A 450,588-nucleotide genomic window follows, 5' to 3' on the forward strand; every position below is an offset into this window, starting at 1 on the left:
TCATCGCCGACCTTGCCCCCATGCCCCACCTGCTGATCGCGGGGACCACGGGGTCGGGCAAGTCGGTCGGGCTGAATGCGATGATTCTTTCGCTTCTTTATCGCCTGGGTCCTGATCAGGTGAAGATGATCATGATCGACCCCAAGATGCTGGAACTCAGCGTCTATGACGGCATTCCGCATTTGCTCGCGCCGGTGGTGACCGAACCCAAGAAGGCGGTGCGCTCGCTCAAATGGGCGGTTGAACAGATGGAGGACCGCTATCGGATGATGTCGTCGCTGTCGGTCCGCAATCTCGCGGGTTATAATGACAAGGTGCGCGCGGCGCTTGCCAAGGGCAAGTCGCTCGGCCGGCGCGTCCAGACCGGCTATGATCCCGAGACGGGCCAGCCGATCTATGAAGAAGAAACGCTCGATTATCAGCCGCTGCCACAGATTGTTGTCGTCGTTGACGAGCTTGCCGATCTGATGATGACCGCGGGCAAGGAGGTGGAATTTCTGATCCAGCGGCTCGCGCAAAAGGCGCGCGCGGCGGGCATCCACCTGATCTTGGCGACCCAGCGCCCCTCGGTCGACGTCATCACCGGCGTCATCAAGGCGAATTTGCCGACCCGCATCAGCTTTCACGTCACGTCCAAGATCGACAGTCGCACGATCCTGGGCGAAGCGGGCGCCGAACAGCTGCTGGGCAAGGGCGACATGCTCTATGTTCCCGGCGGCAAGCAGCTTACGCGTATTCATGGCCCCTTTGTGTCTGACGACGAAGTGCGCAAGGTCGCCGATCATTGGCGCGCGCAGGGTCGCCCCGACTATATCGAAAGCGTTACCGAAGACCCCGAGGATGGCGGCTTTGCCATGGAAGGCGCGCCCGCGGGCGGTGACAGCGCCGAAGACCGCATGTATGCCAAGGCGTGCCAGATCGTGATCGACAGCCAAAAGGCCTCGACAAGCTGGCTGCAGCGCCAGCTTCGCATCGGCTATAACAGCGCGGCGCGCCTGATCGAGCGGATGGAGGAGGAAGGGCTGGTCAGCCCGCCCAACCATGTCGGCCGCCGCGAAGTTCTGACCGATCAATATGGGCAGTCACAATAAGGGAACGGAACCTTCGGCAGGTTCCGCGACTTGAACAGCATCCGACCGTCAGGTTCAGCGCATGTTCAATGGCTTGCGACACAATGACCGACAATATTTTTTCAAGGATGACAGATTCCATGAAAGCAACATCGTTTCGTCCCCTGCTGACGCGCGCAGCCGCCTGGTCGCTGGCGCCGGTTACTGCCGCCGCGCTGGCCGCCAGCCTTCCCGCCACGGCGCAATCGTCGAGCGCCTTGTCCTCGGTTCAGGCACATCTGAAACAGACCAATTCGATGACCGCCGATTTTGTCCAGACCGATCGCAACGGACAAAGGTTGAACGGCACTTTGACGCTGAAGCGTCCGGGCAAGATCCGTTTCCAATATCAGAAGGGCATCCCCCTGCTGATTGTGGGCGACGGCAGCCGGCTGACGATGATCGATTATGAAGTGAAGCAGGTGCAAAGCTGGCCGGTGAAAAATTCGCCGCTCGGCGCGCTGCTCGATCCCGACCGCGACCTTTCCAAATATGCGAAAATCATTCCCACCGGAAATGACGCGGTGGTCAGCGTCGAGGTGAAAGACCCCAAACGCCCCGAATATGGCACGATCACCATGGTCTTCGTGCGCGACGGGTCTGCCCCGGCGGGGCTGCGGCTGCGTGGCTGGGTGGCGCTCGATTCGCAGAATAATCGCACGCGAATCGACCTTTCGAACCAGAAGTTCAACGTGCCGGTCGCCGATTCCGCCTTTCGCTGGACCGATCCCCGCCCCAACCGGCGCGGGCGTCCCGGCTGAAGCCCCTCATATCGTCAAGAAACAGGGCGCTCCCGCAGGAATCGGGGCGCCCTTTTTTCGGTGAGCCGACCCACGCCATCGACAAAGTGCAAACTGAGGGAAAGAGGGCCTGTTTCGTTCAGCTTTGCGACAGGGAAAAAGGTCTATTCCCACATTCGAAGGCACCGATATGGCTTTTCCGGATTTGGGTTTCCCCCTGTTGCCCCACCGGATACCGGCCCGGAGCCTTCTTTCAAGAGCGTGACGAACGCTGACCTTGAACCCCCGTTCCACCGCCCCTGGGACGGGGGTTTATGATTCGTCCCCTGCGCCCATCCGCCAATGCTTGTTTTGTCGCGTAACGCCGGTAAGGCAGGGACATGAGCGATCAACGCATCTGGACCGCCGCCATATTGGTCATCGGGGATGAAATCCTTTCCGGCCGTACCCAGGACAAGAATGTCGCCCAGATAGCGACCTGGCTCGATGTCCAGGGAATCCGCCTTCGCGAAGCGCGTATCGTTCCCGATGTGGAGGAAGAAATTGTCGCGGCGCTGAACGCGCTGCGCGCCCGCTATGATTATATCTTCACCACCGGCGGGATCGGTCCGACCCATGATGACATCACCGTCGATGCTGTCGCGCGGGCGCTGGGCGTCGAAGTGATTGTTCATCCCGATGCACGCGCGATTCTGGAACGCTATTATGAAAGCCGCGGGGGCCTGACGGACGCCCGGCTCCGCATGGCGCGCACGCCTGCGGGAGCCGAACTGATCCCCAATCGCATGTCCGGCGCCCCCGGCATTCGCCTTGGCAATCTGTTCATCATGGCGGGGGTGCCGCATATCACCGCCGGAATGCTCGACGCACTCACCGGCGAGCTGGAGGGTGGCGCCCCGCTGGTCGCCCGCACCATTGGCGCCTGGGCCCCCGAAAGCGAGGTTGCCGATATATTGCGCAAGGCCGAGCGCGACCATGCCGGTATTGCCATCGGCAGCTATCCCTTTTTCCGTGAAGGCCGGACGGGCGCCAATTTCGTCGTGCGCGGAACGGACGGCACAGCGGTCCATGCCTGTGTCACCGCCTTGGGCGCTGCGATTGAAGGTGCCGGCTATGCGGTGACGGACGGCGGCATCTGATCGCCGGGCGGGGGGCCATCTTCATGGCCGCGCGTCACACGCGGCAGGCGGCGCAACATGGCAACCGCGGCCAATCCGAACAGCGCAGCCACGATGAAGGCGGCACCCGGAAAATGAACCGGCGCCCCTTCGGCCGTGAAATAGGCCATGGTCCCGGTGAGCAGCATCGGCGCCGCAATTTGCCCCAAGCCCATGGCCATCGCCGAAATGCCCTGCACCTCGCCCTGCGTGTCCGCGCTGGCGCGGCGCGACATCAGCGCCATCAGCGAGGGTTGTACCGGTGACTGAAAGGCAATGGGAAGCAGCAACAGAAAGGCACCCAGCGTCGATTTGACAAAGGCATAACCGATGAAGATGCCTACCGCGACCATCAGGCCCAGAGTCGCCGCATCGCGCTCGCCAAACCGCCGGACCATCGGCCCGACGAGGAATATCTGCCCCAGCGCGATCATCACCCCGACGACGGCGAGGCTGGCGCCAATCATTCCCGGCGTCCAGCCCAGCTGCGCCATGCAGTAAAAGCTCCACGTCATCGGATAGACCAGGCTGGCAATCTGCCACAGCACCAGCACCGACGCGACGCCCCCCATTCCAGGCAACGCCCGCATCGAACGCCAGGCGCCCAGCGGATTGGCACGCCGCCAGTCGAAACGCCGCCGCCGGGAGACCGGCAAGGTTTCGGGAAAGATGAAATAGCCGTAGAACATATTCGCCGCCGCAAGGAGGGCCGCCACGACAAAGGGCGCGCGTGGGCTCATTTCCCCCAGAAAGCCGCCGATCACCGGCCCGGCGACGAAGCCCACACCAAAGGCCGCGCCCACAAAGCTGAAATTGCGCGCGCGCTCTTCGGGGGCCGTGATGTCGGCGATGGCCGCCTGCGCCGCGGCATAGCTGCCCCCAAATATGCCCGACAGCGCCCGTGCCACGAAAAGCCAGGGCAAGGTTTCGACGATGGTCAGCAAGGCATAGTCGATGGCAAGCCCCGCGAGCGACAGCAGCAAAATCCGCCGCCGCCCGAAATGATCGGACAAATTGCCGAGCAGCGGGGAAGCAATAAAGGTCGCAACCGCCATCACCAGCCCGATCCACGCGCCCACTTCTATGGCGCGCGGCAGGTCCAGCTCGCCCACCTCCATGACGAGTTGCGGAAGGACCGGCATGATGATGCCGAAACCGACCGCATCGAGGAAGATGGTCGCGATGATAAAGGGAATGGTGCGCGCTGCGGTCACACGGCCGCTCCGTTCGATCAGGAAAAGAAACGCAAATCTATCGGCAATGGAGCGGGTGAAGGGAATCGAACCCTCGTCGTAAGCTTGGGAAGCTTCTGCTCTACCATTGAGCTACACCCGCATTTCAAGCCCATGCGCTACGCCATCGAATCCGGCGCAGATCATGCGTTGGAATAGCTGCGGCTCTATCCACGGAATGCAGCCGCGCATCAAGCGTTTTTCTGATATGTCAGCAGGGGCGCCAGCGAATTTCGCTGAACGCCGGAGGAGGACAAGATCGTCCGGGCCGAGGTGGCGAAGCGTTACGTGCGGGCACCCCGGATGGGCGCCCGCTGCCGCACGACGGCCTCAGTAAATTTCGACCCAATTGTTCGTGGCAACAAATTCATCTGGCGCGCCCCGGCACAGGAGTCCTTCCCGCTCGGCGCTTGCTCCCCCTTTTCTGAGCGTCCAGATATAGACTTTGCAGTCAAATCCATAGCGCTGTTCGAGGCCTTGCATCGTGATTGTGCCCGTGGATACGGTTCCCTCCCAAGTCACGGCATCGCCTGCTTCCATCGCGGCCAGCTTCTTGACCCAGGCATGGGGGTTGCCCTGCAGTTCGGAATAGAAAAACAGCTTTGCCCAACTGTCATAGGAATAGCTTCCCTCGCAGTCAGAGCAGAAAACCTTGCCAAATTCGTTGAAGGCCGCTTTTTGCGCTTTGATCTCTGCCGGCACGGGAATTTGATCGGGGCGCGCATAGCGTCCCGCTCGGCGCGCGACACCCGAGCCCTTTTTGACATCGCCCCCTTCGGGCGACGAGGCATCGTCCTGCTCCCCCTGACGGCAGGCGGCAGCAGAGGCTTCAGCCACCGCATTTTCGCGGGCGCTGTCGCCGACATCGCGCACGGCCGCATCAGCCGCAGCCCGCGCCGCAGCCTTTTTCCCGGTAATGGCAGCGACGCCAGCCGCCCCCAGCAATTTGCCAAAGCGCTTGCCGAAGACCTTTCCATTGGGGGACGCCGCGACGCACGCCTCCTCCTTCGCAAAGGCGGGCGCGGCCCCGGCGGGCAGAAAGAGAAAGCCGAGCACGGCCATGCTTGTCAACGGCCGCAGCCGCAGCGAGATCGAAAGGAGGGACATCGGATTTCTCCATCGCCAGATTGCGGGCTGCCCCTGACAGCGGTGCGACGCGGTGGCTTGCCCCATGCGGCAAAGCGCGACGCAGCGACGGCCGATGCGCCGCCGCTGCGACAAAAGCTGACAGGGGCACGACGGAGATTCGGCGTCAGTCGGCCTCGGTCGTCAATCCCAGTTCGGGGATACCGATGGAGCGGCGCCCGCCGAAATCGGCGCGGACGACAACCGCCCCCTGTTTTTCCATATATTCGACGAGTCGGCGTACCCGTCCCGGCGAGCGGGTGCCATAGGCGCGGCCCAGCGCATCGTCATCGGGGCATGGCGCGCCCTCGATCGCCGCCCGGGCGATGAGGATGAAGGGCGCCAGCATATCATCCGGGAGGCGCGCGGCGGCGGCGAGCAAATCCGACCAGCGCGGATCGGCGGGATCGAAGACGCCGCCCTTGGCAAGGGCAAAGCGGCGCCGGAACGCGGGAAGATCCAGCGGAACGCGGCCCAGTCGCTGCATCCGGCAGCGCACCGAGAAATCCTGATAGAGAAAGGATTCGGGGTGAAAGGCGCAGTCGGGATCGGCGAGCATATCACGAAGCGCTGCCGCAATCACCGCTTCGGTTTCAGCGGCATCAGCCTCCGCCTGGGCTTCATCGACTTGATGCGCCGCTGCAGCTTCTCTTCCCTCTTCTCCGTCCTCCTGACGCGCGGCGATTTGTTCGATCAACGCTTCGGCGGCGACGGGCGGGGGTGCCGGTGCGGGGCGCGGTGGCGGTTCGGCCGCATCCATTTCAGCAAAAAGCATCGCATGAAGATCTTCGGGTTCAGCCTGCGGGAGAGGAAGAAGATCATGCGTGCCGCTGCGCGCGCTGGTCCGGGTCGCGCCGATGCGGATCGATACAGGGCGCCGCGCAATGGCCGGCCCCAGCCCCAGAAAGGAACCGCGTTCCAGATCGCGGATCATTTCCGCCTGCCGCCGCTCCATGCCCAGCAAATCCGCCGCGCGCGCCATGTCGATATCGAGGAAGGTGCGCCCCATCAGGAAATTGCTCGCCTCTGCCGCGACATTTTTGGCGAGCTTGGCAAGCCGCTGCGTCGCGATTGCGCCAGCAAGGCCGCGCTTGCGCCCACGGCACATCAAATTGGTCATCGCCGACAGGCTGGCGCGGCGCACCGTGTCGCTGACATCGCCCGAGGCGCTGGGAGCGAACATCTGCGCCTCGTCGACGACCACCAGCGCGGGATACCAATGTGCGCGGGGGGCATCGAACAGGGCGTTCAGAAAGGCCGCTGCGCAGGTCATTTGTGCCTCGACCTCCAGCGTGTCGAGCGTCAGGATGACCGAGACGCGATGCTCGCGAACCCGTGCAGCGACGGTCGCAATCTCACGCTCATTATAATCCCCGCCGTTGACGACGACATGGTCATAGGCATCGGCGAGGGTGACAAAATCGCCTTCGGGATCGATCACCAATTGCTGGACCAGCCCCGCGCTTTCCTCGAGCATGCGGCGCAAAAGATGCGATTTTCCCGAACCCGAATTGCCCTGGACGAGCAGGCGGGTGGCCAGCAGTTCCTGCATATCCATGCGCACGGGCTGTCCCGCCGCGTCGCTTCCGATTTCAATGCTGGTGCTCACCCCCCTGCCCCTATCGTCGCACCCTGCCATTGACAACCAGCACCGCTCGCTGTCGGATGACAGGGATGAACTTCGACGATCAACTGCACCGCTATTTCGGCACCAGCGATCTTGACGCGCTGCATCCCGACGCTCTGGCAGCCGGGGTGGAGCATATGCGTGTCGACCTGGGGCTCGAGCAATCGCGCGAGCGGCGCTTTGCGCTGTGGGCGCTGCTCTATACGCTGGGCGAAGCGCCCGACCTTGACGCTGTGTTCAAGGACCCAGCGGAGCGCGATGTGGCGCGCGACCTGATGGACATGCTCGACCAGCAAATGCCGGATTGATCAGCGCGCCGATTCGCGCACCGTTTCCATCGCCACAAAGGTCGATGTGCTGGCGACGAAGGGCAGGGTCGAAATTTTTTCGCCCATGATGATCCGGTATCGGCGAATGTCGGCGGTGCGGACCTTGAGCAGATAGTCAAAGCCGCTCGCGATCATGTGGCATTCCTCGACCTCGGGAATGGTGCGCACCGCCTTGTTGAATTCCGCCAGCGCGGCTTCGCGGGTGTCGGACAATTTCACCTCGACAAAGGCGACATGATCGAGGCCCAGCTTGACCGGATCGACGATCGCGCGGAAACCGACGATCAGCCCCGACTGGACGAGCCGCTTAACCCGTTGCTGACAGGGGGTTTTCGACAAGCCCACGCGCTGCGCGAGGTCGGTGAAAGTGACCCGCCCGTCCTTTCGCAGAATCGCAAGGATTTTGCGGTCAAAGTCATCCAGTTCGACTGTTTCACCCCTGTTCACCATGCCAGCCGCCTAGCAGGGGCCTGAAATTTGGTCAAAACAACTGTTGGATGCTAGAAATAAAGTCGGACCGCCCGATGATCATCGGTTAGACATCAAGCCCTCATTTCATCGAAAGGCGCCTGCCATGACCGACACCGCCACCGACCGGGCCGCCCTGCGCGCGCTGGCCCGCCGTTCCGAAACCGCCATCATTGCCGATCTGCGCAAGGAACTTGCCCATTCGCCAGCAAGCGTTGAAGCGGTCACGGCGCGCGGCCTTGAAATCATCCGGCGCGCGAAGGATGAAGGCGAACGCGAAACGCTGGTCGCCCAGTTGATGAACCGATATCGCCTGTCGACCGAGGAAGGCGTGGTGCTGATGTGCCTGGCCGAAGCCCTGCTGCGGGTGCCCGATAATGCCACCGCCAATGCACTGATCCGCGACAAGATTGCCGGACGCCACTGGAGCGAAGGCGATGATGGCGACAGCCCGCTGATCGTCGCCCTGTCGGCGCGCGGCCTGTCGCTGGGGTCGGCGACCTTGATGCTGAGCGAAATGGGCAGCAAGTCGAGCCCGCTCAGCCTGCTGAAATCGATGATCCGCCGGTCGGGCGAACCCGTTATCCGGCAGGCCGCGCTCGCGGCGATGAAGCTCCTCGGCCAGCAATTTGTCATGGGCGAAACGATCGACGCGGCGGTCAAGCGCGCCGACAAGGAGAAGAATGAGCTCGCCAGTTTCGACATGCTGGGCGAAGCCGCGCGCACGGCAGGGGACGCCAAACGCTATTATGACGCTTATGCCGCTGCCATCACTCGCATCGGCGCCAACGCGAAGCCGGGCGACCCACATGCCAATCATGGCATTTCGATCAAATTGTCGGCGCTGCATCCACGCTATGAATATCTGCAGGGCGCGCGCATTCGCGACGAATTGGTCCCTGATGTGATTCAGCTCGCCCAGGCGGCGCGCGCAGTGAATATCCCGCTGATGATCGATGCCGAGGAAAGCGACCGGCTGGAGCCGCATATGGATGTGTATGCTGCGCTGATCGACGCGGGCATTGCCGATGGCTGGACCGGTCTGGGCATCGTTGTTCAAGCTTATCAGAAGCGCGCGCCCGAGGTGATCCGCTGGGTGGCCGCCCAGGCGCGTGCGCGCGGCGTGACCCTGTCGATGCGGCTGGTCAAGGGCGCCTATTGGGACACCGAGATCAAGCGGGCGCAAACATTGGGGATCGACGATTTTCCGGTCTTTACGGCCAAGAATCACACGGACCTCAACTATCTTTATTGCGCGCAGATATTGCGCGATTGTCAGGATTGCATCTTCCCGGCCTTTGCCAGCCATAATGCCATGACGCTCGCCTTCATTGCCGAGCTGTTCGAAGGTGCCGATTATGAGCTGCAACGGCTGCATGGCATGGGCGAGGGCGCGCATGACGCCATCCTCGCCCTTTCCCCGCCGCCGCGCCCGGTGCGCGTTTATGCGCCAGTCGGCACCCACCGCGACCTGCTGGCCTATCTCGTCCGCCGCTTGCTCGAGAATGGTGCCAACTCCAGCTTTGTGCATCAGTTCTCTGACCCGGATGTGACCGCCGAGGAATTGGCGGTCGACCCGCGCAGCATTCCCAGCCACCCATCCCGAATTCCAACCGGCGCGGCGCTTTACGACCCCGTCCGTCGCAATTCGCGTGGCTATGATCTGGGTGAACCCGGCGTGCCCGAAGCCTTGATGCAGGCGATTGATGCCGCGCAGGTCGAAGGGCGGGTTGCGGCCCCCCTTGTCGGAGGCGCGACATTGGCCGGCAAAAAGGAAGCCGTTCGCAACCCCGCCACCGCTGCGGTCGTCGGACATGTCATCGAGGCGGATAGCACGGCCGTCGAAGCCGCCATAGCCGCGGCCCGTGCCGCGCAGGATGACTGGAGCCTTGCCGGGGGTGCCTTTCGCGCCGAGAGGCTCGAACGCGCCGCCGATCTGATCGAAGAGCGCGACGCGCTTTTCCTGGGGCTTGCCATGCGCGAAGCGGGCAAGACGCTGGTCGATGCCGTGGCCGAGGTGCGCGAAGCGGTCGATTTCCTGCGCTATTATGCGGCGCAGGCACGCGCCGAATTCACCGCGCCCATCAGCCTTCCAGGGCCGACGGGCGAGCGCAACGAACTGATCTTGGAAGGAAAAGGCATTTTCGCCTGCATTAGCCCGTGGAATTTCCCGCTCGCTATCTTCCTGGGACAGGTGACCGCGGCGCTGGCGGCAGGCAATGCCGTGCTGGCCAAGCCCGCCGAACAAACGCCGCTGATCGCGCATGCCGCGGTCGAAATATTGCTCGAAGCCGGCATTCCGGGAGAAGTACTCCATTATCTGCCCGGACGCGGCGAGACGGTCGGCGCAGCCCTGACTGGCCATGATGCGATTATCGGCGTTGCCTTTACCGGCTCGACCGAAGTGGCGCGCGCCATCAACCGCGGCCTTGCCAATCGCGACGGCCCGATCGCCACGCTGATCGCCGAAACCGGCGGCGCCAATGCGATGATCGTCGATTCGACGGCGCTGCCCGAGCAGGTGGCGCGCGATGCCGTCGCCTCCGCTTTCCAATCGGCGGGGCAGCGCTGCTCGGCGCTGCGCCTGCTGTGTGTGCAGGAAGATGTCGCCGATACGATGATCGAAATAGTTGCAGGTGCCATGGCCGAAATGAATGTCGGCGATCCGGCATATCTGGCGACCGATGTGGGACCGATCATCGACGAGGAAGCGCGCGCCAATATTGCCGCCTATATCGAGGAAGCGCGCGCGGCAGGCCGCCTGATTGCCGAAGCAAAGCGGACACAGCTCCCGGGCGGCGGCACATTTGTTGCTCCCGCGATTATCCGACTGGATCATGTTACCGACTTGAAGCGGGAAATCTTTGGTCCCGTGCTTCACGTCGCGACGTGGAAGGGCGGCGAACTCGACGCGCTGATCGATGCGATCAACATGTCAGGCTATGGGCTGACACTGGGCGTCCATACCCGCATCGACGATGTCGCAGCCCATGTCGCGGCGCGCGCGCAGGTGGGCAATGTCTATGTCAACCGCAACCAGATTGGCGCCATCGTCGGATCGCAGCCTTTCGGAGGACGCGGGCTGTCGGGGACCGGTCCCAAGGCGGGAGGCCCGCATTATCTGCACCGCTTTGCCGAAGAAAAGACGATCAGTACCGACATCACCGCCGCCGGCGGCAATGCCGCGCTGATGGCGGGTTAAAGCGCAAAAGATCTGCAGAAGCGGGAGACCACGAGGCCCGATACAGAGTGGACGGCTGTCCCGGGCGAATACGTCCGAACACGTCTCGCGGCAGAAATGCCACGGCGACCCTTATCTATTGCCCCCCGCAGCTGCCTTTTTATAGACAGGTCAGATCATCTCGCCAATGCAGTTTCTGCACCGCAATGGCCCCGAGGCCGACCTCGCAGTACCACGCGATTTTGGGTCAGTTTGCAAATATTACAGACGTTCTGCCTGCACCACCATGTCCGAAGCGCGCAAGGCGGAGAGGATGCGCATGACGTGCTGAACGTCGCGCACCTCGACGACGATATCATAGGTGTGAAAACCACCCTCGCGATTCGATAGGCGCAAATTGGTGATGTTCGCCATATTGGCAGCCAATATGCCCGACATTTCGGCAAGCGCGCCGGGCTCATCACGGATCACCACGCACAGGGCGGCGCTGCCTCCTTCGCTATTCTCCTGCCAGCGCAGGTCGATCCAGTCGGCATCGACGCCATCGGCCAGGCTGGGACAGTCGATGACATGCACCTCTATCCCTTCGCCTTCGCGCGACAGGCCGACAATCCGATCGCCCGGAACTGGATGGCAGCAATCGGCGAGCTTGTAAGCGACGCCGGGGGTCAGTCCCTCGATCGACACGGCCGCCCCCTGGCGCAACTTGCCGGGTTTCAGCTTCATGTCGGCCGTGATGCCCGGCACCAGCGCTTCGAGCACCGCATCGTCGGAAAGGCGGCGTTTGGCGATGGCGACATAAAGGGCGGTATCGTCTTCCAATTTCAGCCGTTCGCGCGCGGCGGCCCGGGCCTTGTCGCCGATCTTGTTCGGCAGCCGGGTGATAATCTCGTCATACATTTTGCGGCCCAGCGCCGCGAGCTCGATCTTTTCCTTTGAACGGACATGGCGGCGGATCGCCGCACGCGCCTTGCCGGTGACCGCAAAGCCCAGCCAGGCTGGCTGGGGCGTCTGTTTCTCCGACGACAATATCTCGACCGTGTCGCCGTTGACGAGCTGGGTACGCAACGGGACAAGGCGCCCGTTGACCTTGGCTCCCACCGTGCGGTCGCCGAGCCCCGTATGCACCGCATAAGCAAAATCAATCGGCGTCGCTCCCTTGGGAAGCTGAAACAGGCTGCCCTTGGGGGTGAAGGCAAAAATACGATCCTGATACATGGCGATGCGCGTATTTTCGAGCAGCTCTTCAGGATCGTGCGTCTGTTCCAATATTTCGAGCAGGTCGCGAATCCACCCCGCTTGACCGTCGGGGCCGCTGCCGCCTTGTTTATAGGCCCAATGGGCCGCGAAGCCGAATTCGGATTGCTGGTGCATTTCAACACTGCGGATCTGAATTTCGATCCGCATATTTTGCTGATGCATGATGGTTGTGTGGAGCGATTTATATCCGTTGCGTTTGGGGGTCGAAATATAATCCTTGAAGCGGCCGGGAACCATTTTCCAGCGTCGGTGGATCAGGCCCAGCGCGGTGTAGCAATCGGCATCGGTCGGCGTGACGATGCGAAAGGCGATGATGTCGGTGACCTGCTCGAAGCTGACGTGACGCTCCTGCATTTTCCGCCAGATCGAATAGGGATGTTTTTCCCGCCCTGAAACCTCCGCCTTGATCCCCGCTTCCCCAAGCAGCTCTTCAAATTCGCGGGTGATAGCGCTTACCTTGTCCTTGCCGCCCGCGGTCAGCTTGGCAAGCCGCCCGGTAATCGTCGCATAGGCCTCCGGCTCCAACTCGCGGAAGGAGAGAAGCTGCATTTCGCGCATGAATTCATACATGCCGATCCGCTCTGCCAGCGGCGCATATATATCCATCGTCTCCTTGGCGATGCGGCGCCTCTTGTCGGGATTTTTGATGAAATGCAGCGTCCGCATATTGTGCAGTCGGTCAGCGAGCTTGACGAGCAGCACCCGGATGTCATCCGACATGGCGAGAAGAAATTTGCGCAGATTTTCCGCCGCGCGCTCATTTTCCGTCTGCGCCTCGATCTTCGACAGTTTCGTGACGCCATCGACCAGCCGCCCGACATCGCGCCCGAACAGGCGCTCAATCTCCTCGGGCGTCGTCAGCGTATCTTCCAACGTGTCGTGAAGCAGAGCGGTCACGATGGTTTCGCTGTCGAGATGAAGGTCGGTCAAAATACCGGCAACCTCGACCGGGTGGCTGAAATAGGGATCGCCCGATGCGCGTTTCTGGCTGCCATGTTTCTGGACGGTAAAGACATAGGCGCGGTTGAGCAGCGCCTCATCTACCTCGGGATCATAAGCGCGGACGCGCTCGACAAGTTCATATTGCCTCAACATCACATCCAATGTCGCGTCTGCCCCGGTAAATGCAATGCGAAATTTATGTGCGCCGATCGGAAGAGGTCGGTAATTTTGATGAAAGTCGATGAAAGCATCATTCGCCTCACGCGCAGAAAACAGGGGCCCCCTCGAGCAAATGTCTGCATATGATGCGTTGCGCTATGCAACGGACGGCCTATATTCTTTGGCGCAAAAGGGGATTTTACGTTAGGGCAAGGCGGATGAGCAAATTACGCGAAAAGCTGAACGATCTGGACGGTGAACAATGCGCCCTGCCTCTCGCGCTCGAGGCGATGGGAGAACGCTGGTCCTTCATGATATTGCGCGCCGCTTTTAACGGCGTCCACCATTTCGAGGAGTTTCAGCAGGAGCTGAATATTGCCCGAAATATTCTGTCGAACCGACTATCAAAGCTGGTCGAACATGGCATTATGGCGCGCGAGGTGATGGTCGAGGATCGGCGCAAGGTTCAATATCAGTTGACCGAAAAAGGCATAGCGCTGCTTCCAGTGATGATTGCGCTACGTCAATGGGGTGAAAAATGGGGCGCGGGCGTTCCTTCGACCCCCGTTCTGGTCGACAAGCGCGATGAGCAGCCCATTGGGCCGGTGACGATCACCGCGCATGACGGACGCCCGTTAAGCTATAAGGAGCTGGTGTGGAAGCATCGCTCTGAATTGCAGCCTCTGGGGCAGGCGCGGGCGCGCAATGACGCGCTTTCCTCCGTCGCCGCCGAATGACAGATTTTTCCTTTCGCCGGTTCTACTGACTTGCAACCTCCCCCCACGGCCGCGCCCTTGTTCGGCATTTCCTCTCCCGGTCCTTTTTTCGGCAACAAGGTCCGTGCCTTTTGGCAGCTTCAGATTCTGGGCTGGGTCGCCTGGCTGGGCTTGCGCGGGGTGTCGAGTCTGGCGAATGGCCAGTCCTTCGCCTTTCTTGTCCCGATCGTCGTATCGGCCATCACCGGCTTTTCGCTGACGCTGATACTCTCCGTCTGCTACCGCGCGCTGATCAACCAGCGGCCGATATTGATGTGGAGCGTCAGCTTCGGCCTGGCGAGCCTTGCGACCGCCCTGTGGGCCTTTATCGACGCCTGGGTCATTCAGATCGTCAACCCGTCCAGCGAATCGGGGCTGACAGGGCTTCTGCTCGGCCTCGTCTATATCGACGGAACATCGCTTGGCGCCTGGTCGGCGCTCTATTTTGCGATCAATTATTTTCTGCAACTCGAAGAGCAAAATGACCGCATGCTGCGGCTGGAAGCCCAGGCAGCATCGGCCCAGCTTGCGATGCTGCGCTATCAGCTTAATCCGCATTTTCTGTTCAATACGCTCAACAGCATTTCGACGCTGGTGCTGCTCAAGCAAGCCGAGCCGGCCAACGCGATGCTATCCCGCCTGTCGGCCTTTTTGCGCTATACGCTGGCCAATGAACCGACCGCGCAGGTGACGCTGGCGCAGGAAGTCGAAACGCTCAAACTCTATCTCGAGATTGAGAAGATGCGCTTTGAGGACCGGCTGCGGCCCCATTTCGCCATCGACCCCGCTGTTGCACGCGCGCGCCTGCCCTCGCTCTTGCTGCAACCGCTTGTGGAAAATGCGATCAAATATGCGGTGACGCCGCAGGAAGAAGGCGCTGATATCACCATCAGCGCGCAGCTTGCCGGTCAAAATGTTCGCATCACCGTGTCCGACACGGGCGCGGGATTGTCAGCAGGCGACACCGACCCCACGACAGGGACTGCAACGGAATCGACCGGTGTGGGTTTAGCCAATATCAGAGACCGGCTGGCCCAGGCTTTTGGCGACCTGCAGCGGTTCGACGTGCATGCGGGGGCAGAAGGCGGATTTACGGTAACGATCGAATTTCCGTTTCAACCCGATGGACAAGCAAGGATTGGAACCCAAGGATCATGACGATCAGAACCATTCTGGTGGATGATGAAAAATTGGCGACCCAAGGGCTGCAATTGCGGCTTGAAGCGCATAATGATGTCGAAGTCGTCGACACGGCGCAAAATGGGCGTGAGGCGATACGCAAGATCAAGACGCACAAACCCGATCTCGTCTTTCTGGATATTCAAATGCCGGGATTTGACGGCTTTTCCGTCATTCAGGGGTTGATGGAAGTCGAACCGCCGCTGGTCGTGTTCGTGACCGCCTATTCCGATCACGCCATTCGCGCCTTTGAAGCGGAGGCGATTGATTATCTGGTGAAGCCGGTGGAACCGCAGCGACTGGCGGATGCGCTGGACCGTGTGCGGCAGCGTTTGACCGAGAAGCGGGGCGTTGCGGAGGTGGAACGGCTGAAAAATGTGCTAGCCGAAGTCGCACCCGACGCGGTGGACGAATATAGCGCGGATACGGCCGATGAGGCGCCGCCCGCCGACCGTTATGAAAAGATGATCAACATCAAGGATCGCGGGCAGATTTTCCGTGTCGATGTCGACAGCATCGAGCGGATTGATGCCGCGGGCGATTATATGTGCATCTATACCGCCGATAACAGCCTGATCCTGCGCGAGACGATGAAGGATCTGGAAAAGCGGCTCGACCCGCGCAATTTCCAGCGCGTCCATCGCTCCACGATCGTCAATCTGAGCCAGGTCAAGCAGGTGAAACCGCACACCAATGGCGAATGCTTTCTGGTGCTGGGATCGGGGACGCAGGTGAAGGTCAGCCGTAGCTATCGTGACGTGGTGGCGCGTTTCGTCCACTAGGCCGATCAGGCGGTTTTGGGCATGGAAATTAGCGAAAGTGCGCGCAGCGATGATTAGGGACGGGTGATGCGCTGCCCCCTGCAGGGCATGCCGGTGGACAACGCCCCGCAGTTTCGCGGAGACGATGACGTCAGAGCTGGTGCCCTGTCTTGTCCCTTTTGGTCGCAAGATAATGTTCATTATGCGGGTTGGTGGGGAGCGCGAGCGGCAGGCGTTCGACCACCTCGACCCCTTCGGCGCCGAGGCGCGCGACTTTTTCGGGATTGTTGGTCATCAACCGGATTCGCGGCACGTTGAGCAGATCGAGCATCCGCGCGGCGATGGCGAAATCGCGCGCCTCGACCGGAAAACCCAGCCGCAAATTGGCATCGACTGTATCATAGCCCTGATCCTGCAGCGCATAGGCGCGCAGTTTGTTGACGAGGCCGATCCCCCGCCCTTCCTGCCGCAGATAGAGGAGCACGCCCCAGGGCGCATCGGCCATGGCGTGAAGCGCGGCGTGAAGTTGCGGCCCGCAATCGCATTTGAGGCTGCCGAGCACATCGCCCGTCAGACATTCGCTGTGGAGCCGCACCACGGGCGGATTGCCGTCGCGCCGTCCGATGACGAGCGCGACATGGTCCGATGCTTCCTCGGGCGTGCGAAAGGCAATGATTTCCGCCGTCTCGCTTGCCGCAACGGGAAGCCGCGCGCGCGCCGCCACTTCGAGCCGCGCGGGGTCGAGCATTTTTTCAACATCGCCCGCGTCGCAGCATGTTTCCACCTCTCCTGCGGGCTCGCGGACGAGAAAGGCGGGAAGCAGCCCCGCATGGCGCGCCAGCACCAGCGCGGCGGCGGCGGCGTGATCGGCGCCGCTCGCCCGCGTCTGAAACGGGCCTTTGAGCGGATGGGCAAGGTCGAGCGCGGGATCGGCGATGGCGAGCGCCGCCGCGACATCAGCGGCGGCTGCGACCAGCCGCACCGGCCCCGGCGTTGCCGCCGCGCGCTGGTTGGTAAGCTTGAGCGTTACCGCTCTTTCCCCCGACAACAGAATATCCGCCGCCGCCGCGCCGCTAAAGTCGGCGAGCGCGGCATCGCTGGCACTTTCGATCGCCAACAGGTCGAGCGCGCCGTCGGCGGCCGCGATCCGCACCGGCCAGCCCCGCCGCAGGGCATCGAGCGCCCGCGCCGCGCGGCGCGCGCTTTCCCCATCGGGGGGGACGCTCAAAAGTCGAACTCCGTGATCAGCGGAATATGGTCCGAAGGCCGCTCCCAGCTTCGCGCCGGCTGAACGATGCGGTGTGCGACCGCCTTGTCGATGAGATCGGGGGTCACCCACATATGGTCGAGCCGCCGCCCACGATTGGAGGCCGCCCAATCCTTCGCGCGGTAACTCCACCAGGTAAAGAGCGGGGTCGGCGGGGCGATGAAATGACGGCCAAGATCGACCCACCCTGACGCCGCCTGGAGCCGCGCCAGCGTTTCGACCTCGATCGGGGTGTGGCTGACCACATCGAGTAGCGCCTTGTGATTCCACACATCTTCGGCCAGCGGAGCAATGTTGAAATCGCCGGTGAGGATTGTCGCATCGGCGAGTTCGCCCGACCACTGCGTCATGCGCCCCAGAAAATCGAGCTTTTGCCCGAATTTGGGGTTGAGATTGCGGTCGGGAATATCGCCGCCCGCCGGAATATAGACATTATCGACGCGGATGCCGGTGGGCAGGGTGGCGCCGACGTGGCGCGCCTCTCCATTCGCCTGCCAGTCATATTTGCGAATATCGGTCAGGGGCACTTTGCTGATCGTCGCAACGCCATGATGCATGCGCTGCCCATGGGTGACGATGTGCGTATAGCCCAATTGCCGGAACATATCGGCGGGGAAGAGATGGCATTCGACCTTTGTTTCCTGAAGGCAGAGCACATCGGGCGCCTCTTCGCGCAGAAATTTTTCGACGATGCCGATACGGGCGCGGACGCTGTTGATGTTCCACGAAGCGATACTGATGCGTGTCATGGCAATGGCTCTATCGAGCGTATTCCCGCTTCGCAATGGCCGGGACTTCCCCAAAGCAAAAGGCCCGGCGGATCGCTCCACCGGGCCTTCCCTGTTTTGGTCTGCGAGGCTTTGGCTTATTCGCGGTTGCCAAGCAGATTGAGCAGGAAGGTGAACATGTTGACGAAGTCGAGGTAGAGCGCGAGCGCACCCATCACCACCGACTTGCCCATGAAATCCGTCCCGCGGACATAGAAGTACATGCTTTTGATCTTTTGCGTGTCATACGCCGTCAGGCCCGCAAAAAGCAGCACACCGATCACGCTGATCGCCAGGCTGAGCGCACTCGACTGAACGAACATGTTGATCAGCATCGCGACCAAAATGCCGACAACGCCCATGATCAAAAAGGTGCCGAAGCCCGACAGATCCTTCTTCGTGGTATAGCCATAGAGGCTGAGACCAAGGAAGGCGGCCGCCGTCGCAAAGAAGGTCGTCGCGATCGACGTGGCTGTAAAGGCCAGGAAGATCGTCGACATCGACAGGCCCATCACGCCGGCATAGGCCCAGAAAATTCCCTGCGCCGCCGTCGTCGACAGCTTGTTTATGCCAAAGCTGAGCACCAGCACAAAGGCCAGCGGCGACAGCATGACCACCCACATCAGCGGACTGCCGACCAGCGAGGCGGTGAAGCCCGACTGATAAGCGAGCATCGCGACGATGCCCGTCAGCAGGACGCCCGAGCCCATATAGTTATAAACCGACAGCATGTACGACCGCAGGCCCGCATCGACGGCCTGGTCCATCGCACCCGCGTTGGCCTGATAGCCGGACGCCGCCATTTTGGGGTCGTTCCAATTAGCCATTCTCGTTTCTCCATCACCGGTCAGCCCATACCGACCGTGGAGACAATATCGGGATTTCTGGTCCCTGATTCAAGCGAAACCGATATGGGCGCCGGGGCGAGAGAAAAATGGGACCGTTTCGGGCGGGAAAAAGGCCCTTTAGTGGTTGCCCAGAGAGGGCGGATCCCGGATCAACTGTCGGGAAAGAGCCGGTGGGTGCAGGGCGGAAGCAGGGGAAGATGGCTCCCCTCCGAATGCCGTTCCCGCTGCCCCCGCCCTTATTTTCCCGGTTTTTCCGGCGCACCCAAAAAAACTATAGAGGCACTTATGTCGAGCCACCGCCTGTTCGTCGCCCTGCGTCCCCCGCGCCCGATTCGCCAGCTTCTCATTCGGGCAATGCACGGTATTTCCGCCGCGCGCTGGCAGGATGACGAGCAGCTTCACCTGACCTTGCGCTTTATCGGCGAAGTCGATCGCCATCAGGCCGAGGATATCGCCGCCGCGCTGGGGGCGCTGCACGCCCCCGCGATCTGCGCGCGCATCGCCGGGGTCAGCCTGTTCGAGCGGCAGGGGCGCCCGCATATGATGTGGGCGGTGGTCGAGCCTGCCGATCCGATCGCCGCGTTGCACCGCAAGGTCGACCAGCTTCTGAGCCGGGTCCGCATCGCCGCAGAAACCCGCGCCTTTGTGCCGCATATCACCCTTGCCCGGCTCAACCGCGCATCGGGACCCGTTGCCGCCTTTCTGGCGCAGAACAGCGACCTGTCGAGCCCTGCCTTCGCCTTTGAGCATGTCACCTTGTATGAAAGCGAGCTGGGGCATGGCGGGTCGCGCTATCACCCCGTCGCGCGCTATCCGCTGGCGCTTTCGGCCACCAGCGCCGCCGCGACCGCCGACACATCGGCCCAGGTTTCGGAAAAGCCGTCATCCTCGCCATAATAGGGATCGGTCACGCTTTCGCCCGCGCGCCCCGGCACAAGATCGAGCATCAGGCGCAGCCGCGCCGTTGCATCCGCAGGTGCAAGCGCGCGGGCATTTTTCAGATTTTCGCTATCGGCGGCGAGAATCAGGTCGAAACGGCGAAAATCGTCCGGCGCGATCTGACGCGCGCGAAGGTCGCTGATGTCGACCCCGTGGCGCAGCGCCTCCGCCTGCGCGCGCGGATCGGGCGGGCGGCCGACATGCCAGTCGCCCGTCCCCGCCGAATCGAGCGTTGCGGGCCGCCCCGCCTTGGCAAAGGCGGCGCGCGCCGCGGCTTCGGCCAGCGGTGAGCGGCAAATATTGCCTAGGCACAGAAATAGAATCGACGGCGCTGCCGTAACGTCCTTGGTCATATCTCTCTCAGTGAAACAAAGGTGAACCGACTTTCAACTTGCGCGCGAGGCGCGCTCTGCTAGCCATTGGGCAACGATAGAAGAAGCGGGAGACAGAAGCCAGATGGCCGACAGCATCAATGGGACAGCCCCCGACACCGCACAGGCGGCGCCGACCGAACAAAAGGCCAGCCCCTATGCATGGTATGCGCTGGGGATTTTGTTCCTTGTTTATGTGCTCAATTTCATCGACCGGCAGATTATCACTATCCTGGCGCCCGACATCAAACGCGACCTGGGGCTGGATGACGCCGATATCGGCTTTCTTTACGGGACGGCGTTCGCGGTCTTTTATGCCTTGTTCGGCATTCCGCTCGGGCGGCTGGCCGATAGTTGGCACCGCGTCCGCCTGCTGACCATCGGCTTGTCGCTCTGGTCGGCGATGACGGCGGTTTCGGGGCTTGCCAAAAATGGCACCCATCTGGCGCTCGCCCGCATGGGGGTGGGGATTGGCGAGGCAACCGCGTCGCCTTCGGCCTATTCGCTGATTTCCGATCTTTTTCCCAAGAATATGCGCGCCACCGCGCTCGCCATCTATTCCGCCGGGCTTTATTTTGGCGGCGGCATTTCGCTGATGATCGGCGGGCTGATCGTTCAGGGGTGGAATGACGCCTATCCGGGCGGCGGCCCCTTTGGCCTGGTCGGATGGCAGGCCGCTTTCATGGCGGTCGGCATTCCCGGCATTTTGCTCGCCATCTGGGTGGCGACCCTGCGCGAGCCCGTGCGCGGGCTGGTCGACGGCGTTCCGACCGAACCCTCGCCGACGCCGTTCAAGGGCTTTTTCGAAGAGCTTTATGCGGTGATCCCGCCCTTCACCATCTTGTCGGCGGCGTCGCGCGGGATGAAAGCGCTGGCGGTGAATCTGGGCGCCGCAGTCCTGCTTGCGCTCGGCGCCCTCATCATGATCGAGCTCACCGGGGCGACCTTGCAATGGAGCTGTATCGCCTTTGGCTATTATGCCGTCTTTTCCTGGGCCACCTCGCTGCGAAACCGCGATGCGCCGACCTTTCAGCTGATCTGGGGGTCCCGCGCCTTTCTGGCGACCATTTTGGGTTATGGCACCGTCGCCTTCCTTTCCTATGCGTCCACCGCCTTTGCGCCAGTTTACGCACAGGAAGTGCTGGGCGAAAATGCGGGGTCGGTGGGCTTCTGGGTCGGCGGTTCGGCCGCGATGGGCGGATTTCTGGGAGTGATTCTGGGGGGCCGCATGTCCGACGCCCTGCGCTTGCGGAATGAAGGGGGACGAATCCTGGTGGTGGCCTTTGGCCTGTTGGCACCGGTTGTCCCCATTATCCTCGCCTATACCACCACCCCGGAGGCGGGGAGCGGAGACTTTGTCCGCTTCACCGTCTTTGCCGCGCTCGCCAACATGCTGGCCTCAAGCGCGCTGGGGGCGGCGGCGGCAACGACGCAGGATCTGGTGCTGCCGCGGATGCGCGGAACGGCGACCGCGACCTTCTTTCTGGCGACGACGCTGATCGGGCTGGCGCTTGGCCCCTATATGGCGGGGCAGGTTTCGGCCATGACGGGAAGCCTTGCGACCGGCGTGCTCTCGACGCTGCTGATCGTGCCACCGGGTGTAATTGCGCTGATCTTTGCCTATCGGCTCGTGCCGCAGGCGGCCGCCTCGGTTGTCGAGCGAGCCCGCGGCGCCGGAGAGGCTATCTAGGACAAAGCCTTGTCGGGCGGGCACCGGGATTGAACCGGGTCCGCCCGCAGGGAGGCTTCAGCAGAAGTTAGCGGGGCTGGGGCAGGCGGATGACGCCGCAGGCGATGCGCGCGCCGCTGTTTCCGCTGGGATCGCTGCGCATGTCGTCGGGACCGGCATGAATGACGAACGCCGCCCCATCGGCATCGAGCATCGCGCCTTCGCCTTCGAACCGCGTTCCGACCAGCCGCACCGTAGCGCGGCCGATCATATCAGGCTCCACGACGAGATTCGGGAGGTCGCCATGATGCGCCCCTTGCGGATTATCGCGGCCATGCTGGGCGCCGGTGGGGTTCCAGTGCGGGCCCGCGCTTGTGAAATCAGGCGCGGTGCATTGGCCAACGGCATGAACATGCATTCCATAAGTGCCTGCTTCAAAGCCGCGCGCCACGATTTCAAGGCGCAGCCCATCGGCATCGCGATAAATATCGACCCGGCCGCGATCCGCGCCCCTGCCATCGAGCAGATTGGCATGGGCGTCCGATGGCGGAAGGGTCACGGCGTCGCGGCCTTGCCCGCCAAAACCGGTGCAGCCTGCAAGCGCAAGAAGCGAAAGCATCGCGAACCCAATCCCGTGCCGATGATATGGCATCCTCTTCTTTGACATATGCGCTCCCTTTTTCGGACCAGTTCCGCCGGGCGTCGGCGGCTTCCTTGTTCACAAAATGCGGCTAAACGGGGCTGGTTCCAATGGCGATATAGTCGAAACCATGCCGAGTGACTTCGTCCCGGCGATAAATATTGCGCAGATCGACGAGCAAATTTCCCGCCATCGTGTCGCCCAGCCGGGCAAGGTCGAGCGCGCGGAAGGCGTCCCATTCGGTGACAATGGCAAGCGCGTCGGCCCCCTGTGCCGCCGCATAGGCGCTATCCTTCATCTCGACATCCGGCATCATCGCAGCAGCCACCTTCATCCCTTCGGGATCATAAGCGGTCACATGGGCGCCCGCGTCGAGCAAGGTCTGAACAATGGCCAGGCTGGGCGAATCGCGCATGTCGTCGGTGTTGGGTTTGAAGGTCAGCCCCAGCAGCGCCACCGTCTTGCCGCGCGCACTGCCGCCCATCGCCTGAATGATCTTGCGCCCCATGGCGCGCTTTCGAAGGTCATTGGCCTGCACCGTCGCCTCGACAAGGCGGAGCGGCACGTCATTATCCTGCGCGGTCTTGAGGAGCGCGAGCGTATCCTTGGGAAAACAGCTTCCGCCATAGCCGGGGCCGGCGTGGAGAAATTTGCTGCCGATGCGGTTGTCGAGCCCGATACCCCGGGCGACGTCCTGCACCTCCGCCCCCACCGCTTCGCACAGATCGGCGATTTCGTTGATGAAAGTGATCTTCGTCGCGAGGAAAGCGTTCGCGGCATATTTGATCATTTCGGCCGTCCGGCGGCGCGTGACGAGAATGGGCGCTTCATTGAGGAACAGGGGCCGGTAAATTTCGCGCAGCACCGCTTCGCCCTGTTCATCCTCGGCGCCAATCACGATCCGGTCGGGGCGTTTAAAATCGCCGATTGCCGCGCCTTCGCGCAGAAATTCGGGGTTGGAGGCGACACTGTGCTTTCGGCCCGGCGCGCCCTCACGCAGAATACGCTCCACCTCATCGCCTGTGCCCACGGGGACGGTCGATTTGGTCACGATCACACAATCATGGTCGAGGGTCGCCGCCAATTCTTCTGCGGCGCCATAGACATAAGACAGATCAGCATGGCCGTCGCCGCGCCGCGAGGGCGTGCCGACGGCGATAAAGACCGCATCGACATCCGCGACCGCGGGGGCGAGGTCGGTGGTGAAGGACAGCCGGCCAGCCGCGACATTGGCGGCGACAAGTGCGTCGAGCCCGGGCTCAAAAATGGGCATGCGCCCCGCATGGAGCGCGTCGATTTTCGACGCATCCTTGTCCACACAGACGACATCATGTCCGAAATCGGAAAAACAGGCCCCAGAAACCAGCCCGACATAACCGGTTCCTATCATCGCGATCTTCATCTTCTACCCTTTGATCCGGTGGGTGAGGAAGGCCGCGACAGCGCCCCTCCCGCAATATGCGGCGTGTCTAAGGCCTAAGCGTCAAAAGGAAAAGGGCCGCGAATCGCTTCGCAGCCCCTTCCTTCAAATGCATTTTCCAAAATCTAAAGATCAGAAAACGCGCGCATATTGTTCGTTGCCGACAAAGCCGAGCTTGCCAACACCGCTGCGCTTTACCACCGCCATCACATTATCGACGACAAGATAGCGCGCAAACGGATCCGGCTGCACCTGCAATTCAGGCTCGACCGGAAGCGCCTTGGTCTGTTCCAGATATTGCGCAAGCTGCGCAAGATCGACCGGCGTGCCGTTCCACGTGATCGTTCCGGCGCGGTCGATCATCACCTTATTCTTTTCCGGATCGACATTGCTTTGAGCGTCGTTCGGAACGGGGAGGTCGATTTTCACCGCGTGAGTCTGAACCGGGATGGTGATGATGAACATGATGAGGAGCACGAGCATGACGTCGATAAGCGGCGTCGTGTTCATTTCCATCATGGGTTCATTATCGTCCCGATCGCCAACTGCCATGGCCATAGGATTATTCCTTCATTCTGGATGCAAGGCCGATCAGATGCGGCCCAGCGTGGCCGAACCAGCAGCCGGTTCAGAAATGAACCCGATCTTCTGGAAACCGGCGAATTGCATCGTGTAAATCACCCCGCCAATGCACTGATAGGGCGTGTTGACGTCGCCGCGAATATGCACTTCAGGGAAATTTTCCTCGGTGATATTCTGTGGCCCGCCAATATCTTCGAGCAACTGTTCCAGTTTATTCTGACCGCGCTCGAGCAATTGGCGCGAATCCACCGGGGTTTGGCCCCAGTAAACCTCGCAAACACTGCTTTCGCCGTCACCGCCGCCCGCGCCCTTGATGGAAATATTGACATTTTCCGGCTTGGTCGTCGTCGGCTCAAAGGCCACGTCTGGCAGCTCAAGCTCCACCGTTTCCAGCACCACGGGAACCGCGATGAGGAAGATGATGAGCAGCACCAGCATAATGTCCACGAGCGGTGTCGTGTTGATCTCGGACATCGGGGCATCTTCGCCCTTGTCCCCTACACTCATGCCCATAGGATTAGCATCCTGTCACAAAATTATTGTCGATGGACGAGCGGTGACCCATTTCGAACCACCGCTGCCCAGAAGCACCTTCTTCCTTCACCACAAGGATGAAGGAAGAAAGCCGGCCCGATAAATCAGGCCTTTTTCGGTGCAGCCGCAGGTGCAGCAGCGGTCTTGGCGGGCGCTGCCGCCGGAACCGGCTTCACCTGACCGCCCGACATGATCGAACCCAGAACGTCGTTCGAGAAAGTCGAGAGGCTGCGAGCAATCGCCTTGTTGCGGCTCTGCAGCCAGTTGAAGGCGAGAACCGCGGGAACAGCCACGATCAGACCGACGGCGGTCATGATCAGCGCCTCACCGACCGGACCGGCGACGGTGTCGATCGACGCCTGACCCGAAGCACCGATCTTCACCAGCGCGCGGAGAATACCGATAACCGTACCGAACAGCCCGACGAACGGAGCGGTCGAACCCACGGTCGCAAGGAATGCCAGACCCGAGTTGAGCTTCGAGTTGATGTGGCCCTGCGAACGTTCCAGCGTGCCGTGCATCCAGTCATGCGCTTCGACGGGGTCGGTCAGCTTGGTGTGCTCTTCATTGGCGCGCAGGCCATCTTCGACCACCTGACGATAAGCGCTGTTCTTTTCGAGCTTTGCAGCGCCTTCGGCGAGGGTCGGCGCACGCCAGAAATTCGCGTCGACATGCTTGCCCTGGCTGATAACCTTATTCTGCTCGAACAATTTGGTGAACAGAATGTAAAGCGTACCAACAAACATGATGAGCAGCACAAGGAACGTCAGCTGGCCGACGATTCCGCCGTCGCACAGCGCGGGGATCATGCCGTAGGGGTTTTCGCCCTCTTTCTTGACGCACATCGCCGCCGGCATCAGGGACAGACCGCCACCGTGGCTCTCTGCCGCAGCCGCGGCACTTGCGATGAGATTAAACATACTCGAATTTCCCTCTCAAAAAATTTCGTAAGATCAAAAGCCTTGAATATGAACCGTAACCGACAGGCCGCTTACTGCGGAATCTGCCAACGGATCCGGTTGCTATAGCTTCCGGTCGTCGGGTTCCCCGCTCTGTCCTTTGCCGGATCAAAACGGGCTCGGCGTGTGATGAGCTTGCAGGTTTCCGCATCCAGGTCAGGGTGTCCGCTCGACGATGTAATATCGCACGACGTTACGCGACCATCGGTCCCGATCGTGACGCGGAAGCCGGTTGTACCTTCGCGCTCTTCACGCATGGCACGCGCCGGATAATCGTCATTTGTTGCCCAGCGGCCCGGATTGCCGCGCGGCGATGCCCCGGCGGTGAGATCAGGCGCCGGCGGAGCCGGCGGAGCCGGGGGGGCCGGCGGAGCAGCCGGAATAAAAACCGGCGGCGGCGGCGCAGGCGGAGCCTTTGGCACCGACTGGACCGTATTTGTCCGCACCGGCGGCGGAATCGGGGAAGGAGGCGTCACAACCGGCGGCGGCGGCGGCAAAATATTGTCCGGCGGCGGCGGCGGCGGCGGCTCTTCAGGTGGCGGCGGCTCTTCGACCTCCACCACATCCAATTTTTCAGCGATCTTCTTGACGATGCTGATGTTCAGTCCGTTAACCAGGCCATAGCCCAGCATCGCGGTGAACACACCGACCAAGACGATCGCAATGACCCTGTTTTTAGGGTCTGTCGTATCACCATAAGCCATTCAGGGACGACGCTCCTTGCTAGATCATCCTGACACCAAATCCGTACCGACAGGCCCGAATGCCAAATGCCCGGATGATTTCCGATGCGCTGAGCAGACCCGACGGCTTCACCCCTGGCTATATCTGTTTTTGCCAGACGCTTCGTCGCCCGTCCTATCGCGGTGGCGACAAGTTCGCAAACCCTTTATCAGCGGTTAATGTGGACTCTTTCATGATGATGGTCCGCCCCCTATCTTGGGGTTCAAATCACGGGAATATCGACGGAAAGAGAGTTGATCATGCGCGCGCTTGCCTCCGCCACCCTGGCCATCCTCCTCCTTTCCGGGGGAGAAATATCACCTGTTCCGCCTGCGCAAGCGGCCTCCGCCGCGACTTTGGCGGCCGATGCAGAGGTGATTCGCTATAGTTATGCCGATCTTGCCGACCTCGCCTCGGCCGCACCGCTGGTGATCAAGGCGCAGATACGAAAAAGCGCCCAGGTGGAAGCAGCACGGGCGCCGGGCCTCGCCCCGGGACACGCCCGCCTTTATGTTGAAGCCGATGTCGACAGCCTGATTCGCGGCGGGGGGCCGCTGGCGTCGCGGGTGAGCTATCTTGTCGATCTGCCCCTTGAAAATGGCCGCACGCCCAAGCTGCGAAAGAAAATGCCGATGCTGTTGTTCGCCCGGTCCGTGTCTGGTGGAACGCCGGGGAGCACGGACACGGGCAGCGTTCGCCTGGTAGCCCCTGACGCACAAATTGCTTCGGATCCTGCAACCGAAGCGCGGCTGCGCGCCATTCTTTCTGAGCTGGTCAAACCGGGTGCGCCGCCCGCCATCACGGGAATCGCCAATGGTTTCCATGTGCCCGGCACGCTGCCGGGTGAAGGCGAGACGCAATTATTCCTGGACACCGAGACCGGCGAGCCGGTTTCCATCACCATATTGACCGCCGCCGATGGGTCGCGGCGCTGGGCCGCCGCCTTTGGCGAAATTGTCGATGGATCGGCCGCCGCTCCCAAACGGGATACGCTGGCCTGGTATCGCCTCGCCTGCGGATTGCCGCGCACGCTGCCGCTCACCAAGCTGCGCGGAACCTTGCCCGAGGACCGGCGCAAGGCGACCGCGGATTATGCCGTCGTGCTGGGGGCGCTGGGTGAATGCACACGCACCCGCACGCCGCCACCCGCGCGATAAAAGAAGGCCGAATAGGTTGGCGAACATACAGACCCGGGGTTGTTTCGACATGAAAAGCCGATAGGGGAGCGCAGGAAATGGGGGATATCCCCATCATTTACGCCCCTCAACCCATGGAGTTGCCGCATGTCGCCTCACCCCGCCCCTAACGCCCCCCGCCCCCCGCTGCGCGTGGCGCTGGCGGGTATTGGCGTAGTGGGCGGCGGCGTCGTTCGCCTGCTCGAGACCAATCGCGAGCTGATCGAGCGGCGCGCAGGCCGCGCCATTGAGATTGTCGCGGTTTCCGCGCGCGACCGGCAAAAGGATCGCGGGGTCGACCTGTCCCCCTATCGCTGGGAAGATGATATGGGGGCGCTGGTCGCGGCCGATGACGTCGATGTCGTCGTCGAAATGGTCGGGGGCGCCGACGGCCCCGCGCTGACCTTTGCGCGTCAGGCGCTGGGCGCGGGCAAGGCGCTTGTCACCGCAAACAAGGCGATGATCGCGCATCACGGCCTCGATCTTGCGCGCCTGGCCGAGGAAAAGGACACGCCGCTGAAATATGAAGCCGCGGTCGCGGGCGGCATTCCGGTGATCAAGGCGATTCGCGAAGGCGCATCGGCCAATCGGATCGCGCGCGTCTATGGCATACTCAACGGCACCTGCAATTATATCCTCACGCTGATGGAGCGCGACGGCGCGAGCTTTGACGATGCGCTGGCCGCCGCCCAAGCCGAAGGATTCGCCGAGGCCGACCCAACCTTTGACGTCGAAGGCGTCGATGCGGCGCACAAGCTCGCCATCCTGGCCGCGCTCTGCTTTGGCGCGCGACTCGACATTGATGCCGTGACCACCAGCGGGATCCGCGACATCATCGCCGCCGATATTCGCGAGGCCGAGGCGCTGGGCCACCGCGTCCGCCTGATCGGCATGGCAGAGCGCGATGAGACGGGGCTGTTCCAGCGCGTCCAGCCCTGTCTCGTCCCCGCCGACCATCCGCTGGCTTATGTTCCCGGCGCGCTCAACGCCGTCGTGGCCGAGGGCAATTTCGTCGGGCGACTGTTTTTCGAAGGCGCGGGCGCGGGTGCGGGGCCGACGGCGTCGGCGATTGTGGCCGACATCATCGACATTGCGCGCGACGAATATGGTCCCGCCTTTGCCATGCCGGTTGAGGCGCTCGACCACGCGCCCGCGGCCGATGCGGGGGCGCGGGTCGGCAAACATTATATCCGCCTGATCGTCGAAGACCGCATCGGCGTGCTTGCCGAAATCGCAACCGCGATGCGCGATGCGGAGGTTTCTATCGAAAGCTTTATCCAGCGCGGCAATGATGAGGAGGATGGCGTGGTTATCGCGCTCGTCACCCACGAAGGCCCCGCGCGCGCCATCCATGCGGCGCTCGCCACCCTGTCGGCATCGGACCATGTCGTCGGGACGCCGATGCATATGCCCATCCTCGCCCTTTAGGGTCAGGACCTAGGGTGGCGGAGCGTCCCGGTCCGGGTCGGTGCGCTCCTTCATCATTTCATAGAGCGGATTATATTCGGGACCCGGCGGATAGCCGCCGCCGATGGACGTCCAATTATAGGGCAGCTTGTCGAGGCTCATCGCCTGCGCTTCGGCGCGCGGCAGTCTGGGCGGCGCTTCGCGCCCCACGCCCGCTATCGCACGCAATTCGGGCGGCAGGCGGTAAAGCTCGGTATCGGTGCCGCAGACGGTGATCGAGCCGTCATCGGCGGGCTTGCAGCGCTTGATCGGATCGACCAGTTCTTTTGCCCTCGCCATCGCCCCTTCCGCATCGGGAGCGGGCGGGCCCTGCACCTGTGCGCCCGCCTGCGTCATCGCCATGACATGCGCTGCGGCGATGAGGCCAGCGAATCGGGACAAGTATTCTCGACAAGCGGGGCGACGGGACATATGGCGCGCATCATGGCCCGGCTGGGCAAAGAAACAAGCGAAATAGGGAAGGTGATCGGCATGACGAAGAGCGGCAGCAATCTCGACCGGGTCCTCGTGCTCGAAATGGTGCGCGTGACCGAAGCTGCGGCAATCGCCGCCGCCGGGCTGATCGGACGCGGCGATGAAAAGGCCGCCGATGCCGCCGCCGTCGAGGCGATGCGCGATGCCTTCAACACTCTTTATATGGACGGCACCATCGTCATCGGCGAAGGCGAACGCGACGAAGCGCCCATGCTCTATATCGGGGAGAAGGTCGGCAGCGCTCCGGGCAAGGGGCCGAAGATCGACATTGCCGTCGATCCGCTGGAAGGCACGACGATCACGGCCAAGGCCGGCCCCAATGCGCTGGCGGTGCTGGCCATTGCCGAGGAAGGCTGCCTGCTCAACGCCCCCGATGTCTATATGGACAAGCTGGCGGTCGGCCCCGGCTATTCGCCCGATATCGTCAATTTCGACAAGAGCGTGCGCGAAAATGTCGAAGCGGTGGCACGCGAAAAAGGCTGTGCGCCCGCCGATATCATCGTATGCGTGCTCGACCGCCCGCGCCATGAAAAGATTATCGCCGAGCTGCGCTCGATCGGCTGCGGCGTTGCGCTGATCCCCGATGGCGATGTGGCGGGGGTGATCGCGACGACCAACCCCGAAACCAATGTCGATATCTATATGGGATCGGGCGGTGCTCCCGAAGGCGTGCTCGCCGCCGCTGCGCTGCGCTGTGTCGGCGGGCAGTTCAAGGGCCGCCTCTTGTTCCGCAACGATGACGAACGCCGCCGCGCGAAGAAATGGGGAATCGAAGATCTCGACCGCGTCTATGACCTTAGCGATCTTGCCAAGGGCGATGTGATCTTTGCCGCCACCGGCGTGACGGACGGGTCGCTGCTGCGTGGGGTCAAGCGGCGTCGCGGCGGCACCATGACCACCGAAAGCGTCGTGATGCGCGCTTCGTCAGGCACGGTGCGCTGGGTAAAGGGCGAGCACCGCCTCGACTGAAGCGAGCCTACAGCCCCTAGAAAATTCCCGCCGCCAGCCCTTCAGCAAGCGCGGCGCCCATGTCCTGCGCCTCGGTCCGGCGGTCGTCGGGAATCCTTTTGGGCGCCAAAATAGCTTCGGGTGTTTGAGCGTCGGTGTTGACGATGACGGGATCGGCGACACGCTTCAGCCGCCAACCGGTCGCGATGCGGTCTAGCTGGCGCTGGGCATTTTCGCCGTCCGACCCGGCGCAGATGATCGTCGCATAGGGGCGCCCCTCGATCTGGCCGAGGCAGGGGTAATAGCAGCGGTCGAACATCTCTTTCATCGCACCCGACAGCGCGGCGAGATTTTCAGGACCGACGAACAAATAGCCCGCCGCCGCAAGGAAATGGTCGGGCGTGACTTCTTCGGCGGCGATACATTGCCCGCTTGCACCCGCCCCCTGTGCCGCCGCATCGGCCAGCTGGCGGCTGCCCCCGGTACGGCTGTGCCAAATGATAAGCAGTTTGCAGTCTTTCACCGCAGCCCCTCCTATGCTCTCGCTGTTAGAGAACAGCGAGAGCCCCGGCTTGGCAACCCCCGGACGAGGGCGCAATAGCGCTAAGGGAGAGAAGAATGAAATCGGCATGGATCTGGGCGACGGCCCTGTTGTTGCCCCTGCCCGCGATGGCGCAGGATGCGGCGAGCGAAGCGACGCGCGAGGCCCAGGCCAAGGTCGCCGCCCGGCTCGCGCTGAGCGATCCCGGCGATTTCACCAATGCCATGCGCGGCAAAATTGCCGAAATTCCCGACGGACTGATCACCGCCAGCGATGGCCGCATCGTCTGGGACCGGCGCCTCTATGCCTTTCTGGATGCGGAACAGGCGCCCGAAACGGTGAACCCATCGCTGTGGCGGCAAGCGCGGCTCAACGCCATCCATGGCCTGTTCGAGGTTGTGCCCGATAAGATCTGGCAGGTGCGCGGTTATGATTTGTCGGTGATGACGATCATTCGCGGAAACAGCGGCTGGATCATCGTCGATCCGCTGCTGACCGAAGAAGCGGCAGCGGCAAGCTGGGACTTGTTCAAACGCCATGTCGAAGCGGGTGGCAAAGCACGGCCCATCCGCGCCATTCTCTTTTCGCACAGCCATAGCGACCATTTCGGCGGGGTCGGCGGCATCGTCACCCCCGAGGAAGTGGCGGCGCAGCAAATTCGCATCATCGCCCCGCACGGCTTTTCCGAGGAAGCCACTTCGGAGAATATATTGGCGGGCAATGCGATGAGCCGCCGCGCCGCCTATATGTTCGGTGCGGCGCTGGCGCCGGGGCCGCGCGGGCAGGTCGATACCGGGCTGGGACCGAAATTATCGGCGGGAACCATCGGCTATATGGAGCCAACCGAGACAGTTCCGGCGAGCGGCGGCAGCTGGACGATCGACGGGCTGGCGTTCGAGTTCCTGGACGCGGGCGGGACGGAGGCGCCCTCCGAATTTCTCTTTTACATCCCCGCCTATCGGGCGCTGCACACGACCGAGGTTGTGACGCGCAATCTGCACAATGTGCTGACGCTGCGCGGGGCACAGGTGCGTGATGCGCTGCGCTGGTCCAAGTCCATCGACGCAGCGCTTTTGAAATGGGGCGACAAGGCCGAGGTGGCGATGGCGTCGCATCATTGGCCGACCTGGGGAAATCAGGCGATTGCAAACTGGCTTGCGGGCCAGCGCGACGCCTATCGCTATGTGCATGATCGCACGCTGTTCCACGCCAATCGCGGGGCGACCCTGCACGAGCTGGCGGAACTGACCGCCGAAGCGCCGGTGCAGGGCCGCGATTTTGCGACGCGCGATTATTATGGGACGCTCAATCACAATATGAAGGCGACCTATCAGCGCTATTTTGGCTGGTGGGACGGCAACCCCGCCACTTTCAATCCCCTGCCCCCCGCCGAAAGCGCCGCCAAATATGTCGCGCTTGCCGGCGGAAGTGACAAGCTGCTCGCGGCTGGAAAAGCTGCGATTGCGGCGGGCGATTATCGCTGGGCGGCCGAACTGCTGAACAAGCTGGTTTTTGCCGAGCCGGAGAATGAGGCAGCGCGGGCGACGCTCGCTTCGGCTTACGACCAGCTTGGCTATCAGGCCGAATCGGGGGCATGGCGCAACTATTATCTCGCCGCCGCCGCCAGCTTGCGCGGAACGGAAGGCGCCAGTCACGGCAGCAACGGGCAGGGCCGCAGCTTTATCCGCGCCATTCCCACGCCGGTCTTTTTCGATGCGCTGGCAACGCGCTTTGACGCCGATAAAGGCGCAGCGCTGTCCGGCACTTTTCAGTTCATCCTGCCCGACAGCGAGGAACACATCGCGGTCGTTGTGCGCGGCGGGGGCGAAGTGCCCCGCTATGGCGTGACCGATGCCGCCCCGACGGCGACGATCACGGTCGATCGGGCAACGCTGGATGATGTGATGCTGCGCAAGGCCGATTTCCCGGCCCTGCTGCAATCGGGCGCGATCAAGGTTGCGGGTGACCGCGCCGCCTTCCTCCGCTGGTTCGCGCTGCATCCGCCCGCCGATCCCACCTTCAATATTGTTGTCCCTTAGCCGCGATAGCGACTATCGAGAGGGGATGACCGACAGCCCTCCCGCGCATCCCCTCGACCCCTTTGACCCACGGGCAATTCTTGCCTCCGAAGGACTGGAGCCGGTCGCGCCCGCCTTTACCCATGTTCTGCGGATCACCGCCCTGTTCAACATGGTGCCGCTGGCCATTGCGCTGAGCGTCGCTGATTATTTCCTGATACGGCATCTGGGCGGTCCCTATGGGCTGCTGAGCGCGCTCGCGTGGATCGCCGCGCTGGCCGTCATCACTTTGTTTCCCGCGCGCCGCGCCCAGCGTTGGGGCTTTCATATGGGCGAGGGTCAGCTGCGCGTCGCGCGCGGTTGGTTGTTTCGCACCGACACCATCGTCCCCTTTGTCCGGGTGCAGCATATCGATATCGGTCAGGGGCCGGTCGAGCGCTGGTTCGGCCTGTCGCACCTGATCGTCCACACTTCGGGGACACATAACAGCACGGTAACGCTGCCGGGGCTGCACGCCGAACTGGCCGCGGCAATGCGCGAGACGATCCGCCGCCATATCCAGACCGATTTTGCATGAATGATATGTCGCCCTCTGAAGCGGTCCGGGCAGAGCAAGGCGAGGCAGCGGGACGCGAGGCGCTTCCCGGCCCCGAATGGCAGCGTCTGCACCCCGCGACGCTGCTGATTGCGGTTCTGGCCATTGGTCCGCGCCTGATCAATTTCCTGCCTGCCATCGCCGCGCTCGGCTTTACCGGCAATTGGCAATATATTGTTCCCGCGCTGCTCGCCTTTCTGCTGCTTTCGCTGCTTGCAGCCTGGTTTCACTGGCTGCGCTTTCGCTTTGCCGTCGGCAGCGATGAAGTGGTGATCGAAAGCGGGGTGCTCGCCCGCCAGCATCGCACCATCCCCTTTGACCGGATTCAGGATGTCAGCATCGAACAGGGCTTGCTCGCGCGCGCGCTGGGCATTGCCAAGGTCGGTTTCGAAACCGGCGCGAGCGCGAGCGATGACGGCGCGCAGCTCGATGCCATCGCGCTGGAAAGCGCCGAGGCGCTGCGCGCGACAATCCGCGCGCACCGCAGCAGCGCGGGGACGGCCAGCACCGCTGCCGAGGGCGCCGCCCTATCCGATGCTGACGAGCAGCAAGCGGACGACCGGCTGCTGTTCGCGATGACGCCCCGCCAGCTGGTCGTTGCGGGATTGTTCAACTTCTCGCTCGCCGCGCTCGCCGTTTTCGGCGCCGCGACGCAATTGTTCGACAATGTCCTGCCCTTTGACTTCAATGTCTTCAACCCGTTCGACTGGTTCGATCTGGCCGATCAATATGGGCTGGACGACTGGCTGTTCGCGCATCGCTGGATGGCGGGTGTCGGAGCACTTTTGTCGCTGCTGCTGATCGGCTTTGCGTCGGGCGTCGCGCTGATGATCTTTGCCAATTGGGATTTCCGCCTGACGCGCGAGCCGCGCGGGCTGCGCCGGACGCGCGGGCTGACAACGCGGACCGATGTTGCGCTGCCGATCCGGCGTATTCAGGCGGCAATTATCGTCACCGGCTGGTTTCGCCGCCGTTTTGGCTGGCACGAACTGCGCGTGCAGAGCCTGGCGAGCGATGGTGGCAAGGAAGCCGACCACCAGATCATCCCCTTTGCGCGCTTTGACGCTATCGACCCGGTGCTCGGCGAAATCGGCATTGCCCGCCCCGCCTCCGATACGGCTTGGCAAAAAAGCCATGTCATCGTCGCCCTGCCCGGCCTGATCGGCGCGCTGGTGGCGCTGGGCGGGGGTGGCATCGCGCTGGCACTGGGGCATATGCCGGGATGGTTTGCGATTGCCGCGGCCCTCCTGATCGCCCTCCTCGCCCTTTTTGGCGCGCGATTCTATCGATGGGCCGATCTGGGCGACCGGGTGGCGATCCGCCGGGGCTTTTCGAAACCGCGCCTGACGCTCCTTCCCGATGCGTCAGTGCAGAGCATCGACCTGAAAACCGACTTCATCCTGCGCCCCATGGGCCTCGCCACGCTGGTCTTCGGCGTGCCGGGGGCCAGTTCGCTGGGCGCCCATGATATTCCCGCCATCCCCCGCCCTGTGGCCGAAGCGCTGCGCCAGCGGATATTGGCGGGCGGAGAGAAGATATGACCGCAAACAGGACGGCCGACACCGCGCTGGGCATCGAACGCTCGATCCTCGGCCAGCCATGGCGCTGGCGCGCGACCAGCGCCGATATGGGCAGCGACACGCTGGCGCCCGACGATCTGGTCACGCAATTGCTGCTGGCGCGCGGGGTGACGCGTGACGAACTGGATCGGCATCGCAGCCCGACCTTGCGCGGCTTCATGCCCGACCCCTCCATCTTTCGCGATATGGACGCCGCCGCCGCGCGGATTGCCGATGCGGTCGAGGCGAAGGAAGCGATCACCATCTTTGGCGATTATGACGTCGATGGCGCGACCTCTGCCGCGCTGCTCGTTCGCCTGCTCCGCGCGCTCGACGTGCCCGTTGGCGCCTATATCCCCGATCGGCTGATGGAAGGCTATGGCCCCTCGGGCGCGGCGCTGGTTAAGATTGGCGAGGCGGGGTCGCGACTGGTCGTCACCGTCGATTGCGGGGCCCAGGCCTTTGACGCCATCGCCGAGGCCAAGGCAGCGGGGGTGGAGGTGATCATCGTGGATCACCACCAATGCGCGACGACGCTGCCGCAGGCGCTGGCTGTGGTGAACCCCAACCGGCTCGACGAGGCGCCCGACGCCGCTGGCCATGGCAATCTGGCCGCGGTTGGCGTGGCTTTCCTGCTGGGCGCCGCGCTGCTTCGTACCTTGCGCGCGCGCGGTTTTTTCAGCAGGCGCGCCGAGCCTGCATTGATCGATCTGCTCGATCTGGTCGCGCTCGGCACCGTCGCCGATGTTGCGCAGTTGACCGGCTTTAACCGCGCGCTGGTGACGCAGGGGCTGAAGATCATGGCGCGGCGCGGCAATATCGGCCTGTCGGCGCTGATGGACGCAGCGCGGCTGACGAAACCGCCAAGCGCGAGCGACATGGGCTTTGCTCTGGGACCGCGCATCAATGCAGGCGGACGCGTCGGAAAATCCGACCTTGGCGTGCGGTTGCTCACCACGAGCGACCCGCAAGAGGCTGCCGATATCGCCGCCGAGCTCAACCGGCTGAATGAGGAACGCCGCGCGATCGAGGCCGCCGTGCTCGACGAGGCGCTGGCGGCGAGCGCCGCCTGCGCTAATGCCCCGGTCGCGCTGGTATCGGGCGCGGGCTGGCATCCCGGCGTCATCGGCATTGTCGCCGGGCGCCTCAAGGAAAAGCTCCACCGCCCCGCCATCGTCATCGCAGTGGATGAGGAAGGCGTGGGCAAGGGGTCGGGCCGCTCTATTTCCGGCGTCGATCTGGGCGCCGCGATCCTTGCAGCGAAGGAAAGCGGATTGCTCGTCGCCGGGGGGGGCCATGCGATGGCAGCGGGGCTGACAGTTGACGCGGCCAAGCTTGACGCGCTCGGCGCCTTTCTGAATGAACGGCTGGCGCGCGATGTCGAGCGGGCGAGCGGCGAAAAGTCGCTGCTGATCGACGCGGTGCTGGCCCCGCGCGGCATCAGCCCCGACTGGTGCGCGGCGATCGAGAGCGCCGGGCCCTATGGTGCGGGCTGGCCTGCCCCGCGCGTTGCCACCGGGCCAGTGCGAATCATCGAATCGGGCGTCGTTGGCACCGATCATCTCCGCCTGATCGTCGCGGGCGAGGATGGCGGACGCTTCAAGGCCATCGCCTTTCGCAGCGCTGAAAGCGAATTGGGCCAGACACTGCTCCATACACGGGGCAATCGCAAATTATGGCTCGCGGGCCGCGCAAAACGGGATGATTGGGGCAGCCGCCCCGCTGCTGAACTCCATCTCGAGGATGCAGCATGGGCCGATTGAGGGGGCGCTGCGTAATATTTTTGCGCAAGCTGTCCGCCAGCGCTTGACCGCGCCGACCAGCCCGTCTAATGCGCCGCTTCCGGTTGACGGCCCCTTCGTCTAGCGGTCTAGGACGTCGCCCTTTCACGGCGAAAACACGGGTTCGAGTCCCGTAGGGGTCACCACCGCCGCAGCTTGCGGCCCAGCACCGGATTTCCTCCGCATTTGCTTTATTGGCCCGTCGCTGGACCGGCCTGCCTGCGCCATTTGCTTTGGGACGAGCGCCCCCGCCGAAGCGGGGCACGTTCGCACCGACGGCTATTTCAGCCGGCGATAGTGGCGGAAACGCGCATAGCGGTTCAGCACTTCGTTGATCAGCTGCGCCTCGCTATAGCCCGTCACGTCGGTCGGGCCATCCCCGTCGGAGCTGGAAGCCATGGCGCGATAATGTTGTCGTTCCTTGGCATGGGCTTTTTGCGATTCGGCGTAAGCGAAGCTGGGCGCGCGGAAAGACCGCACACGCACCATATAATGGAACACACCGAGGTCGCCGTGCGGCACCGTCAGTTCGAGAAGATCCGGCCGCTTCACCAGTTCGGGCTCAAGCTCGGTCTGGCGAAGCTGGGTTGCGATGGCGTCGAGCGCCGATCGCACGGTGGACGCGAGAAAGGCCTCGCTTTCCGCCTGCGAATAATAATGGGTGATGTTGGTCAGGCGCTGTTGCCACCCCGGACCCGCCGCCGGGATGCGCGGCGCGTCGGCCGTCAGCGACAGGTCCAGCGGCATGCCCCGATTTTCCGTCTGCAAGGCGCGCAGCAGGCCAAAACAGATAAAGAGCATGACCACGGCAAAAGGCAGCGCACTGGCGATGGCCGCCGTCTGCAACGCCTCCAGCCCGCCAGCGACGAGCAGCACTGACGCCACGACCCCTGCGCACAGCGCCCAGAATACGCGCTGCCACACGGGCGGGTCTTCGGCATCGCCCGACGTAATGGTGTCGATCACCAGCGCGCCCGAATCCGCCGAGGTCACGAAGAAAGTGATGACGAGCAAGGTCGCCAGCGCCGATGCGACATAGGATAGCGGCAGATTTTCAAACATCTGGAACAAGGCAACGGGCATGTCATTGACCACCGTGGCGGCGATGTCGGCGGTACCCTTCATATCCATGTCGATGGCGGTGTTGCCAAAAACTGTCATCCACAAAAAGGTAAAGAGCGAGGGTACGAGCAACACCCCCATGATAAATTCGCGAATGGTGCGCCCCTGCGAGATCCGGGCGATAAACATGCCGACAAAGGGCGACCAGCTGATCCACCACCCCCAATAAAAGAGCGTCCAGTCGCCGAACCAGGGATTGGGTTCATAGGCATACATGCGGAAACTGCGCTGAATGAGCGTCCCCAGATAGGCGCCGATATTCTGGACATAGGCCTGGAGCAGGAAAATGGTCGATCCCGCCAACAGCACGAAAATGAGCAGCGACACGGCGAGGATGATGTTCAGTTCCGACAGCCGCTTGATCCCCCTGTCGAGCCCCGCCATCGCCGAAGCGGTCGCCAAGAGCGTGATGCCGGCAATCAGGAAGATCTGCACCGTTGTATTGGTGGGCAAACCAAAGAGGTGATGGAAGCCCGCATTCACCTGAAGCACGCCAAAGCCGAGCGAGGTGGCGACGCCAAACATGGTGCCGAGCACGGCGAAAATGTCGATCGCATGACCGATCGGCCCATGAATGCGCCGCCCAATCAGTGGATAGAGCGCCGAGCGAATGGTGAGCGGCAAGCCGCGCCGAAAGGAAAAATAGGCAAGCGCCAGTCCGACGATGATGTAAATCGACCAGGCGTGGAGACCCCAATGGAAGAAGGTCAGCACCATCGCCTGGCGCGCCGCCTCGACCGTATGGCCTTCGCCCACCGGCGGCGCGGCATAATGTTGTATAGGCTCAGCAACGCCGAAAAAGAGCAGGCCAATCCCCATGCCCGCGCTGAACAACATCGCGAACCAGGAGAGATAGCTGTATTCGGCCTCGCTATCGTCTGCGCCCAGCTTGATGTCGCCATAGCGGCTGAGCATCAAAAAGATCACGAACACCAGAAAGCCCACCACCGCGAGCACATAGAACCAGCCGAAGTCGACTGTGATCGTGCGCTGAAGCGCGGCGAGCATCGGCCCGGCGCGTTCCGCAAAAAGCGACCCGAAGAGCACGAAGATCAGGATCAATGCCGCTGAACTATAGAATACCGGCGGGTTGACGCGCATCCGCACCCCGGTCGAAGACGAATCCTGCGTGTCGGTTTGCGCCATGATGAGGCTCCCTTATTTTCGTTCGGGCTCTCAAGGGTGGCCCAAAGCGCCCATGATGAAAAGCCATCCGCGCTGATTTTCCGTTAACAAGACGGGCGAGCGGCGGCCCCAGCGGAGCGATGGTGAGCGGCGGCGGCCGAGGAGAAGCCCAAAAAAGGCGCGATGCCACAGGGGCTGAAACCCCCGAGAAGCCCATGACGGGAGGGCTGCCGACGCACGAAAGCGACGCCCTGAGGACGCCGCCTATGCTATAAATCTGTGCTGGAAAAGTTGCGCCTCAGAAAGGCACATCGTCATCCAGATCATCGTCAAAGGGCGGGCGTCCGCCGCCGCCGCCGCTGCTGCCACCGCCCTGGTTCCAGCCGCCGCCCGACGATCCGCCGCCGCCCGCAGAGCCGCCACCCCAGCTGTCGCCGCCGGAGGAACCGCCGCCCCAACTGTCGCCGCCGCCAGCGCGCGCGCCACCGCCGCCCGGTGCCCCGTCGAGCATCGTCAGCGATCCGCCCACGCCCGCGATGACCACTTCGGTGGTGTAGCGATCATTGCCGTCGCGGTCCTGCCATTTGCGGGTCCGCAGACTGCCCTCGACATAGACTTTGCTGCCTTTTTTCAGATAGCGTTCGACGACGCCGACCAGGCCGTCACCATTGATGACGACATTATGCCATTCGGTGCGCTCCTTACGCTCGCCGGTCATCCGGTCCTTCCAGCTTTCGGAAGTGGCGATACGGATATTCGCGATCCGTCCGCCATTTTGAAACGACTTGATTTCGGGGTCAGCCCCCAGATTGCCGATCAAAATTACCTTGTTGACGCTGCCAGCCATCGTCGCTCCGTTCCGCGCTTGATAGAAAGGGTCAGCCTAGCCCGAAGGCGACGGCCGTCCAATAAGTGATACCAGCAGCGGCATAGGCCAGCGCGAACAAATAGCCAACCATGAACAGCGGCCATTTCCACCCATTGGTCTCTCGCCGCGTGATCGCGATGGTCGAAATACATTGCGGCGCGAACACGAACCAGGCGAGAAAAGCGAGCGCGGTCGCGAGGCTCCAGCGCCCCTGCAGCCGCTCGCCGAGCGTTTGGGCCAGCGCTTCTTCGTCATCGCCCGCGTCGATGGCATTGGCGGTCGCCATCGCCGAGACGGCGACTTCGCGCGCCGCCATGGCGGGGATGAGGGCGAGGGCAATATCGTGGTTGAAACCGATGGGGCGGACGACCACTTCCAGCCCGCTGGCGATACGCCCGGCAACGCTGTAATCGACCTGGCTTTCGCTGCTGCCATCAGGAAGCTTGGGATAGGAAAGCAGCAGCCACAGCGCGATGGTGGTCACGAAAATGATCGTGCCGGCGCGGCGGAGGAAAATCCAGGCGCGCTGCCAAAGCGAGATAAGCACATCGCGCAGCCGCGGCCATTGATAGCGCGGCATTTCCATCATGAAACTGGCGCTGCTGCCCTTTGCCAGCGTACGCCGCAGGACAAGGGCGACGACCAGCGCGCCGACGATCCCCGACACATAGAGGCCAAAGAGGACGAGCCCCTGCAACCCCACGGGCGAGTTGCCGACATTGCGATTGGGAATGAAGGCGCCGATGATCAGCGTATAGACAGGCAGGCGCGCCGAACAGGTCATCAGCGGCGCGATCAAAATGGTGGTCAGCCGGTCCTTTGCATCAGGAATAGCGCGCGTCGCCATGATCCCTGGCACCGCGCAGGCAAAGCTTGACAAAAGCGGGATGAAACCGCGCCCCGACAGGCCGACCCGTGCCATGATCCCGTCCATCAAAAAGGCCGCGCGGGTCATATAGCCCGATGCTTCCAAAAGCAGGATGAAGAGGAAGAGGATCAGAATCTGCGGCAGAAAGACGATGACCGAGCCGACGCCGCCCAAAATTCCCTCGACGATCAGCCCGCGCAGGAAACTGTCGGGCATGGCGCCGATGACCATTTCCTGCATCGTGGCAATCGCGCCCTCGATCCAGCCAATCGGCGCCTCCGACCAAGCATAGACCGCCTGGAACATGATGAACATCAGCGCGAGCAGAATCAAAAAGCCCGCGACGGGGTGAAGCGCAATCGCATCGACCCGCTGCGTCCAACGGCGCACTGGCCTTTCCGCCACCGTGGCGGCGCGAGCGATAACGCGGGCGCGGCGATGAATATCACCTTCCTGGGCCGCTACGCCGCCGCGTTCCGCGCCGCTTTCGCCATGCGAGAGAAGGGCGCCGTCGACGGCCGAAAGCAGATCGACGAGACCGCGCCGCCGCACGGCCACGGTCGGCACCACCGGAACCCCGAGTTCACGCGAAAGCGCTTCGACATCGAGCGTCAGCCCGTCGCGCGTCGCCAGGTCGAGCATGTTGAGCGCCACGACCGTGGGCCGACCAAGCGCGATCAGTTCGAGCGCGAAACAGAGATGATTGTCGAGATTGGCGGCATCGACGACAACAATCAGCGCGTCGGGAAGCGCTTCCCCCGCCTGTTTGCCAAGAATGACGTCGCGCGTCACCTGTTCATCGGGGCTGGAAGGCGTGAGGCTATAGCTGCCCGGAAGATCGATCAGCGACAGCGGCCGCCCGTCGGCAAAGCTGGCATGCCCCGCCTTTCGTTCAACGGTGACGCCCGGATAATTGGCGATTTTCTGTCGCGCGCCGGTCAGCGCGTTGAACAGGCTCGACTTGCCCGCATTGGGATTACCGACCAGCGCGATGGTGGGCATGGCGGCGGTCATGCCGCGGCCACCGCGGCTTCAACCTCAATTTTCGCGGCCTGTGCGGCGCGGATCACCACTTTCATCCGACCCACGGCGAGCGCCAGCGGATCGCGCGAGAACAGACTGCCGCGATGAAGCGGTGTGACCTCCACCCCCTCCATCAGACCGAATTCACGCAGCCGCCGCCCTTCGCCGGGCGACAAATGGTCCCAGGCGATGTGCGAAATGCGGACGGGGAGGCCCAATGCGGCGGAATCGAGACTGTCATTCATTTGCGAGCGATTATCAATAACAGTCGCCACGCACCAGCCCCAATATGGAATAATCGCCGGTCAGCGTCCCGGATAGCGCAGCCGTCCGATGAAGCGGGCAAGGCTGGGCCGTTCCCCCTGGCGTGCGGCGCGGCGATGCTTCCAGCTTTCAAAACGCATCACCCCGTCGATACGCCGCGCCAGAAAGGCGCGGGTTTCCGTGTGCTCATCGCTTTCATCATTAAGAAAAACAGCGAGCGTCGCGGCATAGACCGAACCCAGAATCGCGCGCTTGCTATAATGATTATAATCGGTCGCGGTATCGCCTGCGAGCCGCCACATGACGTCGGCGGCGCGCCAGCCGAGCCGCGCGGCAAAAGGGGCATTGACCGGAAGAGCAAGCAAGGCGAGCGCGCGGCGTAGCGCTTCGCGATCAGCCGCCAGAAGCGCGAGCCGGGTTTCCACCAGCGTCGTGATACGTTCGCGAATCTTGAGCGTGGCGAGCCGGTCGGCAGGCCAGCGGTCGGCCATGCGGGCATCAATATCGGCAAACCAGGCGTCGATCATATCGCGCCCACCGCCGGGAAAGGCGAGCCGCGCAACATCGGGATCAATCCCGGCGCGGCGCGCGGCATCGGCCAGCGCGGCCTCCCCAAAGCCATCAAAAGCAGCCGCGGATGGAATCAGCGGCGCCAGGGCGACGCGGATTTCATCGAGCGTCGGGTCAGCGGGAAGGATCGAAGCCATAGAAGTCAGATAGGCGCTGCGCGGCGACTCGGCAACCGAATGAGCACAAGCGCGGCGCCGACCATCAATCCCCCCGCCACATCGACCAGGCTGATACCCTCGTCGAAAATCAGCCAGCCGCTGAGCGCGGCGACCGCGGGCTGGGTCAACAGCGTCAGCCCGATTACCAGGGAGGGGAAGCGCGGAAGCGACCAGATGAGCAGCCCCTGCCCGATCACCTGGCTGGTCAGCGCCAGCAGCAGGATGGGAGTCCAGTCGGTCGGGAGAATTTTTTCGCCGAACAGCAAGGCGGTGCTGAGCAGGATCGGCACACACATGGCCGAGGAAAAGCTGAGCGCGCTCCATGGCTGTAGGGCGCCGCGCGCGCGCTGCATCATCAGCACATAGCCGGTATAGAGTATCCCGGCGAGCAGGCTGAGCAAGTCGCCGGCCAGATAGGCGGGCGACATTTCATAGCTTTGCCCCATCAAAAGCGCTGCGCCCGCAAAGGCGAGCAATATCGCCACCGCTTGCCACCCGCGCGGCAGGGTGCGGCTGAACATGATGCCCCACAGGACGAGCAGCAGGCTGGCGCAATTGGCGAATAGCGTGGCATTCGCGACTTTTGTGCGCATGATGCCCAAATGCCAGGATAAAAGATCGAGCGCGAAAAACACCCCGGCCCCCATGGCAATGAGAATGGCGTGGCGCGACGGCAGCCGCCCGCCCGTTTCACGCCAGGCGAACAATGCCAGAAAAGGCAAAGCGATCAGCATGCGCCAAAAGGCCGTCGCGGTCGGCCCCGTATCAGACAGGCGCACAAACATCGCCCCCAGCGACAAGGCGACATTGCCGCCCAGCAAAGCCGCGAAGGCCCAACGTCCCCCGCCAGAAGACGGGTCAACAGCGGGGGAAAGGGGGATGTCCTTGGCAGTCATTTAGATTTTCTTTTACAACTGAACCCTTGTCCGGCAGGGAGGATGGCATAGCTTGGGCCCATAGCGATGCGCCGACGGGGCGTCGCCTGCAAAAAGTGAAAGGCAAGGCATATATGAGCATTTCCCCCTTCGACCCGATCAAATTGGGAGCGATCGACGCCCCGAACCGCATCATCATGGCGCCGCTGACGCGCGGACGCGCCGGACCGGGATTTGTCCCCACCGATCTCGCCGTCGAATATTATCGCCAGCGCGCATCGGCGGGACTGATCATTTCGGAGGCGACGGGAATTTCGCAGGAAGGGCTGGGCTGGCCCAATGCCCCGGGCCTGTGGACCGACGCACAGGTCGAAGGGTGGAAGCCGGTGACCGAAGCCGTGCATCAAGCCGGCGGACGCATTGTCGCACAGCTTTGGCATATGGGGCGGCTCGTCCATCCGGTGTTCAACGATGGGAAGCCCGCCGTATCCGCCTCCGCCACCTTGTATGAAGACCGTGCGCACACACCGCAGGGGCGCATGCCGCTGGAACGCGCGCGCGCGCTGGAACTGAATGAAATTCCCCGCGTCATTGCTGATTATGTGAAGGCGGCTGAAAATGCCAAGCGCGCGGGATTCGACGGGGTGCAGCTGCATGGCGCCAATGGCTATCTGATCGACCAGTTTCTGCGCGACAACAGCAATTTGCGTGACGATGACTATGGCGGGTCGATTGAAAATCGCATCCGCCTGCTGCGCGAAGTAACCGAAGCGCTGATCAGCGTGTGGGGCGCGGATCGCGTGTCAGTGCGCCTATCGCCCAATGGTGAGACGCAGGGCGTCGACGACAGCGCGCCCGAAACGCTGTTCCCCGCCGCCGCCGCCGCGCTGGACGGGCTGGGCATCGGCTTTCTGGAACTGCGCGAACCCGGCCCGGACGGCACTTTTGGCCGGACCGATGTGCCCAAGCAATCACCCGCGATTCGCGAAGCCTTTAACGGGCCACTGATCCTCAACAGCGATTATGACCTTGCGAAGGCGGAGGCCGCACTGGCGGGCGGCTTGGCCGATGCCATCAGCTTTGGCCGCCCCTTCATCGCCAATCCCGATCTGGTCGAGCGCATTCGCACCGGCGCGGCCTGGGCTGCCGACAATTACAAGACATGGTATTCGCCGGGGCCGGAGGGATATATCGACTATCCCGCGCTTCAGCCGGCCTGACCCCCGAACGTCGCCGCTGTTCCGTCCGGTTCAGCGGCGACGATCTTTTCCCTTGGCTTCTGCCTTGTCGATGATCGCCGCCCCGAGCGGTCCCACGACATGGCCCCCGAAACGCAGCAGCAAAAAGGCGGCGGCGAAGAAAAGCGCCGGGGAAACCCACAGCGCGACAGCAGCCGCGACGATCATTGCCAGGATCACCGCCACAACGCCGCTCGTCAGTTCAGCCTGCACCCCCCGGGTAAGCGTTATCGTGCGCGGTCCCTTTGCATCCCACCATTTGTTCGTAACCAACGTTTTTGAGCCATAGGTCGACGACGCCATCGACGGATTGGCCGGGCGCATATGCGTTGATGGGGCGGTGGACGCGACATGGGCCCACGGCTTTGCCGCCGCCGCATCTCCGCCAGCGCGCGCCTTGACGGGAGCGAGAGGCTCCAATGTCTTTTTGCCGGGGAGGCCCACCAGGCGCGGCGGCGTCGCAGGGATGATGTCGGCTTTACTGTTCGGCGCAGGCAGTTCTGGCCGGATGGCGTCGACGCCCATACGCCGATCATGCTCAGCCATGCGTTCGGCCGCCGTCGGGGGTGTCGCACCCGTAATCCGGTCGACCACCATCAGCCGCCCGTCACGCTCGACAATTAGAAGGCGGCTGAGAGGCGCGCGATCAACCAATACCGAATTGCTCCTTCAGCGCCAGCATGGCGAGCGCGGCGCGCGCCGCTTCGCCGCCCTTGTCCTTGCGCGTCTTGTCGGCGCGTGCAAGCGCCTGCTCCTCATTCTCAACGGTCAAAATGCCATTGCCGATGGCCAGCCCGTCCAGCGTCAGCGCCATGATGCCGCGCGCGCTTTCGTTCGACACCACTTCAAAATGATAGGTTTCGCCGCGAATAACGACGCCCAGCGCGACATAGGCGTCGAAACGTCCGCTGTCGGCGGCAAGCGAAATCGCCGCAGGCACTTCGAGCGCGCCGGGCACGGTCACCGTTTCATGGCTATGCCCTTCGGCCTCCAGCGCGCTGCGCACGCCGTCCAGCAGCATGTCGTTAAGCTGACTGTAGAAACGCGCTTCGACGATCAGAACATGGGCCATTATTCGCTCTCTCCGGGAATGGGGCGTTCGCCGACGACCGAGAGGCCATAGCCTTCGAGGCCGACGAGATTATTGTGCGAAGGCGTCAGCAACTCCATCGCATGCACGCCAAGATCGGCGAGGATTTGCGCGCCAATGCCATAGGTACGAAAATCCATGCCGCCCGCAGGCGGCGGCGCACTATCGGCCGCAGCCGAGCCTGGAAGCGGGCGCATAAGCATGACGATGATCCCCGCCCCCGCTTCGCCAATAGCATCCATGGAACGTTGCAGACGGCGTTTTTTCGGCCCCGGACGGCCCATAATATCGTCGAACAAGGACACGGGGTGCATGCGTACCAAGGTCACGCCTGCGGGGTCCACCGTTCCCTTTTGCAGCACCATATTGACGCTACCGTCAATTTTGTTGCGATAGGATTTCAGCCGCCATTCGCCGCCATAGTCGGATTCGAACGGTTCATCCGCGACGCATTCAACCAGCCGGTCGCTGCGGCTGCGATAGGCGATGAGATCGGCGATCGTCCCGATCTTGAGCCCGTGGCGCCGCGCGAAGGGGATGAGGTCGTCGAGCCGTGCCATCGACCCATCGTCATTCATGATTTCGCAGATTACGCCCGAGGGATTCAGTCCCGCGAGACGCGAAATATCGACCGAAGCCTCGGTATGGCCGGCGCGGACGAGCACTCCGCCGTCGCGGGCGATCAAGGGAAAGACGTGGCCGGGGGTGACGATATCCTCGCGCCCCTTGGACGCATCGATAGCAACCGAAATGGTGCGCGCGCGGTCGGCGGCGGAAATGCCCGTGGTCACGCCTTCGCGCGCCTCGATAGAGGTGGTGAAGGCGGTTTCGTGCCTTGTGCCATTTTGGCGGCTCATCAATTCGAGGCCCAGCATCTCCACGCGCTGGCGCGTCAAGGTCAGGCAGACAAGGCCGCGGCCATGGGTGACCATGAAATTGATGGCATCAGGCGTGGCCATTTGCGCCGGAATGACCAGATCGCCCTCATTTTCCCGATCTTCATCATCGACCAGAATGAACATGCGCCCGTTACGCGCCTCGGCGATAATTTCTTCGGGAGTCGCGATGGGCGACAGGTCACTGCCATTCGCTAGCCAGTCTTCCAGCTTGCGGAGCGTTTCGGCGGTAGGATTCCAGCCGGGCGAATCCAGTTCGCGCAAGCTGTTGGCGTGAAGCCCCGCGGCCCGTGCCAGCCCCGACCGCGACATGGTGCCGTCTTGGACAATGGCGCGGATACGGTCGATCAATGCAATAGACATGATCGGCGTGTCTCACATTATAATGTGACTGTCAAACCATTCATCACATTGAACCGCACACGCGCTGCATGCCCTATGTTATTTCGGCCCGAATACCGGCCCATATTGCCGGTCCGTTCCCGCGTCGGCCTTGGCATCGAGCAAGGGGAGCAAGCTGCCTGTCCGGTCATCGCGTTTCGCATAGTCGCGTGCCGACATGCCCGCGATATGATCAGCTTTGTCGGGGTTGGCGCCGTGCCGCATGAGCAACCGCACCATGGCCGGGTTACGCGCCTGCACTGCGAGGATCAGCGCCGTTTCACCGCGCCGGTTCGTCTGATCCACAGGGGCCTCGCGCTTCAACAATTCATCCGCGCCCTCGGTAAAGTTCAAAAGCGCGGTATGCATCAGCGGGGTCACGCCTTGGCGGTCGGCGATTGACGGATCCGCTCCCTTGCCGAGCAGAAAACGAAGCCAGGTCGCGTCCCGGCGCTTCGTCACTATGGTCAACGCAGTTTCACCGTTATCAGGATGGCGGGTATTGATCAGCGCCGGATCTTCCTTCAGTGCGTCGCTCGCCTTGGTACCATCGCGGCTTTCGACTGCCATCAAAAAGGCATAACCGCCCCGGAACTGCGCCGATGCGGGTGATGAAAAGCCGGCCAGCGCCAGAAGGGCGACGGCGAGCAGGGCGGTGGCAAGGCAGCGTTCCGCGCGAGCGAACATAAGCGGGTGGTCCCCAGATAATGCGCCGTTGATGCAACGACAAAGGTTGATTTTCGGCGGCAGGCCGACCATGGCTTGCCGCATGATGACGACCGCAATTATGGGCCAAAAGCGCCTGCGTTCAAGCCTGATCCTCGCCGCCGCCGCGCTGCTGGCCGCTTGCGGTGGGCCGGGGGGCGAGGCAAAGGATGCGCGTCCGCCGCTTGAGGGCGCACGCATTGGCGGCCCCTTCACCCTGGTCGATCAAAATGGCCGCACCGTCACCGACGCGGATTTCGCCGGAAATTACCGGCTCGTCTATTTTGGTTACAGCTTTTGCCCCGACATCTGTCCGGTCGATTTGCAAAAGCTGATGCGCGGCCTCGCCCAGTTTGAAAAGGCTGATGCGGAACGCGGCGCCAGGGTTCAGCCGATTTTCATCAGCATCGACCCCGCGCGCGACACGCCCGAAGCGCTCAAACCCTTTGTCGAACGCTATCACCCGCGCCTGCTGGGCCTCACCGGAACGCCTGCCCAGGTGGCGGCGGCCGCCAAGGCCTATGTAGTCACTTATCACAAGGTCGACGGGTCGGCGCCCGACCGCTATTTGATGGCGCACAGCCAACTCGCTTTTCTGATGGACCCGGACGGCAAGCCGCTCGCGCTGCTGCCGCTTGATGATCCAACCACCGATGCGGATGAAGGGCGCCCGGAACTGGTGGCGGCCGAACTGGCGAAATGGGTAAAATAGGAACGGATGAGGCCCCCGGCGCCACCCCCTTTTGGGAGGCTCCGCTGGCCAGTCTCGATGCGGGGCAGTGGGAGGCCCTGTGTGACGGATGCGGCAAATGCTGTCTCCACAAGCTGGAGGATGCCGACACGGGGCGCATTTATCCCACCAATGCCGCCTGCCGGATGCTCGACCTCGAAACCGCGCGGTGCCGCGATTATCCCAATCGCCGCCGCCATGTGCCCGACTGCCTGACCCTTACAAAAGCCACGGTGGACGATATCGCCTGGCTTCCCCAAAGCTGTGCCTATCGCCTGCGCGCCGAGGGGCTGCCGCTGCCCGATTGGCATTATCTGGTCTGCGGCGACCGCGATGCGGTGCACCGCGCGGGCGAGTCCATCGCTGGATGGACGGTGAGCGAGGATGATGCCGGGCCTTTGGAAGAACATCTTGTCGAGCGCATTGTTTAAAGCTGTCGTTGATCCGGACGCGCGCGACAGCATCCGGGTCGGTGACATCAGCCTGCCTGTGCGGCTGGTTCCGCATGCGCGCGCGCGTCGCTATCGCCTGGTGTTCGACAATGCGCGCGGCGAACTCCGCCTGACCCTGCCGCGCCGCGCGAGCCGCGCCGGCGCGCTGAACTGGGCGCGCGAGCAACAAGGCTGGATTGCCGACCAATTGGCCAAATCCGCTGCCCCGATCCGCGTGGAGCCGGGCACCCAGCTACCACTGTTCGGAACGGCGCGGACCATCATCTGGGACGCCGCCGTCCCGCGCGCGGTCCGGCTGGAGGCCGACGCGCTGTATGTCGGCGGCCCGGCCGAAACCGTGGGGCGCCGCCTTGAACGCTGGCTGAAACAAGAAGCGCGCACGCTGATGGACGAGGAAAGCCGCACCATCGCCGCGCGCGCCGGGCTGCACGTCGGCCGCGTCGGCGTCGGCGACCCGCGCAGCCGATGGGGCAGTTGCACCGCATCGGGCGACCTGCGCTATAGCTGGCGGCTGATCATGGCCCCGCACCATGTTCGCCGGGCGACCGTCGCGCATGAAGTCGCCCATTTGCGCCATATGGACCATGGCGCGGATTTCCACGCACTGGTCGCCGCGCTTCATGATGGCGACGTCGATGCCGCGCGGCAGTGGCTGCGCCGCGAGGGACGAAGCCTGCATCGCTATCGCTTTGACGACTAGGCTTTCAAGCGCCGCGCCAGCTACGCTATTCGCCAGCGCCCATGGCAGCAGGTCGAGCAGGTCCAGTGGCCTGCGGCGGCGGCGCGCCCTGCGGCGGGGCGGCCTTGGGCGGCGCGGCGGGGCGCGGCGGCGGGGGTGAACGCCGCCCCGTCTGTTCCTCTATCCATTGCTGGTTGAGCACGGGACCATTCACCGGCGGCGGCGGTTCTCCGGGATAAGGCTCCTCGACCGGCAATTCGATCGGCATGCCATTTTCATCCACCAGCCCATCGGCCTCAGGCTCGCCGAAATAGGCTTCGCCCTCTTCCTCAAGCTGCCATTCGGGAAGAACGACTTCGGTATCGAAATCCTCGACCGGACGCCGGGCCACCGCGACGCGCATATAATCGGCAAACGCCTTGGCCGGCGCACGCCCGCCTTGCAGGCCGCCCACCGGCTTTGCATCATCGCGTCCCATCCAGACGCCGGTCGTAAGGCCGCTGGAAAAGCCGAGGAACCAACCGTCCTTGTTGCTGGATGTCGTTCCCGTCTTGCCCGCGACTGGACGCCCGATCTGTGCCGCGCGCGCGGTGCCGGTGTTGACCGCCGTTTGCATCAGGTCGGTAATTCCGGCCGCAACCCACGGGTCCACCAGCACCTGCCCCGGCTCAGCCGGGCGCTGATACAAAAGCTCGCCATCCGCGGTCGTCACCTTGGTAATGCCATAGGGCTGGACCGAAGCCCCTTTGCGATTGATGGCTGCAAAGGCCGTCGTCATATCGATGACGCGGGTTTCCGCCGTGCCGAGCACCATCGAAGGATGGGTGTTGATCGGCGTCGTTATGCCAAAGCGCCGCGCCATATTGGCGACGGCTGAAAAACCGACCTCGTCCCCCAGCTTTGCCGCTACGGTGTTCACCGAATAAGCAAAAGCGGTTCGAAGGCTCATCGGCCCGGAATAGCGGCGCGAATAGTTGCGGGGGCTCCACCCGTTGATCGTCACCGGTTCATCAACTACCTGATCGTCGACGCGGTAGCCCGCCTCAAGCGCGGCCATATAGACGAACACTTTCCACGCCGATCCCGGCTGGCGCACCGCCTGTGTCGCGCGATTGTAGTTGGAGGTCACATAATCGAGCCCCCCGACCAGCGCGCGCACCGCGCCGTCGCGGTCGAGCGACACCAGCGCGCCCTGCACTCCGCCCGGCGTATTCGCCTGCAAGGCGGCAGTCGCGGCGCGCTGCATGCCAAGGTCGATCGTTGTATAGACGTCGATCGGCGCATTGCCTTCGTCGATCAGCATGTCGAGCTGGGGCAAGGCCCAATCGGTGAAATAGCGGGCGCTATTCTGCCCCGTTTCCTGTGCCAGCTCGACCTCGGCGGGCTTGGCCGCGTCAGCCTGCGCCCGGCTGATAACACCGGCATCGACCATGACATTGAGAACGACGCTCGCGCGACCCAGCGCCGCTTCGGCATCGGCGGTCGGTGAATAGCGCGACGGCGCCTTGACCAGTCCCGCCACCACCGCGGCTTCGGACAGCGACATCTGGGTGGCGCTATGGCCAAAGAAGCGCCGCGAGGCGGCGTCGATGCCATAGCTGCCGCCGCCAAAATAGACTTTGTTCAGATAAAGCTCGAGGATCTCATCCTTCGAGAATTTCCATTCGAGCGCCAGCGCCAGCACCATCTCGCGCAGCTTGCGCGACCAGGTATAGCTGTTCGACAGAAAGACATTGCGCGCCAGCTGCTGGGTGATCGTCGAGGCGCCCTGCATCCGCCGCCCGCTGCCATAATGTTCGACCGCGAAAATGGCGGCGCGCGTCATGCCAACGGGATCGACCCCGGGATGATAGCGAAAGCGACGATCCTCAACCGCGACCATCGCATCCTGCATCACCTCCGGCGTTTCGCGCAGCGTCAGCCAGCGGCCGTAATTGGGGCCGAGCGACAGGAAAACCGTGCCGTCCGCAGCGCGCACGCGGATCGTCTGGCCCGCCGGGGATTTCTTGAGCTCCTCAAAGCTCGGCATACGCTGAACTGCGATGCCGATCGCCACGCCCAGCGCGATGGCGCCGACGAGGGCAAGCGTTAAACCCCAGCGGACGAAACGACCGAACCACAGCCGCAGAGGCGAAGGTCGGCTGCTGCTTTTCTTGCCCAAGGCTCCGGTGTCTCCTGTCGATCGTCGCCGCCATTTCCGGCGCAAATATGATTGTTACGGCGCGCTTATGCCCGGAAAAAGGCCAAGCTTCAGCCCGCGATCATCCCTCGGGCTTTCCTGTGTCATCCGGTGCGCGCTCTTCGAAGTCAAGCGCCGCACTATTGATGCAATAACGAAGCCCCGTCGGCCCCGGCCCGTCGGGGAACACATGCCCCAAATGCCCTTCGCATGCCGCGCAGCGCACCTCGGTCCGGACCATGCCATGGCTCATGTCGACATGTTCCAACACCACGTCATCGGCGGCGGGCGCGGTATAGCTCGGCCAGCCCGATCCGCTGTCATATTTGGCATGGCTGTCGAACAGCGGCGCGCCGCACCCGGCACAGCGATAAAGGCCATTGCCCTTATGATCGGTGTAACGGCCCGTGAAGGCCCGCTCTGTCCCGCCTTCGCGCAGGACATGGTAAGCCATGGGATCAAGGTCGCCATTCTTCGGGGCTGCGCTCATCTCGGTCTCCGTTTCTTGTCGCCCGCGATTAGGCGCATGGGCATTTCATCATGCTTAACGAAATGCGGAAAGCCGCGCCATAGATGCCCTGCGTCCCGAATAATCAGTTTCGCGTCCCGAAAAGCGCGGTACCGACGCGGATATGAGTCGCCCCCAGCACCACAGCTTTTTCATAATCGCCGCTCATCCCCATCGAGCGCAGGGGCAGGCCATGGCGTTCGGCCAGTTCATCAAGCAGCGCAAAATAGGGAGCCGCATCCACTCCGACGGGGGGAATGGCCATCAGCCCTTCGATCTTCAGCCCCGCTTCGCCCGCCATCTTGAGCAAGGCGGGCAGATCGGCGACTGCACAGCCGCCCTTTTGCTCCTCATCGCCGATATTCACCTGCACAAAAAACTGCGGCCATTTGCCCAGCTTCGCACAGGCCTTGGCGAGCGCGGTGACGAGCGAGGGGCGGTCGACCGCGTGAATCGCATCGAAAAGCTGCACCGCATCCTCAGCCTTGTTCGATTGCAACTGCCCGATCAAATGCAGGGTCAGGCCAGGGGTTTGGGTACGCAGACCGGGCCATTTCTCTGCTGCCTCTTGTACGCGATTCTCGCCAAAATGGCGCTGGCCCGCCGCGATGAGTGGACGAATTGCATCGGCGTCATGGGTTTTCGATACCGCGATCAGGCACAGCTCCGCCGCCTTGCGCCCGGCGCGGTGCGCGGCTTCTTCGACCCGCATCCTTACCATGTCCAGACGTTCTGCTGCTTCGCTCATCGCTTCATCCATATGTCGTCTATCGCGCGCGCGTTGCACGCCCGCCCCGCGCGCCTATAGAAAGGGCAATGGTCCGACGCCACCCCCTGCCGCCCGCCAGCCGCCATGCCCCGCCGCGCCGCTGGCTGATCAGCGATCCGCGCTTGGACCCCGGGGTCGAGCGGCTGCTTGCCTTTGTGCCGCCGGGAAGCGCCATTTTGGTGCGTCACGATGCCTTGCCACCTCGCGCCCGCTGGCGGCTTTTCCGCCGGCTGGCCGCCTGTGCGCGGCTGCGGCGCCTGACGCTCTGGCTCGCTGGAACCGCGCATCAGGCCGCGCGCTGGGGGGCCGACGGCGTTTATCTGCGCCAACATGATGCCGGACAAGCGGTCCAGGCCCGGCGACTGGGGTTAAAGATCGCGATGCCGGTACATGATCAGGCCGAGGCCCGCCGCGCCGCGCGCGCGCAGGCCGATGTCCTTTTTATCTCGCCCCTTTATCCCACACGCTCGCACCCCGGCATCGCCCCTTTGAGCACCGCAGGGTGGCTGCGCCTTGCCCGGCTGGCTGGCGGCCAGCCCATCGCACTCGGCGGCATGACGGCGGCGCGGGCGCATAGGCTGATGCGCCAAGCCGCAAGCCAAGGCACTAGCCCGGGCTGGGCGGCCATCGACGCCTGGTCCGTTATGGCGAAGGAAAAATATGCGCAGCGCGCCGCCTATCAGAAGCGGAAGGCTGTCCCGACATAGACCGCCTGGCTGTCGCGCCTTGTGTCGGTCAACGGCTCGACCGGCGCATCGCTGCGATAGCGCACGCCTGCCGTGACATCGAGATTCTTCGTCAGGCGATAGCTGCTGACGACGTCAACCGCCTGGTCATTGCCGGGCGAGGTCACGCGATCAGTCGCACCTGCGGGCTCGCTTGGCCGGCTGATCATGCGCGTGGCAAAGCGCGATTTCTTTTCTTCCTGGTCGGGCGCCTTGGCTACCGGCAGATTCTTGATGTCCATGCCGCGCGGAATCGAGGGCGTCACAAATTTCTCAAAGCCCACCGAGGCGCCCAGATCATAAGCGATGGGAGCGATGGCCACCGAGGGCTTGGCCCGCACAGCAGCGAGGCCGGTTGACCGGGCTGCATCTTCACGCGCGCGAATCACGACGGTAATTGCGCGATTCTTCCGCTCTTGATCCGTCACAGCCGGCGTGAAGCTGAAACTTTCGCGCGCTTCCGCTGACATGCGCTTGTAGCGGGCGATCAGACGCGGGTCGCCCGAAGCCGGGGTGAACTGGCTGAGCAAGGTTTCGGAAAGCTGGGTATCGCGAATGCGTTCAGCGCGGCTCATCGACGCGAGCGCAGGCGGCAAGGCAACCGCCAAGGCAGCCGCCGCAGCCAATCCCATCTTTCCATAATGTCGCGATTTCCGCGCCATTTCACTCATTACTCCAACCCCAACCGAGTCCCAGATAGGCATGAAGAGTTAATCAATCCAGTCATTCCGGACAGAATTATAGCCTTCAAGCCCCTTTTTCGCCCAAATTGTTGCGCCAAGTCCACAGTCGCCTTGGCTTGGACGCGCGCTAGGGCGTTTATATGACTCCTATGTGAACGGCCCCTTGCCAATGATGGGCGCGCTTGCCCGATGCCCACAAGGGCGATAGAGACGCAGCAAATCCACGATGCGCGCGCCGGATAAATGCGGTGGCGCGCCCAGTCAAAGGTGTTTCGGCATGTCCCAGTTTCCCGTCATCGCGTCGATCCGCCGTCGCCCGGTCCAGCTCGCGCTCACCGGCCTCACCGCCTTAAGCCTCGCGGCATGCGGCGGACAGGAACGACCACGCGCCGACCTTGCCGCATCGCAGGTTACGAGCATTGGCGTAAACAGCTATTTGTGGCGCGCCTCGCTCGATGCGCTGTCCTTCATGCCCTTGCTGCAGGCCGATTCGGCGGGCGGGGTGATCATCACCGACTGGTACGCCAACCCCAGCAATCCCAATGAGCGGATGAAAGTCACCGTTTCGATCCTCGACCGCGACCTGCGCGCCGATGCGCTGCGCGTCGCCGCGTCACGCCAGGTGGCGCAGGGCGGCGCCTGGGTCGACGCCCCGGTTCAGGCCGCCACGGTGCAAAAACTGGAAGAAATCGTCCTCACCCGCGCGCGCGACCTGCGCCGCAGCGCCTTCAAGGGCTGAATGGCGGGCGGGCCGCTTCCCGCCCATTCTTTACTCGGAATAATACGGGAAACTGCATATGACCCGCGAAACGCGCTTTGGCGCTCTGGCTGCTGACGCCCGCTGGCAGGCGGCGTGGGAAAAAGCGAATTCTTTTGCGACGCCAACCGGCGGCGATCGGCCCAAAGCCTATATTTTGGAAATGTTCCCCTATCCCTCGGGGCGCATCCATATGGGGCATGTGCGCAATTATGCGATGGGCGATGTTCTCGCGCGCTTCAAGCGCATGACGGGGCATGATGTGCTCCACCCCATGGGCTGGGACGCCTTTGGCATGCCGGCGGAAAATGCCGCGATGGAAAAGGGCGTCCACCCGGGCGGCTGGACCCGCGACAATATCGCCGCGATGCGCGCGCAGTTGAAGCGCCTCGGCCTCGCGATCGACTGGGACCGCGAACTCGCCACCTGCGATGCCGATTATTATGGGCAGGAACAGGCGCTGTTCCTAGACCTTCATGCCGCAGGCCTCGTCTATCGCAAGGAAAGCTACGTCAATTGGGACCCGGTCGACATGACCGTGCTCGCCAATGAACAGGTAATCGACGGACGCGGCTGGCGCTCGGGCGCGCTCGTCGAAAAGAAGAAACTGTCGCAGTGGTTCCTAAAAATCACCGACTTTGCCGACGAGTTGCTCGACGGGTTGGGGCGCCTCGACCAGTGGCCCGACAAGGTGCGGCTGATGCAGGAAAACTGGATCGGAAAATCGCAGGGGCTGGAATTTTCGTTCAAGCTCGTCGGCGGAAAGCCGGGCTTCGACGTTTTCACCACGCGTCCCGACACCCTCTATGGCGCCAGCTTTGCAGCCATTTCGCCCGACCATCCGCTCGCCGAGAAAATGGCGAAGGATTCGCCGCGCCTTGCCGCGTTCATCGAGGAATGCCGCCGTCAGGGCACCTCGGCTGAACAGCTTGAAACGGGCGAGAAGCTGGGCTTCGACACCGGGCTGTCGGTCGAGCATCCGCTTGATCTCGATTGGCATCTGCCCGTCTGGGTCGTCAATTATGTGCTGATGGATTATGGCACCGGCGCCATCTTCGGCTGTCCGGCGCATGACCAGCGCGACCTTGATTTTGCTCGCAAATATGAATTGCCCGTCCACCGCGTCATCGCCGACGGGGAAGAGACGCACCAGCGTTTCAAGGGCGATGAAGCCTATACCGGTCCCGGCCGGGTGGTGAACAGCCATTTCCTCGATGGCATGAGCATCGACGAGGCGAAAGCCGCCGTCATCGCCCGTGCCGAACATGAAGGTTGGGGCAAGGGCACCACCGTCTGGCGCTTGCGCGACTGGGGTGTTTCGCGCCAGCGCTATTGGGGAACCCCCATCCCCTTCATCCATTGCGATGCGTGCGGCACCGTGCCGGTTCCCAAGGATCAGCTTCCCGTCACCCTGCCCGAAGATGTCGACTTCTCGGTCCCCGGCAATCCGCTCGACCGGCATCCGACGTGGAAGCATGCCCAATGCCCGTCGTGCGGCGGCGATGCGCGGCGCGAAACCGACACGCTCGACACTTTCGTCGATTCCAGCTGGTATTTTCTGCGCTTTGCCTCGGCGCCTGCCGACAAGCCCTTCGACCCTGAAGAGATTCGCCGCTGGCTGCCCGTCGACCAATATATTGGCGGCATCGAACATGCGATCCTCCATCTCCTCTACGCGCGCTTCTGGACGCGCGCGCTCAAAAAGCTGGGGATGGTCGATATTGAAGAGCCTTTCGCCAGCCTGTTCACCCAGGGGATGGTGACGCATGAAACCTACAGCCGCGCGCAGGGCGAAGGCCTGCCGCCGCTTTATTTCACTCCCGATGAGGTGAACCGCAGCGCCGATGGCGCGACGCTGATCGCCGATGGCGCGCCGGTCGATGTCGGCCGCGTGATCAAAATGTCAAAGTCGAAGAAGAATGTCGTCGATCCCGACGCCATCCTCGACCAATATGGTGCCGACGCCGCGCGCTGGTTCATGCTGTCCGACAGCCCGCCCGAGCGCGATCTGGCGTGGAGCGAGGCGGGGATCGAGGGCGCATGGCGCTTCGTCCAGCGGCTGTGGCGTCTGTTCGGCGAAACCGAAAATCGCGGCGACGGCGGCGAAGACAAGGCGCTCGCGCGCAAGCTGCATCAGGCAATTGCCGGGGTGGCAGCGGAAATTGACACGCTCGCCTTCAACAAGGCGGTGGCGAAAATTCATGCGCTCGCCAATGATATTGAAAAGGCCAAGCCCTCGGCGACCCGCGCCGAAGCCTGCGCCACCTTGATCCGGCTGGTCGCCCCGATGATGCCGCACTTGGCCGAGGAGGCTTGGGCAGCCCTTCCCGAAGCGCAGCGCTCGACCGCACTCGTCGCCGATGCGCCTTGGCCGGAAGCGGACCCCGCGCTGCTCGTCGATGACGAGGTGACCATCGCCATTCAGATCGGCGGCAAGCTGCGCGATACGATGACGCTGGCGAAAGGGCTGGACAAGGGCGCGATCGAAGCCGCCGCGCTGGCGCGTCCGCGCATCAGTGAACTGCTGGGCGGCAACGCACCCAAGAAGGTGATTGTGGTTCCCGACCGCTTGGTGAATATCGTTCCCTGACAAACGCAATGCGCGGCAGGGAGCAAGCCTTCTGCTTGTCGCGACATCACTCGACACAAGCGGATATCTAGGTCAGATTGACACCATGCGCATCCTCCTTCTTTCCGCTCTGACCGCCTCCGCCCTGGCCCTTGGCGGCTGCGGCCTGCGACCGCTTTATGCCGAGGGCAATAAAGGCGAAGTCGCGCGCGTGCTCGCCGATATCGATGTCGCCCCGATTGAAGGTCATTCGGGCTGGCTGGTCCGTAACGCCTTGCGCGACCGGCTTCAGCCGACGCAGGGCGGTGAAGGCGCGGGCAGCCGCCTGCGCCTCGACGTTCGGTTGCAGGATGAGATTACCGGCTTTGGGGTGCGCTCTGACGATGCGGTGACGCGCGAGCGGCGGACGCTGCGCGCCCGCTATCAGCTTGTCGATGTTGCCAGCGGCGCAGTGCTGCTTGATGCGACGGCCGCGCAGGATGCGGGGATCGACGTCGTGGGCAGCGAATATGCGACCATCGCCGCCGAATCGACCGCGCTCGAACGGCTGGCTTCGGGGGTTGCTGACCAGATTGTCGCGCGCGTCGCGGTGTTCGCCAGCCGGGGCGGCGGCGCTCCCCAAGGGCAATGAAGAGCGTCAAGCCCCAGGAACTGGAGCGGCTGACGCGCCTCGACCCTGCAACCCGCTTCACCCTGCTCACCGGGCCTGATGACGCGACGATGGAGGCGGTCGCCGGGCGGTTGATCGGTCTGGCGGGGAGTGACGCCGAACGGGTCGCCCTCTCCTCTTCCCAATTGTCGCAGGATGCGGCGCTGCTTGCCGCCGAAGCGGCTTCGCTCTCGCTTTTTTCGCCGCAGCGAGTGATCCGCCTCGACATTTCGGGCAGCGGCGATGATTGCCTCGCCGCGCTCGACGCGCTGCTCGCCGCCGACAAAGTTGTCAATCCGGTCATCGCTGTCGGCGCATCGGTGACCGCCCGGTCAAAGCTGGTCAAAATGGTCGAGGGCGCCGATGCCGCCGTGGCCGCCATCTGCTATCAGCCCGACCGCCGCGCGCTGGTCGGCATTGCGATGAAGGCGGCCGAGGAACAGGGGTTGCGGCTCGCCAACAGCGAGGCCCAGCTGATCGTCGATCTTGTCTCGGGCGACCAGACGCTGATGCGGCGCGAGATTGAGAAAATCGCCCTCTATCTCGACGCCGCGCCCGAACGGCAGCGGCAGGTCACGCCAGAGGATATCGCGACCTTGGGCGCGGCGACGCATGAAGAAGATGTCAGCGAATGCATCAATGTCGCGCTCGGCGGCAAAGTGCGCGACCTGCCTGCGATGCTCGCCAAGGCAGCGGCGGTGGGAATTGCCGAAATCCGCATCATTCGCGCCCTCGCCATCCGCACGCTGGCGCTCGCTCGGCTGCGTGCCGAAGTGGACAGCGGAGCGCATCCCGCAACCGTCGTTTCCGCGCGCAGCAGCGGCATTTTCTGGAAAGAAAAAGATGCGGTTACCGCCCAGCTTCACATCTGGGACTCGCTGCGCATCGCCCGGCTGATGACCCGGCTGATCGATTGCGAGCGCGCGTTGAAAACTTCCGGAACCGCTGGCGCCGTCTTGTTCAACAAGCTGATGACCGACATCACCCACCAGGCCGCCCGCGCCCGCTGAATTAAAGGGGCGCAGCAGCGCCCGCGTCAAACGCCTTGCGTGGCACTTTCGTCAACATCCGCCGCCTTGCGCGGTTGGGGAATATCGGGCGGGACAAAGGTCCAGATCGTATCGCCCGCGTCGATGCTGGGGCGATGCTGCGCCGAAAAGATCAGCAAATCCCCCGAAGCCCGAACCACCGCGAGGCTGTCGCCGCCCGATGCCTTCATCCGCTCGACAAAATCGGCATAGCTGAATTTGTCGGTGATCCGCGTACGCCCAAAGCTCCAGCCTGCCTGCAGCCGATCGAGCTGGGTTTCGATCGGCGTGCCCGCCAGCGTAAAGACCCGCCCCCGCCGCTGATTGCCGTTGCGCGAGGCACCGATCATCCGGCTGACCCGGTCATGCCCGATTTCAGGCGCCAGTTCGCTGCACACCAGCGCATTATAGCTGTCATTATCGGTCGCGGCGATCAGCTGCTGATATTCACCCATATCGAGGCTGTCGTCATGCGCCTCGTCCAATATGTCGCCATAATAGACCGGAATTTCGGAACGCCGCGCCCGCCGCAGCGCGAGCTGGCTGGGGTCGGCGATCAAAATCTTGCGGTCCTGCTTCTTGATAAATTCGGCAAAAGCGATCGTCCAGCTGTTGGCGCCCACCAGCAGAACGCCATCGCCCTTGCCCCGGTCCAGCCCCAGCCAGCGCGCAAAAGCCGCCGCCGTGAAACCATGGGCAAGAATGGTCGCGATCACTACGCCAAAACTGAGCGGCACCAGCGCTTCGGCCCCGGCAATGCCATAGTCGGTCAGGCGCAGCGCAAACAGGCCGATCACGGCGACCGCGACGATACCGCGCGGCGCGATCCAAGCGACGAACAGCCGTTCCTTGAACGGGATGCGCGTGAAAAGCAGCGCGATCATGATCGTCAGCGGCCGCACGACAAACAGCAGCAGAAGCAGGAAGATGACAAAGCGAAGCTGGAAATTCTGCACCACTTCCCAATCGAGCGTCGCCGACAGGATGACGAATACGCCCGAGACGAGGAGGACGGTCAAATCCTCCTTGAAGCGTTGGAGCATATGGGTCGAATAGGTTTCGCGGTTCGCCATGACGACGCCCATCACCGTGACAGTGATCAGTCCGGTTTCATGCAGAATGAGATCGGAGAGGACAAACACGGCGATAACCGTGGTGAGCAGCACCGGCGCCTTCAGATATTCGGGCACCCACCCGCGTGGGAAAGCTTCGGTCAGCGCGAAACCCGCTGCCCCGCCCAGCAATATGGCGACCATGGACGCGGCCACGACATCCGTCGCAATGCCGATGCTATCAGCCTGTGCCCCGCCATGGGTAATATAGGCATAGATTGCGACCGCAAGCAGCGCCCCAATGGGGTCGTTCACAATCGCTTCCCATTTCAGCATATGCTTGACGCGCGGCGCGATGTTCAGCGAACGGAGCATCGGGGCAATCACCGTTGGGCCTGTGACGACCATCACGCCGCCGAACAATGCGGCCAGTTCAAAGGGCAGACCCGCGCCATAATAGGCCGCAGCGGTTCCCAGCGCCCAGCCGATCGGGACACCCACAAAAACGAGCATGAAAACCGCCAAGCCCGCCTGGCGCAGTTCGCGGAATTTCAGGCTGAGCCCGCCTTCGAACAGGATGATTGCGACCGCCAGCTTGATGATCGGTTCGCGCAGATCCCCGAAGTCGCGTTCGGGGTCGATTAACCCCAAGATCGGCCCGGCAATAATGCCGGCAATCAGCATCAGCGCGATAGCCGGCTTGTTGGTCCGCCATGCGACCCATTGGGCGCCAATACCAATCACGCCGATCAGCGCAATTTTGACGAGCAGGGAGTCGATGACGAACATTCGCGCTTTCCTATGCCATATGCCGGAAAGGACGCCAGAAAAAAGAAACCGCCCGCTGGTCGGAACCAACGGGCGGCTTTTGAACCCCGGGGAGTGATGCGCGATCAGAATTTGCCGCGCAGCGTCACGCCATAGGTCCTGGGTTCGGCCAGGAACATCGAGAAAATCTGGCGCCCGCCGGGATATTGGGGGTCAGCAAAGGCTGTTCCGCTTGAGGTTGCCCCTTCCTGGAAGGGTGAATTGAAGGCAACCTGCGCATATTGTTTGTTGAACAGATTCTGCGCCCACAATTCGATGCCCCATTTCTCATCCGCGCCGCGCAGACCCACGCGTGCGTTGATGATCGCATAGCCATCCTGCTCCTTTTGCGGGAACAGGTCGGACCCGGTGTTATAATCGCTGGTCATGCGGCCATCGAGATACACAAGACCGGTCATGCCGCTGCTACCGATATCGGGCGTCCAGGCGATGCTGCCCGTCGCGACCAGTTCGGGCGCGTTCGACATATTGTCGCCGGGCAGCTTGCGCAGCGCCTGATCGAGCGGATCGCCTGCGCTGTTGCCAACCAGATTGTCGCGATATTTGGTGCGCGCATAGGTCAGACCCGCCGTCATGCGGAAGCTGCGCGCCGGGACCAGCGACGCCTCGAGCTCAAAGCCTTGCGAGCGCACGCCCCAGCTAACATCCTCGGCGGCGCAAGCCCCCGTAGTCGCTGCGGCCGGATTATAATTGGGCGCGCCCGTGAATTTGCTCTGATCACGATCGCCGCCAGCAAGATCGCTGGTGCAGCCGTTGATCGTCTGGACGATATAGGTCGAGCCGTTGAAGGTATTGAGCTGGAAATTCTCGAAATCCGACCGGAAGAGCGTCAGGCCCAGGCTGAAAGGTCCGGTCGCATATTTGGCGCCCAACTCATAGCTGTTTACCTGTTCGGGATCGAATTGAAGATTGCCGACCAACGCTTGCGCGCCACCGACGGCGGCAAAACTGGAACTGGAATTCGCTCCGGCCAGAATCACAGGTGGCTTCAGTGCCGAACGATCGAGGTTGAAACCCCCGGCCTTATAGCCACGCGAATAGCTGGCATAGAGCATCAGATCATGAATCGGCTTGTAAGAAAGAATGGCCGTCCCGGTCCATTCGTCCTCGCTCCTTTTGTCGCGGATCGACACGCCGTCAAGTTCAGAGGTTGAGTTGCCCTGACAACTCAGGCCCAATATGCCTGCAGCGGTAGCTGCGAGAGGGCCGCTGAGCAACGGCTCGAACAATGCCTGATTGGCGACGCAAGCGGTATTGTCGTTGGTAAAGGTCGCCGAAAACTTCTTCTTATCGTTGGTGTACCGGACACCGAAGGTAAAATCAAGCTTGTCGGTGATGTGAAAAATATTGTGCGTGAACAGCGCCCAATTCTTGCCGTTCTGGCGATAGACGTCGTTTATGCTTCCGCGGTCGCTAATCGACGCTAGATTATTTACCCCTGCCAAGATTAGAGGGCCGACGCCGGTCGGCAGCGTCGGAATCAGGTTATTACCCAGCGCGAATTGTCCCGTAGGGCTGATGCAGTTGGTGGTGCTAGGGTCGTAGAACGGCACCAGTGTAGACCCAGTGACGAGACGGCACGCCGCGAACTTGCCATAATCCTCGCCGAAACGCAGATTGTCGCGAACAGTCAGCTTTTCGTTCGCATAAAAACCGCCGACCAGCCAGTCGAGCTTGCCGTCGAAAGCCTCTCCCTGCAAGCGCAATTCCTGGGTAAAGGTATGGAACTGGCGATAGGTGTCGGGGTCGTCGGCGCGATAGAGAATATCGACCGTGCCATAATCAAGATCGCCGGCCTGGCTTGAGCGATATTCGCGATAGGCGGTGATCGAGGTCAGCGTTGCACCGCCGAAATCATAATCAATCTGGCCCGAGAAGCCATAATCCTTGGTCTGACCAGCATAGCTGCGTCCCGGCGTAACCGAAATATTGCGGTCATAGCCTTGGCTGAAAGCGCTGGGATCTTGCCCCAGATCGGTAAGAACCTGAATGATATTATTCTGGTTGCCCGCCAAAGGCACACCCGGCAATCTCGACGGATTGTTCAAATCCCCGATTAAGGGGTTGACGCTATTGTCGATGAAAACCGCCGCGCAGCATTTTTCGTCGCGATAGGTATAATCGCCGATCAAGCGCACCGACAGCGCGTCGGTCGGTTCGAAAAGCAATTGACCGCGCAGGAAATAACGATCGCGGTCATTCACCCGCGTATCATTGGCTTCATCTTTATAGAAGCCGTCGCGCTTGACCCAAATGCCATCGAGGCGTGCGGCGAGCGTGTCACTGATCGGCCCGGTAATGCTGCCACCAAGACGCCAGTAATCATAATTACCATAGGTAATTTCGCCCGATCCACCGAACTGGAACTCAGGCTTTTTCGAGTAAATGCTGATCAGACCCGCCGAGGAATTGCGGCCACCCAGGGTGCCTTGCGGACCGCGCTGCACCTCTACGCGGTCGATTTCCCCAAGCTCGTTGAGCCCGATGCCCGAGCGCGAGCGATAAACGCCGTCGATGAACACCGGGACCGAGCTTTCAAGACCGGGGTTGTCACCCACGGTGCCGATGCCGCGAATACGCGCCGAGCCATTGGCTTCGGAACCTGTTGAGGATACGAGCAGCGACGGCGCCACCTGATTGAGTTGGCGAATGTCATTGGCGCCGCTGTTCTGTAGCGTTTCAGCACTGACCGCCGAAATGGCCACGGGGACGTCCGACAAGAGCTGCGAACGGCCCTGCGCGGTCACGACGATGACGGCGCTGTCGTCATAGGCTTCATTCTGCGGGTTGGCGTCTGCATCCTGCGCCGAAGCGGGGGCCGCCGCGACAGCGACTGCCAAGGACATGCCCAATGCGCTGCTACGCAAAAGACGTCCAGCGTGAAGGGAAGATGATTTCATGGTCGGCTCTCCTCTTAACATTTAATTTTTTCGTTGCCTGCCAAGTCATACCCAAAACGCAGCGCCAATCCAGTCGCTCAACGCAGCCAAATGCCATTCTTTTCAAATGGTGATGTTTTTAGGCCACAGGAAAAACCGCAGTATTCCGCCGTTTTTTCGCCATTTAAATCGCGCCGTTGCAAGCTTGCCGTAACGTCATCGACCGAGGTGGCCGACAGGGGAACCGCAGCAGCCGGTCCCCGGCGACCAGCATCGCGTGATAGGCCTGACCGGTAAAATTTTTACCGATCGCCGGGTCCGCGACATCAAGCCCCCCCGTCAAACTGCCAAAGGCCGGGAGAATCAGTCGCTGCTCATCAGCGGCGAAGCACGGGCGCGATACCGGCCGCCCTCGGATATTGATGCGAAGTTTGGGATGAAAATGCCCGGAGATTTCGGGGCGCCGCTCCCCCGGCTTGCTTTGGTGGCGCAGGACCAGCCCGTCGATATACAGTTCATCGGCGATTTCGCCGCCCCAGGCCCCGCCAGTCAACCCGTCATGATTCCCCGCGACCCAAGTCACCCGCGTCGCGCTGGTCTGCGCCAGCAGGCGTGCAGCGGCGGCGGGCGCGATCCGCGTGTCGGCATGCCGGTCGTGAAAGCTGTCGCCCAGACACCAGATAGCCCGCGCGCCCATTTTCTGGACAAGTGCTCCGAGCCGGTCGAGCGTATCCTGGCTGTCATAGGGAGGAAGCGGCTGCCCCTGCGCCGCATACCAGCTGCCCTTTTCCAGATGCAGATCGGCAACGATCAGCGCGCCTTGGCGTGGCCAGAAAAGCGCACGCTCCGCCAGTGGCACAAAATCATCGCCAGCAAAGACAAAAGTGGGGGCGGCAGGCATGGTACGGATATGCCAAGCACAAGGGGCAACGACAAGCGCCCATCCGATCCCCGCCTGTGCTCCTTGGCCTAAACGTCCAGTCGGCTACCCCAGCCCCGGCGGATCAACGGACGCGCCCCCGCATCGTCGGGCAAATCGAAAATGATCCGCTTATTCGGAAAGTCCATCTCCACCCGGTCAAACACAGCCAGCCCATCCATTCCCAGAAACAAGGCCGGTCGATCACCCAGTCCAAGCGCGTGAAACGCATGGGCATCGGCAAAAGAAACCGGCAGGTCGGTAACGTCCACGCCGTTGATACGGATGCGCTTGAGAATGGTGCGCTGCGCTGTAACTTGTTCACCCGACACGGCGTTGAGCACGACAGGAAAGAGCGGCAGGCGATTTTCGCGACGCTTGAGAATCAGACGCTGAAGCGCGGGATTGCCGACACTCGTCTGCGCGCCCGTGTCGACGATAACATCGACGCGTCGTCCAGCAATGCGCGCATCGGACAGGATCAACCGGCCCGCGCTGTTTCTGGCTGTCACGACAATGGCATCGCTGTCGCGAATGACGGGGCGGGCGCGGGGAGCGGTTTCGACGATCTGCATCGTTTCGTCACGAAAATCGATCAGCACCCGTTGATTTTCGAGCATATCGACCCCGATCAGCCCGGGGGCGCCAATATGCCGTCCCGCTAGCGCGGGCGCATCAAAGGGCCTCAGCCGCAAATGGGTCATCTCCAGCGAAGCGATCTGAAAAGACGGGACCAAGGTCGAACTGCCGATGGTGGCAATGCGCAGTTTTTGCCCGTCCGCCAGCTTCAGCCGCTGCGCCAGTTCGCGCGCGATCACCGTGCGTTCAGAGCCCGTATCGACCAGAAAACTGTATGGCCCCTTCCCTTCCACCATCACTGGCACAGCCATGCGCCGCGTTGCATCGAGATCGAAAGGTTGGATGACGGGGACCAGTTCCCCGCTCGCGGGGGCAGGTGAGGAAAGAGGTGAAGAAGCGGGTGCTGAAGGCGACCCCAAGGACATCGCACCGCACAGCAGCGGTGCAGCCAAAATCACCGTCCAGCAACTCGTAGACCTGACGGGTCCGATGTACGCCATGACATCACCCTCCATCCCGTAGCGATATTACGCCTCTTTTGCTTTCGGCGCAAATAGCGGTCAATCGCCCTGCATCGCCTGCGCCGCAAGCATGTCCGCAAGCTCACCGAGCAGCGCATCATCGACATCTGCAGCCGCGATATTTTCGCGTCCGATCAATACCAGAACCGGCACGGCAAGCGGACTGATGCGATCGAGCGCGCGATGCACCATGGTGCCCGCAGCCCTGTCGAGCAAATCTCCCAATCGTCCGACGTCGGTCAACCGTTCGCGCGCATCGGCCCACGCCGCCTCCATCAACAGATGGTCGGGTTCATATTTGCGCAGAACATCAAAAATCAGATCGGTCGAGAAGGTTACCTGCCGCCCGGTCTTGCGCTTGCCGGGATGTTGCCGCTCGATCAAGCCGCCGATGACCGCCACTTCACGAAAAGCGCGCTTCAGCAGGTGAGAGCTTTCCACCCATTCGACAAACTCATCCTCCAATATCGACGATTCAAACAAGGGGGCAGGGTCGGTCACCGGACGCAACGACCAGAGCGCCAGGGCATAATCCGACGCGACAAAGCCAAGCGGCCCTAGACCCGCACGCTCCATCCTTTTACTGATGAGCATGCCGAGCGACTGATGTGCGTTCCATCCGTCAAACGGATAGACGACCAGATAATGCGCGCCCTCATGCGGGAATGTTTCCATCAGCAGTTCGTCTTGCCCGGGCAAAGCCGAGCGCCGCTGCTGCATTCGCAGCCACGCCTGCACATCATCAGGAAAGCGCTTCCAACTGTTGGGGTCGGCCAAAAAGGCCCGCACGCGATCGGCAAGCCGGGTCGAGAGCGCCATGCGCGCGCCGACATAGGAAGGAATGCGCGCGGGCCGTGCCGTGGCGCGAACATAAAGATCGCTATCTCGGATCGCATCGACTTCCAGGCTCAGGCCCGCAAAGGCAAAGGTGTCCCCCGGCGCCAGCGTGCTCGCAAAATATTCCTCAACCGTCCCCAGCCGACGCCCGTTGCGAAAACGCACGTCCAGCGTGGGGGCATCGACGATTATCCCCGCATTCAGACGATGCTGCGCCGCCAGCCGCGGGTGCGATATGCGCCATCCGCCCTTGTCGTCGGGCGCCAGACGGCGAAAACGGTCATAGCTTTTAAGCGCATAGCCACCGTCGCGAACGAAAGCGAGCAATCGCGCAAATTGGGTCGCACTGATCCCGCGATAGGGATGCGCGCTCTGGATTTCGGCTAGCAGCTCAGCTTCCTGAAAAGGCGCCGCGCATGCGAGCGCCATGACATGCTGAGCCAGAACGTCGAGCGCGCCAGGACGAAAATGATCGGCATCGCGTTCGCCCGCCTCGACGGCATCGAGGGCCGCCCGCGCCTCCAGATATTCGAAGCGATTGCCGGGGACGATCAAGGCGCGGCTTGGCTCGTCAAGGCGATGATTGGCCCGACCGATGCGCTGCAGCAGCCGTGAGGAGCCTTTGGGCGCACCCATCTGGATGACGCAATCGACATTTCCCCAATCGAGCCCCAGGTCGAGACTGGAGGTCGCGACGAGCGCACGCAAACGCCCTTCGGACATCGCCTGCTCCGCCCGTTGCCGCGCCTCGCGGTCGAGGCTGCCGTGATGGATGGCGATGGGCAGCGACAGATCGTTGACCTTCCAAAGCTCCTGAAAGATCAGTTCGGCGAGACCGCGCGTGTTGCAGAAAATAATGGTGGTGCGGTTGCGCGCCACTTCGGCCATGACTTGGTGCACCGCGTAACGGCCCGAATGGCCGGCCCAAGGCACCGCCCCTTCCGGCAATAATATTCCGATATCCGGGTCAGCCCCTGCTTCGCCTTCGACAAGCGTCACTTGTTTTTCTGCGCCGCCGGGAGCGAGCCAGCGTCGATAGGCACCGGCATCGGCGATGGTCGCCGACAGGCCGACCCTGCGCAGGCCGGGCGCGATACGGTGGAGCCGGGCAAGCGACAAGCTAAGCAAGTCGCCACGCTTTCCGCTGGCAAAGGCGTGAATCTCGTCGATCACCACCGTTTTCAGATCGGCAAAGAGAGCAAAACTGTCGGGGTAGGAAAGCAGTAGCGACAAGGATTCGGGAGTGGTGAGCAGGATATGGGGCGGTTTGGCCCGCTGCCGCGCCTTTTTGTCCGACGACGTATCGCCGCTGCGGCTTTCAACGCGGATCGGCAGCTTCATCTCGGCGATCGGCGCGCCTAGGTTGCGCTCCACATCGGCAGCGAGTGCCTTTAGCGGGGAAATATAAAGACTGTGTAGCCCCTCTGTCGGGTGAGCGGCGAGATCGACAAGGCTGGGAAGAAAGCCGGCGAGCGTTTTACCCGCCCCCGTCGCAGCGACGAGCAGGGCATGCTCGCCCCGTTCCGCCGCCGCCAGCATCTCCGCCTGATGCCGCCGCAGCCGCCAGCCGCGCGCGGTGAACCATTGAAGAAAGGGGGCGGGAAGCACCATGGTCAGGATGTGGCCCGTCCCCGTGCCCGCCACAAGGGTCTATCCGTGATCCCTTCTAAGGGGACGCTATTGAGCCACCAAATGCGGGAAACACGGCATTTCGGGCCGCCCCTGAGGATGTCGCTCTATTTAATCGGCGAGATTATCCTCGTCGATTAACGACATGCTGACCGGAGCCAAACCGCTGCGGTGCATGCCGATCTCTCGCGCAGCAGCATGGCTGACATCGATCACACGACCATGGGCAAAGGGGCCGCGGTCGTTGATCCGCACCACCACACTTTGACCATTGTCCATATTTGTGACGCGAACCCGGCTACCAAAGGGCAAGGTGCGGTGCGCGGCTGTCAATGCATTCGGGTCGAAGCGTTCGCCGCTGGCGGTGCGGTTTCCAGCCAGTTCCCTGCCATAATAGCTGGCCGTGCCGCTGCCGAATATCGCTTCGCTGTCGCTGGCATTATCCTGTGCCGCCGCGGGCGCCGCCGGCGCGATCAGCAACATCGATGCTAGAATTGCGATAGAGCGTCGCATAGGCCCTCCCCTTGGTTCAAGGCAGGGGCGGTGAAGCACTGCCGCCGCACGCAAGCAAGCGGACGGCGGTATGCTGGTTCAAAATCGCGGCTGATGGATGAACCGATCAGACGTCCAAATTGGCCACCGACAAAGCGTTTGTCTGAATAAAGTCGCGACGCGGCTCCACCTCGTCGCCCATCAAGCGCTCGAAAATCTCATGCGCGACATCGGCCTGCTCGGCCTCGACCCGCAGCAGCGAACGATTTTCCGGATCCAATGTGGTTTCCCACAATTGTTCAGCATTCATTTCGCCCAGCCCCTTATAGCGGCTGATCGCCAGCCCTTTGCGGCTGTGAGCGAAAATAGCTTCAAGCAGTTCCGATGGCCGGGTCACGGCTACAGCCTTTATGCTGGACGCAACACTCGCCTCGCTATTGTCGCCTTCGCTAGAATCGGTAGCAAGGTTCGCCGTTCCTTTCACCAAACGCGCGGGGCGGGCATAGGTGTCAGCCTCTTCGCTCGCGAGCTTGTGCAAACGGCGCGCTTCCTGGCTTGCCAGAAATGCGGTGTCGATCACATGATGATCGCTCACCCCACGCCAACGGCGTTCCATTATATACCCGCCCCCTTCCGCCGGGGTCACCGTCCATTTGGCTTCGCCATTACCGTTCAGTGCGACTTCGGCGCCGTTCAGCCATTCCGCACTTGTTGCAGCGGCGCTGTGCCGCCCGCCGGCGTCGAGGTCGGGGTCGAGCGCACCGGCAAGCGCCATCGCCTCCACCAGACCATGATCGAGGCTGCGCGGAATATAGCGCATCAATGCGCGAAGCCGTCGTCCATGGTCGATCAAGGCCCGCAGATCCTGACCGGAACGCGCGCCGCCTGCCGTTTCCAAGAGGAGGGCGTCGATGCCGGCGTCGACCAGATAATTTTCGAGGGCGTTGTCGTCCTTGAGATAGACTTCGCTGCGCCCCTTCGCGACCTTATACAGCGGCGGCTGGGCGATATAGAGATGCCCATTTTCGATGATTTCGGGCATTTGCCGGTAGAAGAAGGTCAGCAAAAGCGTCCGGATATGTGCCCCGTCGACGTCGGCGTCGGTCATGATCACAATCTTGTGATAGCGCAGCTTTTCCAGATTGAACTCGTCGCGAATCCCGGTGCCAAGCGCCTGGATTAACGTTCCCACTTCCTTTGAAGAGATGATCCGATCGAAACGCGCGCGTTCGACGTTCAAAATCTTGCCCTTCAACGGCAAAATTGCCTGAACATGGCGATCTCGACCCTGCTTTGCCGAACCGCCTGCCGAATCCCCTTCGACCAGAAACAATTCGCATTTGGTCGGATCGCGCTCCTGACAATCGGCCAATTTTCCGGGAAGCGATGCGATGTCCATCGCCCCTTTGCGCCGCGTCAGTTCGCGCGCTTTTTTGGCGGCCTCGCGTGCCGCCGCGGCATCAATGACCTTTTGCAACACCACCTTGGCATAGGCTGGATTTTCTTCCAGCCATTCGGTCATCCGGTCAGCCATCAGGCTTTCCAGCGGCTGACGCACTTCCGAAGACACAAGCTTGTCCTTGGTCTGCGATGAAAATTTCGGATCGGGCAATTTGACCGAGACAATGGCGGTCAGCCCCTCGCGCATATCCTCGCCTGTCAGACTGACTTTCTCTTTCTTGAGAATGCCCGATTTCTCACCATAGTTGTTGAGAGTGCGCGTGAGCGCCGCCCGAAAGGCCGCCAAATGGGTGCCACCGTCGCGCTGCGGGATATTGTTCGTGAAGCAGAGGACATTTTCATAATAGCTGTCGTTCCACTCAAGCGCGACATCGATACCGATTCCGTCGCGCTCGCTGCTGATTGCAATCGGATCGGGCAGCAGAGGATTTTTGTTGCGATCGAGAAATTTGACGAACGCCGCGATCCCGCCTTCATAATAAAGATCATGCACCTCATGCTCGGCATGACGCGCATCGACCAGCTTGATCCGCACGCCTGAATTCAGAAAAGCGAGCTCACGATAGCGATGCTCCAGCTTTTGGAAGTCAAATTCGGTGACATTTTTGAAGGTGTCGGTCGAAGCCTGGAAGGTAACGCGCGTTCCCTTTTTGCCCGCAGGGGCCGGACCGGTGACCTTCAGCGGCGCGACCGAATCGCCATGCTCAAAGCGCATCCAATGTTCTTCGCCATCGCGCCAGATGGTCAATTCCAACCATTCGCTGAGCGCATTGACGACGCTGACGCCAACGCCGTGCAGTCCGCCCGACACCTTATAGGCGTTATCGTCGCTGGTGTTTTCAAATTTGCCGCCTGCGTGGAGCTGGGTCATGATGACTTCAGCGGCCGAAATGCCTTCCTCCGCATGAATTCCTGTCGGAATGCCGCGACCATTATCTTCGACGCTGACCGACCCATCGGGGTTCAGCGTGATCAGCACCAGATCACAATGACCCGCCAATGCCTCATCTATCGCATTGTCGGACACTTCAAACACCATATGGTGCAGACCCGATCCATCGTCGGTGTCGCCAATATACATGCCGGGCCGTTTGCGAACCGCGTCCAGCCCTTTCAGAACCTTGATGGACTCAGCGCCATAGCTGTTGGTATTGGCTTGTTTCGATGCACCTTCGGGCGCGGCATTTTCGGGCATATTCGTCATGATGATTATATAGGCTCCGCCCCCGAAAAACCCAAGCAAAAACGCCTTTTGGCTACACCCTGCAACGCCCGTTGCGCCCACGCCGCGCGCCAGCTAGTTTCATCGCCATGAAAGCCCCGCTGTTCCTCTCCCGCACCCTCCCCCTCACTGCGCTAGCTACGCTGGCGCTCACAGCTTGTTCAGAGCCGCCTCCACCCGTCGACAATGCGCCGCCGATGGCCGGTGATCCCATTGCAACACGCGCAGTGAAGATTGGCACCGAAGGCCCCAGTCTTCCCGCTTGTTCGAGCATCAGCCGGGTTCAGGATGGGGGAACCGAGGTATATTGGGCTCCCGGCGAAACGCGCGTCGTCAAAGCCCGGCTGGCTGGCGGCACCCGCGTATCGGTTTGTGAAGCCACCGAGGACGACACATGGTTCGGGATTGTCTTTTCCGCGCCCGGCACCGACCCCGATATGTGCGGCATCACACGCGCCGTGCGAAATGAACGCGAGTATCAGGGTCCTTGCCGCTGGGGCTGGATCAAGGGTGGTACGGTCCGACTGGGCGCTTAACCTCGCACACCGACCGACCGCTGCTTTGCCTAGCCGCGACAATCCTCAATAACCCGGCCAAGTTCGGACTGTACAGGCAAAGTCAAGGCGTGGCCGTGAGGGGCCTCGAGCGCAAAACGCCCGCGGCTGAAAGCGATGCGGTCAAGCCGCTGGTCGCCGGCGCCAATCGTGCTGCTGTCCTGTACAAAGCGGAGGCTGTCGGTGCCGCTGCTCGTTTTAAGCGCGACATCGACTGGCTGGGCGCCACTCCCCATGTTTGCGGTCAAACGGATCGCTCCCCCCGTGCAGGCCAGCGTAACAAGCGGTGCATTGCCGCTAGCGGGGACGAAACGCGCCATGCGGCTGGCTGCGTCATAGCGCCAGGCCCCTGCATTGAGCGCGCGATCGGTCCAGGGTTTGGCAGGCGCTGTAACGACAGGCGCGGGAGCAGGCGTCGGGACGGGCGCAGGTGGCGCCTCAGGCGTCGGCACCGCTGTACAGCAGGCCACCACCAGCATCAGCGGGACCACTGCGCCATAGCACATCCATTTTTGCGTGCGGATCATATATCAAACCCCTGCCATTCGATCACATCTTCCAGCGCGGCGCGTGGCACCGGCCATTGGTTCACCGGTGCATCGCCGTCCGCATAGCCGATGGCAAGTCCACTGAACAAAATCTGCCCATCATCGAGGCCCAACGTCTTGCGCACCGTCTCGCCATACATCGCCCAGCATTCCTGGGGGCAACTGGCAAGTCCCGCCTCGACGAGCAGCAGCATCACCGATTGCATCCACATGCCCATATCGGCCCATTGCGGCGGCCCCATGATGCGCGAACAATGGAGGAAAAGCATCACCGGTGCGCCGAAACCCCGGTAATTGTCCATGAATTGAGCGAGCCGTGCCTTTTTATCCTCGCGCGGAATGCCAAGCGCGCCATAAAGCGCCTCGCCCACGCCAAAGCGCCGTGATTGCCACGGGTCGACCAAGTGCTTGGGATAAATGTCATATTCCGGCTGATAGCCCTCGCGCCCCAATGCAATACGCGCGGCAACCGCATCCTTTACCGCCTGCCAAGGGGCGCCGGAGAGCACCACCACCTGCCAGGGCTGGAGATTTCCGCCCGATGGTGCGCGTTGGGCTGAAGCAAGAATGTCGCGGAGCAGCGCCGGCTCTACCGGCCTGTCGGAAAAGGCTCGGACCGAGCGGCGCTGGTGCAGCGCTTCGGTCACGCTCCGCGCGAGGCGAACAAGTCCTTCAGTCGCGGTCATATTGTCCTTTCGAGTTCGCGTGGCAGCGAATACACGGGTTTGCTCACCCCTGCCACAACCTCCGTTTCAGCGCCATCCAAAGGCTCTGCAAACTCCTCGTGCGCCAGACGCCATTCATCGGTTCATCACTGCGATTGTCACGCACAACCCACAGCAGAAGCAAGAGAGGCTTGTGCCGGACGCACCGGCGCTTTAGCCCGCCTGGTGAAATGAATTTCGTTACAGGCGCAACGATCATGCGCGCAACAGACGGAGGGCCAAGTGGACGCAGCGCAGGCGGTGCATGAAAAATTTCTGGCAGCGCTGACGCAGGGCGCGCTGGCACGAAGGTCGGATGCCCCCGATCCTGTGGCGGCAGGTCTGCCGCGCGCCGATGCGGTCGACATCTTCCTGTCGCAGCTGACCAGCCGCCAGATGGACCGGCTGTCGCGTGACCTTCAGGCGCGCGGCGAGGGCTTCTATACGATCGGTTCGTCGGGGCATGAGGGCAACGCCGCGGTCGCGGCGGCGCTGCGCGTTACCGACATGGCCTTTCTCCACTATCGCTCGAATGCCTTCCAGCTCCACCGCGCGCGCCAGTTGCCGGGACAGACGCCGAACTGGGACATGCTGCTGAGCTTCGCCGCGTCGGCCGAAGACCCGATTTCGGGCGGGCGGCACAAGGTGATCGGGTCAAAGCCGCTCAATATCCCGCCGCAAACCTCGACCATCGCCTCGCACCTTCCGAAAGCGGTCGGCGCGGCCTTTTCGATCGGAATCGCCCGAAAACTGGAGATGTGCGACTTGCCGCTCCCCTCCGACGCGGTCGTGCTCGCTAGCTTTGGCGATGCATCGGCGAATCATTCGACCGCACAAGGTGCCTTCAACACGGCGGGCTGGGCGGCGCATCAGGGTACGCCGATGCCGATTATCTTCCTGTGCGAAGATAATGGCATCGGCATTTCGACGCGCACCCCGACGGGATGGATCGAGGCGCAGTTCCGCCAGCGCGCGGGGCTGCATTATATCCAGTGCGACGGCACCGACCTGGTGTCGGCCTACGCCGGGGCGAAAGAGGCGGCCGATTTTGCGCGGCGGACGCGCAGACCCGTGTTCCTCCACATGGCGACGGTACGGCTTTACGGCCATGCGGGCTCCGACGTGCAGGGCGCCTATCTGCCCAAGGCGCTGATCGAAGCCGACGAGGCGCGCGATCCCCTGCTCGCCGGTGCGGCGCTGATGGTCGAACAGGGCTGGATGAGCGCGTCCGAAATCGCCGACGCCTATGAGGATATCGGCGCGACGCTCGCGCGGCAGGCCGAAGCGGCGATAAAGCGTCCCAAGCTGACCACCGCCGCGGCGGTGATGGAGAGCATCGTCCCGCCGAAGCGCGACCTGCCGCGCGTCAACACGCCGTCGGACGAAGACCGCAAAGCGATGTTCGGCAGCGACGCGGGGCAGATGGACAAGCCGATGCACATGGCGCGGCTGCTCTCGTGGGCGCTCGCCGACCTGATGCTCGCGCACAAGGAAATTGTCGTTGCGGGCGAGGATGTCGGGCCGAAGGGCGGCGTCTATAATGTTACGGCAAAGCTGCACCAGCGCTTCGGATCGGCGCGCGTCGTCAACACGCTGCTTGATGAACAGGCAATCCTCGGCCTCGCCATCGGCATGGCGCATAACGGCTTCCTGCCGATGCCCGAAATCCAGTTCCTCGCCTATGTCCACAATGCCGAGGACCAGATCCGCGGCGAGGCAGCGACGCTCAGTTTCTTTTCGAACGGTCAATATACGAACCCGATGGTCATCCGCATCGCGGGGCTCGGCTATCAAAAGGGTTTCGGCGGCCATTTCCACAATGACAACAGCCTCGCGGTGTTCCGCGACATTCCGGGCGTCATCCTGGCGGTGCCGTCGAACGGGCGCGATGCCGTGGCGATGCTGCGCGAATGCGTCCGCCTTGCGCGCGAGGAGCAGCGCGTGGTCGTCTTCGTCGAACCGATCGCGCTCTATATGACGCGCGACCTGCACGAAGAGGGCGACGGCCTGTGGACCAGCATCTATGAAGCGCCGGGGGCGGGAACGCCCATCCGCCTCGGCGAGGTCGGCGTCCATGGCGACGGCACCGAGCTTGCCATCGTCAGCTATGGCAATGGCTATTACCTGTCGCGGCAGGCCGAAAGGCTGCTTGCCGAGGACGGCGTCAAGGCGCGGGTAATCGACCTGCGCTGGCTCGGCCCGGTCGATGAGGACAGGCTGCTCGCGGCGGTCGGCGACGCAAAGCGCATATTGATCGTCGACGAATGCCGGATCACCGGGTCGCAGAGCGAGGCGCTGATGGCGCTGTTCACCGAGCGCGCGCCAGAGCGGAAGCTCGCGCGGATCGCCGCCGACGACAGCTTCATTCCGCTCGGCAAGGCGGCGACGCTGACGCTGCCGAGCCGCGATTCGATCGTCGCCGCGGCGAAGGAGCTTTTGGCATGAGCGCGCGCAAGTCCGCCCTCGTCATCGCGCCCGGGCGCGGCACTTATGGCAAGGCCGAACTCGGCAGCATCGCGCGGCTGCATGGCGACCGCTTTGCCGAACTGATCGCCGATTTCGACGCGCAGCGCGCAGCGCGCGGCGAACCGACGGTGAGCGAACTCGACGGCGCCGAACGCTTCAGCGTTTCGACCCACATGCGCGGCGATGTCGCGGCACCGCTGATCTATTCGGCCTCGATCCTCGATTTCCTGAGCATCGACCGCGAAGCCTATGATGTTGTCGCCGTCGCGGGCAATTCGATGGGCTGGTACAGCGCGCTCGCGATGGGCGGCGCGGTGTCGGTTGCCGACGGCTTTCGTATCGCCAATGCGATGGGGACGAACAGCCAGGCGCACGGGCCGGGCGGGCAAATCCTGTTCCAGGTCGTCGACGAGGATTGGCGCGCCGTTCCGGGGCTGCGCGATGCGATGTTCGCGCGCGTCGCCGACATCGCCGCGCGGCCGGGGCATGCTTTGGCGCTGTCGATCGACCTCGGCGGGATGCTGCTCTTTGCAGGCAACGAGGCGGGGCTTGCCGCCTTGCTCGCCGAAGCGCCGCCGACGCCGGGGCGCGACCCGCTGCGGCTTGCGGGGCATGGCCCCTTTCACACGCCACTGATGCAGGGGAGCGCGGACAAGGCGCAAACGCAGCTTCCGCCCTCGCTGTTCGCGAAACCCATGATCTCCCTTGTCGATGGCAGGGGTCATATCTGGCGGCGCCATTCGAGCGATCCCGCCGCGATGTGGGATTATAGTTTCGGGCACCAGATACTCGCCCCTTATGATTTCGCTCTGTCGGTGCAGGTCGCCGTTAAGGAGTATGCGCCTGACGTCATCATCCTGCTGGGCCCGGGTGATACGTTGGGGGGCGCAATCGCGCAGTCGTTAATCGCTATCGAATGGCAGGGATTGACCAATAAGATGGATTTTTCTGACCGCCAGAGAAGCGCACCCTTCTTATTCTCAATGTCCAGAACAGATCAAAGAAAAAAGGTCATCTATTGAACAAGATAAGCTTCCCTTTCACCTTTCTGAAATGAAAGCAAAGCCCCATTTTTATACAAAGAGGCGTGAACGAATAGCTTCGTTAACCATAACCATTAATATCCCCGCAAGCTCGTTTTTGCGAAGGCGAGCGGGATATGGTTACATCTGGCATGAGCGGGCCGAAAGCCCCATCCGCAACCGACGAGCGCATTGCTGAACGCTTGCGTTTGAATTTAACAACAGAAGGAATGGTTGAAGCCGGGAGCACGGTCTCGGTGCTGGTCCATAATTTGTCGGCGACGGGAATGCTGGTCGAAATGGGGCTTGATCTGCCACTTGGTCAGAGCGTTACCATTAGCCTGCCTGAAAGTTCAGCTGTGGCCGCGACGATCGTATGGCGCAGCGATACGCTTTATGGATGTCGTTTCGATGACCCGCTTTCCCAAGCTGTGCTAAGCGCGGCTCAGCTTCGCAATCCTTTACCGTCGGATCTGGCTTCTCCCACCCTTATTGGCGCGTCCGAAGAACGCGAACCGCTGGCGGCTCGCCTGCGCCGCCTCCGCGAGGAGCGCGGCCTCAGCCTTGCCGGGCTGGCAACGCTTGCCGGGCTCAGCAAACCGAGCATCTGGGCTTGGGAAACAGGAAAAACGGCGCCGCGCATTAAAAGCCTCCAAGCCGTTGCCGCCGCCCTCGGCGTGACGGACGAAGAGCTTTACATGGGAAGAGGCGCAGCCGAATCTCCCGCCCCCTTTGCCGCAGGCGATGCCTCAGCCGTGGGTCAGAATCACTTGCTCCGCGAACTGGTGGAAAGCAGCAAGCTTCGCATTGCCTCTGCAGCAGGCGTGGAGGCCCGCCGGGTGAGAATCACGATTGATCTTTAAGGGCTTCTGGCCCGTCTAGCGCCTACGCGAAAGATAGAGACCGGGCGGGCCTTCCCTCGCCCGGTCAAACTGCCTATCCCCGGGCCATGATTACCGACAACCTGCGCCCGCTTCTGAAAGCGACCTTTGGTTTTGACGCATTTCGTGGGCGGCAAGCGGATGTGATTGCGCGGGTCATGGCCAAGAACCATACACTCGCGGTCATGCCGACCGGCGCGGGAAAATCGTTGACCTATCAATTGCCGGCCGTCGCGAGGGATGGTTGTGTGGTGGTCGTCTCCCCTCTCATCGCCTTGATGCATGATCAGTTACGCGGAGCCCGGGCGGCGGGCATTCGCGCGGCAAGCCTGACGAGCGCCGATGCCGATCAGGCCGACACGCGCCAAGCCTATCGCGAAGGAGGCCTCGATCTCCTCTATGTTGCCCCCGAACGCGCTACGGGCGATGGCTTCCGAGCCTTGCTCGAAGCGCGCGCGCCCACGCTTTTCGCGATTGATGAAGCCCATTGCGTCAGCGAATGGGGACATGATTTCCGCCCCGACTATCGCCTGTTGCGCCCATTGCTCGATGCGTTTCCCGCTGTGCCTCGGCTCGCGCTCACCGCTACCGCCGACAAGCATACGCGCGAGGATATATTGGTGCAGCTCGGCATTCCCGCCGATGGACTCGTGCTCGCTGGTTTTGACCGGCCCAATATCCGTTACCGCATCCGTCCCCGCGTCAGCCCGTCGCGCCAGTTGAACGATTTCATCGCCGCCAATCCGGGCCCCGGAATTGTTTATGCCCCGACGCGCAATGGGACCGAACGACTGGCCGCACAACTTGCCCAGACAACGGGCCGTCCCGTGGCTGCCTATCATGCCGGTCTCGACCCCGAACTTCGCGCGCGCGTTCAGCATGATTTCGTGGCGTCCGAAGACGGCATTGTCACCGCAACCGTGGCTTTTGGCATGGGGATCGACAAGCCCGATGTCCGCTTCGTCGCGCATGCGGGCCTGCCCAAGTCCATCGAAAGCTATTATCAGGAAACCGGACGCGCGGGACGGGATGGCGACCCGGCGGAAGCGCTGATGCTGTGGGGTGCGGACGATTTTGCGCGCGCGCGCATGCGGCTGGCCGAACTGCCGGAAGCACGCATAGCCAGCGAGCGAGCGCGGCTGAACGCCTTGGCCGCGCTGGTGGAAACGGTTGAATGCCGACGTGCCCTGTTACTTCGCCATTTTGGAGAGTCCCCGCCGCCCCGCTGCGGCAACTGCGACAATTGCCTGGAACCGCCAGCCCAGCTCGACGTGTCGATACTGGCGCAGAAACTGCTTTCGGCGGTGTATCGCACCGGCCAAAGCTATGGCGCGAGCCATGTCGAAGCGGTGCTGACCGGACGCCGGGACGAGCGGATCGAGGCACGCGGCCATGATCGCCTGTCGGTTTTTGGCATTGTGGAGGGCGAAGAAGCGCGACTGATAAAGCCATTGGTCCGAAGCTTGATGGCCCGTGAAGCGCTCGACACCACGGAGCATGGCGGCTTGACGCTGGGTCCGGCAGCCCGCCCCGTTTTGAAGGGGGAGGCACCGGTGCTGATGGCCGAGCCGCCCGCACGGCGAACCAAGCGCGCTGCGAATGGAAGCGCGGCGTTGAACCCGGTGGGGGATCCATTGTTCGAGGCACTGCGTGCCACGCGCCGCGAGCTGGCGATTGAGGCCGGCGTCCCGCCTTATGTCATTTTCCACGATGCAGCGCTTCGTGCGATGACAGACGAACGGCCGACCTCGCTCCGCGCCATGGGCCAAATCCCCGGTGTAGGAACAAAGAAGCTCGAAGCCTGGGGGGAGGCCTTTCTGGCCGTCATTCGCCGCTTCTGATCCGCGCGGCTGGGCGGCTTTCGCGCTTGTCAGTAGCGACTGCGGCCCTATAGATCGCGGATATGAGCGATTTTCGAAACTTGTCTGCCGACTATAGCGTTGCCCCGCAAATCTCGCTGGAGCATGTCCCAGCCGCTAAGGCTGCTGGCTTTGCCATGATTGTGAACAACCGCCCCGACGGCGAAGATCCGTCGGCACCGCAAGATGCGGATATCGCATCCGCCTGTGCGGAGGCAGGACTCGCTTATGCTGCCATCCCCATTGGCCATTCCGGTTTCAGCCATGCTCAGCTCGATGCGCTGGACGGACTGACGCAGGATAGTCAAGGGCCGATACTGGCCTATTGCCGGTCCGGAACCCGCTCGACCCATTTATGGGCGCTGGCGCGCGCACGCGCGGGAGACGATGTCGATGCCATTTGCAACGCCGCCTCCGCCGCTGGCTATGATCTTTCAGGGCTGCGCCCCATGATGGACGCCCTCGCAGGCCGAGCGTGACCACAACCCTGTTGGCTCAGACAGGGGCTTCGCTGATTGTGGTGCTCTTTGTCGCATGGCTGGTCAAGGCCATGGGCCTTGGTCATGAGGCCCGGATCAAGGATGATGCTCATGCCATTGGGCTGGCCGAAGACGCCGAACCAGGCTTTGGCGGGACCGAGGTCGCTCGTGACCGCGCGGGCTTTGCCGCGCTGATTGACAATGGCCAAGGGCAAATGATGCTCGTTCGCGCGCACGGCAATCATTTTGCCGCGCGTCCGGTCGATACGCAAACAATCGTCCGCCTCGACAAATATTTCCTGATCCTGTCGAGTCCCGATCGCCGTTTCGGGACCGTCACGCTAAATCTTGGTAAGGAGGCCGGCCGATGGGCGAGCCGGATGCGGCGTCTTGCACCGAATCTTCCCCAGGCGGCCCACGATTCGGTAGTTCGACAGGTATAAGCGGTCATGGCTGAACTTCCTGACCCCGTAATCTACGCCGTTCCAGCTTTCATTCTTCTGCTGATTGCGGAGATGATAGTTGCGCGTCGGCGGGATCCGCGCCGCTATGAAGCACGCGATACGTTGACGTCACTGCTACTGGGCACAGGCAGCCAGGTTGCCGGGGCCCTGTTTGGGGCCGCCATTGTCGGCATGGCGCTGTGGGTCCATCAGTTTCGGCTTTTCGACATTGGCCTTGGCTTTGAGCGCTGGTGGTGGGCCTGGCTGCTCTGCTTCGTTCTGGACGATCTGGCTTATTATGTCTTTCACCGCAGCGCGCATCGCATTCGCTGGTTCTGGGCAAGCCATGTTATTCATCACAGCAGCCAGCATTATAATCTGTCGACGGCGCTGCGGCAGACATGGACGGGCTTTTTCAGCCTGGGATTCCTCTTCCGCCTGCCGCTGTTTCTGATCGGCTTTCCGCCAGCGATGGTCTTTTTCTGCGCGGGGCTGAACCTCATCTATCAATTCTGGATTCATACCGAAGCCATTGGGCGCATGCCGCGCTGGTTTGAGGCGGTGATGAACAGCCCGTCGCATCACCGCGTCCATCACGGCGTGAATCCCTGCTATCTCGACGCCAATTATGCGGGGGTCTTCATCATCTGGGACCGGATGTTCGGCAGTTTTGTGCCCGAACGCGACGAGGAGCCGGTGCGCTATGGCATTGTCCGGCAATTGGGCAGTTTCAACATATTATGGGCGGCTTTCCATGAATGGGCGGGGATCGCCAAAGATGTCTGGTCCGCACCCTGGCGCCACAAATTATCCTATCTGTGGCGCGAACCCGGCTGGAGCCACGACGGCAGCCGCCAGACCAGCGCGATGATCAAGGCGCGGTGGCAGGCAGCGCAAGCGCCCGACAGAAATCGCGCCGATCCATGAACAGCGGAGCCGTAACGGCCCCCGAGGTGGCGCGCGGTGTCTGCCGCCTGTTCGCGCAGGCGGGGCTGGTTGCCCTTCCCGAAGTCCCCTTGCCCAATGGGCGCCGTACCGACCTCACCGCCATTGATGCCAAAGGCAACATCATCATCGTCGAAATCAAGGTCAGCCGCGCCGATTTGCACGGCGATGCCAAATGGCCCGATTATTGTGACTGGTGCGACAAATTTTACTGGGCACTCGCCCCCGGGCTCGATCCCGCCATTCTGAGCGAGGAAGCCTATCGTCCCGAAAGCTCGGGCCTTATCGTTGCCGATCGCTATGGCGCCGCCATTGTCCGCGAGGCGCAGGACTGCAAGCTGGCACCCGCACGCCGCAAGGCAGAGCTCTTGCGGATCGGACGGCTGGCGATACGCCGGTCGATGATCGCCGCCGACCCCGATCTTGCCGCGGGCTGGAGAGAAGGCTGAGGACCCCAACACCCTGCGCCTCATGCCGGGGCAGAGGGTGCGATGAAATGGCTGTCAGGCGGCGCGTGCCTGCATCCGCGCCAGATAGCGCGCCAATATATCAATCTCCAGATTGACCGGGCGGCCGGGGGCCGCTTCGTTCAGCGTCGTCATTTCCTGGGTGTGCGGAATGATATTGAGCGTGAAATGCGCGCTGCCATCCGCCTGATCCTCCACCGCATTCACGGTCAGCGAAATACCATCGAGCGTGATCGAGCCTTTGGGGGCAATATGGGGTGCGAGGGACGCCGGAGTCTCGACCGTCAATTTGACGCTGTCGCCCGCCGGTTCGACGGCGACAATGTGGCCGACCGCATCGACATGGCCGGTGACAATATGGCCACCCAGCTCGTCCCCGACCTTGAGCGCACGTTCCAGATTAAGACGCCGACCGGCATCCCACATGGCAGGCGCCGTGCAGGCCAGTGTCTCGGCGCTGGCATCGATGGCGAACCAGTTTCCCCCGTCGTCGCGTCCCTTGTCGACCACCGTCAGGCATGCGCCGGAACAGGCAATGGACGCACCCAGATCAATCGAGTCGACATCAAAGGCCGTCGATATGACCAGACGGGTATCGCCGCGATCCTCGCGGCTGCGAATGGTGCCGATGTCGGTGATGATGCCGGTGAACATATGTGCCTATCCTTTGCTGACCCGCTCGTAGACGTCGAGCCGGTCGCTGCCAAGCATATGACTGTCCATCAGGCGCCAGCGGCCATGGGCCTCTGCCAGATCGGCCAGACCGATATCGCCCAGCGCAGCGCGCCCCGCCCCGATGAGGATAGGCGCGCGATAGAGAAGCAGGCGGTCGACCCGGTCGGCGGCGAGAAAAGCCGCCGCGGCCCCGGCTCCGCCCTCGACCAACAGCGAATTGACCTCGTTCATCGAATCCTCCGGCCGAGACACCGCCGTCCAGCCGTCAGGCGCCATCCCGCTTGTGAGGAGATATTTCCGGGGCGAATGATGTTCCAGCCCCGCCAGCCGCACATCGAGCCGCGGGGCATCAGCGGTCAATGTACCGCGCCCGACCAGAATCGCCTCATGTCGTGCACGCTCCAGATGCGCATGGGCCCGCGCGCGTTCACCGGTGATCCAACGACTTGATCTGTCTGCCATCGCGATGCGCCCGTCGAGCGATGTTGCCAGTTTGAGCGTGACAAAGGATCGCGCAGCGGTAGCGCGGGTCCACCAAGGCGCCATGATCGCACGGGCCTGAGCCGCACCGACACCCTCACGAACCTCAATTCCTGCTGCGCGGAGACGGGCGATACCCGCGCCATCAGTTCGCGGATCGGGGTCCCGCGTGCCAATTACGACATGCGCGACGCCAGCCCCGATCAAAAGATCCGCGCAGCAGGAGCCGCGCGGGCTTTCATGTGCGCAGGGCTCCAAAGTCACATAGGCAGTTGCGCCGCGCGCAGCAGAACCCGCCTGATCGAGCGCGACAGCCTCGGCATGCGGGCGCCCGCCCGGCTGAGTCCAGCCGCGTCCGACAACCCGGCCATTGTTCAGTATCAGGCACCCGACATTCGGATTTGGAGCGGCCGACATGCGACCCCGATCCGCCAGAGCAACGGTCGCCGCCATCCAGTCCGCATCTTCAAAAGGGCGCTGCATAAGCCGCTATCGTTGCTCCGTGTCGCCCGACTGCGGCCCTCGCGCAGCCCGTTCGGCCAGAGTAGAACGCTGGGGGGAGTTCGGTCTTGTTCCGATCTCATCGGTATCCGGGCCTAACGTCTCGCGCGTTACCTTGTCTGCCTCTGCCGAATCATATTCGACCCCCATCATGTCCGCGAGTTTTTGATATTGCGCCCGACGCTCCGCGTTCCGACGAGTCGTCTCCTTTGCCCGCGCCACCCAGTCCGCGCGCACATCGGATTCCGAGCGATCGGCAGTCCAATTCTCGAAATAGATAATCTGCGGCTTGGGGCGCTCATAAGGAACAATATATTTGGAAAGGCCGTAAAAAATGACGAGCGAAATCGCCACAGCGAGCCCCCACAAGGGCCAGCGATGCGGACGAGGCTGGCGTATATAGTCCCAAAAGTCCGAGAAGCCGCCCGTAATGTCGACGTTGCTGAACAGTTTCATGCTGTCCGTCTTAGGTGATGTTCCATCACTTTGCGAGAGGAACGGCGCCTGTGGCCTCCATCATCAAAGAGCCAAAATGTGGCGCGGCCACCCATTGATTGCAAAATCTGCAATACCAAATGTGCAATTAGCAGTTGCGAAATTCATTGTGCACTGCAATATCACACTTGCCTTTTAGGCATCCTCTCCCAAAAACTTTTCGGGCCGCCCTTGGGCGGCCCTTTTTTTCGACCTTTTTGGTTGAGAGTGATTTGGCGCCTTAAGACCCCTGAGGCTGTATCGGCATAACGGGCTCAAAACGGCGGACTTCTGCGATAAAACTGCCGGGCAGCAATACCGCCTCGCCATTGTCGCGGTCGATATGTGCATAGACAATCTCAATATCGGTCAACCGATCCGCTTCCCGGAAAATGGCGCAGTGAACAGTGAAGCGCGTGCGTTCAAATCGGCTGATCCGGGCGGCAATAGTGATTCGGTCATCCAGCCGCGCCGGAGCATGATAATCGATTTCGCAATGATATTCGCGAATATCTGTACCATATTGGTTAAAATATAGCCCAGGCTGCCCCGCCCCCAAAGCGCGAAAATATTCGGTTACGCCGATATCGGCATAGACGAGGTAATTGGCGTTGAAGACGATCTGCTGACCATCAATCTCGTTGAAACGGACGCGCACCGTTTCGCGAACCGGGAAATGGGCAAGGGGAACATCCTGACGCAAGGCGGCGGCCATGCCTCAGGCCGCCAATGCCGCAGAAGAGCGCTCGATGGGGGCGCAGGCCGCTTCGAGCCAGGCGCGATCTTCCGCGCCCATCGCGCCGCCAAGCTTGGCCAGCACCTCGGCATGATAGGCGTCGAGCCAGTCGGCCTCCGACGCAGACAGCATCGCCCCGTCGATCAATTCCCGCGCAATTGGCGCGAAAGTGATGGTTTCAAAACCCAGCATCTCTTCTTCCGCGCCGTCGATGCGAAGCGGGGTGACGACCACCAGATTTTCGATGCGAATGCCGAAATGGCCCGCCTTGTAATAGCCCGGCTCGTTCGAGAGGATCATGCCGGCATGGAGCGGCTCCTCGGTCCCGGCCTGCCCGCCCGATGGCTTGGCGATACGCTGCGGCCCTTCGTGCACGGCGAGATAGACGCCGACGCCATGGCCGGTGCCATGGGCATAATCGACCCCGTCGGCCCACAGATATTGGCGCGCCAATATGTCGAGCTGGCTGCCCCGCGTCCCTGTGGGGAAGCGCGCGGTCGCGAGGGCGATATGTCCCTTGAGCACCTGCGTGAAGCGGCGACGCATTTCTGCCGTCGGCGTGCCGACGGGAATGGTGCGCGTGATATCGGTCGTTCCGTCACAATATTGCCCACCCGAATCGACGAGATAAAGCGTGCCGGGTTCAATCGCGCGGTTGGTCGTTTCATCGACCTTATAGTGAGGAAGCGCGCCATTGGGGCCCGCCGCCGAAATCGTGTCGAAGGAGAGGTCGATCAGCGCACCGCTTTCCTCGCGAAATGCCTTGAGCTGCGCGGCAGCGCCCAGTTCGTCGAGTCCCCCCTGCGGTGCATGTTCCTCCATCCATTTGAGGAAGCGCGCCACCGCGACCCCGTCGCGGATATGCGCGGCGCGCGTACCGGAAAGCTCGGTCGGATTCTTGATCGCCTTGGGCAGCACCGCCGGGTCGCGGCGCCGCGCGATGGCGGCGCCGGCGCCTTCCAGCGCGGTAAAGATCGCCGCCACGGCGCGATCGGGATCGACCGCGACCTTCTTGCCCGCCAGTTCGGCGAGTGCGGGTTCGAACGCCGTGCGGTCGTGGATCCGCACGCTGTTGCCGAGATGCGCGCGCACCGCATCATCGACCTTTTCCGGCGCGATGAACAAATCGGCCGTGGCGTCGGCATGGAGCAGGGCAAAGGCAAGGCCGACAGGGGTATGGGTGACATCCTGCCCGCGCAGGTTGAAGGTCCAGGCGACCGAATCGAGCGCGGTCATCACCGTGGTGTCGAGCCCTTCGGCGCGCAGCCAGTCGGCGATGCTCGCGCGCTTTTCCGCGGCCGACTGGCCGGCCAGCGCCGTATCATAGACGGTCACCACCGCCTTGCTGGGCGCAGGCTGATCCTCCCACACCGCGTCGAGGGGGTTGGTGTCGACGGCGACAAGTTCCGCTCCGCGCGCTGCCAGCGCAGCCTCCAGCGACCGCGCCCAGTCGATGGCGTGCAGCCAGGGATCATAGCCGATTTTCTGGCCCGCACTGATATTGGCGCCCAGCCATTCGGCCACGCTCGACTGCGGCACGCCAACATAATCGAAGAGCGCGCCATCGACCTGATCGCGCACCTGCACCGTATAGCGGCCATCGACAAAGACGGCGGCCTTTTCCGGAAGCACCGCCGCCGTACCTGCCGAACCGCCAAAACCGGTCAGCCACGCCATGCGCTGGGCATAATCGCCGACATATTCGCTCATATGCTCATCGCTGATCGGCACGATAAAACCATCGAGGCCGCGCGCAGCGAGCTCGGCGCGCAAGCGGGAAAGGCGGTCGGCATGAACGGGGCTGGACATTATCGCTTCCTTGTTTCTACACCACCCGCTTCGGCCCGTCGGGCGAAGATCGCGGGGAATATGATCATGCGTGCTATTTGGATGCTTCTTGCCGCAATTGCCACCCCGCTTGTCGCGCCCACCGCCGCCTTTGCCGAAGAGAAAGAGAGTGAATTGACCCAGACGCCCCCCGCCCTGCCCGCCGCGCCCGTCGCCGAGCAGCGCCCCCACAGCTTTTCCCTGCATGGCCGGACGTTCGAGGATCCGTGGCATTGGCTGCGCGATCCCGATTATCCGACGATCGATGACGAGGATGTGCTGGCTTATGTGAAGGCGGAAAATGCCTATTTCGAGGCAGCGATGAAGCCGCATGACGCGCTGGTGGAAACGCTGTTTCAGGAAATGAAGGGCCGGATCAAGGAAGCCGATGCCAGCGTTCCGCAAAAGGATGGCGACTGGCTTTACTGGGTCGAATATGAAGAAGGCGCCGAATATAAGAAATGGTATCGCAGGCCCGTCGCGGGCGGCGAGGCCGCGCTGATCCTTGATGAAGTGGCGCTGGCGAAGGACAAGGAATATTTCCGCCTCGCCGATCTGTCGATCAGCCCTGATGGCCGCCTGATGGCCTATGCCTTTGATGACAATGGTTCGGAGCGTTTCGAGGTGCGTTTTCGCAATCTGGAAACCGGCGAGATGCTGCCCGACGTCATTCCGGGCACCTTGTCCGCGCTGATCTGGACCGCGAACAGCGACGCCCTGCTCTATGGGCTGGCGAACGAGAATTGGCGCACCGACAATGTCCGGTTGCACAGGCTGGGCACACCCGTCGCCGAGGACAGGCTGCTGTACAAGGAAGCCGATATCGGCTTCGGCGTCGGCATCGGAAAAACCGCCGCCGACAATTATATCATCATTGCCACGGGCGATAATGAAACGAGCGAAGTCTATCTGCTTCCCGCCGATGATCCCGAAGCGGAACCCCTGCTGGTATCACCCCGCCAGAAGGGGCGCGAATATAGCGTCGATGAGCGCGACGGGCTGCTTTATGTCCACAGCAATGACACGCATCCCAATTTCCGCATCGCCACCGCCTCGATCGACAGGCCGGGCGAGTGGACCACGCTGATCCCCGGGTCCGATTCCACCTACATCACCGACCTTGCCATTTTCCGCGATTATTTCGTCCTCGAAACGCGCGAGCAGGGGCTCGATCAGATTGACGTGCGCTCCTATGACACCCCGCTGACGCCGGGACGCATTGCCTTTCCCGAGGCAACCTATGTCGCGGGCCTCGGCGATAATCCCGAATATCATCAGGACAAGCTGCGGATCGATTATGAATCGATGGTCACGCCCGACACCGTCTATGACTATGATGTCGCGAGCGGGACGCTCGAAACACTGAAAGTGCAGGAAATCCCTTCGGGTTACGACGCATCGCAATATATCACCGAATGGGTTAATCTTCCCAGCCGCGACGGCAAGACAATGATCCCGGCATCGCTGGTCTATAAAAAGGGTACAAAGCTCGACGGCAGCGCGCCGCTCCATCTCTATGCCTATGGCTCCTATGGCTATCGCGTGCCACCGGGCTTTTCGACCACGCGGCTGAGCCTGATCGACCGCGGCATGATCTATGCCATCGCCCATATCCGCGGCGGCGACGATCTGGGCCGTGCCTGGTATCTGGCGGGCAAGACCGACCAGCGCACCAACACATTCCACGACTTTATCGATGTCGCCAAGGGGCTGATCGCCAAGGGCTATACCAGCGCGGGCAAGATTTCGATCGAGGGCCGCTCGGCGGGCGGCCAAGTGATGGGCGTCGTTTATAATGAAGCGCCCGAGCTTTGGGGCGCGGTGCTGGCGGGGGTGCCCTTTGTCGATGTGATCAACACCATGGTCGATGAAGAGCTGCCGCTGACCCCCGGCGAGTGGCCCGAATGGGGCAATCCCATCACCGACAAGGCGGCGTTCGACTATATGCTGTCCTACAGCCCCTATGACAATGTCAGCGCCAAGGCCTATCCGCCGATGCTGGTGTCCGCCGGGCTGAACGATCCGCGCGTCACCTATTGGGAACCCGCCAAATGGGTCGCGAAGCTGCGCGCGACGCGCACCAATGACGCCTTGCTGCTCCTTCGCACCAATATGGGCGCGGGCCATGGCGGCAAATCGGGTCGCTGGGGCGCACTGCGCGAGGATGCGGAGGAATATGCCTTCATCCTGACGCAGCTGGGGGTCGAACGCTAAGGCGCCGAACGCAAGGGGGGCGGTCGCCCCTCCCCTCCCAGGCCAGTGCCAGTGCTACTGCCAGTGCCCGGTAGCGACGGTCTAAAGGGCCTTGTCAGCGCGAATATAATTATATAAGCGCTTATATATGTCTTCTTCTCCCGGCCTTGGCACCCGATTGCGCCTGCTGATTTCCGCGCTCGATGATGCGGTGGAGCAGATATATCGGGAGGCGGAACTCGATTTTCGCCCGCGCTTTTTCCCCTGTTTCCGGCTGCTGATGGCGCGCGGGTCGCTGTCGGTGGGCGAAACGGCGCGCGCGCTGGGCGTAACGCAGCCCGCCGCCACCCAGACCTTACAGACCATGGCGCGCGCCGGGCTGGTGGAGGCGGTTACCGGGCCCGACCGGCGCGAGCGGCGCTATGCCCTGTCCGCCAAGGCGCAGGCGATGATCCCGCAGCTTCAACCGATTTGGGCGGCAGCGGACCGCGCGGCGACGGCGCTCGACGCCGCCCTGCCCCATCCGCTCGGCGATATTGTCGACAGCGCGCTGGCAGAATTGTCGCGCCATGATTTTCGCGCGCGCATATCGGAGGAGCTGAAGCGATGAGATTCTGGCTTGCGATCATCATGGCCGCCCTGTCCGCCCCCCAGGCGACAGCGCAGACGGTTACGGCGAAGGACAAGGCGGCGGTGATCGAGGCCACCGCAGAGCTGCTCGAAACCCGCTATGTCGATCCGGCGCTTGGCGAAGGATTGGCCCGCGACCTGCGGATAAATCGCCCTGCGTGGAGCGCCGTCCATGACGGGCCCGCCCTTGCCGCCGCGCTGACGCGCTGGCTGCGCAACCGGTCGGGCGACGGGCATCTGGCGGTCGACTACAGCGCCGCCCCGATCCCGGCCCAAGACGGCGAAGAGCAGTTCGCGGCGGGCGAGCTGGAGCGCTATTATGGCGCGCATCTCAACCATGGGGTCGAGAAGGTCGAGCGGCTTGACAGCAATATCATGCTGCTCGACCTGCGCGTCTTTCCCCCGCCGGCGATGGGCGGCGATGTAATCGAGGCGGCGATGCAGCTCGTTGCCCAAGGCGACGCGCTGATTATCGACCTGCGCCGCAATGGCGGCGGAATGGAAAGCCTCGACCTGATCCTCGCGCATCTTTTGCCGCCCGGATCACCGCTGAGCGGCGTTTATGACCGGCCGACCGACCGGCTGACGCCGCGGATATCGGGATCAGCGCCGGAAGGTCGCCGCTTTGGTGAACAGAAGCCGCTTTTCCTGCTGACAGCCAAACGGACTTTTTCTGCGGCCGAGGCGCTTGCTTATGATCTGCAGGCGCTGGGCCGCGCGGTGGTGGTGGGCGAAGTGACGGGCGGCGGGGCGAACCCCTTTGCCTATCGCCGCCTGCATCCGCATTTCGCGCTGAGCCTGCCCGAACAGCGTTCGATCAATCCGGTCACGGGGACCAATTGGCAAGGCGTGGGGGTAGCGCCTGATGTGGCCGTCCCTGCCGAAGCGGCGCTAAACAGGGCGCTGGCCCTTGCGCGTGACGCGATCGCGTCTGCCCCGCAGCGCGAGGCGGCGGGTCAGCCGGGCAAATAGCCGCGCGCGATCAACTCCGCTTCCAATGTGGCAGCATCAATAAACTGGTGCCCTCCGATCCCGGCGGCTTCGGCCCCGGCGACATTGGCGGCGACGTCGTCGATGAACAGCGCGCCGGCGGGGTCGATGCCGAACCGCTCTATGGCAAGGGCATAGATGGCGGGATCGGGCTTCATCATCTTTTCGGTGCCCGAGACGATGATGTCCCGGAAACGGTCAAAGATCGGCTGCGTCGGGCGAAAGCCTTCCCAGAGTTCATGGCCGAAATTGGTGATGGCAAAGAGCGGGACGCCCGCCTGATCCAGCCGCTCGACCAGTTCAAGACTGCCCGGCATGGGACCGGGGATGCTTTCGTTGAAGCGCGCGGCATAGGCGTCGATCAGCGCGGCATGTTGGGGAAACTCCGCCTTCCGCTCGGGCAGCATTTCCGCCAGCGGGCGGCCCGCGTCATGCTGGAAATGCCATTCGGGCGTTACGACGCGGGTGACAAAATCGTCCAGCGCATCGCGGTCGTCGATCAGCTTTGCGAATAAATGACGTAAATCCCAATCGAAGAGGACGCGGCCCACATCGAAAATCACACAGCGGCGAATCATCATCCCTCCAGACACGCGAAAGCGCCGCCGGAATCCTCCGACGGCGTTACGCTGGCTCAAAATCGCGTGCGGGACGCCGGGCGCCCCGCAGGGGCATCAGCCCTGACGCGCCTTGAAGCGGCGGTTGGTCTTGTTGATCACATAGGTCCGGCCACGGCGGCGGATCACGCGGTTATCCCGGTGACGGTCCTTCAGCGACTTCAGGCTGTTGCGAATCTTCATTGCTCTTGTCCGTAAATCTCAAGCGTTACTACGCGAAGCGGCGCACCTATGGGGAAGCGCGCTAAAAGTCAACCGGCTCGCAGGCTCACCTCCCATTTTCCGTTCACATCGAGCGAAGTCGAGATGCCCCTCGACCTTGGGCCATCCGGCAGGTGTCTCGACTTCGCTCGACCCGAACGGCTTTAGGGAGCGTTTCAGCCCGCCAGCGCCTTTTGCCGCCGGCGCTGCACCGAAGAGCCATAACCCATCGATTCGCGATATTTGACCACGGTGCGGCGCGCAATATCATGCCCCTCGGCCGCCAGCTTCTTGGCGATGGCATCGTCGGAGAGGATGGCCTTTGGCTCCTCCGCCTCGATCAGCGCGCGAATGCGGCTCTTGACCGCTTCGGCTGAAACCGCGCCATCGCCTGCGGTCGCAGAAATGCCGCTGGAGAAGAAATATTTAAGCTCGAACAGCCCGCGCGCGCAGGACAGATATTTATTGCTCGTCACCCGGCTGACGGTCGATTCGTGCATTTCAATCTCTTCGGCCACCTGCCGCAGCGTGAGCGGGCGCATATGGGCCACGCCGTGCAGGAAGAAACCCTCCTGCTGTTTGACGATGGCGCTTGCGACCTTGACAATGGTGCGCTGGCGCTGGTCGAGCGCCCGCACGAGCCAATTGGCGCTGGCGAGCTGTTCCGAAAGCCACGCCTTGTTTTTTCCGCCCCGCCCCGCGCCGCCCGACAATTCGTTATAATAGCGGCGGTTGACGAGCAGGCGGGGCAGCGTTGCGCTGTTCACTTCGACCGCCCAGCCTGCCTTTGTCCGGCGCACATAAAGGTCGGGCACCACCGCCTGTGCCGCGCCGCCGCCGAAGCGCAACCCCGGCTTGGGATTATAGCTGCGAAGCTCGCGAATCATGTCGGCCAGATCCTCGTCATCGACGCCGCAGATGCGCTTGAGCTGGGGAAAGGCGCCCTTGGCGACCAGATCGAGATTGGCGATCATCCGCGCCATAGCGGGGTCATAGCGATCGGCCTCGCGCGCCTGAATCGCGATACATTCAGACAGGTCGCGCGCGCCGACGCCCGACGGATCGAAGGTCTGCAGCCGCGCAAGCGTATCCTCGACCAGCGCGAGCGGCACCCCCAGCCGCTGCGCCATGTCGACAAGGTCGGCGCGCAAATAGCCGGCCTCGTCGATCATCGCGACAAGCTGCTGCGCGAGCATCGCCTCCACCCCGTCGAATACCTCGCCCACCTGCGCGAGCAGATGCTCGTGAAGCGTCGGCGCGGCACCTGCAAAGCCGTCGAAGTCGATCCCTTCGCCATCGCCCGACAGGCCGACGCAATCGCTGGCGCTGTCGTGGTGAAATTGCTCGGACATATAGTCGGCGTCGAGGTCGGCGGCGGTTCCCCCATCGGAGGAGAGCGCCTGATCGGCCTCCACCAGCGTCATTTCGACGGGCGCGTCGTCCGCCTGTTCGGGACCGGCGTCGCTGCCGCCGTCCTCACCGTCGTTCGACGCCGTGTCGAGCAGCGGATTGCCCTCCAGCGCGTCGGCGAGATAGGATTCCAGTTCAAGGTTCGACAGCGCAAGCAGCTTGATCGCCTGCTGAAGCTGCGGCGTCATCACCAGCGATTGTGACTGGCGTAAATCGAGGCGTGGTCCCAACGCCATTACATCTTACCGCATCAAAGCGAAAAGCCCTCGCCGAGATAGAGGCGGCGGACCTCGGGATCGGCGACCAGTTCGGCGGGCGAGCCCGCGAGCAGCACCTTGCCGTCATAGATGATGCAGGCGCGGTCGACGAGGTCGAGCGTTTCGCGCACATTATGATCGGTGATCAGCACGCCGATGCCGCGCGTTTTGAGATCGGCGACGAGATCGCGAATATCGCTGATCGAAATCGGGTCGATGCCTGCGAAAGGTTCATCGAGCAGCATGATCGACGGATTGGCGGCGAGCGCGCGGGCGATTTCGGCGCGGCGGCGTTCACCGCCCGAAAGCGCCATCGCCGCCGCCGAACGCAGGCGGGTGAGGCCAAATTCCTCGAGCAATTCGTCGAGCCGCTGTTGCCGGGCGATCTTGTCGGGTTCGGCGAGTTCGAGCACGGCGGCGATATTCTGTTCGACCGTCATGCCGCGAAAGATCGAGGTTTCCTGAGGCAAATAGCCGAGCCCCAAAATGGCGCGGCGATACATGGGCAAGGTGGTGATATCGGCGCCGTCGAGCATGATGCGTCCTGCGTCGGGCTTCACCAGCCCCATGATCGAATAGAAACAGGTGGTTTTCCCGGCGCCATTGGGGCCAAGCAGGCCCACCACTTCGCCCTTTGCCACCGACAGCGACACATCGGACAGGACGACGCGCTTGTCATAGCTTTTGGCGATGGACACCACGGCAAGGCCGTTGCCGGCCGCGGCATCTTCCTGGACATGGGCGACGTGATCGGCCACGCCATGATCGTCAGCGGCGCGGGTCGCCGGGAGGCTTTCGTCGGTCATGCGCAGGCGTTACCCGAGGAGGGGCGCCAGCGTCAATCTGGCAGGATTTTTGCAGGCTGCCTTTTCAGGCAGCGAGGTCTGCCTGAAAAAGAGCCGGAAGTTAGTAAAAGTGCCGCGCAGCGTCACTTGAGACGGGCGCTTGGTGGGCAGCCTGCGGCCCGGCGCCTAATGTCCGGCCTGGGGGCCGCGCTGGACGCCGGAGAGAGCAAGCTGCTCGTCGATGGCGGCGACGAGGCGGGCGAGACCGGCCTCGTCGGCGGCTTCGGCGCGAGCGACGAGCACGTCCTGGGTGTTGGAAGCGCGCAAGAGCCACCAGCCATCGTCGGTGAGGACGCGGGCGCCATCGGTGCGGTCCACCTGCGCCCCGGAAGTTGCCAGCCGGTCCAAAACTTCATCGACGATCGCGAATTTGCGCGCCTCATCGACCTGAAAACGCATTTCGGGGGTGTTGACCATGGGTGCCATGCCGCCGCGCAAATCGGTGACGCTTTGGCCGAGCTTCCCTGCCGCCTCGATCAGGCGGACGGCAGCATAGGGCGCATCGTCAAAGCCATAATAGCGGTCGGCGAAGAAGATATGGCCGCTCATCTCGCCCGCCAGCGGGCTGTTCGTTTCCTTCATCTTGGCCTTGATCAGGCTGTGGCCGGTTTTCCACATCAGAGGTTGGCCGCCGAGTTCGGCAACGCGGTCGAACAGCGCCTGGCTGGCCTTTACATCGGCGATCACCGTCGCGCCGGGATGGTCTTTCAGCAGGGCAGCGGCATAGATTTGCAGAAGCTGGTCGCCCCAGATCACCCGGCCCTGCCCGTCGATGGCGCCGATGCGGTCGCCGTCGCCATCGAAGGCCACCCCGAAATCGAGGCTCTTTTCTGCGACCAGCTTGCGAAGATCGGCGAGATTCTTTTCCTCGGTCGGGTCGGGGTGATGATTGGGAAAAGTGCCGTCAATGTCGGTGAAGAGGAGATGATGCTCCCCGGGCAGCCGCTCGGTCAATTTTTCGATCACCCGGCCCGCCGCGCCATTGCCCGCGTCCCAGCCGATACGAAAGGCGGTCCCCGCAAAGCCTTCGACCAGCCGGTCGACATAGGCGTCGAGAATGTCGACAGTCTCTGCCGTCCCCTTTCCGTCCGCAGCGGGGCTTTCCCAGTCGCCCGCCGCCGCCATCGTTCCGATCGCCTGAATGTCCGCGCCATAGAAGGGGCGGCCCTGCAGCGTCATTTTGAAGCCGTTGTAGTCGGGGGGATTGTGGCTGCCGGTGATTTGAATACCGCCCGCGACATCCTGTGTCGCCGCGGCATAATAGAGCATCGGCGTGGGGCCGAGGCCGACGTTGAGCACATCGACACCCGCATCGGTGACGCCGCGCACCAGCGCATCGGCGAGCATCGGCGAGGACAGGCGCCCGTCATAACCCACCGCGATCCGCGTGCCGCCCGCGCGCGCGACCATGGTCGCAAAGCTGCGCCCGATGGCATAGGCGTCGGCATCGGACAGTGTATCGCCGACAACGCCGCGAATATCATATTCGCGCAGCATCGTCGGGTGGAAGTTATGAGTCATGGCAAAGCTCCGGCTGGTCAGGAGAAGAGGGGGGTCAGGCCGCCGCGAACAAATCGCCGTCGGGATGCAATTTTTCGCGTTCGGGAAGGTTCAAACCCCCCATCGCCTCGCGCAGTTCCTGCCGCGCGACGACATGGCCCATGCCCATGCCGCCAAGATGCGCCTTGTCGAGCAGGGTCAGCCCGGCGGGGAAAAGTTCGCGGTAGATCACGCGCTCGCCCAGCCCCGGAATGACGCGGAAACCGACGCGGCGCGACAATTGGTCGAGCGCTTCGCCGACGCGGCGCATATTATGCGCCTCCACATGCTGGAGCCGGTTGCGAAGGATGATCCAGTCGATGGTGCGCCCATCGCTTTTGGCGCGCGCCTTGCGCGTGTCCCAGATGAGTTCGGAATAAAAGCTGGGGCGGGTGACCTGAAAGCTTTCGGGATCAACCTGTCCGATAAGGTCAAAGTCGATGAAACTGTCGTTCATCGGGGTAACGAGCGTGTCGGCGGTGGTCGCGATATGGCGCGCGAACATATCGTCGCGGCCCGGCGTGTCGGCGAAGAAATAATCGGCGCCCTCGCTCAATCGCGCGACCTGTTCCTCCATCTCCTCGATCGTCGAGCCTTCGAACACTTCGAAGCGGGGGATGGGCAGGTCAATCTCGCGCCGCTTTGCCGTTTGCGTGCGATTGTCCAGATAGCGGTGAAAAGTGCGCTGGCGCGGGTCGAGGTCAAGCCCGGCGACGCGCCACCCCTGGCTGGCCAAGGCAACGGCGAAATGCACCGCACAGGTCGATTTGCCCGTCCCCCCTTTTTCATTGGCAAAGATGATCCGGTGGGGAGCTGCGCTTGTCATGGCCGTTGCGATTTTCCTGTTGGCGCGGCATGGCGGCCGCATCGGTGGCATATTTGATCCTGCCGCCAATATCGGAGGGCGAGCGAGCGTGCAAATCATCCGTGATATCGAAACGCTGCGCGAAGCGGTGGTCGCGCTGAAACAGGGCGGAAAGAGCGTGGCGCTGGTGCCGACCATGGGCGCGCTGCACGATGGGCATTTGTCGCTGGTCCGCATGGGCCGCGAGGCGGCGGATCATGTCGTCGCCTCCATCTTCGTCAATCCGACGCAATTTGGGCCGAATGAGGATTTTGCCGCATACCCCCGCGACGAGGCGCGCGATGCCGCCTTGCTGCGCGGCGAAGGAACGGCGATCCTGTGGGCGCCCGATGTGGCCACCGTCTATCCCGAGGGACATAGCAGCCATATCGAAGTCGCCGAACTGGGCGCCGATTATTGCGGCGCCGCGCGCCCCGGCCATTTCGACGGGGTCGCGACCATCGTCGCCAAGCTGTTCAACCAGGTGCAGCCCGATGTGGCCGTTTTCGGCGAGAAGGACTGGCAGCAGCTCGCGATCATCCGCCGCATGGCACGCGACCTTGATTTCCCGGTCGAGATTTTGGGGGCGCCGATTGCGCGCGACCATGACGGCCTCGCCCTCTCCTCACGCAATGCCTATCTGTCGGCCGAGGAGCGCAAGGCGGCGGCGGCTTTTCCCGCGGCATTGCAACAGGCAGCGGCGGCCATTGCGGGGGGCGCCGATGTAGGCAAGGCGCTGGCCGATGCCGAGGCGGCGATCCTCGCCGGCGGCTTTGACAGCATCGACTATATCGCGCTCGCTGATGCCGAAAGTCTGGAGCGATTGCAGCAATATCGCCCGCCCGCGCGCCTGTTGGCGGCGGCGCGAATCGGAAAGACGCGATTAATCGACAATCATGCCGTTAACGCAAGCTATTGAATTTAACCAATAACCGGGTTTTTCCCCGGAAAAGTTCGCGCGTGTTAACGCTTTGTTGACCATAAAGGGCAAATTCTGGTCCCCGAGGCCTCCCTGTGGGGTGGAGGCATTGAGGGGATGATCATGGCGAACAGTCTGAAATCTGCCCAATATCTGATCGAAAGCCGCCTGCTCGACGCAGCGCGCGGCGACGCCAACGCCTATTTTGATTTGGGCATCGCCTTTTCCACCGGCAGCGGCGGAGTCGATGTCGATCTGGTCCAGGCGCATAAATGGTTCAATCTCGCCGCGCTGGGCGGCAGCCCGAAAGGGCAGCAATGCCGCGCCGATCTGGCGAGCGAAATGAGCCGCGACGAAATCGCCGAAGCGCAGCGCCAAGCGCGCGCCTGGCTCGACGAAACCGCCCGGCGACCGACCGCGCGGCAGTTTGCGGCGTAATTTTTAGAGGCGAAGCGCCGGGGCCAAGGGCTAGCGGCGTCCTTTCCTCCCTTCCTGTCCATCAAGCGTCATTGCGAGCCCGGCATAGCCTGGGGAAGCAATCTCCAGCCAGCGTTCGAATGTTGCCGATAGCGGAGGATTGTTTCGTCCCCCAGACAGGTCCGGGCTCCTCGCAATGACGGGAATGAGGGCGCGCGAATCTCTGCAGCTCTGCGCGAATCTTATCCTGTGCTGCGGTCCGTGGTCAGGGGTGGACGAAAGGTCCTGAATATTTCGCGCAGAGCCGCAGAGAGCGCAGAGGAAGAAGAGAAAATTTTCGCGCGGAGGCGCGGAGAATCAGACTTGGGCCGATAGGCCCTCTATCTTCCATTATGACGCGGGCATATCCGAGGCGAAGCTGGAGGAAGAAAGCCGTTTTGCGGCAAGGCCCCTCCGCGTCTCCGCGTCTCCGCGTGAACTCAAAAGATGGGTGCTGGAAGAGTCTCACACAAAGACACGAAGGCACAAAGAGGGCGCGCATCCAATGGCGCGTCGCGCTGTCTTCTCATCCTGACTGAAAAGGGCCGGACATGGTCCGGCCGGTCCCGCCAATGCAGAGCATGGGACAAGGGTCGCGGAAAGCCGCTGCCTTCTTTGTGCCTTCGTGTCTTTGTGTGAGATTATATTTTCGCGCCTTTGCGGCTTTGCGCGAAAACCCATTTAATCCGACCGCTTGAACGGCATATGCCCCTCGAGCCATTCGATTTCGGCCTCTTCGGCGGCGCGTTCGCCGTCCAGAAAATCGGCAACGGCGCGGCGGAAGCCGGGGTCCGCGATATAATGGGCCGACCATGTCGCGACGGGGCCATAGCCGCGCGCGAGCTTGTGCCCGCCCTGCGCCCCTGCCTCGACCCGGCGGAGGCCGCGTGCGATGGCGATGTCGATGGCGCGATAATAGCAAAGCTCGAAATGCAGGAAGGGAATATCGGCAAGGCATCCCCAATAGCGGCCATAGAGGGTGTCGGCGCCCAGAAAATGGAGCGCGCCCGCGACGGGCCGGTCATCGTCATAGGCGATGAGCAGGATGATACGGTCGGCCATGCGTTCGCCCAACAGGTCGAACGCCGCGCGGGTCAGATAGGGCTGGCCCCATTTGCGCGCGCCCGTGTCCTGATAGAATAGCCACATCGCGTCCCAATGTTCGGGGCGGAGCGCATCGCCGCTCAGTTCCTCGACCCGGAGCCCGGCGACCGCGCGGGCGCGTTCCTTGCGAAGCTGTTTGCGGCGGGCCGAATTGAGCGTCGCGAGAAAATCGTCAAAGCTCGCATAGCCGGGATTGGCGAAATGAAATTGCACGTCGCGGCGCACCAGCCAGCCCGCGCGTTCGAACAGGGGCATTTGTTCGGGCGCGACAAAGGTCGCGTGCGCCGAGGAGAGGCCATTTTGCCGCACCACCGCTTCGGCGGCGCGGATCAGCAGGCTCGCTTCCTCCTCGGCCTTTGCAAGCAGGCGGGGGCCGGGAACGGGGGTGAAGGGTACGGCGATCTGCAGCTTGGGATAATAATCGCCGCCCGCGCGCTCCCAGGCGTCGGCCCAGGCGTGGTCGAAGACATATTCACCCTGGCTATGCGCCTTCAGATAGGCGGGGGCGGCGGCGACCAGCCGGTCCGCCGCGTCGGTGGCGAGCAGCGGTGCGGCCTGCCATCCGCTCCCCGGCGCGACGCTGCCCGAGGTTTCGAGCAGCGCCAGAAATTCATGGCTGAGGAAAGGGTTGCTATCCCCCGCCAGCGCATTCCACGCGCCCGCATCGACCTCGGCGATGCCGGTGCCAATGCGGATGCTGTGCGTGGGCGGGTCGGCCTCCGCCATGATGGCTCAGCCCGCTTTCACCGCCACGATTGCGTCAACCTCGACTGCCGCGCCGAGCGGGAGGGCGGCGACGCCGACCGCGCTGCGCGCATGGCGTCCTGCTTCGCCGAGCACTGCCTCCATCAATTCGGATGCGCCATTGGCGACCTTTGGCTGGCCGGTGAAATCGGGGCTGCTGCTGACGAACACGCCGAGCTTGACGATTTTTTCCACGCGCGACCAGTCGCCGCCGACCGCCCGGTCAATCTGCGCGAGCAGCATGAGGGCGCAGCGCCGCGCGGCATCATAGCCCGCCGCTTCGTCAAGCCCCTCGCCGAGCCGCCCGGTGACCACCGCGCCATCGCGGAAGGGCAATTGGCCGCTGACGTGCAAGAGGCCGCCCTGTTCGACAACAGGGACATAGGCGGCGACGGGGGCCGCGGGCTGGGGCAGTTCAAGGCCGAGTTCGGCGAGTTTGGCAGCGATGGTCATGATGATCCTTTCTAAACGGATTCGGGGGCGGGCGCGGGGATATTTTCGGCGATGCGCGCCAAAATCCAGTCGCGCGCCGCGTCCCAATCGTCGATCCGCGCATGGGCATGATCGGCGGGGGCGACTTTGCCGGCGATGACAGGCTCACCCACCATTTGCAGGCGCCAGACTTCGGGGGCTTCGGCGGCGACCGACTGGTGATGGCCGGCCAGATCGTCGACGAAAATGGCGACCGGGGGCTGATATTCGTCGAGCAGGCGGCGGACGGGACCGCCCTTGCCGCCGCGGCTGCCGATCACCGGCGCATGAAGGCCGAGCGCGGCGAGCTGGTCGGCGCGGCGCGCCTGATGTTCGGGGCCGACATTGGTGAGGATGACAATATCGGCCTCCTTACCAATCGCCGCCATCGCCGCCATGGCGCCGGCAATCGGATTTTGGCGCGCCATTTCGGTGCTGAAGAAACCGTCGAGCAGCGGCCAGACCTCGGCAGCTTCGAGCGGGGTGCCGCATTGCTTGCGCTTGAGCGCGCGGGCGAAGCTGGCGTCCTCCATGCGGAACAGCACGCCATGGGCTTCATCGACCCATTGGGCAAAGGGGACGACCATGTGCAGCAGCACCTCGTCGCAATCGGTGATGAGAAGCGGGCGGGTCATAGATCAATCCTCTGGTTTCCGTCGAGCCGCTCGGCAGCGGCGATAAGGACGTCGGGGCCCACGTCCAGCGCGTTGGCGCAGGCGAGCAGATCGGGCTCATGCGCGGCGAGAAAGGCCAATATGGCGGCGAGCGTCGCAGGGCTGTCGAGCGAGGCGCGCAGATCATCGGGCGCAAGGCCGGTCATCCCCAGCAGCCGTTCGGCGCGCGGCTCGTCGCTCAAAATCCAGCCCAGCGCCTGAAGCGCGAGGGCAGCGTCGGAATCGCGCAATTTTTCCTTCCCTTCCCCGCCCGATGCGGGTGAGCGCAGGCCCGGCGGCACAGGCTGCGGGCCAGATGATTGTGTCCTGCCGCCGATTCGCCTAAACGAAGGCGGGACGCAAGTGGGGAAGCCGAAAATCATGGGCAAGACGATATTGGTCGTCGAGGATAATGAGCTGAACCTGCGGCTGTTTTGTGACCTGCTCAACGCCCATGGCTATGCCGCGCATCCGGTACGCGACGGGCGCGATGCGCTGGCGCGCGCCCGCGAAATCGCGCCCGACCTGATCATCATGGATATTCAGTTGCCCCATGTCAGCGGGCTGGAGCTGATCAAGCAGATGAAGGGCGATGCCGCGCTGAAAGCCGTGCCGATCATGGCGGTGACCGCCTATGCCGGAAAGGGCGATGAGGAAGAGATTCGCGCCGCCGGGGCCGAAGCCTATGTCTCCAAGCCGATTTCGGTGATCAAATTTATCGAGAATGTCGGGGCTTTTGCCTGATTTTTTCTGCGGATAGCGCCCATAGAAAAGGGCGGCACCGGGGCCGCCCTTTTCCGTTCATCCATCAAGGGGTTGCCGGGTCGAACGACCGGATCACCGCGCCGCCTTATGCGGGGCGACCATCCTTGCGTTCCCAGGGAGCGTCATAGTGAATGGCAACCGCCGCCTTTGACGCATCGACCAGCACGGTCCAGCAATTTGCGAGCCACTGCGGCCGCGAAACGATACGCTTCATTTTCTGTCTCCTGATCGGCGCCGCCGCCCATGAGAGGGAGAGGGGGAGCAGCGGCGCCGCGAATCTCTATAATATGAGTCGACATATTATTGGCGCCAAAATTCGCAATGAAAGCGACTAATTTTTGCGTTAAAAAGGCTGTTATGCAAAAAAAGATCGACCTGGATGATTTCGACCGGCGGCTGCTGCAACTGGTGCGCGAGGATAATCTGCAGCCCGCCCGCACGCTGGCCGACAAGGTAGGGCTGTCGATTTCCGCCGTGCTGCGGCGGCTGCGCCGCTTGCGTGAGGAAAAGATAATCGTCGCCGATATTGCGGTGGTGAACCCCGCGCTGACCGGGTCGGCGCTGACCATGCATGTCATGGTGCGGATGGAGCAGGCCGGGGTGCGCGCCATCGACAGCTTTGCCCGCGAAATCACCCGCCATCCCGAGGTGACCGGCGCGTGGGAAGTCACGGGCGACGAGGATTATCTGCTGAAAGTGCAGGTCGGCACGATGGAGGAATATGACGCTTTCACCCGCCGCGCGCTGAGCGAGGACAAGGGGGTCCATAGTTTCACGACGCTGATCACCATTCGCACGGTGATCGAGAATGACGCGGCGCGCCGCCCGCTGCGGCTGGGCTGAAGACCCGGCAGGCGTTGCGCGACCTCCCGATTCGGCTTATTGGAAAATCGTCGAAAAAGGGGAGGTCGGTGCGGTTGGCCCGGCCCCCGCGCAAGCGGGCCCTGACCTTCGCCCCCGGCGTCGTGTCCCAAGACCCGGAAACGCCGCACCCCTTGCGGCGAAAGAAAGGCTTGGCCATGCAACAACAAATTTCCGTCATCACGCTGGGCATCGATGATCGTGCCCGGTCGCGCCATTTTTATAGCGAAGGATTTGGCTGGACCCCGATATTCGAGAATGACGAGATTATTTTTTATCAGATGAACGGGCTCGTCCTCGGCACCTTTGACCGATCGGCGCTGGCGAAGGATATGAACCGCTTTGATTTGGTGACACCCGGCGCCTTTTCGCTGGCGCATAATGTTGCCGAAAAAGAAGATGTCGAGCCGTTGATGGCGCGTCTCGCCCAAGCGGGCGGGCGTATCATCCGGCCCGCCGATGCCCCGCCGCATGGCGGATATCGCGGCTATGTCGCCGACCCCGACGATCATGCGTGGGAGATTGCGTGGAATCCCACCTGGCCGATGGATGCGGAGGGGCGGGTCCGCTTTGGACTATAGCAGGAAGCGGCACTGGCAAGCGCGCACGAAAAAGGGCGGCGCAAAGCCGCCCTTCATTCCCGAAGCCATCGGGGCGTGAGGCACGCTTGTTCGTTCGGCAGGCCGAACGGGCGCGGCCTTACTTGATCTTGGCTTCCTTGAACTCGACATGCTTGCGCGCACGCGGGTCATATTTACGCACCGACATTTTTTCGGTCATCGTGCGCGGGTTCTTCTTGGTGACATAGAAAAAGCCCGTGTCAGCGGTGCTCACCAGCTTGATCTTGACGGTCGTCGGCTTGGCCATGGCCCTTGTTCCTCGAAAAATCTGCACACCTGCCGAATGATTCGGCACATGCGGCGGGACACCGGCCCCGACTGCGGTTGTGAAAAGCAAAGAGGGCCGCGCGCCGGGCGCCGCCCCCATTTATCCGCGCGCCATTGGCGGGATTCGCCGCCAATGTCAAGCGAAAGCAGCTTTGCGCCTATGTCGCCGAGAGGCGCGAAATCGCCTGATCGCGGTCGATAAGCGGCAGAAGCTCGCCCATGTCGGGGCCATGGTCACGGCCCGTGAGCGCGCGGCGCAGCGGCAGGAAAAGCGCGCGCCCCTTGGCCCCCGTCGCTTCCTTGACCGCGCCGGTGAGCGCGCGCCAGGGATCGGCGTTCCAGTCGAGCCCCGGCGCGGCCTTTGCCGCCGCAGCCAGAACAGCCTGCCCTTCCGCATCGGCTGCCGGGGGGGTGAAAGGGCCGTCGAACACGGCGACCCATTCGGCGGCCGCGTTCACATGGACGAGATTGGGACGAATCGCGTTCCAGCGCGCCGCGTCAATGGCGGCGGGCAGCCGGTCGGCGACGGCGGCATAGTCGGTCTGGTGCAGGATTTTCTGGTTGAGCAGCGCCAGTTCGGCCTCGTCAAAGCGTGCGGGCGCGCGGCCAAAGCGCGCAAAGTCGATGCTTTCCACCAGCGGCGCGGGGGTGGTGACCGGCTCGACCGGGTCGCTCGTCCCCAGCCGAGCGAGCAGCGCGACGAGCGCGATCGGCTCAATCCCCTGTTCGCGCAAATTTTCCATGCCGAGCGAGCCCAGCCGCTTTGACAATTTGCCTTCGATCCCGACGAGCAGCGCTTCATGTGCGAAGGCGGGCGGAGACGCGCCCAAGGCTTCGAACATCTGGATCTGCGCCGCAGTGTTCGACACATGATCCTCCCCGCGCACGACATGGGTGATGCCCATGGCGATATCGTCGATCACGCTGGGGAGCAGATAGAGCCAGCTGCCATCGGCGCGGCGGATGACGGGGTCGGACATGGTTGCAGGGTCGAAACGCTGGTCCCCGCGCACCATATCGGTCCATTCGATCGGCGCATCATGGTTGAGCCGGAAACGCCAGTGCGGCGCCACGCCTTCGGGCGCGGGGGCGTCCAGCGGCTTGCGCTCATAAACGGGGGGAAGCCCGCGCGAGAGCAGAATCTTGCGGCGGATTTCCAGCTCTTCGGGGGTTTCATAACAGGGATAGACGCGCCCGGCGGCCTTCAGCTTTTCAAATTCAGCCTCATAGAGATCGAAGCGCGCCGACTGCCGCTCCTCCCCGTCGATATCAAGGCCGAGCCACGCAAGATCGGCGCGGATGGCGGCGACATATTCCTCTTTCGACCGCTCCAGATCGGTGTCGTCGATGCGAAGCAGGAAACGCCCGCCATACTTGCGCGCCCACATCCAATTATGGAGCGCGGTGCGGACATTGCCGACATGAAGATGGCCGGTGGGCGAAGGGGCGAAACGGGTGATGACGGTCATGGCGGGGCCTATAGCCGCATTGCGGGGATGGTGGGAATAGGGCGCGCTTCGGTGGCGCGACGTGAGGGGTGTTTCATGTTTCGCGCAAAGGCGCAAAGAGCGCGAAGAAAAGAGCGGGCCGACAGGTCCGCACTCTATCATGGGCATCTCTTGGCCTGCCTGCGGATGCGAGCGAAAGCTGCTTCGCGGATAGCGCTTTCCTCTTTGCGCTCTTTGCGCCTTTGCGCGAAAATCATTTTCCCCGGTACCGCCACCGCCGCAATATTCAGCCCGTCCGGAACCCATGGGTAATCGGATAGCGGCGGTCGCGGCCGAAGTTGCGGGTCGAGAGCTTGACCCCCGGCGGGGCCTGGCGGCGCTTATATTCGGCGATGGCGAGCAGCCGTTCGATGCGGGCGACGGCGGCGCGGTCGAAGCCGTAACGCGCGACGACGTCATCGACGCTCGCCTCCTCCTCCACCAGCATGTGCAGCATGCGATCGAGATCGTCATAGGCGGGCAGGCTGTCCTCATCCTTCTGATCGGGACGCAGTTCGGCGCTGGGGGGTTTGGTAATGATGCGATCGGGCATCACCGGCGCGCGCGGATTACGCGACAGGCGCGGCACATGGGCGTTGCGCCATTTCGATAGCGCAAAGACCGTCGTTTTATACGCATCCTTCAAGGGGTTATAGCCGCCCGCCATATCGCCATAGATGGTGGCATAGCCGACGCTCATCTCGCTCTTGTTCCCCGTGGTGAGGAGCATGGGGCCGAATTTGTTGCTGAGCGCCATCAAGGTCACGCCGCGAATGCGCGACTGGACATTTTCCTCGGTAATATCGACCTCGGCATCGGCGAAGCTGCCCTCGAGCATCGAATCGAACGCCTCGACCGCCGGGACGATCGAGATGGTGTCGAGGCGGCAGCCGATCATCTCGGCGCAGCCCCGTGCATCTTCCAGGCTTTCTTCGCTGGTGAAGCGGCTGGGCAGCATCACGCAGTGGAGCTTGTCGGGGCCGAGCGCGTCGGCGGCAATCGCCGCACACAGCGCCGAATCAATACCCCCCGACAGGCCGAGCACCACGCCGGGAAAGCCATTGCGTTCGACATAGTCGCGCAGGGAGATGATCATCGCATGATAAATATCGGCAGGATGCGCGTCCCATTCGGCGAGGGCGCCTGGGGTGCAAGTCCAGATGCCGTCCGTCCCCTTGTTCCAATGGGTAACGCGCTCTTCCTCTTCCCAGTCGGTCAGCCGGTGCGCCGCTTCGCCATTGGCGTTGAGGACAAAGGAGCAGCCGTCGAACACCAGCTCATCCTGCCCGCCGACGCGGTTGAGAAAGAGGAGCGGCAGGCCGGTTTCGGCGACGCGCGCGCCGAATACCTGACTGAGCCGCCTGTCGTCCTTGTCGATTTCATAGGGGCTGCCATTGACCGAGATGAGCAGCTCCGCCCCCTGCGCCGCGAGATGCGCCGCGACGGTGGGATACCAGCCATCCTCGCAGATCGGCAGGCCGAGCCTGACCCCGCGCCATTCGACAATGTCGGGCAAGGGGCTGGGCGAAAAGACGCGCATTTCGTCGAAAGTGCCATAATTGGGCAGCTCATGCTTGCGCCGCGTTGCGACAACCTGCCCGCCATCGAGCAGGGCAACCATATTATAGAGGCGCCCGTCGGCACCGCGCTCGACCGATCCCACCAGCATGGCAGGGCCGCCATCGGCAGTGTCGGCAGCAAGCTCAGCGAGTAGCGCCGCCGCGCGTTCGGCCAGCGCGGGCTTGAGCACTAGATCCTCGGGCGGATAGCCGATCAGCTGCAATTCGGGATAGACAATGAGGTCGGCATCGCCGTGGCGCGCGCGGGCATCGCGCATCGCGGCCATATTGGCGGACAAATCGCCAACCCGCTGGGTCAACTGGGCCATGACGATGGTGAGCGGAGCGGGGGAGCTTGTCATAAGCGAAAGCCTTACGCCCGGCGCGGCTGATTGCAATGATCAAGCGCAAGAGGGGGCGGAGGGTCGCCCCCAGGAAGTCGATCCGGCCATTCTTCGCGATGCAGCGTTCCGTTTCAGGCAATATCGCCCCTTCCCCTTCGCGCCCATGCTGGGTAAGGGGCGCGCAATCCCACCCTCGGATGCGAAAGGGCCTGCAGCGCCATGAAACTCATCTCCGGCAACAGCAACCTGCCGCTGGCCCGCGCCATTGCGGACTATCTGGAACTGCCGCTGACCGATACCAGCGTGCGCCGTTTCGCCGACGAGGAAGTGTTCGTCGAAATTCACGAAAATGTTCGCGGTCAGGATGTGTTCGTCGTCCAGCCGACCAATTTCCCGGCGAATGACAATCTGATGGAGCTGCTGATCCTGACCGACGCGCTGCGCCGCGCCTCGGCCAAGCGCATCACCGCCGTCATCCCCTATTTCGGCTATGCCCGGCAGGATCGCAAACCGGGACCGCGCACGCCGATTTCGGCCAAGCTGGTTGCCAATCTGATCACCACATCGGGCGCCGACCGCGTGCTGGCGATCGACCTGCACGCCGGGCAGATACAGGGCTTTTTCGATATTCCGACCGACAATCTTTATGCCGCGCCGGTGATGAGCGCGGACATACAGGCGCGGTTCGGCGACCGCAATCTGATGGTCGTTTCCCCCGACGTCGGCGGCGTGGTGCGCGCGCGGGCGCTGGCGAAGCGGCTCGATAACGCCCCGCTCGCCATCGTCGACAAGCGGCGTGAGCGCGCGGGCGAATCGGAAGTGATGAACATCATCGGCGATGTCGAAGGGCGTTTCTGCGTGCTGATCGACGATATTGTCGATTCGGCGGGCACGCTCTGCAACGCCGCCGCCGCCCTCAAAAATGCGGGGGCCGAGGGCGTCGTTGCTTATTGCACCCATGGTGTGCTGTCGGGCGGTGCGGTGGCGCGCGTCGAGGCGAGCGAACTCACCGAGCTGGTGATCACCGATTCGATCCAGCCGACCGATGCCGTCAACGACAGCGCCAAGGTCCGCGCGCTGACCGTCGCGCCCTTGCTGGGCGAAGCGATCAAGCGTATTGCTGACGAAACCAGCGTTTCGAGCCTGTTCGACTAACAGCGTCGGCAGGTCCCTGCCCGAAGGGGAGACTTGCCGTGCCGCCATCGGATATTTTCGCGCAGCCGCTGCACCTTGGCCTGGGGGCCGCCGCAACCGTTCAGCCGCCGATGACCGGCCCCGAATGGTATGACGCCTATAGTGAGCGCACGGCCGGCGACGGCAAGGAAGGACGGCTGGTCAGCGCCTTTCGCTTCACCGAAAATTGGGCGATGTGGGAAAGGCACCCGGCAGGCGATGAGGTGGTGGTCTGCCTCGACGGCACGATGACGCTTTATCAGGAAGCCGACGACGGATCGGTGACCAGCGTTACGCTTGGCGCGGGCGAATATGCGATCAATCCGCCGGGATGCTGGCACACCGCCGATGTCGACGGCAGCGCATCCGCGCTGTTCATCACCCCCGGCGAAGGCACCGAGCACCGCCCTCGATAGGCCAGTCTCAACGCGCGAGCAGCGCACTCAATATATGATCCAGCTCGCGGCAAAAGGCGGCATGATCGGGCGCCGCATGAACAAGGCCCTTCGCGGTCCAGCAAAGCGCCTGTGCCAGACTGCCCGCACGCGGTACTGCGGCGCCGGGGCCGCTGATACGGATCGCATCGGCCATGGCCGTGATCAGCCGCCGTTCGGCCTGACGTGCACGTTCGGGCAAGGCGGAGCGCGTCATGACGATAATCTCCGGCCCATGGGGCGAACCGCGCATCACCTCGATATGCTGTCCCGCCCAACTGTCGAGCGCGGCATTGATCCGCTGAACCAGCGTCTGGCGCGGATTGGAAAGATGGCGCAGCGCGTCGGTCAGCGACGCCTCGACCACGCTGCGCGTCGCCCAGTCAAACAGCTCTTCCTTTGATTTGAAGTGATTGTAGAGCGACTGGCGCGAGACATCGGCGGCGCGCGCCAACTCGTCCATCGAGGTTTTGCGAAAGCCATAGCGTGCAAAGGTTTCGATGATCGGGGCGGGCGGGAAAACGTCTGCCATGCAGGGGATTGTACAGATAATATGCATATCGTCAAAAGCGTTTCCGGCCCGGAATCGGATGGATTCGGACCGCAGAGGCAGGCGGCCGTGCAGAGGGGGCTGGCGGCGCTTCTCCCGCTGCGCTAGCGGGGGCGGATGTCGATCCAATCCGATCTCGCGCTCGCGCTTCGCCTCGCCGATGCCGCCGGCGCTGCCATCCGCCCGCTGTTCCGTTCCGGCTTTGACCATGAGGCCAAGGATGACGCCTCCCCCGTCACCGAGGCCGACCGCGCCGCCGAGGCGGCGATGCGCCGCCTGATCGACGCCGAAGCGCCGACCGACGGGATTATCGGCGAGGAATATGGGGCCGAACGTCCGGGCGCGAGCCGCCAATGGGTGCTCGACCCCATCGACGGCACGGTCAGCTTTATGGCGGGACGCCCGATTTTCGGCACGCTGATCGCGCTGCTTCAGGATGGCTGGCCGATTCTGGGTATCATCGACCAGCCGATCAGCGGTGAACGCTGGGTCGGGGCTACCGGCCAGCCGACCTTGTTCAACGGGGTGGAAACGCGCACCCGCCGATGCCGCGAACTCGCTGATGCGACGCTGGCGACCACCGGTCCCCAATATTTCAGCGCCCATGATGGCGAGCATTTCATGGCGCTCGCCGCAAAAACCGCGCACAAGCGCATCGTCTTTGGCGGCGATTGCTATAATTACGGCCTGCTCGCGAGCGGGCATATCGACCTGATCGTCGAGGCGGGGCTGAAATTGCATGATTTTGCCGCCCTCGTCCCCATTGTCGAAGGCGCGGGCGGAACGATGTGCGACTGGAATGGCGAGCCCCTGCACGCCGCCAGCGAAGGCCATGTCATCGCGCTGGGCGATCCCGCGCGGCTGGAAGATGTGATCGAGGGGCTGGCCTGCAACCACTGAGAAGGGGAGACGACATGGCTTATCAAGGCAGCTGTCACTGCGGCGCGGTGACCTATAGCGTCGAGGGCGATATTCCCGATACGGCTATGAGCTGCAACTGCTCGCACTGTCGGCGTAAGGGCTTTCTGCTCAGCTTCGTCCCGATCGACCAGTTCCGGCTGGAGAGCGGTGCCGAGCGGCTGACGTCGTACAAGTTCAACAAGCATAATATCGACCATCAATTCTGCGATGCGTGCGGGTGCCAGAGCTTTTCGGTGGGCACCGGTCCCGATGGATCGAAGATGGCGGCGGTGAACCTGCGCTGCGTTCCGGGCGCCGACCTCGACGCGCTGAATATCCAGAAGGTCGACGGCGCGAGCTTCTGACCTTCGAATCACTTGCATTTGGGGACGAATCCGCCTAAGCGCCCCGCTTCCGATTGTGTCGGCTGGCTGAAAGGGCTGCCAGGCCGATACGCAAACGGACTTCAAAGGAGACCAAAATGCCCAAGCTGAAGACCAAAAGCGGTGTGAAGAAACGCTTCAAATTCACCGCGTCGGGCAAGGTGAAGCACGGCGTCGCCGGCAAGCGCCACCGCCTGATTTCGCATAACGCCAAATATATCCGCAGCAACCGCGGCACCAGCGTGCTGAGCGATGCCGACACAGCCCATGTGCGCCTCTGGGCGCCCTATGGCCTGAAGTAAGGAGCGCTACCCATGTCACGCATCAAACGCGGCACGACGACGCGCGCCAAGCACAAGCGGATTTTGGATCAGGCGAAGGGCTATTATGGCCGTCGCAAGAATACGATCCGCATCGCGCGCCAGGCCGTCGAAAAGGCCGGTCAGTACGCCTATCGCGACCGCAAGGTCAAAAAGCGGAACTTCCGCGCCCTGTGGATCCAGCGCATCAACGCCGCTGTCCGCGCCGAAGGCCTGACCTATTCGCAGTTCATGCACGGCGCAAAGCTCGCCGGGATCGAACTCGACCGCAAGGTGATGGCCGACCTCGCCATGAATGAAAGCGGCGTTTTTGCCGCGATCATCGCACAGGCGAAAGCGGCGCTGCCCAAGGCAGCGTAACGCTGCGGCGGACAAGCCAGATCAAAAGGGGGCGGTTCCGCAAGGGGCCGCCCTTTTTGCTGGGACTTGTCCGTCCGGGGCATTGGGCTTGACCCCTTTGCCCCATCCGGTGCAAGCGGCGGATGGCCGCCTCTGGCCTTCTTCCTCTTCGTGAAAGCAGCCGCAGTGCAGGAGCGGGATAGGGCATCAAGCTTAGAGCGAGCCCAAAATGGCGGGTGATGGATTCCCGCTTTCGCGGGAATGACGAAAGTGGCGGGAATGATGAAGGAATTGCTTAGTGTTCGAGATTGAAAAGGCGACAGCCGCCATTGATCAGGCCGACAATCTGGAGGCGCTCGACGCGCTGCGCGTGCAGTTTCTGGGCAAGAATGGCGAGATCACCCTGCTGCTCAAAACGCTGGGCGGGATGAGCCCGGAGGAGCGCAAGGAAAAGGGGCCGGCGATCCAGGCGCTGCGCGAGGCGGTGACCGACGCGATTGCCGCGCGCAAGGCGGCGCTGGAAAGCGCCGCGCTGGAAGCGAAGCTCGCCGCCGAGCGCCTCGATATGAGCCTGCCCGCCGCGCCCGTGCCGCAAGGCAGCGTCCACCCGGTCAGCCAGGTGATGGACGAACTGGCCGAAATTTTCGCCGACATGGGCTTTGCCGTCGCCACGGGGCCGGAGATTGAGGACGACTGGCATAATTTCACCGCGCTCAATATTCCCGAAACCCATCCCGCGCGAGCGATGCACGATACTTTCTATTTCCCCGACACCGACGCCGAGGGCCGCGCGATGCTGCTGCGCACGCACACCTCGCCGGTGCAGATCCGCACGATGATGAGCGAGAAGCCGCCGATCCGTATCATCGCGCCAGGACGTGTCTATCGCAGCGACAGCGATGCAACGCACACGCCGATGTTTCATCAGGTCGAAGGCCTTGTCATCGACCGCGGCATTCACATGGGGCACCTCAAATGGACGCTCGAAACCTTTTTGAAGGCTTTTTTCGAGCGCGATGACATCGTGCTGCGGCTGCGCCCCAGCTATTTCCCCTTCACCGAACCCTCGGCCGAGGTCGATGTCGGCTATGCCCAGGAAAAGGGGCGCCGCGTCGTCGGGGGCGACGGCGATGCCGAGGGCCATGCGTGGATGGAATTGCTGGGCAGCGGCATGGTCAACCGCCGCGTCATCGCCAATTGCGGGCTGGACCCCGACGAATGGCAGGGATTTGCCTTTGGCGTCGGCGTCGACCGGCTCGCCATGCTGAAATATGGGATGGACGATTTGCGCGCTTTCTTCGACGGCGATCTGCGCTGGCTGTCGCATTATGGTTTTAGCGCGCTGAGCGTGCCCACGCTGAGCGGGGGGATTTCGGCATGAAGCTAACCCTTAACTGGCTGCGCGACCATCTCGACGGTGACTATGGCGTCGCCGATGTTGTCGCCACCTTGAACCGCATCGGCCATGAGGTTGAAGGCGTCGAAAACCCGGCCGAGAAACTGGCAGGTTTCCGCATCGCTAGGGTGCTGACCGCCGAAAAGCATCCGCAGGCCGACAAGCTGCAGGTGCTGAGCGTCGAAGCCGGGCCCGACATCAATGGCGGCGCGCCGCTGACCATCGTGTGCGGCGCCCCCAATGCGCGCGCGGGGCTGGTCGGCGTGCTGGGCCTGCCCGGCGCGGTAGTGCCCGCCAATGGCATGGAATTGAAGGTCGCGGCAGTGCGCGGCGTCGAATCGAACGGCATGATGTGCTCGGTGCGCGAGCTGGAGCTGGGCGATGACCATGATGGCATCATCGAACTGGCCGGTGATGCGCCGGTCGGCACCGCCTTTGCCGATTATCGCGGGGTCGATGATCCGGTGATCGACATTTCGATCACCCCCAACCGGCAGGATTGCATGGGCGTGCGCGGGATCGCCCGCGACCTTGCCGCCGCCGGGCTGGGCACGCTGAAGCCACTCGACGTTCCGACGATCAACGGCGAAGGCGCGCCCGCGACCGAAATTCGCGTCGAGGACAGCGAAGGCTGTCCCGCCTTTTACGGGCGGACGATCAGCGGCGTCACCAATGGCGAGGCGCCCGAATGGATGCGCCGCCGGCTGGAGGCCATCGGCCAGAGGCCGATCAGCGCGCTCGTCGATATCAGCAATTATGTGATGTTCGACCTGGGCCGCCCCAGCCATATTTATGACCGCGCCAAGCTGAACGGCGCAATGACCGCGCGCCGCGCCAGCGAGGGTGAAAGCGTCACCGCGCTGAACGGCAAGGATTATGTGCTGAGCGAGACCATGACGGTAATCGCCGATGACACAGGTGTGCATGACATCGCCGGCATCATGGGCGGCGAGCATAGCGGGTGCAGCGAGACGACAAGCGATGTGCTGCTGGAGATTGCTTATTTCACCCCCGAACGCATCGCGCTCACGGGTCAGGCGCTGGGGCTGGCGAGCGACGCGCGCAGCCGCTTCGAGCGCGGGGTCGATCCCGCTTTCCTCGACGATGCGGTCGCCATCGTCACCGGCCATATCCTGTCCATCTGCGGCGGCACCCCGTCGGACATTGTGCGCGCGGGCACGCCGCCCGTGGGGGTGCGCGAAATCGATTATGACCCGGCGCTCGCGGAAACGCTGGGCGGCATTGCCATCGCGCCCGATGCGCAGCGCACCATTTTGGAATCGCTGGGCTTTGTGGTGATGGAGCAGGGCGCGCTGTGGCGCGTCACCGTGCCAAGCTGGCGCCGCGATATGGACGCCGCCCCCGATCTGGTTGAGGAAGTGACGCGCATCCACGGCTTTGACGCCATCCCCTCGACCCCGCTGCCGCGCGCCGAGGGGGTTGCCCGGCCGACCGCGACCGCCGATCAGATGATGGAACGGCGCGCGCGCCGCGCGGCCGCGGCTGCCGGTTTCCATGAAGCGGTGACATGGAGCTTCGTGTCCGAACGCGAGGCCGAACCCTTTGGCGGCGGGGCGTGGAGCCTTGCCAATCCCATCAGCGAAGAGCTGAAAATCATGCGCCCCTCGCTGTTGCCCGGCCTGTTGTCAGCCGCCGCGCGCAACCAGAATCGCGGCGCGAGCAGCATTCGCCTGTTCGAAATCGGGCGGCGCTATCTGGCCGGGGCCGAACATCCAACGCTCGCACTGCTGATGGCAGGCGAAAAGACGCCGCGCGGCTGGCAAAGCGGCAAGGCGGCGGCGTTCGATGCCTTTGACGCCAAGGGCGCCGCGCTGGCGCTGCTGGAAGCGGCGGGGGCGCCCGCCGACCGTTTGCAGGTAATGGAAACGGTGAGCGAAGGCGCGATCTGGCACCCCGGCCAATCGGCGACGCTGCGCCTTGGCCCCAAGGCGGTGCTCGCCGAATTTGGCGCGCTTCACCCCGCGCTGACCCGGCATTTCGATGTCGATGGCCCGGTGATGGCGGTCCAGATTTTCCTCGACGCCATTCCCGCCAAGCGCGCGAGCGGCCCGGTGCGCGCCGCCTTTACCCCGCCCGCGCTGCAATCGGTGCGCCGCGACTTTGCCTTTCTGGCGCCCGAGACGCTGACCGCCGCCGAACTGGTGCGCGCGATTCGCGGCGCCGACAAGGCGGCGATCGTCGATGCGCGCCTGTTCGACCGCTTCGCCGGACAAGGCGTGCCCGACGGACAGGTCAGCCTCGCGGTCGAGGTCGAGCTGCAACCCGCCGACAAAAGCTTCACCGACGCCGATTTGAAGGCGATCACCGACAAGGTGGTGGGCGCAGCAGCGAAGCTGGGCGCGGTGCTGCGGGGATAGGCTGGAGATTGCTGCTGGACGCTGGATGCGGAGAAGCGGCACTCGCCGGATATATGATCCCGCGGGTCGTTGACCCCGGCAGGGAAAGGCGACACATCTGGTCGCCGGACCAGCGAGGGAGCAGATGATGATGCGTAAAGGGGCTTTGTGGGGTGCGGGGCTGTTGCTGTGGGCGGCGCATCCCGCGCTTGCTGCCGAGCCGGGGGCGCAGGCCGCTCCGGCGGTTGAAAGCGCCCCCGCCCGCTCCGCCGCCGCGAGCGGAAGCGCGCGCACCGCGCCCGAACGGCGCTTTACCGGCGAGGATTTGTTCAACCTGTCGCTTGCATCCGACCCGCAGATCAGCCCCGATGGTCGCCGCATCGCCTATGTCCGCCGGTCGAACGATATCATGTCCGACCGCGCGGTCAGTTCGATCTGGATGATCGACACGCAAAGCGGCGCCGAAATACCGGTGGCGGCGAGTGATGGCGATGCCTTTTCGCCGCGCTGGTCGCCCGATGGCAAGCGGCTTGCCTATGTGTCGACGCGCGGCGGCGGCGCGCAGCTTTGGGTGCGCTGGATCGATGGCGGTGAAGCGGTGCGGCTGACCGGCCTGCCGACCAGCCCGTCCAGCATCACCTGGAGCCCCGATGGCCGCTCCATCGCCTATACGATGCTGGTCAAGGATGCTGGGCCGACACTGGGCAGCGCACCCGCGAACAAGCCCGAGGGCGCGAAATGGGCCGAGCCGCTGGAGGTGCATGACCTCCTCACCTATCGCGCCGATGGCGCGGGCTATATCGAGCCGGGTTTTGAGAAAATCTTTCTCGTTCCCGCCACCGGCGGCGCGCCGCGCCAGCTCAGCTTTGGCCCCTATCATGACGGCGGGCCGCTGAGCTGGGCACCCGATGGCCGCACGCTTTATTTTTCGGCCAATCGCCAGCCCGATTGGGAAGAAAACCCGCTGGAAAGCGAGATTTATGCGCTCGACATTGCAAGCGGCGCGATCCGCGCGCTGACCGATCGCAAGGGCCCCGACGCCAGCCCCAGCGTGTCGCCCGACGGGCGGCTGATCGCCTATACCGGCTTTGACGATGCGAAGCGCGCTTATGAAAACAGCCATCTCTATGTGATGAACCGCGACGGGTCGAACCCGCGCAACCTGACCGCCGACTGGGATTATAGCGTCGATGCCCTCCGCTGGGACGCCGATGGCCGCGGGATTTATGTGCAATATGACGACCATGGCGAAACTTTCGTGGCGCGCATCGGGCTCGACGGATCGGTGCGAAAGGTCGCATCGGGCCTGTCGGGCGGGTCGCTCGACCGGCCCTATACGGGCGGCAGCTTCAGCGTCGCCGACAATGACGCCATCGCCTTTACCGGCGGCAGCGCGACGCGCCCGGCCGAAGTGCAGGTGACGCGCAGCGGTAGCACAGCGCGCATCCTCACCGACCTCAACCGCAGCCTGCGCGAAACAAAGGCGCTGGGCGAAGTGCGCAAGATCAGCGTGGCGTCGAGCCACGACGGGCTGCCCATCGAAGGCTGGTTCACCCTGCCCCCCACCTATGTCGAGGGGCAGCGCGTGCCGCTGATCCTCGAAATTCATGGCGGCCCCTTCACCGCCTATGGCCCGCATTTTTCGACCGACAATCAGCTATATGCCGCGGCGGGCTATGCCGTGCTGTCGGCCAATCCGCGCGGATCGACCAGCTATGGCGAGGCTTTCGCGCAAAAAATCGACAAGGCCTATCCGGGCGATGATTATTTCGACCTGATCAGCATCGTCGACCGCGCCATCGCGCTGGGAATTGCCGATCCCGATGCGCTGTTCGTCACGGGCGGATCGGGCGGCGGGGTGCTGACCAGCTGGATCATCGGCAAGACGCACCGGTTCAAGGCGGCGGCGACGCAAAAACCGGTGATCAACTGGACGACGCAGGCGCTGACCGCCGATGGACCGGCCTTTTTCGGCCCCTATTGGATCGGCGCCATGCCGTGGGAAAACCCCGAGGCTTATTGGAAATTATCGCCGCTCTCGCTCGTCGGACAGGTGGAAACCCCGACCCTGGTCGTTGTCGGCAGCGAGGATTATCGCACCCCGGTGAGCGAGGCCGAGCAATATTATACCGCGCTGCGCCTGCGCGGGGTGCCGACGGCTTTCATCAAGGTGCCGGGCGCGAGCCATGGCGGCATCGCCGCGCGTCCGTCGCAATCGGCAGCCAAGGCGGCGGCGATCCTCGCCTGGTTCGACAAATATCGGCAGGGCTGGGCGCGAGACGCGGGGGAGTAAGCCCTACGCGGCCTCCGCGCTGTCATCGCTGCGCCTCGCCGCTTCGAGCAGACGCTTTTCAAGCGTTTTGACGCGCGCACTGCTGTCGATCTTGTCGCCGATCAGGTCGGTGACATAGAAGGTGTCGACCGCGCGTTCGCCATAGGTCGCGACATGGGCGCTATGCACCGTCACCTTTGACTGGAAAAGCGCATAGGCAAGCTGGCTCAGCAGCGCGGGGCGGTCCTGCGCGTTGACTTCGATCACCGTGAAGCGGTTCGACGCCTTGTTGTCGATAAAGACATTGGGGGCAACGCGAAACGCCTCCGCTCGCGCGCGGTGCAGCGCGCGCGCCTCCAGCTTGGGCAGCAATTTCTGACGATTGGCGAGCGCATCCTCGATCGCGCGGGTCAGGCGTAAAATCTGCTCGGCCTCGGCAAAGGGGCGGCCGATGGGGTCCTGCACCAGGAAATTGTCGAGCGCGAGGCCGTCGCGCGTCGTGTGAATGCGCGCGTCGATAATATTGCCGCCCGCCAGATGAATGCCCCCGACGATGCGATAGAAAAGCCCCGGGTGATCGGCGGCGAGCAGCATCACCAGCGTCGCGCCGCGATCATCGTCGGGCACGGCGGCGATGTGGAGCGGGGCATCGCCGGCCTGCTGGATGTGCAGCAGATTGGCGGTGATCACCTCGACCGGTTCGGCGATCCAGTAACTTTCGGGCAGGCGCTTGGCGAGGCGCGCGAAATCCTTGTCGCTCATCTGGAGCAGCGCCTGCGCTTCCTCCTTCTTGCCCGCAATCCGCGCCTCGCGCCCGCGCTGCTTGTGGCCGAGCCGCAGCACTTCTTCGGCCGAATCATATAATTCGGTGAGCAATTGCCGTTTCCAGCTGTTCCACACCCCGGGGCCGACCGCGCGAATATCGACGACGGTGAGGACAAGGAGCAGCCGCAGCCGCTCGGGCGATTGCACATGCTGGGCGAAATCGAGGATCGTCTTGAAATCGGCGAGGTCGCGCTTGAACGCGGTCGCCGACATGAGGAGATGATAGCGCACAAGCCATGAGACCGTCTCGGTCTCCGCCTCGCTCAGCCCCAGCCGCGGGCAGACGCGCAGCGCAAGTTCAGCGCCCAGCACGCTGTGATCGCCGCCGCGCCCCTTGGCGATATCGTGCAGCAGCACCGCCACATAAATGACGCGCCGCGACTGGATCTGGTCCATGATCGCGGTCGAAAGCGGATGATCCTCCTGAAGCCGGTTCTGCTCGATGTCGGACAACAGCCCGATGGCGCGGATCGTATGCTCATCGACCGTATAATGATGATACATGTCGAATTGCATCTGCGCGACGACGCGGCCGAAATCGGGAATGAAGCGGCCGAACACCCCCGCCTCGTTCATCCAGCGCAGCACGGTTTCGGGATCGCGCGGACTGGTAAGCACATCGAGAAAAAGCGCATTAGCACGCGCAATCCTCCTCAGCTTTCCGTCGATCAGCTTCGCGTCATGACGCGCCTGCCGCATCGCCTGCGGATGGATTTCGAGGCTATATTTGTCGGCGAGCGCGAAAATCTCGATCAGGCGAACAGGGTCTTCCTGAAAAAAATCATCCGACGGCAAGGCGAGCCGCCCCCGGTCGAGGACAAAGCCATTGAGCTTGCCGGGGCGGCGGCGGATCGAGGGCAGGAAACGCCGCCCGCGCGCCGCAAGCTGTTCGTCGAGATGAGCCAGGAACGTGCCGGTGAGGTCGCCGACGCTTTTGGCGTGGAGAAAATAAAGCTGCATGAAGCGTTCGACCGCGCTTTTGCCCGGCCGCTCGGCAAATTGCATTCGCGCCGCAATCTCGCGCTGAAAATCAAAGGTCAGACGGTCCTCGGCGCGCCCCGCCAGAATATGAAGGTGGCAGCGCACCGCGAGCAGGAAATTTTCGGCGCGGCCAAATTGGCGCAGCTCGCGCGCGGTGAGCAGCCCGGCGTCGACCAGTTCGGGGACGGTGCGGACGCGGTGGATGAATTTGCCGATCCAGAACAGGGTGTGAAGGTCGCGAAGCCCGCCCTTCCCTTCCTTTACATTGGGTTCGACAACATAGCGCGAATCGCCCATTTTCTTGTGCCGCTCGTCACGCTCGGCGAGCTTTTCGGCGACAAAGCTGCGCGCATTGCCCGCGACCACCTCGGCGTCGAAGCGCGCCGCCGCCTGATCATAAAGGTCGCGGTCGCCCCAGATGAAGCGCCCTTCGAGGAGCGCGGTGCGGATCGTCATATCCTCTTTCGCGGCGCGGATCATCTCGTCGAGCGAACGCGAGGAGTGGCCGACCTTCAGCCCCAGATCCCAGAGGGTGTATAGCTGCGCCTCGATGACGCTTTCGGTCCAGCTCGTCTGGCGAAAGGGGGTCAGAAAGCCGATATCGACATCGCTGTGCGGCGCCATTTCGCCGCGGCCATAGCCGCCGACCGCGATGACCGTGATCCGCTCCCCCGCCGATCGATTGCCCGCGGGATAAAGATGTTCGACGGTGAAATCATAGGACAGGCGGACAAGCTGATCGATCAGAAAGGCGGTCGCCTGCGCCGCGATCCGTCCCGACGAGGGGGCATCTGCCAGCCGCTTTTCGACTTCGGCGCGGCCATCCTCCAGCGCTTGCTTGAGCAGCGCCACCATCGCGCGACGGCGCGCGCCATTATCGGCACTTTCCTCGGCAATCGCCGCAAGGCGTTCGGCGAGTACGCGCCGGTCGATAATCGCGCGCCGATTGGGAAGGCTGGAGAAAAAACCGCTCATTCGCTTTGCTCCGCCACAAGCTGCTTGATGCGATAGAGGGCGTCAAGCGCCTCGCGCGGGGTGAGCGCATCAGGGTCGATATCGGCGAGCGCCTCGCGCAGCGGATCGGCGGGGGCGGCGGGGCCTTCCGCCAAGGTCGCGGCAAAGAGCGGCAGATCGTCGAGCCCGGCGGCAAGCCCGCCCGTTGCCTCGCGCCCCGCCTCCAGCTTGGCGAGCACCGCCTCGGCGCGCTTAACGACCGCGGGCGAGACCCCGGCCAGCCGCGCCACGGCCAGACCATAGCTGCGGTCCGCCGGTCCATCAGCGACTTCGTGGAGCAGCACGAGATCGCCCTTCCACTCGCGCGCGCGGACATGATGGAGCGAGAGCGCATCGAGGCTTTCGGCAAGCCGCGTCAGCTCGTGATAATGAGTGGCGAACAGGCAGCGGCAGCGGTTGACCTCATGCACCGCCTCGACCACCGACCAGGCGAGTGCGAGCCCGTCATAGGTGGAGGTGCCGCGCCCGACCTCGTCCAATATGACGAAGCTGTTAGGCGTCGCCTGCGCCAGAATCGCGGCGGTCTCGACCATTTCGACCATGAAGGTCGAACGCCCCCGCGCGAGATTGTCGCTGGCGCCGACGCGGCTGAACAGCCGGTCGACAAGACCCAGCCGCGCCGAGGTGGCGGGGACGAAAGCACCCGCCTGCGCGAGCACGACGATCAGCGCATTCTGCCGCAGGAAAGTCGATTTGCCGCCCATATTCGGCCCGGTGACGAGCCACAGCCGGTCGCTTTCCCCCAGCGAGAGATCATTGGGGACGAAACGCTCGCCCGATTTCGCCAGCGCCGCCTCGACCACCGGATGGCGCCCGCCTGTTACATTGAGACAGGGTTCATCGGCGATATCGGGGCGGCACCAGCCATGGCTCATCGCATGATCGGCGAGCGCCGCCGCGACGTCGATCCGCGCGAGCACGTCGCAGCTTGCGGCAATCGGCTCGCGCCGCTCGACCGCCATCGCAACCAGGGTTTCGAGATGCGCCGCCTCTGCCGCCAGTGCATGAACCCCCGCTTGGGTGACGCGGCTCGCTGCCTCGTGCAAGTCGGGCGAGTTGAACCGCACCGCGCCCGCGAGCGTCTGGCGGTGGGTAAAGCCCGATCCTTCAGCCATCAGTGCATCGGCATGTTTGGCGGGCACTTCGACATGATAGCCGAGCACGCCATTGTGGCGGATCTTGAGCGCAGCGATGCCCGTGCGTTCGCGATACTCCGCCTCCAGCGCCGCAATCGCCTTGCGCCCGTCGCGCGCAGTTTCGCGCAAGGCATCGAGCGCGGCGTCATAGCCTTCGGCGATATAGCCGCCCTGCGCCGCATCGACGGCGGGCGTCTCGACGAGCGCGCGGCTGAGCTCATCGACAAGCGCGCCATGGCCATCGAGCCGGGGGAGCAGCCGGCCGAGCATCGGCGGCAGATCGGCGCGGCGCGCCATCTGTTCGCGCAGCAGCCGCGCGCCCGCCAGCGCATCGCGAAGCTGGGCAAGATCGCGCGGCCCGCCGCGCCCTGCGACCAGCCGTCCCAGCGCGCGCCCAGCGTCGGGAAGCGCGCGCAGCGCCGCGCGCAAATCGCCGCGCCACAGCGCATCGCGCGCGAGCGCATCGACCAGATCGAGCCGCTCGACAATCGCCGCGCGATCGGTGAGCGGGCTGGAGAGATCGTCGGCGAGCAGGCGCGCGCCCGCCGCCGTCACCGTGCGGTCGATGGTGGCGAGCAGGCTGCCCTCGCGCCGCCCCGCCATGGTTCGCACCAGTTCGAGGCTTTCGCGCGTCGCAGCATCAATCGCCATGCGGCCCGAAATCTGGTGCCGAACGGGGGGCTGAAGAAAAGCGGCGCTGCCTGTGCCGACATGGTCGAGATAGGCGGCGAGCGCACCCATGGCGGCGAGTTCGGCGCGGGTGAAGGCGCCAAAGCCGTCGAGCGTTTGCACGGCGAACAGCGCCTCCAGCCGTTTCTGTCCCGCGCTGCTCGAAAATTCGGATGCCGGGCGGCGGACGAGCTGGCGCGCGGCGGACGGCGGCGCGGCCTCTGCCATTTCGCTGATCAAAAGTTCCGCCGGGACAAGCCGCGCGAGTTCGGCGTCCAGTTGCTGCGCCGTCAGCGCGACAACTTCAAAAACGCCCGTTGAAATATCGGCGGCGGCAAGCGCCATTTCGCCGCCCACTTCAGCAAGCGCGGCAAGCCGGTTGGCGCTGCGCCCTTCGAGCAGCGACTCCTCGGTGAGCGTACCCGCGGTAACGAAACGCACGATATCGCGCGCGACCAGCGCCTTCGATCCGCCCCGCGCCTTCGCCTCTGCCGGGGTTTCGACCTGTTCGGCGATGGCGACCCGGTGGCCCGCCTTTATCAGCCGCGCAAGATAGGATTCGGCCGAATGGACGGGAACGCCGCACATCGGCACCGGCTCCCCCCCATGTTCACCGCGCGAGGTGAGCGCAATGTCGAGCGTCGAAGCCGCCGCCTTGGCATCGTCGAAGAAAAGCTCGAAAAAATCGCCCATGCGGTAAAAGAGCAGGCAATCCTCCGCCTTTTCCTTCAGCGACCAATATTGCGCCATCATCGGTGTCGCGGCGGGCGCGGATGCTTTGCTCGGTGCGGGTTTGCGGGCAGTGGCGGGCATGGCCCCTGCTTAGTGATTGAGGGCCGCATGGCAAGGCGCGATACGGAGCCGCCACCCTCCCCCCTCGGCATTCGGCACGCGGCGGGCAACATTGCCGGTTACATTTTTCGGCGGCGGCGCTAGGGGAAGGGTGGACGCGCATCTTGTGAGATTTTGAAGAGGATAGATGATGGATAGCGGCAGCAAGGTGCAATTTTCGGACCGCGAGGCCCTGCTTTATCACAGCTATGGCCGGCCCGGTAAGATCGAGATCGTTGCATCAAAGCCGATGGCGACGCAGCGCGACCTGTCGCTGGCCTATTCGCCCGGCGTCGCGGTGCCAGTGAAGGCCATCGCCGAAAATCCCGCCACCGCTTATGATTATACCGCCAAGGGCAATCTGGTCGCCGTCATTTCGAACGGCACCGCGATCCTGGGCCTTGGCAATCTGGGCGCGCTGGCATCGAAGCCGGTGATGGAAGGCAAGGCGGTGTTGTTCAAGCGCTTTGCCGATGTCGATTCGATCGACCTCGAAGTCGACACCGAAGATCCGCAGGCCTTTATCGACGCGGTCGCGCTGCTCGGCCCCAGCTTTGGCGGGATCAATCTGGAAGACATCGCCGCGCCCAATTGCTTCATCATCGAAGCGGCGCTGAAAGAGAAGATGAACATTCCGGTGTTCCATGACGACCAGCATGGCACAGCGATCATCACCGCTGCCGGGCTGATCAACGCCTGTCACCTGACGGGCCGCGACCTTTCCAAGATCAAGGTCGTCGTCAATGGCGCGGGAGCCGCCGCCATCGCCTGCACCGCGCTGATCAAGGCGATGGGCGTCAAACATGAAAATGTGATCATGTGCGACCGCACCGGCACCATCTATCAGGGCCGCACCGACGGTATGGACCAGTGGAAATCGGCGCATGCCGTCCCCACCGAAGCACGCGACCTGACCGAGGCGCTGCAGGACGCCGACGTGTTTCTGGGCTTGTCGGCGGCGGGCGCGCTGAAGCCTGAGATGGTGATGGGCATGGCGCCCGCACCGATCATCTTTGCGATGGCGAACCCCGATCCTGAAATTTCGCCCCCTGACGCGCGCGCGGCACGCCCCGATGCAATCATTGCGACGGGGCGGTCGGATTATCCCAACCAGGTCAATAATGTCCTGTGCTTCCCCTTCATCTTTCGCGGCGCGCTCGACGTGCGCGCGACCGCGATCAACGAAGAGATGAAGATTGCCGCCGCCTATGCCATCGCAGAACTGGCGCGCCAGCAGGTGCCCGAGGAAGTGGCGGCCGCTTATGGGGGGCGGGCGTCGAGCTTTGGGCCGGAATATATCATCCCCTCCCCCTTTGACCCGCGGTTGATGGAAATCGTCCCCGCCGCGGTCGCCAAGGCGGCGATGGAGACGGGTGTCGCGCAGCAGCCCATCGAGGATCTGGACGATTACCGCACCAGCCTGCGCGCCCGGCTTAATCCCACGACATCGGTGCTGACGCTGGCCTATGAGGCGGCGCGCGCCAATCCCAAGCGCGTCGTCTTTGCCGAGGGTGAGGAAGAGGTGGTGCTGCGCGCCGCGATCCAGTTCCGCGACGGCGGCTATGGCATTCCGGTGCTCGTCGGCCGCGAAGGACTGCACGACAAGCTGCGCGCGATGGGCGTCGCCGATGCCGAGAATTTCGAGGTGCATAACAGCGTCAATTCGCCGCATGTCCCCGAAATGGTCGAGTTGCTCTACAAGCGGCTCCAGCGGCGCGGCTATCTGCGCCGCGACTGCGAACGCATGGTCAACCGCGACCGCAATATCTTCGGCGCGCTGATGCTGAAAATGGGGCTGGGCGACGCGATGATCACCGGTGTTACGCGCACCTATTCGCGCACCATGCGCGAAGTGCGGCGCGTGATCGACCATGCCGAAGGCAAGACCCCCTTTGGCACCCATATTTTGGTGGCGCAGCATCGCACCATCTTCATGGCCGACACGACGGTCAATGAACGGCCCACCGCCGAAATGCTGGCCGATATTGCCGAGCGCACCGCACAGGTGGCGCGCCGCATGGGGCACGAACCGCGTGTCGCGTTCCTGTCCTATTCGACTTTTGGCAATCCCGAAGGATCGTGGCTGGAAAATATCCGCGAGGCGGTCCACATCCTCGACAAACGCCAGCCCGGTTTCGAATATGAAGGCGAAATGGCACCCGACGTCGCGCTCAACGAGCGATTGATGCAGAACTACCCCTTCTGCCGCCTGTCGGGGCCCGCCAATGTGCTGGTGATGCCGGGGCTGCAATCGGCCAATCTGTCGGCCAAGCTGCTGCGCGAACTGGGCGGCGGCGCGGTGATCGGCCCGGTGCTGGTCGGCATGGAAAAGCCGGTTCAGGTCGCCACCATGGCCTCCCCCGCGTCTGATCTCGTCACGCTCGCGGTGCTGGCGGCCGGCGGGATTGCGCAGGAACTGTCGGCCTGATTCCACGACGGCGGCGTATCAAAAAGGCCCGCGCTGCAAGGGAGCAGCGCGGGCCTTTTGCTATATCAAGACGATAGACCGAACGGGGCGGCTTATTGCGACCCGCCCGCCATGCCCGGCGCACCGACCGCACCGATATTGCCGAAAATATCTTCAAAGAAGCTGCGCTGGCGGCCCAGTGTCGGCGTTTTGTCGCCATGCGGGCTGATCCGCGCTACCAAATCGACCCCCGTGCGATCCACCTCGGTCACATTGCCATTGGCGTCGAACCGGATGCGCAGCACTTGCTGATCGATCGGGCGTGGGCGGGCAAAGGCAAGCTGGCGCGTTTCGCGCGAAACATAATAATAATCCCTGCCGTCGAACTGACCGACAAAGGTGGGGCGGCCCAGCGTCTTTTCGACCGATTCGCGATTATCGACGCCCGCCGTAATCGCATCGGTGAGCACCGCATCGGCGATATAGCCCTGCCGCCCCTTAAGCTGGGTGCAGCCGCCGACAGCAACGGCCATCATCAGGCCAAGGGCTGCCACGCGCGCACGGGGAAGACGGAAGGAAGAAAGCAAAAGCGGCATCAATGTCTCTCCATTGCGCCCGGCTCTACAAGCAGGGGCGCCGGTCCAGCCCGCCTCTTAACCGCAAGCGGCGGGGGGGCACAAGCGGCTTATGCCGCGTCAAAGCTTGCGCCACGCTGACCAACGCCCCTTTTCCGGCGGAGCGATTCGGCCTAAGCGCGATGCCATGTTTTCGCTTCGCAAATTTTTCCGGCCCGACCCCGACCCCCGCGAGGCGCTGCGCCCGCTGTGGAACGCCGTAATTGCCGCCGCACGCCGCCCCCATTGGTATCAGGCTGGCGGCGCGCCCGATACGCTCGACGGACGCTTCGACATGGTCAGCCTTGTCACGGCGCTGGTCCTCCACCGGATCGACGACGACCCTGCGCAGGCGGCGGCGGGCGTCTATCTGACCGAATTATTCGTCACCGACATGGACGGGCAGATGCGCCAGATTGGTTTCGGCGACATGGTCGTTGGCAAGCAGGTCGGACGCATGATGGGCGCGCTGGGCGGGCGGCTCGGCGCCTATCGCGCGCCCGACGGATCGCCGGCTCTGCGCGCCGCGCTGGTTCGCAATCTGTGGCGCGGGCAGGAACCGCCCGCCCCGGCGCTGGACCATGTCATGGGCGAAGTCGCGCGGCTGCGCACCGCACTTTCCGCACTGCCGGTGGCGGAGCTGATCGCCGCCGACCAGCTGCCCGAGACAGGCGCATGATGACCCCCGAATTTTCTCATGTCGTCACGCTTGCCGAAGCCGGGCCGGGGCGGCAGGTGACGTTGAATGCCGATGAGACGGCGCGCGCGCGTATCGCGGCGCGGCTCGAGCTGGTCGCGCTCGACCAGTTTCGCGTCGAGGCCGAGGTTTCGGCGGTCGCGGGCGGCCTCAAGCTGCGCGGAAAGATCACCGCACGGCTGGTGCAAAGCTGCGCCGCCACCGCCCTGCCCGTTCCCGTGAAAATCAGCGAATCCTTTGACCTGCGCTTTCTGAGTGATGCTGCGCCCGATGTGGCGGAGGAGGAAGAAGTCGAGATCGACAGCGCGGATTGCGACATATTGCCGCTGGAGGATGATCGCGTCGATGTCGGCGAGGCCGCGGTGCAGACGCTGTCGCTCGCGCTCGAGCCTTTTCCCCGCCACCCCGACGCCGACCGCATATTGGCCGAAAAGGGTGTGCTGAGCGAAGAGCAGGCCGGCCCCTTCGCTGCGCTGGCCGCGCTCAAAAAAGGCAAGACGGAATAAGCGCCAGCGCTGCATGCCTGTTTCGGCGGCCTGGCTCGCCGCTTTGGGGCTGGGCTCTCCTATTCTTCGCCCCTGTCGCCCCGCAGATCGGCGGCAACCGTATCAAGCGGCGAGACAGCCTGTTCCTTGTCGCTTTTGTCCAGAGCCTCGGCTTTCCCCTCTCCCCCTTCTTCGTCCGCAGCGGCAGGCGGCAACGCGCCGCCCAGCGCGGCCGCCAGCCCGCGAAGCTGTTCGCCGATGACATTATCGACGGCAGGGCCGATTTCCTTGGGATCAAAGCGCATATAGCCGCCGACAACATAGTCGAAACGAATGCGGCTCCCGCCGTCCTCCGGCTTGATCTGGATCGTGAGCGTGCCCTTTAGCGCCTCGCCCTGCAGCGGGCCGAGCGCGCCCGACAGGCGTAGCAATGAGCCGGGCTTGGCGAAGAGAATTTCGGCATGTTTGACGCTGCCCATCCCGCCCCCGCTATCGGGCAGCTTTTCGCAAAAGCATCCCCCGGCCTGCGAATCGAGCCAGAAATTTTCGGCGTCCCCCGACCAGCTATGCGCTTTCGACCACCATTTTTGCGGCATGCGAAGCATCGTCCACACCTCATCGGGTGATGCCGCGACCCGCGCGCTATGCGCGCTGGTGAAACCCTGTTCCGTCTGGTCGATAATTTTCGCTGCCGCTGGCGATGCCAAAGCGAACGCTGCCGAAGCCGCGCAAATAGCGATAAACTGCTGCAAGGCCATAATCCCCCTTCCCCCATTTCGGGCGAGCCTAATGGCAGGGCAGACTATTGGCTAGCGTCCGGCTGTCCCCTTCGCCGAAAGGGGTCTGTCCCCAGCGGGTCGGGGGAGAGACAGGAAAAAAACGACCTCGCTCAGCCGGCGCTGGCGAGGATGGTTTCTATCGCGTCGTTGACATCGGCGATGGGCGCCATGCCGTCGACATGGGTGACGAGCCCGCGCTCGTCATAGATCGGAAGGATCGGCGCCGTCTTGGCGCGATATTCGGCCATGCGGGTGCGGACCGTTTCCTCATTATCGTCGGGACGGCGCTTGAATTCGCTGCTGCCGCAGGCGTCGCAAACGCCTTCGACCTTGGGCTGCTTGTGACGGTCATGGTAACCGGCACCGCATTTGGCGCAGGAAAAGCGGCCCGTGATCCGGTCGACGAGCGCATCCTCCTCGACCCGCAACTCGATGACATGGTCAAGCTTGCGCCCGCGCGCGGCGAGAATCGCGTCGAGCGCGTCAGCCTGCGCCGCGGTGCGCGGATAACCGTCGAAGATCACCGAGACATCGCCGCCCAGCGCATCGAGCCGTTCGCCAATCAGCCCCGAGACAATCTCGTCCGAGACCAGCTCGCCCGCATCCATCACGGCCTTGGCCTGCTGTCCCAGCGGCGTGCCTTCTTTGACAGCGGCGCGCAGCATGTCCCCGGTCGAAAGCTGGACCATGCCATGCTCTTCCTCCAGCCGTGCGGCCTGCGTCCCCTTGCCCGCCCCCGGCGGCCCCAGCAAAATGATGTTGAGCGTCATGGAAGGTCCCTGTTCCCGTGCCTGTTCGCGCCCGCCCTACCGAAGGGTTCAGCGCCGTGCAACGCCGCCCTTCAATTTCGCCTTTTTAATCAGGTCGCCATATTGGTGCGCGAGCATGTGGCTCTGGATCTGGCTGATCGTGTCGATGGTGACATTGACGATAATCAGCAGGCTGGTGCCGCCCAGCGCAAAGGGCAGGCCCGAGCTGGCAATGAAATATTCCGGAACCAGGCAGATAAGCGCCAGATAGGCCGCACCGATGACGGTGATGCGCGTCAGCACGAAATCCAGATAGGCGGCGGTATTCTTGCCCGGGCGGATGCCGGGGATGAAGCCGTTTTGCCGCTTCAGATTGTCGGCGGTTTCCTCCGGGTTGAATACGACTGCGACATAGAAGAAGCAGAAGAAGATGATGCCCGCAGCATAGAGCAGCATGTAGAGCGGCTGGCCATGCGCCAGATATTGGTTGAGCATGATCAGGAAATCGCCGGTCGCGGTGTCGCCCTGAACATTATTGCCCATCATCTGGGTGATCGTCACCGGCATCAAGAGCAGCGACGAGGCAAAGATCGGCGGGATCACGCCCGCGGTATTGACCTTGAGTGGCAGGTGGCTGCGGTCGGCCTGCATCACCCCGCGCTGGGTGGCGCGCTTGGGATATTGGACGAGCACGCGGCGCTGCGCGCGCTCCATGAAGCTGATGAAGGCGATGACCGCAACCGCGCCGATGATGACTGCAACGACCGTGCCGCCGCCCATCGAGCCTTCGCGGACCTGGGTGAACATTTGCGAGAAACTGCGCGGAAGCTGCGCCAGAATGCCCGCCATGATGATCAGCGAAATGCCATTGCCGATGCCGCGGCTTGTGATCTGTTCACCCAGCCACATCAGGAACAGCGTGCCGCCGACGATGCTGATCACCGCGCCGACGCGGAAGAACATGCCGGGATCCACCACGGCAGCAATGCCCTGGCTGGCGCCAAGGGTTTCCAGACCGACCGCGACGAAATAGCCTTGAATCGCGGTGAGCGCGACCGTGCCATAACGCGTATATTGGTTGAGCTTTTTCCGCCCGCTTTCGCCCTCTTTCTTGAGCGCGGCGAGGCTGGGGGACAGCGCCGCAGCGAGCTGAACGACGATCGATGCAGTAATATAAGGCATAACGCCGAGCGCGATGATACTCATCCGCTCCAGGCTACCGCCCGAGAAGGTGTTGAAAATGTCCAATATGCCGCCCGAAGCCGCCTGACTGTACAGCTGTGACAACGCAACGGGATCAACCCCCGGCAGCGGCACGAAAGACAGAAAGCGAAAAACAATCAAAGCCCCCAGCGTAAACCAGATACGGTTTTTAAGCTCGGTAGCTTGGCCGAACTTCGAAAAGTTCAGGTTGGAAGCAAATTGGTCGGCGCGTGAGGCCATGATCATCTTTCCTCAAGTGGCGGACCGCGCCCCCGCGACCCGGCGCCTATGTGCGTTCGCGCGGCGCGAAGCGCAAGGGGAAAGGCCTATTTAGCGGCGCGCAAAAGCTGCATTCCCGCTGTCATTACCCGTTCGCATCGGGCGAAGTCGCGATGTCCCTCGACATTGGTTATTCCGAACGCTGTCTCGAAAGATCCGACACAGCCGCGTGGGACCGGGCAAATCGGAAAAGGCGGCTCTTGCGGGAGCCGCCTTTCCAATTCAATTACTCGGCTTTGGCTTCTGCCAGAGCAGCCGTAACTTCGACCTTGCCGCCAGCCTTTTCAACCGCTTCGATCGCGCCCTTTGACGCGCCCGCAACGGCAAAGTTGAGCTTTGCGGTCAGTTCGCCCTTGGCGAGGAGGCGCACGCCATCCTTGCCGCCGCGTGCGACACCGGCTGCCTTCAGCGTGTCATGATCGACGACCTTCTTGGCATCAAGCTTCTTGGCGTCGATGAGCTTCTGCACTTGGCCCAGGTTTACGATGGCGTAATCTTTGCCGAAAATATTGTTGAAGCCGCGCTTCGGCAGGCGCATGTGAAGCGGCATCTGGCCGCCTTCAAAGCCGTTGATGGAAACACCGCTGCGGCTCTTCTGACCCTTTTGGCCGCGGCCGCCGGTCTTGCCCTTGCCCGAGCCGATGCCGCGTCCAACGCGCATGCGGCCCTTGCGGGCACCATTATTGTCACGAAGATCGTTAAGCTTAATAGTCATAATATTGCACTCGCTTTCGCTGTGTTCGCGCTGAGGATGGATCCTGTTAAAAGATCAATCCGGTTCAATATCGCTCGATGGTTGAAAGCCGGGATAAGGTCCAGCCTTTTCCATCACAATTGCTTGGGCGACATAAGCCTGCCCGCCCACACTGGTCATTGTCGGACTGCCGTGAAGCTGCCACCCCCGATTGAGCAGCCCCTCAACGCGCGCGCAAAAAGCGCTGTCATCAGGACCGGTCAACAGGCGATAGAGCTTCATCGCGATTCAGCCCCCGACGACTTCCACCATGTGCGACACCTTGCGGATCATGCCACGCACGGCTGGGGTGTCGACCAGTTCGACTTCGCGGTTCATCTTGCCAAGCCCAAGGCCCGTCAAAATGGCGCGCTGTTCCTTGGGACGACGGATCGGCGAACCGATCTGGCGGATCTTGATCTTCTTGTCAGCCATGGTTTTACTCCGTCACCGCGGCAGCTTCAGCCTCGGCCACGCGGTCGGATTTGATGCCGCCACGCTTGATGAGGTCCGACACTTTCTTGCCGCGACGCTGCGCCACCGATTTGGGGCTGGTCTGTTCGCCCAGTGCCTCAAAAGTCGCGCGGATCATGTTATAAGGGTTCGAGGTGCCGACCGACTTCGTCACCACGTCTGCAACGCCCAGCGATTCGAAGACAGCACGCATCGGGCCACCCGCAATGATGCCGGTCCCCGCCGGGGCCGACCGCAGGGTGACATTGCCCGCGCCGAAATGGCCCCGGCCATCATGGTGCAGTGTGCGACCGTCGCGCAGCGGAACGCGAATCATAGCCTTCTTCGCCGCAGCGGTGGCTTTCGAAATCGCCTCCGGAACTTCGCGTGCCTTGCCATGGCCGAAACCCACGCGGCCCTTGCCGTCGCCCACGACGACGAGCGCGGCGAAACCGAAGCGCTTACCGCCCTTCACCGTTTTCGAGACGCGGTTGATGTGAACCAGCTTTTCAATCAGCTCTTCACCGCCATCATCGTCGCGCTGGCGACGATCGTCGCGGCGACCGCGCCCACCGTCACGACCGCCACGGCCGCCATCGCGTCCGCCACGGCCACGGCGCGGAGCCTGGTTGGTGACTTCGGCGTTGGTGGCTTCGGGAGCCAGAGTCGCCTCGGGCTGGTTGCCCTGGCCGGTGCTGTTCTCTTCTGCCATCATTAAAACTCCAATCCGCCTTCGCGAGCCGCGTCGGCCAGCGCCTTGATGCGCCCGTGGAACAGGAAACCGCCACGGTCGAACACGACTTGCGTCACGCCCGCCTTCTTGGCAGCTGCAGCGAGACGCTTGCCCACATCGGCCGCCGCCGCAGCGGTGGCACCGGCTTTGCCGCGCACATCCTTGTCGAGCGTCGAAGCCGCAGCGAGCGTGTGGCCAGCGGCATCGTCAATGAGCTGCGCATAAATATGGCGGCCCGAACGATGCACCGACAGACGCGGACGACCGGCGGCGCGTTGACGGAGCGAGGTACGAACGCGCTGGCGACGTTTTTGAAAAGGGGTAAGATGTGCCATGGCTTACTTCTTCTTGCCTTCTTTGCGGAAGATGTACTCGCCGCGATATTTGATGCCCTTGCCCTTATAGGGTTCCGGCTTACGCCAGCGGCGGATTTCCGCCGCAACCTGGCCGACCTTTTGTTTGTCGATGCCGCTGATCTCGACCGTCGTATTATCGGGGGTCTTGATCTCAATGCCCTCGGGCACCGCAAAGTCGACGTCATGGCTATAGCCAAGCTGAAGCTTCAGCGTCTTGCCCTGCGCATTGGCGCGATAACCGACACCGCTGATTTCCAGAACCTTGGTGAAACCATCGGTCACACCGGTAACAAGGTTCTGGACCAGCGTACGCTGCATGCCCCAAAAGGCGCGTGCTTCACGTGTATCGTTCGCGGGCTGCACCGAAATGCTCCCGTCGCCGACTTCATACTTGATGTTGTCGGAAAGCGGCATGGCGAGCGTGCCCTTCGGCCCTTTGACCGACAGCTGCCCGCCCTCGATCGCGGCGGTAACACCGCTCGGGATCGCGACTGCCTTTTTACCAATGCGCGACATCAGAACACCTCCGCCAGCACTTCGCCGCCGACATTATGCTCGCGCGCTTCGGCATCCGAAAGAACGCCGCGCGGGGTCGACACGATGGTGATGCCCAAGCCGTTACGCACGACCGGAAGCTCTTTCGAACCCGAATAAATGCGGCGGCCCGGCTTGGACACCCGCGCCACGTGCCGGATGGCCGGCTGGCCTTCGAAATATTTGAGTTCGATACGAATGCCCTTGTGCTGGCCCTTCGCGCCCAGCACTTCTTCGCTGTAGCCACGGATATAGCCTTCACGCTGGAGCACGTCGAGCACGCGGACACGCAAGGTCGAAGCGGGCGTGAGGACGCTGTCCTTTTTCGCCTGCTGGCCGTTGCGGATACGGGTGAGCATATCACCCAAAGGATCGGTCATTGCCATCTTGCGTCTTCCTTACCAGCTCGACTTCACAACACCGGGAATCAGGCCCTTGTTGGCCAGATCGCGGAGCTGCACACGGCAAAGCCGGAACTTGCGATAATAGGCGCGCGGACGCCCCGTCAGTTCGCACCGGTTCCGGATACGGGTCGGGTTCGCATTGCGCGGAATTTCAGCCATCTTGAGGCGCGCGATAAGACGCTCGCTATCATCGAGCGAAGTGTCGGCGGCAATCGCCTTCAGCTTCGCATAGCGACCGGCATATTTTTTCACCAGACGCTTGCGACGCTCATTCTTGTTCACTGAACTCAGTTTCGCCATGACTTAAGTTCTCTTTCCTTGTGCTTGCACGGCCTGATCCCCAACGGGAATCAAGCGGCTGCCTTTTCTTCGGCTTCGATCGGGAAGGGGAAGCCGAACAGCTTGAGCAGTTCGCGTGCTTCTTCGTCCGTCCGTGCCGTGGTGGTCACGATCACATCCATGCCGCGAACGGTGTCGACGCGGTCATAGCTGATTTCGGGGAAGATGATCTGTTCCTTCAGGCCCATGGCGTAATTGCCGCGACCATCAAAGCTTTTCGCCGACACACCGCGAAAGTCACGAATGCGAGGCATGGCAATGGTGATCAGGCGATCGAGAAATTCGTACATGCGTTCACGGCGCAGCGTGACCTTGCAGCCGATCGGCATGCCTTCACGCAGCTTGAACTGCGCGATCGACTTCTTCGCGCGCGTCACAACGGGCTTCTGACCAGCGATCAGTTCCATTTCGGCCGCTGCGGTTTCGACCTTCTTCTTGTCCTGCGTCGCTTCGCCCACGCCCATGTTGAGCGTGATCTTTTCGATCCTCGGAACTTCCATCGCATTTTTATAACCGAATTTCTCGGTCATCGCCTTGATGATCTTGTCGTCATAAAGCGACTTCATGCGCGGGGTATATTTATCAGCCACTGATCGTCTCCCCGGACTTCACGGCGACACGCACCTTCTTGCCGTCCTTGGTTTCAAAGCGCACGCGGGTCGGCTTGCCATCCTTGGGATCGGCAATAGCAACCTTGCTCACGTGCAGCGGCGCTTCCTTGCGCTCCAGACCGCCCTGCGGGTTGGTCTGGGTCGGCTTGTTGTGCCGCGTGATGATGTTGACGCCCGCGACGACAACCTTACCTTCCTTCGGAAGGTTCTGCGTCACTTCGCCGGTCTTGCCCTTGTCCTTGCCGGACAGGATGACAACCGTGTCGCCCTTTTTGATCTTGCTCGCCATGATCAGAGCACCTCCGGCGCCAGGCTGATGATCTTCATATAGCCCTTGCCGCGCAGTTCGCGGACGACGGGGCCGAAGATACGCGTGCCGATCGGCTCTTCATTCTTGTTGACGAGCACCGCAGCGTTGCTGTCGAAACGGATCACCGAGCCATCGGCGCGGCGCACGTCCTTGGCGGTGCGAACGATGACGGCGCGATGCACGTCACCTTTCTTCACCTTGCCGCGCGGCTGCGCTTCCTTGATCGAGACGACGATGACGTCGCCGACGCCGGCGACGCGACGCTTCGACCCGCCCAGCACCTTGATGCACTGAACGCGCTTCGCGCCGCTGTTGTCGGCGACTTCCAATTGTGACTGCATCTGAATCATCGATGCATTTCCTTCTTCCTTGGCCTACCGGGATGCCCCGGCGGTTCCGTGAAAAACCCGACGAAACCCTTGATTAGGCTTCGGCCGCCTTTGCCTTGGACGAGGTTTCGACCTTGTCGAGAACCTTCCAGGTCTTGAGCTTCGAAATCGGCCGCGTTTCCTCGATGCGGACGGTTTCACCAGCCTTGACGGCGTTATCTTCGTCATGGGCGTGATATTTTTTCGAACGGCGGATGATCTTGCCGTAGAGCGGGTGCTTCACCTTGCGCTCCACTTTCACCACGACCGTCTTGTCGCCCTTATCGGACACCACCGTGCCGGTCAAAATGCGCTTCGGCATGATAGTCTCCTTACTTCGCGGCCGAGCGCACGCGCTCGGTCTGCTGCGTCTTGATGCGAGCGATCGCACGCCGCACTTCCTTGACGCGCGACGCCTTTTCAAGCTGGCCGGTCGCGGCCTGGAAGCGAAGGTTGAACGCCTCGCGCTTGAGTTCGCCAAGCTGCTCGGCGAGCTGATCGTCCGTCTTGGTCTTGAAATCTTCGGTCTTGGACATGGCCCTTAACCCTCCAGGTGCGAGGTGTCGCCCAGGCGGGCCACAACCTTCGTCTTGATCGGCAATTTCATCGCCGCGCGTTCGAACGCCAGCGCTGCCACCGCACCGGGGACGCCGTCGAGTTCGAACAAAATGCGGCCAGGCTTGACGCGGGCGGCCCAATATTCGGGCGAGCCCTTGCCTTTACCCATGCGGACTTCGGCGGGCTTCGACGACACGGGGACGTCGGGGAATACGCGGATCCACAAACGACCCTGACGTTTGATAGCACGCGTGATCGCACGGCGAGCCGCCTCGATCTGGCGCGCGGTAATGCGTTCCGGTTCCATCGCCTTCAGCCCATAGGAGCCAAAGTTCAGGTCCGTGCCGCCCTTGGCATTGCCATGAATGCGGCCCTTGAAGGCCTTGCGGAATTTGGTTTTCTTCGGTTGCAGCATGTCAGCAGTCCTTAGCGGCGGTCATCGCGCGCCGGGCGAACGCCCGACGTTTGCGCGTCGAGCATCAACCTGTCGGTCGCCATCGGGTCGTGACCGAGAATCTCGCCCTTGAAGATCCAGACCTTCATCCCGCACACGCCATAGGCGGTGTGGGCTTCGGCCTCGGCATAATCGACATTGGCGCGCAGCGTGTGCAGCGGAACGCGGCCTTCACGATACCATTCGGTACGCGCGATTTCCGCGCCGCCCAGACGACCCGCGCAGTTGATCCGGATGCCTTCGGCGCCCAGACGCATCGCCGACTGCACCGCGCGCTTCATTGCACGGCGGAAGGCGACACGGCGTTCGAGCTGGTCGGCAATGCCCTGTGCGACGAGCTTCGCGTCGACTTCGGGCTTGCGGATCTCGACGATGTTCAGCGACACGTCACTGCCCGTCATCGCACCGAGCTTTTTACGCAGCTTTTCGATGTCGGCACCCTTCTTGCCAATGATGACGCCCGGGCGGGCGGCATAAATCGACACGCGGCACAGCTTTGCGGGACGCTCGATCACCACCTTCGAGATCGCGGCCTGCGGCAACGTCTTGAAGATGAACTTGCGGATCTTGAGATCCTCGACGAGCATGCGGCCATAGTCCTGCCCTTCGGCGAACCAACGGCTGTCCCAGGTGCGGTTGACCTGCAGGCGCAGGCCGATCGGATTGCTCTTCTGGCCCATATTACGCCTCTTCTTCCTGTTCGCGCACAACGATGCGAATGCGGCTGAACGGTTTGACGATCCGGGTCGACTTGCCGCGACCACGCGCATGCCAGCGCTTCATCGAGATCGACTTGCCCACGCTCGCTTCCTTGACGACCAGCGCGTCAACGTCGAGGTTATGGTTGTTTTCCGCATTGGCAACGGCGCTCGCAAGCACCTTGCGAACGTCAACGGCCATCGCCTTTTTCGAGAAGGCGAGGACATTCATCGCATCCTCGACCTTGCGGCCACGGATCAGCGCGGCGACGAGGTTCAGCTTCTGCGCCGACCCGCGAATCTGCGTGCCGACCGACAGCGCCTCATTATCCGCAACGCGGCGGGGGGATTTTGCCTTGCCCATTAGCGTTTGCCCTTCTTGTCGGCCGCGTGACCGGGGAAGAAGCGCGTCGGCGCAAATTCACCCAGCTTCATGCCGACCATGTCTTCATTGACCGACACCGGCACGAACTTGCGGCCGTTGTAGACGTTGAAGGTCAGCCCGACGAACTGCGGCAGGATGGTGGAGCGACGCGACCAGGTCTTGATCGGGGCAGAGCTGCCGCCGTCCTGAGCCGCTTCGGCTTTTTTGAGAAGATGAAGGTCCACGAACGGACCCTTCCAGACCGAGCGAGCCATGACTTACCTCTTCTTCTTCGCGTGACGCGACCGGATGATCATCTTGTCCGTCTGCTTGTTGTTGCGCGTGCGGGCGCCCTTGGTCGGCTTGCCCCACGGGGTCACCGGGTGGCGACCGCCCGAGGTCCGGCCTTCACCACCGCCGTGCGGGTGATCGACCGGGTTCTTGGCGACACCGCGCGTCAGCGGCTTGACGCCCATCCACCGGCGACGACCGGCCTTCGCCAGCGTCTGGTTGGTGTTGTCGGGGTTCGAAACCGCGCCGACGGTGCCCATGCACTCGCCGCGAATATAGCGCTGCTCGCCCGAGCCGAGACGCACGATGACGAGGCCCCGGTCGCGACCGACAACCTGTGCATAAGCGCCAGCCGAACGGGCGATCTGACCGCCCTTGCCCGGCTTCATCTCGATATTGTGGACGATCGTACCGACCGGCATCTGCGCCAGCTGCATCGCGTTACCCGGCTTCACGTCGGTCTTCTTGTCCGCGACAACCGTGTCGCCGACCGCCAGACGCTGCGGCGCCAGAATATAGGCGACTTCGCCGTCCTGATATTTGATCAGCGCGATGAAAGCCGTGCGGTTGGGGTCATATTCCAGCCGCTCGACCGTCGCGGGAACGCCCCATTTGCGACGCTTGAAATCGACGATGCGATAACGCTGCTTGTGGCCGCCACCGATGCCGCGCGAGGTTACATGCCCCTTGTTGTTGCGGCCGCCGCTCTTCGTCTTGCCTTCGGTCAGCGCCTTGACGGGCTTGCCCTTCCAAAGGTTCGAACGGTCGATCAGAATCAGGCCGCGCTGGCCGGGGCTGGTCGGATTATAGGATTTAAGTGCCATTTTCCTTGCCTTTCCCTACAATCAGACGCCGGTGGTGACGTCGATCGACTGGCCTTCGGCCAGACGAACAATCGCCTTCTTCACGTCGCTGCGGGTATAGGGCTTGCCCTTCCAGCGCTTGGTCTTGCCCTTGGTCACAAGCGTATTCACGCCCACAACCTTGACATCGAACAGCGCCTCGACGGCAGCCTTGATGGCGGGCTTGGTCGCATCATTTGCAACCTTGAACACCACCGCGTTATTTTCGCTGAGCAGGGTCGATTTTTCGGTGATCACCGGAGCGAGGATCACGTCATAATGCCGTGCATCGACTGTTTTTGCCTTAGCCATTGAAGCGTGCCTCCAGCTTTTCGACAGCCGCGCGGGTCAGCACCAGCGTGTCGGCGCGCATGATGTCATAGACGTTGGCGCCGACCGCCGGCATCGCGTCGATGCCGATCAGATTGGCCGATGCCTGGGCGAAGCTTTCATGCACCGCATCGCCGTCGATGAAGAGGGCGCGATTGCCAAGATCGAGCTTGCCGAGCTTGCCGGCCAGCGCCTTGGTCTTCGCATCCTTGAGCTCCAGCGTGTCGAGAACGACGAGCTTGCCGCCCTTCGCCTTGTCGCTGAGCGCCATTTTGAGACCGAGCGCGCGAATCTTCTTGTTCAGCGAGTGGCCGAAAGTGCGGGCTCGGGGACCATGCGCCTTGCCACCGCCGATGAAGATCGGCGCCTTGCGGTCGCCGTGACGCGCGGTACCGCCGCCCTTCTGACGACCGAACTTCTTGCCGGTACGGGCAACATCGCTGCGTTCACGCGCAGCGCGCGCCGGACCGCGGCGCTTTTCCAGCTGCCATGCAACGACGCGGTGCAGGATGTCGGCACGGGCGTCGACACCAAAGACTTCGTCATTGAGGTCGATGTCGCTGCCGGCCTTGCCGTCGAGGGTTTGAACCTTGACCTTCATGATCAGGACTCCTGCGCGCCGTCGGTGGTCGCTGCATCGACCGCGGCATCAGCCGGGGTATCCGCAGGCGCATCCGCCGGGGCTTCTTGATTGGCGTTCGCCGCCGTCTTGACACCCGCCGGATAAGGGGCATCGGGATGACGCGGCAGCTTCACCGCATCGCGAACCAGCAGCCAGCCACCCTTCGAACCAGGGACCGAACCCTTGACGAAGAGAAGACCGCGCTCAGCATCGGTGCGGACGATTTCGAGATTCTGTTGCGTGCGATTGCGCGCACCCATGTGGCCCGCCATCTTCTTGTTCTTGAAGACGCGGCCCGGATCCTGACGGTTACCGGTCGAACCATGGGCACGGTGGCTGATCGAAACACCGTGGCTGGCGCGCATACCGCCGAAGCCCCAGCGCTTCATCGCACCGGCAAAGCCCTTACCCTGGGTCACGCCCTGGATATCGACAACCTGGCCAGCGACAAAATGGTCCGCCGACAATTCCGCGCCGACATCGAGCGTCGCATCGTCAGCGACACGGAATTCGACGAGCTTTGCCTTGGGCTCCACTTCGGCCTTGCCATAGGCGCCGCGCTGCGGCTTGGCGACGTTCTTCGCCTTTGCCGATCCAGCACCCAGTTGAACGGCCACATAGCCGTCACGTTCTTTATCGCGCACGGAGACAACCTGACAGCCTTCGAGGCTCAGGACCGTGACGGGCACATGGCGGCCGTCGTCCTGAAACAGGCGGGTCATCCCCATTTTCTTCGCGATCACGCCAGTCCGCATGATCATACTCCTCAACAGAGGCCGAACGGACCATTCCGCCCGGCGTGCGGGACCCCGTCAGCATTTGCCGACAGAAACCCTCCCAACCCGATTTTCATGCATCGCCCCGTCCGGGCTGAGGTGCCGCCACCTCTGAAGTTGACGGCGAGACGGGGGACGCAGCCCGGATAAATCCGGCGGTATCCACCTCTAGGTCGTCGCCCCGCCAAAGCGGGAACCGCAGGCAATTAGCGCCTGGACGATAGAGACCCCCGCCTTCGCGGGGGCTGCGTTGGCTTACGCCAACTTGATCTCGACATTCACGCCCGCGGCAAGATCGAGCTTCATCAGCGCGTCGACCGTTTGCGGGGTGGGCTGCACAATGTCCAGCAGCCGCTTGTGGGTGCGAACCTCAAACTGCTCGCGCGACTTTTTGTCGATGTGCGGGCCGCGGTTCACGGTGAATTTTTCAATGCGCGTCGGCAGCGGGATAGGTCCGCGAATGAGGGCGCCCGTGCGACGTGCCGTATCGGCAATGTCGGTGGTGGCCTGATCGAGCACGCGGTGATCAAAGGCCTTCAGGCGAATGCGTATATTCTGCGTTTCCATGACTGTTCCAGTCGAATCCCGTCTAACGATGCGAAAGAGCCGAAATGGCCCGTTCCGACCCCCGCAGGGAGGCCGGAGAGGCCATCAAAATTCTTCAAGCTACGAGCCGCGCGAATCACACCGATTCGCGCGGCTCGAGGCCCTATATTACTTTGTGATCGAGGCCACAACCCCTGCGCCGACCGTGCGGCCACCTTCGCGAATTGCGAAGCGCAGACCCTGGTCCATGGCGATCGGAGCGATGAGCTTGACCGAAAGCTTCACATTGTCGCCCGGCATGACCATTTCCGTGCCTTCCGGCAGTTCGATCGTCCCGGTGACGTCGGTGGTGCGGAAATAGAATTGCGGACGATAGTTCGCAAAGAACGGCGTGTGACGGCCGCCCTCGTCCTTCGAAAGGACATAGACTTCCGAGGTGAAGTCGGTGTGCGGCGTGATCGAACCGGGCTTCGCCAGAACCTGGCCACGCTCAACTTCTTCACGGCCGATACCACGGATCAGCGCGCCGACATTGTCGCCAGCTTCGCCCTGATCGAGCAGCTTACGGAACATTTCAACGCCGGTGACGGTCGTCTTCTTGGTGTCCTTGATGCCGACGATTTCGACTTCTTCGCCAACCTTGACGATGCCGGTTTCAATACGACCGGTGACAACCGTACCACGACCCGAGATCGAGAAAACGTCTTCGATCGGCATCAGGAAGGGCTGGTCAACCGGACGTTCCGGCTGCGGGATCCATTCGTCGACGGCCTTCATCAGTTCAAGGATCTTTTCCTTGCCGATGTTGTCGTCGCGGCCTTCGAGGGCAGCGAGCGCCGAGCCAGCGATGATCGGAATATTGTCGCCGTCGAAATCGCGCTTTGACAGCTCTTCGCGGATTTCGAGTTCAACGAGCTCGAGCAGTTCCGGATCGTCGACCTGGTCAACCTTGTTGAGGAAGACCACCATGGTGGGAACGCCGACCTGCTTGGCGAGCAGGATGTGCTCCTTGGTCTGCGGCATCGGGCCGTCAGCAGCCGAAACGACGAGGATCGCGCCGTCCATCTGTGCAGCGCCGGTGATCATGTTCTTCACATAGTCGGCGTGGCCGGGGCAGTCGACGTGAGCATAGTGGCGCGCGTCGGTTTCATATTCGATGTGCGAGGTCGAAATGGTGATGCCGCGCTCACGCTCTTCGGGCGCCTTGTCAATGTTGGCGAAATCAACGGCCGAACCGCCGCCAGCTTCCGAAAGAACCTTCGAAATCGCTGCCGTCAGCGACGTCTTGCCATGGTCGACGTGACCGATGGTGCCGATATTGCAGTGCGGTTTGTTCCGCTCAAATTTAGCCTTGGCCATGATATTGAACCTTCTTGTTCATTGGGTTGTGTTGATCAGTCCTGGCCGACGCCCGCTGAATCAGGCGCCGCCCTTAGTAGGTCTTGCCGCACGGTGCAAGCCCGCGCGGCATTTCGACCCCATCAGGCCATCTTGGCCTTTACTTCTTCAGCGACGTTGCTCGGCACTTCTTCGTAATGGGAGAAGGTCATCGTATATTGCGCGCGCCCCTGGGTGAAGCTGCGCAACTGATTCACATAGCCGAACATATTTGCCAGCGGGACCATCGCGTCCACGACCTGAGCGATGCCGCGACTGTCGGTGCCCTGAATCTGTCCGCGACGGCTGTTAAGGTCGCCGATCACGTCCCCCATAAATTCTTCCGGGGTAACGACTTCGACCTTCATCACCGGCTCGAGCAGCTTGATGCCTGCCTTTGCCGCGACTTCGCGCATTGCTGCACGACCCGCGATCTCAAAGGCCAAAGCCGACGAGTCGACGTCGTGATAAGCGCCATCGGTCAAACGGATTTCAAAGTCGATGATCGGGAAGCCGATCATATGACCGTTTTCCGCCGATTCGCGCATGCCTTTTTCGACCGAGGGAATATATTCGCGCGGAATGTTCCCGCCCTTGATCTCGTCGATGAAGGTGATGCCGCTGCCGCGCTCACCGGGGGCAACACTGACCTTGACGCGGCCGAACTGACCCGAACCACCCGACTGTTTCTTGTGGGTGTAGTCGACTTCAACGGCCTTCGCGAGCGATTCGCGATATGCCACCTGCGGCGCACCGACATTGGCTTCGACCTTGAATTCGCGCTTCATGCGATCGACGAGAATGTCGAGGTGAAGCTCGCCCATGCCCTTGATGATGGTCTGGCCCGATTCATGGTCGGTCGAGACACGGAAGCTGGGATCTTCCGCCGCCAGACGGTTGAGCGCGATGCCCATTTTCTCCTGGTCGGCCTTGGTCTTAGGTTCGACCGAGAGTTCGATCACCGGCTCGGGAAATTCCATACGCTCGAGGATGATCGGCGCATTGGGCGCGCAGATGGTGTCCCCCGTGGTGGTTTCCTTGAGGCCCGCCAGCGCGACGATATCGCCTGCATGCGCTTCTTCGATATCTTCGCGGCTGTTGGCATGCATAAGGAGCATACGGCCGATCTTCTCGCGCTTGTCCTTCACCGAGTTCAGATAGCTGCCCTTGGTGAGCGTACCGGAATAGATGCGCGCAAAGGTCAGCGAGCCGACGAACGGGTCGTTCATGATCTTGAACGCCAACATCGACAACGGCGCCGAATCCGAGGTCGGACGCGAATCGGGCTGTTCGGTCGTCGGGTTGACGCCCTGGACATCCGCAATATCGAGCGGCGAGGGCAGATAATCGACGACCGCGTCGAGCAGCGGCTGAACGCCCTTGTTCTTGAACGAGGAGCCGCAGAGAACCGGGACAAATGCCTGGCTCAGCGTGCCCTTGCGGATCAGAGCCTTGAGCGTCGGAACATCGGGAAGCGTACCTTCCAGATAGGCTTCCATCGCTTCATCATCCTGCTCGACGGCAAGTTCGATCAGCTTCTCACGATATTCGGCGGCCTTGTCAGCCAGCTCGGCGGGAATTTCCTCATAGGTGAATTCCGCGCCCAGGCTTTCATCCTTCCAGATGATCGCGCGTTCGTTGACCAGGTCGACCAGGCCGACGAAATCGCTTTCGGCGCCGATGGGCAGATAAAGCACTGCCGGGGTCGCACCAAGACGGTCGATGATCGTCTGGACACAATAATAGAAATTCGCACCGGTGCGGTCGAGCTTGTTGACATAGCACATGCGCGGAACTTTGTATTTTTCCGCCTGGCGCCACACGGTTTCCGACTGAGGCTCCACACCCGCAACGCCGTCGAACGCAGCAACCGCACCGTCGAGAACGCGCAAGCTGCGCTCAACTTCAATGGTGAAGTCGACGTGTCCGGGGGTGTCGATGATGTTCAGACGATGTTCGGGGCCCTTGCCCTCATCGGCCTTCCACAGGCAGGTGGTCGCCGCAGAGGTGATCGTAATGCCACGCTCCTGCTCCTGCTCCATCCAGTCCATCGTCGCGGCACCGTCGTGCACTTCGCCGATCTTGTAGGACTTGCCGGTGTAATAAAGAATACGCTCGGTCGTGGTGGTCTTGCCGGCGTCGATATGCGCCATGATACCGAAATTGCGATAGCGTTCGAGCGGATGGCTGCGGGCCATGGTGTTTTCCTTGAGCTTTGGGGGAAACCTTGTGAGTCGCCCCCGGTATAGGAAGGATTGTTACGATTGCGAGGCGGCCAGGGGCCGCCCGCTCACTTACCAGCGATAGTGCGAGAAAGCGCGGTTGGCTTCCGCCATCCGGTGCGTGTCTTCACGCTTTTTCACCGCATTGCCGCGATTGTTCGACGCGTCCAGCAGTTCGCCCGACAGGCGCGCGGCCATGGTGGTTTCGCTGCGATTGCGCGCAGCCGTGATCAGCCAGCGAATGGCGAGAGCTTGCGCACGGTCCGGACGAACTTCGACGGGAACCTGATAGGTGGCACCGCCCACGCGGCGGCTGCGGACCTCGATATTCGGGCGAATATTTGCCAGCGCTTCATGGAACACGCCGAGCGGCTCCTTCTTCGCACGGGCTTCAACCGATTCGAGCGCACCATAGACAATGCTTTCCGCGACGGATTTCTTACCGTCGAGCATGACACTGTTCATGAACTTGGACAGCACCACATCTCCGAAACGGGGATCGGGCAGAATTTCGCGACGTTCTGGGCGACGACGACGAGCCATGGGTAATTCCTTTTACAACAGCATCCCGGCGCCAAGCGACTTCGGGACGATCAACAAACCGGAAAAGCGGCCTTACTTCGGACGCTTCGCGCCGTACTTCGAACGGCTCTGCTTGCGGTCCTTTACCCCCTGGGTATCGAGCACGCCGCGCAGGACGTGGTAACGCACGCCGGGAAGGTCGCGCACACGGCCACCGCGGATGAGCACAACCGAGTGCTCTTGCAGGTTATGGCCTTCGCCGGGGATGTAGGAGATGACTTCGCGCTGGTTGGTCAGGCGAACCTTTGCAACCTTACGAAGCGCCGAGTTCGGCTTTTTCGGGGTCGTTGTGTAGACACGGGTGCAAACGCCGCGCTTCTGCGGGTTCGATTCCATGGCCGGGACCTTGGACTTCGCCTTTTGCGGCGTCCGGCCCTTGCGGACCAGCTGGTTGATCGTGGGCATGAATGCTTCACCTTAAATTGTCCGCCCATCAGAGCGAACGGTTACTCTACTGCGGTGGATGAAGCTCCGTCCTCTGTTCCCGCGAAATTCGCGAAAAAAGAGCCGACCTGATAACAGCAAAAGACCCCGGCCGATCGCATGATCTTCCGGAGGCTTCATCCGCGCCAGCAATGTTCAAGCGCTGTTGTGACTCGAAAACCGCGACAAGCCGCCATTTCCGAATGGGCGGGCCTGTAGCGATGAACGGGAGCCGGGTCAATGGCCGACCGCGTTTTTACACAGGAGTCCCCACGGCGCGCGCCCTTGCTTACTCTTCGTTATAAATGCCCACCTCGCGTGGACCCTCACTCGACACCCGGCCGCGATACATGCCCTCGGTATTGAAGCTGAAGCCCGAGGCGCCATCGGGGCTAATGACGATCACCCCGCCGCTGCCGCCCAATTGCTTGACCTCGTCCAATACCTCGTCTGCCGCCTGTTGAAGCGGGGTGCCCGACAAGCGCATACGCGCGCAGATTTCATGCGCGACACCGACACGGATAAAATATTCGCCCGCCCCGGTCGCCGACACAGCGCAGGCACGGTCATCGGCATAGGTGCCGGCGCCGATGATGGGCACATCGCCGATTCGGCCCCATCTTTTGCCCGTCAAGCCGCCGGTCGAAGTGGCAGCGGCCAGATGGCCGCGCCTGTCGAGCGCGACCGCGCCGACCGTTCCGAACTTCTGGTCAATATCATAGGAAGCGACGGGCTTTTCCCCCGCTTCGCGGCGCAAGAAATCCTCAATTTGCTGGCGGCGATGCGGGGTGGCGAACCAGGCCGGGTCCATCTGCTCAACGCCATGCTCCGCAGCAAAGCCATCCGCTTCGGCTCCCGTCAGCATGACATGACGTCCATCACGCAGCACCGCACGCGCTGCGGCAATGGGATGCCGGCTGGCGGTGAGCCGGGCAACCGCCCCCGCCTCGCGCGTGCGCCCGTCCATGATCGCCGCATCCAGTTCGTTGGTGCGGTCATGGGTGAAAACCGCGCCGCGCCCGGCATTGAACAGCGGCTCATCTTCCATCAGTTCAACCGCCGCCTGCACAGCATCGAGCGCGCTGCCGCCCCGCGCCAAAACGGCTTGTCCCGCCGTCAGCGCCGCATCGATTGCGGCGCGAAACGCGGCATCCTGTTCCGCCGTCATCCGGTCGCGGCGAATCGTCCCCGCGCCGCCGTGAATCACCAGCGTCCATCTGCCAGTCCCTGCCTGGGGCGCGGGCGTTTGCATCGGCGCCTCGACCCGCGCCGGGGCGGCGGCATCGGCGAAGGGTTCAGGCGCAGCGGCTTGAGCGGCAAAGGCGGCAAGAAAGGAGAGAAGCATCGCGGGCTCCACGAATTGAGGGAAGGGCGAAGCGCGGGTCGATCAATCGACGACCTTGCCGCGCGCCATCACAAAATCAACATTTTTAAGGACGCGTACATCGGCAAGCGGGTCACCGGCGACCGCAATGATATCAGCGCTCTTGCCCGGCGCGATCGTGCCAATTTCATTGGCTAGACCCAAAAGGTCGGCGGCATTGACCGTCGCGGCCTTCAGCGCTTCGACCGGGGTCATGCCATGCTGGACCATCAGTTCAAACTCGTCGGCGTTGCGGCCATGTTTCGACACGCCGGCATCGGTTCCGAACGCCACCCGCACGCCGCGCGGGACCAGCGTTTCAAGGCTTTTTCCGGTGATCGAGATGCGCCATTTGATCTTGGCCAGCACATCGGGTTCATAGGAATCGGGATTGGCGGCAAGCCGTTCCTTATAGCCGTTCACCGTCGAGAGTGTGGCCACATAATAGGTTTTCGACTTCGCCCATTGGTCGATCGTTTCGGGATCGAGGATCGTGCCATGTTCGATCGAGTCGGCGCCCGCCGCCAGCGCAAGGCGAATACCGTCGGCGCCATGCGCGTGAACCGCCACTTTTTTGCCGAACATATGCGCGGTATCGACGATGGCACGCGCTTCATCGTCGAACATCTGCTTGCCAAGCCCCGCACCGATGCGGCTGTTGACGCCGCCGGTCGAGGCGAATTTTATCACATCGGCGCCGCGCCCGATCTGCTGGCGCACCACGCGGCGGCACTCCTCCGCGCCGTTGCAGGTATTCGCCGCCCCTTCGAAATAGGGGCGCAGTTCGTCGCGAAAGCCGAGCGCACCGTCCATATGACCCGACGTGCCCGAAATCGACACACCGGCATCGACGATGCGCGGCCCCAGCACCTTGCCCGCCGCCACGGCGTCGCGCAGCGCGAGCGTCGCCCCGTCGCCATCGCCCAGATTGCGCACGGTGGTGAAGCCTGCGCGCAGCGTCTTCATGCCATTGGCCTGCGCATTGAGCGCCTGCGCTGCCGGGCTGAGCGTCACGCGTTCGAGCTGCCCCGCAATGCCGCCGGCATCGCTGGTCAGATGAACATGACTGTCGATCAGGCCGGGCAGCACATATTTATCCTTGAGATCGATCAGCGTCGCCCCCGGCGCGGCGGGCTGAAAACCGTCGACTACCGCCACAATCCGTCCATTTTCCACGATGATGGTCGATGCGCCGCGCACCGCCTTGCCCGGTTCCGCCATCAACTGGCCCGCGTGAATAACCGTGCGTGTGCTTTCTTGTGCGAGAGTAGGTGCGGCAAGCGAGACCGTCGCCACTGCAGCGGAAAGGAAGGAAAGACATTTCATTTAGGCAACCCCTGTTTTGGTATCGGGGCGCGTTAAAGCCGAAAGGCGCGCGGAGGTAAAGTCGCACGGCTTGCCCGTCCGGGCGTCAGACGATAAGCGCAGCGACATGGACCGCACCGACCATATCAATTGCTGGATCTTCGATCTCGACAATACGCTTTACCATCCGTCGGCCAGGTTGTTCGACCTGATCGACGCGCGCATGGGCGCCTTTATCATGCGTCTCTTGAATGTCGATGCGGTCGAGGCGCGGCGGGTTCAGAAACAATATTTCCATGATCATGGGACGACCATGGCGGGGCTGATGCGCCATCATGGCGTCGATCCCGAGACATTTCTGGTCGATGTCCACGGTATCGAGCTCGACCGGCTGAGCCCGTGCGAGCGGCTGCGCGCCGGGCTGACGCGACTGCCCGGACGGCGGCTGATTTTCACCAATGCCGACGCCGATTATGCGGCGCGCGTGCTGGAGGCGCGGGGGATCGCCGATCTGTTCGACGGCATTTGCGACATTCGCGCCACCCGCTATCTGCCCAAGCCCGATCCCGCGGCCTATGCCGCCATGATCGCGCATCTGGACATCGATCCGGCCGCCAGCCTGTTTGTCGAGGATATGGCGCGCAACCTTACCCCGGCCAAAGCGCTTGGGATGACCACCGTTTGGCTGGACAATGGCAGCGAAAGCGGCCATCGCGACCATCTGCCGGAGCATGTCGATTTCCATGTAAACGACATCAATGACTGGCTCGACACCTTGCCTTTATCCTGGGGGACTGCATGACGACCGACCTTATCTCGACCATCGAAGCCGCCTGGGATGCGCGCGAGACGCTGGGTGTAACGAGCAAGGGCGCCGAACGCGAGGCGGTCGAGCAGGCGCTCGCCGGGCTGGACGATGGCAGCTTTCGTGTCGCCGAGCGCGGGGACGACGGCGCGTGGCAGGTCCATCAATGGCTAAAAAAGGCAGTATTACTGTCCTTTCGCCTGAACGACATGGCGATCATCGAGGGCGGCCCCGGCGGCGCGACCTGGTGGGATAAGGTGCCGTCCAAATTTGCCGGATGGGATGAAGGCCGTTTTCGCGACGCAGGGTTTCGCGCGGTTCCCGGCGCCATCGTTCGTCATGGCGCGCATATCGGCAAGGGCGCGGTGCTGATGCCGAGCTTTGTCAACATCGGCGCGCGGGTTGGTGAAGGCACGATGGTCGACACCTGGGCGACGGTCGGAAGCTGTGCGCAGATCGGCGCCAATGTCCATCTGTCGGGCGGCGCGGGAATCGGCGGCGTGCTCGAACCCTTGCAGGCCGGACCGGTAGTGATCGAGGATTGCGCCTTTATCGGCGCGCGCGCCGAAGTCGCCGAAGGCGTGATCGTGCGCGAGGGCGCCGTCTTGTCGATGGGCGTCTATCTGGGCGCGTCGACGAAGATTATCGACCGCGCGACTGGCGAAATTTTTATCGGCGAAGTTCCGCCCTATGCCGTCGTTGTCCCTGGAGCGATGCCCGGCAAGCCGTTGGCTGATGGATCGCCCGGCCCGTCGCTTTATTGCGCCGTGATCGTCAAGCGCGTCGATGCGCAAACCCGGTCCAAGACGGCCATCAACGAATTGCTGCGCGACTAATCCTTTCCCCCTGACGTTACGGAATCTTTCTCGTCGAAGCAGGTTCCCCGTTGGTGGATAAGCCATGGCCCAGGCGCCGCACCTGTGGTGCGACGCGGTTGGGAACAGATGGGGAGAGGGAATGGCGCGTTTTGGGGAGATGCCGCTGGTCGGGGCCGGACTGGCCGCCATTTTGGGGCTTGGCGGAAACGCCTTCGCTCAGGAGGAGCCTGCGCCCGCGGCCGCACCCGCCGACGCTGTGGCGGGCGAGGGGACACGCTATACGCCCGCCAATTTCACGCGCTTTGCCCCGCGCACCGCGCTTGACATGGTCGAGAAAGTTCCGGGATTTCAGCTTGTCAGCGGCAGCAATGGCGGCAATCGCGGACTGGGCGGGGCCACCGACAATCTGCTGATCAACGGCGAACGCATCGCCAACAAGACCACCGACGCGCGCAGCGCGCTGCAACGCATTCCGGCGGAGCAGGTCGCCTATATCGCCATCGTCGATGGCGCGAGCCTGAGCGTTCCCGGCCTGACCGGGCAGGTTGCCAATGTCGTGCTGGTCGAAGGGGCGGGGCAGGGCTTTACCACCAGCTTTCAATGGCGGCCCGAATGGCGGCCGGGGCTGAAGAATAATTGGCTTGATGGAGAAATTTCGACAAGCGGAGCGGTCGGCGGTGCCCAAACAACATTGAGCTTGACCAATGAAGCCCGGCGGCAGGGTCATTGGGGGCCCGAATATGTCTATGATAGCGCGGGCGACCTGGTCTTTGTTCGTCAGGAAAAGGGCCAATATGATACGGACCGGCCGCGGCTTTCGCTCGCGCTGACGGACACGGCGAGCAACGGCAACATATGGAATTTTAACTTGGGCGGCCAGTTGGTGGACCGGTTGAACCGGATCGACGGCCAATCGGTGCAGCCGGATTTCGGTGCGGTGAAAGAGGCATTTCGCTTTACCGAAGAAGAGCATAATTATGACGTCGGCGGGGATTATGAATTTTCGCTGGGCAAAGGGCGGTTGAAACTGATCGGGCTTTATCGTTTCGAGCACAGCCCAACGGTCGACCAGTTCATCATTGACCGCGAAGTCGGTGGGCGTAGCGGCCTTCGCTTTTCGCGCGATGCCGATGAGAGCGAAGCGATTTTGCGGGGGGAATATGGCTGGCGCACCGCAGGCGGCAGCGATTGGCAAGTGGCGCTGGAAGGCGCCTATAACAGCCTGGAGGTTGACGCCGAACTGGCGGAACTGGACGCGGACGGCGTGTTTCGTCCCGTGAACTTTGGCGGGGAACATACGCGCGTTGAAGAGAAACGCGCCGAAGCCAGCCTGTCGTGGGGCCGCGCGCTGGCCGACAATCTGACCGCGCAAATCAATCTTGGCACCGAATATAGCGAACTCAGTTCGTCGGGCCCCGGCGGATTGACCCGCCAGTTCTTGCGTCCCAAGGGGAAGATTGCACTGGCGTGGAAGGCGGCGGAGGCCACCACGGTCAACTGGTTGTTGCAGCGCCGCGTCGACCAGCTCGATTTCTTCGATTTCGCCAGTTCGGTCGATCTGGAAAATGACAAGGGCAATCGCGGCAACGGACGTCTGGTGCCCCCGATTATCAATCGTACCGAGCTGGAAATCGTGCAGGACATGGGACGCTGGGGCAATGCCTCCTTCGCCTTTGCTTATGCCTATGCCGAGAATCTGGTGGACCAGATTCCCCTGTCCGACAGCAGCGAGGGACGCGGCAATTTGTCCCCGGCCCATCTCTACCGGATCAGTTCAAAGGCGACATTGTTGCTCGATCCGCTCGGGTGGGCCGGCGCGCGCATCGACAGCGACATCACCGTTCGCCGCAATCGTGTACGCGACCCGCTCACTGACATTTGGCGCGATCAAAGCATGGGACAGGAATATGATGTCGCGATCAAGTTGCGCCATGACATAGCGGGAAGCGACATCGCCTGGGGCACCAATTTCAGCGACAATCGTCTAAGCCCACGCGTTCGCCTCGACGCGATTGAGCGCGAATATAGCGTCGGCCCCTTTGTTACCGCTTATGTCGAGCATAAGGATGTTGCGGGGCTAAGACTGCGGCTCAGCTATCACAATCTCGCGAAGATGGAGGATGGGTTCGACCGCACCGTCTATGTCGATCGGCGCGACGGACCCATCGCATTTTCCGAAAGCCGCCAGCGGGGCTTTGGCCGGTTTTTCCAAATCACGGTCAGCGGCACCATTTGATCGCCCCTCATAGAAAAAAGGAAAACGCCGCTTTGTCGCTCATTCAGCGTTCGCTGAGATAATAGCGTTCGCCCGCGCTGAGATCGTCCGCCAGATCATAGACGATCGGCTGGCCGGTCGGGATTTCGAGGCTGGTGATATCCTCGTCCGAAATGCCCGACAGATGCTTGACCAACGCGCGCAAGCTGTTGCCATGAGCAGAGATCAGCACCGTTTTTCCGGCGCGCAGTTCGGGCACAATCGCGCTCTCATAATAAGGAAGAACGCGCGCGATCGTATCCTTCAGGCTTTCGGTCGCAGGAATGTCGATGCCGGCATAGCGCGGATCCGCCGCCAGATTATAGGGCGAGCCCGCTTCCATCGGCGGCGGCGGAATGTCGAAGCTGCGGCGCCAGATATGCACCTGTTCCTCGCCATGCTTTTCCGCTGTCTCGGCCTTGTTGAGGCCCGTCAGCCCGCCATAATGGCGCTCGTTCAGCCGCCAGTCCTTGACCACCGGCATCCACAGACGGCCCATCGCCTCCAGTGCGAGATTAAGCGTCTTGATCGCGCGGGTCTGGACCGAGGTGAAGCAGGCGCCGGGGGCAATCCCCTTTTCCTTCATCAAGACGCCCGCCGCGACCGCCTCTGCCGCGCCCTTTTCGGTGACATCGACATCCCACCAGCCGGTGAAACGATTCTCCAGATTCCATTGCGACTGGCCGTGACGGATGAGGATGAGCTGCGGCATGGACTTTCCTTCCTGATGGGACGCGAAAAGGCTGATTCGCCGCCCCATAGCGCGCCCGACGCGCGAGAGCCACCGCCCCCTTGAAATGCATGGGCTCCTCACCAGATTTATTTCATCCGGTCGCCGAAACGGGGCCCGACAGCGGCGATGGCATGACGCCATCGTCCGATGACTTCGCTTGTGAAAGGAAGGAATGACCCATGCGTAACAATTTTGACTGGACCCCCTATCGCCGCGCTACGGTTGGCTTTGACCGGCTGTTCGATTTTCTGGAGAATAGCGGCGGCGCGGAAAATTATCCGCCCTTTGATATTGAAAAACTGGGCGACGACCATTTCCGCATCACCGTTGCCGTGGCCGGATTCAAGGCCGACGAGATCGACCTGACCGCCCATCAGAATATGCTGATCGTCAGCGGACGCAAGACGCAGCCCAAGGAAGGCGAAGAACGCCATCTTCTTTACAGCGGCATCGCAACGCGCGCCTTTGAGCGCCGCTTCCAGCTCGCCGATTTTGTCCGCGTCGACAAAGCGGATCTGGCTGACGGCCTGCTCACCATCGATCTGGTGCGCGAAGTGCCCGAAGCGATGAAGCCGCACAAGATCGCGATTGGCGGCGGGCGCGAAACCACCGCGCTGGTCGAGGACAAGAAAGAAGCGGCCTGATCCATCGCCGCAAATTTTAGCGAAAGCAGGAGGGGTCCGGGAAACCGGGCCCCTTTTTGATGTCAGGCCGTCAAAGGCTCCGCGTCATAAAGCGGCTGAAAGGGTCAGGCTTATAATCGGCAAAAGGGTCGCAATTGGCAAAGCCATGGCGCAGATAGAGTGCATGAGCGGGCTCGAAGGCCGCGCCCGATCCGGTTTCGAGGCTGAGGCGCGCCAGGCCGCGCGCCCGGGCCTCGGCCATGATATGGTCGAGCATGTGCGCCGCGACACCTTTGCGCAAATGGCGCTCCGCCGTTCGCATCGATTTCACTTCCCCATGGGCGGCATCGAGCATCTTGAGCGCACCGCACCCCGCCAGTTCCGCCCCGATATGAACCGACCAGAAGGTCACATCGGGCGCGTTAAGGCCGTCGAAATCGAGAAAATGGCAGCTGCCCGCGGGCGAATTGGCCAGCATGGCATCGAAATGGCCTTGCAGCAGGGCGCGGATGGCAGGGCCGGACAAATCATCCTCGATGATGCGCCAGTCCGCACGATCCGCTACCCCCATTGTCACAGCATCTGGTCCAGCGTCGCAAGACAGGCATGGGCCAGCAGCTTCGAGCGCTCAGGCGACCAGCCCTGTTCGGCATCGGGCAGATCGTCATTATCCTTGAACGGCATTTCAAGCGTCATCGACACGGCGCCGAAACGTTCGGCAAGCTGCGTCGTGGACATTGACAGATTCGCCTTGCCCGGCGCCGATTCTTCATAGCCGAGCCGCGTCTGAAAATCGGGCGTATTGGCAGCGAGCGCTGCCTGAAACGCCTTATATTTTTCCATCTGCGCGTTCTTGAGCGACGGAATACCTTCAAAGCCCGCCATGAATACCGCAGGGATGGCTTCATCGCCATGAACGTCCATTGCCCAGTCGACGCCGCTTTCGTCCATGGCGTTACGGACACACAGCACTTCGGGGCTGCGCTCGGCGCTCGGATTATCCCATTCGCGGTTAAGATTCACGCCGGCATAGTTGGTCCGCAAATGCCCGCGCCGCGATCCGTCGGGATTCATGTTGGGGACGATATGAACGCGACATTTGCGCAGCAGCGACCGCGCATGGGGATCGGCCGGGTCGGTCAGCTTTTCCAGTGCGCCTTCCATCCACCATTCAGCCATGCTCTCGCCGGGATGCTGGCGCGCATAAAGCCAGACCTGTACATCGCCGCTGCCCATTTCGAGGCAATCGATCGGCTGGCCTTCAAGGCTGGTGCCGAGACAGCGATAGCTTACGCCGTCGCACTGCGCCGCCGAAGCGATGAGGTCATGATGGCGCTCCATCGAATAGGGCGCGAAATAGGCGACCCACAGCAGCGGCGCCTCCGCATTGTGACGAATCGTCAGCGAGCCTGCATCATAGCTGGTGTCCAGCCGGAACCAATGTTCGCGGTCATAGCTGGCGCAGGCGGCATAGCCCGGCCAGCCATCGGGGTAGGCCGAATCCGAAAGGCCCCCGATAGTCAGCTCCAGAGAATCGCCGACCGCGCAACTGACGCGGAAGTGAAACCATTGGAAAAAATCGGATTCGCGATCCTTGCGGATCGACAGCCGGGCTTTTGCCCCTTCCACCGACTCCACGACGATATTGCCGCTGTCAAAGGCGGCGTTGATGCTGATGGTCATGGAACGGTGATAGTGCGTCCGGATTCGCCAGGGAAGTCCTTGAATAAAGCCTCGGCCAATTTTGCGGCGGCGAGCGACGGCTGAGCAGCAGGGGCCTTTTTGGGCACCGAAGTCAGCGCGCGTCCTTCCCAAAGAGATTGGCCGCTTGCCGCATCGTCGATGCGAACCGACAGCAATAACTCCTGCATCGGCTTCGGCCCGCCACCCAGATTGAGCCCGATGCCAAGGCCGACACCGGACCCATAGCTGCCCGTCGAACCGCCTACCCCGACCGAGACGGGCGAACGCCGCCGTTCGGCAAGCCGTTCACCACGGTCGAAACCGATTCTGACCTTCAAGGGCGCGCTCGCCCCTTCGGGAACCGGCGCAAACCCTTGTTGCCGAAGCTGTTGTTCGACGGCCGTGCGATAGCTGCTCCATTCCAGCGACGGCTCACCCAACGGAGCGGCAGCCGGGTCGCCCATAGGATTGGGATCAATGACATAGCGCGTGCCGGTCGCGAACGAGGCCAGCGAAGGGGTGTGGAATCGGGTGACTTCCACCGGGGGTACCGGCGTCACACAGCCCCCCAGAAACAGGGAGGCAAACGTCAGCGGGAGCAAAAGAGCGGAATGTTTCATGGACGCATCATGCGCCACATCCACTCCCTTGGCAATTTTGCAATTGCCAAGGAAAAGGGGGGCACGCGCATTTGGCCCGCCCCCTTGCTCCATCAACGATAGAAAATATGATTGTCGATCTGTGCGATCCGCTGCTTGCGCCAACCGGGTGATACATAGTCGGCGTGGAAAAACAGCGCGCCCGGGGCGTGATTTTTCCAACTGCCGTTCAGCGCAATCTGCGCGATAGCCAAGGCGCGCGTCCATTGCTGGCTGCCCTCGCGAATGCGGGGCATTTTGCCGCCGCGCACAAAACTGAACTGGCTGCGCTGATAAACGACACCGCACAGGCTGTTGGGAAAGCGGCTGGACTGGGCACGATTGATCACCACATGCGCGACCGCCAGCTGTCCCGGAAGCGATTCGCCTCGCGATTCGAAATAGACGGCGCCAGCAAGGCAGCGCAGTTCGGAATCGATGGTCTTGGGCCGCGGCGTCGTCGCCACCAGCGCAGCGAGCGATTTGGCGGTGATCGGCGCCTGCTCGATCGCCTCTTCTACCGCTTTCTTGGCTTCGGCTTCTTCAGCAGCGATTTCTTTCTGCGCCGCCTTTTGCGTCAGCGCCTCGGCCGCTTTGGCCTGCGCCGTTGTTTGTTCGTCAGACCCTGCCGTTTCGGCAGTTTCCGGAGCCTGGACTTCAGCCAGGGGGGGAAGGGGAGAAGGGGCCTCTGCCACCATATCGCTGGCGAAACCCGGTTCAGCCAGGAATAAAATGGTGGCCGTAGTCATGCTTACGGCAGCCACACTGGCAGCGTTTAAAATGCGACTCATATTGTCCGTCAAATAGGCGGCTGATGAACCCTGTCCTCTAAAACAGATGCGGAAGGCCATTGGCCGGTGCATCTGCGGTCATCATCCGACTGCGTGTCCGAACTGTTGTACCGGGGACGACGGCAAGCCGACGCAACCCGCAGGACGACCTACGCGTTAAAAACGTGTGGGCCACCTATTGTGCGGTGCAATAGAGTCAAGCAAGGTCGCCCCATTCGGCGACGAACCGTGGCGCATCCGCGATGTCCAGTTCAATAATCCATATATCGGGGTCTGAATTTTTACGCCGCGCCCGATATTCACTGTGGGCTTTTTCCCCCGCTTCGGGGGGTGGACCGACGATTTCCCACTGATATTGGCCGCTCATGGCGAACCGGCGTTCAAAAAGAGGGCCGATCACACCGCGTTCACAACATTGAACCAGAATCGAACCTGCGTGCTCGTCTCCGATCGTCAAAATTGTGGCAAAGCCCCCGGCCGCCTCTGCCCGGCGCCGCAAAAGATCGACAAGAAAGCGGCTTGTGAGCCGCGTCATGGCAGGCTGAAAAGCGGTTTAGGCCGCGTCACGCGCTTCGCTGTCGGACAGCATGGCGTAAAGCGCCTCGTCATTCTTTGCGCCGCGCAGCCGTTCTGCGACATTTTCGTTACGCAACATCCGCGAAACGCCCGCCAGCGCCTTCAAATGATCGGCTCCGGCATCGACAGGAGACAAAAGGACGAACAGCAGGTCGACCGGAAGCCCGTCGACCGAATTAAAATCCAGCGGGCGCGTCAATTGCAGGAATAAACCACGCACCCCGGACAGGTCCGCCATTTTGGCGTGGGGCAGAGCGATACCGCGTCCGAAACCCGTGGACCCGAGCCGCTCGCGCTCGAGAAGCGCTTCGCTGACTTCGCCGGCGTCCAGTCCGAGTGAACGGCTCGCCAGTTCCCCGATATAGGGGAAAAGCGCCTTCTTCGAATCAATCTGGACATGGGCGCGCACAGTCGCTGGATAAAGAAGGGAAGAAAGGTTCATCGCGTTGATCAAATCTGCTTGCCGCCGGGCGAATGCCAGGCTGTTCCTTTGACGATCATGGATCGGTCGATACCCCGCCATCGCGGCAAGAGGGCAGTGCTGCGCGCGGCCCTTATGCCGGATAGCAAAGAAAATCTAGCCCTTATTGCGGCTCGACCCAACCGATAGTGCCATCGCGGCGGCGATAAACCATATTATGAGCCCCCGTTTTGCTGTTCACAAAAAGCAAGGCGTTGGTGTCGCGCAGGTCGAGCATCATCACCGCGTCGGACACACTGCTTTCGGGAATATCGACACGCGTTTCCGCAATGATCGCGGGTGCATCGCCTGCATCATCTTCATTGCCGCTATCGAAAACCGTATAGCTGGCATTGTCGCGAATTTCGTCCATCGTGGGCGATGGCGCGGGGCCGCCATTGCTGTTGCGATCCTTCAACCGCCGCATATATCGGCGAAGCTGCTTTTCGATGCGGTCCGCCGCCGCCTCAAAGGCCACATGGGCATCCTGCGCCTGGCCATGACCTTTCAGCACCAGCCCTTGCATGACATGCGCGACAATATCGCATTGAAAACTGTCATGCGGCCCCTTTCCGAAAGTCGCATGGGCGCTGATCGCGCGGGAGAAATATTTGTTGGCAATCGCGTTCATCCGGTCGCTGACATGCGCCTGAAGCGCTTCGCCGGTTTCGATCTGGTGACCAGAGACGCGGATTTCCATTTTCTTTCTCCTTCAAAAGTCTCAGCGACGATATCGAATATCGTCACGGATTATCGTGCCACAGCGGATTGTTCAGCGTGGCGACGAATTCAGCATGACGCGCAAGTTCGGCGGGGGTTGCCGAATGGGGACGCGCTTCCCGAAAGATACGGGGCGCTGCACGCGTCGTGGGGACGGCCAGGGGCGATGCTTGCTCCTGTGCCGCTTCGGCCGCGAGCCCAAGGCCGATCTGTCGGCCCCCGGTCATTTCAATATAAAGATGCGCGAGCAGTTCGGCGTCCAGCAACGCGCCATGTTTGATACGGTGGCTACGGTCGATACCATAGCGTGTGCAAAGAGCATCGAGGCTATGTTTGGCGCCGGGGTGCAGCTTTCGCGCCATTTGCACGGTGCAGCGCATACGCTGCATATCGAGCGCGGCCCGCCCCGCTCGGGCAAATTCGGCATTGATGAAGCCGAAGTCGAAGGCCGCATTATGAGCCACCATTGGCGCATCGCCGAGGAAATCGAGCAGTTCCTCGATATGATCGGCAAAGAGCGGCTTGTTCGACAGAAACTGGATCGAAAGCCCGTGCACCGCCTCTGCTTCGGGAGGCATGTCGCGTTGGGGATTATAATAAGCGTGAAAGGTACGGCCGGTTTCGCGGCGATCGATCAGTTCGACACATCCGATTTCCACCAAACGATGCCCGGCCTTTGGGTCGAGTCCCGTTGTTTCCGTATCGAAAATGATCTCACGCATTGAAACTTCAATATCGTCCTGAATGGGCGCGGAAACAAGAGGCGATGGCGCGAATCTGTCGGCGCGTTTCGCTTTTCGGCCGGCCCGTTTCGATAATGAAATCGGCCCGTGCCCTTTTGACGCGGTCGGGCACTTGCAAACGCCGGATTGCCTTCAGCCTTGCCCATGTCATGCCCGGTCGGCGGAGCACCCGGCGCGCCTGCATCCACAAGGGTGCGGACACCACCGCAACCGCCCCGACGCGGCGCCAACCGCCTTTTTCAAACAGGAGCGGGATATCAAGCACGACGAGATCGCGGGCGCGGTGCCGCATCAGAAAATGCCGCTGGGCCCGCGCGACCGCCGGATGGACAATCGCCTCCAGCGCATGAAGTTCATGCGTGTTGCCCAACACTTTGGTCCCCAGTTTCTGCCGATCCACCCCTTGGGGGCCCGTGGTTCCGGGAAAGCGCGCTTCAATAGCGGATACGAGCGCGCCGCCGGGGCCCTGCAAACGGTGAACCTCTGCATCGGCGTCGAACACGGGTACGCCTTCGCGTTCGAACATCGCCGCCGCGGTCGACTTTCCCATGCCGATCGACCCGGTCAGCCCCAGGATGAAGGGCCGGCGAAGCGGCAGTCGCGGGCGCATGCGATGGATCATGCCGTCAACAGGGCACGCAGCTCGTCATCGCGACCCTGGGGCGGCGATTGGCCAAAGAAAAGCTCGAAAGCGAGCGCGGCCTGTCCAATGAGCATGTCGAGCCCGTCAACCGTCGCCAGGTCCCGCGCGCGCGCGGCGCGCAACAACGCGGTTTCAAGTGGCGAATAGACAAGATCATAAACAATGGCATCATCGGGAAGCGGTGAGAGGTCGAGATCAAGCGGCGGTTGGCCGGTCATTCCCAAGCTGCTGGCATTGACAAGCAGAGCCGCCGGAGCAAGCGCAGCGTCGAGCCCGCGCACCTCCCCTTTGAGGCCAAAGCTTGCCAGCAGGCCCATCGCTTTAAGCGGGCTGCGATTATAGATGATCACTTCGCCAACGTCTGCGCGGGCGAGCGCAAACAAAACCGCCCGCGCCGCACCACCCGCGCCCACGACCGCCACCGGCGCGCCCGCCAGGTCGGATTCGGCAAGCGGCGCATAAAAGCCTGCTGCATCAGTGTTGGTGCCCATCAACTGCCCATCGGGCCGCCGTACCACCGTATTCATCGCGCCAATCGTGGTGCGGACATCACCTGGATCATCGACCAGGTCCATGACTGCGCCCTTGTGCGGCATGGTGACATTGCAGCCCCGCCAATCGGGATCCCCGCGACGTTCGTCGATATAGGCCTTCAGCGCGTCGGACGTGACATGCTGGCGCTCATAACGACCATCCAGCCCCAATGCATCGAGCCAGAAGCCGTGGATAAGCGGCGATTTGGATTGGGCGATCGGATCGCCGATCACTTCGGCAAAGGCCATGAAATATTTATCCTTTATTGTGGCGCAAGGCCGCTGGCGCGCAGCCAGGCGAGAAGCGGGAGCATGGGCATGCCAATGATGGTCCAAGGGTCGCCCTCTACACGGTCGAACAATTGCACCCCCGCGCCTTCGATTTCATAGCAGCCCACCGTCCAGCGAATATTCTCCCAGTGGGAAGCGACATAATCGGCGATGAAGGCGTCCGACAAGGGACGCATCCATAATTTCGCCTGACCGATGAAACGCCAGACAGGCACGCCGTCGCGGGCGGCGACTACGGCGCTGAACAAACGGTGGCGTTGCCCCGCCATGGCGCGCAGATGCGCCGCCGCCTCCTTGGGACTTTCGGGTTTGGACAGCATCGTCCCGTCATCCAGTGCAAGCGTGGAATCGGCGCCGATCACCGTGATCCCCGGCAGCCGCGCGGAAATCTTAATCGCCTTTGCCTCAGCCAGCGCATCGGCGATGTTGCGCGCGCCCTGCCCATCGGCACGAAGAGCGGCGGTCAATGCCTCTTCATCGATATGGGCAGGCGTTGCCTCGAACGCGAGCCCGGCCGCGCGCAGCATGGCCACCCGGCCACTGCTCTGCGAAGCGAGAAGCAGGCGCGTCATGCCGTCCCCCGATCTTCGACCAGCTTGATGACCGCGGCTGCGGTTTCCTCGATCGAACGCCGGGTCACGTCGATCACCGGCCACCCATTATCGGCGAACATCCGGCGCGCAAAGGCAATCTCAGCCTTCACCCGTTCGTCATCGACATAGGCGGTTTCGGGGGCCTGATTGAGCGACAAGAGGCGATTGCGCCGCACCTGCACCAGCCGGTCGAGGCTGGTCGTCAGCCCGACAATCATCGGCTTTTTAAGGTGAAACAAGCTGTCGGGCGGCGGAGATTCGGGAACGATCGGGATATTTGCCGTCTTGTATCCACGGTTTGCGAGATAGATGCTCGTCGGCGTTTTCGACGTCCGCGATACTCCGGCAAGAACGATATCGGCCTGCTCCCAATTTTCCCAGCCGATGCCATCATCATGGGCGACGGTAAATTGTATGGCCTCGACCCGCGCGAAATAGGCGGCATCAAGCACATGCTGCCGCCCGGGACGTGCCTTGGCTTCCTGACCGAGCATGCGGGACAACGCATCGGTAACGGCGTCGAGCGCGGGAACGATCGGCAGCCCTTGAGCGCTGGCCCGCTGTTCAAGGCTGGCGCGCAATTCCCCGTTAACCAGAGTGAACAAAATCATCCCCGGACTGGCCTGCACCTCGGCCATGATCCGGTCGAGATGCGATTCCGATCGCACCATCGGCCAGAAATGGCGGACCACTTCGACATCATCGAACTGCGCAATGGCCGCCTTGGCAATATTTTCCAGCGTTTCGCCCGTAGAGTCGGATATAAGATGCAGGTGAAGTCGGCTCATCACATCACCATGGGACGCGCATGACCGAAAAGGCAAGCGGGGAGAAAGGACGTGATACTCACCCAGGGCCTGTGGATAAAACTGGCATAAGCAGGGGACGCTTCGGGCAAAGCAGATATATCCCCAGCCTCACCGATTCCGCTCCGCCCCTTATCCACAAGGAATGAATCTTATCCACAGGCTGTGAATTACGGGAATGGGCGTTCCGACTCTGAAGGCAAGATGGGCTTTGCAGGAGTCAAGCTGTTGGCAAAAGCGGTGCCTCCCCCTAAAGCCGGGCTTATCCGCCCGCCAACAAACCACCACAATATATTTAAATATATTATGAAGAGAGAAAGAAGGGCCGCGTAATGGCGTCACCGAAAAGCCTGCTGGCAACGCTGCGGGGAGCTCGGCAGGAAAGATCTTCCCTGTGGCTCATGCGCCAGGCCGGGCGCTATCTTCCTGAATATCGGGCGCTGCGCGAAACCAAGGGCGGCTTTCTCGAGCTTTGCTATGATCCGGAATCGGCCGCCGAGGTGACGTTGCAGCCGATCCGGCGCTTTGGGTTCGACGGCGCCATTCTCTTTTCGGACATATTGGTAATCCCCCACGCCCTGGGGCAGCATCTATGGTTTGAAGCCGGGGAGGGGCCGCGCCTCGCGCCTGCGCTTGTCGACAGCGCGCTCGATCAATTGCAGGCTGCACCTGAACGGCTCGAGCCCGTCTATGCAACCGTCGCCCGGGTCGCGGGCGCCTTGCCTTCGGAAACAAGTTTCCTGGGCTTTGCGGGAAGCCCCTGGACAGTCGCGACCTATATGGTGGCGGGGCAGGGGTCGAAGGATCAGTCCGCAGCGCGGCGCATGGCCTTCGGCGATCCCGCTGCCTTTGGTGCGCTGGTCGAGGCGATCATCGACCTGTCGGTTACCTATTTGTCGGGACAGATCGAACATGGCGTCGAGGCGGTGCAATTGTTCGACAGCTGGGCCGGCAGCCTCAGTCCCGCCCAGTTCGAACAATGGGTCATCGCTCCCAACGCCGAAATCGTCCGCCGGCTGAAGGCGCTGCACCCCGACACGCCGATCATCGGTTTTCCCAAGGGGGCCGGAGGCAAGCTTCGCGCCTATGCCGATGAAAGCGGCGTCGATGCGATCGGCCTGGATGAAACGGTCGATCCCGCTTGGGCCGACGCAAATTTGCCCGATCATTTGCCCGTCCAGGGCAATCTCGATCCGCTCGCGCTGGTGGCGGGAGGCGAAGCGCTCGACCGGGCGATTGATCGCATCCTTGCAGCTTTTCCGTCGCGGCCCCATATCTTCAACCTTGGCCATGGGATCGTGCCCGACACGCCCATTGCCCATGTCGAACATCTGATCAAGCGCGTGCGCGGATAGGTTTATGGCGGATTTGACAGGTTTTCTGGGGGTAACGATGCTGTGGGTCAAAGCCGCACATGTGATTTTTGTCATCTTTCTGATGGCCGGCCTGTTCATGATGCCGCGTTTCTTCGTCTATCATCACCAATGCGCCATCGGGTCGGACGAAGAGGCGAAGTGGATCGATCGCGAGGATCGGCTGCGCCGCATCATCCTCAATCCCTCGCTGATCATCGTCTGGATTTTGGGCCTCGCTCTCGCCTTTAACGGCGGGTATTGGAGCGAAGGCTGGTTTCACATCAAGCTCGCGCTGGTACTCGCGCTGTCGGGCTATCATGGCTGGATGATCGGCTATGGCAAAAAGCTGAAAAAGGGCATTCGGCCGCTCAGCGAGAAGCAGCTGCGCTTGCTCAACGAAGTGCCTGGGGTTGCGGCGGCTATCATCGTAATTTTGGCAGTGGTGCGTCCATTTTAGGCGAAGCTTTTCTGACGGACCGTCACACGCTTTGCCGACAGCCGATTGACTTGCGCGCGGGCGGGATATAGGGGGCCGATCAATTCCGTTTTCGCGGGCGGCGCATTTTCGCGTCGAAACTATCAGAACGGTCGTCCCCCGACCCGATAGGCGCCCTTGCGTGTAAAATCATATTGAATTTTCCGCATTTCACATTCTGGAATCCACTCATGCATCTTAAAGAATTAAAGACGAAATCGCCTGCCCAGCTTGTCGAAATGGCAGAGAAATTGGGCGTAGAGGGTGCCTCGACCCTGCGGAAACAGGATCTGATGTTCTCCATCCTCAAGGAACTGGCCGAAGAGGGCGAGGAGATTATCGGATCGGGAACGATCGAAGTTCTGCCCGACAGTTTCGGCTTTCTGCGCTCGTCAGAGGCCAATTATCTCGCCGGTCCCGACGATATTTATGTTTCGCCCAATCAGGTGCGCAAACATGGCTTGCGGACCGGCGATACAGTCGAAGGCGAAATCCGCGCTCCGCGCGACGGCGAACGTTATTTCGCGCTGACCAAGCTGATCAGCGTCAATTTCGATGCGCCCGAAGTCGTCCGCCACCGCGTCAATTTCGACAATCTGACGCCGCTCTATCCCAATCAGAAGCTGTCGCTCGATACGGTCGACCCCACGGTCAAGGACAAGTCGGCGCGCGTCATTGATCTCGTCAGCCCGCAGGGCAAGGGCCAGCGCGCGCTGATCGTCGCGCCGCCGCGCACGGGTAAGACGGTGTTGCTGCAAAATATCGCCAAGGCGATCACCGACAATCATCCTGAAGTCTATCTGATCGTCCTCCTCGTCGATGAACGCCCCGAGGAAGTCACCGACATGCAGCGCAGCGTGAATGGAGAGGTCGTATCCTCAACCTTTGATGAGCCTGCGACGCGGCACGTCCAAGTGGCCGAAATGGTCATTGAAAAGGCCAAGCGGCTTGTCGAGCACAAGAAGGATGTCGTGATCCTGCTCGACTCGATCACCCGCTTGGGCCGCGCTTACAACACCGTGGTCCCCTCATCGGGCAAGGTGCTGACCGGCGGTGTCGACGCGAACGCGCTCCAGCGGCCCAAGCGCTTCTTCGGCGCGGCGCGCAATATCGAGGAAGGCGGTTCGCTTTCCATCATCGCGACTGCGCTGATCGACACGGGCAGCCGCATGGACGAAGTGATTTTCGAGGAATTCAAGGGCACGGGCAACAGCGAAATTGTGCTCGACCGCAAGGTTGCCGACAAGCGCATCTTCCCCGCGCTCGACGTCGGCAAGTCGGGAACGCGCAAGGAAGAATTGCTCGTGGAAAAGGACAAGCTGTCGAAAATGTGGGTGCTGCGGCGTATCCTCATGCAGATGGGCACCGTCGACGCGATGGAATTCCTGCTGGACAAGATCAAAGACAGCAAGACGAACGAAGATTTCTTCGATTCGATGAATCAATAAGGCGCTGGCATGGCGGTGCTCGAACATGCCTTGCTTCCGGTCCGATCCGGGGAGGGCAGCGCGTTCGAAGCGGCCATGACAAAGGCGCGGCCGTTGATTGCGGCATCGCCGGGCTTTATTTCCCTGCAAATTCGTCCGCCCACCGGAACGGGACAGCCTTATCTGTTGTTGGTCGAATGGGAATCGCTTGCCGATCATCGGGACGGTTTCCGCCAATCAGGCCGCTATCGGAAGTGGCGGGCGTTGCTGCATCATTTTTATGACCCTATCCCAGGGGTCAGTTATTTCGGAGAGCCGCTGTGATATTGGAATTTCTTGCTCAGGCGGCGGCGCATGCCGGCGGTTTCGGCGGTCCTGCCGGAATGTGGGATGCGATCGTCACGGATTTTTCGAACATCACCGAGCCCGCAGCGCTGGCCGCCTTCCTGCAGGTGTTGATGATCGACATCGTGCTGGCGGGCGACAATGCGATTGTCGTGGGTGCGCTCGCTGCGGGCCTGCCCGCCGACCAGCGGCGCAAGGTCATCATGATTGGCGTTCTGGCCGCATTGGTGCTGCGAATTGCCTTTGCGCTGGTCGTGACCCAGCTCATGCAAATTGTCGGCCTGATTTTCGTCGGCGGCCTGCTGCTGATCTGGGTGGCGTGGAAAATGTGGCGCGAACTGCGCGAAGGCGCGCATTCGGCCGGCTCGCCGGAGATTGAGGGCGATGAACATTCGGGGCTGCGCCCGGCCAAAAGCTTCGCCGCCGCCGCCTGGGCCGTCGCCGTCGCCGATGTCAGCATGAGCCTCGACAATGTGCTCGCGGTGGCAGGCGCTGCGCGCGATCATCCGGGAATTTTGATCGTCGGGCTGATCTTTGCTGTGGCCCTGATGGGTATCGCTGCGAATATCATTGCCAAATATATAGAGCGCTATCGCTGGATCGCCTATATTGGCCTTGCCGTCATCGTCTATGTGGCGGTCAAGATGATCTATGAAGGTTGGGTGGACCCCAGCGTGGGGATCGGAACCCTGTTCGGATAATCCGTACAGACCCGCTTTTGGATAACAGGGCCGGTTCCAGCGATGGACCGGCCCTTTCTTTTTGGGGTCCAGCCCCCATCTTGGCCTTATGCCCCAATTGCATATGACCCGTGTGGCTGTTGGCTGCACTGATTATACGGAACTTGTCCAACGCATCCGCCGCTATGCCGTGGCTGGTGAAATCGCTTTTCCCACCCGCTTTCGTCCCAAACGCGCTGACGAGCTGATCGGTGGAAAACTGCATTTCATCGTGCGGCATATGCTGGTCGGACGCGTGGAGATTTTGCGTTTTCAGGATCGTAGCGACGGCCGGGTCGATATTGTCTGCAAGGCCAGGCTCGAACGCGTGCACCCTCAGCCCAAGCGCGCGCATCAGGGCTGGCGCTATCTAAGCGAGGGTGACGCGCCCGCGGGAGTCGATGACGACAGCGGGATCGCCGATCTTCCCCCCGAGCTTTATCGCGAACTTGCCGCACTCAGCCTGATCTAGCCCCTAAAATTGGGCACGGAAGCTGTCGGCGCGCGCCATATGCCAATAGCGGGTGCTTGCGACCGAATCCGGTGCATCAAGCAGCACGCCGCGCGGAAAGAAATTATAGATGCGGTCGATCGAATCCGACCGCGCTGAATTGAGCCTTTCGTGCAGATGATGCGGTTTGATTTCCCAGGGCGTTTCCAGCCCCATGGCCGCTGTAATATCCCACAGCGCTGAAACGGTGGCGGCTTGAAAGCGGCGCACACGCTCCGCCTTGTCGGTCACGACCAGCCCGCGCTGACGGCCGGGGTCCTGCGTGGCGACGCCGGTCGGACATTCGCCGGTATGGCATTGCAGCGACTGAATGCAGCCAAGGCTGAACATGAAGGCGCGCGCGGCATTGGACCAGTCCGCCCCCAGCGCGCAATTGACGGCAAGACCGGCGCCTGAATGCAATTTGCCCGATGCCCCCAGCCGGATTTCCTCTTTCAGCCCGCAACCGACCAGCGCGTTGCGGACAAAGATCAACCCTTCACGCAGCGGCATCCCGACCCGGTTGGAAAATTCCACCGGGGCGGCGCCCGTTCCGCCTTCGGCGCCGTCGATGACCATATAGTCGAGCCGGATTCCTGTCTCCAGCATCGCCTTCATCAGCGCATAGACTTCATGGGGCTGGCCCACGCATAATTTGATGCCGACGGGTTTTCCGTCCGACATGTCGCGCAGATCCGCGGCCCATTCGAGCAATTCGATCGGGGTTGAGAAGGCGGAATGTGCGGCGGGCGATATGCAGTCAACGCCTTCGGGAACGCCACGGGTTGCGGCAATTTCGGCGCTAACCTTGGGCCCTGGCAGCATACCGCCATGACCGGGCTTGGCTCCCTGGCTCAGCTTGATCTCGATCATGCGAACATGGTCGATCTGGGCCGTGTCGCGAAACCGTTCAGGATCAAAATGTCCCTGGGCATCGCGGCAGCCGAAATAGCCGCTGCCAAGCTCCCATACGACATCGCCGCCATGTTTGCGGTGATAGGGGCTATATCCGCCTTCGCCCGTATCATGATAAAAACCGCCCATTTTCGCGCCGAGATTCAGCGCTTCGATGGCTCTTTCGCTCAATGATCCAAAGCTCATGGCCGAAACATTGAGAAGATCGGCTTCATAGGGCAGGCGGCACTGGCTTCCCCCAACTTTCACCCGCTTGGTCCGGTCGGGCAGCAGCGTGGGAGCGATGCTGTGGCTCATCCATTCATATTCATCCGAATAGACGTCGAGTTCGGTGCCGAAGGGATGAGCGTCAAGATCGCCCTTGGCTCGCGCATAGACCAGCGCCCGCTCGCTGCGGGCATAAGGGCGGCCATCGAGCGGACTTTCGACGATATAGGCGTGCAGGAATGGACGCAGCCATTCGAACATCCAGCGCAGCCGCGCGATTAGCGGATAGTTGCGCCGCAGCGCATGGCGCTGCTGAAACAGATCGTAAATGGCGATCAGGAGAAGCGGGACCCAAAGCAAAAGGGTCAGTCGTAATATGTCCCAAAAGGCAGAAATCGCGATAAGAAAAATCAGGACCGGAAAGACAAGCCAGCGCAGCATGATAAACTCCTGTCAGCCCTTTTGAGCAGCCAACATTAGCGCCATCTTTTCCCATACTTTGTTAACGGCCTTGAGGGGGCGTATCATCACTTTGAAATCCTTTATTTTTCCGTCCCCATCCCATGAAATTATATCGACCCCATTGATATATATGCCATCCAATTCGGTCGCAAATTCGAGCATGGCCTGATCGCCCTCGACAATTTCGCGCACATAGTGGAAAGCATCGCCGCCCAGTGCATGGCTCGCGGCGTGGAGATAGCCGAAAACCTTCTCCCGCCCTTGCTGCGGACTGTGCACGACCGGTGAATGAAAAATTGCGTCGGGAGCAATCAGGTCAAACAAGGTCTGCGGATCGCCGCCAGCTTCCATATAGGCGTGCCAAGCGGCGATACCCGCAGCCGCGCTCACGCCAGATGCTCGACAAAGAAGGCGCGGGTACGCTCGTCGGCCAGCCGGGCGCCGGCTTCGTCGCGGCGATTGCCCTCGGTTGCGGCAAAGCCATGGTCGAGCCCTGCATAATCATGGAGGGTGACCTTCGGATGCGGATCGAGCGCTTCGTGCATCTTGGCTTGCGCAGCAGCATCGACAAAATGATCGGCAGTCGGAATGTGCAGCATCAGCGGATTGGCAATAGCGCGGCTTTCGCCCAGCATCTGGTCGATCATGACGCCATAGTAGCCGACCGACGCATCAATATCGGTGCGGGCCGCCGCCATATAGGCGAGGCGTCCGCCCAGGCAAAAGCCGACGCACCCGACCTTGGCGGCGCCTTCGCTCCGTAACCAGCGAATGGCCGCTTCCAGATCCTTCACCCCTTCATCAGCATCATATTGGCCGAAATAGCCGAGGGCTTCCTGCATCTCAGCTTCAACATCGGGGTTGAGTTCGATACCGGGGGCAAAGCGCCAGAAAATATCGGGGGCCAACGCAAGATAGCCCTGTTCTGCCCAATCGTCGCATTTTTGGCGAATGCCCGCATTTACTCCGAAGATTTCCGGAATGACGACAATTCCTCCCTTCGTTTCGCCCGCAGGCCGCGCGACATAGGTGGGAATCTGGGCCTTACCGTCAAAGCTGGAGATATGGCTGTTGGTTGCGGACATGAAGGGGCTCCTGCTCTTGCTTATTCATGGTGAAGGCGCGAAACTAGCTTGCGCCAAACAGCGGCTCAAGCAGATAGCCCCAAAAGCGCGCGATGGCGAAGGGATTGAGGGATGAAGTTTCATATTGAAATTGATTGTACGCCGGAAGAGGCACGTCGCCTGTTTGGGCTGCCCGATATGGAGCCGTTACACGATGCCTATCTGGACCGCGCCCGCGAATTAATTCAAGGGGGTGTGACCCCCGACATGGTTGAAAAGATGATGAAAAACTGGATGCCTATGGGCGAAGCGGGATTTGATATGCTGCAATCGCTTTTTGGTGGATTTAAAGGCGATGGCCGATCTGCATTTGGTGGACCCTCCCGAGCAGATGAAGACGCGCCTGATGGAAAATCAGATAAAGGGCGTCGGAGCTGAATCCCCTTGCCCCAGGATACGATTTTTGCGTTGTCGAGCGGTATGCCGCCCGCGGCCATCGCCGTGGTACGCATCAGTGGGCCGCAGGCGGGAGCGGCGCTCTCTTCTCTGGCTGGCGATCTACCTCCGCCCCGCCGCGCAGCGCTCCGCACGCTTCGCGATGCCAAAGGGGCGCCGCTGGATCAGGCGCTGACGCTCTGGTTCCCAGGACCGCAGACGGCAACGGGCGAAGATCTGGCTGAGCTTCATCTCCATGGTGGCCGGGCCGTAGTGGCGGCCGTGCAGCGGGCATTGGCTGCACAAAAGGGATTACGCCCAGCCGAGGCGGGGGAGTTCACCCGGCGCGCCTTTCTGAACGGGCAGATTGATCTTGCCGAAGCGGAAGGGCTTGCCGATCTTTTGTCGGCCGAAACCGAAAGCCAAAGGCTGCAAGCCCTGAAAATGGCGAGTGGCCATGTCTCGCGCGCGATCGGAGAGTGGCAGGAGCGTCTGATTCGTTTGATGGCCATTGCCGAAGCCGAACTAAATTTCTCCGATGAGGAGGATGTTGAATCCTCCAATGTGACCATCACCCGAATGGTTGAGGGCATGGCGGATCTGGCGGGCGAATTGGATGGTTGGCTCGCGCGCCCGGCCGCAGAAGTGATTGCAGAGGGGCTTTCAGTTGTGATCGCCGGTCCTCCAAATGCCGGTAAATCAACACTGATCAATGCATTGGCCCAGAGAGAGCTGGCGATTGTATCGCCGGTCGCCGGAACGACCCGCGATATCATCGAAACGCCATTGGCGCTCGATGGCATTGCAATGCGTTTTTCGGATACGGCGGGGATCCGGAGCGAGGGAAGCGACGCGATCGAAGCCGTCGGCATTGATCGTGCGCGGGCGGCGGTGGGAGCAGCTGATATTCTATTGTGGCTGGGGCCGCCCGAGGATGTGCCCGTTCATCCGCGCAGGATCATCATTGCAGCACAGGCCGATAAATGGCGCGGAGATTTCGAACGAGAAGCTCAAGCCGCGCGTTGCGATCTGACCCTCTCCGCTCAAAGTGGGGAGGGGATGGATGAGCTTCATCGCCATATTGTCGCAATTGCGCGCGATCTTCTCCCACGGGAAGGCGAAGCCGCTTTGCGTATACGTCAGCGCCAAGCCTTGAAGGACGCGCGTAAATGGCTTGCGGTTCCGCAAGGAGAACGGGAGGCTGCCGATCTCATTCTGTTGGCGGAGCGCTTGCGTTTATCGTCGAACGCGCTGGACCTAGTGACGGGGCGGGGAGGGGTGGAAGATATGCTTGATGCGCTTTTCGGGCGATTCTGTATCGGGAAATAGCGTTTCACGTGGAACAATCGCGCCGATGGATTTCCGTTCCATAATGTTTTATGAGCCAAGGCAATCATGGAAAGCGCTATGAATTTTGATGTCATCGTCGTTGGCGGTGGACATGCCGGCACCGAGGCCGCCGCGGCTGCTGCGCGGTTGGACGTGCGCGTCGGCCTCATCAGCTTCAACCCCGATTTGATAGGAAGCATGTCTTGCAACCCGGCAATCGGCGGTCTGGGCAAGGGCCATTTGATTCGGGAGGTAGATGCGCTCGATGGATGGATGGCGCGCGCCGCCGACGCCGCGGCCATTCATCACCGCATGCTCAATGCGTCCAAAGGCGCTGCGGTGCAGGGGCCGCGCGTCCAGGCTGATCGCCTTCTATATCGCCACGCTATTCAAGCCCTACTCGCGGCCGAGAATAATATCGAAGTTGTGGCGGGGGGGGCCGCCGCCTTGCGTTTGTCGCCTGCAGGCGATGTAGTGAAAGGCCTTGAGCTTGCGGATGGCCGCCTGTTAAACGCACCCGCCGTCATTCTTGCGACAGGCACATTTCTGGGCGGACGCATGTTTCGCGGCGAAGAGCGGATGGAAGGGGGGCGCATAGGAGAGGCGGGTGCATCGCGACTTGCAGAGCAGCTACGTGCCGCGCAATTGCCAATGTCGCGACTTAAGACAGGCACGCCGCCGCGCCTTGATGGTCGGACCATTGATTGGGCGCGCCTTGAAGAGCAGCCTTCGGATGATGCACATTGGACTTGTTCCACGTGGAACAACCAACGGCAACAGCCGCAGATATTCTGCGCCATCACGCGAACCAACGGCGATTCTCATCAGATTATCAGCGATAATCTCCATCGTTCGCCCTTGTTTACGGGTGCGATTGGTGCTGCTGGTCCGCGCTATTGCCCTTCCATTGAAGATAAAATCCATCGTTTCGCGGATCGCGACGGGCACCAAATTTTCTTGGAGCCTGAGGGGCTGACGACGCATCTTGTCTATCCCAATGGCGTATCCACCTCTTTGCCCGCCGATGTTCAGTTGGCGATGCTTCGGACGATGGAGGGGCTCGAACAAGTAGAGATGGTCGTTCCCGGCTATGCGGTTGAATATGATCATATCGACCCACGCGCGTTGGACCGCAGCCTGCAACTTCGAGCGATATCGGGGCTTTATTGTGCGGGGCAGATTAACGGTACGACCGGATATGAGGAAGCTGCGGCTCAGGGATTGGTGGCAGGCGCTAACGCAGCGCTGCGTGTTCGGGGGCGGGAGTCGTTACTTCTTGATCGCAGCGAATCCTATATTGGCGTGATGATCGACGATCTAGTGCTGCAAGGCGTCAGCGAGCCTTATCGCATGCTCACTGCTCGCGCCGAATATCGCCTTCGCCTGCGGGCCGATAATGCGGCTACGCGGCTCACTCCCAAAGGGGTAGAGATCGGTCTGGTACGGCCATCGACGGCGCGACTGTTCGAGCGCCGGATGGCTATGCGAAGCCGGCTGGAGGCCCTGCTTGATCAACCGGTACCCAAGGAAGACTATGCAACCATGTCTCTCCCGCTTCCTGGCGACGGGATTCCGCGACGTCGTATTGATCTGTTGCGCTATCCTGAGGTGACGATGGAAAGCCTTGCGTTGTTGGCGCCGGAGTTAGCGGATGCTGATCGGGATATAGCAGCCGAGGTGGAGCAGGACGCTCACTATGCACCCTATCTTGCACGTCAGGAGGCCGATCTGCGCGCGCTGCACGCCAATGAAGCAATCATCCTTGATCCCGATCTTGATTATGCGGCTATCGGCGGCCTTTCGCGAGAGATGGTTGAGCGTTTGTCCCGGGCGCGCCCGGAGACTTTGGGGCAGGCCGCTCGCATCGACGGGGTGACGCCGGCTGCGTTGACTGCGATCATGGTCTTCAGCCGTCGCCGCGCGGCCTGAGGCGGCGGACTATGAATATGACACGGGACGGGACGGCCCCAGCGCTTCTGGCGGACGAAGAAAGCGCGCGTCGCTGGGTATATTTGCTGTGCGGGGGCGATGATGCGCGTTGGAAAAAGTTGGAAGATTATGTTGCCTTGGTGGCGTCGGAAAATGAACGCCAGAATCTAGTTGCTGCGTCGACTCTCCCGCATATTTGGGTCCGACATATTGCCGACAGCGCACAGCTCTTGCTTCTTGACGCGGCAAACACGGATGAGCGGCAAAATCGTCGGGGACTTTGGCTTGATCTGGGAAGCGGTCCCGGCCTGCCTGGGCTGGTCGTGGCGATATTGAGCGATCGGCCTGTTGCATTGGTTGAATCGCGCAAGCGGCGTTGTGATTTCTTGCGAGAGGCGGCGCAGAAACTTGATCTGACTCATGTCGAGGTGGTTGAAGATCGCTTGGAGCGCGTCGCGAATAGAGCGGTAGCAACGATCAGCGCCCGCGCTTTTGCGCCTCTGCCCAAGCTCATCACATTGTCCACACGTTTTTCCACCGACTCAACACGCTGGCTGCTTCCAAAAGGGCGGAATGCGATGAAGGAACTGGCGCTGCTTCCGAAAGCATGGCAGAGAATGTTTCACGTGGAACAGAGCCGAACCGACGCTGATAGCTACATTCTGGTTGGCGAAGGGCGCATCGGCGCAGCGCAGCGAGGGACGCGATGATCAAGATCGCAGTGGCCAATCAAAAGGGTGGCGTGGGAAAAACCACGACGGCGATTAATCTGGCGACCGCGCTAGCGGCAACCGGTTGGCGCACGCTGATCATTGACCTGGATCCGCAGGGTAACGCATCAACAGGGTTGGGCATTGCGCAAGCCCAGCGTGAAAGTTCGAGCTATGAATTGCTTCGCGGAGATGCCGGGCTAGCGGATTGTGCGGTGGCGACGGCAGTCCCGCGGCTCGACATCGTTCCGGCGACGGTGGATCTGTCGGGTGCCGAAATAGAGCTGATTGAATATGGCGATCGGCTTCATCGTTTGCAGCAGGCCCTTGCCAGTGCCGAAGCAGGGCGGTGGGATATTTGCCTGATCGACTGTCCGCCCTCGCTCGGCATGTTGACACTCAATGCGCTAATCGCGGCGGAATCGCTGATCGTGCCCTTGCAGTGCGAATTTTTTGCATTGGAAGGGCTCAGCCAGCTTTTGACGACGGTCGAACGGGTGCGCGGACGGTTTAATTCCGAACTAAGTATTTTGGGTGTGGCGCTGACGATGTTTGATCGGCGCAACCGGCTGACCGATCAAGTTTCCGACGATGTTCGCGAATGCTTGGGTCCTGTGGTGTTTGAAACCGTCATCCCTCGCAATGTTCGCTTGTCCGAAGCTCCGAGTCACGGGCTGCCGGCCTTGATCTACGACCATCGCTGCCCCGGATCGGCCGCTTACATCGCGCTGGCACGCGAATTGATTGGCCGCTTGTCCAATGTTCGGAAGGCGGCGTAAATGACTGAAAAGAAAGAGGAACCATCCCCCCCTTCCGCACGGAAACGCCCCTCGGGGCTGGGGCGCGGGCTGAATGCGCTTTTTGGTGACGTGGCGGTCGAGACGCCGGTGCTTGCCAGCCCGGGTACCGCGACCAAAACATCTTCGTCCAGTGGCGGAGAGTCGGTTCAGCATGTCGATGTCGGGGCCATTCATCCGCTTCCCGGGCAGCCGCGACGTCATTTTGATGAAACGGCTATTACCGAATTGTCCGAATCGATCGCTGTCCGTGGACTGCTCCAGCCGATCATCGTGCGGCGTGCGCCTGATGGTCAGGGCTATCAGCTTGTCGCGGGAGAACGGCGCTGGCGCGCAGCGCAGCGGGCGGGTTTGCACCGCATCCCTGCACTGGTGCGGGCTCTTGATGATGCCGCCACCTATGAGATTGCGCTGGTTGAGAATATCCAGCGACAGGATCTAAATGCGATTGAAGAAGCGAGCGCTTATCGCAAATTGATCGAAGATTTTGGACATAATCAGGAAGCGTTGGCGCGGCTCGTCGGTAAATCACGCAGCCATGTCGCCAATTTGATGCGACTTCTGGATCTGCCCGCAGCCGTGCAGGATTTGGTCAGCGAAGGATCCTTGGCCATGGGGCACGCCCGTGCGCTGATCGGCGCGGAAAAGGCGGAAGTTATCGCCCATAAGGCGGTCAAGGAAGGTTTGTCGGTCCGTGCGGTGGAAGCGCTGGTCCGCACTGCGCGCCGGGGAGAAAATTCGCCTGTACCCGTTGCAAATAATGGCGATGGCGCGGCCGGACGGGACCCTGACATTGTTGCGGTCGAACGCCATTTGTCTGAACTGCTGGGGATCGGTGCCGCGATCAGCTATGCGGGCGAAGGCAAGGGGGCGCTCACACTGAAATTTGCCTCGCTGGACCAGCTCGATATGATCTGTCAGCGCCTGTCAGGCGAAGCTATTTGAGCAGCGTCAACGCTGCGGGATATGCTCCCCGCAGCGTTGACTTTCTCTGCGGCCTTTATTCTCCGGGCCGCTGGATACCATAGGCCGTGTCGAGCGCTAGGCTTCGCGCTATTGACGGCCTATCGCGACAGCGTTTTGCAAACGCGTCGAGCGCCTCGCTTTCTGGAAAAGCAGCGCGTGCGAAATTGAGCGCGCTGCCCACGATAAAATCGGCGGCCGAATAGCGGTCGCCAAGCAAATAGGGCTGATGCGATAGGATCGATTCGAGCCGCTTCACGACGCCGTCATAGAGATAACGCCGCACCGGATTCTCTCTTTCACCGAGCAGCTTCATAAACATGGCGGGCTCCATTTCGGCAGCATACCAGCAAAGCCAGGTCAAATACTCGCCGCGTTGCGGATCCCCCGCGGCCGGAGCGAGACCTGCTGCGGGGAAGCGGTCGCATAGATAGAGCGTGATCGCGACCGATTCGGCCAAAAGCTGCCCTTCATGTTCGACGGCGGGAACGCGCTTGTCGGGATGGGGGTTTGCCGGATCCGCCATGCCTTCGCCCATATTGAGACGAAAAATTGATACAGGCCGAATCTCATAAGGCTCGCCAATTTCCTCGAGCAGGGCGATCATTCGTGTCGAGCGGGATTCGGGGGCGTGATAAAGATGTATCATGAAAAATATCCTGTTGGCCGAAAGGCAGGGTTGACGATGGACGCGCTATAAGAAAGTCCTGCTGACAGCATATTGTCAGTAGGAAAGCCGATGCGCCGCGCCGACCGCCTTTTTCAGATTATCCAGATGCTGCGCCGGTCTTCTTACCCGCTCACCGCCGCGCAAATGGCGGCGGAATTGGAAGTGTCGGTGCGTACCATTTACCGCGATATGGCGGATCTGATTGGACAGCGCGTACCGATCAGCGGCGAGGCGGGGTTCGGCTATATCCTCGATGACGCGTTCGACATGCCGCCGCTCATGCTGACGGGGGAGGAGGTCGAGGCCGCGGTGCTAGGGGCGCAGTGGGTGGCAGCGGGCAGCGACCCGGTTCTGGCCAACGCCGCACGGGATCTGATCGCAAAGATCTCCGTCGTGATTCCCGATCAACTTCGCAGCCATATATCGCATCCGTCCATGTCCTTTCGCCAGTCTGCGGTGAAGATCAGCGATGGCATCGACATCGCCCGCACCCGGCAATGGATTCGTGCCGGACGCAAGCTTCGGATCGATTATCGCGATGAGCGGGGCAAGGTAAGCGCGCGCGTAATCTGGCCGATCATCATCGGCTATTTCGATGACCGGCGAACGCTTGCGGCGTGGTGCGAACTTCGGCAGGCCTTTCGCCATTTCCGATGCGACCGCATATTGGTAGCGGACTTTCTGGACGAACATTATGACGTCGCGCCCGGTGCACTGCGCCAGAATTGGCGCAAAAACGTGATCGACGCGGTGCCGAAGCTGCCGAGCGAAACAAAAAAAAGAGACGCATTGGCCCCCGGGCACTCCTGAGAAGAGCGGCTTGCGCGGGGACAGGCGCCTATTACCTTCGCCTAATAGCGTTCCAGTTCAACCTTCATATGGCGATAGCCATGGACGAAGCTTGCATGGACGCGCTCCGGCTCTTCGAGGATATTGACGCGCAGCCGCCGCCGTTGCATCTCCGAAATCAGCGTCGTGAGTTGCAATTCGGCGACCCGCGCTCCGACACAGCGGTGAATGCCATAACCAAAGGCGAGGTGGCGGCGCGCATTTTCGCGGTCGACAATGATGCGGTCGCCATCGGGAAAAATGCTCTCGTCGCGGTTCGCCGAGGCATACCAGAGCGCGATCTTGTCGCGCTTGCGGATATGGTGTCCGAAAAGCTCGGTGTCCTCCATCGCGGTGCGGCGCATATGGGCGAGCGGAGTTTGCCAGCGGATAATCTCGTGCATCGCATTGACGGCAAGGTCGGGGTCGTGATTCGCCTCCAGCTTGGCCCGCTCTTCCGGAAAACAGTGCAGCCCATAGGCATAGGCCGACATGGAATTGCGCGTCGTGTCATTGCCGCCGACGATCAGCAGGATCAGATTGCCCATGAATTCCTCATGGCTCATATGGCTCATCGCGTCGGATTGCAGCATGATCGAAATCAGATCATGCTCGCCGGGCTGCTGTGCCTTGCGGTCCCACAATTGCTTGAACGCCGCCCCCATTTCATAGGCGATGGCGAGTCGTGCCTGCCGTTCCTCGGGCGTGTTGAAGCTTTCAATATCACCCAGCGCATCGGACCAGGCGGTCAGCTTGTGGCGTTCCTCCCAGGGAAAATCGAACAAAATGGCAAGCATCTGGGTGGTCAGTTCGATCGACACCTTCTCGACCCAGTCAAAGCTTTCGCCAATGGGCAGGCTGTCGAGCAGGGCGCTGGTGCGCGCCAGCGTGTCGGCACGCATGCGTTCGATTTCGGACGGGCCAAAGGCGGGGGCGACGGTGCGGCGCTGGGCCGTATGCTGCGGCGGGTCCATGGCGATGAACATCGGCATGGGCACTTCGCCCTCTTTCAGATGCTCGATCCCGTCGCCGGCAACGGTGATGCCACCATATTCCCAGCTCGATGAGAAAATCTTGGGCAAGGCCTCGATATGCTGGATCGGCTTGTAGGTGGTGACCGACCAATAGGGACCGAACTTTGAATCCTCGCAATGATATATGGGCGATTCGGCGCGTAACCGCGCCATGGGCTCCTGCCAGCAATCCTTGCTCCACAGCTCGGCGCGGCTGACATCGAGCGGATTTACGGTCTCGGGGGCGGTGCGTATCTGGGTGGCCATCGGCTGCTCCTCTCAAACGGCCGTCTGGCGCGACCGATTCAGTTGCAGAATGCCACTATTCACAGGCTTGTCAATGGCCGTAGCGACCTTAGCCCGTGCGGTGCCATTCCCAGAATTTCCAACTGGGCTGCCCGCTCAGCACGCCCGAGCGGAAAAGCCGCACCGAAACCGTGACGACGAGTAATACCCAGAAAGCCTGCCAGCCGATGGCGATAAAATGTTCCATCCGGCCCGAGTCATTCGCCGCTCGCGCCGCCATGGCAAAGGGGGAGGAGAAGGGGAAAATTTCCGCGATGCGGGCGATGCGGCTGTCGGGTGCGCCCGCCGCCGCGCTCGACAGGCTGAACATGCCGACCTGAAATATGGTGATCGGCAGGCTGAGCATCTGGATCTCGCGCACCGTCGCTGCCTGAGCGCCTACCCCCAGAAAAACCGCGCCGAGCAAAAGGAAGGCGAGGGTAAAATAGCCGAAATTCACCGCCAGAAAAAAGGGCCAGCCGGTGGCGGGGGCGGCGAGCAGTGCCGTCGGATCGGTTGCTCCGCTGGCCGCAGCGAGAGCGGACGCATCCATCTGGGTCGCCGCGATCAGCCCGCCGCCGATGGCGATGAGGGCCCAAAAGCCGATGAACAAAATGGCGACGCCGAACATGCCGAGCAGCTTGCCCAGAAATACCCCTTCAAGCGGCACTGCGGCGGCGAGAATCTCGATCACCTTATTGCCCTTTTCCTCGGCCAGCGAACCCACCGCCTGGCTCGCCAGAAGCAGGGTGAGGAGGAAAAGGACGAACACCGCGCCAAAGCCGATCGCCTGCTGCGCGGCAATGCTGCTTTCGCCGTTCGACAAAAGAGCAAATTGCGGCCGGGACTGTGGCAGCGCGGTCGCCGCGCGCTGACGCTGTGCTTCGCGGGCGAGCAGCGCGAGATAGCGTCCCGCCCCCGAATCGGCTTTTTCCTCGGCGATGGTCGGGGCGCTGAGCGGTCCCGTCATCACCGCCAGCGTATCCTTCCCCTTTTCCTGTGCGATGGCGTTGGCGTCCGGAAGGGCGGGGACGGGGGCATCGGACCCTCCGGTCTGGGCAACCCGTATTTCCAGCGTCGGTGGAGGGCGGTTGAAGCCGGCCCGCAGCCAGCGGTCGGCGGCGCGCAATGCACCGACATCCTTCCGCTCGACGACCGCGACGATGCGTGCGCTGCCCTTGCTGCTGTCGGCCAGCTGTTCGCCTCCAAGCTTGCCGACAAAGCCCATGCCGATCACAAAGAGCGGGGCGAGCAGGAACAAGAGGAAGGTGGGGGTGGCGACCATCGCCAGAAAGTCGCGCCGCGCAACAACGAACATGGTGCGGACAAAGGCGTTCATGCCGTCACCTCCCCGGCGGCGGCTTCATCCACCTGCCGGATGATATGGACAAAGGCTTCGTGGAGGGCGGGACGCATGATGGACAGCGTCGCCACCCCCAAATGGCTGGCGGTGATCTGCGCGAGCAGCGGCTCGACCGCGTCGTCGGCCAGCGGGAAATGCCAGATGCCATTCTGTAACCGCGCCCCGGGGGGCAACAGCGCCGCGACCGCTTCGGGCGCAGCATCGGCGCGCGGGGCATAGCGCACATCCATGGGCAGCAGCGCGCGCGCTTCCTCGACCGTGCCTTCAAAACGCCGCTGTGACCGGGCTATAATCGCGATCCGGTCGCACAGGCGTTCGGCATGCGCCATTACATGGGTGGAAAAGATAATGGTCGCTCCCCGATCGCGCTCGCGTCGTACCAATATTTCCAGCCTTTCCTGATTGACCGGATCGAGCCCTGAAAAAGGCTCGTCGAGGATGATCAGGTCGGGCGCATGGACGATCGAGCCGACGAGCTGGATCATCTGCGCCATGCCCTTGGACATTTTGCGAATCTTTTCGTCGATCACGCGCTCAAGGCCCAGCTCGGTCATGAAATCGGCGGCACGGCGGCGTCCTTCGGACCAGCCAAGACCGCGCAGCGCGCCCATGAAGGCAATGGCCTCGCGCGCTTTCATTGCGGGATAAAGGCCGCGTTCCTCGGGCAGATAGCCGATGCGGTGGCGCACCGCTTGTGGACGTTCGCCAAAAATGCGGCTTTCGCCTTCGTCGGGATCGACAATGCCCAGCATCATCCGCAGGCTGGTCGTCTTGCCCGCGCCATTGGGCCCCAAAACGCCATAAATGCTGCCTGCGGGAATTTTCAGCGCGACATTGTCAACCGCCTTGAAGCTACCGAAATATTTGGTGAGGCCCTCTGCCTCCACGCAGAAACTGGTCAAATCATGCTTTCTGGATGGCCAAGAAAAAAGGGGTCCTTTGTCGGCGCTATTAAAATGGCGCGATCTTATCCTTTCACCATGCTATGGCACAGCCGGGCGCATGCCGTATAGGGGCGAAAATGACGTGTCCGACCCCACCTTCGCTGGAACAGCGCCTTGAACAAGTGGCGCGCGATCATGGCTTTGGCGCTTTTGGCATCGCGCCCGCCGATGCCGCGCCGCGCACCGCCGAACGGCTCAGTCAATGGCTGGCCGATGGCTGTCATGGCAGCATGATCTGGATGGAAAATCGCGCCGAGCAGCGCGGTTCGCCCAAAGGACTGTGGCCCGCGGTCCGCTCGATCATTGCGCTGGGCATGAGCTATGCTCCGTCGGTCGATCCGCTTGCCCTTGGCGATCATCCGGACCGCGGGCGGATTTCCGTCTATGCACAGGGCGCTGATTATCATGATGTCGTCAAAAAGGCGCTGAAGGCCGTGGCGCGCTGGCTGGTTGCCGAGGCACCGGATGCCGAGGTGAAGGTGTTTGTCGACACCGCGCCGGTCATGGAAAAGCCTTTGTCGGCGGCGGCTGGCCTCGGGTGGCAAGGGAAGCATAGCAATCTGGTCAGTCGCGATCATGGAAGCTGGCTCTTCCTCGGCGCCATTTACACGACGCTCGAACTTGCGCCCAGCGCGGGCGCGCGGGATCGCTGCGGCAGTTGCACCGCCTGTCAGACGTCCTGTCCGACCCAGGCTTTTCCGGCCCCCTATCGCCTCGATGCGCGGCGTTGCATTTCTTATCTGACGATTGAGCATGATGGCCCGATTCCGGTCGAATTCCGCCGCGCCATGGGCAATCGTATCTATGGCTGCGACGATTGTCTTGCCGTCTGCCCGTGGAACAAATTTGCCGACACAGCGGCGCGGCATCGCGCCTTTCTGCCGCGCGCCGAACTGGCCGCGCCTTCGCTTGGCGATCTGCTGAGCCTCGACGATGCAGCTTTCCGGCAGGTTTTCGCCGGATCGCCTATCAAGCGTATCGGACGCAATCGGATGGTTCGCAATGCCGCTGTGGCGGCAGGCAACAGCGGGGATCGGACGCTTCGCCTGCGGCTCGAAAAGCTGGTCGACGATGAAGCAGAGATGGTGGCGGATGCAGCGCGCTGGGCGCTGGATGCGCTCGACGGCAATTAGCGGCGGAGCGCCTCGACGCAGCGATTGACGTCCATGTCGCGCCCGTCGGGGGTGCGGGCATCGACATGGGTGGTCACCGCCGCAGTCCCTTCCCGCGGCGCATAAAGATAAAGATCGAGCGTGCAGGCGGTGCCGGAAAATTGCATTTTTCGCCCTGCGCCTTCGCGAATATCAAGCCGGGGGCTGCCAAACATGCGGCCTACCGCATCGGCGCTGCTGCCGATCAGGCTGTTGGTCTGAACCGGTTTGGCGGGCGTTGTCGTCACCGGGCCGGGCGTTTTGGGGCGCGGCACGGCATTGGTGCAGCCAGCCAGGGCAAGCGACAGGCCGCCGAACAGGGCAAGACAGGGAACAGAGCGGATCATGACGAGCCCTTTTGACGCATATGGAAAAGATGCACGGTCATAGCCGCGCTGAGCAGAGGCGCCAATAAATTGACGACGGGCACCATGAAGCTTGCGGCAGACAGAAAACCGAGCGACCAGCGCGTGCCCCGGTCCAGCCCTGGCTGTCCGGGGTGGCGTGCGCCAATCATCGCTTCGAGGTCGCGGCCAAGCAGGATGGCGTTGACGGCAAGAGCGAGCAGGGCGGTGCCCACGCCGGTAACGAGCAGAAAAATATAGCCGGGCAGTGCTATCAGATTGCCGCCGATCAGTCGCAGGATCGAGGCAAGGGCAAGGCGGGCTCCATGCCGCCACCCAATGCCGACGGCGCTGGCCGCAGCCCGAGGATAATGGCGCGTTTCGATATCGTCGATGAGGGCATCGGCAAACAGGCCGACGACCAGGATGGCGACCGCCCTAAACAGCAGCCAGCCGCCGAGCAAGAGCAGAACGATGATGATGGCCCCGGCAAGATCGCTCTCCATGCCCCCCAGTCCCCAATATTCGCGCAAGGCCCAGCGACTCAGCAGGAATAATCCCGCGCCGAGCAGCAGAAAGATCAGCAAGGTGAGCCCAAGGCTTTGCAACAATATACGCACAACCCGCGGATGGTTCAGGTCCCGGAGCGCGCGCATCAGGGCAGAAGGAATGCCGGTCATGCCGCTGAATGAGGGAGGCAGGGGGCGCTCGTCAAGCACAGCCGCTTGCCTTGCGCCGCCGCCGATCCTAAGCCCGCGCGCAGTTTCTCTTTTCAACAGGATATTTCATGGCCTCCACCGCCCGTTTCGACGTTATCGCGATCGGCAACGCCATCGTTGATGTTATTGCCCGCGCCGAAGATTCGCTGATTGAAGCCGAAGGCTTGGTCAAAGGTTCGATGCGATTGATCGACGCCGAAGAGGCGGAGCGTCTTTATGCGAGCATGGGCCCGGCGGTCGAAATGTCGGGCGGCTCGGCGGCGAATACGTTGGCGGGCATGGCGGCGCTGGGATGCAAATGCGCTTTTATTGGACAGGTGGCTGACGATCAGCTTGGCCATGTTTTCACTCACGATCTGCGTGCGTTGAATGTGGCCTATGACACCCCGCCGCTGGCCGAAGGTGCGCCGACGGCACGCTGCCTCATACTGGTGACGCCCGATGGCCAACGCACGATGAACACCTTCCTGGGTGCGAGCCATTTGCTCGAACAGGCGATGATCGACGAAGCCCGCATCGCCGATTCCGACATCCTCTATCTCGAAGGCTATCTGTGGGATCCGCCGCTGTCGCGGGCCGCGATGCGCCGCGCGATTGACGTCGCGCGCGGGGCAGGACGCAAAGTGGCCTTCACCCTGTCCGACGCCTTTATCATCGACCGGCATGGCGATGATTTCCGGGCGTTGATCAAGGAAGGCCTGTTCGACATCCTGTTTGCGAACGAAGTAGAGATTTGCGCGCTGGCGGGCGTCGAGGATTTCGATGTCGCAGTGGCACAAGTGTCGGCCGAGGTGCCACTGCTCGTCGTCACGCGCAGCGAAAAGGGGGCCATCGCCGTTGTCGAGGGTCAGCGCACCGAGGTCGGCGCCGAACCCATTGACGCGGTGATTGACACTACTGGCGCAGGCGACTTGTTTGCTGCCGGTTTCTTGGCCGGGCAGGCCGAAGGCCGCTCCATTGCCGAATGCCTGACAATGGGTGCGGTTTGCGCGTGCGAGATTATTGCCCAAATGGGACCGCGCGCTCAAATTGACCTCAAGGCAAGGGTCGCCGCAAAGCTGGGTTGAAAGGCTTGGCACCGGAACTTTTGGCTTGATGGGGCGTCCATGCCCCATCAGCATGGGAGTTGCCGTTATGGCCGAAGAAATTCACACAACCCGCGATGCCGCAGGCAATACGCATACCACCACGATTGTCGACCGCGACGCCAAGCGTGGCGGCGGGGGGCTGATTATGGGCGCAATAGCCCTCATCGCCTTGGCAGTGCTGGCCTTTCTGGCCTTTGAGTTTTTGGGCAATGATCGAGTGGAGACACAGGCGATCAGCGACGCGGCGCAAAAGGTCGGAAGCGCGGCCGAAGATGTCGGTCAAGCCGCCCATGATGCGGTGAAGTAAAGGCGCCTAAGCATCTTCGGGCACCGAGGCTGATTTGGGCTGTTTGCGAAACAACTCGCGATCCTCGGGGCCGAAGCCGCGCGTCCAGATCAGCCAGCCATAAATGGCGAGGATGAAGGGGACGCCAATCAACAATTCGGCCCATTCGGGCAATTGTGTCGCCCCCCAGCCCAGCACAGCGGCCCCCGTTGTCGCCCAGACCAGAGCCCAGCGAAGATTATTCACCGGCGCCCCCAATATGCGTGACAGAAGCCTTGCCTTGACCAGCGAAGCAAAGCCGAGGGCGATCATCAAGGCGAGGGCAACCGCCATAGCATAGGCGATATCCGGAAGCCCCATGGCACGCGCGCCCAGGATAAAGGCAATGCTCAGCAAGGCCTGGAGCGCCAGCGTGGCGAGGCTGATCAGCAAATTGCGGTGGCGCGCTACATAAACAAGTGCGGCTTCGCTCACTACTGCAGTCGCCGCGACCACTTCGGCGGCGAGAAGGAAGGCGAGTGCCCCTGTGCCGCTGACAAATTCGGGACCGACAAGGCCAAGCACCGCTTCGCCCGGAATGCCCAGTGCCAGCGCCACCCCCGCCTGCGCAGCAATAATCCAGAAGCCGACCTGGCTGACCTGCGCGGCCACCGCGCCAAGACGCTTTTCAGCCAGATTGCGGGTGATGACCGGCCCCAGAATCGGCTCGAAACTGGTTTTTAGCTTTTGCGGCAGCGAGGCGACCTGCTGCGCCATATAATAAATACCGTAAATGGTGGGCGAGGTGAACTGGCCCAATATGAACAGGTCAAGCCGGCGCGTGCCCCATTCGATGGCGTCGGCGGCGGCCAGCGGCGCATTGCGCCGCGCGACGCTGATCAGATGCACCGCATCGGGACGCCACATCCCGGGGCCGCCGAAATGGCGAAACATCGGAATAAGGGCGGTCAGAAAGGCGCCCAGCATCGCGGCGGCATAGGCCAGCATCAGCCCGTCTTTTTCCGAAACATACCAGAATGCGGCAGCGGCGATGCTGATCACCCAAGGCTCCACGATCGCGCGTGCGCGCACCGTTGCGCCAATATCATAGCGATAGGCGCAGGCCGCGAGTGCGATTTCGGTCCCCGCGATCGCGAAAACAAGGAAGGCCATGCTGCGGTCCACGGCGCTGATATCGCCGCTCGGGAACATGAATTGGGGCAACAGAAATAAAATCGCCGAACCCGCCGCCGACGCGAGAAAGGCGACGAACAAGCCATCCCAGACGATGTGGCGCTGATCGGCACCGGGCGCGCTTAGCTGTTCGGCGAGGCCGCGTTTCAGCCCCAGGGTGGCAAGCTGTGCCACCAGTTCGATAACGAGCACGGCGAGGGCAAAGCGCCCGACCAGATCGGGGCCGTACCAGCGGCCGGCGAAATAGAGGAAGGGAAGCCGTGCGACCAGGCGCAGGACAAAGCCGAAGAAATTGGTGCGTCCGCCTTTGGCCAGCGCTGCCGTGTCGGCATCGCGTTCGGTTGCGATGGACCCGGGCGGCGTGCCTGCGCTGTCTGTCTGGCTCAAGCCCTGCGCCCCTTCAGCCCATCCCCGCCGGGCAGATTAGCGAGACCAGTGGGTGCATGCAATCGCAGTTGAACGTTCATCGGCCCTCTGGTCGAAGCGGGCGGCTGAGCAAGGCCTGAATGGCGTCGGCTACATTGGTTTCACCTGCGATCAGACAGGCCACGGTGGCGGTGATCGGCATGTCGATATTGTCGGCTTCTGCCGCTGCGGCGACAACCGGAGCGCTAAACGCGCCTTCGGCAATGGTCCGGCGATCCGCCATCAATTCGGCGGCGCTGATCCCGCGGCCCAGTCCTTGGCCCAGTGCAAAATTGCGCGAGTTGGAAGATGTGCAGGTAAGGACCAAATCCCCCAACCCCGCCAGCCCTGCCAGCGTTTCAGCCTGCGCGCCGCGCGCCAGCCCGAATCGCGTCATTTCGGCAAAGCCGCGGCTGATCAGCGCAGCCCGCGCGTTTAGGCCCAGTCCGGCACCATCGACAATGCCGCAGGCGATGGCGAGAATATTCTTGACCGCTCCCCCGATTTCGGCACCGATCAGGTCGGTGGACACATAGGGCCGGAAATGCGGGCGGGCGAGCGCATGGGCGAGCTGCTCTGCGCTGTCCCGGTCTTCGGCGGCGAGCGTGATGGCCGTGGGCAGCCCCGCTGCCACTTCATGCGCAAAGGTTGGACCTGACAAGACGGCGAGTGGCCGGTTTGGAAAAATATCGCGTGCGATATCGACGGGAAAGGCAAAACTGTTCGCTTCCATCCCCTTGCTGCAGAAGATCAGTGGCGTATCCGCTTCGGGCAGGTCGGCAAGAATGGGGCGCAAATAGGGGACGGGAACGACGATAAGTAGCGCATTCAGCCCCGCCATGTCCGCGAGATTACCGGTAGCGTGCAGCGAGGGAGAAAGCGCTGCACTAGGTAGGAAAAGGCTGTTGCGATGTTCGCGGTTGATGGTCTCGACCACGTCCGCCTCGCGCGCCCACAGGCGTATAGGGGCACCATCCGCGGCGAGCAGCTGCGCCAGAGCGGTTCCCCATGCGCCGCCCCCGACCACGCCAAATTGCACGGGCTCTGACGTCATGCTTTCACTCCGGCGCCGCGAACGGCTTCTGCTGAGGGGTCGAGGGGCCAGCGCGGGCGCGCGGCGACGTCCAGATCGTCGATCAGGCCCGCCGCAAAACGCTCCACCCCGGCCCAGGCGATCATCGCGCCATTGTCGGTGCACAGCCACAGGGGCGGCGCCACAAACGGCTTGTCGAAATTTGCCGCAAGAGCGGTAAGGGCGGCGCGAATCGGCTCATTGGCGGCGACGCCGCCCGCCACGACAAAGGCGGTTGCTTGGGGACAGGCGTTGAGGGCTCGGCGGCTCCGGTCGACCAGACAATCGATCACCGCCTGTTGAAAGGAGGCGGCAAGATCGGCCGGCCGATGAACCGCTTCTGAAGCGGCGCGCGCGACCGCGCTTTTCAGTCCGGCAAACGAAAAATGAGGCTCGCCGCTGCCAAGGAGCGGGCGGGGAAGCGGCACGGCGGTGGGGTCGCCCTCGCGCGCAAGGTGTTCCACCGCTGGTCCACCTGGATAACCAAGGCCCAGAAGCTTCGCCGTCTTATCAAAGGCTTCGCCTGCAGCATCGTCGATAGTGGTTGCAAGCCGCCGATAATCATCGACTCCGCGCACCAGCAACAGCTGGCAATGGCCGCCCGACACCAGCAGCAGAAGGTAAGGAAAGCGCAGGTCAGGGTCTGCAAGGCGCGGGCTGAGCGCATGGCCTTCCAGATGATTGACGGCGATCAGCGGCTTTCCCGCTGCATGGGCCAGCGCCTTGCCCGTCACTAGCCCGACCATTACGCCGCCGATCAGACCGGGACCAGCGGTTGCCGCAATGGCATCAATATCGGCCAGTTTGACGCCCGCCTCGGCAAAAACATCCTCGATCAAGGGGGTAAGCCGATCGACGTGCGCGCGGGCGGCAATTTCCGGGACGACGCCGCCATAGGGGGCATGGTCGACCTCCTGTCCCGAAACGCGCTGCGCCCATATGCGTCTGCCGTTATCGACGAGCGCGGCCGCGGTTTCATCGCAGCTCGATTCAAGGCCGAGGATCAAGGTCATGTCTCATTAGCCTTTACGCGGGGCGAGTGTAAGGGGGCAAGATGCTCAAACAGGTGCAGAGCCTTTCATTTCCGCTTCGCAGGCCTTAGCAGCAGCGCATGACCGATTTTCCGACAGCGTCTCGTCCTCTCCGCCTTGGCACCCGCGCTTCGCCGCTCGCGCGCGCTCAGGCGAATATGGCGGTCGCCGCCTTGATCGCCGCCCATGGATTTGACCCTCAGGCCTTGGAAATTGTGCCGATCACCGCAGCGGGCGACAAGGTTCAGGACCGGGCGCTCGCGGAAATAGGGGGAAAGGCTTTGTGGACGCGCGAGCTCGATGCCATGCTCGATGCTGGGGTGATTGATGTCGCGGTCCATTCGCTGAAAGATGTGGAAACTATTCGCGATTCGCGATTCGTGCTGGGCGCCATGCTCGAACGCGGCGATCCGCGCGACCGTTTGGTAGTATGTGAGGGGCTGGAGGCTCCAACGATTGCGGACCTGCCTCCCGGCGCCAAATTGGGAACCAGCAGCCCGCGCCGTGCGGCGCAGGTCCGAAAATTGCGTCCTGACATCAAAACGCCCCTGCTGCGCGGCAATGTGGCGACGCGCTTGTCAAAGCTGGTGTCGGGGGAAATGGATGCGACGCTGCTGGCAGCGGCAGGGCTCGAGCGGCTGGGCATGCACGAAATCGGCACGGTGCAGCCCGTCGACATTTTGGTGCCTGCCGCTTCACAAGGGGCGATTGGCGTGGAAGCGCGCGCGGAGGACGGGGCTATGCTGGCCCTGCTTGCCGCCATCGACCATGGCGATACCCGGCGTGCGGTCGTGGCAGAGCGCGCCTTTCTCGCCGGGGTGGGCGGGGATTGTCAGTCGCCGGTGGCGGCGCATGCTCATTATCTGCCCGACGGAAGGTTGCGGCTCGTTGCCGAACTTTTTTCAGAGGATGGCGGAGCACATGTTGCCGGAGAGACAATGGTCGAGGATGAGGTCTCCGCTGCCCGTCTGGCGCAGAAGCTCCTGTCGGAGGCGCCTGTGGCCGTAAGGCGGCTATTCGCCCCATGACCTCCTCGGTGCCTCTCCTGGTTACAAGGCCCGATCCCGGTTGCACGGCAACGGTGACACAGGCGCGGGCGCTCGGCCTTGATGCCCGGGCTATGCCGCTTTTTATCGCTCGCCCGCTTGACTGGGTTCCGCCCGATCCGGCGCTCTATGACGCGCTTTTGATCACCAGCGCCCAGGCCGCCCGGCTGGGGGGTGACGGCCTTGCGACACTTGCCGACATGCCAGCTTATGCGGTGGGAGAGGCGAGTGCTCAAGCGGCGAGAGGCGCCGGGTTGAAAGTCGAATATGTTGGCGACAGCGATGGTCAGACGCTGGTAGAAACCATGGCGCAAGAGGGCCTGCGCCGGATTCTGTGGCTGAGCGCCCGCGACCGTTCGCGGATCAGCGTGGAGGGTACGCAGCTCACGCCGCTTGCTTGCTATGCGGTGGAGGCCATCGACCCGCCTTCGGACTGGCAGGAAAATATCGCGGGCCCGGCGGCAATTGCAGTCTATTCAAGGCGCAGCGCAGAGCGGCTTGCAATGCTTGTCGGCACGCCTAAACATTTGACTTTAATTGCGATCAGTTCAGCCGTGGCAGCCGCCGCCGGGTCCGGGTGGAAACAAGTGGCGGTTGCCAGCCACCCCAATGATGCGGCAATGTTGGCACAGGCCCATGCTTTGTGCCACAAGGCGTCCAAATAGGGGTCGTTCGAAAGAGACACATGGCAATCGACAAACTCGATAGTTCTTCGCCAGCGAACGGCGTGGAGCAAAAGCGGGGACAAAATTTTCGTACGCTGGCGATCGGCGGCTTCATTCTGCTGCTCATTGGGGTCGTCGGCGGGGGCTGGGCGATGAATCGCCTGCTCGATTCGCGGGAAACGGCAGCGCCGGTGACCAAGACAACCTCGCAGGCTACCCCCTCGGCGGAGGAAGCGCCGCGTCCGGATGCGGACGGCGACGTCGCTCCGTTGATGGTTGCGCCGGTCGATGGCGCCGATGCGCTGGTGACGCGCGTCGCCGAACTGGAACAGCGTTTGTCGCGAATCACGCTGGAAGCCGAATCGGCGTCGGGCAATGCTTCGCGTGCCGAAGGGCTTTTGGTCGCCTTCGCCGTACGGCGCGCGCTCGATCGCGGATTGTCGCTGGGCTATCTCGAAGCGCAGCTGCGTTTGCGCTTCGGCGACGATCAACCCAACGCCGTCAAAACGATCATCGACACATCGCGCGAACCGGTCACGCTCGAACAGTTGCGGACTGACCTCGACACATTGGCGCCCCAACTTGTCGGACGCAGCAATGAAGGCGAAGGCAGTTTGTGGACCGGGATCAGGCGCGAATTCAACGAATTATTCGTTGTGCGGAAAGCGGGAACCCAATCCACCCGCGCGTCGGAGAGGCTGGCCAGAGCGCGTCGCTATCTGGCCGGGGAACAGGTGGACAAAGCCATAGCCGAAGTGGAAGCAATGCCGGGCGCCGCCACGGCACAGGACTGGCTGATCGAGGCGCGTCGTTATCATGAAGCCCGCCGCGCGTTGGACCTCATCGAAACGGCAGCGATATTGGAACCGCGCGACGGTTCGGCGACGGCGACAGGAACGGCATCGGCCCTATAAGCTTCCGTGTCAGATACTCCGCTCCGCACCGCCAGACCCCTGGAGGGGATTCGCATCGTCGAACTGGCGCGTGTGCTCGCGGGGCCATGGTGCGGGCAATTGCTCGCCGATTTGGGCGCGGAGGTCATCAAGGTCGAGCGACCGGGCGCGGGCGACGACACGCGCCACTGGGGCCCGCCCTTCGTCACCGATGACGAGGGTCATAATCTGGGCGCGGCCTATTATCACAGCACCAATCGCGGCAAGCAGGGGCGAGCCATCGACATAGCGACCGCCGCGGGGCAGGCGGAGGTGCGCGACCTGATCGCCGGGGCCGACGTTGTCATTGAAAATTACAAGGTTGGCGGGCTCGTCAAATATGGGCTCGATCCCGCGCGGCTCTGCACCTATTTTCCGCGGCTGATCGTCTGTTCGATCACCGGGTTCGGCCAGACCGGCCCCTATGCCCACCGCGCCGGATATGATTTCATCATCCAGGCGATGGGCGGCATCATGTCGCTGACGGGTGAGCCCGACGGCGCGCCGCAAAAGTCGGGCATTGCCTATGCCGATATTTTTACCGGTCTGTATTCGGCGGTCGCCATCCTCGCTGCGCTGCGGCGGCGCGATATGGATGGCCGCGGCGCGCATATCGACATGGCGCTGCTCGACTGTCAGGTCGGGGTGCTCGCCAATCAGGCGGCCAATTATCTGGCGAGCGGTGTCGTCCCCAAGCGCATGGGCAATGGCCATGCCAATGTCGTGCCCTATCAGGCCTTTGCCACCGCCGATGGCGAGCTGGTCATCGCGGTCGGCAATGACAGCCAGTTTCGCAAGCTCTGCACGATATTGGGCGCGCCCGGCTGGGCCGATGATGTGCGCTTTGCGAGCAATGCGGCGCGGCTGGCGAACCGGCGCGCGCTGATCCCGCTGCTCGCCGCAAAAATCGCCGGGTGGGAAGCGCAGCCGCTATCGCTGGCGCTGGAGGCCGAAGGCGTCCCCGCCGGACCGATCAACGACATGGCGGACGTTTTTGCCGACCCGCAGGTGATCGCACGCGGCCTGCGTTTTCGCCCCGCGGGCGCGCATATTGACGCGCTTGCCAGCCCGATCGTCATCGATGGCGAGCGCATGGCGGCAGGGGAAGGCGCCCCGCCGCTGGGCGGCTAGCGCCACGAAAAAGGGAGGCCGCCCGCAAGCCGCCTCCCTCTGCAAAATCCCGTTGGCCCTGCTTTAGAAACTGAGCGTTCCGGTCACGAACAATTGGCGCGGATTGCCGTAAAAGGCGGTGAGCGTGCCTTCCTTGCCCAGCGAGGGCTGCGGCAGGCCGCCGGCCCCAGGAATGATCGCTCCGGTCACCGGATCGGTCACGACAAAAGTATAGCCCGAGGTTTTATACTCCTTATCGAGCAGATTCTTGCCGAACAGGCCGATGCTCCAGCGATCATCGGGCGCGGTATAGACAAGGCTCGCGTCGAGCAGCGCGAAGCCCTTTTGATCAATATAGGGGTTGGGAATTTCAAACTGATAGGTTTTGCTGCGATAGGATAAGGTGGTACCAAAGCTGACATCGCCTTCGCCCACCGGGGTGGTATAGGACAGCGTGCCGCTGGCGGTCCATTTGGGCGTATTCTGCACCTTGCGATGATCGGCCACATCGGTCGGAACGCCGCCGATATTGGTCACATATTCCTTATATTCCGCGTCGATATAGCCGAGCGCGGTCGACAGCGTCAGCCGGTCGCCGACGGCGGCCATATCCTCGGCCAGTCGCGCGCGGCCTTCAAATTCCAGCCCCTTGAACGTCGCCTTCCCCGCATTGGAAACCACACCGCAGAAGGTCTGTACGCCATTCACGCTGCAGGCAACCGAACCGGGGATCTGGACATCGCTGTAATCGGCATAAAAGCCAGCCAGCGCGACCGACAGCCGCCCGTCCATCAAATTGCCCTTGTAGCCCAGCTCATAGCTGTCGACCTGTTCGGGAAGGAAGCTCAAAAAGGCCGCGACTTCCTCATCGGTCGGCTGGCCCGGGATCTGCGCCGGCGCGTTGACCCCGACACCGCGCGGGTCGAAGCCGCCGCCCTTGAACCCCTGCGAATAGCTCGCATAAATATTATGATCGGGAGTCGGCTTGAACGACAGCGACGCGCGCGGGGTGAATTTGTTGAAGCTGCGGCTGCCGTCAAAATCGGTGCTCGGCGGGCCAAAGGGGACACCCGCGCCCCCAAACACCGGCGACCCGCCGCCCAGATAATTTTGCCGCAGGATCGAGGCGCTGCGCTTGTCCCAGGTATAGCGCCCGCCCAGCGACAGGCTGATCTGGTCGGTGAAATCATAGGTCAGATCGCCAAAGATGGCGGAGGTCTGTGTATCGACATCGGCCTGGGTAAAGGCCGCGAAGCCCGGCGCGGTGGTATAAAGGCGCACGTCGAACAAGGTATCGGCGCTGGCATCGAGATAATAAAAGCCGATCAGACCTTTCAGCCGTTCGCCTTCATAGAGAATCTGAAATTCCTGGCTGATCTGTTCATTGCGATAAAAACCCGGCACATCGAGGTCGACAGCGGGCAGCGCATCGAAATCGATCGGCGTCGCCGTATCATCCTTGCGCCACGCGCTGATCGAGCGCAGCGTCACCGTGTCGCTGAGTTCGGCGCTGATATTGAGCGCCAGGCCATAGGCTTCGATTTCCTGTTCGGGATCATTCAGGCCGCCGCGCGTATCGAAAACATCGTCGAGCACGGGCGCACCCGATGCCGCGCCGGGGATCAGCCGGTGTCCGCCACGCGGATTGCTCTTGTCCTTGGTATAATCGCCTGAAATGCGGATCAGCACCGGCGCGCCATAGCCGCCCATTTCGACCGTGCCGCGCCCGGCCCACACATCCTTGTTATAATTTTCAAGGCCCGTGGTCAGATTGTCGCCAAAGCCGCCGCGCGACAGGCGCGCACCCGACACGCCGACGCGCAGCAGCTCGCTGATCGGCGCGCTGGCGGTGACGACCAGATCGGCCTGATTATAGGTGCCATAGCTGGCCTTGATCTTCAACGCCGGGTCCTGCGGCAGCATCTTCGTCACATATTTGACGGCGCCACCGATGGTGTTGCGGCCATAAAGCGTGCCCTGCGGCCCGCGCAGCACCTCGATCCGCTCGACATCATAAATGTCGAGCACAGCGGCCTGCGGACGGTTGAGATAGACATCGTCGAGATAGATGCCGACGCCCTGTTCAAACCCCGACACCGGGTCCTGCTGTCCCACACCGCGAATGAAGGCCGACAGGGTCGAATTGGTGCCGCGCGATGCCTCCAGCGTCGTATTCGGCGTCGTCTGGCCAATGTCGGTGATGTCCATCGCGCCGGCCTTGGCAAGCGCATCGCCCGAGTAGGCGGTCAGCGCGACGGGCACATCGACCAGCCGTTCGTCGCGGCGCCGCGCGGTGACGATGATCGCATCTTCGTCCTTATCGGTGCTGGCGCCTGCCTGCACGGCGAAAACCGGCGGCGTAAAGGCCAGGGTGGAGATGGCGCTGGTAGCCAAAATGGCACGGCGGACCTGACAGGCGAAAGGACGCATCTTCAACTCTCCCATGTGGCGGGCAGGCGTTCGCCGCCCCTTATGTCTTTTTGGGCATGGACCTTGCCAAGCCGCGCCGCTCCCAATAATGAAAGATGAACCATGTTTCAATTTTTAAAGCATGGCAGGCGCTTTTTCTGCTTGCCACTGCGACCCAAAAGCCACGATGGGGGCAGTCAAAGCGTTGAAACGACGTCGGGGCGGAGAGGTGAAGGCGAATGAGCGAGCGGCGATCAGAACCCGCAGAGCGCGGGGAAGCGGGGGTAAATCCCGACAAGATGCCGCGCACCGAACGCGGCCGGCGCACCCTGCAGAAATTGCTCGACGCGGCGGCGGCGGAATTTGGCGAGCGCGGCTTTCACGACGCGTCGATCAGCGCGATCACCCGCCGCGCGGGCACGGCGCTGGGCAGCTTTTATACCTATTTCGATTCGAAAGAGGAGATCTTTCAGGCACTTGTCCGCTACATGAGCGAGCAATTGCGTGACCATGTCACCCCACTGGTCCAAGCCGCACCTGACGAAATTGGTGCCGAGCGTGTCGGCCTTGAATCTTTCCTCGGCTTTGTGCGCGAGCATAAGGAAATTTACCGCATCATCGACGAGGCCGAATTCGTCGATTACGCCAGCTATCGTCGCCATTATGAAACCACGGTCGAACGCATCCGCCAACGGCTGGAGGCAGGCGCGGCGCGCGGCGACATTCGCGCCGACGCGGGCGAAGTTCACGCGTGGGCCATCGCCGGCATGAATGTCTTTCTGGGCATGCGCTATGGCCTGTGGGACGAAAGCGCCGATATCGCCGATGTCGCCGATGTCGCCAACGACTTGCTGGCGAACGGCCTGAAAAAGCGCGACTGACCCCCCTCCCGTCATCCCGGGCTTGACCCGGGACCCGCCCAATTTTTTGTGGGCAAGGCAGGCCCCGGATCAAGTCTGGGGTGACGAGGAAACATTTTCGCTAGCGGTTCATCCTCATCGGCGCATCACCCGCGCGCAATCTGGAAAATGGCATGTTCGGCGCGCCAGCTTGCCGCCGCGGCGCTGGTGGGGCGGTCGCCGTTCAGATACCAGGCGCCCTCGACCGCAATATTCTTCGCCGCGACCAACTCGCGAAAATCGCTGACCGTTACATGGTGGATGTTCGGCGTTTCATACCAAGCGATGGGCAGCAGCCGGGTCACCGGCATCCGCCCGCCCCAGAGCAGGGCGAGCCGCACCCGCCAATGGGCGAAATTGGGAAAGCTGACAAAGGCGCGCGGCGCGATGCGCAGCAGCTGGTCCAATATGCGGTCGGGGCGCTGCGATGTTTGCAGGGTCTGCGACAAAATGGCGAAATCGAAACTGTCGTCGGGGTAATCGGCAAGGTCGCGGTCGGCATCGCCCTGCACCACCGCCAGCCCGCGCTCCATCGCGGCGGCGACATTGGCGGCGTCGATCTCAAGGCCGCGCACATCGGCCGCCTTGCTGTCGCGCAGCGCGGCCATCAGCGTGCCGTCGCCGCACCCGATATCGAGTATGCGCGCGCCATGCGGCACCTCAGCGGCGATCAGGGCAAGGTCGGGGCGCAAGGGGCTGTGGCTCATCGCCCTGCCTCGATAAAGCCTGCCATCAGCCGCCACATTTCAGGCGAATCGAGCAGAAAGGCGTCATGGCCAAAGGGGCTCGACAATTCGACGAAGCTTGCCTGCGCGCACGCGGCGTGGAGCGCCTGAACGATGCGGCGCGATTCGCTGGTCGGATAAAGCCAGTCCGAATCAAAGCTGACGAGGCCAAAACGCACCGGTGAATCGCGAAAGGCTTCGGCGAGCCGCCCGCCATGCGGTTCGGCAAGGTCGAAATAATCCATCGCGCGGGTGATATAGAGATAGGAATTGGCGTCGAAGCGGTCGACGAAGCTGATCCCCTGATGCCGCAAATAAGATTCGACCTGAAAATCGGCATCAAAGCCAAAGGTTTTGGTCTCGCGGTCCTGAAGCTGGCGCCCGAATTTGGCGGTCAGCCCTGCTTCGGACAAATAGGTGATGTGCGCCGCCATGCGCGCGACCGACAGCCCCTTCACCGGCACCCGCCCGCTCGCATAATAATCGCCGCCCTGCCAGTCGGGATCGGCCATGATCGCCTGCCGCCCGACCTCGTGAAAGGCGATATTCTGCGCCGAATGGCGCGCGGCCGACGCAATGATCAGCGCGCGGTCGACGCGGTCGGGATAATGCGCGGCCCAGCACAGTGCTTGCATCCCGCCCATCGACCCGCCGATGACGGCATGCAGCTGGCCAATGCCCAGCTCGTCGAGCAGTATCGCTTGCGCGCGCACCATGTCGCCGATTGTCACCACCGGAAAATTCATGCCAAAGGCGCTACCGGTTGCGGGGTCCAGGCTGGCGGGGCCGCTCGACCCCAGACAGCTGCCGATCACATTGGCGCAGATGACATGATAGCGGTCGGTATCGACCACGCCGCCGGGGCGGACCACCTTGCTCCACCAGCCGGGCTTTCCCGTCACCGGATGGGTCGAGGCGACATATTGGTCCATCGTCAGCGCGTGACAGATCAGGATCACATTGTCGCGCGCCTCATTCAGCGGTCCATAGCGTTCAAAGGCGATGACCGGCCGCTCCAGCACCGCGCCGCTGTCGAGCGTCAGCGGCCTTTCGAGCGAAAGGCTGTTATGCTGAACATCTCGGGTGCGCGTCGCCATGATGTGCGGGGGCTAAGCGCGCGCGCTGGGTGTGTCAACGTGCTGGACTCAGCGCCCTTGCGCGTTAAACGGGCGGGCATGACCGATATCAATCCCACTTTGCAGCCCAAGCCGTGGATCAGCGGCATCGCCCCCTATGTCCCCGGCAAGGCGGCGGGGGCCGATGGACGCCCACTCATCAAGCTGTCGGCGAATGAAAATCCGCTCGGGACCGGCGACAAGGCGCGTGAGGCTTTTCGCGCCGCCGCCGACGATCTGGCGCGCTATCCCGACCCTGGCGCTGCGGCGCTGCGCGAGGCAATTGCCGCCAAATATGACCTTGATCCCGCGCGCGTCATCTATGGCACCGGATCCGACGAGCTGCTCCATCTTGCCGCCAGCGCCTATGCCGGGCCGGGCGATGAAGTGCTCTATGTCCGTTATGGCTTTGTCGTCTATGAAATCGCCGCGCGGCGGGTCGGGGCGGTGCCGGTCGAGGCGTCGGACACGGATTATGCCACTGACGTCGATGCGCTGCTCGCGGCGGTGACCGACCGCACCCGCGTCGTCTATCTGGCCAATCCGAATAACCCCACCGGAACGCTGGCCTCGCGCGAGGATGTGGCGCGGCTCCACGCGGCACTGCCCGCCGATGTGCTGTTCGTGATCGACCAGGCCTATGCCGAATATCTGACGCCCGATCAGGATGACGGCGGGTTGGAGCTGGCCAAAAGCGCCCCCAATGTCCTCGTCACCCGCACATTTTCGAAGATCCACGGCCTTGCCGCTGAACGCATCGGCTGGGGCTATGCCAGCGCCGAGGTAATCGGCGCACTGCACAAGATTCGCGCCCCCTTCAACGTCACGCGCTGCGGTCAGGCAGCGGCGATTGCTGCGCTGGGTGATGATGAATTTGTCACCCGCAGCCGCGAGCATAATGAAAAATGGCGCCGCTGGCTGGCCGACGAAATGGAAAGCCTTGGCAATCATGGCGTGCGCGTCGTTCCATCGGCGGCCAATTTCCTGCTCGTCCTGTTCGAAGGCGAAGTGAGTGCCGAAACGGTCAACGCGCGACTGATGAAGGCGGGCTATATCGTGCGCTGGCTCCCCGGACAGGGGCTGCCCCATGCGCTGCGCATGACCATTGGCACCGAAGAGGAAACGCGCGGCCTCGCCGCCGCGGTGCGCGCGGCGCTCACAGCCTGATGACGCATCGCATCGAGCGGCTTTGTGTCATCGGCCTAGGCCTGATCGGCTCGTCAGTGGCGCGCGCGGTAAAGGCGCGCCTGCCCGATGTGATCGTGATCGGCCATGATGCGAGCGAGGCGGTGCGGGGCGAAGCCCGCGCGCTCGGCTTTTGCGACGACATTGCGGACAGCGCCGACGCGGCGGTCACCGACGCCGATCTGGTGATCCTCGCGGTGCCGGTGGGCCGCATGGCCGACGCCGCGCGCGCCATGGCGCCGGGGCTGCGCGCCGATGCGATCATCTCCGACGTCGGCTCGTCCAAGGCGGGGGTTGCCGCCGCCCTGCGCGCTGCGCTGCCCGATCATGCTATCATCCCCGCGCATCCGGTCGCGGGCACCGAAAACAGCGGCCCGGCGGCGGGCTTTGCCACCTTGTTCGACGGACGCTGGTGCATTCTCACCCCAGCGAGCGATGCTGCGCCCGACGCCGTGGCGGCGCTGACGACCTTTTGGAAAGCGCTCGGCGCGCGCGTCGAAGCCATGGACGCCGCGCATCATGACCTGGTGCTCGCGGTCACCAGCCATTTGCCGCATCTGATTGCCTACACCATCGTCGGCACCGCGAGCGAGCTGGAGGAAGTGACCGAAAGCGAGGTCATCAAATATTCCGCCGGCGGCTTTCGCGACTTCACCCGCATCGCCGCCAGCGATCCGGTGATGTGGCGCGATGTGTTTCTGGCGAACAAGGACGCGGTTCTCGCGACGCTGCAGCGCTTCAACGAGGATCTGACGGTGCTGCAACAGGCGATCCGCCGCGGCGACGGGGAAAAGCTGGAACAATGGTTCACCCGTACCCGCACCATTCGCCGCTCGATCATCGCCGAAGGGCAGGATGATCCCGCGCCCGATTTCGGCCGCAAGCACTAGTCACAAGCCGGCCCCCCCTTTCCGTTCGTGTCGAGTGAAGTCGAGACACCCCGCGGGCGCGCACTCACGCCGGGCATGTCGACTTCGCTTGATGCGAGCGGGGTTCAGGGCTTAGGCCTCGGTCGCCAGCAACGCCTCGGGCGGGTTGAGCGCATTGATTGCGCGCCAAACCCGCGCTTCGGCTTCGTCGCGCGGCAGGCCGGCCGGAATTTTCTCTCCCACCTTATAGGTGATCGTCCCCGACCATTTGATCCAGCGGCGCGGGGGATAGATCATCCCGCTATCGACCGCGACGGGGATGACATCGACGCCCAGTAAACGGTACATGCCTGCAAATCCCGCGCGCAGCGGCGGCGCTTCGCCATGGGGGACGCGCGTGCCTTCGGCGAAGAGCACCAGGGGCCGCCCTGCGCTCAGCGCTGCTTTCGCCGCTCCCAGCATTGCCCGCATCGCGCGGCCACCGCCGTCGCGGTCTACGGGGATCAGGCCATAGAAGCGCGCTGCCTGCCCCCAGATAGGGATGGAGAAAAGCTCCTCCTTGGCAAAGACAGCCGGGTGCTGAAACAACAAGGGTTGATCGACCGTTTCAAAGGCCGATTCATGCTTGAATATATACAGCACCGGAACATCGGGCAAATCGCCGACCACCTGCACCCGCTGGCCGAGCAGTATGCGGCAAATTATCCGGTGAAAGCGCGCCCAAAAGCGAACAAAGGCCCGGGTTCCGCGATGCGATATCGGCATGGAAAGGACCGCGCCGATCGAGCAGATGGCGCTCATCAATATGAAAGCGATCCAGAACAGGATCGAACGGGCAAGGGCGATGACAAATCTCATGGGTCGGCGCCTATAGCCCCAATTGCCCGCCGACCAGCCCGGCAAGATATTTATGATATTCGCGGAACAGGGTAGCGAAACTCGGCTGACTGCGCACGGCATCGGGCACCAGGGTCACGCCTTCGCCGATCGCCCGGCTGATTTCATATTCGGCGCGGCGCATATGCCAGTCTGTGGTGACCAGCCGGACGGTCCGATAGTTGCGCCGCGCAACCCAGGCGGCGACCTCGGTCGCGTTCGACCTGGTATCTTCGGCATCAAAGCCCAGCGCGATGCAACAATCGAACAGCTTTTGCGGGCGCTTATATTCCGCGGCCAGCTCATGCGGCTTCACCTCGCGCGCGACCCCGCTGATCAGCAGCCGCTTCGCCTGGCCTTCCTCCAACAGCTCCAACGCCCGGTCGATCCGCCCCGGCCCGCCGGTCAGAACGACGATTGCGTCGGTCTTCTGCGCGTCGGCAGGCAAGGGCAGAAGCAGCGCAAACCAGGCAAAGCCCAGCACCCAGGCGAGGAACAGAAGGGAAATGAGGCGCTTGATCATAGAATCTTCTTGAGCGCGGCGAGCAGCGTCTGGCGCGCCGTCAGGGCAGCAAGCGCGATAGCCAATAGCGGAAGCGCCAGCAAGAGCAGCCAGCCTGTCATCCCCAGCGACGCCGTCGCCGCCAGCCCCGATGTGACGTCAGACCATTGCCAGCCGATCAGCATCAATATCGCCGCCGCCACGCTGGTGCCCAGCGCAATGCCATAGGCGGTGTCGATGGCGATCCGCCGCTGGAACAGGCGGGTTATCTGCCGGTCGGTCGCGCCGATCAGGTGCAGCATTTCGATGGTCGCATAATGGGTGCCCAGCGCCGCGCGCGCCGTCATGATGACCACCGCCGCGCTCGCCAGCGTCATCAACAGCACCAGCCCGCCCGCCAGCCAGGCCAGCGACCGGATCAGCTGCGCGACCGGCCCCAGCCATTCGGCATGGGGGATCAGCCGCGCGCCCGGCGCAATATCCTCGGTCAGCGTACGCAGGCTGGCAAGCTGGCTGGCGCGGTTTCCTGGGGTCAGATCAATATCGACCAGCGCGGGAATGGGCAGCGAACGCATCGCGGGATCGGGGCCTTCCACGCCGCCGAACCATTGGCCCAGCGTCTCCATCAGCTCTTCGTCGGCCACCCGGTGGACGGCGCCTGCAAAAGCTTCGCCGCTCAGCGCTTCTTGCAGCCGGTCGGCCTGCTGCGCGCGCAGATCGGGGTCGGCGGTCACAATCTGTACGGTAACCCGCCCTTCAATCGCTTCGCCGATGGCATTGGCGGAGCGCGCAAGGCCGATTCCGGCCGCTGCCGACAAAAGGGTCAACAGCATCAAAATCGCGATCACCCACGGCGTCGGCCCCGACAGGCGGCGGTCGGGAAGCAGGCGGCGGTGCTGGGCTGGAACGCGGGGAATGATCATCACCGTCAGGCCCTACGCCCGGTTCGGCGGAAAGCGCAGCGCGCCGGTCGGATCGGCCAGCCGCCCCTTTTCCAGCCGCATCATCTGGGCATTGTCGATCCGGCTGATCAGGTGGATGTCGTGGGTGGCGACAACCACGGTGGTGCCCAGGCGGTTGAGCGCCTCGAACAGGCCTAAAAGACGCATCGCCATTTCGGGATCCACGTTACCCGTCGGTTCGTCGGCGACCAGCAATTGGGGACGCGCAATCACTGCGCGGGCAATGGCGACGCGCTGCTGTTCGCCGCCCGACAGGGTGGCGGGAAGGGCGTGGGCGCGCGCATCCAGCCCGATCCAGCTCAACATTTCGCCCACTGGCCCCGCCAGATCGGCCTCCTCCACCCCCGCGATTCGCAAGGGCAGGGCGATATTGTCGCGCGCCGATAAATGGGGGATGAGGCGGAAATCCTGAAACACGACGCCGATGCGGCGGCGAAAGCCCGGCATGCGATGGCGCGGCATCGACACCAGATCTTCCCCGAAAAGGCGGACGATCCCTCGGCTCGGGCGCTGTGCGAGGTACAGCATTTTCAGCAGCGAGGTTTTGCCTGCGCCCGACGGGCCGGTCAGAAAGTAAAAGCTGCCCGGTTGCAAATTAAAGCTGATATCGCTCAGAACCTCGCCGTCGGGTCCGTAACGCAAACCGACCCCGTCAAACTCAACCATGGCGCCGCCGGCGCGCGCCGACCTTCGCTCGGTCATGACGCCAAAAGGGCGCTCATAAGCGCGCTTTGTTGCCATATCATCTGGTTGGTCCCACCGCCCATGGGGACGCCGTGTCGCACGGCTCTTGTCTCAGGACAAGGCGGAAGCGTCACGCGATGCTTGCAACGGTGCGAATCAGCGTGTTTAGAGGGGCCATGATCTTAGCCTGCCCGTCCTGTCATACCCGCTATGTCGTTCCCGATACGGCGATCGGCCCCGCCGGTCGCACGGTGCGCTGCGCCAATTGTCGGCATAGCTGGTTTCAGGAACCCGCGTCGGGCTTGCCCGCGCGGGGCGGCGATTCGGTGGCCGAGGTGGCTACGCCTGCGTCCGCTCCTGTCGAGGACCCCTCGCCGCCTTCGCCCACGCCTACTGCGGCGGCGGCCCGCCCGGCCCCTTCGCCCGCGCCGGCGGGGCGTGCCGCGCCGCTTCCGGGGGATGCCGAGGGTCACTCGGCGGGCGTCGAGCCGGAACGGGTCACACCGCCACCCCCGCAAGCCTTTGCCGAGACGCCCGCGCGGGAGGTCAGGGCATCGGCCTATGCGGGGATGGCCGGGGCGACCGCGCCCGAAGAGCCGTTGCCTTTCCGCCGTCCCCGCCGCAATCCGGCGCGCCGCTGGACGATGATCGCCGGGATTGCGGCGGTGCTGATGGTCGCCGCGACCGCCAGCCTTGCCTATTTCGGCCTTCCCGGCTGGGCGCAGGGGCTCGGCATTGGCGGCGTGGCGGGCGAGCCCGATCTGGTGATCGAGTTGCCGCCCAATCAGGACCATCGCGAATTGTCGGACGGCACCATCTATTTTGCCGCTTCGGGCGTGATCATCAATCCGACCGACCGCGAACAGCGCGTTCCCCCGATCCTCGCCGAATTGCGCGATGCGCAGGGGACGATTGTCTACAGCTGGACGATAAAGCCGCCGGTGCGGACGTTGCCGCCCAATGAAAAGGTCAGCTTCAGCGAAGCAAAGCTGGATATTCCGCGACGTGCGACCGAATTGACGGTCAGCTGGGCCTTGCCCAAATCCTAGCCGCGGAACCTCCGGCGCGCCGCCGACTTTGTTTGAGCAACATCGAATATCTGGGCGTTGGAGGAGCGCCCGGCAACCTTGCCATGCCGCGAAAACCAAGCATGCTGTGTGTCTTCGACTTAACTATTTGATATTAATGTAGACTATTCTGAGCTCATCTCTGCCCCAGCCATCGCTGCGTGACACTTTCGGCAACTTCCGCAAACCCAATCAGAGCGGCCGCCCTTACAGGCTCAGCGCCGCCGCCAGCGAGAGAAGAAAGCTGGCCAGCGTTGCAACGATGATTGGGCCAAAGCTGCGCCAGCCCTGATCCAGTAACAGGGCCAGCTTGGCTTTCATCGCCGTCGCGACAATGGCGAGTAGCAGCAGCGCCTGCGCGCCCACCCCGGCGGCATCATGGGCGACCTGCGGAATGTCCAGCAGGGAATTAACGGCCGCTAAAGCCAGAAAGCCGACGATAAACCAAGGCAGCCGCAAAGATATGCGCGCTTTGCCCTCGCCTTGGCTACTCCGACTCAGCCAGAAACCCACCAGCATCAGCATGGGAGCCAAAAGGGCCACACGTGTCAGTTTGACGATGGTCGCGACTTCGCCTGCGGGCTGAGAAAAGGAAAAGCCGCCGCCAATGGCCTGGGCAACGTCATGGACCGACGCCCCAATCAGGAAACCGGCCTGTGCATCGGAAAGGTGCAATTGCGCGGCAAGCACCGGATATAGCGTCATCGCCAGCGCGCTCGCCACGGTGATGCCGACCAGCGTCAGGGTAAAGCGCGCCTGATCGACCTTCTTGTCGCCGATCAGCGACCATAGCGCCAGCGCGGCGGATGCCCCGCAGATTGCCGTGGCGCCGCCTGCCAAAAGGGCACTGTGCCTATCCTGCGTGAAAAACCGGGCGGTCGCGACTGTGATCCCGATAACGGCCACCATGATCAGGATCAGAAAAGCAAAGGGCAGGGGGCCAAGCTCGATGATCTGGTTCGCGGTCACCCGCGCGCCCACCAGCACGATGCCGATACGCAATGCCGTCTGGGACATCAGGTCCAGGCCGGCATGGGTGCGTGGGTCCTGGGACAAAAAGCTGAGAGCGAGGCCGATCAACAGTCCGATCAGGACGATGGGAACCGAATAATGATCCGACAGCCATGCCGCAGCAAGCGCCGCTATGCCCGTCACCAAAACGCCCGGAAGATAATCGCGCCACCGCCGACCCGCGGGCGCTGCAGGCGCAAGCTGCATCTCTCCGTAAAGATCGGCAGCCATCGGCCACTCTTCCGCATTCTTCCGCCGCGTCATGGCTTATCCTTTGGCATATCGGCAGGGGAGCGTCGATAGCCCATTGCTGGGAAGCCAACAGCTTGCTAAACGCCCCGCTCAATCAGCACCCGTAGCTCAGCTGGATAGAGCGCTGCCCTCCGAAGGCAGAGGCCAGGGGTTCGAATCCCTTCGGGTGCGCCATTACCGAACAAAAGAGAGAATAGCGGTCGTGGTTTGCGTGCCGCCAGGGCGGCATTCCGCGGCACCGCATCTTCGAATCCTAGATGTGGGTTTCATCCAATGTGCCGTTCGATGGTTTCGTGGAAACGTGCAAGCGCGCCCTCAAATCGTCCGAAGATAAAGCTGTGGTTAGCACCGGATGCGAGCCCTGCCTGAATGCTTTCTGCGATGGCGAAATCTTCGTTCAGCGTCTTCATCGTAATGTGATGATTTTGACGCCAATGTTCGGCCTCTCTACCTTCGGCCAAAGAGCCGTGGCGCGGCGCAAGTGTTGCTAGTCTCAATACTGTCCTGTTCGGAGCCACGGGCTGACTGCTGATCCATATGACATGGTCTTGCTGGACCAGAAATTGCGTCGTGGGAAACAGGGTATAAATCAGATTGGCATGATCGCGCAGACGCCACTGACCGCGCGAATTCATGGCGAGTTCGGCCATGGAGGTCCGGGGCAATATGGACCGTATGTGCGGACCAAAACACTGATAGGTAGAGAGATTGTCTTCAAAATACGGAGCAATCGTTGCGCGGTGAGCGGTGCGAAAATGATAGGACTCGATGCCGCCTTCGATAATGATTTTCCAATTGGCGGCACAGTCCAGCTCGTCCTCCATGGCAATATGCATGTCGGCCATGTTCAGTTCGGTCAGTTCATCGGCGAGCGGGGCGAAATAGTCATCGAAATCAAAAAATCCTTCTGGCTGCAAAACAACCCAGATCAGCCCAAAGGCCTCTGCTGTGGGCAATTCGCTCAAGCGAATATCCTGTTTTTCCATTCCAGGAAAACCGCTTGAAAAATGCGGCGCGCCGACAAGTTCGCCCGAATTGGCGTAGGTCCATGCATGATAGGGACAGATGAAGCGTCGCTTGCACCCGGATTGTTCTTCAACCAGGCGAGCGCCCCGGTGGCGGCATACATTCAGGAAGGCGCGGGCCTTTCCTTTCTCATCGCGAGTCAGCAAAAGGGGCAGGCCTTGTATGTCGCGGCGGATAAAGGCGCCGGGTCCCGGAAGTTCACTTTCATGAGCGCAGCCATGAGGCAGCTGGCGGAATATTGTTTCCTCTTCCTGCCGAAAGCGCGTGTCGTCCTGATAAATGATCGTGGGACTATGGGTGATTTCTGAGTCAAGATAGGCCGTTTTCGCATTTTTCAGCGCACGCAATTCGTCCATCAGCCTCAACTGTGATGCATGGTCCATAACAAACTCCTTACCGAGTGGTAAGTATTGACTTGCCAAGTGGTAAGTGTCAAGCGCTGCCCAATGAACTCTTTGTCATCTCCTTCATTGACTACCCGCGAGCGCATAGTGGCCGAAGCGCGGACCCTATTCGCTGAGCGCGGCTTTTATGGCGTGAGTATCGCTCAGATCGCCGCAGAAATGGGCCTGACCAAGCAGGCATTGCTGCACCATTTCGGAACCAAGGAAAAACTCTACGGATGTGTGTTGGAAGAAATTGCCAATGAACTGGCGACAATACGCCCGACGGAGGATGCCTCTCATGATCCTGTAGAACGATTGGCTGACTATTTTGTCGCAATGCTGGCGGGCGATCCGGGGGAGAATGAGCGCTATCGATTGCTGATGCGGGAGATATTGGACAATCGTGGACGCGCCAAAAATGCGCATCATTGGTTTCTGAGGCCGTTTCTTGAAGAGCTAACTCGGTTGATGCGGAAAGTTCCTTCCTGGTCTGAGGCGCCGGAGGAGATAATATTGGCGGCACTTATCCAGATTTTGGGAGCGGTAAACTATCACGCCGTGTCCCGTCCCACCTTTGGAGCCATATTTGGCGGAGAGGTGGTGGGGGCGGTGGATGGTATTTTTATCGCTCAGTTTCGCCGGCTGATTGAGGCGGTTTTGCGGGCTGGCCCTGTTCAGGGAGCGATTGGGGGCTGAATTCGGGCGCGCCGCAAAGAAGTTTCGGCATGTTCACTGCGGCCTGTCGCCGCGTTCCGCCTCGCGCAGAAAAGGCGTAAAGCGTTACTTGCAGCGATTTTCGCGCTAATTTCGCCAAAAAAGGGCTAGGCGCGCCGAGATTCAGCAAAATGCCTGTCCCTATTGTCCGATCAGCCGTCTATCTGTTTCAAGCGCCATTTATATTGGGTTCAAAATGCAATCATCCGTGGACCGGCTCGACTTGGGGCGCCGCTGGCGTCCGGCGTTGCTGTCCTATTTTTTGCGCCGGGTACGGGATCATGCCGAGGCGGAGGATCTGACGCAGGAATTGCTTGCAAAGCTGTTGAAGCATGAAGGGGAAAATTTTGTCGCGCCCGAGGCATATATTTTCCAGATGGCATCCAACCTGCTCGCCGACAGAGCAAGACGGATACGGGTGCGGGCGCAATATCGCGAAATGGTGGGGCGCGCTGACGATATCGGGATCGACCCGCTGGATCCGTTTCGGGTGGCGGCGGGGCGCGCGGAATTGTCGGCGCTTGCCGACGCAATCGCGGTGCTGCCGGAACGAACGCGCCATATTTTCATTCTGTATCGACTGGAAAATCTGGGACAGGACAAGATTGCAGAAAATTTCGGCATATCGGTCAGCGCGGTCAAGAAACATGTCGCGCGCGCCATGGCCGCTATCATGCGCCAGATGAGGAAGACGCCATGATCCTCGAAGAACAGGCTGACTTGAGCGATCCGGCGGATATGGCAGCACTATGGTGCATGCGTCTTTCAGAAGGTGCGTTGAGCGATAGCGAATGGGATATGTTCGAGGCGTGGCTCGCCCATCCGGAGAATGCATCGCTTTTTGAACAGGCGTCGAGCATCTGGAGGGCTTCGGGAGAGGTTGGCGACTGGCCGCAACTGATCGCCTTGCGTACGGAAGCTTTGAACGATTATCGCAAACGCGGCGACCGGAACGGGATGAAAAGGCGCGCGCATTTGCTGTTCGCCAGCGCGGCCATGCTGATCCTGGCCGTGTCGGTAAGCCTGATCTGGTATTTTCAGCGGCCGGAGGCTTATGAAACCCGCGTGGGCGAGCGGCAGATTGCGGTGCTGGATGATGGGTCGCGCGCGTCGCTCGATGCGGTCACCGCGCTCAAGGTGCGGATGAAAGGCGATGGCCGTGAAGTGGAGCTTTTACACGGGCGCGCCAAATTTGACGTCGCCAAGGACCCTTTGCGTCCGTTCACCGTCGCTGTGGGCGACAAGCTTGTCGTCGCGATTGGCACATCCTTCAGCGTCGAACTGATCGACGGCGAGGTGCATGTCATTCTGTATGAAGGGGAGGTGGAGGTACGCGATCGCGACGATCTGCCCCCCGCAGGCGCGGCACCGCAGGCCGAACGCCATGTGCTGACACCGGGCAGTGAATTGACCGACGCGGTGGGCCGGGCGAAGCCCGCCGAGATTACACGCCCCGACCTCGCCCAATCGCTCAGCTGGGAAACGGGCCTCCTCAACTTCGATGCCGAACCGCTGGCGACGGCTGTTGAACGCATGAACCGCTATTCGGCGCGCAAAATCCGTCTGGCCGATACATCGCTGGCCGCCATTCCGGTCGATGGATTGTTTCAGGCGGGGGACATAGACGCCTTTGCCGAAGGATTGTCTGCACTTCATCCGCTGCGTTCGCGGGCCGCGCGTGATGGAATCATATTAGAAAGCGAGTGAATATTTCCGAATAACATGTCCCTCCCTCTTCCTCGTGCGTCCTAAGATTATTCGAAGACCGGGTGAGCCGGCTTTATAACAGGGGGGACGACATGAGTTTTTTTCACCGGGCGCTGTGCACGTCGATCGCATCGGGCGCTGTAGCTGCTGCAACCGTGGCCGTTCCGGCCATGGCGCAGGAGCGCCTGTACCAATTTTCCATCCCGGCGCAGGATATGCCGACCAGCTTGCGCGCCTTTGCGCGCACGGCAGGCCAGCAGGTGACCTTTGACCGCAGGGAGCTGCAGGGCAAGCGGGCGCCAGCACTCAAGGGTCATTATTCGGCGCGCGAAGGCATGTCCCGACTGCTCGCCGGATCCGGGCTGGACGCGAACTGGGGCCGGTCGGGGGTTATTGTCGTGCGGCCCCTGGCATCGCGGCCAGTGGCTGCCAGTAATTTTGCCGAACCCGTGCTATCGACGTCGGGGGCATCGGGGGATGCGCCGCGGGACGATATTGTCGTTACCGGCTCGCGCATTGCGCGCAATGTGGTCACCGATTCCCCCGTGCCGGTGGTGGCGATCGGCGAGGACGATCTGCAAGCGTCGGGCGCAACCGAATTGTCCGAAGTTCTGACCGACTATCCCGCCGTCACGCCCACGCTGAACCTGGCCAATTCGACCAACCAGATCAACGCATCGGGCATCTCCTCGGTGAATTTGCGCAGCCTGGGGTCGAACCGTACACTGACCCTGATCGACGGGCGACGGACCGTGTCGAACGTCCTCACTTCCAACTCGGTCAGCCTCAGCTCGATTCCGCAATTATTTGTCAGCCGGGTGGAAATCATTACCGGGGGCGCATCGGCGGTTTATGGCGCTGATGCGGTTGCCGGGGTGGTCAATATCATCACGCGCGATGGCTATAGCGGCGTCCGGGTCGGCGGCCGCGTGGGCCTGTCGTCGCAGGGTGACTCCTTTCGCGGCAATCTCGATTTTCTGGCGGGTGAGCGTTTTCTGGATGACCGGCTTTCGGTCATGATCGGCGCAAGCTATGAAAAGGAAGCCGGGGTGATGGCGCGGCAGCGCAAGCGCTCGCTGGAATCCATTTCCTATTCGCTCGCCGCCGATGCCGATCCGCTCAATCAGGGCGACCTGGGGATCGACCGGCCGGCGCTCAGCAGCAATGTGCCGGGCGGTCGTTTCCATTCCAGTTCGACGCCGGGCGGCGGCTATTTCTATTATGACGCCAATGGAAATCTGGCGCAAAGCAACGATCTGGCCGTTTATGGCTGGGAATTCCGTCCCGACCTGCAGTTCAGCACCCCGCGCACGTCCTATATCGCTGCGGGCAAGATCGGTTATGATCTGGGCGGCGGCGTCGAATTTTTCGGCCATGTCCAATATTCGAAGATTGATACCGAAACCGAACGCGGTGGGGGCGAAACAGCATCAAATTCCAGCAGCTATGGCTTGCAGGATGAATTTGAGCTGGGCCGCATTTCCCGCAACAATCCCTTCGTTCCTGCCGCGATCCGCGCGGTAACCGGATCATCGGGCATCCCCTGGCGTCGGCGCTTTGTCGAAATGGGCACCTATACCATCGCCAATGACCGCCAAACGTGGCGCGGCTGGACTGGTCTCAAAGGCGAGGCCGGAAACTGGAATTGGGAAATCAGCTATGGCTATGGCCGTTTCCATCAAGACCAGATCCGCACCAACCTTTTGAATTACGACAAGTTGAAAAAGGCGCTGAACGCCGAATTTGATCCGGCGGCTCCGGGCGATCTGTCGCGCGTGCGCTGTGTGGATGCCGCGGCGCGGGCGGACGGCTGCGTGCCCATCAATCTCTTCGGTCCGGGGTCGATCACGCCTGCCGCAGCCGACTATGTCCGCACGGGCATGGAGCTTGATGCGCTGGTGACGCAGAATGTGCTGCAAGCCTATGCCAGCGGCGATCTGTTCGAATTGCCCGCAGGCCCCGTGGCCGTCGCCTTTGGCGGCGAATATCGGCGCGACTGGCAGCGGTCGATCACCGACGAAGTGACGCGCCAGGGCTTTGGTTCTGCGTCGTTCATCGCCGAATATGAAGGCAATATCAAAGCGAAGGAAGTGTTCGCGGAGGCGAGCATTCCGATCCTTGCCGACCAGCCCTTCTTCCACCGGCTCACGCTCGACCTCGCCGCGCGCTATGGCAGCTATAATATCCGCAATGTGGGGCGGATGTTCAGCTATCGTGCGGGCGGCGAATGGGCGCCGGTGGAGGATCTGCGCTTTCGCGGACAATATGCCCGCGCCCAGCGTGCGCCGACGGTGACCAATCTTTATTCGCCCCAGCGCGACGATGCCGACCGGGTCGTCGATGTGTGCGATGGTGTCACGGCCGCCACGACGGGAACCATTGCGGTCAACTGCCGCTCGGTCTCCGGCATCGCCGCGGCGATTGCGGCGGATGGTGTGTTTCGCCAGATTTCGACCTCGATCGAGGGGCCCTCGGCGGGCAACCCCGACCTCAAAGAAGAAACCGCCGATACGCTGACGCTGGGGGTGGTGGCGACGCCGACCTTCCTGCCGGGCCTGTCGATGACCTTCGACTATTTCAAGATCAAGATCCGCGACGCCATCGGCTCGCTCGACGGCGATGAACTGCTGCGCGAATGCTATGGCAATCCCGAAGGCATCACCGATAATTTCTTTTGCAATGAAATTACTCGCGATCCCGATGGCCAGCTCCGCCGGGTGGTCAACCGCGATCTCAATCTGAACAAGATCGTCCGATCGGGCTTCGATGTAGGCGTCGATTATCGCTTTGATGCGCCCGAATGGCTGGCGGGTGACGGCCGGTTCGATCTGCGCCTGCTCTATTCGCGCCTGCTTGATTTCAAGACCATTTTCGATGGCGTGAATGGCGTTTCAGTAAGCGATGAAAAGGGGCAGATTGGTGCCTGGCGCAATCAGGGGCAGGTCCAGCTCGGCTATCGCGAGGGCGGCCTGCGCCTGCGGTGGAAAGCGCGCTATACGGGCAAGGCGGTCGACAGCAATGAACGCCTCGCCATCGCCCGCGAGGCGGGGTCGAATCCGCCCTTCCTTCATGTCGGCGATCGCTGGCGGCATGATTTCTATGCCAGCATGGAGGTGCCGGCGGGTGACCGTGAATTGCGGCTTTATGCGGGCGTGAACAATGCCTTCAACAGCACCAGTCCCTTCCTGCCATCGGGCACGGTGTCGGGCAGTTCGCAAAATATCGCGGGCGAATATGATGTGATCGGCCGTTATTTCTATACCGGCTTCGAAGCGAAATTCTGACCCCCCTCCATACGCCCCTGCCGGGCCTTCGCTCGGCAGGGGCGTATGACTATGCTTCGGGTTCGACCCGAACCAGCAACGCCTCCACCTGAACCTGGGCGCCGGCGGCGACATTCAGTTCGGCGACCACCCCGTCAAAGGGGGCGGTGAGGCCATGCTCCATCTTCATCGCTTCCAGCGTTAGCAGCTTCTGGCCCCGCGCGACGCGGTCCCCTGCCGCCACATCGACGGCAATCACCTTTCCGGGCATGGGCGCCAATATGTCGCCGTCACCTGCTCCGTCGCCCGCGCCGCCTTTGGCGCGCCACGGGGTGAGCTGCCACACGGCGCCCGTTTCGGCGACCAGCATGGCCGGGGCGGGATTGTCCGCTCCCGGTCCGTGCAGCGTGACGTCGACCCTTTTGCCGTCGAGCAGGAAAGGCGCGGTGCGAACCGGCGGGGCGTTGAGGCGCAAGCCTGCATGGGGCGAGGCGGGGACCATCGCCATCGCGGCCTTTGTCAGAGCCTGCGGCGAGGGTTCGGGCGCCGCGCTCATCGCTTCGCCGTCGCGGCCGATCAGCCCGGTGTCGACCGCTCCGGCAGCAAAATCGGGATGATCGAGCGCGCGGATCAGAAAGCGGGCGTTGGTCCTGACCGGCCAGATGGCCGAATCTTCGAGCATTTCGGACAGGAGCTCGCGCGCCTCGTCGCGGTCTTCGCCATGAGCGATAAGCTTGGCGATCATGGGGTCGTAAAAGGGGGAGACCTCGGCCCCTTCATAGACGCCGGTATCGACCCGGCCGATATGGTCGGGAAGCTGGAACAGATCGAGCGAGCCGGTCGAAGGAAGAAAGCCCGTCGCGGGATCTTCGGCATAGAGCCGCGCTTCCATCGCCCAGCCGTCGATGGCGAGTTCATCCTGCGTCAGCGGGATCGGCTCGCCCGATGCGACGCGCAGCTGCCATTCGACGAGGTCGACGCCGGTGATCTCCTCGGTCACTGGATGTTCGACCTGCAGCCGCGTGTTCATTTCCATGAACCAGATGCGGTCGGCGCGCAGGCCCTCCGATGCGTCGGCGATGAATTCGATCGTTCCCGCGCCGACATAATCGACCGCCTTTGCGGCGCGGACAGCGGCAGCGCAAAGCTCGGCGCGCGTCGCCTCGTCCATGCCGGGGGCGGGGGCTTCCTCGATCACCTTCTGGTGGCGGCGCTGGAGCGAGCAGTCGCGCTCGAACAGGTGGACGACATTGCCGTGCGTGTCGCCGAACACCTGCACCTCGATATGGCGCGGGGTGAGGATATATTTTTCGATCAGCACATGGTCGTTGCCGAACGACGCCGCTGCCTCGCGCTGGCACGAGGCAAGCGCGTCGGCGAAGTCGGCGGCGCTGTCGACCTTGCGCATCCCCTTGCCGCCCCCGCCCGCGACCGCTTTGATCAGAACCGGATATCCGATGTCGGCGGCCTGCTCGGCGAGGAAGGCGGGATCCTGATTCTCGCCCATATAGCCCGGCGTCACCGGCACCCCGGCGTCGGCCATCAGTTTCTTGGCGGCGTCCTTGAGGCCCATCGCCGTGATGGAGGCGGGCTTTGGCCCGACCCAGATCAGCCCCGCGTCGATCACTGCCTGGGCGAACGCGGCATTTTCCGAAAGGAAGCCATAGCCCGGATGGATCGCTTCGGCCCCGGTCGCTTTTGCGGCGGCAATGATCTTGTCACCGACCAGATAAGATTCGCGCGCGGGCGACGGCCCGATATGCACCGCCTCGTCGGCCTCGCGCACATGCAGCGCCTTGGTATCGGCGTCCGAATAGACCGCAACGGTCCGGATACCCATCTCGCGCGCGGTGCGGATGATCCGGCAGGCGATCTCGCCGCGATTGGCGATGAGGAGGGATTGGATCACAACGCAGAAACTTTCCAAGTTATTTGCATAGGGAAATGATCCCCAAAATTAGCCCGACAACACCCAATATTACCGAGGTTGCACCGAGGCGGGCTGCCACTCTGGGCATTGCGTCGGTTGCGTCCCAAGCCCAGCGGAACTCGTCGACAAGATTGGCTTTCCTGATCTCGAAAGCCTGGGAGGAACCCGCACTTATTTTCAGCTTGTCTCGTGTTGCTGAATCGAGCGATATTTCATCATTCATAACACCGGCGGGACCACGCGCGACCACCCGAGCGGTATTGTTTCCGACTTTAATCACAACCACACGTCCAGCCCGCAGCAACACACCGTCAAAGGTGCGATACTGCTTATGAAAGCGCGCGATATCGCTCATGACGTCTCTGAGCGGCGCCTCGATAACTTTGAGCGTCACGACCTTGTGGTTCTTCGCAGCCATCATCACATCCTGAACACGCCGAACCCGCGGTCTTCGACCGGGGCGTTCAGCGTGGCGGCAAATGCCAGCCCGAGCACGTCGCGCGTCTGCGCGGGGTCGATGATGCCATCGTCCCAGAGACGCGCGGTGGCGTGATAGGGGTTGCCTTCATCCTCATATTTCTGGCGGATTGGCGTCTTGAAGGCTTCGGCCTCCTCCGGCGTCCATTTGTCGGCGTCGCGGTGGACGGTCGCCAGCACCGAAGCTGCCTGCTCGCCGCCCATCACGCTGATCCGGCTGTTCGGCCAGCTGAACAGGAAGCGGGGCGAATAGGCGCGGCCGCACATGCCATAATTGCCCGCGCCAAAGCTGCCGCCGATCAGCACGGTGATCTTGGGCACCGTCGCGGTCGCGACTGCCGTCACCAGCTTGGCGCCATGCTTGGCGATCCCCTCGGCCTCATATTTGCCGCCGACCATGAAGCCCGAGATATTCTGGAGGAAGAGCAGCGGAATGCGGCGCTGTTGCGCGAGCTCGATGAAATGCGCGCCCTTTTGCGCGCTTTCGCTGAACAGCACGCCATTGTTGGCGAGGATCGCGACGGGGATGCCCCAGATATGCGCGAAGCCGCAGACGAGCGTGCTGCCGTACTGCGCCTTGAACTCATGAAACTCGGATGCGTCGACGATCCTCGCGATGACTTCGTGGACGTCATAGGGCGCGCGGACATCTTCGGGGATGATGCCGTAAAGCTCTTCGGGGTCATATTTGGGCGGGCGGGGCTCGGCCATCGCGACTTTGAACCCCTCCTCTGCGCCGAGGTGACTGACGATGTCGCGAACGATCGTCAGCGCATGTTCGTCATTCTCGGCGAGATGATCGACGACGCCCGATTTGCGCGCGTGGAGGTCGCCGCCGCCCAAGTCTTCGGCGCTGATTTCCTCGCCCGTCGCAGCTTTCACGAGCGGCGGGCCGGCAAGAAAGATCGTGCCCTGATTGCGGACAATCACGCTCTCGTCGCTCATCGCGGGGACATAGGCGCCGCCCGCGGTGCAGCTGCCCATCACGCAGGCGATCTGCGGAATGCGCTTCGCCGACATAGTGGCCTGGTTGAAAAAGATGCGGCCAAAATGGTCGCGGTCGGGAAAAACCTCGGCCTGGTGCGGCAGGTTCGCGCCGCCGCTGTCGACGAGGTAGATGCACGGCAGGCGGTTCGCCTCGGCAATCTCCTGCGCGCGGAGATGCTTCTTGACCGTCATCGGATAGTAAGTGCCGCCCTTTACGGTCGCGTCGTTGCAGACGATCATCGCCTGCCGGCCCGACACGCGCCCGATGCCCGCGATCATCCCCGCGCCCGGAATTTCGCCGTCATACATGTCGCACGCCGCAAGCTGCCCGATTTCAAGGAAGGGCGAGCCCGGATCGAGCAGCCGCTCGACGCGCTCGCGCGGGAGCAGCTTGCCGCGCGCGACATGGCGTTCGCGCGATTTCTCGCTGCCGCCAAGCGCCGCCTCGGCGACGCGGGTGCGCAATTCTTCGGCCAACGCGCGGTTATGCGCGGCGCGGGCCTGCGCCTGCGGATCGTCGGCGTTATAGAGCGTCGGCAGGACCGGCGCACTCACGCCCCGGCCCCGATCAGTTCGCGGCCGATCAGCATGCGGCGGATTTCGTTGGTCCCCGCGCCGATGTCGAGCAGCTTGGCATCGCGCCAATAGCGTTCGACCGGCCAATCCTTTGTATAGCCCGCGCCGCCCAGCGCCTGAATCGCTTCGCCCGCGACTTTCACCGCGCTCTCGCTCGCGAGCAAGATCGCGCCCGCCGCGTCAAAGCGTGTCGTCTGGCCAGCATCGCAAGCCTTGGCGACATTATAGACATAGGAGCGCGCCGACTGGAGCATGACATACATGTCGGCGATCTTCGCCTGCATCAGCTGGAAGGAGCCGATGGGTTTTCCAAACTGTTTGCGCTCGCGCACATAGGGGATGACCGTATCGAGACACGCCTGCATGATGCCAAGCTGAAGCCCGGCAAGCACGACCCGCTCATAATCGAGCCCCGACATCAGCACGCCGACGCCGCCATTTTCGGGGCCCATCACCTGTTCTTCGGACACTTCGCAATCGGTGAAGACCAGTTCGGCGGTCGGGGAACCGCGCATCCCCACCTTGTCGATCTTTTGCCCGATGCTGAACCCCGGCATATCCTTTTCGATCAGAAAGGCGGTGATGCCGCGCGATCCCGCTTCGGGCGAGGTTTTGGCATAGACAACCAGCGTGTCAGCATGGCCCGCATTGGTGATCCAGAACTTCGTGCCGTTGAGGACGTAACCGCTGCCCTTCTTCTCGGCTTTCAGCTTCATCGACACAACGTCGCTGCCCGCGCCGGCTTCCGACATGGCGAGGCTGCCGACATGTTCGCCCGAAATCAGCTTGGGGAGATATTTCGCCTTCTGTTCGGCACTGCCCCAGCGGCGGATCTGATTGACGCAGAGGTTCGAATGCGCGCCATAAGACAGGCCGATCGCGGCGCTCGCCCGGCTGACTTCCTCGACCGCGATGACATGCTCCAGATAGCCGAGGCCAAGGCCGCCCCATTCCTCCTCGACGGTGATGCCATGGAGGCCGAGCGCGCCCATCTGCGTCCACAGCTCGTTGCGCGGGAACCAGTCGTCGGCATCGGTCTTTGCCGCGAGCGGAGCAATTTGCTCATCGGCAAAGCGGGCGGTGGTTTCGCGGATCATGTCGGCGGTTTCGCCGAGCGCAAAGTCGAAATCGGGGGTTGCGCGCATCGAACACCTGTTCTGTTGGAAAGAGAAGTTATCCCCCTTTTGCCAGAAATGCCGGTAACTGAAAAATTGAAAACAACCGGCCCTTCATATAGATTTTATCTATGATAAAGCGTTCTCACATTCATGCCTTCCTCGCGGTAGTGGAAGCAGGCAGCTTCACCCATGCCGCCACCCGTGTGCGCGTGACGCAGCCCACGCTGTCTGCCGCTATTGCCGATCTGGAACGGCTGGTGGGGGCCATATTATTTATCCGCAACCGGCGGCAGGTGCGTCTGACCGAGGCTGGGGGGCGTTTTCTTCCCATTGCGCGGGAGCTGGAGCGTGGCTTTCGCTCCGCCGATGCCTTTGGCCGGGATGGCGGCGATGATTGGCCGACGCTGAAGCTGGGAGCGATCCGGTCGGTGTCAGGCGAAATGCTGCAATCATTGGCTGAAAAATTGGCAGATGATTTCGGCATTGAATTGATCGAGGGGAGCGATTCGGAGCTGCGGGCAGCCCTGGGCAATGGACGGATCCATGCAGCTCTAACCCTCTTGCGTCCGGGGGAAGCGGGGCCGCAAATAAAGCCACTGATTGCTGAGCCCTATGTGATGCTGGTCGCGGCCGGGCATCGACTGGCGGGGGGAGGCGAGGTGGCGCCCGATGAACTGGCGGCCGAGACAATGATTGCCCGCCGCTCTTGCGAGTTGCTCGACGTAACGAGCCGCTTTTTTACGCGGCACGGTGTGCGCCCCCGCTTTGCCCTGCGAAGTGAAAGCGACGATCGCTGTCTGCGCATGGTGGCGGCGGGTGTGGGGATCACGACCGCTCCGCTCTCCCTGGCCATTGATGGGACGGTTGCAGTACGCGTGAGGGGATATGATTATAGTCGGCATCTCGGCTTGCTCATCGACCCAAATTGGTTGAGCGAAACGGAGGGGGGTGCGCGCCTGGAGAAATTCCAAACGGCATGGCTGGCGGCGCTCTCTTCCCTTGAGTTAAGAAAAACTAACGGCCTGTAACGAGGCGTTCAGCCGAATAGCGGTGGAATGACGTCATATTATATGGCGGATTCTTCTGGGCTTTTTCTCTCTCATGACCTCACCGCAGAGAGGATGCCTCTGCGCCGTCGCTTGATTTCAATCCCCGATGCTCTATGCCCTGAACTGTGCAAGGCGATCCTGACAATCAAGGCGATCTTCTGTCGGCCGTGCAGATCGAAACCTTGCGCCATGTATTCGAGCACAAGAATTCCAAGCAAATTGCCCGTATCATGGGTGTCTCACCCCATACGGTGGATGAGCGTATCAGGCGGTCGTTAAAAAAACTTAACGTTTCGAACCGGGTAGAAGCTGCAAAATTGCTCGCAGCCCGTGGTATATTCGACCATGTTACCCCCTATCAGCCTTTGACATATCAATCGCTTGAGCTTGGCGGTTCGACCAACCCCGTCGATCCCACGGCCCGACGCGGTTCGTTGCGGCGAATTTTCGATATTGGAGCGCCCTTTCCAACTGCGTCGCAGCCGGCCAACCGGCATGGATTGATGGAAAGGATTATCTGGCCGATTCTGATCGCTCTCGCGACCATATTGGCCTTTTCCGCCCTCTATTCGATCCTGATCGGTCTTGGCCGGGTCCTGGCCTGATGGTTGATGCCAAAAGGTTGACGCCAAAAGGTTGACGAATGTCGAGGGAGGGAACCCGGGGCATTCTCTATTGAAGGGAATAGACGATGCTGAACCAACGTCTGAACGCCGCGAAGAAAATTGCGAGCGAATTGCACGATGCTGAAGATGCTGTGGATGAAGTCATGATCCGCATCGCCCGTTTGGCGGCGACGCTGCCCGCTGCCCGGCGCGATACCAATATGTCAGCGCTTGTCGGTCAGGATGCGATGGCTAAGATCACCCGGGCCCTGGCTGCGACGGGCGAGGTGCGACAACTTCTTACCGACGCGCATATCGCGCTGACGGTTACCCAAAAGGAAATCGGTCTGGGGGCACGGATGTTCGGGGCCGGGGTCAAGCCGCCTGCATCGGCGCAACTCGCTGAAAATGGTGAGGCTAATGTTGTTGCCGGAGCCTTTGCCCAGGCAAGCTGAGCCACCGGGGGATATCGGCTCATGGCAACCATTGCGATTTACTATCTCGTTCTGCTGATCACAGTGGCCGTCGCGATATTTCGCGGCGGCCAACTGGAGCGATGGGCCGCTTATACGGCGCTTGCCGCTTCCCTCGCCACCACTTTGCTGGAGCCAGCTCCTGCCTGGACCAATGTCGAGATTGACATTTTCATAATCGACATTCTGGTTTTGCTGGTCTTTTGGGCAATTGCGCTGAAGACGCAGCGTTTCTGGCCCTATTGGATCACGGGATGGCAGTTGATCTCTATTTTCGGCCATGTTCAAAAAATGATGTTTTCTGAAATCTTGGCCCAGCCTTACGCTCTACTTTCCATGTATATTTCCTATCCCATCCTTCTGGTCATTCTTTACGCCTCGGGATCGACCCGAAAAGTGGAGCGGCTGGCATAGCGAGGGGTTTGGCCAAAGGGGGCCATGGTCATGACGCAATTTAGCAGAAACACAGCATTGGAACCGCAGGTCGAACAACTCGATTCCCTGCGCGCCCGGCGGGAGGCGGTGGCAGAGGCGGTGGCGGAGGCGCGGCTGATCGGTTCCATCCCCACCGACCCTTTGTGCAACAATCTTATCGATCAGCTCAGCCTGTGTATCGAAATGCGCCGTTTGCGGAAAAGCCATTTTGGTCCCATCGCGTTGACCGGGCCGACCTGGGATATGATGCTGGACCTTATGCTTGCCGTTAGCCGTGACCGGGATCTGAGCGCGAGCGACCTCGCGACGGGGGCGAATGTTCCGCTTTCTTCCGGCTTGCGGATGATCGCTACATTGGAACAGGCAAATCTGGTCCGGCGCTTCATTGATGAACGCGACCGGCGACGCACGCTGGTTCGGCTCACCGACCATGGCTTCGAACGCATGGCCAGCTATTTCGAGCGCCTCCGCTTCGAACGGCATCGGAGCGGTCGAACCGCAGCATGACAGCAAGGCGCACCGCGCAGATTGCGAGGGACGCGGGGTTAGCCGATATCCGTCATGCCTCGCATCATCTGATCGATTTTCTTCATGGCGTCGCGTTTGATCTGACAAACACGAGCCGCGCTGACATCAAGCGTCAATCCGATTTCGTGCAGGTTTAGCTCTTCAAAGAAATAGAGCTGCAGCACCATTTGCTCGCGCTCCGACAGGCGGTGGATACAGCGGCGCAGGGCCTTTTCCAGATCCTCCTGCTCCAGCCGTACATCGGCATTGTCCTCATCATCCATCAGCAACAAGTCGCCGCCTTCGACCATTTCCTCGATCGAAGAGGAGCGACCGTGGGTCGCGCTACGCTCCAGCATGAAATATTCCTCGGCCGACATATCCAATGCGGCCGCCATTTCACCTGCACTTGGCGTCCGCATCAACTGCTGCTGCAATTGGTGACGAACAGCCTGAATGCGTTTGCTGGCGTTCATGGCCGACCGTCCCACATCGGCCTCTCGGCGCAGCTGATCGATCATCGCCCCCCTGATGCGCGTTGTGGCATAGGTGGCGAAAGCAAAGCCGCGCTCCTCATATTGGCGGCTCGCTTCAATCAGCGCGATCAGCCCCGTCTGGATAAGATCGTCCAATTCGCTGGACCGGGACACGCGTGAGAAAACCTGCCAGGCAATCTTGCGGACCAGGGGCGCATATTCTTCGACCAGCCTCTCGACGCTGTCCCCATAGCCATGCGGCCGGGGTGGGCGCGGGCTGACGCCGACAAATTGTTCGGCGGGTTCAATTCTCATGCGATTGATCCTCCATCTGGGCTTCGGCCCCATCGGCAAGACGCGGCGTCTCTGCGCCGATCGTCGCGACGATCTCGGTTTGTTTGCTGGCAGGGATTTCGAGGTAGGAAATCACCGCTACGTCGGGGAAAGTTGCGCGCACAAGCCGCGAAAGGGCGGCGCGGCAAATGGGCGAGGCGACGAGCGCAAAGCTGCGTGTGGATAGGAGCAAGGGCTCGACGGCCTGCCCGATCTGCTCGACGATCTTCATCGCCATGCCATGTTCAAAGGGCCATTCGGCGCCGGGATTGGCGCGCACGGCCTTGTTGAGCAGCACTTCAATATCGGGGCTGAAGGTGACGACGGGCAGCGGCATGCGGCTCGGCACGATCGTCTGGACGATCAGCGCGCCGATGCGCTGGCGTACTGCCTCGACCAGCTCGTCATCGCCAAGCTGTTGCTGCGACAGCGCGACCATCGCTTCTGCAATTTTGCGGAAATCGCGCAGCGGGACGCGCTCGACGAGCAGCGCCTTGCACAGCGCGGCGACGCGCGGCAGCGCATAGCCTTGCGGGCTGAGATTCTGGGCAAGCTGCGGATAATGCGCCTTCAGATTGTCGATCAGCGCTTGCGCGTCGTCGATGCCGAACAGTTCAGAAGCCGAAGCAATGATGCTGTTGTTGAGGTGCGTGGCGACGACCGTTGCCGGATCGACCACCGTATAGCCTGCCGCAATGGCGTCATTCTGCAAGGCCTTTGGAATCCAAAGGGCGTCGAGGCCGAAGGTCGGGTCTTTGCACGGACGACCGCTAATCTGCGTGACGAGATCACCCGAATCCAGCGCCAGCATTTCATTGGGGAAGACTTCATCTTCGCCGATGACGACCCCGGCGACCGAGATGCGATAGGCATTTCCGGGCAGCGACAGATCGTCTGCGACCTTTACCGCCGGGACGACGAAACCCAGTTCTTTCGACAATTGGCGGCGGATGCCGGTGATCCGCGTCATCAGTGGCGCGCCCTTGCGCTCGTCCACCATATTGACGAGGGCATAGCCGATCTCGAGCTGGCAGGGGCTGGTGTCGCTGACGTCCGACCATTCGATATGATGCGGGTCGGGCGCGGGCGCGGCGGGTTCGGGCGCGGCTTCTGCCTCGGCCTGCGCGCGCTTCATCTGCCAGCCGACCGCGATGCTGAGCGCTGCGGCGGGCAGGATCAGTATTTGCGGCATGGCAGGAACCATGCCCAGGGCAAAGAGGATGCCGCCAACCGCAAACCAGATATGCGGGGCAGAAAATTGGCTGCCGATCTGGCCCGACAGGTCAAAGGGCGATGCAACGCGGGTTACGATGGCGGCGGCGGCGATCGACAAGAGCAGCGCCGGGATTTGCGCGACCAGCGCATCGCCGATCGCCAGCGTGACATAGGTCGCGCCTGCCTCTGAAAAGCCCAGGCCGTGGCTGGCCATACCGAGAATGAGACCGCCGACGATGTTGACGAACAGGATGAGCAGGCCCGCAATCGCGTCGCCCTTCACAAATTTGGACGCACCGTCCATCGACCCGTAAAAATCGGCCTCGGTCGCCACTTCCTGGCGGCGCGCCTTGGCTTCTTCGGGGGTGAGCAGTCCGGCGTTGAGGTCGGCGTCAATTGCCATCTGCTTGCCGGGCAAAGCGTCGAGGGTGAAGCGCGCCGACACTTCGGACACGCGCCCCGCGCCTTTGGTAATCACCACCAGATTGATGATCATCAATACGGTGAACACGAACAGGCCGACGACATAATCGCCGCCGATCAGCACCTGGCCGAACGCTTCGATGACATGGCCGGCAGCATGCGTGCCTTCATGCCCGCTGACGAGGACCACGCGCGTCGAGGCAACGTTGAGCGCCAGCCGGAACAGGGTCGCCAACAGAAGAACGGTTGGAAAGGCCGAGAAATCGAGCGGCTTCGATGCCTGAAGCGCGACCATCAGGATCAGCAGGCTGATCATGATATTGCCCACAAAACTAATGTCGAGGATCAGCGGCGAGACCGGGACCACCATCAGGGCGACGACGATGAGCATCGCGGCCGGCAGGGCGGACGTCGCCGCGATCCGGGCGGCGTTGCGGGGGTTGAAACCAGCGGTCATGCGGCTCCTCCCGAAAGAGTGGAGAGCCGGCGGTAGGCGTCAGCAGCAAAACCCATCGACAATTTTTTCGGCATGGGTTGAATATCCATCATCTGAAGGGGCGGACGCCCGCCGCCGCCACTGCCCGCGCCATCGGCGACGGCATTCTGACTGGAGGCCATCTGCCAGCTTGGAGGCGCGGCGTAGGGCTGGGGGGCGACAGGGCCGCCGGCATCCAGCTTTGCGCGAAAGCGTTCGCGAATCTCGGAAAGGCTGCGCGCCCGCCCGTCGGAAGCATAGAAGATCGCCCGATTGGCCGCCGCAGCCTCGGGCATCATGGGCGCGGCGCTCTGGTCGGGATCGGCGGCAAGCGCGGTCAGAAAGCGGACCGCACCCGCACTGCCCAGGAAATGGGCGAGGTAAAGATCGACCGGTTCAGCACGGCGACCGATACGGCTTTCCACATAGTCGCGATTATCGGCGGTGAAGGCCGCCGCCATGGCAGAAGCCGCCGCGGGGTTGTCGCGCAGATCATATATTTGCTGGCGTAGCGCGGGATCGCTGACCGAGAAGCGCCCCGATGCATCGCGAGTGATCGCGTCCGCTGCCCAGGCAAGTCCATGGCTGGCGCCATGGCGGTCGAGGGTCGCGAGCCAGGTCTGGCGTGTAAACTGAAAAAGACCCCGCGCCGAAGAGGTTGCGGCCTGGGCGGTAGGGTTATAGCCGCTCTCAACCCGCGCGACATCGACCAGATAGTCAAAGGCGATTCCGGTGCGTGCCGACGCCTGCTGGACCGCGTTGACCACGGGGGCCGCGATGCGCTGGGCGGATGGGTTGTTGATCGTGCTCATAGCTTTGGTTCCGCTGGTTCAGCGAAATCAAAGCAACCATCGTGCCAACTTTTATAATGGGAGGTTTTCTAGAGTTTAATCAGTAGGATAAGGCAACGCCGCGGGGTTGGGCGCCGCGCAGCTCGCGATTTTTGTCAATCCTCTGACGCGTCCAGTTTTTCAGAATATTGACGCGGATAGCCGCGGCTTCCAGTTGCGAAAGCGTGCGAGAGATAAGGGCGTGCGCGCGATTCTCTTCGCCAGCGGGGATATTTGTTCCCCGCAACAGAATGACGGCGGCGGCCAGTTCCTCGGTCGCAGTGACAATGGCCCCGGCATCTTGACCATCCAGGGCCGTGATAAGAGCCTGGAGCTGCTTTTCCACCGTATCAATCTGGCTCTGCATCACTGCCCACCTGCACGAAAGCGCAGCATCGCATCCGCAATCTTGTCCACATTGACGCTATAGCTGCCGTCCGCAATGGCGTTACGCAGCGTGGCGATACGGCCCACATCGACCGGCGGGCCTTGTTCGGCGAGCTCGCTCGAGAGGCTGATCAGCCGGGGCGTTGATACGGCTTCGGCGGCCGGTTTCACCGGTGCGGCTGAACGCATGGGCGTCGCTCCGTCGCTAGGGACCCGATGTAGCGCGCTCGTACGAACGACGCCGCCGGCGGCGTAAAGCCCGATTCCATTGTCCGTCGCCATATGCGCCTCCATCCTTTACCGCCCCGAAAGGCGACATGCTACGAAGCTCTTAACGGCGGAAGATTCGTGGGATTAAGTCGGCTTTCGGGAAAAAGCGCAAAAGAAAGCCCGGCACCGTCGAAAAAGTGACGGTGCCGGGCCTGATTGATGGCCTGAAGGCGAGGTTCAATCCGACAGGCGAGCTCGGCCCGGGCCGGTGACGCGGGCGGATAGCATATGCTTGCGGTCGTCGCCTCGCAGGGCGATGGTCTCGCCGAGCCGCCCGTCTTCGGCAGCAATGGCGGAATAGCTTACCGAAAAACTGGCGGTGTCGATCGTCACCCGCACATTGTCTCCGCGCCGGATTACCGGGGCGGCCGCGGCCGGGCGAGCAAAGCTTGCCGCATGTGGCGAAGCGCCGGGCGCGTTGACCATCGGGACGCGCAGGCGCCAGCCCAGCGAGGAGCAGCGCACCGCGAGCGCATTGGCGTCAATGGCAGTGATCGAAGCCTGTTCGGGGCAGCGCGCCAATTTGATGCGCCGGTCGATGGGCTGCGCGCTGCGTCCCATGGCATTGGCCACCATCTGGGTCAGCGTGTCGATCGTTTGCCAATCTTCATAAGGCTGCTCGGCGTGGCTCGCGGGGGCGAGCGGAAGGCTGACCAAGCTGGCAGCCGCAAGGGCAAAGCTGGTGCGCAACATAATCCGTCTCCTTCGAATCAACGGTGCTTCCACCGGACGAAAATCATCAGTCCATGGTTATGCAGGAACTGTGCCATACCAGTGTGCAGCCTGCTTCCAGGGCGGCGCGGGTCGCCCCGTCATTTTTTTGACGAGGGCCAGCCCCGTCCGCTTTCGGCGCCGCAGATCGATCAGAAAAGGGCGTAAAATCAAGCGCAAATCTGATTTGGCACGTCCGTTGCATCATTCTCTTCGTTTCCGCACGTCCGCGCTGGCCAGCCCAGCCGGATCGCGAAAGAAGGATCAGGATGATGGCATCGGAAAAGCTATTCGGCATGCATGCAACCGCGCTGCAATTGCGCAGCCAGCGCATGATGATGCTCGCCTCGAACATCGCCAATGCTGCGACGCCCAATTACAAGGCGCGCGACCTTGATTTCGCCAAGGCGCTGGATCTTGCCAAGCAGGGCGGCCCTACGGACGGCGCGATCAAATATCGCGTACCGGTTCAGCCTTCGCTCGACGGTAACACCGTCGAAATGGCGACCGAGCAGACCGCCTTTGCCGAGAATGCGCTCGCCTATCGGTCGAGCCTCGCCTTCCTTTCGGGGCGCATCAACACGCTGACGCGCGCGATCAAGGGAGAATAGGAATGAACGGCAGTTTCTCCGTATTCGATATCAGCGGGCGCGCCATGTCGGCGCAGCTCGTCCGCCTGAATACAACGGCATCGAATCTGGCCAATGCCGGGACGGTTGCGGGCAGCGAGGGGGAGGCGTTTCGTGCGCTGAAACCCGTCTTTCGCACCGTCACCGACGCCCATGGCCGCGCCACGGTGCAGGTCGACCAGGTCGCCTCTTCCAAAATGGCGCCGTCGAAACGGCACGATCCCACCAACCCGCTCGCCGATGCGGAGGGCAATGTGTGGGAGGCCGCGGTCGATAGCGCGGCGGAACTGGTCGAGATGGTCGAAACCGCCCGCCAATATCAGAATAATGTCCAGGTCCTCGAAACCGCGAAAGGCCTGATCAACGAAACGCTGAGGATGGGACAATAATCATGACGACAACCAGCGCCATTAACGGATCGGACCTGCCGACCGTCCCGAAAAACAGCGGGATGCAATTGGGGCAGGGCGATTTTCTGCGTCTTATGACCGCCCAGCTGTCGCAGCAGGATCCGTTCAACCCCGTCGATAATACCGAGATGGTCGCGCAGATGGCGCAATTTTCGAGCCTGGCGGGCGTCAGCGAAACCAATGTGATGCTGAAGAATATCGCCGAGCTTTTGAAAACCCAGACCGATCTTCTGAAAGACATAAAGGCAGCGGGCAATCCGCCTGCCACCCAAACCCCTGCTGAGGAAGGATAACAGCCATGTCATTTTATACGTCGCTTTCGGGCCTGAAGGGCGCCCAGACCGATATGTCGGTCATCTCGAACAATATCGCCAACGCCAGCTCGACCGGCTTCAAGCGTAGCCGCGCCCAATTTGGCGACCTCTTCGCTTCATCGCCGACCCAGTCGACCCGCATGATCGCGGGGCAGGGCCAGCGCCTCAATGGCGTGATGCAGCAATTCACCCAGGGCACGATCGAGGCGAGCGAAAAGACGCTCGACCTCGCCATTGCCGGTGAAGGCATGTTCATGGTGAAGGGCGAGCCGCCCCGCGAGGCCGTGACCTATACGCGCAACGGTTCGTTCAGCGTCACCAGCGACCGTCAGGTCGTCGATACCACGGGCGCGAAGCTTCAGCTTCTTCCCGTCGACGCCAATGGCGAAGTGACCGACCGCACGCTTGCGGGTGCCTATGACTTCATTCTGCCTTCGGGCGCGCCGAGCGATCCGACCTCTGGCCTGGTCAATGTCTCGGTCGGCCTCGACGGGCTCGTGACCGCGACCTTTGCCAATGGCGAGGATCAGATGCTGGGCAAGGTGGCGATGGCGACCTTCCCTGCGATGGAAGGGCTGCGCCCGGTGGGCGACGCGCATTGGCAGTCGACGGGCGACAGCGGCCCGCCGACCATCGATGCTGCGACCAATGGCCCGATGGGATCGATCCGCTCGGGCGCGCTTGAACGCTCGAACGTCGATATCACCGAAGAGCTGGTGCTGCTGATGGCCGCCCAGCGCAACTTCCAGGCCAATGCCAAGGCGATCGAAGGCTCGTCGAGCCTGACGCAGACCATCATCGGGCTGCGTTGACGCATCGCTGATCGCCGCCTGTCGGGAGATCCTTCATGGACCGTCTTATCTATACCAGCCTCACCGGAATGCGCGGCAGCATGTCGCGTCAGACGGCGATTGCCAACAATCTGGCCAATGCCCAGACGCCGGGCTTTCGCGCCGATATGGCGGAGGCGCAGTCGCTCTGGCTCAAGGGCGGCGGCATGGGAACGCGGGCCATGGCCTCCGAAGAGGTGATCGGCGCCGACATGCGTCTCGGCACGATCACCGAAACGGGGCGCGACCTCGACGTCGCGATGCAGGGCGATGCGCTGCTCGTGGTCCAGGCGCCCGATGGCGACGAAGCCTATACGCGGCGCGGCGATCTGCAATTATCGGCGAGCGGGCTGGTGACGACGGGCGATGGGCATCCGGTTCAGGGGATGCAGGGTCCGCTGACCTTGCCTCCCGCGGATGCCGTCAAGATCGACGCCGATGGCCGCGTCTGGATTGTGCCCGCTGGCGGTGATCCGGAAAACCCGCAGGAGGTCGACCGCATCCGCCTTGCCACTCCCGCCGGGTCGGACATCGTCAAGGGCCTCGATAATCTGTTTCGCGTCAAGGACGGCGGCATTTTGCCCGACGACCCTGAGGCGCGCCTGATTACCCGTTCGATCGAAGGATCGAATGTTTCCGCCACCACCGCGCTCGTCGAGATGATCGAGGCGAGCAAGAGCTGGGACACGCAACTTCGCCTCGTCAGCAGTGCGCGCGACATGGACAATGCCAGCGCCAATCTGATGCAGCTTCCCCGATAGGAGTTTAGGATATGAGCTTCGGTGCTCTTCACGTCGCCCGCACGGGGCTTGATGCCCAGGGCTTTCGCATGCAGGTGATCGCCAACAATCTGGCGAACGTCAACACCACGGGATTCAAGCGCGACCGCGCCAATTTCGAAACCTTGAGCTACCAGATGGTGACCCAGCCGGGCGCGCCCTCGGCAGCGGAAAACCGCTATGCCACCGGGCTTAACCTCGGCACCGGGGTCGCGCTGGCGGGGACTGCGCGCATCGACACGCAGGGGACATTTGCCGCCACCGGCAACAACCTCGACATGGCGATTGACGGGCCGGGCTATTTTCAGGTGCAAATGCCCGACGGACGCATCGGCTATACGCGCGCGGGCAATTTCGGGCGCGCCGCCGACGGCACCATCGTCACCTCCGACGGCAAGCCGCTCGAACCGCAAATCCAGATTCCCGAAGACGCGACCAATGTGTCGATTGGCGCTGACGGCACGGTCTCGGCGAGCGTTCCGGGGCAGGCCGAGGTCGTCGAACTTGGCCGCATCGAAATCGCCCGCTTTGCCAATCCGGCGGGGCTGCAGGCGATTGGCGACAATCTGCTCGTCGAAACCGCCGCCTCCGGCCAGCCCATCGTGGGCGCAGCCGGCGAGGAAGGGCGCGGCAGCCTGCGCGGCGGCATGCTCGAAGGGTCGAACGTCAATGTCGTCGAAGAGCTTGTCGACATGATCGAGACGCAGCGCGCCTATGAGGTCAATTCAAAGATGATCCAGGCCACTGACGAGATGATGAAAAATGCAACGCAAACGCTCTGATCTGATCGGCCTCGGCTTGATCGCGCTCGCGCTGGTGCCTTCCGGTGCCGACGCGCGCGACAAGCCCGAGGCCGATGCGTTCGCGGCCTCCATGCCGCTTCCGCCGCCTCCGCCCCCGGCCAATGGCGCAATTTTTCAGGGCGCCTACACCCCCCTCACCTCGGGCGGGCGCGCCGGACAGATTGGCGATATTCTGACCATCCAGCTCGTCGAGCGGACGATGGCGTCGAAAAGCAACGCTGCGGGCACCCAGCGGGGCGGCAGCGTCGGGCTTTCGCCGCCGAGCACCGGACCCTTGTCGCTGTTCAATCCCAGCGACATTGGCATGGGCGGCGACCAGCAGTTTCAGGGCAAAGGGCAGGCATCGCAGTCGAACCTGCTCGCCGGGGAAATCAGCGTCACCGTTGCCGGCGTCTATCCCAATGGCACCTTGTTCGTGCGCGGCGAAAAGCTGATCACCCTCAATCGCGGTGACGAGCGCGTCCAGATTTCAGGCATTGTCCGCCCGATGGATATCGGCCCCGACAACCGGGTGCTTTCGACCCGCGTGGCCGATGCCCAGATCCGTTATGTCGGCAAGGGGGAAATTGCGCGCGCGAGCCGCCAGGGCTGGCTGCAGCGCTTCTTCTCCATGATCAGCCCCTTTTAAACCGAAGGATATTCACGTGGCCCAGCGTCCCCGTCTCTTCGCTCTCATCGCCTTGCTGATGGCAGGCCTGTTCCTGTCCGCGCCCGCTTCGGCGGAACGGATCAAGGATATAGGGCAGTTCCAGGGCCTGCGCGCCAACCAGCTCACCGGCTATGGCATTGTCGTGGGCCTCGCTGGCACGGGCGACGACAGCCTCGATTATTCGACGCTGGGGATGAAGGGTGCGGTCTCGCGCTTTGGCCTCACCCTCCCGCCGGGGGTGAACCCGGCGCTCAAAAATGCTGCGGCGGTGATGATCACCACCGAATTGCCGCCCTTTGCCAAGCCCGGCCAGCGTCTCGACATCACTGTGTCGGCGATCGGCAAGGCGAAAAGCCTGCGCGGCGGCACGCTCGTGCTCGCGCCGCTCTATGGCGCCGATGGACAGATTTATGCGATGGCGCAGGGCAATCTGGTGATTGGCGGGCTTGGGGTTGACGCTGCCGACGGATCGAAACTCACCGTGAATGTCCCTTCCAGCGGACGCATCGCGGGCGGCGCGACGGTCGAGCGCGCCGTCGATACGGGTTTTACGAACCTCGACTGGCTGACTTTCAACCTGCATCAATTTGACGCGACCAATGCCAAGCGGGTGACCGACGCGATCAACGCGGCCATTCCGGGCACGGCGTCGATGATCGATGGGGCCAGCATTGCCATCCGCGCCAGCGGCAATGGCGATGACCGGATGCGGCTGATGTCGCGGATCGAAAATCTCGATGTGCGGCGCGCGGAACCTCCGGCGAAAGTCATCGTCAATGCGCGCACCGGGACGGTCGTGATCAACGGCGCGGTGCGGGTCGGAACGGCGGCCGTGACGCATGGCAAGCTGACCGTCTCGGTCAAGGAATCGCCGATGGTGGTGCAGCCCGCACCCTTTAGCCGCGGCCAGACCGCCATCGAAGAATCGAGCGAGATCGAAGTGACCGAAGAGGCGCGTCCGGTCTTCATGATGGAACCCAATGCGTCGCTGTCCGAACTGGTCGATTCGATCAACCGGCTCGGCGTGTCCCCCGGCGACCTTGTCGCCATCCTCGAGGCGCTGAGCCAGGCTGGCGCGCTCACAGCAGAATTGGTGATCATATGAGTCCCATTTCTTCTCCTTCGCTTTCATCGCCGTCCCCTGCCGCTTCGGGCGGGGGGGATGACGGGCTTCGCAAAGCTGCCGAGGCTTTTGAGGCGGTGATCCTGCGCCAGTTGATGGCGTCGATGCGGCAGGCCAAGCTTGGCGACGACATCATGGGGTCGAGCGCGACCGATAATTTCCGCGAAATGGCCGACGCGCGCACTGCCGACAGCATGGCGAGCCTTCGCCAGTTCGGCATTGCCGACATGGTCGAACGCCAGTTTCGCGGGCTTGCCAATGGAGCCGGACAGTGAGCGACCTTCTGAGCATTGGCGCGAGCGGGCTTCGCGCCTATTCGCGAGCCTTGTCGACGATTGGCGATAATATCGCCAATGCCCAGACCCCGGGCTATGCCCGCCGCTCGCTGGAATTGCATCAGGCGCAGGCGGGCAGCAATATGATGCTCTATCGCGGCGCGGTAAATCCCGGCGGCGTCGATATTTCGGGCATCAGCCGTTCGGTCGATGCCTGGCTGATCGAGGATTCGCGCATTTCGGGAAGCGATGCGGAACGTTCTGCGACGCGGCTTGCCTGGCTTGAACGGGTGGAGGGCGCGCTCAGCAACGAAACCAACGGGATTTCGACCGCGCTCACCAAATTATATACCACCGCCGACCAGCTGACCGCCGACCCCAACAACCAGACGCTGCGCGCACAGTTTCTGCAGGCGGTCGATGATGTCGCCTCGGGCTTTCGCACGGCGGCGGGGCGCTTGTCGGACATGGCGCAGGGGGTCGAAGCTTCGGCCGCTGCCGTCACCGATGCCTTCAACACCGACCTTGCCGCGCTGGAGGAAATCAACATCGGCCTGCGCAAGGCGCGGCCCGGCTCGACCAATCAGGCTAGCCTGCTCGACGAGCGCGACCGGCTGATCGACAAATTATCGGCGGCGGCGGGGGTCACAGCCAGCTTCGATGATCGCGGCACGGTAACGCTGCGCGCTTCGGCCTCCGGCGATCTTCTGGTGGGCGGAGGCACCGTCAACCCGATTGCCGTCTCGGCGGCGGCCGATGGCCGCCTTTCCTATACAATTGGCGGCGCGCCGATTCCCATTGCCACCGGTGCGCTCGCCGGCCTGTCGCAAGCCGCCGACCATGTCGCCGACCAGCGGGCGGCGCTCGACACGATGGCAAGCGACTTTGCCACTCAGCTCAACGCCGCGCACCAGGCCGGTTTCGACAAGGCTGGCAATCCAGGTGTCGCGCTTTTCTCGGGTGCGAGCGCCGCCACGCTTACGGCCAATGCGCTGAACCCCGATCAGGTCGCTGTCGCCGATGGCGGCAGCAGCAATGGCAATATGCTCGCCTTTGCCGCCATGCGCGGGGCAGGCGGGCCGGAGGATCGCTGGTCGGGCCATCTGGCGACGCAGGCGCAGGCGACCGCTTCGGCGCGCGCGCAGGACGCCGCCGCGAACACCCGCGCCGATGCCGCTTATGCGGCGCGCAGCGCGGTCAGCGAGGTCGATATCGACCGCGAAGCGGCCGATCTGTTGCGCTTCCAGCAGGCCTATTCCGCTGCCGCCCGGACCATTCAGGTCGCGCGCGAAACCATGCAGACTTTGCTGAACTCGCTCTAGAAGGACGCCGACGATGATTAACGCCGTAGGCAATCGCATGACCCGCGAAATTGCGCGCCAGCAAAAGCTGGCGGAGCAGCTTGAACGCACCCAGATCCAGATTTCGACGGGCAAACAGCTTCAGCGCATGTCCGACGATGCCGTGGCCGCGCGGCGGATTTCGACGATCGGCAAGACGCAGGCGAGCATGGACAGCTGGGCGACCAATATCGCCTCGGCCCAGGCGCAGGTGTCGCAGGCCGATGGCGTGCTGAAATCGGCGAGCAATCTCCTCAGCCGCGCGCACGAACTGACCCTCTCGGCGGTCAGCGATTCGATGAATCCGGCGGACCGCGCGGCGATTGCCACCGAACTCAATGCCATTGCCGACGAACTCGATGGCCTGGCCGCCACCCGCGATTCGAATGGCGACCCACTGTTCGCTGCCGGAACCGCGCGTGTCATTCGGTTTGATTCGGATGTCAGCTTTGCGCCCGTTCCTTCGGCCGCCGATGTTTTCGTTATCGGTGGGAACAGTCTTTCGACGAGCCTGCGCGACGCGGCCACCGCGGTCGCGGCCAGTGACAAGGCGGGAATGAACGCCAGCCTGACCACCTTGGATGCAGGCATCGCGCATATCGCGAACCGCAACGCCACGGTCGGCCTCTCGGCCGGGCGGCTCGACCGGATCGAGGACAGTCTGGCGACGCGGGGCATTGCGATTGCCGATGAACGCTCGACGCTGGAGGATACCGATCTTTCCATCGCCATCGCCCAGCTCAACGCCCAGGATCTGACGCTCAGCGCCGCCCAGGCGGCCTTTGCGAAGATCAATCGTCAGACCTTGCTCGATATTTTGCGCTGACGCCCTCAATAATCCGGCGCTGCTGCCGTTACAGATAAAGACGTCCCTGTTTGGACGGGCTTCGCAAGGGGCCCGAATGGAGTTGCCCGCGCATGTTTCCCGCTATCGGCATTGTCGTTTTGCTGTTGCTGGTCTTTGGTGGCTTTGCGCTGTCGGGAGGAAATCTCGCGCCCGTCATGCATGCCTTGCCGCACGAGATGCTGATCATCGGCGGAGCGGCGGCGGGATCGCTGATCATCGGCAACTCGGGCCGCGACCTGAAAGCGCTGGGACGCGGGCTCGGCAAAGTGTTCAAGGGACCGCAATATCAAAAGCAGGATTATCTCGACGTTATCCTGCTCGTCTCCACCCTCATGAAGATGATGCGGACCGAAGGACCGGTCGCGGTCGAACCGCACATCGAAGATCCGCAAAACTCCACGCTGTTTCAGCAATATCCCAAGCTTTTGAAGGATGACACGCTCATCCACCTCATCTGCGACACGCTGCGCCTTGTCGTCGTCTCCTCGGGCACGCTTGAGCCCCATGCGGTCGAGGAGGTGATGGATAATGCGGTGAAAAGCCATCATCATCATGCGATCAAACCCGCCGAAGGCTTGCAGAGCCTCGCCGATGCTTTGCCCGCGCTGGGCATTGTCGCTGCGGTTCTGGGCGTGGTGAAAACCATGGGCTCGATCGACAAGCCCCCCGAAGTGCTGGGCGGCATGATCGGTTCGGCGCTGGTCGGCACTTTCCTTGGCGTCCTGCTCGCTTATGGTCTTGTCGGCCCCTTCGCGACCCGCGCCAAGACGGTGATCGAGGCGGACGCGGCCATTTATCATACGGTGAAACAGCTCATCATCGCCTCGCTTCACGGTCACCCGCAGCCCTTGGTGATCGAGGCGGCGCGGTCTGGCGTCGAACATGCCAACCAGCCGAGCTTTGCCGAAGTGTTTGACGGAATGCGGGGCCGCTGATGGCGGCGCGTCCCAACACCCCGCCGCGCCCGATCATCGTCAAAAAGGTGATCGAGGGCGGGCATGGCGGCCACCATGGCGGCGCGTGGAAGGTTGCCTATGCCGACTTCGTGACGGCGATGATGGCCTTCTTCTTGCTGATGTGGCTGCTTGGCGCCACGACCGAAAAGCAGAGGAAGGCGCTCGCCGATTATTTCGCGCCGACCATCGTGCAGACCAAACAGGATTCGGCGGGTTCGAAGGGGCTGTTCGGCGGCGAATCTCTTGTGTCGGTCGACAAATATCCGCACCGCCAGGGGCAAACGGGCACACGCACCATGACCATCCCGCGCGACGCCACGGGCGGCCCGCGCGAAGCCTCGGGGCGCGAGCGGGAGAATGAACGGCGCCGCTTCCAGCTTCTCGCCCAGTCGCTCAACGAAAAGCTTTTGTCCAAATCCGAACTCAAGCGGCTCGCACGCAACCTGCGCTTCACCGAAACGATGGAAGGGCTAAGGATCGATGTCGTCGATGACGCCGACCTTTCGATGTTCCAGCTTGGTACCAGCGAGCTGACGCCGGCCGGCGCGCGCCTGTTCAGCGAGATCGCCACGGTGGTGGCGGCGGTGCCGAACCAGCTCATGATCCGCGGCCATACCGATTCGGCGCCCTGGTCGGCGGGGTCGGGCACGAATAATTGGCGACTGTCGGTCGACCGCGCCGAAGTGACGCGCAATTATCTGGAGTATCGCGGCATCGGGACCGAGCGTTTTCAGCGAATCGAAGGGGTCGCGGATCGCGAACCCCATATCCCGTCCGACCGCCTTGATCCGCGCAACCGCCGTATTTCCATCACTTTGGGCTGGCGATTGGCGGGGGATAATTAGTGCCAGTTTGGCTGCATCAACTCTGTTAACCGCATGGTTAACCCCAATCTGCTGCCAAAATGGCGATAAAATCATGATTTGAAGGGGTTGAGAGCCCTTGGATAATCTTTTGTTTACCATTTTCGTCAATTTCTCTCTCCCGAGGGAAGCGCCCGTCTGCGGCGCGGTGGAGATTGAAGACGATGACTGCGGGGAAGAATAATCAGGATCTGGCGCTCGAAGCGCTCATCATCGGCAGCAGCCCGGCGACAAGCCATCTGCGCGAGATGATTCGCCGGGTGGCGCGCTCCAATGCGTCGGTCATGCTCTGCGGCCCGTCGGGGTCGGGCAAGGAGCTGGTCGCGCGGGCCATTCACGATATGGGCGCGCGGGCTGAAAAGCCTTTTGCTGCCATCAACTGCGGTGCCATTCCCGCCGAACTGATCGAATCCGAATTATTCGGGCACGAAAAAGGCTCCTTCACCGGCGCCACCTCGCGTCGCCTCGGCCATTTCGAAGCGAGCGAAGGCGGCACCATCTTTCTCGACGAAATTGGCGACATGCGCTTCGACATGCAGGTCAAGCTGCTCCGCGTGCTCGAAGAGCGGACGATCGTTCGCGTCGGCAGCAGCGAGGTTCGCAATGTCGACGTGCGCGTCATTTCGGCCACCCATCAGGATCTGGGCGCCGCCATCGCCGATGGCCGCTTTCGCGAGGATCTTTTCTTCCGCCTCGGCGTCGTCGTGCTGCAGGTGCCGAGCCTCGCCAGCCGGGTCGAGGATATTCCGGCGCTGATCCGTCATTTCCAGCGCAAGATGCCGGCGTCGGCCAAATGCCAGTTTGACCAGGGCGCGCTGTCGGTGCTGATGCAGCATCGCTGGCCCGGCAATGTCCGCGAACTGCGCAATTTCGTCGAACGGGCGAGCGTTCTTTACGGCGGCGAAACGCTGGGCGCGGAGGAAGTGGCTTTGCTGCTCAATCCCACGGCGCAATTCACGCTGCCGCTTGAAGCTGCTTCGGCGAGGACGGCCAATGAGGCGGCCTATGCCCTCGATACCGAGGCTGATGCGGATGCGGAGGCTGATGTCGATATGGCCGCAGAGGCTGCAGAGGCTCCCGTTCCGGTTGCCAAGGCGCCCACGCCTGCACCCGGTCGCCCCATCGACCTGAAGCGCGAGATAGAGAATATCGAGCTGGAGCAGATCCACGTCGCGCTCGAACTCGCCGATGGCATTATTTCAGAGGCTGCGCGTCTGTTGACCTTGAAGCGCACGACCCTGATCGAGAAAATGCGCAAATATGGTGTGCAACAGGCGCAGGCCGCCTGATCATTTCCTACTTCCTTTTGGGCGGATAATGGGCGGCCAGCTCTTGCCTCAGGCCGCGGCGGCGTTCGCTTGCGGACTGCGAAGCTGACGCCATGCATTGCTGACGGTGAGTAGCCCTTCGAGCAATTCCTTCAGCATATCCTCGCTGTTCGCGGCGACGGCTTCGTCCAGCTTGCGGCGCATGCTGCGATAGACGCGCGACAGCGACGCCGCGACGTCACCGCCCGCCTCATGGTCCAGCCCGGCATCGAGCCCGATCAATATCGCGCGCGCGCGATGTGCGGGATCGGTCGCGGAAATGCGCTGGCCTTGGCGGATCATTGCGCCCAGCACGCCCAGCGAGACTTCGAGCTCGTCGTAGAGCATCGTCACCAGTTCGACCGGATCGGCGGCGGCGGCGCGGCTTTCCTGTTGCAGGCGGCGGTAAACACCTGTTGCACGGACGGAGGATGCGGTGGCAGTCACGGTCGGCAGCCCTATTTATACTGATTATTCCACATCTCGATCTGCTGCTCGAGATAGGATTGGGTGGCCTTGAAGGCGGCCAGCTTGGCATCGAGCGAGCCATATTGCTTCTCGAGCCGCGCGCGATAGGCTTCCTCCCGCGTCTCAACCTTGTCGAGCTGGTCCATCAGCGTTTCGCTACGATCGGTCAGCGATTTGTTGACGCGTTCCAGCACGCCATTCTCGCCGGTGGCGGCATCGCGCAGCCGGTCGAGCACCACGGCAATGCCGGGTTCATTGCCTTCATTATGCGTGGCGTCGCGGCGGGGGTTGAACATCGCTTCGACCGCGCCGGCGTCTTCGGCCAATATCTTGTCGAGCTTGGTGCGGTCGAGGGTCAGAAGCCCTTCCTTGTTCGTTGAAACGCCGATGTCAGCCAGCTTGTTGATGCTGCCATGACCGGTCAGCACCTGGCTGATCAGTCCGCCCAGCTCATTTTCCAGCTGACGCAGCGAGGAGGTGGAGCCGGGCATGGAGGCCGCGGCTTTGACGCTCTTTTTCAATTGATTATACACATCGACAAAATCGCCGACCGTCTGCCGCAACATGTCGAGCGGGCGGCTCGCGCCCAGGTCCACGCCCTGACCGGGCGCGGCCTTTTTCAGTGTCAGCGACATGCCGGGGACAACATCGTCAATGATGTTGGAGGCGCGGCTGAAAGCAACGCCATCGACGGTAAATTCGGCGTTGGCGGCGCTTTGGCCCATCGTCATGCCGCCATTGGTGGCAAAGGCGGCGAGTCCCGGATCGGCACCGCCATCAGCGGTCAGCGTGAATGCATTGTCCGCGCCATTGGCGCCTTTCAGGATCAGGCGGTGCCCACCCTGATCGGCAATGATTGACGCCGTGACGCCAGCGTCACTGGCATTGATCGCTGCCGCCAGCCCGTCAAGGCTGTCGTTGGTGCCGTCGATGGTGATCGCATGATCGGTGCCGCCGATGCTCAGCGTCATATTGCCCTGCCCAATAGGGGCGGTGCGATCGGCGACGACGCCCGAATAGCTGGTTTGCGCGCGGGCAAGCTGGGAAACAACCAGCGTCGCCGAAAAACTGTCGGCGGCAACCCCGGCGCGCGAGGTCGCCGACAAAATGCTTTCGTCGGACACGGTCGGAATGCTGCGCAGCGTCCCGTCAGAGATCATCTGCGCGAGCGAATCGGCAAAGCCCATCAGATCGGACCGGGCCTGCGCAACCGCGCTGATCCGCGCCTGATTCTGCTGTTGCAAGGCAGAGATGCGCGCAACCTTTGGCTGGCGCGACGCTTGGGCCAGGTCGGCGACCAGCTGCTTGGTATCAATGCCCGACCCAAAGCCGAGCGCATTGGCGATTGAACTGACCATGGCAATATCCTTCGCATCCCTTAACGGCGGCGCGCGCGAAAGATTAAGGGGCGGGTTCGCGATTCCGATCGTCAGCCGGTCCCCAAACGGCGGTTAAGCGCCGCGGCGGCCTTCGGGGTCGAAATGATGCGATGGCGGTATATCGACCACCGGCGGCGCGGTGCCTTCGGCGACCGCCTGTTCCAGCCGGAAGACAAAGGCGAGGACGGTCGCGACGGCGACGAACAATTCCTCGGGGATCACCCGGCCCGCGCGCGAGGTGAAGTAGATGGCGCGGGTCAGCTGCGGATATTCGAGCACGGGCACATTGGCATCGCGCGCCAGTTCGCGGATCGACAGCGCAACGTCGCCGCGCCCGCGCGCGACGACGACCGGCGCGGCGTCGGTGCCGGGGCGATAGCGCAGCGCGACGGAAAAATGGGTGGGGTTGGTCAGCACGACTGTCGCCTCGGTCACCGCCTTGCGCGCCGATCCGCTCATAATCTCATGCTGGCGCTGGCGCTGCGCCTGCTTGAGTTCGGGCGCGCCGTCAGACTGGCGCATTTCCTCCTTGATCTGCTGCTTGGTCATCATCAGCCGCTTGTTGCGCTGGTGCCATTGGGCGGGAACGTCGATCAGCGCGATGACGACCAGTCCCCCGGCGAGCGCCAGCATCGCATGACCAATGGCCTTTCCGGCAAGGCCAATCGCGCCGATCAGGTCGGCGGCGGCCAGGTTCATGATCGCGGGCAGGCTTTGCACCACGAGCCAATAGCCGATGGTGCCGAGCAGCAGCACTTTCGCCAGCGCTTTCCCCAGCTCGATCGCGCCTTGCAGCCCGAAAATGCGTTTCAACCCGTTGATCGGGTTGATGCGATTGCCCTTGAAGGCGAGCGCCTTGCCGCGCCAGCCCCAGGACCCCAGCATCGCGGGGCCAGCGAGCGCGGCGCCCAGCGCCAGCGCGAACAGGCTGATCAGCGGCAAGAGGATATCGACGCCATTGCGCAGCAGCGCCTGTGCGGGGTCGAAATCGGCGACATCGGCGGCGCTCAGTGTCAGCCCCCGGCGCACCAGATCGCTCGCCGACTGGACGAACCAACCCCCCGCCGCGAGGATCCATCCGGCGGCGGCGAGCATCATCAGCGCGGTGGCGAGTTCGCGCGACATCAAAACATCGCCCTCGCGCTTGGCATCGGCGCGCTTCTTGGGCGTCGCCTGTTCGGTTTTCTGGTCCTGGTCGGGCTGGCTCGCCATGCCGCCTATCCTGCCGCCAACATGCGTGCCACATCAAGCGCGTCGGACAATATGCGCGCCACCGCTTCGGCCATCACCGGGGTGCCCACCGCAAGCAGGATGACCCCGGCGAGCAGCGTTGCCGGAATGCCGACCGCAAACAGGTTGAGCGCAGGCGCCGAGCGGCCGATCACGCCCATGATGATCTGGACCAGAATCAGCACAAAGCCCACGGGCAGGGCAATGGTCAGCCCGGCGGCGAACATCAGGCTGCCAAAACGCAACAGCCGCCCGATGGCATCAAAGGACGGAAAGGCCCCGCCCGGCGGCAGCGCGGCATAGCTGTCGACGATGATCTCGATCAGCAGCAAATGCCCGTCGGCGGCGAGGAACAGTGCGGTGGCGAGCATCGACAGAAATTGCCCGACCGCGGTGCTCATCCGTCCGCTGGTCGGATCGACCATGGCTGCAAAGCCGAGGCCCATGGCATTGCTGATCGCTTCACCTGCGAGCAGCGCGGCGGCCAATCCCATTTGCAGCACGAAGCCCATGGCAAGGCCAATCACGACTTCGCCCAAAATGAAGAGAAATCCGGGGAAGGAGACAAGGCCTTCGGGCGGCAGCGCGACATTGGCTGCCGCGACCGCGGGAACTCCGACCGCGAGCGCGATCACCAGCCGCAATTGCACGGGTACATTGGCGGCGCCAAAGACCGGCGCGGCGATAAAGGCGGCGCCGGGACGGATCATCCCCAGCATCCAAAGCTGGAGCATGGCCTCGATATTGGGGATGTCGGCGGGATTCATCGGGCGGTTCGCTCGCGCCTCAGCGGACGAGGCCCGGTATCTGGGCGTAAAGCTCGCGGGTGAAATCGGTGAGCAGCACCAAGATGCTGCCGCCAAAGATCGCAAGGCACACCGCCGCGACGATCAGCTTGGGGACAAAGGTCAGCGTCTGCTCGTTGATCGAGGTCGCCGCCTGCACCATCCCCAGAAACACGCCGATGATCAGCACGGGCAGCAACAGCGGCGCCGCCGCAAGGGCGAGCACCCACAGCGCCTGCTGCGCCACTCCGACGAAATAATCGGCCTCCACCGCCTATGTCCCCACAAAGGATGAAGCGAGCGACCCCATCGTCAGCGCCCAGCCGTCGACGAGTACAAAGAGCAGCAGCTTGAACGGCATGGATATGATCGTCGGCGACAACATCATCATGCCCAGCGACATCAACGCGGATGCGACGATCAAGTCGATGACGAGGAAGGGCAGAAAGATCAGAAAGCCGATCTGGAACGCGGTTTTCAGCTCGCTGGTGACAAAGGCGGGAAGCAGGATGGAAAAGGGCACATCCTTGGGGCTGGCATAGCTTGGCGCCTTGGCGATTTTGGCAAACATCATCAAATCGGTCTTGCGCGTCTGCGCCAGCATGAAGCCGTGCAGCGCATCGCCCGACCGCACAACCGCCTCGCCAATGTCGATCTGTTCCTGGCCATAAGGCTCGACCGCGACGCGGTTGATCTCGCTGATCACCGGCTGCATCACAAAGAGCGAAAGAAACAGGCTGAGCCCTACCAGAACCTGGTTCGGCGGCGTCTGTTGCAGCCCCAGCGCATGGCGCAGGATGGAAAGGACGATGATGATCCGGGTAAAGCTGGTCATCATCAAAAGCAGCGACGGCAATACCGTCAGCAAGCTCATCAGGACGAGGATCTGGAGCGACAGGCTCAGCGGGCGGCCATCGCCCCCGATTTCGGCCATGGCGCGATTAAGCCCCTCGGCGGTATCCTGCGCCGATGCCGCCGGCGCAACCGCCAGCAGCGCGGCCCCGCCCGCCAGCGCGGCAAGCCGCCACAAGGTGCGGCGATCCATCGCCCAATCAATCGACATGGAAATCGCCCTGACTGTCGTCGGCCAGGCGGGTGATGCCATTGCGCGATACCGCAACCAAAATGCGCTGGCCGGCAAATTCCACCACCGCCAGCTTCGATCCGGGGCCGAGGGGAAGGACCCCGACCATCTGGATCGGCTGATCGGGGCGCGGTCCGGTCAGCGGCACGCCCATCTGGACGCGTTTCCACAGCCACAGGCTGCCCCACGCCATGGCGCCGATGATCGGCAACAGGATCAGCAGGCGCAGGATATATTCGAGCATCAGCCCCTCCGCTCAAGCCCGGCGAGGCTGCGCTCGGGCGCGACCACTTCGGCGACCTTGATGCCATAGCGTCCCTCGACGCTGACGATCTCGCCCTTGGCGATCAGCGTGCCATTGGCATAAATATCGAGCAGATCGGTTGCCGCGCGATCGAGTTCGATCACGCTGCCTTCGGACAGGGTCAGCAGTTCGGACAAGGTCATCGACGTCGATCCCACCTCAACCGACACGCGCAGCGACACGCCCGCGAGCAGGTCGAAATTGGGCGCGGCGGCAATATCCTTGTTTCCCCGCCTTTCCGGCGGCGGTGCGGCGGGCGCTTCGCTGATGTCAGTCATGATCCGGTCCTTCCTCGAGCTGTTCGATCAAGATGGCGGCATTGCCATTCGCCTCGCCGATGCTGCCAATGGCAAAGCTGCGGTCTGCGACGGTGACGGGCACATGGCGCGGCATATTGATGGGGATGACGTCGCCCGCTTCGAGCGACAAAAGCTTGGCAAGGCTGATCTCGGGGCGCGCCAGCACCGACCGCACGGGCAGGCGCACATTCTTCAGCGCCTTGTTCAATCCCGCATTCCAGACAGGGTCGCGCAGCGGCGCGGCCTCGACCGCCGGTTCGGCGTCGGCAATGCCGCGCAGCGCCGCCAGCGGATAGGCGCAGGCGATGCTGCGATCCTCCAGCGGGGCGCCGCGCAGGGTAAAGCGCTGGACCAGCAGCTCATCGCCCGCGCGCACCGCGGCCAGCTTGGCCGCGTCGGGGGTTACGCAGTCGAGCTGCGGTTCGATCTCCAGCCGGTCGCGCCAAGCGGCAGCAAGCTGCAACCCCATGTCGCGGCCCAGCCGGGCGGCAAAGCGCTCCTCGGCATCGGTCAGTTCCTCGCGCTTGGCGGGTAATTTTCCTTTGCCGCCATAGAAAATGTCGACGAGCTGCAGCACCAGCATCCGCGATCCGGACAAAAGGATCGGCCCTTTGAGCGGCGGGGCATGATAGCGCCAGAAAAGCGCGGCGTCGGACGCCTTGGTCCATTCGGCCATGCTCATCCGCTCGGTGCCCGCCCGTTCCACCTGAACCTGGGGGGCGCCCAGCGCGCGGACAAGATCGCGCAGCGAGCGCGCAAATTGCGTCGCCACCGCGTCCATCGCCGGAAAAGCATAGCCATCCGGCGACTTGCGCAGCAGCAAGGACGCCTTGACGTCAGCGTCCGCGTCAGACGTTTTGGGTCTTTCGACCGACCGGGGAGGCTTGGTTTCGATTGTCACTGGATCACCAGGCTCGTGAAATAAACATTATCAATGCCGCCGAAACCCTCTTTTTCACGCAGCACATCATTTATCGCGGCGGTAAGCTGGCGTTGAAGCCGCTGCTTGCCCTGCGACGTTGAAAGCCACGCCGGATCCTGTTCCGCAAGCACCATAAGCACGGCAGAGCGAATGGGAACAGCCTGTCTTTTGATGTTATTGATAACTTTACCGTCGTAAAAGGTCGAAAGGCTGATTCCGATCTGCAAAAATCCCGACCCGTCGGCCAAATTGGTCGTGAAGGCCTCCTCGATCGGATAATAGGTGATCTCATATTTGCGCGGATCGACCTTGAACCGGTCGTTGGGCACCGACACGGTGCCGACCTTCAGCGGCGCTTCCTTGTCCTTGCCGTCGGCGACGGGCTCCATCTCCTTTTCGCTGCGCACGACCAGCTTGGGATAATGATCCTCCGGCTTGGCCTCATGCGCCGACAGGGCGCCGAAATAAATGCCCGCACCCGCGCCCGCGCCGATCAGCACGAGGGCGCTGACGGTCAGCATCAGCATTTTCTTCAGCTTGCCCTTTTTCTTGGGCTCGGTCTCATTTTTGTCTTTTGACATGGCTCGGCTCCTGTTCAGGCAAAGCGGCCGCGCCGGTCATCGGCGGGCGGCGCGCTGCGGGCGCGCTCGGGCGCGCCATCGGTTGCGGTTTCAATCAGATGGGCGGTGTCGGGGGCGGGCTGACGGCCCTGTCCCTGCTGCGACTGGCGCCCGGCCTCTCCCGGCGTATGCGTCACTTCGGCGCCCGCGACGCGAACACCTTGCTGGCGCAGATCCTCGACCAGCCTCCCCTGTGCGGCATGAACGATGGCGGCGGTCGATTCATGCTGGGTATCCAGCTTCAGCGACACTCCGGCATCGCCCTGTGTCATGGCGACGTCCAGACGGCCCAGATGCTTCGGCATCAGGCGAAAGCTGATGTCGCCGCTCGCCGATTTTGTCGCGGCAATATCGCGCGCGAGCTGTTCGATCCACGCGTCGTCGCTGCCAAGGTCGAGCGTGCGCTCGGTCACCGGGGTCGGAGTAGTGGCGGCCTGCACCAGGTTTGAGACCCCGCTGGCCGGGGCGCCTGGCTGCGAAAAGACGATGGTCATCGACGCGCTCATATCGGGGGCGCTGCTGCGGACCGGGGCCGGAGCCTCGGTCAGGGTGCGGGCCTGCGCCGAACTGCCGGGAACGGCGCCTGGCACCCGCACGGTGACAAGCGGTTCTGCCCTATCCTTGCCGACGCCCAGCCCATCCGCGATGGTGGCGCTGGTCGGCGCTTTGGGTGTGGCGTCGGCGGGGGCGCCCTTGTCTTTCGGCGTCAGCGCTGCCGCGGCTTGGGCCTGCACGGCCTGCCCCGTCCCTGCAGGGCCATTATGGGCTGCCATAGCGGGGTCTGCGGACATTTTGGCGGCCGGAGCAGGGGCTGCGCCGCGCTCCATTGTCACGGCGGCGGAGATATTCTTGTCGGTGAGAATGGCCATGATTTCGCCGCGTGCCTCAGGGGCGAGCGCGGCCGCGTCCACGGCCTTGCCAGCACCCGGCGTTTCGGTCTTGATCGCGCCATCGCCGTCCAACGTGCCTTCGGTTCCCGGTTCGGCCGGGGAGGCTGTGGTTTCATCGCCGTCGTTCGCGGAAGGAACGGTGGGCTTGCCGGTCTGGTGGGCGGGTGCCTGTCCGATGGCGGCGACAAGCTCCGCGGCTGCGGCCGCAGCGCTATCGGGTGTTGCAGGAACGGCGGGTGCGGCGGCTTCGCTGGGCTTGGCCGGTCCCGCTTCCGGAAGAAGCGCTACGTCCCCTCCGGGGGGCGTGCCTGTTTCGGCGCCCTTGTTTCCCGGCACAATCGTCTGACCCTCGGCAGGCGCTTCTTGCGCCGACAGCAGCGCGGTCAAAGTGGGATGGGCCGCGCCCTCGCCGGGCGCAGCCTGCATCAAGCGGGCAAAGCTGCCTTTGCCGTCCGGAACGCCATCCTGTCCGATGGTCGCCAGAAAGGCGGCAAAGCCTTGCGGCATTGACGGCTGTGGACCGGTGGAAAGAAGATTCATCACAGGACGCCCCCTTCGATCAGGCGCAGCCGCATGCCCTGCCCCTGAAAGGGGCGGTTGGCGTCGCGGCGGCGCTCGGCTTCGGCTTCCGCCGCCTGACGGCTGCGTTCATACAGGCGATTGGCCGATTCCTCCTTGACCATCGCGGCCTGTGCCAGCGCGCTCATCTGGTCGCGGCGGGCGCTGGCATCATCCAGCGGCTTGGCCAGGCTTTCCTTGGCGGTGTCGAGCCGGATCCCCAATTCGCCGATCGAGTTGAGCGCGCGGCCGGTCGCCGCCCCCTTGGCCATGGCGAGTTCGGTGCGCAGGCTCTCAAGGCGCTTGGCCAGTTCGACCAGATTGGCTAGCTCGCCCGAGGCGCGGGCCAGATTGGCCTCCGCCCGTTGATGTTCGACGGTGCGCACGCGAATGATACGTTGGCGGCGTGCGGTACGGGCGTTCATGCAGAATATCCTTCGATCAAGCTTTGGCGGGATGTTTCGAAATCGACCCGGACGCCGGGCGCTTGCGTGACAAAGGCAAGCTGGTCGGCGCGGCGGGCAATGGCTTCGTCGAGTATGGGGTCGCTGCCGGCGGTGTAGGCGCCCATCAGCATCAGGTCGCGATTCTCTTCATAAGCGGACCAGAGCTGGCGAAAGCGGGCGGCGGCGGCGGCGTGCGGCGCATCGACCGAATCGGCCATGGTGCGCGACAGCGAGCGCGCGACATCAATGGCGGGATAGACGCCCTGTTCGGCCAATTGCCGCGACAGGATGATATGGCCGTCGACGATGGCGCGCGCGCTGTCGACCACCGGATCCTCAATATCGCCGCCATCGGCGAGCACGGTGTAGAGCGCAGTGACCGATCCGCCGGTTTCGCGGTCGATCCCGGCCCGCTCGACCAGCGAGGGGATGAGGGCAAAGACCGACGGCGGATAGCCTTTCATCGTCGGCGGCTCGCCCAAAGTCAGGCCGATCTCGCGCTGGGCATGGGCAACGCGGGTCAGGCTGTCGATCAACAGCAGCACCTTCTTGCCTTCGTCGCGAAAGGCTTCGGCGATGGCGGTCGCGCGCATCGCGGCGCGCAGGCGCAGCAGCGGGGGATGATCGGCGGGAACGGCGACGACGACCGATTTCTTGCGTACCGCAGGCGGCAGCTTGGTTTCGACAAAATCGCTGACCTCGCGGCTGCGTTCGCCGATCAGGCCGACGACAATGACGTCGCATTCGGTTCCGGCAATCATCTGTCCCATCAGAACCGATTTGCCGACGCCCGACCCCGCAATGATCGCAACGCGCTGGCCTTCGCCAACGGTCAGCAGGCCGTTGATGGCGCGCACGCCCATGTTGAGCGGTTTGGTGACGCGACCCCGGCGCAGCGGATTGACCTTGCGCCCGGCCAGCGGCCATTGGAATTGCGATTTGACCGCGGGCCGGCCATCGAGCGGCTGGCCCTGCGCGTCGATGATCCGTCCCAGCAGCGCCTTGCCGCACGGCACCATGCTCGATGCGCCATGCGGCTCAACGGGTGCGCCGGTGACGAGCGGCTGGTTGGTGTCAAAAGGCAGGACCAGGCTGCGGTGTCCGCGAAAGCCGACGACCTCGCCATTCACATAATCGCCCGTTGCCGATTTGATGCGGACATTGCTGCCCAGCGGCTGCGGAAAGCCGGATACCTCGAGCATAATGCCTTCATGCGCGACCAGCGTGCCGACGCGGCGCGGCGATGCGTGCGTCAGATCGACGGAATCGAGCAATTGGCGCGCGGTCATGGCGAGGCGGCGGGTCATGCCACCTCTCCCGGATGGCCCAGCGCGGCGCGCAGTTCATCCAGATAAACGGCGCGGCCATGTTCGATCCAGCCGGCCGATGTTTCGATGCGGATGGTGCCGCGCGGCATGGCCGGATCGGCCTCGACCGGCAGCTTGACCGGACAGTCGACCAGCAGCGCGGCGTCGGCGGGATTGACCCACAGGGTGCGCGCCTTGTCGGCTTCGGCGACCATGGCGGCGGCGGTTTCGGCCTGTTGCTGCAACCAGTCGGCGTTGATGGGTGCATCTTCGACAATCTGCCGCACCAGCCGCTCGACCGTTTCGGCGATCAGCTGCGCCAGCTCTTCGCTCGGCTCATCCTGCAAGGCTTCGGCGGCGGCGACCAGCGCAAGCAACTGATGCCGCTCGGCATTATGCGCCGCTTCCGCCAGTCGCTGCCCTTCGGCCAGGCCGCGTGCAAAGGGATCGTCGGCCTGTTCCGGGGTCGCGGCCTCGGGCGCGGCGCGGTCCGCGGGCATGGGGGCCGATGCGGGTGCATGCGGCGCGGCAAAGGACAGCGGACGAAAGCCGCTGCTTTGCGCCATGGCAGCGGCCAGCGCGCCGGGGGCAAAGGCGGTGGGGGCGCTGCGATCAGACATAATCGTCGCCTGCGCCCGCAATCATGATCTCGCCCGAAGCCGCCATCTGGCGGACGATCTGCATGATCGCCTTTTGTGCTTCGTCGACATCGGTGCGCTTCACCATCGTCATTTCGGCCATTTCGTCGCGGATCGTTTCCGATGCGCGTTTCGACATGGTCGACAGGCACAGATCGACCATTTCCTCGTCGGTGCCCTTGAGCGCGATCGCCAGTTCGGCGGCATCGACACTGCGCAGCACGGTGCCGAGGCTCTTCTTGTCGAGGTCGCGCAGATTTTCGAAGATGAACATTTCCTCTTCGATGATCTGGGCCAGCGCCTTGTCATGCTTCTTGAGCGCGCGGATCGTGCGTTCCGACAATTGCTTGGGCATTTGCTTCATGATCTTGGCGACGTCGCTGGGGCCGCCGATCGCTTTCTTGGCGACGCGCTGGCCATCGGCATTGGCGGCGGACAGCACCGCCTCCAGATCCTCGATCGCAGCCGCGGGGACCGAGCTCAGCTGTGCCGCGCGCAGCACCAGATCGGCCTGCAAGGTTTCGTCGAGCGTTTCGATGGCACGCGCGGCGACATCGGGCACCAGCACCGACAGGATCAGCGCGCCGACCTGCGGATGCTCGCTGGCGAGCAGCCCGCTGATCGCCTCGACATCCATCCAGCGCAGCATTTCGAGCGAAGCGGCGCTGCGCTGCGGCGCGACGGCGGCCAATATATTGTCGGCGCGGACATTGCCCACCGCCTGATTGATCACGGTGCGAATGCGCGTGTCGGCTCCGATGGCGAGCGCGCTCACACCGCGGCTTTGCACGACAAACTGGCCCAGCGCCTGTTCGATCTGCGCTTCGCTCGCATTGGCGGTATCGAACATCGACTTGGCAAGCTGGCGCACCTCTTCGGGGTCGAGATGCTTGAGGATTGTCGCCGCCTCGCTTTCATCGAGCAGCATCAGCAATATGGCGGCGGCCGACGAACCATCGACCAGGGGCTTGCTGGTGGGTGCGGCTTCTTCGAGGGCGATTTCGGCAACCTCAGGCACGGGCACCCTCCTGCATCAGCTGGCGCACGACCAGCGCGGCGCGTTCGGAATCCTGCCGGACAAAGGCCCGCACCAGATTGGCGCGATCTTCATAGCTGGGGGCGGCCTCAATCATTTCGAGCGTGATTTCGCCGCCATTGTCGCTGTTGCCGCTCGGCAGCGCCGGGCGCGTTTCCGTGGCAGCGAGCAGCGATTCCTCGAGCGCGCTTTCGCGTTCGGCGCGCGCGCGGGCGCGTTCCTTCGCGGCCTTGATCAGCGGGCGTCCGATGAAGAGAAAGGCGAGCAGCGCGGCGAGAATGGCGCCGCCTTGCTTGACGAGCGGCAGGAACCAGCTTTCCTCGTAAAAGGCGGGCGGCGTTTCCTCCACCTTCACAAAGGGGCGCTGATTGATCGCGACAGTGTCGCCGCGCGCTTCGTCAAAGCCGACCGCGCCTTTCACCAGCGCGTCGATCTTGGCGAGATCGGCTTGGGTCAGCGCTTTCTGGCCCTGATTGAGCGCCACCGCGACCGACACGCGGCGCAGGCGGCCCTGCGGCTGATGCGTCACCGAAATTTCGCGGCCCACTTCATAAGCGCGCGAGGCATTTTCATTGCTCTGCGTTTCCGTTCCGCCCCCGGCGGCGACCGGCGCGGGCGCCTGATCGACGACGGTGGTGGCCTGCGGCGGCTGGTTGGAAAGCGCGCCGGGAATGCCGACTGCGGGCGGCGTGCCCTGACCCGACACCGATCGCGTGATCTGCTCGCGGGTCAGCGCGCGGTCATTTTCGGGGAAGCTTTCGCGGGTCGCCTGGCTTTCGGACATGTCGACATCGGCGTGGACCTCGACCGAAAAATTGCCCGCGCCCAGCATGGGGCGCAGCAGCGTGTCGAGCGCCGCGCGAAAGCGGTCCTCGATCTGGGTCTGGAGCTGAAAGGCCTTCATGTCGCTGCTCGTCGCCGAATCGGACAGCAGCGCACCGCGCTGGTCGATCACCGACACCTGCTCGGCATTCATGCCCGGAACCGACGAAGCGACGAGGAAACGGATCGCCTGCACCTGTCCATCGGACAGCGTGCGACCATTTTGCAGCGTCAGCATCACCGATGCGGTGGCCGGCTTGTCCTCGCGCACGAACAGGCTGGGTTCGGCGGCGGCAATATGGACGCGCGCGTTTTTCACCGCGTCGATCGCCTCGATGGTGCGGGCAAGATCGGCCTCGCGGGCTCCTCTCAACGTTTCGCCTTCGATCGCGCGGCTCGACCCCATGGGCAGCGCGGCGATCATGCTGTCGCCCGTGGGCTGGGCGCGGGGCAGGCCCTGTCCGGCCAGCGTCATGCGCGCCTGATGCAACTTGTCGGCATCGACCGTCAGCGCGCCGGTGGCGGGGTCGATTTCATGGGCAATGCCCGATGATTGCAGCGCTTCGGCCACAGCGGCCTTGTCGCTATCGTCCAGGCCGGAAAATAAGGGGGCCTGCGGTGCCGCTTGCGTCAGGAACCAGGCAAGCGCGGCGATGCCGATCGCGCTGGTGGTGGCGATGGCGGGCAGGGCCCGCTGCACGGCGGGCTGGCGGGTAAACTGACGGAGCGGCGCGAACCGCTCACCGATGCCGGGCGCGGGAAGCTGCGCCGGCGAAGATGTGTCGAGTGGGGCAAGAGCTTGAGCGTTGGACATGGATTACACCGGCATGTTCATGATGTCGCGATAGGCGGAGAGCAGTTTGTTTCGAACCTGCAGCGTCGTTTCAAAGCCGAGCGAGGCTTTCTGCCGCTCGATCATCACGCTGACGATGTCGTGCGTGTCGCCGCGCTCATAGGCTTCGGTCATAGCGCCTGCCTTGGCCTGCTGATTATTGACTTGCTGCAGGGCGTTCGAAATCGCGGCACCGAAATCGGGCGTGCCCTCGGCACCTGCCGCACTGTCGAGGCCGCCGCGTCCGGCCGCCCGCTGAAGCGCTTCATTCTGATTGAGGATCGAACTGCGCATTTGCAGCAATCGGCTCTGGTCAATCGTGCTCATAAGCTTTCATCCATCCTGTCGGCGGCGATACACCGCACACCCCGATATAATGCAATCGACGTGCCAAGCTGGAATAAGTCAATGAATTCCGTCATTTATGGATGGGTGCTCCTGCCTCGATAGTCAGGTCGGCATTTTTTTGACGCCGGTTCGCTTAATCCCCGTCTCGCCCCGCCGTTATTGCATTCGTGACCGCTCGCCGAGCCCTCACACCACGGGAATGGCCATTGAGCCGGAAAGGAAGATCATGACTGTCATCAACACCAATGTTAGCGCGCTTCGCGCCCAGAACAGCTCGCGTGTTGCGGGCCAGATGCAGGCCCAGGCGATGGAACGCCTGTCGAGCGGCAAGCGCATCAACAGCGCGAAGGACGACGCCGCTGGCCTCGCCATCGCAACCCGCATGGACGCCACCGTCCGCGGCCTGAACCAGGCTGTGCGCAATGCCAATGACGGCATTTCGCTGGCGCAGACCGCCGAAGGCGCGATGCAGGGCATTTCGGACATTCTGGTCCGTATGCGCGAACTGGCGGTTCAGTCGGCCAACGGCACGAACGGCACCACCGACCGTTCGGCGATCCAGACCGAAGTTACCGCGCTGATCTCGCAGATTGGCGACATCGCGACGCGCACCGACTTCAACGGCAACAAGCTGCTCAACGGCAGCGTCGCCGCTGGCTTCGACATTCAGACCGGCGTTGCTTCGGGTGAAACGGTGAACATCACCATCGCCGACCTGCAGGCTGCGGCGCTGGGCGTTGCCGCTCTCGACATGTCGACGGCGGCTGGTGCTTCGGGCGCGCTTGGCACGCTCGACACCGCGATCCAGACCGTTGCGACGCAGCGCGCCAACCTCGGTGCCCAGCAGAACCGCCTGAGCGCGGCTGTCGATAATTTGACATCGACCGTCACCAATCTGTCGGAATCGAAATCGCGCGTCGAAGACGCTGACTTCTCGGCGGAATCGACGAAGCTTGCTGCGGCTGGCATCCTGTCGCAGGCATCGACCGCGATGCTCGCTCAGGCGAACCAGAGCCAGCAGGGCGTGATGAATCTTCTCCGCTAAGCGGCGATAGATCAGCCAAAACCAACCGGTCTCCTGTACCGGCTGAACCAGCGCCCCGGCCTTATGGTCGGGGCGCTTTTTTCATATGGGGAGCCGCTATTTCTCTACTGTAGCAGGGTGTGTCCCCGCGAAGGCGGGGACCCATCGCCTGCCACCGCCATTTTTGCGCCAACTGCCAGGGGGAATTGCATCTTCGCCCCTGACCAGGCTTCAGCCGGGGCTATCCTCTCCCGCACCGCCATCGCCGCCCAGCGCGCGGAACAGCGCGATGCGGGTCTGGACCAGCAATGTTTGCACCGCAATCTCGCCCTGCCGCGCCGCCAACAGGCTGCGCTGGGCATCCAGATTATCGAGGAAACTGTCGATCCCGCCCCTGTAACGCGCTTCGGTCAGCCGCGCTGTGTCTTCCGCCGCTGCGCGGTTGGCGGTGGCCGCGCGCAATCGCTCGGCGATTGTGCCTTGGACCGCCAGCGCGTCGGCGACGTCGCGAAAGGCGGTCTGGATCGCGCCTTCATAGCGGGCGAGCGCGGCATCGCGTTCGGCTTCGCTCACCGCCACGCCCGCGCGGCGGGCGCCAAAATCGAAAATGGGCGCGCTGGCATTGGCGCCCGCAGACCAGTTCCAGCCGCTACCCCTGAACAGCCCGGTCAGGGCATCGCTTGCCACGCCGACCAGCGCGGTCAGCGACAGGGTGGGGAACAGCCGCGCGCGCGCCGCACCAATATCGGCATGGGCCGCGCGCAGCCGATATTCGGCCGCGATGACATCGGGGCGGCGCAGCAGGACGGATGACGACAGCCCCGCGGGCGGAAGCCTGATCGCTGGCGCGGCATCGTCCAGCCCGGACGGCAAGAGCGCGGGGTCCAGCGGGCCGCCAAGCAACAGGCGCAGCCGGTTTTCCTCCTGTGCCAGCGCGCTTTTCTGCGCGGCAATTTCCTGCTCGGCGGTCGCCAAAATCTGTTCGGCGCGGCGCAGGTCGGTGCGCGGCGCAATGCCGCCATCCAGCCGCGCGCGCGTCAACCGCACGCTTTCGCGCGCATTGGCGGCACTTTCTTCGGCAATGGCCAGCCGGTCGCGCGCGGCGCCATAGGCGGTCCAGCTTTCGGCGAGATCAGCGATCAGCGCCAGCCGGACGGTGCGCGCCGCCGCCTCGCTCGCCAGCGCGCGGCTGCGTTCGGCGTCGGCGGCATTGGCCAGCCGCCCGAACAGATCAAGTTCAAAGGCGCTGATGCCTGCCCCCAGCGAAAAATCGCCGCCGCCGCCATTATCGCGCTCGGCATAGCCGCTTCCCGCGCTCGCGCCGATGGTGGGAAGCCGCGCCGCCCGCGCGCCTTGAGCCGCCGCCCGCGCGGCAGCCACATTGGCAAAGGCGACGCGCAGGTCGCGATTGCCGCCAAGGCTTTGCTCGATCAGCGCCTGCAACCGCACATCGCTAAAAATGCTGCGATAAGAAGGGATGGGGGATGCCGCCGCGCCCTCCGGCGCCGGATAGGCCTCGCCGCTGGGCCAGCTTGGCGGGACCGGCGGCGCGGGCAAAATGGTTTCGGGCGCGAGCGAACAGCCCGCTGCGATCAGGGGCAGGGCGATGGCGCAGGCCGCACGCGCGATCATGCTTCCGCCTCCCCCTTTTTGCCGCGCCGTCCGAAATGCGCGCGCACCGCCGCCAGCCCATCGCGCACGCCGCGCCGGACGAGAACGAAGAAGAGCGGGATGAAGAAAATGGCGAGCAGGGTCGCGGTCAGCATCCCCCCGATCACCGATGTGCCGATGGCAACCCGGCTGTTGGCGCCTGCCCCGCTCGCCAGTGCCAGCGGGATAACGCCAAAGATAAAGGCAAAGCTGGTCATCAAGATGGGGCGCAGGCGAATGCGCGCCGCGGCGATGGCGGCTTCGATGACGCGCTTGCCTTTCTTCTCTTCCTGCTCGGCAAATTCGATCATCAAAATCGCATTTTTGGATGCGAGCCCCATGGTCGTCAGCAGGCCGATCTGCAGATAGACGTCATTTTCCAGCCCGCGCAGCGTCACCGCAAAGACCGCGCCGACCAGCCCGAGTGGAATGACGAGCAGCACCGCGACCGGGATCGACCAGCTTTCGTAAAGCGCGGCGAGGCACAGGAAGACGACAAGCAGCGACAGCGCATAAAGCAGCGGCGCCTGTCCCGACGACAGCCGCTCTTCAAAGGAGGCGCCCGACCAGGCGGTGCTGGTGCCGGGGATCTCGGCCGCCATGCGTTCCATTTCTTCCATCGCCTCACCCGAACTGGTGCCGGGCGCGGCCTGCCCCGAAATTTCAAAGGCGGGGACCCCCTGAAAGCGGGAGGTGCTGCTGGGCGTCGTCGCCCAGTCGATGGTGGAGAAGGCAGAAAAAGGCGCCATCTCGCCATTGGCAGATCGGACATACCATTGGCTGATGTCTTCGGGCTTGGCGCGATAGGGGGCATCGCCCTGGACATAGACGCGCTTCACCCGGCCATCGTCGATGAAGTCATTGACATATCGCCCGCCCCAGGCCGTCGCCAGCGTCGCATTGACGTCATTATTGTTGAGGCCATAGGCGGTCAGCCGCTGGGTATCGACGTCGATCTTCAGCGTCGCCACATCGGGAAGGTCGCTCAGCCTTACCGACGTCAGCCGCGGATTTTGCTCGGCCATGGCGAGCAATTTGTCGCGCGCTTCGGCAAATTGCTCGCGCGACAGGCCGCTGCGGTTCTGAAACTGCATGGTAAAGCCCGACGTGTCGCCCAGCCCGCGGACCGCGCCCGGCACCAGCGCGAAAATCTGGGCATCGCGTTGCCCCGCCATCGCCTTGCGAAGACGGTCGGCAATGGCATCGGCGCTGTTTTCCTCTCCCGGACGCTCGTCCCAATGGACAAGGTTGAGGAAGCCCTGCCCCGTATTCTGTCCCGCCGCCCCGCGCCCGCCGCCCGCGAGCAGGAACAGCGCCTGAATATTGTCTTTTTCTTCGCTCAACAGATATTTTTCGAGGCTATCGCGCACTTCCAGCGTGCGTTCCTGCGTCGCGCCCGCCGGCAGGCGAAACTGCACCGCAACCCGGCCCTGGTCCTCATTCGGCAGAAAACCACCGGGAAGCCGCAAAAACATAAAGGCCAGCAACGCCAATATAATCAGATAGAGCGCTAAAAACCGCCCCCTACGATCCACAACTTTCGTGACATTGGCGGCATAGCGCTGGGTCATGGCGTCAAAGCGTGTGTTGAACCAATGTTTCGCGGCCTCGAAACGCACCGCGGCTTTGGGAAAGCGGTGGGGCGCCGCGCCCTGCTCTGCCTTGGGTTTTAACAGCGTTGAAGTGAGCGCCGGGCTCAGGATCAGCGCGACGAGCACCGACAGACCCATCGCCGACACGATGGTGATCGAAAATTGACGATAGATGACGCCGGTCGATCCCCCGAAAAAGGCCATGGGCAAGAAAACGGCGGACAGCACGAGCCCGATGGCGATCAACGCGACCTGTAATTCCTTCATCGACAGGATGGTGGCTTCCCGTGCGGTCATGCCGGGGTTTTCTTCCATCAACCGCTCGACATTCTCGACCACGACAATAGCGTCATCGACCAACAGGCCGATGGCGAGCACCAGTCCGAACAGGGTCAGCGTATTGATGCTGAACCCGGCGATATAGAAAATGGCGAAGGTGCCGAGCAGCACAACCGGCACGGCAATGGCCGGGATCAGCGTCGCGCGCCAGCTCTGCAAAAAGATGAACATGACGAGCACGACCAGCAGGATCGCCTCGAACAGCGCTTTTTGAACCTCACTTACCGACAATTTGATGAAGGCGGTCGAATCATTGGCATAGGTGTAGGAAAGCCCGTCTGGAAAATCGGCGGCGAGCGCGTCCATGCGGGCCTTCACCCGTTCGGCGGTCTCCAGGGCATCCGCGCCCGGCGATAGGGAGATCGACATCCCGGCCCCGGGATGCCCATTGACGCGGCTGACCGTGCCATAGCTTTCGGCCCCAATTTCGACGCGAGCGACATCCTTGATCCGAACGCTCGATCCGTCGTTGAGCGTCTTGAGGATGATATTCTCAAATTCTTCCGGGGTCCGAAGCCGCGACTGGGCGGTGACGGTGGCGTTCAGCAACTGCCCCTCGGGGGCAGGCAATCCGCCCACTTCACCCGCCGCGACTTCGCTGTTCTGCGCATTGATCGCCGACACAATGTCGCCGGGCATCAGCGAAAAGGCCGCCAGCCGCTGCGGGTTCAGCCAAATGCGCATCGCATGCGGCGAACCAAAGACATTGACGTCGCCTACGCCATCGACCCGCGACAGCGGGTCCTGGATGTAGGATGTGAGAAAGTCCGAAACATCCTGATTGGACCGCGTGTCCGTCTCATCATAAACGGCGACGAGCAAGAGCCCGTCGGAATTGGATTTGGTGACCCGTACGCCTTGGCTCTGCACTTGGGCGGGCAGACGGGAAATGGCCGACTGAATTTTATTCTGGACCTGCACCTGCGCAATGTCGGGGTCGGTGTCCTTGGAGAAGATGGCGGTAATGCTCGCCTGTCCGCGCGAGCTTGATTGCGAATTGAAATAGAGCAAACCGTCGATACCGGTCAGCTGCTGTTCCAAAATTTGCGTGACGCTATTTTCAATCGTCTCGGCTGAAGCGCCGGGGTAAGTGGCGCGAATATTGACCTGTGTGGGGGCAATGTCGGGATATTGTTCGATGGGCAGGGCCGACAGCGCCCCCAGCCCGCCCAGCATGACGATGATCGCAAGCACCCAGGCAAAGATCGGCCGGTCGATGAAAATGCGCGACATGAACGCTAGCCGCTCTTGGCGCCGGCATTTCCGCCGGAACCGGTCCCACCTTCACCCGCCTCGCTGTCGGGGGCGGTGCGCTGGGCTTTGCTCGCGGAAACGGGCCGAACGGGGGCGTCGTGACGCAAATTGCCCAGTCCCTGGGTGATGACGCGCTCGCCAGCTTTCAGCCCTTCGGTGACCACCCAATAAGCGCCTGCCGTGCGCGCGGTGCTTATCGTGCGCCGCATCGCCTTATTGTCCTTGCTGACGACATAGACAAAGGCCGATCCATTGAAATCCCGCTGAACCGCAGGTTGCGGCACCAATATTGCGCCCTGCTCGATGGCCTGATCGAACAGCGCGGTTACGAACATGCCGGGTAGCAACAACCCCTTGGGATTGGGGAAGCGGGCGCGCAGCGTCACCGTTCCCGTCGCTTCATTCACGGCCGCTTCGGAAAACTGCAACCTGCCTGTAAAGCCATAATCGCTGCCATCGTCCAGCTGCAGCCTTACGGTCATGTCGCCGGCGGTTATGCCGCCTTTGCCAAGCGATTGACGGAGGCGGGTGAGCTCGGCGCTCGATTGCTGCATGTCGACATAAATGGGGTCAATTTGCTGGATGACGGCCAATGGCTGAGCCTGACTGGCGCTCACCAGCGCGCCGGGGGTGGCAAGGCTGCGGCCGATGCGCCCGCTGATCGGCGCGGATATGGTCGCATAGCGCAGGTTGATCTGCGCTGTTTTCAACGCAGCGGCATTTTGCGCAACCGCTGCGCGCGCAACGCGGGCCTGCGCCACTGCGTCGGTATAATCCTGCTCGGCGACGGCCTGCATCTTGGCGAGCGGCTCAAGGCGCCTTGCCCTTTCCTCAGCGGCGGCGGCGGCGGCCCTGGCGCTCGCCAGATTGGCGGCGGCCTGTTCGGCAGCGGCCTGATAGAGGCTGGCGTCAATCTGATAAAGCGGCTGGCCTGCCTTCACAAATCCGCCTTCGGTGAACAGGCGGCGACGGATGATGCCGCTGACCTGCGGACGAACCTCACTCGTTTCAAAAGCCTGGGTGCGCCCGCCCAATTCGGTGGTGATCGGCACCGCCGCGCTTTGAACGACGACATAGCCAACCTCCGGCGGTCCCCGGTCGCGTCCCTTGTCGGTGTCCGAGCAAGCCGCCAGCATCAGCATGACAGCGCCCAAAGCCGCAGCGAGCAGCGGTGCCCCTTTGTCCAGCATAATCGATTATTCTCTTGTCAGTCCGTCGGCAGGCGGAGGCGTCTTTTCAACCGCCGACCCAATAGTTGCAAGTGCAATGAGGGACTTGCGACAAATTGCGACAATTTTTGTCTGCCGGCCCTATGACCGCGGCGCGTTTCAGCGTGCGGCAGGCACCGCGACCGATTGTCGTTCAATAAAGGTGGAGGTCAGTCTGTCCGATCCCTCCACGCTGCTTCGCCCTGCACTTCCCAGGAACTCCGGCACCAACAATTGCGCCGAACGCATTCCCATTTGGTGGATGGGCCAGCGGATCGTGCTGAGGGCAGGCCAGATATGCGTCGCAGTAGGAGAATCGTCGAAGCCAACGATGGAAAGCTGCGCGGGGACGGCAATGGCCTTGCCATGCGCAACGTTCATGACCCCAGCTGCCATTTCATCATTGGAACAGAAAATGGCCGTTGGTGGTTCGGGTAGGGCCAGAAGATGTTCTCCGGCTTCGATGCCATCAGCGAAGCGATAATTTCCCGGGCAGGCATAGGCGCCGGGAAGCTGCAACCCGGCTTCTGCCAAGGCTTCGCGAAAGCCCTTTTCACGCTCTGCGGCCGACCGGAAGCCGACCGGCCCCCGCACGAAACCGATCCGCCGGTGGCCAAGGGCAATGAGTTTTTCGCAGACTGATTTGACGATTTCGCGGTCATTGGACGCAACGCAATGCTTGTCGTCGTCCAGCGCCGCCGATCCGATGCGAACATAGCGGACGCCAAGGCTTTGGCACAGACGCGCCAAATCGTCATTTTCCGAAATGGGAGGAAGCAGAAGCGCGCCGATTGGCCGCTGTTTTTCCAGAAAAATGCGGACATCTTCCAGCATGTCGCTGGACCGGCGGTCCACCGGACGTACGAGTAGCGCCAGATCGCTGTCCCTGATCGCATCCAGCACGCCGCGCTGAAAATTCAATACGGTCTGCGCATTGGGATTGTCGTAAAGGACGGCGATCAGGAAGTTGCGGCGAAAAGCCAGCGCGCGTGCTTGGGGATTGGGAACAAAACCAAGTGTTTTGATCGCCGCTTCAACAGCATGGCGCGTCTTTTCGGTCACAAATTCCGACCGATTGATCACCCGGCTGACGGTCTTTTTCGACACGCAGGCCAAGGCCGCGACATCGTTGATCGTCGGTTGCTTACCTGCCGGCGCCCTGCCTTGTGCAGCCATTTTTTCTTTCCCTTGCTGGCGCAAGATTTTCTCACGCCAAGATTGCTGCTTCTGATGGGCTCTGCCGAAGGCGAAATCAACTCTGGCAATATTGCCGCAGAGATTTGACACCGGTTACCAAAATGGCTAAGACTGCGGAAGCAGAAAAAGGAATATGGTTATGAAGATCGCGCTGATCACCGAAAACAGCCAGGCCGCGAAAAACAGCGTCATTCACGAAGCCCTGACCGCCGTCGCCGAGCCGCTTGGCCATCAGGTTTTCAACTATGGCATGTATTCGGCCGAGGATAAGGCATCGCTCACCTATGTGATGAACGGCCTTCTTGCGGGCATCCTGCTCAATTCGAAAGCGGCCGATTTCGTCGTGACCGGCTGCGGCACGGGCATGGGTTCGATGCTGGCCTGCAATGCGATGCCGGGTGTCTTCTGCGGCCTCGTGATCGATCCGACCGACGCCTTCCTCTTTGCCCAGATCAACGACGGCAATGCGATTTCGATGCCTTATGCCAAGGGTTTTGGCTGGGCGGCGGAGCTCAACCTGCAGGATTGCTATCGCAAGCTGTTCGACGGCGAATCGGGTCTTGGCTATCCGAAGGAGCGCGCCGAAATCATGCGCAAGAACCGCGGTATCCTGAAGGATCTGAAAGCCGCATCGTGCAACGACATGCTGACCGTGCTCAAGACTGTCGATCAGGACCTGCTTCGCGCCGCGATCGCGGGCGAGAAATTCGCCGAATATTTCTATGCCAATTCGCAGGACGAGGCGATCAGCGACTATCTGAAGAGCGTGTCGGCAGAGGCGGCGCTTGCCTGACATGACGACGTCCTTCGATCTTGCGGGCCGCGTCGCGCTCGTCACCGGCGCCAACACCGGCATCGGCCAGGGCATATCGCTTGCACTCGCCGGGGCGGGGGCCGATGTCGCCGCCGCGGGCCGCTCGCCTGCGACCGAAACGGTGGACAAGGTCCGCGCGCTCGGCCGCAAGGCAGAGAATTTCAAGGCCGACCTGTCGGGCGTCGCGGCGGTGCAGCCGCTCGTCGATGCGGTGATTGGCGAGTTCGGTCGCATCGACATTCTCGTCAACAATGCCGGCATCATCCGGCGCGCCGATGCGGTCGACTTTACCGAGGAAGATTGGGATGCCGTGATGGACACCAATCTCAAGACGCTTTTCTTCCTCTGCCAGGCGGTCGGGCGCCACATGATCGGGCGCGGTAGCGGCAAGATCATCAATATCGCCTCGATGCTCACCTTTCAGGGCGGCATCCGCGTGCCGAGCTACACCGCATCGAAGTCGGGCGTCGGCGGACTCACCAAGCTGCTCGCCAACGAATGGGCGGCGAAGGGCATCCAGGTCAACGCGATCGCACCCGGCTATATCGCGACGAACAACACCGCCGCGCTGCAAGCCGACGAGACGCGCAACCGCCAGATCATCGAGCGCATCCCCGCAGGTCGCTGGGGCGACCCCGCCGACATCGGCGGGGCGGCGGTCTTCCTCGCGTCCAGCGCCTCTGATTATGTTCAGGGACATATCCTCGCGGTCGACGGCGGCTGGCTCGCGCGGTAAGGCCGCGCATCGCATAAAATAACGGCCCGCATGCACGGGCGAATGGAGTGGGGATGGGCAAGCTGGTCTTTTTCGGCGAATTGCTGATCCGGCTGACCGCGCCCGGCAATGAATTGCTGATGCAATCCCCCTCGCTCGACCTTCATGTCGGCGGGGCCGAGGCAAATGTCGCCATCGGTCTCGCCCATCTCGGCCACCCTTGCGCGATGGTCAGCCGCGTTCCCGCCAATGCTCTGGGCCGCGGGACTGTCGCGGCGGTGCGCGGCGCAGGCGTCGATTGTGCCGCCGTCAGCACCGGTCCGGGGCGCATGGGGCTTTATTTCCTCAGCGTCGGCGCCGGGCTGCGTTCCTCCGAAATCGTCTATGACCGCGCAGGATCGAGCTTCGCGGCGAGCGGGGCGGGGGATTATGACTGGGATGCGCTGCTTTCGGGCGCTGCACTGCTGCACCTGTCGGGAATCACCCCGGCGCTCGGGCCGCGTTCGGCCGAGGCGGCGCTGGCCGCGGCCCGCGCGGCGAAGCGGCTCGGCGTGCCGGTCAGCTTCGACGGCAATTACCGCGCGATGCTGTGGGAGGCGTGGGACAGCGACCCGCGCACCATCCTTTCCGAACTCATCGGCAGCGCGGACATCTTGTTCGGCAACCATCGCGACCTGTCGCTCGTGCTGGGCCAGGAGTTCAGCGGCGACGGCGAGGACCGGCGCCGCGAGGCGGCAGAGGCGGGCTTTGCCGCTTTCCCGTCGCTGCGGCTCATCGCCTCGACCGCGCGCCATACGGTCACCGCCGATCATCACCGCATCGCGGCGCGGGTCGACCTGAGGGATAGCGCGCACCAGACGGGCGAGATCGACGTCACCGGCATCGTCGACCGTATCGGCGCGGGCGACGCCTTTGCCGCCGGCGTGCTCCACGCGCATCTTTCGGGCGGCGATGCCGAGGCGATGGCGACAAGCGGGCTGGCGCTCACCTGCCTCAAACATTCGCTTCCCGGCGATGCAAGCCGCTTTGGCCAGAATGATATCGACGCTTTCCACGGCGGCGGGCTCGATGTCCGGCGCTAGGTTGACGCGCCGCGCGCTGCTCGCGGCGGGGGCCGTTGCAGCCTTCGCTCCGCCGCTGTTCGCGCGCACGGCACCGCAGCCAAAAGCCTTCAAGGGCATTCGCTACGCCACTGCCGAGCGTTTTGCGGCGCCGGTCGCGCTGCTCGATAACCGCCAGGCGCTCGGCACCTTCGGTCCCGCCTGCCCGCAGCGCGGGGAGCGGTACCAGCCGCAATCGGAAGACTGCCTGTTCCTCAACGTCTGGACGCCCTCGACCGACGCGCGCGCGCGGCGCCCCGTCATGATCTATTTCCACGGCGGCGCCTATTCGACCGGCAGCGTGACCGATCCGGTGAACGACGGCGCGGCGCTCGCGGTACGCGGCGATGTCGTCGTCGTCACCGTCAATCACCGGCTGAACGCGCTTGGCTATCTCTATATGCCGGGGCGCTTCCCCGACAGCGGCAATGCGGGCCAGCTCGACCTGGTCGCCGCGCTCCAATGGGTGCAGCGCAATATCGCGGCCTATGGCGGCGATCCCGCCAATGTCACCGTCTTTGGCCAGTCGGGCGGCGGCGCAAAGATCGCGACGCTGATGGCGATGCCCGCCGCGGCCGGGCTGTTCCACAAGGCGATCACGATGAGCGGGCAGCAGGTGACGGCGTCGGGGCCGCTCAACGCAACAAGGCGCGCCGAGGCCTTTCTTGCCAAGCTGGGCGCGGGCGTCGATCCCGCGACGGCGCCGGTTGCGACGCTCGTCGATGCGCTTGGCGCGACCGACCCGGTACTCGGTGGGGGCGTCTATATGGGGCCGGTGCTCGATATGAAGCATCTCATGCGCCATCCCTTCTGGCCTGACGCTGCGCCGCAGTCGCGCGCCATTCCGATGATGCTCGGCAATACGGTGATGGAAACGCGGGCCTTTTACGCGCCCGACGCGAAGCAGCTTGCGGGGCTGGACTTTGCCAATCTTGCCGAGCGGATCGCGCCCGAAATGCGGATCGACATTCATCCCGAGTGGGTGGCGGGGCAATTCCGCGCGCGCTATCCCGATGCGCCGCCGCTCGAGCTTTTTCACCGCATCGTCACCGCGGCGCGAAGCTGGCGCGGGCAGGTCGAGGAGGCCGAGGCGCGGGCACGGGCCGGGGTGCCCGCCTTCGTCTATCAGCTCGATTTCGAGGAGGCGAAGCACACCGACGATATCGGCTTTGCCTTTGGCGCCACCCCCGACGCGACCCCCGCGCAGCAGGCGTTGAGCGAGCGGATGATGGACGCCTTTGTCCGCTTCGCACGCACCGGCGATCCGGGCTGGCCCGCCTATGAACTCGACCGGCGCGCGACGATGATTTTCGATACCGTCAGCCGCATCGAAAACGACCCGCGCCGCTGGGAGCGCGAATTGTTCGCGCGCGTGCCCTATATCCAGCCGGGGACGTAAAAGGCCGTCATGGCGAGGAGCTGAAGGCGACGGAGCAATCTCCAGTCACCGGCCTTGCGCGAGATCGATAGCTGGAGATTGCTTCCCCGGCTTTCGCCGGGCTCGCAATGACACGTCTTAGACGACCCCCTGCGATCCCAGCCAGTTCCACAGCAATTCGGGCCAGATCGCGACGGGTAGCCCGGCAGTTTTCATCAGACCGAAGCCATGCTCGCCGCGCCCGAACCAATGCGCCTCGACCGATGCGCCGACCGCGCGCGTTGCCTGATGCAACCGCAGGCTGTTCTCGATCTTCACCACGCTGTCGTCCTCGGCATGGAGCAGCCAGAGCGGCGGCTGGTCGGCGCGAACATTGCGGTCGGGCGAATAAAGTCGGGTGCGTGCGGCATCGGGCGCGGGGCCGAGAAGCTTCGCGCGGCTGCCGGGATGCGCGACCTCTGCATCCATCGACACCACGGGATAGATGGCGGCGAGCGCGTCGGGGCGCGCAGACAGGCTGTCCGCCCCGCCGACTGCGTCATATGCCGCGGCATCGAACCGCGTGAGCAGGCTCGTCGCGACATGGCCGCCCGCCGAAAAGCCGCCGAAAGCGACGCGCGCGGGGTCGACCCCGTCGATGGCAGCCCGGCTGCGCACGAGCCGCACCGCGCGCTGCGCGTCGGCGAGCGGAACGTCGGCGCCATTCGCCCAGCCGTCGCCAGGGAGCCGATAGAAGAGGACATAGACGGTGACCCCGCGCGCGGTCAGCCAGCGGGCAAGCTCATAGCCCTCCTTGTCGACCACGACATAGCGATAGCCGCCGCCGGGCGCGAGGATCACCGCCGCGCCATTGGGCGTTTCCGGGCGAAAAATGTCGAGCCGCGGACGCGTGATATGCTCGAGCATGCGGTCGCTGGCTTGCGGGTCGTCGCTGCGCTGGACGGTCCGTTCGACTAGCCCCGCAGGCGGCGTAAGATGCCCCTCCGGCCAAAGCGCGATGCTCGCATCGGGGGCCAGCCCGGCGGGCCGGGTCCAGACCGCGGACGCGGCAGCGCTGGCGAAGGGCAGGGCAAGGCTGCCCGCAAGCAGCGCGCGGCGCCCGACCGTCATGGTGCGGGCTTTTCGTTCGGATAGGCGATGATCAGCACCAGTGGCTCGCTTCCGGTCTGGCGAATGCCGACCTTTGCGCCCTTGTAGAGCCACGCCGCCATCCCGTCTTTGAGTTCGGCTTCCTCGCCGTCCGAATGGACGACGCCGGTTCCTGACATGACATAATAGATTTCGTCGTGCGAAATCGGGTGAACGCCGATCGCCGCGCCGACGTGCAGCGCGCGCTTGCGAAATTCGAAGCTGCGCGGCGCGGGGACATGGTCGCTGATCCGCCACGCGGTCGACATGCCAATGGCGCCGTGCGGCGGGGCTTCCTCGCGGACTGTTTCACTTTCGTCGATGACGACCATCGCCGGGGCGGCGGCGAGCAGCAGGGCGGTGAGCGCGCTCATTGCGCCTGCTCCCGCGAAGCGCGGTCGCGCGCCGACAGATGCTCCTGCGGCAGCGGCGCGGTCTGCGCGGGATAGCGGCCCGATTTCGGTTCCATCGTTGCAAGGTCCCATTCGCCCTCGACGAAGGGCGCGCGGACGGCTTCCTTGACCTTGGGATAGGCGCTGACCTCGCGTTCATCGTCGATCACTTCGCCGCGCCCTTCGGCGACGAAGAACAACACCCGGATTTCCTCTGCATCGCGCGCCCAGGGCCGCGCGCCGGCGGTGGCGAGGACCGAGGTTTCGACCGCGCGCGACGGCAGGATGCGATAGCCCGTGGTTGGCGCAAGCGGCGCCTTGGCGCGGATCAGCTTCGCCTCGGTCTCGCCATAGCGGCCGAATTCGGGGAGCGGCTTGCCATGGCGGTCGACGTGGAGATTGTCCTTGCTATAATATTCGAGGTCGCCGTCGCCGCCGAGCATCAGGAAGGGCAGGCCCTCGTCGGTGTCATTGCCGCCGCGCATCACATTGCCGACGGCGGTGATCTGCCCCGTCACATAATCATGGCCGACCCATTCGAGGTTCATCAGGTTGTAATGCACCGCGCGGTGCTGGGGGTTATAGATCAGATTGTTGATCATCAGCGCCTGCCCGCCGCCCTTGATCAGCGGGTTGCGCTCGACATTATGCGCCCAGACATTGCGGTAAAAGACGATACCAGTGGCATTGTCGTGGATCAGCGATCCCTTGCTGTGCTCGCCCTTCGGGTGGCTCGCATCGGCCAGGCCTTCGGCGGCCAGATTGTTCGAAAAAGTGATATTGTGGCTCGTGCCCTTGCGCCATTCTTCGACCGTCTTGCCGGTGAAGCGCGGGCCCGATGCCGACATATTCTCGTCGATCGCCCACAGGAAGGTGCAATGGTCGACGATGACATTGCGCGCCGCGACGGTCGAAAAGGCGTCGGCCTCCCACCCGCTGCGCTTGGGCTGGCCGTCGACCCCGGTATAGACGCGCAGGTGGCGGATGATCACGTCGTGCGTTTTGACGTCGATGCCGGTACGGATCAGCGTGATGCCGGGTCCGGGCGCGGTCTGCCCCGCGATCGTCAGATAGGGATGTTTGATCTCGAGCGATTCGCGGCCCATGTCGATGACGCCGCCGACCTCAAACACCACAATCCGCGGTCCGGGCGTGTCGATGGCGGCCTTGAGCGATCCGGGCCCGTCGGGGGCCAGCGTCGTTACACGGATAATCTGCCCGCCGCGCCCGCCGGGGGTGACTGCGGCCGGGCCGACGGCGCCAGGAAAGGCTGTCGCCCCATTTGCCGTCTGTGCCATGGCAGGCTCCACCAGGGTTCCGGCGCTGCTGCCCACCGCAAAAAGCAGCGCGATCATCCAGGATTTCAGGGACATCCTCTCTCTCCAATATTGGGGTCTTGACATGTTTGTCACAATCCGCAATCTTTCTGACACCGGTTACCCCAATCGGTCAATGAGAATATTTTGTGGGTGAGGATGATGATCTGGCCGCGCATGTCTGGCGTCGGTTCACTCCCGCTCTCGAATTGGAAATAAGGCGGAACCTGCGGGTTCCTCTTGTTTCCTCAACTAAAGTAACCGGTGTCATTGCTTGAAAAGCAAGCGGTGACGGCGATAAAGGGAGGATGAGGATGGCTATTCATACATTGCGGGGGCTTCGCACCGTTACACGACTGACCTGCGGCGCATCGCTCGCCGCGCTGATGGTTTCGCCCGTCTGGGCACAGGAAGGCGCCGCGCTGCCCGCGGCGCAGGCCGACGAAATTATCGTCACCGGCTTTCGCGCGTCGCTCGACAAGGCGCTCGATCAAAAGCGCGACTCGACCGCAGCGATCGATGTGATCGTCGCCGAGGATATTGCCAAATTCCCCGACCAGAATCTCGCCGAGTCGCTGCAGCGTATTCCGGGCATCTCGATCCAGCGCGACGCGGGCGAAGGCCGTGCGATCACCGTGCGCGGGCTGGGCGCGCAATTCACCCGCGTCCGCCTGAATGGCATGGAAACGATCGCGACCTCGACCGATGGCGCGGCGGCGAATCGTGACCGCGCGTTCGACTTTAACGTTTTCGCTTCGGAACTGTTCACCTCGCTGGTGGTCCACAAAACCGCATCGGCCTCGCTCGACGAAGGCTCGCTGGGCGCGGTGGTCGACCTCAACACTGGCAACCCGCTGGGCGGCAAGGAAGGGCTGACCCTCGTTGCTTCGGCGCAGGCCCGCTATAATGATCTGGCGAAGGATGTGGACCCGCGGCTCGCGGGGCTCGTCGCCTGGACCAATGCCGACCAGACCTTTGGGGTTTCGGCCTCGGTCGCCTGGGCCGATTATACGACGCTTGAACTTGGCAACAACAGCGTGCGCTGGGCTCAATCGCCCTTCCGGCGCGTCAACGGCGTCACCTGCATGGCGGGATCGAATTTCGTCGCCAATCCGTCGCAGGCGTGTATCGACGTCGCCGAAGCCTTTCATCCGCGCATTCCGCGCTATGGTCTGGTCAGCCACGACCGCGAACGTCTGGGCGCCACCGCGTCGATCCAGTTTGCGCCGAGCGACGATACCAAAATCTCGATCGACGGTCTTTATTCGACCTTCAAGGAAACCCGTGACGAATATTGGGGCGAAGTGCTTTTGCGCTCCAACGAACGCAGCATCGACGTTTCCAACTATGTGATCGACGGCAATAATAATCTCATCTCGGCCGACCTGAACAACGTCTATGTTCGCACCGAGCGCTATTCGCGCGAAAGCGAGACGAAATTCTACCAGCTTTCGGCGCGCCTTGAACAGCGGATCAACGACCGGCTTCAGGTGAAACTGCTGGGCGGCATGTCCAAGTCAAAAGCTGATATTCCGATCGAAACGACGCTCGCCTTCGATGATACCGACGCAACCGGCTATCGTTATGATTATTCGAACATGAAATTCCCGCTGCTCAGCTTCGGGCCGGGGATCGAGGATCCCTCCTCCTTTGTGCTCGCGGAATTTCGGGACCGTCCTTCGTTCCTGACGAACAAGTTCAAGACGTTCGCGGCTGATTTCGAGCTGGAGGTTGCCGATAATTTCGACCTTCTGGGCGGCGGCTTTTATCGTCAGTTCGATTTCGATACGGTGGGTTATCGCCGCGACAGCACCTATTGCGGCGCCTTCACCTGCGCGCCGGGAACGGGCGGCCTGCCCGTCACCCCCGACATTGCCGAGCTGTTCAAGCTGGGCAAGGCGGGCCAGCCGGCCGGAAACACAAACGCCTGGATTGTCCCCGATCTGGCGGCAGGGACCGCACTGATCGGCCTATATGATCGCGAAGCGGTGCTTCAGCAAAGCGAACAGCGGGCGGTTACCGAAAAAACCTATGGCGGCTGGTTCATGGGCGAATTTGAAACCGAACTTGCCGGTATGCGGGTGACGGGCAATGCCGGCGTGCGCTTTGCAAAGACCGACCAGTCATCCTCGGGCTTTACCGACGGTACTTATGTGACCGTTGATCGCAGCTATGACGACTGGCTTCCGTCCTTCAACCTCAACCTGCATCCGACGAACAATATCATCCTGCGCGGCGCCATTGCCAAGGTGATCACGCGTCCGACGCTCGGAAATCTGACACCGGGCGGGGGGCTCGACCAGTTCAACTTCCGCATCACCTCGGGCAACCCCTTCCTCAATCCCTATCGGGCGACGACCTTCGATCTGGCGGCTGAATGGTATTTTGCTCCCGGCGCCATCGCCTCGGTCGCGCTTTTCGCCAAGGATATCGAAAGCTTCCCCATTTCGGCCTCCACGCAGGGAACCTATGCGTCGAGCGGTCTGCCGCTTTCGCTCCTGACCCCCGGCACGCCCGCCTATAATGCGGTGGTGCGCGGCGATAATCCCAGCCAGCAGTTTGAATTCCGTACCAATATCAATGGCCCGGGGGCGAAGCTGAAGGGGCTCGAGCTTTCGCTGCAACTGCCCTTCTCCGTCTTCTCCGATTCGCTGCGGCACTTCGGTGTCCTGGGCAACACCACCTTCGTGGACAGCGATGTCGATTATTCGCTGCGCGGGGCGCTCGTTTATGATCCGGCTACCAATCGCCTTCAGGCACCGCCAGAGGCTATCTACACCCAGCCGCTGCTCGGCCTGGCCAAGCGGGCGTGGAACGCCACGGCCTATTATGACGATGGCAAATTCTCCATCCGCGGGTCGGCGGCGTGGCGCAGCGGCTATAATGACGGAACCAGCGGCAATAATAATCTCTTCGAAGGCTATGGCAGCTCGTTCAACGTCGACGCCTCGATCCGCTATGCGATTACCGAGAATATCGAAATATCGCTCGAGGGAACGAACCTGACCGATGATTATCGCTATCGCTTCACCGATTATGAAGCGAACCGCAATTATGAGAATAATCATTATGGCCGCACCTTCCTGTTCGGCGCCCGCGTCAAAATCTGATTAAAAACCAATCCCTTGGACCTGCCCGGCCTTTGCTTGCAAAGGTCGGGCGTTTTCTTGGGACGGCACAAGGGGGGTTTTATGCCAGCACGGCGCGACATGTTGAAACTGGCGGGCGCGGGCCTGCTGACGACCGGCTTTGCGCCCGCAGCCGCGCGCGCAGAGGCTGTGCCGGCAGGATCGGGCTGTATGCCTTCCTCGCTTTCGCCCCTCCAATGGGCGCGCGGGCTGGACGGGCAACGAAAAGCGGATCTGGGCGACGGGCGCTTTCTCAACCCGATCATGGCCGGCGACCATCCCGACCCCTCCATCCTTAAGGATGGCGACGATTATTATATGACCTTCTCCACCTTCGATTCCTATCCGGGGCTGGTCATCTGGCATTCGCGCGATCTGGTGAACTGGCGTCCCGTCGGCCCGGCGCTGACGCGCAATATCGGGGCGGTCTGGGCGCCCGAACTCTGCAAGCATGACGGGCGCTATTATCTCTACATCCCGACCAAGGGGCCGAACACCAGCTGGGTGATCTGGGCCGACCGGATCGAAGGACCATGGAGCGATCCGGTGGATCTTCACCTGCCCAACCATATCGACCCCGGCCATGCGGTGGGGGAGGATGGTTCGCGCTGGCTGTTCCTGTCGGGCGGCGACCGGGTGCGCCTGTCCGACGATGGCCTCAGCCGGATCGGGGAGCCCGAACATGTCTATGACCCCTGGCGCTATCCGTCGGACTGGGTGGTCGAAGGCTTTGCGCCCGAAGGGCCAAAGATTACGCGTCACGGCGATTATTTCTACATGATCACTGCTGTGGGCGGCACGGCAGGTCCGCCGACCGGGCATATGGTCATCGCCGCGCGGTCCAAATCGATCCACGGGCCGTGGGAAAATTGCCCGCATAACCCGCTCGTGCGCACGACATCGGCGAATGAAAAATGGTGGTCGCGCGGTCATGCGACTTTGGTCGAAGGGCCGGCGGGCGATTGGTGGAGCGTCTATCATGGCTATGAAAATGGCTATTGGACGCTGGGGCGTCAGGCGCTGCTCGATCCCGTCGAATGGACGGCGGATGGCTGGTTCCGCATGAAGGGCGGCGATTTGTCGCAGCCGCTGGCAAAGCCCGCGGGCGGGGTGCCGGGGCCGCATGGCATGGCGCTTTCCGACGATTTCTCGGCGCTTGCGCTGGGCGCGAAATGGAATTTCTTTCGCCCCGCCCCCGACGAGGCGGCGCGCGCGCGGGTCGAGGAGGGCGCGCTGATATTGAAAGCGCGCGGCAAGGCGCCGGTCGATTCCTCGCCCTTGCTGCTGATCGCGGGGGATCAGGCCTATCGCTTCGAATGCGACATTGAAATTGCGCCCGGCGGCACGGCGGGGCTGATATTATTTTATGACGACAGGCTTTACTGTGGCCTTGGCTTTGATGGCGCGCGCTTTGTCACGCATCAATATGGCATTGAACGCGCTCGCCCGGCCAATCCCCATGGCCGCCATATGCGCATGCGCGTCACCAACGACCGGCATATTGTGACCTTCGATACCAGCGGCGATGGCGGGAAAAGCTGGACGCGCTTTGACCGCGGCATGGAAGTGTCGGGCTATCACCATAATGTCCGCGGCGGCTTTCTGATGCTTCGCCCCGGCCTTTATTCGGCGGGGGAGGGTGAGGCGCGTTTTCGCAATTTCACCTTCCGGGCGCTGGGGGCCTGAGCGCGCCCCCTAAAGCGTGATTCCGGATTTCCAGATGGCGATGTCGCGTTCGCCATTGGCTTCGCTGCGGCTCGGTTCGCCCGAAGCGACGGCGATGATGTGGTTGAGCAGCGCGGCAGAGACTTCGTCAAAGCCGCGCGACAGAATCTGACCGGCATCGAAATCGATCCAGCCCGCCTTGCGGCTCGCCAGCGCGCTGTTCGACGCGATCTTGATCGTGGGCGCGGGAAAGCCCAGCGGGGTGCCGCGCCCCGTGGTGAACAGGATCAGCGTCGCGCCCGCCGCCGCCAGCGCGGTGGAGGAAATGGCGTCATTGCCGGGCGCTTCGAGCAGGCTCAGCCCTGGCCTCTGCACCCGCTCGCCATAGCGCAGCACATCGGTCACGGGTGCATTGCCACCCTTTTGCACCGCGCCCAGTGACTTTTCTTCCAGCGTGGTGATGCCGCCGGCTATATTCCCCGGGGAGGGATTATCGCTCAGCCCCTCGCCGTGGCGGAGGAAAATGGCTTTGAAGTCCCCGACCAGCGCCGCGATGGCGTCGAACACGGCCCGTGAGGCGGCGCGCTCCATCAAAAGATGTTCGGCGCCGAATATTTCGGGGATTTCGGTCAGGATGATGCTGCCTCCCGCGCCGGCCAGCGCATCGGCCATGCGCCCGACCAACGGGTTGGCGGTCAGTCCCGAAAAACCGTCCGACCCGCCGCATTTCACCCCCAGTGCCAATTCGCCGATCGGCATGTCGCTTCTTTCCGCATCGCCGCACTGTTCGGCCAGCTCGTCGATCAGCGCATGACATGCCGCTTCCTCATCGTCGCAGCTTTGCGCGGACAGGGTCCGGATATGGGCGCGCCGCTCGGGCGGGATGGTCTCGATCAGGGCATCGAGCTGATTGCTCTCGCAGCCAAGGCCGAGGATCAGCACGCCGCCCGCATTGGGATGCTGCGCCAGCGCCGCGATCAGCGCGCGCGTATGCTGCAGATCGTCGCCCAGTTGCGAGCATCCGAACGGATGTTTGAAAGCGAATATGCCATCGACGCGCCCTGCATGGCGGCGCTGCGCGGTCCGGGCGACGCGCTCGGCGAGCGTCCCGACGCAGCCCACGGTCGGCAATATCCAGATTTCATTCCGGGTCGCCGCGCGCCCGTCGGCGCGGCGATAGCCGCGGAAATGGCGCTCGCCCGCGTCAAAGGCCATCGCCCGGCTTTGCGGGGCATAAACATAGGGGGCGTCGCCTTTCAGCGTCGAGACCAGATTATGGCTGTGGACATGCTCCCCCGGCGATATGACAGAGGTCGCGCGGCCAATGGGTGCACCATATTTAACAATGGCTTCACCGGCGGCAATGGCGCTGAGCGCTATCTTGTGGCCGGGCGCGATGGCCTGGCGGGCGGTCAGATCGAATCCGGGCAAGCGGACCGTTTCGTCCGCCGCGACCGCTTCCAGAAGGACCGCCACATTATCTTGCGGATGCAGATGCAGACAGGAAGACATGGGCGATCCTTTGGCGGCGTGGGCGATATGCGCTTTTGCTTGCTAAGCGCTTGCGTTTGACACCGGTGTCTTATAGGGACATTGCCGAGAGAGGGAATAGACAAATATGCGCGCCACGCCCGAACAGCAGAAAATCGCCAGCGCCTTTCTTTCGGCGCGCCAGAAAAAGACACCGCTTACCTCCTATCCCGGCCCGCTTCCGGCGACGATGGAGGAGGCTTATGCGATCCAGGATGCCGCGCTCGGTCTCGACGGGCGCCGGGTCGGGGGGTGGAAGGTCGGCCGGATCGCGGACGATCTTGTTTCCTGCTATGGCGAGCATCGGCTGACCGGTCCGATTTTTGCCGAGGAAATCGTCGATGCGGCGGATGGACGCTGCCCTGCCATGCCTGTTTTTGCCGGGGGTTTCGCGGCGGCGGAGGCCGAGCTGCTCCTGCGTTTCGGCGAGGTCGGCACGCGTGTCCATGATATCGATTCGATCCGCGATGCCATTGACGATGTCCGCATCGGCATAGAGGTTGCGAGCTCGCCCTTTCCGGGCATCAACAGCCATGGCCCGGCGGTGACCGCCTCCGATTATGGCAATAACAAGGGGTTGGTGCTGGGACCGGCGCTTGCGGACTGGCGGAGAAGCGATTTGCTTCGAATGCCGGTCGAATTTCATATCGACGATCTTTGCGTGGGGCGGGGGACGATGGAAACAATGCTCGATGGCCCGTTCGGCTCGGCCCTGTTTCTCGTCCGGCTTTTGCGTGCACGCGGCATTGCGATTCCGCCGGGGACATGGGTGTCCGCCGGAGCGATAACCGGAGTTCATGAAATAGGCGCCGGACAGCGCGCCGAAGCGGTCTTCGACGGAAAAATCCGCGTTGCCTGCACTGTTACGGGATAAAAGACCAAAGGGAGGGGAATATGGCAGAGGTAATTTCAGGCGGGGGCGCAGCGGCGCCCGTGCCAAAGGCCGGGCGCTATCGCTGGATGATTGTGGCGCTGCTCTTTGCTGCAACGACCGTCAATTATATCGATCGCACCATGCTGGGCCTGCTTGCTCCGACTTTGGGCGACGAGCTTGGCTGGTCCGAAAATGATTATGGCAATATCGTCACGGCCTTTCAGGCGGCTTATGCCCTTGGCTTTCTGCTCATGGGCTGGCTGATCGACCGCTTTGGCCCCAAAATCGGCTATGCGCTGGCCATCGGCATCTGGACAATCGGCCATGTCGCGCACGGTTTTGCGTCCTCGGTCGCCTCCTTCATGGCGGCGCGCGTCATTCTGGGCGTGGGGGAAGCCGGGCATTTCCCCTCGGTCGTTCGCGCCTCCAGCGAATGGTTTCCGCAAAAGGAACGCGCTTATGCCATCGGCTGGGTGAACAGCGCGACGACCATCGGCGTCATCCTAACGGCCCCCACCATTGCCCTGTTCATGGTGGTACTGGGCTTCAACTGGCGCGAAACCTTCAGTTACACGGGCGCATTCGGAACCGCTTTATTCATTCTGTGGCTCTGGCTCTACAGCAATCCGCGCGAAAGCGGAAAGGTCAGCGAAAAGGAGCTGGCGTGGATCGAACATGATCCGCCCGAACAGATTGAACGTATCGGCTGGGGGCAAATCGTCACCAAGCGCGAGGCATGGGCCTTTGCTGCCGCCAAATTTCTGACCGATCCCGTCTGGTTCCTCATGCTCTTCTGGCTGCCCAAATATTTCAGCACCACCTATGACGTCGATCTCAAAATCGTACTCCTTCCGATGATCATCATGTATCTTTTGTCCGATGTCGGCAGCATCGTCGGCGGCTGGGTCTCTTCGAAACTGATCCAGCGTGGACATAGCGTGAATTTCGCGCGCAAGGTGACGATGATCGGCGCGGGATGCTGCGTGCTGCCGCTGCTTTTTGTCTCGGGGCTGGAAAATATGTGGCTCGCGGTCGTGCTGATCGGCATCGCGCTGGCGGGGCATCAGGCCTTTTCCTCGACCATCCTCTCGATCCCGCCCGACATGTTCCCCAAACGCGCGGTCGGCTCGGTCATCGGGCTTGGCGGCTTCATGGGCGGCGTCGGCGGCATGATCATGGCCAAGTCGACGGGGCTGGTGCTCGATGCCACGGGCGGCAATTACACGCTGATCTTTGCCGCCTGCACGACCGTCTATTTCCTGGCGGTTGCGGCGGTGCATCTGCTCAGCCCGCGGCTTGCCCCCGTTACCGTGGCGAGCGAATGACGCGTCCGCTTCGCCTGCATCCCGACCGCCTTTTCCCGTCCGATGCGGGGCAGCGCGACATTGCGCGCCGCCTTTATGCCGAGGTTGCGGACCTGCCGATCATCAGCCCGCACGGGCATACCGATCCGGCGTGGTTCGCGGCCAACGCCCATTTCGGCAACGCTGCCGAACTGCTGCTGCATCCCGACCATTATGTGTTCCGGATGCTCTATTCGCAGGGCGTGTCGCTGGACGCGCTGGGGATTCGCAACCCCGACGCCGATCCGCGCGAAAGCTGGCGGCTGTTCGCGCAAAACTATCATCTGTTCCGCGGCACGCCGACGCGGATGTGGATGGACTGGGTGTTCGCCGAAGCCTTTGGCCTCGACGTCCAGTTCGAGGCTGCGACGTCCGATCTCTATTACGACCATATCACCGATGCGCTGGCGACTGACGCATTCCGTCCGCGCGCGCTGTTCGACCGATTCGGCATCGAGGTGATCGCGACGACCGAAAGCCCCCTCGACACGCTCGACCATCACCGCGTCGTCAGGGAAGCGAACGCGCGCGGCGAATGGGGCGGGCGCGTCATCACCGCCTATCGCCCCGACCCGGTCGTCGATCCCGAATATGAAGGGTTCCGCGACAATCTCGCGCGCCTGTCGCAGCTGTCGGGCGAGGACGCCTTTTCCTATGCCGGTTATCTCGCCGCGCACCGAAACCGCCGCGCCTTCTTCGCCGAATTGGGCGCGACCTCGACCGACCATGGCCACCCGACCGCCGCGACCGCCGACCTGTCGGATGCCGAAGCCGAGGCGCTGTTCGCGCGGGTCACCGCAGCCGACGTCTCGCCCGCCGATGCCGAACTGTTCCGCGCGCATATGCTCACCGTGATGGCCGGGATGAGCCTCGACGACGGGCTCGTCATGCAAATCCATCCGGGCAGCTTCCGCAACCACAACCCGTGGCTGTTCGAACGCTATGGCCGCGACAAGGGCGCCGATATTCCGACGAGTACCGACTATGTTCATGCGCTGCGCCCGCTGCTTGGCAAATATGGCAATGATCCGGCGCTGACGATCATTCTCTTCACGCTTGATGAGACGAGCTATGCGCGCGAACTCGCGCCGCTCGCGGGTCATTATCCGGCGCTGAAGCTTGGCCCGGCCTGGTGGTTCCACGACAGCCCCGAAGGGATGCGGCGCTTTCGCAGCCAGGTGACCGAGACCGCGGGCTTCTACAATAGCGTCGGCTTCAACGACGACACGCGCGCCTTTCTGTCGATCCCCGCGCGCCACGATGTCGCGCGGCGCATCGACTGCGGCTTCCTCGCGCAGCTCGTCGCTGAACATCGGCTGGAGGAATGGGAAGCCGCCGAACTCGCGGTCGACCTCAGCTATAATCTCGCCAAGGCGGCTTATCGGCTGTGAGGCTGTCGGCGAAGACCCCGATCCCGGCGTCGGTGCGGACGCCGGACTATGACCGCAGCGCGCAGGCGGCGGGGATCGTCCATATGGGCATCGGCGCCTTTCACCGCGCGCATCAGGCGGTCTATACCGACGATGCGATGGGCGCAGGGGACAAGGGCTGGGGGATCACCGGCGTGTCGCTGCGCTCGGGCGATGTCGCGGCACAGCTTGATCCGCAGGACGGCCTCTATACCGTCAGCACGCGCAGTGCAGACGGAACCGACCTGCGCCTGATCGGGGCGGTGCGGCGCGTGCTCGTCGCGGGCGAAACCCCGCAAGCCGTTATCGACGCCATTTCTTCCCCCGCGACGCACATCATCAGCTTCACCGTTACCGAGAAGGGCTATTTGCGCGCACCCGACGGTTCGCTCGACCTCGCAGCGGCGCGCGGGGCGTCGAGCCTCTATCGCTTCGTCGGCGCGGGGCTCGCGGCGCGGCATGCGGCAGGGCTGTCCGGTCTGACGCTGCTCAGCTGCGACAATCTCGCGAACAATGGCGCGGTGTTGCGCGCGCTGATGCGCGACTATCTTGCTGCCGAGCATCCCGATCTCCTCGACTGGTTCGAGCGCGAATGCCGCTGCCCGGCGACGATGATCGACCGCATCGTGCCTGCAACCACCGACGCCGACCGCGACGCGACCCAAGCGGTGCTCGGCGCGCGCGACGAAGGCGCGGTGGTCACCGAAGCCTTCAGCCAATGGGTGATCGAGGATGATTTCGCCGGCCCCCGCCCGCGTTGGGAGGATGTCGGCGCCCAGCTTGTCGCCGATGTCGCGCCCTATGAAACGGCAAAGCTGAGGATGCTCAACGGCGCGCATTCGGCGCTCGCCTATATCGGGCTGGGGCGCGGCCACGCCTATGTCCACCAGGCGGTCGCCGACCCCACTATCCGCCCGCTGATCGATCGGCTGATGCGCGAAGAGGCGGCGCCGACGATCGACGCCGCGCCGGGGCAGGATCTTGCCGCCTATGCCGGCGCGCTGATGCGTCGCTTCGCCAACCCCGCGCTCGACCACCGGCTCATTCAGATCGCGATGGATGGCAGCCAGAAAATCCCGCAGCGCTGGCTCGAAACGCTGGCGTGGCACCAGAAACGCGGGCAGCGATGCCCCGCGCTGGAGGCAGCGGTCGCGGCGTGGATCGCCTTTCTACGCAGCGATTATCCGGTCGACGATCCGCTCGCGGACAAGCTCCGCGACGCAGCTGCAGCCCCCGATGCGATGGAACGGCTGTTCGGGGCCGGCGGGCTGATCGCGTCGGACTGGCGCCCCAAAGCGGATTAGGGTCGGTCCGGCACCAACACCTCGCGGCTCTCGCGCACCTCGCCATCCAGCCAATCGATAAACGCGCGTATCCGGGGCTGCTGCGCCACATCGCGGTGCAGCGCGAGCCAGAAACTGCGTGTGATCGCCTGTTCGCGCCGCACGCGCCGCAGCGCGGGGTCGCGCTCCGCCAGGAAGCAGGGTAGCACGCCAACGCCAGCGCCCCCGGCGATCATCCGCCGCTGGGCAAGGATCGACGAGGAGCGGATGGCGGCGCGCAATCCGGGCTCGATCTCCCCCAGATAATCGAGCTCGGGCGCATAAAGAATGTCGGGGATATAGCCGATCACCGGAATCGCCGCGCGCGACAGCGGCGCGGTCTCCACCGCTTCCGCCCAGTCCTGCCGTCCCGCCGGGGCATAAAGGCCAAGGCTGTAATCGGCGAGCTTGCGCGTGATCAGCGGGCCCTTGCGCGGCCGCGCGAGCAGAATCGCCATATCGGCTTCGCGCCGCGATGGATTGAGGAAGCCCGAAGAGGCGACAAGGTCGATTTCCAGCTCGGGATGCGCGGCGACAAAGGCGCCGAGGCGCGGCGCAATGAAGCTGTTGCCGAAACCCTCGGACACGCTGATCCGCAATTGGCCCGACAACGCCGCGCGCCCGCCTTCGCTGGCGTGAACCCGCGCCGCCGCAGCCGCCATCGCCTCGGCATGGGGAACCAGCGCCCGTCCGGCAGCGGTCAGCGTAAAGCCTGCGGGCGCGCGCTCGAACAAGGTCTGGTCGAGCGCCTTTTCGAGCGCGCCCACGCGGCGGCTGACCGTGGTCGGGTCGACATGCAGCGCCTGCGCCGCACGCGCGAGCTTGCCGTGGCGCGCGACCATCAGGAAATATTGCAGGGCATCCCAATCCATATGCTGCAATTATGCAGCTTTGGACTGCAAGTCTATCCCTTGCAATTTAACCCCTGTTGGTCTCAGTCGGCGGTAACCAGATACGGGAGACGAATGGCCATGCGACAGATCGACCACCATATTGCCGGCGGCGCCGAAGGACTCGGCGCCAGCCGCAAGAGCGCGATCTTCGATCCCAACAATGGCGGCGTGCAGGCCGAGGTTGCGCTTGGCGACCGCGCGCTGCTCGACCGCGCCGTCGCGGCGGCGAAAAAGGCACAGCCCGCCTGGGCCGCGACCAACCCGCAGCGCCGCGCGCGTGTGATGTTCGAATTCAAACGCCTCGTCGAAGCCAATATGAACGAGCTCGCCGAAATGCTGTCGAGCGAACATGGCAAGGTGATCGCCGATTCGAAGGGCGACATTCAGCGCGGGCTCGAAGTCATCGAATTCTGCTGCGGCATCCCGCATGTGCTGAAGGGCGAATATACGCAGGGCGCGGGCCCCGGCATCGACGTCTATTCGATGCGCCAGCCAATCGGTATCGGCGCCGGCATCACCCCGTTCAACTTCCCCGCGATGATCCCGCTGTGGATGGGCGGTGTCGCAACCGCCGTGGGCAACGCCTTCATCCTCAAGCCCAGCGAGCGCGACCCCTCGGTCCCCGTGCGCCTCTCCGAACTCTTCCTCGAAGCCGGGATGCCCGAGGGGATTTTCCAGACCGTCCACGGCGACAAGGAAATGGTCGACGCGATTTTGGATCATCCCGACATCGGAGCAGTCAGCTTCGTCGGCTCGTCGGACATCGCCCATTATGTCTATAATCGCGGCGTTTCGAACGGAAAGCGCGTGCAGGCGATGGGCGGCGCGAAGAACCACGGCATCGTCATGCCCGATGCCGACCTCGACCAGGTGGTCAACGACCTCACCGGCGCCGCCTTCGGCTCGGCGGGCGAACGCTGCATGGCGCTTCCCGTCGTCGTTCCGGTCGGCGAAGATACGGCAAATCGCCTCCGCGAAAAGCTGGTCCCCGCCATCGAGGCGCTGCGCGTCGGCGTGTCGACCGATGCCGAGGCGCATTATGGCCCGGTGGTGACGCAGGCGCACAAGGAAAAGGTCGAAGGCTGGATCGCCAAATGCGCCGACGAGGGCGCCGAGCTGGTCATCGACGGGCGCGGCTTCAGCCTTCAGGGGCATGAGCAGGGCTTCTTCGTCGGCCCGACTTTGTTCGACCATGTCACCCCCGACATGGAAAGCTACAAGGAGGAAATCTTCGGCCCCGTGCTCCAGATCGTTCGCGCGCCCGATTTCGAAACCGCGCTCGAACTGCCGTCGAAGCATCAATATGGCAATGGCGTCGCGATCTTCACGCGCAACGGTCACGCCGCGCGCGAATTTGCCGCGCGCGTCAATGTCGGCATGGTCGGCATCAACGTACCGATCCCGGTGCCGGTCGCCTATCATACGTTCGGCGGCTGGAAGCGCTCGGCGTTCGGCGACACCAACCAGCACGGCATGGAAGGCGTCAAATTCTGGACGAAGGTGAAGACCGTCACCGCGCGCTGGCCCGACGGCTCGCCCGACGGCGGTAACGCCTTTGTCATTCCGACGATGGGTTGATTGGCCGGGCCATGAAACTGCCGTCGCTCATCGGGCATTTCCTCTTTCAGGCACCGGCACGATGCCGGCGCTGCGAAGGAGAATGACGATGATGCGCTGGATATTACCGGCGACTGCCCTGACGCTTGCGGCTTGCGGCGGCGGCCAGAGCGATGGCGAGCAAAATGCGCCAGTGGGGGAAGATGCCGTTCCCGACATGGCGGCTCCCATAGGCAATCCGCCCGCCGAAAAGACCGAACCCTCCGACGCTGATCTCGGTTATGTGGTGGACCCCTCAATGCCGCCCCCGGCAACCGCTGAGCCGGGCATCGGCGCGGGCGACAAGATGATCCCGGCACCGATCCGGGGAAGCTGGGCGCTCGACGCGGCTGACTGCACAAAGGAAAAGGGGGTCACGCTTCTGTCCATCGACGCCGCGACGCTGCGTTTCTATGAATCGGCGGGCGAACTGATGCGCGTGCGCGATCGCAACGCCAGCCGCATCGTCGCCGATTTCCGGTTCAGCGGCGAAGGCGAAAACTGGAACCGGGTAATGCTGCTTGGGCTTGCCGATGGCGGCAAGACCTTGGTGCGCCGCGATTATGGCGAGGGTGCCGAACCCGCCTTGCTGCGCTATACACGCTGCGCCGCTCCGGCGGCATAAAGGATGCAAGGGAGATTAATAATGGATATTCGTTTGATTGCCGCTGCCGCCGCCCTCCCGCTCGCGGGCTGTGCGGGCGGCTATGCTGCTACCGATCCTGTAACGCCGCCCGCCCCCGCCACCTGCAACGCCGACGCCGTGCAAAGCTTTGTAGGCCAAACTGCGACAGCCGATGTTGGCGCGGCCATTCTAAAGGCCAGCGGCGCGCGCACCCTCCGCTGGGGTCCGCCACGTTCGGCAATGACGATGGATTATCGCGAAGACCGCGTGAACGTCACTTATGACGACAGCAACAAGATTGAAAAAATCACCTGTGGCTGACGCCCAGGGGGCCGCGCGGACGACCGTCGCGGCCCCTCTGCTCCATCGCTTGGGGCGCGCAATATGTCGCCAGCCTGACGGCCTAGCGTGACGACAGAGAAGAGACATGACCGACCAGTTCCAGCTTACCGACGACCAGCTCGCCATTCAGGATATGGCGCGCAAATTTACCGCCGATGCGATCACGCCCCATGCCGCCGAATGGGATGAAAAGGCGCATTTCCCGCGCGACGTGATCAAGGCGGCGGCCGAGCTGGGCTTTGCATCCATCTATGTCAGCGAGGAATCGGGCGGTATCGGGCTTGGGCGGCTCGAATCGGCGCTGATCATGGAAGCAATGGCCTATGGCTGCCCCGCGACGAGCAGCTTCATTTCGATCCACAATATGGCGAGCTGGATGATCGACGCGTTCGGCAGTGCCGACGTCAAGGCCAAGTTCCTCCCCGACCTCGTCACCATGGACAAGATGGCAAGCTATTGCCTGACCGAACCCGGTTCGGGTTCCGACGCGGCAGCGCTCAAGACCAGTGCGAGGCGCGAAGGCGACCATTATGTCGTGAACGGCACCAAGCAGTTCATTTCGGGTGCCGGGGTCAATGATATCTATGTGACGATGGTGCGTACCGGCGATCCGGGGCCGAAGGGCATTTCGTGCCTGGTCATCGAAAAGGATATGGAAGGCGTCAGCTTTGGCGCGAAGGAGCGCAAGCTCGGCTGGAACGCCTCGCCGACCGCGCAGGTGATCCTCGACAATGTGAAGGTGCCGGTCGAAAACCGCGTCGGCGCCGAAGGTGACGGCTTTCGCTTCGCGATGGCGGGGCTCGACGGCGGCCGGCTCAACATCGGTGCCTGCTCGCTCGGCGGCGCCCAGCGCTGCCTCGACGAAGCCGTTGCCTATACCAAGGATCGCCAGCAGTTCGGGCAGCCGATTTCGGATTTCCAGAACACCCAGTTCACGCTCGCCGACATGGCGACCGACCTCGAAGCCGCGCGCGCCTTGCTCTATCTGGCCGCCGCCAAAGTCACCGCCAATGCGCCCGACAAGTCGCGCTTTTCCGCGATGGCAAAGCGGCTGGCGACCGACAGCGGCAGTTCGGTTGTCGACCGCGCGCTCCAGCTGTTCGGCGGCTATGGCTATTTGAAAGATTATCCGATCGAGCGTTTCTGGCGCGACCTGCGCGTCCATTCGATTCTCGAAGGAACGAACCAGGTGATGCGGATGATCGTCGGAAGGGATCTGCTGCGCCAATGACCGAAGATGTTCTGATTTCCACCGACGGCCGCGCAGGCCGCATCGCGCTCAATCGTCCGAAGGCGATCCACGCGCTCAACCTTGCGATGTGCGAGGCGATGACCGACGCGCTTGTCGCTTGGCGCACTGACGACGCCATCGAAGCGGTGATCCTCGAGCATAGCGAGGGTCGCGGTTTCTGCGCGGGCGGCGACATTCGCATGCTGGCGGAGAGCGGCGCGAAGGACGGCGCCGAGGCGCGCGCCTTTTTCCACACCGAATATCGCCTCAACCACCTGCTCTTCACCTACGCCAAGCCCGTCGTCGCCTTCATGGACGGCATCACCATGGGCGGCGGCGTCGGCATTTCGCAGCCCGCCAAATATCGTGTCGCGACCGAACATACGCGCTTTGCGATGCCCGAAACGGGGATCGGCCTGTTCCCCGATGTCGGCGGCGGCTGGTATTTGCCGCGGCTGGAGGGGCGCGTCGGCCAATATCTTGCGCTCACCGGCGCGCGGCTCGACGGGGCGGAATGCCTCGCGCTCGGCCTTGCAACGCACTATCTGCCGTCCGAAAAGCTTGCCGAGGCAAAGGAACGCATCGCCGCGCATCCCGACCGTATCGGCGGCATTTTGGGCGAGCTGTCGGCGACCGCCCCGCCAGCGGCGGTGATGGACCGTCTCGACAAGATCAACCGCCTGTTCGCGAGCGACCGCTACGAGGACATCCTCGCCGCGCTCGAGGCCGACGGCTCGGAATGGGCAAAGAAGGAACGCGACACGCTCGGCACCAAATCGCCCCAGACGTGCAAGGTTGCGCTGCGACAGCTCAAGGAAGGCGCGGCGATGCCCGACTTCGCCGCCGAGATGGCCCAGGAATATGCGATCGGCGCGCGCGTCGTTCAGATGCACGACTTCATCGAAGGCGTACGCGCGCTGATCGTCGACAAGGACAACAACCCTAAATGGGACCCGCCGACGCCGGAGGCGGTCAGCGATGAATGGATCGACGCGATCTTCGCGCCGCTGCCCGATGGAGAGAAGTGGACGCCGCTCACCTAATTTCGTCACCCCGGACTTGATCCGGGGTCCAGTCAACCTCGCCGGAATGGATGCCGGAGCACGTCCGGCATGACGATCACCAGGAGATCATCAGAATGACCTATGAAACCATCCTCGTCGAACAGCGCGGCGCCGTCACGCTCGTCACGCTCAACCGCCCGCAGGCATTGAATGCGCTCAACAGCCAGGTGCTCGACGACCTGATCGCCGCCTTCGCCGCGTTCGAGGCCGACGACAGCCAACGCTGCGCGGTCCTCACCGGATCGGGTGACAAGGCGTTCGCTGCGGGCGCCGACATCAAGGAGATGGCCGACAAGCCCGCGGCCGATTTCTATCTTGAGGACTTTTTCTCGAAATGGACGAGCGATTTTGTGAAAAAGGTTCGCAAGCCGTGGATCGCGGCGGTCAACGGCTTTGCCTTGGGCGGCGGCTGCGAGCTCGCGATGATGGCCGACTTCATCATCGCCAGCGACAAGGCCAAATTCGGCCAGCCCGAAATCAAGCTCGGCGTCGCGCCGGGCATGGGCGGGTCGCAGCGGCTGACGCGCGCGGTCGGCAAGGCAAAGGCGATGGAAATGTGCCTCACCGGCCGGATGATGGACGCCGAGGAGGCCGAACGGTCGGGCCTCGTCGCGCGTGTCGTCGCGCATGAGACTCTTGTCGATGAGGCGATGAAGACCGCCGCGACGATCGCATCCATGCCGCCGATGGCTGCGATGGTGAACAAGGACATGGTCGACGCTGCGTTCGAAACCACGCTCGACCAAGGGCTGATCTACGAACGCCGCCTGTTCCAGATCCTCGCCGCGACCGAGGACAAGGCCGAAGGCATGGCGGCGTTCATCGAGAAACGCGAAGGCGTGTGGAAGGGGCGGTGAGTCCGGGTCCCGTCCCGCTTGCGGGAGGGGTTAGGGGCGGGCCTGTTTCAAGGTCGCTCCGGCATGTTTCAACTATCGGGAGACTGGCCCACCCCCGGCCCCTCCCGCAAGCGGGAGGGGAGACCAAATGAAAATCGCCTTTATCGGACTCGGCAACATGGGCGGCGGCATGGCCGCGAACCTTGCGAAGGCGGGCCATGAGGTCCGCGCCTTCGACCTTAGCGAAGAGGCGCACGCGCGCGCGGTCGATGCGGGCTGCACGCGCGCCGCATCCGCGGCCGAAGCCGTGACCGGCGCCGAAGCCGTCGTGACAATGCTTCCTGCGGGCAAGCATGTCGCCTCGGTCTATGAGGCCGACGTCTTCCCGAGCGCCGCCCCCGGAACGCTGCTGCTCGACTGTTCGACCATCGACGTCGCAACCGCGCGCGCCAATATCGAGGCGGCGACCGCCAAGGGCCTAGTCGCGGTCGACGCGCCGGTGTCGGGCGGCATCGCCGCCGCCAATGCCGGCACGCTGACCTTCATGGTCGGCGGCACCGGCGAGGGCTTCGCGCGCGCCGAACCGATCCTTTCGGCGATGGGCAAGGCGGTGATCCACGCGGGCGATGCGGGCGCAGGGCAGGCGGCGAAGATCTGCAACAATATGCTGCTCGGCGCCTCGATGATCGCGACCTGCGAAAGCCTTGCGCTCGCGCAGAAACTCGGCCTCGATCCGCAGAAATTCTTCGACATCGCGAGCGTGTCGTCGGGGCAATGCTGGTCGCTCACCAGCTATGCGCCGCTGCCCGGGGTCGGGCCGACGACCCCCGCCGACAATGATTACAAGGGCGGTTTCGCCGCCGCGCTGATGCTCAAGGATCTGCGCCTCGCGATGGAAGCCGCGGCAAGCGTCGACGCCGATGTGCCGATGGGGACGAAAGCGCGCGATCTTTACGAGGCTTTCGTCGCGGTGGATGAGGGCGGTCACGACTTTTCGGCGATCATCCGAACGTTGCAGGGCTGAATCTTCTCGCGCTGCTTGCCCACCCCCTGTTCGTCACCCCGGACTTGATCCGGGGTCCATTCGCGCCGCCGTGGATCCCGGATCAAGCCCGGGATGACGATGATTGGGGAATAGCGAACGCTCTGCTCCCTCTCCCGGTAAAGCCCGCTCTACCTCGGTCGGTGTGCGAATAGCAAAAGGCCGCCTGTTCCCAGGAGGAACAGACGGCCTTTCCGGTCAGTATAGCCGGATTATCAGAACCCGGTTTTCGCCTCCGCCTTTTCCTTCAGCAGCGGCGCAATCTCGAACCCGTGCTTTTCCAGCGCCGCGACAATCTTGTCGGTGCCTTCCAGCCCCGCCCAGAACATCGGGCCACCGCGATAGACGGGCCAGCCATAGCCATAGATCCACACGACATCGATGTCGCTCGCGCGCTGCGCCTTGCCTTCCTCCAGGATCAGCGCGCCTTCATTGACCATCGGGTAAAGCGTGCGCTCGATGATTTCCTGATCGGTAATCTCGCGCTTCTCGACGCCCGCCTTCTTGCGAAACTCTTCGATGATCTCGGCAACGCGCGCGCTTTCGGACGGTTTGCGCTTCTCGTCATAATCGTAAAAGCCCGCCTGCTTCTTCTGGCCCCAGCGGCCTTCGGCGCACAGCGCGTCGCGGATGCTTTCGATGCGATTGGGGTCGCGGTGCCAGCCGATATCGACCCCGGCAAGGTCGCTCATCTGGAACGGCCCCATCGGCATGCCGAATTCGACATGCACCTTGTCGACCTGCGCCGGGGTGGCGCCTTCCATCAGCAGCTTCATCGCCTCCATCTGGCGGGGCTTGAGCATGCGGTTGCCGATAAAGCCGTCGCACACGCCCGCGACCACCGCGACCTTGCCGATCTTCTTGCCGATCGCCATCGCGGTCGCCAGCGCGTCGGGCGCCGTCTTGTCGCCGCGCACAACTTCCAGCAGCTTCATGACATTGGCGGGCGAGAAAAAGTGCATGCCCAGCACATCGCCGGGGCGGCTCGTCGCGGTCGCTATCTCGTCGATGTCGAGATAGCTGGTGTTCGATGCCAGGATCGCGCCGGGCTTGGCAATCTTATCGAGCTTGGCGAAAATCTCTTTCTTGACGTCCATATTCTCATAGACCGCCTCGATGATCAGGTCGCAGTCGGCAAGGTCGTCGAGGCTCAGCGTCGGCGTGATCAGTCCCATCATCTGGTCGACTTGTTCGGGCTTGAAACGACCCTTGGCGGCGCTGGCGTCATAATTTTTGCGCACCACACCCAGCCCGCGGTCGAGCGCTTCCTGCTGCATCTCGACGATGGTGCAGGGGATGCCTTTCTGAAGGAAGTTCATCATGATGCCGCCGCCCATCGTGCCGGCACCGATAATGCCGACCTTCTTGACGTCGCGCAGCTGCGTGTCCTTGGGCAGGCCGTCGATCTTCGCGGCTTGCCGCTCGGCAAAGAAAATATGCCGCTGCGCCGCCGACTGGCTGCCGAACATCAGCTTCATGAATTGCTCGCGTTCAAAGGCGAGACCCTCTTCAAAGGGCAGCCGCGTCGCCGCCTCGACACAGGCGAGGTTGGCGTAAGGCGCTTCGAAGCCGCGCCAGCGGCGGGCGTTTTTCTCTTTCAGTTTATCGATGACGGCGATGTCGCCGAACACTTCGCGTTCGCGCGTCGGGCGCGGGCCGTCGGCGATTTTGGTGCGGGCATAGGCGATGGCGTCGGCGGCCAGGCTATCCTCGCCCGCCAGTTCGTCGACCAGGCCCATTTCCTTCGCCTTGGGCGCGGGGACGGGGTTGCCGGTCGAGGTCATTTCGGCGGCTGCCTCGACGCCGACGATGCGCGGCAGGCGCTGCGTGCCGCCCGCGCCGGGGAGCAGGCCCAGCTTGACCTCCGGCACGCCGAGCTTTGCCGAGGGCACGGCGACGCGATAATGGCAGACGAGCGCAGTTTCGAGCCCGCCGCCCAGCGCGGTGCCGTGAATCGCCGCGACCACGGGCTTCGGCGCGGCTTCGATCATGTTGAGCACCGCGTTGAAATCGGGACCGCGCGGCGGCTTGCCAAATTCGCTGATGTCGGCGCCCGCGATAAAGGTGCCGCCGTCGCAGCGCAGCACGATCGCCTTCACGCCCTCATCGGCGATGGCGGCCTTGAAATGATCTTCCAGCCCCTGGCGGACGTGCCAGCTCAGCGCGTTGACGGGCGGATTGTTGACGATGATGACGGCGATTTCGCCGTCTTTTTCCATCGTGACGCTTACGGGGGTTTCTTCGGACATGGGAAAGCTCCTCTAATTATTCCCGTTCGCTTCGAGCGTCGTCGAGAAGCGTCTGAAGCGCTGCTCTGCGTGTCTCGACTTCGCTCGACACGAACGGAAGGTGGGTGTCATTTCAGTCATCGAGCGCGGCGTGAACGAGGGTCTTGACCTGGCGCCGCACGGGATAGGTGGAGGAGGGCATGAGCTGGGTCATGAAGACCATGCAAATCTCCTCGACCGGATCGACGAAAAATCCGGTCGAAAACATGCCGCCCCAATAAAAATCGCCTGCCGAGGCCGGGATGCCGGCGCGCGCGGGGTCGAGCGTGACGGCAAAGCCGAGGCCAAAGCCGATCCCGGCATTATCATCCTCGCTGAACACGCCGACGCTATGCTGCGTCAAATCGCCGCCACCGACCAGATGATTGGCGGTCATCAAGGCCAGCGTCTTGCGGCTGATGATCCGCACCCCGTCCAGCGTGCCGCCGCCCAGCAGCATCAGGCAGAAACGGTGATAATCGGCCAGCGTCGAAACCAGCCCGCCGCCGCCCGAATGAAAGCTGCGCGCCTTGGCCCAGCGGCTGCGGTCGCCGCTGTCGAACAGCTTCATCTTTTCAGCCGGATCGAAGATATAGCAATCGGTCAGCCGGTGCTGCTGATCGGCGGGCACCTGAAAGCCGGTATCCTTCATCCCCAGCGGCGTGAAAATCCGCTCGTTCAGCACTGCGGCGAAGGGCTTGCTCTCGACCCGCTCGATCACCGCGCCCAGCACGTCAGTCGCCATCGAATAATTCCAATGCGCGCCGGGTTCGAATTGCAGCGGGATTTTCGCCAGCGCCCCGATAAAGCCGTCCATCGTATAATCGGCGTCGAAATCGTCGATCCGGGTCTTGCGATAGGCCGCATCGACCGGCGTGCGTTCCTGAAAGCTGTAGGTCAGCCCGGCGGTGTGGCGCAGCAGGTCGATGATGCGGATCGGCTGGGTGACGGGCCGCGTGACAAAGGGCATATTGCCGCCGCCCGCGACAAACACGCCCGTGTCGCGAAATTCAGGGCAAAATTTGACCAGCGGATCGGACAGCGCGACCTTGCCTTCCTCGAGCAGCATCATCAGCGCGACACTGGTGATCGGCTTGGTCATGCTGGCGATGCGGAAAATCGCATCTTCCTTCAGCGCCGCGCCGGGCCGCGCGTCGCCGATGCACGAGCGGTGCACAACCTCGCCGCGCCGCGACACCAGAGTCGCCGCATGAGGCAGGCGGCCGCTATCGACATATTTCGCCGTGAGGAAAGCGGGAATGCGGTCCAGCCGCGCAGGGTCAAAGCCTTGGGTCATCTTGTTCCTCTGTGATCCGGTTTTCCGGAACCATAGTCCTGCCGCCGTTCGTGTCGAGCGAAGTCGAGAAAGGCCGAAGGCGTGCCCGGCCGATGCGCGTCTCGACGATGCTCGACACAAAGGGGAAAGGGACGCCGGATCAATATCTCCACCTCAATGCGACGTCTGGCCCAGCAATTGCCGGGTCACGGGGTGCGAGCTGGTGAGCCCGCCGTCAACCGCAATCGCTTGCCCATTGACATAGCTTGCCTGATCGCTCGCCAGGAACAGCGCGACATTGGCCAGCTCTTCGGGCTGGCCCGCGCGCTTGAGCGGGTTCAACTGCCCCAGCTTGTGGGTGACGCCCTTGTCCTTGGCATAGTCAAAGGTCGGCTTGGTCATCCCCGTTTCGGTGAGGCCGGGGCAGATGGCGTTGACGCGCACGCCGCTTGTGGTGAGCTGCTGCGCGGCGGTCTTGGCAAGGTTGATCACCCCCGCCTTTGATGCCGAATAGGCGGCGGGACCGGCGCCAGAATTCAAACCCGCGACGCTCGCGGTCAGCAGGATCGCGCCGCCGCGTCCCTGATCGACCATCGCTTTGCCGGCATGTTTGACCATCAGCGCGGGGCCGATCAGATTGACGCGCAGCGTTTCGGCCCAGGCGGCGGGGTCAAAGTCGAAAATGCCGCCCATGTCGCCAATGATCCCGGCATTGGCAAAAGCGATATCGAGGCCGCCATGGCTTTCCTTCGCGGTGGCAACCAGCTTTGCGACATCGGCCTCGACGCCCGCGTCGATTTCGAGCGCGATGACGTCGCCGCCCGCATCCTTCACCAGCTGTGCGGTTTCATGCACCGCGGCGCTCTTGTCGCCGATCACCAGCTTCGCGCCCTCGGCAGCAAAGCGCAGCGCGCTCGCGCGTCCGATCCCGGAACCCGCACCCGTGATGATCGCAACCTTGCCGTCCAATGCGCCCATCATGCGCCTCCCGAAATTGTCGCGCCGCCATCACAGACGATGGTCTGGCCGGTGGTGAAGGCGCCTGCCCTGGACGCCAGAAAAACCGCTGCGCCTGCAATTTCATGCGGCTCGCCGATGCGCTTCAGCGTCGATGCGGCGGTGGAGCGTTTGAGATTCTCCGGATTCTCCCACAGCGCGCGCGCCATGTCGGTGCGGATCAGTCCCGGCGCGATGCAATTGACGCGCACGCCCTTGGGCCCGAACTCGACCGCGAAATTGCGCGCGACCTGCATGTCGGCGGCCTTGGAAATGCCATAGGCGCCGATGATCGGCGAACCTTTCAGCCCGGCGATCGAACTGATGATGGTGATCGACCCTGCGCCGCGCTCCAGCATTTCGGGGGCGACCATCGAAATCAGCCAATGGTTGGACAATATATTATTGTCCATGATCTTGCGAAACTGCTCGTCGCTGATGCCAAGGCCGGGGCCATAATAGGGGTTGGAGGCGGCGTTGCAGACCAGCGCGGTGACCTTGCCGAACGCCGCGCGCGTTTCGTTGACGAGGTTCTGAAGGTCATCCTTCGACGAAATATTTGCGGCGACCGCAATCGCCGTGCCCTCGCCAAAGCGCGCGTTGATTTCGGCGGCGGCTTGATCGCAGGCATCCTGCTTGCGGCTTGAGATCACCACCTTCGCGCCCTGTTCGGCCATGGCCTCGGCGGTTGCCTTGCCAATGCCGCGCGACGATCCGGTGATCAGGGCGACCTCGCCGGTCAGATCAAAGAGGCTCATGCGCCCGCCTTTCGTGCAAATTCCCATGCGCGCGCGGCCAGCGGCTGGACGCGCTCCGACATCGCCTTGGCATGTGCCGACGAAGCGGTGCCGTCGATGACGCGCTTCTTGATCCCCTGCATGATCCCGGCGAGGCGAAAGAAATTATAGGCGAAATACCAGTTCATGTCGGGCACGCCGTCGCGTGCCGTCGCCGCGCAATAACGCTCGACCATTTCGTCGAGTTCGGGAATGCCCAGCGCCGCGCGGTCGAGGTCCATCACCCCCGACCGGCCACCATTTTCGGTGACCCAGGCCAGCGCCACATAGGTGAAATCGGCCAGCGGATCGCCCAGCGTCGACAATTCCCAATCGAGCACCGCGCGCACTTCGGCGCGGTCATGGGCAAAGATCATATTGTCGATGCGATAATCGCCATGGACGACGCTGGTGCGCGTCTGTTCGGGCAGGGTGGCGGGCAGAAACGCGATCAGCCGTTCCATCTCGTCCATAGGCTCGGTTTCGGCGAGCTTATATTGTTTGGTCCAGCGGTCGACCTGCCGCCCGAAATAATTGCCGGGCTTGCCATAATCCGAAAGGCCGGCCGCTTCGACGTCGACATTGTGGAGCGCCGCGAGCGTGTCGATCATCGCCTCATAGGTGGCGCGGCGGTTCACGGGGGTCGATCCCGGCATCGATCCGTCCCAGATGGTGTGGCCGTCGACCATGGCCATCACATAGAACCAGCTGCCGACCACATCCTCATCGGTGCACAGCCCATATTGGCGCGCGACAGGAAAGCCCATCTTATGGAGCCCCGCCTGCACCTTATATTCGCGGTCGACGGCATGGGCCGAGGGCAGCAATTTGCCAAAGGGCTTGCGGCGCAGCACATAATCGCCCGAGGGCGAGCTGATCTTGTAGGTGGGGTTCGACTGGCCGCCGGCAAATTTGCGCTGGGTCAGCGGTCCTTTAAACCCTTCGACATGGGCTTCCATCCAGCGGGTCAGCTTCGCTTCGTCGAGCAGGTCCGCGCCTTCGGGCGCGACCGTTCCGCTAAAGGCTTTTTGAGCGTCGAGCGCTTCGGTCATGCTGTTTCCTAACCCTTGCCCCGCTTTCGTCCGGCGGGAATTTTCCTGTCATCATAAACAAAGGGGGCCGCACCAGCGCGCGGCCCCCTTTGGTTGAACTACTGGTCGAACACGATAACCGAGCGGGCGGCATCGCCTTTCTTCATCTTGTCAAAGCCCTCGTTGATCTTCTCCAGCGGGATAGTCTCGGCAACGATGCTGTCGAGGTCGAGCAGCCCGCGCAGGTAAAAATCGACAAGCCGCGGAATATCGACCGGGAAGCGGTTGCCGCCCATGATCGCGCCCTGCAATTTCTTGCCGGAGAGCAGGTCCATCGCGCCCAGCCCGACTTTCTCGGCGAGTGGCATCATCCCCAATATCGTCGCCGTGCCGCCGCGGCGCAGCGAGGCAACCGCCAGATTGGCCGAGGCGGGCCGTCCGACCGCTTCGATCGCATGATCGACGCCGCCCTTGGTCATCTCGACAATCTGCTTGGCGGCATCGTCGGCCATCGCATCGACCACGTCGGTCGCGCCCAGCTTTTTGGCCAGCTCGCGCTTTTCGGGCACGGGGTCGGCGGCAATGATCCGCCCTGCGCCCGCAATTTTCGCCGCATTGATCGTGGCGAGGCCGACGCCGCCGCAGCCGACGACCGCGACCGTTTCCCCCGGCGTCACCTTGCACGCGTTGAAGATCGTGCCCGCACCCGTCGTCACCGCGCAGCCGATCACCGCCGCGCGGTCGAGCGGCATGTCGGGGTCGATTGCGACGCAGGCATGTTCATGCACCAGCATCACCTCGGAAAAGGCGCTGAGGTTCAGCATCTGGTGGACCGGCGATCCGTCTGGGCGGGTGATGCGCGGGCTGGCGCCTGCGGGCCGCCGCGTGTCGCCGCCCATGCACAGCGACATGCGCCCGGTGACGCAAAATTCGCAGTGCCCGCAAAAGGCGGACAGGCAGGTGACGACCGCATCGCCGACCTTGACCGTGCGGACCTCGCTTCCCACCGCCTCGACAATGCCCGCCGCTTCATGGCCCGGAATGGCGGGCAGCGGATGAGGATAGGCGCCGTCGATGAAATGCAGATCCGAATGACACAGGCCGCAGGCGGCGGTGCGGATCCGCACCTCGTGCGGGCCCGGCTTGTCGACGACAATCTCCTCGACCGACAGCGGCTTACCCGGTTCGATCAGAATCGCGGCTTTGGTCATTTTTCCATCTCCGTTCGGTTCGAGCGAAGCCCGGAACCATTCTGCGCCCCCGTGTCTCGACTGCGCTCGACACGAACGACGTGCTGCCCCTTAACGCGACACGCCAATGTCACCCGACGAAAAGCCGCTGTCGCTCGCCGCCGCCGAATGTTTCGCCAGTTCGATGCGCGAAATGGCGCGGGCATGGACCTCGTCGGGACCGTCGGCGATACGCAGCGCGCGCTGGCCCGCATACATTTTGGTCAGGCCGAAATCGTCGCTGACCCCGCCGCCGCCATGCGCCTGAATGGCATCGTCGATGATCTGCAGCGCCATGTTCGGCGCCTGCACCTTGATCATCGCAATTTCGGCGGCTGCCGCCTTGTTGCCGACCTTGTCCATCATGTCGGCGGCTTTCAGGCAAAGCAGGCGCGTCATCTCGATATCGATGCGCGCGCGCGCGATCCGCTGTTCCCAGATGCTGTGTTCGGCGATCGTCTTGCCAAAGGCGACGCGCGACTGTAGCCGCTTGCACATTTTCTCCAGCGCTTCCTCGGCGGTGCCGATGGTCCGCATGCAATGATGGATGCGGCCCGGCCCAAGGCGGCCCTGCGCAATCTCGAACCCGCGGCCCTCGCCCAGCAGCATCGCCTCCTCGGTGTTGACGCGCACATCCTTCAGTTCAATCTCCATATGGCCGTGGGGCGCATCGTCGAAACCGAACACGGGCAGGTGGCGTTTGATATGAATGCCCGGCGTGTCGAGCGGCACGACCAGCATCGACTGTTGCTGGTGACGCTTCGCCCCGAAATCGGTCTTGCCCATGACGATGGCGACCTTGCAGCGCGGATCGCCCGCGCCTGACGACCACCATTTGGTGCCGTTGATCACATAATCATCGCCGTCGCGCTCGATTCGCGTTTCGATATTGGTCGCATCGGACGAGGCGACCGCGGGCTCGGTCATCAGAAAGGCCGAACGAATCTCGCCCTCCATCAGCGGCTTCAGCCATTTGTCCTTCTGCGCGCGGGTGCCATAGCGGTGGAACACTTCCATATTGCCCGTATCGGGCGCCGAGCAGTTGAACACTTCGCTGGCAAAGCCGATGCGCCCCATTTCCTCGGCGCAGAGCGCATATTCAAGATTGGTGAGGCCGGGGCCTTCAAACTCGAACGTCTCTTCGACATGATGATGCGCCGCGCTGCGCGGGGGCATGAACAGATTCCATATGCCCGCGGCCTTGGCCTCGGCCTTCAGATCCTCGATGACCTGGATGACTTTCCACCGGTCGCCCTCGGCGTCCTGCGCCTTATAGGTCGGCACCGCGGGGCGCACCTTGCGCTCGATGAATTCGCGCACACGGCCCTGCCAATGCTTCTGCCGGTCTGTCAGATCGAAATCCATCGGTGCTTCCTTCTCTTTCCCTTTACGTTCACGTAAACTAATGGACCGTTTCGCGCCGCTTGCCAAGACCCGCGGTGCGAAATTTCCTTCTTGCGCCCCGTCAGGGGTGGGCGGCGTTGGCGTCGGGCTCGGCGCGCGCGGCATCATCGAGCAGCGCCAGCCGCGCTTCATGGTCGGCGCGCGAGATGGGAAAACGCCGCATCACCATCAGGCCCAGCGCCCCCACGACCAATATCGCCAGCATATAGCCGAGTGCGAGATTGCCCAGCACCGTTTGCGCGACCTGTCCCGGCTCGGCGCCCGCCGGAAAGGCTGCAAAGGACAGGATCATCCCCGCCACAAAAATGCCAAGCCCCGTCGCGCATTTCTGCATGAAGAAATATCCGGCAAAGAACAGCCCTTCGGACCGGCGCCCCGTCTCGCTCTGCGATGCCTCGACCACATCGGCCATCATCGAGGAGGAGAGGATCATCAGCATGATCGAACAGCTGTTGGCGATGAACACCAGGCCGAACATCCAGGCGACGCTGGGTTTTCCGGGCAGGCCGGGGAAAAATCCTTCCATCCATGAAAAATAGATGGCGCTGTTGAAGGCGATGGAAATCGCCCCCGCGACAATCGCCCCGTCGCGCTTGCCAAAGCGGGCCGACAGCGGCGCGACGCATAAAAAGGCCGCGATCATCGAGGCAAAGAGCAGAAAGACATAGGCGACCATCTCGCCCTGGCTGAACTGCCAGAAAAAGCTCAGGAGATAATTGTTGAGCGCAAAGGTGATGCCCTGATTCACAAATCCGAACAGCGCCGCAAAGGTCAGCCACAAAAAGGCGCGGTTCGACAGCGTCTCGCGCATCTCGCCGATAATATGCGACAGGCGGGCGGGCGGACGCTTTTCATGCAGGTTCGATACCGCAATGCGCTTGTGCTGCCCGGCGGCGGAGAGCATCACCGCGCCCAGCATCACCAGCGCGCCGGTCAGCGCAAAGGGGAAATAGCCCGCGGGATCGACCAGCCCCTTGGCGCCGTTGAAAAACACGCCATAGGCCAGCACCAGCAGCACCAGCCCGCCGCCCCATCCGAACAGAAAACGGTATCGCATCACCCGCGTGCGCTCATCATAGTCGGCGGTGAGTTCGGGAACGATAGCGATTGAGGGCACTTCGCACATCGACACCAGCGCGCGGACGATGATCGCAAAGCCGATCAGCCAGGCGACGGTCGCGGCATCGCTCATTTCGGGCGGCGACCACAGCAGCATCCAGGCGATGGCCAGCGGCAGCGGGGTAAAATAAAGCCAGGGCAGGCGGCGGCCCCAGCGGCTGCGCGTTCGGTCGGTCATCTCGCCGATAACGGGGTCGATAAAGGCATCGAAAATCAGCGCGGCCATGATCGCCGTGCCGACCAGCCCGGCATCGAGCCCGATCACCTGATTGTAAAACAACAGCAAAAAGGTCGAAAAGCCATTTTCCTTCACGCCATAGGCGAGGCTCCCCAGCCCATGCATGATTTTCAGGCGCAGCGGTAATCGTTCGGCCGGGGGCGCCGTCAGGCTCGCGCTCATGCGGCGGGGGCCGCGGCGTTCGCGTCGCCCCCTCCCATCGCGGTCAGCGCATCGAACAGGCCGGGGGTTTCAGGGTCCCAGGCGTGACGCTGGCCAATGGTCAGCCCGCCGTCGACCAGCATATGGGTGCCGGTCATAAAGCTCGATTCCTCGCTCGCCAGATAGGCTGCGGCATTGGCGATATCCTGCGGCTGGCCGCCCCGCGCGACGGGCTGTGCCGCGGCGCTCATATCGGCGATCACCGCCTTGGCGGCTGCCTTGCTCGCCTCGGGCACCTCCAGCGAAGAGGTAAAGATATTGGTGTTGATAAAACCGGGGCAGATGGCGTTCACCCTTATGCCATAGCGGGCAAGGTCGGTCGCCGCTACCTTGGTGAGGTGCAGCACGCCTGCCTTGGCAACGGCATAGGTGGTGGGCGAATATCCCGCGCCCAGCGCCGCAACGCTCGCGGTGTTGATGATCGACGCGCCGCCCGTCCGGGTCGCGGGGCGGCCCTTCATGTGCGGCACCGCATAGCGTATTCCCATGGCGACCGACCGCAGGATCAGGTTCATCGTCGCGTCCCATTCCTCGGGCTCAATCTCGTCGATCGGCGGGCGTGCACCGCCCGCGGCGGCATTGTTGAACAAGATGTCGATCCCGCCCGCCGCAGCGGCGGCGGCATCCATCAACGCCTTGATATCCGACGGCTCGCACACGTCGCAGCGGATGAAATCGATCCGCCCGTTGCTCGCCTCGCCGAGCGCGCGTCCGCCCGCTTCGTCAATGTCAGAGGCAAAGACATGCGCGCCTTCGCTCGCCAGTTTCAGCGTCGCCGCCTTTCCAATGCCCGATGCTGCACCGGTGACGATGGCGACCTTGTTTGCGAATCGCATGCTGCGCTCTCCCGTTTTATTTTGCCACTTAGCTTAGGCGTCCCGAAAGGCGCGTCAACGGCGGCCCATCGGACGCTACGGCGCCGTAGCGGCAGGCGCGCGGGCCCAAGTTGACGCTTGCGTAAAGCTTCGCTCTCGCCCTAGGTTTATCGCCAATGACGTGCCTTCGACGCCGGCCCGCTCCCCCGCCTGGCTTCCCCGACGACAGGAAGCTGGGGGAGGCCGGGCGGGGGAGCGGGCCGGTGCCGAACTGTTTTCGCGCAGCGGAAACAGGCTCAGCGTCAACGAAAGGAAGAGGAGCCTGAAGATGAGCGATCTGGACGCTTTCCGCGCCGAAGTGCGCGCCTGGCTGGAGGCAAATTGCCCCGCCGAAATGCGCGAACCCGTGCGCGACGAGGATGATATCTGCTGGGGCGGGCGCAAGTTCCAATTCAAGAGCGAGGCGCAGAAGCTCTGGCTCGAACGCTGCGCTGAAAAAGGCTATACGGTTCCCGATTGGCCCAAGCCCTATGGCGGCGCGGGTCTCTCGGCCGAAGAAACGAAAATCCTCAAACAGGAAATGAAGCGTATCGGCGCGCGCTCGCCGCTCGACAGCTTCGGCATCTGGATGCTCGGCCCCGCGCTGCTCAAATTCGGCACCGAAGAGCAAAAGGTCCATTATCTGAACCAGATTGCGCGCGGCGAAATCCGCTGGTGCCAGGGCTATTCGGAACCCGGCGCGGGCAGCGACCTTGTCAGCTTGCAGACATTCGGCGAGGACAAGGGCGATCATTGGGTCGTCAATGGCTCGAAAATCTGGACCAGCTATGCCGACAAGGCCGACTGGATCTTCTGCCTCGTCCGAACCGACAAGGCGAATAAATATCAGGGCATCACCTTCATGCTTTTCGACATGGAAAGCGAAGGCGTGTCGACCAAGCCGATCCTGCTGATTTCGGGCAACAGCCCCTTCTGCGAAACCTTCTTCGACGATGTCAAAGTGCCGAAGGATCAGTTTGTCGGCGAGGTCAATCGCGGCTGGGACGTTGCCAAATATCTGCTCGGCCACGAACGCGAGATGATCTCGGGCGGCGGCGCGGGCGGCGACATGGTCAGCGTCGGCGCGCTCTTCGCCAAGTCGCTCGGCCGCAACGACCATGGCGAGCTCGACGATCCGATCCTGCGCGCCGAAATGGCCGCCTTCGACACCGATGTTTTCGCCTATCGCGCGATGGGCGAACGCTTCATGGACATGTGGAAAACCGGGCGCGCGCATCCTGCTTCGTCGAACATGATGAAATATGTCGGGACCGAGCTCAACAAGCGCCGCCACGAACTCGTCATGGCGGGCGGCGGCAGCGACGCGCTCGAATGGGACAGCGAAGAAAGCCGCGGCGGCGCCCGTGCGCGCAGCTGGCTTCGCACCAAGGCCAATTCGATCGAAGGCGGGACGAGCGAGGTCATGCTCAACGTCATCGCCAAGCGTATCCTGGAACTGCCGGGGGCGTGAAACTTCTCCCCTCCCGCGAGCGGGAGGGGCAGCGAAGCTTGCGAACTTGTTCGCTAGCTGCAGCGGGGCGGGAAAAAGCGACGTCGCTGGCCCACCCCTGACCCCTCCCGCAGGCGGGAGGGGAAATGGAGAGAGAAAAGATGCCGCTTTATCACAATGACGACCAGGCGATGCTCAAGGACAGCGTCGCCCCTTTTGTGGCCGAACAGGCCCCCGTTTCGCATCTTCGCACGCTGCGCGACACCGCCGATGAAACCGGCTTTTCGCGCGAGCTTTGGGGGCAGTTCGTCGAAATGGGCCTGCCCGGAATGCTGGTGCCCGAAGATCATGGCGGCCTTGGCATGGGGCATATGGAGGCGGGCATTGTGCTCGAAGAGATTGGCCGCAATCTCACCCCGTCGCCCTTTCTCGCGACCAGCGTCGGCGCGGTCGCGGCGCTTGCGAAAGCGGGCGGCACGCAGGCGAGCCGCTGGCTCCCCGCCATTGCGGGCGGCGAGGCGATTGTCGCGCTCGCCATCGACGAAGGGCCAAAGCATCGCCCCGACCGGGTGGCGACGACCGCCACGCGCAGCGGCAATGGCTTCCGCCTCGACGGCAAAAAGGATTTCGTCCTTCACGGCCATGTCGCCGATATGAGCATTGTGTCGGCGCGGACCGATGGCGGCATCACGCTGTTCGCGGTGCCCAAAAATGCCAAGGGCCTCACCGCCGACCCACGCCGCCTCGTCGACTCGAGCCTCGCCAGCCATGTCACCTTCGACGGGGTCGAGGTCGATGCCGATGCGGTGATCGGAGAGGTTGATGCGGGCGAAGAGGTGCTGAACGCGCTGCTCGCCGCAACGCGCACCGGCGCCGCCGCCGAAATGGTCGGCGTGGGGCAGGGGGCGATGGATATGACCATCACTTACCTCAAGGAACGCAAGCAGTTCGGAAAGCTGATCGGCGAGTTCCAGGGGCTCCAGCACCGCGCCGCGCATCTTTATGGCGAAATGGAAGTCGCCCGCGCCACGGTGATGAAGGCGCAGCAACTGCTCGACGAAGGCAGCGAGGGCGCCAAGCTGATGGTCTCGGTCGCCAAGGCGAAAGCGGGGCGCGCGGCAAACCTTGCTGTGCGCGAAGGCGTCCAGATGCACGGCGGCATCGGCATGACCGACGAATATGACATCGGCCTCTATATGAAACGCGACCGCGCGCTCGCCGAATTTATGGGCGATGTCCATTACCACACCGACCAGGTCGCCCGGATGAACGGCTACTGACCTTTGACCCCCCTCCCGCTTGCGGGAGGGGCAGCGAGAGTTGCGAGCGTGCTCGCTACTCGCAGCGGGGTGGGCCATTCCCCTGCCGCTGAACGAACGGAGAAAAACAGATGAACCTCAACGACATGTTCGGCCTCGATGGCCGCATCGCTCTCGTCACCGGCGGCTCGCGCGGCATCGGCAAGATGATCGTCGAAGGCTATCTCGCCGCAGGCTGCGCGCGCGTCTATATTTCGGCGCGCAAGGCCGATCAGATCGAGGCGGCAATCGCCGATTTCGAAACCCGCCATCCCGGCAAGGTGATCGGCCTTCCCGTCGATTTGGCGACGGTCGAAGGTTGCCGGGCGCTGGCGAAGGAACTCGAAGCGCGCGAGGAACGGCTCGACATCCTCGTCAACAATGCCGGCGCCGCCTGGGGCGAACCGTTCGAAGGCTTCCCCGAAGCGGGCTGGGACAAGGTGATGGACATCAACGTCAAATCGCCCTTCTTCCTCACGCAAGCGCTGCACGGGCTGCTCAAGGCAGGCGGCAGCGCCGATCAGCCGGCGAAGATCATCAACATCGGCTCGATCGACGGCATGCGGCTCAATCCGTGGGAAACCTACAGCTATCATGCGTCGAAGGCGGCGATCCTTTATCTGACCAAGCGCATGGCGGCGCGGCTCGTCACCGACAATATCATCGTCACTGCCATCGCCCCGGGCGCCTTTCAGTCGGACATGAACAAGGCGGCGCGCGACCATGGCGATGCCGTCGCCAAAAGCATTCCGGTCAAGCGCATCGGCGTGCCCGAGGATATGGCAGGCGCCGCGATCTTCCTCGCGTCAAAAGCGGGCAATTATGTCGTCGGCGACACGATCACCGTCGACGGCGGCCTTGTTCACGGCGATCTCAAAACCAGCATCGACGCCTGACCCGGACGGCTCCTTCGGGGGCCGGACGATCCTGCAAACTTCTGCCTGAAAAGCGTCATTGCGAGCCCGGCGAAAGCCGGGCGAAGCAATCCAGCCCTTCGCCTTTACCCGCTGTTCCGCAGCGCCGTTGCAATCGCGTTGATCGTCAGCTGAATCCCCTCGGCAATCCGCGGATCGGTCTCGCCCGCCCGGTGCCGCTTCATCAGTTCGATCTGGAGCAGGTTGAGCGGCTCGATATAGGGCAGACGCAGGCGGATCGACGCCTCCAGCGCCGGATTCTTCTCCAGCAGCCGCGACTGGCCGGTGATCGTCAGCAGGCCGTCATGCGCGCGTTCCCACCCGTCACGAATGCGGGTGAAAATCGCCTCCTGCCCCTCGACGTCGGCTGCCAGCGCGGCATAGCGCGCGGCGATGCCCATGTCCGATTTGGCGAGCACCATTTCCATATTGCCGATCAGGGCGGAGAAGAAGGGCCAGCATTGCAGCATGTCGGACAAGAGCGCCTTGTCCTTGAATGCGGCAAAGGCCTCGCCCGTCCCATACCAGCCGGGCAGCATGACGCGCGCCTGCGCCCAGCTGAACACCCAGGGAATGGCGCGCAGATCCTCGATCGCGCTGCTTTTCTTCCGGCTCGACGGACGCGACCCGATTTTCAGCGTCGCAATCTCGGCGATCGGCGTCATCGCGCGAAAGAAGTCCTTGAACGCCGGGGTATCATAAACCAGCCCGCGATAGGTGGCGAAGGCGGTGTCCGACAGTGCGTTCATCGCCCCGCGGAACCGCGCGGCGTCCTTCTCGCACATGGGTTCGGGTTCCAGGCTGGCGAGCAGGCTCGCCGATACCATCGCTTCCAAATTGGTCTCGGCGCTGTCGGGCGTGCCATATTTGGCGGCGATGACCTCGCCCTGTTCGGTGATCCGGATCCGCCCCTGCACCGTGGCGGCGGGCTGCGCGCGGATCGCGGCAAAGGCACTGCCGCCGCCGCGCCCCACGGCGCCGCCGCGGCCATGGAATAATTGCATCGCGCTTCCCGCCTCGGCAAACACCGGGGTCAGCGCGTGCGACGCCTGATGCAGCCCCCAGGTCGAGGTCAGATAGCCGCCATCCTTGTTCGAATCCGAATAGCCGATCATCACTTCCTGATGCCCGCGCAGCGCGACCTGCGGCCCGATTTCGGGCATGGCGAAATAACGGCGCATGATATCGGGCGCGCGGCTTAAATCGTCGATCGTCTCGAACAGCGGGACGACCATCAGATTGCTCTTCCCCGCGTCTTCCCCGCCGCGCCACAGCCCGGCCTCGCGCGCCAGCACATGAACTTCCAGAAGGTCGGACAAATCCTGCGCCATGGAGATGATCCACTGGCAGATGGCGTCCTTCCCCAACCGCGCGCGCACATCGGCGGCGGCGTGAATAATGGCCAGCTCGCCTGCCGTTTCCTCGCTCCATTCGTGCCAGGGTGCGGCCAGCGGACGGTCGCTTTGCAATTCGCCGGTCAGCAGCGCGACGCGCGCTTCCTCGTCCAGCGCCAGATAATCGTCGCACACGCCCGCGACCTTCAGCAATTCGGCCAGCACGCGCTCGTGCACCGAACTATTTTGCCGCATGTCGAGCGTCGCGAGATGAAAGCCAAAGACCTCAACCGCGCGGATGAGTCGTCCCAGCGCGCCAATCCCGCCAAGCTGCCCTTCGCCACTCGCCGACAGGCCATCGGCCAGGGTGACGAGATCGCGGCGGAAATCGCCCGGGGTCGTATAGGCCTCGCCCGCCAGCGCCGACGGACGCGGCGGCGGCTTGCCGACGATCCCGGCATAGGTCGCCGACAGCCGCGCATAGATGCCCGAAATGGCGCGGCGATAGGGTTCGTCGCGGCGGCTGGGTGCGGTATCGCCGCTCGCTTCGGCCAGCGCGATCACGGCGTCGGGAACGGGGGCCAGATTGGCCGAAACCGACAATTCGGCGCCCAGCGCATGGACGGCATCAATATAATGGCCGATCACCGCTGCCGCGCTGCGGCTGGTAGCCAGACGCAGCGTTTCGGCAGTGACAAAGGGGTTGCCGTCGCGGTCGCCGCCGATCCAGCTTCCGATGCGCAAAAAGCTGGCGGGGCGCCGCCCCAATTGCTTTTCCCAGCGCGCATAGAGCTTGGGCACGACGGGCAGAAAAACGTCACGCAAATAGGTCAGCGCATTGTCGATCTCGTCGGCGACGAATAATTTTTCGGTGCGCTGGGGCCGCGTCTGCCACAACAGCGCGACCTGTCGCCGGATCGCTTCCTCGATCACATCGCCTTCGGGCGTTTCCTCGACGCCCGCATCGCGCATCTGCATCAGCTCGGCGATACGGTTCTTGTGATCGAGCATCGACTTGCGCCGCACTTCGGTGGGGTGGGCGGTCAGCACCGGCGCGATCAACGCGGCGTCGAGCAGCGCGGTAACAGCGTCGGTATCAATCCCGTCGCCCTTCAATGTTTCCAGCGCGGCGGCGACGGTCGCTTCGGGCTCGGCGGCGACGCCCTGCCGGTCCTCGGCCAGATTGGCGAGCATCGAAAACAGCATGAAGCCGCGGACAAAAGCGATGGTGTCATCAAGGCTGAGTGCGTCCAGCCCCGGATCAATCGCTTCCGCGCCCGCGATGCCGCGATGCCGGTCGACGCTGGAGGAGCGAATATATTCGGTCTGGCGAAACAGCTTCTCGCCGCCATAAGCGCGGATAACGTCGCCGAGGATCCGCCCCAGATAGCGGATGTCGGGATTCTGCGAAATTTGTATCGGTGGGCCCATGCCCCTTTTGCTGCACGTGCGAAGGCGCGCGGTCAAGCGGCGCATAGCTATGCTTTTCGCATGCGATCCTGCGCCGAATTGAAATTATTAAAGTGCGAAGGCGCCAACCGGGAAATTTGCAGGCCTGGGCTCATGTCTCCGGTCGGCGCCCCAATCGCAAAGGGTCAGCGGGTCTTCACCAGCGTCACCATCCCCATGTCGACCAGCTTGCGGCTGTCGAACTGCACGTCATTATGGGTATCGGTGATGAACATCAGCCGCCCTGAGGCATCGGTGATACGGGCCGACAGCGTATAGCGGCCCCGGGGATCAATCTCGCCCTTGTCGACGGTAAGCGAGAAAGCAAAGGGTACCTGACGGCCATTGGCTGTAAAAGCCTGTCGCGCCAAGGTGCGCGCGGGGGCGTCCATCCGGCTGACATCGTCGACGCGAATTTCAATCTGTGCAGTGGGGGGCAGGGCGATGCGCTCACGATAGCTGATTTCCCCCATCACCTGAACCGGCTGCTGCGCTGAAGGAAAAGTAGCGCAGGCCGATGTGGACAGGGCGGCAAGGCCAAGCGCAAGCGTCTGGGTCAGGCGGACCATTGGATAATCTCCTTCAACTTCGGGAAAGGGGAGGCTCCTAAAGTCGACAGGCTGAACCGGGGATGTCCGATTATCCTTCCAGTTCGACGTCCCAATAAAGCCAGTCGATCCAGCTTTCATGCAGGTAATTGGGGGGAAAGGCGCGGCCATTATCCTGCAATTGCCAGCTCGTCGGACGCCAGGGCTGGCGATAGAGCGGCATATGCGCCTGTTCGGGCGTGCGTCCGCCTTTCTTGAGGTTACAGGGCGCACAGGCGGTGGCGACATTTTCCCAGCTCGTCCGTCCGCCCAGGCGGCGGGGGATGACATGATCAAAGGTCAGATCCCTGCCTGACCCGCAATATTGGCAGGCGAAACGGTCGCGCAGAAACAGGTTGAACCGCGTGAAAGCGGGGTGTTCCGACGGCCGCACATATTGCCGCAGCGCAATGACGCTGGGAATGGGCATCGACCGGGTCGGCGAGTGGATTTCGCGCTCATAATTTTCAACGATGGTGACGCGGTCGAGGAAAACCGCCTTGACCGCTGTTTGCCATGGCCACAGGCTCAAGGGATAATAGCTGAGCGGCGTATAATCGGCGTTGAGAACAAGGGCCGGACAGGAGTCGGGATGCCGGGCAAGATCGGGATGAAACATGGGTCGGTAACGCTGCCCCCTATGCTGCGCGGGATGGCGCGCCACTGCCGTTCCCGAGTGACAGCATCATTACATGACGGATATGATTTCGCCGTCAAGAGGGGATGTGCGACAATATATGCCTCCCTTGTGCCCTGTCGGCCACAGCATGTGGAGGCTCGCCCGCTCTCATGCTGACCCGCTTCGCTCCCAGCCCGACCGGGGAATTGCACCTCGGCCATGCGTATAGCGCGATCATCGCGCACGACGCGGCGCGGGCTGTGGGTGGGCGCTTTCACATACGGATCGACGATATCGATGGCAGCCGCTCGCGGGAGGCCTATGTGACGGCGGCGCTCGCCGATCTTGAATGGCTGGGGCTGGACTGGGACGCTCCGCCGCTGCGCCAGTCGGACCGGCTCGGCGATTATGCGGCGGCCATGGACGATCTGGCGCGGCGCGGGCTCGTCTACCCCTGTTTTTGCACCCGCGCCGATATCGCCGCCAGCCTGTCCGCGCCGCACGGTCCGTTGGGGCCGGTATATCCCGGCACCTGCCGCGCCCTGCCGCCCGCATTGCGTGACGCGCGCCGCGCCGATGACCCGCATTGCTGGCGGATCGACATGGCGCGCGCCGCCGCGCTGGCCGGACCCCTGACGTGGGAAGAGGAGGGGCGCGGCCCCCGCCGCGCCGATCCGGGCGCGCATGGCGATGTCGTGCTCGCGCGCAAGGATGCGCCGGCCAGCTATCATCTGGCGAGCACGATCGACGATGCCGCTTTGGGGGTCAGCCACGTCATCCGGGGCGCGGACCTGATCGCATCGACCGACATCCACCGCCTGCTTCAAGCGTTGCTCGGCCTCCCCACACCCATTTATCGCCATCATCCGCTTCTTTGCGGCCCGCAGGGCAAGCGGCTCGCAAAACGTGACGCCGCCGCCAGCCTTGCGGCGATGCGCGCGGACGGCGTCGATGGCCGCGCCTTGGCCGATGATTTGCGCGCCGGGCGGCTTCCTACTGGATATTCGCTTCAAATGCCCTAGGTTAAGATTATGAACATGCTGCTCGTCCTTGCGGTGGTTGTGGCCGCTGCCTTCGTCCTCTTCGCGCTGGCGCGGGGCCTTTTCTATTTTTCGCAGGGCCATCGCGCTGCACTCGACGGGACGGTCGAGGAAAATCAGGCGATGCAGAACAAGATGATGATGGCGCGCGTCAAATGGCAGGCGATCACCGTGATCCTGCTCGTCCTCATCGGCGTGCTCGCCGCAGGCAACTGATCGTCGCAGCCGGACGAAGATGGTCAAGCTCAACAAGATTTACACCCGCACGGGGGATCAGGGCACGACGGGCCTTGTCGACGGGTCGCGTATCGCCAAGGCGGCACCGCTGATGACCGCTATCGGCGATGTCGACGAAGCGAACAGCGCGATCGGTCTGGCGCTTGCCGCGCTGGGCGAAGGCGCACCGGATGCGGCCGATGTCCCGGCGATGTTGACCCGCATTCAGAATGAGCTTTTCGATCTCGGCGCCGATCTGGCGACGCCCGCCGACCCGCAACATGGTTTTGGCCCGCACGATATGGCGCTGCGGATCGTCGCGAGCCAGGTGGACCGGCTGGAGGCGGAGATTGACGCGATGAACGACGCGCTTTCTCCGCTGACCAGCTTTATCCTCCCCGGCGGAAGCGAAGCGGCGGCGCGGCTTCACCTTGCACGCGCGGTCGCCCGCCGCGCCGAACGGAGCGCCGTTGCGGCGGGTGCGGATCGACAGCTTAATCCCCTGGCGCTGGCCTATCTCAACCGCCTGTCGGACCATCTTTTCGTCCTCACCCGGCATATCAATGCCGCGGCCGGGGGCGATATATTATGGAAGCCTGGCGCGACCCGCTGATATTCGTTCCCGAAATGTTCTGGACATCGGGGCGCGGTGCCAACATATTGGGGCCGGTTCGAAACGAATCACGCTTCGGGGGATTGTCAGTTCATGGCCAGCCATGTCGACGTTTCGCGCTCTTCCATGTTCGTGACCCGCGACCCTCTCGGGCAGCGGCTGGCGGATACACGGCGCCTGTCACTCGAACTGGCCGCCCCGCTGTCGGACGCCGATGCGACGGCGCAATCGATGGACGATGCCTCGCCTGCGAAATGGCATCTCGCGCATACGAGCTGGTTTTTCGAAAGCTTTGTGCTGCGCGACCATGTGCCGGGGTATCAGCTGTTTGACGAACGCTATCCCTATCTCTTCAACAGCTATTATGAAGCCGAGGGGCCGCGCCATGCCCGCCCGCACCGCGGCCTTCTCACGCGCCCCTCGCTCAAGGATATTCGCGCATGGCGCCGCCATGTCGATGCGGCGCTTGATGCGGCTCTGCCCCATCTTTCGGTCAGCGCGCGCGCGCTTGTTGAACTGGGCATTCATCATGAGCAACAGCATCAGGAATTGCTGCTCACCGATGTAAAGCATCTTTTCGCCCAAAACCCCCTCGGTCCCGCGCTGTGGAACGCGCCGCCTGCGCCGCCCGCCACCTCGTCGCTTCCTGCGCTCCAATGGGTGGAGGGACAATCCGGCCGCGTGACCATCGGTCATAAGGAGGGCGAAGGCTTTGCCTTCGATTGCGAAGGCCCGCGCCACGAACTGCTGCTGGGCGCCTACGCGCTCGCCGACCGTCCGGTCTCCAATGGCGAGTGGCAGCAATTTATCGATGATGGCGGCTATGAAACCCCCGCGCTCTGGCTCAGCGACGGTTGGGCCTGGGTGCAGCGCGAGGCGATCTCGGCGCCGCAATATTGGAAAGAGGGTCAGCAGTTCACGCTTGCCGGTTGGCGCGATATCGACCCGTCCGCTCCCGTGACGCATATCAGCTTTTACGAGGCGGACGCCTTCGCCGCCTGGGCGGGCGCACGCCTTCCGACCGAAGCCGAATGGGAAGCCGCCGCGGCGCCGCTCGATCCGCATGGCGGGGACCAGCTCGACGAGCCCGGCCCCGTCCATCCCGCGTCCATGGCGAGAAGGGAAGAGCAAGGCGGCATGGCGGACGGCCACCCGCGCCATATGTTCGGCGGCGTCTGGGAATGGACCGGCAGCGCCTATCGCCCCTATCCCGGCTTTCGTCCTGCGCCCGGGGCGGTGGGCGAATATAATGGCAAGTTCATGAGCGGGCAGTTCGTGCTGCGCGGCGGAAGCTGCGCGACCCCGCGCGGCCATATGCGCGCCTCCTACCGCAATTTCTTCTATCCGCACCAACGCTGGCAATTCACCGGCTTGCGGCTTGCAAAGGATCTTTGACCATGGGCGTTGTGCGGCAATTGCGGCAGGTGGATGCCGACGACAGCGGAATAGATGCGGCTTTTCGCGCTGATGTCCACAGCGGCTTGGCGCAGGCGCAAAAGGCGATTCCTGCCCGCTGGTTCTACGATACAATGGGCTCGGCCTTGTTTGAGGATATCACCGCGCTTCCTGAATATTATCCGACGCGCAGCGAAACCGATCTGCTGACCCGCCATGCCGCCGCCATCGCCGATCATGTGGGCAAGGGGCGCGCGGTCGTCGAACTGGGATCGGGCAGCTCGGCCAAGACGCCGCTTCTTCTCGGCGCCATCGCTCCTTCGGCCTATGTGCCCGTCGATATTTCGGGGGAGTTTCTGCGCGACAGCGCGGCCGGGCTCGCAGAAAAATTTCCCGGCCTGCCCATCTATCCGGTCGAAGCCGATTTTACGCAGCGCGTCACCCTGCCGCGCGAAATCGCAGCCGGGCCAAAGCTTGGCTTTTTCCCCGGATCGACAATTGGCAATATGGTCGCGCGCACGGCAGTCGATTTGCTGCGCGACTGGCGCGACAGCCTCGGCGAAGGGGCATTGCTGCTGATCGGCATCGACCGGATCAAGGATGTTGATACGCTGATCGCGGCCTATGACGATCCGGCCGGGGTCACCGCCGCCTTCAATCGCAACCTGCTGGACCGGATCAACCGCGAATTGGCGGGCGATATTCCCGTCGATGATTTTTCGCACCGCGCGATCTGGAACGATGTGCATGGGCGCATCGAAATGCATCTGGTGGCGGGCCGGGCCATGGAATTCAGCGTGGATGGGCGGCGCTATGCGATGGCGGCGGGGGAGACGATTCACAGCGAAAACAGCCATAAATATGGGCCGCGCGATGCCGGCCTGTTGCTCCGGGCGGGCGGCTGGACCCCCCTTGCCGCCTGGGATGATGTTGACCCCGCCTTTGCTCTCATCCTGGCCGAAGCCACCGCCTTTCGCTCCGCTCCCTGATGGGCCAAAGCCGCGTCTGCCCTTGACCTCGCCGTGCCAGCGCCTAGGCAGCAGCCACATATTTTCAGCGGAAAGGGCATGCTATGATCGTCGGCGTTATCGGTGCGGGGCAAATGGGGGCGGGCATTGCCCAGGTGTCGGCGGGCGCGGGCCATGATGTGCTCCTCTCCGACATTGATCTTCCGCGCGCCGAAGCGGGCAAGGCAGGCATCGCCAAGGCGCTCGACCGGCTGGTGTCAAAGGAAAAGGTGACGCGCGCCGACGCCGATGCGCTTCTTGCGCGCATCACCCCCGTTGCCGATCATGCAGCCTTCGCTCCGGCCGAACTGGTGATCGAAGCCGCGACCGAGCGCGAAGAGATCAAGCGCAGGATTTTTGAAAGCGTCGGCGGCCATTTGTCGGACAGCGCTATCCTCGCCAGCAATACCAGCTCGATCCCGATTACCCGTCTGGCGCAAGCGTCACCGGACCCGGCGCGCTTCATCGGCGTCCATTTCTTCAACCCCGTCCCCGTGATGGGGCTGATCGAATTGATCCGCGGACTTGCCACCAGCGATGACACGCTCGCGCGGGTCGAGGCCTTTGGGCGCGGGTTGGGCAAGGAAATCGTCCATGCCAATGACGCGCCGGGCTTTATCGTCAACCGCGTGCTGATGCCCTTGATCAACGAAGCCATATTTGCGCTGGGCGAAGGCGTCGCGACGATGCAGGATATCGACACGGGATGCCGCCTCGGCCTCAATCATCCGATGGGCCCGATCACCCTCGCCGATTTCATCGGGCTTGATACCTGTCTCGAAATCATCCGCGTGCTGCACAATGGCACGGGTGACCCCAAATTCCGCCCCGCGCCGCTGCTCGTTCAATATGTGGAGGCGGGCTGGGTCGGCAAGAAAGCCGGACGGGGCTTCTACGACTGGACGGGGCCAGAGCCCGTGCCGACCCGGTGATGGTGGCCGACGCGGCTACGCTTGCGATGCCCCCTGTCGCGGCTTCGGAATAAAGGCGCGCGCCATGCCATGAAATCTTGACAGGGCGCGCGCCTTTACCGTCGAGTCGCGCTTAAAAGGGCGTGATTACCGTGCGGCAGGTTTCGGCGGCGCTGCGCGCCGCTGTGTTCCAGGTGACGCTGTTGCCGTGGCGTTCGAGGCGAAGGCCGTTATGATTTTCATATACGGTGCCGCGATTGCTGGCCACCTGGCGCAAGGGGATCGCGCGCTTGCCATTGACCCGGACGAGCGCGCTGTCCTTCAGATAATTCACGTTCAGCTTCGTGCCGCGGTCACATTCATAAAAGCTGCCCGTCCTTTCCGGAACGGAGGAACAGGCGGCAAGCGCAACAGCGGTCAGTGCCCCGGTGGCAATCGTCATCAACTTGTTCATCAGACTTCCCCTTCCATCAATATCCGGTACGAACGCACAGGACGTCGGCCAGGTAGACGCGCCGGTCGACGCTTTCCATATGCTCGCGTGCCGACCCGCCCCAGCCGATCGAGCGGCACCAATTGTCGGCGGTTCGTGCAGCGCAACTTGCCGTTGAAGATCCGCTGGCGCAGGCAAGGACGCGGCGGCCATTTGTGGCGGGCTGGGTATGAAATTCGGCAAAACTTCCGCGTGCGCTTTCGCCGCGGGCTGGCGGGTTCTGCCAATCGCCGCCCCCGCCTCCGCCGCCGCCAAGCGGCCGGATCGACTGGACGGTCATGCCCCGCTGCGAATTGTTCAGGCGCGCGGTATCGCGATTGACCGTGCGGCACTGGCCACGAAAATAGGCTCGCTCGCATAATTGCCACGAACCGCTGCCCACCCGGATCGAATTGACCGGCCAGCTCAGCCCCAGATCGGACTTTTCTTCACTCACAGCCATTGCCGGGCCGCGATAGGATGCATCGCGATAGATGGTGGCTTCGCTAGGACGATACATTTTATCGCTTGTTTGCGCGACCGAAGGCGGCCCGCTCATGACGGCGCCTGCTATCACGGCGCCAATCATATATTGATAATATTTCCTGATGCTCGTCATCCCCAATCCTTCCCAAATCAGCAAGTCGGTGCGACAAGCGCAAATGTCTCATAGTTCGAACGACTTGGCAATTAATAGGAAGGCGCCTCATTAGGAGAGCATTAGGCACGTTTTCCGCGCGCCTAATCAACGATTCATATCCCGGCGCGCTTTGCGTTTAAATCAAACCCAGCATTAATCCCGCCAGGGCGGCTGACATGAGGTTGGACAGGCTGCCTGCCAGCAGCGCTTTCAACCCCAGGCGGGCAATCACCGGTCGCTGATTGGGGGCAAGCCCGCCGGTCACCGCCATCTGGATGGCAATCGAGCTGAAGTTGGCGAAACCACACAAGGCAAAGGTGCCGATCGCGACCGAGGTGGCGGACAAATCGCCCTGGACGCGGCCAAGGTCGATAAAGGCGACAAATTCGTTGAGCACGACCTTGGTGCCGAACAGGCCGCCGACGGTGCCGCTCTCCGCCCAGGGCACACCCATCAGATACATGACGGGGGCGAACAGCCAGCCGATGATTGCCTGAAAGGAAAGGTCGGGATAACCGAACCATGCGCCTATGCCGGCCAGCATGCCATTGGCGAGCGCCACCAGAGCGACAAAGGCCAGCACCATGGCGCCGACCGCCACGGCCAGTTTGACCCCGGTCTGCGCGCCCTGGGCCGCCGCCATGATGATATTGGCGGGTTTCTCTTCGTCATGGCTCGCCTCGGGCATGATCACCGGCTCTACTCCCAGGCTCTTGGGATCGTCGGGCATCATGATCTTGGCCATCAATATGCCGCCGGGCGCTGACATGAAACTGGCCGCCAGCAAATAGGGGAGAAGCTGCTCGCCGATCATGCTGGCATAGGCGCCCAGGATTGTTCCGGCGACACCCGCCATTCCGACGGTCATGATCGTGAACAGCTGGGAGGGGGTCAGGCTGGCGAGATAGGGACGAATGACCAGCGGGGATTCGCTCTGTCCGACAAAGATATTCGCGGCGGACCCCAGGCTTTCGACCTTGGTGATACCCGTGATCTTCTGGATGGCGCCGCCGACCCATTTGATCACCAATTGCATGATACCAAGATAATAAAGGATCGAAATCAGCGAAGCGAAGAAAATGATGACAGGCAAAGCCGCGATGGCAAAGCTGTTCGCGCCTATCTCCGGCGACGCTAAGGGCCCGAAAATAAAGTCGGTTCCCGCCTTGGCATAGCCCAAAAGATTGGACACGCCGTTAGACATAGCGAGAATAACCGCCCGCCCCCAAGGCGTCCCAATAACCAGCAGGGCAAATCCTGCTTGGAGCAAAAAGGCGGGTATCACGACGCGCAGGCGTATCCAGCGCCGGTTGGATGAAAAAAGCACGGCGATCCCCAAAAGGGCAGCAATCCCGAGCAGAGCGATGAGCCGTTCCATATATGCTACGTCCAAAACCGATGTTCCGGCCTGTCTAGCGGGCTTTGACGCGGGGGCAAGGGGCGGCTGCTCCTGTGCTTTTTTTGTGCATCTTTCCAGCATCTCGAAAAACGACTATCGGGCAGCGATGACCGACCTGACTTCGGCGGCTTTGCCGCGGGCTGTATTGCCTTCGCTGTTTCTTTTCGCTCTCCTTTACGGGGGGATGGTTGTGCTGGCCGGGGTGCTGGGCAACAAGCAGGTCGCGCTGGGCGGCTGGCTGGCCGTGGAAGCGGGGATTTTCGCCTTTCTTCTGCTCGTCGCCCTGTCGAGCGCGACGGCGGAGCTGCATGGGCAGCGCATGGCGAACCGGATGGTAGTTTGGGGTTTTATTCCCTTAATTTTGTCTATTTTGCTTACCGCGCTCGTTTATATGCTGCCCGCCGCGCCCAAGATGGAGGCCGAAAGGCTGGCGGCGTTCGAGATGATATTGGGGCAGACGCCGCGCCTGATGGCGGCCGGAATTGTTGCCTATGGAACGTCGCAATTGCTGAATGTGACGATTTTTTCGAAGCTGAGGGGAGACGGAAGCGCGCGCGGCGGGTCCTTGTGGCTGGCGGCACGCGGCGCGGTGGCGAGTGCGCTCAGCCAGATCGTCGACACCTTGCTGTTCATCACCATCGCCTTTTACGGCGTCTTTCCCATCGCCAATCTGATGGCGGGGCAGATGATCGCCAAAGTGCTGCTCTCGCTGCTCGTCATTCCTTTCGTGATTACCGGCCTTGTCGCGCTTGGCCGCCATATGGATAAAAAGGTCGCCGCATGAACCCCAATCCCGCCTCCTCGCCTGCCGCTGCCTCGCCCCCCGACGCATCGGCCATGACCGACCTGCTCGCCAAGGCGGGGACGCTGGTCGAGGCGCTGCCCTATCTGCAGCGCTATGCCGGCGAGACCTTTGTGATCAAATATGGCGGCCATGCGATGGGCGACCCCGAAGCGCAGCGCGACTTTGCCGAAGATGTCGTGCTGTTGAAGGCCGTCGGGATCAATCCGGTCGTCGTCCATGGCGGCGGCCCGCAGATCGGGGCGATGCTGAAGCAATTGGGGATCGAATCGACTTTTGTCGGCGGCCTGCGCGTGACCGATGCCGCGACCGCCGAAGTCGCCGAAATGGTGCTGGCGGGCAAGATCAACAAGGAAATCGTCGGCTGGATCGCCGCGCTCGGCGGGCGCGCGGTCGGCCTGTCGGGCAAGGATGCCAATCTGGTGCTCGCCGAAAAGGTGCGGCGCACCCAGCCCGACCCGACCTCGGGGATCGAGCGCCATGTCGACCTGGGTTTCGTCGGCGAACCGGTGGCGGTCGATCCGACGATCCTGACCAATTTGGCGAATGACAATTTTATTCCGGTGGTCGCCCCCGTGGCGCTGGGCGCCGATGGCGCCACCTATAATATCAATGCCGACACGATGGCGGGCGCGATTGCGGGCGCGCTGGGCGCCAAGCGCTTCTTTCTGCTGACCGATGTCGCCGGGGTGCTCGACAAGGCAGGGACGCTGCTGACCGATCTCGATCGCAAGACCATTGACGGGTTAAAGGCCGATGAGACGATTACCGGCGGAATGATCCCCAAGGTGGACACATGTTTGTCGGCGGTCGATGCCGGGGTCGAAGCCGCGGTGATTCTGGACGGACGCATCCCCCATGGCATGTTGCTGGAAATTTTCACGGCAAGGGGTGCAGGCACGCTGATCCATCGCTAAAAGCCATATCCATAAAAAGCCTCTCGGCATTACGTCGCAGCATTACGGAGATCGACCTTGTTTCTCATGCTTCTCCAGATCGTGGATATTTTGCTCACCATATTATGGTGGTTCATCATCGCGCAGGCGGTGATGTCGTGGCTGATCGCGTTCAACGTCATCAACACGCATAATGAATTTGTCGGCCAGCTCTGGAACGTGCTCGACCGGATCACCGAGCCGCTCTACCGCCCCTTCCGGCGCATCATGCCCGATTTCGGCGGGCTCGACCTGACCCCGATGCTGGTGCTGATCCTGATCATCATCATCCAGGGGCCGGTGCTGCAATATCTCGCGCGCTTTGCCTATAACAGCGGAATGGTCTGATGGCCGCCGCATCCGGGATGATTGACGGCAAGGCCTTTGCCGCGGGCCTGCGGGCGCGCATCGCCGAGGCTGTTCCCGCCTTTCGCGCCGCGACGGGCCGCGCGCCGGGACTGGCGGTCGTGCTGGTCGGCGACGATCCCGCAAGCGCGGTCTATGTCGGGTCGAAGGGCAAGGCGACGCGCGCCGCGGGCATGGAAAGTTTCGAACATCGGCTGCCCGCGAGCGCGACGCAGGACGAGGTCGAGGCGCTGTTGGCAGAGCTTAACGCCGACGAGGCCGTCGATGGCATTTTGCTGCAATTGCCGCTGCCCTCGCACCTTGACGAGCAAAGGGCGGTCGCCACCATCCATCCCGACAAGGATGTCGACGGATTGACCCCGGTGAGCGCGGGGCGCCTTGCGCTCGGCATCCCCGGCATGGTGCCCTGCACCCCCTATGGCTGCCTGTTGCTGCTTCAGGACCGGTTGGGCGATCTGAGCGGCAAGGATGCGATTGTCGTCGGCCGGTCGATTCTGGTCGGCAAGCCGATGGGGCAATTGCTGCTGGGCGCCAATTGCACCGTCACCATGGCGCATAGCCGGACGCGCGATCTGCCCGCGCTGGTGCGCCGCGCCGACATTGTCGTGGCGGCGGTCGGCCGTGCCGAGATGGTCAAGCGCGACTGGATCAAGCCCGGCGCGATCGTCATCGACGTCGGGATCAACCGTCTGCCCCCCGCAGAAGGCGAGGCCAAGGGACGGCTGGTCGGCGATGTCGATTATATGGGCGTCGCCGAAGTGGCGGGCGCGATTACCCCGGTTCCGGGCGGTGTCGGCCCGATGACCATCGCCTGCCTGCTGCGCAATACGCTGGTTGCCGCGCACCGCCGCGCGGGCCTTGCCGACCCCGAGGGGTTTTGATGCGGATCGCCGGGATACGGGGCATTGCCGCGGCGCTGACCCTGTCCCTGCTTTCCGCCTGCGCCGCCGCGCCGCGCGGCGACATATATCAGCGGCCGCTGGCGGCCAATCCCAGCGCCTTTGTCGCCGCCGAGATCGGCTTTGCGCAACTGGCTGAGCAGAAAGGCCAGTGGGCGGCCTTTCGCGAAACCGCGCATCCCGACGCGCTGATGTTCGTGCCGGAGCGGGTGGTGGCGCGCGACTGGCTGAGACAGCAGCACGAGCCCGCGGAGCCGCTGCGCTGGCAGCCCCATGCGGTTTATTATAGCTGCGACGGCAATGTCGGCGTGACGAGCGGCGCGTGGCAAAAGGGCGGCGAGACGGGCTTTTTCAACAGCGTCTGGCTGCGCGATGACAAGGGTAAGCTGCACTGGGCGCTGCGAATGGGCGACCGGCTGGACAGCCCGCGCATCGCCCCCGATTTCATTGCGACGCGCAAGGCGGCGTGCAAGCCCCGGCGCGAGGCGCTGCCGCCGCCCGGCGGCAATCCGGCCGCAGCGATGGTAGCGGGCATGGCAAAGGATGCGACGCTGGAATGGGATGTTTCCGCCGATAGCCGGGGCAAGCCGCGCCTGATCGTGCGGTTGTGGAATGGCGAGGCGATGGAAAATGTGATCGACGACCGGGTCGAGGGGGCGGGCCTTCCATGATCGACCTGTTCATCTCTGCCTTTGTCACCCTGTTCGTGGTGATCGACCCGCCGGGCTGTGCGCCCATTTATGCGAGCCTGACCGCCGAGGCGAGCGCGGCGCAGCGCCGCGCCATGGCGGTGCGCGCCATTTTGATCGCGGGCTGTATCCTGATTTTCTTTGCCATGTTCGGCGAAGCCTTGCTGTCCTTTCTGCACATCGACCTCGACAGTTTCCGCGTCGCGGGCGGGATCATGCTGTTCATGATCGCCATCGACATGGTGTTTGAAAAGCGCACCGAACGGCGCGAACAGCGCGCCGAAAAGGTGATGGCGACCCCCGAGGTCGAGGATGTGTCGGTGTTTCCGATGGCGATGCCGATGCTGGCGGGTCCCGGCTCGATTGCGTCGGTGATGCTGCTGGTGTCGCATAATCACGGGCTGGAAAATGCCTTTGTGATCTTTGCCGCGCTGTCGCTGGTGCTGCTGTTGACGCTCGCCGCGCTACTGAGCGCCGGGCCGCTGATGCGCCTGATCGGGCAGCAGGGCGAGGCGGTGATCACGCGCCTGCTGGGCGTGTTGCTGGCCGCGCTGGCCGCGCAATTTGTGATCGACGGGCTGAAGGCGAGTTTCCCCTCGCTGGGGTGACACGCCGGGCTGACAAAGAAGGGGGCGGTGCGCTGGTGCGCCCGCCCCCCTTTAACAATCCATGTTCTTGACGATCAGAGCGTTCCGCCGAGCGCGCCATATTTGGCTTCGAAACCGGCCTGATCCTTGCGCGCGAGATAGCCCGCCTGATCGACCCAATTGTCGCGCGTGATCCGCCCTTGAAAAGTGCCGAGCTGGGGATCGATCGCCGCAATATCTTCCTCGGTCCAGGCGGCGATCTGTTCAAAGCGGGTGATGCCAAGGCTGTTGAGCAGCGTGACCAGCTTTGGCCCGACACCCTTCATCAATTGCAGATTATCCGCCGGCTGGGCCGAGGGTACGGCGTCGGCGGGCGGCATCCGCTCGATCCCCGGCGCGGCGACGGGGGGCGCGGGCGGCTCGGCTGGAGGCGCGGTGGGCGCGGGTTCGGGCTTTTTGAAGCGCGCGGGTTCGGCCGCGATGATATCGGGCTTTTTGGGTTCGAGCGGCTTGGCCGGTTTTTCGGGGGCCGCGGGCGGCGCCACCTCGTCCGGCATTTCGGGGCGGTTGCGGGCAAAAAGCCACCAGACAAGCGCGATAGCGACGATCGCCACGACCAGCGCGACGATCCAATTTTCCTGAAGCCAGAGCATAGACATTCTCCCTGCTGTTCGATCAGTTTATGACGGGGAAGCCCGGGGGTCCACCCCGCCACGGGGGCGGATCAGCGCGCCTCGCGTGCGACTTCGCGCCAGCCGATGTCGCGGCGGCAAAAGCCCGAGGCAAAGTCGATCTTGTCGACCGCCGCATAGGCGCGCGCCTGCGCTTCGGTGACGGTGGGGGCAATGGCGGTGACATTGAGCACGCGGCCCCCGGCGGCGACGAGCACGCCATCGGCGCGCGCGGTGCCCGCGTGAAAGACGCGCACCCCGCCGGCTTCGGCATCGGCGATATGGCGGATCGCGCCGCCTTTTTCGGGCGTGCCGGGATAGCCCTTTGCCGCCATCACCACCGTCAGCGCATAGCCGCCGGTGAAGGTGGGCGCGGGAGCCTCGGCAAGCGTTCCGGTGGCGGCGGCGTGGAGGAGCGCGGCGAAATCGCCCTTGAAGCGCATCATCAGCACCTGGCATTCGGGATCGCCGAAGCGGCAATTATATTCGATGAGCTTTGGTCCCGCCTCGGTCAGCATCAGCCCGGCGAAGAGCACGCCGACATAGGGGGTGCCATCGGCGGCGAGCGTGTCGACGGTGGGGCGGATGATCTGATCCATCACCGCCTGTTGCAATTCCGGCGTGAGGACGGGCGCGGGGCTGTAGGCGCCCATGCCGCCGGTGTTGGGGCCGACATCGCCGTCGCCGACGCGCTTGTGATCCTGCGCGCTGCCAAAGGCGACGACATGCTGGCCGTCGGACAGGGCGAAGAAGCTCGCTTCCTCCCCGGTCATAAATTCCTCGATCACCACTTCGGCGCCTGCGCCGCCAAAGGCGCCGCCGAACATGTCGGCGATGGCGCCCTCGGCCTCGGTGCGGCTTTCGGCAATGATCACGCCCTTGCCCGCGGCCAGCCCGTCGGCCTTGATCACCACGGGAATGGCGATATCATCGAGCGCGGCGAGCGCCTCCTGCGCGCTGGTGCAGCGGACATAGGCGGCGGTCGGGATGTTTGCGCGGGCGCATAAATCCTTGGTAAAACCCTTGGACCCCTCCAGCTGGGCGGCGGCGGCATCGGGGCCGAAAACGGCAATGCCAAGCGCGCGGAGGCGATTGCCCAGCCCCGCGACCAGCGGCGCCTCTGGCCCCACCACGACCAGCTGGATGCGATGCGCCTCGACAAAGGCGACCAGCTTGTCGAGATCGTCGACCGCAATCGGCGCGCATTCGGCATAGGTTTCAATGCCGGGGTTGCCGGGGGTGGCATAGAGCTTGGCGCAGCTTGGCGATTGTGCCAGTTGCCAGGCGAGGGCATGTTCGCGGCCCCCCGACCCGATAAGCAGGATATTCATGGTAGCTCCTTTTCCCGATCCGGCGTCCGATGGCGATACGCCCGCGCGGCTGTTAGCCGAGGCATCGCGCGGCGACAATGCACCCGCCCTGTCGGTCGGCCAATTATCCGCCGCGATCAAGCGCGCGGTAGAGGACGGCTTTTCGCGCGTGCGGGTGCGCGGCGAATTGTCGGGCGCCAAACGCGCGGCGTCGGGGCATTTCTATGCCGCGCTCAAGGACGATAATGCGCTGATCGACATGGTGATGTGGAAGGGGCAGGCGGCGCGGCTCGCCTTTCGGCCCGAAGACGGGATCGAGGTGATCGCGACGGGGCGCGTCACCACCTATGCCGGGCGGTCCAAATATCAGCTCGTCGTCGACAGCCTGGAGGTGGCGGGCGAAGGCGCGCTGATGCTGCTTTTCGAAAAGCTCAAGGCGCGGCTGGGCGGCGAGGGGCTTTTCGACCGGGAGCGCAAGCAGGGTCTGCCCTTTCTGCCGCGCACCATCGGCGTGGTGACATCGCCGACGGGGGCGGTGATCCGCGACATATTGCACCGGCTGGCGGATCGCTGTCCGGCGCATGTGCTCGTCTGGCCCGTGCTGGTGCAGGGAGAGGGCGCGGCGGCGCAGGTCGCCAATGCGGTGCGCGGCTTTGACGCGCTTCGGCCCGGGGGCGCGGTGCCCCGGCCCGACCTCTTGATCGTCGCGCGCGGCGGCGGGTCGATCGAGGATCTGTGGGCGTTCAACGAAGAACCGGTGGTACGCGCCATCGCCGATTGCTCGATTCCGGTGATCAGCGCGGTGGGGCATGAAACCGACGTCACCCTGGCCGACTATGCCGCCGACCGCCGCGCGCCCACGCCTACGGCGGCAGCCGAGATGGCGGTGCCGGTGCGCGCCGAACTGCAGGCACAGCTTGCGACATGGCAAGGGCGGCTGATGGGCGCGGCCAATCGCGTGCGCCTGCTCGGCGGGGAGCGGCTCGCCGCGCTCGCCCGCCATCTGCCGCGCCGCGAGAGCCTTTATGCGCCGCAGCGCCAGCGCCTTGATGAAGCCGAGGGGCGGCTCGATCGGACGCTCCACCACCGCCTCGACCGCGCCGCCGAGCGTTTCGCGGCGCTGGAACGCCTGCTGCCCCCGCCGACCGCGCTGTTCACGGCGCGGCAGCAGCAGCTTGTGGGCACATGCCGTCATATGGAGCAATGGACGCGCAACCAGATGGCGCGGACCGAGGAAAGGTTGACCAGCCGCGCGCATATTTTGCGCCCCGCCCTGCTGGAGCGCAATTGGCAGCGCGACCGCGCGCGGCTTGATGGGCTGGGACGCCTGCTCAGTTCGCTTGATCCGCGCGCGCTGCTGGCGCGCGGCTATGCCATGGTGCGAAGCGCCGACGATGACGCGGTGATCAGCACCGCGGCCGGCGCCCGCGCGGCAGGCAGGATGAAGCTGCACTTTGCCGACGGCGGGGTCTCGGTCCTCGTCGCTGAGGGCGCGGGCGCTGCGCCTGCACCTGTCGCCGCGCTCGCCCCTTCACCGCGAGCCAAAGCCAAAAAGCCCAAGGAGCAGGGCGAGCTTTTTTGACGCCGATTGTGGAATCGCCCGGACTGGCCGCGCGCGCCATTATGATTATACTCCGCCCGATGATCTTCCCTTTTGAATGTGAGCGCCCATGTTGATTGCCAGCCGAAACCGCCTTGCCCGCCTGCAATATGGGCCGAATGGCTTCAAGATCTTGTCGCCCGGCGACCATGTGACCTGCGCGGTCACCGGCGCGGCGATCGGGCTTGACGAGCTGCGCTATTGGTCGGTCGAGCGGCAGGAAGCCTATGCGACCGCCGCCATTTCGGTGCAGGCGCTGCTGGAAGACGCGCCGAAATGAGGGGCGCGCACGGGTCGATGCCCAAGGCCGCCTCCATCACCCTGCTGGCGGCGCTTGCAGCGTGCGTGCCCGCGGCGAGCGAAGCCAATGGCGCAGAGGAAGAAGCCGCCGCGCCGCTGTCGGTCAGCAAGGCGCCGCCCCCCACCCCGACCCCCGCGCCCTTGCCCCCGCCCGAACCCGTGCGGGCCGACTTTGTTCTCACTGGCCAGGCCGAACAAGGCGGGGCGATGACGGGATTGGCGCCCAGCGGCACCGAGCGCCTTCTCTTTAATGGCCAGCCGGTCGAGGTGGCAAAGGACGGGCGTTTCCTGATCGCCTTTGACCGCGACGCGGCCGCCGAGGCGCTATTGGTCGCCGAATTGGCCAATGGAAAGCGGGTTGAGCGCACGCTGGCGGTAACCCCGGGCCAGTGGCGGATCGAGCATGTCAACGCCCCCTATCGCGGCAGCGCGTCGAGCAGCGCCGAATTCCAGCGCCGCCGCCCCGCCGAACTGGCCCAGATCGGCGAAGCCCGCGCCCGCAAGGTCGAATCGGACGGCTGGCGACAGAGCTTCATCTGGCCGGTCAAAGGGCGTTTTTCGGGCTTTTTCGGATCGCAGCGCGTCTATCAGGGCAAGCCCGGCAGCTATCATAGCGGCACCGACATCGCCGTGCCCGCGGGCACCCCCTTTGCCGCCCCGGCCGATGGCGTCGTCGTGCTCGCCGCCGATCAGCCCTTCACGCTGGAAGGCAAATTGCTGATCGTCGACCATGGCATGGGCCTGAACAGCGCCTTCCTCCATTGCCAAAGCCTCGACGTCAAAGTCGGCGACCGCGTCGTGCAAGGCCAGCGCCTAGGCACCGTCGGCGCCACCGGCCGCGCCACCGGCCCCCATATGCACTGGGGCATGAAATGGGGCGCGGCGCGACTGGACCCGGGGAAACTGGTGGGTGCGATGGCTTCGCCCTAAAACAATAATGGTAACAATCGAAACATAGTTTCGTCATATTAACACTCGAGGCCAGATGTGTTGCGTTGTCATTTGCTGGTGTTGCAAATCGGTCACACAGCGGTTTGAAACCACGGAAATTGGCCGATTTTGCTTTACTCAAAATGAACGAAAGCCCATCCCTCGCTGTATCGGGGTGTATGACGCGGCGGATGTTGCATCGGCGCGCGTCGTTCATTCGGGTGATATAACCATCAGTAGCAAGGGAACTGCACTGTGAAGAACACGCATTTTTCAAAGTTGAAATTGAGCGCGGCGCCGATCGTTATGGGCGTCGCCTTGGTTTCGGCACCCGCATTCGCGCAGGATGCGTCTGGCGACGAAGCGGCCGTTTCGGTTAACGAGGTGATCGTTGTTACCGGCTCGCGTATTACCAACCCCAATCTGGTCCAGTCCAGCCCGGTGCAGGTGATTGGCCGGGATGAAGCATCTCTTCGCCAAACGGCGAGCGCCGAAGATCTGGTTGGCGAACTGCCGGGCGTTTCTCCTGGCATCGGCAGCAATGTGAATAATGGCAGCGGCGGCTTCGCTACGCTCAACATGCGCGGCCTCGATACCAACCGTAACCTCGTGCTCCTCGACGGGACCCGTCTTGTGCCTTCAAGTCTCCAGAGCGAGACGGACCTGAACATTCTGCCGGTTGCGTTGATTGAGCAGGTAGAAATCGTTACCGGCGGTGCCTCGTCCGTTTATGGTGCGGACGCCGTTGCAGGTGTTGCAAACTTCATCCTCAAGCGCGACTTTTCTGGCTTGGAAGCCTCGGTTGGCACCGGTTTGACCCAGCGTGGGGATGGTGCGCGCTTTACGGCCAATGTTACGGCAGGGGCCAATTTTGATGATGGCCGCGGTAATGCCGTGCTGAGCGTGGGTTACACGCAGATCGACCCTGTGCTGCAAGGTGATCGCGCGGTATCTCGTTCAGCTCTTTGGGTGAGCGGTGATGTACTGGGTTCGGGGACTGCTGTACCCACCCGCTTGAACGGCGACCAATATGATCCCGACACGGGTGAGCTGGTCCCGACATATAGCAGCTTCAATTTTGCGCCCTTTAACTATTTCCAGACGCCGATGGAGCGTTTCAACATCTTTGGCGCTGCTCGCTACGAGGTCGCCGACGATATTGAAGTCTATACCAAGGGCATGTTCACCAAAAGCACCGTGTCGTTGCGACTGGCGCCCTCTGGCATGTTCGGGGATACGTGGCAGTTTCCTCTGAACAACCCCTTCATCAATGATTCCATTCGGAACGATCTTTGCGACGCCAATGGCATTGATGCGGCGCGCTGTTCGGCCGCCGGCGCTGCTGCCGACCCCACGGATCCCAACTATCTCGAAGTTCCGACGATTGTGAACCGCCGTCTGGTGGAAATGGGCGCGCGTGAAACCGACTATGTTACCAACCAGTTCCAGATTTGGGGTGGTGTTCGCGGATCGGTGACCGATACGGTCAAGTTCGATGTCTATGGCACCTATGGCCAGTCGGACCGTACGCAGACCGCGCGCAATTGGGGTTTGAAGTCACGTTTGCAGCAGACCTTGCGCGCTGTTGATACCGAAACTTGCGTTGACAATTCGAACGGCTGCTACCCGGTTAATCTCTTCGGCGATGGCCAGGCAATTGATCAGCGGACGATTGATTTTATCAATGCTCCGGCCATCACGACGGTTACAACTTCGCTTGCAGTAGTGAATGCCAGCTTGTCCGGTGAATTTGGTAACGAGAGCTTTCTGTTTGCCAACACCCCTATCGGCTTCGCTGTCGGCGCGGAGTATCGCGAATATAAAGCAAGCCAGATTTCTGACGCGGCTTTCGGTACGCAGGATGAGGTTATGGGTACGGGCGCTCCGTCTCCCAGCTTCTCTGGCGGGTATGACGTCAAGGAATTGTTCGGCGAGCTTATCGTTCCGATCATCGAAGATGTGCCCGGATTCCACAGTCTGACTTTGGAGGCTGGCGCTCGCTATTCGGACTATTCGACCTCCGGGACCAATTGGACTTATAAAGTCGGGGGCTCGTGGGAGCCGGCGCGTGGTTACAAGGTACGCGGCATCTTCCAGCACGCCGCGCGCTCGCCGAACATTTCAGAGCTGTTTCTTCCTGTTACGACAGGTCTGACCAATTTGGCCGTGGACCCCTGCCAAGGGGCGTTGCCGGTGGGCAATGCTGCGCTGACGGCTATTTGTATTGCACAGGGTGCACCGGCAGGAAGCATTGGCTCAATTCCCGCTCCTTCGGCGGGCCAGATCAATGCAACGAGCGGCGGCAACCCTGCCCTCGGAGTCGAAAAAGCGGATAGCTACACAATTGGTGTGGTCCTGACGCCGCCTCAGGTTCCGGGCTTCTCGGTTACGCTCGATTATTTCAATATCAAGATTGCCGACGCCATCACCACGCCTGTGCCCGGCGACATCCTGGATCCTTGCTTCGAGGACGGCGATGCTGCAGCTTGTGCGCTGGTTCGGCGCAATCCGTTGAACGGCTCACTGAATGGCGGCGGAGATACTCCGGGGCTGCTTCTCAATCTGACTAATCAGGGTGAGATCAAAACCTCGGGCGTCGACGCTCGCCTTACCTATAAGGTCCCTGTCAGCTTTGGCGCACTGTCTTATGACTTCACTGGTACCTGGACCAAAGATCTGAAGTTCAAGGCAAGCCCCACGACGGCTTTCCGTGATTGTGTGGGGCAATATAGCACCAATTGCGGGTTCTCGCAGGGCGAGATTATGCCGGAATGGAAGTTCAATCTGCGCACCACCGCCAATATTGACGGCTTTGGCGATGTTTCGCTCTTGTGGCGCTGGATCGACGGAGTTGAATATGAGCGTGGTCTGCCCACGGCTGGTATAAACCCGGATTATCTGTCGATCGATTCGTACAGCTATTTCGATCTGTCGCTTCGTCCCCATGTTTCGGACAATTTCCAGCTGACTTTCACTGTGCAGAACTTGCTGGATAAAGATCCCCCGGTTGTCAGCTCCTATATCGGAACGACAACGCACAATTCGGGTAATACTTATCCCGCGACATATGATGTGCTCGGACGCACATTCTTCCTGTCGGCGAACATGAGCTTCTAATATCTAGAAGACTTTCTGAGGGAGGCCCTTTTGAAGGGTCTCCCTCATCTTTTTCTGTGAAAAAACATGTCGGGCTTTACGAGAGAAGCAACGGAAGTGGTAGCGTAAGGGGTATCCCTCGCTCTTGAGCAACGGTTTCAGCCCAGACTGTCACCTTTTCAATTTCGTCGCGGTGAGCCTCGACCGCCATATCATATTCCTGGCGACGATCCTCGGCTCCGAAAAACTCTTTGGTTTTGGAGTGAGTGGTAAAAGCGGGCCCCTCAGCAACTGCCTTCAGGGTAGCTGGCTCCAGCGGAAGCCCGTAGAACTGGGCGAGTTTCTCCATCATATTGAGAGGGTCGGCGAGAAGGCTCTTGCTGTCGAGCGTCCTGATACGCGCTGCCCCGAAGCGTTCACATAGCTTTGAGAAATAATCCTGCTGAGCCAGCCAGCCCGCCGCGGCGATTTGTAGATCGCTTTGCAGGAAATGTTGTTCGTCGGTGAAGCCCAGTTGAATCATCTTATCGCTTCGCAGGCCAGCAAAAAGTTCGCGAACCCACAAGCGTCCCCACAAACCCTTCTTTACGATGGATGTCAAAAACGTACTGAGGGGGGCATATAATAAAATAGCGCGGGATTGAGGTCGCAGACCTAACAATGCGGGCGCCAAGCTGTTTACGATGTTTGACGGCTTGATGATATTAACCTCTCCGTCCTCAAACGGGCGAGCGAGCAAGGCGAGGCTAATGTCGAGCGTGGCCGCCAACTTTTGCAGATCACACCCCCGCCGTTTCCAGCCGACAAGGTCGTTGAGAATAGTCGGTTCTTTCAACCCCATAGCAGTGCCTTCAATGTCGCAGGCACGCGCCAAGAGGGTCGAGCAGCAAAAGGCCGAATGGAGTATGAAATGGATCGGCGAAGTTTGAAGCGGTTGCTTGATGTCAGCAAGAGGAATAGCGATCCGCTCCGCCTCGGAAGGTAAATATTCCTCTGTCAGGAATGTCACTTTTCGATGGATGCCGCGTGCAGTTTTTAGAAAGTGAATTTCGTCACGGGCTTCAGCGTATCGGTGAGGTAACCATGAGGCGTCTTCGAAAATGGGAAGACTGTTCTCTGCCGCCTTACGGCGCTTTGCACTTTCCGTCTCTGGTGACAGGGCAGGGGTAATGGCTACGCCCGGCCTTCTCGACATTGGCTGTTCGGCGATGTCCCCAATTAACTGATTGGAAGCGGGGGGTAGTCGTCGCAATAGCTTTTCTTCCCTAAAGTCTCGGGAGGCTTCACATAAGTAATCGATGCGAAGCGGGCGTGAGCCGCAAGGCGATGCCTTTTTCAAGGGAAGCTCGATGCCTCGACCAACCGACGAAATATTAGCCAATTGGTCCGGATCTGCAAGGGGATTCAGTGACGAGTGGCGCGCGTGATTTCCAACGTGAGCTGTTGCATATCAGTCACACCCAGCGGTTTTTGCGTAAAAATCGGGCGAAACGGCTTTACTCGGCAGGGTAGGGCGATATCCCGGTAGGCACCCGGGGGGTCTGACTAAGGCTAAATATCGTCTCTTTGATGTATCCCCGGCTGTTTTATCACCGGTAGCAGGGGATCATGCTGTGAAAGCATCAGGAATATTCAAGTTCAAGCAGGGGGTCGCCCCCCTCGTATTGAGCGCCGCCTTGGTTTCGCCTTCAGCATATGCGCAGGAAGGGGGCGCTGCCAATTCGAGTGAATATGTTGGCGAGGAAGCGATCGTGGTCACCGGCTCGCGTATCGCGCGGCCGAGCCTCGATTCGACAGTTCCCGTGACGGTGCTTTCCGGCGAAGAGTTCTTCCAGCAGGCGTCGATCAATGTCGGCGACACGTTGAACGACTTGCCGCAACTGCGCAGCACGTTCAGCCAGTCGAATGCTGGCCGGTTTTTGGGCACCACCGGGCTCAACCTTCTCGACCTGCGTGGCCTGGGGACACAGCGCACGCTGACTCTCGTCAACGGTCGTCGGCACGTTCCTTCTGACATTCTCTCCAACGGGACTTCAACAGACGTCAATACGATCCCGAATGATTTGATCGAAAGGGTCGATGTTGTCACGGGCGGCAATTCGGCGATCTACGGATCGGACGCCATAGCGGGCGTGGTCAACTTCATCCTGAAGGATGATTATGAAGGTGTGCAATTGCGGGGGCACACGAGCCTCAATTATGAAGGCACGTTCCCCACGCGCTATGTTTCGGCCTTGGCAGGCACCAATTTTGCTGATGGCCGTGGCAATGTAACAGTCCATGGCGAATATTCGAAACAGGAGCGCGTATACGGATCCGATGTATCATTTCTTCGGCGGAATGATGGTTTTCTCACGATTGATATCGATCCCGCTGGCTCCCCGCGAGGAAGCGATGGCTTTCCGGACCGTGCTTTTTTCCAGGATATCCGCTCGCGCAGCATTTTCTACAACTCCCTGGTTCCTATCTCGCGCTTTGAAAACGATGCCGCATGCGGTACCGGTATCAATGGGGTAGCCTACAACTGCATCTTGTTGTTCACGCCTGATGGCAATCTGGTTTCCGAAGATGCGAGTTCTATCGTCGGCACCGGTCCCATTGGTTCAGCGATCGGGGGTCGAGGGCAAACGGGGCGCGAGGGCGAACTGCTTTCGGTTATACCTAACCAGCAGCGTATAAATTTGAACTTGCTGGCTCGTTTTGAAATCAGCCCGGCGCTTGAGCCGTTCATTGAAGCCAAGTATGTTAATATCAAGACGCAAGGGCAGCAATCGTCGCCAGCCTTTCTTCAAGGTCAATTCCTTACCTTTGGCGATGCCCGTGAGGCACCGCGGCTGGACAATCCGTTCCTGAGCGATCAGGCCCGCGAGCTGATTAAGCAGCAGTTGCTCGAGTCCGGGCGCCGAGGCAGCTTGATCCGCAATGCGTTGCTTTCTCGGCCGCTGACGGCTGCTGACATTGCCGCGATCAATGACGGCTCGTTTCGCTTTGATATTTCACGGTTCCTTTCCGATCTCGGAAACCGTGACGAGAAGTCAGAGCGGGATGTGTTCCGAATTGTCGCTGGATTAAGAGGCGAGTTTGCTTCGAGCTGGAATTACGAGGTTTCAGTCAATTACGGTCGTGTGAAAGAGGCCACTGAAATTCTGGGCAATATCGTTCCTCAGCGTTTTCTGCTTGCGTTCGATGCTGCTCGTGATCCATCCACGGGTCGTATCGTTTGCCGTTCGCAAATCGACCCAAGTGCGGCGATCCCTTACGATAGCGCAGAAGCTCTCGCGGAAGAGGTTGCAAATTGCGTACCATATAACCCATTCGGCGCTGGCGATAATCGGGCGGCGGGCGAATATATTGTAGAGAATACTGTTTCGCATGCAACGCTGGAACAACTGGTGGTCTCCGGCTTTGTTTCAGGCGATTCGAGTGGTTTTCTTGAGCTTCCCGGCGGCCCAATCGGCTTCGCATTGGGGGCCGAATATCGCCAAGAAAAATTATTCTACCAAGCCGATCCGATCGTGGAGGCTGGTCGTACTTTCTACAACGCGTTGCCGACCTTCAAACCAGAGCCCTTTGAGGTTAAGGAAGTTTTCGGTGAGATCCGTATCCCGCTCCTTGCCGAACGTCCGTTTTTTGAAGAGCTGACCATTACGGGAGCCGGACGGATTTCCGATTACGACGGTGCGGTCGGCACTACCTATGCATATAATGCCGGGGTGGAGTGGCAGCCGGTGCGCGATGTTCGGTTCCGGGCGCAATATGGCCGATCGGTTCGGGCGCCGAATCTCACCGAGACGTCTTTCCCGCTGACGCAGAATTACGCGCCTAGCTTCCAAGACCCTTGCCGTGCTGCCAATATCGGAACCGGGTCTCAGTATCGCGCTGCCAATTGTCTGGCGGACCTGGGCCCCGACTTGTTGGCCTCGATTGCCACCCTGCCCAATTATTCGCTGGAAATTCTTAGCGGCAGCAACATCAATCTGGGCGAGGAAAAGTCCGATTCCTATACGGTTGGGGCAGTAATCCAGCCACGTTGGGTGCCTGGTCTGTCGCTGACGATCGACTACTTCGATGTGAAGGTGGATGATGTTATCGTTGCACCCAGCGCGCAACAGATCGTAAACGCATGTTACGATCTTCCGGATCTTAACAATCAGTTCTGCGATATTTTCCAACGGTATCGGGGAGACGGTCTTGGACCTAATCAAGAGGTTCCTGGACAGATTCTTGACGCCGACGCGGAAATTACGCCCTTGAATTTCGCCGCTCGAACGGTGCGTGGCATTGATACGGAACTGGCGTATAGCAAGCCCTTTGGGAACAATAACCTGTTCAGCACACGGTTTATGTATACCCACTTATTCGAACGGAGTAACTTCCAAGACCCCTCACGCCCGGACTACGAAGATCGAATTTTGAGCGAATTGGGCGACCCTCAGGATGAATTCCGCTGGAATGTAGACCTGAAGCTGGGCAATGTTACTCTTGGATATAAGATGAGCTACATCGGCCCCATGGTTCTTAACAACTATGAGGATATATATAGCCTTCAAGGGCGTGAGCCGGAAAATGAAGACTATGCTGACGTTCGGAAATATCCGGCTACATTCTATCACGATGCCCGTGTTCAATTCGAATTGAATGATGAGTTCGATATTGACCTTGGTGTTGATAATATTCTCAACACCAATCCACCCCTGGGCCTGACTGGCATTGGAGGTGGCAGCGGGATTTATCGGATCAAGGGGCGCGTATTCTACGTGGGTGCGCGTGCTAAATTCTAAATCCTGAACTTCTACGTTTATGGGGGGCGAAGCATTTTGCTTCGGCCCCCTTTTTTTGGGAGATGGTGGTGGGGGCTGGGCAACAAGCTATCGGGCTGATGCAGCAAAAAGGGGTGAGGGCTGCCTTTGAGTTGCTTTCAGAAAAGGTTTCTGCGGGCGATCCAGAAGCAGCTTTTGCTCTGGCACAATGGCGCTTGACCGGGGACATAATCCGTCGGGATCTCGTGGAGGCGCGTCGCCTCTTTGGTTTGGCGGCGCAATGCGGTCTTAGAGAAGCCCAAGGGCCTTACATTGCATTGCTGGCAAATGGAGCTGGCGGGACGGGGTGCCGAGAATGGCGAGCCGCTTTGCGAAGCCTGCGCGCCAGTGCCGATGCCGAAGAGAGTGAACGCCAACTCGCTCTGATTGAGGCCATGGATGTGGATGATCAAGGAAATCCTCGCATGACATGGAAGAGCGAAAGGGTTTCTGTTGCGCCGCAAATTTGGAAATTGGCTCACTTCTTATCACCCGAGGAGTGTAGCTATCTTTGCAGCTTGGCTATGCCGCGTTTGCAGCCTTCAGTCGTAATACATCCGGCAACTGGGGAATTCATCCGCGATCCAGTTCGAAAATCTTCCACTACATCCTTTCCTTTCATAGATGAGAATCCGGTGATCCATGCAATTAATCGTAGAATTGCGGCGGCAACTGGAACTTCATATAATCAAGGGGAGCCGACTCAGATAATTTCCTATGATGTGGACGAAGAGTATCGGTTGCACAGCGACGTCATCCCTTCCAGCGACAATCAAAGGGATCTGACATTTCTTATATATTTGAATACGCATTATGAAGGCGGAGAGACTTATTTCCCGTCATCGGGATGGGCGTATAAGGGCAAATTAGGCGAAGCCGTGTTTTTTAAAAATGTGGATGAACGGGGCGCGCCTTGCCCGCTGGCTGCCCACGCTGGCTGCAAGATTATCTCCGGTAGAAAAATGATTCTTTCCAAATGGATCAGGCGTCAAGCGCTGGATATCAGAGGGCCATCTGGCAAGCCCTTCTAAGTTAAAAGGCCCCCATAAGCTTGCTCTCGCCTGCACGACTGAACGGGATCTGAGAAGCGGGCTTTTGCGAATCCATGCTTAACCGGCGGGCTGTAGGGTGAGCCTGCCCTCTCCTTCTTCAACTTTCACCACATCCCCATCCTTCACCTCGCCTTTCAGCAGCATGTCGGCGAGGGGGTCTTGGACATATTTTTGTACTGCGCGTTTGAGGGGGCGGGCGCCGTAGATGGGGTCGTAGCCGACGCGGGCGAGCCAGTCGCGCGCGGGGGGGGTGAGGTCGATGCTGATCTTGCGGTCGGCGAGCAGCCTTTGCAGGCGCGCGATCTGGATGTCGACGATGCCGCCCATATGCTGTTGCCCCAGGCGGTGGAAGAGGACGATCTCGTCGAGCCGGTTGAGGAATTCGGGGCGAAAATGGCCGCGGACGATCTCCATCACCGCAGGTTCGGCCTGTTCGACCGGCGCATCGTCGGGGAGCGCGGCAATCGCCTGGCTGCCGAGGTTCGAGGTCAGGATGATCAGCGTATTGGTGAAATCGACCGTGCGCCCCTGTCCGTCGGTGAGGCGGCCGTCATCGAGCACCTGGAGGAGGATGTTGAACACATCGCCATGCGCCTTTTCCACCTCGTCGAACAAAATGACCTGATAGGGGCGGCGGCGGACGGCTTCGGTGAGCGTGCCGCCTTCTTCATAGCCGACATAGCCCGGGGGCGCGCCGACGAGGCGCGCGACGCTGTGCTTTTCCATATATTCGGACATGTCGATGCGGACCATCGCCTGATCATCGTCGAACAGAAAGCCCGCAAGCGCCTTGGTCAATTCGGTCTTGCCGACCCCGGTGGGGCCGAGGAAGAGGAAGCTGCCCAGCGGACGATGCGGGTCCTGCAGCCCCGCGCGCGCGCGGCGCACCGCGGTGGAGACAGCGCGGACCGCCTCGCTCTGGCCGATGACCCTTTTGGAAAGGGCGCTTTCCATGGTGAGGAGCTTTTCGCGTTCGCCTTCCATCATCCGGTCGACGGCGATGCCGGTCCAGCGGCTGACGACAGCGGCGATATCTTCGGCGGTCACTTCCTCGCGCAGCATCGCGTTGCCCGTGGCGGCCTCCGCCGCTTCGAGGCGCTTTTCGAGCTCGGGAATGCGGCCGTAGCTCAGCTCGCCCGCCTTGGCGAGATCGCCGGCGCGCTGCGCCTGTTCGAGTTGCAACCGCGCGGCGTCGAGCTCCTCCTTGAGCCGCGCCTCGGCGTGGATTTTCTCTTTCTCCGCCTGCCATTTCTGCGTCAGTTCGGATGATTGCTGTTCGAGATTGGCGAGCTCGGCGCGTAGTTTCTCGAGGCGATCCTTTGATGCCTCGTCGCTTTCCTTGCCCAGCGCCGATTCCTCGATCTTCATCTGGATGATGCGGCGGTCGAGATTTTCAATCTCTTCGGGTTTGGATTCCACCTCCATGCGGATGCGGCTCGCCGCCTCGTCCATCAGGTCGATCGCCTTGTCGGGCAGGAAGCGGTCGGTGATATAGCGGTTGGACAGGGTGGCGGCGGCAACGATTGCGGCATCGGTGATACGCACGCCGTGGTGCAGCTCATATTTTTCCTTGAGCCCGCGCAGGATCGAGATGCTGTCCTCGACCGTGGGTTCGCCGACGAAGACCGGCTGGAAACGCCGCTGAAGCGCGGGGTCTTTTTCGACATGCTTGCGATATTCGTCGAGCGTCGTCGCGCCGATGCAATGGAGTTCGCCGCGCGCGAGGGCGGGCTTGAGCAGGTTGGAGGCGTCCATCGCGCCTTCGGATTTGCCCGCACCGACCAGCGTGTGCATTTCGTCGATGAAGAGGATGATTTCGCCCTCGGCGGCTTTGACATCGTCGAGCACGCCCTTCAGCCGCTCTTCAAATTCGCCGCGATATTTGGCGCCCGCAATCAAGGCGCCCATGTCGAGCGCGAGCAGGCGGCGATCCTTGAGGCTGTCGGGCACATCGCCATTGGCGATACGCAGCGCAAGCCCTTCGGCGATGGCGGTCTTGCCGACGCCGGGTTCGCCGATCAGCACCGGATTATTCTTGGTCCGGCGGGCCAGGATCTGCACCGTCCGGCGAATTTCCTCGTCGCGGCCGATGACGGGGTCGAGCTTTCCCTCGCGCGCGACTTCGGTGAGGTCGCGGGCAAATTTCTTGAGCGTTTCATAACGCTCCTCGGCCGAGGCCGTATCGGCGGTGCGGCCGCCGCGCAGATCGTTGATCGCGGCGTTGAGCGCGTCGGCGGTCAGCCCCGCCTCGGCAAAGGCCTTGCCCACGGGTGTCGATTTGGAAAGCAGCATGGCGAGCAGCAGCCGCTCGACCGTGACATAGCTGTCGCCCGCCTTGGCGGCGACCTGTTCGGCCTGATCGAGCAGGCGCACCGCATCATTGTCGAGCCCCGGCGTCGCCTGCGCGCCCGAGCCGGAGACGGCGGGCAGCTTGGCGAGCAGCGCGTCGATACCCGCGATCGCGCGCGCCGTATCGCCGCCGCTGCGGGCGATAAGGCCCGCGGCCATGCCCTGATTATCCTCCAGCAAGGCCTTGGCGATATGTTCGGGCGCGATGCGCTGATGATTCATGCGGATCGCGATTGTCTGGGCGGCCTGCAAAAAGCCTTTGGCGCGATCGGTGAACTTTTCCAGATTCATGGGGGGAAGATCCTTTCTCGCAATCCAAGATAGTGTTGCTTTTGGGCAACACAAGAGCGCCGCGGGCCCTTCAGCCTAGGCGGGAGAAGACAGAATGTCTGCCACCCTTTCTTGCAGGCGCGGAATAATCTCCTCCTCGAACCAGGGGTTGCGCGCGAGCCAGCGGTTGTTGCGCGGGCTGGGGTGGGGAAGGAGGATCTGGTGCGGCCAGCCGGACGCCCAGTCGCGCACCCGTTCGGTCAGCGACGCGCGGCGCGCATCGTGCCAGTCGGCGGCATAGCGGCCGACGGCGATGGTCAATTGCAGCGCGGTCAGCGGCGCGAGCAGCCCGGCGCGCCACAAGGCGGCGCATCGCGCTGGCGGGGGCGCGTCGCCGCCCTTGCCGCTGCCCGGAAAGCAAAAGGCCATGGGCAGGATGGCGATGCGGTCGGGGTCGTAGAAGGTGTCGCGCGATACCCCGAGCCAGCGGCGCAGCCGGTCGCCCGACGCATCGTCGAAGGGCAGGCCGCTGGCGTGGGTCTTGCGCCCCGGCGCCTGCCCCGCGATCAGGATCCGCGCGCGCGGGCTCCATTGCAAAATCGGGCGGGGGCCGAGGGGCAGATCGGGACAGGCGCGGCAAGCGCCTATGCGTTCGAGCAAAGGGCGATCATCGGCGCCTGTCACGTTAGGGAATGAACCTTTCCGGTTTAAAAGCCGTCCCGCGCAAATTGATCGAGCAGGCGCACGCCATAGCCCGTCATGCCTTTGGGAACGAGCGGGCGGTTTTTCTCGCTGCGGTTCATGCCCGCAATGTCGAGATGGGCCCAGGGCATATCCTCTTCAACGAAAAATTCGATGAAATGTGCGCCCAGGCTGGCGCCCGGCCCGTCGCCGCTGCTGTTGCGGATGTCGGCAATGTCCGAATCCATGCGCTCGGCATAATTGTCGTGCAGCGGCAGGCGCCACACTTCCTCGCCGCTTTGCTTGCCCGCGGCGAGCAATTTGTCGGCCAGCCCGTCATTATTGGCGAACAGGCCGGCATATTGGTCGGACAGGGCGCCGACGACCGAGCCCGTCAGCGTCGCGATATTGACGATGGCGCGCGGGCGATAGGCTTTGGCGACATATTCATTCGCATCGGCGAGGACGAGGCGCCCTTCCGCGTCGGTGTTGATCATCTCGATCGTCTTGCCCGACATGGTGCGGACAATGTCGCCGGGACGCTGGGCATTGCCGTCGGGCATATTTTCCGCGAGCGCGGCGACGGCGACGATATGGACCGGCGCGCGCGACTTGGCGAGCGAGAGGGCCGTGCCCATGACCGAGGCGGCGCCTGACATGTCGCCCTTCATATTGCCCATGCCCGATCCGGGCTTCAGCGAAATGCCGCCGCTGTCAAAGGTGATGCCCTTGCCAACGAGCGCGAGCGGTGCGGCATCCGAGCCCGGGCCGCGATAGCGCAGCAGCATCATGCGCGAACCGCGCGGGCTGCCCTGCCCGACCCCGACGATGCTGCCCATGCCAAGCTTCCGCATCGCGGCTTCGTCGAGCACCTCTATGCTGACCCCCGCAACGCCGGAAAAGGCATCGCGAACGCGGGAGACGAAGCTGGCGGGGTAGATGATATTCGCCGGTTCATTGGCGAGGTCGCGCGACAGCCGCACCCCCTCGGCCAGTGGTTCCCAGCGACTGGAAAAAGCGCTCCGCGCCGCGTCGGCGGCATCGCTGACGAAAATAATCCGGTCGGCGCCGGGGTTTTCGCGGTCGACGGTCTTGTAGCGATCGAAGCGATATTGGCCGAGCGCGAAGCCATAGGCGACTTCGGCGGCGGCGGCGCCCGGGGCGCCTGCGACGGCGACGGGATGCCCCTCGCTTTTGAGGTCCTGCGCGATCTTGCCGCCCGCTTCGGCGAGGGCGAGCGCGTTGGGGGCGGTGCCGGTGCCGACGAGCAGGATGCGCGGCCAGGCGCCGATGCCGCGAAGCGACAGCGTCGAGCCCGCCTTGCCGGTGAACTTCGCCGCGGCAATGGCCTGGTTCAGCGCCTGCTCTTCGGCTGAGCTGAGCGAAACGCCCGGAAGCGGCGGCAGCTTTTCATCGGCCATCAAAAGCGCGAGCGTCGCGCCCTGCGGCGCGGTGGCGGCAAAGGCGATGGGACGCTCGGCGCTATTTTGCGCGGCCGGGACAATGCCCGATCCGATGACGGGCTGTGCCAGCGCGGCGGGGGCGACCCCCAAGGACAGGAAGGCAGCGAGAAGAAGGCCCCTGGAACGCATGATATAATGTCTCCCTATTATGGTCATCGGTTGGCCTTAGCTTTTCTGCCGCGCTAATCCAGTGCCAGTCGACGAACGACAGCGGCTTGCGTTCAAGCCTGACTGACGCCAGACAGGCGCGGGCATTGGAAGGGCATAAGCAGATGTGGCGACGGGCGTTGATTGGATTGGTGCTGCTGTTGGTCGGCGCGGCGGCGGCGCTCGCTTTTTGGGAGCCATTGACCGCTTCGGCTTCGGCTCCGCCGGCGTCAGATTATCAGCCTGAACGGGTGGAGATTGCGCGCGACCGCTTTGGCGTGCCGCATATCTTTGGCAAGAGCGATGCCGATGTCGCCTATGGCGTCGCCTATGCCCATGCCGAGGATGATTTCGAAACGCTGCAGCAGGTGATGGCGATGACGCGCGGGCGCGCGGGCGCCTTGCTGGGCGAAGAAGGCGCGCGGATCGATTATGTCGCCGCCTTGCTCGATGTGCGCGCGACCAGTGCGCGCGACTGGCCGGGCCTGCCCGCCGATGTGCGTCGGCTGTTCGACGCCTATGCGGCGGGGCTCAACCATTATGCGGCGAAGCATCCTGAGGAAGTGGCCCTGCGCGGGCTCTTTCCGGTGACGGGCGAGGATGTGGTGGCGGGCTTCATCCTGCGCTCACCCTTTTTCTTCGGGCTCGATTCGGTGCTGGGCGATGCGGTGGAGGCCAAGCCTTTCGCGCGCGAAGGCGGGCCTGCGCTGGCGGACGAGACGAAACCGGTCGTGCGTCCCCTGACCCCGGTGGGCCGCGATCCCGATGACAATGGATCCAATGCCATGGCGGTGGCGCCCGCGCGTTCGACCGATGGAGCGACCCGGCTCGTGTCCAATTCGCACCAGCCCTGGACCGGCAGCGTCGCCTGGTATGAACTGGTGGTGCATAGCGATGAAGGGTGGGATTTTGCGGGCGCGACCTTTCCGGGGGCGCCCTATCCCTTCCTGGGCCACAATAAATATCTTGGCTGGACCAATACGGTAAACCGGCCCGACCTGATCGATATTTACAAGCTGGTTCTCGACGACAGCGGCGAGGCCTATCGCTTTGATGGTGAGTGGCGACCGCTGGAGAAAAAGCGCGTGTGGCTGAAGGTCAAATTTGGGCCCTTCACGCTGCCCGTGCCGCGTACCGTCTGGCGTTCGGTGCATGGGCCGGTGGTGAAGAATGACGAAGGCGCCTTTGCCATTCGCTATGCCGGGATGGATCAGGCCGATATGGTCACCCAATATTACCGGCTGAACAAGGCGCGCGATTTTGCCGAATGGCGCGCGGCGATGGCGGGGCAGGGGGTTCCGGCGACCAATTTCATCTATGCCGATGCCAAGGGGAATATCGGGCTATTCTATAACGCCATGTTCCCCGACCGGCCGCAGGGATATGACTGGCGCGGCGTGCTGCCCGGCGATCAGTCGGCGGCGCTGTGGACCGAAACCTTGCCCTTTGGCCGCGTGCCCGCGCTGGTGAACCCGCGCTCGGGCTATGTGATGAATGCGAACAACAGCCCCTGGGTCGCCGCCGGACCGGGCGACGAGCTCGACGCCGCGGCCTTTTCGCCGCTTTTGGGGGTGGAGGAAGATATGACCAACCGCGCGGCGCGGCTGATCGACCTGTTCGAGGCGTCGGGCCAGATCGACGAGGCGCGGCTGAAGGCGATCAAATATGACACCAGCTATGCGAAGACCGGCTATGCCAAGGCGTGGATCGACCGGCTGCTCGCGCTCGATGTCAAAGGCGATCCGGCGCTGGAACGGGCACAGGCGCTGCTGCGCCAGTGGGACTGGAACCTCGATGGCAAGGGGAAGGGCGATGCGCTGGCGCTGATGCTGCTGCGCCCCGCCAACCGCAGTCATTATCAGCGCCGCCCCGCGCCCGATCCGATGAAGACGCTGAAGGAGGTGACGGTGCATCTGCAAAAGCATTTCGCCGGGCTCGACCCGCGGCTGGGCACGGTGCTGCGCCTGAGGCACGGCGAGGGCGCGGCGCGCGTCGACCTGCCGCTCGATGGCGGCAATGACACGATCCGCGCCTCCACCCTGTGGGATGTCGAGCCTGACGGGCGGCTGAAGGTGCGCCACGGCGACAGTTTCATCATGTTCGTGACATGGGATCGCGATGGACGGGTGCGGTCCGAATCGATCCAGCCCTTTGGCGCCGCGACGACGCGGCCGGCGAGCCCGCATTATAATGACCAGGCGCCGCTGTTCGTCCGCCATGCGCTGAAGCCCGTGCTGTTCGATCCGCAGGCGCTCAAGGCCAGCGGGGCGCGCTTCTATCGGCCTTGAACCCCTTTCGCCTTGCTGTAATAAGGCAGTCATACAGCATCTGTGGGTGCTGCCGGATTATCCGGCGCCGCAGCCTTGCGCGCGGCGCCTTTTCAAGGGGACCATCATGGCTCGTTTCCGTCATTTTTCTTTGGCTCTGGCTATCACGACCTCGCTGGTTGCAGCCGGTCCGGTGCTCGCCAAGGCCAAGGGCGATGAGCCCGCGCCAATTTCCGACCTGGTGAAGGCGGTCGATATCCCCTATGAAAGCTTCACGCTCGACAATGGGCTGCGCGTGATCGTCCATGAAGATCGCAAGGCGCCGGTCGTGGCCGTATCGGTCTGGTACCGCGTGGGATCGAAGCATGAGCCCAAGGGCAAGACCGGCTTTGCCCATTTGTTCGAACATCTGATGTTCAACGGTTCGGAAAATGCGCCGGGCGATTTTTTCGAGCCGCTGCAGCAGGTCGGCGCGACCGATTTCAACGGCACCACTTTCCTTGACCGCACCAATTATTTCGAGACCGTGCCGACTGCGGCGCTCGACCGCGCGCTGTTCCTCGAAAGCGACCGCATGGGGCATTTGCTGGGCGCGGTGACGCAGGAAAAGCTCGATAACCAGCGCGGCGTGGTGCAGAATGAAAAGCGGCAGGGCGACAATAATCCCTTTGGCCTGCTGCGTTACGAGATTTTCGAAAATCTCTTCCCCAAGGGGCATCCCTATCACCACAGCACCATCGGTTCGATGGCCGACCTTAATTCGGCGAGCCTCGATGATGTGAAAAAATGGTTCACCGACAATTATGGCCCGAACAACGCCGTGCTGGTGCTGGCGGGCGATATTGATGTCGCCACCGCGAAGGAGAAGGTGACGCACTGGTTCGGCGATATTCCGCGCGGTCCGGCGGTGAAGGCGGTCGATGCACCGGTGCCGACCCTGCCCGCGCCGCTGGCGAAGGAAGTGAAGGATCTGATCCCGACCACGCGCCTTTATCGCATGTGGACGATCCCGGGGCTCAACGATCCCGATGCCGTGCCGCTGCAGATGGCGATGGGCGTATTGGGGGGGCTTTCCTCCTCGCGGCTCGACAATGCGCTCGTCCGCAAGGATCAGGTAGCGGTCAGCGTGGGCGCCAGTGCCTCGCCCTTTGAAGATGCCGGCATATTGATCGTCCAGGCCGATGTGAAACCCGGCGTCGATGTCGATCTGGTGTCGAAGCGGCTCGACGAGGAAATCGCCAAATTTCTGGAAAGCGGCCCGACGGCGGATGAATTGCAGCGCGCGGCGGCAAGCTATCTGGGCGGCGCCATTGGCGGGCTCGAATCGGTCGGCGGTTTTGGCGGCAAGGCGGTCGCGCTGGCCGAAGGGGCGCTTTATTCGAACGACCCCGGCTATTATCGCACCGAGCTTGACCGCATGGCCAAGGCGACCCCTGAGCAGGTGCGCGATATCACGCGCAAATGGATGTCGCGGCCGGCCTTTTCGCTGAAATATACGCCGGGTGAGCGCACCGAGGGCGGCGAGCATCGCGGCGGCGCGGTGGTGGCGGCCAAGGATGCCGTGCCCTTTGCCGCCGACCGTTACTGGAACCCCGATCTGGGCGATGTCGGCCCTGCCTCCTCCACGCCCGGCGCGACGTCGATCGCCGACCGGTCGCAATTGCCCCCCGTGGCCAATCTGACCGCGCTCGATTTTCCCGATATCGAGCGGGCGAAGCTGAAAAACGGCATCGAGGTGGTGTTTGCGCGGCGCAGCGCGGTGCCGACGGTGAATGTCGCGGTCAGCTTTGATGCAGGCTATGCCGCCGATCCGCGCGACGCGCTCGGCACCCAGTCGCTGATGCTCAGCCTGATGAACGAAGGCACGACCAGCCTCGATTCGATTGCCTTTGCCGAGGCCAAGGAGCGGCTGGGCGCGCAGATCAGCGGATCGGCCAATGCCGACGAAACCGTCTTTACGCTGTTCGCCCTGACTCCCAATCTCGCGCCTTCGCTGCGCCTGCTCGCGGATTATATCCGCCATCCCGCCTTCGACGCGAAGGAATTGGAGCGGGTGCGCGCGCAGCAGCTCAATCGCCTGAACAGCGAATTGAACACGCCCAATGCGATTGCGTCGCGCGTCCTGATGCCCGTCCTTTATGGCGAGGGGCACCCCTATGGCATTCCGCCGTCGGGGCTGGGGAATGAAGCGGCGGTCAAGGCGGCGACCCGCGACCAGCTCGCCGCTTTCCATCAGGCGTGGATCCGTCCCGACAATGCCCGTATTTTCGTGGTGGGCGATACGACGCTGGCCAAGGTCACCCAGCAGCTGAACGCGACCTTTGGCGACTGGCGCGCCCGGCGCGATGCCAAGCCGGTGAAGCATTTCGATGTCGCCATTCCGGCCCCGCAGCCGCGCATCATTCTGGTCGACCGGCCCAAATCGCCGCAGTCGGTGATCATGGCGGGCAAGGTCCTCGACAAGACCGGTCGCGATTCGCTCGAAATCTTGCGGTCCGCCAATGATATTTTCGGCGGCAGCTTCCTCTCGCGCTTCAACATGAACCTGCGCGAGACCAAGGGCTGGTCCTATGGCGTGCGCACGCGCGTGTCGGGTGAAGCCGACCGGGTGAGCTGGACCGCCTTTGCGCCGGTTCAGGCCGACCGCACCGGCGATGCGATCAAGGAATTGCAGAGCGACCTTTCGGCCTATCTGGGCGACAAGGGAACGACGGCAGAGGAATTGGAGCGGACGGTCAACGGCAGCGTTCGCGAACTGCCCGGCAGTTTTGAAACCTCGGGCGATGTGCTTGCGGGGATGCGCTCGATCGTCAAGTTTGACCGCCCCGACACTTATTATGAGACGCTTCCCGAAATCTATGAAGCGATGACTCGTGAGCAGGTCGATGCGGCAGCGCGCGAAACCCTGAGCGCCGATAATCTGGTCTATGTCGTCGTCGGCGATGCGGCGGTTGTGAAACCGCAGCTTGACGAACTGGGGCTTCCCGTGGAAACAGCGACATTGTCTAATTAACATTGGTTTAAATTAGGAGATGGATATGTCGCAGGTTGATGGCAGCTATGATTGCGTAACCAAATCGCCGATGGGCGACCAGAAGTCGGTGTTCACCGTCAAGAGCGACGGCGACAGCTTTACCGGGCAGAATGCCGGGGCCATGGGATCGCTCGATGTCGAAAATGGCAAGGTCGATGGCAATAAGCTGACCTGGACGATGAACATGAAAGTGCCGATGCCGATGACGCTTGAATGCGAAGCGACGGTCGATGGCGACACGCTGACCGGCACGATCAAGGCGGGTGCTTTCGGCTCGATGGCGATGACGGGTACGCGTCAGAGCTGATCCTTTTAAAGCCGCAAAATGGGAGGCCGTTTCGCGCGCGCGAGGCGGCCTCTTTTCATTCTGCATAGCTTTGCGTTCCTGGCGCGCGCCGAAGGGCTATCCAAAACGGGCCTTGAGGCGCATATGTCCTTGCTATGCACGACATTTCCGAATCTCCCCCGCGCCGCAGTCTTCCAGGTGAGCGCGAAATGGTTTTGATGATGGCGATGGTGATGGCGCTCAATGCGCTGGCCATTGATGCCATGCTGCCGGCTTTGCCCGCCATTGGCGAAGGGCTGGGCGTCACCGCCGCCAACGACCGGCAATATGTGATCTCCACCTATCTGGTGGGTCTTGGCATTGGATCGCTTTTCTATGGACCGCTGGCCGACCGTTTCGGGCGCAAGGGCGTGCTGGTGCCGGCGCTCTTTGCCTATATCATCTTTTCTATCGGCTGCGGTCTCGCCACCAGCTTTCCCATGTTGCTTGGCTTGCGCTTTGGTCACGGGCTGGTCTCGGCGGGGCTGGGGGTGATTGTCGTCGCGGTCATTCGCGACCTGTTCGTCGGCGACGCCATGGCCAAGCGCATGTCGCTGATCTTTCTGGTCTTCATGATCGTGCCGATCATCGCCCCAACCTTGGGGGCCGGCATTGCCGCCGTCGCTGGCTGGCGCGCGATTTTTCTGGTGCTGGCGCTGATGGGCGGGGTGATGCTGTTCTGGTTGCGGCGCCTGCCGGAAACGCTGACGGCGGCGGATGTGCGCCCGCTCAACTGGCGGACGATGGTTGCGGGGTGGGCGACGGTGACGCGCCATCGCCGCGCGGCGGGCTATATGATCGCGGCGGGGCTGATGCAGGGCGCGCTCTATGGCTATTTGAACAGCAGCGAGCAGATTATCGGCGATGTGTTCGGCGCGCGTGAGCTATTCCCGCTGGTCTTTGCGGCGGTGGCGGTGGGCCTTGCCATCGCCAATTTCTCCAACTCGCGCATTGTCGAACGCTTTGGCGCGCGGCGGGTGTCGCAGACGGCGGTTTTCGCCTTTATGGCGACCTCGATCGCGCAGATTGTCGCGGCGCTGAGCGGCGGCGAGACGCTGACCATCTTTACCGTGCTGATGATGATCAACGTCGGGCTGATCGGCTTTATCGGCAGCAATTTCGGGTCGATCGCCATGGAGGATTTCGGCCATATGGCGGGCGTTGCGTCCTCCTATCAAAGCTTTGCGCGCACCTTGCTGGCCGCCGTCGCGGGCGCGGTGATCGGGCAGCAATATGACGGCACGACCCTGCCGCTGGCCTATGCCTTTCTGATCTCTGCCATTGGCGGCTTGGCGCTGGTTTTCTGGGCCGAGCGCGGGCGGCTCTTTACCCGTCCGGGCACCGCGCCCAAGGCGCCTTTCTAGCGCGTTGGGCGTCGGCCCGTTCCCGGATCACCCGAATGAGCGCATATTGGGTAAGCGCATAAAAGAAAGGGGGCCATTGGCCCCCTTTCGATTGGCTGATGCGCGACCCGTCAGTCGAACGACGGGACGGGCGGAACAGGCGGCGGCGGGGCGTCACTGTCATCTTCATGCACCTCGACGATGCCGCGACCGACATGGCTGCGACGATAACCGTAGATGAAATAGATGACGAGGCCGATGGCGCCCCAGACGGGCAACACCATTTTCGCATCGAAGGGCAGGTTGAAATAGAGGCCCAGCGTACCGACAATGGCGAGCGGGGCGACGATCCAGACCAGCGGGGTGCGGAAAGGCCGGTGACGCGTCGGATCCTTGATGCGCAGCGCCAGCACCGCAATCGCCACCATGAAGAAGGCGAAGAGCGTACCCGAGTTGGAGATGTCGGCAAGCTTTCCGACCGGGAGGAAGGCGGCGAAGAAAGCGACCGCCACACCCGTAATCATGGTCACAACATGCGGCGTTTTCCACTTGGGGTGGATCGTCGCGAGCTTTTCGGGAAGCAGGCCGTCGCGGGCCATGACGAAGAAGATGCGCGTCTGGCCGAAAAGCATGATCAGAATGACCGAGGGCAGCGCGAGGAAAGCCGCGATGCCGATGGCGTTGCCGAGCCACGGATAGCCGATTTCGCGCAGCACATGAGCCAGCGCCTCACGCGAGCAAACCAGCGGTTCATGGCCGATTGCGACAAGCGAAGCACATTGTTCAGCAAGCGCGCGCGAACCGGGGGCAAGCAATTCGCCCGCCGGACCGGAGACCGGCTGCGCGCCCAGCGTGCCGATCGCACCGGCGGCCACCGCAAGGTAGAAGAGGGTGCAGACGCCGAGCGAGGCGATCAGGCCGATGGGCACGTTGCGCTGCGGATTCTTGGTTTCCTCGGCCGCGGTCGAGACGGCGTCGAAGCCGACATAGGCGAAGAAGATCGACGCCGCGGCGCCGACCGCGCCAAAGCCCGCCATCTGGCCGAACCAGCCATTGGGCAGGAAGGGATCGAAATTCTGGCCCTTTATCATCGGCAGGGTGAGCGCGATGAAGAGGGTGAGAGCGGTGACCTTGATCACCACGAGGACGGCGTTGACGCGCGCGCTTTCGGTGGTGCCGATCATCAGCAGCCAGGTGACGAGCAGGGCGATCACCAGCGCCGGCAGATTGACGAGCCCGCCCGCATAGGGACCGACCGTCAGCCAGAGCGGAAATTCGATGCCTGCATTGGATAAAAGCCCGACGAAATAGCCCGACCAGCCGACCGATACGGCGGAGGCCGCGACGGCATATTCGAGGATGAGCGCCCAGCCGACGGTCCAGGCGAGAAGTTCGCCCATTACGGCATAGGTATAGGTATAGGCGCTGCCCGAGACGGGCACCATCGAGGCGAGTTCGGAATAGCAGAGCGCCGCGACGACGCAGACGAGGCCTGCGATCACGAAGCTCCACATCATGCCGGGCCCCGCCTTTTGCGCGGCCTCTGCCGTCAGGACGAAAATGCCGGTGCCGATGATGGCCCCGATCCCGAGCATGGTTAGCTGAAAGGCACCGAGGGATCGGTGCAGCGACTTTTTCTCGGCAGTTGCCAAGATTGCGTCGAGTGATTTGACGCGTCCAAAAATCATGCGTGTCTTCCCCTTATTGGGGCCGGAACGGGCCCCTCTCCTGCCCCGCAAACTAGCTTCTCCGCCGGTCAGCGCAACTTAATTTCAGCGTCGTGACGCCAGTTTTACGGCTCGAAGGCGCCGCGCGCCGGGACAAAAGAGGCGGCGGCGTGGGGGCTTGGGGAAAGCGGAAGTTGGCGAAGGTGCCACGCAGCATAGGTGGGGCCGCGTGAGAATTTCACCTATCCATTAATATTATCAATAAGTTAATTGGAGGCTTCGGCGCAGGCTTGCGCTCCTAACCCGCCAGCATTGGTCCGAGCGGCTTGCCGGCGAAGAGGTGGACGTGGAGGTGCGGCACCTCCTGATGGCCATGGCGCCCGATATTGGCGAGCAGGCGATAGCCGGGCTCGACAAGGCCCAGATCGCGCGCGACCTGACCCACGGCGCGGATGAAGCCCGCGATTTCATCGGCGCTAGCGCGCGCCGAAAAATCGTCCCAGCTGACATAAGGCCCCTTGGGGATCACCAATATATGCGTCGGCGCCTGTGGGTTGATGTCGTGAAAGGCGAGGGCGTGATCATCCTCATGGACTTTCTTGCACGGCAGTTCGCCGCGCAGGATGCGCGCGAAAATATTATTCTCGTCATAGGGAAGGGTCGGGTCGATCGCCATGATCAGGGCTCCTTTTGCTGGCGGGCAGCCTTTTCGGCATGGCCCGAAATTCCGTGCCGCCGGTCAAGTTCGGTGGCGATGGCGTCCCAGCCAAGGCCGCGTTCGGCGAGCAATATATTGAGGTGGAAGATGAGGTCGGCGGCCTCGCTCGTCAGCGCGGCGTCATCCTCGGTGAGCGCGGCGATGACCGTTTCGACCGCCTCCTCGCCCAGCTTTTGCGCGATCTTGCCGCGTCCCTTGGCGGCGAGGCTGGCGACATAGGAAGCGCCCGCATCACCTTCGGCGAGACGCTGGCGCACCAGCCGGTCGAGCCGGTCGAGAGCAGGGCCGATATGTTCGCTCATCTGATTTCCCTTTCGCGCGCCAAGGCGGGGCTGTGCATGTTCCTATCGCCTAGTGCGGCGGGGCGGCAATTTCCACCGCTGATGTTGTGGGCGCGGGGTGGGGCGCCGATAAGGTGCTGGACAAGCTGGTCCGGCTCCGGTCAAAGGGCGCGCATGGCGGAGGTCAAGCTTCATCCCGACTGGCTCGCCGCGATCGGCGGCGAGTTTGAGCAGCCCTATATGGCGGCGCTCAAGCAGTTTCTGGCCGACGAACGCGCGAAGGGAAAGACCATCTATCCGCGCCCGCGCGACTGGTTCGCCGCGCTCGATGCGACGCCGCCGCAGGCGGTGCGCGTGGTGATTTTGGGGCAGGACCCCTATCATGGGCCGGATCAGGCGCATGGGCTGTGCTTTTCGGTGCGTCCCGGCGTGCGGACGCCGCCCAGCCTCGTCAACATCTATAAGGAGATGGAGGCGGACCTTGGCATAACCCCCGCGCGCCACGGCTGCCTGACCCATTGGGCGCGGCAGGGCGTGCTGCTGCTCAACAATGTGCTGACAGTCGAGGCGGGGCAGGCGGCATCGCACAAGGGGCGCGGGTGGGAACGCTTCACCGACGCCGCGGTCGCCGCGGTCGCCGCCGATCCGGCGCCCAAGGTCTTTATCCTGTGGGGCAGCCATGCCCAGCGCAAGGCCGCCGATCTGCCGGGACTGGGCGCGGATAGCCCGCATCTGATCCTCAGCGCGCCGCACCCGTCGCCGCTGTCGGCGCACAAGGGATTTTTCGGCACGCGGCCCTTCAGCCAGGCCAATGCGTTTCTGACCGCCAAGGGGCGCGGCGCCATCGACTGGCGGCTGCCCGATGTGGCGGAGGAATTGTCGCCGGCATGAGCCTGCTCGCCGATCCGGTGACGCTGGCGGTGCTGCTGGCGGCGGTGGTGCTGCTCGGCATGGCCAAGGGCGGGCTGGCGGGGGTCGGCGCGCTTGCCACGCCGCTCGCCGCGCTGGTGCTGCCGCCCGCGACCGCCGCCGCGCTGCTTCTCCCGATTTTGATCGTGCAGGATGCGATCAGCGTCTGGGCGTTTCGCAAGACATGGGACCGCTGGATCATCGCATGGATGCTCCCCGGTGCCGCCCTCGGCATTTTGGCGGGCTATTTTTACGCCGACCGGGTGGATGAGGCGCAGCTGATGGCGGCGCTGGGCGCGATTACCTTTGCCTTTGGCGTCTATCGCCTGTGGGTCGAGCGCGGCGGGCGGATCGTCGCCGCGTCGCAGTCGCCGGGCTGGGTCGGCAGCCTGTTTGGCGGGGCGATGGGGTTCGCCAGCCAGATCGCCCATGCCGGCGGCCCGCCGTTCCAGATGTGGGTCGCGCCGCGCAAGCTGCCCCACCTCACCTTTGTCGGGACCAATGCGGTGCTGTTCGCGCTGGTGAACTGGATCAAGGTGCCTGCCTATGTGGCGCTGGGCGCTTTCCCGCATGAGGTGATTGTCGCCGCGCTGATCCTGATGCCGCTGGCGATTGTTTCGACCCTGCTGACGGTACGCTGGTTGAAACGGATCGACGGGGCGCGATTCTATGTCATCATCTATCTGCTGATGATCTTCCTTGGCGCCAAGCTGATGTGGGACGGGCTGGGTGGATAAGGGGCGACTTGCGCTGCCAAAGCGCGTAGGCTCTGCCCCGCCGGGCAAAGGCGCCCGCGCCGTTTCAAGGTATTGACCATGGCCAAAGGCCAGAAGAAGACGAACCGCGAAATTCGCAAACCCAAAGCCGAAAAGCCGAAGAAGCCCAATGCCAGCAATCCGTCAACCAAGGCGGGGGTGGTCGCGGGCCTCGACAATATGAAGAAATAACCCCGCCGCCCGATGACTGACGTGACAATATTGGTCGATGCCGACGCCTGCCCGGTGAAGGAGGAGATTTACCGCGTCGCCTGGCGGCATGAGGTGGCGGTGAAGATCGTCGCCAACAGCCATTTGCGCGTGCCCGACCATCCGCTGATCGAACGGATCACCGTGTCGGACGGCTTTGACGCTGCCGACGACTGGATCGCCGAGGCGGCGCATGGGCGCGCGGTGGTGATCACGGCGGATATTTTGCTCGCCGACCGGGCGCTGAAGGCGGGGGCAAGCGTGCTGGCGCCCAATGGCAAGCCCTTTACCGCGGCCTCGATCGGCCCCGCGATTGCGACGCGCGCGATCATGGCCGACCTGCGCGCGGGCGGCGACCAGATTGGCGGACCGCCGCCGTTCAGCAAGAAGGACCGGTCGGCATTCTTGCAGGCGCTGGATGCGGCGTTGGTACGGCTCGCGCGGCAGGGGTAGGCCGCGAAGCGATTTACGGCGGGCGGTTGTGGGACGGATGGCTGGAGGGGCGTTGTCATTCATCCTTCGCCTTTCGGGCGAGCGAATGGGAAAGCCGCTTCGCGGCAAGCGCATTTCCTCCGCGCCTCCGCACGAACCGGGAACTTTGCGTCCTGATCCTTGGCCCAAAAGGAAGGCAGGCCCCGGGTCGAGCCCGGGGTGACGGGGTGTGTGCAGGGCGGTGCTTGACGGGATGCGGGTGGGGGCGCATTCTTGCGGTATGGCGCGTGACTATCAAAGCTTTGCGGCTTTCTGGCCCTTTTACCTGCGCGAGCATGGCAGGTCTGCGACGCGGGCGCTGCATTATATTGGGACCAGCCTGGTGGTGCTGATCGCGCTGTTTGCGCTGTTTTCGGGGCGCTGGGTGTGGCTGCTCGCGCTGCCGGTGGCGGGCTATGCCTTTGCCTGGGTCGCGCATTTCGGGGTCGAGAAGAACCGGCCCGCGACCTTTACCTATCCGCTGTGGAGCCTTGCGGCCGATTTTCGCATGTGGTGGCTGTGGCTGACCGGGCGGCTGGGGCCGGAGCTGGACCGCGCCGGGGTGACGCGCGGGCGTTTCGAACGCTGAACCTTCAGGAAGCTGCGGCGTTCGATCAGAGTGAGTGACAGCTTCGATTGGCGTTAGTTGCGAATCATTCTTAAGTTGGCAGCTCCGCTTTTGGAGAAACGCCTGTGCCGACCGATCTTGCCAAGACGATCACCTATCTGGCGCTGCATCTGACCATCGGTTTCAGCGTTGCCTATGCGCTGACCGGATCGGTGGCGCTGGCGGGCGGGATCGCGATTATCGAGCCGTGCATCAATGCTGTCGCTTTCTTTTTCCATGAAAAGGCGTGGCGCCGCGTCGGCGAGCGTCGCCTGATGAATGCCGCCACCTGAAATCAACCAAGGAGAAGAAGATGACCGTCAATCGCGCATCGGCCCATTATGAAGGGCTTGGCAAGGAAGGCCGGGGGTCGATCACGACCAAGTCGGGGGTGCTCGACGCCCAGCCCTATGGTTTCGGGACCCGCTTTGAGGGCAAGCCCGGCACCAATCCCGAGGAACTGATCGCTGCAGCGCATGCCGCCTGTTTCACCATGGCACTGTCCTTTGGTCTGTCGCGTGCGGGATATGCGGCGGGAACGCTCGACACCAGCGCCGAAGTGACGCTGGAGCAGCAGGAGGGCGGCTTTGCCGTGACCAAATCGGCGCTGTCGCTGACCGCGCGCGTCGAAGGAATTGACGCCGGTGAATTTGCGCGGCTGGCCGAAGAGGCGGAGAAAAATTGCCCGATATCGAAGCTACTCAATTGCGAGATTACGCTGGAGCATAGCCTCGAAAGCTGAGATGCGGACAAGCGGTGCAAAAAGCGCTTGATCTCAACCGGGGTTGAGCTTGCAAAGGGGCGGGCGATGAAATGATGATCGGAGCCATGCCATGAAGCTTTCCTCCCCGCCCTTTCTCGACCGCTACTTCGCGCGGATCCAATATGACGGGCCGCTTGCGCCGACGCTGGCGGTGCTGCGCGACCTGCAGGCGGCGCATGTCGCCGCCATTCCCTTTGAGGCGCTGGGGCCGCTCACCGACGAAGGCGTCGATATCAGCCCGGCGGCGATTGAGGCCAAGCTGATCGACGGCGGACGCGGGGGCTATTGTTTCGAGCATAATGGCCTGTTCCTTCGCGTGCTGCACGCCATCGGTTTCGAGGCCGAGGGGCTGCTTGCGCGGGTGCGCTGGATGCGGCCCGCCGATGCGCCGCCGTCGCCGCGCACCCATATGGTGCTGCGCGTGCGGATTGCGGGGCGCGCTTGGCTGGTCGATGTCGGCTTTGGCGGCAATGTGCCGACTGCCCCGCTCGCCTTTGGCGATGAAATGCCGCAGGCGACCCCGCACGAACGCTATCGCATCGCGCGCGAAGGCGCGCGCTGGTCGGTGCGGATCGAGGCGGGGGACACATGGATGCCGCTTTATGTCATCGATGACGAGGTGCCGCCCTTTGTCGATTATGAACTCGCCAACTGGTATACCTCGACCCATCCGGCATCGCATTTCCGCCACCAGTTGATCGCCGCGCGCACGACGGCAGCGGCGCGCTATGCGCTGCGCGAAAACCGGCTGACCATCCGCCATGCCGACGGGCGGACCGAGCAGCGCTATCTGGCCGCACGCGAGATTGAGGCGGCGCTGGGCGAGATTTTCGGCCTGAGCGTCGAGCCTGAATGGCGCGCCGCCATCGACCGCGCGGCGACCGCAGAGGTGGCGGCGGAGGTTCCGGCCTGACGATCTTGCCCGCGCGGCGCGCGCGGGTTCAGGGCGCCGGTGGCAGTTTCGGGCAGATGTCGCTCGTCCCCTGGGCGAGATCGCGCACCAGCGCGCCGGTGTCGCCGCCCTGCCGCTGGATCGCGATGGCGGAGACGATGGCGACATTATCCTCCTTGCCCTTGGCCACGGGGTCAAAGCCCAGCGTGACGATATAGGGCACATCATCCTTGCTGTGCATCATCATCGCCCCGGCGCGCCCGCCCGCGCGCAGCGGCATGAAGGGGCGAAGCTGATAATCGCTGGGGTCGCTGCGCGGCAGATAACAGCCAAAGCGGCCGAAATTCTGCGTCATGAAATCCAGCACCGCCGCGCGGTCGCGTCCGCCGCCGTTGACCGCCGCCGCCGCCCCGGCGAGCCGGTCGTCGACGATGCTGACGTCGATTTTCTCGGCAAAGCGCGGGAGAAGATCGGCATTGACCGCGCCGAGCGTCGCCATCAGCCCCAGATTGTCCATCGCCCGGTGCATCGCGCGATAGGAGGGCGGGACTTGCTCGGCGGTCACCACCGGAGCCTCGATTGTGATGCCGCCGACGCGTTTGAGATTGGCGCGGGCGAGCGGGCCGAAACAGGCGATCTGGTCGAGATGCCCCGACACGGCGGCGTGCGAGCTGGTCTTCGCCATCGCCCAGAGCCACAGGTCGGCGTCGATTTCGGACAGGCCCAGCGTCAGGAGATCGGGGCGCAGCGCGGTGCAGCTTCCCGAAAAGGCCTGCGGGCTGGCCTGCGCGGCGAGGGCGTCGGCCTTGGCGCCCAGCCGGTCGCGCACCGTTTGCGGGCGCCCATCGGCGGCGCGCATCGGGGTCGCGCTGAGGATGCTTTGCGGGATCGGCTGGGCAAGGTCGGAGAGGTAGCGGGTCGCGGGCAGCAGCACGCTCGCCTGATAATCGCCCTGCAAGGTCACCCCGCCCTGCAGCGTCGCGGGGTCGGTCTGGCCGAATTTGTCAAAGCCCAGATAGATGAATTCGGACTGGGTGCGATCGCCCGCGGGATTGGCGGTAAAGCGGCGCACCGCACGCGCCTCGCCGCCCACCTGGGTCAGCGCGTCATTCACCTCTTTCTTGCCCTCGCCCGCCAGCGCCTCGACCAGCGGGGCGAGCGGGGCGGAGACGGTCTTGGCGAAAAAGCCGAGGCCCGACCAAAGCTGGTCGATGCGCTGCTGGTTCGCCTCCATCTGATGCACCGATTTCAGATCGACGATCATTTCGGTGCCATAGACATGTTCCTGGACATTGATCGGCGTGATGAACAGGAAGCGCGGCGGCGCGCCTTCATTATTGACCCCCAGCACATCGGGGACGCAATGTTTCGCCTGCGGATTTTTGACGCTGATCAGGCGGATTTCCTGCCGCGTCGCCTGCCCCGCCGGGTTGCTGACGGCAAAACCCGCATTGATGCCCCACAGCCCTTCGCGCTTGAAAATATTGTCATAAATGCGGTCGTTGAGCTGGCGCCAGCGCTTGCCCTGTCCGCTTTCAAAGGCGCGGCGCGGACAAATGGCCGCCTCGGTCGAGTGATTGTCGATCAGGCGGACGAGGAAATAGCCGGCGTCGGGATGCGCGCCGACACGCTTTATCGTCACGCCATTGTCGAGCGGGGTGACGCGCCCCGCCAGCCCCTTTTGCAGCAATTCATCGCCGCTTTCGTCCGCCGCCGCCGCGCCCGCGGGCGCGCCCAGCGAAACCACCGCCGCAGCAATAGCCGCGGCAAACATGCCCTTGTCCATGGAAAGCCCCCTGTCCATGCGCCCCCTGCGCGAACAGGGGGCGACGCGCCACCCTATTCGCCTTCGCCCCCAGCTTATTGGACCAATGCGCCAAGGCAAGTGGATTTGGCGCCACAAAGGCGGCGATCAGTCGATGATGACGTCTTTCCCCTCAGCCTTCAGCGTGGCGAGGCTGTCTTTCATGGCTTGCAGGACTTCGGGCGGGTGGGGTGTCCAGCTTTCCACCTCGCCGATGATCCGCAGGGGCGCGCGGCTGCGATAGCTGCGCGTCGGGTTGCCGGGGAAACGCTGGTCGGTGAGATTGGGATCGTCGAACCAGTCGCCCGTGGGTTCGACGATATAGATACGCTCCCGCCCTTCTCCGGCGGCGAGTTCGCAGCCCCAGATCGCCGCTTCCAGCGTTGCGGCGAAATAGATCCACGACAAGGGCGCGCCGTCCGCAAAATTGCTGGTCCAGCCGGGCGCGAGCAAGTCGCCGACGGCGAGGTCGGCGCGGGTGCCGTGATAAAAGGTGGCGCCCGCATCGGGGCCGGTGGGCGGGGGCGAAGAGGAGCGGGGTGAAGGAGAGGTCATCGGAGCCGCTTTCCTTGCAAGGGGATGAAAGGCACAGGAAGCGCAGCGCGGCGACAGAGTCAAATCGGTGGCGGGCGGCGGCGGGATATTTCATCTGCGTCACCCCGGAGTTGATCCGGAGGCCATGGCTGCGGCGGTGCGGTGGATCCCGGATCAAGTCCGGGATGACGAAGGGGGGAAGGGCGGTCTTTTTCGACTCGTTGTCCGGCTCAGCCGGGGGCGCCCTGAAGCGGCCAGCGGCCATGTTCGACATGGGTGGTCCGCCCCACGATGCTTTCGGTGAGGATGATTTCATCGACCGTCCAGCCGATGGGCGGCATTTTTTCGGCGCGCAGCCGGTCGCCGCGATAGTTGATCGTGATGTGCGGTTCGGGGGTGGTGCCATCCGTGATCGGCGCTTTCTCGCACAGCAGATGGTTCACCAACGCCTTTTGAAACGCCCGCGCCTCGGCCAGCGGGTCGCGCGTCCGCAAGGTCACCGCGCGGCGATTCTCGATCCGGTCGAAGCGGAGCGGAAAGGGCGGCGCGACGAAGCTGTCGAGCGCGGCGATGGTCGCGGGCAGCCACTCGGGCGGGGCGTAATGGAGGTCGTAGAGCGAGATGAGCGTGACATGGAGCAGATGCGGCCCGCGCCCGGGGTCGTTGCGGGGCAGCGCGGCGATCGCCGCCTGCACGGGCCGAGGCGGCTTGGCCATGACGTAGAGGGGGTTCCGGGCGCGCATGGGTGGGAGTGTAGCATGGTGGTGGTGTTGCTGTGCCGACCATTTCCCGCTCTATGCGGCTCCCTAGGCCTTCGGTAATTTTTCTTCGAAATCCCAGTAATTGCTTAGCTCTCGAACAATCGCCTTCCGTGGATTGTCTTTCATCCCAGTAACGTACAATCGGTCCTTTTCATTCTGGGATAATAGTCGTTTCGAGTGCTTTTCAGGAGTTTCCTTAGACATTTTCGAGGTCCTTTATGTCGTCTATCATGCCAAGGATTTTAAGCTGTGAAGCAACAATTGCCTCAACGGAGAGATGTGCTGTAGAAAGAGAGGTAAATTTTGGAAGAGCCCGATCTTTCGTCCATTCAACGATATATCCCGCAGATGTTTTTCTTTTGGTGGAGCTGAAGATGTCTCTAAAACGCCTAGGGGACACGCCTTCAAAAGGGCGGAAGACAACCTTTTTTGATTTGTCTTTGGACGAAGATTCCTCGTCTATGGACACGTCTTCCGGGTAGAGTTCCTTCGTCATGCTCTTCGGATATGGTTCGATATAAACCACGTTCTCTATTCCCGACGAGATAATATGCCGTGCACACATGTGGCACGGGAAAGTGGTTGTGTAGATCGTCCCCCCACCGACTGCTAAGCCCCGCCGCGCCGCTTCGGATAATGCGTGCATTTCTGCATGAACAACTCTCCCAAATTCGATCAAATTTGACACTCTCAAATCTTTGAAACGGCTTTTGAGATTCCCAAAAATGAGGTTCGTTACAAAGGCGTCAATCTGATCGCTCGGGAGGTTGAGGACGTTCACGTCCTTCTCGGCGAGGAACTTTATAAGCTCCTCTATAATATCGATTTTCTTGACAGCGTTAAAGTCTCGTCCAGTTGTGAAATCACGATTGTCTCTTTTTCCTACATCGTCGATCCAAAATGAGCCTCCGCCAGGGAGCGGAACTTCGTTGCATCCCTGTGCGACGGCATCTCCTTGAGCATTCGCTATCACGGCGCCAATTTGCCGCGAAAGGTCGGCAGATTTGAGCGCGATCGAACTGGCTTGGAACATATGCATTTCGCAACGAGTCGGCGTTGCATATGGATAGCTAAAGATGTTTTGAAAAAATCCATCCAGTCTGGATTGGAAATCTCCGTGCATGGAGAGAAAAAAATCTGCCAAATGAAAAGTTTCAGATAGGTTTTGACCTATTTTTTCCCCCGGTCTCTTTCGATCAAGGCTAATTAACCTATCAGCAGACTCCAAGAATTTGGCATCATTTGTCGTTTTGTAGGATTTGGCTATTTGTCTAGTAAGATATGTTTTTCGTTCACTTTCGTGAGTGAACGCCGATATCATTATGAATTTGTCGCCATAAATGTGTCGAAGTAAGTCTACCTCGTCAGGGTGCTTGAGGCTGTTCAATATATAGCAATGATTATATAATTCTAGATCTTCGTAATCTAAATCACATCCCTCTTTCAAAAGAAATCCTTGTCTAAGGCTCCTTATTTCGGTAGTTATTAGCGGAACGGTCGCGGCTCCTGATTTTACTTTTCTCCTTAGGAAGTCTGCAGCCGCCATAAGAAGTTCAACCCGACGCTCAAACTTTGATTTCGTTATTTCATCAGAAACAGGTTTTGAGCAAACTGCTTGGATGAGTGAACTCACTCTTATCTGGAACGACTGATAGCCGTATGGTCTAATGGCATCTGCTACCTCAGATGCCAGTGATTGAAGGTCGGTGCCGGCGGGCCCTGCAAGTCCAATGACAATTTCGGGCTTCGGGAAAAGAGGATCGTAGTGCTTCATAGATATGAACTGTACTAAAAACTGCATTCTCGCAAGATGGACACCTCTCAATCATACTCCCGACCACTCGCGCCCAACTTGCTCATCTGCGTGTCCTTGTTTCTTTGTGCAAGATTTTTGAAGTCCGTTCAAAGGCGCCAAGGCCCATCGGCGCGCCTCACGCTATGGCTGATGCTTCCCTTGGAGGGAGCGATTTATAGTGGGTGAGGTCGAAGCGGATGTGGATGTGGAGGGAGGCGCCGGGGGCGGTGTGGGGCTGGAGCGCGGCGGCGAGGTTGGTGGCCAGCGTGTCGGCGAAGGCGTCGTCGCGGTGAGGCTTGGGCAGCGTCGACAGGCTGAGCAGCATATGGCTGTGATGATAGTCGGCGATGCTGTGGGCGCGGCCCTTGCAGGCGCCTGCGCCCGGGTCGAGGGCGAGGATCGTGCGCTCGACCGCCTGAAGGGCGGCGACGGCGTCGATCCTCTGATCCCCGGTGATGTACAGATCGGCTTGCGGCATGGGGCTTGAACTTAGGCCAGCAGAGCCACGCTGTTCAAGCCCGCCGTGCGCCGGTCAATCATGCTCGCGCCCGCCCGCGCCCATATACAGCTCGCGCCCGGTTTCCTCATAAACCTCGCTCATCTGCGCCATGCCCTTTTCGGCCTCTTCGGCGGCAATGAAGCCCGCGCTGTCCTGATTTTGCAGCTTCGCGAACTCGCGGACTTCCTGGCTGATCTTCATCGAGCAGAACTTCGGGCCGCACATGCTGCAGAAATGCGCCGACTTGGCGCCCTCGGCGGGGAGCGTCTGGTCGTGGTACTGCTCCGCCGTGTCGGGGTCGAGGGACAGGTTGAACTGGTCGCGCCAGCGGAATTCGAAGCGCGCTTTTGATAGCGCGTCGTCGCGGACCTTGGCGGCGGGGTGGCCCTTGGCGAGGTCGGCGGCGTGGGCGGCGAGTTTATAGGTGACGACGCCGACCTTCACATCGTCGCGGTCCGGGAGGCCGAGATGCTCCTTGGGCGTGACGTAGCAGAGCATCGCGGTGCCGTACCAGCCGATCATCGCGGCGCCGATGCCGCTGGTGATATGGTCATAGCCCGGCGCGATGTCGGTGGTGAGGGGCCCGAGCGTGTAGAAGGGCGCCTCGCCGCACGCTTCCAATTGCTTGTCCATATTCTCCTTGATCTTGTGCATCGGGACGTGCCCCGGCCCCTCGATCATCACCTGCACATCCTGTTCCCACGCGCGCTTGGTGAGCTCGCCCAGCGTGTAAAGCTCGGCGAACTGCGCCTCGTCGTTCGCGTCGGCGATGCTGCCGGGGCGGAGGCCATCGCCCAGCGAATAGGCGATGTCATAGGCCTTCATAATCTCGGTAATCTCGTCGAAATGGTCGTAGAGGAAGCTTTCCTTGTGATGCGCGAGGCACCATTTCGCCATGATGCTGCCGCCGCGGCTGACGATGCCGGTGACGCGCTTTGCGGCGAGGGGGACGTAGGGCAGGCGGACGCCGGCGTGGATGGTGAAATAGTCGACGCCCTGCTCGGCCTGTTCGATGAGCGTGTCGCGGAAGATTTCCCAGGAGAGCTCCTCGGCGATGCCGCCGACCTTTTCGAGCGCCTGATAGATGGGGACGGTGCCGATCGGGACGGGCGAGTTGCGCAAGATCCATTCGCGCGTGTCGTGGATGTTGCGCCCCGTGCTGAGGTCCATGACGGTGTCGGCGCCCCAGCGGATCGACCAGACCATCTTGTCGACTTCGGACGCGACGTCCGACGCGACCGCGCTGTTGCCGATATTGGCGTTGATCTTGACGAGGAAGTTGCGGCCGATCGCCATCGGCTCGCTTTCGGGGTGGTTGATATTGTTCGGGATGATCGCGCGGCCGCGCGCGACCTCGTCGCGGACAAATTCGGGGGTGACATAATCGGGGATCGACGCGCCCCAGTCCTGCCCGTCGCGGACATATTCGGCGAGCCGCTCGCGGCCGAGATTTTCGCGGGTCGCGACATATTCCATCTCGGGCGTGATGATGCCGCGGCGGGCATAGTGCATCTGGCTGACGTTGGCGCCGGGTTTGGCGCGCAGCACGGTCTTGCGGACGTTGGGGAAGGCGGGGACGCCGCCCGACCGGTCGGGGCCGAGCTGGCCGTTATCCTCGGGGCGGACTTCGCGCTGGGTGACTTCCTCGACATCGCCGCGCGCGCGAATCCAGGGCGCGCGCAGTTCGGGAAGGCCCTGTGCGATGTCGATGGCGGCATTCGGGTCGGTATAGGGGCCGGAGGTGTCATAGACGCGCACCGGCGGCTCGCCCGACGAAGGCTCGAGCATGATTTCGCGCATCGCGACGCGGATGCCGCTGCCCGACGGGCAGGCGACGTGGATCTTGCGGCTGCCGCGGATCGGGCCGGTGGTGACGCCAATGGGGGTGGCGCCGGCGGTTTCGAGGCGGGAATCAATGTCGGCCATGTGCAGTCGCTCCAAATAGCTTGCGGAGCGAAGATGGGATTTCCGGCCCTTTGAAAGCTGGCGCGGAATGCCGACCCTCCCTCCGCCCGTATTACCGGGATCAGGTTCGACGGGTCGCGGTCTATTCCGCTCTCAACCTGCGATTGCGCGTCAGGCTCCCCGGGGATTGGACGGGTGTAGTCCTTTGCGGGCGCGCTGTCCATCGCTGTGCGTCGCCTGTTGCACGGCGCGCGACCAGCGGAGGGGGCGGGAGGAGGCGCCATTAATATCGCATGAAATTGTCATGATATTGCAATGACTTGGTCATTGCTCTGACGCGCCTCCTCGTCAAAGAGCGCGCAGGCGAACCGCGTTCAAGGCCCCGTAGAAGGGCCGTGTCACAGGCGCGCCGGTCGCGCGGAACGGTCCGCCGACATTCAACAGGGTCAACAGGAAGGTCTCCCCTCGTCATGAAGAATATGCCGCGCAACCTGCCGCGCTTTTCGCTTGCCATGCTGCTTGCCGCTACATCGACTCCCGCGCTGGCCTTTGCCGAGGCGAATGGTGCGGACGCGGCCGACGCCGCCGCGCCGATGGCCGAGGGCAGCGCGAGCGGCGGCGATATCGTCGTTACCGCGCAAAAGATCGAGCAGCGGGCGATCGACGTGCCGATCACCATTTCGGCAAACAGCGGCGAGGCGATGCGCGCGCTGGGGGTCAGCGATCTGGATGAACTGTCCAACTATGTTCCGGGGCTCAACATTCAGGAGCAGAGCGCGAACAATCCCGGCGTCGTCATCCGCGGCATCACGTCGGACAGCGGTTCGGCGCAGCAGGCGCCGCGCGTCACGCTTTATTATAATGGCACCGATATTTCGCGCTCGCGCGGTTCCTATCAGGCGATCTACGACGTCGACCGGATCGAGGTGATCAAGGGGCCGCAGGCGACGCTGTTCGGCACCGCATCGGCGGTCGGCGCGATCAGCATCATTTCGGCGCGGCCCAAGCCCGGCTTTTCGGGCGAGGTCAATGCGAGCTATGGCAATTTTGATGCGACCGTGCTTGGCGGGCACCTTAATCTGGGGTCGGAGAAGGTCGCGGGGCGCGTCGCCTTTGAATGGAAAAAGCGCGATGGCTATGTCCGCAATCTCGCGCCCGATCAGGATGATCTTTATGCGCAGGATCAGCTGGGCGCGCGCGGCTCGCTGCGCCTGACGCCGAGCGAGCGTTTCACCGCCGACCTGATCCTGACCTATGACCGCCAGCGCAACAGCGGCACGCCCTTTATTTCGGGCACATATCCGACCGCGTCGGGCCCCGCCAATCCCTTTGGCGATGCGGCGCTGGGCGGTTCGCCCTTGTCAAAGGAGGCGCTGGGGCAGGCGAAGCTGGGGCTGACGCGCGATGTCTATGACGCCAATCTGACGCTGGGCTGGGACGTCGCCGACGATTGGACGATCAGCATGATCAACGCCTATCGCGAATTTGACTCGCTGGAGATTTTCGACGCCGACGGCAGCGCTGCCTGGTATCTGGAATTTGCCGAAGATGCCAAGGGGCATCAGTTCAACCATGAAACGCGCTTTTCCTATGACAGCGCGGGGTTTCGCGGCTCGTTCGGCTGGAACGCCTTTATCGAAAGCGGGTCGCAGGCGGTGCCCTTTTCGAGCGAAGAGGGGATTTTCCTGCAATGTGCCGCGCGGCTGATCCCGAACCTGCCCTGCATTGCGCCCGACGGCAGCGTCGCGGCGGCGGCGGCGACGGGCATTTTGACGGGCGGCGCGGCGACGGTGATCCCCTATCAATCGAACTTCGCCAATATCGGCAAGAACCAGAGCTATTCGGTGTTCGCCGACGGGACGTGGATCGCCAGCGACGCGCTGGAAGTGACCGCGGGCATTCGCGCGCTGATCGAAAAGCGCCGCTCGGGCTATCATGCCGAGGTGCCGGGATCGGTGCTGACCGGCGGCCCGTCGCTGATCCCCGGACAGGTCGATACGGGCGGCGAGACTTTCTGGTCGGAAGACAGCTTCCAGGCCTTTCTGCCGCGTTTCAACATCCTCTATCGCATGGGTGACGGGGTGAATGCCTTTGCCACCGTGTCGAAAGGGCGGCGTTCGCCGACGGTCAGCCTGAGCGCGCGCCGCACGGCGAGCGGTCCGGTGGCCAATATCAACCCGGTCGCATCGGAAAATGTCTGGAACTATGAGGTCGGGCTGAAGCTCGCGCGCGGCGGTTTTGCGGGATCGCTGGGCGTCTATTACCAGAAATATGATAATTTCCAGGTCTCGGTGCGCCAGCCCGACGGGACGACGATCACCCAGAGCGCAGGCACGGCGAGCAATCTGGGGGTCGAAGCCGAGGCGAGCGTCGCGGTCAGCCCGTGGCTGAAGCTGTTCGGCAATGTCGGCTATATCGACGGCGGCATCGACGACAAGGAGGTCAATGGCGTGTTCGCGGGTCAGCGTTTCCGCCTGCAACCCGAATGGCAGGCCGCGGCAGGCTTCACCATCGACGCGCCGCTGGGCGGCGGCATGCGCTTTTTCGCGACGCCCAGCATCACCTATCGCAGCCGCATCTTCTTTGAAGTGCCGAACAAGGCCGAGATCAGCCAGGATGCGGTTACGCTCGTCAATGCGCGCGCCGGGTTTAGCTTTGCCGACGAGCGGTTCGAAATTGCGGGTTTTGTCCGCAATGCGACCGATGAGGATTATCTGCTCGACGCGGGCAATACCGGCGGCGCCTTTGGCATTCCGACCTTCATCCCCGCCGAACCGCGGCTTTACGGCGTACAGCTGGTCGCGCGCTTCTGAACGAAGGCGCTGATCCAGGGGCAGGCCTGTGTCCCCGCGAAAGCGGGGACACATCGGTCAGAGGCCGAGCGCCTCCAGATCGGCATGGTCGTCCGGGCGGCGGCCGCCCTTTTTGTCGCGCGGCCAATGGAGCCGCCGTTCGCTTTCGGCAATGGCCAGATCATTGATGCTGGCGATGCGCCTTTCCATCAGGCCATGTTCGTCGAACTGCCAATTTTCATTGCCATAACTGCGCCACCATTGGCCTGTCGCGTCATGCCATTCATAGGCGAAGCGCACCGCGATGCGATGCCCGGCGAAGGTCCACAGGCCCTTGATCAGCCGATAGTCCTGCTCGCGCGCCCATTTGTCGGTAAGGAAACGGATGATGGCCTTGCGCCCCGTCAGGAACAGGTCGCGGTTTCGCCAGCGGCTGTCGGGCGTATAGGCAAGCGCGACCCGTTCGGGATCGCGGCTGTTCCACGCATCTTCGGCAAGCCGCACTTTCTGCGCGGCAGTTTCGGCGGTGAAGGGCGGCAGCGGTGGGCGGGCCATGTCGTTGCCCCTGGTCATGCCGCGTCCCACCCCGGCATGGCGCGGAAGCCCGGAAGGGCGGCGATGCGGCGCGTCCAGGCGGCGACATGCGGCCAGCGGGCGGGGTCGAGCCCCGCGTCGCCGATCAGCGCGAGATAGGGGCTGGCGGCCATGTCGGCGATGGTGAGCCGGTCGCCGACCAGCCAGTGCCGTTGGGCCAGATGCGCGTCGATCACCGGCAGGAATTTTTCGGTGATCGCGAGCGCTTGCGCCTGGTCGATGGGGGCATCGAACAGCCGCTCGAGGCGGAGCGCAGCGGGGCCGTTCTGAATTTCATTGGCGGCGTGCGAGAGCCAGACGTTGATTTCGCCACGCTCCTGCGGATCGCGCCCGTCCCAATCGCCGGGACGGTGACGCGCGGCGAGATAGGCGAGTATCGCCTGGCTGTCGCGCAGGGTGAAATCATCCTCGCGATAAAGCGGTATCTGGCCCATCGGGTTGAGCGCGCGATAATCGGACGAGGCGCGGATAGCGGCATCGGTCGGCACCTCTTCCCAAGCCGTTTTTTCCTCAAACCCCAGAAAGGTGAGGGCGAGGCGGACCTTGTGTGCGTTGCCCGACAAGGGCGTCCCGTAAAGGCGGATCATGTTTCTTCTCCTGTGCTTGAGGGCGTCTCGATGCCGAGGCGGGCGCGAAGCTGGTTGAGTTCGGCGGCGAGCGGGCGGATCGCCTCCATCATCTCGGCCTCGGTAAAGCGCGGGGTGATGTGCTGGGAGCAGTTCCATTCCCAGCCGATCACCTCGATGAAAAAGCCGCGTTCGGGCGTCGCGCGATAATCGGGCGGCATCAGAGCGGTGACGGCGGCGGGATCGTCAGCCGCCTCGACAATGCTCGCATGGCCGAGCAGCTTGAGCCGGCGCCGATTGGCATAATCCATCAGAAAGAGCGCGACGCGCGGATTTTCGGCGAGGTTTGCGGTGCTGATATATTGCCGGTTCCCCGAAAAATCGGCGAAGCCGATGCGGTTGGCATCGAGGTGACGGAGAAATCCGGGCGGGCCGCCGCGATGTTGCATATAGGGCCAGCCATGCGGGGTGACGCTGGCGATATAAAAGCTGTCGCGCGCCGCGATGAAGGAAATTTCCTTGCCGGTCAGCGCATCGGGCGTCCCGTCGGCATCGGCCTCCATCCGCGCATAGGAGGCGCGCGAACCATGCGTTTCCTGCCGCGCGCGGGCGGCGTCGGTGAAGATGGTACGAAGATAGTTGCGCGCCACAAGCGCCTCCCGATGAAAATGCTTCGGTCGGGCGGGATCTACGCCATTGTTCCTGCCGGGATAATATGCGAAAAATTGGCCAATCTATTCCGATAAGTGGAATAATAATGGATCGGCTGCGGGCGCTGGAAATTTTTGTCGCGGTGGCGGGCGAGGGGGGCTTTGCCGCGGCGGCGCGCAAGCTGGGCAGCTCGCCGCCCGCGGTGACGCGCGCGATTGCGGCGCTGGAGGCGCGGCTAGGGACGCGATTATTCCATCGCTCGACGCGCGCGGTCGCGCTGACCGATGCGGGCGCCGCCTTTCTGGTCGAGGCCCGGCGCATATTGGCCGATCTGGCTGATGCCGAGCGCGCGGCGCGCGGCGGCGAGGCCACCCCGCGCGGGCAGCTTCACCTGACCGCGCCGGTGATGTTCGGCCGGCTGCATGTGCTGCCCGTGGTGCAGGCGATGCTGGCGCGCCATGCCGAGCTGACGGTGCGGATGATGCTGATCGATCGCAATGTCCGCATTGTCGAGGAAGGGATCGACGTGGCGGTGCGGATCGGCGCCCTGTCCGATTCGAGCCTGAAAGCGGTGCGGATCGGGTCGGTGCGGCAGATGCTCGCCGCCAGCCCCGCCTATCTCGCGCGCCATGGCGCCCCCGAATGCATCGCCGATCTGGACCGGCACCAGCTGATCGGGTCGATGGGGCCGCGGGTGACGCGCGAATGGCAATTTGCGCGCGGTCGCCACCGGATCGAGGGGCAGGCGCGGCTGACCCTCAACAGCGTCGAGGCCGCGCTCGCGGCGGCGGAGGCGGGATTGGGCATCGTCAATCTGCTGAGCTATCAGCTTGCCGATGCGGTGCAGGCGGGGCGGTTGATCGCGCTGATGCCCGACGAGCAGCCGCCCGCGCTGCCCGTCCATCTGTTGTTCGACAGCTCGCGCTCCGCGCTGCCTGCGGTGCGATTGTTTCTCGATGCGATGAAGGAAGAGGCGCGCCGTGCGCGGCTGGCGTAAAGGCCGCTCGGTGCTTGCAGTCGGTGCGGTTTCGGGCCATCGCGCGCGCATGATGTGCCGAATGATCCTCCTCGTCCGCGCCCCGGTGCCGCAATGAGCCGCGCGCCGCGCCTTGCGGGCTATGCGCTGATGCTCGCGGCGGGGGCGCTCGCGGTGGCGATGCGGCGCGGGATGGTGGAGAGCATCGGGCCCTTTCCCGTGGCGGCGGCCGCGCTGCTGCTGGGCATGATCGGGGTGATGCTGGTCTTCACCGACCTGATGGTGCGCGGTCTTTATGCCCAGGTGGAAAGCGCGAAGCTCGAAAGCGCGAAGCGCGCGCAGGAAGAGGATGGCGGGGAGGCCTAGTTGCCGCTCGCGCGGCGCGCCGGAAACCCTTTTCATTCGACACTATCGGCGCCACCCATTATGACGGCGTGATGACTGATGTTCCGCATACGCCGCTGCTCGACACGGTGGATGTCCCCGCCGACCTCCGCAAGCTGAAACCCGAACAGCTCTGCCAGCTCGCCGACGAGCTGCGCGCCGAGATGATCTCGGCGGTTGGCACCACGGGCGGGCATCTGGGCAGCGGGCTGGGGGTCGTCGAGCTGACGGTCGCGATCCATTATGTGTTCAACACGCCCGACGACAAGCTGATCTGGGACGTGGGGCATCAATGCTATCCGCACAAGATCATCACCGGGCGGCGGGACCGTATCCGCACCCTGCGCCAGGGCGGCGGCCTGTCAGGCTTCACGAAGCGCGCCGAGAGCGAATATGACCCCTTTGGCGCAGCGCACAGCTCGACCTCGATCAGCGCGGCGCTGGGCTTTGCCGTCGCCAACAAGCTGAATGATGCGCCGGGGCGCGCCATTGCGGTGATCGGCGACGGGTCGATGTCGGCGGGCATGGCCTATGAGGCGATGAACAATGCGAAGCAGGCGGGCAACCGGCTGGTCGTGATCCTGAACGACAATGACATGTCGATCGCACCGCCGGTCGGGGGGCTGAGCGCCTATCTCGCGCGGCTCGTTTCCTCGCGACCCTTTCTGGAATTTCGCGAGATTGCGCGGCGTTTTGCGCGCAAATTGCCGCAGCCGCTGCACAAGGCGGCGCGCAAGACCGACGAATATGCGCGCGGCATGGCGATGGGCGGCACCTTGTTCGAGGAGCTGGGCTTTTATTATGTCGGTCCCATCGACGGGCATAATCTCGAACATCTGATCCCGGTGCTGGAAAATGTGCGCGACAGCGACCATGGCCCGGTGCTGATCCATGCCGTCACCAAAAAGGGGCATGGCTATGCCCCCGCCGAAGCGGCGGCGGACAAATATCATGGCGTCCAGAAATTTGACGTCATCACGGGTCAGCAGGCGAAGGCGCCGCCGGGCCCGCCCGCCTATCAGAATGTGTTCGGCGAAACGCTGGCGAAGCTGGCTGAAACCGACAAGCGGATCGTCGCGATCACCGCCGCTATGCCGTCGGGGACGGGCGTGGACAAATTTGCCAAGGCGCATCCCGACCGCACCTTTGACGTTGGCATCGCCGAACAGCATGCGGTGACCTTTGCCGCCGGACTCGCGGCGCAGGGAATGCGGCCCTTTGCCGCCATTTATTCGACATTTCTCCAGCGCGCCTATGATCAGGTGGTGCATGATGTGGCGATCCAGAATCTGCCCGTGCGCTTTGCGATCGACCGCGCGGGGCTGGTTGGGGCCGATGGTTCGACCCATGCGGGATCGTTCGACATCACCTATCTGGCGACGCTGCCCAATATGGTGGTGATGGCGGCGGCGGACGAGGCCGAGCTGGTCCATATGACCTATACGGCGGCCGAATATGATGATGGGCCGATTGCGTTCCGCTATCCGCGCGGCAGCGGGACGGGCGTGCCGCTGCCCGAGGTGCCGCAAAAGCTGGAGATCGGCAAGGGCCGCATCGTGCGCGCGGGCAAGACGGTCGCGATCCTGTCGCTGGGCACAAGGTTGGCCGAGGCGCTGAAGGCCGCCGACACGCTGGAAGCGCGCGGGCTTTCGACCAGCGTCATCGACCTGCGCTTTGCCAAGCCGCTCGACGAGGAACTGATCCGCAAGACGCTCAGCGGACATGAAGTGTGCGTGACGATCGAGGAAGGCAGCATCGGCGGGCTGGGCGCGCATGTGCTGACGCTGGCGAGCGACGCCGGGCTGATCGACGCGGGGCTGAAGCTTCGCACGATGCGCCTGCCCGACCAGTTCCAGGATCAGGACAAGCCCGAGGCGCAATATGACGCCGCCGGGCTGAATGCGCCGCAGATCGTCGATTGTGTGCTGAAAGCGCTGCGCCATAATAGCGCCGGGGTCGCGGAGGCCGGGCAGCGGGCCTGATGAAAGCGCTTATTCGCTGGCGGCGGCGGTGAGGCTTTCGAGCGAGGCTTCGGCGGCGCTGGCGATACCGCGATAGCCTTTTTCCTTCGCCGATTCTTCGACGAGCCGGATGTTGCGCTCGATCATCGAGCGTTCGGGCGAATTGGGCGCGAGCTCGGCGGCCTTGGCGGTGTTTTTCTGTAGCGCGGTGCCGACATCCTGCTGAAACTCCGCCTTGGTTTCGGCGGAAAGCTGTGCGGGTTCGCTATTGTCGAGCGCATCGACCAGCGGGATGAGCGCGCCCGAGCCGTCGGCGGCGGCGGCGCTGCGGCCCGCGCTCCGCACCTCTGCCTCGGCGGCCTCGGCGGCTTTTTTCTGCAGCGAGGCGCTGATGACCGACGGAAAGCTGATCGCGCACAGCAGCGCGAGAAAGAAAAAGGGCAACTTGTCCTCGCGCCGGCTGTTGGCGACCACCGTGGTGCCGATGCCGGCGGCAGCAAAGCCCAGCCCGATTTTCTCCCACAAGAGCAGCCCCTGTCCCGAGGGCGTCTTGGCGACCCATGCCGCCGCGTCGGACAGAAAGCCGCCGATCACCCCGGCGACGCAGATGAGGAAAAAACAATTGGACCAGAGCGGCCAGCCCGCGACCCATTTGACCCAGGCGATAAAGCCGTTGCCGCCTGCCTCGTTGTCCCGCGCATCCGTCATCCCCCGCACCCCCCTGCTTCGTGACGGGCGGGAGGCTAACAAGCGGAGTGATTATTGCAACCGGTCGGCGTGGCGGATTTGGTGCGTGTTTATCCGGATGGGGTTCGCGCAAAGGCGCAAAGAGGACGGTGGGGCCACAGGCCCATTTCTCTTTCAAGGCGGCGCCAACCCGCTGCAGACACAATATAGCCGCTTCGCGGCCTCCGCTTCTTTTTGCGCCCTTGCGCCGTTGCGCGAAAAAATGGCGCCACCCCCAGCAGGACAGCGCCATTTGTTGTTTCGCGAGCAGGGGGCTGATTGCCCCCTAAGTGCCGGGTGTGAAAGGGCGGCTTATGCCCCCGGAATGGCGGCGCTGGCGTCGCGGCCGTCGCCCTGGGGGGCGGCGAGGATGTCGCGGACGACGAGGCCTTTATCGACAACCTGCGTCTGGGGGCTGCCGACATCGCTGCGCACGCCGGGGTCGGCGCGGTCGCCATCGGCCTGACCGATGATCGCGCTTTCGGTCGCGCTGCGCGGGGCGGGGCCGCCGAAGAGCGCACGAAGCGTCTGCTCCGCGGTCGATTCGCCGCCGGGGATCGCCGATCCGGGCGCGGGCGGGGTCAGCGAATAATCGGGCGGCACGACGAGCGGTGCCTGACGCGACACGGCAAATTCATCGGGCCGGTCGCGGCTGAACAAATTGTTCGACCCGCATGCCGACAGCGAGACGGCGGCGAGCGAGGCGGCGAGGATGATCTTGGTCCGGTTCACGTGTTAAACTCTCCTATACGCCCCATGACTGCGCAATGAACATAGCGTGGGGTCGTAGGCTTAATGGCTTGCGGCGCTTTTGTCCGCCGGGGGCGTCTTTTCGCCCAAGAGCAGCGCGCGCGCAACCAGCAAAAGCACGCCAATGGTGATGCAGGCATCGGCGACGTTAAAGATCATGAAGGGGCGGAAATCGCCAAAGTGCAGATCGGCATAATCGACGACAAAGCCATGGCGGACCCGGTCGACGATATTGCCGAGCGCGCCGCCCAATATCAGCGCGAGCGCGACGACATCGCCCTTGGCCTGTTCCCGGCTCATCCACACCGCCACCAGCCCGGCGACGAGCGCGGTAACCGCGACCAGCGTCCAGCGCGTCGTGTCGGTACAGCTGGCGAACATCGACAGCGAAATGCCGCAATTTTCCGCCCAGGTCAGGTTGAAGATCGGGACAAGCTCGATCACCCTTTTTGCCTCCAGCCCCAGGGGCACGATGATGACCCATTTGGCCACCTGATCGAGGATGAAGGCGAAGGCGGCAACGAGCAGGCCAAAGCGAAGATAGGGCGAACGCGACTGGGTCATGCGGCATCCAATACATGGGTGCAGCGATTGCATAAAGCGCCGTCTTCCGAAACTTCGGGCAAATGGCGCCAGCAACGGCCGCATTTGTGATTGTCGGTGCGGATGACGGCAAGGCTCTCGCCCGCGCGCACCGCCGAGACGATGAAGATTTCCTCCAGCGCCGCGGTGCCCAGCGCGGGATCGGCGATGGTCACTTCGGCTTCCAGACTCGACCGGATCGTCTTTTCGCGGCGATAGGGCTCGATCGCCTCGGTCACGGCTTCGCGCTGTTCGCGCACCGCGTTCCAGCGGGCGGCAAGCGCGGGATCGCGCCAGCCCGCGTCAACGTCGGGCCATTCGAGCAGATGGACACTGCCGCCATCGGGATAGCGTGTGCCCCACACTTCCTCTGCCGTGAACACCAGCACCGGCGCGGCATAGCGGACGAGGGCGTGGAACAGCGTGTCGAGCACGCTGCGATAGGCGGCGCGTTCGGCGGTCTGATAACCGCTCGCCGGATTGACGTCGCAGTAAAGCCGGTCCTTGCGGATATCGAAGTAAAAGGCCGACAGATCCTCGTTGCAGAAATCGGCGAGCGCGCGGGTATAGGCGTTGAAGTCGAAATCATCGACCGCGCGCGACAGGCGGGCATCGAGATCGGCGAGGAGCGAGAGCATATAGCGCTCCAGCTCCGGCATGGCTGCAATGTCGGTGACGCGCTCTTCTTCGCCAAAGCCTTCGAGCGCGCCGAGCATATAGCGGAAGGTGTTGCGAAGCTTGCGATACTGGTCGGCGACGCCCTTCAAAATTTCATCGCCGATGCGGTGATCTTCGGTGAAATCGACCGACAGCGCCCACAGGCGGATGATATCGGCGCCGCTCGTTTCCATGACCTTCAGCGGGCTGATCGTGTTGCCGAGCGATTTGGACATTTTCATGCCCTTGGCATCCATGGTGAAGCCATGGGTCAGCACCGCCTTATAAGGCGCTTGCCCGCGCGTCGCGCAGCTTTCGAGCAGCGAGGACTGGAACCAGCCGCGATGCTGGTCCGACCCTTCGAGATAGAGGTCGGCGCTGTGGGTGCCCCCGTCGCGGCGGACGAGCGCGGGCCATTTGCCGCTTTCGAGCACAAAGGCATGGGTGCAGCCCGAATCGAACCAGACGTCAAGAATGTCGGTGATGCGCTCATAATCGGCGGCGTCATATTGATCGCCGAAATATTCCTGCGCGCGCGCGTCGCTCCACGCGTCGACGCCGCCTTGCTTGACCGCGGCGATGATGCGCGCGTTGACCGCGGGATCGACCAGATATTGGCCGGTCTGGCGGTGAACGAACAGGGTGATCGGCACCCCCCAGGCGCGCTGGCGCGACAGCACCCAGTCGGGGCGCCCTTCGACCATCGAGCCGATGCGGTTGCGGCCCTTTGCGGGGACAAAGCGCGTGTCGGCAATCGCCTGCATCGCGGTTTGGCGGAGAGTCTGGGCCGCGCCCTGTTCTTCTCCGTTCGCATCGAGCGAAGTCGAGATGCCCGTCGTGACAGGCTTGTCCATCGGCACAAACCATTGCGGGGTGCAGCGATAGATGACCTTGGCCTTCGACCGCCAGCTATGCGGATAGCTGTGCTTGTAATCGGCGCTGGCGGCGAGCAGCGCACCGGCTTGCCTAAGGTCGGAACAGATGGGGCCTTCGGGGGCATTGAACTTGGGGTTGATCACGGACATGCGGCGTTCGTCATCGCCGCCGAGCCAGCCCCAATCGTCGCGGTAGCGGCCATCGTTCATCACCGCAAATTGCGGCTCGATCCCATGCGCCTTGCACAGCTCGAAATCATCCTCGCCATGGTCGGGCGCCATATGGACAAGGCCGGTGCCGCTGTCGGTGGTGACGAAATCGCCGGGCAGGAAGGGGCGGGGGCGGGCGTAGAAGCCGCCGAGATGGTGCATCGGGTGGCGGGCGACGGTGCCGGCGAGGTCGGAGCCTTTGCCGGTCCAAGTTACCGTCCACCCCTCGCCTTCGCTCAGCCACGGCGTATTGCCGATCCGCTGCGCTGAATCATTCCAAAGTTCTTGTGCAACCAGCAAGCGATGCTTGCCTGCCTGCATGATGATATATTCAACCTCCGGCCCATAAGCGAGCGCCTGATTGACTGGGATCGTCCACGGCGTCGTCGTCCAGATGACCGCGTATGCGCCTTTGAGTTCCTCGATGGGTGAGTCGACAATCTCGAACGCCACGTCGATCTGGGTCGAAACAATATCCTCATATTCGACCTCGGCTTCGGCGAGGGCGGTTTTTTCGACCGGGGACCACATCACCGGCTTGGCGCCGCGATAGAGTTGGCCGGATTCGGCGAATTTGAGCAATTCGGTGACGATGGTCGCCTCGGCGTCGAAATCCATCGTCAGATAGGGATTGTCCCAGTCGCCGCCGATGCCAAGGCGTTTGAGCTGTTCGCGCTGAACATTCACCCATTCCTGCGCATAGGCGCGGCATTCGGCGCGAAACTCCTCGACCGGAACCTCGTCCTTGTTGCGCTTTTTCTTGCGATATTTTTCCTCGACCTTCCACTCGATGGGCAGGCCGTGACAGTCCCAGCCGGGGACGTAAGGCGCGTCCTTGCCCTTTAGCGTCTGGGTGCGGACGACCATGTCCTTCAATATATGGTTGAGCGCATGGCCGATATGCATGTCGCCATTGGCATAGGGCGGGCCATCGTGAAGGATGAATTGCTCGCGGCCCTTGCGGCTTTCGCGAATCTGCTTTTCCAGATCGCTTTCGATCCATTTGGCGAGAATCGCCGGTTCCTTCTGCGGCAGGCCGGCCTTCATCGGAAAGTCGGTTTTGGGCAGGAAGACGGTGTCGCGGTAATCGCGCGGATCGGTTGCGGGCGTATCGGTCATGGTCGGCGCGCTTAGCGCAGTTTTGGGCGGGAGCAAACTATCCTCTCGTGCCGCGGCCCTGTATCCGTTCGCGGTGGCGAAGTTATCAGATGCCCGACAAGAGGGCGCGCGCCCGATCGCAATCGGCGGCCATTTGTTTCATCAGCGCATCCATATCGTCGAACTTCGCCTCGGGCCGGATGAAGGCGTGAAAGGCGACGTCGATTTCCTGACCATAAAGATCGCCCGAAAAATCGAAGAAATGGGGTTCGAGCAATTCCTTGGGCGGGTCGAAGCTGGGGCGGATGCCCAGATTGGCGGCGCCCTTCAGCACGCGGCCATCGGGCAGGCGGCCGGTCACCGCATAAATGCCATAGCGCGGGCGCAAATAGCTTCCCATGTCGAGATTGGCGGTGGGGAAGCCCAGCAGGCGGCCATTTTTGTCGCCATGCTGGACGGTGCCGCGCACGGTGAAGGGGCGGGTGAGAAGGCGCGCGGCGGTGGCGCAGTCGCCCGCCTGTAGCGCGGCGCGAATGCGGCTGGAGGAAATGACTTCGTCGCTATCGTCGACGGGGGAGACCATTTCGGTGAAAAAGCCAAGGCGGCGGGCATGGTCGGCGAGGGTCACGACATCGCCGCTGCGCCCCTTGCCAAATACGAAATCGGCGCCGGTGACGACGCCTGCGGCGCCATAGCGGTCGAGCAGCAGGCTGGTGATAAAATCCTCTGCGCTGGTGCCCGCGAGCGCGGCGTCGAAAGGAAGGACAAGCATCGCATCGGCCCCCGCCGCGCCGAACAGCGCCTGCCTTTGGTCGAGCGTTGTCAGGCGGAAGGGCGAGGCGTCGGGCTTGAAAAAGCGCACCGGATGCGGGTCAAAGGTGGCGACGATGGCGGGGCGCCCCTCGTCGCGGGCATGGCGCACCGCGCGTCCGACGACCGCCTGATGCCCGCCGTGGAAGCCGTCGAAATTGCCGAGCGCAATGACGCCGCCGCGCAAGGGCGCCTCGATACGGCTGTGGCCGTCGAGGCGGATCATGGCGCTGCTGTCGCAGGCGGCACCAGCGGGGTTAGCCCGGCCTTGAGCACGCGCAGCGCATTGCCGCCCATCACCGCGCGGATTTCATCGTCGCTGAACCCGGCGTCGATCAGCGCCTGCGTCACCTGCACCAGCTTTGACGTATCGAAGCGCACCGTGGTCGCGCCGTCATAATCGCTGCCCAGCGCGACATGTTCGATGCCGACCAGATCGCGGACATGCTTCATCGCCCTGGCGATGGTCGCGGGCGAGGTGTCGCAGATCGCGCCATCCCAATAGCCGATGCCGACGAGCCCGCCCGTTGCCGCGACCCCGCGAATCTGATCGTCGCTGAGGTTGCGGTTGACGCGGCACACCGCCTGCACTCCGCCATGGCTGGAGACGACGGGGCGGCGCGCCATTTTCAATATGTCGGCGACGCAGGCCTCGCTGCAATGGGCGATATCGACGATCATCCCCCTGGCTTCCATGCGTTCGACGACCTGCCGGCCCAGGGGGGTCAGGCCGCCTTTTTCAAGGCCGTGCATCGATCCCGCCAGTTCATTATCGAAAAAATGGGTGAGGCCGGCCATGCGGAAACCGGCATCGTACAGCCGGTCGAGATTGGCGATATCGCCTTCGAGATTTTGCAGCCCTTCGATGCTGAGCATCGCACCGACGGGAAGCGGACGCCCCTTGCGCGCGGCAAGCAGCGTGTCGATGTCGGCGGGGGTGGCGACGGCTTGCAGCGCCCCTTTGGACCCGGCCACCGCACGGTGCAGCTTTTCGGCATGCCAGAGCGAGCGTTCGAGCAGCGAATTCCATGTCCGCACCGGCTGAAGCTGCGCGATGGCGAGCGCGGTGATATTGTCGCTGTCGGCGCCATTAGCGTCATAATTCTGCCCCTTGGGCGTCTTGGTGACGCTGGAGAGAATCTGGAGCGCGACATGACCTTCCTCCAGCCGGGGCAGGTCCATATGGCCGCGGCTCGCGCGGTCCAGAATATCGCGCTTCCACAGCAAGGTGTCGCTGTGCAGATCGACGATGGCGAGCGTCTTGTGCAGATCCTGCGCGCGCTGGCTGACGGCGGGGAGCGGCTTGCCGTCGATCCGGTTCATGCTGCGTTCGGCGATGCCGGGGGCAAAGGCCAGCGCGCCGCCGATCAGAAGGACAAGCAGAGCGAGAAGAATCAGAAGCCAGCGCCGCATCGCCTAATCCTTTCGGACGAAAGTGACGAAGCTGTAGGCGGGGCGGCTGCCCTCGGCCGGATGATCTTCGCGCGCAACTTCGCGCCAGTCGGCGGGCCCCGGATAGGCGATCGTCGCATCGCCCTTTGGCTCCAGCGCCACTTCGGTGAGTTCGATGCGCGTCGCGAGCGGCAGGAAGAGGTGGTAGATTTCGGCCCCGCCGATCACCATCACCTGCGGCGCATTGGCGAGGCGCAGCGCTTCCTCGACGCTGGCGACGGGCTCGGCATCCTCCCCTTCCCATTCGGGGTCGCGGGTCAGGACGATGTGGCGCCGCCCTTCGAGCACGGCGGGCAGGCTGTCATAGGTTTTGCGTCCCATGATCATCGGGCGGCCCATGGTGAGCTGTTTGAAACGGCGCAGGTCGGCGGGAACATGCCAGGGCATCTTGCCATCGGCGCCGATAATGCCATTGGCGGCGCGCGCGAGGATCAGCGTGATGTCCGGTCGGTTCATGCAGAAGAGGCTCCCACCCAGGTGGCATGGCCGAGCTTGCGCCCGTCGCGCACCTCTGCCTTGCCATAATGATGCACATGGGCGTTGCCGTCGGCGAGGAGCCGGGGCACCTCCCCAATGGCATCGCCGATCAGATTTCGCATGGTGACGGGCAACGCGGCGGTAGCAGTGCTGCCCAGCGGCAGGCCCGCGACCGCGCGAATATGATTTTCAAACTGGCTCGTCACCGCGCCCTCGATCGTCCAATGGCCGCTGTTGTGGACGCGCGGTGCCATTTCGTTGAACAGCGGCCCGCCTTCGCAGGCGAAAAATTCACCCGTCAGCACGCCGATATAATCGAGCGCATCGACAATATCGCGCATCATCGCCCGCGCTGCCGCTTGCTGTTCGACGACGATGCCGGGCGGGGGCAGGCTGGAGGTGGCGAGAATGCCGCCTTCATGGACGTTGACCGGCGAATCCCAGAAACGGATTTCGCCGTCGATGCCGCGCACCAGGATCACCGAAAATTCATGGTCGAAGGTGACAAAGCCCTCCAGCACCGCGGCCTGCCCGCCGATGGCGTCCCACGCCGCATCGGCGTCGGCGGGTGTGGCCAGACGCGCCTGCCCCTTGCCGTCATAGCCCATGCGGACGGTCTTCAATATGGCGGGGGTGCCGATGCGTTCGAGCGCGACGTCGAGTGCGGCGCGATCGGGGGCCGGGGCGAACGGGGCGGGGCGTCCGCCCAATCCGGCGACGAAATTTTTCTCGGTCAGCCGGTCCTGCGCCGCCTCCAGCGCCTTGGCGCCGGGGTGCACCGCGACATGACCCGCAAGGAAGCGGACCGTATCGACGGGCACATTTTCAAATTCGAGCGTGACGACGTCGCATGCAGCGGCAAAGGCCGCGAGCCTTTGTTCATCATCCCATGCCGCGCGCGTGTGGCGCGCCGCGACATCGGCGGCGACGCTTTCCGCCTCGGGCGCATAGATGTGCGTTTTGTAACCAAGCTGCGCGGCAGCGACGCTGAGCATCCGGCCAAGCTGGCCGCCACCCAAAATGCCGATGGTCGAACCGGGAGCGAGCAAGCGAGACTATCCTTCGCGAACCGGAATGGGGGCGACGCTTTCGGTCTGGGCGGTCCGCCAGGCGTCGAGCCGCTGAGCCAGCGCGCCATCTTCATTGGCGAGCAGCGCGGCAGCGAACAGGCCGGCGTTGATCGCCCCCGCCTTGCCGATGGCAAAGGTGGCGACGGGGACGCCGCCGGGCATCTGGACGATGGACAGAAGGCTGTCCATGCCGCTGAGCGCCGCCGATTGCACGGGGACGCCGAGCACGGGAACGCGCGTCATCGCCGCGACCATGCCCGGCAGATGCGCCGCGCCTCCCGCGCCCGCGATAATCGCGCGAAGGCCGCGGTCCGCCGCGCTCTTGGCATAGTCGACGAGGCGGTCGGGGGTGCGATGCGCCGAGACGATCTGCACCTCATGCGCAATATCCAATTGTTCCAGGATCTGGACGGCGTGCGCCATGGTCGTCCAGTCCGACTGGCTGCCCATGATTACCCCGACGCTGGGCGTGCTGCCTTCCATGAAACCCTCTCTCCTGCACCGACGCGAAAGGCGGGAGCAAATGCCGCCGATACGGCCCCGCGATTCCTGAACCCTTGACCTTCCCCTAGCGAGTCGGACAGGCGCGGGCAACGTCGCTCACGGCGATGGCGATAAGAAGCGGCCGGGGCAACCAATGGCCCCCGTTTACGTCTTGGTATGATGTGCGCGCTATGCAGAGAATATGCGACGCTGGCATCGGGGCCGGGGTCGAGGACAGGGACTGGGAACTGAGCATGGATATTGTGGGGGGGGCACGAATCGCGGTTGATCAGCCCGGCGTTGCCCCTGCGGATTCCATCGAGGACCAAATGCGCGAACTACGCCGCGAGCGCGACGCGCTTCGCCGGGAAAACCGCGTCCTCAAGATCGCCGTTGCCGAACTGGAGCGCGTGTCCGAGCGCGACACGCTGACACCGCTGTTCAACCGCCGCTATTTTCTGACTGCCATTCATCAGCGCATTGCGCGTTTTGAACGCCATGCCGAAAGCGCGGCGGTCGTATTTGTCGACGTCAATCAGCTCAAATATATCAATGATAATTATGGCCATGCTGGCGGCGATTTTGCGCTGTTGGAAATTGCCAAGCGCCTTTCCTGTTCGATCCGTTCGACCGATGTCGCCGCGCGGATCGGCGGCGATGAATTTGGCCTGATCCTCGACCAGTCGAGCGAAGAGGGCGCGCGCGCGCAGGTCAAGCGGCTGCGCGAGTTGCTGAGCGCGACGCCCGCCCAATATGACGGGCATGATATCAGCCTGTCGGCTTGTTTCGGCGTTGCGATGCTCGAAAGCGGGGCGACCGAGTCCGATATATTGGCTGCTGCTGACCGCGATATGTATCGGTGCAAGCGGGAAAAGAATGCGGCGAGCGCGCGTTGAGACGCGCCCGGCGCTGGCTCTGAGGCCAGACCCGCCCACCCCCTTTTTATTCCGCTTTCGTGGTCGATTTCTGGCTTAGGCGCGCGGGCGGCGGAGCGGCTTCAAGGCCTTGTTAACCATTTTGACGCAGCATCCCTGCAATCAGGGGGTGCTCGATGCGTAACCATTATGTTCCGGAGCCCGCGCCCGATATGGAGGCGCATCTCGCCGATCGGATCGACGCGCTGGCGAGTGCGCTGCCGCGCTGCGGTCTCACTGAAATTGTACGGGGCGTGGATGATATCCGCTGCCTGGCACGGGACAATGGATATCCGGCGGTCGAGATATTGGCGAGCCATTTGGAATCGGCGGTCGCGGCCGACGGGCGCGGTGCGGCCATTCGAACCTATTTCGCGGCGATGCAGGATGCTGCGCATGCGCCGCGAGGCCCTTTGCCAGCGGGCGTGGCCGATGCCTGGCTGGCGTCGGTGGCGGTGCGCCTGACATGTTGATCAAGATCATCGCAGCGGAGCCTGCTTGACCCCGGCGCGCGGGCGGGTCACATCCCCTGTCCATGGATGCAATTATGATCGCGCTGGTGGCGGTGATGCTGGCCAATGCGGACGGGCGCAGCGGCGCCCTTTTGTCCGGTCTGCTTGCGCGGCGCCGTGACCGGGGGCGCGTCATCGCCATTGCCGTGGGCGCTTTTCTGGTCAATGCGATCGCCGCCGCTTTCTTTGGTGCGGCGCTCAGCCGGATGGTGGGGCAGGGGGTGGTGGCGCTGCTTGTTGCCTTTGCGCTCGGCACAGCGGCGTTGGCGCTGTTGTGGCGCGGGCGGTTGATGCCTGAAGTCCAGGTGCTGGCGCCATTGTCGGCCCCGATGCTGGGGGCACGCCTGACCCTGGCGCAGCTGGGCGACCGCAGCCATTTCCTGATCGGCGCGCTCGCCGCCACGACCGGCGCGGGCCATTGGGCCGCCGCGGGCGGCAGCATCGGCTGGGTGCTCGCCATGCTGCCCATGCTCGCCTTTGGTCCGGCGCTCGCCGATCATCGAGGGGCGCGCTGGTTGCGTTGGACAGCGGCGGCAGTGCTGGCTTTTTGGGCCTTGCGCGCGGCGTTGACGGCATTTGGTTTGATCGAATCCCGATAAGGTTCCCGCCTATTGATCAATTTTTTCGATAAGCGCGATAGGGAGCTTTTATGGGCAGGCGAGCGTCCGCTTCCTATATGGATAAGAGCAAGAGAAAGGATGAACTCCATGTCCCAGAAGAACAGCCCCAATGTCGTCGATGCGCTAAATGCTTTGCTTGCCGACAGTTTCGCTCTCTATCTGAAGACCAAAAATTATCATTGGCATGTGAAAGGCCCGCGTTTTCGCGACCTGCATCTGTTGTTCGACGAACAAGCCGGCGAAATATTGGCGACGACCGATCTGATCGCGGAGCGGGTGCGTAAAAACGGCGCGGGGACCTTGCGCTCGATTGGCGATATCAGCCGCCATCAGTCGATCAAGGATGACGACAGCGAGGGCCTGGCTGCCGATGCGATGATCGAGCGGCTTGCCGCCGACAATGAACGTTTGCTGGAGCGGATTCGTGAGGCAAAGGCGGCTGCCGAAGCGGCTGATGATATTGCGACGAGCGGCATCATTGATGAATGGGCGGACCAGACCGAACAGCGTATCTGGTTCTTGAAAGCAACGCTCGACGGTTAAGTCGTGCCAATAGGCCGTGAGCAGCCCGGCAGCGCGCACGACCGCCCTGTTGTGACAAGGATAGCGTGAAACGAAAAGGGCGGCCCGATGGAGCCGCCCTTTTACTTGAAGAGAATGTCTCTGTTCTCAGCCTTGTTCGGGCTGGAGATTGACCGCTGCAAATTTGCCGCGATCATCCACCTCGATATCGAAAGCGACGCGGTCGCCTTCATCGAGGCCCGCCATGCCGGCGCGCTGCACCGCGCTGATATGGACAAAGGCGTCGGCCTGTCCGTCATCGCGGGCAATGAAGCCAAAGCCCTTCGTCGTGTTGAAAAATTTCACCGTGCCGGAGGTGCGTTCACCCGTCAGCTGACGCCGGCCGCGTGCGCCGCCCGGGGCGGCGCGATCGTCGCGGCGGGGCGCAAATTCCTCAACCGGCATCGGCTCGCCCTCAATCTTGAGGTCGATGGCCGAAACCTTGCCATTGCGTTCGACGAGGGTGAAGCCCAGCGGCTGACCCGAGGCCAGGCCCTGCAGGCCGGCCTGTTCGACCGCGCTGATATGGACGAAGACATCTTCGCCCCCATCTTCGCGGGCGATAAAGCCAAAACCTTTGGACGGGTTGAAGAATTTCACCGTGCCCTGGCCTTCGCCGACAACCTGAGCGGGCATTCCGCCGCCGCGTCCGCCGCCGAAGCCGCCCCCGCCGCCGCCAAATCCTCCGCCGCCGCCGCCGCCGGCACCGCCGCCGCCAAAGCCGCCACGATCCCCGAATCCGCCCCGGTCGCCGCCGAAGCCGCCACGGCCGCCGCCATAATTGTCGCCGCCGTAAGGAGCGGGTTCAAAACTGTCGAAATTGCCGAAGTCGTCGCGCTTGCCGCGTCCCCGATGGCCACGGCGATCCTTGTTGAAACTCATTGCTTAGTAGTCGCTTTCGCTTCGTCCATACCCCATTTTACCAGCGCATTGCGCCGGACGGAAACGCAATTTGCCGCGGGCACAGACTCGCCCCATGCCGTTTACGGCGTAACTTATAACGCATCGCAAGCCATTCTGCGAACAGAAAATTCAAATGGCTGAAGGCTCTTTATGCACATTTGGTCGTAATTAGGGGTAAAGGCGCTGGCTATTGGTGGGCGCTCCCGTAAAAACCAGTCATTGAGCGGCACGTCGGCTTCGCGTAAGGCCGAAAACATGACAGTTTATTTCCACGAAGAAGATTTGCCCGCCGACGCGCTCGGCCCTGGCTCCGTTGCCGTCGATACCGAGACGATGGGGCTTAATCCCATGCGCGACCGCCTGTGTCTCGTTCAGATCAGCGACGGCAAGGGTGATGAGCATCTGGTGCGTTTCGCCCCCGGCAGTCGCTATGAAGCGCCCGTGCTGAAAGCGGTGCTGACCGATCCTGACCGGCTGAAGCTGTTTCACTTTGCACGGTTCGACATTGCCGCGTTGCAACAGGCCCTGGGGGTGGTGACCGCGCCGGTTTACTGCACCAAAATCGCCTCGAAGCTGGTGCGAACCTATACCGACCGCCACGGGCTGAAGGAATTGGTACGCGAGCTGTTGGGACAGGAAGTGTCGAAGCAGCAGCAGTCGAGCGACTGGGGCGCCGCCGAACTGAGCGAAGCGCAGCGCGACTATGCCGCGAGCGATGTCCGGTTTCTGCATGCGATGAAGGAGGTGCTCGACGCCCGCCTTGCACGTGAAGGGCGCACCCATCTTGCCCAGGCTTGCTTTGACTTTTTGCCGACGCGCGCGGCGCTTGACCTTGCGGGATGGCCCGAGGTCGATATTTTCGCGCATAGCTGACGGACGGGCGGCGGACAGGCGATGTCGGAACAGGCCGAAGTGGATCGCAGCATGCGGCGCCTGTGGGCGGCGCGCGGGTCGAGCCACGACCGGCTGGTGCGCGCCCTGCGCTTTGTCCTGCCGGCGCTGATCGGGCTGATCGGCGCGATTCTGGTTTTTTCGCCGTTTACACAGCGCGCCGAGATCAGCTTTCTGCTCGCCAAGGACAAGGTCGAGGTCGCGAAAGAGCGCATGCGGGTGACCCGCGCCGAATATCGCGGACAGGATTCCAAGGGGCAGCCCTTTGCGTTGATTGCGGGAAGTGCGGTGCAGAAAAGCTCGGCTGAACCCATTGTGCGGATGGAAAATCTGTCGGGGGCGATCAAGCTGGCCGATGGTCCGGCCACCATCGCGGCGCTGGAGGGTGCCTATAATATGGAGACGGAGCGCGTGCTGGTTCCCGGCCTCGTCAAACTGGCGAGCGCCGACGGCTATCGTATTGACGCGACCAATGTGGTCGTCGACATGAAAAACCGCAGCCTGATCGGCAGTGGCGGCGTTCAGGGTGCATTGAACATCGGACGTTTTTCGGCCAACGCGATGACCGCCGATCTTGACAAGCGGACCGTCCGCCTGTCGGGCAATGCGCGACTGACGATCAATCAGGGAGTGCTGAAATGACGGGGCTTTGGAACCGAAAGAGCGTGGCGGTGGCTGCGGCAAGCTTTGCGCTCACCGGCATGGCCCTGCTGGCAACCGGCACTGGCGGCAGTGCCGCGCAGGCGCAGGCGCTCGCCAATCACAATAGCAATGCGCCTGTTAATTTCGTGGCAGGCGATATCGAGGTCCAGGATCGCGCCGACCGGGTCGTGATATCGGGCAATGTCCGTGTGACCCAGGCCGGACTGACGCTGACGGCTCAGCGCATGACCGTCGCCTATTCGCGCGTCGGGGGTACCGAGGTGCACCGGCTCGACGCAACGGGCGGTGTGGTGGTGACCAAGGGCGATGAACGCGCGTCGGGCAATGTTGCCATTTACGACCTCGACCGGCGGATCATCACCATGGTCGGCAATGTCGAATTGCGCCAGCGCGGCAACCGCCTGTCGGGCGGGCGGCTGGTGATCGACCTCAACAGCGGGCGTGCCACGGTCGACGGGCGCGGTGCGGCGCGCGGGCCCGATGGCAATCCCGTGGCGGGCGGCACCGGCGGGCGCGTGACGGGCACCTTTACCGTGCCGCAAAGGAAAGAATAACCACTTTCCTTTGCCCGGCGGAAACCTGCAAGGGATAGAGGAAGAGACGGGACCATCGTCGCGGTGAAGGGGGGACGCCGCTCCTTGCGAAGGATCGTCCATGGCTTCCTCTATTCACCCTCCGCTTTCACGCTCGCAATCCCGCGCTTTTGGACGGCATCGCTTGCCCTTGGATTGTGAAGCGAGCGCGCAGCAACCGCTGACGCGTGAAGAGTTGCGGCTGGTCGAGCGCATCCTGCGGCACTCGGCGCTGATGCGGCGGCGCTGAACCTTTCCAGCCTTGGCCCTTTAAGGCTTTGTTTCCAGGAGCGGTTGGCGCACTGCGTCCCAGCCCCTACATGGCCCTATGCCTCCTGATACCGCGATCACCCCCGGGCGCGAACCGCCGATCCTCCCGACGCTCAAGCGCTTTCTCCCTTATCTCTGGCCCGCCGGGCATCGCGGGCACAAGCTGCGGATCATTTTTGCGGCGTTGATTGTCCTCGCGTCGAAAGCAGTGCAGCTGTCGATGGGCTTCCTTTTTGGCGCGGCCATCGACCGCATGGCGCCGGGAATGGAAGCGGGGGTGGCGCTCGCCATCGGGCTGGTCCTTGCCTATGCCGGCGCGCGCTTTGCCGGGGTGCTTTTCGACAATTTGCGCAATGTGGTGTTCGAACGCGTGGGGCAGGATGCGACGCGCGAACTTGCCACCACGACCTTTACCCATTTGCACAGCCTGTCGCTGCGCTTTCACCTTGCGCGGCGGACGGGGGAGGTAACGAAGGTGATTGAACGCGGAACGAAGAGCATCGACACCATGCTCTATTTCCTGCTGTTCAATATTGCGCCGACGGTGATCGAGTTGATCGCGGTGCTGGTGATTTTCTGGACAAAGTTCAGCTTTGGTCTCGCCGGGGCGACGGCGGCGATGGTCGTTCTTTACATCCTCTTCACCCGCAAGGTGACCGACTGGCGCAACGCGCTGCGCGCGCGGATGAACGAGCTCGACACGCTGACCGTCGGGCGCAGCGTCGACAGCCTGCTCAATTATGAAACGGTCAAATATTTCAGCGCCGAAGAACGTGAGGCGGCGCGTTATCGCGACGTTGCCGACCAATATGCGCGCGCCGCGGTCAAAAGCGAAAACAGCCTCGCCTGGCTGAATATCGGGCAAAGCCTGATCACCAATGGCGCGATGGCGGGGGCGATGGCCTATACCGTCTGGGGCTGGTCGCGGGGTGAATTTGCGGTGGGCGATGTCGTGCTGGTCAACACATTGCTCGCGCAGCTTTTCCGCCCGCTCGACCTGCTCGGCATGGTCTATCGCACGATTCGCCAGGGGCTGATCGACATGGAGGCGATGTTCCGGCTGATCGACACGCCGCCCGAAGTGCGCGACGCCCCCGGCGCCCCGGCGCTGAAGGTTGCGGGCGCGGCGGTTGCCTTCGACAATGTCATCTTTGGCTATGACGAAGATCGCACCATCTTGAAGGGGGTGAGCTTTGCCGTCGGCGCGGGCGAGACGCTGGCGATTGTCGGCCCCTCGGGCGCGGGCAAATCGACCATCGCACGGCTGCTCTTTCGCTTTTACGACCCGCAGGGCGGGCGCGTGCTGATCGACGGGCAGGATGTCGCCGGGGTGACGCAGCAAAGCCTGCGCGCCAGCATCGGCATCGTGCCGCAGGACACGGTACTGTTCAACGACAGCATCGGCTATAATATCGCTTATGGCCGCGAAGGGGCGAGCGCCGAAGAGGTTGCCGCCGCCGCCAGGGGCGCTGCCATCGACGGCTTTATCACCAGCCTCCCCCATGGCTATGAAACCGAAGTGGGCGAGCGCGGGCTGAAATTGTCAGGCGGCGAAAAACAGCGCGTCGCCATTGCGCGCACCCTGCTCAAAAATCCGCCGTTGCTGATCCTTGATGAAGCGACAAGCGCGCTCGACAGCCGCACCGAAGCCGCGATTCAGGCGACGCTTGACCGTATCGCCGAGCGGCGCACGACGCTGGTGATCGCGCACCGCCTGTCCACCGTCGTCCATGCTGACCGTATCATCGTGCTCGACAAGGGGCGCGTTGCCGAAACGGGCACGCATGACGAATTGCTCGCGATGCGCGGCCTTTATGCCGACATGTGGGCGCGCCAGCAGGCCGAGCGCGAAGAGGGGACGGTTTAGGGGCGCGCGAAGGTCAAGGCGAGAGGGCGGGGATAAGCCTGCCCTAAGTTCGTCAGCTCTTGGCCGCCCCCTCTTCGCCGTCAATTCCCTGATATTTAAGCTGAAGATAGCGTTCGCGCGTCGCGAGCTTGTCGAGTTCGCCCGCGGCAAGGGTGCGGGCGGCGTCGCCGATTTCGCGTTCGAGCATCTGCAAACCGCCGACCAGCGTGTCGTCGGGGGTGCGTCCGGCATGGGCTTCCTTGCGAAGCCCGGCGGGAATGCGCTGATATCCGGCGACCAGTTCGGGCAGATCTTCGCCCACCAGCTTACGGATATTGGCTGCCGCCGGGGTGGCGGGGTCGAGGTTTTGAAGCTGCGGCGCGAGCAGGTCGAGCTGGACCCCGATGCCATCGACCAGCTGGCGCGCGGGCGCGGGGAGCGCGGGGCGCTGTGCTTCCAGCCAGATTTCGGTGCGTCCGGCGAGCTGCTTCAAATCGGTCTTGGGCAGGTCGGCCTGGCGCGGTTCGGGGAAGGGCGGCCATTTGCCGAACAGCACGGCCACGCCGATCAGCAGCACGACAAGCGCGAGCAGCCCGGTGAAGCCCAGCGGCTGGATCAGCGCGCCGAAGATCGCGGCGCCAAGCAGCACGACCCCGCCCGCGATGAGCACGCGCCCCATTTTCTTGAACAGATGCTGGCGGCGCAGCGCCACGCTTTTGGTGCCAATGGGGCGGCGGCGCTCGTGCGAGCGTTCAATCGCGGCTTCGGCCGCGACGCGGACCTTGTCGACTTCGCTCATCGTCACCCGGCTCAGCTTTCGATCGCGGCGAGCGGGCTGTCGGCGCCGCCGACGCTCGCCTGCGCCTGCGATGCGCCCTCGGCGCGGGCGATATAGCCCTTCGACTTGGCGACTTCGCCTTCCAGCGCGGTCACGGTCGTTTTCATCGTGTCGAGCGCCTTCAGCTTGAAGCTGTCGATCTCGTCCATCGTGTCATAGATATTCTGGAAGGCGCGTTGCAGCGTTTCCATCGGGATGGTGCTCGACGCCGCCTGTTCATGGATACGCGCCGTATTTTCCTTCAGCATTTTCGACGTGCCGTCGATGATGTTCGCGGTGGTGGAGTTGAGCGCGGTAATCTGTTCGAGCACCAGCTTTTGATTGGTCATCGCCTGCGCGACGGTGATCGCGGTTTTCAAGGCGCCGACGGTAGTGGTCGAGGCGCGGTCGACGCCCTTCACCAGTTCGACATTATTCTTTTTGACCAGATCGAGCGCGAGATAGCCCTGCACCGTCACTGCCATCTGGGTGAGCAGATCCTGCGTGCGCTGGCGCGCATAGAAAAGCGCATTTTCGCGGATCACCTTCGCCTTGGCGGGATCGGTGCCGTCGAGTTCATTCGCCTTGGCTTCGAGCCGTTCGTCGAGGGTGCGGGCGATGTGGACCATCTGTTCCAGCTTGCCCATCGATTCCCACATCTTGCGGCGCTCGACGTCGATGGCGGCATTGTCCATCAGCAGCTCGTCCTTGCCATTGGCAAGCGCGGTCAGAACACCGCTGATGTGCGACTGTGCGCTGCGATATTGGGCGAAATAATTGCCGACGCGCCCCCCGAAAATCTTGTCGAGAATGCCGCGCTTGGTGAGCAGCTTGCCATTGGCCGACGGGTCGAGCCGCTCGACCGTGTTGCGCAGTTCGATGAGGTTGGAGCCAATGTCATTGTCGCGCTCCATCGCCTTGACCGGCCGGTCGAGAAAGCGGTTCGAATGGCTCGCCGCCTCCAGCATTTCCTTGCGGCCCATATTGGTGATCTGGTCGATGCGCTTGCCGAATTCGGGGGAATTTTCATCCTGCGCGACGAGGTCGTCGATGAAGCTGTCGACCCGCTCGTCGAGCTTCGACTTTTGCTCGGTCGAAAGGGGGACCAGCCCGGCCGCCCTTTCCGGCGTTACCGCGGACACGGGTTCGGGCGGGGACAGTTTCAGATCGTCCGTCGCGGTCGCGGTTGCAGTCTGTTCGCTCATTCCGGTTCCTTCTACCCCGATGCCGCCGCCAATATGGCATGCGAGTCTGTGTTGTTCAAGCACTACACCTCTGGCGACCGGTTCAGCAGCGGCGCGATCCAGGCCGAGAGGATGAGCTGCGCCATATGATAGACGAGGATGGGCACCAGCACCATGCCCGCCGTCGCGGGCGGGAAGAGAGTGGCGGCGAGCGGCGCGCCCACCGCGATGCTTTTCTGTGCACCCGAAAAAAGCAGGGTGATGCGGTCAGCGCGCGCAAGGCGCAAGGCGCCGCCGAGACCCCAGGCGCCGCCGAAGGCGAGCGCGAGCAACAGGGCGACCGCCGCCAGCACCAGCGCGATCTCGCGCGTGTCGAGCTGATCCCAGATGCCTGCAACGACGGCGGCGGAAAAGGCGACATAGACGGCGATGGCGATGGCGCTGCGGTCCATCAGCGTCGCGAGGCCGCGATGCGCGAGCACCCAGGGGCGCAGCCAGCGCTGAGCCAATTGGCCGAGGATGAAGGGCAACAGCAGGATGAGCATGATACGCAGTGCCGCCCCGCCGCTGATATCGCCCTCGCTGCCCGCGAGCAGCGCGAAAAGCAGCGGCGCGGCGATCACGCCCGAAAGGTTGAGCAGCGCGGCGGCAACGACGCTGGCGGCGACATTCCCCCCCGCCATCGAACTGGCGGCGGTCGCCGACTGGACCGTTGAAGGGAGAATGCCGAGGAAGAGAAAGCCGAGCGCGAGCGTGGCGGGGAGCAGCGGGGCGAGCGCCGCCTGCGCGCCAAGGCCAAGCAGCGCCATGGCGCCGAAGCAGAAAAGGAGCGCGCCGCCCTGCAATTTCCAGTTGCGGATTCCGTGGAGCACTTCATCGCGCGGCAGGCGCACGCCGTTGAGGAAAAAGAGCAGGATGATCGCGGCGGTCGACAGCGCCTCGGCCACCGGCACCCCGGCGCCGCGCACGGGCAGCAGGCTGGCGATGACGAGGGTTGCGAGGAGCACCGGGACGAAGCGGTCGGGGAAGAGGCGCGCGAGCATGTCCTGGCGATGGCGCGATGCGGCCCCCTTTGCAAGATGATCGTCGCCTCCGTCTGCGCGCGGGGGACGGGCTGGTCATTTGCATCGCGCGCGAAGCCGCCTATGCAAAACGCCATGGCCCGCATCCTGATCCTCGCCGCTCTTCCCGAAGAAGCCTCCGCCCTTTTTCCCGATATGGGCACGGAGCAAGCTGGGCCCTTCGCGGTGCGGCACCTGACGGGGCATGGCCATGATCTCGCCATCGCGACCTGCGGGCTGGGCAAGGTCCATGCCGCGCTTTGCGCCGGGATGCTGGGCGGCGAGGCCGACCTGTTGCTGATGAGCGGGACCTGCGGGTCGCTGGGCGCGGCGCCCGGCGCCTATTGGACCGCGGAGGCGGTGCAGCATGATTATGGCGCCGCGCATCCGGGAGCTTTTCGCCGCTATCGCGCGGGCGAATGGCCGATGGGGGAAGCGGGCGAGGCGCATTTTTCCGCGATGCCCGATCCGGGCGTCGGCCTGCCCCATGCGCGGATCGCCAGCGGCGACAGCTTCATCGCCTGCCCCGACGCGGCGGCCGGTCTGGCGGCCACATTGGGGGTGACATTGGTCGATATGGAAGTCGCTGCGGTGGCGCAGGCGGCGGCGCGGCTGGGCAAGCCCTGGGCCGCGATCAAGGCGGTCACCGACGAAGCCAATGGTGACAGCGCAGGCGATTTCCACGCCAATCTGGTGCGCGCCGCGCGTCACGCGGGCGAGCAGGTCGAGCGGCTGGTGGCGACGCTGCCCTCGTAACGTGCGTCCATGCCCCCTCGGGGGCAGCGAGGCCGATCTGGCGCTTTCCTATTTTTCGCGCGCGCCTATATCCTGTGTCATTCCATGACCCGCGCCCGCGTCCTTCTTCTTAACGCCGCCCTCGGCCCGCTTGACTATCGGGTGCCGGAGGGCGAGGCCGCGCCGCTCGGCAGCGTCGTGATCGCGCCGCTCGGTCCGCGGCGGCTTGGCGGGGTGGTGTGGGAAGATGAAAGCTTTGGCGCGCCCGACCCCGTTGGCGACAACAGGCTGCGCAGCCTTTATGAAATCGTGGCGATCCCGCCGGTTCCCGCGCCGCTGCGCCGCCTCGTCGAATGGACGAGCGACTATTATCTGGCGCCCCCCGGTGCGGTACTGCGCATGGTGCTTCCCGGCGTCGCCTTTGCCGATGCGCGCCGCCCTATCGTCGAATATCGTGCGACCGGCGAATTGCCGAAACGCATGACGCCGCAACGGACCGTCGCGATGGAGATGATCGGCGACCGGCAAGGCACGGTGCGCGAACTGTCGGCGCTGGCGAAGGTCAGCGAAGCGGTGATTCGCGGGCTGGTGCAAACGGGCGCGCTCGAAGCGGTGAGCGTCGCCGCCGACGCGCCCTATCCCGCGCCCGACCCCGGCTTTGCCCCGCCCGATCTGTCGGAAGAACAGACCGCCGCGGCGCAGACGCTTCGCGATGCAGTCGCGGCGCGAAAGTTCGAGACGCTTCTCCTCGACGGGGTGACCGGATCGGGCAAGACCGAAGTCTATATGGAGGCGGTGGCCGAAGCGGTGCGCGCGGGGCGGCAGGTGCTGATCCTGCTTCCCGAAATTGCGCTGACCGAACCGATGCTGACGCGCTTTGCCGCGCGTTTCGGCTGTGAGCCGGTCGCCTGGCATTCGGGGCTGCGCCAGGCCGAGCGCCGCCGCGCCTGGCATGCTATTGCGCGCGGCGAGGCGAAAATCGTTGTTGGTGCGCGTTCCGCCCTCTTCCTTCCCTATGCCAATCTCGGCGCGATTATCGTCGATGAAGCGCATGAAACCAGCTTCAAACAGGAAGATGGCGTCCATTATCACGCGCGCGACGTCGCGGTGATGCGCGGCTCTTTCGAAGGGCTGCCGGTGATCCTCGCCAGCGCGACCCCCGCGCTCGAAAGTCTCGCGATGGTCGAGGCGGGGCGCTATCGCCATATTGCGCTGCCCGCGCGCTATGGCGGGGCGCGGCTGCCTGATCTCGCCGCCATCGACATGCGCGCCGATCCGCCCGACCGCGGCCATTGGCTCGCGCCGCCGCTCGTCGAAGCGCTTGCTGACCGGTTGCAAAAGGGCGAGCAGAGCCTGCTTTTCCTCAACCGCCGGGGCTTTGCGCCGCTTACCCTCTGTCGCACCTGCGGGCATCGCATCCAGTGCCCCAATTGCACCGCCTGGATGGTCGAGCACCGGCTCGTCCACCGCCTCGCCTGCCACCATTGCGGCCATGTCATGCCGCCGCCGCGCCTGTGTCCCGAATGCGAGGATGAGGACAGCCTCGTCGCCTGCGGCCCCGGCGTCGAGCGCGTCGCTGACGAGGTCAAGCTGCGCTTCCCCGACGCGCGCACCGCTATCGTCACCAGCGATACTTTGTGGTCGCCCGCCAAGGCCGCCGAATTTATCGACAATGTCGAGGGCGGGCTGGTTGATATCATCATCGGCACCCAGCTTGTGACCAAGGGTTATCATTTCCCCAACCTCACCCTCGTTGGCGTGGTCGATGCCGACCTTGGCCTCGATGGCGGCGATTTGCGCGCGTCCGAACGCACCTTTCAACAGATTGCACAGGTCGCGGGGCGCGCGGGGCGCGGGGCGAAGCCCGGCGAAGTGCTGATCCAGACGCGCGTTCCCGATGCACCGGTCATGGCGGCGCTCGTCGCGAACGACCGCGATGGCTTTTATGCCGCCGAGGCCGCCGCGCGCAAAACGGCAGGCGCGCCGCCCTATGGCCGCTTTGCCGCGCTGATCATCTCGTCAGAAGAGATGGAAGTGGCGCGCGGCGTCGCGCAGCGATTGGGGCAGAAAGCCCCCGTGCTCGACGGCCTGTCTATCTATGGCCCCGCGCCCGCGCCGCTAGCGATGCTGCGCGGACGCCATCGTTTCCGCCTGCTCCTCCACGCCCCGCGCAGCTTCGACCTGCAAGGCGCCATCCGCGACTGGGTCGGCAGCATCGACTGGCCCGCCAAGGCGCGCCTCGCCATCGACATTGATCCTTACAGCTTCGTCTGAACGCCCCCGGCGTCAGTAATCGGGTTCGCTGCCGCCCAGCACCTGCTGGGCCTGTGCGGTCAGCCAGGCCATGGCAGCGGCCCAGGGTTGGTGGCCGTGGCTGATCCGCGCGACACCAAGGCCTGCGAGTTCACGGTGCGTCGGGCCGCCCTTCCCGCGCAAGATATTGACGGGCAGGGGGGAGGCTTCGCAGATGGCGGCGATGCATTTGGGGTCGAGGAGGAAGGGGACGAAGAGTGATCCTGCTCCGGCATCGGCATAGGCGCGCGCGCGTTCGAGCGTTGCGGCGACCAGCGCATCGCCATCTCTCGCAATATCGCCCCCGCGAAAAACGTCGCAGCGCGCGTTGACGAAAATGCCCGTGTCGGCGGCGGCGCGATAGCGGGCCTGTGCATCGGAAATCGAAAGCAGCGCGGTGTCGCCGGGCATCCGGTCTTCCATATTGATGCCCACCGCGCCCGCGGCTTTGGCCTGCGCGACCGAGGCGCCTACCGCCGCAGCGTCGGTGCCATAGCCCGATTCCATATCGATGGTAACGGGAAGGTCGGTTACGGCGAGAATCCGCGCGAGATTATCCAGCGCATACTCCAACGGAAAATCCTCGCCATCGGCGCGCCCCTGCGCACCCGCGACCCCAAAGCTGCCGGTAGCGATCGCCTTCGCACCTGCCGCCGCAACCGCCCGCGCGCTGCCCGCGTCCCAGATATTGACGAGGATCAGCGGATCGCCCGGAACATGCAGTGCGGCAAAGGCGCGGGTCTTGTCGGTCATATATTCGGTCCTTTTCGCTTGCCGGGGGGCACCCGGCCTTATCCTTAAAATTCGTCGAAACCCGCTTGCCCCGCCGCGCCCTCGCGGCGCAGCAGCTCATCCTTGATCGGCAGGCCATAGGCATAGCCGCCGAGCGTGCCGTCGCTGCGCACGACGCGGTGACAGGGGATCAGCACCGCGACATTGTTCGCCCCATTGGCGCTGCCCGCCGCGCGCACTGCGGCGGGGCGGCCGACAGCGGCGGCGATTTCGGCATAGCTTCGCGTCTCGCCCGCGGGGATTTTCCTCAGTTCGCGCCACACCGCTTCCTGAAAAGCGGTGCCCTTCACATCGATGGGGATATGGTCAAAGCCGTTCACCGGCGCCTCGACCGCTGCGACCACTTCGGCGAGCAGCGCTTCAAAGGCCGCGCCCCCTTCGACCAGGGTGGCGGCGGGAAAGCGCTTTTCCAGCGCCTCGCGTCCTTCGTCGAACGACAGGCGGCACACCCCCTTGTCGGTGGCGGCGACCAGCATCTGCCCCAGGCTCGTCGGCACGACCGCCCAATGGATCGTTGCCCCCTTGCCGCCATTCACCCAGGCCGAAGCGGCCATGCCCATGCGTCCCTCCATATTCTCGTAAAAGCGCGACGGCCCCGAAAAGCCCGCGTCATAAATGGCGTCGGTCACCCGTTCGCCTTCGCTTAAGGCCTTGCGCGCGCGCTCGTCGCGCAGGGCGCGGGCATAAGCGGCGGGCGACAGGCCGGTGTGGCGGGTGAAGACCCGCTGGAAATGTGTCGGCGAATAGCCGGTGCGGCGCGCGAGATCGGCGAGCGCCAGCGGCTCCTCACTCGCCTTGATCGCGGCGATCGCCTTGATCACCGCGCTGTCGTCGCGCGCAACATCGTCAGGCAGGCAGCGCTTGCAGGGGCGCAGCCCCGTGGCGCGCGCCGCCGCCCCGTCGGCGAAAAAGCGGACATTCTCGCGCAAGGGGTGGCGCGCGGCGCAGCTTGGCCGACAATAAATGCCCGTGGTCAGAACGCCGGTCACGAACCGCCCGTCATAGGCCTTGTCGCGGCGCTGGACGGCGACCCAGCGTTCGTCGTCGGTCATGGTGGCTTGCGTCATGGGTCAACCCCTATCGATGCGCGCGGCGAAACAGCCGTTCGTCGCATATTGCGCGTGAATATAGGTGACATCGGCGCGGTCGAACAGCGCACGGATCGCCGTGTCGCTTTCCGCGCCGGGAACCAGGCGGGCGGCGGCGAGCATTCCTTTTTTGTCAAAGCCGCGAAAGGCCATTGTTCGTCCGGTAAAGGCGGGGGGCGGCTCATCGACATAAGTGGCGGGAAGGGCGCCGCGTCCGACATAAATGGCATAGGCGCTGCGGAACGGGGTTTCGACATCATGGCTGACATGATGGGTTAGAATGAGCTGCTCGCCAGCAGGCACATCGTCGAGGGTGATGCGGCAGGGATAGCCGCGCCCCTCTGCGCTCAGTCGCACCGCGCGCCGCGCGCTCAGTTCAGCATCGCTCATCGCGAACAGCGGCGCAAAGGGTGCGGGGTCAAGGCCGGTCATTTGATAGCGCATTATCCATCCTTTCCTTGAGGGTGGGCCCTTGTGCCATGGCCTTGTCGCTGCTGCGTCCCGATGCTTGCGATCAAAAGAGGGGCAAGTTCGATGTCTAGGTTTCGCTGCGCCTCACGCGCGCGGCGAAACAGCCATGCGCCGCATTATGTGCGTCGATATAGGCAATGGATTCGTCGGCGAACAAGGCGCGGATCGCGGCATCGGCCTCCCCGGGCAGTGCCAGCTTGGCATCGCGCAGCATCCCCTGTGCGTCAAAGCCGCGCATCGCTATGGGGCGCCGCTCAAAGACCGGCGGCACCCGGTCTTCATAATGAGCGGCCTCCACATTCTGCCGCACGAAAATCGCATAGGCGCTGCGATAGGGGGTGGGCACATCATGGCTGATATGGTGAAGCAGGATCAGCGTTTCGCCGTGGGCAGCATCCACCAAGCTGATCCGGCAGGGAAAGCTTTTAGGGGCCGCAGCGGTTACGCGCATCGCCCCGCGCTCCGCAAGCGCGGCATCGTCCATGGCAAATAACGGAGCGAAATCGGCGGGGTCGAGGCCGGCGATAGAATAGGTCATGGCATCATCCTTTCGTTTCCCCGATAGGCTTTGCGCGGCGGCGACACCTCCCGATGTTTGCGGTCAAAGCAGGATGAGATGGCGCGATGAATATCCCCCGATTTGGCGCTGCAGGGGGATTCGGACCATGCCGGCCTTGCCATCGCCCTTGGAGCCACTAGGTTCCCGCGCAATGACTCGTCTGCTGACCCTGCTGCTCGCCCTTTTCGCCATTCTTCTGCCTGCGCGGGCGGCGGATGATATCAGTGCGGTGTCGCGCAGCGTGGTGCGCGTCGTCACCGTCGCGATGATGAACGGCGAGGTTGTCGGCTTCGGCCATGGCAGCGGCATCGCCATTTCGCCGACCCGCATCGTCACCAATGCCCATGTCGTCGAATCGGCGGTTAAATATCCGCAGAATGTCGCGCTGGGCGTCGTTCCGTCCGAAGGAAAGAAAAGCTATCCCGCGCGGCTTGTCGCCATCGACACGCAGCGCGACCTTGCGCTGATTGAAATGACCGAGGGGCGGGTGCCACCCGCTGCCGTCTATTCAGGGCCGCTCGATGCCGGCGCCGATGTCACCGCGCTGGGCTATCCCGGCAATGTCGACCTCGCGACGGCGCGCAGCGCCGCCGACTATATCACCCCCCGCAATCCGGTACGCAGCGAAGGCAATATGTCGAATCGCGAAAGCGTCGACGGCGTGGGAATGCTCGTCCACACCGCCAAGATTTCGCGCGGCAATTCGGGTGGGCCGCTCGTTGATCAATGCGGCCGGATTGTGGGTATCAACAGCGCGATCACCCGCGCCGACGATGGCGACTCGCCCTTTGCCTTTGCCATATCAGTGCGCGAGCTCGCGCGTTTCCTGTCCGAAGCGGGGCAAAGCTATAACAGCATCGGCACCCAGTGCCTGAGCCTCGCCGAAGCCGATGCGCGCGACCGCGCCGCGCTCGATGCCGAAGCGCGCGCCGAAGCCAGGGAGAAGGCCGCAAGCGAAGCCGCCGCCCGCGCGACGCGCGAACGCAAGCTTGCCCATGTTGAAGAACAGGCGCTCGCCGCGCGCGAGAACCGCATGGCGCTGGCGGGTGTGCTCTTTGTCATCGGCGCGCTCGGCGCGGGCGCGGGGTTGATGTTCCATGGACAAGGGAAAGCCCGCAACGCCAAAATTGCGGGCGGCGCAGGCGCGGCCTTGATGATCGTCGCGGCGCTCCTGTTCATCACCCGCCCCGACGCCCGCGCCGACCTTCCCGAGGACACGCCCGCACCCGCCGCCGGAGACAAGGCGCCAACGGTTGCCGCTGCGGGCGATTTCCTGTGCACCATCCGCCCGAACCGCAGTCGCATCACTGTTTCCTCGACCGCGGATGTGCCCGTCAGCATCGATGCAAAGGGCTGCGTTAATGACCGCACCCAATATGCGCGCGGCGCCGATGGCCGCTGGCAACGCATATTGGTCCCCAATCAGGAAGCAACCGTCACCATCGCCTCCATCGACCCGGCGGCGCAGGAGTATCGCGTCGAACGCTATCTGCTCGACGCTGAAACCATGGCCAAGGCGCGCGCGACCCGCGCGGCGATGAGCGTCAAAAGCTGCGCCGCCGACGAAGCGGCAATGACGGCCTTTGCCGCGCAGCAGGAGGCGATTCGCGCGACCTTGCCCGGCAGCCCCAATGAGCGGCTGGTCTATGAATGCCAAAAGCTCGCGAAAAAGGATTGATTGCACAGGCCTGGCTGCGTGCTGCTTGTTATAGGGGCCATTCTCCAGCAAGGCTGGCCTGAAGCGCACAAATGTTGCGCCCGATTTGCCCGGAGGCCAGAAGACCCGGCCCCAGAGGTCCGGAGCGATCCTCGCCAAGCGGAGGAAGCGAGCGGAGTGCGGCACGCACCTCGTCTGACATCTGGCGCATTTGCCATTTGATTTCCTGTTCGGCAGCGTCGGGACGATCGAGCGCGGACAGGCGAACGGCTTCAATCGCATAAGCTGCGGCACCCAGCGCGTGGGCGCCCATGTGGCAAACCGCTGCCGCCTGCCCCGCGGCCTTGGCCGCCGCCGCAGCGGCGGGCGAGCCTGCATCCTGCGCCGCGCTTCCACCTGCGAAGCGGCGACGAATTTCAGACGCTGTATCCACTTCGCCCTGTGCAAAGGCCCGCGTCCGCGCAATGGCGGCCCGTGGACGCTCATCGCCGGGCCGAGCTGTTTCGAACAGCCCCAGCACATGTTCGGCGCAGGTCGCGGCCCATTCGGCGACAAGGCGCCGTTCAGCCTCGCTCAGGGTCTGGATGGATCGGGTCATCTCATCTGTTCCGCAACAATGTATCTCACATCCCCGTTTCCGACCGCTGATGGCCTGCCGCCCTATGTCGAGGGCCTTACCCCCCGCAGGCCTTGAACAGCATCAATGTTCGTTCGCGGGCCAGATCGGCGCTGGGTTGGTGGTAATCCTTGCGGCGGTCGCTGTTGAAGCCATGGCCTGCATCATAGACGAAAATCTCCGCGGTCGGGTGACGTCGCGTGGCGAGTGCCTCCACCCCGTCCATCGATATGCCCGCATCATGGCGTCCGAAATGAGCGATGGCGGCGCAGCGCGGCGCTTCATCCTTGAACATCGTCGGTATCAGGCTGCCATAATAGGCTGACGCGGCGGCAAGATCAGGGCTGATCTGCGCCATCCGCCACGCAACCGACCCGCCATAGCAATAGCCGACAATGAAGACGGGGCCGTCCGTTTTGAGGGCATCGATACAGGTTTGCGCGTCCTTCAGGCTTTGATCGAACGGATGAATGTCGCGCGCCAGCGCGATGGCGCGTTCCAGACCCTCGCCTGAATAATCGCTTTCAAAGCCGGGATGCTCGCGGTCGAACAGTGCGGGGGCGAACACTTCATAACCATCATCGGCATATTCATCGCACAGCTCGCGGATATGGTCGGTAACCCCGAATATCTCCTGAACCAGAACCAGCCCGCCGCGCCGCGTCCCTTTTGCGCTGGCATGATAGACAGCGATGTCGGCGCCATCGTCCATCGTCATCCGCGTCATTTCGCCCATCCTTGCCTCCCCGTCTTTGTCGGCGCTTGCGTCCTACCCCGTTCCTATCGGCCAGGGGGGGAAATGCAAACGCTGCCCCAGCTTGCATTGCGACAAAATCGTTGCTAGGCGCGCCGCGACTTCGCGTGGGGGGCATTCGCAGAATCTCCGCCAAAACCGCGCGACCCATCCCCCACGGGATCGTTAGAAAAGGACTTTCGCGCGTGGAGAATTCCGGCGGCATTCAAGGCAACATCACGGCGAGCCTCGCGGGCCGCTATGCCAGTGCGCTGTTCGCTCTGGCCCGCGAATCGAATCAGATCGACAGCGTTCAAAAAAGCCTCGCGGCGTTGAAAAGCGAATTGGGCGAATCGGCGGACCTGAAATTATTGGTGACCAGCCCGGTCGTCAGCCGCACCGATGCCGCCAAGGCCATCGGCGCCGTCGCCAAGGCGATGAAGCTCGACGCGCTGACCGCGAATTTTCTGGGCGTGCTGGCGGAAAACCGCCGCCTCGCCGACCTGTCCGACATGATCGGCGCCTTTGACGCGATCGTCGCGGCTTATCGCGGCGAAGTCACCGCCCAGGTGACGAGCGCGCATCCGCTGGCCGCTGATCAGCTCAAGCAGCTTGCCGCCAATCTGAAGACGCGCGTGGGCCGCGACGTCCAGATTCAGGCCAAAGTCGATCCCGCCATCCTTGGCGGCCTCGTCGTCCAGCTGGGCAGCCAGCTGATCGACGGCAGCATTCGTACCCGTCTCAACAGCTTCGCGCAGGCGATGAAAGGCTAAGCAATGGAAATCCGCGCCGCTGAAATCAGCAAGGTCATCAAGGACCAGATCGCCAATTTTGGAACCGACGCCACCGTCAGCGAAATCGGCTCCGTGCTCTCGGTTGGCGACGGCATCGCCCGCGTCCACGGCCTCGACAATGTCCAGGCTGGTGAAATGGTCGAGTTCGCCAATGGCGTGAAGGGCATGGCGCTGAATCTCGAAGCCGATAACGTCGGCATCGTGATCTTTGGCTCGGACAGCGAGATCAAGGAAGGCGACCAGGTCAAGCGTACCGGCACCATCGTCGACGTCCCCGTCGGCAAGGGTCTGCTGGGCCGCGTGGTCGATGGCCTCGGCAACCCGATTGACGGCAAGGGTCCGATCCAGGCGGAAAAGCGCATGCGCGTCGAAGTGAAGGCGCCGGGCATCATCCCGCGTACCTCGGTTCACGAGCCCGTGCAGACCGGTTTGAAGGCGCTCGACGCCCTCGTCCCCGTTGGCCGCGGCCAGCGCGAGCTGATCATCGGCGACCGTCAGACCGGCAAGACCGCCGTTGCGATCGACACCTTCATCAATCAGAAGACCGTCAACGCGGGCGATGATGAATCGAAGAAGCTGTACTGCATCTATGTCGCCGTCGGCCAAAAGCGTTCGACCGTGGCGCAGATCGTTCGTCAGCTCGAAGAAAATGGTGCGATGGAATATTCGATCGTCGTCGCTGCGACGGCATCGGAACCCGCGCCGCTGCAATATCTTGCGCCCTATGCCGGCGTGACGATGGGCGAATATTTCCGCGACAATGGCATGCACGCCGTGATCGTTTATGACGATCTGTCAAAGCAGGCGGTCGCCTATCGCCAGATGTCGCTGCTGCTTCGCCGTCCGCCGGGCCGTGAAGCCTATCCCGGCGACGTTTTCTATCTCCACAGCCGCCTGCTCGAGCGTGCGGCCAAGATGAACGCCGACAATGGTTCGGGCTCGCTCACCGCGCTGCCGATCATTGAAACGCAGGCGGGCGACGTGTCGGCCTATATTCCGACCAACGTGATTTCGATCACCGACGGCCAGATCTTCCTTGAAACCAACCTCTTCTATCAGGGCATCCGCCCCGCGATTAACGTCGGCCTTTCGGTCAGCCGCGTCGGTTCGGCCGCGCAGACCAAGGCGATGAAGAAGGTGTCGGGCTCGATCAAGCTCGAGCTCGCGCAATATCGTGAGATGGAAGCCTTTGCCCAGTTCGGCTCGGACCTCGACGCCGCCACGCAAAAGCTGCTCAATCGCGGTGCGCGCCTGACCCAGCTTCTGAAGCAGGCGCAGTTCAATCCGATGCCGTTCGAAGAGCAGACGGCGTCGATCTTCGCGGGCACCAACGGCTATCTCGATGCCGTCGCGGTTCAGGATGTAACGCGCTATGAAACGGCGATGCTCGCCTATCTGCGCAGCGACCATCCGCAGGTGCTCGAAACGATCCGCGAGACCAAGGATCTTGGCGACGACGCCAAGAAGGGCCTGGTCGCCGCGCTCGACGCCTTCGCGAAGATTTTCGCTTAAGACATTTGGGTTGGCCCGGTCCTCATGGCCGGGTTGACGAACCAGAGGGGCCGTAATGGCATCGCTTAAGGAACTCAAAGGGCGGATCAACTCGGTCAAATCGACCCAGAAGATCACCAAGGCCAAGAAAATGGTCGCCGCGGCCAAGCTTCGCAAGGCGCAAGCAGCTGCCGAAGCGGCGCGTCCCTATGCCGAACGGCTTGAGGGCGTGGTCGCGAGCCTTGCGTCCAAGGTTGGCGCCGCCGACAGCGCGCCGAAACTGCTCGCAGGCACGGGGCGCAGCGACACGCATCTGCTGCTCGTTCTCAACAGCGACCGCGGCCTCGCCGGCGCGTTCAACTCGAACATCGTCAAGGCCGCCCGCGACAAGGCCATCGCGCTTCAGAATGAAGGCAAGAAGGTCATCTTCTTCCTCGTCGGGCGCAAGGGACGTCCGGTGATCAACCGGCTTTTCGCTGGCCAGATCGTCGAACATTATGAAACGACCGGCCTTCGGGATATCGGTTTCGACCAGGCGTCGGAAATCGCCGAAAAGCTGAGCGAAATGTTCGAAGCCGGCGCGTTCGACGTTGCGCATCTTTTCTATTCGAAATTCCGCTCGGCGCTGGTTCAGGAAGCCACCGGCCAGCAGATCATCCCCGTTCCTGCCCCCGAAACGGCGCCGGTTTCGACGGGTGCAGCGGTGGAATATGAGCCCGGCGAAGAGGAGATTCTCGCTGACCTGCTCCCGCGCAATGTCACCATCCAGATTTTCAAGGGCCTGCTTGAAAATGCCGCCTCCGAACAGGGTGCGTCGATGACCGCGATGGACAATGCGACGCGCAATGCGGGCGAGCTGATCAACAAGCTGACCATCGTGTACAACCGCACGCGCCAGGCGGCGATCACGACCGAACTCATCGAAATCATTGCTGGCGCGGAAGCGCTATAGCCCAACCAATCGCTGGCGCGGAAGCGCTCTGACCGATCAACCGAGGAAGAAGACAATGGCAACCGCACCTGCCCCCGAAAAAAAGGCTCCCGCCAAAAAGGCCGCGCCGAAGAAGCCGGCTGCTCCCAAGAAAGCCGCCGCATCCGCAGCTGCGACGACCGTTTCCGGCACCGGCCGCATCGCGCAGGTGATCGGCGCTGTCGTTGACGTGCAGTTCGACGGTGAGCTTCCTGCAATTCTGAACGCGCTTGAAACCGACAATGGCGGCAACCGCCTCGTCCTCGAAGTCGCGCAGCATCTGGGCGAAAACACCGTTCGCACCATCGCCATGGACGCGACCGACGGTCTGACCCGGGGCCAGCCCGTGGCCGACACCGGTGCGCAGATTTCGGTTCCCGTCGGCCCCAAGACGCTCGGCCGCATCATGAATGTCATCGGCGACCCCATTGACGAGCGCGGCCCGGTGGGCAGCGACATGTCGGCGCCGATCCACGCGCCGGCTCCCGAATTTATCGACCAGTCGACCGAAGCGGCGATCCTCGTCACCGGCATCAAGGTGATCGACCTTCTCGCCCCCTATGCGCGTGGCGGCAAGATCGGCCTGTTCGGCGGCGCGGGCGTTGGCAAGACGGTTCTTATTCAGGAACTGATCAACAATATCGCCAAGGGTCATGGCGGCGTGTCGGTCTTTGCGGGCGTCGGCGAACGCACCCGCGAAGGCAATGACCTCTATCACGAATTCCTCGACGCCGGCGTTATCGCCAAGGACGCCGACGGCAACCCGACCCCTGATGGGTCGAAAGTGGCGCTGGTGTTCGGTCAGATGAACGAACCCCCGGGCGCACGTGCCCGCGTGGCGCTGTCGGGCCTCACCATGGCCGAATATTTCCGCGACCAGGAAGGGCAGGACGTGCTCTTCTTCGTCGACAATATCTTCCGCTTCACCCAGGCGGGTTCGGAAGTGTCGGCGCTGCTCGGCCGTATTCCCTCGGCCGTGGGTTATCAGCCGACGCTGTCGACCGACATGGGCGCGCTGCAGGAACGCATCACCTCGACCACCAAGGGCTCGATTACCTCCGTGCAGGCGATTTACGTTCCCGCAGATGACTTGACCGACCCCGCGCCGGCGACCAGCTTCGCCCACTTGGACGCGACGACCAACCTCAACCGCGCCATTTCGGAGCTGGGCATTTACCCCGCGGTTGACCCGCTCGATTCGACCAGCCGCATGCTGGAACCGCGCATCGTTGGTCAGGAACATTATGAAACGGCGCGCCGCGTTCAGGAAACGCTGCAAAAGTACAAGTCGCTTCAGGACATCATCGCCATTCTCGGCATGGACGAGCTGAGCGAGGAAGATAAGCTGACCGTTGCGCGCGCGCGCAAGATCCAGCGCTTCCTGTCGCAGCCCTTCCACGTTGCCGAAGTCTTCACCAACATCCCGGGCAAGTTCGTCCAGCTGGAAGACACGATCAAATCGTTCAAGGCAGTGGTCGATGGCGAATATGACCATCTGCCCGAAGCGGCCTTCTACATGGTCGGCGGCATCGACGAAGCGGTCGCCAAGGCCGCGAAGCTCGCCGAAGACGCATAAGATAACGACCCTTCCCCCGGCCTGTTTCGGGGGAAGGGTTTTAGGATGAAGATGATGGCGCTGAAATTCGAACTCGTCACTCCTGCTCGCCTCGAACGATCGAGCGAGGTTCACATGGTCACCGTGCCGGGAAGCGAAGGCGATTTCTCGGTGCTCGAAGGCCATGCGCCCTTTATGGCGACGCTGCGCAACGGCCCTCTGACCATCTATGCCTCGGCAGGTGGCGAGCCGGAAACGATCGAAATCGAAGGCGGCTTTGCCGAGGTCAATGAAAAGGGCCTCACCGTCCTTGCCGAACATATTGCGGGCTAAGGCCTCGCGATATCATGGGATCAAAGGGGCCTTCGGGCCCCTTTTTCATGCGGCGGGCAGCGCCCATCTTGCCCCCTTCGTCATGCCGGACTTGATCCGGCATCCACCGCCCCAGCATCTTTCGTCATTGCGAGGAGCCCGGACCCCGTCCGGGAGCCGAAGCAATCCCCTGCTATCGGCATGGCACGGACAAGGGCTGGAGATTGCTTCGCCCGGCGCTGCCGGGGTCGCAATGACGGAATTGAGAGAGGCGACAAGTCAGCCATCCTCTCGCCTGGTCCACGTCCATAAAGACTCGGGCGCCCTCAGCGCGGCATTAGGAGAATATCAAAGTTTCCAATTTATTCACCCTGTCGACTGGGGGTGGTCGGCATGGGCCGACCTGCCGCCCGGAAGGAAGATCTGAGGGCAGGACCATCATATGAGTGCATTCGGACGTCGACCCGGGACCGCAGGGCGCCCCGCCTTCGGGGTAGCCAAGCCCATGCAGGGTGGTGGGGGCTCCGCCGGCGGCGCGCAATTTCCGCCGATCGACACCCATGCTCCTTCTTCTGCCGAAGCGCCGCCGACCAATCTTCTCGCGCCCACTGAGGGCGCACCCGAACTCGAAGCGATGGACCGGCTGAACGCGCGTTCCACCGCCGAAGCGGTGGAGCCGGAAAAGGCGCAGGGCTTTGAAGCGAGCGTTCACAAGATCAAGGAACAGGTGCTCCCGCGCCTGCTCGAACGCGTCGATCCCGAAGCCGCCGCGACGCTGAGCAAGGATGAGCTGACCGAGGAATTTCGCCCCATCATCCTCGAAGTGCTCGCCGAGCTGCGCATCACGCTGAACCGCCGCGAGCAGTTCGCGCTCGAAAAAGTGCTCGTCGACGAACTGCTCGGCTTTGGCCCGCTCGAAGAATTGCTCGCCGACCCCGACATCAGCGACATCATGGTCAACGGCCCGTACCAGACCTATGTGGAGCGCAAGGGGCAACTGGTCATCGCGCCGATCCAGTTTCGCGACGAACAGCATCTTTTCCAGATCGCGCAGCGCATCTGCAACCAGGTCGGCCGCCGCGTCGACCAGACCACCCCGCTCGCCGACGCGCGTTTGAAGGATGGCAGCCGCGTCAACGTGATCGTCCCGCCGCTTTCCTTGCGCGGCACCGCCATCTCGATCCGTAAATTCTCGGCCAAGCCGATCACGCTCGACATGCTGTGTCAGTGGGGCGCGATGAGCCAGAAGATGTGCACCGCGCTGAAGATCGCGGGCGCCAGCCGCTTCAACATCGTCATCTCGGGCGGCACCGGCTCGGGCAAGACGACCATGCTCAACGCGCTGTCCAAGATGATCGACCCCGGCGAGCGCGTGCTGACGATCGAGGACGCCGCCGAGCTTCGCCTGCAACAGCCGCACTGGCTGCCGCTCGAAACGCGCCCCGCGAACCTTGAAGGAAATGGCGCGATCCACATGGGCGATCTCGTCAAGAACGCGCTGCGTATGCGTCCCGACCGCATCATCATGGGTGAGGTTCGCGGCAGCGAATGTTTCGACCTCCTCGCCGCGATGAATACGGGTCACGACGGGTCGATGTGTACGCTCCACTCGAACAGCCCGCGCGAATGCCTTGGCCGTATGGAAAATATGGTGCTGATGGGCGACATCAAGATCCCGAAGGAAGCCATTTCGAAACAGATTGCCGACTCGGTCGACCTGATCGTCCAGATCAAGCGCCTGCGTGACGGTTCGCGCCGCGTCACCAATGTCACCGAAGTGATCGGCATGGAAGGCGACGTGATCGTCACCCAGGAGCTGTTCAAGTTCGAATATCTCGACGAGGACAAGGACGGCAAGATCGTCGGCGAATATCGCTCGATGGGCCTTCGCCCCTATACGCTTGAAAAGGCACGCCAATTCGGTTTCGACCAGCCTTACCTCGAGGCCTGTCTCTAAATCCTCTGATCAACGGGCATTGCGTAACATGTGCCCCCGCGAGGGCGGGGCCCCGCCTCCTGCCATCGCTCCTCAGCTTATCCCGCCGCCGCCATGCACCCACAGCGCGAGGCTGAGCAGCGCCACCCCCGCCGAGGCAAGCGCGATCCCGCGCCATGGCATGAAGCCGACCTTGTCGACATCGCGGCGGTTGTTGCGGCGCCATTGGGCAATTTCGGCGAGGGCGAACAGCCCCGCCGACGCCGCTGCGACCGTCAGCATCGACACTTGCATCTCGGCCCTTCCCTTCGCACTATGCGCGCCCCAGCGCGGCCGGGTCCTTCGGTGCGCGCCCCTTATCTAAAAGAGGTGCCGATATGCGTCATTTCCGACCCGTTGCAATAGCCGCCATGCTGACCGCCGCCGCCGCCTGCACGGCGCCGTCGCCCAACGCCACCGCTACCGAAGCCGCCGCTTCCGCGGATGCTCTTGCCGCCGCGGTCGCCGCACCGACTCGCAGCGCGGATAACAAGCTGCGCGACAAATATCGCCATCCTGCCGAAACGCTTGCCTTTTTTGGAGTGACGGGCGGGGAAACGGTCGTCGAGCTTTGGCCCGGCGGCGGCTGGTACACCGAAATATTGGCGCCGCTCACCAAGGCGGGCGGCGGCACACTCTATGTCGCCGCGCCCTGGGAGCGCGGGCTCAACCGTATCAAAGAAAAACAAGCCGCCGACGCTGCCGCCTATGGCGCGGTGAAATTTGCCGAGTTTCCGCATGCGGGCGATAATCCCAAGGTTGCCGATGGCAGCGCCGATGTCGTGCTGACCTTTCGCAACGTCCACAACTGGCGCTTCGGTGGCACCGACAACACTGCCAATGCCTTTCAGCAAATCTATGCCATGCTGAAACCCGGCGGCGTGCTGGGCGTCGTCGAGCATCGTCTGCCCGAGGATATGGATGCGGCCCTGGAGGAAAAAAGCGGCTATATGAAGCGCTCCTCGGTGATCGCCTTTGCCGAAGCGGCCGGTTTCAAACTCGCCGATGAAAGCGACATCAACGCCAATCCCAAAGACACGCATGATTATGAAAAGGGTGTGTGGACCCTGCCTCCCGTGCTGCGCGAAGGCGAAAGAGACCGCGAAAAATACCTCGCCATCGGCGAATCGGATCGCATGACGCTGAAATTCGTAAAGCCGGCGGGCTGACGGACGGGCGGGACGAAAGCAGCCTTGTTGTGACCCGTCCCATCGAATCGATCGACCCCGCGCTGCTGCTTAGCGCTTATGCGCAGGGGCTGTTTCCCATGGCCGACGGGGCGGATGACCCGTCGGTCCATTGGGTCGAGCCCCGGTTGCGCGCCATTTTGCCGCTGGACGGCTTTCACCTGTCACGCAGCTTGCGAAAAACCATCGTTGCCGAGCGTTTCCACGTCACCGCCGACCGCGATTTTGCCGGGATCATGGCGCTTTGTGCCCAACCCGCGCCCGACCGGCCAACGACCTGGATCAATCCGCTGATCGCGGCGAGCTATCAGCGTCTTTTTCGTCTGGGCCATGCCCACAGCATCGAATGCTGGCAGGACGGCGCGCTCGTCGGCGGGCTTTATGGCGTAACGCTGGGGCGCGCCTTTTTCGGCGAATCGATGGTCAGCCGCGCGCGCGATGCGTCAAAGGTTGCGCTCGCCCATCTGGTCGCGCGGCTGCGCGCAGGCGGCTGGCGGCTGCTCGATTGCCAGTTCATCACGCCGCATCTGGCGCGGCTGGGGGCGATTGAAATCCCCCAGTCCGACTATCTGGCGCGGCTTTATTCGGTGCTGTCCGAAGGGGCGGGGGAAGGTGCGGCCTTGGGCGCGGGTGCCGATGGCGCCGCCCCTGTCTCGCCGCCCTTTGTCGCGGGCGACTGGGGCGCGCTCGATGCCTTGGGCGCCGATTTGGCGGTGTCGGATGCGGGGGCGGATCGCTCGACCAGTTCGCCGCCCGGATATGTCATCGCACAGCTTTTGACGAACACGTCGTAAATCGGATGCTCGATCACATTGCGGTCGGGCCGTTCGCGGAACAGCCAGCCTGAAAAGACGCGATACCATTGGTCGTCGCGCTGATCCTGCACGGTCAACTGGACGAAAGCGCCAGTTTCTGCCGGACTTTCCCAAGGGGGCGTCGCTTCGCAGGCGCGCAGACGCACGATGGCGCGGCCAACCCGCGTCGATTCGCCGGGCTTCATTTCCAGATCGCGGACCAGCCCGTTGCGCTTGTTAAGGAGGCCCAGCACAGCCACACGCTCGGCCATCGGCGTGACGCCCTCCAGTCCGCCCACTTCGTCGGCAATACGGTCGGACCGTGCCGCCTCCGCAGGGGTGGGGGCTGCCTTCTGTTGGTCAGTCGCGGTATCGCAAGCCGCAAGCCCCGCCGCCGCAGTCAGCGCGGTGAGGATGGCGCAGAGCCGACGACGCGATCCGGCTGCGCTCACTCGGCGCCCGGCCGCCAGGCCTCATAATCGCCGGTGGCCGCGGCGCGCTGTCCGCCGCGCTCCAGCGCTCCCGCCGGGCGATAGGCAGCAGCGCTGCCGGTCAGATTGGGGGTGGGGTCAGCAAGCCAGGGGCGCGGCGCTGGCAGGATTTCTTCGGGCAATTCGTCGAAAGTGCCGTGCAGCCAGCCGTGCCACTCGGGCGGCACCCGGCTTGCGTCGTTCGATCCATTATAAATGACCCAGCGGCGGGGGCCCTTGCGCGCGCGATAATAGCGGTTTCCGAGGCCGTCTTCGCCGACAAACTCGCCATTTTTCCAGCTGTTCAGCAGCGTACCGACGGTTGCGCCGTCCCACCAGGTGAAGATCTTGCCCAAAATGCTCATAGCGTGGGCGTTTACAGCCAGTGGGCGGGGCTTCGCAAGCGTGAAAGCCGCCCTCGTAACGGAAATTAGCGCTCTTCCCAGCGCACGCTCGCGCTTTCATCAAGGCCCAGGCGTGCGGCGGTTCCGCCAGCAAGTTCCAGAACCGCCGCCACCTCGCCGCCGCTTGCCACGGGTTCAAGCGATTCGGGGATCGTATTTTCGGCGATTCGGTCGATGCTGCCGTCGGCGCGGATAAAGATCATGTCGAGCGGGATGCGCGTATTTCGCATCCAGAAACTGGCGATACGGGGCTTTTCAAAGGGAAAGATCATTCCGCCGTCGGGCGGCAGGCTGGTGCGATACATCAGCCCGCGCTCCTGCTCTTCGGGGGTGCGCGCCACCTCGACGTTAAAGCGATGGGTTTCGTCTCCCATGACAATCGCCACCATTGCGGTCGCTTTTTCTTCGGCAGACAAAGGAGCGCCCGTTTCGCATCCGCTCAACGGCACGGCAATAATCAGCGCAAGCGCGGTCAGAATCCGGTTCATCGACAAACTGCCTTTTTGCATGCGACCAGATGGGGTGGAGGCTCGGCCTAATCCCCTGATACGTCTTCGTCCAGCGTCTCCAGCGCGCTTTCGTCGCCGGGGGCAAGAGCCAGGATGCGACGCGCCAGCGCCGGGGCGTGCCCAGCGCGGACAAAGGCGGCGACCTGCCGTTCGCGCCGGGCAGGATCCTCGGGTGCGCTGACGGCAAAGGGGCCCAGACGCCGTCGCCGTGCAAAACGCAGCGCCGCGTCGTTCGCCGCCGCCGTAGCAGTGGCGAGCGCTTCGTCGGCGTCCTCTTGTGCGATTCCGTCGATACGCAATTGCATTTCAACCCGCCGCGGCCCCAGTCCGCGGCGGGTCAGCGCGCTCCCGCGCATCGCGGCATATTGGCGATCATCCAGAAAGGCGAGCCGTTCCATCTTGTCGACGGCCGCCTCGGCCGCCATCATCGGGTCGCTATCTTCAACCCATTCCGATTCATATATTTTTCGGTGAAGATAACGCGCCAACTTGCCTTTTGAAGTCGCATATCGCGCGACATAGGAAAGCGCCAGCTCGTGGAGGCGGGCTGCGTCCAAAGGCTTTCTGGATCGGTCGGATCGAGCGCGGCGGTTGGCCATATGCCATGTTTATGCCACAGTCGGGCCCGATTGAGAACGACCAGAACCGCCATATGGGTCGCAAAGCCCGCAAAATGGCCTGTTCGTTTCAAATAACATAGGGATCGCAGACGGTATCCATGACTCCGAAAGATGACATGATTGTTGCCGCGCGGCCCATTTCCCGGGATCAAGCACCGCTTATGACCGATAAAATCGCACCCGCCGCCGATGCTCTGGCGTCGACGCCGACCCAATGTCCCCAGCCGCGCCGTTTTTCGGACTTCGCCACCGTGGGCGAAGCGCTCGATTATGCGGCCAGCGGAACGCGCGGGCTGAATTTTCATGATCCGCGTGGGCGCCTTGTGCGCGCCTATCCCTATAGCGAGCTGAAGACCGATGCGCTCGACGCCGCCTATCGCCTGGTCGCCGCCGGCGTGAAGCCCAGCGACCGCATCGCGCTGATCGCCGAAACCGGCCCTGAATTTGCCGCGCTTTTCTTTGGCGCCATCTATGCCGGTGCCTGGCCGGTGCCGCTGCCGCTGCCGACCAGCTTCGGCGGGCGTGACAGCTATGTCGGGCAGCTGATGGTCCAGCTGGAAAGCTCTGATCCCACCATGCTCTTCTTCCCGCCCGAAATCGCCGCCATGGCGAGCGAGGCGGCCGAAGCGCGCGGGGTCGCCCCGATGGACTGGAGCGTCTTTGCCGAAAATGCCGCCGTCCCCACGGCGCTTCCCGAACAGAAAAGCGACGAAACCTGCTATCTGCAATATAGCAGCGGCTCGACCCGCTTCCCGCACGGCGTTGCGGTCACCCACGCCGCCTTGCTCAACAATTTGTCGGCGCATTCGCACGGCATGAAGCTGCAGGACAGCGACCGCTGCATTTCCTGGCTTCCTTGGTATCATGACATGGGCCTCGTCGGCTGCCTCCTCTCGCCCGTAGCCAACCAGGTATCGGTCGATTATCTGAAGACCGAGGATTTCGCGCGGCGTCCGCTCGCCTGGCTCGACCTCATCAGCCGTAATCAGGGTACGACGCTCAGCTATTCGCCGACCTTCGGCTATGATATTTGCGCGCGCCGCATTTCCAGTCAGACCAATGTCGCTGAACGCTTTGACCTGTCGCGCTGGCGCGTCGCGGGCAATGGCGCCGACATGATCCGCCCCGATGTCATGCAAAGCTTTGTCGATGCCTTTGCCGATGCGGGCTTTCAGGCAAGCGCCTTTCTGCCCAGCTATGGCTTGGCCGAAGCGACGCTGGCGGTCAGCATCATGCCGCCGGGCGAAGGCATTGTCGTCGAACTGGTCGAGGAAACCGAATTGTCGGGCGGCGATGGCGATGCCGATCGGCCGACACGTTACCGCGCGATCGTCAATTGCGGCAAGGCCGTGAAAGACATGACGATCGAGGTGCGCGACGAAAGCGGCAATGTGCTGCCCGATCAGACGGTCGGCAAGATCTGGTGCACCGGCCCTTCGCTGATGACCGGCTATTATCGCGATCCCGAAGCGACCGAGGCGTGCATGAAGGATGGCTGGCTCGACACGGGCGACATGGGTTATTTGTCCGATGGCTATGTCTATATCGTCGGCCGGGCGAAAGACATGATCATCATCAACGGCAAGAATCACTGGCCGCAGGATATTGAATGGGCGGTCGAACAGCTTCCGGGGTTCAAGTCGGGCGATATTGCCGCCTTTGCCATCACCGCGCCCGGCGGCGAGGAAACCCCCGCGGTGCTCGTCCAATGCCGCACCAGCGACGAGGCTGAACGCGCCGTGCTGCGCGAAGCGATTCGCGAACGGGTGCGCGCGATCACCGGCATGAACTGCCTGATCGAACTGATCCCGCCGCGCACCTTGCCGCGCACCAGTTCGGGTAAACTCAGCCGGTCAAAGGCGCGCGCGCAATATCTTGCCGGGGAAATCAGGCCGCTGCCCATCGCGGCCTAGAACAGGTCGCCATCTTCACATTGGCGACCCATCCTCACCCCACCGCCGCCGGGGGTTGGCGGCATTGGGGGAGGTAAAGGGCGTTAGTTTTCGGCAACCAAAAAGTAATGCGCGGTTACATTCGGGTAACCCGCGCGCGCTAGAGGGACAGGGTGAAGAGCCTGTTGACCGATTCTCTGGCTGCCGATGACATAAGCGTGCCGATGCTGTTGGGATTGCACAAGCACCGCGAAAATCTCGGCAATTTGCTCCAGCTTCAACTCGCCCCCTTGCGCGGGCGCGGGCGGCTGCGCCTGTGGATGGGCGTCGGCATGGCGCTGGTCGCTGCGCTGACCATGGTCGGACGACTGTCACCAGTGATTCTCGGCGGCTGGCTCGCCCTCGCGCTCGCTTTCAGCCTCTGGTCTTATGGGGCGATCCGCGCCTTGCCGCTGGGGGATCCCAAATTTTCGGGTCTGAATCAGGCCCGGCTGTGCAATCGCCATGCCCTTTACAGCGCTGCACTTTGGTCGACGCCCTTCTGGCTCCACGGCTGGACGCCGCCTGTTGATCATGTGCTGTCGATGTGGACCATCGCTTTGTTGATGATGTTGGTTTTGGCCATGGTCGCGCACAGCCTGCCCTTGGCTTGCGCGGCTTTTATTCTGCCCGTCAGCCTGACCGCCTCTTTGGCTCTGGTGCGCGCCGACGCGCCGCAGCTGGCCGCTGTGGCCTTGGTGGCGGGTTTTTTGCTCTGCGCCTTTTGCATTCGCTTTGCGCAAACGCATATCCGCATTCGCCGCGCCGAAGAGACTTTGCGCGAAAAGAGCGAGACCGTCAGTCTGCTGCTGCGCGAATTTGAAGAAACGTCGGCGGACTGGTTGTGGGAAACCGATAATGCCCGGCGGCTGGTTCATGTTTCCCCGCGCCTCGCCCATGCCTTGGGCGCCTCGGCAGAAGCGCTGGAGGGGGTGCCGCTGATGCAGGCCTTATCGGGCGATGCCTGGGAAAGCGGACAGTTCCCCAAGGCGCTGCACGATATCGCCGAAAAGATGAAGCGGCGCGAAAGCTTCTCCAACCTGATCGTTCCTGTTTCCATCGACGGCAAACCGCGCTGGTGGGAATTATCGGCTTCGCCCCGGCTCGACGAGCGCGGGAAGTTTCTGGGATTTCGCGGTGTCGGCTCTGATGTCACCGAACAACATGCCACGGCTGAACAAATTGCGCGGATGGCTCGGTTTGATAATCTTACCGGTCTGCCTAACCGGCTTAGCCTGAATGAGGATCTGGCCAAGGCGCTGAAACAGGCGATTGCCGCCAAGTCGCGCTGCGCGATGCTGATGATCGATCTCGACCGGTTCAAGGCGGTCAATGACACGCTGGGCCATCCGATGGGCGATAAATTGCTGGCGCAGGTGGCGGCGCGGCTGAAGGCGCTGATGGGGCGCGGCATGACCTGCGGCCGGCTGGGCGGCGACGAATTTGCCGTGGTGCTGCACAATATCGCCTCGCCGCAGGAGGCCGAAGCGCTGGGCGAACAGATTATCGAGGCGATCAGCCGCCCCTATGTTGTCGACAATCACCAGCTTTTCGTCGGTGCCAGCATCGGCTTTGCCATCGGCCCGCAGGACGGGGCGACCGTCGAAACGCTGACGCGCAACGCCGACCTTGCGCTCTATAAATCCAAGGACAAGGGCGGCAACCGCGTCGCCGCCTATGTCGCATCGCTCCACGCCCAGGCCGAGGAACGGCGGGTGATGGAACAGGAATTGCGCGGCGCGCTTGAGCGCAATGAGTTCGAACTGCATTACCAGCCCGTCGTCACCGCCGATGCCGGGGTGCTCAACGGGTTCGAGGCCTTGCTGCGCTGGAACAACAAAAATCTGGGCAAGGTTTCGCCCGGCCGTTTCATCCCGCTGGCTGAGGATGCGCGGCTGATCGGTCCCATCGGCGAATGGGTGCTGCGAACTGCCTGCCGCGAAGCGATGCGCTGGCCGTCCAATCTGAAGGTGGCGATCAACGTGTCCGCCGAACAATTGACCGACCCCAATTTCGCCGCGGTCGTCGTCTCCGCTTTGGGACAGAGCGGCCTGCCCCCGCAGCGGCTGGAGATTGAGGTGACCGAAAGCGTTTTCCTGCGCGATGGCGGCGGTGCGGCGCAGCTTCTGAACCAGCTGATCGGCCTGGGCATCCGCCTCAGCCTCGATGATTTCGGCACCGGCTATTCGGCGCTGGGCTATCTTCGCAAGACGCAATTTTCGACGATCAAGGTCGACCGCAGCTTCGTCGTCGCGGCGGCGCAGGGCAGCACCGAATCCATCGCGATCATCCGCGCGGTCGTTGCGCTCGCCGACAGCCTGGGCATGTCGACCACGGCCGAAGGGGCCGAGAATGAGGCAGAGGTCCAAACGCTCCGTGACCTTGGGTGCAGCAATATTCAGGGCTATTATTATGGCCGCCCGATGCCCGCCGCCGATGTGCTGGGCCTGTTCCGCGCGCCGCCCGAACAGATTATCGCCGCCGCCTGATTCGCGTGGGCGCTCAGGCCGCGCTTTCTTCCGCGCGATGAAGCGAAGGCTGCAGGCGGCAAATGGTTGGCGCTGCACAAAAGTTCCGCCGTTCACCGCGCCCGTCCGTCGATTCGCCGCGTGGCGGTGGCGATTGCTACCGTCGGTGGCAAACAGGAAACTGATCTGAAAGACAGGTTGGGGGTCGCCACCATGTTCGCCAATATTATCCGCAGCGTCCTTGCGGCGTCGGCTTTGCTTCTGTCCACCGTGCTGATCAGCGATCCGGCGGCGGCGCGTGGCTATCTGCAGTGCGTCCCCTTTGCCCGCGCCGAATCGGGTATCGAAATTTACGGCAATGCCCGCACCTGGTGGGCGCAGGCGGCGTCCGATTATGGGCGCGGATCGGCCCCGCGCGAAGGCGCGGTGATGGCCTTTTCCGGCACGCGGTCCATGCCCCATGGCCATGTCGCCGTGGTCAAGAAGATAGTGAACGACCGCGAAATCCTGATCGACCATGCCAATTGGTCGCCGATCAACGGGCGCCGCGGCCAGATCGAGCGCAATGTGCGCGTCGTCGATGTCAGCGATGCCGGGGACTGGAGCGCGGTGCGCGTCTGGTATGCCCCGATTGGCGCGCTGGGCCGCCGGGTCAATCCGGTGCAGGGCTTTATCTATGGCGAAGGCGATGCCGCCCCCGAAAACGCCGCGCCGCAGCGCCCCGCGCTTGAGCGGCCGATCTGGACCAAGAATGACTGGAGCCCCGGCAACGGCCTCGAACGCGTCGTCGCCTCGCTCGGCAACTGATCCGGAAAATTATTCGCTTCCGCCCCTCCCGCGCCAAGGGGGGAGGGGGGAAGGGTAAGGCTCAGCCTTCGTCGCCGTCGCCTGTCGCCGCCGCTGCCTTGTCGTCGGCATCGTCGGCGTCGGCCGCGCTATCTTCGAACCAGGCCTCGACCTCGCCCGACAGCTTGATCGTCATCGGCTGGCCGAAACGATCCTTCGACTTGCCCGCCGCCACGCGAATCCAGCCTTCCGAAATCGAATATTCCTCGACATCGGTGCGCTCCTTGCCCTTGAAGCGGATGCCGATACCGCGCTGCAGCACCTCCATGTTGAAATGGGGCGAACGCGGGTTGGTCGACAGGCGATCGGGGGGCGTATCGGTCATAAATCAGCTTTCAACAAAATGATGCCGCGGCCCTAGCGGCGCCCCATGGCCGCCGTCAATATTTAGTGGGGTGGGCGCAGCCCCCATATAATAAAGGCTCAAGGCCGCTTCAGCCTTCAGCGCGCGATCACCGGCGATGAGCGGTGAGGACGGTTAAGATCGAGTTTCCTCCTTGATTCAACCTAAGTGCGTGATGGCTTTCTGACGTTCGGGGACAAGAAAATATTCCATGTCTCGATTCCCGAAAGAAGCTCGATAAATGCCTTTATCTCGCCGAACTGCAAAATGGCCGCGGGCAAGTCATGGTCTTCCAGAATGGAAACCGAAACATATTCGTGCCAGCAATGATCGGCGTCGGTAGGGCTAGCTTGGTCCCAGCGATATAATCGGCCACAAAGAGAGGGCAGACCAAGCTGTTCAGCGATAAAGTATCTGCCGTCATCCAGCTTTTGAAATGCTCTATGCCACGTCTCGGGTGAGGCGCGGCCAGCTAAAGCCACTTGGCCGAATGCCTTGTGATTATCTGCATCGCGATACAGATATTCGAATAGGGTCCAAACCATCGACGCCCCACATTTCGGGAATCCAACACCTTAAAAAAGAGTGTTCCAGTATAATTCCAAATCTGGAACGCCTTCCAAGGATCGGTCCGATCTGGAAGAAATTGCTCACCACGCCTTAGCGCAGCGATGCGCGATAGCTTGTGGGCTGGAGCGCAAGAAATTCTTCCAGCGGCGGTCGCAACTCAAAGCCGCTCGGCTTCGTCGAGAAGTCATGCAACCGCATCAGCCGGAAGGCGTCCGGGCGTTCCTCGCTAAACAAACGCTCATTCTCGCTTACGTAAAACGGCGTTTTGGCAGGTCCATTGGTGGTTTTTACCTCGATTAAGCGAGGCGACCCATTGGCGGCAAAGGACGCAATGTCGTATCCAGCCCCGTCGCCGCGTTCTTGCGAGGTCCATTCGACCTTTCGCGCCAAATCGTCGCGACCCGCCGCAATTAGCGCTTCGCGTTCATGATGAAAGACCATCTCCTCGCCGCTGCGACCCAAGCGACGGTTTCGTTCATCCCGCGCGGCCGGGTCGAATTTCCGGACGAGACGCTCAAGCGCGTCTGTCGTCTTCCTATCTTCTGGCGAAATTGTTGGCGCTGGGCCAATCCACAAAGCTGGACGTGAGCGGACGGCTTCATTGGCTGAGGCGTCGGACGACAATGATTGCGTTTTCGCATCGTTTGCAATGTGGCGCTCGATAGCGGCGATCAAGCTGCCCTGAAAATTGGCAAGAGGTGCATATCCTTTGATGCGCGGGAGGCCGAGGCGCTCAAGAACCGCGCTAATGTTCATATGCTTATACTCGATTGATTTTTTCGAGCGCCCGATCAGCTCGGCTAAAGTTTGATTATGATGCGACTTAACGAACGGTTGGCCAGTCAACTCCTTCGTCAGCATGGCAAAGTAATCGGCAACGACCATATCGTTCTCAGCGTCCGACCACGCTGTGCCTTCCTGCCCCTTGCTCATCCCTCTATCATACTGAAATTAAATCAACGGCAAAGCGATATGCTCACCCAATCTCCCGCCATTCCCCCAACCCCAAATCCCCTATCTCCCATTCCCCTATCCGCCAGCGCACTAGTCGCAGCGTGGGAAAGTCGACTGCCGCCGTCATGCGCCGAACCTGGCGGTTGCGGCCTTCGGTGATGGTGAGTTTGATCCAAGCGTCGGGCACGCTTTTGCGGTATCGCACCGGGGGCACGCGGTCCCATAGCGGGGGCGGGGCGATGCGGCGGGCGGTGGCGGGGCGGGTTGGGCCGTCTTTCAGCGTGACGCCGCGGCGCAGCGCTTCAAGGGCGGCCTCGTCCGGCTCGCCCTCGACCTGCACCAGATAGGTTTTGGGCAGCTTGTGCCGGGGCGATGCGATCCGCGCCTGCAGCGCGCCATCGTCGGTCAGGATCAGCAGGCCTTCGCTGTCGCGGTCCAGCCGCCCGGCGGGATAGACGCCGGGGACGTCGATATAGTCGGACAGGGTCGCGCGCGCCGTCTCGCTGCCGCGATCGGTGAATTGCGACAATACGCCATAGGGTTTGTTGAACAGGAGCAGGCGGGTCAACGGGGGCGTCCTTGGTTGGCGGAAAGCTGGCTGTAGCTGTTGGGGGCGCGGGGAGTCGAGATGGGTGGACGCATGGGGGCGCCATAGGAGGGCGTGGGGGCCATGCGTGTCTCGACTTCGCTCGACACGAACGGGAAGGGGGCTCGCACATCGGGAATGGGGAGGGTGTCGGGGCTGGGGAGGCGCATCTTAGGGCTGGGGCGAGCAAATCAGGCGTGGGAAGCGAGGTGAAGGTGGGGGGACGGTGGGGGCAATTGGTGTGGCTCTTTTGGCAATCACCGTCTGCCTTGTCTTTCGCTGGCGTGTTTTTTGTTTCGCACAAAGACACGAAGCCACGAAGAAGAAGGCTCGTGCCGAAAGGCCCCTTTTCCCTTTCAACGGGGCGGCGGGCGGCTTAGCTCTAAAGGAAAAGCCGCTTCGCGGCCTGTCAGCGATCTTTGTGGCTTTGTGGCTTTGTGCGAAACAATTTTGCGCCGTTCCGGGGTGGGACAGGATCAGGCGGGTCAACGGGTCGTTCCTTGCATGGCCTGTCGCCTCCCTCTTCCTTCGTCACCCCGGACTTGATCCGGGGTCGATGACTTCAGCGCTGTGATGGATCCCGGGTCAAGCCCGGGATGACGAAGGCGGGGAAACGACTGGAACAAGGCGTCAAAAAGAAAGGGGCGACCATCGCTGGCCGCCCCATTGATCTTAGGCCGCTTCCTTCTTGCGGCTGGCTTTTTTGCGCTCATGCGGGTCGAGGATCGCCTTGCGGAGGCGGATGTTCGCCGGGGTCACTTCGACCATTTCATCATCGTCGATATAGGCGATGGCCTGTTCCAGCGTCATGCGCCGGGGCGGGGTCAGGCGGATGGCGTCATCCTTGCCGGTCGAGCGGAAGTTGGTGAGCTGCTTCGACTTCATCGGGTTGACTTCCAGATCCTCGGGCTTGGCATTTTCCCCGATGATCATCCCTTCATACAGCGCCTCGCCCGGCGATACGAACAGGATGCCGCGATCTTCGAGCGGGCCAAGCGCATAGGCGACCGCCTCGCCATTGCCGTTGGAGATGAGGACGCCATTTTTGCGGCCTTCGATCACGCCCTTGTACGGGCCATATTTTTCGAACAACCGGTTCATCATGCCGGTGCCGCGCGTGTCGGACAGAAATTCGCCATGATAGCCGATCAGGCCGCGCGACGGGCCGCTGAAGGTGATGCGCGTCTTGCCGCCGCCCGAGGGGCGCATGTCGGTGAGCTCGGCCTTGCGGATCTGCATCTTTTCAACGACCGTGCCCGAATGTTCGTCATCAACGTCGATGACGACGGTTTCATAAGGTTCGGTGCGCTCGCCATTTTTGTCGGTCTGGAACAGGACGCGCGGGCGGCTGATCCCGAGTTCAAAGCCTTCGCGGCGCATCGTTTCGATGAGCACGCCCAGCTGAAGCTCGCCGCGGCCGGCGACTTCGAAACTGTCCTTGTCGGCGCTTTCGGTGATGCGGATCGCGACATTGGTTTCGGCTTCGCGCAGCAGGCGGTCGCGGATCATGCGGCTCGTCACCTTGCTGCCCTCGCGGCCCGCCATCGGCGAATCATTGACGGCAAAGCGCATCGACAGCGTCGGCGGGTCGATGGGCTGGGCGGCAATGGGTTCGCTGACGCTGGGGTCGGCGATGGTGTTGGCGACGGTGGCCTGGGTCAGCCCGGCGATGGCGACGATGTCGCCCGCGCGGGCTTCCTCGACCGGCACGCGGTCCAGCCCGCGAAAGGCGAGCAGCTTTGACGCGCGGCCGCTTTCGATCACCTTGCCGTCGCGGTCGAGCGCGTGGATCGGCTGGTTGACCTTGATCGTCCCCGACTGGACGCGCCCGGTCAGCACGCGGCCGATGAAATTGTCGCGGTCGAGCAGGGTGGCAAGGAAGCTGAAAGGGCCGTTCTCGTCGAGGCCGGGGGAGGGAACATGGCTGACGATCGTCTTGAACAAGGGCTCCAGCGTGCCTTCGCGCACATCGGGATTGTCGCCAGCGAAACCGCCGCGGCCCGAGGCGTAAAGAATGGGGAAATCAAGCTGCTCGTCGCTGGCTTCGAGCGCGAGGAAGAGTTCGAACACTTCGTCGAGCACTTCGGCGGGGCGCGCATCGCTGCGGTCGATCTTGTTGACGACGACAATGGGCTTGAGGCCGAGCGCCAGCGCCTTGCCGGTCACGAACTTGGTCTGCGGCATCGGGCCTTCGGCCGAATCGACGAGCAGGATGACGCCGTCGACCATCGACAGGATGCGCTCCACCTCGGCGCCGAAATCGGCGTGGCCCGGCGTGTCGACGATGTTGATGCGCGTCGTATCGGCGCCTTCGCCCCATTCGACGCTGGTGCATTTCGCGAGAATGGTGATCCCGCGTTCCTTTTCCAGATCGTTGGAATCCATTGCGCGTTCGTCGACACGCTGGTTGTCGCGGAAGGTGCCGGACTGGCGGAAAAGCTGGTCGACAAGAGTGGTTTTGCCATGATCGACGTGCGCGATGATGGCGATATTGCGCAAAGACATGCGGGATAAGCCTTGATGTTTGGAGTGCGGAGCGATGCGCGCCGCGGAACGCCGCGCCCCTATCAGACAGACTGGTGCAGCGCAACAAAAAGCCGGACGGGGGATAAGGGCGGGGGATAAAGGGGGGGCGATGGGGCCGCAACCGCCGGACATTTTGCCCAAGTTCGCGGGCTGGCAAAGCTATGATATGAACCCCTGCATCACCGGGACGCCCTGGCGCCCGCAATCGACGGGGGACTTATATGGACAGCCTCGACCCCCTGATGCTCGCGCGCATTCAATTTGCCGCGAATATCAGCTTTCACATTCTTTTCCCGGCCATCACCATTGCGCTCGGCTGGGCGCTGCTGGGCTTCAAGATCGCCTATAATCGCACGGGCAAGGAGGCGTGGATGGACGCCTATCGCCTGTGGGTGAAGGTGTTCGCGCTCAGCTTTGCGATGGGGGTCGTCTCGGGCGTAACGATGAGCTTTCAGTTCGGCACCAACTGGCCGGGCTATATGGAAAAGGTCGGCAATGTCGCCGGGCCGCTGCTCGCTTATGAAGTGCTGACCGCCTTTTTCCTTGAGGCGGTGTTCCTCGGCATCATGCTCTTTGGCTTTCGCCGCGTTCCCGGCTGGGTGCATACGCTGGCGACCTTCCTCGTGGCGGCGGGCACCACCCTGTCGGCCTTCTGGATATTGGCGCTCAACAGCTGGATGCAGACCCCGGCGGGCTATGAATTACGCGATGGCGTGGTCCATGCGACCGACTGGTGGGCGATCATCTTCACCCCGTCCTTCCCCTATCGCCTCGCGCATATGCTGCTCGCCTCGGCGCTGACCGTCGCCTTTCTGATTGCGGGAATGAGCGCGTGGCGCTGGCTGAAGGATGGCGGCGGCGAAGGGGTCAGGCGCTCGATGAAGGCCGCCGTCTATGCCGCCGCGCTGCTGATCCCGGTGCAGATTTTCGTCGGCGACCTGCACGGGCTCAACACGCTGGAGCATCAGCCGCAAAAGGTCGCGGCGATGGAGGCCAATTGGGAAACGGGCGCGCATGTGCCGCTGGTGCTTTTTGCGCTTCCCGATGAAGAAGCGCGCACCAATCATCTGGAAATCGCCATTCCGTCGGGCGCCAGCCTGATCCTGCGCCATGACCCGGCGGGCGTCGTTCCCGGCCTCAATGATTATCGGGGCGATCACCCGCCGGTCGCGCCGCTCTTCTGGGGCTTTCGTATCATGGTCGGCATCGGGGTGCTGATGCTGGCGACCGCCTGGATCGCGGCGTGGACGATCCGGCGGCGCGGCGTCGATGCGCTGCCGCGCTGGATCGCGCGGCTGCTCGTCGCCATGACCTTTTCGGGTTGGGTCGCGACGCTCGCGGGCTGGTATGTCACCGAAATCGGCCGCCAGCCCTGGCTGGTCTCGGGCGTGCTGCGCACCGCCGATGCCGTGGGGCCGATCGGCGCGGGCATGGTGGCAAGCTCGCTTATCGCCTATCTTGCCGTCTATGCGATATTGCTGATCGCCTATGTCGCGGTGCTCTACCGCCTCGCCCAGCTGGGGAAGGCGGGGCCGGACATAAAGCCGATGTTCCCCCTTCCGCGTGCATTGCATGGCAGCGCGCGGCGGCAGGAGAAAAGCGCATGACGCCCTTTATCGACCCCTGGTGGCTGCCGGTCATTTTCGCCGGGCTGATGGGCCTGTCGATCCTCCTCTATGTCATCCTCGATGGCTATGATCTGGGGGTGGGCATGTTGTCCCCACTGGCAGAGGGGGAGGATCGCGACCTGATGGTCGCCTCCATCGGCCCCTTTTGGGACGCGAATGAAACCTGGCTGGTGCTGGGCATCGGGCTGCTGCTCGTTGCCTTTCCCGTGGCGCACGGGCTGATCCTCACCCAGCTCTACCTGCCCGTGGTGCTGATGCTGATCGCGCTGATCCTGCGCGGGGTCGCCTTTGAATTTCGCGCCAAGGCGCCGCCCGGGCACAAGCCGCATTGGGACCGCGCCTTTTTCGCCGGTTCGCTGCTCACCGCGCTGACGCAGGGCTATATGCTCGGCGCCTATGTGCTGGGTTTTGACCAGAGCCTTGCGGCGGTCGGCTTCTGCCTGCTCTCGGCGCTCGGCCTTGCCGCGGGCTATATTTTCGTCGGCGCCTGCTGGCTGATCTACAAGGCCGAGGGCGATCTGCAGCGCCGCGCGGCGCGCTGGGCGGAGGTGACGCTATGGCTCACCGCGCTGTCGATGGCGATCATCTCCATTGCCACCCCGCTCCTGTCAGAGCGCATCTTCGACCGCTGGTTCCGCCTGCCTGAAATCATCGCGCTCTTGCCGATCCCGATCAGCGCCGCGACCCTGTTCATCGGCCTTGCAATTTTCCTGCGCCGTCCCCCGCGCAAGGATGATGCCCTCGCCTGGGTGCCGCTGGCGGCGGCGGGCATCCTCTTCGCGCTGGGCTTTGTCGGCATCGCCTACAGCTTCTATCCCTATCTGATCGCCGACCGGCTCGATATCTGGCAGGCCGCGGCGAGCGCGGAATCGCTGACGATCATCCTGATCGGTGCGCTGTTCGTATTGCCGGTGATCCTCGGCTATTCGATCCTCGCCCACTGGATATTTCGCGGCAAGGCAACGCACCTCAGCTATGAATGAAAGGCGCCGCCGGGGATCCCGCGGCAAGGATTGAGCCGCCGCACCAAGGGGAGGACAGGCGGGTCAAAGCGCGCTATCACCCCGCCATGCGCGAAAAGGAATTGCGGTTCGCCCTCGTCTGTTACGGAGGGATCAGCCTGGCGGTTTATATGCATGGCGTCACCAAAGAGGTGTGGCGGCTGGCCACTGCTTCGCGCGCCTTTCATGATGGCGAAGCGGTCGATGGGGTCGGTGCCGTTTACCGCGACCTGATGGCGGCGATGCTGGCGAAAAGCGGAGTAAGGCTGCGCGTCCTGGCCGATATTATCGCCGGTGCGAGCGCGGGCGGGATCAACGGCATTTTTCTCGCGCGGGCTATCGCCACCGGCCAGTCGCTCGACCCCCTCACCGATTTATGGCTGCGCAATGCCGATGTCGACAATCTGCTCGACCCCGATGCGCGCCCCTTGTCGCGCTTCACTAAATTCTGGGCGGTGCCCCTCGCCGGATGGATGATGAAAAAGCGCGGCAACAATATCGACCGCACCGTGGGCGTCGCCGCGCAGGATGAGGTGCGCGCCAAATTGTCGCGCTTTGTGCGCGCGCGCTGGTTCGAACCGCCCTTTGGCGGTGCGACCTTTTCAAACCTGCTTCTGGATGCGTTCGACGCAATGGATGCAGGGCCGCGCGGACCGGCGCTCGTCCCGGCAGGACAGCCGGTTGATCTGTTCGTTTCGGTCACCGATTTTGCGGGGCACAGCACGACGCTGCGGCTCAACAGCCCGCCGATTGTTACCGAGCAGGAACATCGGCTGATCCTCCATTTCCAGCAGGACGGCCGCGCCGGCACGCGGATCGACGATGTGCCGGGGCTGGCGACGGCCGCGCGGGCGACGGCGAGTTTTCCCGGTGCCTTCCCCCCTTTCACCCTGCGCGAAATCGACCGGGTGCTGGCGCGGCGCAAGATCAACTGGGCGGAGCGCGATGCTTTCTTGCGCGCCCAAATCCCGGCTGTCCCCGATGGCGAGCGCGCTGACCGGGTTCTGATCGACGGGTCGGTGCTCGCCAATGCGCCCTTTCGCCCCGCCATCGCCGCGCTCAAACAGCGCCCCGCGCGGCGCGAGATCGACAGGCGGTTCGTTTATATCGACCCCAAGCCCGATTATCGCTCGATCAGCTTTGGCCGCCCGGGGGAAGCCGTGGAAACGAGCGGGGAGGGACGCGCGCTCCCCGGCTTTCTGCCCACTATTTTGGGCGCCCTGTCCGAGATTCCGCGCGAACAGCCGATTCGCGAGAATGTCGAGGCGATCGAAGATATGTCGCGCCGCATCCGGCGGATGCAGCATATCGTCGATGCGATGAAGGTCGAGGTGGAGGAACAGGTCGCCGCGCTGTTCGGCACCACCTTCTTCCTCGATTCGCCGACCGCCGCGCGCCTCGCCAAATGGCGGGGCAAGGCGCAGGAGCAGGCGGCGGTGCGCGCGGGCTTTGCCTATGCGCCCTATGGTCACCTCAAATTGTCGGCGACGGTCGAGACGCTGTTCGCGCTGATCGAACGCCTGTCCCCCTCGGACGAGGAGGGGGAGCGCGCCATCCGGCGCCTTCGCCTGTGGGAAGAGGTGCGCGCGCGCGGCCTCGACCGGATATCGGGCAAGCGCGGCCTGGGCGCCAACGAAGAAGCCATCGGTTTTTTCCAGCAGCATGACCTCAGTTTCCGTATTCGCCGCCTGCGCTTTCTGGCGCGCGAACTCGATGCCGTGGAAGCGCGGCGCGAAGGGCAGGACCCCGCGTGTGAGCGGATGCGCACCGCCGTCTTTACCGCACTGGGCCTTTATGCCGAACGCGAGGGCGATAAATGGTTTGCTGATCTGCCGCTGTCCGATCCGGACCAGGCATCGCCCGGCGAATGGCTCGATGCCATCGCAGAGCGGCGCGACCTGTCCCAGGCCGACCGCGCCGCTGATCAATTGCTTGCCGACGCGCTGGCGGCGCTTCCCAAGGAAGATCGGCGCGCGCTGCTGCTCGCCTATCTCGGCTATCCCTTTTACGACATAGCGACTTTGCCCCTGCTTCAGGGCGAGGGATATGACGAGTTTGACCCGATCAAGATCGACCGCATCTCGCCTTCGGATGCGACGGCGATCTGCACCGGTGGTGCGGCGGCGATGCTGAAAGGGATTGAGTTCAACAGCTTTGGCGCCTTTTTCAGCCGCGCTTACCGCGAGAATGATTATCTGTGGGGACGGCTGCACGGCGCCGACCGGCTGATCGATATTGTCGCATCGAGTGTGACGGGCGAAGGCGCGCTGGATAGCCAGGAACGCGCCGCGCTCAAACGCCGCGCCTTTCATGCCATATTGGACGAGGAAGCAGGCCGCCTGCCGCGCATTGCAGCGTTGATCGACGAATTGCGCGGCGAAATTGATCCGGCGGACGAAAGGGGAGCTTGAGATCAGGCGGCAGAAGCGCCGTTCTCCGCCGCTTCCTCTTCCACTTGTTCCGCTTCTTCTGCGGCGTCGGCGGGCGCTCTCTCATCGGCGCTGCTGTTGTAGATGGCGGCCACAAAAGCATCGGCGGAGATAAAGCCGTCCGCCACCTCATAGGGCGCAGCGGGGTTGTCCGCCTGAATCTCGGCAAGGCTGCGGCCTGCCGCCTTCGCCTCTTCCACCGCGCCGATCACCTTGGCGAGCATGTCGCGATAGGCGGTGAGGTCGGCGCGCGTTGCGAGGGGGCCATGGCCGGGGATGATGCGGCTGCCTTCATCGGCGCGTTCCAGCGCCTTTTCGACCGCCGCGAGCAGGCCGCGCGCCGATCCGCCGCTTTCCAGGTCGATAAAGGGGAGGGTGGTTTTGTGGAAGAAAATGTCCCCCATGTGCAGGACATTCGCCCTTTCCCAATGGAGAATGGAATCGCCGTCGGTGTGCGCGTTCGGCGCGTGGATGATGTGGAGATCATCATCGTTGAAGCGCAGCGTCATCGCATCCGAATAGGTGATGCGGGGCAGCGCTTCGTCGGGCCGGGGCAGCACCTGCTTTCCGCGGTGCATCTGCCCGGCGCCAAGCCGCTGGCGCACCTTTTCCTGGGCGATGATCACCGCACCGTTCATCGCAAAACTTTCGTTTCCGCCTGTATGGTCGGCGTGCCAATGGGTGTTGACCAGCCATTTGGCGGGGTCGGCGCCCAGTCTTTCGGTCGCCGCCATCAGCCGCGCGGCGAGCGGCGCGAACTGGCTGTCGACCATCAGCGTCCCGTCGGTTCCATAATGGACGGCAACATTGCCGCCCGCGCCGCTGATCATCGCGATGCCGGGGGCGAGGATCTCGCTTTCGATCGCGACCTCTTTCCAATTATTCTGGGCGATAGCGGGCGCCGCGCTGCAAAGGGTGACGGCGAGAAACAGGCTACGGAGCATCATTTCGCCTTTCACAACAACAGATGGAGCGAGGCTAGCGAAGCGGATGCCGGTTGAAAAGCGGCTCTGGTACGCAATCTCCCGCGACCAGGCGGCATGGGCTGTCATTTGCGAGGCCGCCCGGATGCCATCGGGGCGAAGCCAGTCCTGCTATCATGGGCGCAGGTGGGGGCTGGGGATTGCTTCCCCCGGCTTCGCCGGGTTCGCAATGACATTTGCCGTGGGGAAGGGGGGCGCCCGTTCAAACCGGGATGACGGCAAGGGGAATTTTCGCCACCGTCAGTCGGTCAAATCTTCCCACATATCCTTGATACGCCCGAAAAAGCCCTGGCTCGCGGGGCATTCTTCGCCGGTTTCGGTCTCGCGAAATTCGCGCAGCAATTCCTTCTGCCGCGCCGAAAGGCGGGTCGGGGTTTCGACGTCGATCTGGACGACGAGATCGCCATGGCCGCGCCCGTTGAGCACGGGCATGCCCGCGCCGCGCTGGCGAAGCTGTTTGCCCGACTGAATGCCCGCCGGGATATGGATCACATGTTTCTGGCCGTCGAGGCCGGGGATGACAATTTCTCCGCCCAGCGCGGCGGTGGTGAAACTGATCGGCGCGCGGGTGAACAAAGTCGTGCCCTCGCGCTCGAACAATTTGTGCCGCGCCATGTGGAGGAAGATATAAAGGTCGCCGGGTGCCGCGCCGCGCGCGCCGCTTTCGCCTTCGCCCGACAGGCGGATGCGCGTGCCTTCATCGACCCCGGCGGGGATGTTGACGGTCAGCGTCTTGCGGCGGTCGACCCGCCCTTCGCCAAGGCAGGTGCCGCAAGGGTCGGCGATAACCTCGCCCGCGCCCTGGCAGGTGGGGCAGACGCGCTCGACCATGAAAAAGCCCTGCTGCGCGCGCACCTTGCCATAGCCTGCACAGGTGGAGCAGCGGTTGGTGCTGGTGCCGGGCTTGGCCCCCGATCCGTCGCACGCATCGCAGCGCGCGGCGACATCGACGTCGATCTCGCGGGTGCAGCCGGTGAAGGCATCCTCCAGCCGGATTTCCATGTCATAGCGCAAATCGGCGCCGCGCGCGGGGCCGCGCTGCTGCCGCCCGCCGCCAAAGGCCGAGCCGAAGATCGATTCGAAAATATCGCCAATGTCGCCGAAATCGCCGCCGCCCGGCCCGCCCGCGCCGCCAAAGCCGCCATTTTTGAAGGCGTCCTTGCCGAACCGGTCATAGGCCGCGCGCTTTTGCGGGTCCTTCAGGCAGTCATAGGCTTCGTTGATCGCCTTGAAGCGCGCCTCGCTGTCGCTGCACCCCGGATTGCGATCGGGGTGATATTGCATCGCCAGCTTGCGATAGGCGGACTTCAGCGTCTTGTCGTCGGCGCTGCGGTCGACCTGCAGCAGTTCATAATAGTCGATGTCGAGCGACATGCTTCAAAGCCCCTTCTTCAACCCGTCACCCCGGCGGGGGCCGGGGCCGCTATCGGCCGGGCGGGCCCGTGCCGATAGCGATGCCGACTTTCGCCGGCAGGACGGTTGAAGCCCATTCTTACTTCTTGTCGTCTTCGACTTCCGAAAATTCGGCGTCGACGACATCTTCGTCGGCCTTTTTCTCGCCCGCATCGGCGTCGGGCGAGGCAGCGGCCTGCTGTTCCTTTTCGTAAATCGCCTGACCCAGCTTCATTGCGACCTGCGCCAGCGCCTGCGATTTTTCGGTCATCGCGGCGGGTTCACCGCCTTCGATCGCGGTCTTGGTTTCGGCAACCGCGGCTTCGATTTCCGACTTCAGCGCGGCGTCGATCTTGTCGCCATGTTCTTCAAGCTGGCGCTCGGTCGAGTGGACAAGGCTTTCGGCGTTGTTCTTTGCCTCGGCTGCCTCGCGGCGCTTCTTGTCTTCCTCGGCGAACTGTTCGGCATCCTTGACCATCTGGTCGATGTCGCTGTCGCTGAGGCCGCCCGACGCCTGGATCTTGATCTGCTGTTCCTTGCCGGTGCCCTTGTCCTTGGCGGACACATTGACGATGCCATTGGCGTCAATGTCAAAGGTCACCTCGATCTGCGGCACGCCGCGGGGGGCGGGCGGGATGCCGACAAGGTCGAACTGGCCGAGCAGCTTGTTGTCGGCGGCCATTTCACGCTCGCCCTGGAACACCCGGATCGTCACCGCCGACTGATTGTCATCGGCGGTCGAATAGACCTGCGACTTCTTCGTCGGGATGGTGGTGTTGCGGTCGATCATGCGCGTGAACACGCCGCCCAGCGTCTCGATGCCGAGCGACAGCGGCGTCACGTCGAGCAGCAGCACATCCTTGACGTCGCCCTGCAGCACGCCCGCCTGAATGGCGGCGCCGATCGCGACGACTTCGTCAGGGTTCACGCCGGTATGCGGTTCCTTGCCGAAAAATTCCTTCACGACTTCGCGGACGCGCGGCATGCGGGTCATCCCGCCGACGAGGACAACTTCGTCGATCTCGCTGGGCGAAACGCCGGCGTCCTTGATCGCCTTCTTGCAAGGCTCGAGCGTGCGCTTCACCAGTTCTTCGACCAGCTTTTCAAGGTCCGAACGCGTGATCGTCTTCACAAGGTGCTTCGGCCCATTGGCGTCGGCGGTGATGAAGGGCAGGTTGACCTCGGTCGTCGCGGCCGACGACAGTTCGATCTTCGCCTTTTCGGCGGCTTCCTTCAGGCGCTGCAGCGCAAGCTTGTCGCCGCGCAGGTCGATGCCTTCGTCCTTCTTGAAGGTGTCGGCGAGATATTCGACGATCTTGCTGTCGAAATCCTCACCGCCGAGGAAGGTGTCGCCGTTGGTCGATTTCACCTCGAACACGCCGTCGCCGACTTCGAGGATCGAAATGTCAAAGGTGCCGCCGCCAAGGTCATAGACGGCGATCGTCTTGTTCTCGCTCTTGTCGAGGCCATAGGCGAGTGCGGCCGCGGTCGGCTCGTTGATGATGCGCAGCACTTCGAGGCCTGCGATCTTGCCGGCGTCCTTCGTCGCCTGACGCTGGGCGTCGTTGAAATAAGCGGGAACGGTGATCACCGCCTGCTCGACCTTTTCGCCCAGATGCGCTTCGGCGGTTTCCTTCATCTTTTGCAGGATGAAGGCCGAGATCTGCGACGGCGAATAATCTTCGCCGCCTGCCTTGACCCAGGCGTCGCCATTGCCGCCCTTGACGATATTATAGGGGACGAGTTCCATATCCTTCTTGGTCAGCGGATCGTCGAACCGGCGACCGATCAGGCGCTTGACCGCAAAGACGGTGTTTTCGGGGTTGGTGACCGCCTGGCGCTTGGCCGGCTGGCCGATCAGTCGCTCGCCATCCTTGGCAAAGGCGACGATGGACGGCGTGGTGCGCGTCCCTTCGACATTTTCGATAACCTTGGGCTTGCCGCCATCCATTACCGCGACACAGCTATTGGTGGTGCCGAGGTCGATCCCGATCACTTTGGCCATGAGTCTAACGTCCTTATTGTTTCTACGGCGCCCTGAACAGGCGCGCCTGTCGTTGGCCCCTTAGGAGCTTGTGGGGGCGATATAGGTGCGCTTGTTCTTGGCACAAGGGTTTTCGCGGCTTATCTGAAAGGCGAAATATCCACGCTTTGATGGAGTCTGTCCGAAATGAAACCCATTGCCACCGCCGCTTTTGCAGCTCTTGCCCTTAGCCTTGCGGGCTGCGGGGACAAGCTCAGCGCGCCCAAGCCGCTTAATGTGGTGAGCGGCCATATTGTGATGGGCGCCACCCCGGACCGCCCGGCAGTCGGCTATTTCACCGTGCAGGGCGGGCCGCAGCCCGTTGAGCTGGTCGCGGTCACCGCCGATCTTGCTCAGCGCGTCGAAATGCACGAAACGGTTCGCGAAAATGACATGACCGTGATGAAACCGCTTGAGCGCGCCGCCGTGCCCGCCAAGGGCGAGCTGGAGTTCAAGCAGGGCGGCAAGCATCTGATGATCTGGAACATCAACCCCGCCGCGGTGCGTGCGGGCAAGCTGCCGATGCAGTTTGTCTTCACCAACAATAATAATGAGCGCATCCTGTTCGACATGCCGATCAAGGAAGCCGCGGGCGCGGACGCGATGGATCATGGCGAAATGGACCATGGCGAAATGAACCATGGCGCCAGGGCGCATGACAGCGCCGACGCCCCCGCTGCAGAAGCCGCGGCGAAATAAGCGCGCGTGCCGCCCTTCCACCCCGTCATGGCGAGCGGCAAAGCCGCGCGGAAATCTGCGGCCCGCCGCGCCGAGCAAGGCGGCGGGGCGGAGATTCTCTCCCTCGGTCTTCGTCGGGGTCGCAAGGATGCGGAGGGCTGACATGCCGCGCCACGCCCGCCCCCTGACCGATGGCGAAATCGCGCTGGCGCGCAGCGTGTTCGGCGACGCCATCGACTATGCGCCGGTGCGGATATGCCATCATAAATGGATGTTCTTTCAGCCGCGCCGGGTGGTGATGGCCCCGATGGGGGCGCTGCATTTCCACCCGCATGGCGATTTATATTGCGACGATTTCAGCGCCGCCTCGCAATCGCTCAAGGGCCTCTTCATCCATGAAATGGTCCATGTGTGGCAGGCGCAAACACGCGGGCGCTGGTATCTGGTGCTGATGCGCCACCCCTTTGCGACCTATAGCTACAGCCTCAAACCCGGCTGGCCGCTCGCCCGCTATGGCCTCGAACAACAGGCGGAGATCGTCCGCCATTACTGGCTGCTCACCCAGGGGGTGACGCTTGCAGGCGCTCCGGGGGTCGACGCCTATCGCGCGGTGCTGCCCTTTCGCCCGGCATAATCTTTGCGGTCACAAAGGGACGACCCCCTTGGCGCCATCCCTCCCTCCCCGCCATCCGCCCCCTCCGCGCCATTCGCCCCCTTCATCGTCATCCGCCTCCCTTCTCGTCATCCGCCCCCCTCATCGTCATCCCGGACTTGATCCGGGATCCACCCCGCGCCTCCCCCGCATAAAAAAGCTGTCCTACATCCTCCCGCCCTGCCAGCCTCCCCTCTGGCTCTTTCTCTCTATCATCCGCAAAAAGACGGCCGTCCCGCAAAAGGACCCGCGAAACCGCCTTGTGCACAAGGCTGAACTTTACTGAACTTTGGCGTGGCGCCAGGCAGGAAAAGAACGGCCTAGCCAAGCCTGCTCTGTTCGTTCTATGTTCCCGCCATGGATGGACTATCGCTTGCACTCGCCCTTGCCGCCCTTGCCGTCGGCGCCCTGATCGGCTGGCTGTTCGCCGGGCGGCAGGCGGGCGCGCTCAAGGCCGAGCGCGACGGTTTTGCCGAGCGTTTCAAGACGGCGGTGACCGATCTCGCCGCCGAGGCAGAGGCGCGCAAGACCGCCGATCTTCGCCTGTCGGCGCTGCTGGCCGAGCAAAAGGCGCGCGATGCGGCGCATGATGCACAGATCGCGCAGTTAAAAGACGCGCAGGCCGCGCTCACCGCGCAATTTCGCGAAGTGGGACAGGCGATGCTCGACAAGGCGCAGCAGGATTTCCTTGCCCGTGCCAACGACCGTTTCCGGCAGAGCGAGGAAAGCGCGGGACAGAATCTGAAGGCGCTGCTCCAGCCGGTGCACGAGCGGCTCGCCCGCTATGAAGAGGCGGTCGGCAAGGTGGAGGCTGAACGGCGCGACGCTTTCGGGCTGCTGCAGGGGCAGATTGCCGCGATGCGCGAAGGGACCGAGCGCGTGTCGAGCGAGGCGGCGAAGCTCGTCAATGCGCTGCGCAACGCGCCCAAGGCGCGTGGACGTTGGGGCGAGCAACAGCTTCGCAATGTGCTCGAAAGTTGCGGCCTGTCCGAACATGCCGATTTCCAGACCGAAGTCAGCGTTGCCGACGGCGACGGCGGGCGGCTGCGCCCCGATGTCATCATCAAGGTTCCCGGCGGGCAAAGCCTCGTCATCGACGCCAAGGTCTCGCTCAACGCCTATCAGGATGCTTTCGGCGCGGTCGATGAAGTCGAAAAGACCGGGCATCTCGCCGCCCATGCCGCCGCGATGAAGGCGCATGTCAATGCGCTGGGCGCCAAGGCCTATTGGAACCAGTTTGACGATACGCCCGATTATGTCGTGATGTTCGTCCCCGGCGAACATTTCCTCGCCGCCGCGCTCGACCATGACCATGAACTTTGGGACTATGCCTTCGACCGCAAGGTGCTGCTCGCGACGCCGACCAATTTGATCGCCATCGCGCGCACCGTCGCGGCGGTCTGGCGGCAGGAAAAGCTTGCCGGGCAGGCGCGCGAAATCGCCGCGCTGGGCAAGGAGCTTTATGCGCGCATGGCCACCATGGGGACGCATATCGCGCGCGTGGGCAAAAATCTGGATCAGGCGACCGGCGCCTATAATGCGTTTGTCGGCAGCTTCGAAAGCCAGGTGCTGACGCAGGCCAAGCGGTTCGAAGCGCTCGACATCGAAACCGGGGGAAAGGACATCCCCACCCTGCCCGTCGCGGAGCAGGCCGCGCGCCCCCTCGCCAAACTCGCCAGCGGACCCGCAGCGGTGAATGACGGTGAATAGGCCGGCAAGGCAACAGCTGTCGGACGGCTATCGACCACGGCAGGGGCTGGACAGGGCGCCCACCCCCGATTAAGCGCGTCGCGTCCGATCAGGATCGGCAGGCCTGGGTAGCTCAGTTGATAGAGCATGCGACTGAAAATCGCAGTGTCGGCGGTTCGATCCCGTCCCCAGGCACCATTTCCGGTTCAGGCTGAAATGCGGATTCCTGTCGCCCTGTCTGTCGGGCGGGAGGCGTTGCCATATCGGGCATAAAAAGGAAGGCCCGGACCTGCGGTCCAGACCTTCCCAGTGATATTCCGGCGATTATTCAGACTCGCATGTCCAGAATAACCGCTGTTTCGCCAGAGCTGACACCGCCGGGGCCGGTGACGCTATTGGCGACCGTATAGGAAGCCCGCGCCTGGCCTACCGCCGGACGTCCCTGATCGACCAGTTGGAAGAAGAAGTCCTTCGGTATCTGGAAAACGGTTTCTTTCGCTTCATCGTCCGCTCCGACCGTCAGCGGGAAAGTATAGGGCGTGCCATGTGGCCCTCCCGATCCCGTTACGCCCCAGTAAAGCTGTACGTTCACCGTGATTTTATCGCCCCGCTTCTTGTTGATATAGAGTGGGGTCGAAAGCGGCGTGCCGTTGTCCTGTTCAATCATCGTTTTGCTGAGCGCATTGCGATCGGCGTCGCGTTTGGTGAATTCCGACAGGGGAAGAGGTTGGCCGCCCCCAGGCAGGTCGCCCGTGGTGGTCACCATGACCGTTTGAACCGGACCGACAGCGATGTTGTAGATCGGGGGATTGGCGCTCCCGTTGGCCTGTCGGCGAATGCGATAATGGACCGGAATATCGCCGCTGCGGATTGACACGATCGCTGCGGGTATCGTCACTTCGATCGGCAGACCGGCGGCGATTTCGCCGCTGGTTACGGGACGCCAGCTGTTGGCAACCTGCCCGTCCCACACCACTTCAATTTCATCGCCCAGGCGGAATACATCGCCGCCAGCTTTGTTATGGAAGGGGATGAAGGCTGTTGCGTCGAGTCCGGAATCGGCGGGCGGAATGACATTATCCTGTCCGCTCGCGCCTCGAACCAGCAGCGGTTCTAGCTGGTCGTGGATCGGCGTTTCTGGGTCGGTATCCGGCCCGCCGGGCAGATCCATATTCACCTCTACCGGGGTGGCGGGTGAACTGCCCAGCGCGAGGCCACCGCGATAGACGCTATAGCTGACGTCGACCGGTGTGATCCCACCTGTCCATGACATGCGGATAGTCGAATAAGGGATGAGGACATCGAACAGCGGGTCCTGACCCACATGTCCCGGCCCGACGAGCGCGGGAGGGAGGAGCTGGCCGCCCCAGGAGACAACCACGACATCGCCTTCCTCGATCCGCGCATTGCCGGGAATCTCCACGGTAACGGGCAGGCGCGCGTCGGCGTCGTTGATGATTCCGTCGTCATAGGCGGGAACTTTGGGTCCCAGCAGGTCAGGGATAGCCCCCAACAGCGCCGTGTTGATATAGGTGGGTTCGGCCACGCCCGACCGGTTGCCCGCGCGATCGGTGATCTGATAATCAAAGCGCTTGCGGCCATCGCCTGCGGCCTCCAGCGCGGCGCGGACAAAGTCGATAATGATATCGGCGCCAATCTGGCCCGCCCCGACCTCATAAGGAGGCGAGATGGGCACGCCGTCGATCATGGCGACGATAAGGTCGCCGATTGCCGAGCCATTATAGCTGGGGACTTTTCCTTTCAAAACATCGCCAAGCTCGGTCAGCTTCTGCGATGTCAGGCCATTTTGCTCGATCTCGCGGTCAAATTCCATTCGGCCCAGAAAGGGCAGGCCCGGCGGTGTCAGGTCGACGATCATCTTGACCGCTGGACCCCGGGCGATCTCTTTATCGAAAATGCCACTATAGACACCATAGGTCAGCTGATGCGGGCCTTCGACGCGGACATCGGCCGGAAGATCGAATTCGAGCGGCAAGCCGTAATTATCGGGCGTGATAATGATTCTAGGTTCGAGGGCTTGGCCGTCGAACAGCAGATATACGGCGTCGCCTAAACCATGGTCCACCCATCCGTCCGGAAAGGGAACGATGATCTGAAGTATATCGTCTTTGACCGACGCCTTTAAAAGTCCGTCGGGTGCCGAGCCGACGGGAACGGGGGCCAGGGCGGAGGTGGGAACAATTGCGGGAAGAAGATTTCGTGGCCCTTTGGATCGCGTGCGGGCTAAATCCCGCCCCCGATAATTGTTATATTTGGATGGGTCTTGCATTTTCATTCTCCTGTGCGTCAAGAGCGGCCATTCAAGCGCCATCAATATGAGTAATGACAAAATATTAATGCATATTAACCATTGTGTATTTTTGCATCAATTTTAACATCATATTTAATAATCTGACGATCGATTGGCCTATTATTATCTGCGATTGCAAATCACAGACAGCACAGTTTTGTTTTTACTGTTCTTGCGGGCAAGCGATGACCTGTCCGATGCGGAGCGGAATGTCCGTCTGTCCTGCCGCTGATGGCATTGAGGGCGTTTGCCGCGACAGAAAGTGTCCGTGCGGTTCTGCCGAGGAAGGCAAGGCGGGCGGCGCTTTTGGAAGCGGAGCTCTGTGCGCCCATCGCCCGTAATATCGCAATCCGTTGAGGAAAAGGGCCTCGGCGATGGCCCATCTAGGACCTGCCATATTCTTCCAAAGCGGAGGCATTGGCAGCACTTCTGTCCGCCAGGCCGTCCCTGCACCGGAACGGCGTCGTTGAGTCGATCAAAAAAGAGCGGCCCCGGACACCCTGCCGAAAGGAGCAGGGGCCGGGGCCGCAAGAGGGTGCCGTCAGGACGGCTGTGCTAGTTAAAAGCTGAAACGAGCGCCAAAGCTGATACCCATTTGCTGTTCATAATTTTTGCCCTTGGCGTAATCAAACTCGCCATGGATATGCAGCCCTTCGTTGATCTGCGCTGCCAGGCCGACCCCGACCTCGCCGCGGGCGCCCGACAAATCATTGTTGAACCGCGTATCGTTCACATAAACCGCATTGTCATTGTTGAACTCATTGGCCACGGCCAGCTTCACATAGGGTTGAAGTGTCGAGCCATCGGGGCTTTGGATATTATAGCCGAAATGGGCGCCCAGGCGGGTGACAAAGGAATCCATCGCCCGGTTTTCGACGGCCATGCCATTGTCGAGCCCCCAGTCCTTTTTGCCCGCACGGAAGGAAGCGATCTGGGCAAAGGGTTCAAAGATGAGCTTGTCATTGGCAAGCGAGAAACGCTTGCCGACCTCGATCTGCCCACCAAGGCCGGTGCTCTTGAACTCGCCGACGGTTTGCGTCCCGTCGTTCATCGATGCGCTGGCATCATTGCTGAACCAGTTCTGCTTGATCAGGCCGTCGATATACCAGCCACTATCGAGCAGCCAGGTGCCGTAAGCACCGACATACCAGCTGTCGACGCCGCCTTTCGCCCCCGCGATATGGAAATCGAGGTTCGAATTGCTGTAACCGCCCATCAGGCCCAGGTGCAGATTGCCAGCGGAGCCGGTCGGCACGGCCACATCGGCGCCCAGTGTCAGGCCCCATTGGCGCTGGTCATAATCACGGCCTGCACCGCTTTCGATGCTATATTTGCCGCTATAAGTCCGGCCCCAGATGCCGCTCTTGGCGGTGTCGCCAAGATGCAGGTCGCCCATCCGTGCGCGCAGGGTCGACACTTCGCCATACCAAATGGACGGCGTGGCGCTGGCGATGCCGATGACCGTTGTTGCGCCGGGGGTCAGGCCCTTGCTCGACAAATACCAGTCGCGGCCTTCCTGATTGAGTGCAAATTCAAATGCGCCCAGTTCGACATAGTCGCGATCCATGCGGAAGTTCGCGGAACCGCCGCCGGTCGCGACGACCTTCACCCGCTCTTCACCCGTGGTCGGCGCAGCACCCGAATTCTGGATAAGCAGCAGATGGTCGCCCGATGCATCGCCTGTCACCTGGATCAGGTCGCCCGTGCCGGCCGCCAGATCGGTTCCCATCAAGAATGTGCCATTACCCGACAGCGAACCGAGCGTAAGCGTGTTGAAGGGCGCGCCCGAACGGCCGCTAACTTCTACTACGCCATTGCTGATCGCCAGGCTGCCCGCCGATGAATTGCCCGTCATGCGCCACAGCGAATCGCCGTCGATTGTCATGCTTCCACCCTGGGTCAATGTGCCGACAAAGGTGGCGCCATTATCCAGCGCGACGCGCGAAGATCCGCCGGCCAGTCCGGTAACATTGCCCGTCAGCATCGAATCGTCGACCATCAGGTCGGCGACGCGCGCCACATTGCCGGTGAGCGCCGAGCTGCTGGTCAGCGAGAGCCCGCCATCCAGCAAGGTGATGTCGCCGCTGATTGTCGAGGCGTCGGCCGTGACCGTGGTGGCGCCGCCGATGTTGCCGGTGAGCGTCGAGCCGTTGCTGAGATCAACCGCGCCCGATCCGCCGTCAACAATGACCACGTCGGCGGTCATGGTCGAATTTTCCAGCGTCAATTCGCCGGCGCCCGTGATCGAACCGATCAGGGAGGAGCCATTGGTCAGCGAGACAGCGCCCGCGCTCCCCTCGGCCAGAGTGACATTGCCATTGATGGCGGAAGCATCAACCATCAGCCCCTGAGCGCCGCTGAGATCCCCCTCCAGCGCCGAGCCATTGGCGAAGCTCACCGGATTGCTGCTCGACGCGCTCATCACAACATCGCCGCGGATGGTCGAGGCATCGACGCTGAGGTCGGCGGCATCCGTCAGATAGCCTTCCATCAGCGAGCCATTGGCAAGCGCGACCACGCCGGGGCCGCTTGCCGCCATCAGCGTGTCGCCCGTGAGGGTGGAGGCATCCATCGTCAAGGTGCCGACGTTGGTAAGATTGCCGGTCAGCGCGGAATTGACGAGGTTGATGGTGCTCGCGCGCCCGTCTTCCACCCAGACATCGCCGGTGAGTTCCGAATCGCTCAGCGTGACCGTTTCGACGTTCGACAAATCGCCCGTCAGGCTCGACCCATTATACAGACCCACCGACGCTGTGCTGTCGTCCAGCACCACGACATCTCCGGTCAGGATGCTGTTGTCGACGGTGAGATTGGCTGCGTTGCTGTAATCGACCTGCATGATAATGCCGTTGCCGCCGATCAAATTGCCGCCATTTTGAACGATGACGTCCACTTGGCTCATCTTTGTCGGGATCGGAAGGCCGCCGATATGGACGGCCGCGCCATTTTGCCCCTCAACCGTCGACGCATCGACGATCAAGGTTCCCGTGGCAATGCCATCGTCGCTGAAGCGCAGGTCAGGGGCAAACCAGGCGCCAACACCCTCACCGCGCGCATAGCTGCCATTTTCCAGCGTCATAACGCCATCGCCGATATGCAGCGCCGCACTGCCGCCCGGGGCGGAAGAGGTGGTGCCGGTGGTGTTCACCTCGGTTCCCGACAGCGTCAGTGCGCTGTCACCCTGAACGAGCGCGCCGCGGTTGACCGAGTTGATCACGCTGTCCGTAACAATAAGCGTAGAGGTGCGCGGATCGCTGGAAAAGGCGCGGCGGCCAGCAGTGACGCCGCCCCCTTTGCTATTATTGATCGTGCTGTTCCGGATTTCCCCGGTTCCGCTGTAGATGCCTACGGCATAGCCGGCTTCGCGTGCCGTATCGACCGTGACGCCATCGAGCTGAGCCTCGCCGCCGCTATCGATATCGATCCAGTCGGTCCGCGCGCCGGGTTCGCGCGTCAACAGCCGCGAACCATTGCTCATGGACCATGTTTGATGAGGCGTGGTCGGCGTCAGAAAACGGATCGAACCGTCGCCGACAACTTCGGCAAAAGCCACGCTGCTCGTGGAAAGAAGCAAGGCGACAGTGAGGGGATAGCGGTACGACACTTTTGGATTCTCCTATGAATCAACTAATAATTATTGCCGGAGAGGCATTTACATATAGAAATTGCTCCACCGTATAGTGCCCCACCTATTTTTCCCTATAATTGAAAGTTAGTTTAAAGCAATGACTATAGAGTTTCTTCCTGAAATGGTTAAAATTAAGTAAGCATTGTAAGATATGCCATTTCGTTAATTATCTAATTTCAAAGAATTTTCTCGTTAACTAATCGAAACGAATTAAGAAGTTTAAACCGAAAGTGGAATGAAATAATCCGATTCCCTCTGCAGTCATAGTTGCCGATTTTCTTGCTTATTGGGCAGGGCGGGTGGATTTGCTTGCGCGGCCAGCGTACTCACCATTGCGAGCATCAGCCGCCGGGTAGCGAGAGGCGCCCTTATGCGCGGGTCGTGCCACAGCCGTGCATAAAGGGCGGCGTGGGCGCGCCACCGCGCCGGAACGGTCCGGGGATCGCCAGGCCACCAGTGCGGCTCCATTCGGCAAACTTCGCGCGCGGCCTGGGCAAAAGGAAGCTGCTGGCATTCGCTATCGCGCCAAACTGCCTGGCGCAGCGCCTGCGTTTCCAGCTGGGACGCGGGCTGCTGGAAATGATGCACCAGCCGCGCAACAAGCGGCTTGCCCCGATGCGGGCCAGAGACCGCAAGGCGAAGCGCTACGCTGGTCAGCTGATCTTCGGCCAGCGCCGATTGGGCAAGTCGCTGAATTTGATTGAGGCCATCATCGGCGAGCATGTGCACTCCCTGCGATGCGCCGGGCACCGCCAATATTTCATTGGCGCGGCGCGAGGCGCGGCGGAGCAAGGCAATGAAAAGCGTATCGCAAAATGGGCGGTTCATATTCAGCACCTGGTTGAGACAGAGGAGGCGCGGCTTGGGGCGCCGGTCAAAGCGAGGCGTCAAGCCGCGCGGTGAACGCGAAGACTTTGCGCTGGGCACTGCCGCCCGCCGCAGGAAGGCGATGAGCAGAAAGATGCGCCATAAGGTGCGCGCTCAGGCTGGAAGAAGGGGAAGGAAATGGGACACATCGTCACCCAGGCCCGATGGGCCGCCTCAAGTCTAATCGCTACAGCATCAGCCCCGCTCCCGCCGAATGCGGGCACGGGGCGGCTAGCCTGCGAGGAGCAGGCCTGCCTGATGCGCGAAAAGCCTTGAGAGTATATAGTCCCTCATGCCCCCTATGTGGGACAGGAGTTTTAAAAAGTCAACTATATAACTTATATATTATTCTTTGTGCATATGTAATGAAAAAACAATTACTTATCGATATAGTCCGGGGTGAATGCCATCGCCTTTCCTGATTTCCCTGTCAGAATCATTTTGCCTTCGGCATCAATGTCTATTGTTACCGGCCCCTTCATCATGTCGAGGAAGCGGCGTTCCTGCTCCATGACGGGTGCGGGGCAGGCCTTTTCGGTTATGGTCAGGGGGCCAGGCGTCAAATATTTGCCGTCATGGCGAAAGGTGCCAATGAACTGGTTGCAGCCGCTATGGCCGCTGATCCGCTCACCAGCGAAATGCAGCCTGACTGGGGGAATGACGCTCGATGCGGCCTCATCGCCCCGCACCGACTGCCAGCGTGTATCGTTCAACATCGCCGCCACATCGACTTCGCCGCCGCACCCGTTCAGCCTTTTCCCATCGGCAATCAGGCGCACCGTATCCATATAGAGGCGGTCGCTCATGCCGTCGCTGCACGGGGCGCGGTGAATGGTGACATCCAGCCGCCCCGCCGCATAGTGGGTGCCTCCATCGGCAAGGCGGGCTGCGCCGGGGTTGGGAAGTCGGATTTTCGTCTCGCCATAATCGCCATTATAGTTGAGCCGCTCGGGCGTGATTTCGAGGGTCCAGCCCGGTTCCGTGCCCAGCGCCATATAGGCTCCTTCCGTGGCGGCGGGCTGTGGCGGCCTTTCGGGACTGTCGGGCGCGGTGCCGGCCGGGGCGCAGGCGGCAAGGGCGAGCAGAGCCATAGGGAGGGCGATCAGGGCCGCGCCGGAGGGGCAGGGGGCAAGGGATGGGCGTATGAGGGACATGGGGCAACGGCTCCGCTGATGAACAATGCCCCGGCTTATAACAGGCTTTGCCCCTTATGCCGAAGCCTGTTGCAGATCAGACGCCGCGCCGCTGGTTCAGCACTTCATAAGCCATGACCGCCGCGGCGACGGCGGCATTCAGGCTGTCGGCCTTGCCCATCATTGGCATTTTGACGCGCAGATCGGCGGCGGCGGCATAGGCGGAAGGCAGACCCTGCGATTCATTGCCGATCAGGATAAAGGTGGGCGCTTCATAACGGGCGGCCTGATAATCCAGCGTGTCGTCGCCAAGCCAGGTGGCGACCAACTGCCCCGGTCCCGCGCGCAGCCAGACGTGGAATTCCTCCCAGCGCGTCTGGACCAGCTTTTGCGTAAAGATCGCCCCCATGCTCGCGCGCACGGCTTCGACGCCATAGGGGTCGGTGCTGTCGTCGAGCAGGATCAGGCCGCCTGCGCCCACCGCATCGCCGGTCCGCAGCATCGTGCCAAGATTCCCGGGGTCGCGCAGCCGTTCGGCGACCAGCCAGATCGGCGCGGCCGTGCGGTCGAGGTCAGCGAGGCCAAGCGCGGGTTCGGCATAAATGCCCACTACTGTCTGGGCATTATCTTTGCCCGATAGTTTCGACAAAATGGCAGGGGTCGTGTCGATCACTTCGCCACCATGGGCGAGCGCGGCGTCGATCAGCGCGCGGGCCAGCGGGTGCGCGGCGCCTTCTTCGGTGGCGAACAGCCATTGCGGCAGGATTCCGGTTTCGCGCGCCTCCGTCGCGATGCGCAGTCCCTCGGCCAGAAACAGGCCTTCGGCGCGGCGATGGCGCTTTTCCCGCAACAGCCGCATCCGCTTGATCAGCGGGTTGGAAAGGCTTTCGATGCGGGAGCGGCGCCCGGATGGGCGAGCGGAGGGCGCCATTGCGTCAATCCTCGCCAAAGCTGTCCTTCACCAGCCCCACCAGTTTCAAAAGCGCCGCGTCGGCGTTTTCGCCCTTGGCATGAATGGTGATGCTGTCGCCCTTGGCGGCGCCCAGCATCATCAACCCCATGATCGACGTGCCATTGACGCGCGAGCCATTGCGTTCGACCTCGACGGTCACGGTTTCGGGAAGACGGCTGACGAAGGTGACGAATTTGGCGCTGGCGCGGGCATGAAGGCCGCGTTGATTGGTGATCTCGACCGTCTCGCTGACTTCGCTCAACTACCAACTCCCAGCATTTCGGATGCGACCGAAATATATTTTTGTCCTGCCTCTTTCGCAGCGATGACCGCGTCGCGCAATTCCATTGTCTTGCGCGCGCTTTCAAGGCGGATGAGCATGGGCAGGTTGACCCCGGCGATAACCTCGGTCCGTCCCTGTTCCAGCAGGCTGATCGCCAGGTTCGACGGGGTGCCGCCGAACAGGTCGGTCAGCATGATCACCCCGCGTCCGCCATCGACGGTGCGCACTGCCTGGGCGATTTCGTCGCGGCGCATTTCCATATTGTCATTGGGGCCAATGCACACGGTGGCGATGGCGCGCTGCGGCCCGACGACATGTTCCATCGCGCGGACCATCTCCTCGGCAAGGCGGCCATGTGTGACGAGGACCATTCCAAGGAGCGGCACGGCTTTATCCATGGACATGAAATGCGAGACCCTTGTTATTTTCCGTCGGACCCGGGAGAGGCGGACGGGGGCTTGCCCTCAAGCCCATCTTGCGGGGCAGAGTCAAGGTTGCGATGGGTGACGGTAGGGCGATGACCCGCCGCGCGTAGCGTCTGTGCCACACGGTCGGCGACATGGACCGACCGGTGACGGCCGCCGGTGCAGCCAAAAGCGACGGTGACATAGCTTTTTCCTTCGGCGCGATAGCGCGGCAACAAGGCGAGCAGCAGCGCTTCGATCTGCCCGACCGTCGCATCATAAGCGGGGTCGGCGGCGACATAGGCCGCGACTTCGGGGTCGAGTCCCGTGCCGGGACGCAGCGCCGGGTCCCAATGCGGGTTCTGCAAATAACGCATGTCAAACACGAGATCGGCATTGCGCGGAAGGCCGCGCGCAAAGCCAAAGCTCATTATGTTGAGCACCGGCTCGCCGTCGTCGCTATCGCCAAAGCGCTGGCGAATTTCCTGTTGCAAATCGTTGCTGGAATAATTGGTCGTGTCGATGACATGCTCGGCCGATCGGCGCAGCGATTCCATCATCTCGCGCTCGCGGGCGATGCCATCGGCGGCGGGGCGGTCCTCGGCCATCGGGTGGCGGCGCCGCGTTTCGGAAAAGCGGCGCTCCAGCTCCGCGCCCGCGCAATCGAGAAACAGCGTCTGGATATCGCGCCCGCCGCTATCGCGCAGCTCGGCGAGCTGTTTGACCAGCGACGCGGGGCGAAAGCCTCGGCTGCGGCTGTCGATGCCAACGGCCAGCGGACGACCGGTTTCGCCGGGACGCACCGGCGCGACGATCAAGGCTTCAAGCAGCGCGAGCGGCAGATTGTCGACAACCTCCCACCCCAGATCTTCGAGCACGTTGAGCGCGGTCGACTTGCCGGCGCCCGACAGGCCGGTGACGAGCAGCAGGCGAGACTGGGGCGGCCGGGAGGCTGTGCTCATGCCGCCATCATCCCTTGTTCCAGCGCGATCAGCACCTTGATCGGCGCCGATGCCTCAAAGGCCGACAGGCGCAGCGCGGGCAGGCTGTGCCCTGCGACCGTCTCGACACATTCCGCCTCGGGCATGCGTTCATAGCTGTCCGCCAGCCGCACGGCGAGTGCGAGCGGTGCGGGCGCGGTCCAGGGACGCTCGATAATCCCGATTCCGCGCACTTCCATCTTGCCCGCCAGATTTTCAGGTGGGCGGCACCATAGCTCGCCGCCCTCGGCCCAAATGTCGCACCGGTCATCGGCGACCAGCTCGGCCCCGCGATCGATCAGGCGCAGTGCAAGGTCGGATTTACCCTGTCCTGACGCGCCCAGGATCAACACGGCGCGTCCATCCAGCGCGACGCAGCTCGCGTGAATGTTGACGACCGAAGAAGGGGCTGGGGAGGCGGTCATGGTCGCAGGCTTACCGGCGCCGGTGCGGCGCCGCAAGGCAGCAAAGCGGTGATCTGTTTCCTTTTGGATCGGCCTCGCGCGATTCAGCTCTCTTCGGTGCCATCGCGTGCGGGCAGGGTGACCAGCAGGCTGGCGCCGCGCTGCCCATCTTCGCGGTCGCGTGCGCTGATCGTGCCGCCATGGCCTTCGATGATCGTGCGCGCGATGGCGAGGCCCAGCCCGCTGTGCCGCCCAAAGGCTTCGCCCTCGGGACGATCGCTGTGAAAGCGGCGGAAAATCGTCTCGCGCTGTTCGGCGGGGATACCCGGGCCGTCATCATCGACACGGATATGCACTTCATCGCCCAGCCGGGTCGCCGCGATGCACACCAGCCCGCCGGGCGGCGAAAAACTGACCGCATTGTCGATCAGATTGTCGATCGCACGTTCCAGCCGGTGGCCGTCGCCCATCACAATCGCCGTATCCTTGCGCGGGCGGGCAAAGGCGAGGCGCGGGGCCGCTGCGCGCGCCCCCGGATCGGTCTCGGCGCGCGCGCAGCGGCCTGCGAGCATCGCCTCGATCATCAGGCCGATATCGATGGGCTCGAAATGGGTGCGCGACAATTGCGCGTCGATGCGGCTCGCGTCGCTGATGTCGCTGACGAGCCGGTCGAGCCGCCGCACATCCTCATCGGCGATGGCGAGCAGTTGTGCGCGCTGTTCATCGCTTGTCACCCGCCCCAGCCCTTCGATGGCGGAACGGACCGAAGCGATGGGATTTTTCAGCTCATGCGTCACATCGGCGGCGAAATGTTCGCCCGCATCAATGCGTTCGCGCAGCGCCTGGGTCATGTCGCTCAGCGCGCGGGCCAGCGTGCCAATTTCGTCGCGGCGGCTGGGCAGGCGGGGGACGACCACTTCGCGCGCGCGGCCCAGCCGCACCCGCACCGCTGCCCGGGCGAGGCGACGCAGCGGACGCACGATGGTGCGCGCCAGAAACAGCGACAGCAGAACCGATGCGATCAACACCGTCGCCACCACCAGCGCGAGGCGAAAACGCTCGGCGCGCACCGTCCGGGTAATGTCGCGCGCATTCAGCGTCATCAGCATCACCTGCGGCGTCTCCAGGTCGACAATGCGTGCGGCGCTAAGCAGCGGCGTGCGCTCCGGCGCATAACGAAAGCGGCTGGCTGCCTCCCCCGTGCGCAGCGCTTCCCGCACTTCGGGCCATGCAGCGGCGCGGTCGACGGCGGGCTCTTCAAATTCGGGATAGGAAGGCGCGCCGACGATCCAGTCGATCCCTCGATCCATGGCGCGCGCCGCATCGCGCTTCCATGGCTGAAGGTCGGGGTCGCGCAGCGTATAGGTGGGGGGGGCATCGTCGAAACTGTCGGCGGTCTTCACGCCATCGGCGGCATAGAAACGCAGCCGCGATTCGGTCGCGCGGGTGAAATGGTCGATCAGCTTTTGCCGTTGGTCGGCGCGCGCGGCCTCCAACGCGGTGTCGAGCAGCGACAGCTGATGCTCCATTTCGCCAATGCGGGTATCGACCAGCCGCGCGCGATAGGTGTCGAGATAGAAAAACCCGCCCATCAACAGCGCGACCGCCAAGATATTGACCGCCAAAATGCGCGTCGTCAGCGACCATTTCGCCGACCAGACGAGCGGGCTTTCCTCCTGCTCGGCGATGCTGGCGTCGGGCTTTTGCATCTTAGCCGTCATCGGAAAAACGATATCCCGCGCCATAAAGGGTGGCGATGGCGTCGAACTCCGGATCGACTTCGCGGAATTTGCGGCGCAACCGCTTGATGTGACTGTCGATCGTGCGGTCGTCGATATAGACATCATCCTGATAGGCGGCGTCCATCAACTGGTTGCGGCTGCGCACGATGCCGGGGCGGCTTGCCAGCGTTTCGAGGATCAGAAATTCGGTGACGGTCAGCGTCACGTCCTTGCCGTCCCAGCTGACCTTGTGGCGCGCGGGGTCCATTTGCAGCCGCCCGCGCGTGATCGGTTCGGCCACCGGTTCCTCTTCGCCATCAGGCGCGTTGCGGTTGAGTTCGACGCGGCGCAAAATGGCGCGGATTCGCGCGATCACCAGCCGCTGGGAAAAGGGCTTGGCGATATAATCATCGGCCCCCATGGCCAGCCCCAGCGCCTCGTCGATCTCATCATCCTTGCTGGTGAGGAAAATGACCGGAAGCTGACTTTTCTCGCGCAGGCGGCGCAGCAGTTCCAGCCCGTCCATGCGCGGCATCTTGATATCGAACACGGCAAGGTCGGGCGGATTGTCGAGCAGGGGCTTCAGCGCCGCCTCGCCATCCGAATAAAGGCGCGTGGCAAAGCCTTCGGCCTGCAGCGCGATCGACAGGGATTGCAGGATGTTGCGGTCGTCATCGACCAGCGCAATGGTTGCGGTCATGCTCTTTCCGTCGGAGGGCGTTGCCCCTGCAATTAAACGATCCCGCACGGCGCGACAACCGGGGCGAGGCGGCAAGGCAAAAAGGTGCGGATTTGCGCCCTTATCTTTTGACCTCCCCTCGCGGGATCGCTAACGCAAAATCCATCTACGGAATCGGCGTCACGTCGGCACCCATGTAAATGCGGGCCTGCCCTGTTGTTCGGCAGGATTGCATACCTATGCAAAGGGTGTCGGCTGAAGGAAAGGCGAAGGCAATGACGAAAGTGGTGATCGGTAACAATATCGTCGAGACACAGGCGGATGTGGCCGAAAACTGGGGCACGGCGCAGTTGATCGAGGAAGCGGTGCGTCGGGGTGAGGGGATGCTGGCCAAGGATGGCCCGCTCGTCGTCGCTACCGGCAAGCATACGGGACGCAGCGCCAAGGACAAATTCATCGTCCAGGACGCCGAAACCGCCGACACCATCTGGTGGGGCAAGACCAATGTGCCGATGACGCCTGACCATTTCGCCGCGCTGAAGGAAGATTTCCTCGCTCATCTCGCTTCGCGTGATCGGCTTTATCGCCAACAGCTTTTCGGCGGGTCGCAGCCCGAACATCGCGTTGCGGTGCAGGTGCTCACCGAATTTGCCTGGCACAGCCAGTTCATCCGCACCCTGCTTTGCCGCCCGACGGCGGAGGAACTCGCTGGCTTTGACGCCGAATATACAGTGATTGACCTGCCGAGCTTCCGCGCCGACCCTGCCCGTCACGGTGCGCGCAGCGAAACGGTCATTGCGGTCAATTTCGCCGAAAAGCTCGTGCTGATCGGCGGCACCCAATATGCGGGCGAGATGAAAAAGTCGGTGTTCGGCATCTTGAACTATCTGCTCCCTGCCAAGGGGGTGATGCCGATGCATTGCTCGGCCAATATCGGCCCCGAAGGCGACACGGCGGTCTTTTTCGGCCTCAGCGGAACGGGCAAGACGACGCTGTCCGCCGATGCCTCGCGCACGCTGATCGGCGACGACGAACATGGCTGGTCGGACACGGCGGTCTTCAATTTCGAGGGCGGCTGCTATGCAAAGATGATCCGCCTCTCGCCCGAGGCCGAACCCGAAATTTTCGCGACGACCAAGCGTTTCGGCACGGTGCTCGAAAATGTCGTGATCGACCCGGCGACGCGTGAACTGGACTTTGACGATAACAGTCTCGCCGAAAACAGCCGCGGCTCCTATCCGCTCGATTTCATTCCGAACACTTCGGAACGCAATATGGGCCCGGTGCCGCGCAACATCATCATGCTCACCGCCGATGCCTATGGCGTGCTACCCCCGATTGCCAAGCTGACCCCCGATCAGGCGATGTATCATTTCCTGTCAGGCTATACCGCGCGCGTCGCGGGCACCGAAATTGGCGTGACCGAGCCGGAGGCGACGTTCTCCACCTGCTTCGGTGCGCCCTTCATGCCGCGCCACCCCTCGGTCTATGGCAATTTGCTCAAAGAGCGTATCGCCAGGGGCGGGGTTCAATGCTGGCTCGTCAACACTGGCTGGACCGGTGGCATGGCGACGATGGACGGTATCAAGCGCATGCCGATCAAGGCGACGCGCGCGCTGCTTAACGCGGCGCTCGACGGCAGCCTCAACGATGCGGAGTTCCGCGAGGATCCAAATTTCGGCTTCATGGTTCCCGTCGCAGTGCCGGGCGTCGACACCGCCCTGCTCGACCCGCGCGAAGCCTGGGCCGACAAGGCCGCCTATGACCGCACCGCGCAAATTTTGGTGCAGCAATTCATCGACAATTTCGCGCAATTTGCCGATCAGGTCGATGAAGGCGTTCGCGCCGCAGGGCCGAAGGCCGCCGTCGCCGCTTAAGCCACCCGGTTCTCTTCCGGGTGGCCATCCACCCGGAAGGACCGGAGCATGACTGCCGATTATAGCCCGCGCCTCTTCACGCGCGATTCCGACATCCGCGCGCTGGGGGAGGGGCTGCTCGCCTGCAGCCTGCCGCGCGCGGCATGGACGCATGAGGCACATCTCGCCGTCTGCCTCTGGCTGCTCAGCGAGCGACCCGATATCCACATCGACGCCGAAATTGCGGGCATCATCCGCCGTTTCAACGAAAGCGTCGGCGGCGTGAACGACGACCACAACGGCTATCATGACAGTGTCACGCGCGCCTATGTCGCCGGGGTGCGGCTGTTTCTCTCCACGACGCGGGAGGCGGGCCTTGCCGCCCGCGTCAACGCGCTGCTCCTCTCGGACATGGGGCGCCGCGACTGGCCGCTGCGCTTCTACAGCCGCGATCGTCTCTTCTCGGTCGCGGCGCGGCGCGGATTCATCGAACCCGACCTCGCGCCCTTGCCAAAGCCTGCGGACTAGCCCCCGCTTTCGCGGGGGCTGCCTATCTCTTACACCTTGGTCCGCGCCACATAGTCGGCGACATTTTGCGCCAGCACGTCGAGCGGCACATTGCCCCCTTCGACGACGACATTGTTGAAATCGCGCAGATCATAGGCATCGCCGAGCGCGGCCCTCGCCAGCCCGCGCTGGCGGACGATCTCGCTATGCCCGACCTTGTAGCCGCAGGCCTGCCCGGCCCAGCTGCAATAGCGATCGACCTCGCTCGCAACTTCCAGCGGGTTGCTGCCATTCTCCTCGACAAAGAAGCGCACGCCCTCTTCGCGCGTCCAGCGTTTGGCGTGCAGCCCCGTATCGACAACGAGGCGGCAGGCGCGAAAGGCGATCGACTGCAGATAGCCCAGCCGCCCGACCTCGAAATCATCATAAAGGCCGAGCTCATCGGCGAGCTGTTCGGCATAGAGCGCCCAGCCTTCCGAATAGGCGTTGAAGGCCAGCATCGTGCGGATCAGCGGCATCTGGTTTGAATATTCGCCCTGCCACACATGGCCCGGAATCGCCTCGTGCATCGTCAGGTCGGGCAGCGAATATTTGCTGTGCAGATCGGTGGTGCGCAGGTTGATCCAGAATTTCCCCGGAATGCTCCCGTCGATCGAGCCTGCCCCGCCATAAGCCGCAGGCGCGCCGGGTTCCTCGGCCAGCGGCAGGCGCTTCACCTCGACATTGCCGGGCATCAGCGTGCGAAAGGCGCGCGGCAGTTCGGCGCGAATCTTGCCGAGCCAGGTCTGGATATAGGTCTTGATCTCCTCGCGTCCCTGATCGCCTTCGGGGAATTGAAAACGCTTGTCCTTGGCGAGCGCGTTCATCCGGTCTCCGACCGAGCCTTGCGTATAGCCAAGCTTTTTGAGGATGGGGTCCATGCGGCCATGAAGCTCGGCCAATTGGTCGAGCCCCATCTGGTGAACCTCATCGGGGGTCATGCGGGTCGTCGTCGATGCACGCAGCGCCCAAGCGTAAAATTCATCGCCGCCGGGACGCGCCCACAGGCCCGCATCGTTGGTGGCGCGCGGGCGCTGCGCCTTCAGTTCGGCAAGCTGGCGTTCGAGCGCGGGGGCGACCGTGCCGCGCGTGATGGTTTCGGCCTGCGCGCCCCAATTGCCCGCGATATTCGCCGCGCGCGTCCGCTTGGTCAGGCTTTCGACCAGGCTACCGCCCTTGCTGGCATCGGCAAGGCTTGCTTCCATCTGCGCGATGGCCTTGTCGATCAGAAAAGCGGGAGCGATCAGCCCCTGCGCGCCCGCCGCTTTCAGTCGCTCGGTCTCGCCGTCAAGCGCGCTCGGATAGGCCGACAGCCGCGCGAGATAGGCCTCGGCGTCGGCGCTGCTCTTGACCGGATGGTCGCTATCGAGAAAGCGCGGTACGTCGAGATAGGCGCCGACATTCTGGATGACGACATAGGGAGTGTTGCGCCACCCGCCGACAGCGACATCGCCATAGGGCTGGGCAAAACCGTCAAGCGCCACGCCATAGGCGCTCTCGACTACATTGAGACTGGTGCGCGTGCCATGGTCCAGCCCGCCTTTGTCAAAGGCGCGCACCCGCGCCAGATCGGCCTTCAGCGTCGACGCCAAGGCGGCCTGACCTGCCGCCGACCGGTCTGACAATTGGCCGCGCATCGCAGCGCGCGCACCGGTATCGATGCCCAGCGAGGTCGCGCCTTCGGGCGAATGCGCCAACAGATTGTCCGCAACCGAATTGAGCAATGCCTGCGCGTCGTCGGGCGCCGATCCGGCAGCCTTGGCGGCGACTGGTCCGGCAAAAGCGAGCGTCGCCGTGCCCGCGCCCAGCATGGCGAGCGTCTGGCGGCGATTGAGCGATGGGGAATAGGCGGTGGACACGGAAAAACGCTCCCTTGCGACATTGTTTCGATGGAAACTGTCTGGAACGCCTGTGCTGTGCGGTCAATGGGGGCGCTGCGCGAAGTTCGATGTTCGGGCCCGCGCAAGGGCGGCGGGGTGCCATCCGACCGGACGGCCCCCGCCTGCCGCGGTCAATCGGTCAGGTCGGCGGGGACTTTCCCGCCATTGGCGGCCAGCTCGCGCATCACCGCCTTGTGCAGCCAGATATTCATTTCGGCGCTGCCGTTCAGTTCGCCGGTATAGCCCAGCTCCTGTGCCAGTTCCTTGCGGTTCGCGAGGCTGGGGTCGATGCCCAGCAATTTCATCAGATCGACGATAGAGCTGCGCCAGTTGAGCGTCTGTCCCGCCTTGGCGGCTTCGGCGGACAATATCGCCTCGACATCGACTTCGCTGATCGGGGTCGGCGCGGCGGGGGCAGCCGCAGGGGCGGCGGCCGGGGCGGTTTCCGCCGACGCTGCCGGCTCGGCGGCCTGTGCCTTTTTGCCGAAAATCGCATTTTTAATGCTGCTGAAAATACCCATGATTGAAGCTCCCGCTAAAATGGGCCGCGCGATATTTCGAAAAGACGACAGACTCGCGAGGCCGGAGGTTAAGCTTAACGCGATGTGTATGACTTACCAATGAAAGTGTCGCGGATATGTAAACGGATGTTATACATATGTCGGCGCGCATAATCCTATTCGCGCGCAGGAAGGGGAAGCATAGTCATGAACCTGACCGATATTCTTCAGCAGGCCGGCGGTATCGAATCCATGGCCAAGGAATTGGGCCTTCCGCCCGCTCTTGCCAAACAGGGTGCCGACGCCTTGTTACCCGCGGTGCTGGGCGGTTTCAAGAAACAGGCGCAAGCAGGCGGGGCCGAAGGGCTGGGCGGTATGCTCAGCAAATTGGGCGGCGGCAATCTGCTCGACGCAGTGGTCGCGCCGCAGCCCACGCCGGTGGAAAAGGGCAATGATGTCCTGGGTGAGATTTTCGGGTCAAAGGACGTCAGCCGCTCGGTCGCAGGTCATGCGGCGCAGCAGACGGGCCTCGATTCGAATGTTCTCAAGAAAATGCTGCCGATGGTTGCGATGATGGTCGCGGGCCAGATGTCGAAACAAGGCGGGGCCCAGGCTCCGGCGGGCGGCGCGGGCGGTTTGGGCGGCCTGCTCGGCGGCGGCGGCGGCCTCGGCGGAATGCTGGGCAAGATGCTGGGCGGCGCTGGCGGCGGGGCGGCAGCGGCAGGGGGCATTGGCGGCCTTGCCCAGATGCTCGACCTCAACGGCGACGGCAATCCGCTCGACGATATCATGGGGATGGCCGGCAAGCTGCGCGGCTAATTTTGAGGCCCTTTGAAGAAAAGCTCGCTCCTGTCAGGGAGCGAGCTTATTCTTTTCGCGCTCAGGCGGCGTGCAGCCGCCACTCCTCGCGCAGCCCTTCGGGCCATCGTTTCGATCGGCGCATATCGCCAAGCGGCCCATCATCATCGTCGCCGTCATTTCCCGCCGCGGCGACATCGCGGGCATATTCGATCGTTGGCGCCGCCTCGCCGCGGCCCAGGCTTTGACGCAGCGCACAGCGTCCAGTCTGAACAAAGCCCAGCTTGCGCAGCACCGATCCCGACGCAGGATTATCGACGAAGTGCGAGGCGACCAGCCGCTTGATCCCGATGGTACGGGCGAGGTCGATCATATGGCGTCCAGCCTCGGTCGCATAGCCCAGCCCCCAATAGGGGCGCGCCACCCAATAGCCGAGTTCGACATCGCCATTGTCCATCGGGTCCAGGCCGATGCAGCCGATGATACGCGGCGCGCTGGCGGTGCGGCGCACCATCAAGAAACGGCTGGGATTGCCTTCGACCCATCCGGCCAGAAAGGCGCGCGCATCCTCTTCGCCATAGGGCCAGGGGGCCCTGGCAAGATTGCGGATGACCATTTCGTCGCCGATTGCACGCGCAAGGGCAGGGGCGTCTTCCTGCCAGCCGGGCCGCAGCAACAGTCTTTCGGTACGCGCAAACATTTTCGTCACTCCCATTTGCTGTCCCCGTGGCGTCAGTTGGTGACGCTTTAAGGACAGTCGATATAGGAGGGAGATGATTGGCCCGATTTTCGCGGCCATCCGCCAAGTGACGGATTTCGGCCAAGAAAAAAGGGAGATCGGGGGTGACCCGTCTCCCTCTTTTCGAACCTTTGTTTCCGCTTTCGGAGCGGAAAGGACAGTTCCGGGTCATCCCTGGTGGACGACCCTGGAAAGATCGTCCCTTATTCGGCGGCTTCCGCCATCGCGTCGACCGACACATATTTGCGGCCAAGCTTGCCGTCGTGGAATCGGACGCGGCCTTCGGCGGTGGCGAAGAGCGTGTGGTCCTTGCCCATGCCGACATTGACGCCCGGGTACACTTTGGTCCCGCGCTGGCGCACGATAATATTGCCGCCGATCACTTCCTGACCGCCGAACTTTTTCACGCCAAGGCGACGGCCGGCTGAATCGCGACCGTTACGCGAGGAACCGCCTGCTTTTTTATGTGCCATGACCTAACTCCTTAATCTCGTTCCGGGCCGAGCCGCGTGTTCCGCGCTCAGGCGTCCTTCTTGGGGGCTGCCTTCTTGGCAGCGGGCTTCTTGGCGGGTGCCTTGTCAGCGTCAGCCTTCGGGGTAGCGGCCTTCTTGGGTGCCTTGGCTTCCGCAGCCGGAGCATCGTCCGTCTTGGGCGCAGCTTCCTTCTTCGGCGCGGCCTTTTTGGCATCGCCCACGGCGGTGATGCGCAGCAGCGTCAACGACTGGCGATGGCCGTTGCGACGGCGATAATTATGCCGACGACGCTTCTTGAACACGATGACCTTTTCGCCGCGCGTCTGGGCGATAATTTCCGCCGACACGGTCAGGCCCTTGGCGTCCTTTACTTCGCCGCCGTCACCGGCCAGCAGGACGTCGCCCAGCGACACGGTGTCGCCAGCTTCACCTTCGATTTTCTCGACGGCGATCTTGTCTCCAGCGGCGACGCGATATTGTTTGCCGCCCGTGCGCACGATTGCGAACATGGTCTTCCATCCAATCAAAAACTAAGTCGCCCGCGCTGCCGGTCACCCGCCGAAGCGGGCGATTTTTCCGTCATGCGGGAAAGTCAGCGCCACTAGCGAGCATGGGGCAGGCTGTCAACCGCCAAATCCCCCGCTTTCCGGCTTTTTTGCCTGCACGGGCGGCGGCTGACACATGCGCGGGCCATGGCGATTCGCCCTTGCTGTCGGCGTCTGCGCTCCATATCAGGGTGCGCGATGAAGCGCATCTTTTTCCCCTTGTCCGTCGCGGCGCTCGGCATGACGCTCTCCGCATGTGTCACTTCGTCGCAGGCAGACGCGCCGTCGCTGGGCAAGCGCGCGGTCGAGGGGCGACTCGATGTAGCGGTGCCGCAGCCTGTCGTTGCGCCGCCGGGGCCGCTTCCCAACGATCTCGCCGGGCGCCTCGCGCGCTGGGAAAGCGATGCGGTGGCCGCGCAGCGGGCTTTTGCTACCGAACGCAATGCAGCGGCAACGCTCGTCGCCCAGGCGCGCGGCGCCGCGGTGGCGAGCGAGGCTTGGGTCGTGGCGCAGCAGGCAATTTCACGCATGGTTGCCGCACGCGCGCCGCTCACCGGGGCGCTGGCGGATATCGACCGCCTCTATGTGTCGCGCAGCATCGAGGAAGAAATCGACGGTATGCCCGCCATTTATGCGCTGCGCGAACGGCTTGTCGAAATGGCATCGGGGCAGGAAGCGGTGATCGCCGCGCTGGCGGCGTCGCTGCCGGGGCAATAAGGCAGGGCGCTGCCTAGTTCAGCCCATGTTTCTTGAGCGCGTGGCGGATCTGGTCATAGCTGAGGCTTAGCGCCTCGGCGGCCACTTTCTGATTATAGCGGCACCGCGCCATGGTGTCGGCCAATATCTGCCGTTCATAGGCGTCGACCGCGGCGCGCAGGTCGTTCACCGGGCTGGAGGGCGGGGCACTCTCTGAAGGCGAAGCGTCCGGCCTGGCCGATGCGTCAGGGGCCTGGCTCTCCGCCCTGGGGGCCGAGGGGGCTGGCTGCCAGGGACTCGCAAAGGGGTCGAAGGTCAGCGCATCGACGGGGCGCGACGGATCGGCCCAGCGGTAAATGGCGCGCTCGATGACATTGCGAAGCTCGCGGACATTGCCCGGCCAGTCGTGCCCCTCCATCGCCGCAAGCGCACGCGGGCCAAAGCCGGGCCATTCTTCCCAGCCCAGCACAGCGGCCATGCGCTGCCCGAAATAATTAGCGAGCACTTCGATATCGCCCTCGCGCGCGCGCAGCGGGGGCAGGGTGATCACTTCGAAGGACAAGCGGTCGAGCAGATCGGCGCGAAAGCGATTGTCTGCAACCAGCGCGGGCAGATGTTCGTTCGTCGCCGCCACGATGCGCACATCGACGCGGACCGGACGTGATGCGCCGACGCGAGTGATCTCGCCATATTCGACCGCGCGCAGCAACCGTTCCTGCGCGCCCATCGACAGGGTCGCCAGCTCGTCGAGGAATAATGTGCCGCCGTCGGCTTCCTCGAAACGGCCCGCCCGGCTGCGCGTCGCGCCGGTGAAGGCTCCCGCTTCATGCCCGAAAAGCTCGCTCTCGATCAGCGTTTCGGGCATCGCGGCGCAATTCATGATAACATAGGGCTTGTCCCACCGCGTCGACAGGCGGTGGAGTCGTTCGGCGATCAATTCCTTGCCCGTCCCGCGTTCGCCGATCACAAGCACGGGCCGGTCGAGCGTCGCCGCCTGGCTGGTGCGTTCGACGGCATCCTGAAAGGTTGCCGATTGGCCGATGAACTGGGTTTCGCGCTCCATTCCCAATCATTGGCAAATTTTCCCGATGAATGGCAAGGCAAATCGGCCAAAATCGCAAGCCGCCGATCCGATTCCACGCTTTTCTGCCGCTTCGGTCAATTGGCACGGCTCCTGCAAAGTTGGGAATGAACCGGCACCATAAAGGGCCGGAGCAGCGAAAAATGAAAGGTTGGATTGATGAAGCCGATTTTTGCCCAGACCGCGACCGTTGCCCTGAGTGCCATGGGTGCGCTGGCGATTCTTGTTGGCGCCATCGACCAGCCCGTCGCCGCCCAGATGGCCGGGTCCCCCACCGGCGCGCTTGTGGCCGCTGCAGCATCCCCGGCGGTCGGCCCCACGGCCTGACTGTTGCTGGTGCCGGGGCCTCTCTCCCCCTTGCCCCGCCCCGGCACCAGAAAAATTCAAAAAAGGGTCTCAAGAGTTTCGACAGGAGTTAAGTAAATGGGTATTTTTTCACGAACCCGCGACATCATCGCCGCCAATGTCACCGATCTGCTTGATCGGGCGGAAAATCCGGAAAAGATGATCCGTCAGATCATCTTTGAAATGAACGAAACGCTTGTCGAAGTTCGTGCCTCGGCCGCGCGCACCATCGCCGACCAAAAGGAAATGCGCCGCCATATCGCCAAGCTTGAAAGCTTGCAGGACAGCTGGAAGGAAAAGGCCGAGCTGGCCCTGTCGAAAGATCGGGAAGATCTCGCCACCGCCGCTTTGGTCGAAAAGCAGAAGGCCGGCGAAATGGCGGATCGCCTGAAGGCCGAGATTGCCGTGCTCGACGATGCGCTCAAGGGCTATGAGGCCGATATCCTCAAGCTGCAAAAGAAGCTCAGCGAAGCCCGCGCCCGCCAGTCCAGCATCGTCAACCGCCTCGAAAGCGCCGAAAATCTCTACAAGCTGCGCGAAATGACCAATGGCGACCGCGTCGAGGATGCCTTCTCGCGCTTTGAAATTCTCGAGCGCCGCGTCGATGAAGCCGAAGGCCGCGCCGATGCCCTGGGCCTTGGATATAAAAAATCGCTCGACGAAGAAATTGCGGAACTTCAGGCCGCCGACAAGGTCGCCGATGAACTCGCCGCACTGAAAGCCGCTCAGGGTAAGAAATAAGGAGCCGGACCGATGGAAGAAATCATTATCGTCCCGATTGTTATCGGAACACTCTTCCTCGGTCTGCCCTGGCTGATCCTTCACTATATTACCAAGTGGAAACAGGCCAAGACGCTGACCGGAGAGGATGAGCAACTATTGGATGAACTTTATGATACGGCGCGGCGGCTCGAAAATCGTCTGCATACCGTCGAACGTATCATCAGCGCCGACAATCCCGATTTCCGCCCTGCGGTACGTAGTGATGACGAATTGGCGCAGCTCGAACTGAACAGGAGGAACTGAGATGTCTGCCAGCCGCACAAAATTTTATCTCGATAAACAAAATGCCAAATGGAGCGGTGTGTGCGCGGGGATCGCGGACTATAGCGGCATTGATGCGCTGTGGGTGCGCGTGGGCGCGGTGCTGCTGACCCTGATGGGCGGCTTCCCCTGGACACTGCTCGCTTACTGGATGGTCGCCTGGATGGCGACGCCCAAGCCGCTGACGCTCTATGGATCACAGGAAGAGGCGAAATTCTGGCAGGGCGTGCGGAGCAATCCCACCGCCTCCACCCGCGATATCAAGTCGCGCTTCCGCGACATCGACCGCCGGCTCGCCGATATCGAACTTTACTACACAAGCCATAACCGCCGGCTCGCCGACGAGATTGACGCGCTGCGCTGATCGCGCGGACGAACAGACACAGGGAGAATAATTATGAACTGGGGCGGCCCGACTTTTGTCCTCGCGATCATCGCCTTGTCGATCGGCGGCTGGATGTTCACCACATGGATCCGCGCCAAACATGGCTACCCCATCGAAAATGAATGGGGCGGGACGGTTCATCGAAACGACGCTGACGCTGATCGAAAAATCGCGCTGCTCAGCGATGATAATGCCAAGCTTGCTGACAAGATTGTTCGTCTGGAAGAGCGCATCTCGGTCCTCGAACGGATCGCGACCGACGCCAATGGGCAGGCGGCGCAGCTTGCCGACCAGATTGATCGCTTGCGCTGACACGGGGGAGAGAGATTGTGGACAAGTTGATTTTCGTAACCGAAATCGCCCCGATCGCCGCGCTGATCGTTGCTCTTGGGGTCGGAGGCTGGGTGATCACCACCTGGCTGCGGATTAAAAATGGTTATCCGCTCGAAAATAGCTGGGGCAAGGCCATCTATCCCCAGACCAGCAAGGAAGCGCTGGAGCGGGTCAAGCTGATCAGCCAGGAAAATGCCCAGCTTCGCGCCGAACTGGGTTCGGTCAAGGACCGCCTCGCCGTGGTCGAGCGCATCGTCACCGATGAAGGCCACCGGCTGAGCCACGAGATTGAGGCGCTGCGGCGTCCGGCGAACTGAGAGGATCGATCCCGTGGACAAGGCTTATTTCATACTCGGCTTCTTTTTCATCGTCGTCGCCATTCCGGTAATTTTCGGCGTGGTAGGCGAAGCCCATAGGCGCCATATGAAATTCAAGGAAAAGCAGCTTCAGGCGATATCGAACGAAACCGCCGAAAAGGCGGCCCAATATGCGGCGCAAACCCAAAGGTTGGAGCAGCGTGTCCGCGTGCTGGAGCGTATCGTGACTGATCGCGGCGCCCATGTTGCCGACGAGATTGAGAAGCTGCGCGACGCGCCGCTCAATTAAAAGAAAAGCGAGAGGATATTCCCCCATGAATCCCTTTGAAATGGTTATCGGCATTGTTCTGATCGTGACGATCGGCAGTATATTGCGTGCCAAATATGGCGTTCGCCGCGACCGCCACGGCAATGAATATACCGCCCCGGTCAATGATGCCGAAACCAAGGCGCTGCAGGCCGAAATTCGCGCGCT

447 protein-coding genes, 4 tRNA genes, 1 pseudogene and 1 riboswitch (2 of these 453 only partly in view) are annotated in these 450,588 nt (G+C 62.8%); of the genes and pseudogenes, 206 read left to right on the forward strand and 246 right to left on the reverse strand.

Going from position 1 to position 450,588, the window contains the following annotated elements; genetic code table 11:
• The 3 genes from JV18_RS0109215 to JV18_RS0109225 form a co-directional block, all read left to right on the forward strand.
• A protein-coding gene (locus JV18_RS0109215) for a DNA translocase FtsK (RefSeq protein ID WP_033074262.1) crosses the window boundary here: on the forward strand, positions 1-1,091 show its 3' end. The gene continues 1,228 nt to the left of window position 1, outside the view; 1,091 of the gene's 2,319 nt are visible here — the last part of the coding sequence; the start codon falls outside the window, past its left edge; it ends in the stop codon at positions 1,089-1,091.
• A 119-nt stretch (positions 1,092-1,210) separates the two neighbouring features.
• A complete protein-coding gene (locus tag JV18_RS0109220; protein WP_052072180.1) occupies positions 1,211-1,870 on the forward strand; it encodes a LolA family protein in 660 nt (219 codons plus the stop codon).
• A 359-nt stretch (positions 1,871-2,229) separates the two neighbouring features.
• Positions 2,230-2,988, forward strand: a complete 759-nt coding sequence (locus tag JV18_RS0109225; RefSeq protein WP_033074263.1) for a competence/damage-inducible protein A — start codon at positions 2,230-2,232, stop codon at positions 2,986-2,988.
• Here the strand turns inward: JV18_RS0109225 and JV18_RS0109230 are convergent.
• The 4 genes from JV18_RS0109230 to JV18_RS0109245 all read right to left on the reverse strand — a co-directional run bounded on the left by JV18_RS0109230 (position 2,961) and on the right by JV18_RS0109245 (position 6,972).
• Positions 2,961-4,220 carry a tetracycline resistance MFS efflux pump gene (locus tag JV18_RS0109230; RefSeq protein WP_033075182.1) on the reverse strand — a complete coding sequence of 420 codons (1,260 nt, stop codon included), beginning with the start codon at positions 4,218-4,220 and terminating at the stop codon, positions 2,961-2,963. The two genes, JV18_RS0109225 and JV18_RS0109230, sit on opposite strands and share 28 nt — an antisense overlap.
• A gap of 47 nt (positions 4,221-4,267) precedes the next feature.
• Positions 4,268-4,341: transfer RNA gene (locus JV18_RS0109235), tRNA-Gly, on the reverse strand.
• Between the two features lie 227 nt (positions 4,342-4,568).
• Complete coding sequence (locus tag JV18_RS0109240) at positions 4,569-5,345, reverse strand: hypothetical protein (RefSeq protein WP_033074264.1); 777 nt, start codon at positions 5,343-5,345, stop codon at positions 4,569-4,571.
• A 145-nt stretch (positions 5,346-5,490) separates the two neighbouring features.
• A complete protein-coding gene (locus JV18_RS0109245; RefSeq protein ID WP_033074265.1) occupies positions 5,491-6,972 on the reverse strand; it encodes an ATP-binding protein in 1,482 nt (493 codons plus the stop codon).
• A gap of 65 nt (positions 6,973-7,037) precedes the next feature.
• On the opposite strand from JV18_RS0109245, the gene JV18_RS0109250 reads away from it, so the two are divergent.
• Entirely contained in the window at positions 7,038-7,298 is a 261-nt protein-coding gene (locus tag JV18_RS0109250; RefSeq protein WP_033074266.1) for a hypothetical protein, read from the forward strand.
• On the opposite strand, the gene JV18_RS0109255 is transcribed toward JV18_RS0109250, so the two are convergent.
• Positions 7,299-7,769, reverse strand: a complete 471-nt coding sequence (locus tag JV18_RS0109255) for an Lrp/AsnC family transcriptional regulator (protein ID WP_033074267.1) — start codon at positions 7,767-7,769, stop codon at positions 7,299-7,301.
• A 124-nt stretch (positions 7,770-7,893) separates the two neighbouring features.
• On the opposite strand from JV18_RS0109255, the gene putA reads away from it, so the two are divergent.
• Entirely contained in the window at positions 7,894-10,989 is a 3,096-nt protein-coding gene (putA, locus tag JV18_RS0109260) for a bifunctional proline dehydrogenase/L-glutamate gamma-semialdehyde dehydrogenase PutA (protein ID WP_033074268.1), read from the forward strand.
• Between the two features lie 240 nt (positions 10,990-11,229).
• Here putA and JV18_RS0109265 read toward each other — a convergent pair whose 3' ends face one another.
• Positions 11,230-13,323, reverse strand: a complete 2,094-nt coding sequence (locus JV18_RS0109265; RefSeq protein WP_033074269.1) for a RelA/SpoT family protein — start codon at positions 13,321-13,323, stop codon at positions 11,230-11,232.
• Between the two features lie 224 nt (positions 13,324-13,547).
• Here JV18_RS0109265 and JV18_RS0109270 point away from each other — a divergent pair, with 224 nt between their 5' ends.
• Genes JV18_RS0109270 through JV18_RS0109280 form a run of 3 tightly spaced genes read left to right on the forward strand, consistent with a single transcriptional unit; the run spans position 13,548 to position 16,045 of the window.
• On the forward strand, positions 13,548-14,066 hold the full coding sequence (locus JV18_RS0109270; RefSeq protein ID WP_033074270.1) for a winged helix-turn-helix transcriptional regulator: 519 nt from the start codon (positions 13,548-13,550) through the stop codon (positions 14,064-14,066).
• Positions 14,067-14,096: 30 nt separating this feature from the next.
• Positions 14,097-15,242, forward strand: a complete 1,146-nt coding sequence (locus JV18_RS0109275; protein WP_235303049.1) for a sensor histidine kinase — start codon at positions 14,097-14,099, stop codon at positions 15,240-15,242.
• Positions 15,239-16,045, forward strand: a complete 807-nt coding sequence (locus tag JV18_RS0109280) for a LytR/AlgR family response regulator transcription factor (protein ID WP_033074272.1) — start codon at positions 15,239-15,241, stop codon at positions 16,043-16,045. Before JV18_RS0109275 ends, JV18_RS0109280 begins: the two co-directional genes overlap by 4 nt.
• Before the next feature lie 130 nt (positions 16,046-16,175).
• Here the strand turns inward: JV18_RS0109280 and ribA are convergent, their stop codons facing one another.
• From ribA to JV18_RS0109295, 3 genes are all read right to left on the reverse strand, one after another.
• Positions 16,176-17,252, reverse strand: a complete 1,077-nt coding sequence (gene ribA / locus JV18_RS0109285) for a GTP cyclohydrolase II (RefSeq protein ID WP_033074273.1) — start codon at positions 17,250-17,252, stop codon at positions 16,176-16,178.
• Positions 17,249-18,040, reverse strand: a complete 792-nt coding sequence (locus JV18_RS0109290) for an exodeoxyribonuclease III (protein WP_033074274.1) — start codon at positions 18,038-18,040, stop codon at positions 17,249-17,251. Before JV18_RS0109290 ends, ribA begins: the two co-directional genes overlap by 4 nt.
• Positions 18,041-18,156: 116 nt before the next feature.
• Positions 18,157-18,885 carry a Bax inhibitor-1/YccA family protein gene (locus JV18_RS0109295; protein WP_033074275.1) on the reverse strand — a complete coding sequence of 243 codons (729 nt, stop codon included), beginning with the start codon at positions 18,883-18,885 and terminating at the stop codon, positions 18,157-18,159.
• Positions 18,886-19,191: 306 nt separating this feature from the next.
• Here JV18_RS0109295 and thpR point away from each other — a divergent pair, with 306 nt between their 5' ends.
• Positions 19,192-19,803 carry an RNA 2',3'-cyclic phosphodiesterase gene (gene thpR, locus JV18_RS0109300; RefSeq protein ID WP_033074276.1) on the forward strand — a complete coding sequence of 204 codons (612 nt, stop codon included), beginning with the start codon at positions 19,192-19,194 and terminating at the stop codon, positions 19,801-19,803.
• Here thpR and JV18_RS0109305 read toward each other — a convergent pair.
• Entirely contained in the window at positions 19,716-20,198 is a 483-nt protein-coding gene (locus JV18_RS0109305; RefSeq protein WP_033074277.1) for a low molecular weight protein-tyrosine-phosphatase, read from the reverse strand. The genes thpR and JV18_RS0109305 overlap by 88 nt on opposite strands.
• A gap of 103 nt (positions 20,199-20,301) precedes the next feature.
• Between JV18_RS0109305 and JV18_RS0109310 the strand changes: the two genes are divergently transcribed.
• Positions 20,302-21,906: a spinster family MFS transporter gene (locus JV18_RS0109310; RefSeq protein ID WP_033074278.1), complete on the forward strand. Its 1,605-nt coding sequence runs from the start codon at positions 20,302-20,304 to the stop codon at positions 21,904-21,906.
• A 67-nt stretch (positions 21,907-21,973) separates the two neighbouring features.
• Here the strand turns inward: JV18_RS0109310 and JV18_RS0109315 are convergent, their stop codons facing one another.
• From JV18_RS0109315 to JV18_RS0109340, 6 genes are all read right to left on the reverse strand, one after another.
• Positions 21,974-22,504 (reverse strand): superoxide dismutase family protein, encoded by a 531-nt coding sequence (locus JV18_RS0109315; RefSeq protein WP_081944835.1) that lies wholly within the window; start codon positions 22,502-22,504, stop codon positions 21,974-21,976.
• 112 nt (positions 22,505-22,616) lie between these two features.
• Complete coding sequence (locus JV18_RS0109320) at positions 22,617-23,927, reverse strand: UDP-glucose dehydrogenase family protein (protein WP_033074280.1); 1,311 nt, start codon at positions 23,925-23,927, stop codon at positions 22,617-22,619.
• Positions 23,928-24,077: 150 nt separating this feature from the next.
• A complete protein-coding gene (locus tag JV18_RS0109325) occupies positions 24,078-24,503 on the reverse strand; it encodes an ExbD/TolR family protein (protein ID WP_033074281.1) in 426 nt (141 codons plus the stop codon).
• A 33-nt stretch (positions 24,504-24,536) separates the two neighbouring features.
• Positions 24,537-25,040, reverse strand: coding sequence for an ExbD/TolR family protein (locus JV18_RS0109330; protein ID WP_033074282.1), 504 nt, complete (start codon positions 25,038-25,040; stop codon positions 24,537-24,539).
• 125 nt (positions 25,041-25,165) lie between these two features.
• Positions 25,166-25,918 (reverse strand): MotA/TolQ/ExbB proton channel family protein, encoded by a 753-nt coding sequence (locus JV18_RS0109335; protein WP_033075183.1) that lies wholly within the window; start codon positions 25,916-25,918, stop codon positions 25,166-25,168.
• A 134-nt stretch (positions 25,919-26,052) separates the two neighbouring features.
• Positions 26,053-26,724: an energy transducer TonB gene (locus JV18_RS0109340; RefSeq protein ID WP_033074283.1), complete on the reverse strand. Its 672-nt coding sequence runs from the start codon at positions 26,722-26,724 to the stop codon at positions 26,053-26,055.
• A gap of 279 nt (positions 26,725-27,003) precedes the next feature.
• On the opposite strand from JV18_RS0109340, the gene JV18_RS0109345 reads away from it, so the two are divergent.
• The gene (locus JV18_RS0109345) at positions 27,004-27,900 is read left to right on the forward strand and encodes a hypothetical protein (RefSeq protein WP_052071862.1); all 897 of its coding nucleotides are present in this window, start codon (positions 27,004-27,006) and stop codon (positions 27,898-27,900) included.
• A gap of 126 nt (positions 27,901-28,026) precedes the next feature.
• Positions 28,027-29,346: a homoserine dehydrogenase gene (locus JV18_RS0109350; protein ID WP_052071863.1), complete on the forward strand. Its 1,320-nt coding sequence runs from the start codon at positions 28,027-28,029 to the stop codon at positions 29,344-29,346.
• Positions 29,347-29,355: 9 nt separating this feature from the next.
• Here the strand turns inward: JV18_RS0109350 and JV18_RS0109355 are convergent, their stop codons facing one another.
• Positions 29,356-29,766 carry a hypothetical protein gene (locus JV18_RS0109355; RefSeq protein ID WP_235303062.1) on the reverse strand — a complete coding sequence of 137 codons (411 nt, stop codon included), beginning with the start codon at positions 29,764-29,766 and terminating at the stop codon, positions 29,356-29,358.
• Positions 29,767-29,856: 90 nt separating this feature from the next.
• Here JV18_RS0109355 and glpX point away from each other — a divergent pair, with 90 nt between their 5' ends.
• Positions 29,857-30,828, forward strand: a complete 972-nt coding sequence (gene glpX, locus JV18_RS0109360; protein ID WP_033075186.1) for a class II fructose-bisphosphatase — start codon at positions 29,857-29,859, stop codon at positions 30,826-30,828.
• Between the two features lie 16 nt (positions 30,829-30,844).
• On the opposite strand, the gene JV18_RS0109365 is transcribed toward glpX, so the two are convergent.
• Entirely contained in the window at positions 30,845-31,330 is a 486-nt protein-coding gene (locus tag JV18_RS0109365; protein WP_033074285.1) for a flavodoxin, read from the reverse strand.
• Positions 31,331-31,425: 95 nt separating this feature from the next.
• On the opposite strand from JV18_RS0109365, the gene JV18_RS0109370 reads away from it, so the two are divergent.
• From JV18_RS0109370 to JV18_RS0109390, 5 genes are all read left to right on the forward strand, one after another.
• Positions 31,426-33,387, forward strand: a complete 1,962-nt coding sequence (locus JV18_RS0109370; protein WP_033074286.1) for an alkyl/aryl-sulfatase — start codon at positions 31,426-31,428, stop codon at positions 33,385-33,387.
• Positions 33,388-33,412: 25 nt separating this feature from the next.
• The gene (locus JV18_RS0109375; RefSeq protein ID WP_052071864.1) at positions 33,413-33,943 is read left to right on the forward strand and encodes a PH domain-containing protein; all 531 of its coding nucleotides are present in this window, start codon (positions 33,413-33,415) and stop codon (positions 33,941-33,943) included.
• Entirely contained in the window at positions 33,940-35,502 is a 1,563-nt protein-coding gene (locus JV18_RS0109380) for a PH domain-containing protein (RefSeq protein ID WP_235303069.1), read from the forward strand. Before JV18_RS0109375 ends, JV18_RS0109380 begins: the two co-directional genes overlap by 4 nt.
• Positions 35,499-37,283, forward strand: a complete 1,785-nt coding sequence (recJ, locus tag JV18_RS0109385; RefSeq protein WP_033074287.1) for a single-stranded-DNA-specific exonuclease RecJ — start codon at positions 35,499-35,501, stop codon at positions 37,281-37,283. Before JV18_RS0109380 ends, recJ begins: the two co-directional genes overlap by 4 nt.
• Before the next feature lie 88 nt (positions 37,284-37,371).
• A tRNA-Glu gene (locus JV18_RS0109390) sits at positions 37,372-37,447 on the forward strand.
• Between the two features lie 133 nt (positions 37,448-37,580).
• On the opposite strand, the gene JV18_RS0109395 is transcribed toward JV18_RS0109390, so the two are convergent.
• The 6 genes from JV18_RS0109395 to JV18_RS0109420 form a co-directional block, all read right to left on the reverse strand.
• A complete protein-coding gene (locus tag JV18_RS0109395; RefSeq protein ID WP_235303071.1) occupies positions 37,581-39,569 on the reverse strand; it encodes a BCCT family transporter in 1,989 nt (662 codons plus the stop codon).
• A gap of 277 nt (positions 39,570-39,846) precedes the next feature.
• Positions 39,847-40,395, reverse strand: a complete 549-nt coding sequence (gene ssb / locus JV18_RS0109400) for a single-stranded DNA-binding protein (RefSeq protein WP_033074288.1) — start codon at positions 40,393-40,395, stop codon at positions 39,847-39,849.
• A gap of 31 nt (positions 40,396-40,426) precedes the next feature.
• A complete protein-coding gene (feoB, locus tag JV18_RS0109405; RefSeq protein WP_033074289.1) occupies positions 40,427-42,298 on the reverse strand; it encodes a ferrous iron transporter B in 1,872 nt (623 codons plus the stop codon).
• Complete coding sequence (locus tag JV18_RS0109410; protein ID WP_052071865.1) at positions 42,295-42,552, reverse strand: FeoA family protein; 258 nt, start codon at positions 42,550-42,552, stop codon at positions 42,295-42,297. Before JV18_RS0109410 ends, feoB begins: the two co-directional genes overlap by 4 nt.
• Positions 42,553-42,612: 60 nt before the next feature.
• Positions 42,613-43,278, reverse strand: a complete 666-nt coding sequence (locus JV18_RS0109415) for a COQ9 family protein (RefSeq protein ID WP_033074290.1) — start codon at positions 43,276-43,278, stop codon at positions 42,613-42,615.
• A gap of 5 nt (positions 43,279-43,283) precedes the next feature.
• Positions 43,284-44,195, reverse strand: coding sequence for a DMT family transporter (locus JV18_RS0109420; RefSeq protein ID WP_033074291.1), 912 nt, complete (start codon positions 44,193-44,195; stop codon positions 43,284-43,286).
• 113 nt (positions 44,196-44,308) lie between these two features.
• Here JV18_RS0109420 and JV18_RS0109425 point away from each other — a divergent pair, with 113 nt between their 5' ends.
• Entirely contained in the window at positions 44,309-45,394 is a 1,086-nt protein-coding gene (locus JV18_RS0109425) for an alkene reductase (protein ID WP_033075191.1), read from the forward strand.
• 30 nt (positions 45,395-45,424) lie between these two features.
• Here the strand turns inward: JV18_RS0109425 and JV18_RS0109430 are convergent, their stop codons facing one another.
• From JV18_RS0109430 to JV18_RS0109445, 4 genes are all read right to left on the reverse strand, one after another.
• Positions 45,425-46,066, reverse strand: a complete 642-nt coding sequence (locus tag JV18_RS0109430; RefSeq protein ID WP_033074292.1) for a hypothetical protein — start codon at positions 46,064-46,066, stop codon at positions 45,425-45,427.
• Entirely contained in the window at positions 46,059-46,484 is a 426-nt protein-coding gene (ribH, locus tag JV18_RS0109435; protein ID WP_033074293.1) for a 6,7-dimethyl-8-ribityllumazine synthase, read from the reverse strand. The genes JV18_RS0109430 and ribH overlap by 8 nt, the downstream gene beginning before the upstream one ends.
• Positions 46,484-47,761, reverse strand: coding sequence for a 3,4-dihydroxy-2-butanone-4-phosphate synthase (ribB, locus tag JV18_RS0109440; RefSeq protein ID WP_033074294.1), 1,278 nt, complete (start codon positions 47,759-47,761; stop codon positions 46,484-46,486). Before ribB ends, ribH begins: the two co-directional genes overlap by 1 nt.
• 78 nt (positions 47,762-47,839) lie before the next feature.
• Positions 47,840-48,538 (reverse strand): ankyrin repeat domain-containing protein, encoded by a 699-nt coding sequence (locus tag JV18_RS0109445; protein WP_235303073.1) that lies wholly within the window; start codon positions 48,536-48,538, stop codon positions 47,840-47,842.
• 10 nt (positions 48,539-48,548) lie between these two features.
• Between JV18_RS0109445 and JV18_RS0109450 the strand changes: the two genes are divergently transcribed.
• The 3 genes from JV18_RS0109450 to JV18_RS0109460 are packed head-to-tail and all read left to right on the forward strand — an operon-like array spanning position 48,549 to position 50,366.
• Complete coding sequence (locus tag JV18_RS0109450; protein ID WP_200879091.1) at positions 48,549-49,196, forward strand: SCO family protein; 648 nt, start codon at positions 48,549-48,551, stop codon at positions 49,194-49,196.
• Positions 49,184-49,645 carry a YcgN family cysteine cluster protein gene (locus JV18_RS0109455; protein WP_052071866.1) on the forward strand — a complete coding sequence of 154 codons (462 nt, stop codon included), beginning with the start codon at positions 49,184-49,186 and terminating at the stop codon, positions 49,643-49,645. The genes JV18_RS0109450 and JV18_RS0109455 overlap by 13 nt, the downstream gene beginning before the upstream one ends.
• Positions 49,638-50,366 (forward strand): M48 family metallopeptidase, encoded by a 729-nt coding sequence (locus tag JV18_RS0109460; RefSeq protein ID WP_235303081.1) that lies wholly within the window; start codon positions 49,638-49,640, stop codon positions 50,364-50,366. The genes JV18_RS0109455 and JV18_RS0109460 overlap by 8 nt, the downstream gene beginning before the upstream one ends.
• Before the next feature lie 25 nt (positions 50,367-50,391).
• On the opposite strand, the gene JV18_RS0109465 is transcribed toward JV18_RS0109460, so the two are convergent.
• The 3 genes from JV18_RS0109465 to JV18_RS0109475 all read right to left on the reverse strand — a co-directional run bounded on the left by JV18_RS0109465 (position 50,392) and on the right by JV18_RS0109475 (position 53,780).
• Entirely contained in the window at positions 50,392-52,506 is a 2,115-nt protein-coding gene (locus tag JV18_RS0109465; protein WP_144243915.1) for a transglycosylase domain-containing protein, read from the reverse strand.
• A gap of 100 nt (positions 52,507-52,606) precedes the next feature.
• Positions 52,607-53,014 (reverse strand): peptide-methionine (R)-S-oxide reductase MsrB, encoded by a 408-nt coding sequence (gene msrB, locus JV18_RS0109470; RefSeq protein WP_033074296.1) that lies wholly within the window; start codon positions 53,012-53,014, stop codon positions 52,607-52,609.
• Positions 53,015-53,117: 103 nt separating this feature from the next.
• Positions 53,118-53,780, reverse strand: a complete 663-nt coding sequence (locus tag JV18_RS0109475) for a YggS family pyridoxal phosphate-dependent enzyme (protein WP_033075196.1) — start codon at positions 53,778-53,780, stop codon at positions 53,118-53,120.
• Between the two features lie 68 nt (positions 53,781-53,848).
• On the opposite strand from JV18_RS0109475, the gene JV18_RS0109480 reads away from it, so the two are divergent.
• Positions 53,849-54,508, forward strand: a complete 660-nt coding sequence (locus tag JV18_RS0109480) for a thiamine phosphate synthase (RefSeq protein ID WP_033074297.1) — start codon at positions 53,849-53,851, stop codon at positions 54,506-54,508.
• Here JV18_RS0109480 and JV18_RS0109485 read toward each other — a convergent pair.
• Complete coding sequence (locus tag JV18_RS0109485) at positions 54,481-55,158, reverse strand: hypothetical protein (protein WP_033075197.1); 678 nt, start codon at positions 55,156-55,158, stop codon at positions 54,481-54,483. The two genes, JV18_RS0109480 and JV18_RS0109485, sit on opposite strands and share 28 nt — an antisense overlap.
• Positions 55,159-55,486: 328 nt before the next feature.
• Here JV18_RS0109485 and JV18_RS0109490 point away from each other — a divergent pair, with 328 nt between their 5' ends.
• The 4 genes from JV18_RS0109490 to holA all read left to right on the forward strand — a co-directional run bounded on the left by JV18_RS0109490 (position 55,487) and on the right by holA (position 60,194).
• Positions 55,487-55,948, forward strand: a complete 462-nt coding sequence (locus JV18_RS0109490; protein WP_033074298.1) for a DUF3576 domain-containing protein — start codon at positions 55,487-55,489, stop codon at positions 55,946-55,948.
• A 58-nt stretch (positions 55,949-56,006) separates the two neighbouring features.
• The gene (leuS, locus tag JV18_RS0109495) at positions 56,007-58,556 is read left to right on the forward strand and encodes a leucine--tRNA ligase (RefSeq protein ID WP_033074299.1); all 2,550 of its coding nucleotides are present in this window, start codon (positions 56,007-56,009) and stop codon (positions 58,554-58,556) included.
• A gap of 85 nt (positions 58,557-58,641) precedes the next feature.
• Complete coding sequence (gene lptE / locus JV18_RS0109500; protein WP_033074300.1) at positions 58,642-59,166, forward strand: LPS assembly lipoprotein LptE; 525 nt, start codon at positions 58,642-58,644, stop codon at positions 59,164-59,166.
• Positions 59,163-60,194, forward strand: coding sequence for a DNA polymerase III subunit delta (gene holA / locus JV18_RS0109505; protein WP_033074301.1), 1,032 nt, complete (start codon positions 59,163-59,165; stop codon positions 60,192-60,194). Before lptE ends, holA begins: the two co-directional genes overlap by 4 nt.
• A 26-nt stretch (positions 60,195-60,220) precedes the next feature.
• Here holA and JV18_RS0109510 read toward each other — a convergent pair whose 3' ends face one another.
• From JV18_RS0109510 to gyrB, 7 genes are all read right to left on the reverse strand, one after another.
• Positions 60,221-62,053 carry a cation:proton antiporter gene (locus JV18_RS0109510; protein ID WP_033074302.1) on the reverse strand — a complete coding sequence of 611 codons (1,833 nt, stop codon included), beginning with the start codon at positions 62,051-62,053 and terminating at the stop codon, positions 60,221-60,223.
• Between the two features lie 104 nt (positions 62,054-62,157).
• A complete protein-coding gene (locus JV18_RS0109515; RefSeq protein WP_081944761.1) occupies positions 62,158-64,992 on the reverse strand; it encodes a TonB-dependent receptor in 2,835 nt (944 codons plus the stop codon).
• Positions 64,993-65,155: 163 nt separating this feature from the next.
• Complete coding sequence (gene pdeM / locus JV18_RS0109520) at positions 65,156-65,872, reverse strand: ligase-associated DNA damage response endonuclease PdeM (RefSeq protein ID WP_052071869.1); 717 nt, start codon at positions 65,870-65,872, stop codon at positions 65,156-65,158.
• 68 nt (positions 65,873-65,940) lie between these two features.
• Complete coding sequence (locus JV18_RS0109525) at positions 65,941-66,780, reverse strand: retroviral-like aspartic protease family protein (protein ID WP_235303083.1); 840 nt, start codon at positions 66,778-66,780, stop codon at positions 65,941-65,943.
• Positions 66,781-67,029: 249 nt separating this feature from the next.
• Entirely contained in the window at positions 67,030-69,438 is a 2,409-nt protein-coding gene (locus JV18_RS0109530) for a ligase-associated DNA damage response DEXH box helicase (RefSeq protein ID WP_033075201.1), read from the reverse strand.
• A gap of 129 nt (positions 69,439-69,567) precedes the next feature.
• On the reverse strand, positions 69,568-69,969 hold the full coding sequence (locus JV18_RS15645; RefSeq protein WP_033074303.1) for a septal ring lytic transglycosylase RlpA family protein: 402 nt from the start codon (positions 69,967-69,969) through the stop codon (positions 69,568-69,570).
• 106 nt (positions 69,970-70,075) lie between these two features.
• Positions 70,076-72,613, reverse strand: a complete 2,538-nt coding sequence (gene gyrB, locus JV18_RS0109540) for a DNA topoisomerase (ATP-hydrolyzing) subunit B (RefSeq protein ID WP_033075202.1) — start codon at positions 72,611-72,613, stop codon at positions 70,076-70,078.
• Positions 72,614-72,720: 107 nt separating this feature from the next.
• Here gyrB and JV18_RS14710 point away from each other — a divergent pair, with 107 nt between their 5' ends.
• Positions 72,721-73,167, forward strand: a complete 447-nt coding sequence (locus tag JV18_RS14710; RefSeq protein ID WP_144243916.1) for a hypothetical protein — start codon at positions 72,721-72,723, stop codon at positions 73,165-73,167.
• Positions 73,168-73,196: 29 nt separating this feature from the next.
• Here JV18_RS14710 and JV18_RS0109550 read toward each other — a convergent pair whose 3' ends face one another.
• Complete coding sequence (locus JV18_RS0109550; protein ID WP_235303091.1) at positions 73,197-73,712, reverse strand: hypothetical protein; 516 nt, start codon at positions 73,710-73,712, stop codon at positions 73,197-73,199.
• Entirely contained in the window at positions 73,709-74,419 is a 711-nt protein-coding gene (locus tag JV18_RS0109555; RefSeq protein ID WP_052071871.1) for a nitroreductase, read from the reverse strand. The genes JV18_RS0109550 and JV18_RS0109555 overlap by 4 nt, the downstream gene beginning before the upstream one ends.
• A 261-nt stretch (positions 74,420-74,680) precedes the next feature.
• Between JV18_RS0109555 and JV18_RS0109560 the strand changes: the two genes are divergently transcribed.
• From JV18_RS0109560 to JV18_RS0109595, 8 genes are all read left to right on the forward strand, one after another.
• Positions 74,681-76,882 (forward strand): dehydrogenase E1 component subunit alpha/beta, encoded by a 2,202-nt coding sequence (locus JV18_RS0109560; protein ID WP_033074304.1) that lies wholly within the window; start codon positions 74,681-74,683, stop codon positions 76,880-76,882.
• Positions 76,879-77,925: an acyl carrier protein gene (locus JV18_RS0109565; protein WP_033074305.1), complete on the forward strand. Its 1,047-nt coding sequence runs from the start codon at positions 76,879-76,881 to the stop codon at positions 77,923-77,925. Before JV18_RS0109560 ends, JV18_RS0109565 begins: the two co-directional genes overlap by 4 nt.
• Positions 77,926-78,077: 152 nt before the next feature.
• A complete protein-coding gene (locus tag JV18_RS0109570) occupies positions 78,078-78,788 on the forward strand; it encodes a helix-turn-helix domain-containing protein (protein WP_033074306.1) in 711 nt (236 codons plus the stop codon).
• 86 nt (positions 78,789-78,874) lie between these two features.
• Complete coding sequence (gene recQ, locus JV18_RS0109575) at positions 78,875-80,647, forward strand: DNA helicase RecQ (RefSeq protein WP_033074307.1); 1,773 nt, start codon at positions 78,875-78,877, stop codon at positions 80,645-80,647.
• 62 nt (positions 80,648-80,709) lie between these two features.
• On the forward strand, positions 80,710-81,144 hold the full coding sequence (locus JV18_RS0109580; RefSeq protein ID WP_033074308.1) for a TIGR01244 family sulfur transferase: 435 nt from the start codon (positions 80,710-80,712) through the stop codon (positions 81,142-81,144).
• Positions 81,141-81,587 carry a hypothetical protein gene (locus JV18_RS0109585; protein ID WP_052071873.1) on the forward strand — a complete coding sequence of 149 codons (447 nt, stop codon included), beginning with the start codon at positions 81,141-81,143 and terminating at the stop codon, positions 81,585-81,587. Before JV18_RS0109580 ends, JV18_RS0109585 begins: the two co-directional genes overlap by 4 nt.
• 6 nt (positions 81,588-81,593) lie before the next feature.
• Entirely contained in the window at positions 81,594-82,514 is a 921-nt protein-coding gene (locus tag JV18_RS0109590; RefSeq protein ID WP_033074309.1) for a sterol desaturase family protein, read from the forward strand.
• Positions 82,511-82,981 carry an MmcB family DNA repair protein gene (locus tag JV18_RS0109595; protein WP_033074310.1) on the forward strand — a complete coding sequence of 157 codons (471 nt, stop codon included), beginning with the start codon at positions 82,511-82,513 and terminating at the stop codon, positions 82,979-82,981. Before JV18_RS0109590 ends, JV18_RS0109595 begins: the two co-directional genes overlap by 4 nt.
• Positions 82,982-83,035: 54 nt before the next feature.
• Here the strand turns inward: JV18_RS0109595 and JV18_RS0109600 are convergent, their stop codons facing one another.
• The 5 genes from JV18_RS0109600 to JV18_RS0109620 form a co-directional block, all read right to left on the reverse strand.
• Positions 83,036-83,653 carry a riboflavin synthase gene (locus tag JV18_RS0109600; protein WP_033074311.1) on the reverse strand — a complete coding sequence of 206 codons (618 nt, stop codon included), beginning with the start codon at positions 83,651-83,653 and terminating at the stop codon, positions 83,036-83,038.
• Positions 83,654-83,659: 6 nt separating this feature from the next.
• The gene (ribD, locus tag JV18_RS0109605; RefSeq protein ID WP_033075207.1) at positions 83,660-84,607 is read right to left on the reverse strand and encodes a bifunctional diaminohydroxyphosphoribosylaminopyrimidine deaminase/5-amino-6-(5-phosphoribosylamino)uracil reductase RibD; all 948 of its coding nucleotides are present in this window, start codon (positions 84,605-84,607) and stop codon (positions 83,660-83,662) included.
• A gap of 36 nt (positions 84,608-84,643) precedes the next feature.
• Positions 84,644-85,111, reverse strand: a complete 468-nt coding sequence (locus JV18_RS0109610) for a hypothetical protein (protein WP_033074312.1) — start codon at positions 85,109-85,111, stop codon at positions 84,644-84,646.
• A gap of 259 nt (positions 85,112-85,370) precedes the next feature.
• Positions 85,371-85,844, reverse strand: coding sequence for an acyl-CoA thioesterase (locus JV18_RS0109615; protein ID WP_033074313.1), 474 nt, complete (start codon positions 85,842-85,844; stop codon positions 85,371-85,373).
• 3 nt (positions 85,845-85,847) lie between these two features.
• A complete protein-coding gene (locus JV18_RS0109620) occupies positions 85,848-87,674 on the reverse strand; it encodes an aminopeptidase P family protein (RefSeq protein WP_033074314.1) in 1,827 nt (608 codons plus the stop codon).
• Positions 87,675-87,740: 66 nt separating this feature from the next.
• On the opposite strand from JV18_RS0109620, the gene JV18_RS0109625 reads away from it, so the two are divergent.
• The 3 genes from JV18_RS0109625 (at position 87,741) to JV18_RS0109635 (ending at position 91,487) form a co-directional block, all read left to right on the forward strand.
• A complete protein-coding gene (locus JV18_RS0109625; protein WP_443027776.1) occupies positions 87,741-89,906 on the forward strand; it encodes a S9 family peptidase in 2,166 nt (721 codons plus the stop codon).
• A 127-nt stretch (positions 89,907-90,033) separates the two neighbouring features.
• Positions 90,034-90,495, forward strand: coding sequence for a MarR family winged helix-turn-helix transcriptional regulator (locus JV18_RS0109630; protein WP_033074315.1), 462 nt, complete (start codon positions 90,034-90,036; stop codon positions 90,493-90,495).
• Complete coding sequence (locus tag JV18_RS0109635) at positions 90,492-91,487, forward strand: S41 family peptidase (protein WP_052071875.1); 996 nt, start codon at positions 90,492-90,494, stop codon at positions 91,485-91,487. The genes JV18_RS0109630 and JV18_RS0109635 overlap by 4 nt, the downstream gene beginning before the upstream one ends.
• Here the strand turns inward: JV18_RS0109635 and JV18_RS0109640 are convergent.
• The 6 genes from JV18_RS0109640 to JV18_RS0109665 form a co-directional block, all read right to left on the reverse strand.
• Complete coding sequence (locus JV18_RS0109640; RefSeq protein WP_081944839.1) at positions 91,472-92,083, reverse strand: HAD family hydrolase; 612 nt, start codon at positions 92,081-92,083, stop codon at positions 91,472-91,474. The two genes, JV18_RS0109635 and JV18_RS0109640, sit on opposite strands and share 16 nt — an antisense overlap.
• A 96-nt stretch (positions 92,084-92,179) precedes the next feature.
• The gene (gene ykgO / locus JV18_RS0109645) at positions 92,180-92,305 is read right to left on the reverse strand and encodes a type B 50S ribosomal protein L36 (RefSeq protein WP_003046794.1); all 126 of its coding nucleotides are present in this window, start codon (positions 92,303-92,305) and stop codon (positions 92,180-92,182) included.
• A gap of 194 nt (positions 92,306-92,499) precedes the next feature.
• Entirely contained in the window at positions 92,500-93,969 is a 1,470-nt protein-coding gene (gene rpoN, locus JV18_RS0109650) for an RNA polymerase factor sigma-54 (protein WP_033074316.1), read from the reverse strand.
• Positions 93,970-93,983: 14 nt separating this feature from the next.
• Positions 93,984-94,796 carry an LPS export ABC transporter ATP-binding protein gene (lptB, locus tag JV18_RS0109655; protein WP_033074317.1) on the reverse strand — a complete coding sequence of 271 codons (813 nt, stop codon included), beginning with the start codon at positions 94,794-94,796 and terminating at the stop codon, positions 93,984-93,986.
• Between the two features lie 165 nt (positions 94,797-94,961).
• Complete coding sequence (pgmG, locus tag JV18_RS0109660) at positions 94,962-96,356, reverse strand: phosphoglucomutase/phosphomannomutase PgmG (RefSeq protein WP_033074318.1); 1,395 nt, start codon at positions 96,354-96,356, stop codon at positions 94,962-94,964.
• A 34-nt stretch (positions 96,357-96,390) separates the two neighbouring features.
• Complete coding sequence (locus JV18_RS0109665; protein ID WP_033074319.1) at positions 96,391-97,200, reverse strand: division plane positioning ATPase MipZ; 810 nt, start codon at positions 97,198-97,200, stop codon at positions 96,391-96,393.
• Between the two features lie 88 nt (positions 97,201-97,288).
• Here JV18_RS0109665 and panC point away from each other — a divergent pair, with 88 nt between their 5' ends.
• Both panC and JV18_RS0109675 read left to right on the forward strand, forming a co-directional pair.
• On the forward strand, positions 97,289-98,137 hold the full coding sequence (gene panC, locus JV18_RS0109670; RefSeq protein WP_033075211.1) for a pantoate--beta-alanine ligase: 849 nt from the start codon (positions 97,289-97,291) through the stop codon (positions 98,135-98,137).
• 123 nt (positions 98,138-98,260) lie between these two features.
• Positions 98,261-98,575, forward strand: coding sequence for a sel1 repeat family protein (locus tag JV18_RS0109675; RefSeq protein WP_033075212.1), 315 nt, complete (start codon positions 98,261-98,263; stop codon positions 98,573-98,575).
• 699 nt (positions 98,576-99,274) lie between these two features.
• Here the strand turns inward: JV18_RS0109675 and JV18_RS0109680 are convergent.
• From JV18_RS0109680 to JV18_RS0109695, 4 genes are read right to left on the reverse strand one after another with little or no spacing between them, the layout of a single operon-like run.
• On the reverse strand, positions 99,275-100,423 hold the full coding sequence (locus tag JV18_RS0109680; protein ID WP_052071876.1) for a GNAT family N-acetyltransferase: 1,149 nt from the start codon (positions 100,421-100,423) through the stop codon (positions 99,275-99,277).
• Between the two features lie 6 nt (positions 100,424-100,429).
• Positions 100,430-100,894, reverse strand: coding sequence for a RidA family protein (locus JV18_RS0109685; protein WP_033074320.1), 465 nt, complete (start codon positions 100,892-100,894; stop codon positions 100,430-100,432).
• Between the two features lie 11 nt (positions 100,895-100,905).
• Complete coding sequence (locus tag JV18_RS0109690) at positions 100,906-101,547, reverse strand: hypothetical protein (RefSeq protein WP_033074321.1); 642 nt, start codon at positions 101,545-101,547, stop codon at positions 100,906-100,908.
• On the reverse strand, positions 101,544-101,816 hold the full coding sequence (locus tag JV18_RS0109695) for a DUF3572 family protein (RefSeq protein ID WP_033075214.1): 273 nt from the start codon (positions 101,814-101,816) through the stop codon (positions 101,544-101,546). The genes JV18_RS0109690 and JV18_RS0109695 overlap by 4 nt, the downstream gene beginning before the upstream one ends.
• A gap of 130 nt (positions 101,817-101,946) precedes the next feature.
• Here JV18_RS0109695 and JV18_RS0109700 point away from each other — a divergent pair, with 130 nt between their 5' ends.
• Complete coding sequence (locus JV18_RS0109700) at positions 101,947-102,309, forward strand: response regulator (protein WP_033074322.1); 363 nt, start codon at positions 101,947-101,949, stop codon at positions 102,307-102,309.
• A 106-nt stretch (positions 102,310-102,415) separates the two neighbouring features.
• On the opposite strand, the gene JV18_RS15735 is transcribed toward JV18_RS0109700, so the two are convergent.
• The gene (locus JV18_RS15735; RefSeq protein ID WP_268746266.1) at positions 102,416-102,544 is read right to left on the reverse strand and encodes a hypothetical protein; all 129 of its coding nucleotides are present in this window, start codon (positions 102,542-102,544) and stop codon (positions 102,416-102,418) included.
• A gap of 143 nt (positions 102,545-102,687) precedes the next feature.
• On the opposite strand from JV18_RS15735, the gene JV18_RS0109710 reads away from it, so the two are divergent.
• Together JV18_RS0109710 and JV18_RS0109715 are read left to right on the forward strand one after the other, a co-directional pair.
• Complete coding sequence (locus JV18_RS0109710) at positions 102,688-103,173, forward strand: Lrp/AsnC family transcriptional regulator (RefSeq protein WP_033074324.1); 486 nt, start codon at positions 102,688-102,690, stop codon at positions 103,171-103,173.
• A 176-nt stretch (positions 103,174-103,349) separates the two neighbouring features.
• Positions 103,350-103,772, forward strand: a complete 423-nt coding sequence (locus JV18_RS0109715) for a VOC family protein (RefSeq protein ID WP_033075215.1) — start codon at positions 103,350-103,352, stop codon at positions 103,770-103,772.
• 118 nt (positions 103,773-103,890) lie between these two features.
• Here the strand turns inward: JV18_RS0109715 and rpmG are convergent, their stop codons facing one another.
• The 3 genes from rpmG to JV18_RS0109730 form a co-directional block, all read right to left on the reverse strand.
• Positions 103,891-104,058: a 50S ribosomal protein L33 gene (rpmG, locus tag JV18_RS0109720; protein ID WP_003042331.1), complete on the reverse strand. Its 168-nt coding sequence runs from the start codon at positions 104,056-104,058 to the stop codon at positions 103,891-103,893.
• A gap of 178 nt (positions 104,059-104,236) precedes the next feature.
• Complete coding sequence (gene gltX / locus JV18_RS0109725; protein WP_033074325.1) at positions 104,237-105,547, reverse strand: glutamate--tRNA ligase; 1,311 nt, start codon at positions 105,545-105,547, stop codon at positions 104,237-104,239.
• A 265-nt stretch (positions 105,548-105,812) separates the two neighbouring features.
• Positions 105,813-107,486, reverse strand: a complete 1,674-nt coding sequence (locus tag JV18_RS0109730; protein WP_033074326.1) for an NAD+ synthase — start codon at positions 107,484-107,486, stop codon at positions 105,813-105,815.
• 201 nt (positions 107,487-107,687) lie between these two features.
• Between JV18_RS0109730 and JV18_RS0109735 the strand changes: the two genes are divergently transcribed.
• Positions 107,688-108,623 carry a ribose-phosphate pyrophosphokinase gene (locus JV18_RS0109735; RefSeq protein ID WP_033074327.1) on the forward strand — a complete coding sequence of 312 codons (936 nt, stop codon included), beginning with the start codon at positions 107,688-107,690 and terminating at the stop codon, positions 108,621-108,623.
• A gap of 38 nt (positions 108,624-108,661) precedes the next feature.
• Positions 108,662-109,057: a cupin domain-containing protein gene (locus JV18_RS0109740; protein WP_033074328.1), complete on the forward strand. Its 396-nt coding sequence runs from the start codon at positions 108,662-108,664 to the stop codon at positions 109,055-109,057.
• 7 nt (positions 109,058-109,064) lie between these two features.
• On the opposite strand, the gene JV18_RS14715 is transcribed toward JV18_RS0109740, so the two are convergent.
• On the reverse strand, positions 109,065-109,607 hold the full coding sequence (locus JV18_RS14715; protein ID WP_052071877.1) for a TetR/AcrR family transcriptional regulator: 543 nt from the start codon (positions 109,605-109,607) through the stop codon (positions 109,065-109,067).
• A gap of 135 nt (positions 109,608-109,742) precedes the next feature.
• Between JV18_RS14715 and hisN the strand changes: the two genes are divergently transcribed.
• The 7 genes from hisN to JV18_RS0109780 all read left to right on the forward strand — a co-directional run bounded on the left by hisN (position 109,743) and on the right by JV18_RS0109780 (position 117,613).
• Positions 109,743-110,525 (forward strand): histidinol-phosphatase, encoded by a 783-nt coding sequence (gene hisN, locus JV18_RS0109750; RefSeq protein WP_033074329.1) that lies wholly within the window; start codon positions 109,743-109,745, stop codon positions 110,523-110,525.
• A gap of 14 nt (positions 110,526-110,539) precedes the next feature.
• A complete protein-coding gene (locus JV18_RS0109755; RefSeq protein ID WP_033074330.1) occupies positions 110,540-110,890 on the forward strand; it encodes a GFA family protein in 351 nt (116 codons plus the stop codon).
• Between the two features lie 116 nt (positions 110,891-111,006).
• Positions 111,007-111,210 (forward strand): 50S ribosomal protein L35, encoded by a 204-nt coding sequence (gene rpmI, locus JV18_RS0109760; RefSeq protein ID WP_033074331.1) that lies wholly within the window; start codon positions 111,007-111,009, stop codon positions 111,208-111,210.
• 12 nt (positions 111,211-111,222) lie between these two features.
• The gene (gene rplT, locus JV18_RS0109765; RefSeq protein WP_033074332.1) at positions 111,223-111,588 is read left to right on the forward strand and encodes a 50S ribosomal protein L20; all 366 of its coding nucleotides are present in this window, start codon (positions 111,223-111,225) and stop codon (positions 111,586-111,588) included.
• 277 nt (positions 111,589-111,865) lie between these two features.
• On the forward strand, positions 111,866-112,948 hold the full coding sequence (pheS, locus tag JV18_RS0109770; RefSeq protein ID WP_052071878.1) for a phenylalanine--tRNA ligase subunit alpha: 1,083 nt from the start codon (positions 111,866-111,868) through the stop codon (positions 112,946-112,948).
• Complete coding sequence (gene pheT / locus JV18_RS0109775) at positions 112,945-115,341, forward strand: phenylalanine--tRNA ligase subunit beta (protein ID WP_033074333.1); 2,397 nt, start codon at positions 112,945-112,947, stop codon at positions 115,339-115,341. The genes pheS and pheT overlap by 4 nt, the downstream gene beginning before the upstream one ends.
• A 127-nt stretch (positions 115,342-115,468) precedes the next feature.
• Complete coding sequence (locus tag JV18_RS0109780; protein WP_235303381.1) at positions 115,469-117,613, forward strand: alpha/beta hydrolase family protein; 2,145 nt, start codon at positions 115,469-115,471, stop codon at positions 117,611-117,613.
• Positions 117,614-117,616: 3 nt separating this feature from the next.
• Here the strand turns inward: JV18_RS0109780 and JV18_RS0109785 are convergent, their stop codons facing one another.
• The gene (locus tag JV18_RS0109785; RefSeq protein WP_033074334.1) at positions 117,617-120,373 is read right to left on the reverse strand and encodes a [protein-PII] uridylyltransferase; all 2,757 of its coding nucleotides are present in this window, start codon (positions 120,371-120,373) and stop codon (positions 117,617-117,619) included.
• The gene (gene mutS, locus JV18_RS0109790; RefSeq protein ID WP_033074335.1) at positions 120,370-123,030 is read right to left on the reverse strand and encodes a DNA mismatch repair protein MutS; all 2,661 of its coding nucleotides are present in this window, start codon (positions 123,028-123,030) and stop codon (positions 120,370-120,372) included. The genes JV18_RS0109785 and mutS overlap by 4 nt, the downstream gene beginning before the upstream one ends.
• 169 nt (positions 123,031-123,199) lie before the next feature.
• Here mutS and JV18_RS0109795 point away from each other — a divergent pair, with 169 nt between their 5' ends.
• Positions 123,200-125,476, forward strand: a complete 2,277-nt coding sequence (locus JV18_RS0109795; RefSeq protein WP_033075219.1) for an NADP-dependent malic enzyme — start codon at positions 123,200-123,202, stop codon at positions 125,474-125,476.
• A 92-nt stretch (positions 125,477-125,568) separates the two neighbouring features.
• Here JV18_RS0109795 and JV18_RS0109800 read toward each other — a convergent pair whose 3' ends face one another.
• Positions 125,569-126,051 (reverse strand): outer membrane protein assembly factor BamE, encoded by a 483-nt coding sequence (locus tag JV18_RS0109800; protein WP_033074336.1) that lies wholly within the window; start codon positions 126,049-126,051, stop codon positions 125,569-125,571.
• A 166-nt stretch (positions 126,052-126,217) separates the two neighbouring features.
• Here JV18_RS0109800 and JV18_RS0109805 point away from each other — a divergent pair, with 166 nt between their 5' ends.
• Together JV18_RS0109805 and JV18_RS0109810 are read left to right on the forward strand one after the other, a co-directional pair.
• Positions 126,218-126,748 (forward strand): ubiquinol-cytochrome C chaperone family protein, encoded by a 531-nt coding sequence (locus JV18_RS0109805; RefSeq protein WP_033074337.1) that lies wholly within the window; start codon positions 126,218-126,220, stop codon positions 126,746-126,748.
• Positions 126,745-127,272: a YceD family protein gene (locus tag JV18_RS0109810; protein WP_052071879.1), complete on the forward strand. Its 528-nt coding sequence runs from the start codon at positions 126,745-126,747 to the stop codon at positions 127,270-127,272. The genes JV18_RS0109805 and JV18_RS0109810 overlap by 4 nt, the downstream gene beginning before the upstream one ends.
• 59 nt (positions 127,273-127,331) lie before the next feature.
• Here JV18_RS0109810 and JV18_RS0109815 read toward each other — a convergent pair whose 3' ends face one another.
• The 31 genes from JV18_RS0109815 to JV18_RS0109965 all read right to left on the reverse strand — a co-directional run bounded on the left by JV18_RS0109815 (position 127,332) and on the right by JV18_RS0109965 (position 147,876).
• On the reverse strand, positions 127,332-128,009 hold the full coding sequence (locus tag JV18_RS0109815) for an SRPBCC family protein (protein ID WP_033074338.1): 678 nt from the start codon (positions 128,007-128,009) through the stop codon (positions 127,332-127,334).
• A gap of 131 nt (positions 128,010-128,140) precedes the next feature.
• Positions 128,141-128,800 (reverse strand): adenylate kinase, encoded by a 660-nt coding sequence (locus JV18_RS0109820; protein ID WP_033074339.1) that lies wholly within the window; start codon positions 128,798-128,800, stop codon positions 128,141-128,143.
• Between the two features lie 48 nt (positions 128,801-128,848).
• A complete protein-coding gene (gene secY, locus JV18_RS0109825) occupies positions 128,849-130,222 on the reverse strand; it encodes a preprotein translocase subunit SecY (protein ID WP_033075221.1) in 1,374 nt (457 codons plus the stop codon).
• 265 nt (positions 130,223-130,487) lie between these two features.
• Entirely contained in the window at positions 130,488-130,976 is a 489-nt protein-coding gene (gene rplO / locus JV18_RS0109830; RefSeq protein WP_037504367.1) for a 50S ribosomal protein L15, read from the reverse strand.
• A 54-nt stretch (positions 130,977-131,030) separates the two neighbouring features.
• Positions 131,031-131,237 carry a DUF1737 domain-containing protein gene (locus JV18_RS0109835; RefSeq protein ID WP_033074340.1) on the reverse strand — a complete coding sequence of 69 codons (207 nt, stop codon included), beginning with the start codon at positions 131,235-131,237 and terminating at the stop codon, positions 131,031-131,033.
• Between the two features lie 6 nt (positions 131,238-131,243).
• Positions 131,244-131,429 (reverse strand): 50S ribosomal protein L30, encoded by a 186-nt coding sequence (gene rpmD / locus JV18_RS0109840; protein ID WP_033074341.1) that lies wholly within the window; start codon positions 131,427-131,429, stop codon positions 131,244-131,246.
• A gap of 4 nt (positions 131,430-131,433) precedes the next feature.
• Positions 131,434-132,159, reverse strand: a complete 726-nt coding sequence (rpsE, locus tag JV18_RS14495) for a 30S ribosomal protein S5 (RefSeq protein ID WP_037504407.1) — start codon at positions 132,157-132,159, stop codon at positions 131,434-131,436.
• Between the two features lie 2 nt (positions 132,160-132,161).
• Entirely contained in the window at positions 132,162-132,515 is a 354-nt protein-coding gene (gene rplR, locus JV18_RS0109850) for a 50S ribosomal protein L18 (RefSeq protein WP_033074342.1), read from the reverse strand.
• Positions 132,516-132,518: 3 nt separating this feature from the next.
• On the reverse strand, positions 132,519-133,052 hold the full coding sequence (gene rplF / locus JV18_RS0109855; protein ID WP_033074343.1) for a 50S ribosomal protein L6: 534 nt from the start codon (positions 133,050-133,052) through the stop codon (positions 132,519-132,521).
• Positions 133,052-133,456, reverse strand: coding sequence for a 30S ribosomal protein S8 (rpsH, locus tag JV18_RS0109860; protein WP_033074344.1), 405 nt, complete (start codon positions 133,454-133,456; stop codon positions 133,052-133,054). Before rpsH ends, rplF begins: the two co-directional genes overlap by 1 nt.
• A 12-nt stretch (positions 133,457-133,468) precedes the next feature.
• A complete protein-coding gene (gene rpsN / locus JV18_RS0109865) occupies positions 133,469-133,774 on the reverse strand; it encodes a 30S ribosomal protein S14 (RefSeq protein WP_033074345.1) in 306 nt (101 codons plus the stop codon).
• Between the two features lie 50 nt (positions 133,775-133,824).
• A complete protein-coding gene (gene rplE, locus JV18_RS0109870) occupies positions 133,825-134,403 on the reverse strand; it encodes a 50S ribosomal protein L5 (RefSeq protein ID WP_037504369.1) in 579 nt (192 codons plus the stop codon).
• Positions 134,396-134,716 carry a 50S ribosomal protein L24 gene (rplX, locus tag JV18_RS0109875; RefSeq protein WP_235303383.1) on the reverse strand — a complete coding sequence of 107 codons (321 nt, stop codon included), beginning with the start codon at positions 134,714-134,716 and terminating at the stop codon, positions 134,396-134,398. Before rplX ends, rplE begins: the two co-directional genes overlap by 8 nt.
• A complete protein-coding gene (gene rplN / locus JV18_RS0109880) occupies positions 134,716-135,084 on the reverse strand; it encodes a 50S ribosomal protein L14 (protein WP_033074348.1) in 369 nt (122 codons plus the stop codon). Before rplN ends, rplX begins: the two co-directional genes overlap by 1 nt.
• A 73-nt stretch (positions 135,085-135,157) precedes the next feature.
• Positions 135,158-135,424, reverse strand: a complete 267-nt coding sequence (rpsQ, locus tag JV18_RS0109885; protein WP_033074349.1) for a 30S ribosomal protein S17 — start codon at positions 135,422-135,424, stop codon at positions 135,158-135,160.
• A gap of 10 nt (positions 135,425-135,434) precedes the next feature.
• The gene (gene rpmC, locus JV18_RS0109890) at positions 135,435-135,638 is read right to left on the reverse strand and encodes a 50S ribosomal protein L29 (RefSeq protein WP_033074350.1); all 204 of its coding nucleotides are present in this window, start codon (positions 135,636-135,638) and stop codon (positions 135,435-135,437) included.
• 5 nt (positions 135,639-135,643) lie between these two features.
• Positions 135,644-136,075 (reverse strand): 50S ribosomal protein L16, encoded by a 432-nt coding sequence (gene rplP / locus JV18_RS0109895; protein WP_033074351.1) that lies wholly within the window; start codon positions 136,073-136,075, stop codon positions 135,644-135,646.
• Positions 136,076-136,086: 11 nt separating this feature from the next.
• Positions 136,087-136,794: a 30S ribosomal protein S3 gene (rpsC, locus tag JV18_RS0109900; RefSeq protein ID WP_033074352.1), complete on the reverse strand. Its 708-nt coding sequence runs from the start codon at positions 136,792-136,794 to the stop codon at positions 136,087-136,089.
• A gap of 1 nt (position 136,795) precedes the next feature.
• A complete protein-coding gene (gene rplV, locus JV18_RS0109905) occupies positions 136,796-137,176 on the reverse strand; it encodes a 50S ribosomal protein L22 (RefSeq protein WP_033074353.1) in 381 nt (126 codons plus the stop codon).
• On the reverse strand, positions 137,176-137,451 hold the full coding sequence (rpsS, locus tag JV18_RS0109910; protein WP_003042215.1) for a 30S ribosomal protein S19: 276 nt from the start codon (positions 137,449-137,451) through the stop codon (positions 137,176-137,178). The genes rplV and rpsS overlap by 1 nt, the downstream gene beginning before the upstream one ends.
• 3 nt (positions 137,452-137,454) lie before the next feature.
• Positions 137,455-138,291, reverse strand: a complete 837-nt coding sequence (rplB, locus tag JV18_RS0109915) for a 50S ribosomal protein L2 (protein ID WP_033074354.1) — start codon at positions 138,289-138,291, stop codon at positions 137,455-137,457.
• A 21-nt stretch (positions 138,292-138,312) separates the two neighbouring features.
• Entirely contained in the window at positions 138,313-138,621 is a 309-nt protein-coding gene (locus JV18_RS0109920; RefSeq protein ID WP_033074355.1) for a 50S ribosomal protein L23, read from the reverse strand.
• On the reverse strand, positions 138,614-139,240 hold the full coding sequence (rplD, locus tag JV18_RS0109925) for a 50S ribosomal protein L4 (protein WP_033074356.1): 627 nt from the start codon (positions 139,238-139,240) through the stop codon (positions 138,614-138,616). The genes JV18_RS0109920 and rplD overlap by 8 nt, the downstream gene beginning before the upstream one ends.
• A gap of 2 nt (positions 139,241-139,242) precedes the next feature.
• Positions 139,243-140,016 carry a 50S ribosomal protein L3 gene (rplC, locus tag JV18_RS0109930; RefSeq protein ID WP_033075224.1) on the reverse strand — a complete coding sequence of 258 codons (774 nt, stop codon included), beginning with the start codon at positions 140,014-140,016 and terminating at the stop codon, positions 139,243-139,245.
• Between the two features lie 276 nt (positions 140,017-140,292).
• The gene (gene rpsJ, locus JV18_RS0109935) at positions 140,293-140,604 is read right to left on the reverse strand and encodes a 30S ribosomal protein S10 (protein WP_011543089.1); all 312 of its coding nucleotides are present in this window, start codon (positions 140,602-140,604) and stop codon (positions 140,293-140,295) included.
• A gap of 147 nt (positions 140,605-140,751) precedes the next feature.
• Complete coding sequence (tuf, locus tag JV18_RS0109940; RefSeq protein WP_033074357.1) at positions 140,752-141,942, reverse strand: elongation factor Tu; 1,191 nt, start codon at positions 141,940-141,942, stop codon at positions 140,752-140,754.
• Positions 141,943-142,064: 122 nt separating this feature from the next.
• A complete protein-coding gene (fusA, locus tag JV18_RS0109945; RefSeq protein ID WP_033074358.1) occupies positions 142,065-144,158 on the reverse strand; it encodes an elongation factor G in 2,094 nt (697 codons plus the stop codon).
• 96 nt (positions 144,159-144,254) lie between these two features.
• Positions 144,255-144,725, reverse strand: a complete 471-nt coding sequence (gene rpsG, locus JV18_RS0109950; protein WP_033074359.1) for a 30S ribosomal protein S7 — start codon at positions 144,723-144,725, stop codon at positions 144,255-144,257.
• A 72-nt stretch (positions 144,726-144,797) separates the two neighbouring features.
• Complete coding sequence (gene rpsL, locus JV18_RS0109955) at positions 144,798-145,169, reverse strand: 30S ribosomal protein S12 (RefSeq protein ID WP_033074360.1); 372 nt, start codon at positions 145,167-145,169, stop codon at positions 144,798-144,800.
• Between the two features lie 307 nt (positions 145,170-145,476).
• Entirely contained in the window at positions 145,477-146,532 is a 1,056-nt protein-coding gene (locus tag JV18_RS0109960; RefSeq protein ID WP_081944841.1) for an isoaspartyl peptidase/L-asparaginase family protein, read from the reverse strand.
• Between the two features lie 42 nt (positions 146,533-146,574).
• Positions 146,575-147,876: an amidohydrolase family protein gene (locus JV18_RS0109965; protein ID WP_033074361.1), complete on the reverse strand. Its 1,302-nt coding sequence runs from the start codon at positions 147,874-147,876 to the stop codon at positions 146,575-146,577.
• A 106-nt stretch (positions 147,877-147,982) separates the two neighbouring features.
• On the opposite strand from JV18_RS0109965, the gene JV18_RS0109970 reads away from it, so the two are divergent.
• The 3 genes from JV18_RS0109970 to JV18_RS0109980 all read left to right on the forward strand — a co-directional run bounded on the left by JV18_RS0109970 (position 147,983) and on the right by JV18_RS0109980 (position 151,714).
• Entirely contained in the window at positions 147,983-148,657 is a 675-nt protein-coding gene (locus JV18_RS0109970) for a pyrimidine 5'-nucleotidase (protein WP_033074362.1), read from the forward strand.
• Complete coding sequence (dapD, locus tag JV18_RS0109975) at positions 148,654-149,496, forward strand: 2,3,4,5-tetrahydropyridine-2,6-dicarboxylate N-succinyltransferase (protein ID WP_033074363.1); 843 nt, start codon at positions 148,654-148,656, stop codon at positions 149,494-149,496. Before JV18_RS0109970 ends, dapD begins: the two co-directional genes overlap by 4 nt.
• Before the next feature lie 121 nt (positions 149,497-149,617).
• A complete protein-coding gene (locus tag JV18_RS0109980) occupies positions 149,618-151,714 on the forward strand; it encodes a TonB-dependent receptor plug domain-containing protein (RefSeq protein WP_033074364.1) in 2,097 nt (698 codons plus the stop codon).
• Positions 151,715-151,757: 43 nt separating this feature from the next.
• Here the strand turns inward: JV18_RS0109980 and gpmA are convergent, their stop codons facing one another.
• On the reverse strand, positions 151,758-152,444 hold the full coding sequence (gpmA, locus tag JV18_RS0109985; protein WP_033074365.1) for a 2,3-diphosphoglycerate-dependent phosphoglycerate mutase: 687 nt from the start codon (positions 152,442-152,444) through the stop codon (positions 151,758-151,760).
• Between the two features lie 200 nt (positions 152,445-152,644).
• On the opposite strand from gpmA, the gene JV18_RS0109990 reads away from it, so the two are divergent.
• Positions 152,645-153,109 carry an Hsp20 family protein gene (locus JV18_RS0109990; RefSeq protein ID WP_033074366.1) on the forward strand — a complete coding sequence of 155 codons (465 nt, stop codon included), beginning with the start codon at positions 152,645-152,647 and terminating at the stop codon, positions 153,107-153,109.
• Between the two features lie 70 nt (positions 153,110-153,179).
• On the opposite strand, the gene JV18_RS0109995 is transcribed toward JV18_RS0109990, so the two are convergent.
• The 12 genes from JV18_RS0109995 to JV18_RS0110050 form a co-directional block, all read right to left on the reverse strand.
• Positions 153,180-153,659 carry a GNAT family N-acetyltransferase gene (locus JV18_RS0109995; RefSeq protein WP_052071882.1) on the reverse strand — a complete coding sequence of 160 codons (480 nt, stop codon included), beginning with the start codon at positions 153,657-153,659 and terminating at the stop codon, positions 153,180-153,182.
• Positions 153,660-153,661: 2 nt separating this feature from the next.
• The gene (locus JV18_RS0110000; protein WP_033074367.1) at positions 153,662-154,771 is read right to left on the reverse strand and encodes a M14 family metallopeptidase; all 1,110 of its coding nucleotides are present in this window, start codon (positions 154,769-154,771) and stop codon (positions 153,662-153,664) included.
• The gene (locus tag JV18_RS0110005) at positions 154,768-155,391 is read right to left on the reverse strand and encodes a DUF4136 domain-containing protein (protein ID WP_033075227.1); all 624 of its coding nucleotides are present in this window, start codon (positions 155,389-155,391) and stop codon (positions 154,768-154,770) included. Before JV18_RS0110005 ends, JV18_RS0110000 begins: the two co-directional genes overlap by 4 nt.
• A 92-nt stretch (positions 155,392-155,483) precedes the next feature.
• Positions 155,484-156,200, reverse strand: a complete 717-nt coding sequence (locus JV18_RS0110010; RefSeq protein WP_033074368.1) for a cell wall hydrolase — start codon at positions 156,198-156,200, stop codon at positions 155,484-155,486.
• Between the two features lie 196 nt (positions 156,201-156,396).
• Positions 156,397-156,735 carry a DUF1491 family protein gene (locus JV18_RS0110015; protein WP_033074369.1) on the reverse strand — a complete coding sequence of 113 codons (339 nt, stop codon included), beginning with the start codon at positions 156,733-156,735 and terminating at the stop codon, positions 156,397-156,399.
• Positions 156,736-156,753: 18 nt separating this feature from the next.
• Complete coding sequence (locus JV18_RS0110020; protein WP_033075228.1) at positions 156,754-157,218, reverse strand: PTS sugar transporter subunit IIA; 465 nt, start codon at positions 157,216-157,218, stop codon at positions 156,754-156,756.
• 142 nt (positions 157,219-157,360) lie between these two features.
• Entirely contained in the window at positions 157,361-157,936 is a 576-nt protein-coding gene (gene hpf, locus JV18_RS0110025) for a ribosome hibernation-promoting factor, HPF/YfiA family (RefSeq protein WP_033074370.1), read from the reverse strand.
• Positions 157,937-157,979: 43 nt separating this feature from the next.
• Complete coding sequence (gene dnaQ, locus JV18_RS0110030; RefSeq protein WP_033074371.1) at positions 157,980-158,678, reverse strand: DNA polymerase III subunit epsilon; 699 nt, start codon at positions 158,676-158,678, stop codon at positions 157,980-157,982.
• A 7-nt stretch (positions 158,679-158,685) separates the two neighbouring features.
• On the reverse strand, positions 158,686-159,321 hold the full coding sequence (gene coaE, locus JV18_RS0110035; protein ID WP_081944765.1) for a dephospho-CoA kinase: 636 nt from the start codon (positions 159,319-159,321) through the stop codon (positions 158,686-158,688).
• Positions 159,318-160,124, reverse strand: coding sequence for a shikimate dehydrogenase (gene aroE, locus JV18_RS0110040; RefSeq protein WP_033074372.1), 807 nt, complete (start codon positions 160,122-160,124; stop codon positions 159,318-159,320). Before aroE ends, coaE begins: the two co-directional genes overlap by 4 nt.
• 14 nt (positions 160,125-160,138) lie before the next feature.
• A complete protein-coding gene (locus tag JV18_RS0110045) occupies positions 160,139-160,738 on the reverse strand; it encodes a Maf family protein (RefSeq protein WP_033074373.1) in 600 nt (199 codons plus the stop codon).
• A complete protein-coding gene (locus JV18_RS0110050) occupies positions 160,735-161,547 on the reverse strand; it encodes a pyruvate, water dikinase regulatory protein (RefSeq protein ID WP_033074374.1) in 813 nt (270 codons plus the stop codon). The genes JV18_RS0110045 and JV18_RS0110050 overlap by 4 nt, the downstream gene beginning before the upstream one ends.
• A 350-nt stretch (positions 161,548-161,897) precedes the next feature.
• On the opposite strand from JV18_RS0110050, the gene hemE reads away from it, so the two are divergent.
• The 6 genes from hemE (at position 161,898) to JV18_RS0110080 (ending at position 166,358) form a co-directional block, all read left to right on the forward strand.
• Entirely contained in the window at positions 161,898-162,920 is a 1,023-nt protein-coding gene (gene hemE, locus JV18_RS0110055) for a uroporphyrinogen decarboxylase (RefSeq protein ID WP_033074375.1), read from the forward strand.
• Positions 162,921-162,924: 4 nt separating this feature from the next.
• On the forward strand, positions 162,925-163,377 hold the full coding sequence (locus JV18_RS0110060) for a CopD family protein (protein WP_033074376.1): 453 nt from the start codon (positions 162,925-162,927) through the stop codon (positions 163,375-163,377).
• Positions 163,378-163,586: 209 nt separating this feature from the next.
• Complete coding sequence (rho, locus tag JV18_RS0110065; RefSeq protein ID WP_033074377.1) at positions 163,587-164,843, forward strand: transcription termination factor Rho; 1,257 nt, start codon at positions 163,587-163,589, stop codon at positions 164,841-164,843.
• A 9-nt stretch (positions 164,844-164,852) separates the two neighbouring features.
• Positions 164,853-165,146 carry an antibiotic biosynthesis monooxygenase family protein gene (locus JV18_RS0110070; protein ID WP_033074378.1) on the forward strand — a complete coding sequence of 98 codons (294 nt, stop codon included), beginning with the start codon at positions 164,853-164,855 and terminating at the stop codon, positions 165,144-165,146.
• Positions 165,147-165,205: 59 nt separating this feature from the next.
• A complete protein-coding gene (locus tag JV18_RS0110075; protein WP_052072192.1) occupies positions 165,206-165,868 on the forward strand; it encodes a TerC family protein in 663 nt (220 codons plus the stop codon).
• Positions 165,869-165,971: 103 nt separating this feature from the next.
• The gene (locus tag JV18_RS0110080; protein WP_235303094.1) at positions 165,972-166,358 is read left to right on the forward strand and encodes a DUF1489 family protein; all 387 of its coding nucleotides are present in this window, start codon (positions 165,972-165,974) and stop codon (positions 166,356-166,358) included.
• 3 nt (positions 166,359-166,361) lie between these two features.
• On the opposite strand, the gene JV18_RS0110085 is transcribed toward JV18_RS0110080, so the two are convergent.
• The 3 genes from JV18_RS0110085 to JV18_RS0110095 are packed head-to-tail and all read right to left on the reverse strand — an operon-like array spanning position 166,362 to position 169,045.
• The gene (locus JV18_RS0110085) at positions 166,362-167,939 is read right to left on the reverse strand and encodes an FMN-binding glutamate synthase family protein (RefSeq protein WP_033074381.1); all 1,578 of its coding nucleotides are present in this window, start codon (positions 167,937-167,939) and stop codon (positions 166,362-166,364) included.
• A 12-nt stretch (positions 167,940-167,951) separates the two neighbouring features.
• The gene (locus JV18_RS0110090; protein WP_033075230.1) at positions 167,952-168,311 is read right to left on the reverse strand and encodes a nuclear transport factor 2 family protein; all 360 of its coding nucleotides are present in this window, start codon (positions 168,309-168,311) and stop codon (positions 167,952-167,954) included.
• A gap of 35 nt (positions 168,312-168,346) precedes the next feature.
• A complete protein-coding gene (locus JV18_RS0110095) occupies positions 168,347-169,045 on the reverse strand; it encodes a dienelactone hydrolase family protein (protein ID WP_033074382.1) in 699 nt (232 codons plus the stop codon).
• A gap of 111 nt (positions 169,046-169,156) precedes the next feature.
• On the opposite strand from JV18_RS0110095, the gene JV18_RS0110100 reads away from it, so the two are divergent.
• The 6 genes from JV18_RS0110100 to JV18_RS0110125 all read left to right on the forward strand — a co-directional run bounded on the left by JV18_RS0110100 (position 169,157) and on the right by JV18_RS0110125 (position 175,169).
• Complete coding sequence (locus JV18_RS0110100) at positions 169,157-169,462, forward strand: DUF6489 family protein (protein ID WP_033074383.1); 306 nt, start codon at positions 169,157-169,159, stop codon at positions 169,460-169,462.
• Between the two features lie 6 nt (positions 169,463-169,468).
• The gene (gene mnmE, locus JV18_RS0110105) at positions 169,469-170,788 is read left to right on the forward strand and encodes a tRNA uridine-5-carboxymethylaminomethyl(34) synthesis GTPase MnmE (protein WP_268746267.1); all 1,320 of its coding nucleotides are present in this window, start codon (positions 169,469-169,471) and stop codon (positions 170,786-170,788) included.
• A gap of 66 nt (positions 170,789-170,854) precedes the next feature.
• Positions 170,855-172,717 (forward strand): tRNA uridine-5-carboxymethylaminomethyl(34) synthesis enzyme MnmG, encoded by a 1,863-nt coding sequence (gene mnmG, locus JV18_RS0110110; protein WP_052071883.1) that lies wholly within the window; start codon positions 170,855-170,857, stop codon positions 172,715-172,717.
• A gap of 11 nt (positions 172,718-172,728) precedes the next feature.
• A complete protein-coding gene (gene rsmG / locus JV18_RS0110115) occupies positions 172,729-173,427 on the forward strand; it encodes a 16S rRNA (guanine(527)-N(7))-methyltransferase RsmG (RefSeq protein WP_235303104.1) in 699 nt (232 codons plus the stop codon).
• A complete protein-coding gene (locus JV18_RS0110120) occupies positions 173,424-174,206 on the forward strand; it encodes a ParA family protein (RefSeq protein WP_033074384.1) in 783 nt (260 codons plus the stop codon). Before rsmG ends, JV18_RS0110120 begins: the two co-directional genes overlap by 4 nt.
• On the forward strand, positions 174,207-175,169 hold the full coding sequence (locus JV18_RS0110125) for a ParB/RepB/Spo0J family partition protein (protein WP_033074385.1): 963 nt from the start codon (positions 174,207-174,209) through the stop codon (positions 175,167-175,169). It abuts the gene before it with no gap.
• Between the two features lie 55 nt (positions 175,170-175,224).
• On the opposite strand, the gene JV18_RS0110130 is transcribed toward JV18_RS0110125, so the two are convergent.
• Complete coding sequence (locus tag JV18_RS0110130) at positions 175,225-175,836, reverse strand: glutathione S-transferase family protein (protein WP_033074386.1); 612 nt, start codon at positions 175,834-175,836, stop codon at positions 175,225-175,227.
• Positions 175,837-175,926: 90 nt separating this feature from the next.
• Here JV18_RS0110130 and JV18_RS0110135 point away from each other — a divergent pair, with 90 nt between their 5' ends.
• Positions 175,927-176,667 carry a helix-turn-helix transcriptional regulator gene (locus JV18_RS0110135; protein WP_052071884.1) on the forward strand — a complete coding sequence of 247 codons (741 nt, stop codon included), beginning with the start codon at positions 175,927-175,929 and terminating at the stop codon, positions 176,665-176,667.
• 41 nt (positions 176,668-176,708) lie between these two features.
• On the opposite strand, the gene JV18_RS0110140 is transcribed toward JV18_RS0110135, so the two are convergent.
• The 3 genes from JV18_RS0110140 to JV18_RS0110150 form a co-directional block, all read right to left on the reverse strand.
• Positions 176,709-177,965: a cytochrome P450 gene (locus JV18_RS0110140; protein WP_033074387.1), complete on the reverse strand. Its 1,257-nt coding sequence runs from the start codon at positions 177,963-177,965 to the stop codon at positions 176,709-176,711.
• Between the two features lie 88 nt (positions 177,966-178,053).
• Positions 178,054-179,322: an ABC transporter permease gene (locus JV18_RS0110145; protein WP_033074388.1), complete on the reverse strand. Its 1,269-nt coding sequence runs from the start codon at positions 179,320-179,322 to the stop codon at positions 178,054-178,056.
• On the reverse strand, positions 179,319-180,248 hold the full coding sequence (locus JV18_RS0110150) for an ABC transporter ATP-binding protein (protein ID WP_033074389.1): 930 nt from the start codon (positions 180,246-180,248) through the stop codon (positions 179,319-179,321). Before JV18_RS0110150 ends, JV18_RS0110145 begins: the two co-directional genes overlap by 4 nt.
• A gap of 119 nt (positions 180,249-180,367) precedes the next feature.
• On the opposite strand from JV18_RS0110150, the gene queG reads away from it, so the two are divergent.
• Positions 180,368-181,423: a tRNA epoxyqueuosine(34) reductase QueG gene (queG, locus tag JV18_RS0110155; RefSeq protein WP_200879092.1), complete on the forward strand. Its 1,056-nt coding sequence runs from the start codon at positions 180,368-180,370 to the stop codon at positions 181,421-181,423.
• Here queG and JV18_RS0110160 read toward each other — a convergent pair.
• Positions 181,420-181,788 carry a hypothetical protein gene (locus tag JV18_RS0110160; RefSeq protein ID WP_033074390.1) on the reverse strand — a complete coding sequence of 123 codons (369 nt, stop codon included), beginning with the start codon at positions 181,786-181,788 and terminating at the stop codon, positions 181,420-181,422. The genes queG and JV18_RS0110160 overlap by 4 nt on opposite strands.
• Entirely contained in the window at positions 181,785-182,465 is a 681-nt protein-coding gene (locus JV18_RS0110165) for an EI24 domain-containing protein (RefSeq protein WP_033075236.1), read from the reverse strand. Before JV18_RS0110165 ends, JV18_RS0110160 begins: the two co-directional genes overlap by 4 nt.
• A gap of 107 nt (positions 182,466-182,572) precedes the next feature.
• Here JV18_RS0110165 and JV18_RS0110170 point away from each other — a divergent pair, with 107 nt between their 5' ends.
• Both JV18_RS0110170 and JV18_RS0110175 read left to right on the forward strand, forming a co-directional pair.
• Positions 182,573-183,571 (forward strand): adenosine kinase, encoded by a 999-nt coding sequence (locus JV18_RS0110170; RefSeq protein ID WP_033074391.1) that lies wholly within the window; start codon positions 182,573-182,575, stop codon positions 183,569-183,571.
• Positions 183,572-183,638: 67 nt separating this feature from the next.
• On the forward strand, positions 183,639-183,899 hold the full coding sequence (locus JV18_RS0110175) for a hypothetical protein (RefSeq protein ID WP_033074392.1): 261 nt from the start codon (positions 183,639-183,641) through the stop codon (positions 183,897-183,899).
• Positions 183,900-183,905: 6 nt separating this feature from the next.
• Here the strand turns inward: JV18_RS0110175 and JV18_RS0110180 are convergent, their stop codons facing one another.
• The 3 genes from JV18_RS0110180 to tsaD all read right to left on the reverse strand — a co-directional run bounded on the left by JV18_RS0110180 (position 183,906) and on the right by tsaD (position 187,541).
• Positions 183,906-185,438 (reverse strand): lipopolysaccharide biosynthesis protein, encoded by a 1,533-nt coding sequence (locus JV18_RS0110180; protein WP_052071885.1) that lies wholly within the window; start codon positions 185,436-185,438, stop codon positions 183,906-183,908.
• Positions 185,439-185,514: 76 nt separating this feature from the next.
• Complete coding sequence (locus tag JV18_RS0110185) at positions 185,515-186,510, reverse strand: NAD(P)H-dependent glycerol-3-phosphate dehydrogenase (RefSeq protein ID WP_200879093.1); 996 nt, start codon at positions 186,508-186,510, stop codon at positions 185,515-185,517.
• Positions 186,507-187,541: a tRNA (adenosine(37)-N6)-threonylcarbamoyltransferase complex transferase subunit TsaD gene (gene tsaD / locus JV18_RS0110190; protein ID WP_033074394.1), complete on the reverse strand. Its 1,035-nt coding sequence runs from the start codon at positions 187,539-187,541 to the stop codon at positions 186,507-186,509. Before tsaD ends, JV18_RS0110185 begins: the two co-directional genes overlap by 4 nt.
• A gap of 98 nt (positions 187,542-187,639) precedes the next feature.
• On the opposite strand from tsaD, the gene hemC reads away from it, so the two are divergent.
• Genes hemC through JV18_RS0110210 form a run of 4 tightly spaced genes read left to right on the forward strand, consistent with a single transcriptional unit; the run spans position 187,640 to position 191,333 of the window.
• Positions 187,640-188,587, forward strand: coding sequence for a hydroxymethylbilane synthase (hemC, locus tag JV18_RS0110195; protein WP_033074395.1), 948 nt, complete (start codon positions 187,640-187,642; stop codon positions 188,585-188,587).
• An 8-nt stretch (positions 188,588-188,595) separates the two neighbouring features.
• The gene (locus tag JV18_RS0110200; protein ID WP_235303106.1) at positions 188,596-189,270 is read left to right on the forward strand and encodes a uroporphyrinogen-III synthase; all 675 of its coding nucleotides are present in this window, start codon (positions 188,596-188,598) and stop codon (positions 189,268-189,270) included.
• Positions 189,271-189,290: 20 nt separating this feature from the next.
• Complete coding sequence (locus tag JV18_RS0110205; RefSeq protein ID WP_033074397.1) at positions 189,291-190,184, forward strand: mitofilin family membrane protein; 894 nt, start codon at positions 189,291-189,293, stop codon at positions 190,182-190,184.
• A 6-nt stretch (positions 190,185-190,190) separates the two neighbouring features.
• Positions 190,191-191,333, forward strand: coding sequence for a CaiB/BaiF CoA transferase family protein (locus JV18_RS0110210; protein WP_033074398.1), 1,143 nt, complete (start codon positions 190,191-190,193; stop codon positions 191,331-191,333).
• A gap of 63 nt (positions 191,334-191,396) precedes the next feature.
• On the opposite strand, the gene JV18_RS0110215 is transcribed toward JV18_RS0110210, so the two are convergent.
• Complete coding sequence (locus JV18_RS0110215) at positions 191,397-193,757, reverse strand: TonB-dependent receptor (RefSeq protein WP_235303108.1); 2,361 nt, start codon at positions 193,755-193,757, stop codon at positions 191,397-191,399.
• A gap of 203 nt (positions 193,758-193,960) precedes the next feature.
• On the opposite strand from JV18_RS0110215, the gene JV18_RS0110220 reads away from it, so the two are divergent.
• Positions 193,961-194,602 carry a TetR/AcrR family transcriptional regulator gene (locus tag JV18_RS0110220; RefSeq protein ID WP_033074399.1) on the forward strand — a complete coding sequence of 214 codons (642 nt, stop codon included), beginning with the start codon at positions 193,961-193,963 and terminating at the stop codon, positions 194,600-194,602.
• 125 nt (positions 194,603-194,727) lie between these two features.
• Here JV18_RS0110220 and metW read toward each other — a convergent pair whose 3' ends face one another.
• Positions 194,728-195,327 carry a methionine biosynthesis protein MetW gene (gene metW, locus JV18_RS0110225; protein WP_033074400.1) on the reverse strand — a complete coding sequence of 200 codons (600 nt, stop codon included), beginning with the start codon at positions 195,325-195,327 and terminating at the stop codon, positions 194,728-194,730.
• Positions 195,324-196,442 carry a homoserine O-acetyltransferase MetX gene (gene metX / locus JV18_RS0110230; RefSeq protein WP_033074401.1) on the reverse strand — a complete coding sequence of 373 codons (1,119 nt, stop codon included), beginning with the start codon at positions 196,440-196,442 and terminating at the stop codon, positions 195,324-195,326. Before metX ends, metW begins: the two co-directional genes overlap by 4 nt.
• A gap of 78 nt (positions 196,443-196,520) precedes the next feature.
• On the opposite strand from metX, the gene hisC reads away from it, so the two are divergent.
• Together hisC and JV18_RS0110240 are read left to right on the forward strand one after the other, a co-directional pair.
• The gene (gene hisC, locus JV18_RS0110235; protein ID WP_033074402.1) at positions 196,521-197,627 is read left to right on the forward strand and encodes a histidinol-phosphate transaminase; all 1,107 of its coding nucleotides are present in this window, start codon (positions 196,521-196,523) and stop codon (positions 197,625-197,627) included.
• Positions 197,627-198,535, forward strand: a complete 909-nt coding sequence (locus tag JV18_RS0110240) for a prephenate/arogenate dehydrogenase family protein (protein WP_033074403.1) — start codon at positions 197,627-197,629, stop codon at positions 198,533-198,535. Before hisC ends, JV18_RS0110240 begins: the two co-directional genes overlap by 1 nt.
• A gap of 111 nt (positions 198,536-198,646) precedes the next feature.
• Here JV18_RS0110240 and JV18_RS0110245 read toward each other — a convergent pair whose 3' ends face one another.
• Genes JV18_RS0110245 through ftsE form a run of 4 tightly spaced genes read right to left on the reverse strand, consistent with a single transcriptional unit; the run spans position 198,647 to position 201,556 of the window.
• Entirely contained in the window at positions 198,647-199,372 is a 726-nt protein-coding gene (locus JV18_RS0110245) for a lysophospholipid acyltransferase family protein (RefSeq protein WP_033074404.1), read from the reverse strand.
• 10 nt (positions 199,373-199,382) lie between these two features.
• Positions 199,383-199,913 carry a YdcF family protein gene (locus JV18_RS0110250; RefSeq protein ID WP_033074405.1) on the reverse strand — a complete coding sequence of 177 codons (531 nt, stop codon included), beginning with the start codon at positions 199,911-199,913 and terminating at the stop codon, positions 199,383-199,385.
• The gene (locus JV18_RS0110255; RefSeq protein WP_033074406.1) at positions 199,910-200,815 is read right to left on the reverse strand and encodes a cell division protein FtsX; all 906 of its coding nucleotides are present in this window, start codon (positions 200,813-200,815) and stop codon (positions 199,910-199,912) included. Before JV18_RS0110255 ends, JV18_RS0110250 begins: the two co-directional genes overlap by 4 nt.
• A 12-nt stretch (positions 200,816-200,827) precedes the next feature.
• Entirely contained in the window at positions 200,828-201,556 is a 729-nt protein-coding gene (gene ftsE, locus JV18_RS0110260) for a cell division ATP-binding protein FtsE (protein ID WP_052072195.1), read from the reverse strand.
• 158 nt (positions 201,557-201,714) lie between these two features.
• On the opposite strand from ftsE, the gene JV18_RS0110265 reads away from it, so the two are divergent.
• Complete coding sequence (locus JV18_RS0110265) at positions 201,715-202,587, forward strand: zinc-ribbon domain-containing protein (protein WP_033074407.1); 873 nt, start codon at positions 201,715-201,717, stop codon at positions 202,585-202,587.
• A gap of 225 nt (positions 202,588-202,812) precedes the next feature.
• On the opposite strand, the gene JV18_RS0110270 is transcribed toward JV18_RS0110265, so the two are convergent.
• Complete coding sequence (locus JV18_RS0110270) at positions 202,813-203,880, reverse strand: YeiH family protein (RefSeq protein WP_033074408.1); 1,068 nt, start codon at positions 203,878-203,880, stop codon at positions 202,813-202,815.
• A gap of 85 nt (positions 203,881-203,965) precedes the next feature.
• Between JV18_RS0110270 and JV18_RS0110275 the strand changes: the two genes are divergently transcribed.
• A tRNA-Arg gene (locus JV18_RS0110275) sits at positions 203,966-204,042 on the forward strand.
• A gap of 92 nt (positions 204,043-204,134) precedes the next feature.
• On the opposite strand, the gene JV18_RS0110280 is transcribed toward JV18_RS0110275, so the two are convergent.
• Entirely contained in the window at positions 204,135-205,277 is a 1,143-nt protein-coding gene (locus tag JV18_RS0110280; protein ID WP_033074409.1) for an aromatic ring-hydroxylating oxygenase subunit alpha, read from the reverse strand.
• 63 nt (positions 205,278-205,340) lie between these two features.
• Between JV18_RS0110280 and JV18_RS14720 the strand changes: the two genes are divergently transcribed.
• The 4 genes from JV18_RS14720 (at position 205,341) to JV18_RS0110300 (ending at position 210,985) form a co-directional block, all read left to right on the forward strand.
• Positions 205,341-205,976, forward strand: coding sequence for a TetR/AcrR family transcriptional regulator (locus tag JV18_RS14720; RefSeq protein ID WP_052071887.1), 636 nt, complete (start codon positions 205,341-205,343; stop codon positions 205,974-205,976).
• A gap of 226 nt (positions 205,977-206,202) precedes the next feature.
• On the forward strand, positions 206,203-206,694 hold the full coding sequence (locus JV18_RS0110290) for an RNA polymerase sigma factor (RefSeq protein WP_235303122.1): 492 nt from the start codon (positions 206,203-206,205) through the stop codon (positions 206,692-206,694).
• The gene (locus JV18_RS0110295) at positions 206,691-207,701 is read left to right on the forward strand and encodes a FecR family protein (protein ID WP_052071889.1); all 1,011 of its coding nucleotides are present in this window, start codon (positions 206,691-206,693) and stop codon (positions 207,699-207,701) included. The genes JV18_RS0110290 and JV18_RS0110295 overlap by 4 nt, the downstream gene beginning before the upstream one ends.
• Positions 207,702-207,793: 92 nt before the next feature.
• Positions 207,794-210,985, forward strand: coding sequence for a TonB-dependent receptor (locus JV18_RS0110300; RefSeq protein ID WP_033074411.1), 3,192 nt, complete (start codon positions 207,794-207,796; stop codon positions 210,983-210,985).
• A gap of 49 nt (positions 210,986-211,034) precedes the next feature.
• Here JV18_RS0110300 and JV18_RS0110305 read toward each other — a convergent pair whose 3' ends face one another.
• The 4 genes from JV18_RS0110305 to JV18_RS0110320 are packed head-to-tail and all read right to left on the reverse strand — an operon-like array spanning position 211,035 to position 216,079.
• A complete protein-coding gene (locus JV18_RS0110305; RefSeq protein WP_033075242.1) occupies positions 211,035-212,873 on the reverse strand; it encodes an acetyl/propionyl/methylcrotonyl-CoA carboxylase subunit alpha in 1,839 nt (612 codons plus the stop codon).
• A 19-nt stretch (positions 212,874-212,892) separates the two neighbouring features.
• Positions 212,893-213,312, reverse strand: a complete 420-nt coding sequence (locus JV18_RS0110310; RefSeq protein WP_144243918.1) for a hypothetical protein — start codon at positions 213,310-213,312, stop codon at positions 212,893-212,895.
• Positions 213,313-213,314: 2 nt separating this feature from the next.
• The gene (locus tag JV18_RS0110315; RefSeq protein ID WP_033074413.1) at positions 213,315-214,913 is read right to left on the reverse strand and encodes a carboxyl transferase domain-containing protein; all 1,599 of its coding nucleotides are present in this window, start codon (positions 214,911-214,913) and stop codon (positions 213,315-213,317) included.
• The gene (locus tag JV18_RS0110320; protein WP_033074414.1) at positions 214,910-216,079 is read right to left on the reverse strand and encodes an isovaleryl-CoA dehydrogenase; all 1,170 of its coding nucleotides are present in this window, start codon (positions 216,077-216,079) and stop codon (positions 214,910-214,912) included. Before JV18_RS0110320 ends, JV18_RS0110315 begins: the two co-directional genes overlap by 4 nt.
• Before the next feature lie 101 nt (positions 216,080-216,180).
• On the opposite strand from JV18_RS0110320, the gene JV18_RS0110325 reads away from it, so the two are divergent.
• The 5 genes from JV18_RS0110325 to JV18_RS0110345 all read left to right on the forward strand — a co-directional run bounded on the left by JV18_RS0110325 (position 216,181) and on the right by JV18_RS0110345 (position 219,121).
• Complete coding sequence (locus JV18_RS0110325; RefSeq protein ID WP_081944766.1) at positions 216,181-217,080, forward strand: LysR family transcriptional regulator; 900 nt, start codon at positions 216,181-216,183, stop codon at positions 217,078-217,080.
• Between the two features lie 146 nt (positions 217,081-217,226).
• Positions 217,227-217,706 carry a response regulator transcription factor gene (locus JV18_RS0110330; RefSeq protein WP_033074415.1) on the forward strand — a complete coding sequence of 160 codons (480 nt, stop codon included), beginning with the start codon at positions 217,227-217,229 and terminating at the stop codon, positions 217,704-217,706.
• 86 nt (positions 217,707-217,792) lie between these two features.
• A complete protein-coding gene (locus JV18_RS0110335) occupies positions 217,793-218,161 on the forward strand; it encodes a hypothetical protein (RefSeq protein WP_033074416.1) in 369 nt (122 codons plus the stop codon).
• Between the two features lie 21 nt (positions 218,162-218,182).
• The gene (locus JV18_RS14725) at positions 218,183-218,593 is read left to right on the forward strand and encodes a hypothetical protein (protein ID WP_052071892.1); all 411 of its coding nucleotides are present in this window, start codon (positions 218,183-218,185) and stop codon (positions 218,591-218,593) included.
• A 30-nt stretch (positions 218,594-218,623) separates the two neighbouring features.
• Positions 218,624-219,121, forward strand: coding sequence for a MarR family winged helix-turn-helix transcriptional regulator (locus JV18_RS0110345; protein ID WP_033075245.1), 498 nt, complete (start codon positions 218,624-218,626; stop codon positions 219,119-219,121).
• 38 nt (positions 219,122-219,159) lie between these two features.
• Here the strand turns inward: JV18_RS0110345 and JV18_RS0110350 are convergent, their stop codons facing one another.
• From JV18_RS0110350 to JV18_RS0110375, 6 genes are all read right to left on the reverse strand, one after another.
• Positions 219,160-219,912, reverse strand: a complete 753-nt coding sequence (locus tag JV18_RS0110350) for a sigma-70 family RNA polymerase sigma factor (protein ID WP_033074417.1) — start codon at positions 219,910-219,912, stop codon at positions 219,160-219,162.
• Entirely contained in the window at positions 219,902-222,025 is a 2,124-nt protein-coding gene (gene flhA / locus JV18_RS0110355) for a flagellar biosynthesis protein FlhA (RefSeq protein ID WP_033074418.1), read from the reverse strand. The genes JV18_RS0110350 and flhA overlap by 11 nt, the downstream gene beginning before the upstream one ends.
• Positions 222,022-222,855, reverse strand: coding sequence for a transglycosylase SLT domain-containing protein (locus JV18_RS0110360; protein WP_033074419.1), 834 nt, complete (start codon positions 222,853-222,855; stop codon positions 222,022-222,024). Before JV18_RS0110360 ends, flhA begins: the two co-directional genes overlap by 4 nt.
• Positions 222,856-222,934: 79 nt before the next feature.
• Positions 222,935-223,240, reverse strand: a complete 306-nt coding sequence (locus tag JV18_RS0110365) for a hypothetical protein (RefSeq protein WP_033074420.1) — start codon at positions 223,238-223,240, stop codon at positions 222,935-222,937.
• Positions 223,240-223,449: a flagellar biosynthesis anti-sigma factor FlgM gene (gene flgM, locus JV18_RS0110370; RefSeq protein ID WP_160174191.1), complete on the reverse strand. Its 210-nt coding sequence runs from the start codon at positions 223,447-223,449 to the stop codon at positions 223,240-223,242. Before flgM ends, JV18_RS0110365 begins: the two co-directional genes overlap by 1 nt.
• Positions 223,450-223,707: 258 nt before the next feature.
• Positions 223,708-224,223, reverse strand: a complete 516-nt coding sequence (locus JV18_RS0110375; protein WP_033074422.1) for a flagella basal body P-ring formation protein FlgA — start codon at positions 224,221-224,223, stop codon at positions 223,708-223,710.
• 287 nt (positions 224,224-224,510) lie between these two features.
• Here JV18_RS0110375 and JV18_RS0110380 point away from each other — a divergent pair, with 287 nt between their 5' ends.
• The 14 genes from JV18_RS0110380 to JV18_RS0110445 all read left to right on the forward strand — a co-directional run bounded on the left by JV18_RS0110380 (position 224,511) and on the right by JV18_RS0110445 (position 235,348).
• On the forward strand, positions 224,511-224,852 hold the full coding sequence (locus tag JV18_RS0110380; RefSeq protein WP_033074423.1) for a flagellar basal body rod protein FlgB: 342 nt from the start codon (positions 224,511-224,513) through the stop codon (positions 224,850-224,852).
• Between the two features lie 2 nt (positions 224,853-224,854).
• Positions 224,855-225,259 (forward strand): flagellar basal body rod protein FlgC, encoded by a 405-nt coding sequence (gene flgC / locus JV18_RS0110385; RefSeq protein ID WP_033074424.1) that lies wholly within the window; start codon positions 224,855-224,857, stop codon positions 225,257-225,259.
• Between the two features lie 2 nt (positions 225,260-225,261).
• Positions 225,262-225,573 (forward strand): flagellar hook assembly protein FlgD, encoded by a 312-nt coding sequence (locus JV18_RS0110390; RefSeq protein WP_033074425.1) that lies wholly within the window; start codon positions 225,262-225,264, stop codon positions 225,571-225,573.
• 5 nt (positions 225,574-225,578) lie between these two features.
• Positions 225,579-226,406 carry a flagellar hook-basal body complex protein gene (locus JV18_RS0110395; RefSeq protein ID WP_033074426.1) on the forward strand — a complete coding sequence of 276 codons (828 nt, stop codon included), beginning with the start codon at positions 225,579-225,581 and terminating at the stop codon, positions 226,404-226,406.
• Positions 226,407-226,441: 35 nt separating this feature from the next.
• Positions 226,442-227,185, forward strand: coding sequence for a flagellar basal body rod protein FlgF (locus JV18_RS0110400; RefSeq protein WP_033074427.1), 744 nt, complete (start codon positions 226,442-226,444; stop codon positions 227,183-227,185).
• A gap of 11 nt (positions 227,186-227,196) precedes the next feature.
• A complete protein-coding gene (flgG, locus tag JV18_RS0110405) occupies positions 227,197-227,985 on the forward strand; it encodes a flagellar basal-body rod protein FlgG (protein WP_033074428.1) in 789 nt (262 codons plus the stop codon).
• Positions 227,966-228,634 carry a flagellar basal body L-ring protein FlgH gene (locus JV18_RS0110410; protein WP_033074429.1) on the forward strand — a complete coding sequence of 223 codons (669 nt, stop codon included), beginning with the start codon at positions 227,966-227,968 and terminating at the stop codon, positions 228,632-228,634. The genes flgG and JV18_RS0110410 overlap by 20 nt, the downstream gene beginning before the upstream one ends.
• A gap of 58 nt (positions 228,635-228,692) precedes the next feature.
• Positions 228,693-229,760 (forward strand): flagellar basal body P-ring protein FlgI, encoded by a 1,068-nt coding sequence (locus tag JV18_RS0110415; protein ID WP_033075246.1) that lies wholly within the window; start codon positions 228,693-228,695, stop codon positions 229,758-229,760.
• A complete protein-coding gene (locus JV18_RS0110420) occupies positions 229,757-230,053 on the forward strand; it encodes a rod-binding protein (protein ID WP_033074430.1) in 297 nt (98 codons plus the stop codon). Before JV18_RS0110415 ends, JV18_RS0110420 begins: the two co-directional genes overlap by 4 nt.
• On the forward strand, positions 230,050-231,375 hold the full coding sequence (flgK, locus tag JV18_RS0110425; protein WP_033074431.1) for a flagellar hook-associated protein FlgK: 1,326 nt from the start codon (positions 230,050-230,052) through the stop codon (positions 231,373-231,375). The genes JV18_RS0110420 and flgK overlap by 4 nt, the downstream gene beginning before the upstream one ends.
• Before the next feature lie 13 nt (positions 231,376-231,388).
• Positions 231,389-232,219, forward strand: a complete 831-nt coding sequence (locus JV18_RS0110430) for a flagellin N-terminal helical domain-containing protein (RefSeq protein WP_033074432.1) — start codon at positions 231,389-231,391, stop codon at positions 232,217-232,219.
• A 92-nt stretch (positions 232,220-232,311) separates the two neighbouring features.
• Positions 232,312-233,175, forward strand: coding sequence for a flagellar motor stator protein MotA (gene motA / locus JV18_RS0110435; RefSeq protein ID WP_033074433.1), 864 nt, complete (start codon positions 232,312-232,314; stop codon positions 233,173-233,175).
• Positions 233,175-234,041, forward strand: coding sequence for a flagellar motor protein MotB (locus tag JV18_RS0110440; RefSeq protein ID WP_033074434.1), 867 nt, complete (start codon positions 233,175-233,177; stop codon positions 234,039-234,041). Before motA ends, JV18_RS0110440 begins: the two co-directional genes overlap by 1 nt.
• A gap of 182 nt (positions 234,042-234,223) precedes the next feature.
• Complete coding sequence (locus JV18_RS0110445; protein ID WP_052071894.1) at positions 234,224-235,348, forward strand: sigma-54 interaction domain-containing protein; 1,125 nt, start codon at positions 234,224-234,226, stop codon at positions 235,346-235,348.
• 48 nt (positions 235,349-235,396) lie between these two features.
• On the opposite strand, the gene JV18_RS0110450 is transcribed toward JV18_RS0110445, so the two are convergent.
• The 17 genes from JV18_RS0110450 to fliE all read right to left on the reverse strand — a co-directional run bounded on the left by JV18_RS0110450 (position 235,397) and on the right by fliE (position 249,313).
• Positions 235,397-235,813 (reverse strand): flagellar export chaperone FliS, encoded by a 417-nt coding sequence (locus JV18_RS0110450; protein ID WP_033074435.1) that lies wholly within the window; start codon positions 235,811-235,813, stop codon positions 235,397-235,399.
• 11 nt (positions 235,814-235,824) lie between these two features.
• Positions 235,825-237,192 carry a flagellar filament capping protein FliD gene (gene fliD, locus JV18_RS0110455; protein WP_033074436.1) on the reverse strand — a complete coding sequence of 456 codons (1,368 nt, stop codon included), beginning with the start codon at positions 237,190-237,192 and terminating at the stop codon, positions 235,825-235,827.
• Between the two features lie 93 nt (positions 237,193-237,285).
• Positions 237,286-238,425, reverse strand: a complete 1,140-nt coding sequence (gene flhB, locus JV18_RS0110460; protein ID WP_033074437.1) for a flagellar type III secretion system protein FlhB — start codon at positions 238,423-238,425, stop codon at positions 237,286-237,288.
• Positions 238,426-238,430: 5 nt separating this feature from the next.
• A complete protein-coding gene (gene fliR / locus JV18_RS0110465) occupies positions 238,431-239,210 on the reverse strand; it encodes a flagellar biosynthetic protein FliR (protein ID WP_033074438.1) in 780 nt (259 codons plus the stop codon).
• 19 nt (positions 239,211-239,229) lie between these two features.
• Positions 239,230-239,499: a flagellar biosynthetic protein FliQ gene (locus JV18_RS0110470; protein WP_033074439.1), complete on the reverse strand. Its 270-nt coding sequence runs from the start codon at positions 239,497-239,499 to the stop codon at positions 239,230-239,232.
• Between the two features lie 3 nt (positions 239,500-239,502).
• Positions 239,503-240,273, reverse strand: coding sequence for a flagellar type III secretion system pore protein FliP (fliP, locus tag JV18_RS0110475; protein WP_443027793.1), 771 nt, complete (start codon positions 240,271-240,273; stop codon positions 239,503-239,505).
• A gap of 7 nt (positions 240,274-240,280) precedes the next feature.
• On the reverse strand, positions 240,281-240,556 hold the full coding sequence (locus tag JV18_RS0110480) for a flagellar biosynthetic protein FliO (RefSeq protein WP_033074440.1): 276 nt from the start codon (positions 240,554-240,556) through the stop codon (positions 240,281-240,283).
• Complete coding sequence (gene fliN / locus JV18_RS0110485) at positions 240,556-240,894, reverse strand: flagellar motor switch protein FliN (RefSeq protein WP_033074441.1); 339 nt, start codon at positions 240,892-240,894, stop codon at positions 240,556-240,558. Before fliN ends, JV18_RS0110480 begins: the two co-directional genes overlap by 1 nt.
• The gene (locus JV18_RS0110490; RefSeq protein WP_235303137.1) at positions 240,887-241,738 is read right to left on the reverse strand and encodes a FliM/FliN family flagellar motor switch protein; all 852 of its coding nucleotides are present in this window, start codon (positions 241,736-241,738) and stop codon (positions 240,887-240,889) included. Before JV18_RS0110490 ends, fliN begins: the two co-directional genes overlap by 8 nt.
• A 74-nt stretch (positions 241,739-241,812) precedes the next feature.
• A complete protein-coding gene (locus JV18_RS0110495) occupies positions 241,813-242,418 on the reverse strand; it encodes a flagellar basal body-associated FliL family protein (RefSeq protein WP_033074443.1) in 606 nt (201 codons plus the stop codon).
• Between the two features lie 14 nt (positions 242,419-242,432).
• A complete protein-coding gene (locus JV18_RS0110500) occupies positions 242,433-243,887 on the reverse strand; it encodes a flagellar hook-length control protein FliK (RefSeq protein ID WP_235303388.1) in 1,455 nt (484 codons plus the stop codon).
• Positions 243,887-244,330, reverse strand: coding sequence for a hypothetical protein (locus tag JV18_RS0110505; RefSeq protein WP_033074445.1), 444 nt, complete (start codon positions 244,328-244,330; stop codon positions 243,887-243,889). Before JV18_RS0110505 ends, JV18_RS0110500 begins: the two co-directional genes overlap by 1 nt.
• A complete protein-coding gene (locus JV18_RS0110510) occupies positions 244,327-245,658 on the reverse strand; it encodes a FliI/YscN family ATPase (RefSeq protein ID WP_033074446.1) in 1,332 nt (443 codons plus the stop codon). The genes JV18_RS0110505 and JV18_RS0110510 overlap by 4 nt, the downstream gene beginning before the upstream one ends.
• Positions 245,655-246,278, reverse strand: a complete 624-nt coding sequence (locus JV18_RS0110515; RefSeq protein WP_033074447.1) for a FliH/SctL family protein — start codon at positions 246,276-246,278, stop codon at positions 245,655-245,657. Before JV18_RS0110515 ends, JV18_RS0110510 begins: the two co-directional genes overlap by 4 nt.
• On the reverse strand, positions 246,271-247,314 hold the full coding sequence (fliG, locus tag JV18_RS0110520) for a flagellar motor switch protein FliG (protein WP_052072199.1): 1,044 nt from the start codon (positions 247,312-247,314) through the stop codon (positions 246,271-246,273). The genes JV18_RS0110515 and fliG overlap by 8 nt, the downstream gene beginning before the upstream one ends.
• Positions 247,307-248,968 (reverse strand): flagellar basal-body MS-ring/collar protein FliF, encoded by a 1,662-nt coding sequence (gene fliF / locus JV18_RS0110525; RefSeq protein WP_033074448.1) that lies wholly within the window; start codon positions 248,966-248,968, stop codon positions 247,307-247,309. Before fliF ends, fliG begins: the two co-directional genes overlap by 8 nt.
• A 3-nt stretch (positions 248,969-248,971) precedes the next feature.
• Positions 248,972-249,313 (reverse strand): flagellar hook-basal body complex protein FliE, encoded by a 342-nt coding sequence (gene fliE / locus JV18_RS0110530; protein ID WP_033074449.1) that lies wholly within the window; start codon positions 249,311-249,313, stop codon positions 248,972-248,974.
• A gap of 247 nt (positions 249,314-249,560) precedes the next feature.
• Between fliE and JV18_RS0110535 the strand changes: the two genes are divergently transcribed.
• Positions 249,561-250,379 carry a flagellin N-terminal helical domain-containing protein gene (locus JV18_RS0110535; RefSeq protein ID WP_033074450.1) on the forward strand — a complete coding sequence of 273 codons (819 nt, stop codon included), beginning with the start codon at positions 249,561-249,563 and terminating at the stop codon, positions 250,377-250,379.
• A gap of 210 nt (positions 250,380-250,589) precedes the next feature.
• On the opposite strand, the gene JV18_RS0110540 is transcribed toward JV18_RS0110535, so the two are convergent.
• From JV18_RS0110540 to JV18_RS0110555, 4 genes are all read right to left on the reverse strand, one after another.
• Positions 250,590-251,990, reverse strand: a complete 1,401-nt coding sequence (locus JV18_RS0110540; protein WP_033074451.1) for an efflux transporter outer membrane subunit — start codon at positions 251,988-251,990, stop codon at positions 250,590-250,592.
• Positions 251,987-255,172: an efflux RND transporter permease subunit gene (locus JV18_RS0110545; protein WP_033074452.1), complete on the reverse strand. Its 3,186-nt coding sequence runs from the start codon at positions 255,170-255,172 to the stop codon at positions 251,987-251,989. The genes JV18_RS0110540 and JV18_RS0110545 overlap by 4 nt, the downstream gene beginning before the upstream one ends.
• Before the next feature lie 5 nt (positions 255,173-255,177).
• Positions 255,178-256,383 (reverse strand): efflux RND transporter periplasmic adaptor subunit, encoded by a 1,206-nt coding sequence (locus tag JV18_RS0110550; protein ID WP_052071896.1) that lies wholly within the window; start codon positions 256,381-256,383, stop codon positions 255,178-255,180.
• Between the two features lie 138 nt (positions 256,384-256,521).
• On the reverse strand, positions 256,522-257,577 hold the full coding sequence (locus tag JV18_RS0110555; RefSeq protein WP_033074453.1) for a LacI family DNA-binding transcriptional regulator: 1,056 nt from the start codon (positions 257,575-257,577) through the stop codon (positions 256,522-256,524).
• A gap of 160 nt (positions 257,578-257,737) precedes the next feature.
• Here JV18_RS0110555 and JV18_RS0110560 point away from each other — a divergent pair, with 160 nt between their 5' ends.
• Genes JV18_RS0110560 through JV18_RS0110575 form a run of 4 tightly spaced genes read left to right on the forward strand, consistent with a single transcriptional unit; the run spans position 257,738 to position 261,626 of the window.
• A complete protein-coding gene (locus tag JV18_RS0110560; RefSeq protein ID WP_033074454.1) occupies positions 257,738-258,391 on the forward strand; it encodes an RpiB/LacA/LacB family sugar-phosphate isomerase in 654 nt (217 codons plus the stop codon).
• A gap of 1 nt (position 258,392) precedes the next feature.
• Complete coding sequence (gene kduD, locus JV18_RS0110565; RefSeq protein ID WP_033074455.1) at positions 258,393-259,148, forward strand: 2-dehydro-3-deoxy-D-gluconate 5-dehydrogenase KduD; 756 nt, start codon at positions 258,393-258,395, stop codon at positions 259,146-259,148.
• Positions 259,149-259,201: 53 nt separating this feature from the next.
• Complete coding sequence (locus JV18_RS0110570) at positions 259,202-260,209, forward strand: sugar kinase (RefSeq protein ID WP_033074456.1); 1,008 nt, start codon at positions 259,202-259,204, stop codon at positions 260,207-260,209.
• Complete coding sequence (locus JV18_RS0110575; RefSeq protein ID WP_033075251.1) at positions 260,196-261,626, forward strand: carboxylesterase/lipase family protein; 1,431 nt, start codon at positions 260,196-260,198, stop codon at positions 261,624-261,626. Before JV18_RS0110570 ends, JV18_RS0110575 begins: the two co-directional genes overlap by 14 nt.
• A 117-nt stretch (positions 261,627-261,743) precedes the next feature.
• Here the strand turns inward: JV18_RS0110575 and JV18_RS0110580 are convergent, their stop codons facing one another.
• Genes JV18_RS0110580 through JV18_RS0110590 form a run of 3 tightly spaced genes read right to left on the reverse strand, consistent with a single transcriptional unit; the run spans position 261,744 to position 264,498 of the window.
• Positions 261,744-262,715 (reverse strand): alpha/beta hydrolase, encoded by a 972-nt coding sequence (locus JV18_RS0110580; protein WP_033074457.1) that lies wholly within the window; start codon positions 262,713-262,715, stop codon positions 261,744-261,746.
• Positions 262,712-263,107: a cupin domain-containing protein gene (locus tag JV18_RS0110585; protein ID WP_033074458.1), complete on the reverse strand. Its 396-nt coding sequence runs from the start codon at positions 263,105-263,107 to the stop codon at positions 262,712-262,714. The genes JV18_RS0110580 and JV18_RS0110585 overlap by 4 nt, the downstream gene beginning before the upstream one ends.
• Entirely contained in the window at positions 263,104-264,498 is a 1,395-nt protein-coding gene (locus JV18_RS0110590; protein WP_033074459.1) for a pectate lyase, read from the reverse strand. Before JV18_RS0110590 ends, JV18_RS0110585 begins: the two co-directional genes overlap by 4 nt.
• Before the next feature lie 257 nt (positions 264,499-264,755).
• On the opposite strand from JV18_RS0110590, the gene JV18_RS0110595 reads away from it, so the two are divergent.
• Both JV18_RS0110595 and JV18_RS0110600 read left to right on the forward strand, forming a co-directional pair.
• Positions 264,756-267,551, forward strand: a complete 2,796-nt coding sequence (locus JV18_RS0110595; protein WP_033074460.1) for a TonB-dependent receptor — start codon at positions 264,756-264,758, stop codon at positions 267,549-267,551.
• An 81-nt stretch (positions 267,552-267,632) separates the two neighbouring features.
• On the forward strand, positions 267,633-269,255 hold the full coding sequence (locus tag JV18_RS0110600; RefSeq protein WP_033075252.1) for a family 43 glycosylhydrolase: 1,623 nt from the start codon (positions 267,633-267,635) through the stop codon (positions 269,253-269,255).
• 9 nt (positions 269,256-269,264) lie between these two features.
• Here JV18_RS0110600 and JV18_RS0110605 read toward each other — a convergent pair whose 3' ends face one another.
• Positions 269,265-270,746, reverse strand: coding sequence for a UxaA family hydrolase (locus JV18_RS0110605; protein ID WP_033074461.1), 1,482 nt, complete (start codon positions 270,744-270,746; stop codon positions 269,265-269,267).
• 106 nt (positions 270,747-270,852) lie between these two features.
• Here JV18_RS0110605 and JV18_RS0110610 point away from each other — a divergent pair, with 106 nt between their 5' ends.
• The 4 genes from JV18_RS0110610 to JV18_RS0110625 are packed head-to-tail and all read left to right on the forward strand — an operon-like array spanning position 270,853 to position 275,694.
• Entirely contained in the window at positions 270,853-271,638 is a 786-nt protein-coding gene (locus tag JV18_RS0110610; protein ID WP_033074462.1) for a 2-keto-4-pentenoate hydratase, read from the forward strand.
• 20 nt (positions 271,639-271,658) lie between these two features.
• Entirely contained in the window at positions 271,659-272,963 is a 1,305-nt protein-coding gene (locus tag JV18_RS0110615; RefSeq protein ID WP_033074463.1) for an MFS transporter, read from the forward strand.
• Positions 272,960-274,372: a glucuronate isomerase gene (gene uxaC, locus JV18_RS0110620; RefSeq protein ID WP_033074464.1), complete on the forward strand. Its 1,413-nt coding sequence runs from the start codon at positions 272,960-272,962 to the stop codon at positions 274,370-274,372. The genes JV18_RS0110615 and uxaC overlap by 4 nt, the downstream gene beginning before the upstream one ends.
• On the forward strand, positions 274,369-275,694 hold the full coding sequence (locus tag JV18_RS0110625; protein ID WP_033074465.1) for a mannitol dehydrogenase family protein: 1,326 nt from the start codon (positions 274,369-274,371) through the stop codon (positions 275,692-275,694). The genes uxaC and JV18_RS0110625 overlap by 4 nt, the downstream gene beginning before the upstream one ends.
• On the opposite strand, the gene JV18_RS0110630 is transcribed toward JV18_RS0110625, so the two are convergent.
• The gene (locus JV18_RS0110630) at positions 275,691-276,584 is read right to left on the reverse strand and encodes a LysR family transcriptional regulator (protein WP_033074466.1); all 894 of its coding nucleotides are present in this window, start codon (positions 276,582-276,584) and stop codon (positions 275,691-275,693) included. The two genes, JV18_RS0110625 and JV18_RS0110630, sit on opposite strands and share 4 nt — an antisense overlap.
• A 99-nt stretch (positions 276,585-276,683) precedes the next feature.
• Between JV18_RS0110630 and JV18_RS0110635 the strand changes: the two genes are divergently transcribed.
• The 7 genes from JV18_RS0110635 to mmsB all read left to right on the forward strand — a co-directional run bounded on the left by JV18_RS0110635 (position 276,684) and on the right by mmsB (position 283,323).
• Positions 276,684-278,183 (forward strand): CoA-acylating methylmalonate-semialdehyde dehydrogenase, encoded by a 1,500-nt coding sequence (locus tag JV18_RS0110635; RefSeq protein ID WP_033075253.1) that lies wholly within the window; start codon positions 276,684-276,686, stop codon positions 278,181-278,183.
• An 82-nt stretch (positions 278,184-278,265) separates the two neighbouring features.
• On the forward strand, positions 278,266-278,826 hold the full coding sequence (locus JV18_RS0110640; RefSeq protein WP_235303141.1) for a hypothetical protein: 561 nt from the start codon (positions 278,266-278,268) through the stop codon (positions 278,824-278,826).
• A 21-nt stretch (positions 278,827-278,847) separates the two neighbouring features.
• On the forward strand, positions 278,848-279,147 hold the full coding sequence (locus JV18_RS0110645) for an I78 family peptidase inhibitor (protein WP_033074467.1): 300 nt from the start codon (positions 278,848-278,850) through the stop codon (positions 279,145-279,147).
• A gap of 106 nt (positions 279,148-279,253) precedes the next feature.
• Positions 279,254-280,399: an acyl-CoA dehydrogenase family protein gene (locus JV18_RS0110650; RefSeq protein WP_033074468.1), complete on the forward strand. Its 1,146-nt coding sequence runs from the start codon at positions 279,254-279,256 to the stop codon at positions 280,397-280,399.
• A complete protein-coding gene (locus JV18_RS0110655; protein ID WP_033074469.1) occupies positions 280,396-281,442 on the forward strand; it encodes an enoyl-CoA hydratase/isomerase family protein in 1,047 nt (348 codons plus the stop codon). Before JV18_RS0110650 ends, JV18_RS0110655 begins: the two co-directional genes overlap by 4 nt.
• A gap of 95 nt (positions 281,443-281,537) precedes the next feature.
• A complete protein-coding gene (locus tag JV18_RS0110660; protein WP_033075255.1) occupies positions 281,538-282,320 on the forward strand; it encodes an enoyl-CoA hydratase-related protein in 783 nt (260 codons plus the stop codon).
• 127 nt (positions 282,321-282,447) lie between these two features.
• The gene (gene mmsB, locus JV18_RS0110665; RefSeq protein ID WP_033074470.1) at positions 282,448-283,323 is read left to right on the forward strand and encodes a 3-hydroxyisobutyrate dehydrogenase; all 876 of its coding nucleotides are present in this window, start codon (positions 282,448-282,450) and stop codon (positions 283,321-283,323) included.
• Positions 283,324-283,556: 233 nt separating this feature from the next.
• On the opposite strand, the gene JV18_RS0110670 is transcribed toward mmsB, so the two are convergent.
• The 9 genes from JV18_RS0110670 to JV18_RS0110710 form a co-directional block, all read right to left on the reverse strand.
• Entirely contained in the window at positions 283,557-285,590 is a 2,034-nt protein-coding gene (locus tag JV18_RS0110670) for a 3-hydroxyacyl-CoA dehydrogenase NAD-binding domain-containing protein (RefSeq protein ID WP_033074471.1), read from the reverse strand.
• A gap of 112 nt (positions 285,591-285,702) precedes the next feature.
• Complete coding sequence (locus JV18_RS0110675; protein WP_033074472.1) at positions 285,703-286,905, reverse strand: serine hydrolase domain-containing protein; 1,203 nt, start codon at positions 286,903-286,905, stop codon at positions 285,703-285,705.
• A 153-nt stretch (positions 286,906-287,058) separates the two neighbouring features.
• Positions 287,059-287,862 carry an SDR family NAD(P)-dependent oxidoreductase gene (locus JV18_RS0110680; RefSeq protein WP_033075256.1) on the reverse strand — a complete coding sequence of 268 codons (804 nt, stop codon included), beginning with the start codon at positions 287,860-287,862 and terminating at the stop codon, positions 287,059-287,061.
• Positions 287,862-288,638 carry an SDR family NAD(P)-dependent oxidoreductase gene (locus JV18_RS0110685; RefSeq protein WP_033074473.1) on the reverse strand — a complete coding sequence of 259 codons (777 nt, stop codon included), beginning with the start codon at positions 288,636-288,638 and terminating at the stop codon, positions 287,862-287,864. Before JV18_RS0110685 ends, JV18_RS0110680 begins: the two co-directional genes overlap by 1 nt.
• On the reverse strand, positions 288,635-289,708 hold the full coding sequence (locus JV18_RS0110690) for a phosphotransferase family protein (RefSeq protein WP_033074474.1): 1,074 nt from the start codon (positions 289,706-289,708) through the stop codon (positions 288,635-288,637). The genes JV18_RS0110685 and JV18_RS0110690 overlap by 4 nt, the downstream gene beginning before the upstream one ends.
• 98 nt (positions 289,709-289,806) lie before the next feature.
• A complete protein-coding gene (locus JV18_RS0110695) occupies positions 289,807-290,898 on the reverse strand; it encodes a Zn-dependent alcohol dehydrogenase (RefSeq protein WP_033074475.1) in 1,092 nt (363 codons plus the stop codon).
• A 90-nt stretch (positions 290,899-290,988) separates the two neighbouring features.
• Entirely contained in the window at positions 290,989-292,281 is a 1,293-nt protein-coding gene (locus JV18_RS0110700) for an acyl-CoA dehydrogenase family protein (protein WP_033074476.1), read from the reverse strand.
• A gap of 100 nt (positions 292,282-292,381) precedes the next feature.
• Positions 292,382-293,839: an MFS transporter gene (locus JV18_RS0110705; RefSeq protein WP_033074477.1), complete on the reverse strand. Its 1,458-nt coding sequence runs from the start codon at positions 293,837-293,839 to the stop codon at positions 292,382-292,384.
• The gene (locus tag JV18_RS0110710; protein ID WP_033074478.1) at positions 293,836-294,714 is read right to left on the reverse strand and encodes an SDR family NAD(P)-dependent oxidoreductase; all 879 of its coding nucleotides are present in this window, start codon (positions 294,712-294,714) and stop codon (positions 293,836-293,838) included. The genes JV18_RS0110705 and JV18_RS0110710 overlap by 4 nt, the downstream gene beginning before the upstream one ends.
• A 307-nt stretch (positions 294,715-295,021) precedes the next feature.
• Between JV18_RS0110710 and JV18_RS0110715 the strand changes: the two genes are divergently transcribed.
• The 3 genes from JV18_RS0110715 to JV18_RS0110725 all read left to right on the forward strand — a co-directional run bounded on the left by JV18_RS0110715 (position 295,022) and on the right by JV18_RS0110725 (position 298,376).
• Positions 295,022-296,203 carry an acyl-CoA dehydrogenase family protein gene (locus JV18_RS0110715; protein ID WP_033074479.1) on the forward strand — a complete coding sequence of 394 codons (1,182 nt, stop codon included), beginning with the start codon at positions 295,022-295,024 and terminating at the stop codon, positions 296,201-296,203.
• A gap of 140 nt (positions 296,204-296,343) precedes the next feature.
• Positions 296,344-297,462 (forward strand): acyl-CoA dehydrogenase family protein, encoded by a 1,119-nt coding sequence (locus tag JV18_RS0110720; RefSeq protein WP_033074480.1) that lies wholly within the window; start codon positions 296,344-296,346, stop codon positions 297,460-297,462.
• A 110-nt stretch (positions 297,463-297,572) separates the two neighbouring features.
• On the forward strand, positions 297,573-298,376 hold the full coding sequence (locus JV18_RS0110725) for an SDR family oxidoreductase (protein ID WP_033074481.1): 804 nt from the start codon (positions 297,573-297,575) through the stop codon (positions 298,374-298,376).
• A 104-nt stretch (positions 298,377-298,480) separates the two neighbouring features.
• Here JV18_RS0110725 and ppc read toward each other — a convergent pair whose 3' ends face one another.
• The 3 genes from ppc to JV18_RS0110740 all read right to left on the reverse strand — a co-directional run bounded on the left by ppc (position 298,481) and on the right by JV18_RS0110740 (position 302,383).
• Positions 298,481-301,159, reverse strand: a complete 2,679-nt coding sequence (gene ppc, locus JV18_RS0110730; protein WP_033075257.1) for a phosphoenolpyruvate carboxylase — start codon at positions 301,157-301,159, stop codon at positions 298,481-298,483.
• Between the two features lie 164 nt (positions 301,160-301,323).
• The gene (locus JV18_RS0110735; protein ID WP_033074482.1) at positions 301,324-301,746 is read right to left on the reverse strand and encodes a YbaY family lipoprotein; all 423 of its coding nucleotides are present in this window, start codon (positions 301,744-301,746) and stop codon (positions 301,324-301,326) included.
• Between the two features lie 70 nt (positions 301,747-301,816).
• Positions 301,817-302,383 (reverse strand): HNH endonuclease, encoded by a 567-nt coding sequence (locus tag JV18_RS0110740; RefSeq protein ID WP_033074483.1) that lies wholly within the window; start codon positions 302,381-302,383, stop codon positions 301,817-301,819.
• A 170-nt stretch (positions 302,384-302,553) separates the two neighbouring features.
• On the opposite strand from JV18_RS0110740, the gene gluQRS reads away from it, so the two are divergent.
• From gluQRS to JV18_RS0110770, 6 genes are all read left to right on the forward strand, one after another.
• Complete coding sequence (gluQRS, locus tag JV18_RS0110745) at positions 302,554-303,405, forward strand: tRNA glutamyl-Q(34) synthetase GluQRS (RefSeq protein WP_144243920.1); 852 nt, start codon at positions 302,554-302,556, stop codon at positions 303,403-303,405.
• 9 nt (positions 303,406-303,414) lie between these two features.
• Positions 303,415-303,639, forward strand: coding sequence for an HIG1 domain-containing protein (locus tag JV18_RS0110750; protein ID WP_033074484.1), 225 nt, complete (start codon positions 303,415-303,417; stop codon positions 303,637-303,639).
• 19 nt (positions 303,640-303,658) lie between these two features.
• Positions 303,659-304,252: a cob(I)yrinic acid a,c-diamide adenosyltransferase gene (locus JV18_RS0110755; RefSeq protein ID WP_033074485.1), complete on the forward strand. Its 594-nt coding sequence runs from the start codon at positions 303,659-303,661 to the stop codon at positions 304,250-304,252.
• A 93-nt stretch (positions 304,253-304,345) separates the two neighbouring features.
• A complete protein-coding gene (gene egtB / locus JV18_RS0110760) occupies positions 304,346-305,647 on the forward strand; it encodes an ergothioneine biosynthesis protein EgtB (protein ID WP_033074486.1) in 1,302 nt (433 codons plus the stop codon).
• Positions 305,648-305,649: 2 nt separating this feature from the next.
• Positions 305,650-306,636, forward strand: a complete 987-nt coding sequence (gene egtD / locus JV18_RS0110765) for an L-histidine N(alpha)-methyltransferase (RefSeq protein WP_052071901.1) — start codon at positions 305,650-305,652, stop codon at positions 306,634-306,636.
• Between the two features lie 83 nt (positions 306,637-306,719).
• On the forward strand, positions 306,720-307,586 hold the full coding sequence (locus JV18_RS0110770; RefSeq protein ID WP_033074487.1) for a 3-hydroxyacyl-CoA dehydrogenase NAD-binding domain-containing protein: 867 nt from the start codon (positions 306,720-306,722) through the stop codon (positions 307,584-307,586).
• 112 nt (positions 307,587-307,698) lie between these two features.
• Here the strand turns inward: JV18_RS0110770 and JV18_RS0110775 are convergent, their stop codons facing one another.
• The 3 genes from JV18_RS0110775 to JV18_RS0110785 all read right to left on the reverse strand — a co-directional run bounded on the left by JV18_RS0110775 (position 307,699) and on the right by JV18_RS0110785 (position 310,055).
• Positions 307,699-308,019, reverse strand: coding sequence for an MliC family protein (locus JV18_RS0110775; protein ID WP_033074488.1), 321 nt, complete (start codon positions 308,017-308,019; stop codon positions 307,699-307,701).
• Positions 308,020-308,035: 16 nt separating this feature from the next.
• Positions 308,036-308,656: a beta/gamma crystallin-related protein gene (locus tag JV18_RS0110780; RefSeq protein ID WP_235303143.1), complete on the reverse strand. Its 621-nt coding sequence runs from the start codon at positions 308,654-308,656 to the stop codon at positions 308,036-308,038.
• A 157-nt stretch (positions 308,657-308,813) separates the two neighbouring features.
• Positions 308,814-310,055, reverse strand: coding sequence for a NupC/NupG family nucleoside CNT transporter (locus JV18_RS0110785; protein ID WP_033074489.1), 1,242 nt, complete (start codon positions 310,053-310,055; stop codon positions 308,814-308,816).
• A 127-nt stretch (positions 310,056-310,182) separates the two neighbouring features.
• Between JV18_RS0110785 and JV18_RS0110790 the strand changes: the two genes are divergently transcribed.
• From JV18_RS0110790 to JV18_RS0110815, 6 genes are all read left to right on the forward strand, one after another.
• Entirely contained in the window at positions 310,183-310,860 is a 678-nt protein-coding gene (locus JV18_RS0110790) for a queuosine precursor transporter (RefSeq protein WP_033074490.1), read from the forward strand.
• A 53-nt stretch (positions 310,861-310,913) separates the two neighbouring features.
• On the forward strand, positions 310,914-311,795 hold the full coding sequence (gene argB, locus JV18_RS0110795; RefSeq protein ID WP_033075261.1) for an acetylglutamate kinase: 882 nt from the start codon (positions 310,914-310,916) through the stop codon (positions 311,793-311,795).
• A 66-nt stretch (positions 311,796-311,861) separates the two neighbouring features.
• Entirely contained in the window at positions 311,862-312,161 is a 300-nt protein-coding gene (locus JV18_RS0110800; RefSeq protein ID WP_033074491.1) for a YggT family protein, read from the forward strand.
• Positions 312,161-313,060 (forward strand): bifunctional methylenetetrahydrofolate dehydrogenase/methenyltetrahydrofolate cyclohydrolase FolD, encoded by a 900-nt coding sequence (gene folD, locus JV18_RS0110805; RefSeq protein ID WP_033074492.1) that lies wholly within the window; start codon positions 312,161-312,163, stop codon positions 313,058-313,060. Before JV18_RS0110800 ends, folD begins: the two co-directional genes overlap by 1 nt.
• On the forward strand, positions 313,060-313,749 hold the full coding sequence (locus JV18_RS0110810) for a hypothetical protein (RefSeq protein WP_052071904.1): 690 nt from the start codon (positions 313,060-313,062) through the stop codon (positions 313,747-313,749). Before folD ends, JV18_RS0110810 begins: the two co-directional genes overlap by 1 nt.
• A complete protein-coding gene (locus tag JV18_RS0110815; RefSeq protein WP_033074493.1) occupies positions 313,746-314,375 on the forward strand; it encodes a MarC family protein in 630 nt (209 codons plus the stop codon). Before JV18_RS0110810 ends, JV18_RS0110815 begins: the two co-directional genes overlap by 4 nt.
• A 74-nt stretch (positions 314,376-314,449) precedes the next feature.
• Here JV18_RS0110815 and JV18_RS0110820 read toward each other — a convergent pair whose 3' ends face one another.
• Positions 314,450-315,007: a hypothetical protein gene (locus JV18_RS0110820; RefSeq protein ID WP_033074494.1), complete on the reverse strand. Its 558-nt coding sequence runs from the start codon at positions 315,005-315,007 to the stop codon at positions 314,450-314,452.
• Between the two features lie 71 nt (positions 315,008-315,078).
• Positions 315,079-316,356, reverse strand: coding sequence for a phosphoribosylamine--glycine ligase (gene purD / locus JV18_RS0110825; RefSeq protein WP_033074495.1), 1,278 nt, complete (start codon positions 316,354-316,356; stop codon positions 315,079-315,081).
• Here purD and xseA point away from each other — a divergent pair.
• The 4 genes from xseA (at position 316,355) to JV18_RS0110845 (ending at position 322,282) form a co-directional block, all read left to right on the forward strand.
• Positions 316,355-317,917, forward strand: coding sequence for an exodeoxyribonuclease VII large subunit (gene xseA, locus JV18_RS0110830; protein WP_033074496.1), 1,563 nt, complete (start codon positions 316,355-316,357; stop codon positions 317,915-317,917). The genes purD and xseA overlap by 2 nt on opposite strands.
• Positions 317,918-318,005: 88 nt before the next feature.
• A complete protein-coding gene (locus tag JV18_RS0110835) occupies positions 318,006-318,215 on the forward strand; it encodes a DUF2093 domain-containing protein (RefSeq protein ID WP_033074497.1) in 210 nt (69 codons plus the stop codon).
• A complete protein-coding gene (locus tag JV18_RS0110840; protein WP_033074498.1) occupies positions 318,212-319,165 on the forward strand; it encodes a M23 family metallopeptidase in 954 nt (317 codons plus the stop codon). Before JV18_RS0110835 ends, JV18_RS0110840 begins: the two co-directional genes overlap by 4 nt.
• A 255-nt stretch (positions 319,166-319,420) precedes the next feature.
• Positions 319,421-322,282, forward strand: a complete 2,862-nt coding sequence (locus tag JV18_RS0110845; RefSeq protein WP_033074499.1) for a TonB-dependent receptor domain-containing protein — start codon at positions 319,421-319,423, stop codon at positions 322,280-322,282.
• Positions 322,283-322,358: 76 nt separating this feature from the next.
• Here the strand turns inward: JV18_RS0110845 and JV18_RS0110850 are convergent, their stop codons facing one another.
• Positions 322,359-323,642, reverse strand: coding sequence for a hypothetical protein (locus tag JV18_RS0110850; RefSeq protein ID WP_235303145.1), 1,284 nt, complete (start codon positions 323,640-323,642; stop codon positions 322,359-322,361).
• A gap of 232 nt (positions 323,643-323,874) precedes the next feature.
• Here JV18_RS0110850 and JV18_RS0110855 point away from each other — a divergent pair, with 232 nt between their 5' ends.
• Together JV18_RS0110855 and JV18_RS15055 are read left to right on the forward strand one after the other, a co-directional pair.
• Positions 323,875-327,042, forward strand: a complete 3,168-nt coding sequence (locus JV18_RS0110855) for a TonB-dependent receptor domain-containing protein (RefSeq protein WP_235303147.1) — start codon at positions 323,875-323,877, stop codon at positions 327,040-327,042.
• 62 nt (positions 327,043-327,104) lie between these two features.
• On the forward strand, positions 327,105-328,091 hold the full coding sequence (locus JV18_RS15055) for a 2OG-Fe(II) oxygenase (RefSeq protein ID WP_081944769.1): 987 nt from the start codon (positions 327,105-327,107) through the stop codon (positions 328,089-328,091).
• A gap of 78 nt (positions 328,092-328,169) precedes the next feature.
• Here the strand turns inward: JV18_RS15055 and clpB are convergent, their stop codons facing one another.
• The 3 genes from clpB to JV18_RS0110875 all read right to left on the reverse strand — a co-directional run bounded on the left by clpB (position 328,170) and on the right by JV18_RS0110875 (position 333,004).
• A complete protein-coding gene (gene clpB, locus JV18_RS0110865; RefSeq protein WP_033074501.1) occupies positions 328,170-330,752 on the reverse strand; it encodes an ATP-dependent chaperone ClpB in 2,583 nt (860 codons plus the stop codon).
• Between the two features lie 75 nt (positions 330,753-330,827).
• Positions 330,828-331,415: a uracil-DNA glycosylase family protein gene (locus tag JV18_RS0110870; RefSeq protein WP_033074502.1), complete on the reverse strand. Its 588-nt coding sequence runs from the start codon at positions 331,413-331,415 to the stop codon at positions 330,828-330,830.
• A 23-nt stretch (positions 331,416-331,438) separates the two neighbouring features.
• Positions 331,439-333,004, reverse strand: coding sequence for a leucyl aminopeptidase (locus JV18_RS0110875; protein WP_033074503.1), 1,566 nt, complete (start codon positions 333,002-333,004; stop codon positions 331,439-331,441).
• A 143-nt stretch (positions 333,005-333,147) separates the two neighbouring features.
• Here JV18_RS0110875 and JV18_RS0110880 point away from each other — a divergent pair, with 143 nt between their 5' ends.
• The 4 genes from JV18_RS0110880 (at position 333,148) to JV18_RS0110895 (ending at position 340,012) form a co-directional block, all read left to right on the forward strand.
• The gene (locus JV18_RS0110880) at positions 333,148-335,310 is read left to right on the forward strand and encodes an acylase (protein ID WP_200879094.1); all 2,163 of its coding nucleotides are present in this window, start codon (positions 333,148-333,150) and stop codon (positions 335,308-335,310) included.
• A gap of 106 nt (positions 335,311-335,416) precedes the next feature.
• Entirely contained in the window at positions 335,417-338,302 is a 2,886-nt protein-coding gene (locus tag JV18_RS0110885; protein WP_033075266.1) for a M16 family metallopeptidase, read from the forward strand.
• A gap of 25 nt (positions 338,303-338,327) precedes the next feature.
• Positions 338,328-338,630, forward strand: a complete 303-nt coding sequence (locus JV18_RS0110890; protein WP_033075267.1) for a hypothetical protein — start codon at positions 338,328-338,330, stop codon at positions 338,628-338,630.
• Between the two features lie 188 nt (positions 338,631-338,818).
• Positions 338,819-340,012: a multidrug effflux MFS transporter gene (locus tag JV18_RS0110895; protein WP_235303149.1), complete on the forward strand. Its 1,194-nt coding sequence runs from the start codon at positions 338,819-338,821 to the stop codon at positions 340,010-340,012.
• A gap of 110 nt (positions 340,013-340,122) precedes the next feature.
• Here the strand turns inward: JV18_RS0110895 and JV18_RS0110900 are convergent, their stop codons facing one another.
• The 3 genes from JV18_RS0110900 to JV18_RS0110910 form a co-directional block, all read right to left on the reverse strand.
• Positions 340,123-341,679 (reverse strand): amino acid permease, encoded by a 1,557-nt coding sequence (locus JV18_RS0110900; protein WP_033074504.1) that lies wholly within the window; start codon positions 341,677-341,679, stop codon positions 340,123-340,125.
• Positions 341,680-341,956: 277 nt separating this feature from the next.
• Positions 341,957-342,334: a histidine triad nucleotide-binding protein gene (locus JV18_RS0110905; protein WP_033074505.1), complete on the reverse strand. Its 378-nt coding sequence runs from the start codon at positions 342,332-342,334 to the stop codon at positions 341,957-341,959.
• Between the two features lie 2 nt (positions 342,335-342,336).
• Positions 342,337-342,678, reverse strand: coding sequence for a phosphoribosyl-ATP diphosphatase (locus JV18_RS0110910; RefSeq protein WP_033074506.1), 342 nt, complete (start codon positions 342,676-342,678; stop codon positions 342,337-342,339).
• A gap of 153 nt (positions 342,679-342,831) precedes the next feature.
• On the opposite strand from JV18_RS0110910, the gene ung reads away from it, so the two are divergent.
• From ung to JV18_RS0110945, 8 genes are all read left to right on the forward strand, one after another.
• Positions 342,832-343,548, forward strand: a complete 717-nt coding sequence (ung, locus tag JV18_RS0110915) for a uracil-DNA glycosylase (RefSeq protein WP_033074507.1) — start codon at positions 342,832-342,834, stop codon at positions 343,546-343,548.
• Positions 343,545-344,303, forward strand: coding sequence for a sulfite exporter TauE/SafE family protein (locus JV18_RS0110920; RefSeq protein WP_033074508.1), 759 nt, complete (start codon positions 343,545-343,547; stop codon positions 344,301-344,303). The genes ung and JV18_RS0110920 overlap by 4 nt, the downstream gene beginning before the upstream one ends.
• A 78-nt stretch (positions 344,304-344,381) precedes the next feature.
• A complete protein-coding gene (locus tag JV18_RS15740; protein WP_268746268.1) occupies positions 344,382-344,513 on the forward strand; it encodes a hypothetical protein in 132 nt (43 codons plus the stop codon).
• Between the two features lie 12 nt (positions 344,514-344,525).
• Positions 344,526-344,984 (forward strand): YaiI/YqxD family protein, encoded by a 459-nt coding sequence (locus tag JV18_RS0110925; RefSeq protein ID WP_033074509.1) that lies wholly within the window; start codon positions 344,526-344,528, stop codon positions 344,982-344,984.
• A gap of 259 nt (positions 344,985-345,243) precedes the next feature.
• On the forward strand, positions 345,244-345,591 hold the full coding sequence (locus JV18_RS0110930; RefSeq protein ID WP_033074510.1) for a DUF962 domain-containing protein: 348 nt from the start codon (positions 345,244-345,246) through the stop codon (positions 345,589-345,591).
• A gap of 104 nt (positions 345,592-345,695) precedes the next feature.
• Entirely contained in the window at positions 345,696-345,902 is a 207-nt protein-coding gene (locus JV18_RS0110935) for a DUF2061 domain-containing protein (RefSeq protein ID WP_033074511.1), read from the forward strand.
• 20 nt (positions 345,903-345,922) lie between these two features.
• Positions 345,923-346,351: an OsmC family protein gene (locus tag JV18_RS0110940; protein ID WP_033074512.1), complete on the forward strand. Its 429-nt coding sequence runs from the start codon at positions 345,923-345,925 to the stop codon at positions 346,349-346,351.
• A 91-nt stretch (positions 346,352-346,442) separates the two neighbouring features.
• A complete protein-coding gene (locus JV18_RS0110945; protein ID WP_033074513.1) occupies positions 346,443-347,285 on the forward strand; it encodes an arylamine N-acetyltransferase family protein in 843 nt (280 codons plus the stop codon).
• Positions 347,286-347,313: 28 nt separating this feature from the next.
• Here JV18_RS0110945 and JV18_RS0110950 read toward each other — a convergent pair whose 3' ends face one another.
• From JV18_RS0110950 to thiC, 6 genes are all read right to left on the reverse strand, one after another.
• Positions 347,314-349,050, reverse strand: coding sequence for a hypothetical protein (locus tag JV18_RS0110950; RefSeq protein WP_033074514.1), 1,737 nt, complete (start codon positions 349,048-349,050; stop codon positions 347,314-347,316).
• 126 nt (positions 349,051-349,176) lie between these two features.
• Complete coding sequence (gene arr, locus JV18_RS0110955; protein ID WP_033074515.1) at positions 349,177-349,623, reverse strand: NAD(+)--rifampin ADP-ribosyltransferase; 447 nt, start codon at positions 349,621-349,623, stop codon at positions 349,177-349,179.
• 209 nt (positions 349,624-349,832) lie between these two features.
• Positions 349,833-350,318, reverse strand: a complete 486-nt coding sequence (locus JV18_RS14730) for a 2'-5' RNA ligase family protein (protein WP_160174192.1) — start codon at positions 350,316-350,318, stop codon at positions 349,833-349,835.
• 241 nt (positions 350,319-350,559) lie between these two features.
• Positions 350,560-352,137 carry a deaminase gene (locus JV18_RS15060; protein WP_160174193.1) on the reverse strand — a complete coding sequence of 526 codons (1,578 nt, stop codon included), beginning with the start codon at positions 352,135-352,137 and terminating at the stop codon, positions 350,560-350,562.
• Positions 352,138-352,294: 157 nt separating this feature from the next.
• Positions 352,295-352,636, reverse strand: a complete 342-nt coding sequence (locus JV18_RS0110970; RefSeq protein WP_052071916.1) for a hypothetical protein — start codon at positions 352,634-352,636, stop codon at positions 352,295-352,297.
• 54 nt (positions 352,637-352,690) lie between these two features.
• The gene (gene thiC / locus JV18_RS0110975) at positions 352,691-354,583 is read right to left on the reverse strand and encodes a phosphomethylpyrimidine synthase ThiC (RefSeq protein WP_033074517.1); all 1,893 of its coding nucleotides are present in this window, start codon (positions 354,581-354,583) and stop codon (positions 352,691-352,693) included.
• 60 nt (positions 354,584-354,643) lie between these two features.
• A riboswitch (TPP riboswitch) is annotated at positions 354,644-354,755 on the reverse strand.
• A gap of 277 nt (positions 354,756-355,032) precedes the next feature.
• On the opposite strand from thiC, the gene JV18_RS0110980 reads away from it, so the two are divergent.
• Positions 355,033-357,375 carry a TonB-dependent receptor gene (locus JV18_RS0110980; RefSeq protein ID WP_443027780.1) on the forward strand — a complete coding sequence of 781 codons (2,343 nt, stop codon included), beginning with the start codon at positions 355,033-355,035 and terminating at the stop codon, positions 357,373-357,375.
• Positions 357,376-357,432: 57 nt separating this feature from the next.
• Here the strand turns inward: JV18_RS0110980 and JV18_RS0110985 are convergent, their stop codons facing one another.
• The 3 genes from JV18_RS0110985 to JV18_RS0110995 are packed head-to-tail and all read right to left on the reverse strand — an operon-like array spanning position 357,433 to position 359,164.
• Positions 357,433-357,909, reverse strand: a complete 477-nt coding sequence (locus JV18_RS0110985) for a nuclear transport factor 2 family protein (RefSeq protein WP_033075272.1) — start codon at positions 357,907-357,909, stop codon at positions 357,433-357,435.
• A 14-nt stretch (positions 357,910-357,923) separates the two neighbouring features.
• Positions 357,924-358,535 carry a glutathione S-transferase family protein gene (locus tag JV18_RS0110990; RefSeq protein ID WP_033074518.1) on the reverse strand — a complete coding sequence of 204 codons (612 nt, stop codon included), beginning with the start codon at positions 358,533-358,535 and terminating at the stop codon, positions 357,924-357,926.
• The gene (locus JV18_RS0110995) at positions 358,532-359,164 is read right to left on the reverse strand and encodes a pyridoxamine 5'-phosphate oxidase family protein (protein WP_052071919.1); all 633 of its coding nucleotides are present in this window, start codon (positions 359,162-359,164) and stop codon (positions 358,532-358,534) included. The genes JV18_RS0110990 and JV18_RS0110995 overlap by 4 nt, the downstream gene beginning before the upstream one ends.
• A 107-nt stretch (positions 359,165-359,271) precedes the next feature.
• Here JV18_RS0110995 and JV18_RS0111000 point away from each other — a divergent pair, with 107 nt between their 5' ends.
• The 3 genes from JV18_RS0111000 (at position 359,272) to dxs (ending at position 362,507) form a co-directional block, all read left to right on the forward strand.
• Positions 359,272-360,162 (forward strand): LysR substrate-binding domain-containing protein, encoded by an 891-nt coding sequence (locus JV18_RS0111000; protein ID WP_033074519.1) that lies wholly within the window; start codon positions 359,272-359,274, stop codon positions 360,160-360,162.
• Between the two features lie 93 nt (positions 360,163-360,255).
• Positions 360,256-360,507: a hypothetical protein gene (locus tag JV18_RS0111005; RefSeq protein WP_033074520.1), complete on the forward strand. Its 252-nt coding sequence runs from the start codon at positions 360,256-360,258 to the stop codon at positions 360,505-360,507.
• A 71-nt stretch (positions 360,508-360,578) separates the two neighbouring features.
• Positions 360,579-362,507, forward strand: coding sequence for a 1-deoxy-D-xylulose-5-phosphate synthase (gene dxs / locus JV18_RS0111010; protein WP_033074521.1), 1,929 nt, complete (start codon positions 360,579-360,581; stop codon positions 362,505-362,507).
• A 9-nt stretch (positions 362,508-362,516) separates the two neighbouring features.
• Here the strand turns inward: dxs and JV18_RS0111015 are convergent, their stop codons facing one another.
• From JV18_RS0111015 to purE, 9 genes are all read right to left on the reverse strand, one after another.
• Positions 362,517-363,194, reverse strand: coding sequence for a hypothetical protein (locus JV18_RS0111015; RefSeq protein ID WP_033074522.1), 678 nt, complete (start codon positions 363,192-363,194; stop codon positions 362,517-362,519).
• A 330-nt stretch (positions 363,195-363,524) separates the two neighbouring features.
• A complete protein-coding gene (locus JV18_RS0111020; RefSeq protein ID WP_033074523.1) occupies positions 363,525-363,944 on the reverse strand; it encodes a DUF3035 domain-containing protein in 420 nt (139 codons plus the stop codon).
• Between the two features lie 60 nt (positions 363,945-364,004).
• Positions 364,005-364,526 carry a signal peptidase II gene (gene lspA, locus JV18_RS0111025; RefSeq protein WP_033074524.1) on the reverse strand — a complete coding sequence of 174 codons (522 nt, stop codon included), beginning with the start codon at positions 364,524-364,526 and terminating at the stop codon, positions 364,005-364,007.
• The gene (gene ileS / locus JV18_RS0111030) at positions 364,523-367,405 is read right to left on the reverse strand and encodes an isoleucine--tRNA ligase (RefSeq protein WP_033074525.1); all 2,883 of its coding nucleotides are present in this window, start codon (positions 367,403-367,405) and stop codon (positions 364,523-364,525) included. Before ileS ends, lspA begins: the two co-directional genes overlap by 4 nt.
• An 85-nt stretch (positions 367,406-367,490) precedes the next feature.
• Entirely contained in the window at positions 367,491-368,420 is a 930-nt protein-coding gene (locus JV18_RS0111035) for a bifunctional riboflavin kinase/FAD synthetase (protein WP_033074526.1), read from the reverse strand.
• On the reverse strand, positions 368,417-369,607 hold the full coding sequence (locus JV18_RS0111040) for a dipeptidase (RefSeq protein WP_033074527.1): 1,191 nt from the start codon (positions 369,605-369,607) through the stop codon (positions 368,417-368,419). Before JV18_RS0111040 ends, JV18_RS0111035 begins: the two co-directional genes overlap by 4 nt.
• A gap of 3 nt (positions 369,608-369,610) precedes the next feature.
• Entirely contained in the window at positions 369,611-370,102 is a 492-nt protein-coding gene (locus tag JV18_RS0111045) for a dihydrofolate reductase (protein WP_033074528.1), read from the reverse strand.
• The gene (locus JV18_RS0111050) at positions 370,099-371,172 is read right to left on the reverse strand and encodes a 5-(carboxyamino)imidazole ribonucleotide synthase (RefSeq protein WP_033074529.1); all 1,074 of its coding nucleotides are present in this window, start codon (positions 371,170-371,172) and stop codon (positions 370,099-370,101) included. The genes JV18_RS0111045 and JV18_RS0111050 overlap by 4 nt, the downstream gene beginning before the upstream one ends.
• A gap of 6 nt (positions 371,173-371,178) precedes the next feature.
• Positions 371,179-371,676 (reverse strand): 5-(carboxyamino)imidazole ribonucleotide mutase, encoded by a 498-nt coding sequence (gene purE / locus JV18_RS0111055; protein WP_033074530.1) that lies wholly within the window; start codon positions 371,674-371,676, stop codon positions 371,179-371,181.
• Between the two features lie 191 nt (positions 371,677-371,867).
• Between purE and JV18_RS0111060 the strand changes: the two genes are divergently transcribed.
• The 4 genes from JV18_RS0111060 (at position 371,868) to JV18_RS0111075 (ending at position 374,265) form a co-directional block, all read left to right on the forward strand.
• Positions 371,868-372,572 carry a GGDEF domain-containing protein gene (locus JV18_RS0111060; RefSeq protein ID WP_235303151.1) on the forward strand — a complete coding sequence of 235 codons (705 nt, stop codon included), beginning with the start codon at positions 371,868-371,870 and terminating at the stop codon, positions 372,570-372,572.
• Between the two features lie 155 nt (positions 372,573-372,727).
• The gene (locus JV18_RS0111065; protein WP_033074532.1) at positions 372,728-373,063 is read left to right on the forward strand and encodes a hypothetical protein; all 336 of its coding nucleotides are present in this window, start codon (positions 372,728-372,730) and stop codon (positions 373,061-373,063) included.
• 74 nt (positions 373,064-373,137) lie between these two features.
• Positions 373,138-373,701 (forward strand): TMEM165/GDT1 family protein, encoded by a 564-nt coding sequence (locus JV18_RS0111070; RefSeq protein WP_235303176.1) that lies wholly within the window; start codon positions 373,138-373,140, stop codon positions 373,699-373,701.
• Positions 373,702-373,809: 108 nt separating this feature from the next.
• Positions 373,810-374,265 (forward strand): Dps family protein, encoded by a 456-nt coding sequence (locus JV18_RS0111075; RefSeq protein ID WP_081944772.1) that lies wholly within the window; start codon positions 373,810-373,812, stop codon positions 374,263-374,265.
• A gap of 126 nt (positions 374,266-374,391) precedes the next feature.
• On the opposite strand, the gene JV18_RS15755 is transcribed toward JV18_RS0111075, so the two are convergent.
• The gene (locus tag JV18_RS15755; RefSeq protein WP_033074535.1) at positions 374,392-375,165 is read right to left on the reverse strand and encodes a cold-shock protein; all 774 of its coding nucleotides are present in this window, start codon (positions 375,163-375,165) and stop codon (positions 374,392-374,394) included.
• A 276-nt stretch (positions 375,166-375,441) separates the two neighbouring features.
• On the opposite strand from JV18_RS15755, the gene JV18_RS0111085 reads away from it, so the two are divergent.
• From JV18_RS0111085 to JV18_RS0111100, 5 genes are all read left to right on the forward strand, one after another.
• Complete coding sequence (locus JV18_RS0111085; protein ID WP_033075274.1) at positions 375,442-376,059, forward strand: ribonuclease D; 618 nt, start codon at positions 375,442-375,444, stop codon at positions 376,057-376,059.
• A gap of 21 nt (positions 376,060-376,080) precedes the next feature.
• Positions 376,081-376,719, forward strand: a complete 639-nt coding sequence (gene lptC / locus JV18_RS0111090) for an LPS export ABC transporter periplasmic protein LptC (protein WP_033074536.1) — start codon at positions 376,081-376,083, stop codon at positions 376,717-376,719.
• A complete protein-coding gene (locus JV18_RS0111095) occupies positions 376,716-377,294 on the forward strand; it encodes an LptA/OstA family protein (protein ID WP_081944773.1) in 579 nt (192 codons plus the stop codon). Before lptC ends, JV18_RS0111095 begins: the two co-directional genes overlap by 4 nt.
• 100 nt (positions 377,295-377,394) lie before the next feature.
• A complete protein-coding gene (locus JV18_RS15435) occupies positions 377,395-377,562 on the forward strand; it encodes a hypothetical protein (RefSeq protein ID WP_160174194.1) in 168 nt (55 codons plus the stop codon).
• 78 nt (positions 377,563-377,640) lie between these two features.
• The gene (locus JV18_RS0111100; protein WP_033074537.1) at positions 377,641-379,449 is read left to right on the forward strand and encodes an ABCB family ABC transporter ATP-binding protein/permease; all 1,809 of its coding nucleotides are present in this window, start codon (positions 377,641-377,643) and stop codon (positions 379,447-379,449) included.
• Between the two features lie 52 nt (positions 379,450-379,501).
• Here JV18_RS0111100 and JV18_RS0111105 read toward each other — a convergent pair whose 3' ends face one another.
• From JV18_RS0111105 to JV18_RS0111115, 3 genes are all read right to left on the reverse strand, one after another.
• Entirely contained in the window at positions 379,502-380,227 is a 726-nt protein-coding gene (locus JV18_RS0111105) for a hypothetical protein (protein ID WP_033074538.1), read from the reverse strand.
• Positions 380,228-380,238: 11 nt separating this feature from the next.
• A complete protein-coding gene (locus JV18_RS0111110; protein WP_033074539.1) occupies positions 380,239-381,450 on the reverse strand; it encodes a toxic anion resistance protein in 1,212 nt (403 codons plus the stop codon).
• 62 nt (positions 381,451-381,512) lie between these two features.
• Positions 381,513-382,472 carry a bile acid:sodium symporter family protein gene (locus JV18_RS0111115; RefSeq protein WP_033074540.1) on the reverse strand — a complete coding sequence of 320 codons (960 nt, stop codon included), beginning with the start codon at positions 382,470-382,472 and terminating at the stop codon, positions 381,513-381,515.
• 114 nt (positions 382,473-382,586) lie between these two features.
• Here JV18_RS0111115 and JV18_RS0111120 point away from each other — a divergent pair, with 114 nt between their 5' ends.
• Complete coding sequence (locus JV18_RS0111120) at positions 382,587-383,246, forward strand: 5'-methylthioadenosine/S-adenosylhomocysteine nucleosidase family protein (protein ID WP_033074541.1); 660 nt, start codon at positions 382,587-382,589, stop codon at positions 383,244-383,246.
• Positions 383,247-383,330: 84 nt separating this feature from the next.
• Positions 383,331-385,499, forward strand: a complete 2,169-nt coding sequence (locus JV18_RS0111125; RefSeq protein WP_033074542.1) for a primosomal protein N' — start codon at positions 383,331-383,333, stop codon at positions 385,497-385,499.
• Between the two features lie 12 nt (positions 385,500-385,511).
• Here the strand turns inward: JV18_RS0111125 and JV18_RS0111130 are convergent, their stop codons facing one another.
• The 4 genes from JV18_RS0111130 to JV18_RS0111145 all read right to left on the reverse strand — a co-directional run bounded on the left by JV18_RS0111130 (position 385,512) and on the right by JV18_RS0111145 (position 388,406).
• The gene (locus tag JV18_RS0111130; RefSeq protein ID WP_033074543.1) at positions 385,512-386,270 is read right to left on the reverse strand and encodes an isocitrate lyase/PEP mutase family protein; all 759 of its coding nucleotides are present in this window, start codon (positions 386,268-386,270) and stop codon (positions 385,512-385,514) included.
• Positions 386,271-386,314: 44 nt separating this feature from the next.
• Positions 386,315-387,376, reverse strand: coding sequence for a bifunctional DNA-binding transcriptional regulator/O6-methylguanine-DNA methyltransferase Ada (gene ada / locus JV18_RS0111135; protein WP_033074544.1), 1,062 nt, complete (start codon positions 387,374-387,376; stop codon positions 386,315-386,317).
• Positions 387,377-387,379: 3 nt separating this feature from the next.
• On the reverse strand, positions 387,380-387,841 hold the full coding sequence (locus JV18_RS0111140; RefSeq protein WP_033074545.1) for a DUF1203 domain-containing protein: 462 nt from the start codon (positions 387,839-387,841) through the stop codon (positions 387,380-387,382).
• 94 nt (positions 387,842-387,935) lie between these two features.
• On the reverse strand, positions 387,936-388,406 hold the full coding sequence (locus tag JV18_RS0111145) for a DUF1203 domain-containing protein (protein ID WP_033074546.1): 471 nt from the start codon (positions 388,404-388,406) through the stop codon (positions 387,936-387,938).
• A 172-nt stretch (positions 388,407-388,578) separates the two neighbouring features.
• Here JV18_RS0111145 and JV18_RS0111150 point away from each other — a divergent pair, with 172 nt between their 5' ends.
• Entirely contained in the window at positions 388,579-390,105 is a 1,527-nt protein-coding gene (locus JV18_RS0111150; RefSeq protein WP_033074547.1) for a S1C family serine protease, read from the forward strand.
• 28 nt (positions 390,106-390,133) lie between these two features.
• Here JV18_RS0111150 and JV18_RS0111155 read toward each other — a convergent pair whose 3' ends face one another.
• Both JV18_RS0111155 and JV18_RS0111160 read right to left on the reverse strand, forming a co-directional pair.
• Positions 390,134-390,682: a putative immunity protein gene (locus JV18_RS0111155; protein WP_033074548.1), complete on the reverse strand. Its 549-nt coding sequence runs from the start codon at positions 390,680-390,682 to the stop codon at positions 390,134-390,136.
• Between the two features lie 76 nt (positions 390,683-390,758).
• Positions 390,759-391,427 carry a dienelactone hydrolase family protein gene (locus JV18_RS0111160; protein ID WP_327195762.1) on the reverse strand — a complete coding sequence of 223 codons (669 nt, stop codon included), beginning with the start codon at positions 391,425-391,427 and terminating at the stop codon, positions 390,759-390,761.
• Positions 391,428-391,639: 212 nt separating this feature from the next.
• Between JV18_RS0111160 and JV18_RS0111165 the strand changes: the two genes are divergently transcribed.
• The 6 genes from JV18_RS0111165 to JV18_RS0111190 all read left to right on the forward strand — a co-directional run bounded on the left by JV18_RS0111165 (position 391,640) and on the right by JV18_RS0111190 (position 398,512).
• Positions 391,640-392,206, forward strand: a complete 567-nt coding sequence (locus JV18_RS0111165; protein WP_033074550.1) for a F0F1 ATP synthase subunit delta — start codon at positions 391,640-391,642, stop codon at positions 392,204-392,206.
• Between the two features lie 3 nt (positions 392,207-392,209).
• Positions 392,210-393,739 carry a F0F1 ATP synthase subunit alpha gene (gene atpA, locus JV18_RS0111170; protein ID WP_033074551.1) on the forward strand — a complete coding sequence of 510 codons (1,530 nt, stop codon included), beginning with the start codon at positions 392,210-392,212 and terminating at the stop codon, positions 393,737-393,739.
• A gap of 55 nt (positions 393,740-393,794) precedes the next feature.
• Positions 393,795-394,670: a F0F1 ATP synthase subunit gamma gene (locus tag JV18_RS0111175; RefSeq protein ID WP_033074552.1), complete on the forward strand. Its 876-nt coding sequence runs from the start codon at positions 393,795-393,797 to the stop codon at positions 394,668-394,670.
• A 55-nt stretch (positions 394,671-394,725) separates the two neighbouring features.
• A complete protein-coding gene (gene atpD / locus JV18_RS0111180; protein WP_235303179.1) occupies positions 394,726-396,264 on the forward strand; it encodes a F0F1 ATP synthase subunit beta in 1,539 nt (512 codons plus the stop codon).
• Positions 396,265-396,318: 54 nt separating this feature from the next.
• Entirely contained in the window at positions 396,319-396,576 is a 258-nt protein-coding gene (locus tag JV18_RS0111185) for an ATP synthase F1 subunit epsilon (protein WP_033075277.1), read from the forward strand.
• Positions 396,577-396,997: 421 nt separating this feature from the next.
• Positions 396,998-398,512, forward strand: a complete 1,515-nt coding sequence (locus JV18_RS0111190; protein WP_033074553.1) for a CpaF family protein — start codon at positions 396,998-397,000, stop codon at positions 398,510-398,512.
• Positions 398,513-398,584: 72 nt separating this feature from the next.
• Here JV18_RS0111190 and JV18_RS0111195 read toward each other — a convergent pair whose 3' ends face one another.
• On the reverse strand, positions 398,585-398,785 hold the full coding sequence (locus JV18_RS0111195) for a hypothetical protein (protein WP_033074554.1): 201 nt from the start codon (positions 398,783-398,785) through the stop codon (positions 398,585-398,587).
• An 83-nt stretch (positions 398,786-398,868) separates the two neighbouring features.
• On the opposite strand from JV18_RS0111195, the gene JV18_RS0111200 reads away from it, so the two are divergent.
• Entirely contained in the window at positions 398,869-399,699 is an 831-nt protein-coding gene (locus JV18_RS0111200) for a class I SAM-dependent methyltransferase (protein ID WP_033074555.1), read from the forward strand.
• 41 nt (positions 399,700-399,740) lie between these two features.
• A complete protein-coding gene (gene aat, locus JV18_RS0111205) occupies positions 399,741-400,511 on the forward strand; it encodes a leucyl/phenylalanyl-tRNA--protein transferase (protein ID WP_033075278.1) in 771 nt (256 codons plus the stop codon).
• Positions 400,512-400,546: 35 nt separating this feature from the next.
• On the opposite strand, the pseudogene JV18_RS15065 reads toward aat, so the two are convergent.
• The 4 genes and pseudogenes from JV18_RS15065 to JV18_RS0111225 form a co-directional block, all read right to left on the reverse strand.
• A pseudogene (locus JV18_RS15065) lies at positions 400,547-400,783 on the reverse strand (DUF2155 domain-containing protein); the annotation flags it as partial.
• 176 nt (positions 400,784-400,959) lie between these two features.
• Positions 400,960-401,346, reverse strand: coding sequence for an NADH:ubiquinone oxidoreductase subunit NDUFA12 (locus JV18_RS0111215; RefSeq protein ID WP_033074556.1), 387 nt, complete (start codon positions 401,344-401,346; stop codon positions 400,960-400,962).
• Between the two features lie 65 nt (positions 401,347-401,411).
• Entirely contained in the window at positions 401,412-401,873 is a 462-nt protein-coding gene (locus JV18_RS0111220) for a DUF192 domain-containing protein (RefSeq protein WP_033074557.1), read from the reverse strand.
• A 47-nt stretch (positions 401,874-401,920) separates the two neighbouring features.
• Complete coding sequence (locus JV18_RS0111225) at positions 401,921-402,382, reverse strand: RecX family transcriptional regulator (protein ID WP_235303181.1); 462 nt, start codon at positions 402,380-402,382, stop codon at positions 401,921-401,923.
• A gap of 293 nt (positions 402,383-402,675) precedes the next feature.
• On the opposite strand from JV18_RS0111225, the gene JV18_RS0111230 reads away from it, so the two are divergent.
• From JV18_RS0111230 to JV18_RS0111240, 3 genes are all read left to right on the forward strand, one after another.
• Positions 402,676-404,427 carry a fatty acyl-AMP ligase gene (locus JV18_RS0111230; RefSeq protein ID WP_033075280.1) on the forward strand — a complete coding sequence of 584 codons (1,752 nt, stop codon included), beginning with the start codon at positions 402,676-402,678 and terminating at the stop codon, positions 404,425-404,427.
• A 203-nt stretch (positions 404,428-404,630) separates the two neighbouring features.
• Entirely contained in the window at positions 404,631-406,934 is a 2,304-nt protein-coding gene (locus JV18_RS0111235; RefSeq protein ID WP_443027794.1) for a putative bifunctional diguanylate cyclase/phosphodiesterase, read from the forward strand.
• Between the two features lie 66 nt (positions 406,935-407,000).
• Positions 407,001-407,720, forward strand: a complete 720-nt coding sequence (locus JV18_RS0111240; RefSeq protein WP_443027781.1) for a CHAP domain-containing protein — start codon at positions 407,001-407,003, stop codon at positions 407,718-407,720.
• Positions 407,721-407,781: 61 nt separating this feature from the next.
• On the opposite strand, the gene JV18_RS0111245 is transcribed toward JV18_RS0111240, so the two are convergent.
• The 5 genes from JV18_RS0111245 to typA form a co-directional block, all read right to left on the reverse strand.
• A complete protein-coding gene (locus tag JV18_RS0111245; RefSeq protein WP_033074560.1) occupies positions 407,782-408,084 on the reverse strand; it encodes a DUF3297 family protein in 303 nt (100 codons plus the stop codon).
• Between the two features lie 182 nt (positions 408,085-408,266).
• Positions 408,267-408,647: a hypothetical protein gene (locus JV18_RS0111250; RefSeq protein ID WP_033074561.1), complete on the reverse strand. Its 381-nt coding sequence runs from the start codon at positions 408,645-408,647 to the stop codon at positions 408,267-408,269.
• A 115-nt stretch (positions 408,648-408,762) separates the two neighbouring features.
• The gene (locus JV18_RS0111255) at positions 408,763-409,605 is read right to left on the reverse strand and encodes a DUF3883 domain-containing protein (protein ID WP_033074562.1); all 843 of its coding nucleotides are present in this window, start codon (positions 409,603-409,605) and stop codon (positions 408,763-408,765) included.
• Positions 409,606-409,648: 43 nt separating this feature from the next.
• Positions 409,649-410,194, reverse strand: coding sequence for a pseudouridine synthase (locus JV18_RS0111260; protein WP_033074563.1), 546 nt, complete (start codon positions 410,192-410,194; stop codon positions 409,649-409,651).
• Positions 410,195-410,884: 690 nt separating this feature from the next.
• Complete coding sequence (typA, locus tag JV18_RS0111265) at positions 410,885-412,717, reverse strand: translational GTPase TypA (protein ID WP_033074564.1); 1,833 nt, start codon at positions 412,715-412,717, stop codon at positions 410,885-410,887.
• A gap of 242 nt (positions 412,718-412,959) precedes the next feature.
• Between typA and JV18_RS0111270 the strand changes: the two genes are divergently transcribed.
• The 3 genes from JV18_RS0111270 (at position 412,960) to JV18_RS0111280 (ending at position 417,778) form a co-directional block, all read left to right on the forward strand.
• Entirely contained in the window at positions 412,960-414,345 is a 1,386-nt protein-coding gene (locus tag JV18_RS0111270) for a cytochrome ubiquinol oxidase subunit I (protein WP_033074565.1), read from the forward strand.
• Positions 414,342-415,349 carry a cytochrome d ubiquinol oxidase subunit II gene (locus JV18_RS0111275; RefSeq protein WP_033074566.1) on the forward strand — a complete coding sequence of 336 codons (1,008 nt, stop codon included), beginning with the start codon at positions 414,342-414,344 and terminating at the stop codon, positions 415,347-415,349. The genes JV18_RS0111270 and JV18_RS0111275 overlap by 4 nt, the downstream gene beginning before the upstream one ends.
• 86 nt (positions 415,350-415,435) lie before the next feature.
• The gene (locus JV18_RS0111280; RefSeq protein ID WP_033075282.1) at positions 415,436-417,778 is read left to right on the forward strand and encodes a patatin-like protein; all 2,343 of its coding nucleotides are present in this window, start codon (positions 415,436-415,438) and stop codon (positions 417,776-417,778) included.
• A 2-nt stretch (positions 417,779-417,780) separates the two neighbouring features.
• Here JV18_RS0111280 and JV18_RS0111285 read toward each other — a convergent pair whose 3' ends face one another.
• The 3 genes from JV18_RS0111285 to dnaK form a co-directional block, all read right to left on the reverse strand.
• Positions 417,781-418,743: an MBL fold metallo-hydrolase gene (locus JV18_RS0111285; RefSeq protein WP_052071926.1), complete on the reverse strand. Its 963-nt coding sequence runs from the start codon at positions 418,741-418,743 to the stop codon at positions 417,781-417,783.
• Between the two features lie 276 nt (positions 418,744-419,019).
• A complete protein-coding gene (dnaJ, locus tag JV18_RS0111290; protein WP_033074567.1) occupies positions 419,020-420,153 on the reverse strand; it encodes a molecular chaperone DnaJ in 1,134 nt (377 codons plus the stop codon).
• Between the two features lie 118 nt (positions 420,154-420,271).
• Positions 420,272-422,176 carry a molecular chaperone DnaK gene (gene dnaK, locus JV18_RS0111295; RefSeq protein WP_033074568.1) on the reverse strand — a complete coding sequence of 635 codons (1,905 nt, stop codon included), beginning with the start codon at positions 422,174-422,176 and terminating at the stop codon, positions 420,272-420,274.
• Positions 422,177-422,341: 165 nt separating this feature from the next.
• Here dnaK and JV18_RS0111300 point away from each other — a divergent pair, with 165 nt between their 5' ends.
• The 4 genes from JV18_RS0111300 to JV18_RS0111320 all read left to right on the forward strand — a co-directional run bounded on the left by JV18_RS0111300 (position 422,342) and on the right by JV18_RS0111320 (position 425,411).
• Positions 422,342-422,893 (forward strand): copper chaperone PCu(A)C, encoded by a 552-nt coding sequence (locus tag JV18_RS0111300; protein WP_033074569.1) that lies wholly within the window; start codon positions 422,342-422,344, stop codon positions 422,891-422,893.
• Between the two features lie 142 nt (positions 422,894-423,035).
• Entirely contained in the window at positions 423,036-423,506 is a 471-nt protein-coding gene (locus tag JV18_RS0111305; protein WP_033074570.1) for a hypothetical protein, read from the forward strand.
• A gap of 375 nt (positions 423,507-423,881) precedes the next feature.
• Positions 423,882-425,234, forward strand: coding sequence for a DNA recombination protein RmuC (locus JV18_RS0111315; RefSeq protein ID WP_033074572.1), 1,353 nt, complete (start codon positions 423,882-423,884; stop codon positions 425,232-425,234).
• Positions 425,235-425,335: 101 nt separating this feature from the next.
• Positions 425,336-425,411, forward strand: a tRNA-Phe gene (locus tag JV18_RS0111320).
• Positions 425,412-425,541: 130 nt separating this feature from the next.
• Here the strand turns inward: JV18_RS0111320 and JV18_RS0111325 are convergent.
• Positions 425,542-427,299 carry a hypothetical protein gene (locus JV18_RS0111325; RefSeq protein WP_033074573.1) on the reverse strand — a complete coding sequence of 586 codons (1,758 nt, stop codon included), beginning with the start codon at positions 427,297-427,299 and terminating at the stop codon, positions 425,542-425,544.
• A 784-nt stretch (positions 427,300-428,083) separates the two neighbouring features.
• Positions 428,084-431,128, reverse strand: a complete 3,045-nt coding sequence (locus tag JV18_RS14745) for an autotransporter outer membrane beta-barrel domain-containing protein (RefSeq protein ID WP_052071929.1) — start codon at positions 431,126-431,128, stop codon at positions 428,084-428,086.
• 480 nt (positions 431,129-431,608) lie between these two features.
• Here JV18_RS14745 and JV18_RS15250 point away from each other — a divergent pair, with 480 nt between their 5' ends.
• Positions 431,609-432,055 (forward strand): hypothetical protein, encoded by a 447-nt coding sequence (locus JV18_RS15250; RefSeq protein WP_144243924.1) that lies wholly within the window; start codon positions 431,609-431,611, stop codon positions 432,053-432,055.
• Positions 432,056-432,396: 341 nt separating this feature from the next.
• Here JV18_RS15250 and JV18_RS0111340 read toward each other — a convergent pair whose 3' ends face one another.
• The 8 genes from JV18_RS0111340 to JV18_RS0111375 all read right to left on the reverse strand — a co-directional run bounded on the left by JV18_RS0111340 (position 432,397) and on the right by JV18_RS0111375 (position 438,596).
• Positions 432,397-433,014, reverse strand: a complete 618-nt coding sequence (locus tag JV18_RS0111340) for an META domain-containing protein (protein ID WP_052071930.1) — start codon at positions 433,012-433,014, stop codon at positions 432,397-432,399.
• A gap of 235 nt (positions 433,015-433,249) precedes the next feature.
• Positions 433,250-434,083 (reverse strand): TrmH family RNA methyltransferase, encoded by an 834-nt coding sequence (locus JV18_RS0111345; protein ID WP_052071931.1) that lies wholly within the window; start codon positions 434,081-434,083, stop codon positions 433,250-433,252.
• Positions 434,084-434,087: 4 nt separating this feature from the next.
• A complete protein-coding gene (locus JV18_RS0111350; RefSeq protein WP_033074575.1) occupies positions 434,088-434,366 on the reverse strand; it encodes an HPr family phosphocarrier protein in 279 nt (92 codons plus the stop codon).
• Positions 434,363-434,785 (reverse strand): PTS sugar transporter subunit IIA, encoded by a 423-nt coding sequence (locus JV18_RS0111355; RefSeq protein ID WP_033074576.1) that lies wholly within the window; start codon positions 434,783-434,785, stop codon positions 434,363-434,365. The genes JV18_RS0111350 and JV18_RS0111355 overlap by 4 nt, the downstream gene beginning before the upstream one ends.
• Positions 434,786-434,808: 23 nt before the next feature.
• Positions 434,809-435,753 carry an RNase adapter RapZ gene (gene rapZ, locus JV18_RS0111360; RefSeq protein ID WP_033074577.1) on the reverse strand — a complete coding sequence of 315 codons (945 nt, stop codon included), beginning with the start codon at positions 435,751-435,753 and terminating at the stop codon, positions 434,809-434,811.
• Complete coding sequence (locus tag JV18_RS0111365; RefSeq protein WP_033074578.1) at positions 435,750-436,196, reverse strand: HPr kinase/phosphorylase; 447 nt, start codon at positions 436,194-436,196, stop codon at positions 435,750-435,752. The genes rapZ and JV18_RS0111365 overlap by 4 nt, the downstream gene beginning before the upstream one ends.
• An 83-nt stretch (positions 436,197-436,279) precedes the next feature.
• The gene (locus JV18_RS0111370; protein ID WP_033075287.1) at positions 436,280-437,884 is read right to left on the reverse strand and encodes a sensor histidine kinase; all 1,605 of its coding nucleotides are present in this window, start codon (positions 437,882-437,884) and stop codon (positions 436,280-436,282) included.
• A 1-nt stretch (position 437,885) separates the two neighbouring features.
• Positions 437,886-438,596, reverse strand: coding sequence for a response regulator transcription factor (locus JV18_RS0111375; RefSeq protein WP_033074579.1), 711 nt, complete (start codon positions 438,594-438,596; stop codon positions 437,886-437,888).
• Positions 438,597-438,850: 254 nt separating this feature from the next.
• Between JV18_RS0111375 and JV18_RS0111380 the strand changes: the two genes are divergently transcribed.
• On the forward strand, positions 438,851-440,452 hold the full coding sequence (locus tag JV18_RS0111380; RefSeq protein ID WP_033074580.1) for a phosphoenolpyruvate carboxykinase: 1,602 nt from the start codon (positions 438,851-438,853) through the stop codon (positions 440,450-440,452).
• Between the two features lie 48 nt (positions 440,453-440,500).
• On the forward strand, positions 440,501-440,959 hold the full coding sequence (locus tag JV18_RS0111385) for a hypothetical protein (RefSeq protein ID WP_052071932.1): 459 nt from the start codon (positions 440,501-440,503) through the stop codon (positions 440,957-440,959).
• Positions 440,960-440,988: 29 nt separating this feature from the next.
• Here JV18_RS0111385 and JV18_RS0111390 read toward each other — a convergent pair whose 3' ends face one another.
• Both JV18_RS0111390 and JV18_RS0111395 read right to left on the reverse strand, forming a co-directional pair.
• On the reverse strand, positions 440,989-442,788 hold the full coding sequence (locus tag JV18_RS0111390) for a DUF885 domain-containing protein (RefSeq protein ID WP_052072211.1): 1,800 nt from the start codon (positions 442,786-442,788) through the stop codon (positions 440,989-440,991).
• A gap of 200 nt (positions 442,789-442,988) precedes the next feature.
• Positions 442,989-443,378: a DUF3597 domain-containing protein gene (locus JV18_RS0111395; RefSeq protein WP_033074582.1), complete on the reverse strand. Its 390-nt coding sequence runs from the start codon at positions 443,376-443,378 to the stop codon at positions 442,989-442,991.
• 186 nt (positions 443,379-443,564) lie between these two features.
• Between JV18_RS0111395 and JV18_RS0111400 the strand changes: the two genes are divergently transcribed.
• Entirely contained in the window at positions 443,565-444,176 is a 612-nt protein-coding gene (locus JV18_RS0111400) for a DUF937 domain-containing protein (protein ID WP_033074583.1), read from the forward strand.
• Positions 444,177-444,237: 61 nt separating this feature from the next.
• Here JV18_RS0111400 and JV18_RS0111405 read toward each other — a convergent pair whose 3' ends face one another.
• The 3 genes from JV18_RS0111405 to rplU all read right to left on the reverse strand — a co-directional run bounded on the left by JV18_RS0111405 (position 444,238) and on the right by rplU (position 445,876).
• Positions 444,238-444,855 (reverse strand): GNAT family N-acetyltransferase, encoded by a 618-nt coding sequence (locus JV18_RS0111405; RefSeq protein WP_033074584.1) that lies wholly within the window; start codon positions 444,853-444,855, stop codon positions 444,238-444,240.
• Positions 444,856-445,097: 242 nt separating this feature from the next.
• Complete coding sequence (rpmA, locus tag JV18_RS0111410) at positions 445,098-445,367, reverse strand: 50S ribosomal protein L27 (RefSeq protein WP_033074585.1); 270 nt, start codon at positions 445,365-445,367, stop codon at positions 445,098-445,100.
• Positions 445,368-445,414: 47 nt separating this feature from the next.
• Complete coding sequence (rplU, locus tag JV18_RS0111415) at positions 445,415-445,876, reverse strand: 50S ribosomal protein L21 (protein ID WP_033074586.1); 462 nt, start codon at positions 445,874-445,876, stop codon at positions 445,415-445,417.
• A 234-nt stretch (positions 445,877-446,110) separates the two neighbouring features.
• Between rplU and JV18_RS0111420 the strand changes: the two genes are divergently transcribed.
• The gene (locus JV18_RS0111420; RefSeq protein ID WP_033074587.1) at positions 446,111-446,629 is read left to right on the forward strand and encodes a hypothetical protein; all 519 of its coding nucleotides are present in this window, start codon (positions 446,111-446,113) and stop codon (positions 446,627-446,629) included.
• Between the two features lie 13 nt (positions 446,630-446,642).
• Here the strand turns inward: JV18_RS0111420 and pspF are convergent, their stop codons facing one another.
• On the reverse strand, positions 446,643-447,671 hold the full coding sequence (gene pspF, locus JV18_RS0111425) for a phage shock protein operon transcriptional activator (RefSeq protein ID WP_033074588.1): 1,029 nt from the start codon (positions 447,669-447,671) through the stop codon (positions 446,643-446,645).
• A 177-nt stretch (positions 447,672-447,848) separates the two neighbouring features.
• Between pspF and JV18_RS15440 the strand changes: the two genes are divergently transcribed.
• The 8 genes from JV18_RS15440 to JV18_RS0111460 all read left to right on the forward strand — a co-directional run.
• Positions 447,849-448,016, forward strand: a complete 168-nt coding sequence (locus JV18_RS15440; RefSeq protein WP_160174195.1) for a hypothetical protein — start codon at positions 447,849-447,851, stop codon at positions 448,014-448,016.
• 96 nt (positions 448,017-448,112) lie between these two features.
• Positions 448,113-448,775 (forward strand): phage shock protein PspA, encoded by a 663-nt coding sequence (gene pspA / locus JV18_RS0111430; RefSeq protein WP_033074589.1) that lies wholly within the window; start codon positions 448,113-448,115, stop codon positions 448,773-448,775.
• 12 nt (positions 448,776-448,787) lie between these two features.
• On the forward strand, positions 448,788-449,060 hold the full coding sequence (gene pspB, locus JV18_RS0111435; RefSeq protein ID WP_033074590.1) for an envelope stress response membrane protein PspB: 273 nt from the start codon (positions 448,788-448,790) through the stop codon (positions 449,058-449,060).
• A gap of 1 nt (position 449,061) precedes the next feature.
• Positions 449,062-449,442, forward strand: a complete 381-nt coding sequence (gene pspC, locus JV18_RS0111440) for an envelope stress response membrane protein PspC (protein WP_033074591.1) — start codon at positions 449,062-449,064, stop codon at positions 449,440-449,442.
• 33 nt (positions 449,443-449,475) lie between these two features.
• Entirely contained in the window at positions 449,476-449,775 is a 300-nt protein-coding gene (locus JV18_RS0111445; RefSeq protein WP_033074592.1) for a hypothetical protein, read from the forward strand.
• A 26-nt stretch (positions 449,776-449,801) separates the two neighbouring features.
• Entirely contained in the window at positions 449,802-450,113 is a 312-nt protein-coding gene (locus tag JV18_RS0111450; protein ID WP_033075289.1) for a hypothetical protein, read from the forward strand.
• 13 nt (positions 450,114-450,126) lie between these two features.
• Complete coding sequence (locus JV18_RS0111455) at positions 450,127-450,402, forward strand: hypothetical protein (RefSeq protein ID WP_200879096.1); 276 nt, start codon at positions 450,127-450,129, stop codon at positions 450,400-450,402.
• Between the two features lie 25 nt (positions 450,403-450,427).
• On the forward strand, positions 450,428-450,588 hold the 5' portion of the coding sequence (locus tag JV18_RS0111460) for a hypothetical protein (RefSeq protein ID WP_033074593.1). 103 nt of this gene lie beyond the right edge of the window; the window shows 161 of its 264 coding nt (coding positions 1-161); the start codon lies at positions 450,428-450,430; the stop codon falls past the right edge of the window.

Origin of the sequence: Sphingopyxis sp. MWB1 (genome assembly GCF_000763945.1) — a bacterium.
Taxonomy (GTDB): domain Bacteria; phylum Pseudomonadota; class Alphaproteobacteria; order Sphingomonadales; family Sphingomonadaceae; genus Sphingopyxis.

Bases quoted from the DNA above. Each gene is read 5' to 3' on its own strand.
- JV18_RS0109220 (WP_052072180.1), top strand. From the start codon at position 1,211: ATGAAAGCAACATCGTTTCGTCCCCTGCTGACGCGCGCAGCCGCCTGG.
- JV18_RS0109225 (WP_033074263.1), top strand. From the start codon at position 2,230: ATGAGCGATCAACGCATCTGGACCGCCGCCATATTGGTCATCGGGGAT.
- JV18_RS0109240 (WP_033074264.1), bottom strand. From the start codon at position 5,345: ATGTCCCTCCTTTCGATCTCGCTGCGGCTGCGGCCGTTGACAAGCATG.
- JV18_RS0109250 (WP_033074266.1), top strand. From the start codon at position 7,038: ATGAACTTCGACGATCAACTGCACCGCTATTTCGGCACCAGCGATCTT.
- JV18_RS0109255 (WP_033074267.1), bottom strand. From the start codon at position 7,769: ATGGTGAACAGGGGTGAAACAGTCGAACTGGATGACTTTGACCGCAAA.
- putA (WP_033074268.1), top strand. From the start codon at position 7,894: ATGACCGACACCGCCACCGACCGGGCCGCCCTGCGCGCGCTGGCCCGC.
- JV18_RS0109265 (WP_033074269.1), bottom strand. From the start codon at position 13,323: ATGTTGAGGCAATATGAACTTGTCGAGCGCGTCCGCGCTTATGATCCC.
- JV18_RS0109270 (WP_033074270.1), top strand. From the start codon at position 13,548: ATGAGCAAATTACGCGAAAAGCTGAACGATCTGGACGGTGAACAATGC.
- JV18_RS0109280 (WP_033074272.1), top strand. From the start codon at position 15,239: ATGACGATCAGAACCATTCTGGTGGATGATGAAAAATTGGCGACCCAA.
- JV18_RS0109290 (WP_033074274.1), bottom strand. From the start codon at position 18,040: ATGACACGCATCAGTATCGCTTCGTGGAACATCAACAGCGTCCGCGCC.
- JV18_RS0109295 (WP_033074275.1), bottom strand. From the start codon at position 18,885: ATGGCTAATTGGAACGACCCCAAAATGGCGGCGTCCGGCTATCAGGCC.
- thpR (WP_033074276.1), top strand. From the start codon at position 19,192: ATGTCGAGCCACCGCCTGTTCGTCGCCCTGCGTCCCCCGCGCCCGATT.
- JV18_RS0109305 (WP_033074277.1), bottom strand. From the start codon at position 20,198: ATGACCAAGGACGTTACGGCAGCGCCGTCGATTCTATTTCTGTGCCTA.
- JV18_RS0109310 (WP_033074278.1), top strand. From the start codon at position 20,302: ATGGCCGACAGCATCAATGGGACAGCCCCCGACACCGCACAGGCGGCG.
- JV18_RS0109315 (WP_081944835.1), bottom strand. From the start codon at position 22,504: ATGCTTTCGCTTCTTGCGCTTGCAGGCTGCACCGGTTTTGGCGGGCAA.
- JV18_RS0109320 (WP_033074280.1), bottom strand. From the start codon at position 23,927: ATGAAGATCGCGATGATAGGAACCGGTTATGTCGGGCTGGTTTCTGGG.
- JV18_RS0109325 (WP_033074281.1), bottom strand. From the start codon at position 24,503: ATGGCCATGGCAGTTGGCGATCGGGACGATAATGAACCCATGATGGAA.
- JV18_RS0109330 (WP_033074282.1), bottom strand. From the start codon at position 25,040: ATGGGCATGAGTGTAGGGGACAAGGGCGAAGATGCCCCGATGTCCGAG.
- JV18_RS0109335 (WP_033075183.1), bottom strand. From the start codon at position 25,918: ATGCCGGCGGCGATGTGCGTCAAGAAAGAGGGCGAAAACCCCTACGGC.
- JV18_RS0109340 (WP_033074283.1), bottom strand. From the start codon at position 26,724: ATGGCTTATGGTGATACGACAGACCCTAAAAACAGGGTCATTGCGATC.
- JV18_RS0109345 (WP_052071862.1), top strand. From the start codon at position 27,004: ATGCGCGCGCTTGCCTCCGCCACCCTGGCCATCCTCCTCCTTTCCGGG.
- JV18_RS0109350 (WP_052071863.1), top strand. From the start codon at position 28,027: ATGTCGCCTCACCCCGCCCCTAACGCCCCCCGCCCCCCGCTGCGCGTG.
- glpX (WP_033075186.1), top strand. From the start codon at position 29,857: ATGACGAAGAGCGGCAGCAATCTCGACCGGGTCCTCGTGCTCGAAATG.
- JV18_RS0109370 (WP_033074286.1), top strand. From the start codon at position 31,426: ATGAAATCGGCATGGATCTGGGCGACGGCCCTGTTGTTGCCCCTGCCC.
- JV18_RS0109375 (WP_052071864.1), top strand. From the start codon at position 33,413: ATGACCGACAGCCCTCCCGCGCATCCCCTCGACCCCTTTGACCCACGG.
- JV18_RS0109380 (WP_235303069.1), top strand. From the start codon at position 33,940: ATGAATGATATGTCGCCCTCTGAAGCGGTCCGGGCAGAGCAAGGCGAG.
- recJ (WP_033074287.1), top strand. From the start codon at position 35,499: ATGACCGCAAACAGGACGGCCGACACCGCGCTGGGCATCGAACGCTCG.
- JV18_RS0109395 (WP_235303071.1), bottom strand. From the start codon at position 39,569: ATGGCGCAAACCGACACGCAGGATTCGTCTTCGACCGGGGTGCGGATG.
- ssb (WP_033074288.1), bottom strand. From the start codon at position 40,395: ATGGCTGGCAGCGTCAACAAGGTAATTTTGATCGGCAATCTGGGGGCT.
- feoB (WP_033074289.1), bottom strand. From the start codon at position 42,298: ATGACCGCCGCCATGCCCACCATCGCGCTGGTCGGTAATCCCAATGCG.
- JV18_RS0109410 (WP_052071865.1), bottom strand. From the start codon at position 42,552: ATGAATGACAGTCTCGATTCCGCCGCATTGGGCCTCCCCGTCCGCATT.
- JV18_RS0109415 (WP_033074290.1), bottom strand. From the start codon at position 43,278: ATGGCTTCGATCCTTCCCGCTGACCCGACGCTCGATGAAATCCGCGTC.
- JV18_RS0109420 (WP_033074291.1), bottom strand. From the start codon at position 44,195: ATGACTGCCAAGGACATCCCCCTTTCCCCCGCTGTTGACCCGTCTTCT.
- JV18_RS0109425 (WP_033075191.1), top strand. From the start codon at position 44,309: ATGAGCATTTCCCCCTTCGACCCGATCAAATTGGGAGCGATCGACGCC.
- ribH (WP_033074293.1), bottom strand. From the start codon at position 46,484: ATGGCCCATGTTCTGATCGTCGAAGCGCGTTTCTACAGTCAGCTTAAC.
- ribB (WP_033074294.1), bottom strand. From the start codon at position 47,761: ATGTCTATTGCATTGATCGACCGTATCCGCGCCATTGTCCAAGACGGC.
- JV18_RS0109445 (WP_235303073.1), bottom strand. From the start codon at position 48,538: ATGGTCGGCCTGCCGCCGAAAATCAACCTTTGTCGTTGCATCAACGGC.
- JV18_RS0109450 (WP_200879091.1), top strand. From the start codon at position 48,549: ATGATGACGACCGCAATTATGGGCCAAAAGCGCCTGCGTTCAAGCCTG.
- JV18_RS0109455 (WP_052071866.1), top strand. From the start codon at position 49,184: ATGGGTAAAATAGGAACGGATGAGGCCCCCGGCGCCACCCCCTTTTGG.
- msrB (WP_033074296.1), bottom strand. From the start codon at position 53,014: ATGAGCGCAGCCCCGAAGAATGGCGACCTTGATCCCATGGCTTACCAT.
- JV18_RS0109475 (WP_033075196.1), bottom strand. From the start codon at position 53,780: ATGAGCGAAGCAGCAGAACGTCTGGACATGGTAAGGATGCGGGTCGAA.
- JV18_RS0109480 (WP_033074297.1), top strand. From the start codon at position 53,849: ATGGTCCGACGCCACCCCCTGCCGCCCGCCAGCCGCCATGCCCCGCCG.
- JV18_RS0109485 (WP_033075197.1), bottom strand. From the start codon at position 55,158: ATGGGATTGGCTGCGGCGGCTGCCTTGGCGGTTGCCTTGCCGCCTGCG.
- JV18_RS0109490 (WP_033074298.1), top strand. From the start codon at position 55,487: ATGTCCCAGTTTCCCGTCATCGCGTCGATCCGCCGTCGCCCGGTCCAG.
- leuS (WP_033074299.1), top strand. From the start codon at position 56,007: ATGACCCGCGAAACGCGCTTTGGCGCTCTGGCTGCTGACGCCCGCTGG.
- lptE (WP_033074300.1), top strand. From the start codon at position 58,642: ATGCGCATCCTCCTTCTTTCCGCTCTGACCGCCTCCGCCCTGGCCCTT.
- holA (WP_033074301.1), top strand. From the start codon at position 59,163: ATGAAGAGCGTCAAGCCCCAGGAACTGGAGCGGCTGACGCGCCTCGAC.
- JV18_RS0109510 (WP_033074302.1), bottom strand. From the start codon at position 62,053: ATGTTCGTCATCGACTCCCTGCTCGTCAAAATTGCGCTGATCGGCGTG.
- JV18_RS0109515 (WP_081944761.1), bottom strand. From the start codon at position 64,992: ATGAAATCATCTTCCCTTCACGCTGGACGTCTTTTGCGTAGCAGCGCA.
- pdeM (WP_052071869.1), bottom strand. From the start codon at position 65,872: ATGCCTGCCGCCCCCACTTTTGTCTTTGCTGGCGATGATTTTGTGCCA.
- JV18_RS0109525 (WP_235303083.1), bottom strand. From the start codon at position 66,780: ATGGCTGTGCCAGTGATGGTGGAAGGGAAGGGGCCATACAGTTTTCTG.
- JV18_RS0109530 (WP_033075201.1), bottom strand. From the start codon at position 69,438: ATGGTGCTTCCCGCCCCCTTTCTTCAATGGTTCACCGCGCGCGGCTGG.
- JV18_RS15645 (WP_033074303.1), bottom strand. From the start codon at position 69,969: ATGCGACGCTCTATCGCAATTCTAGCATCGATGTTGCTGATCGCGCCG.
- gyrB (WP_033075202.1), bottom strand. From the start codon at position 72,613: ATGACGAATATGCCCGAAAATGCCGCGCCCGAAGGTGCATCGAAACAA.
- JV18_RS14710 (WP_144243916.1), top strand. From the start codon at position 72,721: ATGAAAGCCCCGCTGTTCCTCTCCCGCACCCTCCCCCTCACTGCGCTA.
- JV18_RS0109550 (WP_235303091.1), bottom strand. From the start codon at position 73,712: ATGATCCGCACGCAAAAATGGATGTGCTATGGCGCAGTGGTCCCGCTG.
- JV18_RS0109555 (WP_052071871.1), bottom strand. From the start codon at position 74,419: ATGACCGCGACTGAAGGACTTGTTCGCCTCGCGCGGAGCGTGACCGAA.
- JV18_RS0109565 (WP_033074305.1), top strand. From the start codon at position 76,879: ATGAGCGCGCGCAAGTCCGCCCTCGTCATCGCGCCCGGGCGCGGCACT.
- JV18_RS0109570 (WP_033074306.1), top strand. From the start codon at position 78,078: ATGAGCGGGCCGAAAGCCCCATCCGCAACCGACGAGCGCATTGCTGAA.
- recQ (WP_033074307.1), top strand. From the start codon at position 78,875: ATGATTACCGACAACCTGCGCCCGCTTCTGAAAGCGACCTTTGGTTTT.
- JV18_RS0109580 (WP_033074308.1), top strand. From the start codon at position 80,710: ATGAGCGATTTTCGAAACTTGTCTGCCGACTATAGCGTTGCCCCGCAA.
- JV18_RS0109590 (WP_033074309.1), top strand. From the start codon at position 81,594: ATGGCTGAACTTCCTGACCCCGTAATCTACGCCGTTCCAGCTTTCATT.
- JV18_RS0109595 (WP_033074310.1), top strand. From the start codon at position 82,511: ATGAACAGCGGAGCCGTAACGGCCCCCGAGGTGGCGCGCGGTGTCTGC.
- JV18_RS0109600 (WP_033074311.1), bottom strand. From the start codon at position 83,653: ATGTTCACCGGCATCATCACCGACATCGGCACCATTCGCAGCCGCGAG.
- ribD (WP_033075207.1), bottom strand. From the start codon at position 84,607: ATGGCGGCGACCGTTGCTCTGGCGGATCGGGGTCGCATGTCGGCCGCT.
- JV18_RS0109610 (WP_033074312.1), bottom strand. From the start codon at position 85,111: ATGAAACTGTTCAGCAACGTCGACATTACGGGCGGCTTCTCGGACTTT.
- JV18_RS0109615 (WP_033074313.1), bottom strand. From the start codon at position 85,844: ATGGCCGCCGCCTTGCGTCAGGATGTTCCCCTTGCCCATTTCCCGGTT.
- JV18_RS0109620 (WP_033074314.1), bottom strand. From the start codon at position 87,674: ATGTCCAGCCCCGTTCATGCCGACCGCCTTTCCCGCTTGCGCGCCGAG.
- JV18_RS0109625 (WP_443027776.1), top strand. From the start codon at position 87,741: ATGCGTGCTATTTGGATGCTTCTTGCCGCAATTGCCACCCCGCTTGTC.
- JV18_RS0109630 (WP_033074315.1), top strand. From the start codon at position 90,034: ATGTCTTCTTCTCCCGGCCTTGGCACCCGATTGCGCCTGCTGATTTCC.
- JV18_RS0109635 (WP_052071875.1), top strand. From the start codon at position 90,492: ATGAGATTCTGGCTTGCGATCATCATGGCCGCCCTGTCCGCCCCCCAG.
- JV18_RS0109640 (WP_081944839.1), bottom strand. From the start codon at position 92,083: ATGATTCGCCGCTGTGTGATTTTCGATGTGGGCCGCGTCCTCTTCGAT.
- ykgO (WP_003046794.1), bottom strand. From the start codon at position 92,305: ATGAAGATTCGCAACAGCCTGAAGTCGCTGAAGGACCGTCACCGGGAT.
- rpoN (WP_033074316.1), bottom strand. From the start codon at position 93,969: ATGGCGTTGGGACCACGCCTCGATTTACGCCAGTCACAATCGCTGGTG.
- lptB (WP_033074317.1), bottom strand. From the start codon at position 94,796: ATGACCGACGAAAGCCTCCCGGCGACCCGCGCCGCTGACGATCATGGC.
- pgmG (WP_033074318.1), bottom strand. From the start codon at position 96,356: ATGACTCATAACTTCCACCCGACGATGCTGCGCGAATATGATATTCGC.
- JV18_RS0109665 (WP_033074319.1), bottom strand. From the start codon at position 97,200: ATGACAAGCGCAGCTCCCCACCGGATCATCTTTGCCAATGAAAAAGGG.
- JV18_RS0109675 (WP_033075212.1), top strand. From the start codon at position 98,261: ATGGCGAACAGTCTGAAATCTGCCCAATATCTGATCGAAAGCCGCCTG.
- JV18_RS0109680 (WP_052071876.1), bottom strand. From the start codon at position 100,423: ATGGCGGAGGCCGACCCGCCCACGCACAGCATCCGCATTGGCACCGGC.
- JV18_RS0109685 (WP_033074320.1), bottom strand. From the start codon at position 100,894: ATGACCATCGCTGCCAAACTCGCCGAACTCGGCCTTGAACTGCCCCAG.
- JV18_RS0109690 (WP_033074321.1), bottom strand. From the start codon at position 101,547: ATGACCCGCCCGCTTCTCATCACCGATTGCGACGAGGTGCTGCTGCAC.
- JV18_RS0109700 (WP_033074322.1), top strand. From the start codon at position 101,947: ATGGGCAAGACGATATTGGTCGTCGAGGATAATGAGCTGAACCTGCGG.
- JV18_RS15735 (WP_268746266.1), bottom strand. From the start codon at position 102,544: ATGAAGCGTATCGTTTCGCGGCCGCAGTGGCTCGCAAATTGCTGGACC.
- JV18_RS0109710 (WP_033074324.1), top strand. From the start codon at position 102,688: ATGCAAAAAAAGATCGACCTGGATGATTTCGACCGGCGGCTGCTGCAA.
- JV18_RS0109715 (WP_033075215.1), top strand. From the start codon at position 103,350: ATGCAACAACAAATTTCCGTCATCACGCTGGGCATCGATGATCGTGCC.
- rpmG (WP_003042331.1), bottom strand. From the start codon at position 104,058: ATGGCCAAGCCGACGACCGTCAAGATCAAGCTGGTGAGCACCGCTGAC.
- gltX (WP_033074325.1), bottom strand. From the start codon at position 105,547: ATGACCGTCATCACCCGTTTCGCCCCTTCGCCCACCGGCCATCTTCAT.
- JV18_RS0109730 (WP_033074326.1), bottom strand. From the start codon at position 107,486: ATGACAAGCTCCCCCGCTCCGCTCACCATCGTCATGGCCCAGTTGACC.
- JV18_RS0109735 (WP_033074327.1), top strand. From the start codon at position 107,688: ATGAAACTCATCTCCGGCAACAGCAACCTGCCGCTGGCCCGCGCCATT.
- JV18_RS14715 (WP_052071877.1), bottom strand. From the start codon at position 109,607: ATGGCAGACGTTTTCCCGCCCGCCCCGATCATCGAAACCTTTGCACGC.
- hisN (WP_033074329.1), top strand. From the start codon at position 109,743: ATGTCGATCCAATCCGATCTCGCGCTCGCGCTTCGCCTCGCCGATGCC.
- JV18_RS0109755 (WP_033074330.1), top strand. From the start codon at position 110,540: ATGGCTTATCAAGGCAGCTGTCACTGCGGCGCGGTGACCTATAGCGTC.
- rpmI (WP_033074331.1), top strand. From the start codon at position 111,007: ATGCCCAAGCTGAAGACCAAAAGCGGTGTGAAGAAACGCTTCAAATTC.
- rplT (WP_033074332.1), top strand. From the start codon at position 111,223: ATGTCACGCATCAAACGCGGCACGACGACGCGCGCCAAGCACAAGCGG.
- pheT (WP_033074333.1), top strand. From the start codon at position 112,945: ATGAAGCTAACCCTTAACTGGCTGCGCGACCATCTCGACGGTGACTAT.
- JV18_RS0109780 (WP_235303381.1), top strand. From the start codon at position 115,469: ATGATGCGTAAAGGGGCTTTGTGGGGTGCGGGGCTGTTGCTGTGGGCG.
- JV18_RS0109785 (WP_033074334.1), bottom strand. From the start codon at position 120,373: ATGAGCGGTTTTTTCTCCAGCCTTCCCAATCGGCGCGCGATTATCGAC.
- mutS (WP_033074335.1), bottom strand. From the start codon at position 123,030: ATGCCCGCCACTGCCCGCAAACCCGCACCGAGCAAAGCATCCGCGCCC.
- JV18_RS0109795 (WP_033075219.1), top strand. From the start codon at position 123,200: ATGGATAGCGGCAGCAAGGTGCAATTTTCGGACCGCGAGGCCCTGCTT.
- JV18_RS0109800 (WP_033074336.1), bottom strand. From the start codon at position 126,051: ATGCCGCTTTTGCTTTCTTCCTTCCGTCTTCCCCGTGCGCGCGTGGCA.
- JV18_RS0109805 (WP_033074337.1), top strand. From the start codon at position 126,218: ATGTTTTCGCTTCGCAAATTTTTCCGGCCCGACCCCGACCCCCGCGAG.
- JV18_RS0109810 (WP_052071879.1), top strand. From the start codon at position 126,745: ATGATGACCCCCGAATTTTCTCATGTCGTCACGCTTGCCGAAGCCGGG.
- JV18_RS0109815 (WP_033074338.1), bottom strand. From the start codon at position 128,009: ATGGCCTTGCAGCAGTTTATCGCTATTTGCGCGGCTTCGGCAGCGTTC.
- JV18_RS0109820 (WP_033074339.1), bottom strand. From the start codon at position 128,800: ATGACGCTCAACATCATTTTGCTGGGGCCGCCGGGGGCGGGCAAGGGG.
- secY (WP_033075221.1), bottom strand. From the start codon at position 130,222: ATGGCCTCACGCGCCGACCAATTTGCTTCCAACCTGAACTTTTCGAAG.
- rplO (WP_037504367.1), bottom strand. From the start codon at position 130,976: ATGACTATTAAGCTTAACGATCTTCGTGACAATAATGGTGCCCGCAAG.
- JV18_RS0109835 (WP_033074340.1), bottom strand. From the start codon at position 131,237: ATGAAGCTCTATCGCCTGTTGACCGGTCCTGATGACAGCGCTTTTTGC.
- rpmD (WP_033074341.1), bottom strand. From the start codon at position 131,429: ATGGCTGACAAGAAGATCAAGATCCGCCAGATCGGTTCGCCGATCCGT.
- rpsE (WP_037504407.1), bottom strand. From the start codon at position 132,159: ATGGCAGAAGAGAACAGCACCGGCCAGGGCAACCAGCCCGAGGCGACT.
- rplR (WP_033074342.1), bottom strand. From the start codon at position 132,515: ATGGCACATCTTACCCCTTTTCAAAAACGTCGCCAGCGCGTTCGTACC.
- rplF (WP_033074343.1), bottom strand. From the start codon at position 133,052: ATGTCGCGCATTGGTAAAAAGGCAGTCGCGATCCCGAGCGGTGTTACC.
- rpsH (WP_033074344.1), bottom strand. From the start codon at position 133,456: ATGGCAATGACCGATCCTTTGGGTGATATGCTCACCCGTATCCGCAAC.
- rpsN (WP_033074345.1), bottom strand. From the start codon at position 133,774: ATGGCGAAACTGAGTTCAGTGAACAAGAATGAGCGTCGCAAGCGTCTG.
- rplN (WP_033074348.1), bottom strand. From the start codon at position 135,084: ATGATTCAGATGCAGTCACAATTGGAAGTCGCCGACAACAGCGGCGCG.
- rpsQ (WP_033074349.1), bottom strand. From the start codon at position 135,424: ATGCCGAAGCGCATTTTGACCGGCACGGTGGTGTCCGATAAGGGCGAC.
- rpmC (WP_033074350.1), bottom strand. From the start codon at position 135,638: ATGTCCAAGACCGAAGATTTCAAGACCAAGACGGACGATCAGCTCGCC.
- rplP (WP_033074351.1), bottom strand. From the start codon at position 136,075: ATGCTGCAACCGAAGAAAACCAAATTCCGCAAGGCCTTCAAGGGCCGC.
- rpsC (WP_033074352.1), bottom strand. From the start codon at position 136,794: ATGGGCCAGAAGAGCAATCCGATCGGCCTGCGCCTGCAGGTCAACCGC.
- rplV (WP_033074353.1), bottom strand. From the start codon at position 137,176: ATGGGCAAGGCAAAATCCCCCCGCCGCGTTGCGGATAATGAGGCGCTG.
- rpsS (WP_003042215.1), bottom strand. From the start codon at position 137,451: ATGGCTCGCTCGGTCTGGAAGGGTCCGTTCGTGGACCTTCATCTTCTC.
- rplB (WP_033074354.1), bottom strand. From the start codon at position 138,291: ATGGCACTTAAATCCTATAATCCGACCAGCCCCGGCCAGCGCGGCCTG.
- JV18_RS0109920 (WP_033074355.1), bottom strand. From the start codon at position 138,621: ATGGCTAAGGCAAAAACAGTCGATGCACGGCATTATGACGTGATCCTC.
- rplD (WP_033074356.1), bottom strand. From the start codon at position 139,240: ATGAAGGTCAAGGTTCAAACCCTCGACGGCAAGGCCGGCAGCGACATC.
- rplC (WP_033075224.1), bottom strand. From the start codon at position 140,016: ATGCGGACTGGCGTGATCGCGAAGAAAATGGGGATGACCCGCCTGTTT.
- rpsJ (WP_011543089.1), bottom strand. From the start codon at position 140,604: ATGGAAACGCAGAATATACGCATTCGCCTGAAGGCCTTTGATCACCGC.
- tuf (WP_033074357.1), bottom strand. From the start codon at position 141,942: ATGGCCAAGGCTAAATTTGAGCGGAACAAACCGCACTGCAATATCGGC.
- fusA (WP_033074358.1), bottom strand. From the start codon at position 144,158: ATGGCCCGCAGCCATCCGCTCGAACGCTATCGCAATTTCGGTATCATG.
- rpsG (WP_033074359.1), bottom strand. From the start codon at position 144,725: ATGGCTCGTCGTCGTCGCCCAGAACGTCGCGAAATTCTGCCCGATCCC.
- rpsL (WP_033074360.1), bottom strand. From the start codon at position 145,169: ATGCCCACGATCAACCAGCTGGTCCGCAAGGGCCGGACGCCGCAAAAG.
- JV18_RS0109960 (WP_081944841.1), bottom strand. From the start codon at position 146,532: ATGCTTCTCTCCTTTCTTGCCGCCTTTGCCGCTCAAGCCGCTGCGCCT.
- JV18_RS0109965 (WP_033074361.1), bottom strand. From the start codon at position 147,876: ATGAAATGTCTTTCCTTCCTTTCCGCTGCAGTGGCGACGGTCTCGCTT.
- JV18_RS0109970 (WP_033074362.1), top strand. From the start codon at position 147,983: ATGGACCGCACCGACCATATCAATTGCTGGATCTTCGATCTCGACAAT.
- dapD (WP_033074363.1), top strand. From the start codon at position 148,654: ATGACGACCGACCTTATCTCGACCATCGAAGCCGCCTGGGATGCGCGC.
- JV18_RS0109980 (WP_033074364.1), top strand. From the start codon at position 149,618: ATGGCGCGTTTTGGGGAGATGCCGCTGGTCGGGGCCGGACTGGCCGCC.
- gpmA (WP_033074365.1), bottom strand. From the start codon at position 152,444: ATGCCGCAGCTCATCCTCATCCGTCACGGCCAGTCGCAATGGAATCTG.
- JV18_RS0109990 (WP_033074366.1), top strand. From the start codon at position 152,645: ATGCGTAACAATTTTGACTGGACCCCCTATCGCCGCGCTACGGTTGGC.
- JV18_RS0109995 (WP_052071882.1), bottom strand. From the start codon at position 153,659: ATGGGGGTAGCGGATCGTGCGGACTGGCGCATCATCGAGGATGATTTG.
- JV18_RS0110000 (WP_033074367.1), bottom strand. From the start codon at position 154,771: ATGACCATCAGCATCAACGCCGCCTTTGACAGCGGCAATATCGTCGTG.
- JV18_RS0110005 (WP_033075227.1), bottom strand. From the start codon at position 155,391: ATGAAACATTCCGCTCTTTTGCTCCCGCTGACGTTTGCCTCCCTGTTT.
- JV18_RS0110010 (WP_033074368.1), bottom strand. From the start codon at position 156,200: ATGAGTCGCATTTTAAACGCTGCCAGTGTGGCTGCCGTAAGCATGACT.
- JV18_RS0110015 (WP_033074369.1), bottom strand. From the start codon at position 156,735: ATGACGCGGCTCACAAGCCGCTTTCTTGTCGATCTTTTGCGGCGCCGG.
- JV18_RS0110020 (WP_033075228.1), bottom strand. From the start codon at position 157,218: ATGAACCTTTCTTCCCTTCTTTATCCAGCGACTGTGCGCGCCCATGTC.
- hpf (WP_033074370.1), bottom strand. From the start codon at position 157,936: ATGGAAATCCGCGTCTCTGGTCACCAGATCGAAACCGGCGAAGCGCTT.
- dnaQ (WP_033074371.1), bottom strand. From the start codon at position 158,678: ATGCGTGAGATCATTTTCGATACGGAAACAACGGGACTCGACCCAAAG.
- coaE (WP_081944765.1), bottom strand. From the start codon at position 159,321: ATGATCCATCGCATGCGCCCGCGACTGCCGCTTCGCCGGCCCTTCATC.
- aroE (WP_033074372.1), bottom strand. From the start codon at position 160,124: ATGGCCTTTGCCGAAGTGATCGGCGATCCGATCGCCCAATCCAAATCG.
- JV18_RS0110045 (WP_033074373.1), bottom strand. From the start codon at position 160,738: ATGACGCGCCTGCTTCTCGCTTCGCAGAGCAGTGGCCGGGTGGCCATG.
- JV18_RS0110050 (WP_033074374.1), bottom strand. From the start codon at position 161,547: ATGAGCCGACTTCACCTGCATCTTATATCCGACTCTACGGGCGAAACG.
- hemE (WP_033074375.1), top strand. From the start codon at position 161,898: ATGGCGTCACCGAAAAGCCTGCTGGCAACGCTGCGGGGAGCTCGGCAG.
- JV18_RS0110060 (WP_033074376.1), top strand. From the start codon at position 162,925: ATGGCGGATTTGACAGGTTTTCTGGGGGTAACGATGCTGTGGGTCAAA.
- rho (WP_033074377.1), top strand. From the start codon at position 163,587: ATGCATCTTAAAGAATTAAAGACGAAATCGCCTGCCCAGCTTGTCGAA.
- JV18_RS0110070 (WP_033074378.1), top strand. From the start codon at position 164,853: ATGGCGGTGCTCGAACATGCCTTGCTTCCGGTCCGATCCGGGGAGGGC.
- JV18_RS0110075 (WP_052072192.1), top strand. From the start codon at position 165,206: ATGTGGGATGCGATCGTCACGGATTTTTCGAACATCACCGAGCCCGCA.
- JV18_RS0110080 (WP_235303094.1), top strand. From the start codon at position 165,972: ATGACCCGTGTGGCTGTTGGCTGCACTGATTATACGGAACTTGTCCAA.
- JV18_RS0110085 (WP_033074381.1), bottom strand. From the start codon at position 167,939: ATGCTGCGCTGGCTTGTCTTTCCGGTCCTGATTTTTCTTATCGCGATT.
- JV18_RS0110090 (WP_033075230.1), bottom strand. From the start codon at position 168,311: ATGGAAGCTGGCGGCGATCCGCAGACCTTGTTTGACCTGATTGCTCCC.
- JV18_RS0110095 (WP_033074382.1), bottom strand. From the start codon at position 169,045: ATGTCCGCAACCAACAGCCATATCTCCAGCTTTGACGGTAAGGCCCAG.
- JV18_RS0110100 (WP_033074383.1), top strand. From the start codon at position 169,157: ATGAAGTTTCATATTGAAATTGATTGTACGCCGGAAGAGGCACGTCGC.
- mnmG (WP_052071883.1), top strand. From the start codon at position 170,855: ATGGAAAGCGCTATGAATTTTGATGTCATCGTCGTTGGCGGTGGACAT.
- rsmG (WP_235303104.1), top strand. From the start codon at position 172,729: ATGAATATGACACGGGACGGGACGGCCCCAGCGCTTCTGGCGGACGAA.
- JV18_RS0110120 (WP_033074384.1), top strand. From the start codon at position 173,424: ATGATCAAGATCGCAGTGGCCAATCAAAAGGGTGGCGTGGGAAAAACC.
- JV18_RS0110125 (WP_033074385.1), top strand. From the start codon at position 174,207: ATGACTGAAAAGAAAGAGGAACCATCCCCCCCTTCCGCACGGAAACGC.
- JV18_RS0110130 (WP_033074386.1), bottom strand. From the start codon at position 175,836: ATGATACATCTTTATCACGCCCCCGAATCCCGCTCGACACGAATGATC.
- JV18_RS0110135 (WP_052071884.1), top strand. From the start codon at position 175,927: ATGCGCCGCGCCGACCGCCTTTTTCAGATTATCCAGATGCTGCGCCGG.
- JV18_RS0110140 (WP_033074387.1), bottom strand. From the start codon at position 177,965: ATGGCCACCCAGATACGCACCGCCCCCGAGACCGTAAATCCGCTCGAT.
- JV18_RS0110145 (WP_033074388.1), bottom strand. From the start codon at position 179,322: ATGAACGCCTTTGTCCGCACCATGTTCGTTGTTGCGCGGCGCGACTTT.
- queG (WP_200879092.1), top strand. From the start codon at position 180,368: ATGACGTGTCCGACCCCACCTTCGCTGGAACAGCGCCTTGAACAAGTG.
- JV18_RS0110160 (WP_033074390.1), bottom strand. From the start codon at position 181,788: ATGATCCGCTCTGTTCCCTGTCTTGCCCTGTTCGGCGGCCTGTCGCTT.
- JV18_RS0110165 (WP_033075236.1), bottom strand. From the start codon at position 182,465: ATGACCGGCATTCCTTCTGCCCTGATGCGCGCGCTCCGGGACCTGAAC.
- JV18_RS0110170 (WP_033074391.1), top strand. From the start codon at position 182,573: ATGGCCTCCACCGCCCGTTTCGACGTTATCGCGATCGGCAACGCCATC.
- JV18_RS0110175 (WP_033074392.1), top strand. From the start codon at position 183,639: ATGGCCGAAGAAATTCACACAACCCGCGATGCCGCAGGCAATACGCAT.
- JV18_RS0110185 (WP_200879093.1), bottom strand. From the start codon at position 186,510: ATGACGTCAGAGCCCGTGCAATTTGGCGTGGTCGGGGGCGGCGCATGG.
- tsaD (WP_033074394.1), bottom strand. From the start codon at position 187,541: ATGACCTTGATCCTCGGCCTTGAATCGAGCTGCGATGAAACCGCGGCC.
- hemC (WP_033074395.1), top strand. From the start codon at position 187,640: ATGACCGATTTTCCGACAGCGTCTCGTCCTCTCCGCCTTGGCACCCGC.
- JV18_RS0110205 (WP_033074397.1), top strand. From the start codon at position 189,291: ATGGCAATCGACAAACTCGATAGTTCTTCGCCAGCGAACGGCGTGGAG.
- JV18_RS0110215 (WP_235303108.1), bottom strand. From the start codon at position 193,757: ATGGGAGAGTTGAAGATGCGTCCTTTCGCCTGTCAGGTCCGCCGTGCC.
- JV18_RS0110220 (WP_033074399.1), top strand. From the start codon at position 193,961: ATGAGCGAGCGGCGATCAGAACCCGCAGAGCGCGGGGAAGCGGGGGTA.
- metW (WP_033074400.1), bottom strand. From the start codon at position 195,327: ATGAGCCACAGCCCCTTGCGCCCCGACCTTGCCCTGATCGCCGCTGAG.
- metX (WP_033074401.1), bottom strand. From the start codon at position 196,442: ATGGCGACGCGCACCCGAGATGTTCAGCATAACAGCCTTTCGCTCGAA.
- hisC (WP_033074402.1), top strand. From the start codon at position 196,521: ATGACCGATATCAATCCCACTTTGCAGCCCAAGCCGTGGATCAGCGGC.
- JV18_RS0110240 (WP_033074403.1), top strand. From the start codon at position 197,627: ATGACGCATCGCATCGAGCGGCTTTGTGTCATCGGCCTAGGCCTGATC.
- JV18_RS0110245 (WP_033074404.1), bottom strand. From the start codon at position 199,372: ATGAGATTTGTCATCGCCCTTGCCCGTTCGATCCTGTTCTGGATCGCT.
- JV18_RS0110250 (WP_033074405.1), bottom strand. From the start codon at position 199,913: ATGATCAAGCGCCTCATTTCCCTTCTGTTCCTCGCCTGGGTGCTGGGC.
- JV18_RS0110255 (WP_033074406.1), bottom strand. From the start codon at position 200,815: ATGATCATTCCCCGCGTTCCAGCCCAGCACCGCCGCCTGCTTCCCGAC.
- ftsE (WP_052072195.1), bottom strand. From the start codon at position 201,556: ATGACCGAGCGAAGGTCGGCGCGCGCCGGCGGCGCCATGGTTGAGTTT.
- JV18_RS0110265 (WP_033074407.1), top strand. From the start codon at position 201,715: ATGATCTTAGCCTGCCCGTCCTGTCATACCCGCTATGTCGTTCCCGAT.
- JV18_RS0110270 (WP_033074408.1), bottom strand. From the start codon at position 203,880: ATGACGCGGCGGAAGAATGCGGAAGAGTGGCCGATGGCTGCCGATCTT.
- JV18_RS0110280 (WP_033074409.1), bottom strand. From the start codon at position 205,277: ATGGACCATGCATCACAGTTGAGGCTGATGGACGAATTGCGTGCGCTG.
- JV18_RS14720 (WP_052071887.1), top strand. From the start codon at position 205,341: ATGAACTCTTTGTCATCTCCTTCATTGACTACCCGCGAGCGCATAGTG.
- JV18_RS0110295 (WP_052071889.1), top strand. From the start codon at position 206,691: ATGATCCTCGAAGAACAGGCTGACTTGAGCGATCCGGCGGATATGGCA.
- JV18_RS0110300 (WP_033074411.1), top strand. From the start codon at position 207,794: ATGAGTTTTTTTCACCGGGCGCTGTGCACGTCGATCGCATCGGGCGCT.
- JV18_RS0110310 (WP_144243918.1), bottom strand. From the start codon at position 213,312: ATGGCTGCGAAGAACCACAAGGTCGTGACGCTCAAAGTTATCGAGGCG.
- JV18_RS0110320 (WP_033074414.1), bottom strand. From the start codon at position 216,079: ATGCGCGCAACCCCCGATTTCGACTTTGCGCTCGGCGAAACCGCCGAC.
- JV18_RS0110325 (WP_081944766.1), top strand. From the start codon at position 216,181: ATGATAAAGCGTTCTCACATTCATGCCTTCCTCGCGGTAGTGGAAGCA.
- JV18_RS0110335 (WP_033074416.1), top strand. From the start codon at position 217,793: ATGCTGAACCAACGTCTGAACGCCGCGAAGAAAATTGCGAGCGAATTG.
- JV18_RS14725 (WP_052071892.1), top strand. From the start codon at position 218,183: ATGGCAACCATTGCGATTTACTATCTCGTTCTGCTGATCACAGTGGCC.
- JV18_RS0110345 (WP_033075245.1), top strand. From the start codon at position 218,624: ATGACGCAATTTAGCAGAAACACAGCATTGGAACCGCAGGTCGAACAA.
- JV18_RS0110350 (WP_033074417.1), bottom strand. From the start codon at position 219,912: ATGAGAATTGAACCCGCCGAACAATTTGTCGGCGTCAGCCCGCGCCCA.
- flhA (WP_033074418.1), bottom strand. From the start codon at position 222,025: ATGACCGCTGGTTTCAACCCCCGCAACGCCGCCCGGATCGCGGCGACG.
- JV18_RS0110360 (WP_033074419.1), bottom strand. From the start codon at position 222,855: ATGAGCACGATCAACAACCCATCCGCCCAGCGCATCGCGGCCCCCGTG.
- JV18_RS0110365 (WP_033074420.1), bottom strand. From the start codon at position 223,240: ATGCAGAGCCAGATTGATACGGTGGAAAAGCAGCTCCAGGCTCTTATC.
- flgM (WP_160174191.1), bottom strand. From the start codon at position 223,449: ATGCGTTCAGCCGCACCGGTGAAACCGGCCGCCGAAGCCGTATCAACG.
- JV18_RS0110375 (WP_033074422.1), bottom strand. From the start codon at position 224,223: ATGTTGCGCACCAGCTTTGCCCTTGCGGCTGCCAGCTTGGTCAGCCTT.
- JV18_RS0110380 (WP_033074423.1), top strand. From the start codon at position 224,511: ATGATGGCATCGGAAAAGCTATTCGGCATGCATGCAACCGCGCTGCAA.
- flgC (WP_033074424.1), top strand. From the start codon at position 224,855: ATGAACGGCAGTTTCTCCGTATTCGATATCAGCGGGCGCGCCATGTCG.
- JV18_RS0110390 (WP_033074425.1), top strand. From the start codon at position 225,262: ATGACGACAACCAGCGCCATTAACGGATCGGACCTGCCGACCGTCCCG.
- JV18_RS0110395 (WP_033074426.1), top strand. From the start codon at position 225,579: ATGTCATTTTATACGTCGCTTTCGGGCCTGAAGGGCGCCCAGACCGAT.
- JV18_RS0110400 (WP_033074427.1), top strand. From the start codon at position 226,442: ATGGACCGTCTTATCTATACCAGCCTCACCGGAATGCGCGGCAGCATG.
- flgG (WP_033074428.1), top strand. From the start codon at position 227,197: ATGAGCTTCGGTGCTCTTCACGTCGCCCGCACGGGGCTTGATGCCCAG.
- JV18_RS0110410 (WP_033074429.1), top strand. From the start codon at position 227,966: ATGCAACGCAAACGCTCTGATCTGATCGGCCTCGGCTTGATCGCGCTC.
- JV18_RS0110415 (WP_033075246.1), top strand. From the start codon at position 228,693: ATGGCAGGCCTGTTCCTGTCCGCGCCCGCTTCGGCGGAACGGATCAAG.
- JV18_RS0110420 (WP_033074430.1), top strand. From the start codon at position 229,757: ATGAGTCCCATTTCTTCTCCTTCGCTTTCATCGCCGTCCCCTGCCGCT.
- JV18_RS0110430 (WP_033074432.1), top strand. From the start codon at position 231,389: ATGATTAACGCCGTAGGCAATCGCATGACCCGCGAAATTGCGCGCCAG.
- motA (WP_033074433.1), top strand. From the start codon at position 232,312: ATGTTTCCCGCTATCGGCATTGTCGTTTTGCTGTTGCTGGTCTTTGGT.
- JV18_RS0110440 (WP_033074434.1), top strand. From the start codon at position 233,175: ATGGCGGCGCGTCCCAACACCCCGCCGCGCCCGATCATCGTCAAAAAG.
- JV18_RS0110445 (WP_052071894.1), top strand. From the start codon at position 234,224: ATGACTGCGGGGAAGAATAATCAGGATCTGGCGCTCGAAGCGCTCATC.
- fliD (WP_033074436.1), bottom strand. From the start codon at position 237,192: ATGGTCAGTTCAATCGCCAATGCGCTCGGCTTTGGGTCGGGCATTGAT.
- flhB (WP_033074437.1), bottom strand. From the start codon at position 238,425: ATGGCGAGCCAGCCCGACCAGGACCAGAAAACCGAACAGGCGACGCCC.
- fliR (WP_033074438.1), bottom strand. From the start codon at position 239,210: ATGAATCCCGCCGACATCCCCAATATCGAGGCCATGCTCCAGCTTTGG.
- fliP (WP_443027793.1), bottom strand. From the start codon at position 240,273: ATGGATCGCCGCACCTTGTGGCGGCTTGCCGCGCTGGCGGGCGGGGCC.
- JV18_RS0110480 (WP_033074440.1), bottom strand. From the start codon at position 240,556: ATGCTCGAATATATCCTGCGCCTGCTGATCCTGTTGCCGATCATCGGC.
- fliN (WP_033074441.1), bottom strand. From the start codon at position 240,894: ATGACTGACATCAGCGAAGCGCCCGCCGCACCGCCGCCGGAAAGGCGG.
- JV18_RS0110495 (WP_033074443.1), bottom strand. From the start codon at position 242,418: ATGTCAAAAGACAAAAATGAGACCGAGCCCAAGAAAAAGGGCAAGCTG.
- JV18_RS0110500 (WP_235303388.1), bottom strand. From the start codon at position 243,887: ATGAATCTTCTTTCCACCGGTCCACAGCCGTCAATGCCGCAAGGCTTT.
- JV18_RS0110505 (WP_033074445.1), bottom strand. From the start codon at position 244,330: ATGAACGCCCGTACCGCACGCCGCCAACGTATCATTCGCGTGCGCACC.
- JV18_RS0110510 (WP_033074446.1), bottom strand. From the start codon at position 245,658: ATGACCCGCCGCCTCGCCATGACCGCGCGCCAATTGCTCGATTCCGTC.
- JV18_RS0110515 (WP_033074447.1), bottom strand. From the start codon at position 246,278: ATGTCTGATCGCAGCGCCCCCACCGCCTTTGCCCCCGGCGCGCTGGCC.
- fliF (WP_033074448.1), bottom strand. From the start codon at position 248,968: ATGTCCAACGCTCAAGCTCTTGCCCCACTCGACACATCTTCGCCGGCG.
- fliE (WP_033074449.1), bottom strand. From the start codon at position 249,313: ATGAGCACGATTGACCAGAGCCGATTGCTGCAAATGCGCAGTTCGATC.
- JV18_RS0110535 (WP_033074450.1), top strand. From the start codon at position 249,561: ATGACTGTCATCAACACCAATGTTAGCGCGCTTCGCGCCCAGAACAGC.
- JV18_RS0110540 (WP_033074451.1), bottom strand. From the start codon at position 251,990: ATGATCGCGCGTGCGGCCTGCGCCATCGCCCTGCCCCTGATCGCAGCG.
- JV18_RS0110545 (WP_033074452.1), bottom strand. From the start codon at position 255,172: ATGTCGCGCATTTTCATCGACCGGCCGATCTTTGCCTGGGTGCTTGCG.
- JV18_RS0110550 (WP_052071896.1), bottom strand. From the start codon at position 256,383: ATGCTGGACAAAGGGGCACCGCTGCTCGCTGCGGCTTTGGGCGCTGTC.
- JV18_RS0110555 (WP_033074453.1), bottom strand. From the start codon at position 257,577: ATGGCTGCACAAGGCAGGGCGCCGGCAGGTAAGCAACCGACGATCAAC.
- JV18_RS0110560 (WP_033074454.1), top strand. From the start codon at position 257,738: ATGAAGATCGCGCTGATCACCGAAAACAGCCAGGCCGCGAAAAACAGC.
- kduD (WP_033074455.1), top strand. From the start codon at position 258,393: ATGACGACGTCCTTCGATCTTGCGGGCCGCGTCGCGCTCGTCACCGGC.
- JV18_RS0110570 (WP_033074456.1), top strand. From the start codon at position 259,202: ATGGGCAAGCTGGTCTTTTTCGGCGAATTGCTGATCCGGCTGACCGCG.
- JV18_RS0110575 (WP_033075251.1), top strand. From the start codon at position 260,196: ATGTCCGGCGCTAGGTTGACGCGCCGCGCGCTGCTCGCGGCGGGGGCC.
- JV18_RS0110580 (WP_033074457.1), bottom strand. From the start codon at position 262,715: ATGACGGTCGGGCGCCGCGCGCTGCTTGCGGGCAGCCTTGCCCTGCCC.
- JV18_RS0110585 (WP_033074458.1), bottom strand. From the start codon at position 263,107: ATGAGCGCGCTCACCGCCCTGCTGCTCGCCGCCGCCCCGGCGATGGTC.
- JV18_RS0110590 (WP_033074459.1), bottom strand. From the start codon at position 264,498: ATGTCCCTGAAATCCTGGATGATCGCGCTGCTTTTTGCGGTGGGCAGC.
- JV18_RS0110595 (WP_033074460.1), top strand. From the start codon at position 264,756: ATGGCTATTCATACATTGCGGGGGCTTCGCACCGTTACACGACTGACC.
- JV18_RS0110600 (WP_033075252.1), top strand. From the start codon at position 267,633: ATGCCAGCACGGCGCGACATGTTGAAACTGGCGGGCGCGGGCCTGCTG.
- JV18_RS0110605 (WP_033074461.1), bottom strand. From the start codon at position 270,746: ATGTCTTCCTGTCTGCATCTGCATCCGCAAGATAATGTGGCGGTCCTT.
- JV18_RS0110610 (WP_033074462.1), top strand. From the start codon at position 270,853: ATGCGCGCCACGCCCGAACAGCAGAAAATCGCCAGCGCCTTTCTTTCG.
- JV18_RS0110615 (WP_033074463.1), top strand. From the start codon at position 271,659: ATGGCAGAGGTAATTTCAGGCGGGGGCGCAGCGGCGCCCGTGCCAAAG.
- uxaC (WP_033074464.1), top strand. From the start codon at position 272,960: ATGACGCGTCCGCTTCGCCTGCATCCCGACCGCCTTTTCCCGTCCGAT.
- JV18_RS0110630 (WP_033074466.1), bottom strand. From the start codon at position 276,584: ATGGATTGGGATGCCCTGCAATATTTCCTGATGGTCGCGCGCCACGGC.
- JV18_RS0110635 (WP_033075253.1), top strand. From the start codon at position 276,684: ATGCGACAGATCGACCACCATATTGCCGGCGGCGCCGAAGGACTCGGC.
- JV18_RS0110640 (WP_235303141.1), top strand. From the start codon at position 278,266: ATGACGATGATGCGCTGGATATTACCGGCGACTGCCCTGACGCTTGCG.
- JV18_RS0110645 (WP_033074467.1), top strand. From the start codon at position 278,848: ATGGATATTCGTTTGATTGCCGCTGCCGCCGCCCTCCCGCTCGCGGGC.
- JV18_RS0110650 (WP_033074468.1), top strand. From the start codon at position 279,254: ATGACCGACCAGTTCCAGCTTACCGACGACCAGCTCGCCATTCAGGAT.
- JV18_RS0110655 (WP_033074469.1), top strand. From the start codon at position 280,396: ATGACCGAAGATGTTCTGATTTCCACCGACGGCCGCGCAGGCCGCATC.
- JV18_RS0110660 (WP_033075255.1), top strand. From the start codon at position 281,538: ATGACCTATGAAACCATCCTCGTCGAACAGCGCGGCGCCGTCACGCTC.
- mmsB (WP_033074470.1), top strand. From the start codon at position 282,448: ATGAAAATCGCCTTTATCGGACTCGGCAACATGGGCGGCGGCATGGCC.
- JV18_RS0110670 (WP_033074471.1), bottom strand. From the start codon at position 285,590: ATGTCCGAAGAAACCCCCGTAAGCGTCACGATGGAAAAAGACGGCGAA.
- JV18_RS0110675 (WP_033074472.1), bottom strand. From the start codon at position 286,905: ATGACCCAAGGCTTTGACCCTGCGCGGCTGGACCGCATTCCCGCTTTC.
- JV18_RS0110680 (WP_033075256.1), bottom strand. From the start codon at position 287,862: ATGGGCGCATTGGACGGCAAGGTTGCGATCATCACGGGTGCGGGTTCC.
- JV18_RS0110685 (WP_033074473.1), bottom strand. From the start codon at position 288,638: ATGAGCCTCTTTGATCTGACCGGCGAGGTCGCCCTGATCACCGGATCG.
- JV18_RS0110690 (WP_033074474.1), bottom strand. From the start codon at position 289,708: ATGACCGAAGCGCTCGACGCTCAAAAAGCCTTTAGCGGAACGGTCGCG.
- JV18_RS0110695 (WP_033074475.1), bottom strand. From the start codon at position 290,898: ATGACCAAAGCCGCGATTCTGATCGAACCGGGTAAGCCGCTGTCGGTC.
- JV18_RS0110700 (WP_033074476.1), bottom strand. From the start codon at position 292,281: ATGGATTTCGATCTGACAGACCGGCAGAAGCATTGGCAGGGCCGTGTG.
- JV18_RS0110705 (WP_033074477.1), bottom strand. From the start codon at position 293,839: ATGAGCGCGAGCCTGACGGCGCCCCCGGCCGAACGATTACCGCTGCGC.
- JV18_RS0110710 (WP_033074478.1), bottom strand. From the start codon at position 294,714: ATGCGATTCGCAAACAAGGTCGCCATCGTCACCGGTGCAGCATCGGGC.
- JV18_RS0110715 (WP_033074479.1), top strand. From the start codon at position 295,022: ATGAGCGATCTGGACGCTTTCCGCGCCGAAGTGCGCGCCTGGCTGGAG.
- JV18_RS0110720 (WP_033074480.1), top strand. From the start codon at position 296,344: ATGCCGCTTTATCACAATGACGACCAGGCGATGCTCAAGGACAGCGTC.
- JV18_RS0110725 (WP_033074481.1), top strand. From the start codon at position 297,573: ATGAACCTCAACGACATGTTCGGCCTCGATGGCCGCATCGCTCTCGTC.
- ppc (WP_033075257.1), bottom strand. From the start codon at position 301,159: ATGGGCCCACCGATACAAATTTCGCAGAATCCCGACATCCGCTATCTG.
- JV18_RS0110735 (WP_033074482.1), bottom strand. From the start codon at position 301,746: ATGGTCCGCCTGACCCAGACGCTTGCGCTTGGCCTTGCCGCCCTGTCC.
- JV18_RS0110740 (WP_033074483.1), bottom strand. From the start codon at position 302,383: ATGTTTCATCCCGATCTTGCCCGGCATCCCGACTCCTGTCCGGCCCTT.
- gluQRS (WP_144243920.1), top strand. From the start codon at position 302,554: ATGCTGACCCGCTTCGCTCCCAGCCCGACCGGGGAATTGCACCTCGGC.
- JV18_RS0110750 (WP_033074484.1), top strand. From the start codon at position 303,415: ATGAACATGCTGCTCGTCCTTGCGGTGGTTGTGGCCGCTGCCTTCGTC.
- JV18_RS0110755 (WP_033074485.1), top strand. From the start codon at position 303,659: ATGGTCAAGCTCAACAAGATTTACACCCGCACGGGGGATCAGGGCACG.
- egtB (WP_033074486.1), top strand. From the start codon at position 304,346: ATGGCCAGCCATGTCGACGTTTCGCGCTCTTCCATGTTCGTGACCCGC.
- egtD (WP_052071901.1), top strand. From the start codon at position 305,650: ATGGGCGTTGTGCGGCAATTGCGGCAGGTGGATGCCGACGACAGCGGA.
- JV18_RS0110770 (WP_033074487.1), top strand. From the start codon at position 306,720: ATGATCGTCGGCGTTATCGGTGCGGGGCAAATGGGGGCGGGCATTGCC.
- JV18_RS0110775 (WP_033074488.1), bottom strand. From the start codon at position 308,019: ATGAACAAGTTGATGACGATTGCCACCGGGGCACTGACCGCTGTTGCG.
- JV18_RS0110780 (WP_235303143.1), bottom strand. From the start codon at position 308,656: ATGACGAGCATCAGGAAATATTATCAATATATGATTGGCGCCGTGATA.
- JV18_RS0110785 (WP_033074489.1), bottom strand. From the start codon at position 310,055: ATGGAACGGCTCATCGCTCTGCTCGGGATTGCTGCCCTTTTGGGGATC.
- JV18_RS0110790 (WP_033074490.1), top strand. From the start codon at position 310,183: ATGACCGACCTGACTTCGGCGGCTTTGCCGCGGGCTGTATTGCCTTCG.
- argB (WP_033075261.1), top strand. From the start codon at position 310,914: ATGACCGACCTGCTCGCCAAGGCGGGGACGCTGGTCGAGGCGCTGCCC.
- JV18_RS0110800 (WP_033074491.1), top strand. From the start codon at position 311,862: ATGCTTCTCCAGATCGTGGATATTTTGCTCACCATATTATGGTGGTTC.
- folD (WP_033074492.1), top strand. From the start codon at position 312,161: ATGGCCGCCGCATCCGGGATGATTGACGGCAAGGCCTTTGCCGCGGGC.
- JV18_RS0110810 (WP_052071904.1), top strand. From the start codon at position 313,060: ATGCGGATCGCCGGGATACGGGGCATTGCCGCGGCGCTGACCCTGTCC.
- JV18_RS0110815 (WP_033074493.1), top strand. From the start codon at position 313,746: ATGATCGACCTGTTCATCTCTGCCTTTGTCACCCTGTTCGTGGTGATC.
- JV18_RS0110820 (WP_033074494.1), bottom strand. From the start codon at position 315,007: ATGCTCTGGCTTCAGGAAAATTGGATCGTCGCGCTGGTCGTGGCGATC.
- xseA (WP_033074496.1), top strand. From the start codon at position 316,355: ATGGTAGCTCCTTTTCCCGATCCGGCGTCCGATGGCGATACGCCCGCG.
- purD (WP_033074495.1), bottom strand. From the start codon at position 316,356: ATGAATATCCTGCTTATCGGGTCGGGGGGCCGCGAACATGCCCTCGCC.
- JV18_RS0110835 (WP_033074497.1), top strand. From the start codon at position 318,006: ATGTTGATTGCCAGCCGAAACCGCCTTGCCCGCCTGCAATATGGGCCG.
- JV18_RS0110840 (WP_033074498.1), top strand. From the start codon at position 318,212: ATGAGGGGCGCGCACGGGTCGATGCCCAAGGCCGCCTCCATCACCCTG.
- JV18_RS15055 (WP_081944769.1), top strand. From the start codon at position 327,105: ATGGTGGTGGGGGCTGGGCAACAAGCTATCGGGCTGATGCAGCAAAAA.
- clpB (WP_033074501.1), bottom strand. From the start codon at position 330,752: ATGAATCTGGAAAAGTTCACCGATCGCGCCAAAGGCTTTTTGCAGGCC.
- JV18_RS0110875 (WP_033074503.1), bottom strand. From the start codon at position 333,004: ATGCGTTCCAGGGGCCTTCTTCTCGCTGCCTTCCTGTCCTTGGGGGTC.
- JV18_RS0110880 (WP_200879094.1), top strand. From the start codon at position 333,148: ATGTGGCGACGGGCGTTGATTGGATTGGTGCTGCTGTTGGTCGGCGCG.
- JV18_RS0110885 (WP_033075266.1), top strand. From the start codon at position 335,417: ATGGCTCGTTTCCGTCATTTTTCTTTGGCTCTGGCTATCACGACCTCG.
- JV18_RS0110890 (WP_033075267.1), top strand. From the start codon at position 338,328: ATGTCGCAGGTTGATGGCAGCTATGATTGCGTAACCAAATCGCCGATG.
- JV18_RS0110895 (WP_235303149.1), top strand. From the start codon at position 338,819: ATGGTTTTGATGATGGCGATGGTGATGGCGCTCAATGCGCTGGCCATT.
- JV18_RS0110900 (WP_033074504.1), bottom strand. From the start codon at position 341,679: ATGATTTTTGGACGCGTCAAATCACTCGACGCAATCTTGGCAACTGCC.
- JV18_RS0110905 (WP_033074505.1), bottom strand. From the start codon at position 342,334: ATGGCGATCGACCCGACCCTTCCCTATGACGAGAATAATATTTTCGCG.
- JV18_RS0110910 (WP_033074506.1), bottom strand. From the start codon at position 342,678: ATGAGCGAACATATCGGCCCTGCTCTCGACCGGCTCGACCGGCTGGTG.
- ung (WP_033074507.1), top strand. From the start codon at position 342,832: ATGGCGGAGGTCAAGCTTCATCCCGACTGGCTCGCCGCGATCGGCGGC.
- JV18_RS0110920 (WP_033074508.1), top strand. From the start codon at position 343,545: ATGAGCCTGCTCGCCGATCCGGTGACGCTGGCGGTGCTGCTGGCGGCG.
- JV18_RS15740 (WP_268746268.1), top strand. From the start codon at position 344,382: ATGGCCAAAGGCCAGAAGAAGACGAACCGCGAAATTCGCAAACCCAAA.
- JV18_RS0110925 (WP_033074509.1), top strand. From the start codon at position 344,526: ATGACTGACGTGACAATATTGGTCGATGCCGACGCCTGCCCGGTGAAG.
- JV18_RS0110930 (WP_033074510.1), top strand. From the start codon at position 345,244: ATGGCGCGTGACTATCAAAGCTTTGCGGCTTTCTGGCCCTTTTACCTG.
- JV18_RS0110940 (WP_033074512.1), top strand. From the start codon at position 345,923: ATGACCGTCAATCGCGCATCGGCCCATTATGAAGGGCTTGGCAAGGAA.
- JV18_RS0110945 (WP_033074513.1), top strand. From the start codon at position 346,443: ATGAAGCTTTCCTCCCCGCCCTTTCTCGACCGCTACTTCGCGCGGATC.
- JV18_RS0110950 (WP_033074514.1), bottom strand. From the start codon at position 349,050: ATGGACAAGGGCATGTTTGCCGCGGCTATTGCTGCGGCGGTGGTTTCG.
- arr (WP_033074515.1), bottom strand. From the start codon at position 349,623: ATGACCTCTCCTTCACCCCGCTCCTCTTCGCCCCCGCCCACCGGCCCC.
- JV18_RS14730 (WP_160174192.1), bottom strand. From the start codon at position 350,318: ATGGCCAAGCCGCCTCGGCCCGTGCAGGCGGCGATCGCCGCGCTGCCC.
- JV18_RS15060 (WP_160174193.1), bottom strand. From the start codon at position 352,137: ATGAAGCACTACGATCCTCTTTTCCCGAAGCCCGAAATTGTCATTGGA.
- JV18_RS0110970 (WP_052071916.1), bottom strand. From the start codon at position 352,636: ATGCCGCAAGCCGATCTGTACATCACCGGGGATCAGAGGATCGACGCC.
- thiC (WP_033074517.1), bottom strand. From the start codon at position 354,583: ATGGCCGACATTGATTCCCGCCTCGAAACCGCCGGCGCCACCCCCATT.
- JV18_RS0110980 (WP_443027780.1), top strand. From the start codon at position 355,033: ATGAAGAATATGCCGCGCAACCTGCCGCGCTTTTCGCTTGCCATGCTG.
- JV18_RS0110985 (WP_033075272.1), bottom strand. From the start codon at position 357,909: ATGGCCCGCCCACCGCTGCCGCCCTTCACCGCCGAAACTGCCGCGCAG.
- JV18_RS0110990 (WP_033074518.1), bottom strand. From the start codon at position 358,535: ATGATCCGCCTTTACGGGACGCCCTTGTCGGGCAACGCACACAAGGTC.
- JV18_RS0111000 (WP_033074519.1), top strand. From the start codon at position 359,272: ATGGATCGGCTGCGGGCGCTGGAAATTTTTGTCGCGGTGGCGGGCGAG.
- JV18_RS0111005 (WP_033074520.1), top strand. From the start codon at position 360,256: ATGAGCCGCGCGCCGCGCCTTGCGGGCTATGCGCTGATGCTCGCGGCG.
- dxs (WP_033074521.1), top strand. From the start codon at position 360,579: ATGACTGATGTTCCGCATACGCCGCTGCTCGACACGGTGGATGTCCCC.
- JV18_RS0111015 (WP_033074522.1), bottom strand. From the start codon at position 363,194: ATGACGGATGCGCGGGACAACGAGGCAGGCGGCAACGGCTTTATCGCC.
- lspA (WP_033074524.1), bottom strand. From the start codon at position 364,526: ATGACCCAGTCGCGTTCGCCCTATCTTCGCTTTGGCCTGCTCGTTGCC.
- ileS (WP_033074525.1), bottom strand. From the start codon at position 367,405: ATGACCGATACGCCCGCAACCGATCCGCGCGATTACCGCGACACCGTC.
- JV18_RS0111035 (WP_033074526.1), bottom strand. From the start codon at position 368,420: ATGATCCGCCTCGACGGCCACAGCCGTATCGAGGCGCCCTTGCGCGGC.
- JV18_RS0111040 (WP_033074527.1), bottom strand. From the start codon at position 369,607: ATGCGGCGCTGGCTTCTGATTCTTCTCGCTCTGCTTGTCCTTCTGATC.
- JV18_RS0111045 (WP_033074528.1), bottom strand. From the start codon at position 370,102: ATGAACCGACCGGACATCACGCTGATCCTCGCGCGCGCCGCCAATGGC.
- purE (WP_033074530.1), bottom strand. From the start codon at position 371,676: ATGGAAGGCAGCACGCCCAGCGTCGGGGTAATCATGGGCAGCCAGTCG.
- JV18_RS0111060 (WP_235303151.1), top strand. From the start codon at position 371,868: ATGCAGAGAATATGCGACGCTGGCATCGGGGCCGGGGTCGAGGACAGG.
- JV18_RS0111065 (WP_033074532.1), top strand. From the start codon at position 372,728: ATGCGTAACCATTATGTTCCGGAGCCCGCGCCCGATATGGAGGCGCAT.
- JV18_RS0111070 (WP_235303176.1), top strand. From the start codon at position 373,138: ATGATCGCGCTGGTGGCGGTGATGCTGGCCAATGCGGACGGGCGCAGC.
- JV18_RS0111075 (WP_081944772.1), top strand. From the start codon at position 373,810: ATGTCCCAGAAGAACAGCCCCAATGTCGTCGATGCGCTAAATGCTTTG.
- JV18_RS15755 (WP_033074535.1), bottom strand. From the start codon at position 375,165: ATGAGTTTCAACAAGGATCGCCGTGGCCATCGGGGACGCGGCAAGCGC.
- JV18_RS0111085 (WP_033075274.1), top strand. From the start codon at position 375,442: ATGACAGTTTATTTCCACGAAGAAGATTTGCCCGCCGACGCGCTCGGC.
- lptC (WP_033074536.1), top strand. From the start codon at position 376,081: ATGTCGGAACAGGCCGAAGTGGATCGCAGCATGCGGCGCCTGTGGGCG.
- JV18_RS0111095 (WP_081944773.1), top strand. From the start codon at position 376,716: ATGACGGGGCTTTGGAACCGAAAGAGCGTGGCGGTGGCTGCGGCAAGC.
- JV18_RS15435 (WP_160174194.1), top strand. From the start codon at position 377,395: ATGGCTTCCTCTATTCACCCTCCGCTTTCACGCTCGCAATCCCGCGCT.
- JV18_RS0111100 (WP_033074537.1), top strand. From the start codon at position 377,641: ATGCCTCCTGATACCGCGATCACCCCCGGGCGCGAACCGCCGATCCTC.
- JV18_RS0111105 (WP_033074538.1), bottom strand. From the start codon at position 380,227: ATGAGCGAAGTCGACAAGGTCCGCGTCGCGGCCGAAGCCGCGATTGAA.
- JV18_RS0111110 (WP_033074539.1), bottom strand. From the start codon at position 381,450: ATGAGCGAACAGACTGCAACCGCGACCGCGACGGACGATCTGAAACTG.
- JV18_RS0111115 (WP_033074540.1), bottom strand. From the start codon at position 382,472: ATGCTCGCGCGCCTCTTCCCCGACCGCTTCGTCCCGGTGCTCCTCGCA.
- JV18_RS0111120 (WP_033074541.1), top strand. From the start codon at position 382,587: ATGGCCCGCATCCTGATCCTCGCCGCTCTTCCCGAAGAAGCCTCCGCC.
- JV18_RS0111125 (WP_033074542.1), top strand. From the start codon at position 383,331: ATGACCCGCGCCCGCGTCCTTCTTCTTAACGCCGCCCTCGGCCCGCTT.
- JV18_RS0111130 (WP_033074543.1), bottom strand. From the start codon at position 386,270: ATGACCGACAAGACCCGCGCCTTTGCCGCACTGCATGTTCCGGGCGAT.
- ada (WP_033074544.1), bottom strand. From the start codon at position 387,376: ATGACGCAAGCCACCATGACCGACGACGAACGCTGGGTCGCCGTCCAG.
- JV18_RS0111140 (WP_033074545.1), bottom strand. From the start codon at position 387,841: ATGCGCTATCAAATGACCGGCCTTGACCCCGCACCCTTTGCGCCGCTG.
- JV18_RS0111145 (WP_033074546.1), bottom strand. From the start codon at position 388,406: ATGACCTATTCTATCGCCGGCCTCGACCCCGCCGATTTCGCTCCGTTA.
- JV18_RS0111150 (WP_033074547.1), top strand. From the start codon at position 388,579: ATGACTCGTCTGCTGACCCTGCTGCTCGCCCTTTTCGCCATTCTTCTG.
- JV18_RS0111155 (WP_033074548.1), bottom strand. From the start codon at position 390,682: ATGACCCGATCCATCCAGACCCTGAGCGAGGCTGAACGGCGCCTTGTC.
- JV18_RS0111160 (WP_327195762.1), bottom strand. From the start codon at position 391,427: ATGACGCGGATGACGATGGACGATGGCGCCGACATCGCTGTCTATCAT.
- atpA (WP_033074551.1), top strand. From the start codon at position 392,210: ATGGAAATCCGCGCCGCTGAAATCAGCAAGGTCATCAAGGACCAGATC.
- JV18_RS0111175 (WP_033074552.1), top strand. From the start codon at position 393,795: ATGGCATCGCTTAAGGAACTCAAAGGGCGGATCAACTCGGTCAAATCG.
- atpD (WP_235303179.1), top strand. From the start codon at position 394,726: ATGGCAACCGCACCTGCCCCCGAAAAAAAGGCTCCCGCCAAAAAGGCC.
- JV18_RS0111185 (WP_033075277.1), top strand. From the start codon at position 396,319: ATGGCGCTGAAATTCGAACTCGTCACTCCTGCTCGCCTCGAACGATCG.
- JV18_RS0111190 (WP_033074553.1), top strand. From the start codon at position 396,998: ATGAGTGCATTCGGACGTCGACCCGGGACCGCAGGGCGCCCCGCCTTC.
- JV18_RS0111195 (WP_033074554.1), bottom strand. From the start codon at position 398,785: ATGCAAGTGTCGATGCTGACGGTCGCAGCGGCGTCGGCGGGGCTGTTC.
- JV18_RS0111200 (WP_033074555.1), top strand. From the start codon at position 398,869: ATGCGTCATTTCCGACCCGTTGCAATAGCCGCCATGCTGACCGCCGCC.
- JV18_RS0111215 (WP_033074556.1), bottom strand. From the start codon at position 401,346: ATGAGCATTTTGGGCAAGATCTTCACCTGGTGGGACGGCGCAACCGTC.
- JV18_RS0111220 (WP_033074557.1), bottom strand. From the start codon at position 401,873: ATGAACCGGATTCTGACCGCGCTTGCGCTGATTATTGCCGTGCCGTTG.
- JV18_RS0111230 (WP_033075280.1), top strand. From the start codon at position 402,676: ATGACCGATAAAATCGCACCCGCCGCCGATGCTCTGGCGTCGACGCCG.
- JV18_RS0111235 (WP_443027794.1), top strand. From the start codon at position 404,631: ATGCTGTTGGGATTGCACAAGCACCGCGAAAATCTCGGCAATTTGCTC.
- JV18_RS0111245 (WP_033074560.1), bottom strand. From the start codon at position 408,084: ATGACCGATACGCCCCCCGATCGCCTGTCGACCAACCCGCGTTCGCCC.
- JV18_RS0111250 (WP_033074561.1), bottom strand. From the start codon at position 408,647: ATGGTTTGGACCCTATTCGAATATCTGTATCGCGATGCAGATAATCAC.
- JV18_RS0111255 (WP_033074562.1), bottom strand. From the start codon at position 409,605: ATGAGCAAGGGGCAGGAAGGCACAGCGTGGTCGGACGCTGAGAACGAT.
- typA (WP_033074564.1), bottom strand. From the start codon at position 412,717: ATGTCTTTGCGCAATATCGCCATCATCGCGCACGTCGATCATGGCAAA.
- JV18_RS0111270 (WP_033074565.1), top strand. From the start codon at position 412,960: ATGGACAGCCTCGACCCCCTGATGCTCGCGCGCATTCAATTTGCCGCG.
- JV18_RS0111275 (WP_033074566.1), top strand. From the start codon at position 414,342: ATGACGCCCTTTATCGACCCCTGGTGGCTGCCGGTCATTTTCGCCGGG.
- JV18_RS0111280 (WP_033075282.1), top strand. From the start codon at position 415,436: ATGCGCGAAAAGGAATTGCGGTTCGCCCTCGTCTGTTACGGAGGGATC.
- JV18_RS0111285 (WP_052071926.1), bottom strand. From the start codon at position 418,743: ATGATGCTCCGTAGCCTGTTTCTCGCCGTCACCCTTTGCAGCGCGGCG.
- dnaJ (WP_033074567.1), bottom strand. From the start codon at position 420,153: ATGTCGCTCGACATCGACTATTATGAACTGCTGCAGGTCGACCGCAGC.
- dnaK (WP_033074568.1), bottom strand. From the start codon at position 422,176: ATGGCCAAAGTGATCGGGATCGACCTCGGCACCACCAATAGCTGTGTC.
- JV18_RS0111300 (WP_033074569.1), top strand. From the start codon at position 422,342: ATGAAACCCATTGCCACCGCCGCTTTTGCAGCTCTTGCCCTTAGCCTT.
- JV18_RS0111305 (WP_033074570.1), top strand. From the start codon at position 423,036: ATGCCGCGCCACGCCCGCCCCCTGACCGATGGCGAAATCGCGCTGGCG.
- JV18_RS0111315 (WP_033074572.1), top strand. From the start codon at position 423,882: ATGGATGGACTATCGCTTGCACTCGCCCTTGCCGCCCTTGCCGTCGGC.
- JV18_RS0111340 (WP_052071930.1), bottom strand. From the start codon at position 433,014: ATGGCGCTGGGCACGGAACCGGGCTGGACCCTCGAAATCACGCCCGAG.
- JV18_RS0111345 (WP_052071931.1), bottom strand. From the start codon at position 434,083: ATGGCGCCCTCCGCTCGCCCATCCGGGCGCCGCTCCCGCATCGAAAGC.
- JV18_RS0111355 (WP_033074576.1), bottom strand. From the start codon at position 434,785: ATGGATAAAGCCGTGCCGCTCCTTGGAATGGTCCTCGTCACACATGGC.
- rapZ (WP_033074577.1), bottom strand. From the start codon at position 435,753: ATGAGCACAGCCTCCCGGCCGCCCCAGTCTCGCCTGCTGCTCGTCACC.
- JV18_RS0111365 (WP_033074578.1), bottom strand. From the start codon at position 436,196: ATGACCGCCTCCCCAGCCCCTTCTTCGGTCGTCAACATTCACGCGAGC.
- JV18_RS0111370 (WP_033075287.1), bottom strand. From the start codon at position 437,884: ATGCAAAAGCCCGACGCCAGCATCGCCGAGCAGGAGGAAAGCCCGCTC.
- JV18_RS0111375 (WP_033074579.1), bottom strand. From the start codon at position 438,596: ATGACCGCAACCATTGCGCTGGTCGATGACGACCGCAACATCCTGCAA.
- JV18_RS0111380 (WP_033074580.1), top strand. From the start codon at position 438,851: ATGACGAAAGTGGTGATCGGTAACAATATCGTCGAGACACAGGCGGAT.
- JV18_RS0111385 (WP_052071932.1), top strand. From the start codon at position 440,501: ATGACTGCCGATTATAGCCCGCGCCTCTTCACGCGCGATTCCGACATC.
- JV18_RS0111390 (WP_052072211.1), bottom strand. From the start codon at position 442,788: ATGCTGGGCGCGGGCACGGCGACGCTCGCTTTTGCCGGACCAGTCGCC.
- JV18_RS0111395 (WP_033074582.1), bottom strand. From the start codon at position 443,378: ATGGGTATTTTCAGCAGCATTAAAAATGCGATTTTCGGCAAAAAGGCA.
- JV18_RS0111400 (WP_033074583.1), top strand. From the start codon at position 443,565: ATGAACCTGACCGATATTCTTCAGCAGGCCGGCGGTATCGAATCCATG.
- JV18_RS0111405 (WP_033074584.1), bottom strand. From the start codon at position 444,855: ATGTTTGCGCGTACCGAAAGACTGTTGCTGCGGCCCGGCTGGCAGGAA.
- rpmA (WP_033074585.1), bottom strand. From the start codon at position 445,367: ATGGCACATAAAAAAGCAGGCGGTTCCTCGCGTAACGGTCGCGATTCA.
- rplU (WP_033074586.1), bottom strand. From the start codon at position 445,876: ATGTTCGCAATCGTGCGCACGGGCGGCAAACAATATCGCGTCGCCGCT.
- JV18_RS0111420 (WP_033074587.1), top strand. From the start codon at position 446,111: ATGAAGCGCATCTTTTTCCCCTTGTCCGTCGCGGCGCTCGGCATGACG.
- pspF (WP_033074588.1), bottom strand. From the start codon at position 447,671: ATGGAGCGCGAAACCCAGTTCATCGGCCAATCGGCAACCTTTCAGGAT.
- JV18_RS15440 (WP_160174195.1), top strand. From the start codon at position 447,849: ATGAAGCCGATTTTTGCCCAGACCGCGACCGTTGCCCTGAGTGCCATG.
- pspA (WP_033074589.1), top strand. From the start codon at position 448,113: ATGGGTATTTTTTCACGAACCCGCGACATCATCGCCGCCAATGTCACC.
- pspB (WP_033074590.1), top strand. From the start codon at position 448,788: ATGGAAGAAATCATTATCGTCCCGATTGTTATCGGAACACTCTTCCTC.
- pspC (WP_033074591.1), top strand. From the start codon at position 449,062: ATGTCTGCCAGCCGCACAAAATTTTATCTCGATAAACAAAATGCCAAA.
- JV18_RS0111445 (WP_033074592.1), top strand. From the start codon at position 449,476: ATGAACTGGGGCGGCCCGACTTTTGTCCTCGCGATCATCGCCTTGTCG.